Genomic DNA, 438,130 nt, shown 5'->3' with positions numbered 1-438,130 from the left:
CCACGCCCTGTCCGCCATCGCCGCCCTGGCTGCGGCGTTTGCCCTGCCGCTGGCCGCCAACGCGTCCGGCGTCTGGCATCAGACCGATACCGAAATCGGCTACGCCATCGCCCCCGAGCACGCCGCGGGCGACAAGACCCGCGCGCAGGTGCAGAGCGAACTGGCCGCGGCCAAGGCCGACAAGGCGCAGTGGTATCTGGCCAACCTGAACGCCGCCAAGCCGGGCTGGGCCAGGCAAGGCACCTCCCGCACCCGCGAGGACGCATTGGCCGAACTGCGCGCCGTCACGCCGGCCGAGCGCGCGCGCCTGGCCGAGATCTACACCCCCGGCTGATCCCCGGGGACGGGCGGCATGGCCGCCCGCCTTTTTTCCGGCCGCCGCGCCCGATGCGGGCGCGGCGCGCTTTTCAGTGTCGACAGGCCCTAGAATAAGGGCAGAGAATTCGGGGACTTCCACGCACCTTTTTTCCAGCCGATATGAAAGTACTCGTAATCGAAGACGAAAAAAAACTCGCCGAGTACCTGCGGCGCGCGCTGAGCGAACATAACTATGTGGTCGACGTGGCCCAGGACGGGGTCACCGGGCTGCACCTGGTCCGCGAAGGCCAATACGACCTGGTGTTGCTGGACGTGATGCTGCCGGCGATGGACGGCTTCACCGTGCTCGCCGAGATCCGCAAGACCAGCCGCGTGCCGGTCCTGATGCTGACCGCCCGCGACAAGCTCGAAGACCGCGTCAAGGGCCTGCGCGACGGCGCCGACGATTACCTGGCCAAGCCCTTCGCCCTGTCGGAACTGCTGGCGCGCGTGCTGGCCCTGGGCCGGCGCAGCGGCCACGCCCAGGCCGAGACCGTCGGCCAGAACGTGCTGCGCATCGAGGGCCTGGAGCTGGATCTGCTACGCCGGCGCGCCACGCGCGACGGCGTGCGGCTGGACCTGACCGCAAAAGAGTTCACGCTGCTGGCGCTGCTGATGCGCAAGCAGGGCGAAGTCCTGTCGCGCCTGGAACTGGCCGAGCAGGTGTGGGACATCAATTTCAACAGCAACACCAACGTGGTCGAAGTCGCGATCCGGCGGCTGCGCGGCAAGGTCGACGAACCCTTCGACAAGAAGCTGCTCCATACCGTGCGCGGCATGGGGTACGTGCTGGAACCGCGGAGCGATTGATGCCCGGGTGGCGTCCCAAGTCGCTGCGCCGCTGGCTGTCGCGCTGGCTGGCGGTCCAGACCTTCGTCGCGCTCGGGCTGGTATGCGCGGCGGTCTACTACGCGACCAACGTCAATCTGATCAACCGGCAGGACGCGCTGCTCGAGCAGAAGGTGGCGGTCGTGCGCCATCTGGTCGAGGAAAACGCCGCCAGCCAGGACACCACCCGCCTGCGGCACAAGCTGAGCGACTTCTTCTACGGCCGGCCGGACTTTTCCCTGGTGCTGGAGATCGAAGGCGAAAAGGTCTACTACGGCAGTCCGATAGCCGGCAACGGCGACGGCACGCACGAGCGCCGCATCGCGTTCTCGCTGCCCCACCCGGGCGCGCCCGGCGACGCCCTGAACGCGGAGCTGGTGCTGGACATCAGTTCCGACCTGCGCCTGCGCCACGCCCTGGCCTGGACGCTGTTCGCCTGCGCGCTGGCCGGCGCGATCGTGGTGGCGGCGGTGGGCACGCTGCTGGTGCGCAAGGGTCTGGCGCCGCTGGACGAACTGGCGCGGCAGGCCGCGCAACTGTCGCCCGACCGCATCGGCGAGCGCCTGGACGAAAGCGGGCAGCCCCGCGAGATCCAGCCGCTGGTGCGCCAGTTCAATGCCGTGCTGCAGCGCCTGGAGCGCGCCTACGTGCAGATGGAAGGCTTCAACGCGGACGTCGCCCACGAGATGCGCACGCCGCTGGCGACGCTGATCGGTGAGACCGAGCTGGCGCTCAGCACCCGGCCTTCCGTGCAGGCCCTGCGCGAGACGCTGGGGTCCAACCTCGAAGAACTGCAGCGCATCGCCAGCATCGTCAACGACATGCTGTTCCTGTCGCAGGCCGACCGGGGCGCGCAGGCCCGGGGCGCGTGGCAGCGCAGCCTGGCCGAGATCGTGCGGGAAGTGACCCAGTACCACGAAGCCGAGGCGCTGGACGCCGGCGTCGAGCTGTCCGTCACGGGCGACGCCTCGGCCCTGGTCGACCGCAAGCTGTTCCAGCGGGCGGTGTCCAACCTGGTGTCCAACGCGGTGCGCTACGCCGACCGCGGCAGCGTCATCGAAGTCGAGATCTCGCGCGGCGCGCCCGCCGACGGCGCTCCCGGCGAAGTGCTGATCGCCGTGCGCAACACCGGCGAGCCCATCGCGCAGGAACATCTGCCGCGGCTGTTCTACCGCTTCTACCGCAGCGATTCGGCGCGAGAGTTCGACGCCAACCATCATGGCCTGGGCCTGGCCATCGTCGCGGCCATCGCCCGCATGCACGGCGGACGCAGCTACGCCAGCTCGTCGCAGCGGCTCACGACCATAGGCTTCAGCATCGTGATGGCGCCGCCCGCCGGCGCCGCGTAGCCGCCCATGGCAAGATCCGGAGTCCCAGGCGCGCGCGCCGGATCTACACTGGCCGCATGTATCCGACATCCCGCGACAGACCATGACCGGCAGCCTGGAAGCCCTCCACGGCGCGCTTGCGCAACAGGATTGGCAGGCCGCCACCTGCTCGCTCGACCGCCACGGCAACGCGGTGCTGCCGCGGCTGCTGGACCCGGAACAATGCCGGGCGCTGGCGGCGCTGTATCCGCGTGCCGACGGCTACCGGTCGCGCGTCGTCATGGCCCGCCACGGCTTCGGCCGCGGCGAATACAAATACTTTTCCTATCCGCTGCCGCCGCTGGTCGAGGCCTTGCGCCATGCGCTTTATGCGCGGCTGGCGCCCGTCGCCAACCGCTGGAACCGCGAGCTGGGCATCGGCGTGCAGTATCCGCCCACGCTCGATGAATTCCTGGCGCGCTGCCACGACGCCGGCCAGCGCCTGCCCACGCCGCTGATCCTGCAGTACCGCGCCGGCGACTACAACTGCCTGCACCAGGACCTGTATGGCGAACACGTGTTTCCCCTGCAGGCCGCCATCCTGCTGTCCGAGCCGGGCGCAGACTTCAACGGCGGCGAATTCGTGATGACGGAAACCTGCGCCGGCCGCCAGGTGGCGCAGGTGGTGCCGCTGCGCCAGGGCGACGCGCTGGTGTTCACGGTCAACCAGCGGCCCGTGCCCGGCCGGCGCGGCGGCGCCCGCCGCGCCGCCATGCGCCACGGCGTCAGCCAGCTGCTGGACGGACGCCGGCATACGCTGGGAGTGATCTTCCATGACGCGCGCTGACGCCGTGCAGACCGAACTGCCGCTGCATGCGGCGGACGGCCCTGCCCCGCGGATCGAACTGGCCGGCAGCGCGCCGGCCATCGACGCGCTGGACTGGGACGCCATCGCCGCGCAGCTCGACGCGCAAGGCTATGCCCTGCTGCCGGGATGGCTGGCGCCCCCGCAGGCGCGCGCGCTGCGCGCGGCGACGGCCGGCCTGCGGCGCACGGACTTGGCCCGCGAGGACCTGGGCCTGGGCGAACGCTACGTATTCGCGGCGGAGCCGCTGGCGGCGCTGGCGGCGTGGCGCGACGCGCTGTACCGCCACCTGGTCCCCATCGCCAACCGCTGGAACGCGCGCATGGATTGCGCCCAGCGCTACCCGGACGAGCTGGCGCAATTCCTGGATCGCGGGCGGCGGGCGGGGCAGAGCCGCGCGCAGTCCTGCCTGAACCTGCTGCGCACGGACGGCTACATGGCGCTGCAGCGGCACGACGCCGGCGCGCACGTGTTTCCGCTGCAATGCATCGCGCTGCTGTCCGAACCGGACGAGGAATTCACCGGCGGCGAGTTCGTGATGACGGAGCAGCGCCCGCGTATGCAGACGCGGCCCATGGTGCTGCCGCTGCGCCTGGGCGACGCGGCGCTGATCGCCACGGCGCAGCGGCCGGTCAGCGGCGCGCGCGGCGACTACCGGGTCAGCCTCAAGCACGCCATCAGCCGCGTTCGCAGCGGCGAGCGCGCCGGGCTGGAACTGTTGTTCCACGACGCGCCCTGACCCGCCGCCGGCGCGTCAATCCTCTTCGACGAAGGCCTCTTGGCGCTTCTTGCGGATGTTGGGCAGCGCCACCAGCACCACCAGCACCACCGCCGCTCCCAGCAGCGAGGCCGAAAGCGGCCGTTCCACGAAGGTCAGGAAATCCCCGCGCGACAGCAGCAGCGCGCGGCGGAAGTTCTCTTCCATCATGGGCCCCAGCACCAGGCCCAGCAGCAGCGGCGCGCCTTCGCACTTCAGCTTGCTCCAGACATAGCCCACCACGCCGAAGACCGCCGTCATGTAGAGATCGAAGGTGTTGTAGTTCAGCGAATACACGCCGATGGTGCAGAACACCAGGATGGCCGGAAACAGAATGCGGTAAGGCACTTTCAGCAACTTGACCCACAGCCCCACCAGCGGCAGGTTCAGCACCACCAGCATCAGGTTGCCGATCCACATCGAGGCGATCAGCCCCCAGAACAGGTCCGGATGGCTGGTCATGACCTGCGGACCGGGCTGGATGTTATGGATGGTCATGGCCCCGACCATCAGCGCCATGACCGCATTGCCGGGAATGCCCAGCGTCAGCAGCGGAATGAAGGACGTCTGGGCGCCCGCGTTATTGGCCGACTCCGGTCCCGCCAGGCCGGCCGGATGGCCCTTGCCGAAGCGTTCCGGCTCGCGCGAGAGCTTTTTCTCCAGCGTGTAGGACGCGAAGGCCGACAGCACCGAGCCGCCGCCCGGCAGGATGCCCAGCATCGAGCCGACCGCCGTGCCGCGCACGATGGCCGGCGCGGCTTCGCGCATTTCCTGCTTGTTCGGATACAGCGAGCCGACCTTGTCGGTGATCTCGACGCGCTTGTCCTTGAGCTCCAGGTTGTTCATGATTTCGGCGAAACCGAACACCCCCATGGCGACGATGGCGAAGTTGATGCCGTCCTGCAGTTCCGGGATGCCGAAATCGTAGCGGGCGACGCCGGAGTTCACGTCCGTGCCCACCAGGCCCAGCAGCAGGCCCAGCAGGATCATGCAGATCGCCTTGATCAGCGCGCCGGAGGCCAGCACCACGGCGCCGACCAGGCCCAGGCACATCAGCGAGAAGTACTCGGCCGGGCCGAACTTGAACGCGACCTCGGCCAGCGGCGGCGCGAACGCCGCGATCAGCATGGTGGCCACGGTGCCGGCGAAGAAGGAACCGACGGCGGCCAGCGACAGCGCCGCCCCGCCGCGCCCGTTGCGCGCCATCTGGTGGCCGTCCAGCACGGTGACCACGGCCGATGTCTCGCCTGGCAGGTTGACCAGGATGGCGGTGGTGGACCCGCCATACTGCGTGCCGTAGTAGATGCCGGCCAGCATGATCAGGCCGGCGACCGGCGGCAGCACGTAAGTGATCGGCAGCAGCATGGCGATCGTGGGCACCGGCCCCAGCCCGGGCAGCACGCCCACCAGCGTGCCCAGCACGCAGCCCAGCAGCGCATACAGCAGGTTCTCTGGCGTGAACGCCACGGAGAACCCCTGCATGAGGTGTTCTAGCAATTCCATCCCCGCTCCTTCATTCGCTTAAATCAAGCTGAAAAGATCGTAATACGATATAAAAACCAGAGGAATCCGGGTTTTTCCCAGGCGGCGCCCGGCTGCGGGTATGCGAGTTGCTCGCCAGGCGGGCGACGGCAATACGGCCGTCCCTGCACTAAGGAGCGTCACTCATGGTCAGACCATCCCTACTCCAAGGCCTGGGCGCGGCAATGCTGGCCCTGGCGCTGGGCGGCTGCGCGGCCCAGGACGGGCAGCGCAGCACCGGCCAGTACACCGACGACGTCGCCACCACCGCGCGCGTGCGCGAGGCGCTGGTGAAAACGCCCAACCTGAGGTCGAACACCATCCAGGTGGAGACCTACCGCGGCGTGGTCCAGCTCAGCGGCTTCGCCGACGACGAAGACAGCGCGGCCTCCGCCGTGGGCGCGGCGCGCGGCGTGGCGGGCGTGAAGGAGATCCGCAACAACATCCAGATACGCAATCCCCAATAGCGCGGCACGGCGCTTGCTGCTTGCGCGATGGACCCAGCCTATCCGGAGACCCGCCATGCCCCGAACGCCCGCCCCCTCCCTGCCAGACCCCGAGATCGAAGAATCCAGCCGGCCCGACCTGGGGCCCAGCGATTCGTCGGACTCGGCCAGCGACCTGCCGCGCGAGCTGGTCCATACCGACAGCGACGCGCAAGGCACGGGCGATCGCGAAAGCGCCAATCCGCGCGACCGCGGCCATGAAGGCGCGGACATCGAGACCGACCACGTCACCGACGCGGAGCGCGCCGGCGTGTCGCGCCGCCCGCCCGATCCGGTGCGCAACGGCGGCTAGCGCGGCCGCCATGGATACGATCGAACGCGTCGCCGTCTTCATGCGCGAGCACGCGCTGACGCTGGTTACCGCCGAGTCGTGCACCGCCGGGCTGATCGCGGCCACGCTGGCCGACGTGCCCGGGGCCGGCTCGCTGCTCGATTGCGCGTTCGTGGTCTATACGCCCGAGGCCAAGATGCGCTGCCTGGGCGTATCGGCGCGCACGCTGGCGCGGCACAACCTGACCAGCGAGGCGGTGGCCAGGGAAATGGCGCTGGGCGCCGCGCAGCGCAGCCCGGCGCGGGTGGCCATCTCGAACACCGGCGTCACCGACGGCATAGATGGCGAGATCCCCGCCGGCACGCAGTGCTTCGCGTGGGTATTCAAGGCTGGCGCAGCCGACGCGGCGCCGGCCGTGCGCACCGAAACCCGGCGCTTCGACGGCAGCCGCAACGCCATCCGCGAGGCCAGCGCCCGCTACGCCCTGGTCCGGCTGGCCGAGCACTACGCCGAACTGGTTGGAGCCGCCCCGCCGCGCTGAAGCGCAGGTGCCTCCAGGCACAGCGATTGCTGGCCTATCGGCGGCACTCCTGTCCCATCGGCGCACTGCGCCCTCATATGGAGGTTCACATGAAAACCCGCCACCTGACAGCCACCCTTCTCGCCTCGCTGACGCTGGCCGCGGCCCACGCGGCGCAGGCGCAGACCGCGCCCACGGCCCCGCCGACGGCGCCGGAAGCCAGGCTGGACAGCGCCGACCGCGATTTCCTGGAAAACGCGGCCCAGGCCGGCAACCTGGAAATCGCCGGCAGCAAGCTTGCCCTCGAAAAAGCCCAGGACCCGGACGTCAAGGCGTTCGCCCAGAAGATGATCAACGAGCATGGCAAGGCCGGCCAGGAACTGGCCACGCTGGCCAAGAGCAAGGGCTACGACGCGCCGACCGATCCCTCGCTGGTGCAGCAGGCCAAACTCAAGGCGCTGGGCCTGCGCGACGACAGCTTCGACAAGGCTTACGTCGATGAAATCGGCGTCTCCGCGCACCAGGACGCGGTCAAGGAGTTCGAGGAGGCCTCCAACGAGGCGAAGGACCCGGACGTCAAGCAGTTCGCCACGCAGACCCTGCCGGTCCTCCAGCAGCACCTCGAAGCCGCGCAAGCCCTGCAGCAGCGCTTCAACGCTGCCAAGAAGTAAGCGCCGGTCCGGCCGGACCGCTTCCATGGGGAAGCGCCGGCGCGCGGACAGCGGGCGTGAATGACAACGGGCTAGCCGCGGGACACGTATATGGATCGTGAGGAACTACTGGCACAGATGATCGCCACCCCAGCGGCCGATCGGAGCTTTCATGAATGGCCCGAGGTGCTGGCCAATTACGCCCAGTGCCTGGCGCAGCTCGCCCCCAGACTGCGGCCCGAGGAGCTGGACAGCCTGGTGCAGGCCGGCGCGGACTTCTATCGCACGCTGGCCCGCGCCGAACAATACCGGCGCACCTCCGTATGGGATGAACCGCCCGGCTGACCGCGGCCTAGAACCTGCGGCGGTAGGCCTGCTGCACATATTGCCTCAGCTCCGCCTCGGTCGAGGACGCTTCAGCCGCCTGCTCCTCCGGGACCAGCAGGCGGCGGGCGGCTTTGAGCGTGCGCTGCGCCCTGCGTTCGCCCTCGCTCAGGTCGACGGCGTCGGCGGCGGGCGGGGCCGTCGCATTGTGCTCGAGTGGGTTCATGGCCATGCTCCGAACGGCGGGAATGCCGCTTTCGTGCGCAACAGCAAGCCGCATGCCCGCCCGCGCCCCGCCCCGGCGGCACGGCGCTTGCTGCGCCGACGGGCATGTACGCAGACTGGCTTTCCGGCATCCCGGCATTTTCCGATCATCCGCTGTTGCGCTGGGCCTTCGCTCTCACGCTGGGCGCGGCGCTGTTCTTCGCGATCGGCGCGGCGCTGCGCCTGCTGCGCGCCCGCCTGCAGCGGCCCGCCGCCAGGCCGCTGATGCGCGCCGTGGCCCAGGTTCTGCAGCGCACCAGCCATTTCGTGCTGCTGGTGATGGCGATACTGATCAGCGCCGAAATCGCCGCCGCGCCCATGCCCTGGAGCGGCCGCAACGCCCAGCACCTGTGGTTCGTGGTGCTGGCCCTGCAGCTCGCGCTGTGGCTGGACCGGGCGGTGGACGTGGGGCTGGAGCAGGCGCTGGCCTCGCGCGGACAGGTCAATACCGTCACGGCCACGCTGTTCCGCTTTCTGCTGCGCACGCTGGTGTGGATCGTCGCCCTGCTGGCCATGCTGGACAACCTCGGGGTCAACATCACCGCGCTGGTGGCCAGCCTGGGCATAGGCGGCGTGGCGGTCGCGCTGGCCGTGCAGACCATACTGAGCGACCTGTTCGCGTCGATCTCGATCGGGCTGGACAAGCCCTTCGAGGCGGGCGACTTCATCGTGTTCGGCCAGGTCGCCGGCAGCATCGAGCACGTCGGCCTGAAGACCACCCGCATCCGCAGCCTGGGCGGCGAGCAGATCGTCTGCTCCAACACCGAGCTGCTCAAGCAGACGATCCAGAATTACAAACGCATGCAGCAACGGCGCATCGTCTTTACCGTGCGCGTCACCTACCAGACGGACGTGGAGCGCGCGGCCGCGGTGCCCGGCCTGATACGCGCGCAGATCGAGCGCCAGCCGGACACCCGCTTCGACCGCGCGCACCTGGCGCGCTTCGGCGACAACGCGCTGGAGTACGAAGCCGTCTATTACGTGATGACGGCCGACTACAACCGCTACATGGATATCCAGCAGGAGATCAACCTGGGCATCATGCGCGAGCTGGAGGCCGCGGACATCGCGCTGGCGCTGCCCGAGCGCCTGGTACACATAACGAGGCGGGGCGGCCCCGCCGCCCCGCCGCAACCGCCTGCCTACCAATAGGGGTCCTGCTTGTAGTACTGGTGCAGGTCGCGCGCCCAGCTTTCGTCGGCCATCCTGGGCCAGTTGTCCTTGTCGAAACCCGGCGCGTTCTTCAGCACTTCCTTGTCGACATTGAGGATGAAGCACTTGCGGTCCGTATCCAGCGTCAAGGCGGACCATGGAATGGCGTACAGCTTGTCGCCCATGCCCAGCACCCCGCCGCGCGACAGCACCGCGTAGGCGACGCGGCCACGCGGCACGTCGATCATGATGTCCTTGATCGAGCCCAGCTCTTCGCCGGCGGCGTTGTACACGTCATTGCCTTCCAGCGTGTCGGCCGCCATGATTTCGGGACCCGGGCCGGTGGCCGATTGCTTGGGACCGCCGACGATATTGGTTTGTTGCTCCATTGCCTTTCTCCTATGCGGGGCCTATCCCCAGGTTGCACTACGCCATCTTTTCGCAGGCCTGCGCGCACTGGCGGCACGCCTGCTCGCATTCGTCCATGCCGTCCAGGCCGGCGCAGCTTTCGGCGCAGGCCTTGCACAGCTGCGCGCAGGCCGCGCAGACGCGGCCGTGCTGCTCGACGCCGATCAGCATGGTGTGGGCGGCCGCGCGGCAGATTTCCGCGCAGGCCATCATCAGCCGGAAGTGATCCGGCTCGACATGGGCGCCGCCGGCCTCCAGGCAGTGCTGCGAGGCCGTCTGCAGACAACTTCGATAGCACTCCAGGCAGCGGCTGATGCACTGCTCCATGTCTACATCGGTACTGGTCATTACGTCCTCCTTGCGATGCGATCGGGTTGCGGACTGCCCCATCCAGCAAACCGCGTGCCCGCGTGCGCGACCGTCGTCGCGAGGCTGCGCAACGCCGCCTGGACGCTAGCCTCCCAGCCGGGGAAAGGCATGCACCAGCGCCAGGGCCAGCAAACCCTGGGCCACGGAGTACAGCCACATGATGGCCGTGTTGTCCAGGCAGGCGGGCCGTTCGGCGCTCAGCCGGCCGGCCCGCGCGCGCGCCAGCGTAAACGCGCCCATCGCCAGCGAAACGATCGCGAACGCCGCCTGCAGGCCGGCCACCGCGTAGACCGACGCGGCGTAGGCCGAGGCCTGCGGCCGCAGGCCGGCGCCCCAATGCGCGTACAGGTCCAGCCCGGCCGAGGCCGCCAGCAGGAGGCCGGCCAGCGGCAGGCTCCAGCCCAGTTGCGCCAGCCTTCCCTTGCGCAGTCCGCGCCGGGCCAGCGCCACGAATGCGCCGGAGCCCGCCAGCAGTATGGCCGCCAGCCATGCCGAAGCGGCCTCGGGCGGCCTGCCTGCCGGCCCCCACGCTTCGCGGTCGGCCGCCCACAGGAACAGGTAGGCGAAGACCAGTGAAGCGAAGATGCTGGCGCTGACCATGACCAGCATGACCATGGCCCACCAGGAATGCGAGGCGCTGCCGGGGCAGCTCAGCGGCAGCCGCAGGCCGGCGCCCACGTCCACCTCCAGCGGCGCGCCGGTGTCGGCGTCCCACAGCCAGCGCCATAGCGCGGCCACGGCCAGCACGCCGAAGGCCGTGGCCAGCAGCGGCAGCTTGAATGTCAGCAACAGGAAGAAACCGGCCGTGCCCAGCGCGGCCAGCAGCGGCGACCAGGCCGGCCCGGGCAGCGCCAGCACATAGTCGGGCCGCGCGTCCAGCGCGGTGGTCACCAGGGTCGAGCGCAGGCCGGCCGGCGCGTTGGGCAGGAAGTGGTGGCCGGCTTCGACCTCTTCCGCCAGGCCGGGCTGGTCCCACAAGGGTTCGCGGCTGCTGACCAGCGGCACGCTGCGCATGCCGTAGGCCGCGCTGGGCAGCCATTCCAGCGTGCCCGCGCCCCATACGTTGCCGGCGGCCGCCCCCAGCGAGGGCCGGCAGTTGCGCGCCACGTCGACCAGGAACACCAGCACGCCGGCGGCGATCAGGTAGGCGCCCACGGTCGAGGCCAGGTTCAGCAACTCCCATCCCTGACTCTGGGCATAGGTGTAGACGCGCCGCGGCATGCCCGCCAGGCCGGTGAAGTGCATGGGGAAAAACGCCAGGTTGAAGCCGACGAACATGAGCCAGAAGGCCCAGCGCCCCAGGCGTTCCGACAACGGCCGGACGCTGACGAAAGGCATCCAGTAATAGAACGCCGCGAACAGCGGGAACACCATGCCGCCGAACAGCACGTAGTGCAGATGGGCGACGACGAAATAGGTGTCGTGCACTTGCAGGTCGAACGGGATCACGGCCACCATCACTCCGGTCAGCCCGCCCAGCACGAAGGTGAAGAAAAAGCCCAGGATGAACAGCATGGGCGTCCTGAGCGGGCGCAGGCGCACCGCGGCGGCTATGGTGGCGATCCAGGCGAACACCTGTATGGCGGTCGGCACCGACACCGCCATGCTGGCCGCCGACGCGACGTCGAGCAGCAGCTCGGGAATGCCGGTGGCGTACATATGGTGCACCCACAGCCCGAAGCTGAGGAATCCCGTGCCCAGCACGGCCGCCACCACCAGCGGATAGCCCACCAGCCGCGCGCCGGTCATGGCGGGCACGATCATCGACACCATGCCGGAGGCCGGCAGGAAAATGATGTAGACCTCGGGATGGCCGAAGAACCAGAACAGGTGCTGCCACAGCAACGGCTCGCCGCCGCGCTGCGCGATGAAGAACGGCAGGTCGAACGCGCGCTCCAGCTCCAGCAGCGCGGTGGCCACGATCACCGCCGGGAACGCGACGATCACCATGCCGCAGAACACCAGCATCACCCAGGCGTACACCGGCATCTTGTCCAGCGTCATGCCGGGCGCGCGGGTGCGCAGAATGCCCACCGCCAGCTCGATGGCGCCGGCGATCGCCGAGATCTCGATGAAGCCTATGCCCAGCAGCCACAGGTCGGCGTTGAGCGCCGGCGAATACGCCGTGCTGGTCAAGGGCGGATACATGAACCAGCCGCCGTCCGGGGCCAGCCCCACGAATATGCTGCAAAAGAACACCAGGCCGCCGATGGCGTAGGCCCAGTACGCGTAGGCCGACAGGCGCGGGAACGGCAGGTCACGCGCGCCCAGCATGTTGGGCAGCAGCAGCACCGCCACGGCCTCGACCGCCGGCACCGCGAACAGGAACATCATCACGGTGCCGTGCATGGTGAACAGCTGGTTGTAGAGCGCGTGTCCGATCAGCGCGTTGTCCGGCACGGCGAGCTGGGTGCGCATCAGCAAGGCCAGCACGCCGGCCAGCAGGAAGAACAGCAGCGCCGTGGCGATATACAGCAGTCCGATGGAAGTGTTGTTCACCACCGTCAGCGCGCGCCAGCCGGTCGGACGCCGCCAGGCGCGCTCCAGCCCCTGCAGTTCGCCGTCCGGGCGCGGCAGCGGATTGGGCGGCGGCCTCATTTCAGGCCGTCCAGGTAGCCGGCCACGGCGCGCAGTTCCGGCCCGCTCAAATGGTCGAAGGCCGGCATGCGGTTGCCGGGCTTGATGTGCTGGCCGCCGGCGATCCAGCCCGCCAGCGCGCCCACGTTGTTGGACAGCGCGCCGGCCGCCAGCATGGGCCGGCTGCCCACGTGGGTCAGGTCCGGCCCCAGCGTCCCGGCCGCCGCCGTGCCGCGCACCGCGTGGCACTGGGCGCAATCGCGCTGGAACACGCGCTCGCCCAGGCGCAGCGCCGGCGCGGCCGCGGCCGCCGGGCGGCGCTGCGCCTGCATCCATTGCTCGAAACGCGCCGGCTCCAGCGCCTGCACCTCGAACCGCATATTGGCGTGCTGGGCGCCGCAGTACTCCGCGCAGAAACCGCGGAACACGCCGGGCCCGGGCGCCAGCACGCGCAGCCGGTTGACGCGCCCGGGCACCAGATCCAGCTTGCCGGCGAGGCTGGGCGCCCAGAAGCTGTGGATCACGTTGTCGGAACGCAGCAGGAACTCCACCGGCACGCCGGCCGGAATCCGGATCTCGTTGGCGGTTTCGAACAGCAGGCCGCCGCCCGCGTCCCGGTAGCGCACGCGCCACCACCACAGTTCGCCCGCCACTTCGATGCGCAGGGCCGGCTCGGGTCCGCGCGCCATGGCGGCGGCCGCCTGCAAGGCGTAGACCAGCAGGGCCGTCAGCGCCGCCGTCGGAAACGCGACGCCGGCGGCCACGATCAGCGCCGGGCGGCCCAACAGACGGCGCGCCCGCGCCGGACCGTACATCGCCAGCCCCAGCAGCAGCGCCGCCGCCACGAAGATCGCCGCGGCGCCCAGGTACAGCACCCAGCCGATTTCGGCGATGCGGGCCGCGTCCTCGCCCTGCGGCTGCAGCACGGAATGGGTCTGCGCCCGGGACGCGGCCGGCAGCGCGACGGCAAGCAGGAAGGCAATGATGGGCGCCATATGAGAAAGCGGAAGTCCGGCCAAGACGCGAGCAGCCGCAGGCGGACGCCGCGCCGGCCGTGCCCAGCACGCGGCGTGCCCGCCGCACGGGGCATAAGACTTGCTGGACGCGCCAGCCAGGAGGCCCGCCGTGCAAGCTCATGCCCGCCCCATCGCCGCGCTCTTGGGCGCCGCCGCCCTCGCGCTGCTGGCCGGGTGCGAGGACGGACGTCCGCCGCTGGCGCCGGCCGGCCCCGCCGCGGCGCAGGCCGACCCGGCGCGCGGCCGCGGCCTGGTGGCCGCGCGCGGCTGCGTCGCCTGCCACACCGTCCCCGGCGTGCGCGGGCCGCGCTCGAACGTCGGGCCGCCGCTGGAGGACCTGGCGCGGCGCGCCTATCTGGGCGGCGCGCTGCCCAACACGCCGGCCAATCTGGCGCGCTGGCTGCTGGACCCGCCCGCCTTCAACCCGGGCACCGCCATGCCCGACATGGACCTGACGCCGGCCGAGGCCGCGGACATCGCCGCGTTTCTGCTGGCCCCCGCCTCATCCGGGGGACGCGCGCCATGAAAAACTGGAAATTCGCCGCCCTGACCGTGCTGGCCGGCGCCGCCGGCGGGGCCTGCCTGGGCGCCGCCGCCGTCTATTGGGGCTGGTACGACGTCAGCGCCACCGCCTCGCACACCATCGCCGTGCACCGCCTGCTCGACATTACGCAGATGCAGGCGGTGCGACGGCGCGCGGCGGACATCGAAGTCCCCGATCTGGACGATCCGGTCCGCGCGCGCAACGGCCTGGCGCTCTACCAGGCCCATTGCGTGCAGTGCCACGGCGCGCCGGGCGTCGCGCCCGAGCCCTATGCGCTGGGGCTGAACCCGGCTCCCGCCGCGCTGGTCGGCAGCGCGCGCGAGCGCCCGGCCGCCGACATTTACTGGATCGTGCGCGAAGGCATCCGGATGACCGGCATGCCGGCCTGGCGCTACCGCCTGACGGATGCCGAAATCTGGGACGTGGTGGCGTTCATGCGCGTGCTGCCGGCGCTGTCGCCGCGCGACTACCGGGCGCAGGCCGACGCCGCCGGTCCGACGGCGCGCCCGCAAGCGGTCGCACCGCGCGTGGGCGACGCCGCGGCCGGGCGCGACGCATTGCAGCAATACCTATGCGCCACCTGCCACGCCATACCCGGCGTGGCGGGCGCCAACCATCACGTGGGACCGCCGCTGGCCGGCATCGCCGGCCGCCCCTACATCGCCGGGACCCTGCCCAACACGCAGGCCAATATGCAGCGCTGGCTGCTTGCGCCGGACAGCATCAAGCCCGGGTCGGCCATGCCGGACCTGGGCCTGAGCGAGCAGGACGCGCGCGATATCGCGGCGTTTCTCGATACGCTGCGCTAGCTTCTGCTGCGCGCGCCGCCGCCGCGGTTGCGCTGGCTCTGCTGGTCCTGGCCGGTGCCGACCTGGCTGACGTGACCTTCCTTCTTGGTCCGGTTCTGCACGTCGCGGTGGCTGGCCTGGGTTTCGCGCGCGGTGTCGTCGGCCGACGGATTGGGCTTGCTGTCTTTGGGTTTCATGGCGGACTTCCTCGGATATGCCGGATGGTGTCCAGGCAGCAAGCCCCATGCCCGCAAGCCCCTCCCGGCACGGCGCTTGCTTGGGCTGCGCCATGGACAAGTTCATCGAAATCTTCGCGCTGCAGGCCGGCTTCGTCGAAATGCTGATACGCGGCACCACGATGTACTGGGTGCTTTACGCCTTGTTGCGCATTTCCGGCAGGCGCGACCTGGGTTCTCTGGGCATGGCCGATATGCTGGTGCTGGTGCTGGTGGCCGACGCCGCCGGCAACGCCATGTCGGGGGACTCCTACTCGATGGGCGACGGCATCATCGTGGTCGCCACCATCGTGGGCTGGAGCTATCTGCTGGACCGTCTCAGCTATTACATCCCGCCGTTGCGTCGCCTGCTCGAACCGCAGCGGGTCTGCCTGGTGAAATCCGGCCGCGTGCTGGCCAAGGGCCTGAAGCAGGAACACATCACGCGCAGCGAACTGATGGAGCAGTTGCGCCTCAAGGGCGTGGCCAGCCTGTCGGAGGTCCACCGGGCGTATCTGGAGACCACCGGCGAATTCAGCGTGATCCGAGCGTCCGACGCCAACAAGGGAGACGCCTCCACGCTGGAGGAGGACGACTGAGCGGCGCAGATATTCCACCCTGTCGGTACTTTTTTCCGAATGCCGCGGATTTCCGCCGGACCGGACGCTAGCCGCCGGCCAGCTTCCTGGCGCGGACCAGCGCGTCCACGATGGTCCGGTACACGGCCTGGCGGCCCTGCTCGTCCGGATTGCGCAGCGCGTACGAGGGATGGTAGGACGCCAGCACCGGTATGCCGTCGCGCGCCAGCGTGCGGCCCAGCGCCGCCGCCAGGGTCTGGCCGCGGTCGCGCACCACGGCGCCCAGCGCGGTCGCCCCCAGGGCCACGATGACGCGCGGCCGGACGGTTTCGAGTTCCTTGTCCAGCCAGTAGGCGCAGGCCTGGATCTCGGCCTGCGCCGGCGTTTTGTGCATGCGGCGCTTGCCGCGCAGCTGCCATTTGAAATGCTTGACGGCGTTGGTCAGGTAGACCGCTTCGCGCGCCACGCCCGCCTGTTCCAGGGCCCGGTCCAGCAACGCGCCGGCCGGTCCGACGAACGGCAGGCCGGCCAGGTCTTCCTTGTCGCCCGGCTGTTCGCCCACCAGCATGATGGCGGCGCGGCGCGCGCCGGCCCCGGGCACGGGCTGGGTGGCGTTGCGCCACAGCCCGCAGCGCCGGCAGGCCTTCAGCGTTCTGGGGCGCTGCTGCGGGTCGACGTCGTCGGGCCCCGGTTCGGGCGGCGGTCTGGAAGCGGCCATGCGCCTGCCCCTAGCGGCGCGCCAGGGAACCGGGCGCGTACAGCTGCCGCCACGCCGCCGTGTCCGGCGGCCGGCGGCGCGCGCGCGCCGTCAGCTCCCGTTCCGCGCTGAAGTACGCCACCGTGCGCGCGATGCCCTCGGCCGGGTCGACGCGCGGCCACCAGCCCAGGCAGCGCCGCGCCAGCGAAATGTCCGGGCAGCGCTGGGTCGGATCGTCCACCGGCAGGTTGCGGTGCACCAGCGGCACCTGCGCGCCGGTCAGCACGCGCACCATGTCCGCCATCTGCAGCATGGTCAGTTCGGCCGGATTGCCCAGGTTGACCGGCCGCGCCATCTCGGCCGGGCTTTCCATCAGCCGCACCAGGCCGTCGATCAGGTCGTCCACATAGCAGAAGGAGCGCGTCTGCGTGCCGTCGCCATAGATGGTCAGCGGCTGGCCGGCCAGCGCCTGCATGATGAAGTTGGACACCACGCGGCCATCGTCGGGCGCCATGCGCGGACCGTAGGTGTTGAAGATGCGCGCGATCTTCACGACCACGCCTTCGTGGCGCGCGTACTCCATGAAAATGGTCTCGGCGCAGCGCTTGCCCTCGTCGTAGCAGGAACGCGGCCCGATCGGGTTGACGTGGCCCCAGTAGCCCTCGCGCTGCGGATGCTCCAGCGGGTCGCCATAGACCTCGCTGGTCGAGGCCTGCAGCACGCGGGCGCCGCAGCGCCGCGCCAGCTCCAGCAGCTGCATGGAACCCAGCACGCAGGTACGCAGCGTTTTCAGCGGATCGGCCTGGTAGTGGACCGGCGAGGCCGGGCATGCGAGGTTGTAGATCCGGTCGACTTCGATGCCGGCCAGCGGTTCGACCACGTCATGCCGCAGGCACGAAAAGCGCGGCTGGTCGGCGAAGCCGGCCAGGTTGCGCGCCCGCCCCGTCTGGAAATTGTCCACGCACACCACTTCCCAGCCGTCGGCAAGCAGGCGGGCGCAAAGGTTCGAGCCCAGAAAGCCGGCTCCGCCGGCGACCAGCGCGCGGCCGGTCCGTACAGTATCGTCCATCATGCAGCCTCCAGGATCGTATCGAAGACGTCCACCCAGTCGGACACGAATCGTTCCATGCCGAATCGCGCCAGCGCGGTCTCGCGGCCCCGGGCGCCCCACTGCCGCGCCAGCTCGGGCTGCTCCAGCAGCGCGCGCGCCGCCTGCGCCAGCCGCTCGGGACGGGTGTCCACGTAGCCGTTCTCCCCGCTTCTGATGACGGTGGGCAGTTCCGTCGCGGCGAAGCCCACCACCGGCACGCCGCAAAGCATGGCTTCCACCAGCGACAGCCCCAGGCTGGCGTAGCGGATCGGGCTGAAGAAATACCGGTAGCGCGCCATGAAGGCGCCGACTTCCATATTGGGCACCTCGCCCAGGCCGCCCAGTTCCTCCGCCCCCATGCCGATCAGGTCCAGCGGCGTGCGCGCGCGCATGTCCTCGAACAGGTCCAGCCCGATGCGCCTGCCGCGCCGCGCCAGATGGTTGATGGCGACGACGCCGCGCGCCAGCGAACCGTCGTAGTGCGCCGCGGGCGGCGGCACGCCGTGCTCGACCACGCGCACCGGCATGTCGCCGCAGTCCCACATCGCCGCGTTGTACGGGGTGACGTGCACGGTCAGGCCGCGCTCGTGGCGAAACGGATGCACGCTGTCGGTGGGATGCGGGGCCGGCGGATTGTGCTCCAGATACGCGCAGGGCAAGGCGCGCTGCTCGTCGTCCAGCAGCAGCCGGGCGTCGTCCAGGTTCTGGCGCGACTGGTACAGCACGCAGTCGAAGCGCAGCGAGCGCAGGTCCTGCGCGGGCACCTGGACCACGTTGCCGGTCCACGGGATGCGCCGGCCCAGTTCGCCATAGCCCGGCGGGCCGCCGGGCAGCCCCGGCACGATGAAATCGTGCGGCACGTGGCCCAGCGCATACAGGTAATTGCCATGCACGTGCCAGGTCAGGATGCGCAGGCGGCGCGCGGCGCGCGGCGTTGTTGTCGGCATCATGGTTCAACCCTCCCCAGTTGCGCCCGCGCGCAGGCCAGCACCTGCGGCACGCTCACGGCCAGGGCGCAGGGATGGCCGATCGGACAGGTTTCGTAGGCGCACGGCCGGCAAGGCGCGTCGGCCGCCAGCACCGCGTGGCGGCGCCGGTCCAGCGGCGCCCAGCGCGCCGCATCGCTGCCGCAGGCGATCACCACGCTGCGCGCGCCGACCGCGGCGGCCACGTGCGAGATGCCGGTGTCGTTGCACACCAGCAGGCGGCAGCCGGCCACCAGCGCGGCCAGGCCGCCCAGCGCGGTCGCGCCGCAAAGATCGGCCAGCGGCACGCCCGCCCGCCGCCGCAGTTCGGCGGTCATGCCGCGTTCGGCCTCGGTTCCGGTCAGCGCGACCTGCCAGCCCTGCCCGGCCAGCGCCTGCGCGACCTGCGCATAGCGCTCCAGCGGCCAGCGCCGCGACGGCAGGCGCGCGCCCACGTGCATCAGCACCAGCCTAGCCGGGTCCAGCGCGTGCTCGCGCAGCAGGCGCCGCGCCTCGTTCCGGTCGGCTTCGCCGATGGGAAACTCCAGGCCGTCGTCCTCGGCCGCCAGGCCCAGATGGCGCAGCAGCGCCAGATAGCGCCGCGGCTCGGGCAGGCCGTCGGGCCAGGCCAGGCGCTGGCCGGGGATCTCAGCCGCGGCCTCGGCCACGAAGCCGCCCCAGCGGCGCGCGCCCAGGCGTTCGACCAGCGGATTGGAGCGCGCGCCGCTGCCATGCATCTGCAGGGCCACGTCGTAGCCGCTGCGGCTCATGCGGCGAAAGAACGCCGGCAGCGCCTGCGGCCGCGCCGGCTGCTCGGGAAACGCCGGGATGCCGGGGAACTCGATCAGTTCGTCCACATAGGCGTGGAAGCGCGCGCAGAATTCGCGCGCGCCGGGCAGCCCCACCAGCGCGACGTGCGCCTGCGGAAATGCGCGCCGCAGCGCGCGCAGGGCGGGCACCGCGCACAGCATGTCGCCCAGCTGCAGCGCGCGGAACACCGCGATGCTGGCCGGCGGAGAGGCGGGATCGAGCAGCGGCGTCATGCGCGCCTCCCGGCGCTGCGCACGCCCGCGTAGCGGACCCAGCCCACGCAGCGCCACCAGATCGACAAGAGCGGAATGCAGGCTGACGTTACGGCCAGGTCGATCACCTCGCGCACGCCGCGGCGCGTGCCGCGCAGGCGGCGGACAAAGAAATTCACGCTCAGCCCGGCCCACAGCACCGCCGCCGCCAGCGCGGCCTGCACATGGCCCAGCGCGGCCAGCGCCACGGCCGAAACAAAGGCCGCCGCCACCACCAGGTAATAGCGCCAGGCCGTGGAACGGATGCGGCGCCGGTACAGCGACGGATACTTGCGGCGCAGCAGCATGTCGTACATGGCCTTCTTCTGCATGCCCAGCCCGGCCGCGAAACGCTGGCCGCGCAGCGGATGCAGCACCCGCGCGCGCGGCTCGCGCCGCACCTTCAGGCCGTGGTCCAGCAAGGCGAAATGCAGGTCGGAGTCTTCGCGCCAGGCCATGGCGTAGCGCGGATCGAAGCCGCCCACGGCCAGCAGCGCCGAACGCCGCACGAAGCAATTGGCGGTGATGAATTCGGAACGGGTCAGGCCGGCCGCGTCGCGTTCGTAGTCGCTGGGCGGGTCGGGGATGGGCATCTCGGTGGCGCCGGCCACGGCCGCCAGCTGCGGCGCCAGCGCGCGCACGCCGTTGCCCAGCCATTCCGGCTCGGGGATGGTGTCGTCGTCGGTAAACGCGATGATCTCCGCCTTGGCGCTGCGCCAGCCCAGGTTGCGCGCGCCGGCCGGGCCGCGCGTGCCGGTCACGGGCAGGTAGCGCAGCGCCGGCCGGTTGCCCCAGGCCTGGCGCAGTTCGCCGACCTGGCGCTCGGTGGCGCTGCTGGCCGCGTCGTCGCACACCAGCACTTCGTAGTCGTCGAGGGCGTAGCATTGGCGCGCCAGGGCCTCCAGGCAGCGCGCCAGCAGGTCCGGCCGCTTGTACGTGGGCACGACGACCGATACCTGGGGCTGGGCGGGGACGCGGCTCATCGGGGTTTCTCGATCAGGTAGGGGCCGATGACCAGCGCGTCCAGCGGCGAGGTCCAGAAGCATTCGACGGCGTCGCGCGGCGTGCAGACCACAGGCTCGCCGCGGGTGTTGAACGAGGTGTTGACCAGCACCGGCACGCCGGTCAGCCGCTCGAACGCGGCCAGCAGGTCGTAGTAGCGCGGGTTCTGGTCGCGCCGCACCGTCTGCACCCGCGCCGTGCCGTCTATGTGCCGCACCGCCGGAATCTGCTGCGCCCGGTGCGCCAGCACGTCATAGACGAACAGCATGAACGGCGCGCAGATCGAGCCGCCGCGGCCGTCGAACCACTCGGCCGCGCGCTCTTCCATCACCACCGGGGCGACCGGGCGGAAGTCCTCGCGGTCCTTCAGCCCGTTGAGCCGCGCCTGCATGGCGCCGTCCAGCGGCGAGGCCAGGATGGAGCGCGCGCCCAGCGCGCGCGGCCCGAATTCCATGCGCCCCTGGAACCACCCCAGGATCTTCTCCTGCGCGAGCAGGGCCGCGGCCTCGCCGGCCACGTCGTCCAGCCGCCGGAAATCCAGGCGCGACGCATACAGGAAGCGCTCGATCTCCTCGTCCGGATAGGACGGCCCCAGGTACGCGTGCTCCATCGTCCATTCACGCTTGCCGCCGCGCCGGTGGTAGTCCACGTACAGGGCCGCGCCCAGCGCGGTGCCGGCGTCTCCCGCGGCCGGCTGCACCCAGACGCTGTCGAACGGGCCGTCGCGCGCGATGCGCGCGTTCATGACGCAGTTCAGCGCCACCCCGCCCGCCATGCTCAGGTTGGCCGCGCCGGTCTTTTCGTGCAGCCACTGGACCATGTGCAGCGCGGTTTCCTCCAGCACGTACTGCAGCGAACTGGCGATGTTCTTGTGGCGCTCTTCGAAGGGCGCGCCGCGCCGCCGCGGCGGGCCGAAGCGCTCGGCCAGGCGCGCCGGATGCAGCGAGTAGCCGCCCTCTTCCTCCAGCTGCAGGATCTCGCGGAACTCCTTGCGCAGCGTCGGCTTGCCGAAAGAGGCCAGCGCCATCACCTTGTACTCGTCGCTGGAGTGCAGAAAGCCGAGATAGCTGGTGACCTCTTCGTACAGCAGGCCGAGCGAATGCGGCAGGTCGATCTGCTTGAGCCGCGCGTACTCGCCGTTGCTGAAATTGCCGTAGCTGGTGGTCGTGCGCTCGCCGCGGCCATCCATGGTCAGCACCGCGGACTCGGCGCAGGGCGCGGCCAGGAAGGCGCTGGCCTCATGCGACAGGTGATGGTCCAGGTAGACCCAGCGGTCCATGATGTGCTGCAGCGTCAGGCCGTCGAAGCGAGGCGATTTCAGGTGATGGGGCGCGCCGTCGAGCAGCTGGCGCGGCGCGTTCACCAGGTACGACAGGAACAGCGGGTCCCAGGGCGATTTGCCTTCCTCGCCCGCGCCGGCGCGCGACGGCTCCAGCGGCAGGCGGATGTCCGCGCCGGGCGGCCGGCCTTCGGCCAGCAGCGCCGGATCGTAGGAATACACGATGTGATCCACGTCGCGCAGGTTGATGTGGGCCGCCGACAGGCAGTAGTCGATGGCGTAGTACGGCAGCTGCCAGGTGGTGAAGGGAACCGGGCGCTTGCCGTGCTTGACCCGGGTGAAGCGCTCTTCCTCGGCCGCCGCCAGCACGACGCCGTCGGCGACCAGCGCCGCGGCGCAATCGTGGTAGGCCGCGTTGATGCCTAAAGTGAACATGGGAATTCCTCCTGGGCGGCGCGCGCCCTGCCGGTCGCGGCCATCAGTTCGCGCGCCGCCTCGGCGACGCTGGACGGCTCGACGCCCGCCAGGCAGGCCTGGTGGCCTTCGGGGCAGACGCTGCGATAGCAGTACTTGCAAGGCACGTCACGGTTGAGCACCCGGGCGGGGGTCTGCCAGGGCGTGTGCTGCGGATTGGTCAGGGCGTACAGGTCCACAACGGGCACGCCCAGCGCGGCCGCGACGTGCGCCGGACCGCTGTTGTTGCAGATCAGCACGGCGGCCGCCTCCAGCGCCGCGCCCAGTTCGCCCAGCGTGAGGCGGCCGGACAGGTCGATCAGGCCGGGCAGCAGGCGGCGCGCGTGCGCCAGCGCATCCTCCAGCGCCGGGTCCTCGTGCCCGCCCAGCAGCAGCACGCGGCGGCCTTCGGCGCGCAGGCCGACCAGCGCCTGCATCATCTGCTGCGCGGGGTAGCGCCGCGATGCGGCGCTGGCCCCGGCATGCGCGCAGATCCAGCCGCCGGTCTCGGTCACGCCTTCGTGGTCGAGCTTGTGCCGCAGCGATTCGCGATCCTCGGCGCGCACCTGGAACGACATGCGCTGGTCCGCGCAGCGCGCGCCTATGCTGGCGACCAGGTCGAGCTGGCGCCGAACTTCGTGGCGGATGCCGGCCTGCGGCTCGGTCTCGCGCACCCATTCCGTGATCAGGCGGTAGGGATTCTCGCGGCTGTGGGCCAGCACGCGCGGCACGCCGGCCAGATGGCACAGCAGCGCGGCCGGCAGCGCGCTCTGGCTGTAGGCGGTGAAGATCACCGCCGCGTCCGGACGCAGCGCGCGCAGCCGCGCGATCATGCGCTCGTCCTGCTCGCGTCCCTGCGTGTCGTTCTTGATCCAGGCCGCGTCGTAGGCCAGCACGGTGTCCACGTCGGGCAGGTGCGGCTGCAGCCGCGCCCCCGCCGTGGAAGTCAGCAGCGACAGGCGGCGCGCGCCGCTTTGCTTGAGCGCGCGCAGCGCGGGGCTGCACATCAGCACGTCGCCCATATTGTCCAGCCGCACGCACAGCACGTGCGGACATTCGCGCCAGTCCCAGGCCATCTCAGGCCTCCCCGGCCGCGGCGGCCAGCACGATGCGGGCGGCGGCATCCAGGTCGGGCGCGCGGCCGAACGGCACACGCTGCGGGCCGGCGCGCCATTCGGTCTCGTGCCCCACGTCCAGCAGGATGCTGCGGCAGCCGGCCAGATTGCCGGCTTCGACGTCGTCGAGTATGTCGCCGATCAGCCAGGACGCCCGCAGGTCCAGGCCGAGTTCGCGCGCGGCGCGCAACAGCAGCCCGGGCCGCGGCTTGCGGCAATCGCAGGCCCCGGCGTAGCCCTCGACCACGCCGTCGGGATGGTGCGGACACCAATAGAACCCGTCCAGGTGCGCGCCGGCCGCGCGGAACATGGCGGCCAGCCGGGTGTGCACCGGCTCCAGCGCCGAGGCCGGAAACAGGCCCTTGGCCACGCCCGGCTGGTTGCTCACCACGACCAGCACGGCGCCGGCCGCGCCCAGGCGCGCCAGGCCCGCGAACGCCTGCGGCGCGTACGCCATGCGGCCGGGATCGACGTTGTAGGGCTCGTCGGCCAGCACCGTGCCGTCCTTGTCCAGGAATACGGCGGGCCTCAGGGCCATGACGTTTCCTTCATGGGCAGCACCATCACTTCCGGCACCACGGTCTCGCCCGGCTGCGTGAGCACGAAGCGCACGGCGCGCGCCACGTTGGCCGGGTCCTGCAAGGTGCCGGTGTCGATGTCGGGAAAGCGGTCCAGCAGGAACGGCGTGCGCATGCCGCCGGCGATCACCGCGCTGACCTTCAGCCCGGCGCCGCGCAATTCGGCGTGCAACGCATGCGACAGGCCCATCAAGCCCCACTTGCTGGCGTGATAGGCGCTGGCGTTGGGCCAGGCGCGGCGCGCCGCCGTGGACGCGATATTCACGATATGGCCGCCCGGCGTCAGCCGGTCCTTGCCCAGCTTGGCCATCAGGAACGGGCCGGTCAGGTTGGTGCGCAGCACGCGCTCCCAGACGTCCGCGTCGAGCTGATCGATGGGCGCCGTCACGTCCACGCCGGCGCTGTTGACGATGGCGTCGAGCTTGCCGAACTGGCGCACCACGGCGTCCAGGCCGTCGCGCACGTCGGCCACCACGCCCACGTCCATGATGCAGGCCATCGCGTCGGCGCCGTCCTGCTTGAGCCGGGAAGCCAGCGCGTGCGCGCGCTGCTCGTCGATGTCGGCCACCGCCACGCGCGCGCCTTCGCGCGCCAGCATCTCGCACAGGGCCGCGCCCAGTCCGCTGCCGCCGCCGGTCACCAGCACCACGCGTCCGTCCAGGGTTTCGTATTCATGCATGTCGGCCTCCTTCAGGCGGCGATGCGCGCGGCGTGGCGCAGCGCCTGCGTCGCGCCCGGCTCCATCTGCCGGTAGATGGCGAGCAGATCCTCGCCCACGCGCTTCCAGGTGTACAGACGGCGCGCGCGCAGCCTGCCGGCCTCGCCCATGCGCGCCCTCAGCGTCGAATCCACGGCCAGCTCGGCCAGCCGGCGGGCCAGGCTGTCGGGGTCGCGCGGCGGCACCAGAAAGCCGGTCTTTCCATGCACCACCGTGCTGCGGATGCCGCCCGTGTCCGAACCCACCACCGGACGGCCGCAGGCCATCGCCTCGACCGGCGTGATGCCGAAGGGCTCATACCACGGCGTGGTCACGAACACGTCGCTGGCGCTGTAGTAAGTGGCCAGGGCTTCGCGATGGCGGCGGCCGGTGAATTCCACCCACGGCGCCACCTGTTCCTCTTCGGCGATGCGGCGCAACCGGCCGATCTCCGGCGTCGCGGTTTCGTCGGCGTCGTCGGTATTGCCGCCCACCACGCACAGCCGCGCGTCCACGCCGTGGCGACGGCGCAGCCGGCCGAGCGCGCGGATTACGTTGTCCACGCCCTTGCGCGGCACCATGCGGCCCAGCTGCAGCAGCGTAAACGCGCCGTCGTCCCAGCCCAGCGCCGCGCGCGCGCTGGCGCGGGTCTGCGGCATCATCTCGGCGGCGTCGTAGCCGCAGGGCACGATGGCGATGCGCCGCGGGTCGGCGCCATACAGTTCCATCAGGTCGCGGCGGTCCTGCGGGCATTCCGCGATGATGCGGTCGGCGCGGCGGATGATCTCTTCCTCGATGTCGAAGCGGCTGTCGGGAAACAGGTCCGCCTCCTGCTGGTGCTGGCGGCGCACCTTGCCCAGCGCATGAAAGGTCACCGCCAGCGGGATGCCGTAGCGCTGCGAAACCGGCAGCGCGGCCATCGCCGACATGAAGAAATTGGCGTGGATGGCGTCGTAGCTGCGGGCCTGGGCGCCGAAGTAGTGCATCAGATAGTCGGAGAACGCGTCCATGTGCGGCAGCAGTTGCTCCTTGGGCAGATAGGTGTCGGGCCCGGCCGGCACATGGATCACGCGCACATTGCGCAGCCAGGCATGTTCGGGCTCCAGCGCCGGATTGTCCTTGCGGGTGAACACGTCGACCTGCACGCCGGCGCGCGCCAGTTCGCGCGCCACGTGCGCCACATAGACGTTCTGGCCGCCGCTGTCCACGCTGCCGGCGACCGCCAGCGGCGATGCGTGTTCGCTGATGAGGGCGATTTTCTTCATGATGCGGCTCCTGGGCTGGCGATCCGGATGCGGTTGTCGACGTCGCGCACGCCGGGGCAGGCGTCCACGCTGTCTTCGATGCGATGCTTGGTGCGGCGGTCGGGCGCGGTGCCTTCCAGCGTCACGCAGCCTTCGGACACGCTGACCGAAACGTCGCTGACGTCCAGGCCGCTGTGGGCCAGGTACTCGCACACGATTTCGCGCACGCGTTCGTCGGTGCGCACATAGCCCTTGGGGTCGATACGCCGCGAACCGCGGTCGCGCCAGGCCTGCAGGCCGCGGTCATAGCCGCCGCGCTCGGCGGTCTCGAACGACAGATCGGGCTCGTCTTCCCATACGGGACGGTCCCCGTAATAACCGCCTTCCTCGTCGCCGTAGGAAGTCGGCCCGCTATAGGACGGCTCGCGCGAACCGTAGACCTGCTGGCGCTGGAACGAGGGATCTTCGCGGCTGAAGCCGCCGTAGCTGCTCTGCCCCGGATCGGCGCTGCGGCTGCGCAGGCCGCCGCGGGTCATGCGGGCGCCGGGGCTGCGCGTGCCTTCGCCCTGGTAGCCGTAGGACGGCGCCGGATCGCGCCACGGCTCGCGGCGTCCGGCGGGACCGGACCGGTCGCGGTCGCGGTCAGGGTCCGGCTCGCTTGGCCGCCATCCGCGCTGCGAAGCCGGCCGATAGGGGCCGCCGCGGGACGCTTCCCGGCCGGGGTCCCTGTCGTAGTCGTCGGCGTCGTGCCACGGCGCTTGCCTTGGATCTTGCTTCATCGTCTTCTCCCTGTTGCGAAATCGCGAGCCGCCGGGCGGCTGGCAGGCTTACGCATCGGAGAGAAGCAAGTGATGTGCCGAAACGGTTCTGTGCGGGCGCGATGGACGGCCGCGCGATGTACCCGGCACTTCTTACCCGCGCGTGTAAGAAGTGCCCGACCGCCTCGCGGGCAGCAGCGATCCGACCGTTGCCAGCAATTCGTTGGGGTCCACCGGCTTGGACAGATGCACCTGGAATCCCGCCAGCAGGCTGCGCAGCCGCGCTTCCTGGCTGACGTGGCCGGACAGCGCGATGGCCGGCAGCCGGTGGGCCAGCGCCGCGCCGCGCTCGGCCTCCATCGCGCGGATGCGGCCCACGACTTCGTAGCCGTCGATGTCACCCAGCGTCAGGTCGCAGATCAGCACCTGCGGCCACTGCTCCACCGGCAAGGCCTCGAAGGCCGCCAGCGCCTGCTCGCCATCCTTGTGCTCGGCCACCCGCGCGCCGTTGTCGCGCAGTATTTCGGCCAGCATCTCGCGCGCTTCGGGCTGGTCGTCCACCACCATTACGTAGGCGTCCTGCAAGGTCGACAGATGCATGTCGGGACGGATCTCCGCGGGCTCCACGGCGCGCACCGGAAAGTCCACGGAATACGTCAACCCGCCGGTGGCGGCGGACACGCTATGGAAGACCCCGCCCTGGCGCTGCACGCGCGCGGCCAGTTGCGCCGGGTCCAGCGCGGCCGCGGCGCGGATGGAATCGGGAACGTTCAGCGCAACGTCAGCTTCGGCGGGCGGTTCTTCGTCCGCGCGCGCGGTGCGGCCGTCGGTCACGGCCAGCCGCGTCATCGGTCCTTCGCGGTGCAGGCGGATTTCTATCCGTCCGCCTGGCGGCGTGACGGCGATCGCGTGCAGGCACAGGTCCCACACCACTTGCTGCAAGGAGCTGGGATCGCCCGTGATGCGCGCGGCCTCGCTGCCGATCAGCGTGTACAGGTTGACGCCCTTCTGCTGCGCGGCGTCGCGCAGCGCGTCCAGCACCCCGGCCACCACGGCCATCAGGTTGACCGGCTGGCGCGTTTCGCGGTCGCGCGCTTCATCCAGCGCGGACTGCTGGCGCTGCAGCGCCCACATCTGCGCATACATGCCCTGCCGCGCCAGCAGATCGTCGTGGCGGCCCTGCTCGACGATGCGGCCGCGGTCCAGCACCACGATGTTGTGCGCATGCACGATGGTGGACAGACGGTGCGCGATGATGAGCGTGGTGCGCCCCCGCGACAGCCGTTCCAGTTCGGCCTGGATGGCGCGTTCGGTGCGCGTGTCCAGCGCCGACGTGGCCTCGTCGAACACCAGGATGGAAGGGTTCTTCAGGATCGCCCGCGCGATGGCGATGCGCTGGCGCTCGCCGCCCGACAGCTTCACGCCGCGCTCGCCCACCGGCGTCTCGTAGCCGTCGGGTAGGCTTTCGATGAAATCGTGCACCCGCGCCCCGCGCGCGGCCTGCACGATCTGGTCGCGCGTGGCCTCGGGCCGGCTGTAGGCGATGTTGTAGGCGATGGTCTCGTTGAACAGCAGCGTGTCCTGCGGCACGATGCCCAGCGCCCGCCGCAGGCTGCGCACGTTCACGGTGCGCAGGTCCTGGCCGTTGATCAGGATGCGGCCGCTGTCGGCGTCGTAGAAGCGCAGCAGCAGGCGCGCCAGCGTCGACTTGCCCGAACCGCTGCCGCCCACCACCGCCAGCGTGGTGCCCGCCGGCACCGCCAGGTCGATGTCCCACAGGATCTGGCGTCCGGGCTGGTAGCCGAAGCCCACGTTCTCGAAGCGGATCTCGCCCGCACCCGGCTCCAGCGCCGGCAGGCGCGCATCGTCGCCGGTCTCGGGCGGATAGCGCAGCAGGTCGCACACGCGCTCGGCGTTGACGAAGGCCTCCTTGGCCTGGCGGAAAATCAGCCCCAGCGTGTTCAGCGGCAGGCAGATCTGGATGATGTAGGCGTTCACCAGCACCAGGTCGCCCACGCTCATCTGCGTGCTGACGACCTGCTGGCCCGCCAGCAGCATCACCGCCGCCACGCCGCAGGCGATGATCCCGCTCTGGCCGACGTGCAGGCGCGACAGCGAACGCTGGTTGCGGATGCCGACGTCGGTCCATTCGCGCAGCACCTTCGACAGGCGCTCGGACTCCAGGGCTTCGTTGGCGTTGACCTTGACCGCCTCGTAATTGAGCAGGCTGTCCACCATCCTGCCGCTGGCGCGCGAGTCCAGCTCGTTGAGCCGCCGCTGGTAGCCGACGCGCTTGCGCACCAGCACCGTGGTGTAGCTGAAATACGCCACGAACGTGACCGTGACGATGAGCGCGAACCAGACGCTGTATCCCATCACCAGGATCAGCACCACCGACACGATCTCGATCAGCGTGGGCAGCAGCGTGAACAGCCCCGTGCCCAGCAGGAAACCCACGCCCGCGGTGCCGCGCTCCACGTCGCGCGCCAGGCCGCCGGTCTGGCGCGCCCCGTGAAAGCGCGCCCCCAGCCGCTGCAGCTGCTCGAACACGCGCACGGTGAAATCGGCCACGGTGCGCTGCGCCACCCGCACGAAGACCACGTCGCGCAGCTCCGTGAACACGCTGCCGCCGAAGCGGATCAGCGCGTAGCCCAGCAGCAGGAACACGGGCAGCGTCAGCGCGCCGGGCGCGCCGAGCGTATCCACGATCAGCTTGAGCACCACTGGCACCAGCACCATCAGCAGCTTGGCCGCCACCAGCAGCCCCACCGCCGCGGCCGTGCGGCGGCGGTACTTCCACAGCGCGCGCGCAATACTGCGCGTGACCTCTTTGCGGGCGAAGTCTGGGTCGTTGTTCTCGGGTGGGTTCATGGCGCGGCCTCCAGGGCGATCCGCGCCGGGCCAGCAAACGCCATTCCGCGGGCAGGATCAGCCCTGCTCCTGGCGCCCCTGGACCACCGCCTTGAACAAGTGCGCGACCGCCGCCGCGAACGCCTCGTCGAACCACGGATTGGCGCCGCTGACCGCGACCACGATGCCGTCCATCGCCACGCTGCCCCAGACCCGCGTGTCCTTGGCGTGCAGCAGGTGCGGCCGCAGCGCCAGGACCTCATGGCTGGACAGGCCGGTGCGCCAGCTCAGGCGCGCCTTGCCGCGCGCATAGGCGCCGTAGTCGGCGTCCCATTGTTCAGGATCGCCGATGCTTTCCTGGTACAGGATGGCGTCGGCGAAATCGCAGGCGCCGGGGCGCGCCAGCGGATTCATGATCACCACATGGAAAAAACCGCTCTCGCCGACCCGCGGGTCGGCGCGCGCGGCCTCCAGCATGGGCAGCGCCAGGCGCACGGCCTGGGCGGCCGCGTCGCGCTCCCAGTAGGCGGCCAGGGGTATGGGGTTCATGGGCATCCTCCGTTTGGCAGGCGCTAGCGCCGCGTGGCGCGAGCCGCGCGCAAGTCGCGTTCCCGGGGAAACCGTCCCCGCCAGACCTGTTCGAGCCGCTCGCAGACGGCCGCGTCCAGCGGCCGGCGACGGGCGCGGATCAGCCGCCAGCCCGCCAGCGCGTCGCGGCAGGCCCGCGCCCTGGCGGCCCAGCCCGGCAGCGCGCGCAGGGCCGCCACGCTGCGCGCCAGCGCCAGCCTCGCGGGCAGGCGCAGCCATGCCGTCCACAGCGCGTTGCGCGCCAGCATCCGGCGGCGCAATGGCCGGTCCCGCGCCGCCGAAGGCCAATGATGCACGCGCAGCTGCGGCGCGTAGGCGATCCGACCGCCCCGCGCCATGATGTCCATGGCCAGCAGCTCTTCCTCGCCGCCGATGAACAGCGCCTCCCAATAGCCGCCCGCCTGCACAAAGGCGGCGGTCCGCATGACGCAGGCGCCCGCCATGAAGCCCGTCAGCTCCGGCCCGACCCCGGCGATGGCCGGCAGCGGGCTGTCGGCCATCGCCGCGCAGGCCGGGTCGGTTCTTTCTTCCGGCCCCACCGCGATGCCGGCATTGAGCACCGCCACCTCGGGATGCGCGTCCAGCAGGTCCGCGGCCCGTTCCAGCGCGCCGGCGGCCCACCAGGTATCGTCGTCGCAGAACGCCACATAAGGGGTCGCGACCCGCGCCACGCCCAGGTTGCGCCCGGCCGCGCCCAGATTGGCGCCGGCCTGGATCAGCACCGCATGGGGAAACGCCTGCGCCACGCGCGCCGCGGTCCCATCGGTGCTGCCGTTGTCGACCACGAACAGCGGATGATGGCCAGGCAGCCGGCGCAGGCTGCGGCACAGCTCCTCGCAGCGGTTATGGGTCAGCACCACGACGGATACGCGGGGCGATACGGCCGGGTCGCTCACGCCCGCGGCTCCTCGCCGCCGGCTACCCGCCAGTAGCTCTCGGCCTGTGCGCCGGTGTCGGGCAGGCCGCCCAGGCCGCGCAGTTGCGACGCATAGGCCGACACCGCGTCGGCCTTGCCGGCCAGATCGGTCTTCAGCGGCGCGGGTGTCGCCACCACGCCGCGGGCGCGCAGCTGCGCCAGCCGCGCCTGCACCGCGCCCGGCCGCTTACGGTAAGGCACATCCTCGTAAAAAAACCAGGACAGGCCCGGACAGGCCCGCGAGGCGTCCAGCCCCGCGTCGCTGACCCGGACGTGATCGTCATGGAACAGGCCCAGCGGCAGCGCCACCCGATCCGCGCCCAGCCCCGCCAACACGCGCACCAGGCTGTCGGCCAACTGCGCCTGGCCGTCCGGCGGCTGCTCGCCATACTGGGAATCCACGAAACCCAGGCCCAACCCCATGCAGCCGACCTGCGCCAACGCCAAGCGGTCCTCGGCCAGGCGCGCCGCCATCGCATCGGCCGCGGTCGGGAATCCGCAACGGCGGTCCCAGTCGGTGGACATGTGCGCGGCTTGCGGCAAGCCTGTGTAAGCGGTGATCACGACGCTGCCCGGGTGCGCGCGTAGCAGGCCGGCGCAGCTGAAGACCGCATCGTCCAGGTGCGGCGAAACCACGACGAAGGCGCCGGGCAGGCAGCGCGGCTCGACAACGGCGGGATGGACGGCAGGCGTTTCCATGGGATTGCGCGACGGATCGAAGATGGGCAGCGCACCAGCAACCGCCGTGCCGCGCATGGCGCGCATCAAAAAACGCTGCGCCGCTGGCGCGGGTGGGCATGGCGCTTGCGGAACTTCGCCGACCATTCCCACGCAAGGAGCGTACACATGAAGATCCGAGTTCTCACCCATGCACTGGCCCTGGCCGTCGGACTGGCCTCGAGCGTGGCCCTGGCCCAGTCCGCCACGCCCACCTCGCCGTCCAACACGCCGAACGACAGCACCGCCGTGCCGCCCAACCAGCCGGTGCCGCCGGGACAGAAGGCGCCCGCGCCCAACGCAGGCTCGACCACGCCGACCAACCCGCCCAACCTGGACAGGCATGACCAGATGAAGTCCGATAAGCACATGAAAAATGGCAAATCGGAGCGCCGCCGGGAGCCCAACGAGAACGTGCCCGCCACGCCGGGCAGCGGCGCCACGCCGCCTCCGGGCTACCCCAACACCGGCGGCTCGAAGTAAGCCGCCGCGCCCCGGGGCGGCGCCGGACGCCCGCCCCGGCGGCCTATTGCAGCCACTGCACCAGCACGCCGACGAAGAACAGCACCGCCACGGCGGCCAGCCAGAACGCCAGCATGGCCCAGGGGCCGCGCGCCTTGCGGGTGCGGGCGCGCTTGCGGGATTCGCTTGAAGGAACCTGCGGATCGGGGGTAGACATATCGGCCGCTCCTGAAAGGAGATATTGCAGTTTCAGCATGGCCTGTGCCCAAGGCCTAGGCGCCGAGCCAGCGCCACGCGGCCACCGCCAGTCCGATCCACAGCGCCACGACCAGCACCGCGCCGGCCTTGCTGGCCGGCTTGGCGCCGCGGGCCTGCATCCATTCTTCCGCCTGGCGCCGGCAGTCCGCCAGCACCGGCGGCGGCAGCAAGCGGATGGCCAGCCAGATCAGACCGGGCAGCAGCAACACGTCGTCCAGATAGCCCAGCACCGGTATGAAATCCGGGATCAGGTCGATGGGGCTGAGCGCATAGGCCACCACGAAAATCCCCAGCGCCTTCGCATACCAGGGCGTATCCGGATGCCTGCCCGCGAACCACAGCGTCACGCCGTCCCGCTTGATCCGCCTGGCCCAGGCCTTCAGGGTACTGTTGAAACTCATGATTCGGGCGCCGTTTTCCTTCTAGGACCGATAGGCCGCTGAGCCGCCCATTTCTTGATATCGGTCAACTGACAGACGGCGGCAATGCAACTACGCTCGACTCTAACCGATACGCGAGTACGAAGGGAGCAACCCTGCCAAGGGTCTGAGGAAGCGCGAATCGGCCAGAAGCCCCGGTCTGTCCATCTCCGGATCCGGGGCTTCGCTCTGTCTGAAGGACGGAAAAAGGGAAAACCGATCAGCCCGGCTTCCATCCTTCCGGAACGCGCGCCGGGTCGATATGGGCCAACTGGCACAGCGCATCGGCAATACACGAAAAATCCTGCCCGCCGAATTCCGCCGCCCGCGCCAGGCTGAACGACTCGTGCACCGCGGCCGCCACCGGCATGGGAACCCTGGACGCATGCGCGGCGGCCAGCACCAGGGACATATCCTTGTGGGCCAGGTCTATCGTAAAGCCCGGCTCGGTCCGCCCGATCAGCACCTTGTTGGGAAAGTTCATTCGGAGCTGGCCGTTGGTGGCCGACGTCCCGTACAGCACTTGCAGCGTCTTGGTGATGTCCAGCCCGAAACGCTGCGACAGGGCCAGTGCCTCGCCATTGATCTGGCACAGCGAAACGGCCACGAAATTATTGACCAGCTTGGTCCGCCCGCCCGAACCGACCGGGCCGCAGTGATAAATCGTGGTGCCCATCGCTTCCAGCAGCGGCTTGACGCGCTGAAACTGCGCATCGCCGGCCCCCACCATGAACAGGGACTCGCCGCGGTCGGCATGCTCGGCCAGCCGGCCGACCGGCGCATCGACCCAGTGCAGGTCCTGCGCCGTCGCCAGCGCATGCAGCCTGTCGGTCGCCAGCGAATCGATCGTGCTCATGTCCATGATCAGCGCGCCCGCCCTGGCGTGCGCCAGCACGCCGTCCTCGCCCAGCACCACGGCCTCCACTTCCTTGGACGAAGGCAGCATCGTGATGACGATGCCGCACGCGCGCGCCAGCTCCGCCACGTCCCGGGCCTGGACGGCCCCGGCGGCGACCAGTTCCCGCGCGGCCTGGGGGTTGATATCCAGCACGAGCAAGTCGAACCCGGCCTTGCGCAGATTCAACGCCATCGACTTGCCCATGCGGCCCAGGCCGATAAAGCCTATCTTCTCCATTGCCTCTCTCCTCGTTGCGAAATCCGGACAGCGCGCTTTCAGCTCTTGTTCTTGAGGTAGGGACACTCGCTTTCCGAAATCGGCGCGAAGGCGTCCTTGCCCGATATCACCTTGATGACCTTGGCGATATCCCATTCGCTCTTCGACTCAGACGGCCGCTTGACCTGCGCCATGTACATGTCATGCACCAGCAGGCCGTCGTCTCGCAGGGTCGCGTTGCGCGCGAACATATCGTCGACCGGCGTCTCGCGCAGCTTCGCCATCACCTTGTCGCGATCGAAACCGCCCACCGCCTTGGCCGCCTTCAGATAATTCAAGGTCGCCGAATACGTGGCCGCCTGCACCATGCTGGCCTGCGCGTTGTGCTTGGCGAAGAAGCGCTTGGACCATTCACGCGTGCGGTCGTCGAAATCCCAGTAGAAGCCGGTGGTGTACTTCACGCCCTGCACGGCATCCAGCCCCAGGGCCTTGATGTCCGAGTCGAAAATCAGCAGGGGCACCACCTTCTGCCCGGCGTCGATGACGCCGAACTCCTTGGCCTGCCTGAGCGCGTTGGTGGCGTCCCCGCCCGTATTAGCCAGCACGATCACCTTGGCGCCCGAGGCCTGGGCCTGCAGGATGTAGGAAGAAAAATCGCCGCTGTTCAAAGGATGCTTCACCGTGCCCACGACCTTGCCGCCGCCCTTGAGCAGCACCTTCGTGGAATCGGCCTGCAGCATGTGGCCGAACGCATAATCGGCCGTGATGAAATACCAGCTGTCGCCCTGCTCGGCCAGCGTCGCCGTGGCGCTGGACGCGGCGATCGCCTGCGTATCGTACGACCAGTGCGTGCTGTAGGGCGAACAGTTCTTGTTGGTAATGGCAGAGGTCGCCGTGCCCGTGTTCATGATGACGAAGTCCTTCTCCGCCAGCAGATTCTGGACCGCCAGCCCCGTCGCCGAGCCCAGCACATCCGTCATCATGACCACGCCGTCGCGGTCCACCCACTCCCGCGCCCGCGCCGCGGCCACATCGGGCTTGTTCAGGTGGTCCGCCGACAACACCTTGATGGGACGCCCGAATATCTCGCCGCCGAAGTCGTCCACCGCCATCTGCGCCGCCACCACCGACCCGCGCCCTCCGATCTGCGAGTACAGCCCGGACATGTCGGTCATCACGCCTATGTTCACCGGCTTGGGCGACTGCGCCTGCGATACCCCCGCCATCGACAAACCCGCGGCCAGCGCAATCACCTTCACTTTGTTGCTAAAGCCCATCTTCGTCTCCCCGCTTTGTTGGCAGTCATGAGTGCTTTGCTACATCGGCAATCTATTGCGGCCGCCTGACGCATCACTGCGCAATGGCGGCGAGGTAACTCAGCGCGCATTCTGCGAACAACGGGGAGCTTTGTCTAATACAGAAACAACGGGGTGGCGATAGCGGAACGGTATCGTGGAAAAGGGTTTTCAGCTAACCGCGATACGGCCGCTCCCCGATCAAGGCGGAAAATCGCAGCAGATAACCGTCGGGGTCCTGCACCAGAAACTCGCGCACACCCGATTCCGTGCCGCCGCTGCGATACCACCGTTCCGAAACCCCTTCGAACAGCGGCCAGCGCGCCGCCGCCAAGGCCTTGAGCACGGGTTCCACGGCAGGCACCTTGATTTCGAGATTCATGCCGCGCCCGCGCGGCGCCTCCAGCGGCGCGACCACCCAATAGCCGTCGCCGCGCACTTCGACCAGCATGACCTGGGCCCCGCCCAGATCCAGATAGACGAATCCTTCCGCGTCGCGGCTGTAGGCGACGGAAAATCCGCAGAGGTCGATCCAGAATTTCTTGCTCGCTTCCAGGTTGGAGACGAGCAACTCGGGCACGAGCTGCGCGCGGCGCAATTCCATGGTGCTTTCCTTTTTCAGGCTGGCGGCAGCCCTGCTGCCCCCCTGGCGTCCGCGCAGATGATAGCGGCATTTCCTGCCCGGATTCGAATAGAAACCGCAATCCTCCCCCGTCGTACGGTGTGGCGGAACGGCAACAAACCTGCGAATACCCGACTCTTTGCCGGCGCCCGATCGATGAGTCAGATCCTGCTGCGGTAAAAATTGAGATCTCCCATCAAGTGTGCAAGGCCCGTTCGACGAGGACAACTTGAAATCATCGCGTGTGACCTTGCTGGCGCTAATCCTGACCTTGGCGGCCTTGACCAGCGGCGCAACCTTTCTGAATGCGCTGATCGTCGGCCATATGGTGCAGAAAGAGCAATTGACGCACACCGAGTACGAGGCCAACCGTGCCTACGCCGTCAAGCTCGCCGCCTCGATCGATGAATACCTGCTGTCGATCCAGCGCCAGTTGCAGGTGAGCGCGAAGCTGGCGCCCGCGTTGCTCCATTCGCCTGCAGCGCTGGAGAACGAAGTGAAGCGTCTGGTCAGCCAATCGGATGGGATCACCGCCGCCTTGATCGTGGATGCGGATAACGGCTTGATGGCCTTTGCCTCGGCCGCGCCGGAACTCACCGATCGGTTGGACACCCTCAACCGCCTGGACGCCACGAGCACGCGGCAGTCGGGCAATGTACTTGCCTACCGTTTGGCCAACGGGCAGCTGGTGGTCGCGTTCTCGGAGCCGATCGCCCAGGCCGATGGAAAGTTTGCCGGCCTGGTCGGCGCGGTCATACTCCTGCAGCGCAAGAGCGCGTTCGACCGTCTTCTCAGCGACCACTTCCATTCCGACGGCTCTTCCATTTATGTCGTGGACGATACCGGCCTGGTGCTTGCTCATCAGGACACCAGCCGGATCGGCACCCGCAACCTCGCTGGCGAGGCCGTCCAGGCGCTGGCCCGCGGGGAGACCGGCGCCATGGACATCACCAACTATCGGGGCGAGCGCTTCTTCGCCGGCTATGCCCCCATGACCGTGGGGAAATGGGGAGTGGTCGTCCAGACGCCGGTCGAAGTGCTGGAAGCGCCGCAGCGCCTGCTGCTCAAACGCACTTTGCTCTATTCGATTCCCACTGCCCTGCTCGGCCTGGCGCTGGTGGTGGCGTCGGCGATGTGGATTTCCAGGCCCCTGGCCCAATTGGCGGCCCGCATGCGGGGCAACACGACCGACCCCGGCGATCTGGATCGCATCGATTGCCGCTACGCGGAAGCCCAGCTGCTCAAGGAGGCCGTGAAGATTGCGCAGGCGCAGCACGAACAGAAAATCGAGGCACTCAGCACCGAGACCATGACCGATGCGATGACGCAGCTGATGAACCGCCGCGGCCTGGCGCAGGAATTGCAGCGCCTGCCCAAAACGCGGCAGCCGTTCTCGGTGCTGGCCCTGGACCTGGATCATTTCAAGCGGGTCAACGACAAGTTCGGCCACGCCACCGGCGACAAAGTGCTCATCGCCCTGGCCTCGATCATCCGCCAGTCCATCCGGGGAGGAGATCTGCCGTTTCGTGCGGGCGGCGAGGAATTTCTGGTGCTGATGCCGGGCGCCGACCGGGCCATTGCCGCCGTCGTGGCCGAGCGGATACGCGCCACGGTCGAGAGCACCGAAATGCCGGACGGGGTGGGCCACATTACGCTTTCGATCGGCGTCGCCTTCTGGCCGGAGGATGCCGCGGAGGTGGATACGGTGCTGGATTGCGCCGATCAGGCGTTGTACGCGGCCAAGCGCAACGGGCGAAACCGGATCGAGGTGTATGCGGCGGCGGCCCGCCAGTAGGAGAGGTGCGCTGTTGCCCTAGCCAACTGAGCTACCGGAAGAAACCACCCTGATCGCGCTATAGGACTATTCTGGCGCGGCAGGAGGGGCTCGAACCCCCGACCTCAGGCTTAGAAGGCCCGTGCTCTATCCAGCTGAGCTACTGCCGCGCGACCCCGGAAGCGGTCCGGGCGCCGCATTTTACCTTGTTGCGGACGGTTTGGGCGGCGGGCGGCCGGCGGCCGGGTTGGCGTCCACTTCTTCCCCTATGTCCGCGTGCGTGGAGACCCACAGCACGACCGCATCTTTCTTGCTCAGGCTGATCACCCGGTGGCCCATGCGGCTGTCGATGTAGAAGCTCTCGCCGGCCTTCAGGCGGGCCGGCTCGTAGAACTCGGTGTAGAGCTCGACCTCGCCTTCCAGGACATAGACGAATTCCTCGCCCTGGTGGCGGCTCCAGTCGTGGAATTCCTCGAAGGCGCGGGCCTTGACGCGGGTGTGGAACGGCATCATGCGCTTGTGCGACAGCGCCGTGCAGAGCAGGCGGTGGTCGTAGTACGGGGTTTCGTACTGGCGGCCCTCGCCCTGGCGGCTGAGGCTGCGCCGGCCGGTGCCCATGTGGGCGTCGGGCGCGGTGAACAGCTCGGCCACGTCCAGTTCCAGGCCGGCCGCGATCTTGATCAGGTTGTCATAGGTGGGCGATAGCAGGCCGTTCTCGATCTTGGACAGGGTGGAGGCGGACACGCCGGTGGCCGCGGCCGCCTGCTTGAGGGTCCACTCCCGCGCCTGGCGCAGGGCCCGCAGCCGTAGCGCCAGCGCGCTTTGTTTGTTGCCTTCCATCAATACACCCTGTCATGCCCGCGACCGCCGTTCCCGCCACCAGTCGCGCGCCTGGTAAGACCAATAAGTGAGTTGAACCGCCGCCGTGCCGAAGCCGCCGCCGTTCCAGGCCAGGCCGAAGGGTGCGAATAGCTTGTAGCGCTGGGTATCGCCCGCGATCGCCTCGGCCACGACGCGCCCGCCGATCGCGGTGGTGTTCATGCCGTGTCCGCCGAACGCCGTGCAATACCAGACGTCGGGCGCCAGCCGGCCGATCTGCGGCATCAGGTGGCGCGCGTAGGCCATGCGTCCGGACCACGCCGCTTCCACCTTTACCCCCTTCAACTGGGGATAGACGGAGAGCAGTTCGCGGCGCAGCGACTCGGCCAGGTCGGGCGGATCGTCGACACGGGTGGTGATTCTACTGCCCCAGCCGATACGGCCGCCGTCCAGCACGCGATAGTAGTTGCCCGCGCGGCGGTCGTCGCCGATGGCCGCGGTGCTGCGGATGGCCTCCCGGACCCGTTCTCCCAGCGGCTCGGTCAGCATGATGTAGGTGGCGATCGGCAGCATCGCCCGGCGCAGCGCCGGCACCACGCCATCGGTGTAGCCGCCGGTGGCCAGCACCACGCTGCGGGCGTCGACCTGCCCCTGGCCGGTGCGCAGGCGCTTGACCGCGCCGTCGAGCCGGGCCTCGACCACGGCGGAGTCTTCATGGATGCGCACGCCCAGCCGGACGCATTCTCGCGCCAGCGCGCGCGCGTAGTTCAGGGGATGGAAGTGAAACGAGGTGGGGTCCTCGATGCCCTGGAAGTAGACGTCCGACAGCAGCCGCTCGCGGACCTGGGCGCGGGTCAGGAAGCGCACGTCGCGGCCGAACTCGCGCTGCTGCTCGTCGCACCATTGCCGCAGCGCGTCGGTGGCTTCGTAGCGCACCACCCGCAGGCGCCCGTCGACCTTGCGGGCGTCTTCGATGCCCAGTTCGCGGATGTTGGCGCGGATGATCTCCACGCCCTCCATGGACAACCGGTAGAGCTGGCGGTAATGGTCTTCGTCGACGTGGCGGCGGATGGCGTCGGCGCCCGCCGAGAAAGCCGGCGACACCGAACCGCCGTTGCGGCCCGAGGCGCCCCAGGCGATGCGCCGCCCTTCCAGCAGGGTGACGCCGCGCCCGCGCCGCGCCAGTTCCAGCGCCGTCGACAGGCCGGCCAGCCCGCCTCCCACCACGCACACGTCGGCGCTGTCCGCCCCGGCCAGCGGCGGATAGTAGGTGCCGGCGTCGGCCAGCGTGCGCCGATAGTAGGTGTCGATGTACTCGGATGCCATGATGCTCCGTGTCAGTGCAGGCCCGCGCCCTGCAGGCCGCCGGTCAGGCGTTTCTCCAGCCAATTGGCCAGGCGCAGCAGCGGATAGCAGTAGATGAAATAGATCGCCGCGATCATGCCGTAGATGAAAAGCGACTTGGCCGGAAAGGTGATGATGAAGACCTCGCCCTGGCGCGTCAGTTCGGTGATGCCCACCACCGACAGGATGGCGGTGCTCTTGATCAGCATGACGTAGACGCCGCTCATGGGCTGCACGATCAGGCGCATGGCCTGCGGCAGCACCACCAATCTGAGGATCTGGAAGGGCTTGAGGCCCAGCGTCATCGCGCCTTCGGTCTGGCCGCGCGGCACGGCCTGGATCGCGCCCATGACGATTTCCGCGACGTAGCACGAGGTGTAGACCGACAGCGACACGAAGGCGGCGGTGGCCGAATCCCAGTGCAGCAGCGCGATGCCGGAACTGGGCAGCACGAAGTAGAAGATATAGAGCTGCACCAGGAACGGCGTGCCGCGCAGGATGTGGATGTACAGCCCCAGCAGCTGATGCACGCCACGGATGCGGTAGCTGCGGATCACGCCGATGACGAAGCCCAGCAGCGAGCCGGCGATGATGGCCACGAAGGAGATCTTGAGCGTTTCCCAGAACCCCTTGAGCAGGAAGGGCAGCACGACGCCGGCGGTGGAAAGATAGGACTCCAGCATGCTTACCTCGTGTTCCAGGCGGGCCCCGCCAGCCACAGGCTCACGCCGCGCGACAAGAGCAGCATGCAGCCGTAGATCAGCAGGTAGCCGGCCGCGATGGTGAGGAAACTTTCGTTGGGCACGATGCGGTCGCTGTTCATCTGCACGCCGGCGGCGACCAGTTCGAACACCGTGATCAGGGACAGCAGCGAGGTGTCCTTGATCAGCACGGCGGTCTGGCCCAAGAGCGGCGGCAGCGTGTTGGCGAAGGCCTGCGGCAGCACCACGTAGCGCAGCCGCTGCTGGTAGTTCATGCCGCAGGCCTTGGCGCCTTCGATCTGGCCGCGCGGTACGGATTCGATGCCGACGCGGATGATTTCGCTCATGTAGGCGGCGTGGTGCAGGGTCATGGCGATGACGCCCAGCGCCATCTCGCTCCACCCCTTGGCTCCCGGCACCAGCGCGGGCACGGCGTAATAGACCAGGTAGATCTGCACCAGCAGCGGGGTCGAGCGGATGAACTGCACATAAGCCGCCACGGGGCGCCAGACGGCGCCGCGCGGCGACATGTGGGCCAGCGCGATCGGAATGCCGGCCAGCACCGACAGCACCAGGCTGGCGCCCGCGGCGATGAGGGTGTTGGCCAGTCCGGTGGCGAACTGGCCTGCGTACTGGCTGACGATGCGCCAGTTGTAGAAGTCGATCAGCCAGTCCATGGGGCTAGTGGTCTTTCTTCCAGTCGGTGGAGTACCAGTACTTGACCTGTTCCGGCAAGGTGTTGTCGGCCGTCTTCAGGGTCTGCCAGTTGTCCAGCCAGAACTTCAGGCGGAAGGCGTTGGGGCCGACGGCGAAGGCCAGCGGCTCGCGCACCATGATGCCGTCGAGCACCCGCAGGTTGCCGAAGTCCACCAGGAACTGGTTGGCGGTCGACATCGACATGATGCCGGCGTCCAGCCGGCCGCTGGACAGGGCCTGCCCCACCGGCGCGCTGCCGCCGGAGTATTCCTTCATGGTGGCCTTGGGCAGCATCTTCTTGCCCACTTCCGCATAGGTGCTGGCGCCCAGCACGCCCACGGTCACGCCTTCCTTGTCGAGTTCGGCGTACGACTTGTAGGGAGAATCCTTGGGCACCACGGCCACGGTCTCGGCGTAGAACATCGGGGCCGAGAACAGCACCTGGGCCGCGCGCTGCGGCGTGGGCGTCATGTCGGCGGCCACCATGTCGGCCTTGCCCGAGAGCAGCGCCGGAATCAGGCCCTTCCATTCGTAGTCCTGCAGCACCAGCTTCACACCCAGGTCGTCGGCCATGCGCTTGGCCACTTCCACGGCCAGGCCGGTGCGCTTGCCGCTTTTGTCCATGAAGCTCATGAGCGGGCCCGAGGTCTGCACGGCGACGCGCAGCTCGCCGCGCTTGAGGATGTCGGCCAGCTCGTCGGCCTGCGCCGGCGCGGCGGCCGCGGCGGCGGCCAGGGCAAAGCCCGCCACGCCCAGCCATTGTTTGATTTTCAGCATGTCTAACCCCTTGTGGTGAATGGACCTGGTGAATCCGGGCGCGGCGCCCGGCCCTACAGAATCCGCTCCAGGAAGGCGCGGGTGCGCGCCTGCCTGGGACGGCAAAACACCTCTTCGGGCGTGCCCGCCTCGACGATGCGCCCGGCGTCCATGAACAGCGCGCGGTCGGCCACGTCGCGGGCGAAGCCCATTTCGTGGGTCACCACGGCCATGGTCATGCCGTCGCGCGCCAGCGCGCGCATCAGTTCCAGGATGCCGCCCACGGTTTCGGGATCGAGCGCGGACGTGGCTTCGTCGAACAACATCAGTTTGGGGTCCATGGCCAGCGCGCGGGCGATGGCCACGCGCTGCTGCTGGCCGCCGGACAGCTGGCTGGGATAGCGCCCGCCGTAGTCGGCCATGCCGACCCTGCCCAGCAGTTCGCGGGCATAGCTTTCGGCCTGCGCGCGGCCGCGGCCGCGCACCACGCGCTGGGGCAGCGCCACATTGTCCAGCGCGGTGCGGTGCTGGAACAGATTGAAGTGCTGGAACACCATGCCGACCTCGGTGCGCCAGCGGTTGAGGTCGGTGCCCGGGTCCGTGAGCGACACGCCGTCCACGCGGATGGCGCCGCTGTCTATGCTTTCCAGGCCGTTCAGGGTGCGCAGCAGCGTGCTCTTGCCGGAGCCGGAAGGCCCCACCACCACCATGACCTCGCCGCGCCCGAGCTGGCAATCGATGCCGTCGAGCGCGCGATGCGGGGCCTGCCCATCGCGCTGATAGGTCTTGGTGACTGCCTGAACAACCAGCAAGGGTTCTGCCACGGTTTCACCTATGCAAAGTGCGGCCGGCGAGCGCGGCCAAAAAGGTTTCGCATTTCAGGCTGGAGTTTCGTATAGTAAATTTTTTTCCAGCGTCGCCAGCTAGGCATAACCCTTAAGCGAAGGAACCAGCATGGACAATCCCCAAGACATCTTGCGCGCGCTCGGGCTGAAGCCGGAGGCGCTCGCCGGCGGCACGCTGAGCGCGCGCAGTCCGATAGACGGCGCCGAACTGGCGCAGGTCCACGAGCACACGGTGGCGCAGGCGCATTCGGCCATCACGCGCGCGCGCCAGGCCAGCCTGGCGTGGCGCGACATGCCGGGGCCGCGGCGCGGCGAACTGGTGCGCCTGTTCGGCGACATCCTGCGCCAGCACAAGCGCGAACTGGGCCGCCTGGTCAGCCTGGAGGCCGGCAAGATCCTGGCCGAAGGCGAAGGCGAGGTGCAGGAAATGATCGATATCTGCGACTTCGCCGTCGGCCTGTCGCGCCAGCTCTACGGGCTGACCATCGCGTCCGAGCGCCCCGGCCACCGCATGATGGAGACCTGGCATCCGCTGGGCGTGGTGGGCGTGATCAGCGCGTTCAACTTCCCGGTCGCGGTGTGGTCCTGGAACGCCGCGCTGGCGCTGGTCTGCGGCAATGCCGTGGTCTGGAAGCCTTCGGAGAAAACGCCGCTGACCGCGCTGGCCTGCCAGGCGCTTTTCGCCCAGGCCGCGCAGCGCTTCGGCGACGCGCCGGCCGGCCTGTCCGAAGTGCTCATCGGCGGGCGCGACATCGGCGAGGCGCTGGTGGATTCGCACGCGGTGGCGCTGGTGTCGGCCACGGGCTCGACCCGCATGGGCCGCCAGGTCGGCCCGCGCGTGGCGCAGCGTTTCGGCCGCGTGCTGCTGGAGCTGGGCGGCAACAACGCCATCATCGTCGGCCCCACGGCCGACCTGGACATGGCCGCGCGCGGCATCGTGTTCGGCGCCATCGGCACGGCCGGCCAGCGCTGCACCACCACGCGCCGCCTGATCGTGCACGCCAGCGTGGCCGACGAGCTGCTGCGCCGCCTGAAAAAGGCCTACGCCAGCGCGACCATCGGCAGCCCGCTGGAGGCGTCCACGCTGGTGGGGCCGCTGATCGACCGCGCTTCGTTCGACGCCATGCAGGCCGCGCTCAAGGCGGCGCGCGAACAGGGCGGCCAGGTAACCGGCGGCGAACGCGTGCTGGCCGAGCAGTACCCCGACGCCTGGTACGTGCGCCCGGCCATCGCCGAAATGCCCGGCCAGACCGACGTGGTGTGCCACGAAACCTTCGCGCCCATTCTCTACGTCATGCGCTACACCGAGTTCAACGAGGCGCTGGCCCTGCACAACGGCGTGCCGCAGGGGCTGTCCTCGGCCATCTTCACCAACGACCTGCGCGAGGCCGAGACCTTTCTGTCGTCGGCCGGCTCGGACTGCGGCATCGCCAACGTGAACATCGGCACCTCGGGCGCGGAGATCGGCGGCGCGTTCGGCGGCGAGAAAGAAACCGGCGGCGGCCGCGAATCGGGCTCGGACGCGTGGCGCAACTACATGCGCCGGGCCACCAACACCATCAATTATTCGCGCCAGCTGCCGCTGGCCCAGGGCATCAAGTTCGGCGAATAAGCCGCGTTCGCGCCCTGCCCGCCCGCCCCCGCGCGTCGTCCCCGACGCGCGGGGGCTTACGCTTTCTACATACGCTTGGTCAGCCTTACAAACTGTTTCGGGGGTCGGTGCTACATTTCCTCGTCACAAAACCAAGTCATGTCCCTATGCATACAAGCCGTTCCGCACGCCCCGTCCCGTTCCTGCGCGCCCTGACCGCCGCCCTGGCCCTGGGCGTGGCCGGCAGCGCCGCCGCGGGCGTGTCATACCGGCTGGACCGCCCCTCGGCCGCCCCCGGCGAGACCGTCACCATCGAAGCGGTTTACTTCAACGAAGACACGGCCCGCGTCACCTGGGAAGCCCCGCCCGAGCTGGTGCTGCAATGGCGTGGCCAGGACGGCCAGATCGTGCGCAGCCTGGCCAGGCTGCGCGGCGGCCCGGCCAGTTTCAGCGTGCCGGTCAACAGTTTCGCGCGCATCGCCTGGACGGCCGAGGTGCCGTCCAGCGCGCACGGCCTGCAGGCCGTGTCCATCGAGGGCCAGCCCGCCATGATGGCGCTGGACGCCACCGGCCGCGACAGCGGCACGCTGGCCAGCACGCCCGCGCAAGGCCCGGTGGTGGACGCGCGCAGCGGCGAACCGGTGCCGCCGGCGGCGGTGGCCGCGGTCGGCGCGGCGCCCGAAGGCGGCCCCTCGCCCGACGCCAGCGCGGTGCCCACGGTGCAGCAGCAGACCGCGTTCGACCGTTTCCGCAGCTCGGTTTCCGAATACAAGCCGGTGTATTTCGACATCGGCACGCGCGGGCAGACCACCGCACGCTTCCAGATCAGCGCCAAGTACCGCCTCTTCAGCCCCCAGGGCGGAAGGCCGGCGACCTGGGACGAGAATTTCTACCTGGCCTATACCCAGACCTCGCTGTGGGACCTGGAGGGAGACTCCATGCCCTTCATCGACACCACCTTCAACCCCAGCGCGTTCTGGCTGTCCGACAATATCTGGTCCTCCGCCAGCCAGAACTGGCGCTTCGGCATGAACACCGGCGTCGAGCACAGCTCCAACGGCAAGGACGGCGAGGACTCCCGGTCGGTGAACGACGGCTACATCGAACCGCGCCTGCACTACCGCTTCGACGGCGGCAGCACGCTGACCTTCGCGCCGCGGGTCAAGGCCTACTTCGGCGTGGCCGAAGAAAACAGCGATTACTCCGACTACGCCGGCCACGTCGACTGGCAGCTGCGCTGGGCCCAGGACAACGGCGCCGTGGTCTCCGCCCTGTACCGCCAGGGCGATCAGAAGCGCCGCACCACGCAGCTGGACTTCGCCTGGCCGCTGCAGCGCACCTGGCTGAACATGAACGGCTACCTGCACCTGCAGTACTTCAACGGCTACGGCGAAACGCTGCTGGGCTACAACCAGCGCAACGAATCGCAGTTCCGGATCGGGTTGTCGCTGGTGCCGTAGGGGGATGGTGGGTTGAGGTGCCTGATGGGTGTAGCGCGAAAAATCCTTGGCAAGAACACGAATATCGAACGCGCGAAACCCATCAGACGCCGCAACCCACCATATCCCCCCAACAAACACCTATCCCTCCACCGCCAACTCCTCCCACCCCAGTTCACGCGTGCGCTGCAGCGCCGCGGTGACCTGCCCGGCCGCAAGGCGCACGGCCTGCACCAGCTCCGCGCCCTTCAGCAGCCCGGCCGTAACCGCAGCCATGAACACGTCGCCGGTGCCATGCACCGACGGCGGGATGGCGATCTCCGGATGGGTCACGACGCTGACGGCGTCGCGCGTGACCACCGCCAACTGCAGCGTGCCGGGCTCGGCCGCCATCGGCGCGGCGCTGGTCACCACGATCCACTGCGGACCGAGCGCGATGAGTTCGCGCGCCGCGGCCACCACTTCGTCCATGGACGACAGCGTGCGGCCGGCCATCTGCTCCAGCTCGAAATGGTTCGGCGTCATGCCGTCGGCCAGCGGCACCAGCAGGTCGCGGTATTGCGCCACCAGCCCCGCGTCCACGTACAGGCCGTCGTTGCGGTCGCCCATGACCGGGTCGATGTACACGCGGACCCCGGGCCGCGCGGCGCGCAGCGCCGGCAGCCAGGCGGCCAGCAGGCCGGCCTGCCCCGGCTGGCCCAGATAGCCGCAGACCACGGCGCGCGCCACCTTGGTCACGCCGCGCTCGTCCAGCCCCTGCAACAACCCCTGGAACCAGTCCAGCGGCGTGGCCCCGCCATGCAGCGTGGGGTAATGCGGCGTATTGCTGAGAATGACGGTAGGCAGCGCGATCGCGCGCAGGCCCGCCTTGCGGAACACCGGCATGGCGGCGTTGTTGCCGACATATCCGTAGACGACCTGGGACTGGATCGAAACAACGTCCACCTGCACGGTGACGGCGGGCAGCTCGGCCCCCGGTTGCGGGCCAGCGGCGATGGCGGTCATGGGGCTTGCTCTCCTGGCAGGGCGTTACGCCATGCGGGTGACGAAATAGATCTTCTTGACGAACTGGTCCACTTCCCAGCGGCCGGTATAGCCTTCCGGCATCACGAAAGCCTCGCCCACGGTGAGTTCGTGCACCGTGCCGTCCGGATCGACCAGCCGGGCCGAGCCCTCGACGATGTAGCCGAACTCGATATAGCCGGTGGTGTTGGACTGGAACACGCCCGCCGTGCTTTCCCACACGCCGGCCTCGGCCTTGCCGGCGTTGCCTTCGAAGGCCGTCACGGTGCGGAAGGCGGCGTCGCCCGAGATCGGGCGACGCGGCTTGCCGGGCACCGGGTTTCTCATGGGGCCGGCATCGATGCGGACCAGCCGCGATTGATCGTTTTTCATGGCATTTCCTGTGTCTGCTGTATCTGTATCAGCATTATGCGGCAGACCGGAACGCTTCAGTGCGCCGCCACCACCAGCACCTCGGCCATTGCCCGGCTGACGGTGCGCATGCGGTGCGGCAATTCCGAGTCGAAATACACGGAATCGCCGGTTTCCAGGCGGAACTGGCGTTCGCCCACGCGCACTTCGACGGCGCCCTTGAGCACCAGCAGGAATTCCTCGCCGGGATGCGGAAACACCGCGGCGTCGTCCGGGAACTCGCGCGGCGGATGCACCACGAAAGGCTCCATCGCCTTGACCTTGCGGCGCCCGGCCAGCGATTCGTAGTGGTAGGCGCTGCCCAGGCCGCGGCGCTGCAGCGCCTCGCGGTCGGCCACCCGCACCACGCTGACCACCTCGTCCTGCGCGGCCTCCTCCGACCCCACCAGCTGGGACACGCCCACGCCATAGGCCTCGGCCAGCCTCAGCACGGTCGAAATGGACGGCTCGCTCAGGCCCCGCTCCAGCTTCGAGAGGTAGCTCTTGGTCAATCCGGTGCGCTGCGCCAGCTGTTCCAGGGACAGGGACTGCTGGCGCCGCAGGGCGCGCAGGCGATGCGGCAGGTCGATCATGGACAAAAGGGTTGGGAAAATCCAACCGCAAAGAATGCCCTAAACCGGCCCGCCCGTCGAGCCGCCGCGTCGCTTTCAGGCGAGCGCGTCGGGGTGCGCGCGCAGCGCGCGCCGCGCGAAATACGAAAACCCCACCTGCGAACGCTTGGGCGTCAGGATCCAGTCGTGGGCCTCGCGGCCCAGCGCCGGCGGGATCGGCTGGATCTTGCCGGCGGCCATGGCCAGCAGCTGCATGCGCGCCGCGCGCTCGAACTGCAGCGCCAGCACGCAGGCCTCTTCCACCGACCCGGCCGCCACCAGCATGCCGTGGTGCGACAGCAGGATGGCGCGCTTGGCGCCCAGCGCGGCCGAGATGATCTCGCCCTCTTCATTGCCCACCGGCACGCCCGGCCAGTCCTTCAGGAAGGCCACGTCGTCGTACAGCGGGCAATTGTCCATGTGCGAAATCTCCAGCGGCACCTCCAGCATCGACAGCGACGCGGCATGCAGCGGATGCGTATGGATTATGCAGTTCACGTCCGGACGGGCGCGGTAGATCCACGAATGGAAGCGATTGGCCGGATTCGGCATGCCCCCGCCCTCCTGGACGCGCAGGTCCTCATCGACCAGCAGCAGATTGCTGGCGGTGATCTCGTCGAACCCCAGGCCCAGCCGCTGCGTGAAATAGCGGTCCGGCTCCGGCGCGCGCGCGGTGATCTGCCCGGCCAGGCCCGAGTCGTGGCCGCCGTCGAACAGGATGCGGCACGTCAGCGCCAGCTTCTCGCGCAGGCTCCAGTCGGGCGTCTCGAACTGGCGCTGCATCTCGGCTTGCGCGCGCGCGATCAGTTCATCTTTTCCCAAGTGCATCGTATCGGCCATCATTGCTCCATCGGATTGAGTCGTCATGCCGCTTCGATCAACGGCGTAAAGCCCGGCAAGGCGCGCATGCGCGCCAGCCAGGCGTCGATATGGGTGAAGGCGGACAGGTCGTAGCCGCCCTCCGCCGCCATGCTGGTATAGGGAAACAGCGCGATGTCGGCGATCGTGGGCGCGCTCCCGACCAGATAGTCCCGGCCCGCCAGGTGCGCGTCCATCCAGGCCGCCGCCTTCATCCCGATCTCGCGCCACGCCCGCATGGCGGGATCGTCCACCTGCGCCGTGCGGCGCAGATGGATCAGCAGCCGCGGCTGCGCGAAGGCATGCATGTGCTGGGTCTGCTCGAAACTCAGCCAGCTGCTGACCTGCGCCTGCGCCAGCCGCCCGGCCGGCAGCCAGGGCGTGCCCTGCCCCAGATACCAGAGTATGGCCTGCGACTCGGCCAGCCACTGGCCCTCCGGCGTAAGCAGCACCGGCACCTGGCGCCACGGATTGAGCCGCGCGAAGGCCTCGGTCTCCAGGTCTCCCTGCACGATGTCGAACGTGCGCCGCACGATGGGCAGCCCCATGTAGCCACAGGCCAGCCGTACCTTCCAGGCGTTGCCGGAACGCAATGTATCGGCCAGCTCCAGCGGCTTGCCCGCCAGGGGATGAGGAGTCGGGTTCATCGGTCAGTCCATCCTGATGTCGGCGCGCTTGACGATCTCGGCCCACTTGGCCTTCTCCCCGGCGATGAAGCGCCGGTACTCGTCCGGCGTGCCGGTATACAGCTGCGTGCCCTGCGCAGCCAGCCGCTGCCGCAGCTCGGGCGAGGCCAGGGTCTTCTGCAAGGCCGCGTTCAAGGTTTCCAGCACGGCGGGCGGCGTGCCCGCCGGCGCGAAAAACGCGTTCCACGAACTGATCTGCAGCCCCGGATCGCCCACCTCGGCCGCCGTCGGCACGTCGGGCGCGGACGGCAGGCGCTGGTCGGCGGCCACCGCCAGCGCGCGCAGCCTGCCCGAAGCCGCATGCGGCATGATCACCGGGCTGGCGTCCATCACCACGTCCACCTGCCCGCCGATCGCCGCGTTCACCGCCTCGCTGCCGCTCTTGAACGGCACGTGCATCACGTCCACGTTCGCCGTCAGCTTCAGCAGCTCCAGGCCCAGATGGGGCGAACTGGCGTTGCCCGCCGAGCCGAAATTCAGCTTGGCCGGATTGGCCCGCGCGTAGGCCACGAATTCGCCGAACGTCGCCGCCGGCAGCCCGGCCCGCACCGCCAGCAGGTACGGCGAGCCGGACACCATGCCCACGGGTACGAACTTGTCCGCATCGTAGCCGAGCTTGCGGTAGATCAGCGGATTCACCACCTGCGTGCCCACCGTGCCCATGAAGATCGTATAGCCGTCGGCCGGCGCCGTGGCCGCCAATTGCGCCGCGATCACCCCGCCCGCGCCCGGCCGGTTCTCGACCACCACGCCCTGCCCCAGCGCTTCGCCCATCCCCTGGCCGACCTGCCGCGCGACGATGTCCGTGATCCCGCCCGCGCCGAACGGCACCACCAGCCGTATCGGCCGCTCCGGATACGCCGCCGCCTGCGCGCCGCTTCCGCCCGCCACTGCCGCCGCCAGCGCCAGCGCGCTGACCATGCTCTTGAACCCCATGTCGATCCCCTTTATGCCGCAATCATGTTTGCGATGACACAAAGTGTCCTATAGAACATTGATTTTCCGCAAGCGAAACGATGCAGGGGAAATCCCTGAGAGGTGGGTGTTGGCTTTTCGTTGGCGTTCGTTTTTGGCTTTGGCGGGGAAGACGCGCCAATGGGGAGGACGACGATTTGTTCTGTTCTGCGCGGACGGACGAGCCGCGGGCTGAAGGAAGGCGACCTTCTTGGCGAGCGCGATGAACGGGCGTAACGGTCTTGGCCCGCGGAATTGGGGTACGCGGCACGGAGAAGCTTGTGGCCGGTAGCCGTTTCCGGCCCCGGGACGGGGTCCCGCTCCCACATACGCCGATGAGTACCGCTAAAACTTGCCTATGCGACACCCACTACTGAAGCCTGAACTCCACGACAGCGCCCCCGCTCCCATATAGCGGCGCATATTCATGCACGACAGCCTGCCTGAAACCGCCGCCCATCGCGCCCAGCAGCCAGTGAAAGTGCTTCAGGCCCATGTCCGGGCGTGCCTGCTCGGCGTATTCGGGCAGGATGGCGCGTACCGCATCCACATCGCCGCCTTCGATCAGCGCGAGCAGCCGGCGATTCCACGCGTCGTCGTTTTCGGACACGTAGCGGTCTTTCCGGAGATCGATGTTTTCCCGGAACATGCTGTTGGACAAACCGCCGATACCCACGACGGCGACACGCTTGTCGTGCAAGGCGGCGGCGGCGATGGCGCCCAGTTGCTCGGTCTGCTCGCCGCTGTGGTAAAGATTGTTCGCGGCGGCGACCATGGGAAGCGCAGATGTTCCGAAGCCCATCAGCGTGGCGGCGGTTATCGTGCCGGTATCGATCGGAAACTGGTCGTAGTCCACGCCGCGCGTCTTGATTCCCGCACCGTTGCAGGCATCGATACAGCGCTGCGCCAGCGCGGGCTCCGAATGGATGTCGAACGGTTGCTCGCCAAACTCGTGCCAGTTTTCATCGACATGCAGGCCCGTGCTGCGCGGCCGGGTAATCCACAATTGGTCCAGCACCGCGAACCACTGAGTGGAGTAGACCAGCACGCAATCGGGTCTGGATGCGGCAAGCGATTCGCCGGCTGTGGCCAAGGCGTCTCGAAGGCGTCCCCAGGGCGCGATGTCGGGCCGCAGCTGCGGCAGCGGGCTGCCCGGAACCAGGAATGCCGATACGATGGACATGAGATCTCCCCTTTTCTTTGCGTGCCGTCAGGCGGCCTGCCCCGCGGGCTGCAGGCTTGAAAGACCCGCTGCCTGAAGATCCCACTCGATGACCGCATTGCCGGTGCCGATGACGGTTCCGTATCCGTGCAGCCTTCCGGCCAGCTCCGGATACCCCATCGCCGCGTGCATCCACGTGAAGGCGCCCGATTTCACCTCCGCGAAAGCTTCGTCGATGAACTGGGGCAGCAACTGGAAGGTTTCCTTCATGCGGCCCTGGCGCATGAGGTCGATCATGCGCACATCCCATTTGTAGCCGTCGTAGCGCTCCGGATGCTCCTTGGTCATGTCTTCGGGCAGTTCCGGCTCTTCATGAAAATGCCAATGGGACAAGGTGTTGCTGGCCAGGAGGACGGCCCGGCGTCCCGTCTTGCGAATGGCCTCGCGCGTGGCGCGGCCCAGTATGTCCATCTCGCCCAGGCCCTCTTTGGTGTTGAGGTAGTACGGCGTGTTGTTGGCGGAGATTCCCACCACCGGGATGTCCCATTGCGGCCGGATCATGTGCAGCGTGGTGATGGTTCCGTAATCCGGCCGGAACTTCGGGTTGCGCATCATCTTGCTGACCAGGCCGGCCTTGGCGGCCTCGTCGCAGCATGCTTCGGCCAGCTCCACATCGACGTCCATGCCGAAGTCATAGCGGAAGATGTTGGGAAAGATGGGATCGACCGAGCGGCCGGCAAGCCGGGGAACCCCCAGGAAATGATGGCCAACCTGGGTGATCCAGTGCGGCGAATGGACCAGCAGCACATCCGGCTTCAGACGCTCGATGCTCTCGCGTGCCTGCGCATAGGCCCATCGCAACGGTTCCCAGCCGCCCTGCGAACGCGGCTCGTTCTGCGGCGGGTTTTCGCCATACACCAAGTGGGGCGGATGCGGCGCCAGGAAGCCGGCGACAATCACTCCTTCGCTCATGGCGAATCTCCTTGAATTGATGGCTGGAACTCGATGACTTTCTGACGCTACCGCCATTTAAGATGTGTACGTACTATCTTATCGAAAGAGAAATTTCCTCGGAACATGGTAGTTACCCTTTAGTCGATTGCGGCAACAATGCTGGGTCCCAGCGTAATATGGCTCACCACCCTGGAAACAAGCCCAGCACGATGCCTCCAAAACATCCAGTCCGTCCCGCTCGCGCGGGTTCTTCGCGTCCGATGATCACGCCGGAAGTGCAGGTCCTATTGCAGAACTTCCGGCTCGAAAATGTGCCGTCCCATCTGCTGCGGCGCGCGCATTTCAAGGCCGAAGAGATCTTCGCCAACACCTTTTCCCGCGAAAGCGTCACGCCAAGACAGAAAGCGGCCTTAATCCTGCTCCATCAAGATCCCGGACTCAGCCAGAACACATTGGCCGAACGGCTCGCCATGGACCGCAACACCGTCGCCGAGATGATCAAGCGCATGCACCGCGGCGGGCTCATAGAGCGCAGGCCGTCGCCCACGGACGCGCGCGCCTATCAGCTTTACATTGCGCCGGCCGGCGTGGAGCTGCTGTGCCGCGTCATGCCGCGAGACGCCACGGTGGAAGACCAATTACTCGCCCGGCTGCCCGAGGAATACCGGAGTCTCTTCGTGAAATGCCTGCGCCTGATCGCGGACAACGAAGCCCCCGGCAAGAACGACGGCCGCTCGGCCCCCTAGCGCGGCTGGACGTTGCGCGTCGGCGTTATGCGCCAGAACGTGTTCGAGAGATCGTCGGCGACGATCAGCGCGCCTTTCGGATCGACCGTCACGCCTACCGGACGACCGCGGGCCGTCCGCCCTGGTCTGGCCCGGCCGGTAGGCGAACCGCAGAACGGCGTCCTGGTTGGCGACATAGCGCCGCTTTTGGCAGGGCGGCCTTACGGCGCCGCGACGCGCTGACTGATCCTGCCCGAATCGATCAGCAGTTTCAGATAGGCCGTTCCCTCCTGGATGGCGCTAGCCGGCGTATCGCGGGGCGTAAGCGGGCACGGAATGCACCAATCCACGAGAACCAAGGTGGAGTGCGTGACCTGGACGAGCGGCAGAAAGCCCTCGGGAAGCGTGCCGCGCTGTTCCAGGCAGCGTAACGGCACGGCGCGCACGCCCAGGCGGAATCCTTTGTGTTCGGTAAGGACAAGGTCGTTCATGGAGCGGCTCCGGCGCGCCGCGGCGGTGCAGAGCCGCCGCGGCGCGCGCAATGCATCACGCCACCGTCACCGGAATCTGGCGCGGCTGCGCTTCGCGAATGCGCGGCACTCGCAGCGTCAGCACGCCTTGCCGCAGGCTGGCTTGGATCGCCTCCTTGTCAAACTCCGGCCCCAGCCTGAAGGAGCGGCGAAACAGCGGTTCGCGCAGTTCGCCATGGATCAGCCGGACACCGGCGGGAACCGGAACCGCGGCTTCGCCTTCGATGACCAGCACCTCCGATTCCACCTTGACGCTCAACCTGTCCTTCGTGACGCCAGGCAGGTCCGCCAGGACGGTGACGCCCGCAGCGTCTTCAAAGATGTCGACCGCGGGCAGATTGGCGGGACGTTGCTCATTGGAACGGCCGCCCTGTTCAACAAGTTCGTTACGCTCGTTCATGATCGTTCCTCCTGAGTAGGATGAGGGGAAGCTTGCATCACTGGATTGCAACAAGCCGCGGCTTCGACGACTCTTTCTTCTTGATGGATATCAGCAGGCAGCCGTCGATGTACCGCGCCTCGACCTTGTCCGGATCGACGTCGCCGGGCAACTCGATGACGCGCGTGAAATTCCCCTCGGCGCGTTCCCGAGCGTAGTAACGGCCGTTATCCGGCAGGGGCGGCATGCTCCGCGTGCCGCTGATGGTGAGCAGCCCCTTCTCTATGGATACTTTCAAGGCGTCGGGTTCGATGCCGGGGACGAAGCCGACGACCACAGCGGCGTCATCCGAAACCCCGATGTTGACGGGCGGGAAGCGTCCGCGTGGCAACGACCGCAATGTGGCCGGCGAGCCCGCGCTGCGAAAGATCCGGTCCATCTGCTCCTGGACCGCGTCAAAGAGAGAATCGAAACCGCTGTCGCTGAAAGGGTAGTTGGCCATAATTACCTCCCAAGTTCGTCTGGAAGGATCGAGACCGCGCCACGTCGCCGCAAGAGCGACCGGCACTCGATCGCTTCAATGCGGATATAGGATTCAACCGCGCGGATTCAAGAGTCCGGGTCCTTTGATTTAAAAAATGGCGGTCCCGGGCGCTATAGATTTTTTCTGCGGCCCGTTGCAACGACAAAAAAGGGCATCGCGCCGCCGGCGCGATGCCCTCAGAGCAGACTGGATGGCTTGGCCGTTATTCCGCCGTCAGAAGTCCATCGCCTCGGCCGCGGCGGCCTGCGGCTTGGTTTCTTCCGGAACCTGCGCGATGGTGGCGGCGGTGGTCAGGATGAGCCCCGCGATCGAAGCCGCGTTCTGCAATGCGGTGCGCGTGACCTTCGTCGGATCGACGACGCCGATATCGACCAGGTCGCCATAGTCGCCGGTGGCGGCGTTATAGCCATAGTTTCCTTTGGCTTCCATCACCTTCGCCACGACCACCGAAGGCTCTTCGCCTGCGTTGGCCACGATGGCGCGCAGCGGAGCCTCGAGCGCCCGCAGGATGATGCGAATGCCCGCATCCTGATCGGCATTGGCGCCTTTCATATCCTGTATCGCCGCCCGGGCCCGCAGCAGCGCAACGCCGCCGCCGGGCACGATGCCTTCCTCGACCGCCGCGCGGGTCGCATGCAGCGCATCATCGACGCGATCCTTCTTCTCCTTCATTTCGACTTCGGTTGCGGCGCCCACCCGGATGACGGCGACGCCGCCCGCCAGCTTGGCGACACGCTCCTGCAGCTTTTCGCGGTCGTAGTCGCTGGTGGCGTCGTCGATCTGCTTGCGGATCGACTTGACGCGCGCATCGATGGCCTCCTGCTTGCCGCCGCCATCGATGATGATGGTCTCTTCCTTGCGAACTTCGATCCGCTTGGCGCTTCCGAGGTCTTGCAGCGTGGCCTTGTCCAACTGCTTGCCCGTTTCTTCCGAGATCACGGTGGCGCCGGTGAGGATCGCAATGTCCTCCAGCATGGCCTTGCGGCGATCGCCGAAGCCTGGCGCCTTCACCGCGGTGACCTTCAACACCCCGCGCATGGAGTTGACCACCAGGGTGGCAAGCGCCTCGCCTTCCACGTCCTCGGCAACGATAAGCAGCGGCTTGCCCGCCTTGGCGGCGCTTTCCAGCACCGGCAGAAGCTCGCGAACGTTGGAGATCTTCTTGTCGTACAGCAGGATCAACGGATCATCGAGCTGAGCGATCTGCTTTTCCGGGTCCGTGATGAAGTATGGGCTCAGGTAGCCGCGATCGAACTGCATGCCTTCCACGATATCCAGTTCGTTGTCCAGCGACTTGCCATCTTCCACCGTGATCACGCCCTCGCGCCCGACCTTGTCCATCGCGTCGGCAATGATCTTGCCGATCGCCTCGTCGGCGTTGGCCGACAGCGCCGCGACTTGCGCCGTCTCTTTGCTGGTGGAGATGGGCTTGGACATCTTGCGCAGCGCCTCCACCACACCGGAGACGGCCTGGTCGATGCCCCGCTTCAGATCCATGGGGTTCATGCCGGAGGCCACGTACTTCATGCCTTCCTGGACGACCGCCTGCGCCAGCACCGTGGCGGTGGTCGTGCCATCGCCCGCGACGTCGGCCGTCTTCGATGCGACCTGCTTGACGATCTGTGCGCCCATGTTCTCGAACTTGTCCTTCAGTTCGATCTCCTTGGCCACCGAGACGCCGTCCTTGGTAATGACCGGCGCGCCGAAGCTGCGTTCGAGCAGCACATTCCGGCCCTTCGGGCCGAGCGTCACCTTTACGGCATCGGCCAGGATATTGACGCCCTTGACTACGCGGCTGCGGGCGCCGTCGTGGAACTTAACGTCCTTCGCACTCATTTCTAGCTCCTCAATCCATAGGCTGGCGGCGTCAGGCCGCCTTCTTCAGTTGAGCGTCTTGCGACGTGAGCACGGCGAAAACATCCTCTTCGCGCATGACCAGCAGTTCTTCGCCGTCGACCTTGACGGTCTGGCCGGCATACTTGCCAAAGAGAACGTGGTCGCCGACCTTGAGTTCGGGCGCCTGCAGCGAGCCATCTGCGTTGCGCTTGCCCTGGCCGACCGCGAGGACCTCTCCCTGTTCGGACTTTTCCGCCGCCGAGTCGGGGATGACGATGCCGGATGCTGTCTTGCGCTGCTGTTCGATTCGCTTGACGATAATCCGGTCGTAAAGGGGACGGATCTTCATGACTCTATCTCCTGAAGTCTTGATCATCAAAAAGTGAATGCCGGCGCACTGCAGCGACATGGCGGGGCGGCGTGCGCCGTACAGCCCGTGATGGGTGCGGAAAAAAATTATGGGCGCCGCCAAGCCGCTTCAAGAGCGGAAAATGATTCAAAATGAAACTTAACGAATCAAAATGCCCTTTCCCCGTCCCAGGCGGTACACGACCTTTCGACGCAGCTCGCGTCCGTCCGGCAGCAGCGCAACGGGACAAGGCGCGGAGCGTCCGCCATCAGCATCCAGCGTGCGGTCGTCGCCGTCCATTTGACTCCACAGGCCGCCCTTGCGAGGCCGGAACAGCCAGCGGACGTAGCCGCGGTGAGCGGCAAGGTCGAGCAGGGCCTGCTGGTCCGGAGCCTCGACGACGACCGCCCGGTTCGCCTCGCGCGCGTCGGAATAATCCGCGAACGCCCTACGGCAGGCGAGCGCTTCGGACACCGGCGCATTGAGGCGCCACCATCCGGGACTCGCCACACGCTCCACATCCCAGGCGCCGAGTCTCCATGCCGCCTCCAGCATTGCGCGGTCGATGACGGCATAGTCGCGCCAGCGCAGGTTGATCTGCAGCGCAGAACCCGCGACGGAGTGCAAAGCGCCGGCCGCCCTTTCATCACGGTGGAATCCGTGCCAGTGCAGGATCAGGATGATCGGCGTGTCCGATTTCTGTGTAGCGGTCGCGCTGACGGCGTACAGCGGAAGCCTCAGCGCAGCTATGTGCGAAGTGATGGTCTCGAGGATATCCATTCGCTGACTCCAACGACTTGCAGCCCTTTCTCACAGGCCAAAGCGACAATATCGTTTCGCCGAATTTATCGCAGGTGCTTTGCCCGGGCAACGTCAGTTGGGGTACAAGTAGCGCCAACCCCGCGCTTTCGCCCGGGCCACAAGCCATGAAGAACCGCTTTATGACGCAGCCCCGCTCTCTTGCCGGCCAACCGCGGCGTTTCCAGACGCCCGACTTCGAGGCGCTGATCGAAGCCGCAGGCGATCTCATCTACACCCTGGACTTCGAAGGACGCTTCACCTACATGAACCGGGCGTTCGAACAGGTGCTGGGCTATGAGCCCTGCGCCCTGCTGGGCCGTCACTTTACGGAGATCCTGACCGAGGAGTCCGCAAAAGTGGCGACGCGCCATTACCAGCAAGGCCTGCTCGGCCAGGAACGGACGCCCTTCTTCGAAGTGGAGGCGCGCCGGCCCGACGGCGGCGTCGTGCACTTGGAAGTGCGCGCCGGCGCGCTGATCCGCGATGGCGAGATGGTGGGCAGGCAGGGCATCGCCCGGGACATCAATGCGATCAAGGCGCTGCAGACGCTGGTGACGGAGAAGTCGCAGCGCGTGACGCTGCTGGAAGAGCGCACGCGCATCGCGATGGCGATGTACGCGCGCATCGCCGAACTCGTCTACGCCGACCCCGGCGCTGGGTCGGCGGGCGGCGAGATGCTGCAGGAAGTGCAGCATGCGTTCGACCGGCTCGCCGCCCAGAAGCACGGCCTTTCCGTGGCCGACCTGCGCATCCTGGGACTGCTGGCGCAAGGGCATTCGAACGGCGAGATCGCGGACATCATCTGCCGCAGCCCGCATACGGTCAAGGACAGCGTCAAGAAGATCATGCAGCGGCTGAACGCAAGGCGGCGTGCCGAGGCGGTCGCCTGCGCCATCAAGCTCGGCCTGATCGCGCCGCCCTCCTGAACGGCGCGGAACTTGTGATTCCCGCTTTCGGGGGGGCAATACCCCTCCTTGGAGGTCTGCCCCCGACAGCCGGCGGCGGGAATAATCGGCTTGTGCGCCCTCGACGGCGCGCCAGCGAAAACAACACGAGACAACGGAGACACGCATGCTCTACGCACCAGGGCAGCCTTGGCGCCTGCGCCGCGCGGCGGGCGCGGCCTTGTTGATTGCCGGCCTGACGGCCTGCGCCGCACGTCAGGAATCCCGCGCGCCGGCGGGCGCGCTGCCGCCGCAAGCGGCGGTCGAGGTGGACCGGACGCAGTTTTATCCGGAAGCCCGTCTGCGCGCATGGCAGGAAGACCTGGACCGTCGCGGGCTGCGCGACACGGGCTCGCCCGCGCATGAGGCCTACGTCGACGCGCTGTACGAACGCCTGCGCGAGGCCGGCGTGGCGGATCTGTACTTCGAACCGGTGGCCATGACCCGGTGGGCAGCGCGGCGCTGGTCGCTGGAGCTGGCCGACGGCGCCGACCGGATTCCGACGGCTGGCTATATCCCCTACTCCGGCAGCACCGGCGCGCAGGGGCTGGTGGCGCCGATACGCTATCTGCCGGTCGGCCGGCGACCGGACCGCAGCGTGGCGGGCAGCATCGTGGTGGTGGAACTGCCCAGGCCGTCGCTGACCAGCGATTTCTTCCATGCCATGGCGCTGTACAAACACGATCCCGACAACACGCTGCCACCGGGCGCGCCCTATGCGCGTCCTTACCAGATAATCGACGCGCTGGTGCAGACACTGGAAGCGCTGCAGGCCGCGGGCGCCGCCGGCGTGGTCGCGGTCCTGGACGAACCCGCCGATATCGCCGCGGGCCTGTACGCCCCGTACGACCGCCAACTGCGCAAACTGCCAGGCGTTTACGTGGACCGGGCGGCCGGCGCCCGCCTGAAGGCGCTGGCGCGCGCCGGCGCCCGGCTGCGCCTGGTACTGGATGCCGATACCGAGGCTGTCGTCACGCGCAACCTGATCGGCATCATTCCCGGCGCCAGCAGCGAGCTGACCGTCATCAACAGCCATACCGACGGCACCAACGGCATCGAGGACAACGGTCCCAACGCCATCGTCGACATCGCCCAGTACCTGGCGCGCCTGCCACGCGAGGCGCTGCCGCGCAGCATCATGATCATGCTCTCCAGCGGCCATTTCGCCGGCGGCGTGGGCATACAGGACTTTCTGGCGCGGCATCGCCAGGACGGCCTGCGCGGCCGCATCGCCAGCATCGTCACGATAGAACACCTGGGCGCCACGGAATGGCTGCCCGGACCCGACGGCCGCCTGGCGCCGACGGGCCGCGACGAGCCCGCCGCGATCTTCCTGCCGCGCGTCCCGGCATTGGTGCGCGCCGCGTCGGCCATGCTGCGCAATGCACAGGTTGCGCCCGCGTTCGTCATGCCTCCGCTCAATCCGGACGGCGACGGCGGCCCCAACACGGCCACGTGGCCGGGCGAGGGCCAGTATTTCTGGGGTGGCGCCCGCCTGCCCACGCTCAACTACATCACCGGGCCGGACTACCTGCTGAATTACGACGTCACCACTGCCGACAAGGTGGACTACGGCCGCATGCGACGGGAGACGGCCGCGATCACGCAAATGCTGCTGGACCTCTCGCGCGAGCCCTACGAGGCGCTGCGCGCCGAACAGCCGCCCCCTCCCTGAAAGCGCGGCCCCGCCGCGTCCGCCCTCCTTTGCTAAGCCGGCGCCGGCCCGGATGCCGCCGGCCCAGGCGCGCCTGCGCGCCGCCTCACGATATGGAGCTCTAGATGACCCGGAATCCCCCGCCCGCGCTCGCCGGCCTGATGATGCGCCAGCCTCTGCTCGTCTCCCAATTGCTACGCCACGCCGCCCGCCACTTCGGCACGGTCGAAATCGTGTCGCGCCGCGTCGAGGGAGACGTGCACCGCTACACCTACGCCGACTGCCATCGGCGCAGCCAGCGCCTGGCCCGCGCGCTCGCGGCGCTGGAGGTGCGCCCGGGCCAGCGTGTGGCCACCCTGGCCTGGAACGGCTACCGGCATCTGGAGCTCTATTACGCCGTGTCCGGCGCCGGTGCCGTGATCCATACCGTCAACCCCAGGCTGCACGCCGACCAGGTGGCCTACCTGCTCAACCACGCGGACGACCAGTACGTGTTCTTCGACGTGGGCTTTCTGCCGCTCCTAGAATCGGTGGCGGCGCGATGCCCCGGCGTGCGGGGCTATGTCGCCCTTTGCAGCCGGGAATACATGCCTTCGTCCGCCGCCCTGCCGGGGCTGCTGTGCTACGAGGACCTGCTGGCGGCCCAGCCCGAAAGCTACGACTGGCCCGAACTGAACGAGGAATCGGCCTGCGGACTGTGCTACACGTCCGGCACCACGGGCCAGCCCAAGGGCGTGCTGTACTCGCACCGGTCCACGGTACTGCACGCCTATGCGGTCGCGCTGCCCGACGCGCTCAACCTTTCTTCGCGCACGGCGGTGCTGCCTGCAGTGCCCATGTTTCACGTCAATGCCTGGGGCATTCCCTATGCCGCCCCGCTCGCCGGCTGCAAGCTGGTGCTGCCCGGTCCCGCGCTGGACGGCGCCTCGCTGCATGCGGTGATAAAGGACGAAGGCGTAACGTCGGCGGCCGGCGTGCCGACCGTGTGGCTGGGGCTGCTGGGCCATGCGGAACGCAACGGCCTGAGCCTGTCGGGCCTGCGCCACGCGGTCATCGGCGGCGCCGCCTGCCCGCCTGCGCTGTTGCGCAGCCTGCGCGACGGCTACGGCGTCGAAGTGCTGCACGCGTGGGGCATGACGGAACTGTCGCCGCTGGGCACGACCGCCGTGCTGCAGCGCCGGCACCTCGCGCTGTCGGAGGACGAACGGCTGGCCGTTCTGGGCAAGCAGGGGCACACCGTCTTCGGCGTGGACATGAAGATCGTGGACGGCGGCGGCGGCGAACTGCCCTGGGACGGCAAGAGCCGGGGCGAGCTGCTGGTGCGAGGTCCGTGGGTGATGGAGCGCTACTTCGGCGACGACGACAGCGCCGCCGCGACCGGGGCGGACTGGTTCGCCACCGGCGACGTAGCCACGATCGACGCCGACGGCTACATGCAGATCGTCGATCGCAGCAAGGACGTGATCAAGTCCGGAGGGGAGTGGATCAGCTCGGTCGAGATCGAGCACGCCGCCATGGAACACCCTGGCGTGCAGCAGGCCGCATGCATCGCCATCGCGCATCCCAAATGGGACGAACGTCCCCTGCTTCTGGTGGTGCCGCGCGAAGGCGCCGACGTCGGCAAGCAGGAACTGCTGCGCTTCATCGAAGGGCGCATCGCCCAGTGGTGGATGCCCGATGACGTGCTGTTCCTGCCCTCTCTGCCGCTGGGCGCGACAGGCAAGGTGCTCAAGAAGCAGTTGCGCGAACAGTACGGCGGCTACCGGCCCGCGGCGGCCTGATGCCGGCCGCCAGCAAAACGGGCGCCAGGCCATGAAACGGCGCGTCCTGAGAATCGCGGCGCTCGCCTTCGCAGCCGCCGGCGCGGCCAGCCATGCGGAACCCGGGCTGGCCTTGTACGGCGTCGTGGACGCGGGCCTGAACCTGATCGACAACGGATCGGCGAGGTCCGCCTCCATGAAGTCCGGCATCATCAGCGGATCGCAGTTCGGCCTGCGCGGCACGGAACATCTGGGCGGTTCGCTACGCGCGGTGTTCCAGCTCGAGGCCAGCTTCGAATCCAATTCCGGCGCCTACAAGCCCTACTTCGGCGATCCGTCGAGCGCCACTGCGCAAGCGCCCAATGGCGCACCCGGCAAGGGATTCAACCGCCGCGCGTTCGTCGGCCTGGAAGGCCGCTACGGCATGCTGCAACTGGGCCGCGACTACACGCCGCTGTACTGGGCGGTGCTGGATAGCGACCCGCTGAAGCTCGGGTCCTACGGCAACATGCAGCAGATCGTGCTTTTGTCCGGCACGGGCTCGGACCGGTTCGGGCGCGCCAGCAACGCCGTCTTCTACACCTCGCCCCGCGTCGCCGGACTGCGGGGCCGGCTGATGGCGAGCCTGGGCCCCGCTGCCGCGCGCAGCGCGTCGGACGGCCCGCCCCGCAGCGCGAGCCGCATGATCGGCGCATCCGTGGACTACACGCAGGATGGGCTGACGCTCAACGGCGCCTATCAGCTGCTGCGCCTGCCCGAGATCGCGGGCTCGCCGGCCGCCTACACCGGCGCCACGGGACTGCGCCGCGACATGCTGGTCGGGCTCAAGTACGCCAGCGGCGACTACACCGTGGCGGGTGGCTACTTCCGGGTGCGCCATCCGGGGCGCCGCGGCGACGGCAGCGACATCTGGGCAGGCGCGTCCTTGCGGTTGGGAGCGGGCGTGCTGGCGTTCAACGTCCAGCGCATGCGGCAGGACGTGCCAGGAAGAAGCCGGCCTGGCGAGGCCACGGTGTTGGGCCTGAGCTATATCCACGCGCTTTCGCGGCGCTTTTCCCTGTACGCGTCCTACGGCATGGTCAACAACGGCGCAAACGCCGCCTTCTCGCTGCTGTCGAGCGATACCGCGGTCGCGCCGGCGGCGCGCGGCGATGACATCCGGGCGCTCGGGGTTGGCATGCGCTACGTGTTCTGAGCCGGACCGCGGTCTTGCCCGCCATATGCTTCAAGCCTAAAATACCGTCACGTCATCGACGGCAAGGCGCCGCCCGGCAGTTCCACGGCGCGCCGCTCTCCTCCTGCCGCAAGACCGCCAGCCAGAGGGCCGTCCGCACAGGCCGGCCCCATCGTCCCGCCGCGTGGCCGCAAGGCCTGCGCGGGTTTCTGCACGTTCTTGACCACGAGGAAAACCATGGCCTTCGATTCTCGTCCGGCGCCTGCGCGCGCCAATTTTCCCGGCGGCGACGCCTACGCCGCGGAAGTATTCGAGCGCTCCCGCCGCGCCGCCGCGGACCGCGGTCTGCACTACCACCCCGACATCCCCTACGACGACGCCACAGGCTGCCGCCTGGATCTCTACGCGCCGGCGCGCGCGCCGGCAGACCTGCCCTGCCTGATCTTCGTGCACGGCGGCGCGTTTTCGCTGGGCTGCAAGGAATGGATGGGATTCATGGCGCCGGCCGTGACGGCGACGCCGGCCTTGTTCATCTCGGTGTCGTACCGGCTGGCGCCCGGCCATGTCTATCCTGCCGCGGTGCGCGATGTCGCCGCCGCCGTGGACTGGGCCTGGCGCAATGTCGGCGCATACGGCGGCGATCCCGCGCGCCTGTTCCTGGGCGGCCACTCGGCGGGCGGCCACCTGGCCAGCCTGGTGGCGCTGGACCGCCGCTGGCTGGATGAACGCGGCCTGCCCGCGCGCGTCATCAGGGGCGCGCTGCCGATCAGCGGCCTGTACGATCTGGACTACGACGGCGGCGACGCGGTGGGCGCCGCGGCGCTCGCCATACGCCGGCGCTTCATACCGGACGACTCCCACGTGCCGGCGGCCAGTCCGATGCATCATGTCGGACCGCAGGCGCCGCCGTTCTATCTCGGAGCGGGCGAACACGACCTGGGCAGGCTCGCGGCCGAGGCGCTGGCCATGCGGGACCTGCTGAGCCAGGCCGGCGTGCCGGCGGCGGCGGAGATCTACCCGGATCACGATCACTACGCCGCCAGCAGCCGCTGCGTGGACGACAGGCACCCGTGGATCACCCGGGCGCGCGCCTTCCTGCGCAGCGGCAGTCCGATATAACGGCGCGCCCGCTCAGGCCGGCGCCGCGCCCTCCTGGCGACCGATCATCTGCGCGGCCGCCGAACAGAGGACCTGTCGCACCAGGTCGGCCTGCCGACGCGCGCCGGCCTTGCCCAGCACCTGGTTCAACTGGTAGCGCGCGGTGCCCACCGTAATGCCGCGGCCGCGCGCGTATTCCTCGACCGTCCAGCCCGCCACCAACGCGCTCGCGAGCCTCGCCTCGGCCTCGGTGAGGCCGAACAGCGCGCGCAGGGCCGCCACGGGGAAGCGGGCGCCAGCCTGCGACTCTTGCACCAGCGACACCAGCACCAGGGCGCCGCCGTGCGGCTGAGAGGCTTGCAGCCGCTGCAGCGCCAGCTGCGTGCGGCCCTGTCCGTTTTCCAGGGTCAGGAATACCGGCTCGGCCTCCAGCGACGCCTGCGCCAGCGCGTGCGCGAACCGGTACTGACCAGCGGCGTCGGCGCAGATCCGGCCGCTGCGCAATCGCAGGCCCGCGCGGCCGTCCAGCCCTTCCCGGGCGCGGCGGTTCGACCAGACGAGTCCGCCAGACTCGTCGCACAACGCCAGCGCGCAGGGCCAGGCTTCCAGGTAGCGGTCGACCAGCGCGGACACGCTGCGGTCGAGCCCCACGGATTGCGCCAGCGTAGCCGCCTGCAGCAGATGCGGCGTGAGCTTGCGCAGCCGCTCCAGGCGGCGCGGAGAAAAACCGCCGTCATCGCGCGGATCCTGGTGCACCGCGATGGCCACCCAGCGCGTGCCGCCCATGGGCGCCATGGCCCCCATGAAGCGCCCCAGGCCGGCGCGGCGCAACTGCAGATGGAGTCGGTCGCGTAACGGCGCCTCTTCCGGCAGAAAGAGTTCTCCGTCGGTGGCCATGCGGCCCGGCCGTCGCGCGACCCGCTGCAGGCGCCAGGCTTCCAGTCGGGGATTGCGGGCGTCGGACACCTCCGCCCGATAGGCCTCCATGTCGATGCGCGTGTCGTACGCCGCCCAATAGGGAACGGCGCGCGCGCCCTCCAGATCCAGGCACTGCAGCACGGCTGAATGCGCGCCGACATCGCTGCACAGCCGGTCCAGCACGCCGGCCCAGCGGCTCGGGTCCGTGCAACAGGCATACAGGTCCAGCAGGAAAGAATCAGATGCTGCGCCGAGAGCCATGAAGACACCCACACTATCTGAACGAAAAGCGCTCATCGTCCGGCAAGCCCGCCGGCGCGGCAACTGGGGTTTGCCATGAAACGGGTCCGGCATCTCCCATTTGAGAGATGACGGCCGCGCGGGGGAAATCCCATACTGCCTCGCGTGCTCATCCGGCGCACTGCTGCCGCGCCGGATTCCGCGCCGCTCGAGGAGGAGCGGGCGGCGCGGAAAGCACGCCCACTCACCGCCCTTCGCAGGCAGAACAGGAACCGCCATGAAAGACAACACGGACACGCCGATAGTCGCCGCATTCGCGATGACGCACACGCCGGGGCTGGGCAACCAGACCGGACTTGCGCAGCCGGAAACGCTGCGCCGCCTCCTGGACGGCTTCGACGTGGTGCGCCGCCAGATCGAAACCGCCCGGCCCGACGTAATCGTCGCCTTCGTCAACGACCATTTCGACATGTATACGCTGCATGCCATGCCGGGCATGGCCATCGCGCTCGGCGACACGCACTGGGGGCCGACCGAGGCGACGCAGGACTGGATCGGCATGCCGCGCGCGCCCCGCCCCGGCCACGCGGCGCTGGCCGGGGACATCTACCGCAGCGTCATGGAAGACGGCTTCGAGCTGTTCCGCAGCGAGTCGGCCGAACTCGTGCACAACGTGCTGATGCCGGCCAAGTACCTGTGGCCCAGCGCCAGCATTCCAGTCGTGCCGATCTTCCTCAACTGCTTCGCGCCGCCGCTGCCGACGTGGCGCCGCGCGTACGAACTGGGCGTCAGCGTGCGCAAAGTCCTGGACCGGCGGCCCGAGCGCATCGCGCTCATGGCCAGCGGCGGCCTGTCGCACTGGCCGCCCATCACCATCGACGAGGACGCGGCGGACGATCCGCTGATGCAGCGCGTGCAGCGCTGGCAGATCCTCGGCGCGGCCGCGCTGCGCGAGGACCCGGAGCTGCCACTGGCCATCCTGCGGCGCGAAGCCGAAATGGCCGCGTCCGGCCGCGACTTGGTCAATGCCGAATGGGACCACCGCATCCTGCAGAAACTGGCCGCCGGCGACCGCGAGTTCATGTTGTCGCTCACCCACGAGACGGTCAGGGCCCAGGCGGGTCCGGGCGGCGCGGAAATGCTGATGTGGACCGCGCTCATGGGCGCGATGCGCGACGCGCCGGCCGACATCGTCGCCTACGAAGCCGTGCCCGAGTGGATGGGCGGCGTCGGTGTGCTGAGCTACGCGCGCAGCCTGGGCCGCGCCTGAACGCGGCCGCGAGCCATGCGCAAAGAACCAGGGGAGTGGACACCATGAACATGCAAGCCATCATCAGCGGCGGCGGGATCGGCGGACTGGCCGCGGCGGCGGCGCTTGCCCGGCGCGGCTGGGACGTGACCGTCTATGAAAGCAGGCCCGAGCTGCGCGTCTCGGGCTCAGGCATCTATCTGTGGTCGAACGGGCTGGCGGTGCTATCGGAGATAGGCGCCTATGAACGCGCCATGCGCAATGCCTTCCTGCCCGAGGGCATCGAACAGCGCGACCATGCCGGGCAGGTACTGGTTCCCGCGCTGCTGCCCCCGGGATTGCGGGTGGTCGCGATCGCGCGCAGCGAGCTGCACGCAGGCCTGGAGGCGGCCGCGCGCGCCGCCGGCGCTCGCATCGTCACAGGCGCGGAGGTCGTCGACGCCGGCACCGACGGCACCCTGACATTCGCCAACGGCGATCGCGCGAAAGCCGATCTCGCCATCGGCTGCGACGGCGTCTGGTCGCCCGTGCGCCGCGCCCTGGGCCTTGAACAGGTGCACCAGCGGGCCGAGGAAGGCGCGCTGCGGACCATCGTGCAGGCGACCCAGGAGGAACTGCCCGCCGCCGCGCGCGGCAAGTGCATCGAAATCTGGAACGGTACGCGGCGCATGCTGATCACCCCCATCAACGCCCGCGAAATCTACCTGGCGCTGACCTGCCGCGAGGACGACGATTCGGCGCGAGATACGCGCGTGCTGCCATGCTGGCGGGAAGCCTTTCCTGAATGGGCGTTCCTGCTCGACCGGATCGCGCATGGCAGCGTGCTCTGGAACGTCTACACCGTGGTGCGCTGCAAGCGCTGGTCCGCAGGCCATGCCTGCGTGCTCGGCGACGCCGCCCATGCCCAGCCGCCCAACCTGGGCCAGGGCGGCGGCATGGCCATGCAGAACGGCCTGGCGCTGGCCGCCTACATGGAGCGGGTGAGGGACCGGCGGGACATACCCGAGGCGCTGGGCGCATGGGAAGCCGCGACACGTCCGCTGACCGAGGAATGCCAGCGCTGGTCCTGTCTCTGGGGCGAACTCGCCAACATACCCGACGAGGTGCGTCCGCGCATCGTGCGGGGCGTGTTCAGCGAGCCCTGGGTGTTGTCCAAAGTGACGGTCGCGTCCGCGTCCGCTCCCATCCGCGCCACGGACTGGCGACCGGCCGCCGCCCGCTGAAACCCGCTCCCGCGTCGGGCCCTGCCTATTCCAGCCCGGGCGGCGCCATGTACGCCGTCCGGGCACAAGGGGAATTCCATGAACATCCGCAATGCAATGCCGGCTGTCGCGGCGCCGCTGGTCCTGGCTGCCCTCGGTCTGGCCGGAAACGCGGCCGCCACCGAGAACGGCATACCCACCACGGTCAACGGCTTCTATGACTTCGGCGCCGGCATGTCGCCGCCGCCGACGCCGTTCGGGACGATCTCGCTGCGTTCCTCGTACAACCATGCCACCGTTCGGAAGAACCAGTATGGCGAGACGCTGGACGACGACTTTTCTCTCAGCGTCTTCACCGTGAGCGCGGCCTATCTGCGCATGACCCGCGCCACGCTGCTGGGGGCAAGCTACGGCTTCGGCATCGTGCAGCCGTTCTTCAGGATGGACGCGGCCTTCGACGTGCCGACGGCCGCTGGGCCGCTGCGGCTGCGCGGCGAAACGTTCCGGATCGCCGACACCCTGCTGCTGCCTCTGATCCTGCAATGGAACCCGTCGCCCAACCTGCATCTGAATGCGCAGTTCCAGGTGCTGGCTCCCACGGGGGACTATGACAAGCGGCGGCTCGTGAACCCGGGACTGAATCACTGGGCGTTCTCTCCCATCTTCAATTTCACCTACATCACCGACGGCGGCTTCGAGGTGTCCTCGAGCTTTGAGGTCGACATCAGCACGCGCAACCACGCCACCGGCTACCGCAATGGCATCGAATACCGCCACGAGTTCGCGCTGGGCCAGCACGTGGGACCGTGGACCCTGGGAGTGGGCGGCTACTACAGCCGCCAGTTCACCGACGACGACGCGCCCGGCCTGCAAGGCGGCAACCGTTCCCGGGTGATCGCCCTGGGGCCGGCCGTCCATTTCTACAAACCGGGCCTGCCGCCCGTCTGGCTGCACGTCTACAAGGAATTCGGCGCGCGCAACCGCGCCGAAGGCTACACGGCCGCGCTGCGCCTCGCGGCCAGCTTCTGACCAACCAGGCGGCGCGGCCAGAACAGTATTGTCGTCACATCACCCGCACGCCCAGCGATTCGATCAACTGTCCAGCCTGTTCGGCAGAAATCACCGCCCCCTTCAGCGAGCCGGTCAGGTCGTACACCGTGATGCCGCCGAGCTCGGCCGCCCGCAGATCCGCGCCCTGGAACCTCGCCCCTTTCAGGCTGGCGCCGCGCAGGCTGCCGCCGTTGAACACCGCGTCGCGGAAATCGCAGCCGCCCAGGTCGGCGTCAGAGAAATCCAGCTGGTCCAGCACCTGCTTTCTGAACGACATGCCGCGCAGTTGGGCGCCCACCAGGCGGCAGCTGCGCAGGCTCAGGCCCAGGGCGTGGACTTCGGAGAAACCGGCCCCGTTCAGTTTCGAATCGGAAATCGTCGCCGACGATAGCCGGGAACGCGCCCACTTGGTCATGTGGAGATCGCAGGCCGTGAAGCTGGCGTCCGTCAGGTCCGCCAGCTCGAAGTCGCCCAGGCCGATCCTGCACCGCTCCCATATCGTTTCGCTCAAGGTCGCGCGCGCCAGCCGGGCCTCGGCCAGCGAGCAGGCCGTAAAGCGGATGTTCCGGAGATCCAGCGAACCCAGGTCCTGCCCGTCGAAGGAGCAGCGATCGAACCGGGTGACGGGTTGGGGTTGCGCGAGAAGCCGGACCAGATCCGCACGCGTGAGGGTACTGTCGCTGACGATGTTCATTTATCGGTATCCATGCAAAAAACGGGTACGCCCGGATGATATGATAAATCCATATATATGGATTGTTTATGAACATACGACGAGCAAAGCAACCCGCCGCCGTGCGGGTCCAGATTCTCGAAGCCGCAAGACAGGTCCTGGCCGATGAGGGCGCGGGCGCGCTCACCTTCGACAGCGTGCTTGCCAGGACCGACCTGTCCAAAGGCGGCATCCAGTACCACTTCCGCACCAAGCAGGCCTTGATGGACGGCCTGTTCGATCACCTCATGCAGGAGTTTTCCGACAATTTGCATGAGGCGCTGGCGGCCGAGCCGGCCGGCGCGGATCAACGCATCCGCACCTACATCCGGGTCGTGAGCCTGGCCGCCGAATCGGCGCTGGCGGCGCGCGAAGCCATGGCCCTGTTGATGGCCGATCCGAAGTACCAGGCCATACACACCGCATTGGTGGACGACTTCTGCCGCCCCGACGAAGTCGCGGCCGACCTGTCATTGACCTGCCGGTTCGCGGTCGAGGGACTCTGGCAGGCGCAGGTGCTGTTGCGCGCGCCGCAGCCGGAAACGGTCGCCAGCGTGCGGGACTGCCTGCTGGGGCTGCTGGACCGAGCCGCGAAGCCGGCCATCGTCCCGGGCGGCAAGCGCGCCCTGCCCCGTAGAAAGGAGAAGCCCGATGGCCATTGAACTGGAAAAGCAGGTTCGAGCCGCCGCGATCGCGTCGATACAGCGGTACTTCGATGAACACATGGAAGAGCCCATCGGCAATATCGCGGCGGCCGCGCTGCTGGGATTCTTCCTGGAGGAAATCGGGCCGGTCGTATACAACCAGGCCGTCGCCGACGCGCAGGAGCGGCTGCAGCTGCGCGTCTCCGAACTGGACCTGGAGGTCCGCGAGGACGAGTTCGGCTATTGGCGCAAACATGCGGCCGGGCAAAGAAACCGGCGCACGTGACGCGGCTCGGCCCCGGGCCGCCGGCAGGGATCCACGCGTCGGGCACGGCGCTTGCCGAACTGCTCCGGCACCAAGAACCGGGAGCCGTCCATGGACCCTGCCTCTATCCCTGACCCGTCCGGGCGCCGCATGCGCCGCGCCGGCGGCCTGCTGGGTTTTGCGATGGGCGGCTTTTTCGACGGCATCCTGTTGCACCAGATCCTGCAGTGGCACCACCTGCTGTCGGCCATCCAGACCGGCATTTTGGGAGATCTGCGCATGCAGGTGGCGGTGGACGGCCTGTTCCATGCGCTCATGTACATCCTGGCCGCGGCGGGCCTGTGGACGCTGTACCGGGCGCGCGCCGCCGCGCCGGCGGGCTCGACGCGGCCGTTGTGGCCGGCGTTCTGGATGGGGTTCGGCGCCTGGCATATCGTCGACGCGCTGTTCTCGCACTGGATCACCGGCATCCACCGCATCCGCATGGATGCGGACGTGCCGTTGTTCTGGGACCTGGCATGGCTGGCGGTTTTCGGGCTGCTGCCGTTTTTCCTGGGCTGGCGCGGGCGCTCGGCTGGCGGCGGTCCGCCGATGCCGCGGCGCAATATCGCCGCCGGCCTGCTGGTCCTGGCGCTGGGCGGCGCGACGTTGGCCAACCTTTTTCCGCTGCGCGGCGATACCGGCACGACGGTGGTGGCGATGCGTCCCGACGCGCCCGCCGGGGAGCTGCTGCGCGCGCTGGACGGCACCGATGCCCGCATCATCTGGACCGATCGCGCCGGCGGCGTCTGGGTGGTGCAGAATCTGTCATGGCAGGACGGGCTTGCGCTCTACGGATCGGGCGCGCTCTATGTCAGCGGCACGACCTCGCCGGCGGGCTGCGCGGCCTGGATGCAATCGGCGCGATAACCGGGAGAACACGAATGACACCAGCCATGCAGGCGGAAATCGAAGCGCGCCGGGCCGCAATCGCCCGCAGCCTGGGGGTTCGCCCGGACTGCGATATCGACGAAGAGCTGGAACGCAGAATTGTTTTTCTCGCCGACTATCTGCTTGCCGCGCGCATGGACGCCTACGTGATCGGCATCAGCGGAGGCGTGGATTCCCTGGTCGCGGGGCGTATCGCGCAACTTGCGGTATCGCGGCTGCGCTCCTCGGGCCACGTCTGCGCGCTGGTGGCGGCGCGCCTGCCCTACGGGACGCAGAGCGACGAGCAGGACGCGCGGCGCGCGATGGATTTCGTGGCGCCGGACAAGCGCATGACGCTCAATATCCAGCCCGCCGTGGACGCGCAACGCGTTGCGCTGGAGGCGGCCGGCATCGACTATGCGGACGCGCATGCCGAGGACTTCATCGCCGGCAACATCAAGGCGCGCCAGCGCATGATCGCGCTCTACGCGATCGCCGGCGCCCATAAGGGCCTGGTGGTGGGCACCGATAACGCCGCGGAAGCGCTGACGGGCTTTTTCACCAAGCATGGCGACGGCGCGGCCGACGTCATGCCGCTCAGCGGACTGACCAAGCGTTGCGTTCGGGAAATCGGCGCGGCGCTGGGCGCGCCGCCGGACCTCGTCGCCAAGGTTCCGACCGCGGACCTGGAGACGCTGCGTCCGCAGCATCCTGATGAAGCGGCGCTGGGCTTTACTTATCGAGAGATCGACGATTTCCTCGAAGGCCGGCCCGTGCCCCCGGAAGTCGCCCAGCGCCTGGTCTCCCGCTACGACGCCACGGAACACAAGCGCCGTCCGGCCGCGACGCCGCCGTACCTGCGCCATTAGGCCAGGGGACCGCTTATTCCTGCGCCGGCGAGCGGCTTTCGTAGTAGCGGGACAACTGGCCGATTTCCTCGGGGGTCAGGCGCTGCGCGAAGGCGCGCATGGCGCCCACGTCGTCGTTCTGCCGCTGGCCGGAGCGAAACGCATTCATCTGGTCCACGAAGTACGGCGCGGGCTGCCCCGCCAGCCGGGGCAGCAGCGCGCCCTCGCCGCGGCCTTGCAGGCCATGGCAATTGGCGCAGGCCGGCAGCGCGCGCGGACCGTCGCCCACCGTGTCCAGGCGGATGGCGGCCTCGTGCCCGCCCGTGTCCTTGCCGGCCGCCGGGGCGCCGGGCGGCAGGCCGCCGTAATAACGCGCCAGATGCGCGATTTCTTCATCCGACAGCCCCTTGGCGATCCCGCTCATGACCGGATGCTGGCGGCTGCCGTCGCGGAAGTCCCGCAACTGCTTGGCGAGGTAGTCCTGGGTCAGTCCCGCCAGATTGGGAAAGGCCCCGCCCAGCGGCGTGACGCCCGCCTGCCCGTGGCAGGCCACGCAGGCCTGCACTCCCGCCTTGCCCGCCTGCGCCAGTTGCTTGCCGGCGTCGACGTCGGCGCGCTGCAATGCGGCTTCCCAGGCGGGACGATAGGCCGCGAAGTCCACGGCGCTGCGGCCCGGGACCGGCGCGGCCGGGCGGGGTTGCGCCACCTCGGGCAAGGCCGCGCCCGGCGCCGCCGCGGGAGCTGCGGCTGCGCGCGGCGCCGCAGCGGGCGCGGCGGGCTGCGCGACGATGGACGGCGCGATCGGGCCGTCGCCACCCTTGCCATACATCTGATAGAAGGCCGCGGCCAGCGTGATCAGCGGCGCGGCCGCGATCAGGCCCAAGGCCACATAGCTGCGTAAAGGCATGCCCATGATGTCACCCCGGCTGCGTCGCTCACGTCACCAGGGGGCCTGGCGACTTCAGGTAATCGGACTTGATCTTTTCCACGATCCAATAGGCCGTGGCGCCAACCGTGCCCGTGGGGTTGTAGCCGGAGTTCTGCGGAAACAGCGCCGCGCCCGTCACGAACACGTTGGGCACGTCCCATACCTGGCCGTAACGGTTCACCACGCTGGTGCGGGGATCGGCGCCCATGGCCGCCCCGCCGGTGAGATGCGTGGACTGGTACGCCGCGGCCGTGAAGGGCCGCTTGCGCGGTCCCGGCTCGGTGCGCTGCACGCCTTTCATGGCGCGGCCGATTTCGTCGCCCCGTTCGGTCAGGAAGGCCGACATGCGGATATCGTTGTCGGGCAGGTCGTAGGTGATGCGCAGCAGCGGCAGGCCCCAGGCGTCCTTGTAGGTAGGGTCCAGGCTCAGGTAGCCGCCGCGCGTGGGTTGCGCCGCGCCGGTGATGGTGATCGAGGCCGAGTGGTTGTAGTAGCGCCGCAGCGCCTGTTTCCAGGCGCTGCCCCAGGCGGCCGTGCCCTTGGGCACCGGGTGATAGCCTATCGGCGCGCCGCTGACCACCTGGATCTGCAGATAGCCGCCGCCCACGAATCCCAGCGGCCCATGATCGAAATTGTCGGCGCTGAAGTCGTCCATGGTCACCGCCACCGCGCCCGCGCCCATGAAGGGATTGATATTGAAGGATTCGTCGAAGAAGAGATTGACGCCCGATGTGGTCTGGTGCGTGTAATTGCGCCCCACCACGCCGGTGTTGCGTACCGGGTCGTAAGGCTCGCCGATGCCGGAAAGCAGCAGCAGGCGCACGTTGTTGATGCCGAACGCGCACAACACCACCGCCTCGGCCGGCTGGAACACCTCGGCGCCCGCGCCGTCCACGTAGGTCACGCCGCGCGCCCGCTTGCGGTCCGCGGTCAGCTCCACCCGCAGCACGTGGGCGCCGGTGCGCAGCTCGAAGTTCTCCAGCTTCAGCGCCACCGGCAGCACGCAGACCTGCGGCGAGGCCTTGGCGTAGTGCTCGCAGCCGAAGTTGGAACAGAATCCGCAGTACACGCAGGCGCTCATCTGCAGCCCCTCGCTGTTCACGTAGGGCCGCGTACACAGCGCGGACGGCTGCACATAAGGGTGGTAGCCCAGGCCGCGCGCCGCCTCGCCGAACAGGGCCGGCGCGTACGGCACTTTCATGGGGGGATTGGGATAGGGACGCGAGCGCCACGGCTCGAAGGGATTGCCGCCCTCTTGCTTGCGGCCCTTGATGTTGCCCGCCTGGCCCGAGGCGCCTATCAGGTAGTCGAAGCGGTCGAAGTACGGTTCCAGCTCTTCGTAGCTCAGCGGCCAGTCCTGGCAGGTCAGGTCCTCGTCGAAGATGCCGGCGCCGTAGCGCTCGGTGTAGTGGCTGCGCATGTTGAAGTCGGTCGGATCGAAGCGGTAGTACGCCCCCGACCAATGATTGCCCGCGCCGCCCAGGTGCGTTCCGGGATAGGCGAACTGCCAGCGCCGCATGGGCAGGGCGATCTGCCCGCCGTGGTTGCGGAAGGTGAACGTTTCGCTGGCGGTGTTCTGGTGCAGCGCATGCCTGCGCGTGTACTTGAGCTCGTCGTGGACGTTGGGCCCCTGGAAATCCGGCGACGGCCAGCGCGGCTCGCCGCGCTCCAGCACCACCACCCGCTGGCCGGCCGCGGCCAGCTCCTTGCCGATGATGGAGCCAGTCCAGCCGGCCCCGATGATGGCCACGTCCACCGCCGGCATGGTCTTAGCCATGGCCGCCTCCCGGTTTGTGAGGGGTTTCGCCGGCCGGCGCGGCATGGTGCCCGCGGGCCTGCGCAATGGAAACCGGCGTGCCGCGCCAGGCCACGCCATGCCGCTCGATGTCGTTGGAGAAACTTGCGTACGCGCCCGGAAAACCCACCAGCTTCCAGCCGATCATGTTCCTGTTGCCGCCATAAAGCGGGTCGCTGAAGAAGCCCTCCGTCGTGCCTTCCAGCAAAGCCTGGAAGAACACCTGCGCCGGCAGCGGATCGAAATCGAGTTCGCCTTTCTGCATGGCCGCGAGCCAGGCGTCCTGCCGCTCGGCGCCGAGCTCGTCGTAGCCCTTGCCCTCCTTTTTGCGCACCGCGGCGTCGAACGCAGCGAGACCGCGGCGGTACATCTCGGCGGGCGTGAAGGAAAGCTGATAGCCCTGCTCCGGCGTGCCTTCCTGGAACGGCCCCTGCCGGTACAAATGATCGCCCGCGCCCCACGCGCCGGCCAATTGGCCGTCCAGGAATACGGTTACGCCCGCCTCCTTGGCGCCCGGGCCCAGGTCGTCGGCCGGAATCAGGCGGGCGGCGATGGCGTCCATGAGCGCTGCTTCCTGCGCGTTGAAAAACCGCAGGGGCGCCGGCTGCGCGGCATCGGCCGCCTGCTCGGGCTGTCCCGCCTGCGCGACGGTCTGCGCCCCCGACACGGCCAGCGCGCCGGGCACCCCCAGCGCAAGCGCCTTCAGGACGTTGCGGCGTCCCGGCGCGGCGGGATTGTCGTCGGCGGCTACGCCGGCGGAAGGAACGACAGGCTGATCACCGTTCATACCGTGCTCCTGCTTGGACTCGCGACGGCTACAGCAAGCGTCGGGCCCGGCACGGCATTTGCACTGGCAACACGCAATACCCGCGCAGGAGATCCCATGTCAGCCAGATCCGCCACCTTATTCGCGACAGCCATGCTCGTGCTGGGAGGATCGGCCGCGCTGGCCGCCCCCGCGGCCCCCCCGCCGAAGGAACGGCCGCCCTCCTCCGCCGACGGCGATACCGGCAAGCGCCAGCGCGGCGAAGGGAAAACCGAGCAGGAACGGAAAAAATTACCTCCCGCGCAATCCTCCGAGCAATCCACGCGCGGGCGCGACCGCGCCGAGCAAGGCGGCACGGACGCGCGCGGCAGCCAGGGTTCCTCCGGCGCGACCACGGGTTCGACCGGCCAGGGCGGCTCGCCCGGCTCCGGCGCATCCTCGGGCTCGGGCGGCACGGCGGACCAGCGTTGAGCGCCGCCAGCCGCCGGCCGGGTACGTCGATTGCTATCGGCGTGCGCGTCGCCCTCTCAGTCAGGGCAACCAACAAAAAAGGGGCATTGCATGCATCCGATCAGAAAAGCCGTATTCCCTGTTGCGGGGCTGGGCACCCGTTTTCTACCCGCCACCAAAGCCATGCCGAAAGAGATGCTGCCCATCGTGGACCGGCCTCTCATCCAGTACGCGGTCGAAGAAGCGATCGCGTCCGGCATCAATGAACTGATCTTCGTCACCGGCCGCAACAAGCGCGCCATCGAGGACCATTTCGACCGCGTGCCCGAACTGGAACGCGACCTGGAACTGAAAAACAAGAATGCCTTGCTCCAAAGCGTGCGCAACGTCGTCCCCGACAGCGTCAAATGCGTCTATACACGCCAGCCCGCCGCCCTGGGCCTGGGCCACGCCGTGCTCTGCGCGGCGTCGCTGGTGGGCGCGGAGCCGTTCGCGGTGCTGCTGGCCGACGACATGATCGACGCCGACGCCCCCGTCATCGGCGAAATGACGAAGGTGGCGCGGGAATACGGCGGCAGCGTCGTGGCGGTCCAGCAGATCCCCAAGGCCAATTCGGCCCAGTACGGAATCGTGTCCGGCAGCCCGAAAGCGCAGGGCGTGATGCGGCTGAGCGGCATCGTCGAAAAACCCAGGCCCGAAGACGCCCCGACCGACCTGGCGGTGGTCGGGCGCTACATTCTCGAGCCCGAGATCTTCGGCATTCTCGAAGCCACGCAGGCCGGCGTCGGCGGCGAGATCCAGCTCACGGACGCCATCGCCGCGCTGCTACGGTCGCGCAAGGTCTTCGGCTACGAATACGAGGGCACGCGCTACGACTGCGGCAGCAAGGAAGGCTTTTATCGGGCCACCATGGAGATCGGGCGCAAGTACCACGGGCTGGGCTGACGCCGCGGACGGCGGCCGGATGGCGCTCACCCCGGCCCTTCCGCAGAGGCCTGAGCGCCAGCCCCGACCGTATTTTCCGTCCACCCTCCCCCCAGCGCCTTGTACAGGTCGATGAGATTGGTCAGCCGCGTCAGGCGCGTGCGCACCAGGACCTGCTGGGCGCCGTACAGGGTGCGATGGATCTCAAGCAGAGCCAGATAGTCGTCCTGGCCTTCCCTGAAACGTTGCTCGGCCAGTGCGTAGGCGTCGCGGCTGGCGGCCACCGACAGCTGTTCGGAGCGGATCTGCTCGTCCAGCGTGCGCTTGCCCGCAAGCGCGTCGGCTACTTCCCGGAAGGCCGCCTGAATGGCTTTTTCGTAGTTGGCGATCTCGATGCGCTTCTGCACGTGCGCCACGTCGAGGTTGGCCAGCAGCGCGCCGCCGCGGAAGATGGGCAGCGTGATGCGCGGCAGGAAGCTCCAGGCGCGCGTGCCCGAATCGAACAGGCCGTCCAGTGTGGCGCTGGCCGTGCCGGCCGAACCGGTCAGGCTGATGGCCGGCAGGAAGGCGGCGCGCGCCGCGCCGATATTGGCGTTGGCGCCGCGCAGCATCTGCTCGGCGGCGCGGATGTCGGGCCGGCGCGTCAGCAGCGCCGACGGCAGCCCGGCCGGCAGGTCGGTGGGCACGATGCCGTCGGGCAGCGCGGCGGCCTCGTCCAGCTGGCGCGACAGCTCGGGCGTCAGGGGCTGGCCCAGCAGCAGCACCAGGGCGTTGCGGTCGCGGGCGGCCTGGCGGGTATAGGCGGCGTGGTTGGCCTCGGCGTTACGCAGGGCGATCTCGGCCATGCGCAGGTCGAGCCGGGTGGAGTTGCCGGCCTCCACCAGTTGCGCGGTCAGATCGAAGGAGCGCTGCTGCGTGGCCAGGGTGTCGTTGGTCAGGCGCAGCAGTTCCTGGTCGGCGCGCAGCGTGAGGTAGGCGCTGGCGACTTCGGACACCAGGCTCATCTGGGTGGCGATGCGCGTTTCGTCCAGCGCCAGGTAGGTGGCCAGGGCCTGGTCGCTGAGGCTGCGGATACGGCCCCACAGGTCGATTTCCCAGGCGGCCGTGACGCCGGCCACGTCGTAGCGCCGGGACACGTAGGCGGAATCGGTGGCGCTGAGTCCGGCCGGCACGCGCTCCGAAGCGCCGCTGGCGGCGACGTCCAGGCCGGGCAGCATTTCGGCGCGCTGGATGCGGTAGAGCGCCTGCGCCGCCTCGACGTTGAGGGCCGCGCGCCGCAGGTCGCGGTTGTTGTCCAGCGAGATCTCGATCAGCCGGTGCAGCAGCGGGTCGCGGAAGAAATCGCGCCAGCCCATGTCGGCGACGGCCGCATCGAAGGGCTGTCCGGCCTCGGGCGCGGGATGCGCGGGGTCCGACGGATAGGCCGTGCCAATGGGCGCGGCCGGGCGTTCGTAGCGCGGCGCGAGGGTGCAGCCGGCCAGCGCCGCCGCGAGCGTCAGCGAGGCCAGCATGCGGGCCGGGCGCAAAGGGGCGAAAGTCGTGTTCATGGTTCGTATGTCCTGGTGACCGTTATGCATGCTGGCTTGCGGCGGCGGCGCGGCGCGCTTCGCGGCGCAGCGCCAGCTTGCGCACGACGACGTAGAACACCGGCGTGAGCAGCAGGCCGAACAGCGTCACGCCCAGCATGCCGGCGAATACCGCGATGCCCATGGCGTGGCGCATTTCGGCGCCGGCGCCGCTGGCCAGCACCAGCGGCACCACGCCGGCGATGAAGGCCAGCGAGGTCATCAGGATGGGACGCAGGCGCAGCCGCGCGGCTTCCAGCACCGCGGCCAGCGGGTCGGCGCCCGCTTCTTCCTGCGTGCGCGCGAACTCCACGATCAGGATGGCGTTCTTGGCGGCCAGGCCCACCAGCACCACGAAGCCGATCTGGGTGAAGATGTTGTTGTCTGCGCCCGAGATCCACACGCCGCCGATGGCCGACAGCAGCGCCATCGGCGCGATCAGCAGCACGGCGAAAGGCAGCGACCAGCTGTTGTACTGGGCCGCCAGGATCAGGAAGGCCAGCAGCACCGCCAGCGGGAAGATGTACAGCGCCGAATTGCCGGCCTGCTTCTCCTGGTAGACCAGGTCGGTCCACTCGTAGATCATCCCTTCGGGCAGGGTCTCGCGCACGATGCGTTCGATCGCGTCGGTGGCCTGGCCCGAGGAGTAGCCCGGCGCCGGCCCGCCGCTGATGTCGGCCGACGGAAAACCGTTGTAGCGGATGACGCGGTCCGGCCCGGAGCCGCGCGTCAGCGTCACGAAGGCGCTGAGCGGGATCATGTCGCCGGCGGCGTTGCGCACCTTGAGCAGGCCGATGTCGTCGGCCTGCATCCGGAACGGCGCGTCGGCCTGCGCCATGACGCGGTAGGTCCGCCCGAAACGGTTGAAGTCGTTGACGTAGAGCGAACCCAGGTTGATCTGCAGGGTTTCGAACACGTCGGTCAGCGATACGCCCAGGGACTTGGCCTTGACTCGGTCGATGTCCACCTGCAGCTGCGGCGCGTTGGTCTGGAAGCTGGCCAGCATGTTGGCCAGCTCGGGCGTCTGCATGGCCTTGGCCATGATCTCGCCCTGCGCCTTCACCAGCGCCTCGAAGCCCAGGCCGGCGCGGTCCTCGATCTGCAGCTTGAAGCCGCCCATCGCGCCCAGTCCCGGCACCGGCGGCGGCGGGAAGATGCCGACGAAGCCGTCGGGGATCTGGCTGAACTTGCCCATCAGCTTGCCGGCGATGGCATTGGCCGACAGCGACGCGTCCGTGCGCTCGGCGAAGGGCTTGAGCATGGCGAACATCAGCGCCGAGTTGGGCACGTTGACCGGGCCGTTGACCGACAGGCCCGGGAACGCCACCACGCTTTCCACGCCGGGCTCGGCCAGCGCGATCTCCGACATCTGCCTGACCACGGCCTCGGTGCGGTCCAGCGAGGCGCCGCTGGGCAACTGGGCGATGCCGACCAGGAAGTACTTGTCCTGGGCCGGCACGAAGCCGTTGGGCACCTGGTGAAAGCCCAGCCAGGTCAGGCCGACGAAGCCGCCGTACAGCATCAGCACGATGGCGCTGCCGCGCACCGCCCGGCGCACGGCGCCGACGTAGCCGTTGGACGCGCGGTCGAAAAAGCGGTTGAAGCGCCGGAAAAAGCCGCCCAGCAGCCGGTCCATGACGCGCGTGAGCGCGTCGGACCGGGCCGCCTCGTGGTGCGGCTTGAGCAGGATGGCGGCCAGCGCCGGCGACAGCGTCAGCGAATTGATGGCCGACAGGATGGTGGAAATGGCGATGGTCAGCGCGAACTGGCGGTAGAACTCGCCTTGCAGCCCCGACAGGAAGGCCGAGGGAATGAACACCGCCGCCAGCACCGAGGTGATGGCGATGATCGGGCCGGTGACCTCGTCCATGGCCTTGATCGCGGCCTGCCTGGGCGGCTCGCCCAGGGCCATGTGACGCTCCACGTTCTCGACCACCACGATGGCGTCGTCCACCACGATGCCTATGGACAGCACCAGGCCGAACAGCGACAGCGTGTTCAGCGAGAAGCCGAAGAGGTGCATCAGCGCGAAGGTGCCCACCAGCGACACCGGCACCGCCACCAGCGGAATGATGGACGCGCGCCAGGTCTGCAGGAACAGCACCACCACCACCACGACCAGGACGATGGCTTCCAGCAGCGTGATGGCCACCGATTGCAGCGAGGCCCGCACGAACACCGTGGGGTCGTAGGCGATGCGGTATTCCACGTCCTGCGGAAAGCCCTGCTGCAGCTCCTGCATCTTGGCGCGCACCGCGTTGGAGACGTCGATGGCGTTGGCGCCGGGACTCTGGATGATCTGCAAAGCCGGGGCCGATTCGCCGTTGAGCAGGCTGCGCAGCGTATAGGCGTCGGCGCCCAGCGATACGCGGGCCACGTCGCGCAGGCGGGTGACCTGGCCGTCGGCGCCGGTCTTGACCACGATGTCGCCGAACTGTTCGGCGCTGGCCAGCCGGCCCAGCGTGTTGACGGTGACCTGGAAGGCGGACGAGGTGTCGGGCTGCTGCCCCACCGAACCGGCCGCCACCTGCACGTTCTGTTCGCGCAGCGCCGCGACCACGTCGCTGGCGGTCAGCCCGCGCGTGGCGACGCGCGACGGGTCCAGCCAGACGCGCATGGAATATTCCCCGGCGCCCCAGACCAGCACGTCGTTCACGCCGGGCAGGCGCGCCAGTTCGTCGCGCACCTGGCGGATGGCGAAGTTCGACAGGTAGAGCGAGTCGTAGCGCTTTTCCGGCGAGACCAGGTGCACCACCATCAGCACGTCGGGCGAGGTCTTTTGCGTCACCACGCCGATGCGCTGCACTTCCTCCGGCAGGCGCGGCAAGGCGCGCGAGACCCGGTTCTGCACCTGGATCTGCGCCATGTCGGGGTCGGTGCCCTGTTTGAACGCGATGGTCAGCACCATCTGGCCGTCGGTCGCCATCTGCGAGTTCATGTACAGCATGCCCTCGACCCCGTTGATCACCTGCTCCAGCGGGGCGGCGACGGTGTCCGCGATCACCTGCGGATTGGCGCCGGGATAGCTGGCCGTGACCTGCACCGTGGGCGGCGTGACCGCCGGGTATTCGCTCAGCGGCAATTGCCAGAAGGCGATGGCGCCGGCCAGCAGCATGAGCAGCGACAGGACGATGGCGAAGATCGGCCTTGCGATGAAGAAGTGGGGAAACTTCATGGACGCGCCTCCGCGACGGCGACCGTCTGCATCGGCACCAGGCGCGGCGTGACGGTCATGCCGGGACGCACCAGCCCTTTGATGATGATTTTTTCGCCTGCCTGCAGGCCGGTCTCGATGACGCGCAGACCGTCCACCACGCGGCCCAGCTCGACCGCGCGGTACTGCGCCTGGTTGTTCTCGCCCACGACGAGCACGTAGTTCTTGCCCTGGTCGGTGCCCACGGCCAGATCGTCGACCAGGATGGCCGGCCGCTCCTCGCCGGTGGCCAGCCGCGCACGCGCGAACAGGCCCGGCGCCAGCTGACCGTCCGGGTTCGGCACCACGGCGCGCGCGCGTATCGTGCCGGTGCCGCGGTCGACCTGGTTGCCCACGAAGTCGAGCATGCCCTGGTAGGGGAAGCCCTTGTCCGTGGTCAGGCCGACAGCGACGGGCAGCGTAGGCTTGCCGCCGGCGGCGTCGGGCCGGGCCTGCCTGACGGCGGTGAGATAGGTCGCCTCGTCGATGTCGAAATACACGTGCACCGGGTCGATCGACACGATGGTGGTCAACAGCGTGGCGCCGCCGGCCCCGCCGCCGCTGACCAGGTTGCCCGCGGTCACCAGCACCCGATCTATGCGCCCGGAAATCGGCGCGGTGATGTGCGCGTAGGACAGGTCGAGCCGCGCCGCGGCGACGGCGGCCTTGGCCACCTGCACCTGGGCCAGCCGGGCGCTGCGCGCCGAGACGGCGTCGTCATAGGTCTTGCGCGACACCGCGCCGGTGGACACCAGGCGCTGGGCGCGGTCCAGATCGGCCTTGGCCTGCGTGGCCAGCACCTCGGCCTGGCGCAATTGCGCGGTGGCGGTATCCAGCGCGACCTGGAACGGACGCGGGTCGATCTGGAACAGCATCTGGCCCTTGCGCACCATGCTGCCTTCGGGGACGCTCACCGCCTCCACCGTGCCGCCCACGCGCGAACGCAGTTCGACCGTCTCGGGCGCGGCCAGGAATCCGGTGAACTCGGTCGAGGGCGTAATGATGCGCTCGATGACCTCGGCCACCGGCACCTGCGGGCCCGCGGGCGCGGCGGCCGGCGGCGTTTCGCCGGAAACGTCGCGAGCCGCGAACGCGGCGGCCCCGGCCGCGGCGATCACGCCCGCCATCACAGCAATCTTGAATTTTCGACGCATGGAATGCCCCTTCTATGCAGCAGGGCTTCGGCCCTTCCGAAGCAGCTCTGCAAAAAATTTGAGGCAAGGCTAGGCGTTACAACGACGGGAAGGTCAAGCCTGGCCCCTACGAACCGAAGGGGCTTGTTTGACCTTGCGATCGTTGGAAGGAATAGATTGGGCCGCACCATACGACACCAACCCGAAGCACAGGGAGCAGCCCGGGCATGAGCATCAAGACCATAGATATCCGGCAGGCGCGCATCCGCCTGCCGGCCCAGGAAGGACAGACCATACTCGAGGCCGCCTTGCAGCATGGCGTGTGCTATCCGCACGGCTGCCGCTCGGGCCGCTGCGGCAGCTGCAAGACCCGCCTGATCGAAGGCGAGGTCGACATGCTGCAGCACACGCGCTTTGCGCTGACCGACGAGGAACGGGCCGGCGGCTTCATCCTGGCGTGCCGGGCAGTGCCGAGGACCGACGTGGCCGTGGCCTGGCTCGGAGACGATGACGAGGCCGCGGCCGCGCCGGCGCAGGCGTTCGAGGCGACCATCGTCGCGCTCGACGACCTGACGCACGACATCAAGCGCCTGCGCGTGCGGCCCGATGGCGCCGCGCCCGATTTCGCCGCCGGGCAATATGCCGACATCCGGTTCGGGCAACTGCCCGCGCGCAGCTATTCGATGGCCAACCGGCCGGGCGAGCCGGAGCTGGAATTCCACATACGCCGGGTCCCCGGCGGCGTGGTATCGAGCCACCTGCATACCGCCGTCAGGGCCGGCGACCGCGTCTCGCTCCAGGCGCCGCGCGGCGCGTCGCATCTGCGCGCCTGCCATCGCGGCCCGATGCTGTGCATCGCCGGCGGTTCGGGGCTGGCGCCCATCAAGTCCATCGTCGAGACCGCCCTGGCGCACGGCATGCAGCAGGCCATCCACGTCTACTTCGGCGCGCGCGCGCAACAGGACCTTTACCTGCTGGACCACTTCGAGGCGCTGGTTCGCCGGCACCGCAACCTGGTCTTCATCCCCGTGCTGTCCGAGGCGCGCTCGGACACGCACCGCGTCGGTTTCGTGACCCGGGCCGTGGCCGACGACCTGCCGGACCTGCGCGGCTGGAAAGCCTATGTGGCCGGTCCGCCGACGATGGTGGAGGCGGCGATGCAGATGGCCTGCTCGCGCGGGCTGGGCGCGCAGGACATGCACGCCGACGTGTTCTACACGCCCGAAACCTCGGCGGCTTGACCTTCCCACAATGGCAAGCCTTAGGCTGGGTCCACCTTACACAGATCGAGGAAGACAGCCATGAATATCGGCGCAGCGTCCAAGGCATCCAAGGTGTCGGCCAAGATGATCCGCTATTACGAGCAGATCGGCCTAATCCCCGCGGTGGGCCGGACCGACTCCGGCTACCGCGCCTATACCCCGGCCGACGTCGACCGGCTGCACTTCATCCGCCGCGCCCGCGACCTGGGCTTCTCGGTGGCGGAAACCAGCAACCTGCTGGACCTGTGGCACGACCAGTCGCGCCAGAGCGCCGATGTCAAGCGCCTGGCCCAGCAGCACCTGGCCGAACTGGACCGGCGCATCGAGAGCATGCGGCAGATCGCCGAAACGCTGAAGGCGCTGATCCGCTGCTGCGCCGGCGACGAGCGGCCCAACTGCCCCATCCTGCACACGCTCCAGCAACCCGACGACAAAGAGCGCGAGCCCGAGGCGCGCACCGGCGCCGTGCGGCGCCGCGTCGGCGGCAATGCGCCGGCCAGGCGCGCATCCTAGTACCGAGCTTCCCGGAACACGATATGCCCAAGATCACCGTTCTACCCCATGCCGACCTGGCGCCCGAGGGCGCCGTGCTGGAGGCGCCGGCCGGCACTTCGGTCTGCGAGGCCCTGCTGGCGAACGGCATAGAAATAGAACATGCCTGCGACATGAGCTGCGCCTGCACGACTTGCCACTGCATCGTGCGCAAAGGCTACGACACCCTCAACGAGGTCGAGGATTGCGAGGACGACCTGCTCGACCGCGCCTGGGGGCTGGAGGCGCACTCGCGCCTGAGCTGCCAGGCCATCCTGGCCCATGAGGACCTGACCGTGGAAATCCCCAAGTACACGATCAACCACGCCAAGGAGAACCACTGACGCGCGGGCACGGCGCTTGCTGAGCGCGACGGATCGGCCCCGAGCGCCGCCAGCCCCGAGGTGTCATCATGCCCAACGCCGCCCCCCGCCCCCTTCCCCGCTTTGCGCGCGCCAGCGGCCGCGCCCAGGACCATGAGGTGCCGGACGAGGACATCGAACCCGCCGACGCCACCGACGAGGACACGGGCGCGGGGCGCGCATCGCCGCGCCTGCTGCGCCGCCTCAAGGAGATCGACGACGCCCGCCCCGGCCTGCCCGGCGAGCACCTTGCCGTGCTGACCCTGGGCGCATGGCTGATGCTGGCCGGCATGCGCGGGCGCACGCCGCTGCGCCGCGTGCTGTACACGCTGGCCGGCACCGCGCTGGTGGGCCGCGCGGCCAGCGGCACCGGCGGCATCGCGCGCGTGGCGCGCATCCTCAAGCGCCTGGGATAGCGCGGCGCGCCAGACCATGCCGTGCGCCGGCCCCGGCAGCGACATACCCGCGCGGCTCGACCGCCTGCCGTGGTCGCGCTGGCACTGGCGCATGGTCGGCGCGCTCGGCGCGGCCTGGGTGTTCGACGGCCTGGAGGTCACGCTGGCCGGCTCGCTGGGGGCCGTGCTGACGCGACCCGGCACGCTGGGCCTCACCGCCGCGCAGATCGGCGCGGCGGGTTCGCTCTACGTCGCCGGCGCCGTGCTGGGCGCGCTGCTGTTCGGGCGCATGGCGGACCGCCTGGGACGCAAGCGCCTGTTCCTCGCGACGCTGGCCATCTACATGACGGCCACGCTGGCGACGGCCTTCTCGCCCAACTTCATTTACTTCGCGACCTGCCGATGGGCCACCGGCCTGGGCATCGGCGGCGAGTACGCGGCCATCAATTCCGCCATCGACGAACTGGTGCCGGCGCGCGTGCGCGGCCGCGTCAATCTCGCGGTCAACGGCTGCTTCTGGCTGGGCGCCGCGCTGGGCGCGGGGCTGAGCCTGCCGTTACTGGACGAGCGGCTGCTGCCGCCCGACCTGGGCTGGCGGCTGGCGTTCGGGGCCGGCGCCGTCCTGGCCCTGGTGATCCTGCGGGTGCGCCGCGACGTGCCGGAAAGCCCGCGCTGGCTGCTGGCGCGAGGCCGCGCGGCGCAGGCCGAGCGCATCGTGCAGGACATCGAGGCGCAGGTGCGGCGCGAACGCGGCAGCCTGCCGGCCGCCGCCGCCGGGCGCATCGCCTACCGCAGCGCGCGAACGCCGGGCTTGCGCGAGGTGGCCCACGTGCTGGTGCGCACCTACCCGGCGCGCAGCGGCGTCTGCCTGGCGCTGATGCTGGCGCAGGCGTTTTTCTACAACGCCATCTTCTTCACCTACGCCCTGGTGCTGACGCGCTTCTACGGCGTGCCGGACGCACAAGCGGGCTGGTACATCCTGCCCTTCGCGCTCGGCAACGTGCTGGGGCCCTGGCTGCTGGGGCCGCTGTTCGACCTGGTGGGACGGCGCAAGATGATCTGCGCGACCTATCTGTCGGCCGGCATCGGGCTGGCGCTGACGGCCGCGGCGTTCCAGGCCGGCTGGCTGGACGCGCGCACGCAGACCCTGTGCTGGTCCGCCATATTCTTCGTGGCCTCGGCGGCCGCCAGCTCGGCCTATCTGACGGTCAGCGAAGTGTTTCCGATCGAGATGCGCGGGGTGGCCATCGCGCTGTTCTACGCGGCCGGCACCGGCATCGGCGGCTTCGCCGGCCCGGCGCTGTATGGCTGGCTGATAGACACCGGCCAGCGCGACTGGCTGGCGCTGGGCTATGCGCTGGCCGCCGCGCTCATGGCCGGCGCGGGCCTGGTGGCGCTGCGCCTGCCGGTCAACGCCGAGCGGCGCGCCTTGGAAGCGGTGGCGCCGCCGCTCAACGCGGACGGGCGGTAAGGCGCTGGCCGGACGCCGCCGCGCTGCGGCAGGCGCGCGATCCCAGCGCCAGGCCCAGTCCGAACGCCGCATAGACCAGCAGCAGCGCGCCGCGCGAAAGCCGGTGTTCGAAACCGGGCCTGAAGCGCTCGGGCGTGAGCCGATAGTCCGCGAAACAGGCCACGCCGGCGGTGCACAGCCCTTCGGCCAGCGCCCGCCCGATCGGCCGCGGCCCTTGCCCGACGCCGGTCGCACGGGCGTGCAGCGTGGCCCAGAATATCGACGCGGCATGGTGGATCAGATAGCCGTTGGCGGTATGGCGCCATGTCGGGCTGTTCTTGCGCAGGGCCCGCGCTCCCCATATCCAGTGGCTGATGGCGTTGATGGGCGGCGCCGCACGGCCGTGCTCGATCCGGCCCGCCGCCGTCAGTATCGCGACCGAGAACAGGCTGGCCAGCGTGCCGCTGCGCAGTCCCTCGAAAAATGCGTCGCGCCAAACCCGCATGGTGCATGCCTCCTGTGCTGGCGCCTCCGGCGGCATGAGGCTTGCTGCGCTGACGCCGCCCCGCCCGCGGCGGAATGTGGAGAACGAGTCGTGAAAATCCTGCTCACCGGCGCCCACGGTTTCATCGGAAGCCGGCTGCTCGCGGCCCTGCTGGACGCCGGCCACGAATTGGTCTGCCCGGTGCGCGCCGTCACCGCGCGCGACCTGGGCATGCGCGGCGCAAGATTCGTGCCCGCGGACTTCCGCCGCATGGACCGCAGCGCCGACTGGGCGCCGCTGCTCGACGGCATGCAGGCCGCGATCAACACGGTCGGCGTATTCCGTGACAGCGCGGACAACGGCTATGCCGCCGTGCACGGGGCCGCGCCTGTCGCGCTGTTCAATGCGGCTCGCCAGCGCGGCGTGCGCGTCATCCATTTCTCGGCGCTGGGCGCGGACGCCGGCGCCGCCTCGGAATTCCACCGCAGCAAGCGCGCCGCCGACGATGCGCTGCGCGCGCTGGACATGCCCGCTCACATCGTGCAGCCCTCGCTGGTGTACGGCCCCGGTGGCGCAAGCGCCGCGCTGTTCGACCGGCTCGCGCTCTGGCCGCTGCTGCCGCTGCCCGGCGGCGGCCGGCAACAGATCCAGCCGGTCCATGTCCAGGATGTGGTGGCGGGCGTTTCGGCATTACTGGCCTCGCCGCCGGACCGGGTCGTGACGATCGCCTTCTGCGGCCCGCAGGCGCTGAGCCTGCGCGACTATCTGGCCGCGCTGCGGCGCGGTCTGGGCGTGGACGCACGCCAGCGCGTCATTGCGCTGCCCGGCGGCCTGGCGCGCGCGGCCGCGCGCATCGGGCGGCATCTGCCGGGCAGCCTGTTCAACCCGGAAAGCCTGTCCATGCTGGAGCGCGGCAACACCGCGGACCCGTCCGCGTTCAGCGCGGCGCTGGGCCGCGCGCCGCGGCCGCCGCAGGACTTCGTGGACGCCGACCTGCGCCAGGCCTTGTGGAGCCGGGCCGCGCTGGACAATATGCTGCCGCTGCTGCGCCTGAGCCTGGCCGCCGTCTGGCTGTGGACCGCCGCGGTGTCGATATTCGGCTATCCCGTGCGCGACAGCCTGGCCCTGCTGGAACGGGCCGGCGTGCCGGCCGCGCTGGCGCCGGCCGCGCTGTATGGCGCCGCGGCGCTGGACCTGGTCCTCGGCCTTCTCACGCTGGCCTGGCGGCGCGTCGATGCGGTGTTGCTGTGGCGGGCCCAGATCGGCCTGATCCTGGCCTACACGGCCATCATCAGCTGGCGACTGCCCGAGCAATGGCTGCATCCATTCGGCCCGATATCGAAAAATCTTCCCATGCTGGCCGTGCTGGCGCTGCTCGCCCTCGCCGCCCGCAGCAAAGCGAGGCGCTGATGGACTATCTGCTGGTGAAACTGCTGCACATACTGTCGTCGTCCCTGCTGTTCGGGACCGGCATCGGTTCGGCCTTCTATCTGCTGTGCGTGGTGCTGCAGCGCGAACCGCGCACGGTCGCCGCCGTGGCCCGCATCGTGGTCGTCGCCGACTGGCTGTTCACCGCGACCACGGCCGTCGCCCAGCCGCTGACCGGCCTGTATCTGATCCACCTGATGCAACTGCCGCTGACGACGCCGTGGGTGGCGTGGTCACTGGGCCTGTATGCGCTGGCCATCGCATGCTGGCTGCCGGTGGTCTGGCTGCAGATCCGGATGCGCGACAGCGCGTCCCGCTGCGCCGCCGCGGGACAGCCGCTCTCGCCAAGCTTCATGCGCTATTTCCGCGCCTGGTTCATATTGGGATTTCCGGCGCTGGCGGCCTTTCTCGCCATCTTCTGGCTTATGGTGTTCAAGCCCGCCTGAGCGCCGTCCGCGCCTCAACGCCGGCCGCGCGCCAGCCACAGCGCCGCGCCGCCGGCCAGCGCCACCGTCGTCAGCAGCGTGGCGCGCTGGTGCATCGCCACATGGGTATAGACGCTATGCCTGCGCCCGGTCCGCTGCACCGCCGGATGCTCGCCGCCCGCTTCGTAAAGCGAGTCCGTGCCCTGTTGCGTGCGGGCCGGGCCGCGCTGGCGCCGGAACAGCCACCCGGCCATACGGTCGGCCAGCCCCGGCATGTTCTGGCCCAGCGCCCCGATGGCGCGGGAAGCGCTGCCCACGTACAGGTCGCGCACCGGATGGCAAGCCGCGTGCAGGATGGCTTCGGCGACCATCTCCGGCGCGTATACGGGCGGCGGAAGGTCGGGCTGCGCGTCCATATAGTTGCGGGCATGGACGGTAAAACCGGTCGAGATCGAAGCCGGCTTGATCAGGGTGACCGAAATCGGCGCGCCCTGCTGCCTCAGTTCCATCCGCAGCGCGTCGGTATATCCCTTGACCGCGTGCTTGGCCGCCGAATAGGCGCCTTGCAGGGGCACGGCGCGATCGGACACTTCGCTGCCCACGTTGATGATCGCGCCGCCGGACGATTTCATGTGCCGCACCGCCGTCAAGGAGCCGTACACCACGCCCCAGTAGTCGGTCTCGAACAGCTTGCGCTGGTCCTCGATGGGCACTTCCTCCAGGGTTCCGTAGATCGACACCCCGGCATTGTTCACCCAGGTATCGACACAGCCGAAGCGTTCCACGGCCTGGGCCAGAATACGCTCGTGATCGTCCTGCACGCCCACGTCCGCGGCCACGCATATGGCGGTTCCGCCATCCTGCCCGATTTCTTGGGCCACCTGCTGCAGCGCCTCTTCCTGGCGTCCGGCCAGCACCACTCTGGCGCCCCGGCTCGCTGCCATGCGCGCGGTAGCGGCGCCGATGCCGCTGCCGGCGCCCGTGATGACGATGACCTGGTCGCGCAACGGTTTCAGATTCGGTTTCATTGAAGCCTCCTGGTTCCAACGCTCGATTGCGTAAGATCCGGAGGCCAGCAAGCCACATTCCCGCGCGGCTCAGGCCCGGTCGCGGCGGCCGATGCGCCGCGCCGCCGCGCCCAGCACCACGACCGCAAGCGCCAGCGGCGCGAACGACACCCACAGCACCGTGTCCCAGTCGTACGCGGCCAGCAGCCCGCCCGAGGCGAACGAGCCCAGCGCCATGGTGCCGAACACCACGAAATCGTTGAGCGACTGCACCCGCGTCTTTTCTTCCGGGCGATGGCATTCCAGCACCAGCGCGGACGCGCCCACGAAGCCGAAGTTCCAGCCCACCCCCAGCAGGATCAGCGTGAGCCAGAAGTGGGCCACGTCGATGCCGTTCAGGCCGGCGGCCGCGGCCAGCCCGGTCAGCAGCAGGCCCGCCGCCACCACGCGCCCGGCGCCGAAGCGCACGATCAGCCGGCCGGTGAAGAAGCTGGGCGCGTACATCGCGATGACGTGCCATTGCAGGCCGAGGTTGGCGTTCTCCTGGCTGTGGCCGCACAGGTGCATGGCCAGCGGGGCAGCCGTCATGAGGAAGTTCATCAGCATGTAGGACACCGCGCCGCAGATCACGGCCGTGATGAAGAGCGGCTGGCGGGCGATGACCGACAGCGGCCGTCCCTGCGCCACTTCCGCCGCGCTCGGCGTCGGCAGCCGCACGCCCAGCAGCACCAGCGCCGACAGCGCCGCGACCGCGGCCTGCACCAGGAAGGTGGCGGCGAACATATGCGGCTGCCACAGGTACATGGTGTGGGTGACCAGCTGCGGCCCCACCACGCCCGCCACCACGCCGCCGCCCATCACGAAGGACAGCGCGCGCGGCCGCAGCGCGGGCGAGACGCCGTCGGCCGCCGCGAAGCGGAACGACAGCACCACGGCGGCGTACGCGCCGCCGAAGAAAGTCGCCAGGCAGAACAGCCAGAACGAACTCAGCACGATGGCCGCGGCCGCCAGCAGGCCCACCAGCATCCCGCAGCCGGTGCCGGCCAGGAACGCGGCCCGCCGGCCGTGACGCCGCGCGATGGCGCCGGCGGGCATGATGCAGGCCGCCATGCCCACCACGAAAACGGAAATCGGCAAGGTGGCCAGCGACTTGTCCGGCGCCAGCATGTCGCCGACGATGGCCCCGGTGGCGTAGACCACGACGGAGTTCGCGCCGGCCAGCGCCTGGGCGACGGTCAGTCTTGCGATGTTGCCGCGCTGCTCGCGCGGCGAGAGTTCATAGGAGGTGCTGCTGGGAGCGACGGCTGCGGCGGCGGACAAAATCTTCCTCGGTTATATGCAAATAATCGTACGTTATAACGCCATACGATAACCGCTGCCTCGCGCCCCTCAGTTTCCGGGGATGCCGAACGCCTCCAGTTCTTCGGCATCCAGCCAGTCCTTCAAGGCCGCCGGGTCCGGGGGCTGCGGCGCGGTGGGCCGGGCGCTGGGCGTCCTGCTGAAGCGCGGCGCCGGCGCCGGCTGCGTGATGCCGTCGATCTCCACCAGCGTGCCGCGCGCCCGCACCTGCGGGTGCTGCGCCGCGTCGCGCAGCGTCTGCACCGGCGCCACGCAGACATCCAGCAGCGCCAGCCGGGCGCACCAGTCGTCGCGGTCGCGTTGGGCGAACGCCTCGCGCAGCACCGCGCGCAGGCGCGGCCAGGTGTCCCGGTCCTGGTGGTCGCCAAGTTCGCGGATCGCCTCGTCGTCCAGGCCCAGCTCGCGCAGCAGCAGTTCGTGAAAGCGCTTTTCTATCGGGCCGACCGACAGCCACAGGCCGTCGGCGCACTGGTAGACGTCGTAGAACGGCGCGCCGGAATCCAGGATGTTGGCGCCGCGCTCGGGCCGCCACGCGCCGGACGCGGCCAGGCCGAAGAACGCGGTGGCCATCGAGGCCGCGCCGTCCATCACGGCGGCGTCCACCACCTGCCCCTGCCCGGACTGGCGCGCCTCGATGATGGCGGCCAGGACGCCCAGCGCCAGGTACGGGCCGCCGCCGCCGAAATCGCCCACCAGCGCCAGCGGCGGCGTGGGCGGCTGGCCGGCGCGGCCGATGGCGTCGAGCACGCCGGTGACGGCGATGTAGTTGATGTCGTGCCCGGCCACCTGCGCCAGCGGCCCGTCCTGGCCCCAGCCGGTGATGCGGCCATAGACCAGCCGGGGATTCTCGGCCAGGCAGGCCTGCGGCCCCAGGCCCAGGCGTTCGGTCACGCCGGGCCGGAATCCCTCGATCAGCGCGTCGGCCTTGCGCAGCAGCCGCAGCACCAGCGCGACGGCGCGCGGGTCTTTCAGGTCCAGCGCGATGGCGCGCCGGTTGCGCAACAGCAGGTTGTACTTGAGCTCGCGCTTCACGCCCAGGTCGGCCGGCTCCTTGCGCTCGATCCGCAGCACGGTGGCGCCCATGTCGGCCAGCAGCATGGCCGCCATGGGCCCGGGGCCGATCCCGGCCAGTTCGATGATGCGGATTCCAGCCAGAGGTCCCATGTGTGCGTCTCCGTTGCGATGGCGGCGCGCCGCCGGATCAAAGCGTTTCGATGGCGATGGCCGTGGCCTCGCCGCCGCCCAGGCACAGGCAGGCCACACCGCGGCGCAGTCCGCGCCGCTGCAGCGAATGCAGCAGCGTGACGATGATGCGCGCGCCGGTCGCGCCCACCGGATGGCCCAGCGCGCAGGCGCCGCCTTCGACGTTGACGCGTTCGGCCGCCAGGCCCAGTTCGCGCAGCGCGATCAGCGTGACCACGGCGAAGGCCTCGTTGATTTCGTACAGGTCGACCGAGTCGCGGCTCCAGCCGACGCGGTCGAGCAGGCGCGAGATCGCGTGCACCGGCGCCGCCGGAAACTGCCCCGGCGGCAAGGCCGCCGCCGCATGGCCGACGATGCGCGCGCGCGGCGTCAGGCCCAGCGTCTGCGCGTGGCTCTGGCGGGTCAGCACCAGCGCGGCCGCGCCGTCCGATATGGACGAAGCGTTGCCGGCCGTGACCGTGCCGTCGGCGGTGAACACGGGCTTGAGGCTGCCCAGCCGCGACACGTCGCACTGGCCCGGGGTTTCGTCCTCGGCCACCGGTTCGCCCTGCGGCGCCCCGCGGCGCGGGCGCGCCGCCATCGGCGCGATCTCGGCGGCGAACGCGCCATGCGCGACGCTGTGCTGGGCGCGCAGCACGCTGCGCTCGGCATAGGCGTCCTGCTCGGCGCGGGTGAAGCCGTGCTCGCGCGCGGCCAGGTCGGCGTAATAGCCCATCAAGTGGCCTTCGTAGGCGTCCTGCAGGCCGTCGCGGTACATGTGGTCCAGCAGTTGCCCGTCGCCCAGGCGGTATCCCTGGCGCGCGCGCGGTATCAGGTGCGGCGCGTTGCTCATCGATTCCATGCCGCCGGCCAGCACCAGCTCGGCCGAACCGGCGCAAAGCATGTCATGGGCCAGCGTCACGGCCTTCATGCCCGAGCCGCACATCTTGCTGAGCGTGGTGGCCTGCACGGTGGTCGGCAGCCCCGCGCCCAGCACGGCCTGGCGCGCCGGCGCCTGGCCCAGGCCGGCGAACAGGCAGCAGCCCATCAGCGCCTCCTGGGCCGCATCCGCGGCCAGCCCGGCCTGGCGCATCGCGGCGGCCAGCGCATGGGCGCCGAGCTGGGGCGCGGTGTAGTGCGACAGCGCGCCCTGGAATGCGCCGATGGGAGTGCGCTGCGCGGCGACGATGACGACGGGATCGGGATGGGACATGGATGGGAACCTCGGTGTTGAAAGAATCAGGCGGCGATCGCGGCCATCATGCCGCGCACGAATTCCAGCAGGGTCCGGCTGTCGCTGGCCATCAGCCGGCGGCCGACCAGCTCGGCGCAATCGTCTTCGCTCATGCCGGCGGCGCGCCATTCGTGCAAGCGGGTGGTGTAGAGCCCCAGCGCGAGCTCTTCGGTGATGCCGATGGCGCCATGTACGGCGTGGGCGATGGCGCAGGCGACGGGAATCGCTTCGCATGCCCGCAGCCGGGCGCTGGCCGCGAGCGCGGCGTCAGGCAGCATGGCGCCGCTGGCGCAGGCCATGCGCGCCGCCATGGCGGCCGCGGCCGCCTGTTCGGCCAGCACGCTGATTTCCTGCTGGATGGCCTGGAAGCGTCCCAAAGGCCGGCCGAACTGCTGGCGCTCGCCCACGAAGGCGACGCAGCGGTCCAGCACCGCCTGCAGCGCGCCGGCGATGCCGGCCGCGTCGGCGGCGTTGCGCCAGGCCTGCACCGCCTCGTCCGGCAAGGCCACGCGGCCCAGGACGGCCGGCGACTCGCTCCAGGCGGGCGCGGCGCTGGCGCGCGGACGAAACAGTCCGGGCGCGGACACCGCCGGCGCGGCCACCAGCAGCAGTCCGCCGTCGCGCTGCACCAGCACGCTGCGCGCCAGCCCGGCGCCCGGCGTCTGGGCGCAGCGCAGGCCGCTGGGACCGGACAGCGCCCGGGCCAGCGCGATCGGCCCTTCGGGCACGCGCTGGCCGGCGCTGCGCAACAGGGCGCGCGCGAGCATGGTGTCGGACAGCGGATACGGCAGCGCCGCCGCGCCCGCCGCCCGCCACAGGCCCTCGGCGTCGGCCAGCGACAGTCCCGCCCCGCCGAGGTCGGCCGGCGTCAGCGCGTCCACGTAGCCGAGCGCGTCGATCTCGCGCCAGGTGCGCGCGGCCACGCCTTGCGGGTCTGCCGCGTCGGCTGCGGCCTCGATCTCGCGCACGCGCTCCAGCGGGCACAGCCCGGCCAGTGCGCGAGAGAATTCGTCATACAGGTCTTGCTGGAGGGATTGCGGCATGCCATGTCCTCAGGGTCCGGGGCGGCGCGCTAGCGCAGGCCGAGTTCGCGCGCGATGATGCCGCGCAGGATGTGGCGGGTGCCGCCGCGCAGCGAAAACGTCGGGTTGATGAGCGTCAGGTAGGCCAGCGTGCGCGCCAGCACCTCGTCCGGCGCCGGACCGGCGCGCAGGGCCTGCCCTATCCATTCGGGCACGGCCTGCTCGAAGCCGGTGCCCAGGTCCTTAACCAGCACCGCCGCCAGGCCGGCGTCGGCGCCTTCGTTCAGGCGCCGCGTCACGGCCAGCGACATGGCGCGCAGCACCGCCAGGTTGGCGGCCAGGCGGCCCGCCAGGCGCACCTGCGCGGGCTCGGGCGCGCCGTTCGCGCGCAGGTGGGCGAGCCAGCCGTCTATCAGCACCATGCTGGAATAAATGCGTTCGGGGCCGCTGCGCTCCAGCGCCAGTTCCGCCGTGACCTGCGCCCAGCCGCTGCCTTCCTCGCCCACCAGCGCATCGGCCGGCAGGCGCACGTTGTCGAACAGGACTTCGCAGAAATGCGTGTCGCCGGTGATGTCGCGGATCGGGCGGATCTCGATGCCGGGCAGCGTCAGGTCGAAGATCATCTGCGACAGCCCGCGATGGCGGTCTTCGGGCGCGCCCGAGGTGCGCACCAGCGCGCACATGTAGTGCGAGCGATGGGCGTTGGTGGTCCAGATCTTGCGCCCGTTCAGCAGCCAGCCGCCGCCCTGCGGCGTGGCGCGGGTGCGCACGCTGGCCAGGTCCGAGCCGGTGTCGGGTTCGCTCATGCCGATGGCGAAAAAGGCTTCGCCCCGGATGATGCGCGGCAGATAGAAATCGCGCTGCGCCTGCGAACCGTAGCGCAGGATCAGCGGCGCCGTCTGGCGGTCGGCGATCCAGTGCGCCGATACCGGCGCGCCGGCCGCCAGCAGTTCCTCGCTCAGCACGAAGCGCGCGTAGTTGCTGCGTTCGCCGCCGCCGTATGCGGCCGGCAGCGTCAGGCCCAGCCAGCCCTGGCGCGCCAGCGCGCGGCTGAACTCGGCGTCGTAGCCCATCCACGAGCGCGCGCGGCGGTCGGCCGGCATATCGTGCAGCGCCTCGCGCAGGAAGGCGCGCACGCTGGCGCGCAGAGCCTCGTCCTGCGCGGGTATCGCGGCCAGTTGCAGTGCTTCGTCGATAGCGCCCAATGTGGTCCCCGCAGCGCGCTCCGCACGGCGCCGGCGCGCGCATTACCGTGATCGTAAAGTGCCGTGCAAGCCCGCTGCGCGCGGGCTTCATGGCAATCTACACGGGGCCTGCATCCCGGTCTAATATTAGATGTGGACCGGGCAATACATCATAAATATCGCGAGCCCGGCGCATCAGGAGACGCCCGTGGAGCTACGCCAGCTCAAGCAGTTGCTGGTCCTGTCCGAGACCCTCAATTTCCATCGCGCCGCCGAGCGCCTGCACATGGCGCAGCCGCCGCTGTCGACCGCCATCAAGAAGCTGGAGCAGGAACTCGGCGTGCAATTGTTCGAAAGGCTGCCGGCCGGCCTGCGGCCCACGCCGGCCGCCGAGGTCGTGCTGCGCTACGCGCGCACCACGCTCTACTACGCCGAGGAGATCCGGCGCGCGGCCAAGGAAGGCGCGAGCGGCGAACAGGGCGTGCTCAAGGTGGGCTTCGTCGGCTCGTCCACCTATTCGCTGATGCCGCAGCTGCTGTCGGCGTTCCGCAAGGAATTCCCGCGCGTGGACCTGATCATCGAGGAGTCCACCACCATCGATCTGCTGCGCCGGCTGGACGCGCACACGCTGGACGTGGCGCTGGTGCGCTTTCCGGTGCTCGAACCCACCGCGGCCCGCATCACGCTCTTGCAGCCGGACCATCTGATGCTGGCCGTGCCGGCCGACAGCCGCCATGCCGCCAGCGAGGACGTGGCGCTGCGCGACCTGGCCGACGAGCCCTTCATCGGCTATTCGCGCACGCACGTGCCCGGCATGCACGCGCTGGTCATGTATGCGTTCCAGCAGGCCGGCGTGGTGCCGCGCATCGCCCAGGAGGCGATCCAGGTGCAGACCATACTGAGCCTGGTGGAAAGCGGGCTGGGCGTGGCCATCGTGCCGGCGGTGGCCCGCCGCCAGGCCGGCAGCAAGGTGCGGCTGGTGCCGGTTTCGCAACTGGCCGACACCATCAAGGTGGGCATCGCGCTGGCCGTGCACCCGGACAACGCCACCGCGACCAGCGCCAATTTCGTGGACATGGCCTGCCGGCTGATGCGTGCCGGGCCGCCCGCCGCGGCGGCGGCCTGAGCCGGTCCGGCTATTCCTGCTGGATGTTGGCCAGCTTGGCGATGCGCCGCATGGATTCGAGTTCTTCCTTCTGGAAGCTCGCCAGCGTCTCGGGGCCGCCGACGAACGACTCGCCGCCCAGGCCGGCCATGAAGGCCCGGCCCGCGTCGCTGCGCACCAGCGCCTGGACCGCCTCGGACATGCGCGCGACGATGGCGGGATCGACCTTGGCGGGAAAGAAAACGGCCGTCCAGGCGTAGGCTTCGTAGCCCTTGGTGCCGGCCTCCTGCATGGTGGGCACGTCGGGCAGGTCCTTGATGCGCTGCGCGCTGGTCACGGCCAACGGCCTGAGCTTGCCGCCGCGGATCAGCGGCAGGGCCGCGCTGACGTCGGCAAGGCTGTACTGCACCACGCCGCCGGCCAGGTCGGCCAGCGCGGCGGAGGTGCCCTTGTACGGCACGTGCGTGGCCTTGATGCCGTTCTGCTCGTGGAAAAGTTCCAGCACCACCTGGTAGGTGGCGGTGCCGCTGGCGAAGTTGAGCTGCCCCGGCGCCTTCCTGGCGGCGGCCACCAGTTCGGCCACGCTGCGGTACGGCGAATTGGCCGGCACCACCAGCACCATCGGAAAGCGCGCGATCGGCGCCACCGGCGAGAAGTCCTTGATCGCGTCGTACGGCAGGCTCTTGAATACGGCCGCGTTGGTGGTCATGGGCGAGTTGCTGGCCACGAACATGGTGTAGCCGTCGGGAGCCGCGCCCGCCACCGCCTGGGCGGCGATGAAACTGTTGGCGCCCGGCCGGTTCTCGACGATGAAGGGCTGGCCGAACTTGTCGGCCAGATGCTTGGACAGGAAGCGCGCGGTGGTGTCGGCGCCGCTGCCCGGCGGCAGCGAGACGACGATCTTCACCGGATGCGAGGGGTAATCGGCTGCGGCGCGGGCGTTGCCGCCCAGCGCCAGCGCGGCGCCGAGCAATCCCGCAATGACCAGGGTCCTGATGTTCATGCTTGTCTCCGCAAGGCTGTTCTATTGGCGAACCCGGCGCGCGCCGGGCCGACATATTCATTCGGGCTGTATGCCCGCCATCCTGACCGCGTCGCCCCAGCGCCGCACCTCCTGCCCCAGATACGCCTGGAACTCGGCCGGCGAGGAACTGCGCAGGTCCACGCCCTGGGCCGTGAACGGGCCGGCGATGGCGGGGTCGCGCACGGCCTCGGCCAGCGCCTGGTTCAGGCGCAGGATCGCGGGCTGCGGCGTGGCGGCCGGCGCCAGCACGCCCTGCCAGGTGTTCATGGTCAGGTCCTTCAGGCCCGCTTCCCGCAGCGTCGGCACTTGCGGCAGCGCCGCCGAGCGCTGCGCGCCGGTCACGGCCAGCGCCTTGACGCGGCCGTCGCGGATATAGGGCAGCGCCGAGCTTATCGCGTCCACCATGAACTGCACCTGCCCGCCCAGCATCGCCACCATGGCCGGATTGGTGCCCTTGAACGGAATCCCGACGGCGCGCGTGCCGGTGGCGTGCAGGAACAGCGCCACGCTCAGATGGGTGATGTTGCCGACCCCGCCCGTGCCATAGCTGAGCGCATCCGGCCTGGCCTTGAGGTAGGCGATGAACTCGGCCGTATTCGCCGCAGGCAGATCCCGCGTCGTCATCAGCACCAGGGGGATCGAGGCCGTCAGCCCTACGGGCGCGAAATCGCGCAGCGGATCGTAGGGCAGCTGGCGGTACAGCGCCGGGCTGATCGCCAGGCCGGACGAGTGGTACAGCAAGGTGTAGCCGTCGGGCCTGGCGCGCGCCACGCTTTCGCCGGCGATATTGCCGCTGGCCCCGGTCTTGTTCTCCACGATCACGGGCTGGCCGAGCTGGCGCGCCACGTGCTGCGCGACCGCCCGGGCCAGCACGTCGGTCGGTCCGCCCGCGGCGTAAGGCAGGATCAGGCGCAGCGGCTGCGCCGGCCAGGACGAATCGGCGGCGCGGACGGCGCGCGCCAGCGGCAGGCCGGCCAGCGCGCCCATGGCCGCCAGCAGTCTTCTTCTCCTCGTGTGCATCGGTTTTCTCCTTGTCTCCTGGTTGTCGTCATCGGCTTCAGGCGCGCGCGTTGTCCAGGTATCCGTCCAACGCGCGCGCATGCTCCTGCGTATGGTGGGCCAGCGCCTGGAAGCCGGCCGACAATTCCAGCAACGTATCCAGCCGCGTGTGCTGCCCCTCGCGCAACAGGCGCTTGGTCAGCCGCAGCGCGTGGCCCGAGTGCTGCGCGATTTCCTGCGCCAGCGCCATCGCGGCCGGCAGCAGCGCTTCCCCGGCCAGCACTTGCGACACCAGCCCCATCTGCAAAGCCTGCGCGGCGTCGACGCTGCGGCCGGTGAAGGCCATTTCGCAGGCGCGCGACATGCCGACGGCGCGCGGCAGCAGCCACGCCCCGCCGTCGCCCGGCGTCAGGCCGAGCTTGACGAAGCTCTCGGCGAAGCGCGCCTGCTCCGCGGCCAGGCGGATATCGCACATGCAGGCCAGGTCGCAGCCGGCGCCGATGGCCGGCCCGTTGACCGCCGCGATGGTCGGCACTTCCAGGTTGCACAGCGCCAGCGGCACGCGCTGTATGCCGTCGCGGTAGGCCTGGCGGCTGCGCACCGGCTCGCCCAGGCCGGCGCCGACCGTGGCGTCCAGGGTCTTGAGATTGCCGCCCGAGGAAAACACGCCGTGCGATCCGGTAAGCACCACGGCGCGCACCGACATGTCGGCGTTGACCTCGGCGCACACGTCCACCAGCGCGTCCACCGCGTCGGCGTCGGACAGCGCGTTGCGCGTGGCCTGCCGGTCCATGGTCAGCAGCAGCACCGCGCCGTGCCGTTCGCGTTTCAGGAAATCACTCATGTTCCGCTCCCGCCTCCACGGTCACGCCGTCGCGCAGCAGCGCGTCTATGTCTTCGTCCCGGTAGCCCGCCTCCTTCAGCACTTCCACGCTGTGCTCGCCCAGCCGCGGCGCCGGCCGCGACGGATCGGGCGGCGTGCCGGACCAGCGCGAGGGCACCGCCATCATGCGCAGCTTGCCCTCGCTGGGATGGTCGACCGTGTTGAAGAAGCCGATCGCCTCCAGCTGCGGATCGCGCAGCAGCGACTCCACGCTGTGCATGGGCATGGCCGGAATGTCCGCGGCCTCGAACGCCGCCAGCCAGTCCGCGGTGCTGCGGGTGGCGATCGCGTCCGCCACCAGCCGGTAGAGTTCGTGGATGTGCTGGGTGCGAGCGCCGATGTCGCGCAGCCGCGGATCGGTCTCCATGCGGCCCGGCTGGCCGATCAGCTCGAAGAAGGCCGCCCACTGCTTGTCGGCGTACAGCAGCACGCAGATGTGGCCGTCCAGCGTGGCGTAGGGCCGGCGTTCGGCGTTCAGTATCCGCGGATAGCCTGGCGGCCCCAGCGGCGGCTCGAAGGAATGGCCCGCCATGTGGTCGCCCAGGATCAGCTGCGCCATGGTTTCGAACATGGGCACGTCGATGGCCTGGCCGCGCCCGGTGCGCGCGCGATGGTAGAGCCCGGCGCTTACCGCGTTGGCCGCGCTGATGCCGACGATGCGGTCGGCGATGGCGCTGGGCGCGTAGCGCGGCGTTTCGCTGCCGGCCTGCACCGACAGCGCGGGTATGCCCACCGCGCCCTGGATCAAATCGTCGTAGGCGCCGCGCGCCGCGTACGGGCCGCGCTGGTCGTAGCCGTAGACGCCCACGTACAGGATGGCGGGATTGGCGCGCGCCACCGCTTCGTACGACAGCCCGAGGCGCGCCATGGCCTGCGGCCGCACGTTGTAGATCAGCACGTCGCAGGTCGCCGCCAGCCTGAGCAGCGCCTCGCGGCCGGCCGGGCGCTTGAGGTCCAGCACGATGCTGCGCTTGCTGCGGTTGGCGTGCAGGAAAATCCCGCCCATGCCGCGGTGGCGCGCCGGGCCGATGCCGCGCACGCTGTCGCCGCCCGGCGCCTCGACCTTGATCACGTCCGCGCCCAGGTCCCCCAGTATCTGCGTGGCGTAAGGCCCCATCAGCACCGCGGTGACGTCGAGGATGCGGACTCCTTGCAGCGGCCCGTTCATGCGCCGCTCCCGCGGCGCCCTGGCGCCCGGCCCATCCCTGCTACCCACATGGCCCCTCCCTTTTCAGAATGCCTTGCCGGACATCCTAGGGAAGAACCACACACGCCGGAAATACTATATTTGGGTCGGCCGATACATCGAAGATATTGGCTGCGCACTCAGCGCGGCACGGCGCCGATCTGGCGCGCCAGATCGGCGTAGCGCACGCCCTCGGCGCGGATCAGTTCGGCGAAGTCCTTGCTGCCCGTGCCCACCACCTCGCCGCCGCTTTGCTGCGCCAGCTGCGCGCGCAGCGCCGGGTCGTCCATCACCCGCAGCATCATGTCCTCCAGCTTGCTGGCCACGGGCGCCGGCGTGCCGGCGCGGATCGCGAAACCGATGAACACATAGAGCGAATAGCCCGGATAGCCGGCTTCCTGCACGGTGGCCACGTCCGGCAGCAATGGATGGCGCCGGTCGCCGGCCACCGCCAGCGCCCGTATCTTGCCCGAGGCCACCAGCGGCGCGGCCCCGGCGATGTCTATCAGCGCCAGGTCCACCGAACCGCCCACCACGTCGGCCACCGCCTGCGCCGCGCCCTTGTACGGCACCTGGTTGAAGTCCACCCCGGCCCGCCTGGCGAGGTCCAGCGCGCCCAGGCGATAGGTGTTGCCGTAGGTGCCCAGGCTGACGCCGCCCTTGTCGCGTCTGGCCGCCTCGACCACGTCGCCCAGCGTCTTGTACGGCGAAGCCGCCGACGCCACCAGCACGGCGACGTGGCGGGTCACGTTGAGCACGGGATACAGGTCCTGCGGACGATACGGCAGGTCTTTCACGAACAGCGGATTGATCACCGTGGCGCTCGGGCTGATCAGCACCACGGTATAGCCGTCGGCGGGCTCGTTGAGCGCCACCTGGGTTCCCAGCGACAGTTCCGCGCCGGGCCGGTTCTCGACCAGGATGGCCTGGCCCGCGGTCTTGCGCAGGTATTCGGCGAAGGTGCGCGTCATGGTGTCGCCGCTGCTGCCGGGACCGATCGGCACGATGAAGCGGACCGGACGCGATGGATAGGCGTCCGCTTCGGCCGCGGCGGCGGGCGTCGAAGCAAACAGCGCGAGGCAGGCGAGCACGGCGGCGCGCCACGCGGTTCTGGCAACGGACATGGTTGGGTCTCCTCGGGTTCTTGGAGCCTGTCACGATAGCCACAAGCATCCCGCCGTGCCATGCCGGAACCGGGGATCAGCTATGCATGGTCTGAACAGCCGTCTGCCAGGCCGCGGCCCAGCGCGCCTCGCGCCGCTGCGCGGCCTGCTGCAGCCGCACGAAGTGTTCTTCCAGCACCGTCACCAGGCAGCGCTCGACCGCCAGGCTGGCGCGGTTGATGCGGTGCTTGGCGCCGGTGGCGCAGAAGGTGTGCAGCGTCAGCGCCGGCTCGACGATGCGCGAGATGGCGAGGTCGCCCTCGTCCAGATAGTCCTCGATGCGATGCACCTGCGTGATGGCGTAACGGTGGCAGCGGCGCACCACCTCGCGGATCATGGCGCCCGAGTTGATCTCCAGTTCGGCGCTGAGATCCAGCTGCATGTCGCGGGTGCGTTCGCGCACCACCGCCTCGACGGGGTTGGGCGAAGGCGGCATCACGATGGACAGCCCGTTCAGCGCGGCCAGCGGCACGGTGGGCGCGCGCAGCAGCGGAGAATCGCGCCGGCCCAGCAGCACCAGGTCGGACGAGAACAGGCGCCGCGCCTGTCCGGGCGGCTCGGCGTGGGCGCTGTTGAAGACGCCGATGTCCAGCTTGCCGGCGGCCAGCCGGTCCATCACGTCGCGGCTGTAGCTTTCGTGTATGACCAGATGGATGCGCGGGTACTGCGTGGATATCCGGTTGACCAGCATCGACACCGGGCCTTCGGCGGCCCAGCGCGGCAGCGCGATCTCGACGGTGCCGGAGGGCTGCTCGTTGGTGGAGGCCGCCAGTTCCAGGAAACCGGTGGCGCCGTCCAGCAGTTCCTGCGCCACCGGCAGCAGGGCCACGCCCAGTTCGGTCAGCAGCACGCCGCGGCCGGTGCGGTTGAACAGGCGCGCGCCCAGTTGCTCCTCCAGCTCCAGCACCCGGCGGCTGAGCATGGACTGCGAGCAGCCCCGCAACACCGCCGCCTGCGAAAAGCTGCCCGACTCCGCGGTGGCCACGAAAGCGGACACGTTCTCGATCTTCAGCTCATCGGCTGCACGGACTACCAGCTTCACTTTCTGTCTCCTGTACGGACGGAAAAGCCTGCGTCGTGATTTTTTTTCCGATCATATCAGGGCGTATCCGGCGCGCCGCGCCTGCTGCGTTGCGGCATGCGCGCGGCCACGGCGGCGCGCGGCTATGGCGGATCGGGGTCAACCCGCAGGGCTGCGCAATCCCCGCTTGCTGCCGCGCAGCACGGCCGCGCGGGCCGAGCATTGCCGATCCTGCATACCTGCCATCCGCTGCGCGTGGTTACCCGGCCGCCACGCCGTGCCTACAGTTCTCGCATCCCGTTTCTGCTTGAACGGTTCAACCTGCCGAGGAGACAAAATGGCTGGAGTACTTGAAGGAAAAGTCGTGCTGGTGACCGGCGCCGGTCGCGGCGTGGGCCGGGAGATCGCCTTGCTGGCGGCGCGCCAGGGCGCCGCGGTGGTGGTCAACGATCTGGGCGGCAGCCCCAATGGCGACGGCGAGGGCACGCTCGACCCGGCCGCCGAAGTGGTGGCGGCGATCCGCGAGCAGGGCGGACGCGCCGTGGCCAACGGCGAAAGCGTGTCCGATCCGGACGCCGCGCAGCGCATGGTGCAGGCGGCCATCGACAACTTCGGCAGGCTCGACGGCGTGGTCAACAACGCCGGCATCCTGCGCGACCGCATGTTCCACAAGATGAGCCACGTCGACTGGCAGCAGGTGCTGGACGTGCACCTGCAGGGCACCTACAACGTCAGCCGCGCGGCGGCCGCGATGTTCCGCGAACAGCAGTCCGGCGCCTATGTGCACATGACCTCGGCCGCCGGCCTGGTGGGCAATATCGGCCAGGCCAATTACTCGGCGGCCAAGCTGGGCATCGTCGGCATCTCGCGCTCGATCGCGCTGGAGATGGCGCGCTGCAACGTGCGCTCGAACTGCGTGTCGCCGTGGGCCTGGAGCCGGCTGATCGGCACCCTGCCCGACGAGACCGAAGAACAGAAGCGGCGGCTGGAGCGCTTCAAGCAGATGACCGCCGACAAGATCGCGCCCATGGTCGTCTACCTGCTGTCGGACCTTGCCAAGGACGTGAGCGGCCAGATCTTCGGCGTGCGCAAGAACGAAATCATGCTGTTCAGCCAGCCGCGTCCGCTGCGCAGCGTGCATCGCTCCGAAGGCTGGACGGTGGAGGCCATCGCCGAGCATGCGATTCCCGCCATGCAGACCAGCCTGGTGCCGCTGGAAAGCGCGCGCGAGGCGTTCGCCTGGACTCCGGTATGAGGCCCGCCATGACATTCGATCCCGACAAGCTGCTGCATCGCCATTTCGAACCGGTGCGGCAGACCTATACCTCCAAGGACTCGATCCTGTACGCGCTGGGCCTGGGCCTGGGGCGCGACCCGCTGGACGCGCGCGAACTGCCTTTCGTCTATGAAGAGCGGCAGCTCGCCGTGCCGACGCAGGCCGCGGTGCTGGGCTATCCCGGCTTCTGGATGAAGGAGCCCGACACCGGCATCGACTGGCGCAAGGTGCTGCACGCCAGCCAGTCGGTGCAGCTGCACCGCCCGCTGGCGCCGGCCGGCACCGTCATCGGCCGCACCCGGGTCCGGAACATTCTGGACAAGGGGCCGGACGTGGGCGCGCTGTTCTTCGTCGAGCGCACCCTGGAGACGCCGGACGGCGAGCTGCTGGCCACCGTGGAACAGGCGGTGATGGCGCGCGGCAACGGCGGCTTCGGCGGCCAGAGCGGGCCCTCGCCGGCCGCGGTCCGGCTGCCCGACGGCGCGCCCGACCATGTCTGCGAGCTGCCCACGCTGGCCGGGCAGGCCTTGCTGTACCGCCTGTCGGGCGACCTGAATCCGCTGCATGCGGACCCCGAGGTGGCGCGCAGCGGCGGCTTCGACCGTCCCATCCTGCACGGCCTGTGCACCTACGGCATCGCCTGCCATGCGCTGTTGCGCATGCTGTGCGGCTACGACCCGGCGCGGCTCAAGCGCATCGACGTGCGCTTCAGCGCGCCGGTCTATCCCGGCGAGACCATCCGCGTCGAGGCCTGGGGAAGCAGCGGCGAGGTGCGCTTCCGGGCCATCGCGCTGGAGCGCGAAAAAGTGGTGCTCAACAACGGACTGGCCGTGATCGACGCGGCCGGGGGGGCCGGCGCATGAGAGGCATACTTTCCTTCGGCGCCTATGTCCCGCGGCTGCGCCTGCAGCGCGCGGCCATCGTGCGCAGCCACGCCTGGTACGACGCCTCGCTGGCGGCGCATCGCGACGGCGCCCGGGCCATGTGCAATTTCGACGAGGACGCCGTCACCATGGCGGTGGAAGCCGCGCGCGACTGCCTGGCGGGACTGGACGCGCGCTCGGTGGACGACCTGATGCTGGCCTCGACCTCGCTGCCCTACGCCAGCCGGCTGAACGCCAGCATCGTCGCGCAGGCCTTGAACCTGGACGAGGACATCGGCGCCGTCGACATCGCCGCTTCGCAGCGCGGCGCCACCTCGGCCCTGATGCAGGCGCTGCGCGGCGGCGCCGGACGGCGCACGCTGGTGACGGCGAGCGACCGCCGCAAGTCCAAGGCGGCCAGCGCGCAGGAGCTGCTGTACGGCGACGCCGCGGGCGCGGTGCTGGTGGGCGAAGGCGAGGTCGTCGCCGAACCGCTGGCGCTGGTGAGCCGCACCGTTGACATGGCCGACCACTACCGCGGCGCCGGCTCGGCCACCGACACCTATTGGGAAGAACGCTGGATACGCGAGCAGGGCCACGCCGCGCAGATTCCGCAGGCGATCTCCGCGGCGCTGCGCCAGGCCGGGCTCGAACCCGGCCAGGTCGACAAGCTGTGCGTGGCCCTGCCGCAGAAAGGCGCGGCCCAGCGCATCGCCAAACAGACGGGCATCGCCGCCGAGCGCGTGCACGACACGCTGGGCGCGACCGTCGGCAACGCCGGCTGCGCCCACCCGCTGCTGATGCTGGCGCATGCGCTGGGCGCGGCCGAGCCCGGACAGGTGCTGGTGCTGGCGGCGTTCGGACAGGGGGTGGACGTGCTGGTGCTGCGCACCACCGCCGCGCTCGCGGCCCTGCCCCCGCGCCTGGGCGCGCAGGGCTGGCTGGCGCGCGGCAAGGCCGAGGACAACTACATGAAGTTCCTGGTCTTCAACGACCTGCTGACGCTGGAGCGCGGCATGCGCGCCGAGCAGGACAAGCTGACGCCGCTGTCCGTGGAATACCGCAACCGCAAGGCCGTGCACGGCTTTCTGGGCGGGCGCTGCGCAGCCTGCGGCACGGCGCAGTGGCCGCGTTCGGAAGTCTGCGTCAACCCTGCCTGCGGCGCGACCGGCGCGCAGCAGGAACTGCCGTTCGCCGACACCCCGGCCCGCATCATGAGCTATACCGCGGACCGCCTGGCCTACACGCCCAATCCCCCGGCCTGCTACGGCATGGTGCAGTTCGAAGGCGGCGGCCGCCTGATGATGGACTTCACCGACGTGGACGAAGACGAACTGGCCGTCGGCCTGCCGATGCGCATGAGCTTTCGCATCAAGGCCTGCGACGCCGCGCGCGGCTACACCCGCTATTTCTGGAAGGCGACGCTCGCCGCTCCGATGGAGAACATGCATGGCAACGGGAATTCGTGACAAGGTGGTGATCCTGGGCATGGGCTGCTCGCGCTTCGGCGAGCGCTGGGACTGCGGCGCCGAGGACCTGGCGGTGGAGGCCTTCGGCGAATGCCTGCGGGACGCCGGCATCGACAAGTCGCAGATCCAGGCCGCATGGCTGGGAACCGGCATAGAGACCCAGCATCTGGGCAACGGCGGCGTGCCGCTGGGCGTGGCGCTGCGCCTGCCCAACATACCGGTGTCGCGGGTGGAGAATTTCTGCGCCTCGGGCTCGGAAGCGCTGCGCGGCGCCGCCTACGCGGTGGCCTCGGGCGCCTGCGATTTTGCTTTGGCCTTCGGCGTGGAGAAACTGAAGGACACCGGCTACGGCGGCCTGCCGCAGCGTCCGCGCGGCCCGCTCAACGACATCGTCTGGCCCAACATCAGCGCGCCCGGTTCCTTCGCTCAACTGGCCAGCGCCTACCGCGCCAAGCACGGCATCGACGCGCGCGACCTCAAGCGCGCCATCGCCCACGTGTCGGTCAAGAGCCATGCCAACGCCGGCCGAAATCCCAAGGCGCACCTGCGCAATCCGATCAGCATGGACGACGTGATCAACGCGCCGATGATCGCCGAGCCGCTGGGCCTGTACGACTGCTGCGGCGTCTCCGACGGCGCCGCCTGCGCCATCCTGACCACGCCCGACATCGCGCGCGGCCTGGGCAAGCGCGACCTGGTCGCCATCAAGGCCCTGCAGCTGGCGGTGTCCAGCGGCAGCGAGGCCGGCCACGACAGTTGGGACGGCAGTTACTTCCAGACCACGCGGGTGGCCTCGGCGCGCGCCTATGAAGAGGCCGGCATCGCGCGGCCGCGCGAGCAGATCGACCTGCTGGAGGTGCACGACTGCTTTTCCATCACCGAGCTGGTGACGATGGAGGACATGCACATCTCGCCCGAGGGCCGCGGTCCGCACGACGTGCTCGACGGCTTCTACGACGCCGACGGCGTCATTCCCTGCCAGATAGACGGCGGCCTGAAGTGCTTCGGCCACCCCATCGGCGCGACCGGGCTGCGCATGGCCTACGAGATGTACCTGCAGATGCAGGGACGCGCCGGCGAGCGCCAGCGCGCCGACGACCCCGCCATCGGCGTGATCCACAACCTGGGCGGCTTTCCGTGGCAGAACGTGTGCAGCGTTTCCGTGCTGGGCAGGTACGGCGCCTGAACCGCGCCCCCAAACGAGTCGGAGAGGAGAAAACAACGTGTTGATGGATGAATACCAATCGCCGTGGCGCACGCACGAGGTCGCGCAGTTCCAGGAGACCGCGCGCCGCTACTGGAACGCCGAACTGCTGCCGCGCGTGCCGGCCTGGGAAGCGCAGGGCCATGTCGACCGCGAGGTCTGGAACCGCCTGGGAGGGATGGGATTCCTGCTGGCCGACCTGCCGTCGGAATACGGCGGCGGCGACGGCGATTACGCGCACCTGGCGGCGCTGGTGGAGGTCAGCGCCGAATGCGGTTTCGGCCCCGGCTTCGGGCCGCACTACATCGTCGGCCACTATCTGCATCATTACGGCAGCGAAGAGCAGAAGCGCCGCTGGCTGCCGGGCATGGCCAGCGGCGAGATCGTCGCCTCCATCGGCATGACCGAACCCGGCGCCGGCTCCGACCTGCAGGGCATCAAGACGCGCGCGCGGCGCGACGGCGACAGCTACGTGGTCAATGGTTCCAAGACCTTCAACACCAACGGCCATCATGCCGACCTGGTGATGCTGGCGGCCAAGACCGACGCCAGCCTGGGCGCCAAGGGGGTGTCGCTGCTGATGGTGGAGACGCGCGGCCTGGCGGGCTTTCGCCGCGGCGAACCGCTGGACAAGGTCGGGCTCAAGGCGCAGGACACGGTGGAACTGTTCTTCGACGAGGTCCGGGTGCCCGCGGCCAACCTGCTGGGCGCCGGCGAGGGCCAGGGCTTCGCGCAGATGATGGCGCAGCTGCCTTACGAGCGCCTGCTCATCGGCATACGCGCGGTCGGCAGCATCGAACGCGCGCTGCGCCTGACGCTGGAGCACGTGCAGCAGCGCCAGGCCTTCGGCCAGCCGCTGTTCAAGCTGCAGAACACCCGCTTCGAGCTGGCGGAGATGAAGACCGAGGCGGCGCTGGCGCGCGTGTTCATCGACCAGTGCATCGCCTGGCAGCAGGAGGGACGGCTGGACGCCGCCACCGCCGCCATGGCGAAATGGTGGGGCACGCAGAAGGAATGCGAGACGGTCGACCGCTGCCTGCAGCTTTTCGGCGGCTACGGCTTCATGCGCGAATACCCGATCGCGCGCATGTACATGGATTCGCGCGGCCAGAAGATCTACGGCGGCGCCAACGAGGTGATGAAGGAAATCATCGCCCGCCAGCTGGCCCCGCGATGAGGGAGGACACCGCCATGACAGGTCCCCTGGCCGGGCTCAAGGTGCTGGACATCGCCACCGTCCTCGCCGGCCCTTTCGCCGCCACGCTGCTGGCCGACTACGGCGCCGACGTGCTCAAGCTGGAACTGCCGCGCAAGGGCGACGGCATGCGCGCGTTTCCGCCGTTCAAGGACGGCAGGAGCATCTGGTGGAAAACCGCCCAGCGCGGCAAGCGCTTCGGCACGCTGGACTTGCGCGTGCCCGACGGCGTGGCGCTGTTCAAGCAGCTGCTGCCGCAGTTCGACGTGCTGATCGAGAATTTCCGCCCCGGCACGCTGGACCGCTGGGGCCTGACCAAGGAAGTGCTGTGGTCGCTCAGGCCCAACCTGGTCATCCTGCGCGTGACCGGCTTCGGCCAGTCCGGCCCTTACTCGGAGCGCCCCGGCTTCGCCCGGATCTTCGAGGCCATGGGCGGCCTGACCACCGTGACCGGGCATCCCGAGGACGAGCCCATGCACGCGGGCGTGCCGCTGGGCGACTCCATCGGCGGGCTGTTCGGCGCCATCGGCATACTGACCGCGCTGTGGCCGCGCGCGCGCGATCCCGGCCGCCCGGGCGAGGAGATCGACCTCTCGCTCACCGAGTGCATCACGCGGCTGCTGGACTTCATGCCCGGCGTGTACCAGCAGCTGGGCACGGTGCCGACCCGCAACGGCAACCGCAGCCCCTACTCCGCGCCTTCGGCCGTCTACCGCACGCGCGACGGCCACTGGGTGTCGATGGCGGGTTCCATCGACTCCATGTTCGCCAACAACTGCCGCGCCATCGGCCGTCCCGAACTGGCGCTGGACCCGCGCTTCGCCGACAACGCCAGCCGGGTGGTGCACGAACAGGAACTCAACCGCGTCTTCATCGAATGGTGCGCGGCCCACGACCTGCAGGACGTGCTGGCCGCCTTCGACCGGGCCAACGGCACGCTGGCGCCGATCTACACCATAGACCAGGTCGTCAAGGACCCCCACGTGGTGGCGCGCCGCTCCATCGTGGAAGTGCCGGACCGCGACTTCGGCATGCTGCAGATGCCCAGCGTGGTGCCGCGCTTCACACGCGATCCGACCGAGCCCACGCACGCCGGCGCGGGGCTGGGGCAGGACAACGACGCCATCTACGGCGAGCTGCTGGGCCTGGCGCCGGACCGCATCGCGCAGCTGCGCACCGACGGCGTGATCTGAACGCGCGCCGCGCACAAGGAGACATGACATGCATCATGCAATCCGCCACACCGCGTTGGCGATGGCCGCCGCGGCGGCGCTGGGCCTTGCCGGCGCCGCCGCGGCCGGCGCCTATCCCGAACAGCCGGTGCGGCTGATCGTGGCCTACCCCGCGGGCGGCGCGGTGGACGGCGCCGCCCGCATCCTGGCCGAACGGCTGGGCGCCGTGTGGGACCAGCCCGTCATCGTGGAGAACCGGCCCGGCGCGTCCGGGCGCATCGGCGTGGCGCTGGCCGCCAAAAGCCCGCCCAGCTACACGCTGGTGGCCGTCACCAACTCCACCATCAACGAACAGCTGGGCCGCGAGACGGCCGGCGCGCCGTCGTCGGCGGCCGGCCTGCTGCCGGTCTCCACGCTATTCACCACGCCGGTGGCGCTGCTGGTCAACCGCCAGGCGGTCCCGGCCGACACGCTGGCGCAGTACGTCGCGATGGCGCGCGACAAGCCGGGCGCGATCAGTTTCGGCTCCAGCGGGGAAGGCACCACCACGCATTTCTTCGGCGAACTGCTCAAGCGCGACAAGCAGATCGACATCACCCACGTGCCCTTCGCCGGCGAAGGCCCGAACCTCACCGGGCTGCTGGGCGGCCACGTGGGCAGCGCCTTTCTCAGCGCCTCGGGCGCCACCAAGGCAGCCCAGACCGGCAAGACGCAGGTGCTGGCCGTGACCACGCCGGGCGGCTCGCCGCTGCTGCCCGGCGTGCCCAGTTTCGCGCAGCTGGGCGTCGCCGGGCTGGACCGCGACACCTGGGTCGGCCTGTATGCGCCCGCGGGCACGCCGCAGCCGGTGCTGGACCGCGTCGCCCGGGCGGTATCGGAGGCGCTGTCCTCGCCGGCGGTGCGCGAGCGCTATGCGCAGCTGGGCCTGATCGCGGAAGGCGGCAGTCCGCAGGACCTCGCGCGGCGCATGGAAGACGACCGCCAGTACTGGACGCAGGCGGTGCAGCGCACGGGGATCTCCTTGCGCTAGTCTCTGAATCGCGTAGTGGAAGTGGTACTCTGGACACAGCCGGCCGGGCGCCGCGCCGCCCGCCCCTCGGAGCAACCAGGAGGAATCCGCCATGGCCTCCCCGATCCAGAGCCTGATCTGCGCAACACGCAGGCTGTGCGGCCTCGCCGCGCTGCTGGCGGCGGCCGTGCTCGGCGCCACGGCCGCGATCGCCGCGCCCCCCGCCGACTCGCGCAGCGCCGTGGTGCTGACCCTGGACGGCATCGTCGGCCCCGCCACGGCGGACTACCTGGTCCGCGGACTGGCCGCCGCGCGCGAACAGAACGCGGCCGCGGTAGTGCTGCGCATCGACACCCCCGGCGGGCTGGACGCCTCGATGCGCGACATCATCCGCGCGATCCTGGCCTCGCCGGTTCCCGTGATCGCCTACGTGGCGCCCAACGGCGCGCGCGCCGCCAGCGCCGGCACCTACATTCTTTACGCCAGCCATCTGGCGGCGATGGCGCCGGCCACCAACCTGGGCGCGGCCACGCCGATCTCGCTGGGCGGCAGCCCGCCGCGTCCGGCCGAGCCGCCCGCCGGCAAGCCTGAGGCGGGCGCCGACAAGGCCCCGCCCCAGCCCGCCCGTGACGCCAGCGAATCCAAGGCCATCAATGACGCCGTGGCCTACATACGCGCGCTGGCCGCGCTGCGAGGACGCAATGCCGACTGGGCCGAGCAGGCGGTGCGTTCGGCCGCCAGCCTGTCGGCCGGCGAGGCCCGCGCGCAGAACGTGGTGGACCTGATCGCCGACGACCTGCCCGACCTGCTGGACAAGGCCGACGGGCGCAGCGTGCGGGTCGGCAACAACGAAGTCACGCTGCACACCCGCGGGCTGGCGCTGCAGGAGCGCGAACCCGACTGGCGCACCCGGATACTGAGCGCGATCACCAATCCCAACCTGGCGCTGATGCTGTTGATGGTGGGCGTCTACGGGCTGATCTTCGAATTCATGAGCCCGGGCGCGCTCTACCCCGGCGTGGTCGGCGCGATCTGCCTGCTGGTGGGCCTGTACGCGCTGTCGGCGCTGCCGCTGAGCTACGCCGGCGCGGCCCTGGCGCTGCTGGGCATCGTGCTGATGGTGGCCGAGATCTTCACGCCCTCGCTGGGCGCGCTCGGCATCGGCGGCGCGGTCTCGTTCGTGCTGGGCGCGCTGCTGCTGGTCGACACCGATACGCCGGCCTACGAGGTCTCGCTGCCGCTGGTGGCCGGCGTGGCCGTCGCCAGCCTGGGCATGACCTTTCTGATCGGCCGGCTGGCGCTGCGCTCGCGCCGCGCGCCGGTGGTCAGCGGCGTGGACGCGCTGATCGGCCGGCGCGTGCAGGTCCTGAGCTGGAACGGCGCGCAGGGCTATGTCATGGCCGAGGGCGAACGCTGGCGCGCGCAGGGACCCGCCGGCCTGGCCGCCGGCGATCCGGTGGTGATCGAATCCGCGCAGGGGCTGACCCTGCGCGTGCGGGCCGATGCCGGCGCGCCGCATTGACGACAGGAGTCTGCCATGTTGATGAACCTTGCTTTCTACGGTCCCATTCTGGTGCTGGCGCTGGCGCTGTTCGCTGCGTCCGTGCGCATCCTGCGCGAGTACGAGCGCGGCGTGATCTTCACGCTGGGCCGCTTCACCGGCGTCAAAGGGCCCGGGCTGATCCTGATGATCCCCGTGGTCCAGCAGATGGTGCGGGTGGACCAGCGCGTGGCGGTGTTCGACGTGCCCACCCAGGACGTGATCTCGCGCGACAACGTCTCGGTCAAGGTCAACGCCGTCATCTACTTCCGCGTCATCGATCCGGAGCGCTCCGTGATCCAGGTGGAGAACTTCCGCCAGGCCACCAGCGAACTGGCGCAGACCACGCTGCGCTCGGTGCTGGGCAAGCACGACCTGGACGAAATGCTGTCCGAGCGCGACAAGCTCAACAACGACGTACAGGAAATCCTGGATTCGCAGACCGACGCCTGGGGCATCAAGGTAGCCAACGTGGAGATCAAGCACATCGACCTGAACGAAGGCATGGTGCGGGTCATCGCGCGCCAGGCCGAAGCCGAGCGCGAGCGGCGCGCCAAGGTCATCCACGCCGAGGGCGAGGAGCAGGCCGCGCAGATGCTGCTCAACGCCGCGCGCACGCTGGCGCAGCAGCCGGAGGCCATGCAGCTGCGCTACCTGAGCACGCTGGCCATGATAGGCGCGCAGAACAATTCGACCATCGTGTTTCCCTTCCCCACCGAGCTGGGGCAGGCGCTCAAGGGCCTGGTCCAACAGGCGCAGGATCGGCAGCCGCCCGCCTGAATCGGCTAGCATCGGGGCGGCCGGCCGCCCGCGCCGGCCAACTTCCACCCAACCAGGAGACCTTCGATGACACGCCGCGCATTTTCCAGTGACCGCACACCGCCGCCGGCCGGCACCTACAGCGTCGCCGTCCAGGCCCAGGGCCTGGTCTTTCTTTCGGGCCAGACCCCGCGCGACGTCCACAACGTGCGCCACGGCGACAAGCCCTTCGCCGAGCAGGCGCGCATGGCGCTGGACAATCTCCAGGCGGCGGCCGAGGCGGCCGGCCTGTCGCTGCACGACGCGGTCAAGGTCAACGTGTTCCTGAAGAACCCGGCCGACGCCAAGGAATTCGACGCGATCTACGCCGGCTACGTCGGCGATCCTGCGCCGGCCCGCACGCTGACCCAGTCCAACTTCGCCGGCTTCGACATCGAGGTCGACGCCATCTTGGCGGCCCGCCAGGGCTGACCCGCGCCCGCCGCCTCAGGCGGCGAGCGCCAGCATGCTGTCGCGTAGCCGCAGCACGGCGGCGCACGAGGTGTCTCGGTGCGTCACCAGCGACAGCGACAGCGCGCCGCGCGCATCGGCATCGGCCAGCGGCACGAAGGCCACGTGCGGCGTGGAATACGCCCGCGTCACCCCGGGCACCAGCGCCAGGCCCAGGCCGCTGGCCACCAGGCTGACCAGCGTCTGCACCTGGATCGCCACCTGGCTGACGCGCGGCGAAAAGCCGGCCTTGCGGCACAGCGCCAGCGCCACGCCGTGCAGGCCAGGCACCTTGAGCGGCGAATACAGCACGAAGTTTTCGGCGCGCGCCCGCTCCAGGCGCACCGGCCCGCCGGCGGCCAGCGGATGCCCGACGGGCACCGCCAGGATCAGGTCGTCGCGCTCCACCACCCACGAGTCCAGCGACTCGTCCTCCTCCAGCGGCCCGCGCACCAGGCCGGCGTCGATGTCGTTGGCGCGCAGCATGCCCACCAGCCCGATAGTGCTGTCCTCGCGCAGGTCCAGTTGCAGGTCCGGATACTGGGCGCGGAACTGCGGCAGGCAGCGCGGCAGCAGCATGTAGGTGGCCGATCCCACGAAACCCAGCCGCAGCAGGCCCCATTCGCCCAGCGCCACGCGGCGCGCAGCCTGGCGCGCCTGTTCGGAGTGGAACAGCGCCCGGCGCGCGTCGGCCATCAGGGCCTGGCCGGCCGGCGTCGGGGTCACGCCCTTGGCGCCGCGCACCAGCAGCGGCACGCCCACCGCGTGTTCCAGCTTCTGGATCGAGACCGACAGCGCCGGCTGCGCGATGTGCAGCACGTCGGCGGCGCGCCGGTAGCTGCCCAGCTCCGCGATGGTCACGAACTGCCGCAGCTGGCGTAGATCGATAGCCATAACAAATTCCATATCACCCAATACCTAAGCCATATTAGACGCGTATGCGCGGGGCCGATAGCATTTCCCCCATGACTGCTACCCCTCTCTCCCAAACCCGCGCGCTGGGCGGCGTGCGCGTCCTGGACCTCAGCTCCGTGGTGTTCGGCCCCTATGCCTCGCAGATACTGGCCGACTACGGCGCCGACGTGGTCAAGGTCGAGGCCCCGGCCGGCGACTCCACGCGCCGCACCGGCCCGGCGCAGGAGCCGGGACTGGCCGCCATCTTCCTGGGCCTGAACCGCAACAAGCGCAGCATCGTGCTGGACCTGAAGCAGCCGTCGGCGCGCGAGGCGCTGCTGGCGCTGGCGGACCAGGCCGACGTGCTGATGCACAGCATGCGTCCCGCCAAGATGGAGGCGCTGGGGCTGGGCCCCGAAACCTTGTGCGCGCGCAACCCGCGGCTGGTGTATGCGGGGCTGTACGGCTTCGGCGCGGGCGGCGCCTACGACGGGCGCCCGGCGTATGACGACATCATCCAGGGGCTGTCGGGCCTGGCCGACCTGGTCGACCGCCAGACCGGCACGCCGCGCTACCTGCCCACGGTGGCGGCCGACAAGACCTGCGGCCTGGTCGCCGCGCACGCCATCCTGGCCGCCCTTTTCCAACGCGAGCGCACCGGCCGGGGCCAGCAGCTGGAAGTGCCCATGTTCGAAAGCATGGCCTCGTTCGCGCTGGTCGAGCACTACTACGGCAGGCATCTGCGCGACGAGCCCGGCGAGGCCGGCTATCCGCGCGCGCTGACGCCCAACCGCCGGCCCTGCCGCACGGCCGACGGCCATATCTGCCTGATGCCCTACACCGACGCGCACTGGCGCGGCTTCTTCATCGCCGCCGGCCGCCCGGACCTGGCCGAAGACCCGCGCTTCGCCGACATCTCGGCCCGCACCCGGAACATCGAGGCGCTGTACGAGCTGCAGGCCGGGATCGTGGCCGCGCACGACACGGCCTACTGGCTGGCGCTGTGCGAGCGCCTGGAGATCCCGGCCGCGCGCATCAACCGGCTGCAGGACCTGGAGAACGATCCGCACCTGCAAAGCGTGGATTTCTTCGTGCCGCTGGAAAGCGCCTGCGGCAGCCGCTACCGCTTTGTGCGCAATCCCGTGCGCATGCAGCATTCCCAGGTGCCGCCGGCGATGCCGCCGCGCCTGGGCGAACACACGCGCGAGGTGCTGCGCCAGGCCGGCCTGGACGACGCCCGCATCGACGCGCTCCTGGAAACCGGCGCCGCCCGCGACGCGCTTTCCGCAACCCTCGACGACAGCAAGGAACCCGCATGACCGCTGACCAAAACCGCGCCGCCCCCGCGCAGCTCGGACTGGGCTATTACTGGCAGGACCTGGCCGTGGGCCAGCGCTTCCATACCTTCCGCCGCACGGTGACCGAAACCGACATCGTGAACTTCATCAGCGCGACCGGCATGCTGGAAACCATCTTCATCGACGCGACCTACGCGCAGGGCGCCATCCAGGGCCGCCCCGCCCCCGGCGCGCTGACCTACGCCCTGATCGAAGGGCTGATCCTGCAGGGCATGGTGCAGGGCACCGGGCTGGCGCTGCTGGAAGTGCACAAGAAAATGCTGGCCCCCGTGGTGGCGGGCGACACCATCTGGGCGGAGGTCGAAGTGACCGAGGTGCGGCCCACGTCCAAGCACAACCGCGCCATCGTCACGTCCGCCATCGAGGTCCGCAACCAGCACGGCAAGCCGGTCATGAGCTACACCGCCACCCGCATGCTGGCGGGCCGGCCGGCCGCCTGATCCCCCGTAATCCACAGCGCCCCGCAGAGGGCGCGGCCCGGCGCCATTCTCATAAGCACAAGGAGACAAGACATGAAAAAAGCATTGCTGGCGGGCGGCCTCGCCCTGTTGGCGCTGACCGGCGCGGGCAGCGCCCAGGCCGCCTGGCCCGAACGCCCCGTCACCATGGTGGTGCCCTTCCCGCCCGGCGGCCCCACCGACCTGGTCGCGCGCGTGCTGGCCAAGCAGCTCACCGACCAGCTGGGCCAGACCGTCGTGGTCGAGAACAAGGGCGGCGCCAACGGCAATATCGGCATGCAGTACGCGGCCGCCGCCAAGCCCGACGGCTATACGGTGCTGTACAACACCTCGTCCATCGCGCTCAGCCCCAACCTCTACCGCTCGCTGGCCTTCGACCCGGTCAAGGACTTCACGCCGGTCTCGTCCACCGCGGTCATCCCGCTGGTGCTGCTGGTGCATCCCTCGGTGCCGGTGAAGAACACGCAGGACTTCGTGCAATACGCGCGCCAGCATCCGGGCAAGCTGTCTTACGGCTCGGCGGGCGCGGGCAACGTGACCCACCTGGGCGCGCTGTTGCTGCTGCGTTCGCTGGACATCGACGCGGTGCACGTGCCCTACCGCGGCAGCGCGCCGGCCATGACGGACCTGGTCGGCGGGCAGGTGCAGTTGATGACGAATACGCTGAACGATTCGCTGGGCTTCGTCCGCGAGGGCAAGCTGCGCGCCCTGGCCGTGACCAGCAGCGCGCGCAGCGACCAGCTGCCGGACGTGCCCACCGTGGCGGAGACGGTGGCGCCGGGATTCTCGATGGGCGCCTGGCAGGGCGTGGTGGTGCCGGCCGGCACGCCGGCGCCGGTGGTGGAAAAGCTGAACGCCGAAATCCGCCGCGCGCTGCAATCGCCCGAAATGCAGAAGCAGCTCAAGGCGCAGGGCGCGCAGACGCTGGGCTCCACGCCCGAGGAATATGCCGCTTACATCAAAAGCGAGATCGCGCGGTGGGGCGAGGTGGTCAAGGCGGCCAACGTGAAGCTGGATTGACGGGGATCAGAAAGTACGCCCCGCCGCCGGGCCGCCCCAAGGCGGGGCAGCCCCCCCTTACCGGCCTGCAGCTTTGGCGCTGATGCCGTTGGCGACGCCCATGTCGACCTTCGGCACATCGCGGATCACCACGCGCACCTCGTCGCCCGACATGTCCACGGTCGAGCAGACTGCCTGGTTCAGCGCGGCCATCAGAGCGGCCTTCTTGGCCTCGTCGCGGCCCTCGATCATGTCCACGTCCACGCGCGCCATGCGCTTGCCGATCTCGCCGGCCACGATCACGTGTTCCGCGGGCACTTCCTGCAGCACGATGCGCACGCTGGTCTCGGGCGCGGCCAGGCTTTCGGCGACGGCGCGCGACGCGGCCTTCAGCAGCGCGGTTTTCTGGGAGGCCGAATGGCCTTGCATGATCTGGACATTCAAAAAGGGCATGATGGTTTCCGAAGTTCCGAATGAGGACGGGCCGGAAAGTCCGGCCCGTCGCTCATGATATCCGGACTTTGCCCGCGCCGCGGCCGCGATCCGGATACGGATCTACCCTGATTCAGGCGGCCTGGTCGCGGCGCTCCGGCTCGGGTTCGGCCTGCGGTGCCGCCTCGGCGTCGGCCGGCGCCGGCGTATCGGCCAGGGCCGGCGTGACCAGTTCCACGACCTTCTTGCGCGACAGCATGCCGATGAACTCGTCGTCCTCGCCGGTCACGGCCACGGGCTGGTCGCTGTGGACCAGCTGGGCCAGCACTTCGCCCAGGCCCGCGGTGGCTGGCACGGAGGCCAGGTCCTCGACGTAGCGCGAGACGTCGCGCACGCCGTCGGCGATGGCGCGCTCGGCGGCCTCGGCCGTCAGCACGCCCGCCAGGCGCTTGCCGTCCAGCACCGGCGCGTACTCGTAGTCCAGCGCGCGCATGCGGTCCATGGCGTGCGCGGGGCGCGAACGCATGGTCAGGGTCAGGCGCGCCGGGTTCACGGCGTGCGTGGCGTTCAGCACCTTGGTGCGGTTCACGTCCTGCAGGAACGACTGCACGTAATCGTTGGCCGGGTTCAGCAGAATGTCCTCGGGCGTGCCTTCCTGCACCAGCTCGCCGTCCTTGAGGATGGCGATGCGGTTGCCCAGGCGCAGGGCCTCGTCCAGGTCGTGCGTGATGAACACGATGGTCTTGTTGAGCTTGGCCTGCAACTGCAAGAGCTGGTCCTGCATCTCGCGGCGGATCAGCGGGTCCAGCGCCGAGAAGGCTTCGTCCATCAGTAGGATTTCGGCGTCGGTGGCCAGCGCCCGGGCCAGGCCCACGCGCTGCTGCATGCCGCCTGACAGCTGGTGCGGATACTGGTTCTCGAAGCCCGACAGGCCCACCTGGTCCAGCCATTCGCGGGCGCGCTGCTCGCGCTCGGCGCGGCCCACGCCCTGCACGGTCAGGCCGTAGGCGGCGTTGTCCAGCACGGTGCGGTGCGGGAACAGGCCGAAGCGCTGGAACACCATGCTCATCTTCTTCTGGCGGAAGACTTCAAGGTCGCGCTTGTTCAGGCTCACCACGTCCACGCCGTCGACCAGGATGTGGCCGGCGCTGGGCTCGATCAGGCGGTTGAAGTGGCGGATCAGCGTGGACTTGCCGGAACCCGACAGGCCCATGATGACGTAGATGCTGCCTTCTTCGATGGACAGGCTGATGTCGCGCAGGCCCAGCGTATGGCCGCTTTCGGCCAGCAGCTGTTCCTTGCTCATGCCGTTCTGGGCGGCCTGCAGCCATTTCTTCGGGTGCGGCCCGAAAATCTTGTAGATGTTCTTGACCTCGATCTTGCTCATCGCTGGCCTCCCTTGCGCATGCGCTGTCCATACGATTGCGTGATCCGGTCGAACAGCACGGCCAGCACCACGATGCCCAGGCCCGCGAGCAGGCCGCGGCCCACTTCCAGGCGGTTGATCCCGAGCAGCACTTCATAACCCAGGCCGCGCGCGCCGATCATCGAGGCGATCACCACCATGGACAGCGCCATCATCGTCGTCTGGTTGATGCCCGCCATGATGTTGGGCAGCGCCAGCGGCAATTGCACGCCGAACAGTTGCTGGCGCGGATTGGCGCCGAAGGCGCGCGAGGCCTCCAGCACTTCGCGGTCGACCAGGCGGATGCCCAGGTCGGTCAGGCGGATCAGCGGCGGCACGGCGTAGATGACGGTGGCGATGATGGCGGGGATCTTGCCCAGGCCGAACAGCATCACCACGGGAATAAGGTACACGAAGCTGGGCATGGTCTGCATCACGTCCAGCACCGGCAGCATGCCGGAACGCAGCCAGTTGACGCGCGCCATCAGCACGCCCAGCGGGATGCCGATAAGCACGGACAGGCCGGCGGCCATGATCATCAGCGCCAGCGTCTGCATGCCGGCGTCCCACAGGCCCAGCACGCCGATCACGCACAGCAGCAGGCCCATCGCCAGGCTCAGGCCGATGCGGCGGCTCACGCCCCAGGAGATGGCCACGGTGACCAAGACCACGGCCCACCACGGCGAGCTGCGCAGCAGCTGCTCCAGCCACACCAGCGCGTGCAGGACGGGCTGGGACATTTTTTCCAGCGTATCCGCGTAGTTGGTGACCAAATGATCGACGAAACCGTCGATCGCCCCCCGGACCTGCCGGGCGGGAATAATTTCAGGAAACATTCGTTCTACTCCATTCTGGCGCGCTCGCCGCCCGCATCGAAGCCGCGCATGGCGGCGGCAGACGGGGCGAAGACACCAAGAGGCCCGCGGGGCGGGAGCCGTCCGCCAGGCCAGCGGCACGGCAGACCGGCCCGGGAGTGGGCCGGTGCGCGCCTCGGCGGCGCGCAGCCAGGGTGTTTACAGCGCGCTTTGGACGCGCCCGGCAACGTCGGCAGGCACCCATTTGGTCCAGACGTCGGGCTTGTTCTTCAGGAACCACTTGGCCACGGCGCCGGACTCGTCGCCGGACTCTTCCATGTGGGCCAGGGTCTCGTTGATCACGGGCAGCGGCACCGACACCTTGGACAGGAATTCGGTGAGCTTGGGGGCCTCCTCCGAGAACTTGGTGTTTACGGCCGTGAAAACGGGATTGTCGGGATAGGCGCTGGGCTGGGGATTGGCGCACTTGGGCGCGGTCAGGCACTTGTGCTTTTCCGCGTCATAAGGCGGCAGCTCCAGTTTGACCAGGTCCATGGAGCCGACCAGCGGCGTGGGCGACCAGTAGTAGAAAACGACGTTCTGCTTGCGCTTGTAGGCCGACATCAGGGCCGCCTTCTGCGCCGCGCCCGTGCCGGGCGAATACAGGGTGTAGGTGTCGTCCAGCTTGAGCGCATGGAACAGGTTGGTGCTGGTCACTTCGCAGCCCCAGCCCGCCGGGCAGCCGTAGAAGCGACCCTTGCCGGGCTCTTCCGGGTCCTTGAACTCGTCCTTGAACTTCGGCAGGTCGGCCGCGGACTTCAGTTCCGGCAGGCGCTCGGCCGTGTAGCGCGGGATGTACCAGCCTTCGGCGCCCATGTAGAGCTCGCCGACGCGCTTGACCTTGCCGGTCTTCTCGGCGCGCTCCCAGGGAGCGGCCACGCTGTTCAGCCAGATTTCGGTGTTGATGTCCAGGTCGCCGCGCTCGAGCGCGGCCAGGGCGGGCAGGGTCTCGGTGGGCAGGGTTTCGGTCTTGCAACCGTAGCCCTTTTCCATGATGAATCGTTCGACGTCGACCAGGACCAGGTTGGATTCCCAGTTCATGGCGCCGAAGTTGACGGGGCGCTTGAGTTCGCACTGAGGCGCGTCGGCGGCCTGGGCCGAACCGGCGAATGCAAAGAACACGGCCGCGGCGACCAGAGTCTTGACAGGGGTGAAACGCATTGGCTTTTGCCTCCATAGGTTCAGGGACACACGCCGGGCCAGGCCCGTGGGTGCCATGGAGCTAAGGGGGTTGTGCGGAAGACGGGCAGAACCGCCAATACAAACCGACACTAGCAACAAGACCGTCCGCGAGGGTGCGGGATCTTGCAAGACAGGAGCTTCAAAAACGCGGTTTTTGAAAACCCACAGAAAGTGAACAAACTGAACGAAGAAGCGAGCATCTTAAACGAAATTGCCGCTCAACCCAAGCCCCGCCCGAACAAAACAGATACATTTCAGGAAAAACGCCCCCGGGATAACCCGGAGTCCGCAGGGGTAAGCCGCCGATTTTCCCTGGGAAATTCTGTCCGAAGCGTAAGGTTTCATTTAGTAAAGAATATATTCCTATTAATACATTCATACCCTTTTCCGGAGCGGCCAAAACGCCGTTTGCGCGCCGCTCAACGTTCCTGGTACATGTAATCGCGGCGCCACGGATAGGCCAAGTCGGCCGGATCGTCGAGTTCGTCGGCGCGTCCGCCGGCCGGCGGCTGGGCCAGCACCTGGTGCAGCGCGATCCAGCCGTGCTCGAAGCCCATGGCGCAGCCCGCCAGGTAGAGCCGGTAGGCCCGCAGCGAGCGTTCGCCCTGCGGCCCCGACAGTATCTGCGCGGCTTCGGGCAGGCGCGCCTCCAGTGCGTCGCTCCAGGCCCACAGGGTACGCGCGTAGTGCGGGCGCAGGTTTTCGACGTCCACCTCTTCCAGCCCGCCGTTGGTCAGGGTTTCCAGCACCACGCTGATGTGGGTCAGCTCGCCGCCGGGGAAGATGTACTTCTCGATGAATTCGCCCATGCCGTTGCCGAGTTCGGCGTTGTAGACCCCGGCCGCGGTGATGCCGTGGTTCATGATCAGCCCGCCGGGCTTGAGCAGGCGGCGCAGCTTGGCGAAATAGGACTCCAGTTGCGCCCGGCCGACGTGCTCGAACATGCCGACCGACGCGATCTTGTCGTAGGGGACGGATTCGTCCAGCTTGCGGTAGTCGAGCAGTTCCATGCGCACCCGCCCGCCCAGGCCTTTTTCCTCGATCAGGCGGCTGACATAGGCGTGCTGGTTGCGCGACAGCGTGATGCCGGTGGCGTCCACGCCATAGTTTTCGGCGGCCCACAACAGCAGGCCGCCCCAGCCCGCGCCCACGTCCAGGAAACGCTCGCCCGGCCGCAGGCGCAGCTTGCGGCAGATATGGTCGAGCTTGGCTTCCTGGGCCTGGGCCAGCGTCATGTCGGGACGGCGGTAATAGGCGCAGGAATACACCCGGCGCGGGTCCAGCCACAGCGCGTAGAACTCGTCGGACAGGTCGTAGTGGAATTCGATCTGCTTGGCGTCGCGCTCCACCGAGTGGCGCCACACCGACATGACCTTGCGCACTAGCTCGGTCAGCCAGCCGCCGCGGGCCGCGTCCACCGGCGAACCCGGCAGCAGCGCCGCGGCCGCGGCCATGACGTCGCGCATATTGCCTTCGATGTCGATGCGGCCTTCGACGTAGTCCTGTCCAAGAATGCCGACGGCGCCTTCGGCCAGGTGGGCCAGCGCCGCCTTGTCGTGGGCCACGAAACGGACCCGCGGCTCGGGGGCCCCCAGCACGGCGCCGTCGGGCAACACCAGCTGGACGGTCACGGGCAAGGCCTGCAGCTTGCGTTCCACTACAGACAACAAAGGATTCACGGCTACTCCCCTGGATGCGTACGGACCTCGACGACTTTATCGGAAAAAAGCTGACACTTGAGTGTAAGGTGGCCCGTGATACAGTCTGTGATTTGGTCCAAAACGCGCAACAAACCGCATCGGTGCCCTCTCCCGCGCGTAGAAGTGATCCCCCATGCCCCCATCTGATTCTTTCCGCAGCGGCCTGCCCGGCTGGCTAATCCTCATGGGCGCGCTGACGGCCATCGGCCCGTTCGCCATCGACATGTACCTGCCCGCGTTCCCCACGATCGCGGCCAACCTGGGCGTGCCCCGCGGCGACGTCGAGCGCACGCTGGCAGCCTATCTGATCGGACTGGCGATGGCCCAGGTCTTCTACGGCCCGATGGCCGACCGCTACGGCCGCAAGCCGCCGCTGCTGGTGGGCCTGGCGCTGTTCATGGTGGCCTCGCTGGGCTGCGCGCTGTCCGGGTCGGTCGAGGCGCTGACCGGCTGGCGCGTGGTGCAGGCCATGGGCGGCGCCGCCGGCATCGTGATCCCGCGCGCGGTCATCCGCGACCACTACGACACCCATGAGGCCGCCCGCGCGCTGTCGCTGCTGATGCTCATCATGGGCCTGGCCCCCATACTGGCGCCGCTGGTCGGCGGCCAGCTGCTGGCCATCGCCAGCTGGCGCAGCCTGTTCTGGGTGATGCTGGCCGGCGGGGCCATGCTGATGTTCGCGGTCCTCAAGATCATGAAGGAATCGCTGGCGCCCGAACGCGCCGTGCCGCTGCGCTGGAGCACCATCCTGCGCAATTACCGCGACCTGTTCGCGCATCGCGGCTTCATGGCCCACAGCCTGGCCGGCGGCTTCGGCCAGGCCGGCATGTTCGCCTACATCATCGGCTCGCCGCGCGTGTTCATCGAACTCTACGGCGTGCCGCCCCAGTACTACGGCCTGCTGTTCGGCACCAACGCGCTCTCGCTCATCGTCTGCTCGCAGATCAGCGCCCGCCTGCTGCGCAGCTACACGCCGCGGCAGCTGCAGCGCCGCGCCCTGACCTCGCTGGCCTGCGCCAGCCTGGCGGCGGTGGCGCTGACGCTGGCCGGCTGGATGACGCTGCCGCTGCTGATGCTGTGCCTGATCACCTATATGGGCAGCCAGGGCTTCGTCAATCCCAATTCGGCCGCGCTGGCGCTGGCCGACCAGGGCAAGCGCCTGGGCGCCGCCTCGGCGATGCTGGGCACGCTGCAATTGTCCTGTGGCGCGCTGGCCGGCTTCGCTGTCAGCGCCTGGCAGGCCGACAGCGCCCTGCCCCTGACCGCCACGCTGGCGGCCTGCGCCTGCCTGTCCTGGTTTTCCGGCCGCGTGGCGCAAATGCACACCCGCTAAGCTGGCTGCTTGATTTATTTGGGTTTTTCGTATTAGAATCTTTGTCTTCATACGAAGTTTCCCGTGCAGGACTACTATGCTTTGTAGTTCAGCACTCTGACCCCAACCGCGTAGCGCCAGACTGGAATTTGGAAAACCCCGAAATCCAGTCCCCGCGGGTGGCAGGCAGCGGGTATAAGCACAGGGCCAGGCCGCAAGGCTGGCTCTCATCCACTAAGACTGGGTGGCCGGCAATTCAGCCCGGCGGCGAAACCCACGTCAGCCTCCCTCGAGCGATACGCGCCAAGAACGACACTAAGAGGTGCATCCATGGCACGCGTATGCCAAGTGACCGGCAAAGGCCCGATGGTGGGCAACAATGTTTCGCACGCGAACAACAAGACCAAGCGTCGCTTCCTGCCCAACCTGCAATCGCGCCGGTTCTGGGTTGAAAGCGAAAACCGCTGGGTCCGCCTGCGTGTTTCGGCCAAGGCCATCCGCACGATCGACAAGAACGGCATCGACGCCGTCCTGGCCGAAATGCGTGCCCGCGGCGAAATCGCCTAATCGGCCCTCCCGCCAATCTACATACTAGGAGCACGACATGGCCAAAGGTATCCGCGAAAAGATCAAGCTCGAGTCGACCGCCGGCACGGGTCATTTCTACACGACCACCAAGAACAAGCGCAACATGCCCGAGAAGATGCTGATCAAGAAGTTCGATCCCGTCGCTCGCAAGCACGTCGACTACAAGGAAACCAAGCTGAAGTAATTCAGCCGGTATCCCGGAAGACCCCGAAAGGCCCTGCAATGCAGGGCCTTTTTTTCCATCCGGCGACCGCGTTGTTGCGGCACGGCGAAAACACATGCTTCAATTGGGCCGCCGCCCCCGCCCGCGGGGCCCGATCCCTCGAACGCGATATCTGCCATGCTCCGTCCCTGCCTTACCCTGTTGCGCCGCGCGCTGGCGCCGGCCCTGCTGGCCCTGGCGCTGACCCCGATCGCCAGCGCCAAAGACAAGGAGCCCCCGATCCGCATCGGCGAGATCAACAGCTACAAGGCGATCCCGGCTTTCCTCGGCCCCTACAAGAAAGGCTGGCAGCTGGCGCTGGAGCAGGTCAATGCCGGCGGCGGCGTGCTGGGCCGCAAGCTGGAAGTCATCTCGCGCGACGACAACGGCAATCCCGGCGATTCGGTGCGCGCCGCGCAGGAACTGCTGGCGCGAGAGAAGGTGGAGCTGCTGTTCGGCGGCTTCCTGTCCAACACCGGCCTGGCGCTGACCGACTTCGCCAAGCAGCGCCAGGTGTTCTTCCTGGCGGCCGAGCCGCTCACCGACAAGATCACCTGGCAGGACGGCAACCGCTACACCTACCGGCTGCGCCCCTCCACGTGGATGCACGTGGCGGCGCTGGCCCCCAAGGCGCTGGCGCTGCGCAAGAAGCGCTGGGCCATCGTCTATCCCAACTATGAATACGGGCAGTCGGCCGTGGCCACGTTCAAGGCCATGATGAAGGCCTTCCAGTCCGACGTGGAATTCGTGGCCGAGCAGGCCGTGCCGCTGGGCAAGGTCGACGCCGGCGCCGTGGTGCAGGCGCTGGCCGACGCCAAGCCGGACGCGATCTTCAACGTGCTGTTCGCGGCCGACCTCACCCGCTTCGTGCGCGAAGGCAATACGCGCGGCCTGTTCGAGAACCGCGCCGTGGTGTCGGTGCTGTCGGGCGAGCCCGAGTACCTGGAGCCGCTGGGCGCCGACGCCCCGACCGGCTGGATCGTCACCGGCTATCCCTGGTATGCCATCGACACCCCGGCCAACACGGCCTTCGTCGAGGCCTACAAGAAGCGCTACAACGAAACGCCCAAGGTGGGCTCGGTCGTGGGCTACGCCTCGCTGATGTCCATCGCCGAAGGCCTGAAGGCCGCCGGCAGCGTGGACACCGAAAAGCTCGTGGACGCGTTCGCCGGCCTCAAGGTCGACACGCCCTACGGCCAGATCCACTACCGCAAGATCGACCATCAATCGACCATGGGCGTCTACGTGGGCACGACCGCGGTGGAGGACGGCAAGGGCGTCATGAAGGACTTCGCCTACATCGACGGCGCCCGCCTGCAGCCGCCCGACGAGCAGGTCCGCAAGATGCGCCCGGCGCCCTGATGAGCCTTTCCGGACTGCTGCTGCAGCTGCTCAACGGCCTGGCCGACGCCAGCGCGCTGTTCCTGGTGGCGGCCGGGCTGTCGCTGATCTTCGGCGTGACCCGGGTGGTGAATTTCGCCCACGGCTCGTTCTACATGCTGGGCATCTACCTGGCCTGGACCTTCACCGGCTATTTCGGCGACGGCGCCGGCTACTGGGCCGGCCTGCTGCTGGCCGCGCTGGCCACGGGCCTGATCGGCGCGGCCGCCGAATGGCTGGTGCTCAAGCGCCTGTACCAGGCCCCCGAACTGTTCCAGCTGCTGGCCACCTTCGCGCTGGTGCTCATCATCGGCGACGCCGCGCTGGCGATCTGGGGCCCGGAGGATCTGTTCTCGGCCCGCGCGCCGGGCCTGTCCGGCGCGGTGCAGATCCTGGGGCGCCGCTATCCCGAATACGACCTGCTGCTGATCGCCGCCGGCCCGGTGGTGCTGGGCCTGCTGTGGCTGCTGCTGATGCGCACGCGCTGGGGCCGGCTGCTGCGCGCGGCGGCGGAAAACCGCCGCATGCTGGCCGCGCTGGGGGTGAACCAGGCGTGGCTGTTCACCTCGGCCTTCACGCTGGGCGCCTTCCTGGCCGGCCTGGGCGGCGCGCTGGCCGCGCCGCGCGTGCCCGCCACGCTGGGGCTGGACCTGGAGATCATCGCCAGCGCCTTCGTGGTCGTGGTGGTGGGCGGCCTGGGTTCGATACCCGGCGCCTTCCTGGCGGCGCTGCTGATCTGTTCGGTCAAGGCCGTGTTCGTGTTCCTGGGCCAGGTGCAGATCGGCCCGTGGGTCTTCAATCTGTCCAAGCTCACGCTGCTGGCCGAGTTCGCCGTGATGGCGGTGGTGCTGGTGGCGCGGCCCTGGGGCCTGCTGGGCCAGCCGCCCGCGCCCTCGTCGCAGGCCGCCGCCCCCGAGCGCCCGATCGCGCCGGCCGGCCGCCGGCTGCGGCGGGCCTACGGCCTGCTGCTGGTCCTGCTGGCGCTGGCGCCGGTGGCCGCCCTGCAATGGCCGTACTTCGGCATCCTGCTGACCGAGATCCTGATCGCCGCGCTATTCGCCGCCAGCCTGCATTTCCTGACGGGGCTGGCCGGCATGACGTCCTTCGGCCACGCGGCCTGGTTCGGCCTGGGCGCCTACGGCGCGGCGCTGCTGCTGAAGCTGGCGGCCGTGCCGATGGAGGCGGCGCTGCTGCTCGGCCCCTTCGCCGCGGCCTTCGGCGCGCTGCTGTTCGGCTGGTTCTGCGTGCGCCTGTCGGGCGTGTACCTGGCGATGCTGACGCTGGCGGTGGCGCAGATCCTGTGGGCGCTGGCCTATCAATGGGACGACGTGACCGGCGGCAGCAACGGGCTGATCGGCCTGTGGCCGTCGGCCTGGCTGTCGCAGGGCCCGTGGTTCTATTACCTGACGCTGGCGCTGTGCGCCGGTGGCATCTGGTGGCTGCGCCGGCTGGCGTTCTCGCCGCTGGGCTATGCGCTGCGCGGCGTGCGTGATTCGTCGCTGCGCGCCGAGGCGCTCGGCATGGACGCGCGGCGCCTGCAATGGGCGGGCTTCGTGGCGGCCTCGCTCGCCGCCGGCATGGCCGGCTCGCTCTATGCGTTTTCCAAGGGCAGCATCGCCCCCGACGTGCTGGCCGTGAGCCGTTCGGTGGACGGCCTGGTGATGGTGCTGCTGGGCGGTCTGCACACGCTGGCCGGCCCGCTGGTGGGCGCGGCGTCCTACACCTGGCTGCAGGACGCCGCCGCGCGCAGCACCGAGTACTGGCACGCGGTGCTGGGCCTGGCCATCCTGGTGCTGGTGCTGGCCTTCCCCGAAGGCCTGGCGGGCGCGGCGACGCGCCTGCGCGGGAGGCGCGCATGAGTTCGGCTCCGCTGCTCCAGGTGCGCGGGCTGCGCAAATCGTTCGGCGGCATCGAGGCGCTGGCGGACGTGTCCTTCACGCTGGAAGCCGGCCGTATGCTGGCCCTGATCGGCCCCAACGGCGCCGGCAAGTCCACCTGCTTCAACGTGCTGGGCGGCCAGTTGCGGCCGGACGCCGGCTCGGTCCTGCTCGACGGCCGCGAGCTGGTGGGCCTGTCGGCCCGCCGGATCTGCCGGCTGGGCGTGGGCCGCAGCTTCCAGACGGCCGAGACCTTCCGCTCCATGACCGTGCTGGAAAACGTGCAGACGGCGCTGCTGTCGCGCGACCGGCTGCTCTTCAACCCCTGGCGCCGCGCCGGCCTCCACGCGGTCGACGAAGCCCTGACGCTGCTGTCGCAGGTGCAGATGGCCGACAAGGCGGCCGCGCCCTGCGGCACGCTGGCCTATGGCGAGATCAAGCGGGTCGAGCTGGCGATGGCGCTGGCGCACCGGCCGCGCCTGCTGCTGATGGACGAGCCCACCGCCGGCATGGCGGCCAACGAGCGCCACGCGCTGATGCGCCTGACCCGCCAGCTGGCCGACACCCGGCGCATCGCGGTGCTGTTCACCGAGCACAGCCTGGACGTGGTGTTCAAGCATGCCGACCGCATCGCCGTGCTGGTGCGCGGCGGCCTGCTGGCCGAAGGCGCGCCGGCCGACATCGCGGCCGACGAACGGGTCAAGGCCGCGTATCTTGGGACGGAGGCGCCCCAGCCGGGCTAGCGTCGGGCTGCTGGCATTCCCAGAAGATCCGGGCCTTGCAGCCGGCGCAGATGGAACGGTCGAGCCTGGCGTAGATGCTGCTCAGCGCCGTGGCCTTGTCGGGAAACACGTGGTCCTCGCCCAGACGCTCCAGAAAGCCGGTGCGCCGCCACATGGCCAGCACCTCGGGACGCGGCCGGTGGAAATACAGGTCGCCCCCCATCGCCCGGCGCGCGGCCAGCTCGTCTTCCCAGACCTGGGCGCCGGCCATGTCGATGAAGTTCATGCTCTTGGCCATCACCAGCAGGTGGCGCGGCGCGTCGGGCGCGGCGCGCAGCTCGTGCAGGCGCTGCGCCACGTGCGTGGCCGCGCCGAAGTACACCGAGCCCTCCATGCGCAGCAGCTTGAGCTGCGGGCATTCGGGCAGCGCGTCCTCGGCATGTTCCAGCACCACGAAGCGGCGCTGCGGCCCGCGCGAGTCGAAGCCCATGGAACGCATCGCCGGGCGCGAGGTGCGGTGCAGGTAGACCATCAGCGACAGCACCGTGCCCAGCAGGATCGCCACTTCCATGCGAATGGTGATGGTGGCCGCCAGGGTCGCGGCGGCGATGATGCATTCATTGCGCTGCGTGCGGATCAGCAGGCGCCAGCGCGGGATGTCCAGCAGGGTCCAGGCCACCAGCAGCAGCAGCCCCGAAATGGCCGCATGGGGGATGCGGGCCAGCAGCGGCGCCGACACGGCCACCAGCGCCATCAGCAGCAGCGCCGAGAACACCGAGGCCAGCGGCGTCTTGGCGCCGGCCTCGTAGTTGGGCACCGAACGGTTCAGGGAACCGCAGGACAAATAGCAGGAAAAGAATCCGCCGGCGATATTGGAAAGCCCCTGCCCCACGAATTCGCGGTTCGCGTCGATGCGCTGGCCCGAGCGCGTGGCCACGGCCTTGGCGATGGAGATCGATTGCGCCAGGGCCACGATGGTCAGCGCGAAGGCCAGGCTCAGCAGGTCGGGCAGCACGCGCCAGTCCACGCTGGGCACGTGAAACGGCGGCCAGGGCTGGGCGATGGCGCCCAGCACGGATACCGGCTGGCCTTCGGTCAGCGCATTGAACGCCGCGGCCGCCAGCGTGCCCGCCGCCAGGCCGGCCAGCATAAAGGGCTTGCGCTTATCCAGCTTGCGCACCAGCATGGCCACCGCCAGCGTCACCAGCGTCACCAGCACCGCGCCCACATGCGCCTGTCCGATATTGGCGCCCAGGCTGGCCAGCAGCGCGCCGGTGCCGTGCGAATCGGGCGCGGGCAGCCCCAGCGCGTCTTTCAGCGCGTGCACCGCGATCAGCAAGGCCGCGCCGCTGGTGAAGCCGAACAGCGCCGACGGCGAAATGAAGTGCGCCAGCGACCCCAGCCTTAGCGTGCCCACCAGCCACTGCATCACGCCGACCAGCACCGTCACGGCCAGCGCCAGCTCGATGTAGCCCGGACTGCCGGCCGCGGCCAGCGGCGTCAGCACCGCGAACAGCGCCAGCGAATTGGCGTTGGTGGGACCGGACATGACGTGGCGGCTGGAACCGAAGAGCGCGGCCACGATACAGGGCACGATGGCCGAATACAGGCCGTATTCGGGAGGCAGGCCGGCCAGCATGGCGAACGCCACGCCCTGCGGCAGCACCAGCAGCGCGCCCAGCAGGCCCGCCGCCGCATCCGCGCGCAAGGTTTGCGCGTCCACCTCATCCACCCACGAACCGAACAACCGGCGCGCGGCTTGCTTGCCCCCCTGCATCATTCTTTGTCTACCCTCGGACATCGTTCTTTGCCCCGGCCGATCATGCGTCTCCCCCCGAGGCAGGGGCGTCTAGCGTAAACCCTCGCGCCGGCTTGCGCAACGCAACATCGGAGGCAGCGCGACCGGCGCCTATTTCAGGTAGCGGCGTTCCAGCTCGCGCATGGCGGCGTCGCCCTGCAGGGCGATGATTTCCTTGACCGACGGCAGGCCGGCGTCGACCTCGTGGATGCCGCCGTCGCGCCGGATGCGGGCGAAAACCTCGCGCATCGCGCCCACAGCGGCGCGGATGGCATGGTTGCCGTAGATCACCAGCCCCACCTTGCCCAGCGCCTGGATGTCGGATTCGCGCAATTGCGGATAGGAGGTGGGCACCAGCACCAGCGGCGCGCGCCCCTGCCACGCGGCCACGAAAGACAGGATTTCGTCGGGCGCGCTTTGCTTGGAATGGATCAGGATGGCGTCGGCGCCGGCGGCCTCGTAGGCCGCGGCCCGGGCCAGCGCCTCGCGCTCGCCCGCCCCCGCGATCAGGGCCTCGGTGCGGGCGATCACGCAGAAATCCGCGTCGCGGCGCGCCGCGCAGGCGGCTTCGACCTTGCCCTGGAATTCCTCGATGCGCACCAGTTCCTGGCGGCCGCCGGCGCGCAGGCTGGTGTCCTTGGGAAAGGTCTTGTCTTCCATCACCACGGCCGAACAGCCGGCCGCCTCGTACTGCGGCACGATGTAGGACACGTTGATGGCGTTGCCGAAGCCGGTGTCGATGTCGGCGATGACCGGCACGTCCACCGCGGCGGCGATCGCGCGCATCATGTCCAGGTGCTGCGACGGCGAAAGAATGTTGGCGTCCGGCACGGCGTGGCTGGCCGAGAGCTCGAAGCCGCTGCCCCATATGGCGTCGAATCCGGCCTGCTCGGCGAGCCGGGCCGACAGCGGGTTGTGCGCCGACATGGCGTGCGCCAGGGCCGGGGCCTGCAGTTTCTGGCGGAAACAGGCGTTGCGCTTCATGGTTCAGCCCGCCTCGCCGCCGCGCCGCGATTTCATGGCCTGGCCGATCGCGGCCAGCGCGTCGTCGGCGATCAGCCGCGCGGCCATGGGCAGCAGTTCTTCTTCCTCACGGCGGATGTGCGCGGCGTAGGCCTCGGTGAACGCCTGGACCTCGCCGGCCGGGAGCTCGGCGCGCCGGCCCTGGGAAATGTCGGCCAGCGCCTGGCGCAGCGGCTCCCAGCGCCGGGCCAGCTGCCGGTGTTCGGCGACCAGGCCGTCGACCAGCTCATGCAGGCACACCGCGTCGGAGCCGGCCATGGAATCGATCAGGGCGGGGAACAGGTCTTCTTCCTCGTCCTCGTGGTGATGGACGGCCGCGGTCTCGAAGTAGCGCAGCACGCTGGCCGCGGCGGTCTGGGCCGCCGCGTCGCTGCCATGCGCCGGCAGGTGCGCGGCCAGCCGTCCCAGCGTGGCGCACTGGCGGGCGATGCGCCCGTGGCAGGCCGACAGCAGGGCCAGCGGATCGTCCGCCGTCGGCGCGGGCGCCGGACCTCCAGGAAAACTCACCGCCATTTCACACCTCCGTTTATCCCGCCTGGCCGCGCCACCACAAGCGGATGGAATCCCATGCCCTGCCCGCGAAACCCGCCTCGGCCACCGGCTCCAGCGCCACCACGGGGAACTGCAGGGCGGGCTTGCCGTCGACCAGCACGCGCATCTCGCCCACCGTGGCCTGCGACGCGATCGGCGCGATCAGGGGCTCCTGCGGCGTCCAGACCCGCTCCACCTTGGCGCCGGCCGGCACGGTGACGTAGGCGTCGCGCGCGAATCCAGCCTTCAGGCTGTCGCTCGCGCCCTTCCAGACCTCGGGCGTGGCCACCGACTCGCCGCGCGCGTAAAGCTTGATGGTATTGAACCCCCGAAAGCCCCACTCCAGCAACTCGCGGCTTTCCTGCGTGCGCAGCTTATCGGACGCGGTCCCCACGACCACCGTGATCAGCCGCCGCTCGTCGGCGCCGTTGGGCCGCTTGGCGCTGGCCACGATGCAGTAGCCGGCCGACTCCGTATGCCCGGTTTTCAGGCCGTCGACGCTGGGGTCCAGCCACAGCAGCCGGTTGCGGTTGGGCTGCGTGATCTTGTTGTAGGTGAACTGCTTGGCCGAATCGTAGGTCCGGTAAAGCGCGGGATAGTCGCGGATGAAGCGCGTAGCCAGCACCGACAGGTCGCTCGCGGTCGAGTAGGTGCCCGGGTCCGGCAGGCCGTGCGGGCTGGCGAAATGCGTGGCGTGCAGGCCCATTTTCACGGCGGTGTCGTTCATCCGCGCCACGAAGGCCTCGACGCTGCCCGAGACCGCCTCGGCCAGCGCGATGGCCGCGTCGTTGCCGGACTGGATCATCAGGCCGCGCAGCAGGTCGTCCACCGAGACCTTGGAGCCCGGCTCCAGGAACATCTTGGAGCTGCCCGCCGGCACTTTCCACGCGCGCGTGGACACGGTGACCATCTGGCCGGCCGACAATTCCTTCTTGCTCAGGGCCTCGAACACGACATAGGCCGTCATGATCTTGGTCAGCGACGCGGGCTCGATCCGCTCGCTCGCGGCATGCGAGGCGATCACCTGGCCGCTGGTCTCATCCAGCAAAAGCCAGGCCTTGGCCGTCAGGGCCGGCGCGGCCATGGACTGCGCCGCTGCGCCCGAAACGCACGCGGCCGCGACGATCAGGCTCGCCGCCAACTTCTTCATCAACATATCGCTGCTTCACTTCCATGCATGGTTTTTCTTGCGCGGCGAAACCGCGCGCCCGCCATTGGAACATGCGCAGCGCCATTGGTTCATCGGCCGCGGCATCGCGCCGGAGCCCTTGTAGAAGGCACTTTCTGCGCCGAAAACAACAAACAGCGGCAGAAAACCCGCTGGAAAACCGCATCAACCGGCGCTCTTCCGCTATCATCGGGCGCGTGGCGTCTATTGCCGATACCCGGCACGCGCTGCTCCATGTCCTCAACAAACGGATTTTGACCATGGCCACGAAAGCAAAAGCTCCTGCCAAGAAAGTCACCAAACCCGCCGCCAAGGCGCCCGCCAAAAAGGCTACGGCCGCCAAGACCGCTGTGAAACCCGCAGCCAAGAAGGCCGCTCCCGCCAAGAAGGTCGTCGCCGCCAAGAAGGTCGCCGCCGCCCCCAAGGCCATCAAGGCTGCCCTGAACAAGACCCAGCTCATCGCCTACATCGTTGAGCAATCCGGCGTCGAAGCCAAGTCCGTCAAGGCCGTGCTGGCCAGCCTGGAAACCTCGGTGCTGGGCTCCGTGGACAAGAAGGGCGCCGGCGAATTCACGCTGCCGGGCCTGTTCAAGGTCTCCGTGCAGAAGGTTCCGGCCAAGGCCAAGCGCTTCGGCAAGGACCCGTTCACCGGCGAAGAGCGCTGGTTCCCCGCCAAGCCGGCTTCGGTCAAGGTGAAGGTTCGCCCGCTCAAGAAGCTGAAGGACGCCGCGCAGTAATTCCGCGCTAATCCGGTCAAGCCGGAAGGGCCCGCCTCGCAAGAGGCGGGCCCTTCTTTTTTGCCGCCGCGATTGCGCGCCGCGCGGCCGGCCTGCTAGAATTTATCTTCACGTAAAGATACTTTACTTCAAAACAAATGCAAGCCACGACCGATTTCGTCGACCGGATCATCGCGCAATGGAGCCGGGAATGCCCGGGCCAGGACTTCGCGCCCATGGCCGTGATCACCCGGCTGTTCCGCCTCAACGCGCTGGCCACGCGCAACGTCAACCACGGCTTTCGCCGCCATACCCTGCACCAGGGCGAGTTCGACGTGCTGGCCACGCTGTACCGCAGCGGCGCGCCCTACGCGCTCAATCCGCAGAAGCTGGTCGAGGCCCTGCTGCTGACCTCCGGCGCGATGACCAACCGCCTCGACCGCCTTGAAGAGGCCGGGCTGCTGGCGCGCAGCCCGAATCCCGAGGACCGCCGCGGCGTGATCGTCTCGCTCACTTCGGAAGGCCTGCGCCTGATCAAGGCGGTGTTGAAGGACTACCTGAAAGACATGAACGAACTGCTGGAGCCGCTGTCGGCCGCGGAACGCAAGCAGCTGGCCGGCCTGCTCAGGAAAATGCTGATCCGGCTCGACCAGGAAACCCCCGGCGGCATAGACGCCTGAGCGCCAGACCCATGAATTCCGCATCACGCTCCCCCCAGACCCCGGCGCTGACCGCGCCCATCATCCTGCTGATGTCCGTGGCCACCGGCCTGGCGGTCGCCAGCAACTATTACGCGCAGCCGCTGCTGCACACCATCGGCGAGCAGTTCTCGCTGTCGACCGCCGCGGCCGGCGCCATCGTCACCACGGCGCAGCTGAGCTACGCGGTGGGCCTGATGCTGCTGGTGCCGCTGGGCGACATGTTCGAGCGCCGCAGCCTGATCGTGCTGATGAGCCTGCTGTCCTCGGCCACCCTGCTGATCTCGGCCTTCGCCCCCAGCATCACGGTGCTGATCGTCGGCACGGCGCTGACCGGCATGCTGTCGGTGGTGGCGCAGATCCTGGTGCCGTTCGCCGCCACGCTGGCCGCGCCCCATGAACGCGGCAAGGCCGTGGGCACGGTCATGAGCGGCCTGCTGCTGGGCATCCTGCTGGCCCGCACGGTCGCCGGCGCCCTGGCCGACCTGGGCAGCTGGCGCACGGTGTACTGGGTGGCCGCCATCCTGATGCTGGCCATGTCGGCCGCGCTGTGGCGCCTGCTGCCCCGCTACCAGAGCCCGGCCGGCCTGAGCTACCCGCGTCTGCTGGCCTCCATCCTGAAGATGTTCGCCGAAGAGCCGCTGTTTCGCGCCCGCTCGCTGCTGGGCGGGCTGCTGTTCGCCTCGTTCAGCATGCTCTGGACGCCCCTGACCTTTCTGCTGGCCAGCCCGCCCTATGAATACAACAACACCACGATCGGCCTGTTCGGGCTGGCCGGCGCGGCCGGCGCCTACGCCGCCAACCGCTTCGGCCGCCTGGCCGACCGCGGCCTGGGCAACCTGGCCACCCGGGCCGGCCTGCTGCTGCTGCTCGGTTCGTGGGGACTGATCGCATTCGGGCAGGCGTCCGTGATCGCCCTGCTGGTCGGGATTCTGATCCAGGACCTGGCGATACAGGGCGTACATGTCACCAATAGCAGCGCCCTCTACCGGCTGCGCCCCGAGGCCCGCAGCCGCCTGACCGCCGGCTACATGACCAGCTACTTCATCGGCGGAGCCAGCGGTTCGCTGGTATCGTCCTGGCTGTACGCCCATTTTGGCTGGCCCGGCGTGGTCACGGCGGGCGCCGTTCTCGGGGGGATTACGCTGCTGTACGGCGCCCTGTCGCCCAGCGCGCGCATCCCGGAAACGGCCTCGCGCCCAGCCCGCGCCTAGCACCTCCTATAATCAGGGGTTTTGGCCGCCTCCGCGCTCCGCGCGGCCGGGCGGCTCACCCTTTTTTGCCATCGTGCACGAGCCCATGCAGGAACGTTACCTCCCCAATACCGTCGAAGCAGCCGCCCACCAAGACTGGCAGGCCCGCGACGCTTACCTGGTCCACGAACACGCGACGAACGCGGACGGCTCCGAAAAGCCGAAGTTCTACGCCTGCTCGATGCTGCCCTACCCCAGCGGCAAGCTGCACATGGGCCACGTGCGCAACTACACCATCAACGACATGATGGCGCGCCAGCTGCGCATGCGCGGCTATAACGTCCTGATGCCCATGGGCTGGGACGCCTTCGGCATGCCGGCCGAGAACGCCGCCATCAAGTCCAAGGTGCCGCCGGCCAAGTGGACCTACGACAACATCGCCTACATGAAGAAGCAGATGAAGGCGATGGGCCTGGCGATCGACTGGTCGCGCGAGATGTGCGCCTGCGATCCGCAGTATTACAAGTGGAACCAGTGGCTGTTCCTCAAGATGCTGGAAAAGGGCGTGGCCTACCGCAAGACCCAGGTGGTCAACTGGGACCCGGTGGACCAGACCGTGCTGGCCAACGAGCAGGTCATCGACGGACGCGGCTGGCGTTCGGGCGCGCTGGTCGAAAAGCGCGAGATCCCGGGCTACTACCTGCGCATCACCGATTACGCCGACGAGCTGCTGGGCGCCGTCCAGAACGACCTGCCCGGCTGGCCCGAGCGCGTGCGCCTGATGCAGGAAAACTGGATCGGCAAGTCCGAGGGCCTGCGCTTCGCCTTCCCCCACAAGATCGCCGGCCCGGACGGCCAGCTGATCCAGGACGGCAAGCTGTACGTCTTCACCACCCGCGCCGACACCATCATGGGCGTGACCTTCTGCGCCGTGGCGCCGGAGCACCCCCTGGCCACGCAGGCCGCGCTGTCCAACCCGCAGCTGGCGGCGTTCGTCGAGCAATGCAAGCTGGGCGGCACGACCGAGGCCGAAATGGCCACGCGCGAAAAGGAAGGCATGCCCACGGGCCTGTACGTCACGCACCCGATCACCGGCGCCGACGTCGAAGTCTGGGTCGGCAACTACGTGCTCATGAGCTACGGCGACGGCGCCGTCATGGGCGTGCCGGCGCACGACGAGCGCGACTTCGCCTTCGCCCGGAAATACGGGCTGCCGATCAAGCAGGTCGTGGACGTGGCCGGCAAGCAGTACTCCGCCGACGCCTGGCAGGAATGGTACGGCGACAAGCAGGCCGGCCGCACCATCAACTCCGGCAAGTACGACGGCCTCTCGCACAAGGAAGCGGTCGACGCCATCGCCGCCGACCTGGGCGCCCAGGGCCTGGGCGAAAAGCAGACCACCTGGCGCCTGCGCGACTGGGGCATTTCGCGCCAGCGCTACTGGGGCACCCCGATCCCCATCATCCATTGCGCCGATTGCGGCCCGGTCCCGGTTCCCGAAAAAGACCTGCCGGTGGTGCTGCCCGACGACCTCATCCCCGACGGCAGCGGCAACCCGCTGGCCAAGAACGAGGCCTTCCTGTCCTGCGCCTGCCCCAAGTGCGGCAAGCCGGCGCGCCGCGAAACCGACACCATGGACACCTTCGTGGACTCGTCCTGGTACTTCATGCGCTATACCTCGCCGGGCAACGACAACGCCATGGTCGACGCGCGCAACGATTACTGGATGCCGATGGACCAGTACATCGGCGGCATCGAGCACGCGGTGCTGCACCTGCTGTACGCGCGCTTCTGGACCAAGGTCATGCGCGACATGGGCCTGCTCAATTTCGACGAGCCCTTCACCAAGCTGCTGTGCCAGGGCATGGTGCTCAACCATATCTATTCGCGCAAGACGCCCCAGGGCGGCATCGAATACTTCTGGCCGGAAGACGTCGAGAACGTCTATGACGCGCGCGGCGCGATCGTGGGCGCCAAGCTCAAGGCCGACGGCTCCGAGATCAGCTACGGCGGCGTGGGCACGATGTCCAAGTCCAAGAACAACGGCGTCGATCCGCAATCCCTGATCGACACCATGGGCGCCGACACGGCCCGCCTGTTCGTCATGTTCGCCAGCCCGCCCGAGCAGACCCTCGAATGGTCCGACTCCGGCGTCGAAGGCTCCAACCGCTTCCTGCGCCGCCTCTGGTCGATCAGCTACGCCAGGCGCGAGGCCGTGGCCCGCGGCCTGGCCCACGGCGCCGACTGGGCCCAGGCGCCGGCCCCCGTGAAGGACCTGCGCCGCGAAGTCTATGCGCTGCTCAAGCAGGCCGACTACGATTACCAGCGCATCCAGTACAACACCGTCGTGTCGGCCTGCATGAAGATGCTGAACGCCATCGACGACGCCAAGCTGCCCGAGGGCGCCCACGCGGACGCCGCCTACGCCGAAACGCTGGGCGTGCTGCTGCGCGTGCTGTACCCGGTGGTGCCGCACATCACCTGGCACCTGTGGCGCGACCTGGGCTACGCGCAAGAGCTGGGCGACCTGCTCGACGCGCCGTGGCCGCACGTCGACGAGGCGGCGCTGGTGGCCGACGAGATCGAACTGATGCTCCAGGTCAACGGCAAGCTGCGCGGCTCGATCCGCGTGGCCGCCAAGGCGCCCAAGGAAGACATCGAGAAGCTCGCGGCCGCCCAGGAAGAGGTCGCCCGCTTCCTGGAAGGCCGCCCGCCCAAGCGCGTCATCGTGGTTCCGGGCAAACTGGTCAACGTCGTAGGCTGATGAGGTCAAGCATGCACTTCGCCGGGCAACAAACGCACTTCCCCCGCCTACCCTGGCTGCTGCGCGGCGCCTGCCTGGCGCTGTTCATGCTGCTCTCCGCCTGCGGTTTCGCGTTGCGGGGAGTCACCCCCATGCCGTTCGAGACGCTGTACGTCGGCATCCCCGACAACACGCAGTTCGGCGCCGACGTGCGCCGCTCGCTGCGCGCGGCCTCGCCCGACACCAAGCTGGTCGCCACGCCCAAGGAGGCCCAGGCCATCCTGCAGCAGGTCTCGGATTCGCGCACGCTGCGCGAGGTGTCGCTCAACGCGCAGGGCCGCGTCGAGGAATACGAACTCGGCATCAACTACACGTTCCGCCTGATCGACGCCAAGGGCCGCGCGCTGATTCCCGACACCACGCTGTCGATCTACCGCGAAATGCCCTACGACGACCAGGTCGTGCAGGCCAAGCAGGGCCAGATCGAAACGCTGTACAAGTCCATGCAGCGCGATCTCGTTTCGCGGCTGCTGCGCCGCATGACGGCCCCGGACGTGCGCGAGGCCTTCGAGAACGCCGAGCGGCGCGGCGAGAGCGGCGAAACCCCGCTGTACGACCCGACCGCGCCGCAGCCGCAGCGTACGCCCACGCCCTGGCAGACGCCGTCCACCACCGATCCGGCCAACGTGCGCTGATGGCACAGCCCCTGGACGCGGACCGCCTGGCCGAACAGCTGCAACGGCCGGGCAACCGGCTGGCGCCGCTGTACACGGTGTCGGGCGACGAGCCGCTGCTGGTGACCGAGGCGGTGGACGCGCTGCGCGCCGCGGCGCGCGGCGCCGGCTATACCGAGCGGCTGTCCATGGTGATGGACGCGCGCAGCGACTGGAGCGCGGTCATCGCCGCCACGCAAAGCGTGTCGCTGTTCGGCGACCGCCGCATCCTCGAACTCAAGATCCCCACGGGCAAGCCCGGCAAGCCCGGCGCCGACACGCTGGCGCGGCTAGCCGAGCAGGCCGAGAAACAGCCCGACGCCGACACGCTGGTCCTGATCTCCCTGCCGCGCCTGGACAAGGCCACCCGCGAAAGCCGCTGGATGCAGGCGCTGGCCCGCGGCGGCGCGATGGTCGATATCGCCAGCATCGAGCGCGGCCGCCTGCCGGCCTGGATCGGCCAGCGCCTGGCGCGCCAGAACCAGCGCGCCGACAACGCCACGCTGCAGTGGATGGCCGACAAGGTGGAAGGCAACCTGCTGGCCGCCCACCAGGAAATCCAGAAGCTGGGCCTGCTCTACCCCGAAGGCCAGCTGGCCGCCGAGGACGTCGAACGCGCGGTGCTGAACGTGGCGCGCTACGACGTTTTCGGGCTGCGCGACGCCATGCTGGCCGGCGACACCGCCCGCACCATCCGCATGCTCGACGGCCTGCGCGCCGAAGGCGAGGCGCTGCCCCTGGTGCTGTGGGCCGTGGGCGAGGAAATCCGCCTGCTGGCCCGCGTGGCCCAGGCCCGCGCCCTGGGGCAGGACGTCAACGGCCTGATGCGCCGCCTGCGCATTTTCGGCGCGCACGAACGCCTGGCGCTGCAGGCCCTGAGCCGGGTGCAGCCCGGCGTCTGGCCGGCCGCCGTGCAGCACGCGCACGAGGTCGACCGCCTGATCAAGGGCCTGTCCGTGCCGGGCCGCCTGTCCGACCCCTGGGAAGAAATGACCCGTCTCGCGCTGCGCGTGGCCGCCGCCGGCGCGCGACCGTGAAGGCGGCATCGCCGCCACGCCCGCCCGGCCCGACGGCCGGATATACACTGATTCTTCGAGCGGTTTCCATGCCGCCCCATACTTCATGATCGACGCCGCCATGTCCTCGTCCTCCATCGAACAAGCCATGCTCACCCTGGGCGAAAACGCCCGCCGCGCCTCGCGCGCCATGATGCGCGCCAGCGGCGCCGCCAAGAACCAGGCGCTCCTGGCCATGGCCGACGCGCTCGCCGCCAGCCACGAAGAACTCAAGGCCGCCAACGAGAAAGACCTGGCCGCCGCGCGCGCCAACGGGCTGGAGCCGGCGCTGCTGGACCGCCTGAGCCTGTCGGACAAGACGCTGGCGCACATGGCCGAAGGCCTGCGCCAGATCGCCGCCCTGCCCGACCCGATCGGCAGCATCACCGCCACCACCGTGCGCCCCAACGGCATGCGCGTGGCCCAGATGCGCGTGCCGCTGGGCGTGATCGGCATCATTTACGAATCCCGGCCCAACGTGACGATCGACGCCGCGGCGCTGTGCCTGAAGTCGGGCAACGCCGCCATCCTGCGCGGCGGCAGCGAAGCGCTGCATTCCAACATCGCGCTCGGCCGCATCGTGCAGAAGGGCCTGGCCGCCGCCGGCCTGCCGCAGGACGCGGTGCAGGTGGTGGCCACCGCCGACCGCGCCGCGGTGGGCAAGCTCATCACCATGACCGAGCACATCGACGTCATCGTGCCGCGCGGCGGCAAGGGCCTGATCGCGCGCCTGTCGCAAGAGGCTCGCGTGCCGCTGATCAAGCACCTGGACGGCAACTGCCACGTCTATATCGACGCGGCCGCCGACCCGGACAAGGCGCACGCCATCGCGGTCAACGCCAAGACCTACCGCTACGGCATCTGCGGCGCCATGGAGACGCTGCTGATCGACGCGGTGGCCGCCGTCTCCATCCTGCCCAGCCTGGCCGCCGACCTCGGCGAACGCGGCGTCGAACTGCGCGGCTGCCCGCGCACGCTGGCCCTGCTGCCGCACGCCAAGCCCGCCACCGACGAGGACTGGGCCACCGAATACCTGGGCCCGATCCTGGCGGTGCGCATCGTCGACTCGCTGGACGACGCGATCGAGCACATCGCGCGCTGGGGTTCCGGCCACACCGACGCCATCGTCACCGAAGACCTGTCGGCCGCGCAGCGTTTCCAGCGCGAAGTCGATTCCAGCTCGGTCTACGTCAACCTGCCCACCTGCTTCGCCGATGGGTTCGAGTACGGCCTGGGCGCCGAGATCGGCATCTCGACCAACCGCCTGCACGCGCGCGGCCCGGTCGGCCTGGAAGGCCTGACCACGCTGAAGTGGGTGCTCAACGGCGAAGGCCAGGTGCGCGGCTGACCCGCGCGCCACGGCTGACGCGGCCCTGAACACGGGGCCGCGCCAGGGCTTCTACAATACGGCTCCAGGCAATCCACCCGCTTTTCATCATCCAGACGCGGCCTACCGCGCAACGCAGAGACTCCCCATGCATTCAGCCGCCATCTCCATGGCCTTCAGCCTCTTCGTGCTGTGTTTCATCACCTGCTCCATCAGCGGAATCGTCCTGTTCTTCGTCAAGAGCAAACAGATCAACGCCGCGCTCAAGCACCCCTACCTGCAGCACCGCACGTTCGCCCAGTATCCGCTGGCGGTGCGGGCGGCGATCACGCTCGATTATTTCTTCCGCCTGATGTTCCCCGGCACGCGGTTCTGGCTGGTCGGCAACGCCAACGATCTGCTCGGCCACGTCGAGCCCAAGAAGATTCCGCTTTCGCTGAAATGGCCGATCGTCGGCTTCTGGGGCTCGTGCTGGCTGGGCCTGATCGCCATGGTCGCGCTGTGGATCATGATTTACCTGGGAGTCTGACCATGCAAATCGGCATCGAAGACTATCCCGGCTGCCTGAAGGCGGCGCGCCTGCTCATCGCCGCGCGCGAATCCGGCGTCGCCGGCCCGCGCCTGCCCGCCGGCTGCCGCCCGCAATCGCTGGACCAGGCCTTCGCCGTGCAGCAGCGCACCGCGCAATTGCTGCGCGAGGAGCGCCACGACGACATCGCCGCCTGGAAGAGCGCGCTGCCCTCGCCCGAAAAAGCCGTGGTCGCGCCCATCTACGCGTCCACCGTGGCCCATGCCGAGGCCGGCCCGATCCCCGCGCGCACCGACGTGCTGCGCATCGAACCGGAAATCGCCTTCGAGCTCGCGCAGGACCTGCCGGCCCGCGCCGAGCCCTATACCGAAGCCGAGATCGACGCCGCCATCGGCGGCGCGCGCCTGGCCCTGGAAATCCTGGGCTGCCGCTACGCCAGTCCCGAGCACGCCAGCGTGCCGGAGCTGCTGGCCGACCATATGTTCAACCTGGGGCTGGTGCTGGGTCCGCGCATCGCCTCGCCGCACACCGTGCCCGCCAGCATGGCCATCACGCTGTCCATGGATGGCCTGCAGGCCGAGCAGCACGCGGGCGTGCATCCGAACGACCGCCCCAAGGCCGGGCTGTACTGGCTGGCCAATTTCCTGCGCGGCCAGGGCCTGGGCCTGCGTGCCGGCCAGCACGTGATCACCGGCTCGTACGCCGGTTTCCTGGACGTGCCCGCCGGCCGCGAGCTGGAACTGGCCTACGGCGATCTCGGCGTGCTGCGGCTGCGTTTCGCCGGGCCGGCGACGCAACCGTCCGCCTAGGCGCGGACCGCGGGTTCGGCGATGCCCACGGCCTCGCCGCCCGCCTCGATGATTTCACCGACCGCCAGGCACAGGTCTTCGCGGTAGCGGCCCGCCACCACCTGCACCCCGACCGGACTCGGGCCGGCCTCGCTCATGGCGCTGCCCATGGCGACCGACAGGCCCGGCAGGCCCATGAACGGCACCCCGATCTGCGTCATCTGGGCGCGCCACACGCGGGCGTAGGCCGCGTCGCCCTGCAGGTCGAGCCTATCCGGAAACGGCAGCTCGGCCGACACCGGCAGCAGCAGCGCCGAATACTCGGCGAAAAACAGCGCCCACAGCCGCGTCAGCGTGGCGCGGCGCGTCAGCAGCGCGGAAAACCCCGCCAGGTCGATGCCGGCCGCTTTCTCGCGCTGGCCCGCCAGCGCCGCCAGCGCGCCCGGATCGCCTTCTTTCTCGGCCGCCGCCACCATGGCGTCGTAGCCGTCGGCCAGCCACATGCGGATCTGCAGGTCGGCCGCCTCCTGCATGGGCGGCAGGCTGTCCAGCGTGTCCACCGTCCAGCCCGCCTCGCTCAGGCGGTGCGCCGCCTCCTGCAGCGCCTTGACCACCGCCGGCGCGGTGTCCATGCCGTCGGGGTTCAGGCATAGCGCCGCCCTGCGCGGCGCCTCGGGGCCCTGCAAGGGCGCCGGCACCCACCACGGATCGCGCGGGTCCGGCGCGGCCAGCGCCGCCAGCCCCAGCCGCAGGTCCGCGATGCTGCGCCCCAGCGGCCCCGACACCGCCGTCAGCTGCCCGCCGATGGAGCGTTCCGGCAGCGCCGCGTTGTACGCCGCCACGCGCCCCAGCGTCGGCCGCAGGCCGTGCACGCCGCAGGCATAGGCCGGATAGCGGATCGAACCGGCGATGTCGGTGCCGTGCGCCAGCTGGCCGATGCCGGCCGCCACCGCCGAGGCCGCGCCGCCCGAAGAGCCTCCCGGCGTCAGCGCCGGATTGCGCGGGTTCAGCGTATCGCCGTGCAGCCGGTTGCCGGTGAACCAGCGCAGCGAGAACGCCGGCGTGTTGGTGCGGCCCAGGATGACCGCGCCCGCGCGCCGCAGATTGTCCACCACCGGGCTGTTCTCGGCGGCGATCAGGTCCTTCTGCAGGCCCACCCCGTTGGTGGTGGCGAAGCCCGCCTGGTCCACGTTGATCTTGACCGTGACGGGCACACCCGCCAGCGGGCCCGGCGCCTCGCCGCGCGCCAGCGCCGCGTCGACCTCGGCCGCCTGTTCCAGCACCGACTCGGGACGATGGTCGACCACGGCATTGATGGCGGGATTGACGGCTTCCAGCCGCCCCAGCGCGCTCAGCGCGGCTTCGCGGGCGGACACCTCACGCTTGCGGATGCGGGCGGCAAGCTCAACTGCGGACAAACGCCAAAGATCGGACACGCGCGACTCCTGATAGGTGGTTGTGCAAGGCCCGTCCACCTTAGCGCCTGGCGCCGGCTCCCACAAGCCGCGCGGGCGGCGCGGCGCCGCTACCCGTCCTGTTCGAAAACCTCGACGATGGCGTCGGCCACCGCGCGCACGCGGGCGGTGCGGTTCAGGTCGCCATGCATCACCAGCCACAGATCGTAGGACTCGCTGCGGTGCGGCCAGATCCGGACCAGGTCCGGATAGTCCGGCGCCATGTGCGTGGGCAGCTCGCCTATGCCCAGGCCGGCCGCCACGGCCTCGATGATCATCAGCCCCGAATTCAGCTCCAGGCCGATGCGGCCGTTGCCCGTGGGTTCGCCGCAGAACGTGTCGGACCAGCCCGGCAGCACCGACTGCTGGTAGGTCACCAGCGTGTGCCCGGCGAACGCCGTGCCCGGGCGCGGCTCGCCATGCGCGGCCAGGTACGAGCGCGACGCGTACAGCCCGACCTCCTTGCGCGCCAGGTGGCGGTGGATCAGGTCGGGGTTGTCCGGCCTGAGATTGCGTATCGCCAGGTCCGCCTCGCGGCGCGTCAGGTTGCTCAGCTGGATCGCCGTGGACAGCGTCACCCGGATGTCGGGATGCTGGGCGTGCACGCGCCGCACGGCCTCCATGACGAAGTACCGGGCCACGGTTTCCGAGGTCGCCACGCGCACCACGCCGGACAGCCTGTGGTCCATGCCCTGCATCTGGCGCTGCAGCTGGTCGGCGGCCTGCTCCATGCGCTCGGCCGCGGCGAACGCCAGCTCGCCGGCGGCCGTCGGCACATAGCCGCTCGGCGTGCGCAGGAACAGCCGCGCGTCCAGCGACGATTCCAGCGCAGCCAGCCGCCGCCCGGCCGTGGCCTGGTCGATCTGCAGCAGCGCGGCGGCCCCGCGCAGCGTGCCTATGCGGTAGATGGCCAGGAAAATCCTGGCGTTGTCCCAATCCATGCTTCACCTGACAGATGCATTTCTGCATCACTATAAAGCAGTTATACGGCTTTTTTGCATCAATGAAAGCGCCTACGCTTCTCTCCTCCAAAGCCGTCGAACCTCGCACCATCATGAATTCCGCCTGCCCCCACGCCAGCGCCCTGGACGCCAAACCCGCCGCCGCCGGACTGCTGCCGCTCGTCACGCTGGCGATCGGCTTCGTCATGGCCATGCTCGACGTCACCGTCGTCAACGTCGCCCTGCCCAGCATCGCGCTGCAATTCACCGTGCCGCTGACCGACCTGGTCTGGATCGTCGACGGCTACACGCTCACCTTCGCGGCCCTGCTGCTGGTGGCCGGCGCGCTGGCCGACCGCTACGGGGCCAAGACCATCTATCTGGCCGGGCTGGGCGTCTTCACCCTGGCCTCGCTGCTGTGCGGGCTGGCCTCCGGCGCCGATATGCTGATCCTGGCGCGCATGCTGCAAGGCCTGGGCGCGGCCCTGTTCATGCCCAGCTCGCTCAGCCTGCTGACCCACGCCTACGACGACGAGCAGACGCGCAACCGCATGCTGGCCGCCTGGTCGGCGATCGTGGCGGTCGCCGGCGCCGCCGGCCCCTTGATGGGCGGCGTGCTGATCCACCAGTTCGGCTGGCGCGGAATCTTCCTCATCAACATCCCGCTGGGACTCGCGGGCCTGTGGCTGGCGCGCCGGCGCATCCAGCCCGCGCCGCGCCGGCCGCGCGCGCTCAATCCGCTCAGCCACCTGCTCGGCGTGACCGCGCTGTCCTCGCTGTGCTTCGCGCTGATCCAGGGCAACGCCTATGGCTGGACGTCCGCGCGCATCGCGCTGGCCGCCGCCCTGTTCCTGGGCAGCGCGGCGCTGCTGCTGCGGCGCGAACGCCGCCACGCCGAGCCCATCGTCCCGCGCGCGCTGTTCGCCACGCCGCAGTTCGCGGCGGCCAACGGCATCGGCTTCCTGATCAACCTCGCGTCCTACGGACAGCTCTTTCTGCTCAGCCTGTTCCTGCAGCAGGCGCGCGGCGCCGACGCCTTGCAGACCGGCATCGAGCTGGTGCCGATGCTGGCGGTGTTCTCCATCGGCAACCTGATCTCGGCGCGGATCTCGGCGCGCTGGAACGTATCGGCCTCGCTGCTGGGCGGCATGGCGCTGGCCGCGGCGCTGAGCAGCGTCGCGATCTACGCCGTCACGCCCGGCCTCGCCTACTGGCCGTTCGCCGCCATCGTCGCGCTGGCCAACCTGGGCGTGGGCATCGCCGTGCCCGCGATGACCAGCGTGGTCATGCAGGTATCCGGCAAAAGCCATGCGAACAGCGCGGCCGCGGCGTTGAACGCCAACCGGCAATCGGGCGCGCTGGTCGGCGTCGCCCTGATGGGCACCATCCTGCATCTGCTGCCGCAATGGCGCGACGCGCTGCCCGTGGCCTACGGCGTGATCGCCGCGAGCTACCTGCTGGCCGTGGCGCTCGGCTGGCGTTATCTGCGCCGCGCCCGCAACGCCTGACCGCGTGGCAAGGGTCCGGCGTTTGCTTCACAATGCTCCTATCCGTCCCAACAGGAGCCTTGCATGCCGGAAGCCCTTACGCCCCGTTCGTCCACGCCTCTTCCCGCCATCCGCAGAGTCGCCATCGTGGGCGCCGGCACCATCGGCGCCAGCTGGGCCGCGCTGTTCCTGGCCCGCGGCCTGGAGGTCGTGGTCAGCGATCCAGCCCCCGACGCCGAAGCGCAGACGCGCGCCCGCGTGCAGGCCGCCTGGCCGGTGCTGACCGAACTGGGCCGCGTGGTCCCGGGCGCCACGGCCGAAGCGCTCAGCTTCGAGCCGGACCTGGAGCGCGCCCTGGCCGGCGTGGACTTCGTCCAGGAAAACGGCCCCGAACGCGAAGACTTCAAGACCGAACTCTTCGCGCGCATGGACGCGCTGCTGCCGCCCCACGTCATCGTCGCCTCCAGTTCCTCCGGCCTCATCATGAGCCGGCTGCAATCGCGCTGCCGCCATGCCTCGCGCTTCGTGATCGGCCACCCCTTCAATCCGCCGCATCTGATCCCGCTGGTCGAGGTGGTGGGCGGCGAGCAGACCTCGGCCGACACCATGGACCGCAGCATCGCGTTCTACCGCAGCATGGGCAAGTACCCGATCCGGCTGAACAAGGAAGTGCCCGGCCACATCGCCAACCGCCTGCAGGCCGCGCTCTGGCGCGAGGCCATCCACCTGGCGGCGGAGAACGTCGCCAGCGTCGCCGACATCGACGCCGCCGTGTCCCAGGGTCCCGGCCTGCGCTGGGCGCTGTTCGGCCCGCACATGACCTTCAATCTCGGCGGCGGCCCGGGCGGCCTGGCGAATTTCATGCACCATCTGCTCGGCCCGGTGCAGACCTGGTGGGACGATCTCGGCACGCCCGAGATGACGCCCGAGCTGCAGCAGCGCCTGATCGAAGGCGTCCAGGCCGAGGCCGGCGCGCGCAGCATGGCGGATCTGGTGCAGGCCCGCGACGCCGATCTCACCGCGCTGCTCAAGGCCCTGCAGCGCTGAACCGCTCACCCGAACCCAGGAACCATACGCATGATTTCCGTGACGCAAGACACCGAACGCTCCCGCTACACCGCCACCGTCGACGGCGTGCTGTGCGTGCTCGACTACCACCTGCAAGACCACGTCATGACCATCACCCACACCGGCGTGCCCAGCCAGGTCGGCGGACGCGGCATCGCCGCCGAACTGACCCGCCACGCGCTGGAGGCGGCGCGCGCCCAAGGCTGGAAAGTGCGGCCTTCGTGTTCGTACGCGGACGCCTATATGCGCCGCCATCCCGAATACGCGGACCTGCGGGCCTGAGCGCGGCGCAAGCATCGTGGCGAAACCCTCGCGCAACACGGCCGCGGCCTGCCCCTGCGGCAGTTCCCAGGCCTATCCCGAATGCTGCGGCCGCTGGCACGACGGCCCGCTCGCCCTGCAGGCGCCCAGCGCCGAAGCGCTGATGCGCTCGCGCTACAGCGCCTTCGTGCTCGACAAGCTGCCGTACCTGCTGGCCACCTGGCATCCCAGCACCCGACCCGCCGCGCTGGAACCGAATCCGCCGGATCTCAAATGGCTGGGCCTGACGGTCAAGCAGGCGCGCGATCAGGACGCCGACCACGCCACCGTGGAGTTCGTCGCGCGCAGCCGCCAGGCCGGCCGCGCCCATCGCCTGCACGAGCTGAGCCGCTTCGTGCGCGAAGACGGCAAGTGGTATTACGTGGACGGCGACCTGAGCTGATCGTGACGGACACGCACCCTCAACCTCCCCCGAAAAGGCAGCCATGAACCACGAACCCCGCTACGCCGATACGCTCTTTCACGCCGAACCCGTCGCCGCGCTGCGCGCCGACCTGGCGCTCGCGCTGCGGGCGGCCGCCTTCCACGGGCTGGGCGAAGGTGTGTGCAACCATTTCAGCGTCGCGCTGCCCGGCGATCCCGACCATTTCCTGCTCAACCCGCGCGGCCTGATGTGGAACGAGGTCCAGGCCGAGGACATCGTCCTGGTCGACGCCCACGGCAACAAGCTGGCCGGCCGCCATGAGGTCGAGCCGACCGCCATGTTCATCCATGCCGCCATCCACCGCATCGCCGGCAAGGCCTGCGTCCTGCATACGCACATGCCCTACGCCACCGCGCTGACGCTCACCGCCGATCGCGCGCTCGACACCACGCTGTCGCAGAACGCCATGCGCTTCCACGGGCGCCTGGCCATCGACGCGGACTACAACGGCCTGGCGCTGGACGTCGGCGAAGGCGAGCGCATCGCCCGCGCCATGCAGGGCGCGGACGTGGTCTTCCTGGGCAACCACGGCGTGGTCGTCTGCGGCGAACGCATCGACTACGCCTACGACGATCTTTTCTTCCTTGAGCGCGCCTGTACGGCCCAGGTGCTGGCGCAATCCACCGGGCGGGCGCTGATGCCGGTCGATCCCGGACTCTCCGCCAAGGTGGCCGCCCAGATGCAGGGCGAACGCCTGCAATCCGAACTGTTCTTCGAGGCGCTGCGCCGCCAGTTGCCCTAGCCCGTCGGCAAAAAACGTTGCCCCAAAAAACAAAACCCCACAGGATTTACCTGTGGGGTTTTGAGGAATAAAAGCCTGACGATGACCTACTTTCACAGACGTCCGTCCACTATCATCGGCGCAAAGTCGTTTCACTGTCCTGTTCGGGATGGGAAGGAGTGGGACCAACTCGCTATGGTCGTCAGGCGTAACTGGTTGAGCGGCTGCGGCTAGGCGCAACAGCTCCAATCTGGGAAGAAACACAACGCGTGGCGATCAGAGTCGAACTCGATGATCGCGCACGATGGGATGCGATGTTGGCTGGCTGCCGACGGTGCAGCCAGATTTTGTCTTGAACGACACTTGGAACGCTATAACCAGGTCAATAACCATCAGTGTTATAGGATCAAGCCTCACGGGCAATTAGTATCGGTTAGCTTAACGCATTACTGCGCTTCCACACCCGACCTATCAACGTCCTGGTCTCGAACGACCCTTCAGGGGGATCAAGTCCCCGGGATACCTAATCTTCAGACGAGTTTCCCGCTTAGATGCCTTCAGCGGTTATCTCTTCCGTACTTAGCTACCCGGCAATGCCATTGGCATGACAACCGGTACACCAGAGGTACGTCCACTCCGGTCCTCTCGTACTAGGAGCAGGCTCCGTCAAGTATCCAACGCCCACGGCAGATAGGGACCAAACTGTCTCACGACGTTTTAAACCCAGCTCACGTACCTCTTTAAATGGCGAACAGCCATACCCTTGGGACCGGCTACAGCCCCAGGATGAGATGAGCCGACATCGAGGTGCCAAACACCGCCGTCGATATGAACTCTTGGGCGGTATCAGCCTGTTATCCCCAGAGTACCTTTTATCCGTTGAGCGATGGCCCTTCCATTCAGAACCACCGGATCACTATGTCCTGCTTTCGCACCTGTTCGACTTGTCAGTCTCACAGTCAAGCACGCTTATGCCATTGCACTATCAGCACGATTTCCGACCGTACCTAGCGTACCTTCGAACTCCTCCGTTACACTTTGGGAGGAGACCGCCCCAGTCAAACTGCCCACCATGCACTGTCCCCGATCCGGATAACGGACCAAGGTTAGAACCGCAAACAAACCAGGGTGGTATTTCAAGGATGGCTCCACGTAATCTGGCGACTACGCTTCAAAGCCTCCCACCTATCCTACACAGGCCGGTTCACAGATCAATGCAAAGCTACAGTAAAGGTTCATGGGGTCTTTCCGTCTAGCCGCGGGTAGATTGCATCATCACAAACACTTCAACTTCGCTGAGTCTCAGGAGGAGACAGTGTGGCCATCGTTACGCCATTCGTGCAGGTCGGAACTTACCCGACAAGGAATTTCGCTACCTTAGGACCGTTATAGTTACGGCCGCCGTTTACCGGGGCTTCGATCAAGAGCTTGCACCCCATCACTTAACCTTCCGGCACCGGGCAGGCGTCACACCCTATACGTCGACTTTCGTCTTTGCAGAGTGCTGTGTTTTTAATAAACAGTCGCAGCCACCGATTCTCTGCGACCCCATCATGCTAAGCGCGCAGGCGCTTCACACTACCGGGGTATACCTTCTCCCGAAGTTACGGTATCAATTTGCCGAGTTCCTTCTCCTGAGTTCTCTCAAGCGCCTTGGAATATTCATCCCGTCCACCTGTGTCGGTTTGCGGTACGGTCTCGTACAGCTGAAGCTTAGAGGCTTTTCTTGGAACCACTTCCAATCACTTCGCAAGCAATGCTCGCTCGTGCCGTACCCTTGATTTACGCGCCCGGATTTGCCTAAGCGCCATCTTCGATACGTCAACAGGGACATCCAACACCCTGATGATCTTCCGCAATCCGTCCCCCCATCGCACTGTACGACGGTGCTGGAATATTAACCAGCTTCCCATCAGCTACGCATCTCTGCCTCGCCTTAGGGGCCGACTCACCCTGCGCCGATGAACGTTGCGCAGGAAACCTTGGACTTACGGCGAGAGGGCTTTTCACCCTCTTTATCGCTACTCATGTCAGCATTCGCACTTCTGATACCTCCAGCAGCCTTTACAAGCCACCTTCGCAGGCTTACAGAACGCTCTCCTACCGCGTGCACAAAGTGCACACCCGCAGCTTCGGTTTATCGCTTAGCCCCGTTACATCTTCCGCGCAGGACGACTCGATCAGTGAGCTATTACGCTTTCTTTAAAGGATGGCTGCTTCTAAGCCAACCTCCTGACTGTCTATGCCTTCCCACTTCGTTTCCCACTTAGCGATAATTTGGGACCTTAGCTGGCGGTCTGGGTTGTTTCCCTCTTGAGTCCGGACGTTAGCACCCGGTGCTCTGTCTCCCAAGCTGTACTTGCGGGTATTCGGAGTTTGCCATAGTTTGGTAAGTCGCCATGACCCCCTAGCTATAACAGTGCTCTACCCCCCGCAGTAATACTTGAGGCACTACCTAAATAGTTTTCGGAGAGAACCAGCTATTTCCAGATTTGTTTAGCCTTTCACCCCTATCCACAGCTCATCCCCTAATTTTTCAACATTAGTGGGTTCGGTCCTCCAGCACGTGTTACCGTGCCTTCAACCTGGCCATGGATAGATCATCTGGTTTCGGGTCTACACCCAGCGACTGAATCGCCCTGTTCGGACTCGCTTTCGCTACGGCTTCCCTATTCGGTTAACCTCGCCACTGAATGTAAGTCGCTGACCCATTATACAAAAGGTACGCAGTCACCCCACAAGGAGGCTCCTACTGTTTGTATGCATACGGTTTCAGGATCTATTTCACTCCCCTTCCGGGGTTCTTTTCGCCTTTCCCTCACGGTACTGGTTCACTATCGGTCGATCACGAGTATTTAGCCTTGGAGGATGGTCCCCCCATCTTCAAACAGGATTTCACGTGTCCCGCCCTACTTTTCTTACGCTTAGTTCCACACTCAGAATTTCGTCTACAGGGCTATCACCTGCTACGGCCGGGCTTTCCATCCCGTTCGACTATCCTGAATGCTAAAACGTAAAGGCTTTTCCGATTTCGCTCGCCACTACTTTCGGAATCTCGGTTGATTTCTTTTCCTCGAGCTACTGAGATGTTTCAGTTCACCCGGTTCGCCTCCACTGGCCTATGTATTCAGCCAGGGATACTGCTTGCGCAGTGGGTTTCCCCATTCGGACATCTGCGGATCAAAGCTTGTTTGCCAGCTCCCCGCAGCTTTTCGCAGGCTACTACGTCCTTCATCGCCTGTGATCGCCAAGGCATCCACCATATGCACTTAGTCGCTTGATCCTATAACGCTGTAGGCTATAGGACCTGAGTATTCGCGTTTGTGCCGTTCATAAGTTTCAAAGCAGTCTGAGGTTTGCACCCCAGTCTTGAGAACTTGGAACAAAATTAATGCAATCACAACCCGTACCCATCTTCATCAGCAAACGCCGATTACTTGATGAGCACATTTCGTTGTGCTTCTTCCAGATTGTTAAAGAACAAAATATAGCTGTTGGGTAAAACCCAACTGATAAGGCTGCAAGCAGCGCTATCAGTTAGCTTCTACGCTGGACCGGATAAACCCGATCCCAGCTACATCAAACAACCGATAAGAGTGGACGCTTAACACGAGCACTAAGCTCTGAAAGGAGGTGATCCAGCCGCACCTTCCGATACGGCTACCTTGTTACGACTTCACCCCAGTCATGAATCCTACCGTGGTAATCGCCCTCCTTACGGTTAGGCTAACTACTTCTGGTAAAACCCACTCCCATGGTGTGACGGGCGGTGTGTACAAGACCCGGGAACGTATTCACCGCGACATGCTGATCCGCGATTACTAGCGATTCCGACTTCACGCAGTCGAGTTGCAGACTGCGATCCGGACTACGATCGGGTTTCTGGGATTAGCTCCCCCTCGCGGGTTGGCGACCCTCTGTCCCGACCATTGTATGACGTGTGAAGCCCTACCCATAAGGGCCATGAGGACTTGACGTCATCCCCACCTTCCTCCGGTTTGTCACCGGCAGTCTCATTAGAGTGCCCTTTCGTAGCAACTAATGACAAGGGTTGCGCTCGTTGCGGGACTTAACCCAACATCTCACGACACGAGCTGACGACAGCCATGCAGCACCTGTGTTCCGGTTCTCTTGCGAGCACTGCCAAATCTCTTCGGCATTCCAGACATGTCAAGGGTAGGTAAGGTTTTTCGCGTTGCATCGAATTAATCCACATCATCCACCGCTTGTGCGGGTCCCCGTCAATTCCTTTGAGTTTTAATCTTGCGACCGTACTCCCCAGGCGGTCAACTTCACGCGTTAGCTGCGCTACCAAGGCCCGAAGGCCCCAACAGCTAGTTGACATCGTTTAGGGCGTGGACTACCAGGGTATCTAATCCTGTTTGCTCCCCACGCTTTCGTGCATGAGCGTCAGTGTTATCCCAGGAGGCTGCCTTCGCCATCGGTGTTCCTCCGCATATCTACGCATTTCACTGCTACACGCGGAATTCCACCTCCCTCTGACACACTCTAGCCCGGTAGTTAAAAATGCAGTTCCAAAGTTAAGCTCTGGGATTTCACATCTTTCTTTCCGAACCGCCTGCGCACGCTTTACGCCCAGTAATTCCGATTAACGCTTGCACCCTACGTATTACCGCGGCTGCTGGCACGTAGTTAGCCGGTGCTTATTCTGCAGGTACCGTCAGTTTCGCGGGGTATTAGCCCGCGACGTTTCTTTCCTGCCAAAAGTGCTTTACAACCCGAAGGCCTTCATCGCACACGCGGGATGGCTGGATCAGGGTTTCCCCCATTGTCCAAAATTCCCCACTGCTGCCTCCCGTAGGAGTCTGGGCCGTGTCTCAGTCCCAGTGTGGCTGGTCGTCCTCTCAAACCAGCTACGGATCGTCGCCTTGGTAGGCCGTTACCCCACCAACTAGCTAATCCGATATCGGCCGCTCCAATAGTGCAAGGTCCGAAGATCCCCTGCTTTCCCCCGTAGGGCGTATGCGGTATTAGCTACGCTTTCGCGTAGTTATCCCCCGCTACTGGGCACGTTCCGATACATTACTCACCCGTTCGCCACTCGCCACCAGACCGAAGTCCGTGCTGCCGTTCGACTTGCATGTGTAAGGCATCCCGCTAGCGTTCAATCTGAGCCAGGATCAAACTCTTCAGTTCAATCTCTGTGTTTTGTTTCGTATTTCCTTGGTTCCAAAGAACCGAGTCATACGTCGCTGCTCAAAGGAAGTGAGGTATGTGCTTAGACTTGACATCTAAGGTACTTCACTTCTAGTGAGCACTTGATTTCTTGTGCTTGTAGCCAGGCCTAAACCCAACCACTGCACTCGCATCAAGCGCCCACACTTATCGGTTGTTCAATTGTTAAAGAGCGGTACTGCTAAATTCTTTACTGCCTGCCTCGCAGCAACTTCGCTTTCGCGCCGGTCGCCGTGTCAGCAGAGAAACGAGATTATGAAGAAGTTTTTATCGCTTGTCAAGTCAGCGTCGCTTATCGCTTTGCTTTCCTGCCGCGGCCTCTTCAGCCCCTTTCCTCTTTGGCAGCTATCGAAATATCAGGTAAACCCTAGCGTTTCGGTAACTGCCAAGCCCAAGACTATAGCACATTATTTTCGAATTGCGCAACTGACTTCTGCCTGATTTGCGCGATCCATGCAATGATGCTTGCCTGGCCCCGCCGTTCGAAAAACTGTCCGAACTGCGAAGGAGGAACTGCGAAGGAGCGAGACTATAGCACAAGTTTTCGGCAAAGGTGGCGGCCGCGCGCCATTCTCTTCGTTCTCTATATATAGAGAGCGGAAGCGGCGGCACGGCCGGCCTGCTTACCAGCGCAGATAGTTCGCATCGCGCAGGCGGGCCAGCTGCCGGTTGACCGTGGCTTCGCTGACCAGCCAGTCGGGCGCTCCCACGTCCTGCAGCATGTGTTCGTCCAGATCCGCGGCCAGCCGGCGCAGGCGATTCCTGGCGCGGTACCCGAGATAGCAGGACCACAGCCAACCGGCGAGGTTGCCGGATGCATGGGTCGCCGTGGCGCGGGAAACCGCGACGGGAGAGGTAGAGCAGGTATGCGCAGACATGGCTGGCTCCATAGGGGCTAGGTGTTTGGTAAGCGTAATAGCCCAGCGAGCCGCAGAAAATCGAATTGTTTGCCGGTTATCGGTAAGCTATGATGACCAATCAATATCCCGCCCCCGGTGCGCCATGCGTCTGCCCCTGAACACCCTGCCCGCCTTCCGTGCGGTCGCCGAATTGCAGAATCTGCGCGCGGCCGCCGAGCGCCTGCACCTGACCCACAGCGCCGTCAGCCAACAGATCAAGGGCCTGGAAGAACAACTGGGCTTCCCGCTGTTCGAGCGCAGCGGGCGCGGCATCGTGCTCAATAGCGCGGGCGCCGCCTTGCTGTGCGCCGTGCAGGGCGCGCTGACGCAGCTGGACGAAGGCGTGCTGGCGGCGTCGGCCGCCGCCACCGGCGACGAGCAACGCTTGCGGGTGTCGGTATTGCCGTCCTTCGCGCAGCGCTGGCTGCTGCCGCGCATGGCGCGCTGGCGCAGCCGCCATCCGGGGCTGGCGCTGGAGATCGATTCTTCCCAGCAGGTCGCCGACCTGCTGCGCGACGGTTTTCATGCCGCGCTGCGCTATGGGCGCGGCCCCTGGCCGGGCGTGGAATCGGAACCGCTGTTCGATGTGCCCCTGCCGCTGATCGTGCTGGCCTCGCCGGAGACGGCGGCGGCGCTACCGGATTGCAGCCCGCAGACCCTGGCGCGCCAGCCCCTGCTGGGCGAACGCGAGATGTGGCAGCACTGGTTCAATGCGGCCGGTCTGCGCACGCCGGTGACGCCGGTGGCTTCGTTCAATGATGCCGGCATGATGCTGCAGGCGGCCGAGCAGGGCTTGGGCGTCACGCTGGGGCGCGAGCTGCTCGCGGCCGACGCGCTATGCGCCGGACGGCTGGTGCAGGTTTCGCCCGTCAGCGTCCATTACGAGCAGGAGCAGACCTATCACCTGGTCTATCGCCCCAGCCTGCGCGACTGGGGGCCGCTGGTGGCGCTGAAGCAGTGGCTGCGCGACGAGCTGGAGATGTCGCGCCGCAGCCTGGCCGGCCCCGCGGCGAAATAACGCCGCCCCGCCTCAGGCGACCTTGCGCGCCGTGGGCGCAGCGGGCTGCATCGAGTCCGTTTCATTGAAGCGCTGATGCCAGGAGAACGCTTCCTCGAGCAGGTGCGGGGTCTGGCCGCCGCGTTCGCAGGCGCGGTCGAAGTAGTCCTGCAGGGCGTCGCGGTACGAAGGATGCACGCAGTTGCCGATGATGGCGCGGGCGCGTTCGCGCGGGGCCAGGCCGCGCAGGTCGGCCAGTCCGCATTCGGTGACCAGCACGTCCACGTCATGTTCGGTGTGGTCGACGTGGGACACCATGGGCACGACGCTGGAGATGTCGCCGTTCTTGGCCATGGACTTGGACACGAAGATGGCCAGGTGCGCGTTGCGCGCGAAGTCGCCCGAACCGCCGATGCCGTTCATCATGTGCGTGCCGCCCACGTGGGTCGAATTCACGTTGCCGTAGATGTCGAACTCCAGCGCGGTGTTGATCGCGATGATGCCCAGGCGGCGCACGATTTCCGGCGCGTTGCTGATTTCCTGCGGCCGCAGCACGATGCGTTCGCGGTAATGCTCGATGTTGGCCAGGATTTTTTCGTACACGGGCTTGGACACCGTGATCGACGAAGCCGAGGCGAAGGCCAGCTTGCCCTGGTCCAGCAGTTCGATGGCGCTGTCCTGCAGCACCTCCGAATACATGGTCAGCCGTTCGAAGCCGGACGATTCGAATCCGTGCAGCACGGCGTTGGCGATGGTGCCGATGCCGGCCTGCAGCGGCAGGAGCGAATTGTCCAGGCGGCCGGCCTCGACTTCGCCGCGCAGGAAGGCGTTGATGTGGCCGGCGATGGCGTTGGTCTCGGCATCGGGCGGCAAGGCGTTCGAGGGACTGTCCGGCTCGCTCGTGATGACGATGGCGGCGATCTTGTCCGGGTCGACCTCGATACAGGTCTGGCCGATGCGCTGGTCCGGCGACACCAGGCCGATGGGCTGGCGCTGCGGCCTGTCGGCGGGCACGTAGATGTCGTGCAGCCCTTCGATGGCGGCGGGCACGCTCAGGTTCAGTTCGATGATGATGCGGTCGGCCTGCTGCGCGAACGAGGCGGAGTTGCCCACCGACATCGTCGGCACGATGGCGCCGCTCTCGGTAATGGCGGCGGCCTCGATGATGGCCACGTTGATGGGGCCGATATGGCCGGCGCGCAGCTGTTCGACGGTTTCGGACAGGTGCTGGTCGATGAAGGCGATCTCGCCCTGGTTGATCTTGCGGCGCAGCGTGGTGTCGACCTGGAACGGCATGCGGCGCGCCAGGACGTTGGCCTGCGCCAGCAGCTTGTCCGTATCGTGGCCGAGCGAGGCGCCGGTGATCAGGGTGATGGACAGCGGCTCGCGCTCGGCGCGGGCCGCCAGCGCCGCCGGCACAGACTTGCAGTCGCCGGCGCGGGTGAAGCCGCTCATTCCGACGGTCATGCCGTCCTGAACCAGCAAAGCCGCCTGTTCGGCGGACGTGATCTTGGCGCGCAGCCCAGGGTGGCGGATACGGTCGAGATGCATGGTGTCTCCAGATTCAAGGGCCAACGGCTGGCGGCGGGGCGCGGCGAAGCCTGGCGCCCAGGCGCCGTCTGACGCGGCGTTTCCCGAGATCCCACGGCCGGATCGTGGCGGCCCAGGGACGATTTTCCGGCAGTATAGGAAGGCCGGCCCAAATCTCGTAATGACTTAAAATCATCCAATCCAGTCGTTTTCTTCATCGTTTGCTCATAGCCGCGCATGGCGCGCAAGGGAGGGCCGCGGACCATGGACGTGCGCGCATTGCGGTATTTCGTCGAAACCGTCAGGCATGCCAGCTTCACGCAGGCCGCGAAGGCGCTGTTCGTAACGCAATCGACGGTCAGCAAGATGATTCGCCAGCTGGAGGACGAGGCCGGCACGCCGCTGCTGATCCGCGACGGCCACACCGCGCGCCCCACCGATACCGGCCGGGTCATGTACCAGCGCGGGCTGCAGGTGCTGGAGACCATGCGCCAGCTCGCCGACGAGCTGCGCCAGACCACGGACCTGCGCCGCGGCGCGCTGGAGGTCGGCATTCCGCCCATGATCAATCTGCTGTTCACGCCGGTGGTCAAGCGCTTTCGCGAGCGCCATCCCGGCATCCACCTCACCCTGCGCGAAGGCACCGGGCAGGCGGTCGAGGGCCTGGTCGCAAGCGGCGAACTTGAAGTGGGCGCCACCATCCTGCCGATCGCGCCCGACGGCGGGCTGGCCGCCCAGCCCTTCGGCCGCTATCCCATCTGGGCGATCGGGCCGCCGGACGCGCCGTGGGCGGGCAAGACTTCGCTGCCGCTGGGCGCGCTGCGCGAGGCGCGGCTCTTGATACCCACGGACGATTTCGCCATCACGCGGCGCCTGCGCCAGGCCTGCGCCGAGGCCGGCTTCCAGCCAGGCATCGCGGCGCAGAGCGCACATTGGGATTTCCTGGTGGCCATGGCTTCCGCGGGCCTGGGCGTGGCGCTCCTGCCTGAGCCGCTGATGCAGCGGATCAAGACGCGCGGCCTGAGCACGGCCAAACTGGCCAAGTCCGGCATCCAGTGGGAAGTCGGCCATATCTGGCAGCAATCGGTTTACCTGTCGCACGCGGCGCGCGCCTGGCTGGAGGTGTGCGACGAAGTGCTGGGCAAGCCGAAAAACGCGCCGGCGCGCCGGGCGAGTTGAATCCAAACGTTGGCCACGTAAACTTGGATTGCGGGCGCCGGCGCCGGCCGCCGCTCCCGTCAATCTGCCCCTTTTTTCAATAGCCGCGCAGCCGGCCCGCTGGCGACGATCGCGGCCGGGTTAAAAATGGGGCCATAGCACCAGTTTTTGTTGCAATGGGCAGGACTGCGGCTTGTTATGCTGCCGCCTCGATGCGAGCCACTCGCCCTGAAACATGATTCCTATTCCCTCTACCCTGCCCCTGCGGACCGGCCGCGCCCGGCCGTCCTCGCTCATGGCGCTGGTCGCGGCCCTGCTGCTGGCGCTGTTCCTGTTTCCCGCCGTCGCGGCCTCGCCGCCCACCCCGGCCGATACCGAAGCCATGCTGGGCTCGGCGCGCAAGCAGATCGACGAGATCCGCAAGCGCGTGGCCGACGAAACCGACGACGCCAGCCTGGTGAAGCAGCGCGGCGAAGCGCTGGACATTCAGTCCAAGGCGGACGCCGCGGCCGAGGCGCTGGCGCCGCAACTGGCCAGCGTGGCGGCCAAGCTGAGCGAACTGGGCACGCCGCCCGAAGGCGCCAAGGAAGCGCCGGACGTGGCCGCGCAGCGCGCGCAGCTGGAAAAGAGCAATCGCGCGCTGGACGCGCAGATCAAGCTGGCGCGGCTGCTGTCGGTGGACGCCGGGCAGACCGCGGAACAGATCTCGGCGCAGCGCCGCACCCAGTTCCAGGCGCGCCTGGGAGAGCGGCGCGACTCTTTTCTCTCCGACCCGTTCTGGACCGAGTTCCGCGCGGAATTCCCGCGCGACCTGGAACGCCTGGAGGACCTGGGCGATAACCTGTCGACCGCGGTCGGGCAGACCCCGAAAAGAGGCTGGCTGCTGCTGGCCGCCGCGGCCGCGCTGACGATCGCCCTGCGCATCTGGATCGGCCGCCTGCTGCTGCGCCTGACCGCCACCCGCGTCCCGCCGGGCCGGCTGCGGCGCTCGTTCCTGGCGCTGACCCACGTGGCCATGGCGGTGGCCACGCCGGGCATCATCGCGCTGCTGATCCACGTCGGCCTGGACTGGAATTCGCAGTTGAGCGACAACACGTCGTCGCTGCTGGCCAACCTGGTGGCGACGGTCTGTTTCGGCGGCTACGTGTCCGGCCTGGGCTATGCGCTGCTGTCCTCGAACCGGCCCTCGTGGCGCCTGCCGCCGATCAGCGACCTCGTGGCGACGCGGCTGCGCTGGGTGCCCGGCGTGGTGGGCGTGCTGGTGGTGATGATCTGGCTGGCCGAGCGCCTGCCCGTGCTGCTCAACGCCAGCCTGACGACGACGATCACGCTGACCGGCATCGTCGCCGTCATGACCATGGCCCTGATCGGCGCGGTGCTGGCCATCGGCCGCCGGCTGCGCCGCCGCGCGATGCAGGAAAGCGATGCGCCCATTCCTTTCTGGGTGTCGCTGCTGCTGAGCGCCATCTGGACCGTGCTGATACTGAGCCTGGCCAGCCTGCTGGCCGGCTATGTGGCGTTCGGCAGCTTCCTGGTCAAGCAGACGCTGTGGACGCTCATCGTGCTGGCCTCGGCCTATCTGGCCTCGACCCTGATCGAAGACGGTTTCGGCACGCTGCTGGGCACTTCGCACCGCGACAGCGAGCGCGAAGCCCCCAGCATCCGCGACCAGGCCGCGGTGCTGCTGTCCGGCGTCGGCCGGGTGGCTGTCGGGCTGCTCGCCATCACGCTGCTGCTGGCGCCGTTCGGCGAAGCGCCCACCGACCTGCTGCAGCGCTTCGACCAGTTGCGCAAGGGCCTGGCCATCGGCGAGGCGCAGATCCGCCCGGGCGCGGTGCTGCAGGCGCTGCTGGTGCTGGGGCTGTCGCTGCTGGGCGTGAAGATGCTCAAGCGCTGGCTGTCCAACCGCTATCTGCCCACCACCGAGCTGGACCCCGGCATGCAGTTGTCGGCCGCCACGCTGTTCGGCTATGCCGGCGTGGTGACCGCCGTGGCGCTGGCGCTGTCGGCCGCCGGCATCGGCCTGGAACGGGTGGCGTGGATCGCCAGCGCGCTGTCGGTGGGTATCGGTTTCGGCCTGCAGGCGGTGGTCCAGAACTTCGTGTCGGGCCTGATCCTGCTGGCCGAACGTCCGGTCAAGGTGGGCGACTGGGTCTCGCTGGGCGGCGTGGAGGGCGACATCCTGCGCATCAACGTGCGCGCCACCGAGATCCAGATGGGCGACCGCTCGACGGTGATCGTGCCGAACTCGGAGTTCGTCACCAAGACCGTGCGCAACGTGACCCGCTCCAACCCGCTGGGCCTGGTCCAGATCAAGCTGCCGCTGCCCCTGTCCACCGACGCCGAACAGGTGCACGACCTGATCCTGCAGGCCTTCGCCGACCACGAGGACGTGCTGGAGACGCCGGCGCCGAACGTGTTTCTGGACGGCATCGAAGGCGGTCACCTGATCTTCAACGCCAAGGGCTACGTGTCCTCGCCGCGGGCCGCGTACGGGGTGCGCAGCGCCCTGCTGTTCACCGTGCTCAAGCGGCTGCACGATGCAGGGCTGGAGGTCTCTTCGCCGCCCACCATGCTGCTGGCCTCGGCCCCGGAACTGCCGCCCATGCAGGCGGCCGCGCCGGCGCCGGGCGCGCATCCCGCGCCCTGAGCGGCCGGCGGGCTCAGCCCGGCGTGTAGAGGTCCGCGAAGGCCTGCTGGTCCAGCCTGGGATTGCGCAGCGGCGGCGAGGCCAGCGCGGCGCTGCGCACCGAGCGCACGGGATAGGCCTGGGCCGCCGGCGGCAGCGGCTGGCCCAGGGGCGGGCGTTCGGCCAGCACCGGCGCCGACGGCGCGACCTGCGCCACGGCGGCGCCGTCGAATCGGTGATCCGCCGTGGTCAGCGCGGGATTGGTGCACAGCCCCTGCGCCACCAGCGCGGCCTTGGTGCGGTCATCGGTCTGGCACAGGATGTCGATGGCGGCCGTCTCCAGGCGCCGCGCCCGGTCGGCGTCCTTGGTGGACGCGGCCGCCTGCATGGTGCGTTCGAAGTTGCGCCGCAGGCTGCACTTCTGGTCCTCGATCGGGATCGCCACGTTCATGCCGAAGCCGACCACGGAACCGCCTCCTCCGGCGGAAACCATGCAGCTGTCCGACGAAAACGAGCCGTAGAAACTCTGGCCGCCCACCGGCGGCGCGCTGCGCAGCGTGCTGGAGCCGCCGTTGCTGGAATTGAAGGTGATGCCCTGGTTGTTGCCGGCATTGGTCGAGCCCGAGGTCGCCGACGTCGTGGCACTGGAACTGCTGGTCTGGGCCGCGGCGGAGAACGCGGCCAGCGACAGCGTCATGGCAAGCGCTATGGTCTTCATGATGTCTCCTCTACCGGACGGCCGCAGCCGTCCGGTCAGGGGTCAGTGATTGAACCCTGCGACATGGCCTACCGCGCCGATGCCGTGTATTGCCCCGAACGCCCCCACGTTCGCCGCGTGGAACGTCCCGGCGGCCGAGGCGCTGGTCTCGGTCTGCCCGAACGAGGCCCCGCCGTTGGCGATGCTGTCGCCCACCATGATGGGCGCGTTGCCCGACACGCTGCCGTACGACTCGCTGGTGGCGTATTGGCGCGTGCTGGTGACGACTTGCGTTCCGTCCGGACCGAAGCTGCCTCCTGCCTGGGCCACGCCGCCGGTTTCACCGAACGAGGTCTGGCTGGACGAACCGTAGCCGTTGATCTGGGTGGCCACCACGGAACTGCCGGTGGAGATGGATGACACGGTGCCGTTGATGGCGCCGGAATGGACCGTCACCGAGCCGCCGGGGCCGGTGGCGTAGGCGGTGGCGGCGAACAGGGACAACGCGGCGACTGCTGCGAGCTTTTTCATTTGAGCTCCTCCCGATCCGTGCTTGCACGGATGCATGGCTGCCGGCGACCGACCGGCGCGGACCGTTACCCTCCCAGCCCTCCGGACAATGACGAAAGGCCTGGGACTTTCGTATTGGTACGGAATGATTGCGCCGTCCTAGATCCGTCGATATCGGCTGAACGGGCGACCGACTCCCGCCGGACGATCCGGGCCGGTAACACATCCGGCCAAATGTGCGAACACGCCGCGCGCGGACCATGCGTATGGACGAAACGCAAAGGGCTGCGACGGCCGCGCCGCGCGCCGCACTCGGCCCGATGGATGGGAAGGCCGGCGCGCGCCTGCGGCAACTGCACTAGGACGCGCGGGCGACGGGGCCACCCTGCATTTCCCGCAAGCGCCGTCAAGCTGTCGTACGGCTGAATACCGCCTTTTTCGGCCATACTATCTGCGCCGCCGGCCGCTGCCGGCTTCATCCATCACAGGGAGACAAGACCATGATCCAGGAGATTGCCAGCATCCACGTGCGCGAGGGGCAGGAAGCGCTGTTCGAGGCCGGCGTGGCGCAGGCCAAGCCGCTGTTCCTGCGGGCCCGCGGCTGCCACGGCATGGAGCTGTACCGCAGCATCGAACTGCCGCAGCGCTACACGCTGGTGGTGGAGTGGGAGACCGTTGAAAACCACATGGTCGATTTCCGCGAATCCAGCGATTTCCAGGAATGGCGCAAGCTGGTGGCGGGCTTTTTCGTCGAGCCGCCGCAGGTGCATCACGAGCAGAAGGTGATCTGAGGGGGGTGGAGCGATGGGTTACGCGCGTTCCGCAGCGGTTTTTTATATCGAATGTCTCGCGCTGCACCCATCCTACGGCCTCACGATCGTAGGATGGGTCCAGCGCGAGAGTCTTTAGGCCGGAACGCGACCATCGAACGCGCGAAACCCATCAGCCGGCGCCAACCCCCAACAACGACCCGGCCGCCAGCGCCACCGCCACGGTGGTGCGCACGTCGGCCAGCGCCCGGTGCGTGGGGTTGGACGCGCCGACGTGGCGGGCCAGGATCTCCAGCTTGTGCGAAGGCAGTTCGGGCCAGGCGCGGCGGGCCAGCGCCAGCGTGCAGTGGGTGGGGTTGGAAAACGGCATGCCGGTCTGGTCCGCTGCCGCGCCCAGGAAGCGCCGGTCGAAGGACGCGTTGTGGAAGAACACCGGCAGGTCTTCGACGAAGTCCAGGAACGACGAGAACGCCTGCGTCACCGGCACGCCGTGGCGGTCCACCTCGGCCTGCGTGATGCCGGTCAGGCGGGTGATGAACGACGGCACCGGGCCGCGCGTGCGCACCACCTGCGTGTACTCGCGCTCCAGCGCGCCGGCCGCGCCCACGCGCACGGCGGCGAATTCCAGGATCTCGCAGGTGGCGGTGGACAGGCCGGTGGTTTCCAGGTCGGCCACGATGAAGGGGCCGCGCAATGCCTGCAGCGCGTCGCTCAGGGCCTCGGCCTTGCGGCCCGCCGCCGCGCCGGCCGCGCGCGGCCGTCGGTAGAAATAGCTCATGGCTTCACTGCGCCGAAGCCAGCGGCGCGAAACGCGGCCTGCCGTCGTCCAGCTTCCCGAAGAACATCTCCGCCGGACGCACCCACAGCCCGCGTTCGTGCGGCCACAGGTGTTCGTACACGACCAGGGATTCTTCGGTTTCGGAATGGCGGGCGGTGCCCACGTAGCGGTACAGGCCGCCCTTGTAGTGGCGGTGCGAGGCGAGAGCCAGGGCTTCGGATTCGGTCATGGAGGACTGCGGCAGCAATATGGCCCGGGCATGGCGGTGCATGACCGGGCCTGAAGGTTCGGACGATACCGAGTTTATAGCGCACCGGCGCGGATCAGGCCGCGTCCAGCTCGCGGTAGCGGCGGAAAATGCCGTCGCCGTAGGGCAGGCGCCTGCCGCTCTGGAAATACGGCTGCAGCTCGGGCAGCGCCGCCACGCGCGCATGCAGCGCCATGACCTTGGGATAGGACGCGGCCAGCGTCGCCATGCGCTTCGGGAAGGCATAGAGCAGGCCGTCGACCAGCTGGAACAAGGACAGGTCCGCATAGGTCCAGCGCTCGCCGCCGGCCAGCCAGGCCTGCTGCCCTTCCAGCACCCGCTCGAAATACCCCAGGAACTTGGGCATGCGTTCCTCGCGGAAGCTGCGCGCGCGCCGCGCCGCCTCGGCCTTCTGGTCTTCGTAGTAGTCGCTCGACGAGATGGGATGGTGGGTGTCGTGGGCTTCGGCCACCATGTCGGCGATGGTCAGCTGCAACTGGTTGACCCACAGCCGCCCTTCCACGGACTTGGGCGCCAGCCCGTGCTTTTCTCCCAGGAACAGCAGGATGTTGGCGGTCTGCGCCAGCGTCATTTTCCCGGCCACCAGATACGGCGGCGCGAAGGGCGGATATTCGCGCCGCGCGGCCATGTCGGCGGCCAGCGTGGCGCCGTCGGCGCCGGGTTCGCGCGCGCGCTCGCGGTAGGCGATGCCGCCCGCCTCCAGGGCCAGGCGCACGAACTCCCCGCGTCCGGGGATGCCGTCCCAATACCAAAGGTCGTATGTCATGCCAGCTCCTTTTCCGGTTATTGCGCGTCCTCCAGGATCATCTCCGCGCCCCGCTCGGCCACCATCATGACGGCCGCCTGGGTATTGCCGGACACCATCCTGGGCATCACCGAGGCGTCCACCACCCGCAGGCCCGACACGCCGTTGACCCGCAGGCGCGCGTCGGTGACGGCGCCGTCATCCGAGCCCATGCGGCAGGTGCCGATGGGATGGTAGATGGTCTGGCCGTTGCGGCGCGCGAAGTCCAGCCATTCATCGTAGCGCTGCACGTCCGCGCCCGGGCTCATTTCCGCGGCCACATAGGGACGCAGGGCCGGCTGGCCGACGATGCGCCGCGCCGCCATCATGCCGCCCACCAGGCTGTCGCGGTCCACCTGGGCCGACAGGAAGTTGGGGCGGATGGCCGGCCCGGCCAGCGGGTCCGCGGACTTGATGTGGATGGAACCCGTCGATTCGGGGCGCAGCTGGGCCACGCCTATCGTCATGCCGGGTTCGCGGTCCAGGATGCGTTCGGCCGCGTTGGCGTAGCTGGCGTGCACGAAGAAATACTGCACGTCGGGCGCCGGCAGGTCCGGCGCGCTTTTGACGAAGCCGTGCACCAGCCCCGTGCCCAGCGTCAGAATGCCCTTGCGGCTGGCGTAGTAGCGCGCCACCTGCCGCGCCAGCCGCCAGCCGCGCGACATTTCGTTCAGCGTCACCGTGCCCTTGACGCGCCAGTTCATGCGCGTGGCGTAGTGGTCGATATAGTTTTCGCCCACCTGCGGCAGCGCATGCACCAGCGGGATTCCCAGCGATTGCAGCAGCGCCGGGCTGCCCACGCCGGACAGTTCCAGCAGTTGCGGCGACTGCACCGCCCCCAGGCACAGCAGCGTCTCGCGCGCGGCCCGCACGGTGTGCTCGCGCCCGTCCTGCCGATAGACCACGCCCGTGCAGCGCCTGCCCTCGAACAGCAGCCGCGTCACGTGCGCCCCGCATTCGACGGTCAGGTTCCTGCGGCCGGCCGCGGGCCGCAGATAGCCGTCCACCACGCTCCAGCGGCGGCCCCGGTGCTGCAGCACCTGGTAGTAGCCCACGCCCTCCTGGTCGCCGCTGTTGTAGTCCGGGTTCAGGCGCTGGCCGTCTTCCTGCGCGGCGCGCAGAAACGCGTCGGACACCGGATAGCGTTCAGCGACCTCTTCCAGGCGCATGGGGCCGTCCGTGCCGCGGCCCTCGCCTCCCCGCTCGTAGCGCTCGATCTTGCGGAACAGGCGCGCGGCCTGCGTCCAGTTCCAGCCGGCGGCGCCGGCGGCTTCCCAGCCGTCGTAATCGCCGGGCTGGCCGCGCACGTAGATCATGCCGTTGATCAGCGTCGAGCCGCCCACGCCCTTGCCCCGGGGCACGGCGATGGTCCGCCCGTATACGTTGTCTTCCGGCTCGGTGGCGAAGCGCCAGTTGTAATCCGGATCGACCAGCAGACGCGAAAAGCCCGCGGGTATCGAGATCCACATGCTGCGCGGCTGCTGCCCGGCCTCCAGCATCAGCACGCGGTGCCTGCCGTCGGCGCTCAGGCGGTTGGCCAGGATGCAGCCGGCGGTGCCGCCGCCGGCGATGATGAAATCGTATTCGCCCATGGTCGTTGCGGGTCGGGCCTCAGGCGGCGTCCGGCACGCCCAGCATCTGCGCCATCAGTTCGATCTGGCAGGCCAGCATGGGCGCGCCGTAGTGCACCTTGCAGCCGCGGGCCTGAGCGGCCAGCAGCAGCGCGGTATCGCGCGGCTGCATGATGACTTCGCAGACCAGCTGGTCCGGCGTCAGCCGCTGCGTGTCCAGCGGCAGCGCATCGTCGGGCTTCATGCCCAGCGAAGTGCCGTTGACGACCAGGTCATGCCCCGAGGGATCGGGCGTGCCGATGGCGATGTCGGCGCCGGGATGCAGCGACAGGATGCGCTGCTTCAGGTCTTCGGCCTTGGCCACGGTGCGGTTGGCGATGGTCAGCCTGGATACGCCGGCCTGCACCAGCGCGAAACCGATGGCGTTCGCGGCCCCGCCGGCGCCCGCCAGGTAGGCGCTTTTTCCTTGCGGGGCGACGCCGGCCTCGATCAGGCCGCGGACGAAGCCCTCGCCGTCCAGCATGTGCGCGACCAGCCGGCCGTCGGGGTCGCGGCGCACCACGTTGGCCGCGCCTATCGCGCGCGCCACGGGGCTGGCCTCGTCGACCAGCTCCAGGATGGCGGTCTTGTGCGGCATGGTGACGATGACGCCGCCCAGGTTGTTCAAGCGCCGCAGCGCCGCCACCGCGTCGGCCAGGCCGTCGGGCCGCACGTGGAAAGGCACGCACACGCCGTCGAAGCCGATGCGGGCGAAATGCTCGTTCATGCGCTGCGGCGTCTTCACATGGTGGATGGGATCGGCCAGGATGCCGAACAGGCGGGTGTTGCCGCTGATTTCCTTCATTGGGTTCTCCGTGGTTCAAGCTTTGAGCAGTTCGCGCGCGACCTCGCCGATGCCGGCGGCGTCGAGCCTGTAGTGCGCGTACAGGGTCGCGGGCGGCGCGATCAGGCTGTATTGGTCGTAAATGCCGTGGCGGCGCAGGCGGACGCCGCAGCCGGCGTCGGCCAGCACTTCGGCCACGGCCGAGCCCAGCCCGCCCAGCACGTTGTGTTCTTCCACCGTCATCAGCGCGGAGGAGCGGCCGGCTGCGGCCAGCACGGCCTCGCGATCCAGCGGCTTGATGGTGGCCATGTCGATCACGCCCACGGACCAGCCCTCGGCGCCCAGCTGCGCGGCGGCGGCCAGCGCGGCGTGCACGGTGATGCCGCAGGCGATGATGTTGAGGTCGCTGCCGTGGGAATGAACGATGGCGCGGCCGAATTCGAACGGCGCGCCGTCTTCGTAGACCTGCGGATCGCGGCCGCGCCCGATGCGGAAATAGATGGGCTGCGGCCAGTCCACCGAGGCCTTGATGGCGCTGGCCAGCTGCGGCCCGTCGGCCGGCGACACCACGGTCAGGCCGGCCAGGGCGCGCATCGTGGAAATGTCTTCCGTGGCGTGGTGCGAAGTGCCGTAGAACCCCAGGCTGATGCCGGTGTGATGGCCGATGAGGCGCACGGGCAGCCCGGTATAGGCCACGTCCATGCGGATCTGTTCGCAGCACAGCAGGCCCAGGAACGAGGCGAAGGTCGCGACGAAGGGCATCATCCCGGTGGTGGCCAGGCCGGCCGCCGCCGACACCATGTTCTGCTCGGATATGCCGAACTGTACGTAGCGGTCCGGATAGGCCTGCGCGAAACGATGCAGGCCGTTGGAATATTGCAGGTCGGCCGACCCGGCCACCACGGGGTGGCCTTGCGCGGCCAGCGCGATCAGGGCGTCGGCAAGATAGGAAAGCCCGGGGTTCACCGCGTTCAGCGCGCGGTACTGCCAGGAGTCGGGGGAGAGCGGGTTTGCTTGTGCCATTCAGATCTCGCGGGACATGATTTCGTCGATAGCGGCCTGCGCGTCCTGCGGCGCCAGATAGCCCAGGTGCCAGCCGGGCTCGGTCTCCATGAAAGAGACGCCCTTGCCCTTGACGGTCCGGGCGATCACGCAGGCCGGCCGGTCGCGCGCCTCGTCGGCGCGCAGGCGGCGCAGCAGCGCGGTCAGGGCCGCCGGATCGTGGCCGTCGACCTCGTGCACCTCCCAGCCGAACGCCTGCCATTTCTCGCGCAGCGATTCCACGCCCATCACGTCGTCGACCTTGCCGTCGAGCTGGTAACCGTTGCGGTCGACGATGGCGATCAGCCGAGACAGGCGGTGGTGCGCGGCGAACAGGGCCGCTTCCCAGACCTGCCCTTCCTGCATCTCGCCGTCGCCCAGCATCACGAACACGCTGAAGTCGCGTCGGTTCATCCGGCCGCCCAGCGCCATGCCCACGCCGTTGGACAAGGCATGGCCGATGGAGCCGGAACTGAAATCGACGCCCGGCACCTTGCTCATGTCGGGGTGGTCGCCCAGCGGGCTGCCCAGCCGGGTGTAGCCGTCCAGCAACGCCGGATCGAAAAAGCCCTGATCGGCCAGCACCGGAAAGAGGCCCACCGCCGCATGCCCCTTGCCCATCAGGAAACGGTCGCGGTCCGGCCAGCGCGGGTCGCCGCGGCGCAGGCGCATGACGCCGTAGTACAGCGCGGCAAAAATCTCGGCGCACGAGAACACCGAGCTGTAGTGGCCGACCTTGGCGATTTCGATCAGCCGGATGGTCTCCAGCCGGATGTGGCGGGCCTTTTCCCGCAGCAGCCGGACCTCCGCCTCCGAGGGGATTGCGCAGCGCTGTTCCATGCCGTCTCCCGCTTTCAACAGAATATATGATATATAATATACTAGCTTAGCGCGTATTGGTCATTGCGGGATAGAATGCATCCCGCGCCCCGCCGCTCCATCGATACAGCCGATCCGCAACCGTTATGTCGAGCCTCAAACCCGTAAAAAAAGAGAACCTCTCCGTCAAGGTCTACAACGAGATCCGCAACGCCTTGATCAACGGGCAGTACGAACCGGGAGAGCGCCTCATCATTGGCGAACTGGCCCAGGAAATGGGGGTTTCCATCACGCCCGTGCGCGAGGCCATCTTCCGGCTCATCAGCGAACAGGGGCTGGAAATGCAGGCGGCCACCGCGGTCTACGTGCCGTACGTCAATTCCGAAAAGCTGCGCGAGATCCAGCAGATCCGTTTTCACCTGGAAGGCATGGGCGCGGCCGAGGCCGCGCAGAACATCACGCGCAAGCAGCTGGACAACCTGGTCGCGCTGCAGCGCGAATTCATTTCCCACACCGCCACCGATCCCAAGCGCGCCAGCTACCTGAACCGCAAGTTCCACTTCGCCATCCTGGAAGCCAGCGGCAAGCCGATACTGCGCAACACGGTGGAGTCGTTCTGGGTGATCACCGGCCCCATCCTCAAGGTCTTCCACGTCAAGACCTCGGGGCTGGACTATTCGCAGAACGAGCACCGCCACGAAGCGGTGCTGCAGGCCCTGGCCGCGCGCGACTCCGAAGCCGCCCGCAAAGCCATCCAGGCCGACCTGGTCTGGGGCGGCAAGATCATGATCGATTGGCTGGTGGAACGTGAAAAGGAGCTCGACTACCGTGGCCCTCCTCCCCGCAAATAGGCGCATGCCATGCTGAAGATTTTCGGCGCCCCGAGCCGCTACATCCAGGGAGCCGGCGCGCTGGACGCGCTGGGCCGCTACGCCGCGCTGTTCGGCAGCCGCGCGGCGCTGGTCATCGACAGCCACGTGCGCGCCCTGCTGGGGCCCCGGATCGAGGCGCTGTGCGCCGCCCATCAGGTCGAACTGGCCGCGCTCACGGTCGACGGCGACCTGACGCCCGACGCCGTCGCCGGCCTGCGCGCGCAGGCGGCGGCCAGCGGCGCCGGCATGGTGATCGCGGTGGGCGGCGGCAAGGCGCTGGACGCCGGCAAGGCGGTGGCCCGATCGCTGCACTGCCATCTCATCACCGTGCCCACGGTGGCCTCCAACGACGCGCCCACCAGCAAGAACTACGTGCTGTACGACAGCCATCACCAGCTCCTGGCGGTGGAGCACATGCTGTTCAACCCCACCATCGTGCTGGTCGACACCGCCGTGATCGCCTCCGCGCCCGCGCACTTCTTCCGCGCGGGCCTGGGAGACGCGGTCTCGAAGAAGTTCGAAGCCGAACAATGCCGGCGCAACGGCGGCATGAACATGTACGACGGCGCGCCGCCGCTGGCGGCGCAATTCCTGGCCGACGGCTGCCTGCGCACGCTGCTGGCCGACGGCGCCGACGCCATGGCCGCGGCCGGCAGCGGCCAGCCCACGCCCGCGTTCGAGCGCGTGGTGGAAGCGATGATCCTCATGAGCGGTCTCGGTTTCGAAAGCGGCGGCCTGTCCATCGCCCATGCGCTCACGCGCGGGCTGCCCCGCATCGGCGGGCTGGCCGGCGCGCCGCACGGCCTGCAGGTGGCGCTGGGCCTGCTGGTGCAGCTGGACCTGGAACAGCGCGCCGACGGCATGCTGGCCGATCTGCGGCAGTGGTACGCCCAGGTGGGCCTGCCCGCCACGCTGCGCGAACTGGGCGCGGCCGACCCCAGCGACGCGGAACTGGCGCTGGCCGCCGAGCTGACCCTGAAGGCCCGCCACGCCGCCAACTTCGACCGCGCGCTGGACGCCGGCGCGCTGGCCGCGGCCCTGCGCCGCCACGCCTGAGCCGGCGGCGGCGGCCGCGGCCTCAGAACGCGACCTGGTCCTTGCCCTTGAGGCCCAGCTTGGCACGGGCTTCTTCCGGCGTGGCGATCTCCAGGTTCAGCGCTTCCAGTATGGTGCGGATGCGCTCGACCTGCTCGCGGTTGGACTGGGCCATGCGGCCCGGCCCGATCCACAGGGAATCCTCCAGCCCCACGCGCACATTGGACCCCATGGCCGCGCCTATGGTGGCCAGCTGCATCTGCGCGCGGCCGGCGCCGAGAATGGACCACTCGTACTCGTCGCCGAACAGGCGATCGGCGGTGCGCTTCATGTGCATCAGGTCTTCGGGATGCGGCCCGATGCCGCCCAGGATGCCGAACACCGACTGGATGAAGGGCGGCGACTTCACCAGGCCGCGGTCGACGAAATGCGCCAGGTTGTACAGGTGGCTGATGTCGTAGCACTCGAACTCGAAGCGCGTGCCGTTGGCGTCGCCCAGCCTCAGGATGGTTTCGATGTCCTGGTAGGTATTGCGAAACACCAGCGAGCGGCTGTTCTCCAGATGCTCGCGTTCCCAGTCGTGCCTGAATTCAGTGAAGCGGCCCAGCATGGGAAAGAGGCCGAAGTTCATCGACCCCATGTTCAGCGAGCACAGCTCCGGCTTGAAGGCCACGGCCGGCTTCATGCGTTCTTCCACCGTCATATGCGGGCTGCCGCCGGTGGTGATGTTGACGATGGCGTCGGTCGCGCCCTTGATCCGTTCGAGGAACGGCTTGAACAGCGCCGGGTCCTGCGAGGGCTTGCCGGTCTGCGGATCGCGCGCGTGCAGGTGCAGCACCGCCGCGCCCGCCTCGGCCGCGCCGATGGCCGCCTGCGCGATCTCGTCGGCCGTCACCGGCAAGTGCGGCGACATGCTGGGCGTGTGGATGGCGCCGGTCACGGCGCAGGTGATGATGACTTTCTGTCTGGGCTTGGCCATGCTGTTCTCCGTTGGATTCCTGGCGTTTCGGTTCAATAGAGCTTCTGCGTGAAGCCGTCGACCACGATGGCCTGCCCCGTCACGCTGCCGGCGGCCTCGCTGGCGTTGAACAGCACCATGTTGGCAATGTCGCGCGCCGTGACCATGCGGCCCAGCGCGGCCTGGCTTTCGTACTGCGCGGCGATTTCCTCGACCGGACGGCCCAGCGTCTGCGCCTTGGCCGCGATCACGGCGCGTATGCGCGGCCCTTCGACGGCGCCCGGCAGGATCGCGTTGACGCGGATGCCGTAGCCGCCCAGCTCGATGGCGAGCGACTTGGTAAAGCCGATCACCGCCCACTTCGACGCCGAATACACCGAACGGCCGGCAAAGCCCAGATGGCCCGCGGCCGATGACATATTGATCATCACGCCCGCGGGCGACTCCTTGAGCAGGCCGATGGCCTGCCGCGCGCACAGGAACTGCCCGGTGATGTTGACGGCCAGCGTGCGGTCCCAGTCGGCCTTCGACAGGGTTTCCACATAGCCGGTGGGGCCGGCCACGCCGGCGTTGTTGACCAGGATGTCGAGCCCGCCGAGCTGCCGGCGGACCGCGGCGAACAAGGCCGCCACGCTGGCTTCGTCGGCGACGTCAGCCAGGGCGGTGTGCACGCCGGGAAGTTCGGCCGGCAGCGCCGCCAGGCGGGCTTCGTTCACGTCGCACACGAATACCTCGGCGCCCGCGCCGCGGAACACCCGCGCCATCTCCAGCCCCAGTCCTTCGGCGCCGGCGGTGATCAGCACCCGTTTGCCGGCGAAAGTCACTTCATCAAACATATCCCTGTCTCCCTGGCCCGGTATGCGGGCTTTTTTAGGATATACGATATATGGGCAAATTAAGATCCATCTGATTTTTCAGCCATCTGAAACGGCGTGTGTCCATTCCGTTGCCCAGGCCAAAAATACGGCATATAGCCGCATTAATCGTCAACTAAGCGTGTATTTACAATGCTTTAGGGAATTCCCCGATTCGTCGGGTTCAGGCCCCCACTAGAATCCAAAGCGGGAAACGTCACCCCGACGACGGATATATCATATATTCAAAAAAAGACGGGAACAGAAAAATCCCGCATCCCATACCGACAAAGGAGCGTAGCGTGATCAAGTTCAAGAAGACTGTTTTGGCGCTGGGGGTATGCGGCGCATTGGCGACGGGAACCGCGATGGCGGACATGAAGGTGGGGGCCTTGTTTCCGTTCAGCGGCGCGCTCGCCCTGCTCGGCCAGGAAAGCTATCGCGGCCTGGAACTGGCGGTCGCGGAAATCAATGCGGCCGGCGGCGTCAACGGCGAGAAGATCGAAATCATCAAGGCCGACGCGGTCGATCCGACCCAGGCGGTGTCGGAAACCAAGCGCCTGATCTCTTCCAATGTCGTCGGGGTGTTCGGCAGCTATGCCTCCGGCATCTCGTACGCGGCCTCGCCGGTCGCGGAACTGGCCGGCGTGCCGTATTTCGAACTGGGCGCCACCGCCCACAAAATCACCACGCGCAACTACCAATACCTGTTCCGCAGCAACCCCAACACGGCGCTGTACGGCGTTGCGGTGATCAACGCGCTGCACGAGATCGTCGCGCCCGGCATGGGCCTCGATCCCAAGCAGGTCAAGATCGGCATCATCCACGAAGACGGCCCCTACGGCACCGACGTGGCGGCGACCGAGAAAAAGCGCGCGCAGGAACTGGGCTACACGGTGGCCGAGGTTCTGCCCTACTCCGCCAAGACCGTCGACCTGTCGTCGCTGATCCTGCGCCTGAAGGGCGCCAAGGTCGACGTGGTGCTGCACACGGCCTACCAGAACGACGCCATCCTGTTCTTCAGCCAGGCGCGGGCGGCCGGGTTCAAGCCCAAGGTCGTGATCGGCGCGGGCGGCGGCTATTCCCTGACCGACACGGCCAAGGCCGTGGGCGCCGACATGAACGGCGTGTTCGACCTGGACTTCCCGCAGGCGTCCATCGATCCGGCCGGCGCGCCGGGGCTGGACAAGTTCCTGCAGGCCTACCGCAGCGCCTACAAGAGCGATCCGCAATCGGGCCACAGCCTGACCAACTACGTCGGCGCCAAAGCCTTCTTCGAAGCCATCGGCAACGCCAAGTCCACCGACAAGGACAAGATCCGGGCCGCGGTCCTGGCCTACAAGAAGCCGGCCGGCCAGACGGCCAACGGCTGGGCCTTCGATTTCGGCGAAGACGGCCAGAACAACGCATCCACGTTCTACGTGATGCAGTGGCAGGACGGCAAGCTCGTCACCATCGCGCCCGACAGCCTCGCGCTCGGCAAGCCGATCTTCAAGAAGTAAGCCCGGGCGCCCCGCGCACCTGACGTATCCCCCGGGGCCCGCGCGCCCCGGCCCGGACCGCTCCCCGGCCGGGCCGGGTCCGCTGCCCGCTCTCTGAGGTTGTCATATGGATCTTTTCGTTCAACTGGTCATCAACGGCCTGTTGCTGGGCGGCGCCTACACCATCATCAGCCTGGGGCTGACGCTGATCTTCGGCGTGGTGCGCGTCATCAACTTCGCGCACGGCGAGTTCCTGATGGTGGGCATGTACATGGTCTACCTGATCGCCGCGCAACTCGGCGTGCATCCCTACGCCGGCCTGGTGCCGGTCGCCATCGTCCTGTTCGCGCTGGGCGCGCTGACGCAGAAGGCCATCATCCAGCCGCTGCTCAACGCCGACCAGCACATCCAGATCTTCGCCATGGTGGGCGTGTCCACCATCCTGCTGAATCTCGCGCTGGTGATATTCGGCGCCAACGTCTACCGCGCGCCGGTCGAACTGGGCACCGACGCCATCGGCGTGGGCGCGTATTCCATGGTGACCGGGCAGCTCGTCACCTTCGTGATCGGGCTGGGCCTGGCCGTGCTGCTGCATGTCTTCATGCACCGCACCTACCTGGGCCGCGCGCTGCGGGCCGTGGCGCAGCACCGCTACGCCGCCACGCTGATGGGCGTGAACGTCAACACCGTCTACGCCATCGCCTTCGGCCTGGGCACGGCCTTCGTCGGCATCGCCGCGGGCCTGCTGGCGCCGCAGTATCCGGTCTTCCCCACCGTGGGCACGTATTTCGTGCTGACGGCGTTCGTGATCGTCGTGCTGGGCGGACTGGGCAGCCTGTACGGCGCAGTGGCGGGGTCCATGATCATCGGCATCGTGGACACGCTGGCCGGCTTCTATATCGCCCCCGACCTGAAAGAGGTCGTGTACTTCGGGATCTTCCTCTTGATCCTGGTCCTGCGCCCGAACGGACTGTTCGGCGTCGGTACCGAGTGACCCGCAAAACCAGGAGCGAAAAACGTGTTTCCCGATATCCGGCATCCCAAAGCCTACGTCAGCCTCATCCTGCTGGCCGCGATGTTCATTGCGCCCGTCGTCCTGGCCACGCCGCTGTGGACCAATCTTTTCGTGCTGCTGTTCGTGTTCTCGGCGCTGTCGGTGGCCTGGAACATCGTCGGCGGCTACGCCGGCCAGCTCTCGCTGGGCCACGCGGTGTTCTACGGCATCGGCGGCTACACCGCCACGCTGCTGACGCAGAACTGGGGCATTTCGCCCTGGATCGGCATGCTGGCCGGCGCCCTCATCTCGGCGGGCGTCGCCGTGCTGATCAGCTACCCCACCCTGCGGCTGCGCGGCCCGTTCTTCGCGCTCGCCACCATCGCCATCCTCGAAGTGGTTCGCCTGCTGGTGATCCACGAAGAAAGCTGGACCGGCGGCTCCAGCGGCATCAGCCTGCCGCTGAACATAGGCTGGAAGTGGATCGTGTTCCGCGAGAAGATCAACTACGTGATCATCGCGTTCGGCCTGTTCCTGCTGGTGCTGTGGGTGTCCTGGTACGTCCGCAAATCGCGCGTCGGCCACTACCTGATCGCCATCCGCGAACGCGAGGACGCGGCGCTGGCCGTCGGCATCCACGCGGTGCGCATGAAGATCCTGGCGGCCGTGATCTCGGCCATGCTGACCAGCATCATCGGCACCTTCCACATCACCTACCTGACCTTCGTCGATCCCAGTTCGGCGTTCTCGCTGGAGCTGTCCATCCAGATCGCCATGTTCGCCCTGATCGGCGGGCTGGGCACGGTGATCGGACCGATCGCCGGCACCTTCCTGGTGCTGCCCATCGCCGAACTGGCGCGCGGCTGGCTCAGCAGCGTGGGCAACGGCATGCACGGGCTGATCTACGGCCTGATCCTGGTGGCCGTGGTGCTGACCATCCCGCACGGCCTGGCCGGCGCCTTCGGCCCCACCGTCGAGCGCTGGCTGTCGCGCCTGCCCTACCTGGGCACGCCGCGGGCCGGGCGCAAGCTGGCCGACGAACTGCGCCTGCACGACGCCGTGCGCACCGAGCAGCCGGTGCTCAAGGCCGAGAATCTGTTCAAGAGCTTCGGCGGCCTGCGCGCCACCAACGACGTGTCGCTGACGCTGAACCGGAACGAGATCCTGGGCATGATCGGACCCAACGGCGCGGGCAAGACCACGGTGTTCAACCTGCTGTCGGGCTTTCTGGCGCCGGACAAGGGCAGCGTCTCGATGCTGGACGCCCACGGCAACTGGGTCTCCTGCAAGACGCCCGACGAGTTCGCGCACCAGGGCCTGGGCCGCACCTTCCAGATCGCCAAGCCGTTCACCGGCCTGACCGTGCTGGAGAACATCATGCTGGGCGCCTTCATCCGCACCGCCGACCGCGACGAGGCCGAGCAGATCGCGCTGAAAATCGCCGAGCAGACCGACCTGGTCAAGTACCTGGGCGCCGAGGCCCGCAGCCTGACCGTGGGCGGCATGAAGCGCCTGGAGATCGCCCGCGCGCTGGCGATCAACCCGCGCATCCTGCTGCTGGACGAAGTGATGGCGGGCCTGAACCCCACCGATATCGAGAAGTCGATCCGGATGATCCGGCGCATCCGCGATTCGGGCGTGTCGGTGCTGCTGATCGAACACATGATGCAGGCCACCATGGCGCTGTCCGACCGCATCGTGGTGCTCAACGAAGGCGCGGTGCTGGTCAGCGGCGCGCCGCAGGACGTGGTCGAGAATCCCGCAGTCATCGAAGCCTATCTGGGCAAGGAGTATCAGGATGCTTAAGGTCTCGAACCTGTCCGCCGGCTACGGCAAGAGCCAGGTGCTCAACGGCCTGAATTTCGAAGTCCGCGCCGGCGAGATCGTGACTCTGATCGGCGCCAACGGCGCCGGCAAGACCACCACGCTCAAGACCCTGTGCGGCGTGATCGCGGCCCAGGAAGGCCGGGTCGAATTCGAGGGCCGCGACCTCACCAACCACAAGCCCTACGACATCGTCGACGCCGGCATCACCATGGTGCCCGAGGGCCGCCAGCTGTTTCCGCACTTCACCGTGCGCGATAACCTGCTGATGGGCTCGTACAAGCGTGCAGCCCGCCCCATCGTGCAGCGCAAGCTGGACGAAGTGCTGGCCATCTTCCCGCGCGTCAAGGAACGCCTGGGCCAGTACGCCGGCTCCCTGTCCGGCGGCGAGCAGCAGATGGTGGCGATCGCGCGCGGCATGATGGCCGATCCCAAGCTGCTGGTGTTCGACGAGCCTTCGCTGGGCCTGTCGCCGCTGCTGGTGCAGCAGATGTTCGACATCATCCGCGACGTGACCGCGCACGGCATGACCGTGCTGCTGGTGGAACAGAACGTGTTCCGCACGCTGCGGCTGGCCGACCGCGGCTACGTGCTGGAAAACGGCGTCATCGTGCGCTCGGGCACCGGCGCCGAACTGCTCGGCGACCCGCACGTGAAAAAAGCCTATCTCGGCCACTGACTCCAGGAAACACCATGCCTTATGGAAAGCCGCAAGCAAGCCGGCCGCGCCGCGATCCCGGCGCGCGCTTCAGCAACCAGACCGCCATCGTGACCGGCGCCGTGGGCGGCATCGGCTCGGCCATCGTCGAAGGCTTCCTGGCCGAAGGCGCGCGCGTGGGCCTGATCGACTTCAATTCGCAGGCCGGCCAGGCCTACGAAAAAGCGCTGCGCCAGCGCGGCCACGAAGTCTGTTTCGTGCATGCGGACGTGGCGCGCTACGAAGACTGCCAGGCCGCCTACGACCGTCTCGCGCGCGAGCTGGGCGCGGCGGACATCCTGGTCAACAACGTCGGGATCTCGCCCAAGACCGACGGGCGCGCGCTCAAGGTCTGGGAAATGCCGCCGCAGGAATGGGAAGCGGTGGTGTCGGTGAACCTGAACAGCGTGTTCTACATGACCCGGCTGGCCGCGCCGCACATGGTCGGGCAGCGGCGCGGGCGCGTCATCAACATGTCGTCGGTGGCCGGCAAGGCGTACTGCGACATCGTGGCCGCCCACTATGCGGCGACCAAGGCCGCGCTGATCGGACTGACCCGGCATTGGGCCGCCGAACTGGGCGAGCACCAGGTCACGGTCAACGCCCTGGCGCCCGGCCGCATCGACACCCCCTTGCTGCGCACCGTGCCCAGGGAAATCAACGACGCCGTGGCGCAGGCCACGGCGCTGCGCCGCCTGGGCACGCCGCAGGAAGTGGCCGACGCCTGTCTGTTCTTCGCCTCGGACCAGGCGCGCTTCGTCACCGGCCAGGTGCTGGACGTGGCCGGCGGATGGCTGATGACCTGAGGCCGCTCAGCCCTGCGCGCCCAGGTGGTACACCACCGTGTCGAGCCGGCTCACGCCCGCCGCCTGGAACTTGGGGTCCTTATCCAGGATGTCGCGGCGGTCGATGATCCGGGCCGGCGACACGGCCTCGAACAGCGCCTGCACCTCGCTGTCGACCACCGAGAACGGCGGCCCGGCCATCTCGTCCTGCGGATAGTCCAGCGTGATGAGCAGGCCCTGGTAGGCGGGCGACAGCTGGCCGTACACGTGGCGCACGTAATCGGCCCGCATGGTCTCGGGCAGCGCCACCAGCGCCGCGCGGTCGTAGGCGCCGACGCAATGCGACAGGATCTGCGCGTCCAGCTTGAAGATGTCGCCGCAGATGATTTCGATGTTGCCGGCGACGTAATGCTTGCCGTAGATGGACTGGTGCGTGAGCGGCTTGAGTTCGTTCTCATCGAAGAACTGCTCGACCGCCAGTTGCGACAGCTCCACGCCCAGCACCGGGTTGCCCTGCGCCGCCAGCCAGATCATGTCCAGCGACTTGCCGCAAAGCGGCACCAGCACCCGGCCCTGTTTGGGCACGCCCAGGGCCGGCCAGTATTTCTGCAAAAGCGGCGTGACCCGCGATTGATGAAAGTGCGTGCGCCCTTCGCGCCACCGCTGCAGCCAGAATTCTGCTTCCATACCGAGTCTGCTCCTCCTGTGAGTCGGCGCGGACCCGGCCGGGACCGGCGCACCAGGCGCCTGCGTCCCGCGCCTGCGGCCCGCGCTTATGGGTGTGGAGCATTGTAGTTCGGCGCGGCCGAATCGATGAGCTGCTGGCGCCGGTACTCGCCCTGGCGCACGTGCATCCAGCCGGGATACTCGGACGGCAGCGCGCTGACCTGGTCCAGCGCGGCCAGTTCTTCCTCGTCGAGCCGGATGCCGCAGGCGGCGAGGTTGTCGTCGAGCTGGTCCAGGCGCTTGGCGCCGATGATGACGCTGGTGACCACGCGCTGGTGCAGCAGCCAGGCCAGGGCCACCTGCGCCACAGACACGCCGCGCGCCTCGGCGATGCGCCGCAGCGCGTCGATGCAGTCGTAGGCCCGCTCGCGGTCCACCGGCGGGAAATCGAACACGGCGCGGCGGCTGCCGGCCTCGGCCTGGCCGTCGCGGCCGACCTTGCCGCTGAGCAGGCCGCCGGCCAGCGGGCTCCACACCATCAGCCCCACGCCCTCGCTTTGCAGCATGGGCGCGATCTCGCGCTCCAGGTCGCGGCCCGCGATCGTGTAGTACGCCTGCAGCGACTCGAAGCGCGCCAGCCCCAGGCGCTCGGCGATGCCCAGCGCCTTCATGATCTGCCAGGCCGCCCAGTTGGATACGCCCACGTAGCGGACGTGGCCCTGCTGCACCAGATTGTCCAGCGCCCTGACGGTTTCCTCCACCGGCGTGGCCGGATCGAAGCCGTGGATCTGGTAGAGGTCGATGTGGTCGAGCTGCAGGCGCGCCAGGCTTTTCTTGACGCCGTCCATGATGTGCGCGCGCGAATTGCCGCGGGCGTTGACCCCGGCCCCGGTCTGGCCGAAGACCTTGGTGGCGATGACCACGTCGTCGCGCGCCACCTTCAGGTCGCGCAGCGCCTGGCCGGTGATGATTTCGGAGCGGCCCTCGGAATAGACGTCGGCCGTGTCGATGAAATTGACGCCGGCCTCCAGGGCCCGGCCGACCAGCCGGTTGGCGTCTTCCTGCTGCAGGCGGCCGATCTTGCTCCACAGTTCGCCCTCGCCGCCGAAGGTCATGGTTCCCAGGCACAGCTCCGAGACGAACAGGCCGGTGCTGCCGAATTTCTTGTACCGCATGGTGCGCTCCTTTCAGGACAGGGCGGACGGCTTGCCCGCCGCGACCCGGACAGTATGCGTCCGACGGCGCGCGCCGGCGCTGCTCGATACTGTCCGCTTTTTGCCTGATTCTCCGGCATGGGTCCGCGGGCCGGGCCGGCGTATCCATTCCTCCGGTTTTTTTGCCCATTTCTCCATCGCGCGCGGCAGCCATTACCGCAACGGCCAGCTTGGGCCTACACTGGCATAACCCGATTCTCTGCCTCCGCCGCCGCCCGGCGCGCTTCCGGAGCCTCCCCCATGCCGCTGACCACCGCCCTGGCCGCCGATCGCGCCGGCCTCCCGCCCGCCGTCGAATACGAGCCCGCCCGCCGCGAGCTGCTCTGCACGCTGGACCGCATGACCGGCGACCTGGAAGGCTCGCTGGACACGCCCATCGAGGGCCTGTACCTGCACCGCCTGTCGCAGCCCACCGGCGCCAAGCCCGGCTTGCAGCGCGCCGCGCTGGCCGTGATCGCGCAGGGCTCCAAGCGGCTGCTGATCGGTGACGAGAGCTACGAGTACGACCCCTTCCATTACCTGATTTCCTCGGTCGACCTGCCGGTGGTGGCCAAGGTGTCGGTGGCCAGCCCGGCCCTGCCCTACCTGGGGCTGCGCCTGGACCTGAACCCCGAGGAAATCACCGAGCTGATCAGCGACGAGAACCTGCCCGCGCTGGCGCCGGCCGAGGCGGCGCGCGCGCTCAGCGTGAACCCGCTGGGCGGTTCGCTGCTCGACGCGGTGCTGCGGCTGCTGCGCCTCCTGGACACGCCGCGCGACATTCCCATCCTGGCGCCCATGGTCAAGCGCGAGCTGCTGTACCGCCTGCTGATGAACGGCCAGGGCGTGGTGCTGCGCCAGTCGGTGCTGCAGGACAGCCAGCTCAACCGCGTGGCCAAGGCCATCCGCATCCTGCGCGACAACTTCGCGCAGCCGCTGCGAGTGGAAGAAATCGCGCGCGACGTGCACATGAGCGTGTCTTCGCTGCACCATCATTTCAAGCAGGCCACCGCCATGAGCCCGCTGCAATACCAGAAGCAGCTGCGCCTGCAGGAGGCGCGCCGGCTCATGCTGACCGACGACGCCGGGGTGGCGCTGGCGGCGCACGCCGTGGGCTACGAGAGTTCGTCCCAATTCAGCCGGGAATACAGCCGCCTGTTCGGCACGCCGCCCCTGCGCGACAAGCAGCGCTGGAAGGACGAAGCCGCTTCCGCCGGCGCCTGAGCGCGCCGCACCGGGCTAGGGATAGCCCTAATTCTTGATTTGACAACGTTACCATTAGACTGCCGCCTGGCGAATGACAACGTTGTCATTCATCCTCTTTTTTCTTTGTTTTCCGACACTCGGCGGCCGCATGAATCCCTTCCTGGACACCCTGCTCGACACCCCACTGGACGACACCTACCGCGGCGTACCGCCCGGCGAGCCGGCCGTCGCGCTGCGCGCCGTGGCCTCGCGCGGCTGGCAGCCCAGGACCGGCAACATGGCCCTGCCGGTCCTGACCATGGACGAGGCCGCCTTCGACCACAACGTCGAACGGATTTTCGGCTACGCCCGCAGCCACGGCGCGGCGCTGGCGCCGCACGCCAAGACGCCGATGTCGCCGCAGATCGTGCAGCGCCTGCTGGACGCCGGCGCCTGGGGCGCCACCGTCGCCAACCTGCAGCAGGCCGCCGTGCTGCTGCGCGCCGGCGTGCGCCGCCTGATGCTGGGCAACGAGATCGGCGGCGCCGCCAGCGGCGCCCGCCTGGGCAAGCTGCTGGCGGCCTATCCGGATGCGCGCATGCTGATGTTCGCGGACTCGGCCGCCACGGTCTCGGCGCTGGCCGCCGCCGCCGCACAGGCCGGGCGCGCGGTGGAGGTGCTGGTGGAGATCGGCGGCGGGCGCGCCGGCGCGCGCGACGATGCGGCCGTCGCCGCCATCCTCGACGCCGTCGCGGCCCACGGCGGCAAGCTCGCCCTGGCCGGCGTGGCCACCTATGAAGGCGCCGTCGCCACCTCGGACCCGGCCGCCACGGCGCAGAACATCGCCGCGCTGATGCAGCGCGCCGCGCGCGCCTTCGGCCAGGTGCGCGCGCTGGCGCCGCAGGCGCCGCTGGTGCTCACCGCCGGCGGCTCCGCCTTCTTCGACCACGTCGTGCAGGCCGCCGCCCCGCTGCTGGCGCAGGACGGCAACGCCCAGCTGGTGCTGCGCAGCGGCGCCATTTTCTTCCACGACCACGGCGCCTACGAGCGCGCGCTCAAGGCCATGGACGCGCGCGCCGGCTTCCAGGTCGACGGCCAGGCCCGCCAGGCCGCCGCCGACTTCCGGCCGGCCCTGCGCCTGTGGGGCGAGGTCCTGTCGCGTCCCGAACCGGGGCTGGCGATCTGCGGCTTCGGCATGCGCGACGTGTCCTACGACCAGGACCTGCCCGTGCCGCTGGCGGCCTACCGCGATGGCGCGCCCCTGGCCGGCTGGGACCCCGCCGGTCGCGTCACCCGGCTCAACGACCAGCACGCCTTCCTGGCCGTCGCGCCCGACAGCGCGCTGGCGCCGGGCGACGTGATCGAGTTCGGCATCTCGCACCCCTGCACCTGTCTGGACCGCTGGCGCGTCTTCTTCGGCCTGGACGCCGACGGCCGGGTGCAATCCGCCTACCGCACGTTCTTCGGGTAAGCCATGCAGCAACTGAATTTCCAACAGATCTGGCGCTACCGCGAACAGCTCTGGCAAGGCATGCAGGTCACGCTGGAGCTGACGGCCATCGCCGTCGTCGCCGGACTGGCGATCGGCCTGGCCGGCGCCCTGCTCACGCGCCACGGCCCCCGGCCCGTCAAGCTGTTCCTGCGGGCCTATGTCGAGGTGTTCCGCAACACGCCCTCGCTGATCCAGCTTTTCGTGGTGTTCTTCGTGCTGCCCGGCCTGGGCCTGCGCATGCCGCCCTTCGTGGCCGCGGCGGTGGCGCTGAGCCTGTATTTCGGCGCCTACGCCATCGAGATCCTGCGCGCCGGGCTGGACTCGATTCCGCGCAGCCAGGTCGAGGCCGGCCACTGCCTGGGCCTGACGAGCTGGCAGGTCTACCGCCACATCGTGCTGGCGCCGGCGCTGCGCAACGTCTATCCGGCGCTGGGCACGCAACTGGTCATCCTGCTGCTGGGCACCTCGCTGGCCTCGCAGGTTTCCGCCGAAGACCTGTTCCACGCCGGCAGCTTCATCGAAAGCCGCACCTATCGCAGCTTCGAGGTCTATGCGGTGATCTGCGGCATTTACTTCACGCTGGTGCTGATCACCAAGGCCGTGCTGGCCCTGGCCGGCAGCCTGGCCTTCACCTGGCCCGTGCGCCGCTAGGAGCCTTGAGCATGCGTACGTTTTCCTGGAGCGATTTCGCCTCCCTGCTGAGCGCCCTGCAATGGACGGTGGCGCTGGTGCTGATCGCGCTGGCCATCGGCGCGCCGCTGGGCCTGGGGCTGGCGCTGCTGCGCAGCCATCGCGCCGCGCCGCTGCGCTGGCTGGCCGCCGTCCTGCAGCAACTGGTGCAGGGCGTGCCGCTGCTGGGCCTGCTGATGTTCTTCTACTTCGGCATGCCGGTATTCCTGGGCGTCGAGGTGCCGGCGCTGACCGCCGTCAGCGTGGCCTTCATCATCTACACGGCCGCCTTCCTGGGCCAGATCTGGTATGGCGGCATCCAGGCGGTCAAGCACGAACAATGGGAAGCCGCCGCCTGCCTGGGCCTGTCCAAATGGCATCAGTTCCGCCACGTGATCGCGCCGCAGGCGCTGCGCCTGTCGCTGCCGCCCACCGTGGGCTTTCTGGTGCAGCTCATCAAGGGCACCTCGCTGGCCTCGGTGGTGGGCTTCGTGGAACTGGCCCGCGCCGGGCAGATCGCCAGCGCCGCCACCTTCCAGCCCCTGCTGGTGTATTCCTGCGTCGCGTTGCTGTACTTCGCGGCGTGCCTGCCCCTGACGATGTGGGCGCGTAACCTGGAGGGCCGCATCCATGGCGCTCGTTGAAGTCTCCAATGTCCACAAACGTTTCGGCGCCAACGCGGTGCTCAACGGCGTCTCGCTAGAAGTCGACGAAGGCGAGATCGTCACCATCATCGGCCGCTCCGGCTCGGGCAAGTCCACCCTGCTGCGCTGCCTGAACGCGCTCGAGACCGTCGACGACGGCGACATCCGCATCGGCGGCGAACGCGTGCACGCCGCCATGCCCGGCCTGCGCCAGTTCCGCCAGCGCGTGGGCATCGTGTTCCAGCAGTTCAACCTGTTTCCCCACCTGAACGTGGAGCGCAACATCACGCTGGCGCCCACGCTCAACGGCAAGATCGCCAAGTCCGAGGGCCGCGCGCTGGCGCTGGACGTGCTGCGCCGCGTCGGCCTGGCCGAAAAGATCGACGCCTATCCCGCCCTGCTGTCGGGCGGCCAGCAGCAGCGCGTGGCGATCGCCCGCTGCCTGGCGATGGCGCCGCAGCTGATGCTGTTCGACGAGGTCACCTCGGCGCTCGATCCCGAACTCGTGGGCGAGGTGCTGAAGGTCATGGAAGACATGGCGCGCCAGGGCATGACCATGGTGCTGGTGACCCACGAAATGGCCTTCGCCCGCAACGTCGCGTCCAAGGTCGTGTTCATGCACCAGGGCCGCGTGTGGGAACAGGGCCCGCCCGCCCGGCTCTTCGCCGATCCCCAGACCCCCGAGCTGCGCCAGTTCATCGGCACGGCCGCGCCGACCGCCCATTAAGGCATACACCACCGGAGCCATCCCATGAAACTCTTCGCCAAGCTGGCCGCCGCCGCGGCCGTCTGCCTCTCCCTGGCCGCGCCCGCGGCGGCCGCCGACAAACTGCAGGACGTGCTGGACGCGGGCAAGCTGCGCGTCGGCGTCCTGATGGACGCCGCCCCCTGGGGCTTCAAGAACGCCAAGGGCGAGGCCGACGGCCTGGACATCGACATGGCCAAGCTCATGGCCGCCGACCTGGGCGTCAAGCTCGAACTGGTGCAGCTCACCGGCGCCAGCCGCATCCCCAGCCTGCTCGCCGGCAAGGTCGACGTGCTCATCGCCGCGGCGGGCGCCACGCCCGAACGCGCCCAGCAGGTGATGTTCTCGCAGCCCTACGCGGCCGTGAACCTGGGCGTCTACGGCGGCGAAGGCCTGCCGCAGGCCAAGACGGCGGCCGACCTCAAGGGCCGCAGCATCGCCGTCGCCAAGGGCTCCACGCTGGACATCTGGCTGACCGACAACGCCCCCGAGGCCAGGCTGGTGCGCTTCGAGGACACGCCTTCGGCGGTGGCCGCCTACCTGGCCGGCCAGGCCGAGTCGTTCGCCGAGAACAGCGCCATCGCGCTCAAGGTGGCCGAGGACAATCCGGCCAAGGCGCCCCAGCTCAAGTTCCTGATCCGCCAGTCGCCGGCGCATGCCGCGGTCCAGCAGGGGCAGCAGAACCTGCTGAACTGGATCAACACCTTTCTCTTCTCCAACCGCATGAACGGCAAGCTCGCGACGCTGCAGGAAAAGTGGTTCAAGGAAGCCCAGACCCTGCCGCAGATGTAATCCGGGCGCGCCCGACTACCGAGGATACGCATGATCAAACGCTACAAATCCGGCTCGCGCATGAGCCAGGCCGTGTCGTACAACGGCTTCGTGTTCATCGCCGGCCAGGTGGCCGACAACCGCCAGGGCTCGCTGGAATCCCAGACCCGCGAAGTGCTGGCCAAGATCGAGGCGCTGCTGGCCGAGGCCGGCAGCGACAAATCGCGCCTGCTGGCGGTGGACGTGTTCCTGCCGGCCATCGGCGACTTCGACGCCATGAACCGCGTCTACGACGCCTGGATCGATCCGGCCAATCCGCCCGCCCGCGCCTGCGTCGAAGCGCGGCTGGCAGATCCCGACCTGCGGGTCGAAATGACGGCCGTCGCCGCGCTGCGCTGACACGCCGCGCCCCCACTCGACACTCCACTCCACTTCGCGCCGCCGCTGGCGGCGCCGCAGCTCCCTCCATGCATACCGGCCTGTTTCACGAGATCGATTTCGACGCCGACGGCAAGGCGCTCAGCTTCCTGGGCACCCCCTATTCGGTGGACCGCTCGCCCTACTACCAGATCAAGACGCCCGTCTGCCGCATCCGCAACGGCAGCGGTCCGCGGGTGCTGCTCATGGCTGGCAACCATGGCGACGAATACGAGGGCGAAGTCGCGCTCGGCCGGCTGATACGCCGCCTGTCGCCGCAGCAGATCCGCGGCGAGGTCACCATCCTGCCGCTGGCCAACCTGCCCGCGGTGATGGCTGCGCGCAGACGCTCGCCGCTGGACGACGGCAACCTCAACCGCGCCTTTCCCGGCGCGCCGGGCGGCACGCCAACTGAAAGGCTGGCGCACTTCCTGGAGCACGAACTCTTTCCGCGCCATGACGTGGTGTTCGACATCCATTCCGGCGGCACCTCGATGGCCCACCTGCCCACCGCCCTGATCGAACGCCAGGACGACCCCGGGCGCATGGCCCGGGCGCTGGACCTGATGGGTTCGCTGGGCATGGCCCATGCCTTCGTGGCGGCCAACGGCCGCGAGGCCCCGACCTCGATGGCCGCGGCGGCGCGCGCCGGGGCCATCGGCATCAGCGGCGAATTCGGCGGCGGCGGCACGCTGACGCCGGCCAGCCTGGCCGCCACCCAGCGCGCCATCGACAACCTGCTGCAGAAGCTGGGCGTGACCGACGCGCCGGTGCTCGGCCCCCACGCGCCCGCCGCCCCCGGCATGCAGCTGCTGGAGCTCGACAGCCACGAGCAGAATATTTTCGCCACCCGCCGGGGCTGGTTCGAACCGGCCGTGGACATCGGCGCCCACGTGCGCGCCGGCGACGTCGCCGGCTACTACCACGACTTCAACCGGCTCGACGCCGACGAGCAGGTGCTGCGCTTCCGGGCCTCGGGCATCGTCATCTCCAGGCGGCTGCATACCGATTGCGAATCCGGCGACAGCCTGATCCAGGTCGCGCGTCCGATCGCCCGGGCTGATATCCTGACGGATGCCGCCTGATTCAGGAACCCGCCATAGACACCGCATGACCCAACGGCCCGCGTCCCTCTCCGCTCCCACCTACGACGACGTGCTGCGCGTGCAGCCCCACGGGCGCGCCGCGCCGGCGCGCCCGGCCCTGCCCGCCAGACCGCCGCGGATCGAAGAGGTGGCCAGGCTGGCCGGCGTCTCGCCCATCACCGTATCGCGCGCGCTGCGCCAGCCGGACAAGGTCGCCAAGGAAAAGCGCGAGCGCATCCTGGAAGTCGTGGCGCAGACCGGCTATGCGTCCAACCCGCACGCCCGCGCCCTGCGCTCCGGCCAGTCCAGCGTGGTGGCCGCCTTCGTCTCCAACATCCTGAGCCAGCAGTTCGCGCTGGCGGTGCAGGGCTGCGCCGAAGTGCTCGAACCCCAGGGCTACCAGCTCATGGTGGGGCAGACCTCGTACTCCTACGCCAAGGAAACCAGCATGATCGCGTCGCTGCGCGCCCTGCGCCCGGCCGCGGTGCTGTTCACCGGCGTGATCGAACTGGAAGAAAACCGCCAGTCGCTGCACGAGCTGGGCATTCCCATCATGGAAACCTGGGCCTATCCGCGCGATCCCATAGACATGCTGGTGGGCTTCTCCAACTACGACGGCGGCGTAATGGCGGCGCGCCACCTGGCCGAACGCGGCCACCGCCGGGTCGCCTTCGTGGCGCGCCAGGGCGGTCGCGGCGAACTGCGCCGCCAGGGCTTTCGCGCCGCGGCCGCCGAGTACGGCCTGGAAGTCGTGGCCGAGCTGGCCGTGGACCATGCCCAGACCATCGCCGACGGACGGGCCGCGTTCGCGCGCCTGGCCGCGCTGGGCCGGCCGTTCGACGCCGTGTTCTGCGCCAACGACCTGCTGGCGGTGGGCGCGCTGTTCGAAGCGCGCGACCGCGGCCTCGCCATTCCGGGCGAGATCGCCATTCTCGGCTTCGGCGACACCGACATCGCCGGCGAGATCGAGCCCGGCCTCACCACCATCGGCGTGGACAGCCGCCGGCTCGGCGTGCGCGCCGGCGAATTGCTGCTGCAGCGCCTGAACGGCCAGATGCCGGCCTCGCGCCAGGAAGTCTTTCCGCTGACGCTCAACCTGCGCGCCAGCACCTAGTGTGCTGGCGCATCCCGCATCGCGGAATCGGCGCGGCTATACGCCGCGCCCGCCGCCGTTATATGCTCGACCCGACGTCCTATTCTCAGAACGATCGGGAGCCTGCATGCATGATCTGAATGACCTTTTCTATTTCGTGCAGGTCGTCAAGAACGGCGGGTTCGCCCCGGCCGGCCGCGCGCTCAACATCCCCAAGTCCCGCCTCAGCCGCCGCATCGCGCTGCTGGAAGAGCGGCTGGGCGTGCGCCTCATACAGCGTTCCACGCGCAGCTTCGCCGTCACGGACCTGGGCCAGGAATACTTCGAGCAATGCCTGTCCATGCTGGCGGGCGCCGAGGCCGCCCAGGAGGTCATCGACCGCACCCGCGCCGAACCGCAGGGCACCATCCGCATGGCGGCGCCGCCCGCGCTGATCTACTACTTCCTGGGCGATCTGGTCGCCCGCTTCATGGTCCAGTGCCCCAAGGTCCATGTGTACCTGAAGAGCTTCAGCCGTCCCGTGGACGTGCTGCGCGAAGGCTTCGACATCGCCGTGCGGGTGCGCTTCGGCCCCATCGAAAGCAGCGACCTGGTCATGAAGCCGCTGGGCATGAGCTGCCAGAGCCTGGTGGCCAGCCCCGAGCTGGCCCGCCGCATCAATCTGCCGGCCGACCCTCATAGCCTGAACCAATACCCCACGCTGGCGCTGGGCACCGAGCAGCGCGAATCGCACTGGCATCTGGACGGCCCCGACGGCGCGCGCCTGGTCGTGCCGTTCAGCCCGCGCCTGGTGACCGACGACATGCTGGCCCTGAAGCGGGCGGCGCTGCGTGGCGTGGGCATCGTGTCCCTGCCGCTATTGATGATCTGCGAAGAGATCGAAGCCGGCACGCTGGTGGACGTGGGCGCGCCCTGGCAACCGGAACCGGGCAGCGTCCACGCCATCTTCCCATCGCGCCGCGGCCTGCTGCCCGGCGTGCGGGACCTGCTGGATTTCATGAGCGCCGAATACCAGGAAGTGGTCAGGCGGGAACACAGCGCGAGGCAACTGCGCGACGGGCCCATCGCCAAGTGATCCGGACGCATATCGTCCGATGAGTGAAACGCAGAAACTCAAATTCACGCCTTCCGGACAGCCCGCGTTGCCCCTAGGATAGTTAACTCCGCCTTCCACTTCCCCTAGGAGCATGCCATGACCAAACCCTATGTGAAACTCGACAAGTCCCAGGCCGCCGTGCTGCTGGTGGACCACCAGGTGGGCCTGCTGTCGCTGGTCCGGGACTTCCAGCCCGACCAGTTCAAGAACAACGTCCTGGCGCTGGCCGACCTGGCCGAATACTTCAAGCTGCCCACCATCCTGACCACCAGTTTCGAAGACGGCCCCAACGGCCCGCTGGTGCAGGAATTGAAGGACCAGTTCCCGAAGGCCCCCTACATCGCCCGTCCGGGCAACATCAACGCCTGGGACAACGAAGACTTCGTCAAGGCCGTCAAGGACACCGGCAGGAAGCAACTGATCATCGCCGGCGTGGTCACCGAGGTCTGCGTCGCCTTCCCCGCGCTGTCGGCGCTGGAAGAAGGCTTCGACGTGTTCGTGGTGACCGACGCCTCGGGCACCTTCAACGAGGTGACGCGCGACGCGGCATGGCGCCGCATGGAAGCGGCCGGCGCGCAGATGATGAGCTGGTTCGGCGTCGCCTGCGAACTGCACCGTGACTGGCGCAACGACATCGAGGGGCTGGGCCGCCTGTTCTCGAACCACATCCCCGACTACCGCAACCTGATGGCGGCCTATTCCACCGTCAAGGGCAGCAAATAAGGCGGCGCTACGGCGTATATAGGGCAGCGGCGCGCCGCTGCCCTATTTTTTACGCGCGAACGGATAGGCCTGCTGCGCCAGGAAGGTGCCCGGCATGTCGTTGTCCAGGATGCCGTAGTTCTCGGGCAGGCGATGGCGCACGCCGCGCACCGCGGTGCCGAACAGGTAGTCGATGAACGACAGGTGGGCGGCGTAGTTGCGGTCGATCGCCTCGGTGTCCGACGAATGGTGCCAATGGTGGAAGTCCGGCGTCACAATCACGTAACGCAGCCAGCCCCAGGGCAGCTTCACGTTGGAGTGGATCAGCACCGCCTGGAAGCCCACGATGATGATGTAGGCGTCCAGCACCGATTTGGAAAAGCCCAGCGCGAACAGCACGCCCAGCACCGCGACGCGGGTGATCAGCAGCTCGACCACGTGCAGCCTGGAACCGGCCAGCCAGTCCAGCGTGCGGGTGCTGTGGTGCACGGCATGGATACGCCATAGGAACGGCACCTCGTGATAGGCGCGGTGCGCGGCGTATTGCACCAGGTCCGCCACCAGCACCGCCAGGAACAGCTCGACTGCATAGGGCAGCGCGACGATCGCCTGCTGCAGCGGCTCGTAGGCGGCCCACGAAAACAGCCGGTGCACGAAGAAATTGATGCACAGCAGCACCGCCCCCACCGACAGGTGGTTGAACAGGAAGTGCTTCATGTCCACCTGCCATTCCCCGCGGAACACCGGCTGGCCGGGATACAGCGGAAACAGCTTCTCGAAAATAATGAACACGGTGCTGGACGCCAGCAGATCCAGGATGAACCAGTCCAGGCCCAGATAAGGGTGGTTGCCGGTATTGGAGCTGGTCACCACCACATTGCTGCCGCCCGCCGCAACGGCGACGCACACCAGCACGAAGGCGGAGATATTGAGCCAGCGCTGGCGCCCCAGCACGGTATTGGCCAGCGCGATCGAGCCCGCCACCAGCAGCGCGCCGAACAGCAAGGCGCGCATCGCGTCCACCGAATAAAAACTGCGCAGCTCCGGCGTGGTCAGATAGGCCGGAAAATGAAACGCCAGCACGCCCAGCACGGCAAGAATCGCCAGAAACAGCGCGATGACTCCGCTCATCATTCCCGTGCCCGGGTGGATCCGGCCGTCCCGCTTGAATAACTCGTAGACCTGCCGATAAATGGGCGCGCTCTGTTTCATTTCATTTTTATGATGACCACGGGGAGGCGAGTGTATCCCCGAGCCGCCGGCATCATGTAATCACACGTGACCAAATCGCACAGATTTCCCCCGCCTCCCCTTACGGCGGCGCCAGGCGGTTGCGGCCGATCAAGCGGCGCTTCCCGGACGGTTGACAAGCGCCTGGCGTTGGCGTGTCATGGGACCCACAACACAAGGCTCATCAGGCTCCCCAGCTCTACGCTGTACCCCTCGAACCGGTTCTTCCATGAGGCCCTTATGTTTCCTGAATACCGCCAACTCATTACCCAGTTGAAATCCGAGAACGCGCATTTCTCCGCGCTGTTCCAGCGCCACAACGATCTGGACCAGGAAATCCAGAATATAGAGGCCGGCATCAAGCCGGCCTCGGGCAATCAGGTCGAAGTGCTCAAGAAAGAGAAGCTGCAGCTCAAGGACAAGCTATACGGCATTCTGCGCGCGGCCGACCAGGGCGGTAGCTGACCGCCGCGCAATTTCGCTGCCACCAGGCATGGCCGTCGCGTATTGCCGGTTTTTCGCGCAATACGCCGCGGCCTTTGTTTTTTATTTCCGGCCGCCCTTGCCGCCGGACTCCGGCACCGAGGCGTTCACGTAGTCCCGCACCGTGCGGTCCTTGTTGAAAACCACCGTCAGTTTCTGCTGGTCGTCCATGGCGCCGTAGTCGCCATCGTAAAAATAGAACCAGGTCGCGGTCAGCAGCCCTTCGCGGTCGAAATGCTGCGAGCTCGGCGGACCATAATCGCGGACCATCTCGTCGTAGGTCGTGACGTTCAGCTGGATCGACCGCAGCCTGGCTTCGGTGATCAGATTGCTGGAACCCGTGGCGCAGCCCGCCGCCAGGGCGGCCACGCAAAGCAACGACATTCTCATTCGATTCCCTCGATATTGTTATAGCCGCGCTGCGCGGTCGGCGCGGATGCGCAAATTCTCTACTTGCCGAGGGGAAAGCTCAAGCGATATCCGTGCCCGGACCGAACGACGCTACGGTTCCACGGCCACGAAGGCCTCGCTGCCCGCCAGCCGCGACATGGCGTCGACGATGCGGCGCGACAGTTCCAGCACCAGCGGATGGCGCGGCTGGCTGGCAAGCGTGATCACGTCCAGGCTGCAGCCGATCCGCGGGACAAACGGCCTGCACGCGATTTCGGGCCCGTGGCACAGGCGGGCGTACAGGCCGTTGACGATGGACACGCCGACGCCGCAGGCGACCAGCCGGCACGCCAGCTCCATCGTGTGCGCCTCCGCCCGTATTCTCGGCACCGTGCGCCCCTGGCGCAGAACCTGGTCGACCTGCTGGCGCAGCGCGCGCTGGCGCCCCAGCAGCACCATATCGACGCCGATCAGATCGCCCGGCTCCACCTGCTGCAAAGCCTCCAGCGCGTGGCCGGCCGGCATGATGCACACGGCGTCGGTGTCCAGCCGCAATATCGTCTGCAGGCCGGCATGCTGCGTCGGCGAACGGACCAGCGCCAGATCGGCTTCGCGCCCCAGCACTGCGGCCTCGCCCGCCTCGCTGTTGCCCACTTGCATTTCCAGCGCCACGCCGCCGTGGTCGTTCAGGAAAGGCTCCACCACCGATGGCATCACGCATTGGGCCACCGAGCCGGGCAACAGCACGCGCAGCAGGCTGCGCCGCACGCCGCCCCGGCGCAATTGCCCGACGTGACGCTGCAGCGATTCCGCGTCGAGCAGCATGTTGCGCACGTCCGGCAGCAAGGCCGCGGCCTCGTTGCTCGGCAGCAGGCGTCCCTTGCGCCGCACGAACAGCGGCAGCCCCAGATCGGATTCGAACTGGCTCAACAGGCGGCTGACGGCGGGTTGCGACGCGCCCAGCCGCTGCGCCGCCGCGATGGTCGATCCGGTGGCCATGAAGGCCAGAAACGCCTCCAGCTGCTTGAAGTTCATGTCTTTCCCGGCGCGCTGGCTGAGTGCGCGCGTCCTCTTCGGATGAGCACCGGATTCTGCGGGATGTGCATAGGCTCATGCCAGACGTACATACCGTTGCCAAGCATCTGGCTTGGCTTGAACATGCCGGCACACCTAAGCGCTGTACCCCCCGCAAACCAACATTCAATGCATGAGCGCCGAGACCAAGGAACCCAAATGCCCGCTGCTTTCCCGTCGATAGTGTTGGCCGGATTTCCTGTCCTCGGCGACGCGATAGAGATGCTAGTTCCTGCGCCCGCGTGCAAGGCTGCGGCCCTGCAAGCCAGTAAGTCACCGGGCCGTCCGCAAGCGCAATATCAGCTGCGTCCTAGGCAGCACGCCCACGCAGCGCGCGCATCGCCCGTCACTCGCAGCGTGACGCAAGGCATCGCCGCAGCGATGCCCCCGCCGACCCGCTAACCCGTCCTCCGTTTCCTTTCCTCTCTCCTCCCGCGCAACACGCGGGCGGCAGGGAGACCTTTTGTCCATTGCAGCACCACACCCAAGGGGAATTCATCGTGAGAAGCAAGCAGACGCAACGCCGGTTCCTGGGCGCCGCCCTGGTCCTTTCCTCCCTTTCCTGCGTCGGCCCGCTCCAGGCCGCGGCAGCCAGCTCGGTCACGCTTTTCGGCGTCGTCGACCAGGGCCTCGTCTACGAACACAAGAACGGCCAATCCAGCCTGAAACAGAAAAGCTCGAACCAGGCCGGCTCGCGCTGGGGCCTGCGCGGCAGCGAAGACCTGGGCGACGGCTACAAGGCCACCTTTCTCCTCGAAAGCGGCTTCAATCTCACTGACGGCACCCAGGGACAAGGCCGGCTGTTCGGCCGCGGCACCCATGTCGGCCTGTCCGGCGACTTCGGCGAAATCAAGATGGGCCGCATGTCCGTTTTCGGCTCGGACTGGGGCGGTGTGGGTTCGCCCTTCGGCGGCGGCTGGGGCCAAAGCGGCAACGGCACCGTGCTGGGCAATGGCAAGGGCGACTTCGGCGAGGGCGGCCGCGTGAACAACGCCTTCTTCTATACCTCGCCCCGCATGGACGGCTGGCAGGGCGGCGTGGGCTACAGCCTCGAGGCCACGAACGGCGACGCATTCGCCACCTCCGCCCATGATCGCGTGCTGACCACCGGCCTGCGCTACGACAACGGCCCGGTCGCCCTCGCGCTGACCTATGATCGCTCCATTCCCAATCTGCAAGAGCCGAAAGAAAAGAAAGAGCAGAAGGAAGAAGAGAAGAAAAAGTTCATCAGAAAGAAGGCCTCGTCCAATATCCAGATCGCCGCGGCCTACGACTTCGAAATGTTCAAGGTTCACGCCAGCTATGGCAACCTGCGCAGGTCCAACAGCGATGAATACGGCAAGTACAAGAGCGTCCATGCCGTCATCGCCGGCGTAACGGTGCCCACCGGCAGGACCGGAAAGCTCATGGCCGTCTACCAGCATTCATCCGCGAAAATCGAGGGCTGGGCGCTGGGCTACCAGTACGATCTGTCCAAGCGCACCAACCTCTACGCTTTCCTCAACCGCGTGGACACGGCCGGGTCCCACAAGCTGCAAAGCGCGCTGGGCGTTCGCCACACCTTCTGATGCAGTCACCGCGCGTCCGGGGTATTCCCCGGGCGCGCCCGAGCCCGGCCAGGGCTTGAAACCGGGCCTTCCGATACGGCCCCCACACCAGGACACGGTATGATGGCGCCCCTCGATGATCTCCGGGCCCCCTATCGTGACGAAGTCCGCAGTGCTGCTTGCTCTGGCCGTTCTCCTGACCGGCTGCTCCCAGGAAGAACAGACGCCCTGGATGCGTCTGCAGGCCGCCGTGCCGCAATTGAAAGTCACCGCCGACACCCCCGAGGCGGCGGTGAAATCCTGGTGGCTGGTCCGCGACCAGCAGGAGCAGTACTCGTCCACGGTCTGCAAGGAACTCGGCGGGCTGTACGGTCCCATCCGCTCCGCCCGTGACGGCCTGGCCGCCGGCGAACTGCTGGCCATGCAGGCCGGCCGCGACGCCTGCGATCCGCCCAGCTATGCGCGCGACATCGTGAACGTGGAAGTCGAGTCCGCCACACGCGCGCACGTCATCGCCCAGATCCGCAATACCGAACCGCCCACCCCCGGCTATGTGCTGGACAACGACGAGCGCGGCAAGAAAGAGCGCGGCGTCCGCATGCAATACCTGCTGGAACGCGCCGACCAGGGCCAGCCCTGGAAAATCGCGCAGATCTACAGTTCGGACCGCTACTGCACCGTGGCCCCGGTGGACGGCTGGTGCCCGCTGTACGACAGCAAGAAAGGCTCGGGCAACAGCTACGTCTTCGAACTCGCTCAATAGACGGCGCCGCGCGCCGGTCAATTCACGCTGACGCCGGCCTCGCGCACCACCTTGCGCCAGATCGAGATTTCATTGACGATCTGCTCGCGAAATGCCGCCGGCGTACCGGGCGCCGCTTCTTCTCCCGTGGTCTGGAGCCGCTCGACCATGTCGACTCGCACCACCGCCGCGTTGACTGCGGCGTTGAGCCTGGCCTGGATGGCCGGCGCCACGCCCTTGGGCGCGATCAGCCCGTACCACACCGTCACGTCGTACGGCACGCCCGCTTCCCGCACCGTAGGCAGGTCCGGCGCTGACGATACGCGTTCGGGCAGTGTCACCGCCAACACCTTCAGGCGCTGGTCCTTGCGATAAGGCAGCGTGGACCCCGCGGTCGTCAGCATCGCATCGACCTGCCCCGAAACCGTATCGGTCAATGCCGGCGCCGAGCCCTTGTACGGGACGTGGGTCATGGAAATGCCCGCGGCCTTCAGAAAGGCCTCCATCGCCAGATGCGAAATCCCGCCCGTGCCGGACGAGGCGTAAGTCAGCTCGCCGGGCTTGCTCCTGGCCAGCTCGACCAGCTCGGACAGCGTGTTCGCCGGCACGCCCGGATGCACGGACACGAAGAACGGCGCGCGCGCAATCATGCCTATCGGCGTCATGTCCGCCACCGGGTCGAACGGCAACTGGTACAGGCTGGGATTGACCGAATAACTGTTGGAGATCAGCGTCAGCGTGTAGCCGTCCGGCTCCGCGCGCAGCCCCTGCTCCACCCCCAGCTTGCCGCCGGCGCCGGGGCGGTTCTCGACCACGACCGGCTGCTTCAGGTCATCGGAAAGCAACTGGCCCAGCAAACGCGCGATCCCGTCGTTGCCCCCGCCGGCCGCGAACGGCACGATCAGCTTGATCGGCTTGCTGGGGAAATCCTCGGCCTGCGCGGCCTGCAATGGGCCTGCCATCGCGGCCACCGCCAATGCGGCGCACAGCAGTTTCCTGCGCGATAAGCCGTGCCGGGCACGGATCGTGGATTGCTGGGTCATGCCTGTCTCTTCCTTGTATATGCCGCGCCTTGGAACGGGTGCCGGTCGGCGCATGAAGTATGCCCCAACCGCGTAAACCCCTATAGGCTTCTGGTGCACAACAGCACTACATTGAATACCTGAACTGATATTTGTATACAAAACGATGACTGGCATACAAAAAAAGGCAGGCTCGCAGTCCGTGTACGAGGACGTCAGCGCCCTGCTGCGGGACATGATGAAAGACATCACCGAGCCGGTGCGGGTGCGCGAGGAAGACCTGGCGAACCAGCTGGGGGTCAGCCGCACGCCCGTGCGCGAGGCGCTGATCCGCCTGGAAAGCACCGGCATGGTCCATCTGCGCCCCGGCCGCGGCGCCCTGCTGACGCCGGTGACGGACGAGGAATACATCGAGTGGCTGCAGCTGCGCGAGCAGCTGGAAGGCTTCGCCACGCGCGAGGCCGCGCTCAACGCTTCGCAGCGCGACGTGCAGCGGCTGCGCGCCCTGTTCGCGCCCTTCATCGGGCTGGAGGAAGACACGTTCGCGCCGGTGCCCTATGGCCAGGCCAATGTCGCGTTCCACAAGGAAATCATCGCGCTTGCCAACAACCGCCTGCTCGAGCGCGTCTGGGCCGCGTTCGGCCACAGGCAGACCACGTACCGGCGCCAGACCATCAAGCGCCTGCACCGCTTCAGCACTTCGCTGCGCGAGCACCTGGCCATCATCGACGCGATCGAGCGCCGCGACGCCGAGCTGGCGGAAAAGCTGGCCCGCCAGCACGTGCGCACGCTCTATGACGACTTCGTCAAGGCCTTGCAGGCCGGCGCCTAGCCCCCGCGCGCATCCAACCTTGCCTACAACCCGACCCGATTCCGAGATGAAATTTCTGACTTACGCCGTACAAGACCAACCCTGTCTGGGCATGCTGCTGGACGACGACCGCGTGCTGGACCTGACCGCGCTGCTGGCCTCGCGTCCTGACTTGGGGCTGCCCGGACCGGTGCGCAACGTCAACGACTTGATCGCCCTGGGCGACGACACCGTGGCGCGCGTGTGCGGCGCCGGCCTGCTCGACGGCGTGGACACCGCCGCGCTGCCGAGGCTGGCCGACGTGCGCGTGCTGCCGCCGCTGGCGATGGCCCGCAACGTGTTCTGCGTGGGCCGCAATTACCGCGAGCACATCATCGAGGGCAACCTGGCGCGCGGCCGCCCGGCCGACGCCTTTCCCGAAGCCATCGAGTTCTTTACCAAGGCGCCCACCGCCGTGGTCGGCCACGGCGCGGACGTCAAACGCCACGCCGGCCTGACCGACAGCCTGGACTATGAAGTCGAGCTGGCCATCGTGATCGGCCGCGCCGGCGCCGACATCCCGCGCGAGCGGGCCCTGGAGCACGTGTTCGGATACACCATCGTCAACGACGTCACCGCGCGCGACCTGCAGGCGCGCCACGGCCAGTGGTTCAAGGGCAAGAGCCTGGACACCAGCTGTCCCATGGGGCCGGTCGTGGTGCATCGCTCGGCGATTCCCGACGCCAACAATCTGACGGTGTCGCTGTCGGTCAATGGCGAAGTCCGCCAGCACGACAACACCTCGGACATGATCTTCGACGTGGCGGCCATCATCGAACAGCTGTCGGCCGGCATGACGCTGCTGCCGGGCGACGTGATCGCCACGGGCACGCCCAAGGGCGTGGGATTCGCGCTGAACCCGCCGCGCTGCCTGCAAGCCGGCGACGTGGTGTCGGCCAGCGTCGAACGCATCGGCACCTTGACCAACCGCATCGCCGCTTGATTGCCGGGCGCCCGAGCGTCCGTTTGGAGGAGAGACCCATGAACATCCCTGACACCCTGAAGCCCTATGCCACGGGCGACCTGGCCTCGCGCTACGTCAACGTCGACGAGCTGCCCTGGAAGCCCACGCCGACGCCGGGCATCGACATGAAAGTGCTGCTCGACGTGCCGGAAACCGGCTTGCTGACCGCGCTCTTTCGCTGGGCGCCGGGCACTTCCCTGCCGCTGCACGAACACGTCGAAATCGAACAGACCTATGTGCTCAGCGGCAGCATCGTCGACGACGAGGGCGAAGTGCGCGAAGGCAATTACGTCTGGCGCCCCAAAGGCAACCGCCATATCGCGCGCTCGCCGAACGGCGCGCTGGTGCTGTCGTTCTTCCTGAAACCGAACAAGTTCCTGGAAGGCGACCTGGCGGGCAAAGAACTCAAGTAATCAGACAAGACAGCCGTCCAAGGACGGGACAGGAGACACAATGAAGTTCCACTACAAGCACATTGCGGCGGGCCTGACCGCCGCCGTCATGGCCGGCCTGTCGGTGCAGGCCGCCGCCGCCGACATCCAGGAGCGCCGCGTCAAGTTCAGCTACCCGGTCAGCCGGACCAACCCGGTCGGCATGGCCACCGAGAAATTCATCGAACTGGTCGGCCAGAAGACCAATGGCAAGATCAAGGTCACCGGCTATGCCGACGCCCAGCTCGGCAACGAGATCCAGGCCATGTCCTCGGCGCAGGGCGGCATCATCGAAATGACCGTGGTCTCGACCGCGGGCGCGGCCAACAACGTGAAGGAACTGGGCATCTTCGACCTGCCCTTCCTGTTCCAGTCCGTGGAAGAGGCCGATGCCGTCATCGACGGTCCGGTCGGCAAGGAACTGCTGAACAAGTTCGCCGCCAAGAACCTCGTCGGCCTGTGCTACTGGGACTACGGTTTCCGCCAGGTGTCCAACAGCAAGCATCCCATCAACAAGGTCGAGGACTTCCAGGGCCTGAAGCTGCGCGTGCTGCAGAACCGCATCTACATCGACACCTTCAAGGCGCTGGGCGCCAATCCCCTGCCGCTGCCCTATCCTGAAACGTATACGGCGCTGGAGACCAAGGCCATCGACGGCCAGGAAAGCGCGTACCTGGTGACCAAGAGCAGCGGTTACCAGGAGATTCAGAAGTACATGACGGAAACCAACCACGTGTTCCTGCCCGCGGTGGTCATGGCCAGCAAGCGCTTCTGGGACCGCCTGAGCAAGGATGAGCGGGCCGTCATCCAGCAGTCCTGCGACGAGTCCGTCACTTACTTCCGCCAGGTCAGCCGCGACCAGGAAAAGAAAGTCGTGGGCGAACTGTCGGCGGCGGGCATGTCGATGAACAAGATCGACCCCGCCGAGAAGCAGCGCATGGTGCAGGCCACCGCCGCGGTCACCGAAAAGTACAAGACGGAGCTGGGCGCCGAACTGGTCGATCGCACCGTCGCCACGATCAACCAGACCCGCAAATAAAAACAGCGCTTGCCCGTGCAAGGAGGCGGCCGCAACGGCCGCCCTATCTCTTCAAGGACGTCGACGATGTCAAGAATCGTGCACGCCTATTTCACCCTGCTCAAAGCCGTCATCGTCATCTGCCTGGTGGCCATGGTGGTGATGGTGTTCAGCAATGTGGTGATGCGGTTTATTTTCAACTCCGGCATTCCGGTCTCCGAGGAACTGTCGCGCTGGTGTTTCGTGTGGCTGACCTTCCTGGGCGCCATCCTGGTGCTGCATGACCGTTCCCACCTGGGCGTGGACGTGGTGCTGCAGGCGCTTCCGTCCGCCGCGCGCCGGGCTTGCCTGATCGTGGCCAACCTGCTGATGCTGTACGCGACCTGGCTGATCCTGGTGGGCAGCATCGAACAGACTTCGCTGAACATGGGCGCCAGCGCGCCGGCCAGCGGCCTATCCCAGGCCTGGTTCTTCGGCGTGGGCGTGGTGTTCGCCGCCTCGACCGGGCTGATCCTGGTGTATCAGCTCTATCAAGTCTGCACGGCGCCCGCCGCCGAGTTGGGCAAGTTCATTTCCCCCCACGAGTCGGGAGCCGAATAATGACATTGGCAATTTTCGTCGCCGTGCTGCTCGTGGGCCTGGCCATCGGCCTGCCGGTGGCCTACGCGCTGATCCTCACCGGCGTGGCGCTGATGTACCAGCTGGACTTCTACGATGCGCAGATCGTGGCCCAGAACCTGCTCAACGGCGCGGACAGCTTCCCGCTGATGGCGGTGCCGTTCTTCATGCTGGCCGGCGCCGTGATGAACGCGGGCGGCCTGTCGGCCCGGATCGTGGACCTGGCGCTGGCGCTGGTGGGCCACATCAAGGGCGGCCTGGGCTACGTCACGATCCTGGCCGCCTCCATCCTGGCCAGTCTGTCGGGCTCGGCCGCGGCCGACGCCGCCGCCCTGTCGGCCCTGCTGGTGCCCATGATGATGAAAGCCGGCCACAGCCGCGCGCGCTCCAGCGGCCTGGTGGCCTCGTCCGGCATCATCGCCCTGGTCATCCCGCCTTCCATCGGCCTGGTGCTGATCGGCGTCACCGGCAACATCAGCATCACCGGCCTGTTCATGGCCGGCATCGTGCCCGGCATCATGATGGGGCTGTCGCTGTGCGTGGCCTGGTGGCTGCTGTCGCGCAAGGAACAGATCCAGCCCCTGCCGCGGGTCGACCGCAAGGTGGTCGGCAAGACCCTGGTCGAGAGCTTCTGGGCGCTGCTGCTTCCGGTCATCATCATCGTCGGCCTGCGCTTCGGCATCTTCACCCCGACCGAAGCCGGCGTGGTCGCCGCCGTCTACGCCATCTTCGTGGCCGCCTGCATCTACCGCGAACTGAGCATGCGCCAGCTGTACGAAGTGTTCCTGACTTCGGCCAAGATGACCGCCATGGTGATGTTCCTGGTGGCCGGCGCGCTGGTGTCGGGCTGGATGATCACCATCGCCGGCCTGCCCGCGCAGGTCTCCGAGATCATCAGCCCGTTCAGCGGCAGCCCCACGCTGCTGATGCTGGTCATCATCGGCCTGGTGATCGTGATCGGCATGGCGATGGACATGATCCCCATCGTGCTGATCCTGATCCCCGTGCTGCTGCCCTCGGTCACGGCCGCCGGCATCGACCCCGTCTACTTCGGCGTCGTGTTCATGCTGGCCTGCGCCATCGGCCTGATCACGCCGCCGGTCGGCGCCGTGCTCAACGTCGTGGCCGGCGTGACGGGCGTGCGCATGGTCGAACTCATCAAGGGCGTCTGGCCTTTCCTGCTGGCGCAATGCGCGACCCTGCTGCTGCTGATCCTGTTCCCGCAGCTGGTGCTGGTCCCGTATCGCTGGATCATGCACTGACACACCGAGGAGCGACGACATGGAACACCTGGACGACTTCAACGGCTGCCGCGTCATGGTGTCGGCCGGCGCCTCGGGCATCGGGCTGGCCATCGCCCGGGCCTTCCACGAGCGCGGCGCGCGCGTACACGTCTGCGACGTCTCGGAGCAGGCGCTCGCGGCGGCCGGCGCCGAACTGCCGGGCCTGGGCGTGTTTCGCGCCGACGTGGCCGCGGAAGCCGATGTCGACGCCTGGTTCGCGCACGCCCTGGCCGACCTGGGCGGACTGGACGTGCTGGTCAACAACGCCGGCATCGCCGGGCCGACCTCGGCGGTGGGCGAACTGAGCGTCGAAGACTGGGACCGCACCATGGCGGTCAACGTACGCGGCCAGTTCCTGTGCGTGCGGCGCGCCCTCGCGCCGCTGCGGCAATCCGACAGGGCCGCCATCATCAACCTCAGCTCGGTGGCGGGACGCCTGGGATATCCCATGCGCGCGCCCTACGCCGCGTCCAAGTGGGCCGTGGTCGGGCTGACCCAAAGCCTGGCCATCGAGCTGGGCGACGACGACATCACCGCCAACGCCATCCTGCCCGGCATCGTCGAAAGCGAACGCGTCAACCAGGTGGTGGCGGCGAAAGCCGGGCTGCGCGGCATCCCGGAAGCCGACATGCGCGCCGAAATCCTGCAGCACGTGTCGCTGCACCGCACCGTGCCCATGGACGACATCGCCCGCACCGCCCTGTTCCTGGCCGGCGCCGCCGGCCGCAGCATCACCGGGCAATGCATGAACATCTGCGCCGGCGTGCAGACGCTGCGCTGAACTTCGGCCCGCATGGGCCTGGGAGAACCGAGTGGACCAACAATTCCTGACCTCGACGTTCGGCCTGCAAGGCCGGACCATGCTGATCACCGGCGGCGCCTCCGGCCTGGGCCTGAACATGGCCGAAACCGCCGGCAAGGCGGGCGCGCGCATCGTCGTCAACGACGTGCGCGAGGAGGCCTGCGACCAGGCCGTGGCCGGCTTGCGCGCACTGGGCATAGACGCCCGCGGCGCGGTATTCGACGTATCCCGCGCCGCCGCGGTCGCCGACGCCGTGGCCGCGCTGGCCGCCGACGGCTGGTCGCCCGACGTGCTGGTCAGCAACGCCGGCAACCAGAACCGCGCCCCCGTGATCGAACAGGACCCCGAAGTCTGGCAATCCATCCTCAACGTCCACGTCAACGGCGCCTTCAACTGCGCACGCGCCGTGCTGCCCGCCATGATCGCCCAGGGCGGCGGACGCATCATCATCACCTCCTCGGTAGCGGCGCTGGCATGCATGCCCGGCATCGCCGCCTACTCGGCGGCCAAGGGCGCGCTGGCGGCGTTCACCCGCGCCCTGGCCGTCGAATACGGCGGCCAGGGCGTCACCTGCAACGCGCTGGCCCCCGGCTTCGTGCGCACCGGCTTCACCACCGCCCTGCAGGAACGCGAGCAGTTCAACGACTTCCTGAAAAGCCAGGTCCCGCTGGGCCGCTGGGCCGACCCCGAAGACATCTCCCCGGCCGTCATCTACCTGGCTTCGCAGGCCGGCCGCTTCGTCAACGGCCACGTGCTCGCCATCGACGGCGGGCTGCTGGCGCACCTGTGATCCCCGGCAGCAAGGAGTCGCCGCAATGTTTCTGCATATCGTGATGATGGAATTCGACGACCGCGTCGACGCCGAATTCTTCCGCACCGTCGATGAATACGTGGCCCGCATGAAGCGGGAATGCGAGGGCCTGCTGCTCTACCACTTCGGCGCCAACGTCGCGGCCCGCTCCCAGGGCTACACCCACGCCACCAGCTCGGCCTTCGTCGACGCGGCCGCCCACGACGCCTACCAGACCTGCCCGGCGCACGTGGCCATGAAGGAATACATGGGGCCACATATCAAGCGGGTGGTGGTGTATGACGGGGAGATGGGGGGTATCGGCTGAGCTTGGATGGAAGCAAAGCCAGGGTTAGGCTGCTGTGTATTCAGCGAGTAAAAGCTTACCAAGCCACGGACTTGTGGATCGCCGCCCGTATGTGGTGGCAAGGCCCTGCTTGAATTCCTGTGCGGATATTGATTCTGCCCCGCTGCGGGAGCCGCCAGTCGCGCCATAACGCAAAGGCCCCATTGCGGGGGCCTTGCACCCTAGCGTCGAAATACTAGGGAAATCAGAGTGCAGGGAGTCTTTCGGCTCCCGCACCAGCAGCCGAAGCCGTTGAGGAGATATTCTTGAGTTTTACGGTAGGTGTTCGGTCGCATCCACCATGCATACCAATATGGAGCAGCAAACGGCCGGATTTCGGACCCATTCCAATGGACGTCCCCCGTATCACGTCTTGGGTGCTACGTGAATGCTACGGCGTCTATGTCCCTATTCACGCAAAGGAGACTGAGATGCGAAATCTCGAAAAGCGGCAGATCGAAAACATCGTGCTTGATTGGGCCCGGGCCGTCAGCGCCGGCGACCGCGATGGCATTCTTGCCCGCCATGCGGATGATCTCTTGATGTTCGACTTCCCGAACACCGTGCGAGGAATAGCGGCGTACGACAAGACCTGGGACTTCTTTTACGCGAATCCCAGGGGAACGATCACCTACGCCCCGAGAGACCTGGCTATTACCGCCGGGCAGGACGTCGCCTTCGCCTGCTGTGAAGTCCATTGCGACGGAACCTCGGCCGGCCCTCTGGATTTCCGCTTGACCGTTGGACTCGAGCGGCGCAACGGCGAATGGATCATCACGCACGAACATCATTCGATGGTGACGACCGAGGAACGGTTTATTGAGCAATGAGGCGACGGCCTGGCGTCAAATGCCATCGCAGCCGTCTTGCAAAAAGGCAAAGGGTTAGCTCGCCGATGCTGAGCTAACCCTTTGATTTTATTGGTCGGGGCGGCGGGATTCGAACTCGCGACCCTCTGCTCCCAAATTAGAAACGCGCGAACGTCGGCGAACGTCAGCGAACGAATAACCAACTGATTCATAAGGCTTTATACAAATTTCCTTGTTCATCGACGTTCGCTAATGTACGCTGACAGCCGCGAAAATGTTGTCCCATATGTTGTCCCATATGGCGCATGAGGCAGAAGAATGGAGAGATTCGAGGAAATATGACGAGATACCCAAAACGCGGAAAAGGTGCGCGGTGGACCGTCAAAGAACTGGAAGCGGTACCGGCGGAATGGGTCGGTGATCACCTGGCCGATGGGGACGGCCTGACTGGGGAAATCCGCATTCAGCGCGGCACGATGGCCGTGGTGTGGCGATACGCCTATCGCATGGGCGACAAGGTAAAGAGATTCTACTGCGGCTCATGGCCGGAGCGCACACTCGACGAGATCCGCTCCGCCAGGAACAAAGCGCGGGCGGACATTAAGGCGGGCCGCAATCCGTCAGCCGTCCGCGACTTGGAAAAAGCCCAAATGCGGGAAGCTATGGCAGCTGAATCTGCCGCTGTAACCGCCGCTGAAGAAGAGGCCACGACCGACGCCCTGTCGTTCCAAGAGATGTATAAAAGCTGGCTAGAATCGGGAGTGAAGCGAGCAGATGGCAACACCGAGGTGAAGCGCATCGTTGAAAAGGACGTGCTTCCCTTGATCGGTGATACTCCCGTGCGATCAATTCGCGAGAAGGACATTGAGCGAGTGATCCGCTCGATTGTCGGCCGCGGTTGCAATCGGCTTGCCGAGGTGACCTACCAAATACTGGGCCAGATGTTCCATTGGGCAGAAAAGCGCCAACCATGGCGAAAGCTGCTTTCGGAAGGAAATCCGGTTGAGCTGGTTGAGCTCGGGGTGCTCCTGGCGGACGATTACGACCCGGATAACGCGCGCGAACGCGTTCTCCCGCCTATTGAGATTGTCGAGCTCCAGACTCGATACCGCGAGTTGGAGGAGCAGTATCTCGCTTCGGATGACAAGCGAAAGAGGAAGCCTCCATCCAAGGCGTTGCAGGCAGTTTCCTGGATCTGTTTGAGCACGCTATGCCGGATAGGGGAACTGCACCTAACCGAAATTACGCATCTCGATCTCCGAGAAGGTACGTGGTTCATTCCCAAGGCGAACGTCAAGGGCAGAAAATCACAGAAGCGGGACCACCTGGTCTTTCTGTCACCCTTCGCAGTCAAGCATTTCGAGACCCTTGTCAGCCTGGCAGGATCATCCCGCTGGCTCCTACCTTCGCGCGACAATGATGACGCGGGGGTAGACCAACCGATGTACAAGCAGGCCTTTACTAAGCAAATCAAAGATCGGCAAGCCATGTTCAACGGACAGCCCAAAGCACGCCGCGCTTCGGACAACTCCCTGGTGCTCGGCAAAGGCCATAACGGCAATTGGACGCCTCATGATTTACGGCGAACGGGGTCGACCATCATGGAATCACTGGGCATCGATCCAAACATCATCGACCGCTGCCAAAATCACGTCATTCACACGGGCAAGAACCGTGTCAGGCGGCACTACCAGCTCTACGACTACGCCGACGAGAAGCAAGCAGCATGGGCGAAGCTCGGCGACTATTTGGGAAGACTGCTGTCGGGAGCCGTGGCGCCAGCCGAGCTTCAAAAGCGGCTGACCGCCAAGCAACTACTCGCGGCGTAAAAAAAGCCGAAGACCGTTCGGTCTTCGGCTGTTGGACGCAGGCGGGCAAGCCTAGATCAAGCCCATCTTGGCCATAGAATGGCCGCTACCTGCCGCCACGATCACGTGGTCGACCAATGTCACATTGACCAGAGCCACGGCGTCCTTCAAGCGCCGCGTAACCTCAACGTCCGCCCTGCTTGGCTGCGACGAACCCGAGGGATGGTTGTGGGCAATCAAGATGGAATGCGCGTTGTGCCGAATAGCCGCCTTGACGACCTCGCGTGGATACACGCTCGTCTCAGACAGCGTGCCTCTGAACATTTCCTCGAAAGCGATCATTCTCAATTGCGCATCAAGGAACATTACGCCGAACACCTCCACGTCCGACAGCGCCAGGCGCGTCACGATATAGTCGATGGCGGCGGACGGCTTGTCCACTGGCAAGCGACTACCCAGCGCCCCCTCCAATTGCTGTGCAGCCGCACGTAGCAGCTCTTCCGGGGTTGCGGCTCGATAGAGGCCGCCCGCCTCGCATACAACCGGGGCGCCCTGGACATCCTGCGGCACCTGCCTTTCTCCTGCCCAGGCGCGACTGAAACTTAGTTGCATTGCTCTCTCCAATAGCAAGGGTTGCCTACCAACCCATTAATGATCGGTCTGAATCACACCGGGTTTTGAGGAGGCTTCATTTCTTGAGAGAATGGAGCCATGAGCAAGAACAACAAGTTTTCCCCTGAGGTACGTGAACGCGCGGTGCGCCTGGTCCAGGAGCATCGTGATGAGTACCGGTCGCTGTGGGCGGCTGTCGAGTCTATTGCACCGAAGATCGGCTGCACACCGACGACCCTACTGGATTGGATTAAGCGATCGGAAGTCAACAACGGGACCCGCCCCGGCGTAACGACAGAAGAGCGCGAACGTCTCAAGGCGTTAGAGAAGGAGAACCGCGAATTGCGCCGAGCCAACGAGATTCTGAAGTCGGCGAGCGCTTTTTTCGCCCAGGCGGCGCTCGACCGCGAACTGAAGAAGTAAACGCCTATCTCGATCAACACCGGGATCGATACGGGGTCGAGCCGATCTGCAAGGTGTTGCAGGTCGCCCCGTCAGCCTACAGGCGCTACGCCGCCCGGTGTCGGCAGCCGCAGCTGCGTAGTCAGCGCGCCCAGAAGGACGAACAACTGCGCCCTCAGATCTATAGGGTCTGGGAGCAGAACTTTCGCGTCTACGGTGCTCGGAAGGTCTGGAAGCAGATGAATCGCGAGAGCATTCGCGTGGCACGATGTACGGTCGAACGCCTGATGGGCGACCTGGGCATTGAAGGGGTGCGTCGTGGCAAGCGGGTTCGCACGACGGTGCCCGATAGCGCAGCGGCTTGCCCGCAAGATCTGGTCCGACGCCAATTCGAGGCGGACCGTCCGAACCGGCTCTGGGTAGCGGATTTCACCTACGTTTCCACTTGGCAAGGATGGCTGTATGTGGCCTTTATTATCGACGCTTATGCCAAACGGATTGTCGGCTGGCGCGCCTCCAGCAGCATGACGACGGACTTCGTTTTGGATGCGCTTGAGCAAGCTGTGTACGACCGTCGCCCCAGTCAGGCAGACGGCCTTATTCATCATTCGGATCGCGGGTCGCAATACGTGTCCATTCGCTATTCCGAGCGCCTGGGTGAAGCCGGCATCAATCCGTCTGTCGGCAACACTGGAAGTGCATACGACAACGCGCTGGCCGAGACGATCAATGGTCTCTACAAAACGGAAGTGATTCACCGCAGGACACCCTGGAAAACCAAGGCCGCTGTGGAGCTCGCCACGTTGGAATGGGTGTCTTGGTTCAACCACCAACGCTTGCTAGGATCGATCGGCGACATCCCGCCGGCCGAGGCCGAAGCGCGTTACTATCGACAACTTGCAGCACCGGCTGCGGAACCTGTTTTACTTTAATCAAACAGCCTCCGCGATTCCCGGTGTGATTCACAACAGCGTCTGCGCCGCTGTCTGACCTGATAAGCCACAATAGGCCGGACCAATTCCAGATGGGGCGCCCTCGTAGATGCAGTGATGGCCCTTAGACGCGTCCACAGCCCGCATGAGCGATCGAAACACCTCGGGTGAGGGGGGTAGCAGCCACTTTAGAGTCATTGCAGCCCAGAGCGCGTTCTGCGCGGTCTCGTGCTCTGTTTCTGAAACGCGAGTCGAATCTCCGAGTTTTTGCCTTGCAGGGTCTAGAAGAAGGTTGGCGCCGTGCAAAAGAAAGTGGGCAAGTCGGAAGGTGTGGCCAGAGTCCTGTATTGCACAATCCAACGACTTCACTCGCTAGAACGTGAGACCGCCGAGCCAGCCTTCCCTTCTGTTCATGGCAAGAATCAATGCCCACCGGGGCGCCAAGCTTCCCCGCACATTCGGAATATTTGATAGGGGATTTTTATAGGGTGTTTGAAACGGGCTTTGACTGATGGCGTCAACACTTGATCTCTACGCCAGCCAAGCACTCCGGATCTGTTCGATGGTCCACAACTGGACAGCCGCCCCGCCCCTCGCCCACTGTCAGTGAAGCTGGAACGATCAACGGTTGATGATGTTCCAGACGTACGTGACTAGGATGGCAACTGTCCGGCGCCGGCGTCTCAAGGTGGGAGTTATTTTTGCAACGCCACGAGCCGGACTCTTTTGACTGGGAACTGTTTGCCAGGCCGAGATACTCAAATACCCTGTCGGCAATTCAAGCCACTAACTTCTCCGCGACATGAACCGCGCTTGGTCCAGCCATTGCCGACCTTTTTGCTGCGACCCACGTTCCGTGTTTCTGAGCATTAATCGCGCCCCACGCTCCTTCGGTGCAGCAGGATCCACCAAGGCCGCCCCCCCCCCACGATTCACAAGTGCGGACGGTTGCGGCGGGGTGAAATCTACGGACCTGCGGACAAGTTTCAGCGCCTCATGCGCGGGATCGCGGCCAGCCCGGGGTCGACTCAGCGAAATAATCTGTTAGCCGCCTGAAAGACTCCGTGTCCCTGTCGCAGCCATTCAGACATTGCGCTGGCAACGCCTACTTCCATTGTCGAAAGGGCACCCCTCGTATCAGTACTAGGTTAAAGGATGCCCTATCCCCTCATTCCCGTACTAGGCCAAGTCTCCGCAGTTCGGGTCGGATAGACCGTCGACTTTGATTTCTCTCAGCGCAGCTCAGAGCGCATTTGACACTGAGGTGTGCAGTATGGTCTCAGTGCAATGCACACAGCACATGCAGAGTACAGGCCGCGACGCTTTAAAAGTCCAACCGCGGAAGACCGGTCCACAGCACCGCTCGGCATTTGGTCCGCTAACGAATAACGCCGCGAGGATGGAAGGGCCGAGGGGTCGTAACGATTCAACTGTCGCGTGGTGCCGCCGATGCTCTGCGACCTGGGCTCGGAACTCTCGCTTTGCTGCCCCAGCAACACAGCCTCAGATGAAGGGGTTTGGCCTGCCCCAAGCGCAACAGTCCCCAGAGCCCACCCAATTGGCCTGATGAGCCCAAAGTGCAGCGAGCTGCCGGCCCCCCCAATCAAGCAGAGACCCGGCAAGTCCCGAGAAGGGTTATTGCTACCGAGTGCACATCCTTGCCTTGATGCCGTCTGAACTTGCTCACCGCCAACTGCAAGTTCGTTGTCCCATATGTTGTCCCATAAGCCAAGCAAAGAAAAAGGGTTAGCTCAACGACATTGAGCTAACCCTTTGATTTTACTGGTCGGGGCGGCGGGATTCGAACTCGCGACCCTCTGCTCCCAAAGCAGATGCGCTACCAGGCTGCGCTACGCCCCGAAGGGTGGCAACTATACCAGATACTGAGGGGCCGGCCCATGACGGCGGCCGGTCCGTGATCCTCCATTTCCTGATTGACACCTATATATTTGAAGCCTAAATTAAATACGGCTTCCGACGCCGTGGGACGACCGCGTGCGCCGCTGGCGCGATTCTATAAACACGCATCGGGAAACACATGGCAAACGCCTCCGCTCCATCCGCCTGGGCCACGCCCGCGCGGACCACTCATACCGTTCTCTTCGTCTGCTGGCTGGCCATTCTGTTCGAAGGCTATGACGTGGGCGTGATGGGGGCCGTGCTGCCGGCCTTGGCCGAGGACAAGAACTGGGCGCTCAGCCCGATGCAGTTGGGGGTGCTGGGCAGCTACGCGCTGGCCGGGATGTTCGTGGGGTCGTTCGCGGTGGGCACGCTGAGCGATCTGCTGGGCCGCCGGCGCATGCTGCTGGCCTGCGTGACGCTGTTTTCGCTGACGATGATAGGCGCGGCATGGGCGCCCACGCCGGGCTGGTTCGGGCTGTTCCGTTTCATCGGCGGGCTGGGGCTGGGCGGGGTGATTCCCGCCGCGGCGGCGCTGACCATCGAGTATTCGCCGCCGGCCAAACGCGGCTTCAATTACGGCGTGATGTATTCGGGCTATTCGCTGGGCATTCTGTGTTCGGCGGCGGTGGCGATGGCGCTGCTCAGCCACTGGGGCTGGCGCGCGGTGATCGCGGTGGGCGCCCTGCCCCTGCTGCTGGTGCCGCTGCTGGCGCGGCTGTTGCCGGAGTCGCTGGAGTACCTGCTGGCCAAGGGCGACGAGGCCGGCGCGCGGGCGCAGGCGCAGCGCCTGGGCATCGCATCGCTGGACGCGTTCCGTCCGCAGGCGGCCGGTTCGAAGGCCACGTGGCGCGACGTGATGACGGCGGTGTTCGCGCCGCGCCAGCTGCGCGCCACGCTGTGCTTCTGGGTGGCGCTGTTCCTGGGCATGATGCTGGTGTATGGCTTGAACACGTGGCTGCCGCAGATCATGCGCAAGAACGGGTATGACCTGGGGTCCAGCATTTCCTTCCTGCTGGTGTTCAGCCTGGCCTCGGCCATCGGCGGCCTGGTGCTCGGGCAGTTCGCCGACAAGACCGAGCCGCGCCGGATCGTGGCGCTGTTCTATCTGGCCGGCGCCGCCGGCATTTATTGCCTGACCTACAACAATCCGCTGGCGGTGAATTATCTGTGGGTGGCGCTGGCCGGCGTGGGCAGCATTTCCTCGTCGCTGATCCTGACCGGTTATCTGGCGGGTTACTACCCCGCCCATGCGCGCGGCGCCGCCACCGGCTGGGCGCTGTCGTTCGCCCGCATCGGCGCCATGAGCGGCCCCATCGTGGGCGGCTATCTGGCCGCGCTGCAGCTGCCGCTGGCCTGGAATTTCATCGCGTTCTCCAGCGCGGCCGTGCTGGCGGCGGTGTGCGTGATCCTGATCCCGCGCCGCCATGCCGAAGCGCCCCGGGAACAGGCCGCGGGCGCCGCCGCGCGGGCGCTGCAGCGGCAGTAGGACGCGAAAAGCAAAACGGCGCGCCAGCGGCGCGCCGTATGCGGACTGCTGCGCCGCTCAGCCGAAACGGCCGGTGATGTAGTCTTCGGTTTCCTTGCGCGCGGGCTTGACGAAGATCTGGTCGGTCTGGCCGAATTCCATCAGCTCGCCCAGATACATGTAGGCGGTGAAGTCCGAGCAGCGGGCCGCCTGCTGCATGTTGTGGGTGACGATGACGACGGTGTAGTCGTTCTTGAGTTCGGCGATCAGCTCTTCGATCTTGGCGGTGGAAATCGGGTCCAGCGCCGAGCACGGCTCGTCGAGCAGCAGCACTTCGGGCTTGATGGCCACGCCGCGCGCGATACACAGGCGCTGCTGCTGGCCGCCCGACAGGCTGTTGCCGTTCTGGTGCAGCTTGTCCTTGACTTCGTTCCACAGCGCGGCCTTGCTCAGGGCCCATTCCACGCGCTCGTCCATCTCGCCCTTGGACAGGCGCTCGAACAGGCGCACGCCGAAAGCGATGTTGTCGTAGATGCTCATGGGGAACGGCGTGGGCTTCTGGAACACCATGCCGACCTTGGCGCGGATCAGCGAGATGTCGGTCTTGGCGGTCAGCAGGTTCTCGCCGTCGAGGATGATCTCGCCCTCGGCGCGCTGGCCGGGGTAGAGCTCGAACATGCGGTTGAAGGTGCGCAGCAGCGTGGACTTGCCGCAGCCCGAGGGACCGATGAAGGCGGTGACCTTCTTCTCCTGGATCGACATGTTCACATTGCGGATCGCATGGAACTTGCCGTAGTAGAAGTTCAGGTTCTTGACCTCGATCTTGTTCTTGACGGCGGTAGCGGTGTTTTCCATTTGGTTTCCCTTGCCGCCGGCGCGCGCCGCGCGCCGGCATGGCGATCTTTACTTGCGGAACATGTTGCGGGCAATGATGTTGATGCCCAGCACCAGCAGCGTGATCAGCGTGGCCCCGGCCCAGGCCAGGTCGTTCCAGTCCTTGAAGGGGCTGGCGGCGTATTGGTAGATGACGACCGGCAGGTTGGCCATCGGCCCGTTCATGTTGAAGGACATGAACTGGTTGGACAGCGCGGTGAACAGCAGCGGCGCGGTCTCGCCCGAGATGCGGGCGATGGCCAGCAGCACGCCGGTGATGATGCCGGTCTTGGCGGCGCGATAGCACACCAGGGTGATCATGCGCCACTTGGGACAGCCAAGCGCGGCCGCGGCCTCGCGCAGGCTGTTGGGCACCAGCAGCAGCATGTTGTCGGTGGTGCGCACCACCACCGGAATCACCAGGATGGACAGCGCCAGCGAGCCGGCCCAGCCGGAGTAATGGCCCACCTGCGCCACGTACACGGCGTAGATGAAGAGACCGATGATGATGGACGGGGCCGACAGCAGCACGTCGTTCAGGAAGCGCGTGGCCGGCGCCAGCCAGCCGCGCTGGCCGTATTCGGCCAGGTAGGTGCCGGCCAGGATGCCGACGGGCGTGCCGATCAGCGTGCCCACGCCGGCCATGGCGATGCTGCCGAAGATGGCGTTGACCAGGCCGCCGGCCTGTCCGGGCGGCGGCGTGATTTCGGTGAAGAGCGCCAGCGACAGCGCCGGCGCGCCCTTGGTCAGCAGGGTCAGAATGATCCAGAACAGCCAGAACAGCCCGAAGGTCAGCGTGCCCAGCGAGATGGTGAGCATCACGCGATTGACCACGCGGCGCCGGCGATAGATGCCGTTCTGCATGTTGAGTACGGATACAGCCATGATGTTTTCCTTGTGCTCGCGGCGCGTCAGGTTTTCTTGCCTTCGTTGGCCGACAGGCGCACCAGCAGCATCTTGGCCAGGGCCAGCACGATCGTCGTGATCAGGAACAGGATCAGGCCCAGTTCCAGCAGCGCGGACTTCTGGATGCCGCCGGCTTCGTTGAATTCATTGGCCAGGGCCGAGGCGATGGAGTTACCGGGGGAGAACAGCGAGCCGGACCACTTGAATGCGTTGCCGATGACGAAGGTCACGGCCATGGTCTCGCCCAGCGCGCGTCCCAGGCCCAGCATGATGCCGCCGATGACGCCGGATTTGGTGAAAGGCAGCACGACGCGCCACATGACTTCCCAGGTGGTGCTGCCCAGGCCGTAGGCCGATTCCTTGAGCATGGTGGGCACCAGTTCGAACACGTCGCGCATGACCGCGGCGATGAACGGGATAATCATGATCGAGAGGATCAGGCCCGCCGTGAAGATGCCGATGCCGAACGGCGGGCCGGCGAAGATGCCGCCGATCACGGGCAGTTCGCCCAGGGTGGCGATAAGAAACGGCTGCACGTACTGCTGAAAAACAGGGACAAATACGAACAGGCCCCACATGCCATAGATGATGGAGGGGATGGCCGCCAGCATTTCGACCGCGGTGCCCAGCGGGCGGCGCAGCCAGGTCGGCGACAGTTCGGTCAGGAAGATGGCGATGCCGAACGACACGGGCACGGCGATGATGAGCGCGATGGCCGAGGTCAGCAGCGTGCCGATGATGGGCACCACGGCGCCGTAGTTCTGGTTGACGGGGTCCCAGTCGTTGAGCCACAGGAACGACAGGCCGTACTTGGCCAGCGACTCGCGGCTGCCGTAGATCAGGGAGACCATGATCGCCGCCAGCAGGATGAACACCAGAAAGGCGAACAGGCGCGTCAGGTTCTTGAATAGCGCATCCATCAGCGCGTTGTTGTTTTGCTTCATAGGCGAAGGCGTGCCGGTAGTCACGGAGTCCGCCACGCTGGGCGGAAGCGGCACACTATTATCCATTACCGCGCTCATGGATGGACTTTCCTTGGAAAGCTGAGGGAGAAACTAGGGGTTTACGGCGGACCGCCCCGGGATTCCTGTTGGGGAATTTCGGGGCGGTCCTGATGGCTTACGCGCGGCGGGGAGCGGAGTTCCTGATTATGGGATCTCGCGCTACACCCATCCTGCGGTCGCCCGTTTACTTCCAGACGGGCTTGCCGTCGGCGGTCTTGACTTCGCCCCAGGCGGCGCGGATTTCCTTGGTGACGGCTTCCGGCAGCGGCACGTAGTCCATCGCTTCGGCCGACTTGGCGCCGTTCTTGAAGGCCCAGTCGAAGAAGTCCAGCACGGCCTTGCCCTGCACCGGCTTGTCCTGGGTCTTGTGGACCAGGATGAAGGTGGCGGCGGTGACGGGCCACGATTCGGCGCCCGGCTCGTCGGTCAGCACCACGCCCATGCCCGGCGCGCTCTTCCAGTCGGCGTTGGCGGCCGCGGCGGCGAAGGCTTTTTGCTCGGGCTGGACGAACTTGCCGTCCTTGTTCTGCAGCTGGGTCCAGGCCAGCTTGTTCTGCTTGGCGTAGGCGTATTCGACGTAGCCGATCGAGTTCTTCAGCTGGCCGACGTAGGCGGCCACGCCTTCGTTGCCCTTGCCGCCCTGGCCCACCGGCCACTTGACGGCCTTGCCCTCGCCGACCTGCGACTTCCAGTCAGGCGACACCTTGGACAGGTAGTTGGTCCAGCCGAAGGTGGTGCCCGAGCCGTCCGAACGGTGCACGACGATGATGTCGGCCGACGGCAGCTTGAGGTCGGGGTTCAGCGCCTTGATGGCGGCGTCGTCCCACTTCTTGACCTTGCCCAGGAAGATGTCGGCCAGGACCTTGCCCGACAGCTTCAGTTCGCCCGGCTTCACGCCGTCGATGTTGACCACGGCCACGGTGCCGCCGATGACGGCCGGGAACTGCAGCAGGCCGTTCTTTTCCAGGTCGGCCGCCTTCATGGGGTCGTCCGAGGCGCCGAAGTCCACGGTCTTGGCGATGATCTGCTGCTGGCCGCCGCCGGAACCGATGGACTGGTAGTTGACCGCGTTATTGGTGGCGGCCTTGTAGTCGGACGCCCACTTGGCGTAGATCGGGTACGGGAACGATGCGCCGGCGCCGGTCACGTCGGCGGCCTGGACGGCGAAGACGGCGGCGCTCAGCGCGACGCCCAGGGAAACTTGCTTGAAGACACGTTTGAACATCTGGGTTCCTTCTGTGCTCGTTGGAGGAGTCTGGCAGGCTTGTTACTGCCCGTCTTTCAGCGACCCCCGCATCTTAGAAGCCCAACATGACAGGATAGTGACAGTCATGATCCCCCCCCCGAGGCGCTGCGCGCCTCCCCCCCAGGGGGGCGCCGGAGCGGACCGGCGGAGCCGGATCCGCCCGGCCTGGATGGGCGTTGACGAGGGTGCCTCGAGATCGAGCCGTGCGCGGGGGCGGTCTTGGGGACGGCCCGGGTTTGGGGCGCCGGCGCGCTTCGGGGCGGCGCGCTGGGGGTTACACGCCCAGTTTCTGCATCAGGTACTGATGCAGATTGAAGGGCTCGCGGCGGCTTTTGACTCGGGCGTAGTCGCCGTCGGCTTGCTGCTGCCAGGCCAGCTGGTTGTCGCGCAGGGCGTAGGTGAAGGCCTCGTCGATGACGCGCTTTTTCAGGGCCTTGTCGTAGATCGGGAACGCGATTTCCACGCGGCGGAAGAAATTGCGGTCCATCCAGTCGGCCGAGGACAGGTAGACCGTTTCCTGGCCTTCGGCGAAGAAATAGAAAACCCGCGAGTGTTCGAGGAATCGGCCAACGATGGAGCGCACCCGGATGTTCTCGGACAGGCCGGGCACACCGGCGCGCAGCGCGCATACGCCGCGCACGATGAGGTCGATCTTCACGCCGGCCTGGCCCGCCTTGTAGAGTTCCTCGATGATCTGCTCTTCCAGCAGCGAGTTCATCTTGGCCATGATGCGGGCGCGCTTGCCGGCCTTGGCGGCGCGCGCCTCGGCGCGGATCAGGGCGACCATGCCGTCGTGCATGGTGAAGGGCGACTGCATCAGCGCCTTGAGCGCGCGCCGCGCGCCCAGGCCGGTCAGCTGCGCGAAGACCTTGTCCATGTCCTCGCACAGGCGCGGATCGGCGGTCAGCAGGCCGAAATCGGTGTACAGGCGGGCGGTGCGCGGATGGTAGTTGCCGGTGCCCAGGTGGGCGTAGCGGCGCAGCCGCCCTTTCTCGCGGCGCAGGACCACGGCCATCTTGGCGTGGGTCTTGTGCGCCACCACGCCGTAGACCACGTGGGCGCCCACCTCTTCGAGCTTGGAGGCCCAGTTGATGTTGGTCTGCTCGTCGAAGCGCGCCATCAGCTCCACCACCACCGTCACTTCCTTGCCGGCGCGGGCCGCGGCCAGCAGGATCTTCATCAGCTCGGAGTCCTCGCCGGTGCGGTAGATGGTCTGCTTGATGGCCATCACGTCGGGGTCGAGCGCGGCGGCGGTGAGGAAGTCGATGACCGGCTGGAACGACTGGTAGGGATGGTGCAGGAGCCGGTCCTGCTGGGCGACGGCCTCGAACAGTTCGGAGGGCTTGTCGCCGACCCGGTCGAACGGCGCCGGCACGGGCGCGCGGTATTCCGGAAACAGCAGGTCGGGCCGCGAGTCGGAGTTGCACAGCTGCATCAGGCGCGACAGGTTGACCGGGCCGGGCACGCGGTAGGTGTCCTCGGGCTTGAGCGAGAACTCGCGCTGCAGAAAGGTTTCGAGCTCGACCGGGGTGAGCTTGTCGATCTCCAGGCGCACGGCGGCGCCGAAATTGCGCTGCGACAGTTCGCCCTGCAGGGCATGGCGCAGGTTGGTGACTTCTTCCTCGTCGACGAACAGGTCGCTGTTGCGCGTGACCCGCCACTGATAGCAGCCCAGCATCTCCAGGCCCGGAAACAGCTCGCCGACGAAGGCCCGCAGCAACGAGGTCAGCAGGATGTAGCCTTCCGGATAGCCGGACAGCTCCTGCGGCATCTTGATCAGGCGCGGCAGCGCCCGCGGGGCCTGCACCACGGCGATGGAGGCCTGGCGCCCGAAGGCGTCCGCGCCCGAGAGCGAGACGATGAAGTTCAGGCTTTTGTTGTAGACGCGCGGAAACGGGTGCGCCGGGTCCAGCCCGATGGGGGTCAGAAGCGGCATCACGTCGCGGTTGAACACTTCGCGCGCCCACTCCTGCTGCTGCGCGTTCCATTCGGAGGCATGGTGCAGCGTGATCCCCTCGGCGTGCATGGCCGGCAGGATCTGGTCATTGAGCAGGTTGTACTGGCGGCCGACCAGCTCGTGGACGGCCTGCTGCACGTGCTCGAAGGCCTCGTCCGGCGTCATGCCGTCCGGCCCCACCAGGTTCGGCGACTGGCGCTGCTGCTCTTTGAGGCTGGAAATCCGGATTTCGAAGAACTCGTCCAGGTTGGAACTGACGATGCAGACGTAGCGCAACCGTTCCAGCAGGGGCGTCTTGGGGTCCTCCGCCATCGCCAGCACGCGTTCGTTGAACTTCAGCAGCGACAGCTCGCGGTTCATGAGCAGGGGCTCGGCGGGAGGGCGTGAGGGCATACCGGATTCCATACGTAGGGGGGACGTGGAGTTTTACTGCAAAAAAGTGACGGTTCCATGACACCACGCTAAAAGCGTAGCGTACGCCAAAACCGGGACACATAGATAAGCCGCCGACACGTCCAAGCCCCTGTTCCGTAAGAAAAAATCCGCGCCGCGGGGCGCTGTCATATGGGGTCTCTATAATCGGACCACCTCACAGCCTATATTTCACGAGCCGCATGGATCAACTTCTGGCCGCGGTGGACCTCGGGTCCAACAGTTTCCGCCTCTCAATCGGGCGCATCGTTCAGCAGGACGGTACGCTCCAGATCTATCAGATCGATCGCCTCAAGGAAACCGTCCGGCTCGCGGCCGGCCTGGACGCCGAAAAGCGGCTCGGCGACGACGCCATCGACCGGGCCATCGCCGTGCTGGAGCGCTTCGGCGACCGCCTGCGCAGCTTCCACCCCAACCGCGTGCGCGCCGTCGCCACCAACACCTTCCGCGTGGCGCGCAATACCCGCGACTTCCTGCCCCGGGCCGAGGCCGCGCTGGGCTTTCCCATCGAAGTCATCGCCGGGCGCGAAGAGGCCCGCCTGATCTTCTCCGGGGTGGTCCACACCCTGCCCCCCTCGCCCAACAAGCGCCTGGTCATCGACATCGGCGGCGGCTCCACCGAGGTCATCATCGGCAAGGGGCACGAACCCTCGCTGATGTCCTCGCTCTATATGGGCTGCGTCAGCTACAGCCGGCAGTTCTTTTCGGACGGCGTGGTCGACGCGCACCAGATGAAGCAGGCCGAGCTGGCCGCGCGGCGCGAGATCGAGGTCATCGCCAAGCAGTACCGCAAGATGGGCTGGAAGGAGGCCTACGGGTCCTCGGGCACGGCCAAAGCGCTGTTCGCCATCCTGACCGAAAGCCGTTTTTCCGACCGCGGCATCACGCGCGCGGGGCTGACCAAGCTGAAAGACCGCATCGTGCGCTCGGGTCGGGTGATTCCGTCCGAGTTGCCGGGCATCAAGATCGAGCGCGCCGACGTGCTGCCGGGCGGCCTGGCCATCATGAGCGCGCTGTTCGACGAACTGGGCATCGAAGTCATGCACACCGGCGACGGCGCGCTGCGCCTGGGCGTGCTGTACGACCTGCTGGGCCGCGACGACGAGCACGACAAGCGCGACGAGTCGGTGCGCCAGTTCATGAAGCGCTACCACGTGGACCTGAACCAGGCCCGCCGGGTGCGCCAGGCGGCGCTGACCCTGTTCGACGCGCTGTTCCCGGACGGCCAGGAGCGCGCCGAATTGCGCCCGGCGCTGGGCTGGGCGGCCGACCTGCACGAAGTGGGCCTGTCGATCGCCCACAACGCGTATCACAAGCACACCGCCTACGTGCTGGAAAACGCCGACATGCCGGGCTTTTCGCGCGCCGACCAACAGTTGCTGGCGCTGTTGGCGCTGGGCCACCAGGGCAAGCTGACCAAGCTGGAGCCGCTTGTGCGCTCGCGGCCGCAATGGAAGGCCATCCTGAGCCTGCGCCTGGCGGTGCTGCTGTTCCGCCGCCGCAACGAGATCGAGCCGCTGCCGCTGACGGCGTCGGTGCGCGACAACTCCATCGTGGTGCGGGTCAACCGCGAATGGCTGGCCCAGCACCCCTTGAGCGACTTCACGCTGCGCGCCGAAGAGGCCGAATGGAACAAGGTGGGGTTTTCGTTCGAGCTGCTGGAATTCTAGGCAGCCCGTGTCCTGCCCGCGGTTGGGCAGAACACTAGAACGGGGACAGGTTGGTTTCGCGCTCCAGCCGCTTCAATTCCATGCGCAGGGGCCGCGTCACCCGCCTCACCAGCCTGATCGTCATTCGGCGGAAAAGGCGGCGGACGCGGTGCATGGCGATCAGCGCTCGGTGGCGAGGGCCGGCTGGTCCAGGCCGAAATGGCGGCGGTAGCGCTCGTCCATGCGGCCCATCTTGAGCAGGACCGGGAAGTCGGCCGCGTTGAAATCCGGGTCCCAGGCGGGTTCGCCGCAGACCTTGGCGCCCAGCTTCAGGTAGCCCTTGATCAGCGGCGGCACGCGCGCCGGCAAGGTGCTGTTGAGCTTTTCGACGGGATAGCGGTGCAGCGGCTTGACGCGCGGCTCGCCGTCTTGCGGCAGGTGCTTGGCGATGGTGCGCCAGACCTCGGCGGCGGTGACGCCGTCATCGCGCAGGCTGACGCTGGCGCAGCCCAGCACGTATTCGTAACCGCCGCGGCGCAGGTATTCCGCCAGGCCGGACCACAGCAGCATGATGACGCCGCCGCCGCGGTAGTCGGCATGGGTGCAAGAGCGGCCGACTTCGACCAGTTCATCGCGGATCGGGCCCAGGCCGGAGAGGTCGAACTCGGACTCCGAGTAGTAACCGCCCGCCTCGCGCGCCTTTTCGGGCGTCATGATGCGGTAGGTGCCCACCACCCGGCCCGTATCCAGCTCGCGGACCATGAGGTGTTCGCAATAGGGGTCGAAACGGTCGTGCTCGACGCCGTCCTGGGCGTCGGGGAACACCGCGCCCATGTCCTCGGTGAAGACGTCGTAGCGCAGGCGTTGAATCTGCTCGATTTCTTCAGCGGTGCGCGCCAAGCCCACCACCAGCACCTTGGCGGCGGCACCGGTCCAAGGCTCTGCAGCATTACGGGTCGGGTTGATGCGTGCTAATTCCAGCATTGCGGGAAGCTCCTAGAGAGTCCAGCCAGTGTGGACGCCCTGTATGTCAAAGACTTGACCAATATGTTACGTGACTATGAAGTTTAGTTCGCTGCAGATCCATACACTTTAGGCAGATCTCGACAATTCTTTACAAATATATGCCGTTTGAGTATGGCAAAGGCCACCCGCCATATGCCGGGTGGCCTTGGTTTTCGTCTGAATTGATCCGGATCAGGAAAGCGCTTATCCCAGACTGGCGGCAAGTTTCTCGGCGCAGGAGACGGCCAGCGCCTCGTCCTCGGCCTCGACCATCAGGCGCAGCTTGGGCTCGGTGCCCGAGGCGCGGATGAGGATGCGGCCGCGGCCGTTCAGTTCCGCCTCGACCGCCTTGCGCGCCGCGCTCAGGCCGGCGTGGGTTTTCCAGTCCAGGCCGGGCGCCAGCGGCACGTTGATCATTTTCTGGGGATACATGCGCAGGTCACTGACCCACTGCGCCAGCCCGACCGAGTTGCGGCGCAGCGCGGTCAGGACCTGGAGCGCGGCGACGATGCCGTCGCCGGTGGAATGGCAGTCCAGGCACAGCAGGTGGCCGGAGCTTTCGCCGCCGTAGAGCCAGCCGCGCGCCTGCATCTGCTCCAGCACGTAGCGGTCGCCCACGTTGGCGCGCTCGAAACCCACGCCCAGGCGCTGCATTTCGCGCTCGAAGCCGAAGTTGGTCATCAGCGTGCCGACCACGCCGTCGACCTTGCCGCGCTGCATGCGCTCGCGGACGATGGCGTACATGAGCTCGTCGCCGTTATAGATGCGGCCGTCGCCGTCGACCATCTGCAGGCGGTCGGCGTCGCCGTCGAGCGCGATGCCCAGGTGGGCGCCGCGCGCCTTGACTTCCTTGGCCAGCAGTTCGGGATGCAGCGCGCCCACGCCCTTGTTGATGTTGAAGCCGTCGGGGTGCACGCCGATGGCGTGGACCTCGGCGCCCAGCTCGCGGAACACGTGGGGAGCGATGTTGTAGGCGGCGCCGTGGGCGGCGTCGACCACGATGGTCATCCCGTTGAGATCCAGGTCGTTGGGGAAGGTGCTCTTGCAGAATTCGATGTAGCGGCCCTGCGCGTCGCCCATGCGGCGCGCGCGTCCCAGCGCTTCGGAGGCCACACAGCCCAGCGGCTCGTCGAGCGCGGCCTCGATGTCGGCCTCGATGTCGTCGGGCAGCTTCATGCCCTGGGCCGAGAAGAACTTGATGCCGTTGTCGTGGTAGGGGTTGTGCGAGGCGCTGATGACGATGCCGGCCACCAGGCGCAGGGCGCGGGTCAGGTACGCCACGGCCGGCGTCGGCACCGGGCCGGCCAGCAGCACGTCGATGCCCGCGGCCGACAGGCCGGCTTCGAGCGCGGATTCCAGCATGTAGCCGGAGATCCGGGTGTCCTTGCCGATCACGACCTGCGGGCGGCTGCCGCCGCGCACGGCGTGCTCGCGCGCCAGCACCCGGCCTGCCGCGTAGCCCAGGCGCAGCGCGAATTCCGCGTTGACCACCGGGCCGCCTACCTCGCCGCGCACGCCGTCGGTGCCGAAATATTTGCGTCGAATCATGAAGTGAGTGCTCCTTGTTCTGCCGCGTGCCATACCTTGAGCGCGTCCACGGTGGCGGCCACATCGTGCACCCGCACGATGGAAGCGCCCCGCGCCACGCAGGCCAGCGCCGCGGCGATGCTGCCGGGCAACCTGTCGTCCACCGGCCGGCCAGTGGCCTGGCCGATCATGGATTTGCGCGACAGGCCGATCAGCAATGGATAGCCGATGCTGCGCAGACCGGAGAGCCGGCGCAGCAGTTGAAAGTTCTGGTCGCCGGTCTTGCCGAAGCCGAAGCCGGGATCGAGCACGATGCGGCGGGGGTCGACCCAGGCCGCGCGCAGCTTGTGCGCGCGCGCCCCCAGAAAAATCCCGATTTCGCCGATCAGGTCGGAGTATTCGGGCGGGCTTGCCTGCATGGTGCGGGGTTCGCCCTTCATGTGCATCACGCACAGCCCGCAGCGCGATTGCGCCACCGCCTCGACGGCGCCGGGCTGGCGAAAGCCATAGATGTCGTTGATCATGTCCGCGCCCGCGTCCAGCACCGCGCGCATGACTTCGGGCTTGAACGTGTCGATCGACAGCGGCACGCCGCAGTCGCGCAGCGCCTCGATCACCGGCAGCAGCCGGGCCAGTTCGTCGTCGGCCGAGACCGGATCGGCCCCGGGGCGCGTGGATTCGCCGCCCAGGTCCAGGATCTGGGCGCCTTCTGCGATCAGCTGGCGCGCGTGCGCCACCGCGGAATCGGTATCGTCGTGCTGGCCGCCGTCGGAAAAGGAGTCCGGCGTGACGTTGACGATACCCATGACAAGCGGGCGCTCGAGATCGAACTCGAAGCGCCCGCAAAGGAAGTTATTTGCCATAACTCAGGACGAAAGCCCTCAGACGGCAGCTGCCGTGTTGCCGCCGGCGGCCAGGCCGGTGGGGGGCGTGTCGGAGGTGTCCGACGGCCCCGAGGGGGTCTTCGGGGGACGCGGAGGACGGCCCTCGATGATGTCGTCGATCTGGTCGGCGTCGATGGTTTCCCATTCGAGCAGCGCGGCGGTCATGGCCTCGACCTTGTCACGGTTGTCTTCCAGGATCTTGCGCGCGACGCCGTACTGCTCGTCGATGATGCGGCGGATCTCGGTGTCCACCTTCTGCATGGTGGCTTCGGACATGTGGGTGGTCTTGGTGACGCTGCGGCCCAGGAAGACCTCGCCTTCGTTCTCGGCATAGACCATGGGACCCAGCTCGTCGGTCATGCCGTAGCGCGTGACGATGTCGCGGGCGATGGCGGTGGCGCGTTCGAAGTCGTTCGAGGCGCCCGTCGTCATCTGGTCCATGAAGAGTTCTTCGGCGATGCGGCCGCCGAACAGCACGGCGATGGTCGAGAGCAGGCGGCCCTTGTCCATGCTGTAGCGGTCGGTCTCGGGCAGCTGCATGGTCACGCCCAGCGCGCGGCCGCGCGGGATGATGGTGACCTTGTGGACCGGGTCGGTCTTGGGCAGCATGCGCGCGACGATGGCGTGGCCGGACTCGTGGTACGCGGTGTTCTTGCGCTCCTCTTCGGGCATGACGATGGAGCGGCGCTCGGCGCCCATGATGATCTTGTCCTTGGCCTTTTCGAAGTCGGACATGTCCACCGTGCGGCCATTGCGGCGAGCGGCGAACAGCGCGGCCTCGTTGACCAGGTTGGCCAGGTCGGCGCCCGAGAAGCCCGGCGTGCCGCGCGCCAGGACGGTGGCGTCGACGTTGGGCGACAGCGGGACCTTGCGCATGTGGACCTTGAGGATCTGCTCGCGACCGCGGATGTCGGGCAGCGGCACCACGACCTGGCGGTCGAAGCGGCCCGGACGCAGCAGCGCCGGGTCGAGCACGTCCGGACGGTTGGTGGCGGCGATCACGATGACGCCCTGGCCGGATTCGAAGCCGTCCATTTCCACCAGCATCTGGTTCAGGGTCTGTTCGCGTTCGTCGTTGCCGCCGCCCAGGCCGGCGCCGCGCTGGCGGCCCACCGCATCGATTTCGTCGATGAAGATGATGCAGGGCGCGTGCTTCTTGGCGTTCTCGAACATGTCGCGCACGCGGGCCGCGCCCACGCCGACGAACATTTCAACGAAGTCCGAACCCGAGATGCTGAAGAACGGCACCTTGGCTTCGCCGGCGATGGCCTTGGCCAGCAGCGTCTTGCCGGTGCCGGGCGAGCCGACCATCAGCACGCCGCGCGGGATGCGTCCGCCCAGCTTCTGGAACTTGCTGGGGTCGCGCAGGAAGTCGACCAGTTCCTGGACGTCTTCCTTGGCCTCGTCGCAGCCGGCGACGTCCGCGAAGGTGATCTGGTTGGTGTTTTCGTCGAGCATGCGGGCGCGCGATTTGCCGAAGCTGAATGCCCCGCCCCGGCCGCCACCCTGCATCTGCCGCATGAAGAACACCCATACGCCGATCAGCAGCAGCATGGGGAACCACGAGACGAAGATGCTCATCAGCAGCGATTGCTCTTCGCGCGGCTTGCCGGAGACCTGCACGCCGTACTTCAGCAGATCGGAGACCATCCAGAGGTCGCCGGGCGAAGTCAGGGTGTAGGCGCGGCCCGCGTCGGGCGTGACGTACAGCACGTCGCCCTGGACGTCGACCTTGCGGATGCGTCCCGCCTTGGCGTCGTCCATGAACTGCGTGTAGGTCACGCCATCCTGTGTCTGTGTGCGTCCGTCGAACTGTTTGAAGACGGTGAACAGCACCAGGGCTATCACCATCCAGACAGCGACTTTCGAAAATGAATTATTCAAGGTCGATCTCCTGCATTCGATTCCGACCGGCGACCGCGCACCCGCATATGGCACAGTCACAAGTATGTCAATGGCCCATTCTAACCTGTCAGGCATTTTGCGTCCTGACGTGGCGCGGGACTCTGTTGGTTTCGTCTGATTAGTGGATTTTCTCGGTCGTAGTCTCGGCGGGCGATGGGTTTTCCGGGGTCCGGCCAGGCCGGGTTATTTCAGATCGCGCGCAACCAGAAAGGTTTCAGAGGACTTGTCCCGGGACGCCTTCGGCTTGCGTTCGACCACCCGCTTGAAGCGCTGCTTGTAGGACTGCACGATCTGCGAAAAGCCGCTGCCGTGGAAGGCCTTGACGATCAGCGCCCCGTTGGGCTTGAGATGGGAGCAGGCGAATTCCATCGCCAGTTCGCACACGTGCTGGATACGCGCCGAATCGGCGCTCCCCACGCCTGACAAGTTGGGGGCCATGTCGGAAATAACAAGGTCCACCGCGTGCGGTCCGACCAGGTCTTCCAATTGTTTCAAAACGTCATCCTCGCGGAAGTCGCCCTGGATGAATTCGACCCCCGCCACCGGCTCCATCGGCAGCAGGTCCAGCGCGATGATGCGCCCGTCGACCACGCCGCCCGGCCCCGCCAGGCGCTCGCGCGCCACCTGCGACCAGCTGCCCGGGGCCGAACCCAGGTCCACGACCAGGTCGCCGCGGCGCATCAGTTTTTCGGTTTCCAGGATCTCGATCAATTTGAAGGCGGCGCGGGCCCGGTAGCCCTTCTGTTGCGCCAGCTTCACATAGGGATCGTTGATGTGCTGGTGAATCCAGTCTTTGGAGAATTTATTCTTGGCCATTACCGTACAATTCCACGCATGCCTATATTAGAACTTACCTCTCGTGAGCGCAGCGACCTTCGGTCCGCCGCTCACCCTCTGCGCCCCGTCGTCCTGATCGGCGACAATGGCCTGACCGAAGCCGTGCTCAAGGAAATCGACCTCGCGCTGACTTCGCACGGCCTCATCAAGGTGCGCGCCGGCGGCGAGGACCGCGAGGCCCGCGACGCCATGCTGTCGACCATCTGCGACACGCTGTCGTGCGCCCCGGTCCACCACCTCGGCAAGACCCTGATCCTGTTCCGCCCGCTGGCCGGCAATATCAAGCCCGCCGCCCTGGCCGCCCAGGAACCCGAACGTCCCGCCAAGCGCCGCGCCTCCGAGCCGCATACGCCCAAGAAGCTGGCCGCCGAAGGCAAGACCCTGGCCAAGCGCCCGCGCCGCAGCGAATCCGAGGAACCCAAGCCCAAGACGCGCTTCGTTCCGGCCGATCAGCTCAACAAGAACGGCAAACCCATGCGTCCCAGCACCAAGAAGGCCTCGGCCAGCGGCCACGGCATTCCGCGCCGCGCCGGCAGCGCGCTCAGCCTGCGGGCCGGAGCCCGTAGCGGCACCAGCCGCCGTACGGCGAAACGCTGAACGCAGGCACAAAAACGGGCGCTTTACGCGCCCGGCCCACCATAGCTGCCCGCATCGAACCGCGGAATCCATGCGTACAGCACGGCGCTGACTATGGTGTTTTGATGGTTTCCTGCTAACTACTGCGGCGTCAGATGTAACGCACGCCCAACACTTCATACTCGCGAACGCCAGCCGGGGCCTTGACCTCGACCACGTCGCCTTCGCTCTTGCCGATCAGCGCGCGGGCCACCGGGCTCGACACGGAGATCAGGTTCGCCTTGATGTCGGCTTCGACGTCGCCGACGATCTGGTACGTCACGCGATCGCCCGAATCCAGGTCCTCGATCTCGACGGTTGCGCCGAATACGGCGCGACCTTCGGCCTCGAGGGCGGTGGGGTCGATCAGATGGGCATTGGAAAGCGTGCCTTCAAGCTCAGCAATCCGGCCCTCGATAAAGCCTTGGCGCTCGCGAGCTGCGTCGTACTCGGCGTTTTCCGACAGATCGCCCTGGGCACGCGCCTCGGCGATAGCGTTAATCACGGCGGGACGTTCCACGGTTTTCAGCCGCTGGAGCTCTTCTTGCAAGCGCTCGGCCCCGCGCACGGTCAAAGGAATGGCAGACATGTCGTTTCCCAAACAAAAGAAGAAAACGCCCCGAAGGAGCGTTCTCGGTGAAGGCCGCAAAACGCGCGCCCGTGCCGTCGGGACTTCTTGACGGCGGCGCGGCAAACGACCAAAACAAAACCCCGGCTCGGGTCGGAACCGGGGCAATCAAGGTCATATTGTGGGCAAAGTCCACCGGAATTGCAAGCCGGCGGAGAAACCGTCGTTTTCGGCGGATTTCGATGCCGTAACCGTCCGAAAACGTGATTTTTTTCCAATGTCCTTGCGCAAACGCAAACCGGCCGCGCATGCCGGCCCAAAACATGGCGGATGCGGCGGCCGACGGGAAAAACGACTGGAAAAAGACAGCTGAATCGGTTTAAAAATACAAATTGTCGAATTATTAACAAATTCATACATATGGGTCCGGATCGGTTCTTTTTCTGTGCGCCCGCCTCGGCCGGCCGCAGCCATCCCTGTCACTTCCGATGTAGGTAGCGGCGGGCGCCATGCGCGGCCCGCCCGCCCCGCCGTCGCGGACGGCCCGGCCCGCCGCCGGGCGCCGCGCAATGCACTGAGGAAGGAGAAACACCCATGCTTGAAAATTTGACGGTCCGCACCGGAATGCTGCTGGTGCTGGGCAGCTTCGTGATCGTCCTGACCCTGGCCAACGGCCTGGGCTGGACCAACGCCCAGCGCAGCGTCGCCGAGATCCGGGACTTGAACCACGTCGCGGTCGACCAGGTCGACCCGTTGTATCAGGCCGAGGCCGCCCTGCTGCGCACGCGGCTGGCGCTGAGCAGCGCCATGACAGCCCAACGGGTGGGCGCCGAGGACCAGGCCGGGCAGGCCGAGCAGCAGGCCATGGAGCACCTGGCGCTGGCGCGCGAGCGCTTCGCCCGCTATATCGACGTGCCCAGGAGCGGGCGCGACCAGGCCCTGGCGCAGGCGGTGCAGGGCCGCTTCTCGGAGTACGGCGCGGCGCTCGACGCGCTGAGGGCGGACGTGCGCGAACGCCTGCCCGCCAAGTACCAGGAAGACAAGGCATGGGCGCAGCGGGCCGACACCGGCTTCACCCAGGACATGCAGGCGTTCCTGGCATGGACCGCCGAACGCAGCGGCGGCGTGCTGGCCAGTTCCCAGCGCACCTACTCCACCGCGCAGATATCGGCCACCGCGCTGGTCGCCATCGGGGTGCTGCTGACGGTGCTGTGCTGGCTCTTCATCCGCTTTTCGGTGCTGCGGCCGCTGCGGCAGGCCGGCGGCTATTTCGACCGCATCGCGGCCGGCGACCTGACGACGCGCGTGCACAGCCGTTCCGACAACGAGATCGGCTGCCTCTACGCCGCGCTCAGGCGCATGCAGGAAGGCCTGACCCGCACGGTGACCGCGGTGCGCAAGGGGGTCGAGGAAATCAACGCGCGCGCCGCCGAGATCGCGGCCGGCAATGCCCACCTGTCGGTGCGCACCGAGCAGCAGGCGTCGGCGCTGCAGGAAACCGCCACCACCATGGAAGAGCTGGCGGCGACCGTCAAGCAGAACGCGCAGAGCGCCGCCCAGGCCAACCAGCTGGTGATGGACAGCATGGACGTGGCCGAACGCGGCGGCCAGAGCGTGGGCCGGGTGGTATCCACCATGCAGGACATCTCGGCCAGCTCGCGCAAGATCTCCGACATCGTCTCGGTGATAGACGGCATCGCGTTCCAGACCAACATCCTGGCGCTGAACGCGGCGGTGGAGGCGGCCCGCGCCGGCGAGCAGGGTAAGGGTTTCGCGGTGGTCGCCGGCGAGGTCCGCACGCTGGCCCAGCGCGCCGCGCTGGCGGCCAAGGAGATCAAGGCCCTGATCGAGGCCTCGGTGGCCACGGTGAGCGCCGGCTCGGCCCAGGTCGAGGCCGCCGGACGGACCATGCAGGAAATCGTGGGTTCGGTGCAGCGGGTGGCCTGCCTCATGGGCGAGATCTCCGCCGCCTCGGCCCAGCAGGCCAGCGGCATCGACCAGGTCGGCCTGGCGATCGCGCAGATGGACGAGGTCACCCACCAGAACGCGGCGCTGGTGCAGGAAGCCTCCGCCGCCGCCGCAGCGATGGAGGACCAGACGCGGCGCCTGGCCGAGGCCACCGCGGTGTTCAAGACATTGTCGGGCCAGGCGATCGACGTGACGCCGACCGCCCGGCTGGTGCCCGTCTAGGTCTTCCGGCGGCGCAGCAGCGCGTACAGGATGATGGCGCCGAAGGTGGCGGTGCCGATGCCGCCGAGGGTGAAGGTGCCCAGCTTGACGGTGAAGTCGCCCGCCCCCAGCACCAGCGTGACCGCGGCCACGATGAGGTTGCGGTTGTCGCTGAAGTCCACCTGGTTGACCACCCAGATGCGGGCGCCGGCGATGGCGATCAGGCCGAACACCACCACCGACATGCCGCCCAGCACCGGCGCGGGGATGGTCTGGATCAGCGCGCCGAACTTGGGCGAGAAGCCCAGCACGATGGCGATCAGGGCGGCCACCACGAAGACCAGGGTGGAATAGATGCGGGTCACGGCCATGACGCCGATGTTCTCGGCGTAGGTGGTGACGCCGGTGCCGCCCACCGCGCCCGACACCATGGTGGCGACCCCGTCGCCCACGAAGGCGCGGCCCAGGTAGCGGTCCAGGTCCTGCCCGGTCATGGCGCTGACCGCCTTCACGTGGCCGAGGTTTTCCGCCACCAGGATGATGGCGACCGGCACGATCAGGCCCATGGCCTCGGCCTTGAACACGGGCGCGGCGAACTGCGGCAGGCCGAACCAGGCGGCCGCGGACACCGCCGAAAAGTCTATCGGCTTGCCCAGGCCCAGGCCGTTGGCGAAGACGCCGTACACCACGCAGGCCAGGATCATGCCCACCAGGATGAGCAGGCGCTGCACCATGCCCTTGGTATAGACCGCGATGCCGCCGACGCAGAGGACGGTGACCAGCGCCATCGCGGTGTCGAAGCCCGAGGCCCCCATCGCGCCCTTGGCGGCGATGGGCGCCAGGTTCAGGCCGATCACGGCGACCACCGCGCCCGTGACCACCGGCGGCATCAGCGTGTCGATCCAGTTCGCGCCCGCGCCCGCGCGCGAGTTGGCGATCCAGACCAGCAGGCCGATCAGCGTATAGGCCAGGCCGCAGGCGATGATGGCGCCCAGCGCCACGCCGATATTGGCGTTGGGGCCGGCCCCGGCGTAGCCGGTGACCGCGATCACGCCGCCGATGAAGGCGAAGCTGGAACCCAGGTAGCTCGGCACCCGGCCGCCGACGAACAGGAAGAAGATCAGCGTTCCGATGCCCGACATCAGGATGGCGACGTTGGGATCGAAGCCCATCAGCAGCGGCGCCAGCACGGTGGACCCGAACATGGCGACGACGTGCTGGGCGCCCATGGCCACGTTCTTGGGCCAGGACAGCCTTTCGTCGGGCGCGATGATGACGCCGGGCTCGGCGTCGTCGGCCAGGCGCCAGCGCGGAAAGTAGGAATTGGACATGGATGCCCCGGGAAAGTGGTTCGAAGGGAGGATGGAGACTGCGAGCGGGCGCCAGTGTAAATGGGGCCGCGAACCACCCGCAACGTTTAAGTTCCGCGCGGCGATGCCGTATTGGTGGAAACCCCCAAATCCCGACTGGCGACAGGAGCAATCATGGCGATCGATTCCATCCAAGGCACCTCCCGGCTCAAGAGCCTGACCGACCTGTGGGCCGAGCGCATCCAGGCCAGCCGGGCCCGCCAGGACGCGCCGGCCGCGGTGTCGGCGCAGGACGGCAAGATCCGCGTCAGCCAGCCGGGCGCGATGGCGGTGGGCGGCGCGCAGGCCTCCGAGGAAACCGACAACGAGGACGAATACACCCGCCAGATCAAGGAATTGCAGAAACAGCTGCAGCGCGTCATGGAGCAGATCGCCCGGGTCAAGGCCAGCGCCATGTCGGCCGAAATGAAGGCAAGCCAGGTGCAGGCGCTCAACGCGCAGGCGCTGCAGATCCAGGCGCAGATCTCGCAGGTGATGACGCAGCAGGCCCGCGCGATGCAGGGCGGCGTGTCGGCCACCGCGTAATCCGCAAGCGGGCGCGGCCGCCCGCGCTGATGGGCCGCATCAAAATTTCTGATTGGACTCGCCGCAGGGCTGACATTACTGTCTCCGGACAAATCTAAAACCACGGAGACAAACCATGCACGCAATGCGCACAGCCCTCGCAGGGGCGCTGCTGGCCGCCTGTGCCGCGCCGGCCCTGGCCGGCACGGTGACGGTGATCACTTCGTTCCCCAAGGACCTGACCCAGGCCTACAAGGCGGCGTTCGAGAAGGCCAACCCCGGCATCACGCTGGAAATCCTGAACAAGAACACGGTATCGGGCATCGCCTACGTGCGCGAAACGCCCGCGGGCCAGCGCCCCGAAGTGTTCTGGGCCAGCGCGCCCGACGCGTTCGAAGTGCTGGGGCGCGACAAGCTGCTGGCCAAGTCGTCCGATGTGGCGAACAAGGATGTGCCGGACAAGATCGGCAGCTACCCCATCAACGATCCCGCCGGCATGTACCTGGGCCAGGCGCTGGCCGGCTACGGCATCATCTACAACACGCGCTACATCGCCGCGCACAAGCTGCCCGCGCCGGTCGAATGGAAGGACCTGCTCGCGCCGCAGTGGTTCGGCCACGTCGGCATCACCTCGCCGTCGCGCTCGGGCACCATGCACCTGACGGTCGAGACCATTCTGCAGGGCGAAGGCTGGGACGAAGGCTGGCGCACGCTGCTGCGCATGTCGGGCAACAGCAGCGCCATTACCGAGCGCTCGTTCGGCGTGCCCGACGGCGTGAACAACGGGCAGTTCGGCGCCGGCCCGGTGATCGACTTCTTCGGACTGTCCAGCAAGTACTCCAAGTTCCCGGTCGACTTCGTCTACCCGTCGGAGACCGCCATCGTGCCGGCCAACATCGCCTTGATCGAGGGCGCCAAGAACACCGAGGAAGGCAAGAAGTTCATCGCCTTCACGCTCAGCCAGGCGGGCCAGGAGCTGCTGCTGCAGCCCAAGATCTCGCGCCTGCCGGTGCTGCCCTACTCCGCGCTGGCCGGCAAGATCCCGCCCGGCTATCCCGATCCGGCCGAAATCGCCAAGCGCAGCAAGGTGCAGTTCAACGCCGACCTGTCGCAGACGCGCTACTACGTGGTGCAGTCGCTGTACGACCAGACCGTCACGTTCCGCCTGAAGGAACTGCAGGCGGCCACCAAGGCCATTTACGACGCGGAGGCCAAGCTGGGCGACAAGGCCAGGAGCGGCAAGGCCGCCGAGCTGCTGGAGCAGGCCCGCAAGCTGACCTGGGCGCCGCTGGTCGACGGCAAAAAGGCATCGGACCCGGCCTTCCTGGCCATCTTCGCCGGCAACAAGAAAGACGCCGCCGTCAACCAGCAGATCACGCAGCTCGAAGGCGAGTGGAACGGGCAGGCCCGCGCCAACTACGAAGAAGCCGTGAAGCTGGCCCGGCAGGCCGCCGCGCTGTAGCGGCGTAGCGGTATCCGCGGCCGGCGGCGGGCGGCAGCGCCCGGCCCGCCGGCCGATTTCCGGCGCCCCGTCCGCGCGGACGGGGCATTAGCAACGATTGCGGGATTCTCGATGGATTATTCGGGCCATTCGCGCCTGCACGCCGGCCCTGTGCTGACGGCGCTCCTGGTGTTCGGCTTTTTGCTGCTGTTTTTGGCCATTCCGGTCGGCACGGTGTTCTACAGCGCCTTCGTGAACGCCGACGGCAGCTTCACGATGGGCCATTTCGGCGCCTTCTTCAATCAGCCCCTGATGCAGGAGGCGTTCTTCAACAGCCTGTACGTGGCGGGCTGGTCGGCCCTGCTGGCCTCGCTCATCGCGGTGCCGCTGGCCTACCTGACGGTGCGCTTCGAATTCCGCGGCGCGCTGCTGATCCAGACGCTGGGCGTGCTGCCGCTGATCATGCCCCCCTTCGTCGGCGCGGTCGCCATGCAGCTGATCTTCGGCCGCTCGGGCAGCGTCAACCTGCTGCTGCAGGACTGGTTCGGCTTCACGCTGCCCTTCATGGAAGGGCTGAACGGCGTGATCTTCGTGGAGGCGCTGCACTACTTCCCGTTCATCCTGATGAACCTGGTGGTGGCGCTGCGCAACATCGACGGCGCGATGGAAGAAGCCGCGCTCAACCTGGGATCGCGCGGCTTCCGGCTGTTCCGGCGCGTGATCTTCCCGCTGGCGCTGCCCGGCTACGTGGCCGGCGCCTCGCTGGTGTTCGTGAAAGTCTTCGACGACCTGGGCACGCCGCTGGTGCTGGGCACCACCAACATGCTGGCGCCGCAGGCCTATCTGCGCATCACCCAGGTGGGCCTGGAAGATCCGCTGGGCTACGTCATCAGCGTCATCATGGTCGGCTTCTCGATCCTGGCGCTGTGGCTGTCGGCGCGGGTGCTCAAGGGCAAGGACTACTCCACTCTGCAAAAGGGCGGCAACTCGCTGCACAAGCGCAAGCTGCGCCCCGCGGAAAGCGTGCTGGCCTATGGCTGGATACTGCTGGTGCTGCTGCTGGTGCTGTCGCCGCACATGGGCGTGCTGCTGCTGTCGCTGGCCAGCGTCTGGAGCTTCGCGCCGCTGCCCGACGGATATACGCTGGCGCACTATTCGGCGGTGTTCTCCGAATCCCAGGGCATGATCGCCAACACCCTGCTCTATTGCGGCCTGGCCGCCGGCGTGGACGTGATCCTGGGCACCGCCATCGCCTACCTGATGCTGCGCACCCGGCTGCCGGCGCGCCAGTGGCTGGACTTCCTGGCCTCGGCGGCGCTGGCGATTCCCGGCATCGTGCTGGCCATCGGCTTTCTGCGCACCTTCCGCGGCATCGAGCTGCCGGGCACCGGCACCTTGCTGACCTCGTCGTGGATCATCATCATGATCGCGTACTCGGTGCGCCGGCTGCCCTACGCGCTGCGTTCCTGCGTGGCCTCGCTGCAGCAGATCAACATCTCGCTGGAAGAAGCCGCGCAGTCGCTGGGCGCCACGCGCATGAGCACGATACGCCGCGTAGTGGTGCCGCTGATGGCCGGCGGCATGCTGGCGGGCTTCGTCACCAGCTTCGTGACGGCGGCCGTCGAACTGTCGGCCACCATCATGCTGGTGACCAAAGACAGCCAGGCGCCCATGAGCTACGGTATCTATCTTTACATGCAGAGCGCCGCGGGCCGCGGCCCGGGCGCCGCGCTCGGCGTCCTGGCCGTCGCCGCGGTCGCCATCGGCACCTATATCTCGCACCTGCTGGTCGAGCGCGCGCAGACGCGCCAGCGGCCGGCGCGCCACGAAGGGGAAACGGAATGAAGAAGGTCAGCGTCGAATGCCGCAATATCCGGCTGTCCTATGGCAAGACCGAAGTGCTCAAGGACGTCAACATCAGCATCGAGCCGGGCGAGTTCTTCGCCCTGCTGGGCCCGTCGGGCTCGGGCAAGTCCACGCTGCTGCGCCTGATCGCCGGCTTCAACCGCCATAACGCGGGGCAGCTGCTGGTCGACGGCAAGGACATCAGCGCCACGCCGCCGTGGAACCGCAACATCGGCATGGTGTTCCAGAACTACGCGCTGTGGCCGCACATGACGGTGTGGGACAACGTGGCCTTCGGCCTGGTCGAGCGCAAGCTGCCGCGCGCCGAGATCCAGGCCAAGGTGGAGGCGGCCCTGGACCTGGTGGGCCTGTCGCAGTACGCCAAGCGCCGCCCCAACCAGCTCTCCGGCGGGCAGCAGCAGCGCGTGGCGCTGGCCCGCACCATTGTCATCGAACCGCAGGTGCTGCTGCTGGACGAGCCGCTGTCCAACCTGGACAAGAAGCTGCGGGTGCAGATGCGCCAGGACCTGCTCAGCCTGCAGCGGCGGCTGGGCATCACCACCATCTTCGTCACCCACGACCAGGAAGAGGCCATGACCACCGCCGACCGCATGGCGGTGCTGGACCACGGCGTGGTGCAGCAGATCGGCGCGCCCAGCACGCTGTTCGACTATCCGGTGAACCGCTTCGTGGCCAACTTCGTCGGCACCATGAACGTGCTCGAAGGCCAGGTGCGCGAGCGCACCAGCGCCAGCGTGGTGCTGGCCGTCGAAGGCGTGGGCGACCTGCACCTGCCGCTGTCCGGCGAAGCGCCGGCGGCCTCGCGGCTGGCGGCCAGCTTCCGGCCGCACACGGTGCAGATCGAAATGGCCGACGGCCTGGGCGACGCGCGCTACGTGTGGCTGCCCGGCATCGTGGAAAGCAGCGAATTCCTGGGCGAATTCACCCGCTACCAGGTGCAGATCGGCGAGCAGCGCCTGACCGCCGACCAGTCCCACCTGGCCGGACTGTCGCCCTTCCCGGTCGGCGCGCCCGTATCGATAGGGCTGGAACCCACCCAGGTACGCTTGCTGGCGGCGTGAGTCCGCCGCCATGGAAATCTATCAGATACGCGCTTTCGTCACGGTCGCGCGGCTGGGCAACCTGACCAAGGCGGCCGAGGCGCTGTCGCTGACCCAGCCCGCCGTCACCGCCCAGATCAAGGCGCTGGAACAAAGCCTGGGCGTGGCGCTGTTCGACCGCAGCGGCGGCCGGCTGGCGCTGGCCAAGGCCGGCGAAGTGCTGCTGCCCACGGCGGAATCGCTGCTGGTGCTGGGCGCCCAGTTCAAGTCCGAGGCCCAGCAGCTGCAAGGCAGCCTGCACGGCGCGATCGAACTGGGCGTGCCCAGCGAGCGGCCCGACTTCCTGCGCCTGGGCGAACTGGCCTCGGCGGTCACCCAGCGCCTGCCGCTGGTCGAGCTCAAGACCCAGACCCTGCCCGCCGCCGCCCTGGCCGAGCAGGTCAGCACCGGCCGCCTGCCGGCCGCGCTGACCATCGCCGCCAACCCGCCGCGCGGCGTGCTGTGGCAGCCGCTGCGCAGCGTGCGCTACCGCATCGCCCTGCCCCAGGAACACGCCGCCGCCCTCAAGCGCGGCGGCTGGAAGGAAGTGGCGCAGCTGCCCTGGCTGGACGGCCCGGCCGGCAGCCACACCCACCTGCTGCTGCGTGACATGTTCGAACGCCACGGCCTGTCGCCGCGCGTCGTGATGCAGCACGACGACCAGGCCAACCTCGACACCCTGGTGCGCGCCGGCGCCGGCTGCGCGCTGCTGCGCGAGGAGAACGCCCTGGCCGGCGCGGCCTCCAGCGACTTCATCGTCTGGGGCCAGGCGCGGGTCGACGCGGTCCTGGCTTTCATCCTGCCGCACGAGCGCGCTAGCGAGCCCGCGCTGGTCGCGTTAAGCTCGATTATTCAAACCATCTGGAAACCGCGCACGCAGATCGCGCCGCCCCAGGTCCAGGCCTCATCCCCCGATCAATACCGTAATGACTGAAATCTGGTTCATCCGCCACGGCGAAACCGACTGGAACCGCCAGCGCCGCCTGCAAGGCTGGCAAGACATCCCCCTCAACGAATTCGGCCGCAACCAGGCCAGCCTGCTCGCCGCCCGCATGCGCGAGGAGGCCCGCCGCACCCCGATCCACGCCATCTACAGCAGCGACCTGCAGCGCGCCCACGCCACGGCGGTGCCCGTATCCGAACAGCTGGGCCTGCGCGTGCGCATCGAGCCCGGCATCCGCGAACGCGGCTTCGGCGTGCTCGAAGGCCTGGACCACGACCGCATCGACGTGCAGGCCCCCGAAGCGGCCGCCGCCTGGAAAAGCCGCGACCCGCTACGCCCGCTGGATGGCGGCGAAACCCTGGGCCAGTTCCAGTCCCGCGTCATCTTCACCGTCGACGACATCGCCAGCCGCCACGACGACGAACGCATCCTCATGTTCACCCACGGCGGCGTGCTCGACATCATCTGGCGCCACGCCAGCGGCGTGCCCCTGAACGCCCCGCGCGACGCCGCGCTGCTGAACGTCAGCATCAACCGCGTCGGCGTCGCCGGCCGCAAATGGCAGGTCCTGGACTGGGGCGACGTCGGTCACGTGACCGACGAGGTGGGCGACGACGTAGTGCCCTGAGGCGCCGTCAACGTGGCTGACGCGGCTTGCGCGGCGCATTGCGCGCCAGCCGGTCATATAGCGCATTGGGCAGCAGCCGCATCAGCTTGGCCACCACCCCCATCTGCCACGGAATCACGGTATAGGACGTGCCCCGGTCGATCGCCGCCCGCGCCCGCCGCGCAAACGCATCGGCCTCCATCAGAAACGGCATGGAATAGGGATTGTGGGCGGTCATGGCCGTCTTGATATAGCCGGGCGCGATCGTCACCACCCGGATGCCGTCGCCGGCCAGTTCCAGCCGCAGGCTCTCGCAGTAGGTCACCACCGCCGACTTCGACGCGCTATAGGCGCCGGCGCCCGGCAGTCCGCGCACGCCCGCCACGCTGGCGATACCCACCAGCCGGCCCGATCCGGCCTGGCGCATCGGCCCGATGAAGGGCTCGAAAGTCGCCACCGTGGCCAGCAGATTGGTGTCCACGATGGCCTTGAACACGTCGTAATCCTCGCCGTGCTCGGTCAGCGTGCCCGCGCTGATGCCCGCGCTGGCGATCACCACGTCCACCCGCCCCCGGCAGAACGCGATGAAATCCTGCGCCGCCGCGTGCAGCGCCTGGCGGTCGCGCACGTCCACCGCGTAACAGCGATGCGCGCCCGGCAGGCTGGCGGCCAGCTCCTGCAGCGCCGCTTCGCGCCGCCCGAGCAGCCCGAGCGTGGCGCCCGAGGCGGCATACTGTTGCGCCAGGGCGCGGCCCAGGCCGCTGCTTGCGCCCGTAATGAATACTGTGGTCATGGATAGGTTCGCCGCAGGATGGAAAAGCGGGGGCTGCCCGCCCCCGCATCCTACAGGAAGATCAGCGCCAGAATCGCCGCCACCAGCGCCCACTTGGACAGGTAGTACAGCGGCTTGCTGCGCTTTTTCAGCGCCTTGCCGAAGCGGCGCACCGCGTACACCGCGCCGAAGATCCGGTTGATCCCGCCGGTGGCGTCGCCCGCCTGGTTCGGCGCCGCGGCCGCGCGCAGCAGAAAGCCGCCCACCTTGCGGTTGATCGCCTGCGCCCAGCGGTAGCGCATCGGGCGCTCCACGTCGGCGAACAGGATGATGCGGTTCTGCTGGGTCTTGTTCTCGGCGTAGTGGATGAACGTCTCGTCGAACACCACGGCTTCGCCGTCGCGCCAGTAATACGGCTGGCCGTCGACGTTGATGTAGCAGTCGGGATCGTTCGGCGTGATCAGGCCCATGTGAAAGCGCAGCGAACCCGCGTAGGGATCGCGGTGGCGCGGCAACCGGCTGCCCGGCGGCAGCGACGCGAACATGGCGGCCTTGATGGAGGGGATGCCGGCCAGCAGTTGCGTGGTGACCGGGCACAGGGCCGAAGCCGAGGGATGGTCGGCGTCATACCACTTCAGGTAGAAACGCTTCCAGCCGCTTTTGAAGAAGGAATTGAAGCCGGCGTCGTTGTACTTGTCCGAGGCCTTGATATGGCCTTCGCCGAACAGTTCCAGCGCTTCGGCCCGGATGTCGTCGCAACGGTCCAGCAGGACCTTGAGTTCCGGAAACCGGTCCAGATCGATGTAGGGCTGGTTAGGTACGCTGGAGAACGCGTACATGAAACAGTTCAGCGGCGCGGTGAAGGTGGAGTGATCCAGCGCCTGCCGCGAGAACCTGTGTCTGACTCGGCCACGGTAATGCACTACCGTAGCGCAAACGATGAACACCGCCAGAATGAACCACTTCATCCTTCCTCCTACCGCTTCCGGACGCGGTTGCACGCGTCCGGAAGATCTTGCGTACTCGCTTACTTACCCGACAACGATGCGTGCAGCTCCTGCAACGGATAGACCTGCAGGCCCAGGCCCTGGCGCAGGTACTGCATGCCCTCGACCGCGGCGCGGGCGCCGGCGATCGTCGTGAAGAACGTAACACGCGCGGCCAGCGCCTGGGTACGGATGGTACGCGAGTCGGCGATGGCGTTGCGGCGCTCTTCGACAGTGTTGATGACCAGCGAGATCTCGCCGTTCTTCACCATGTCGACGATGTGCGGACGGCCCTCGGTGACCTTGTTGACCACCTGCACCGGAATGCCGGCGGCCTCGATCTCGGTGGCGGTGCCGCGCGTGGCGACCAGCTTGAAGCCCAGCACGTGCAGGCCGCGCGCCACTTCCACGGCGGCCGGCTTGTCCTGGTTCTTCACGCTGATGAACACCGTGCCGGATTCCGGCAGGCGCACGCCCGCGGCCAGCTGCGACTTCACGAAGGCTTCGCCGAAGCTCGTGCCCACGCCCATCACTTCGCCGGTCGACTTCATTTCCGGGCCCAGGATGGTGTCCACGCCCGGGAACTTCACGAACGGGAACACGGCTTCCTTGACCGAGAAGTAAGGCGGCACGACTTCACGGGTGATGCCTTGCGCGGCCAGGGTCTGGCCGGCCATGGCGCGCGCGGCGATCTTGGCCAGCTGCAGGCCGGTGGCCTTGGACACGTAGGGCACCGTGCGCGAGGCGCGCGGGTTCACTTCCAGCACGTAGACGTCGCCGCCCTGGATCGCGAACTGCACGTTCATCAGGCCGCTGACGTTCAGCGCCTTGGCCATCATGCTGGTCTGGCGCTTGATCTCGGCGATCACGTCGGCCGACAGCGAGTACGGCGGCAGGCTGCAGGCGGAGTCGCCCGAGTGCACGCCGGCCTGTTCGATGTGCTCCATGACGCCGCCGATGAAGACGGTTTCGCCGTCGGCCAGGCAGTCCACGTCCACTTCGGTGGCGTTGTTCAGGAAGCGGTCCAGCAGCACCGGCGAGTCATTGCTGACCTTCACGGCCTCGCGCATGTAGCGTTCGAGGTCCTGCTGCTCGTGCACGATTTCCATGGCGCGCCCGCCCAGCACGTAGCTGGGACGCACGACCAGCGGATAGCCGATGTCGGCGGCGTGCGCCAGGGCCTCGGCTTCGGTGCGCGCGGTGCGGTTGGGCGGCTGGCGCAGGCCGAGCTTGTTCAGCAGCTTCTGGAAGCGCTCGCGGTCCTCGGCGATGTCGATGGATTCCGGGCTGGTGCCGATGATGGGCACGCCGTTGGCTTCCAGCGCGCGCGCCAGCTTCAGCGGGGTCTGGCCGCCGTACTGCACGATCATGCCGACCGGGTTTTCCTTGTGGACGATCTCCAGCACATCCTCGAGCGTCAGCGGCTCGAAGTACAGGCGGTCGGAGGTGTCGTAGTCGGTGGACACGGTTTCCGGGTTGCAGTTGACCATGATGGTCTCGTACCCGTCGTCGCGCAGCGCCAGCGCGGCGTGCACGCAGCAGTAGTCGAACTCGATGCCCTGGCCGATGCGGTTCGGACCGCCGCCCAGCACCACGATCTTCTTGCGGTCGGTGGGCGCGGCTTCGCACTCTTCCTCGTACGTGGAGTACATGTAGGCGGTGCGGGTGGCGAACTCGGCGGCGCAGGTGTCGACGCGCTTGTAGACCGGGCGCACGTTCAGCTGGTGGCGCAGCTTGCGCACTTCGGATTCCACCGTGTCGAGCAGGAAGGCCAGGCGGCGGTCGGAGAAGCCGCGGCGCTTCAGTTCCCACAGCGTGGCGTAGTCCAGGTCGGACAGCGTCTTCTGTTCGAGCGCCAGCTCGATGTCGACGATTTCCTTGATCTGCGACAGGAACCACGGGTCGATGTGCGTGATGTTGTGCACTTCGTCCAGCGTGAAGCCCTGCGCGAAGGCGTCGCCCACGTACCAGATGCGTTCCGGACCGGGTTCGCCCAGCTCGACCTGCAGCTTTTCGCGGTCGGTGGTCTTCTGGTTCAGGCCGTCGACGCCCACTTCCAGGCCGCGCAGCGCCTTCTGGAACGATTCCTGGAAGGTGCGGCCGATGGCCATGACTTCGCCCACGGACTTCATCTGGGTGGTCAGGCGCGCGTCGGCGGTGGGGAATTTCTCGAACGCGAAACGCGGCACCTTGGTGACGACGTAGTCGATCGAGGGTTCGAACGAGGCCGGGGTGGCGCCGCCGGTGATTTCGTTCTTGAGCTCGTCCAGCGTGTAGCCCACGGCCAGGCGCGCGGCGACCTTGGCGATGGGGAAGCCCGTGGCCTTGGAGGCCAGCGCCGACGAACGCGACACGCGCGGGTTCATCTCGATGACGATCATGCGGCCGTTCTTGGGATTGACGGCGAACTGCACGTTCGAGCCGCCCGTATCCACGCCGATCTCGCGCAACACCGCGATCGATGCGTTACGCATGATCTGGTATTCCTTGTCGGTCAGCGTCTGGGCCGGGGCCACCGTGATCGAGTCGCCGGTGTGCACGCCCATGGGGTCCAGGTTCTCGATGGAGCAGACGATGATGCAGTTGTCCGCCTTGTCGCGGACCACTTCCATCTCGAATTCCTTCCAGCCCAGCAGCGACTCTTCGATCAGCAGCTCGCTGGTGGGCGAGGCTTCCAGGCCGCGGCGGCAGATGGTTTCGAATTCTTCGGCGTTGTAGGCGATGCCGCCGCCCGAGCCGCCCATCGTGAAGCTGGGGCGGATCACGGCCGGGAAGCCCGAGGTGCCGACTTCGGCCGCGATGCGGCGCTGCACTTCCCAGGCTTCTTCCATGCTGTGGGCCACGCCCGACTTGGCCGATTCCAGGCCGATGTCGGTCATGGCCTGCTTGAACTTCTGGCGGTCCTCGGCCTTCTCGATGGCGTGCTCGTTGGCGCCGATGAGTTCCACGTTGTGCTTGGCCAGCACGCCGTGGTGGGCCAGGTCCAGCGCGCAGTTCAGCGCGGTCTGGCCGCCCATGGTGGGCAGGAGCGCATCGGGCTTTTCACGCTCGATGATCTTCTCGACGGCCTGCCAGGTGATGGGCTCGATGTAGGTGACGTCGGCCGTTTCCGGGTCCGTCATGATCGTGGCCGGATTGCTGTTGACCAGGATGGTGCGGTAGCCCTCGGCCTTGAGCGCCTTGCACGCCTGTGCGCCGGAATAGTCGAATTCGCAGGCCTGCCCGATGATGATGGGGCCGGCGCCGATGATGAGTATGCTTTTTAGGTCTGTACGCTTGGGCATGATGCAATCTTTACTTTTGGCCGGACATCAGGCTGATGAACTTGTCGAACAGTTCGATGATGTCGTGCGGGCCGGGGCTGGCTTCGGGGTGGCCCTGGAAGCAGAAGGCCGGACGGTCGGTGAGCTCGAAGCCCTGCAGCGTGCCGTCGAACAGCGAGACGTGCGTGGCTCGCGCGTTGGCCGGCAGGCTGGCGGCGTCGACCGCGAAGCCGTGGTTCTGGCTGGTGATGAACACGCGCTTGGAGGCCAGGTCCTGCACCGGATGGTTGGCGCCGTGGTGGCCGGTCTTCATCTTGAGCGTCTTGCCGCCCAGCGCCAGGCCCATGATCTGGTGGCCCAGGCAGATGCCGAACACCGGCAGCTTCTTGTCCAGGAAGGCGCGGGTGGCTTCGATGGCGTAGTCGCAGGGCTCGGGGTCGCCGGGGCCGTTGGACAGGAACACGCCGTCCGGATCGAGCTTGAAGACTTCCTCGGCGCTGGTCTGGGCCGGCACCAGCGTGATGCGGCAGCCGCGGTCGGCCAGCAGGCGCAGGATGTTGCTCTTGATGCCGAAGTCGTAGGCCACGACGTGGAACCTGGACTGGTCGGGCTTGGAGAAGCCCGCGCCCAGGCGCCAGGTGCCTTCGGTCCAGTCGGTGCTGTTCTTGATGGAGACGACGCGGGCCAGGTCCTGGCCGGTCATGCCGGCGAAGCCGCGGGCCAGTTCGACGGCGCGCTCGGCGTCGGTGCCGACGAAGATGCAGGCGCCCTGGGCGCCCTTGTCGCGCAGGATGCGGGTGAGCTTGCGGGTATCCACGCCGGAAATGGCGACGATGCCCTGCTCGGAGAGGTACTCAGGCAACGATTGCGTGGAACGGAAGTTCGACACGCGGGCGGGACAGTCGCGGACCACCAGGCCGGCGGCATAGACGCGGTTCGCTTCCACGTCCTCGGCGTTGACGCCGGTATTGCCGATGTGCGGATAGGTCAGCGTGACGATCTGGCCGCTGTAGCTGGGATCGGTGAGAATTTCCTGGTACCCGGTCATCGCGGTGTTGAACACCACTTCGGCAACGGTATGCCCAGGCGCACCGATCGACACGCCTCGAAAAATGGTACCGTCCGCCAGAGCCAGAATTGCAGGAGGGAAGCGGTTGATCCCCTCGGGAAAAAGTTGCGGCAGCACAGTAAACCCCGGTTTTAGAATCGATAATCAAACCTTCGAATTATACCTTGCGCGGCCGTTTTTCCTGGAGAACCGCGCCAAATAAGGCCGGGATAGGGATTTTGGGCCAGGCCATGGGACATACGGCCGGTTTTGCCCGCCCCGGCTCGGTGATACGCTTAGGACACCTTCAACCCTACCCAGCTGCGAGCCGTACCGCCCATGTCCAGTCAACTTGACGCCTTGCGCAACCACACCACCGTCGTCGCCGACACGGGGGACTTCGAAGCCATGAAGGCGCTGCGTCCCACCGACGCGACCACTAATCCGTCCCTTATTCTGAAGGCCGTCCAGCAGGACGCCTACCGCCCCCTGCTGGAGAAAACCGCGCGCGACCACCGCGGCGCCTCCACGGCCGAGCTCATGGACCGCCTGCTGGTGGCCTTCGGCCGCGCCATCCTGGACATCGTGCCGGGCCGCGTCTCGACCGAGGTCGACGCCCGCCTGTCCTTCGACACCCGCGCCACCATCGAACGCGCCCGCAGCCTGATCGCCCTGTACGAGGCCGCCGGCGTGCCGCGCGAGCGCGTGCTGATCAAGATCGCCTCGACCTGGGAAGGCATCCAGGCCGCCCGCGCGCTGCAATCCGAAGGGGTGCGCTGCAACCTGACGCTGCTGTTCTCGCTGCCCCAGGCCGTGGCCTGCGCCGACGCGCACGTGCAGCTCATTTCGCCCTTCGTCGGCCGCATCTACGACTGGCACAAGAAAGCCGCCGGCGCGGCCTGGGTGGAGGCGGACCATGCGGGCGGCAACGATCCCGGCGTGCAGTCGGTGACGCGCATCTACCACTACTACAAGCATTTCGGCATCGCCACCGAGATCATGGGCGCGAGCTTTCGCAACGTGGGCCAGATCCTGGCCCTGTCGGGCTGCGACCTGCTGACGATCAGCCCCGACCTGCTGACCAAGCTGGCCTCCACCGAGGGCGACGCCCCGCCCCAGCTGCGCGCCAGCGACGCCGCCGCCGGCATCGCCCGCATCGGCGCCGACGAGGTCACGTTCCGCACCCTGCTCAACGAGGACGCGATGGCCAGCGAAAAACTGTCCGAAGGCATCCGTTCGTTCGTGGCCGACGCGGTCAAGCTGGATGCGCTGATCGAGGGACAGCGGGGGTGATTGGCGGGTGATGGGTTTCGCGCGTTCGGCCGTCGTTTTCCTGGGACGATGGCGGCGCGCTACACCCATCCTACGGGTCGAGAGATCGCCGAACGCGCGCGCCCCATCGGACCGCCCCTACCGATGATCGTGCGAATGCACCTGCAGCGCTTCCAGGAAGCGCGACACCATGTTGTAGGCCGCCACCGTCGCGGTCAGTTCGACCATAAGCTTGTCGGTTCCCATCGCGGCGCGGGCGGCCTGGAATACCGGCTCGGGCACTTGCACGTTGCGCGTCATGGCGTCGGTATAGGCCAGCACCGCGCGTTCGCGCTCGCTGAACAGATCCGAGCCTTCCCAGGCGGGCAGCGCGTCCAGCTGGGCCTGCGACACGCCCTCTTTCAGGGCGATCGGGGCGTGCTGGTCGGCTTCGTAGGGCGCGCCGTTGATCGCCGCCACGCGCATGATCACCAGTTCGCGCAGATCGCCCGGCAAGGTGCTGAGCTGGCGGATGGAGGTCAGGTAATTGAGCCAGCCGCCGGCCACGGCGGGGCTGTGCAGCAGCATCTGGTACAGGTGCAGCACGCTGCCCCGTTCGGCGACGATGCGGTCGACCAGCGGCCGGGCTTCGGGATGGGTCAGGTCGGCATAAGGCAGGCGGGCCATGGCAACTCCGTATGGATGGGGACGGCGGATCAGATCTTCTCGGTTTCGCCGGAACGGGGCTGCCATTTCATCAGGCGCTTTTCGCCCGCGCCGACGATGCCGTCCAGGATCAGCGCGAAGGCCGTCAGCACGATGATGCCGGCGAACACGGTGTTCACGTCGAACGTGCCTTCGGCCTGCAGGATCAGGTAGCCCACGCCGCTGGCCGAGCCCAGGTATTCGCCCACCACGGCGCCCACGAAGGCCAGGCCCACGGAGGTGTGCAGGCTGGAGAACACCCAGCTGGTGGCCGAGGGCAGGTACACGTGGCGCAGCAGCTGGCGCTTGCGCGCGCCCAGCATGCGCGCGTTGTCCAGCAGCGTCGGGCTGACTTCGCGCACGCCCTGGTAGACGTTGAAGAAGACGATGAAGAACACCAGCGTCACCGCCAGCGCCACCTTGGACCAGATGCCCAGGCCGAACCACATGCCGAAGATGGGCGCCAGGATCACGCGCGGCATCGAGTTGGCGGCCGTGATGTACGGGTCCAGGATCGCGCTGGCCTGCGGCGACAGGCCCAGCCACAGGCCGAAGCCCAGGCCGGCGACCGTGCCGATGAAAAACGCCAGCACGGTTTCGGTGAGCGTCACGCCCAGGTGCGCGTAGATGTCCGCGTTGGTGACGAACCAGGCCCAGATGCGGCCCCACACCTTCAGCGGCTCGCCGAAGAAGAACGCCACCTTGGGATCGCGCGAGGCGAAATGCCACACCAGCAGGATCGCCACCAACAGCAGCAGCTGCCAGAAGCGCAGGCTGGCCGAACCGGGTTTGATCAGAGACTTCGACATGGCTCAGGCTCGCTTTTGTTGGGCATAGCCCTTGAGTACCTCTTCGCGCAGCACGCCCCAGATCGCGGCGTGCAGTTCCACGAAACGCGGATGGGTGCGCACTTCGGCCACGTCGCGCGGACGCGGCAGGTCGATGGCGAATTCGCCGATGGGATGGGTGCCCGGCCCGGCCGACAGCACCACCACGCGGTCGCTCATGGCGATGGCCTCGTCCAGGTCGTGCGTGATGAACAGCACGGCCTTGCGCTTGGCCATCCACAGGTCCAGCACCTCGTTTTCCATGAGCTGGCGGGTCTGGATGTCGAGCGCCGAGAACGGCTCGTCCATCAGGATGATGTCGGGGTCGCGGATCAGGGTCTGCGCCAGCATGGCGCGCTTGCGCATGCCGCCCGACATCTGGTGCGGATAGCGGCCCTCGAAGCCGCCCAGGCCGACCCGGCGCATCCATACGCGGCCCTGCTCCAGCGCCTCCTGGCGCGGCACGCCGGCGAATTCCAGCCCGGCCACCACGTTGTCCAGCGCGCTGCGCCAGGGCAGCAGCGCCTCGCCCTGGAACATGTAGCCGGCGCGTTCGTTGATGCCCTGCAGGGGCTGCCCGAACACCTTCACCTGCCCGGCCGACGGCGCCAGCAGGCCGGCGCCGACGTTGAGCAGGGTGGACTTGCCGCAGCCCGTGGGCCCCACCACCGATACGAACTCCCCGGGCGCGATCGCCAGGGAAGTGTCGGCCACGGCGGTGTAGCGCTGGCTGCGGTCGTCACGCGAGACAAAGGTGCAACTGATGTTGTCCAGCGACAGCGCGGCTTCAGCCATTGGGATACTTCTCGTTGGCGCGGCGCGCGAAATCGTTGGTCCAGACCTTGGAGGCGTCGATCTTCGAGCCGTCGAAGTCCGGCTGGTAGGCGGCCAGCGCCTTGAGCGCGGTGGCCGCGCCGTCCTCGGGGATCATGCCGTCGGGCGACAGGCCTTCCATGCTCTTGCCGATGGCGGCCTTGTACACCGCCGGATCGCCCAGCAGATAGGTTTCGGGCACGACCTTGGCGATTTCTTCCGGGCCGGCCTTCTGGATCCACTTGTCGGCGCGCACCAGCGCGTTGGCCAGCGCCTGCGCGGTGTTGGGATTGGCGTCGAGGAAGGCCTGGGGCGCGTACAGGCAGCCCGCCGGCATGTTGCCGCCGAAGATGTCGCGCGTGTCCTTGAGGGTGCGCGTATCGACGATGACCTGGATGTCGCCGGGCATCTCCAGCATGGACACCACGGGGTCGGTGTTGGAGATGGCGTCGATCTGGCCGCTGCGCAGCGCGGTCACCGCGCCGGCGCCGGCGCCCACGCCGATGAAGGACACGTCGGAGGCCTTCAGGCCGTGCTTGGCCAGGAAGAAGCTGACCACCATGTTGGTCGAGGAGCCCGGCGCGGTCACGCCGATCTTCTTGCCCTTCAGGTCGGCCGCGCTCTTGTAGCCGGGCAGGTTCTTCTTGGACACGCCCACGCCTATCATCGGCGCGCGCCCTTGCAGCACGAAGGCGCGGTAGGCCTGGCCCTTGGACTGCATGGACAGCGTGTGCTCGAACGCGCCCGAGACGATGTCGGCGCTGCCGCCCACCACGGCCTGCAGGGCCTTGGAACCGCCCGCGAAGTCGGCGATGCTGACGTCCAGGCCTTCGTCCTTGAAATAGCCGCGGGCTTCCGCGATGGACAGCGGGAGGTAGTAGATCAGCGGTTTGCCGCCGACTGCGATCTGGACCTTGGTCTTTTCGAGCTTCTGCGCGCGCACGATGGCGGGCGCCATGCCCATGACGCCGGCGGCGCCGGCCATCTTGAGCAGATCACGGCGAGTGACTGACATTGCTTGTCTCCTGGTTGTCGGGTGTACCGATAGCGCCGGTCTGCGCCAGCTCGTCGATAGCCGCTGAATCATACCCCAGCGATTTCAGGACTTCCTCGGTATGTTCCCCTAATCTCGGCCCCACCCAGCGCGTGCCGCCCGGCGTTTCCGACAGCTTGGGCACCACCGCCGGCAGCTTGACCGGCGTGCCGTCGGCGAAGCGGTGCTGCTCTATCATGCCGCGCGCCAGGAACTGCGGATCGCCGAACATGTCGGCCACGCTGTAGATCTTGCCCACCGGCACGTCGGCGGCCTTCAGCACGCCCAGCGCCTCTTCGATGCCGCGGCCGTCGCACCATTGCTGGATAGCGCCGTCGATCTCCTCGACGCGCCTGGCGCGGCCGTCGTTGCGCACCAGGTCGGGGTCCGTGGCCAGGTCGTCGCGGCCGATGGCGCGCATCAGCCGATGGAAGATCGCGTCGCCGTTGCCGGCGATGACGATGTTCTGGCCGTCGCGCGTGGTGTAGGTGTTGGAGGGCACGATGCCGGGCAGCGCGCCGCCGGTGCGCTCGCGCACCACGCCGGCCACGTCGTACTCGGGCACCAAGCTCTCCATCATGTTGAACACGGCCTCGTACAGCGCCACGTCCACCATCTGCCCCTGCCCGGCCCGGCACTCGGCGCCCGTCTTGCCGTTCCAGCGCCCGCCGGTGGCGTCGCGGTGGCGCAGCGCCATCATCGCGCCGATCACGCCGTGCAGCGCGGCGATCGAATCGCCGATGGAAATGCCCACCCGCAGCGGCGGGCGGTCCGGGTGGCCCGACACGTAGCGCAGGCCGCCCATGGATTCGCCGATCGCGCCGAAGCCGGGCTGGTCCTTCATGGGACCGGTCTGCCCGTAGCCGGACAGGCGCACCATGATGAGCGCCGGATTGGCCGCGCGCAGCTGTTCGTAGCCCAGCCCCCACTTCTCCAGCACGCCGGGCCGGTAGTTCTCGACCACCACGTCGGCCTCCAGCGCCAGGCGGCGGGCGATTTCCTGCGCGCGCGGGTCTTTCAGGTTGAGCGCGATCGAGCGCTTGTTGCGGGCCTGCACCGTCCACCACAGGGAATTGCCTTCGTGCAGGTGGCGCCAGCTGCGGATGGGATCGCCGCCGCCGCTTCCGTCGGGCCCGTGCGGCGTCTCGACCTTGATGACGTCGGCGCCGAATTCGCCGAAGATGCGCGCGGCGAACGGGCCGGCAATGAGCGTGCCGAGTTCCAGGACTTTCAGTCCGGTCAGCGCTGACATTGTTTGTCTCCTCGCGGAATTTTCCAGGCGGCCTTCGATGCGTTGCCGAAGGCTCGTGATTTGATGTTTGGTACGGCACCTTACCGCCCGCGATAGCGGGTAGGGAGTGGGTCCCACTCAGGTGGTCTTGCGTTCCATCAGGGCCCAGGCGATGGTGCCTGCGTCCACGTATTCCAGCTCGCTGCCCGCCGGCACGCCGCGCGCCAGCCTGGTCACGCGCAGGCCGCGTTCGCTCAGGGCCTCGCCCAGGAAGTGCGCGGTGGTCTCGCCCTCGGCGGTGAAGTTGGTGGCCAGGATGACCTCCTGCACCTCGCCGTCGGTGGCGCGCTGGATCACGCGGTCGAAATCCAGCTCGCGCGGGCCTATGCCTTCCAGCGGCGCCACCCGGCCCATCAGCACGTAGTACAGGCCGCGGTAGCCGTGGCTGGACTCGATCATGTTCTGGTCGGCCGGGGTTTCGACGATGCACAGCAGGCTGCGGTCGCGCTTGGGATTGCTGCAGGTGCCGCAGACCTCTTCTTCCGAAAAGCTGTTGCAGCGGGCGCAGTGCTTCAGGTCCCGCACCGCGCTGGCCAGCGCCCGGCCCAGCATGTCCGCGCCTTGCGGATCATGCTGCAGCAGGTGATAGGCCATGCGCCTGGCGGAGCGCACGCCCACGCCGGGCAGGCGCCGCAGCGCCTCGATCAGCGACACCAGCGGTTCGGGTTCGGGCAGTAAAGGGTCCATCGGGGTCCATCGTGGTCCGTCGCGGCCGGGGCCGGAATCAGAACGGCAGCTTCATGCCCGGGGGCAGCGGCATGCCGGCGGTGACCGACGCCATTTTTTCCTGGGAAGTGGCCTCGGCCTTGCGCAGCGCGTCGTTGAACGCGGCGGCGACCAGGTCTTCCAGCATGTCCTTGTCGTCGCCCAGCAGCGACGGGTCGATGGCGACGCGCTTGACGTCGTGGCGGCAGGTCATGGTGACCTTGACCAGGCCGCCGCCGGAGGCGCCTTCGACCAGGATCTCGGCCAGCGCGTCCTGCGCCTTCTTCATGTTTTCCTGCATCTGCTGCGCCTGGCGCATCAGGCCGGCGAGTTGTCCTTTCATCATGATCGGTGCTTCCTTGAACTAGGGGAATGGGAGATTGCCGCCGCCTCAGGCGGCGGCCGGGGAATCGACGTGGCGGATGGAGCCGGCGACGACCTGTCCGCCGAAATCGGCCACCAGCGCCTGCACGAAGGGATCTGCCGCGACCGCGTCCTCGGCGGCCTGCTGGCGGGCGGCGCGTTCGGCCTGGGCCACGGCGTGCGCCGTGGCGTCGCCGGTCACGCCGACTTCCACGTCCAATCGTATGCCCTGGCCGAAATGCTCGCACAGCACCGTCTGCAGGCGGATGCGGCTTTCGCTTTCGGCCAGCGTCTTGACGGCCACGCGCAGGACGATGGCGTCGCCCTGCACGCCGGCCCATTCGCTCTGGCGCGCCAGTTCGGCGGCCAGGCCGGTGACCGGCAGGCGCGCGGCCAGCTCGGGCCAGCCCGCCGCGGTCATGTCGGCGATGCGCGCGCGAGAGCCGCGCTTGCGGGCAGGCGCCGGGCCTTCGCGCCGCACGGGCGCGGCCGCGGCCGGCGCCGCGCCCGGCGGAGCCAGGGTTTCGAATTCGTCATCGTCCGGGTCCGCCGTGAAACCGTTGTCCGGGGCGAAACCGGCTTCGGCGTCGTACGGGATTTCCTCGTCGACCCAGGACGGCGGGCCGTCGCCGGCCTCGGGCGCGGCCGGCGCGGCGGCGACCGCTGCGGCCGGCGTGACCGCCAGGGCGGCGGACGCGGGCGCGCGGTCGGACGCGTCGGGAGAGGCTGCTGCCGGCTCGGCCGGCAGCTCTTCCCAGGGCGGCACGCTCTGCGCTTCGGCGGCGGGCGCCGGGCTTGCCGGTTCGGGTGCGGCGGCAGCGGCGGGTGCGGGCGTAGGCGCGGGAGCCGGCGCCGGTGCGGGCGCCGGCTGCGGCTGCGCTGCAGGCGCGGGCTGCGGCGCGGCGACGGGCGCGGGCGCGGGCGCGGCGACCGGGTCTGCCGTCTGGCGGGCCGGGACGGCGGGCGCCTCCACCGCGGTCTGCGGGCCGGCATCGCCGTTGAGCGCCAGCATGCGCAGGCAGGCCATGATGAAGCCCGCGTATTCGTCGGGCGCCAGGGTCAGCTCGCCGCGGCTGTGCACGGCGACGGAATAGAACAGCTGCACCGCGTCGGGATGCAGCGACTGCGCCAGGCGCGCGATGTCCGCCGCCAGCGGGTCCTCGGCCGGCGTCACGCCGCTGACGCGCTGCTCGATGGCCACGCGCGACAGCAGCACGGCCAGATCGGCCAGCGCGCCGGTATAGGACAGGCCGCGCACCGCCAGTTCGTCGGCCACCGCCAGCACGCCCTTGGCGTCGCCGGTGGACAGCGCGTCCAGCAGGCGCACCAGGTGGCGCTGGTCGATGGTGCCGAGCATGCCGCGCACGGCTTCTTCGGTGAGGTTGCCGGCGCTATAGGCGATGGCCTGGTCGGTCAGCGACAGCGCGTCGCGCATGGAGCCCGCGGCCGCCTGCCCGATCAGCCGCAGCGCCGGCACTTCGAAGCCCACCTCTTCCTGGCCGAGCACGGCCTGCAGGTGGCCGACGATGGAGTCGGCCGGCATCTGCTTGAGGTTGAACTGCAGGCAGCGCGACAGCACCGTCACCGGAATCTTCTGCGGGTCGGTGGTGGCCAGGATGAACTTGACGTGCGGCGGCGGCTCTTCGAGCGTCTTGAGCATGGCGTTGAACGCATGCCCGGTCAGCATGTGGACTTCGTCGATCATGTAGACCTTGAAGCGTCCCGCGCCGGGCGCGTACACGGCCTGCTCCAGCAGCTGCGTCATTTCCTCGACGCCACGGTTCGAGGCCGCGTCCAGTTCGAGGTAGTCGACGAAGCGCCCTGCGTCGATTTCCGTGCAGGCCTGGCACACGCCGCAAGGCTTGGACGTGATGCCGGTCACGCAGTTGAGCGATTTGGCCAGGATGCGCGAAAGCGTGGTCTTGCCCACCCCGCGGGTCCCGGTGAACAGCCATGCGTGGTGCAGGCGTTGCGTGTCGAGCGCATGCGTCAATGCGCGCACCACGTGATCCTGTCCCACGAGGGTATCGAACGATCGCGGCCGCCACTTGCGGGCCAGTACCAGATAAGTCATGGGTGGATTGTAGAGCCTGTTTCGCGAGCTGGCTCGAAAAGGCGGGACCGGTTCCTGGAGCTCGGCCTGCAAGCCCCTGCGCCCCCGCCCTGCGCGGCCTGGAATGCAAAGGGGACGGGCTTATTCTCGTGGAGCGCGTCCATGGAAAATAATCCCGTCCCCCGAAGAAAACAAAGGGTCATGCGGTGATCATGACCCTCTTGCCTTGAAGAATCCGGATGGCGAGCCTTACTCCGGCACTGACCCTAAACGACTATGGCTGCTTCGTTCCCGACCTGACCAGGTTCACCGTCGAACCATGCGAAGGGGCCCGCCACTTGGAATTCTAGCAGAGCTGCGCTTCGCTTGCTCGCTCGAATTCCAAGTGGCGGGCCCCTGGGGGCAATATGTGGGCTCCCTCCCCGGCCCTCCCTCCAGGAGGGAGGGGGTGGGGACTTCGCTTCGCTTGTCCCTTTGGCTCGCTTCGCTTTGCCTTTCTGGCGCAAGGACTCTACCTTCGAGCGCGCGGAACCCATCGGGCGGCGATAGCCGCCGGGATGGTCGCGGGATCACACCGCCCGCGGGTTCAATGCTGCAAATCTATCCACGCCTTTGCTCTTGGAAAATAGAGGGCGGCTCTGGCTTTGCGGCCGTCCAGGGCGGTTACCTGGGTGCAGTAGCGTTGCAGTTGTTCGCCGTGGCGTTGGCGCATGCGTTGGGCGAAGGCGGTGGCGGATTCGCCGGGATGGGGGCGGCCGGTTTTGTAGTCGACGATGAGCCAGCCGTCTTCGGTGCTCAGGGCCAGGTCGATGACCGAGACCTTGCCGGCGGCGTCGATGAGGGGCCATTCCCGGCGGGCGCCGGATTGCGAGAGCAGCCACAGGCCGCGTTCGTCGGCCAGGGTGGCTTGCAGGGTGTCCAGCACGGCTTCGGCGGCGGCGTCGGCCTGGCTGGCGGGGATGCCGGCGCGGGTGAGTTGGCGGCGCATGGCGGGCAGGCGGTCGGCCAGGGCCTGGGCGGGCCAGGCTTGGGCGCCGTCCTGGCCGATGCGGGCCAGCCAGGCGTGGGCCAGGGTGCCGATGGCGGCGTCGTAGCCGGCTTCGAGCTGCCAGGCGGGATGTTCGGCGCCCTCGCCCCAGACGCCGCGCGCGGGAGCGGCGAAGCCGGGGCTGGCGACTTCGTCGGCCAGGCGCGCCAGTTGCGCCAGGCCCGCGCTGTCCACGCGCCGCAGCGGTTCGCCCTGCAGTTCGGGGCCGTCCTCGGCCTGCCGCGCGGTCTCGCCGTCCAGCGAGGGCGGCGTCGGCGCGGCCAGGCAGGGCCACAGGCGGCCCAGCAGGCTGGCCGGCGGCGGCGGCTTGACCTGGCCGCTTGCCTCGTCCACCGACAGGTGGCCCACCAGATGCAGGCGCTTGCGCGCACGCGTGGCGGCCACGTACAGCAGGCGGTCGACCTCATACGACGCACGGCGCGCTTCGCGCGCGCCGAGGTAGCGCGACACCGGGTCGGCTTCGGTTTCGGCGCGCGGCTTGACCGGGCCGAACAGCACGCGGCCGCCGCTGTGTTCGAAACGCACCAGCGGCGCCTGGTCGCCGCGCGGGGCGCGGTGCAGGCCGTACAGGATGACCGTCTCGAATTGCAGGCCCTTGGACTTGTGCATGGTCATGATCTCGACCGCGCCCGCGTCCTCGTCGGCCGCGTCCGGCGCGGCGAACAGGCGCGCGATGCCCGCGTCCAGCGCCGCGGCGTCGATGGCGCCGTGCGGCGCCAGCCGCTCGACCAGCTGGAACAGGCTTTCCGCGTCGTTGGCCACCGACACGCCGGCGTACAAGGACGGGCCGCCCAGGCGGCGCCACAGCGATTCGACCCAGGCGGCGAACGGCATCGCGCCCGAGGCGTTGCGCGTGTCCAGCAGGATGCCCGCCACCTGCCGCAGGCGCGCGAACTCGTCGGCGCCGAGCACGGCTTGCGCGGACGGCGTTTCCGGCGCGACGGGCGCCGCGTCGAACAACGAACCTTGCGGCCCGGCGCTGGCGGCCGCGGGCGAAGTCTGCGGCGTGATGCGCAGCGCGCGCTCCAGCAGCACCGGCACCGGCGTGATGTGGTCGTCGCCGAACAGCCGCTGCAGCGAAGCCAGCGTCAGGCCGCAGTACGGCGCGCGCAGCACCGACAGCCAGGCCAGGCGGTCGCCGGGATGCGACAAGGCGCGCACCAGCTGCACCAGGTCGGCCACCACCGGCCGCAGCGCCAGCGGCACCAGGTCCACCGCGCGGCAGCGTATGCCTTCCTGCGCCAGCCTGCGGGTCAGGTTGCCCAGGTGGCTGCGCGCGCGCACCAGCACCGCGACGGGATGCCTGGCGCCCTTGTGCTCGATCAGCGCCTGGCGCACCAGGTCCACCGCGATGTCCTCGGCCTGTTCCTCGGCGGCGGCCATTCCCTCGCGCGACCACGCGGGATGGAAGCGCACCGCCGGCTCCGGCAATGCCTCGTGAAACGCGGTCGACGGGCTGTAAGCGATGGCGCCGGCGGCCGCGTCGCTGCGCCGCGGCAGCAGTTGCGCGAACGACTGGTTCACCCATTCGACGATGCCGGCCTGCGAGCGGAAGTTGTCGGTGAGGTTGAGGAAGTCGGGCTTCAGCTCGCCCACGCCGATGTCCGCCACTTCCAGGAACAGGCCCACTTCGGCCTTGCGGAAGCGGTAGATCGATTGCATCGGATCGCCCACCAGGAACAGGCTGCGGCCGTCGCCGGCCTGCCAGCCCGAGGTCAGCGTGCGCAGCAGGTCCAGCTGCGTCTGGCTGGTGTCCTGGAATTCGTCGATGAGCAGATGGCGGATCGAGGCGTCGAGCTTCAGCAGCAGTTCGCCGGGATCGTCGGCGCTGCCCAGCGCGGCGGCGGCGCGCTGCGCGATCTCGATGAAATCCACTTCGCCCGTGTCGGCAAAGCGCAGCCGCAGCTGCGCCACCGCCAGCGCCAGCGTCATCAGCTGCGCGCCCAGCACTTCCCATTGCTCGTCGCTGAAATGCGGCGCGGGCACGTCGCGGATCGCGTGCAGGCGGCGCACCCATGGCGCGTCCGGGTCGGCGGCGTCCAGCCAGGCCACGAACGGTTCCTTGTGCGCGCATTTGGGCGGAAAGCCCAGGGTCTTGGTGACGGTCTTGCGCAAGGTGCCGGTGCCCGTCAGCAGCAGATGCGCCACGGCCTGCCATTGGTCCAGCATGTCGGCGTCGGGCAGCAGTTCTTCGGTCCAGTCCAGAAGCGCCTGCAGCTTGTTCTCGGCTTCGCCGTCCTGCAGGCAGGCAGCGGCCAGCCGCGCCGGGCTGCAAAGCGCCTCGGCCCAGCCATAAGGCATGGCCGCGCAAAGCGAGTCCAGGTCCTCGCCGATGGCCTCGGCCAGCATGGTTTCCAGCGCCTCGCGGTCGGAGCCGTGGCGCAGCAGCGGCAGCCATTGGTCGCGCTGGCCCAGCATGTCGGCGATGGCTTCCTTGGCCGCCTGCACGTCCACGTCCAGGTGCTTGAGCAGGATGCGCACGGCCTCGTAGTCGTCGGCCAGTTCCAGCGTGGCGCGGGCCGCGGCCTCGTAATGCGCGCGCGCGTCGTCGGTGATCTCGGGCATGCCGCCCAGCTCCGACAGCCACGGCATGCTGCGCACCAGGCCGGCGCAGAACGAGTCGATGGTGCGGATGGCCAGCCGCGCCGGATGCTCCAGCAGGTGCCAGCCCAGCTCGTCGTTGCGCGCCAGGGCGGCGCGCGCGAGCTCCCAGCTGCGGCGTTCGTGCATGGCCTCGGGCGGGCCGTCCAGCCCGCGGCGCAATTTGCTGAGCACGCGCGCGTGCATCTCGGAGGCGGCCTTGCGCGTGAAGGTGATGGCGACGATTTCTTCCGGACGGTTGACCGTGGCCAGCAGCGCCAGGATGCGGTCGGTCAGCAACTCGGTCTTGCCCGAGCCGGCGGGCGCCTGCACCAGGAAGGATCGCGTCGGGTCCAGCGCGGCGGCGCGCGCGGCGTGGTCGTGCGGCAGTCGTTCTTGTTCAGCCATGGCTCATGCGTCCTCGTCGTCCAGATGCAAACGCAGGAACGGCAATGCATCGCAGTATTTCAAGTCGTCGCGGCGGTAGGCCACGTTGGCCGCATGGCCCGCGACGTATTCATCGGCCAGCGCTTCGATGGCGGCGCGCCAGCGCTCGCGTATCTGCGGCCACGACAGGCCTTCGAAGAATTTGCTGTCGCTGGCCAGGGTCACGCCCTCCATGCCCAGGTCCTCGTCGGCCAGGCCGGCCACGGCGACCTGGCGCGCGTGGATCTGCGCCAGCACCAGGCCGGCCACGTCGCCGCCGGCGGCCTCGGCCAGCACCGAAGCGTAGAACGGCAGCTGCAGGTTCACGGGGCGGCTGCGCGACCAGTCCGGCTCGGGCCGGGCCGGGGCCGCGCCGGTCTTGTAGTCCACGATGACGTTGCGGCCGTCCTGCAGGCTGTCGATGCGGTCCAGCCGCAGCTTCAGCACCAGCGCGCCGCGCTGCCACTGATGGTTTTTTTCAACCTGGGCCACGGCGAATGGCAGGCGCTGCGCTTCCTTGTCGAGCCAGGCCGCCAGCACGGTCTGCGCGCGCTGGCACTCCAGCGTGCGCAAGGCCGGCGCGTAGTCTTTCAGTTCCTCGTCGGCGGCCTGCGCCACGGCCTGCGCCACCAGGTCCGGCAGGCGGCGTTCGGCCATCAGCTCGTGCAGTTTTTCCTGGTCGGGCATCATGCCCCACAGCAGTTCCAGGGCCTTGTGCAGGAACTGGCCGCGCACGTTCACCCCGGCCGCATCGGCGTAGGAGGCCAGTTCGCGCCCGCCCAGGCGGTGGCGCACGAAGGCCCACAGCGGGTTGCGCGCCTGCGTGTCCAGCACGTCCAGGCCGCCGCCGCCGCGATTGCCCGCCGCCAGCGGCGGGCCTTGCGTGTCGTCCAGCGATTCCTGCGGCAAGGCCGCCAGCGCCGGTTGCGCCGCGGGCGTCCAGTCGGTCAGGGGCGCGGCGGCGATCAGCGGCGACGGACGCAATTCGCGCTCGCCGTCCATGTGCGCGTGGCTGACGATGATCTCCGGCGCGCAGCGGCACAGCGCGGCGTACATGCCTTCGGCCCATTCGCGCTCGCGCTCCGGCGTGGCGCGCGGCGCCTTGGCCTGGCGCAGCACCGCCAGCGGCAGCAGCGGATTGGGCTTGGGCGAAGCGGGCAGCACGTCGTCGGTCAGGCCCAGTATCCAGACGCCGTCCCAGTAGCCGCCCTCGGCTTCCAGCAGGCCCAGCACGTCCAGGCGCGCCAGCGGATCGCGCTGCGGCTGGAACGAGGCGGACCGCGCCACACTCTCCAGCAGGTTGACGGCGGCCAGCCCGCCCAGGCGGCCCGCCGCCGGCGCCAGCGCGGAAAAACTGCCCAGCGCATCGCCCAGCGCGCCCATCACCTGGTAGCCCACGCTGTCGAGCACGGCTTCGCCCGGAAAGCCCAGCGCCGTCAGCGCGGCCTTCATGCGCAGCATCCAGACGTCGCAGGTGGCCTGCTTGCCGCCGCGCGTCCAGACTTCCATGGCCTGGTCCCAGGCCTGCGCCAGCGACGGCAGATCGGCCAGCAGCTTGCGCCAGTCCTGCGGGCTGACGCGCAGCTGCGCCTGGCGCCGCCAGCGCGCGTCGATCGAGGCCAGCCGCGCGCGGTCGCGCACGTCGCCGGCGCAATGCCCGCCCAGCAGCGCCGCGCCCAGCACTTCGACGCCGCAGCCCTTGCCCGGCGCGCATTCGGCCAGGGCGCGCAGCCAGGCGAGCGCGGCGCGCGCCATCGGCCATTCGTTCAGCGGCCGGCCCACCGCCACGTTGAAGGCATATGCGGCCTGGCCGCCGCGTCCGGCCAGGGCCTGGCTCAATACCCGCCGCGCGAAAGGCGATTCCGCCTCGAGCTGCGGCGACACGATGGCGTAGCGGCCATGCGGATTCTGCTTCAGGCGTTCGGCCGCCCAGGCCGCGGCGGCGCGCCATTGCGCCCCCTGGTCCGCGGCCTCGTAGCGGCGCGCCGCGGTTTCCACGCGCTGCGCATCGCGCCACTGCGCGACGGCCGCGCCCTGCGCTTCGAAGGCGCGCAGCAGGCGCCGGAACCGCGGCGACAGGTCGGTGAAACCGGCCAGCACAAGCTGCCGAGGGATGGGCAGCCGTCCATCCTCCAGCGCGCGCAACACGCGCGCATAACCCTGGTTCGCGTCCTCGGCGTCGATGCCGGCCAGCACCTGGCGATAACGCTCGCGCCATCTGGCGAAGCCGCGGTATTCGTCGGTGTCCGCGCCCGAGGGCACATGGAGGTCCCACTCATCCATGAGCAGGTCCGCGTCCATGGCCAGGCGCGCGGCCTGGCTGGCGTCGAGCAGTACGCGCTCGGCTTCTTCCGCCCGGATCGCCTCGGTCCACACCAACTGCGTGGCGAAGCTGTCCAGCCGGTAGGCCGGCACGCCCTCATCGGCCTCGAATGCGAGCTCGTTGGCGGACTCGGCCAGCCAGGCCGACAGCGGCAGGATGCGCGGCAGTTCGCTGACCTGGCGCTCCTGGCGCAGCAGGCCGGCCAGCTCCAGCGTCAGGCGGCGCGACAGGCGGTTGTTGACGGTCAGCACCAAGGTGCCGGCGGCCGGCATGGCGCCGATTTCCGGCAGAGACAGATCGGGATGGATAGGCGAGGAGTCCTGCATGGGCACCCGGGACGCGCGCCCGCGGCGCGCGCCGATGAAGGAGAAAAATATCGCCGTAGGATACCGCGAGCCGGCGGCGCGGAACGCGCCGCCCGGGCACTGGAAACTAGAAGCCGCAAAGCGCGGCCAGGTTTTCCCAGTGGATCTGCATCTCGGGCGTGCTGTAGCCCCAGAAGGCCAGGCCGAGCAAGGCCGCCAGCGCCAGCCCGCCGGCCACGCGCCAGCCGCGGCGGCGGGACGAGGACGGCTGGACGGGTCTGGACGTCATGGCGGCTCCGGGTCAGGCGGGAACGGGCTGGGCCACCGGCTGCTCGCGCACCGGCAGGCACAGCAGCGCGGCGATGATGGCCAGCGCCACGCCCAGCCACCACACCAGGTCGTAGCTGCCGGTCCTGGCGTAGGCGTATCCGCCCAGCCAGACGCCGATGAAGCTGCCGATCTGGTGGCCCAGGAACACGATGCCCGACAGCGTGGCCGCATAGCGCAGGCCGTAGATCTGCCCGATCAGGCCCTGCGTGAGCGGCACCGTTCCCAGCCAGAACAGGCCCATCCAGGCGGCGAAGGCATACAGCACCCAGGGCGACAGCGGCAGCCACAGCAACAGCAGGATGCCGAAGGCGCGCATGCCGTACACCGCGGCCAGCAGGCGCTTCTTGCTGTACTTGCCGCCCAGCTTGCCGGCATAGAACGAACCCAGCACGTTGAACAGCCCGATCAGCGCGATGGCGGTGGCGCCGTGCCCCGCCGTCAGGCCGCCATCGGTAACGTAGGCCGGCAGGTGCAGCGTGATGAACGCCGTGTGGAAGCCGCAGACGAAGTAGCTCCAGAACAGGAAATGGAACGACGGATGGCGCACGGCCTGCTTGACCGCGGCGGCCAGCGACTGCTGCGGACCCGAATGGGCCTGCGGCCGGCCGCGCAGGAAATAGGCCAGCGGCGCGCCGCAGGCGACGAACAGCGACAGCACCCACAGCGCGCCCGGCCAGTCCAGCCCGCTGATCAGCAGCTGGCCGGTGGGCACCACGGCGAACTGCCCCATCGAGCCGCCCGCGCTGGCGATGCCCATGGCGGTGCTGCGATAGGCCGGCGGCACCGAACGGGCCACCACCGGCAGGATCACCGGAAACGTCGTGCCCGCCTGCCCCAGCCCGACCAGCACGCCGGCGGTGAGGTACAGCGTGGTCTCGTCGGTGGCGAAGCGCATGCCGATCATGCCCAGCATGTACAGCAGCGCCCCCAGGGCGATGGTGCGGCCCGAACCGTATCGGTCGGCCAGGATGCCCATGAAAATACAGGCCACGCCCCACACCAGGTTCTGCAGCGCGAACGCCATGGAAAACACTTCGCGGCTCCAACCGTGGGCCAGCCCCATCGGTTGCATGAACAGGCCGAAGGTGGCGCGCACGCCCATGGCAAGCAGCACGACCAGCGTGCCCAGCGCAATGGTGCGCATGGAAATCGTATCGGATGGGTTGGACATGAAATCCGTGTCTCGTTGTTTTTGGTTTTCCGCCCCCTCCTCGGAGCGGTCCGGCGCAGCGGGCCGGATCAAACATCATATACAACTTCCGGCGCCGGCTTCGCGGCGCCGCGGCGGTTCGGATCGGGGATGGGGAAGAAGGCGGGGCTGAAGCGCCCGGGCAATGATGGGAGGTGGCGTCTCCGACAGGAATCGAACCTGTATCTAGGACTTAGGAGGTCCTTGTTCTATCCATTGAACTACGGAGACACACCAAGCGCGGCATTGTATCGCTTTTATCGCGCGGCAATGGAAAAGCCCTGCGGACGCTACGGCCTGAGGGCGCGGACGGGCCGGCGCGCAAGCCTGGTCTTGAAATCCTGCCGCGTATCGCAGATCAGATGGATGTAGACGGTATCGCCCAGCACTGCATAGATCACGCGGTTCCTGGCGACGATGATTTCCAGGAAATGCATGGCCGGCAGTTCGGCCGGGGCATGGCTGGCGTGGGGAAACCGCTCAAGATTCAAAATGGCTTTTTTGATCCTGGCGTACGCATCCAGCCATACGGCCTGGGAGAAGTGCTTTCTGATGTAGCGGCGGATTTCATGGAGATCATCGACGGCGGACTGGAGAAAGACCACCTTGCCACTCATTGCTCGTCGTCCTGATCCATGGCCTCGATTCGGGCGAAGACGTCCTCCGCGGCAACGATCTTTCCTTCCTCGATCTGCGCGCGGCCCTGGGCCAGGAGCTGCAGCAGCGCCATGGCCTGCTCCTGCTCTTCGTAGCTCTGGACGTCCATGACGACCAGCTTGGCTTCGCCATTTTGCGTGATGAGCATCGGCTCGCGGCTCTCGGAGATGTCCTTCACGATCTGGGCGGTATGGCTTTTCAGGTAACTGATTGGCTTGACCTGGGTGGAGTACTTCATGGGCTGCTCCGGCGGATTCGGCAAGACCAATCATAGTCTTAATTCAGTCTTTCCCGGCTGACGCGGCCCGCGTTCAGCCAAATGAGGGTTAATCCGGGCTACGCTCACGCGCCGTACGCCATTAGCGTCTCGTGACGCGTCTTGTGACGATTCCGGGCATGCGTCAATACGTCACTATTATTTTTTTCATCGATGATAGCGAATCGTCTTGCGCATCACTTGAAATTGCTGTTTAAATTCGACGCGTAAGCCACTAATTCATTTCGACTTTTCCTGAACCGACGGAACGCCGGCTTAAGAAATATTTGTTCACACACTGACAAGCCTGCTCAGACCATGGCATTTTCCTGGAAACGTGCGATTGCGAACGCGATAGCGCCGATGGCGCTGGCGATGTGCGCGCTCCTGCCCTCCGCGGCGCTGGCCGCCAAGAACACCGATCCCTGCAAGACCAACGCGAAGTCGTCGGCCTGCAAGGCGCAGCAGGCCAAGAAGGCGCCTGCCGCCAAGAAAACCCCTCCCAAGACCTCCTCGGCCAAGGCCGCGCCCAAGAGCTCGTCGGCCAAGAAGGCCGCCGCGTCCAAGAGCGGCAAGCAGGTCGCCTCCAAGAGTCCGCCCAAAAAACGCGGCGCGGCCAGCAAGGGCGGCAAGTCCAACAAGCCGTCGCGGGCGCAACGCGCGGCGGTGGCGGCCAGCTCGGCCGCCATGCCGCCGCCGGCCGCCTCCACGCGCGCCGAAGTGGCCGCCCTGCGTTCCAGCACCGCCTATGTGCAGGACCTGGAGACGTCCACGGTCATCTTCGCCAAGAACGAAAACGTGGTGCGTCCCATCGCTTCCATCTCCAAGCTGATGACCGCCGTGGTGGTGGTCGACGCCAACCTGCCGATGGACGAGATGCTGGAGATCACCGACGAAGACATCGACGGCCTCAAGCACACCACCTCGCGGCTGCGCGTGGGCACCAAGCTGTCGCGCGGCGACATGCTGCACCTGGCGCTGATGTCCTCGGAAAACCGCGCCGCCAACGCGCTGGGCCGCAACTACCCGGGCGGCCTGCCGGCCTTCGTGGCCGCCATGAACGCCAAGGCGCAGGCGCTGGGCATGACCAGCACGCGCTTCATCGAACCCACCGGCCTGTCCAGCGACAACGTGTCCTCGCCGCACGATCTGGCCCGGCTGCTGCGCGCCGCCGCCCAGCGGCCGCTGATCCACCGCTACTCCACCGACACCGAGTACGAGGTCGAGGTCAACAACCGCACGCAGACGTTCCGCAACACCAATCTGCTGGTGCGCAAGCCCGACTGGGACATCAAGGTGTCCAAGACCGGCTACATCAACGAAGCCGGCGAATGCCTGGTGATGCTGGCCCGCATCAACGGCCGCGATCTGGCCATCGTGCTGCTGGATTCGCAGGGCAAGCTCTCGCGCATCGGCGACGCCGTGCGCATCCGCCGCATCGTGCAGAACGAAGTGGCGCTGGCTTCGATACAGTCGGGCGGTTGAAGCCGGCCGATGGGTGGCGCGCGTTGAGCGCCTGAGTTCTTGTTCGGGCCATCGGGCGCGACACCCATCACACCGCCAGCCCCTCCAGCACCGCGCGGGCGTCGAGCGAGCCGATCGGCACCGCCCGGTCGCGCGGAATCCTGCCTTCGGCCTGCAAGAGCTGGTAGCGCAGGCAGCACACCCTCAGAAACGAAGTGAAGTTGGCGGCCTCGCCCCGGTAGGCGATGAGCTCGTCGTACAGGCGTTCGATCAGCTGCGTCACGCGCATGCCGTCGCGACTCGCGATTTCTTCCAGCACGTCCCAGAACAGCTGTTCGAGCCGCAGGCTGGTGGCCACGCCGTGCAGGCGCAGCGAGCGGGACGCGGGAGTGTAGGACTGCTCGCTGGCGCGGATGAAGATTTCACACATGGGAGATCCTTGGCTCGGGGCGAGTCGTACGCCCGGGGCCACTGTAAGCGGTTTGCCGGCAGGCCGGCAAGACGCGGCCAAAGCTGATATAAATCATTGCAGGCAAAACGCACGCGTTCGAGGATAACGATACTGATCGGACTTCGGAGGTAGTGATGGACAAGACCATGAAAGCGGCGGTGGCCCGGGCGTTCGGCCAGCCCCTGGCGATCGAGGAAGTCGCGGTGCCGCGCCCCGGCCCGGGCGAGCTGCTGGTGAAGATCGAGGCCTGCGGCGTCTGCCACACCGACCTGCACGCCGTCGAGGGCGACTGGCCCGTCAAACCCAATCCCCCCTTCATTCCCGGCCACGAAGGCGTGGGCCACGTGGTGGCGGTGGGCGCCGGCGTCACCCACGTGAAGGAAGGCGACCGCGTCGGCATCCCCTGGCTGTATTCCGCCTGCGGGCATTGCGAACATTGCCTGGGCGGCTGGGAAACCCTGTGCGAACAACAGCAGAACACGGGCTATTCGGTCAACGGCGGTTTCGCCGAATACGCGCTGGCGGCCGCCGACTACGTCGGGCTGCTGCCCGGCAACGTGGGCTTCGTCGAGATCGCGCCGGTGCTGTGCGCCGGCGTCACGGTGTACAAGGGACTGAAGATGACGGACACGCGGCCGGGCAACTGGGTCGTGATCTCCGGCATCGGCGGGCTGGGCCACATGGCGGTGCAATACGCCAAGGCCATGGGGCTGAACGTCGCGGCGGTGGACATCGACGACGCCAAGCTGGACTTCGCGCGCCGCCTGGGCGCCGAAGTCGCGGTCAACGCCAGCACCACCGATCCGGCCGCCTATCTCAAGCGCGAAATCGGCGGCGCGCACGGCGCGCTCATCACGGCGGTCTCGCCCAAGGCGTTCGAGCAGGCGCTGGGCATGGTGCGCCGCGGCGGAACCGTGTCGCTCAACGGGCTGCCCCCGGGCGACTTCCCGCTGTCGATCTTCGACATGGTGCTCAACGGCGTGACGGTGCGCGGCTCCATCGTCGGATCGCGCCTGGACCTGCAGGAATCGCTGCAGTTCGCCGCCGAAGGCAAGGTGCACGCCACGGTCGCCACCGAGCGGCTGGAGAACGTCAATGAAGTGTTCGACCGCATGCGCCGCGGCCAGATCGAAGGCCGCATCGTGCTCGACTTCGCCTGAAGCCGTCCGCACCGCGGCCAAGGCGCCCCGAAGCGGGCGCCTTTTTCATGCGCGTCAGGGAACGATCTTGGTGCCCAGCAGCGCCAGAAACTGGGACAGCCAGGCCGGATGCGCGGGCCAGGCGGGCGCGGTCACCAGGTTGCCGTCGGTATAGGCCTGGTCGATCCCGATTTCGGCATAGGTGCCCCCGGCCAGGCGCACTTCCGGCGCGCAGGCCGGGTAGGCCGAGCAGGTGCGTCCCTTCAGGATGCCGGCGGCGGCCAGCAGCTGCGCGCCGTGGCACACGGCGGCGATGGGCTTGCCGGCCTGGTCGAAGACGCGCACGATCTCCAGCACTTTTTCGTTCAGCCGCAGGTATTCCGGCGCGCGCCCGCCCGGGATGACCAGGCCGTCGTACGACGCGGCCTCGACCCGGTCGAAATCGAAATTGAGCGTGAAATTGTGACCGCGCTTTTCGCTATAGGTCTGGTCGCCCTCGAAATCGTGGATGGCCGTGGCGACGGTGTCGCCGGCCTTCTTGTCCGGGCATACCGCGTGCACCGTGTGCCCCACCGCCAGCAGGGTCTGGAACGGCACCATGGTTTCGTAGTCCTCGGCGTAGTCGCCGACCAGCATCAACAGTCGCTTGCTCATGAGGGTCTCCTGGGTTTGGGGCGCCCGGTGGTCCGGGTTCCGGTTTGAAGCCCTATTGTGGCCCCGCGGCAGGCCCAGCTGGTGGTAAAGGAATACCACGGGCTGCCGCGCGCGGCCCGCCCTACTGCTCCAGCGCGACCGACACCGCGCGGGCGCCCAGCAGGCTGACCAGCACCTTGGGATCGATGCCTATCAGGTAGCCGCGCCGTCCGCCGTTGATGTAGACCACCGGATACTCCAGCACCTGCGCCTCGACCCAGACCGGCATCTTCTTGCGCGTGCCGAACGGCGAGGTGCCGCCGACCTGGTAGCCGGAATGGCGCTGCGCGACCTCGGGCTTGCAGGGCTCGACTTTCTTCAGGCCCGCCTGCCGCGCCAGGTTCTTGGTGGAGACTTCGCGGTCGCCGTGCATGACGATGACCAGCGGCCTGGCGGACTCGTCTTCCATGATCAGGGTCTTGACCACCGCATGCGGGTCCAGGCCCAGCTGGCGCGCGGCCTCGCCGGCGCCGCCGTGATCCACGTAATCGTAGGTGTGCTCGGTGTAGGCCACTTTGTGTTGCTTGAGGAGCTGAGTGGCGGGGGTTTCGGAAACGTGGCGGGCTTTGCTCATGGAGGGGCGCAACAGCGGTATCGGAAGGCGCGGACTAGCCGCGGGGATGGTGGGCCGCGTGCAGCGCCTTCAGGCGCTCGCGGGCGACGTGGGTATAGATCTGCGTGGTGGAGATGTCGGCATGGCCCAGCAGCATCTGCACCACGCGCAGGTCCGCGCCGTGGTTCAGCAGGTGCGTGGCGAAGGCGTGCCGCAGCACGTGCGGCGACAGCGGCGCGCGGATGTCGGCCAGCAGAGCGTACTTCTTGACCAGCTGCCAGAACGCCTGGCGCGACATCGGCTCGGCGCGGCCGGTGATGAAAAGCGCATCGTTCACGCGGCCGGCCGCCAGTTCCGGCCGCCCGCTCTTGAGGTAGCGGTCGATCCAGTGCGCGGCTTCGGCGCCCAGCGGCACCAGGCGGTCCTTGCCGCCCTTGCCCAGCACCACGCGCACCACGCCCTCGTTGAGGCTCACGTCCAGGGTGCGCACGCCCACCAGTTCGGACACGCGCAGGCCGGTGGCGTACAGGGTTTCCAGCATGGCGCGGTCGCGCAGGCCGCGGGCCTGTTGCAGGTCGGGCGCGCGCAGCAAGGCGTCCACCTGCTGCTCGGACAGCGTCTTGGGCATGCGCGGGGGCTGCTTGGCCGCGACCAGGGTCAGGCAGGGATCGCGCTGGCAGCGGTGTTCGCGCAGCGCCCAGGCATAGAAGCGGCGCAGCGCCGCCAGCCTGCGGTTGGCGGTGGTGGCCCGGGTTTCCTCGTGGCGGAAGGCGAACCAGGCCTCGATGTCGGCCTTGTCCGCGTCGCGCAGCGGCTTGGCCGGCCCCGCCGGCGGCGCCTGGATCTGCTCGGCCTGGCCGTGGCGGTCGGCCATTTCGCGGGCATAGGCCTCGGGGTCTTCGAGCCAGCGGGCGAAGCCCGTCAGGTCGCGCCGGTAGGCGGCCAGGGTGTTGGCCGACAGGCCGTCCTCGAGCCAGACGGCGTCGATGAAAGCGTCGATGTCGGCCTGCGAGGCCAGCGGCGGTCGGGTGTCGGGCATGATGGGAGGATTCTACGGCTCAGCGCTGGTCGGCGGCGGCGGACTTCAGCCAGTTTTCGAAGAGCCTGAGCGCCTCGGACCGCTCGCTGCGCTGCGGATAGCCGAAGTAATAGCCCTGGCTGACCGCCAGCGCCTGCGCCACCGGCATCGCCAGCGCGCCCCGGTCCAGCGCCGGCTGGGCCAGGAAGCGCGGCATCAGGCCCACGCCCAGGCCGGCCTGCACCGCCGCCATCACCATGGTGAACAGTTCGTAGCGGGGGCCGCCGGCGGCCTGCGGGCCATAGAGATAACCATTGGCGCCATACCACTGGCGCCACGCCTCCGGACGCGACGCCAGGTGCAGGTGGGTCATGCCGGCCAGCGCGCTGGCCCCGGCTTCGGCCGCGCGCGCGGCCAGTTCGGGCGCGCATACCGGAATCAGCTCGCGCTCGGGAAACAGCAGCACGCCCTGGGTGCCCGGCCACAGGCCGTCGCCGTGATAGAGCGCGCCGTCGAAGGGTTGGTCCTTGAACTGGAAAGGCAGCGTGCGCACCGACAGGCTGACGGTGATGTCGCCATGCGCGCGCTGGAAATCGGCCAGCCGCGGAATCAGCCAGGTGGTCGCCAGGGTGGGCACCACGGCGATGTGGATGCTGCGGCCCATGCCGGTGCGGCTGACCAGGCCGAAGGTGTCTTTTTCGATCTGGTCCAGGTGGTGGCGGATGCGGCCCGCGTATTCCGCGCCGTGGTCGGTCAGCACGATGCGCCGGCGCACCCGGGTAAAGAGCTGCACCCCCAGGCGCGCCTCCAGGCTGGCCACCTGCCGGTAGACGGCGCTGTGCGTCAGGGACAGTTCCTCGGCCGCGCGCGAAAAGCTGCCCAGGCGGGCCGAGGCTTCGAACGCCTGCAGGGCGCTCAGGTTGGGAATGCCGTTTCTCATGGGACCGGAAGCATGCCGCGGCGCAACATCGGGATGTCGTGCCCGTGGGTCAATAGATTGTGCAATTTTATCAATTGCATTGTGCGATCAAGGAACATTATGCTCGGATGTCCCAACCTAGGCTTTTCATGACCCCCACCCCTATGTCCCAGCAAAAATCCCGCCTCGGCGGACACATCCTGGTCGACCAGCTGGTTGCACAGGGCGTCAAGCACGTTTTCTGCGTCCCTGGCGAAAGCTATCTTGCGGTGCTCGATGGCCTGCACGACGCGGACATCTCGGTCACCGTGTGCCGCCAGGAAGGCGGCGCGGCCATGATGGCCGACGCGCACGGCAAGCTGACCGGCGAGCCCGGCATCTGCATGGTGACGCGCGGCCCCGGCGCCTCCAACGCGCTGGCCGGCGTGCACATCGCCAAGCAGGATTCCACGCCGCTGATCCTCTTCGTGGGCCAGATCGAGCGCGGCATGCGCGAGCGCGAAGCCTTCCAGGAAATGGACTACCGCGCCGTGTTCGGCACGCAGGCCAAGTGGGTCACCGAGATCGACCAGGTCGAACGCATCCCCGAGCTGGTTTCCCGCGCCTTCCACGTGGCGACCTCGGGCCGTCCGGGCCCGGTGGTGATCGCCCTGCCCGAAGACATGCTGGTCGAAGCCGCCACGGTCGCCGACGCGCCGCGCTACGAGATCATCGATTCCGCGCCCACCGCCGGCCAGCTGGCCGACCTGGAAAAGCTGCTGGCCGAGGCCAGGAACCCGGTCGCCATCCTGGGCGGCACGCGCTGGGACGCGCGCGCGGTGCAGCAGTTCGCCGATTTCGCGCAGCGCCACGCGCTGCCCACGGCCGTGTCGTTCCGCCGCCAGATGCTGTTCCCGGCCGACCACCCCTGCTTCATCGGCGACGTGGGCCTGGGCATCAACCCGGCGCTGCTCAAGCGCGTGGCCGACGCCGACCTGGTGCTGCTGGTGGGCGGGCGCATGTCGGAAAACCCCAGCCAGGCCTATACGCTGCTGGACATCCCGGTGCCCCGCCAGAAGCTGGTGCACGTGCATCCCGATTCCGCCGAGCTGGCTCGCGTCTACCGCCCCACGCTGGCCATCAATACCTCGCCGGCCGCTTTCGCGCAGGCGCTGGCCGGCCTGAAGGCGCCCGCCGCGCCGGCCTGGGCCGAAGGCACGCAGGCCATGCGCGAGTCGTACCTGAAATGGAGCGACCCGTCGGCCATCGCCACGCCCGGCGCGCTGCAGATGGGCCAGGTCATGGCCTACCTGGAAAAGACCCTGCCGGCCGACGCCATCATGACCAACGGCGCCGGCAACTACGCCACCTGGCTGCACCGCTTCCACCGCTTTACGCGCTACGGCACGCAGCTGGCGCCGACCTCGGGCTCGATGGGCTACGGCCTGCCGGCGGCCGTGGGCGCCAAGCGCATCTGGCCCGACAAGACGGTGGTGTGCTTCGCCGGCGACGGCTGCTTCCTGATGCACGGCCAGGAATTCGCCACCGCCGTGCAGTACGACCTGCCCATCGTGGTGGTGCTGGTGGACAACGGCATGTACGGCACCATCCGCATGCACCAGGAAAAACACTACCCCGGCCGCATCTCGGCCACCGCGCTCAAGAACCCGGACTTCGCCGAATACGCGCGCGCCTTCGGCGGCCACGGCGAACGGGTCGAGACCACGGAGCAGTTCGGGCCCGCCTTCGAGCGCGCCCTGGCCAGCGGCAAGCCGGCCATCCTGCACTGCTTCATCGATCCGGAAACCATCACGCCGGGCACCACGCTGGAGAAGATCCGCGAGGCGGCCCTCAAGGCCCGGCACTGACACGGCGGCAAGGCCCGACTGGCGCCGGCGGCGCGCGTAAAGCGCGCCGCGCCACCGGCGGCTTGCCGTCCCAATTATTTTAGGTTTAAACTTTTTAGCATTCCGAACACGGAAATCCATAGCGGAGACCCAGCATGTCCTCGAATCCCTCGTTTCACTGGCAAGACCCCCTGTTGCTGGACCAGCAACTGACCGAAGAAGAACGCATGGTGCGCGACGCCGCCCAGGCCTATGCGCAGGACAAGCTCGCTCCGCGCGTGCTCAACGCATTCCGCAACGAACAGACCGACCCGGCCATCTTCTCCGAAATGGGCGAACTGGGCCTGCTGGGCGCCACCATCCCCACCGAATACGGCGGCGCCGGCCTGAACTACGTCAGCTACGGCCTGATCGCCCGCGAAGTCGAGCGCATCGACTCCGGCTACCGCTCCATGATGAGCGTGCAGTCGTCGCTGGTGATGGTGCCGATCAATGAATTCGGCAGCGAAGCGCAAAAGCAGAAGTACCTGCCCAAGCTGGCCCGCGGCGAATGGATCGGCTGCTTCGGCCTGACCGAGCCCAACCACGGCTCCGACCCCGGCGGCATGGAAACCCGCGCCGTCAAGACGGCCGACGGCTACAAGCTCACCGGCAACAAGATGTGGATCACCAACTCGCCCATCGCCGACGTCTTCGTGGTGTGGGCCAAGTGCGTGGGCGGCGACTTCGACGGCAAGATCCGCGGCTTCATCCTGGAAAAGGGCATGAAGGGCCTGTCGGCCCCGGCCATCCACGGCAAGGTCGGCCTGCGCGCCTCGATCACCGGCGAAATCGTCATGGACGAAGTGGAAGTTTCCGCCGACCAGATGATGCCCGGCGTGTCCGGTCTGAAGGGCCCGTTCACCTGCCTGAACTCGGCCCGCTACGGCATCGCCTGGGGCGCCGTGGGCGCCGCCGAAGCCTGCTGGCACACCGCCCGCCAGTACACCCTGGACCGCAAGCAGTTCGGCCGCCCGCTGGCCGCCAACCAGCTGATCCAGAAGAAGCTGGCCGACATGCAGACCGAAATCACGCTGGCGCTGCAAGGCTGCCTGCGCCTGGGCCGCATGAAGGACGAAGGCACCGCCGCGGTGGAAATCACCTCGATCATGAAGCGCAATTCCTGCGGCAAGGCCCTGGACATCGCCCGCCTGGCGCGCGACATGCTTGGCGGCAACGGCATCTCCGATGAATTCGGCGTGGCCCGCCACCTGGTGAACCTCGAAGTGGTCAACACCTACGAAGGCACCCACGACGTGCACGCCCTGATCCTGGGCCGCGCGCAGACCGGCATCCAGGCGTTCTATTGATCGCCGGCCGCGTCGCGCGGCGAGCAGAGGCCGTCCTTCGGGACGGCCTTTTCCTTTTTTTGGAGGAGAGGAAAGCCCGGATAGCCGCGCCCTTGCGCAAGCCTTACGCTTTGTGGGATCGGCCAGATCCCAACCGGCCAGGAGTCGTGCATGCAAGGCTATTCCTTTCTCCGCCTGACGGCGGGCTTCGCCATGGCTTTCATGGCCCACGGCGCCTACGCCGTCACCACCTTGACGATGACCACCGAATATCCGGCCACGTCCATGCCCGGCCAGGGCCTGGCGACCTTCGCCGACCTGGTGCGCGCCAAGAGCGCCGGCAAGGTGCTCATAGACGTCAGCTACGACGCGGCCAGGGAGATCAAGTCGGCCGAAATGATCGAGGCGGTGCAGGCCCGCAGAGTCGACGCCGGCGATGCGTTCGCCGGCGCCCTGGCCACCAAATATCCCTTGTTCGGGGTCTCGTCCCTGCCCTTCCTGGCGGATTCGCTGTCCAAGGCCCGCAACCTGAACAAGGCGGCCCGTCCGGCCTATGAAAAGCTGCTGGCCGCGCATGGCCAGAAGCTGCTCTACACCACGCCGTGGCCAGCCTCGGGCATCTGGTCCAAGCAGAAGATAGACAGCGTCGCGACGCTGAAGAAGCTGAGCATCCGCACCTACGACGCGACGTCGCAGAACGTGATGCAGAAGGCCGGCGCCCAGGCGCAGAACATCTCGTTTTCCGACGCCATGCCGCGGATCGCCTCGGGCGAGATCAACGCGGTGCTGTCGTCCGGCGACGGCGGCGCGGGCCGCAAGCTGTGGCAATACCTGCCGCATTTCGCCGAGATCAACTACGCCATGCCGATCTCCATCGCGACGATGAACCTGCGGGCCTATCAGGAGCTGGACGCGCGCGGACGCCGCGCCATCGACCAGGCGGCGGCGCAGACCGAGACCGAGCAATGGAAGCGGATCGAAGGCCGCCTGCAGCAGAACTACGCCAACATGCGCAAGAACGGCGTGGCCATCAATACCGCGGTGCCGCTGCCGGTGCGCAAGGCCTTGAAGGACGCGGCGGCGGATTCGGTGAAGACGTGGCAGGCCGAGGCCGGGCCGGAGGGCGCGGCGATTTTGAAGCAGGGCGGGAAGAAGCGGTAGATGTGTGGCGGGAGATTGGCGGGTGGGGGCGCCTGATGGGTGTAGCGCGAGATTCCTAGGACAAGAAAACGAATGCCGAACGCGCGAAACCCATCAGACACCCCTAATCCTCACCCGACAGGTCGAACAGGCTGGTCGCATCCAGCTCCAGCACGGCTTCGTCGTGCTGGTTGTAGACCGTCCAGGCCCAGGTGATGATGCCCAGGTCGGGGCGCGACGAGGAGGTGCGCGCGCCCTGCACCCGCGCTTCCAGGCGCAGCGTGTCGCCGGGGCGCACGGGGGTGCGCCAGCGCACTTCGCCCAGGCCCGGCGAACCGAACGATTCGGAGTCGTGCAGCGCCGCGTCCACGGCCATGCGCATGGTCAGCGCGCAGGTGTGCCAGCCGCTCGCGATCAGGCCGCCCCAGCGCCCGGCCGAGGCGCGCTGGGGATCGGTGTGGAACCATTGCGGATCGTATTTGCGCGCGAACTCCAGGATCTCCGCTTCCGTCACGGTGACCGGACCGGCCTTGATGAGCATGCCGTCTTTGAAATCGGCGAATTTCATGTTCTGTTTATCCCCCGAAAAAGCCAACGGCGCGCCAGCGCGCGCCGTTGCCTGTTTGCATGTCGACCCGCGGGCGGCCATGCACAGGGCCGCGGCCGTTCAATAGGTCTCGAAATGCAGCCGCCCCTCGCGGCGCAACGCATCATGCAGGATAGACCAATCCTGGCCCGCTTGCACTGTCACGTCGCGCAATGCGTCCAGCACGCCGACTTCCATGCCTTTCAGGCCGCAGACGTAGATGCAGGTGTTGCGGTCGGCCAGCAGCTCCAGCACCTTGTCGGCGCGCTCGCGGATCAGGTCCTGCACGTAGCGCTTGGGCTGGCCGGCCTCGCGCGACAGCGCCAGGTTGATGTCGATGAAGTCGGAGGGCAGTTTCATCAAGGGGCCGAAGTACGGCAGTTCGCGCTCGGTGCGCGCGCCGAAGAACAGCATGAGCCTGCCGTTCTCGCCGGAGTCGATGCGCCGGCGGCAGCGTTCGGTCATGGCGCGCATGGGGGCCGAACCGGTGCCGGTGCAGATCATGATGAGATTGGCGCGCGGGTGGTTGGGCATCAGGAAGGTGTTGCCGAACGGCCCTATCACCTGCACCTTGTCGTTCTTGACCAGGTCGCACAGGTAGTTGGAGCAGACGCCGTGGGCGGGCGCGCCGGCATGGTCCTCGGTGACGCGCTTGACCGTCAGCGAGAGGTTGTTGTAGCCGGCCCGCTCGCCGTCGCGCGGGCTGGCCAGCGAGTATTGGCGCGCGTGGTGCGGCCGGCCCTGGGCGTCCAGGCCCGGCGGCAGGATGCCGATGGACTGCCCTTCCAGCACGGGAAACGGCAGCTCGCCAAAATCCAGCACGATATGGTGGATGTCGCTGTCGGTATCGGCGCCGGTGACCCGGTAATTGCCGACCACGGTGGCCGTCATCGGGGTCTTGTGCGTGTACAGGTTGACGTACGGATGGGCCGCGGACCACGGCGGCACCGCCGCGCCCGGCGTGACATAGGCCGGCTGCGGCGCGTCCGCGGCGGGTTCGGCCGCACCCGCGTCGGCCTGGCCGGCGGCCGCCCCGGCCGCCTCCAGCGCCTGCTGCTGGGGCAGCTCTTCCCAGCCCAGCTGGTCGCGCACGGAATAGGCCTCGGCCCGCAGCACCAGGTGCCAGTTGTCGATGGCGCCGGTGGGGCACGGCGGCACGCAGGCCATGCAGCCGTTGCAGATGTCCGGGTCCACCACGTAGTTGTTGGCGTCGTGCGTGATCGCGTCGATCGGACAGGTTTCCTCGCAGGTATTGCAGCGGATGCAGATCTCGGGATCGATGAGATGCTGCTTCAGGACTTCTGCAGGTAAGGGCGCGTTCATCGTGGTCTTCCCCATGCTCCGGCAGGCGGCCGCCGGCGCGGCCGCCGCCCCGTCTTAGTTGAAACGGACGTACTCGAAATTCACCGGCTGGCGGTTGATGCCCATGACCGGCGGCGCGATCCAGTTGGCGAACTTGCCCGGCTCGGTGACGCGCCCCATCAGCGAGGCGACGAAGGCGCGGTCCTCGGCGCTGGGCAGCCACTTGTGGCTGTGGGCCTGCCACTGGGCCTCGGACAGCAGTTCGCCTTCGGGCGACATGCGGATGCCGGCCAGCGTGCCGATCTGGCGGTTGAAGGCCTTGTGCGGCACCTGCAGACGGAACGGGATCCCGCTTTTCTCGATGACCTTGTTCCAGCGTCCGATGCCGGCCACGGAATCGCGGATGAAGTCGTCGCGCAGCACTTCGTTCAGCGCGTTGAGCATGGGCACTTCGACTTCCTGCAGTTTGCCGTTGTCCACGGTCAGCACGCGGTAGGTGTCGTTCTTGAGCTGGTGGTCGTCGGTGCGCTTGCTTTCTTCGTAGCGGCCCTTCAGGCCCGAGCTGTAGAAGATGGCGGCGTTGGAGGACTGGTCCGCGCCGAACAGGTCGATGGTGACGCTGTAGTGGAAGTTCAGGTAGCGCTGGATGGTGGGCAGGTCGATCACGCCGGCCGCGCGCACGCTGGCGGGGTCGTCGGTCTTCAACTGGTTCATCACTTCGCAGGTGCGCTGGATGACGCGCGAGATGCCCGATTCGCCCACGAACATGTGGTGGGCCTCTTCGGTCAGCATGAACTTGGTGGTGCGCGCCAGCGGGTCGAAGCCGGATTCGGCCAGCGCGCACAGCTGGAACTTGCCGTCGCGGTCGGTGAAGTAGGTGAACATGTAGAACGCCAGCCAGTCCGGCGTTTTTTCGTTGAACGCGCCCAGGATGCGCGGATTGTCGGCGTCGCCCGAGCTGCGCTGCAGCAGCGCGTCGGCCTCTTCGCGGCCGTCGCGGCCGAAGTAGCGGTGCAGCAGGTAGACCATGGCCCACAGGTGGCGGCCTTCCTCGACGTTGATCTGGAACAGGTTGCGCAGGTCATACTGCGACGGAGCGGTCAGCCCCAGGTGGCGCTGCTGCTCGATCGAGGCCGGTTCGGTGTCGCCCTGCGTGACGATGATGCGGCGCAGGTTGGCGCGGTGTTCGCCGGGCACGTCCTGCCAGGCGTCGCGCCCCATGTTCTCGCCGAAATGGATCTTGCGCTGGCCGTCCTGCGGCGTCAGGAAGATGCCCCAGCGGTAGTCCGGCATGCGCACGTGGTCGAAATGGGCCCAGCCGTCGGGCTGCACGCTGACCGCCGTGCGCAGGTAGACGTCGAAACCGTGCGAGCCGTCCGGGCCCATGTCCTGCCACCATTGCAGGTAATTGGGCTGCCAGTGTTCCAGCGCGCGCTGCAGCGTGCGGTCGCCGGACAGATTGACGTTGTTGGGGATCTTATCGGTGTAATTGATGCCGGACATGTCTCGCTCCTGTTCTTGAAGTGGGGGCCGCGCGGCGCGGCGTCGCCGGGCCGTTCAGACCCGGTTCCAGTCGAAGGCGGCCTGCTCGCCCTTGCCGTACAGCTTGAGCGCGCCTTTCTCGCCGGCTGCATTCGGACGGTTGAAGATCCAGTTCTGCCACGCCGTCAGGCGGCCGAAGATCCGGGTCTCCATGGTTTCCTTGGCGCCGAAGCGCAGGTTGGCTTCCAGGCCGGTCAGCGCGTCGGGCGACAGGGCGCGGCGCTCTTCCAGCATCATCCGCACTTCGTCGTCCCAGTCGATGCTGTCGGGCGCGTAGGTCACCAGGCCCAGTTCCAGCGCGTCGGCGGCCGCCAGCGGCTGGCCCGCGCGCTCGCGCACCGCCTCCAGCGGGGCGGCTTCCTCGTGGAAGCGCCGCTGCAGGCGGCTTTGCCCGCTGACCATGGGATAGGCGCCGAAATTGCCGGCGCCCACCACGATGCGCGCCGGCGCGGCCGCATCCTCGTCGTCCAGCATGTAGCTGCGGTCCGCGGCCAGCGCCAGCTCCAGCAGCGTGCCGGCAAAGCACGAGCCGGGCTCGATCAGCGCGAACAGGCTGCGCGAGGTCACGTCCAGGCGCGCCAGCGTGCGGCGCAGCATGCCGGCGGTTTCGCGCACGAACCAGTGGTCCGCATGGCGTTCGAGCGCGGCGTCGGCGGCCAGGACGCGGTCAGCGTCGCCCTCGGTCTTGAAGACCCAGGTGCCGATGTCCAGTTCGTTGGTGCGCATGGACAGGATGGCGTCGTCCAGTTCGCGCGCCATCTGCAGCGGCCACCAGGCCGCGCCGGCCGCCAGGATATCGGCGATTTCCACGGGTGCGTCGCCCTCGGGCGCGCGCACGGTCCAGACGGCCAGGCGCTTGTCGCGGTCGATGCGCACGTCGACGTAGCGGTAGGACAGGCCATCGGCGCTTTCCTCGCGGTGCAGCGGCGTCAGCGCGACGCCCTGCGCATCGGCCGGGCGGTCGCTGCCCTGCGCCAGGGCTTGCGCGCGTTCGCGCACGGCCTGCTCGAAACGGGCGGGCTTGACCACCTCGTCCACCAGCCGCCAGTCCTTGGCGCGCTGGCCGCGCACGCCTTCGACCAGGGTGCAGAAAATGTCGGCATGGTCGTGGCGCACCTTGCGCTTGTCGGTCACGCGGGTCAGTCCGCCGGTGCCGGGCAGCACGCCCAGCAGCGGCACTTCGGGCAGCGCCACGGAAGAGGAGCGGTCGTCGACCAGCATGATTTCGTCGCAGGCCAGCGCCAGCTCGTAGCCCCCGCCGGCGCAGGCGCCGTTGAGCGCGGCGATGAACTTCAGGCCGCTGTGGCGGCTGGAGTCCTCGATGCCGTTGCGGGTTTCGTTGGTGAACTTGCAGAAGTTCACCTTCCAGGCATGCGAGGACAGGCCCAACATGAAGATGTTGGCGCCCGAACAGAAGATGCGTTCCTTCATGCTGGTGACCACCACGCTGCGCACTTCGGGGTGCTCGAAGCGGATGCGCTGCAGCGCATCGTGCAGTTCGATGTCGACGCCCAGGTCGTAGGAATTCAGCTTGAGCTTGTAGCCGGGGCGCAGGCCGCCGTCTTCGGCCACGTCCATGGCCAGCGTGGCAACCGGGCCGTCGTAGCTCAGGCGCCAATGACGGTACTGGCCGGGATCGGTCCGGAAATCTACCCAGTTGAGAGTGCTGCTCATCGTGTGTCTCCTTGCACGCCTAGACAGGAAAAATACTGCACAACATGAATTATTATGCAGATTAAGGGCAAAAAAAATCCCCGTCAAGCGGGGACATGCAAAAAAATTCCGGTTCCAGGCGCGTCCACCCGCCCCCGGGCCTACAACGGCAGACCGCAGGCCTTGCGCACCTGCGTGCGCAGCCCCGCGAAGCTCTCCTTCACGTCCAGGTTGCTGGTGACCCAGGTGAGATCGGCCTTGGCGTAGAAGGCCTCGCGTCCGGCCAGGATGCGCTTGAGGTCGGCCATGGCCTCGTTGTTGCCGGACATGGGCCGGAAGTCGCCCTGCGCCATGACGCGGCCCATGTGTTCCTCGGGCGTGGCGCGCAGCCACACCGTATAACAGTGCGCCAGCAGCAGGTTCAGGGTGGCAGGCTCCGAGACCAGCCCGCCCGGCGTGGCCAGCACCATTTCGGGGTAGATCTGCACCGCCTCTTCCAGCGCGCGCCGTTCGTAGCGGCGGTAGGCGTTGGGGCCGTACAGGTTGTGGATCTCCAGGATGCTGCAGCCGGCCACGCGCTCGATCTCGCGGTTCAGCTCGACGAAGGGATAGCCCAGGTCGTCGGCCAGCATCTGGCCCAGCGTGGACTTGCCCGCGCCGCGCAGCCCGATCAGCGCCACGCGCTGGGTGCGGTTGGGGCGCTGCGCGCCGGCGCCCACGCCGAACAGCTGCGTCAGCGCCTCGCGCGCGCGCTGCAGGTCGGATTCGGTGCGGCCGCTGAGCAGCTCCCGGATCAGCAGCCAGTCCGGCGATTCCGTGGTCACGTCGCCGACCAGCTCGGCCAGCGCGCAGTTGAAGGCCCGCGCGATCTGCAGCAGCACCAGGATGGAGGCGTTGCCCACCCCGTGCTCCAGATTGGCCAGGTGGCGCTCGGACACGCCCGTGACCTGCGACAGGCTCTTGCGGGTCATCCCGCGTATGGCCCGCAGTCGGCGCACCCGCTCTCCCAGCGCCACGAGAAAAGCCTCGCGCCGGGGTTCGGATGGCGCCGCGTCTAGCGCTTGATTCATGTTCTGGCTGGCTCCGCAAAAACCCTGATAGTCATTGTTTTGTGCACTATAGTGCTTGACCATTATCAATGGAAGCACTATTTTTCACTCAAGTGAATTCAACTGCCGGTCAGAGGCAAAAAAACAGCAGTGGAATTCATCCGCTTCGAAAAGCGCCGATAAGTGTAAAGGAGGAGCCCCGGTGACCACGCCAGATCGATTCCATGCCCTGATGCGCGACGTCGCGCGCCTGGCCGCCGGCCAGCAACTGGACGCCGGGCTGCAGGCCCGGCTGAACCGCGAGGCCGGCCCCCACAGCGCGCTGTACCAGGACATCTTCGCGGCCTGCCGGCAAGGCGTGGCCGACGGCTGGATGTGCTCGCGCGAGGGCGGCGGCATCCGCTACGGCCGCGTGATCAAGCCCGCCCCCGACCTGGCCGACTGCTCGGTCGACGTGGTGGACATGGACGACCTGGCCGGTCCCCACCATGCGCATCCCAACGGCGAGATCGACATGATCATGCCGCTGACCGAAGGCGCCCGCTTCGACGGCCACGGCGCCGGCTGGCTGGTCTACGGCCCCGGCAGCGCGCACAGCCCTACCGTGACGGGCGGGCGCGCCCTGGTGCTGTACCTGCTGCCGGGCGGCGCCATCGAGTTCTCGCGCGGCTAGCGCCGCCCTTCCCGACCAATAAACAGACAAGAGCGCGGCATCCGCCCACCAGGACACCAGGAGACAACCGTGAACACCTGTCCCGCCGAACTGAATTTCGCCAGCCACCTGGCGGCATTGAACGCTGCGCGCGCCGCCAAGCCCGCCTATATCGACGACCACCGCCAGCTCAGCTACGGCGAGCTGGCCGAGCGCGTGGCGCGCCTGGGCGGCGCCCTGCGCGGCCTGGGCCTGCGCCGCGAGGAACGCGTCCTGCTGCTGATGCAGGACACGGCGGACTGGCCCGTGGTGTTCCTGGGCGCGCTGCACGCCGGCGTGGTGCCGGTGGCGGTCAACACCCTGCTGACCGCGGACGACTACGCCTACATCATCGGCCACAGCCGGGTGCGCGCGGTGTTCGTCTCCGGCGCGCTGCTGCCCACCGTGCAGGCCGCGATCAAGCAGGCCGGCGCCGACGTGGAGCACGTGGTGGTGTCGCAGCCGGCCGGCCCCTTGCCCGCCGGCGCGCATGAATTCGAGGCGCTGCTGGCGGCCGCGCCGCTGGCGCCGGCCGTGCGCACGCTGTCCGACGAGATCGCGTTCTGGCTGTATTCGTCCGGCTCCACCGGCAAGCCCAAGGGCGTGGTCCACACCCACGGCAACCTGTGGCATACGGCCGAGCTCTACGCCAAGCCGGTGCTCGGCATCCGCGAAGACGACGTGGTGTTCTCGGCGGCCAAGCTGTTCTTCGCCTACGGCCTGGGCAATGGCCTGACCTTCCCGCTGTCGGTGGGCGCAACCGTCATCCTGATGAGCGAACGCCCCACGCCGCAGGCGGTGTTCCAGCGCCTGACGCGCCACCGCCCTACCGTGTTCTACGGCGTGCCCACGCTCTACGCCAGCATGCTGGCCGCGCCGGACCTGCCGGCGCGCGAACAGCTCGCGCTGCGCATCTGTACCTCGGCGGGCGAAGCGCTGCCGCGCGACATCGGCGAACGCTTCACGCGCCATTTCGGCTGCGACATCCTGGACGGCATCGGCTCGACGGAAATGCTGCACATCTTCATTTCCAACCAGGCCGGGCAGCTGCGCTACGGCACCACCGGCAAGCCGGTGCCCGGCTATGAAGTACAACTGCGCGACGACAGCGGCGCGCCGGTGCCTGCCGGCGCCATCGGCGACCTGTACATCAAGGGCCCCAGCGCGGCCCTGATGTACTGGAACAACCGCGACAAGACGCGCCAGTGCTTCCTGGGCGACTGGCTCAAGAGCGGCGACAAATACACCTGCGACGCCGACGGCTACTACACCTATGCCGGGCGCAGCGACGACATGATCAAGGTCAGCGGCCAGTACGTCTCGCCGGTGGAGGTGGAGAACATCCTGGTGCAGCACGAGGCCGTGCTGGAGGCCGCGGTGATCGGCGTGCCGGACCACGACGGGCTGGTCAAGACGCGCGCCTACGTGGTGCTGCGCCCCGGCTTTCAGCCCGACGCCAGCACCGGCGCCGCGCTGCAGACCTACGTCAAGCAGCACCTGGCGCCCTTCAAGTACCCGCGCCGCATCGACTTCACCGACGAGCTGCCCAAGACCGCCACCGGCAAGATCCAGCGCTTCCGCCTGCGGCAGCTGGCCGAGGCGTCGCTATGAATCCCGACGCAATCGCCTGCGCCGACATCCACGCGCTGGGCCGCGACCTGCGCCTGGAATACCAGTGGATCGCCGCCGCCCGCCCGGACGCGCCGCTGCTGGTCTTCCTGCACGAAGGCCTGGGGTCGGTCTCCATGTGGAAGGACTGGCCGCGCCAGCTGTGCGAAGCCTGCGGCTACCGCGGGCTGGTGTATTCGCGTCCCGGCTATGGGCGCTCCACGCCGCGGCCCGCGCAGGAAAAATGGCCGGTGGAATTCATGCACGACCAGGCGCGCGAGGTGCTGCCCGCCCTGCTCCGCGCGCTGGACGTGGACGCGCGGCGCGACCGGCCGGTGCTTTACGGCCATAGCGACGGCGGCTCGATCGCGCTGCTGTACGCGGCCATGCACCCGGACGCCGTGGCCGGCGTGGTGGCGGCCGCCCCGCACATCTTCGTCGAGGACGTCTCGGTGGCCAGCATCGCGCAGGCGCGCCGCGCCTATCTGGAGACGGACCTGCCGGCCCGGCTGGGCCGCCATCACGCGCACGCCGATTCGGCGTTCTGGGGCTGGAACGACATCTGGCTCGATCCCGCCTTCCGCGCCTGGAACCTGGAACCCTACCTGTCGCGCATCGCCTGTCCGGTGCTGGCCATCCAGGGCCTGGACGACGAGTACGGCACGCTCGCGCAGATCCGCGGCATCCGCCGCCTCGCGCCCCAGACCGAACTGCTGGAGATACCGGACTGCGGCCACTCGCCGCACAAGGACCAGCCCGCCCGCGTCACCCAGGCCGTCGCCGGTTTCGTCGGCGGACTGGAACAACCCCGCTGACCCCGCGTCGGCCCATAACAAAGCACGGAGACTCACCATGAACCACGCCCTGACCCGGACCGCGCTCGCCGCGGCCCTGATGCTCGCAGCCGGCGGCGCCCAGGCGGCCGACAAGATCAAGGTCGGCTTCATGCTGCCCTACAGCGGCACCTACGCCGCGCTTGGCAACGCCATCGAGAACGGCTTCAGGCTGTACGTCGGCGAACAAGGGGGCAAGCTGGGCGGACGCGAGATCGAGTATTTCAAGGTGGACGACGAGTCCAATCCGGCCAAGGCCGCCGAGAACGCCAACCGCCTGATCAAGCGCGACAAGGTCGACGTGCTGATCGGCACCGTGCACTCGGGCGTGGCGATGGCGCTGGCCAAGGCCGCCAAGGACAGCGACACCACGCTGATCGTCACCAACGCTGGGGCCAACGCCATCACCGGCCCGCTGTGCAGTCCGGGCATTTTCCGCACCTCGTTCACCAACTGGCAGCCGGCCTACGCCATGGGTCCCGTGGCCTACGCCAAGGGCCACAAGACCGCCGTCACCATCACCTGGAAATACGCGGCCGGCGACGAGGCCATCGGCGGCTTCAAGGAAGGCTTCGAGAAGGCCGGCGGCAAGGTGGTCAAGGAACTGAGCCTGCCGTTTCCCAACGTCGAGTTCCAGCCGCTCCTGACCGAGATCGCGGCGCTCAAGCCCGACATGGTGTTCACCTTCTTCGCCGGCGGCGGCGCGGTGAAGTTCGTGCAGGACTACCATGCCGCGGGCCTGGGCAAGACCATCCCGCTGTACGGTTCGGGTTTTCTCACCGACGGCACGCTGCAGGCCCAGGGCGAGTCGGCCCAGGGCCTGCTCACCACGCTGCACTATGCCGACGGCCTGAACACGCCGCGCGACAACGCCTTCCGCGCCGACTACGCCAAGGCCTACAAGATGCAGCCCGACGTCTATGCCGTACAGGGCTACGACGCGGCCCAGCTGATGCAGTCGGGCCTGGCCGCGGTGAACGGCGATTTCGGCAAGAAAGAAGCCTTCCGCAAGGCCATGCGCGGGGCCACCGTGGACAGCCCGCGCGGCGCCTTCACGCTGTCGGCGGCCGGCAACCCGGTGCAGGACATCTACCTGCGCCGCGTCGACGGGATGGAGAACAAGGTCGTGGAGGTCGCCGTGCCCAAGCTGGCCGACCCGGCCCGCGGCTGCAAGCTCTGATCCCGCAACGCGCACCGGCCACAGGGAGGCCCCATGGACATCGGCATCCTGCTCATCCAGAGCCTGAACGCGTTCCAGTACGGCTTGCTGCTGTTCCTGGTGGCCAGCGGCCTGACGCTGATCTTCGGCATCATGGGCATCATCAATCTGGCCCACGGCAGCTTCTACATGATCGGCGCCTACATGGCGTTCGCGCTCGGGCCGGCTGTCGACCGCTGGCTGGGCGGCGGCTTCCTGGCCACGCTGGCGGTCTGCGTCGTGGCCGCCGCCGTGCTGGGCTATCTGCTGGAAGCCGCCTTCTTCAGCTATCTGTACCGGCGCAACCACCTGCAGCAGGTGCTGATGACCTACGGCCTGATCCTGGTCTTCGAGGAGCTGCGCAGCATCCTGGTGGGCAACGACGTGCACGGCGTGCCGCTGCCCGCGTGGCTGCAGGGCAGCATCCCGCTGGGCGGCGTCATGACGTATCCGGTGTACCGGCTGTTCATCTCGGCGGTCGGCATCGCGGTGGCGCTGCTGCTGTACTGGGTGATCGCGCGCACCCGGCTGGGCATGATGCTGCGCGCCGGCTCCAGCAACCGCGAAATGACCGCCTCGCTGGGCATCGACGTCAACCGCCTGTACCGGCTGGTGTTCGCGGCCGGCGTGGCGCTGGCGGCGCTGGCCGGCAGCATCGCCGCGCCGGTCTCTTCCGTCTATCCCGGCATGGGCAACGGCGTGCTGATCGTGTGCTTCGTGGTCGTGGTGATCGGCGGCATCGGCTCGGTGCGCGGCGCCTTCCTGGCCGCGATGCTGGTCGGGGTGGTCGAGACCTTCGGGCAGGTGCTGTTCCCGTCCGCGGCCGGCGTGCTGGTGTACCTGCTGATGGCGTTCATTCTTCTATGCAAGCCCGAAGGGCTGTTCAAGCAGGGCTGAATATGTTGAACCGATTCCTACCCGCCCTGACCCTGCTGGCGCTGGCGGCCTTCGCCTGGAGCGGCAGCGACTACTACACCGGCCTGGCGGTCAAGCTCATGATCTACGCCATCTTCGCGCTCAGCTTGCAGCTGCTGGTGGGCGGCGCGGGACTGGTCAGCCTGGGGCATGCCGCCTTCTTCGGCATCGGCGCGTACACCGCGGCGCTGCTGTCGCCCGAGTCGGAGGCGGCCAGCCTGTGGTGGCTGCTGCCGGCCGCGGTGCTGGCGGCCGCAAGCTATGCCGCGGTCACCGGCGCGCTGGCGCTGCGCACGCGCGGCGTGTACTTCATCATGGTCACGCTGGCGTTCTCGCAGATGGCCTACTACGTGTTCCACGATACCGACGTGGGCGGCGGCAGCGACGGCATCTATCTGTACTTCCGGCCCGAACTGTCGGTGGCCGGCTGGATGCCCTTGGACCTGGGCGAGGCCCGCACGTTCTACTTCTTCGTGCTGGCCTGCCTGGCGCTGGTCTGGGGCTTTCTGGCCCTGCTGCGGCGCTCGGCCTTCGGCGCCGCGCTGGCCGGCATCCGCATCAACGAGCAACGCATGCGCGCGGCCGGCTATTCGACCTATCCGTACAAACTCACCGCCTATGTGGTGGGCGCGGCGCTGGCCAGCCTGGCCGGCTTTCTGTTCGCGCTCAAGGACGGCTTCGTCACGCCCGAGCTGCTGGCCTGGGAGCAGTCCGGGCTGGTGCTGCTGATGGTGATCCTGGGCGGCATGGCCAGCCTGGGCGGCGCGGTGCTGGGCACCGTGGCGCTGGTGCTGCTGCAGGAACTGTTCCAGTCCCAGGCGATCTTCGGCGACTACGCCAGCCACTGGCACCTGCCGCTGGGCCTGGCCATCATCGCGCTGGTGGCGCTGCTGCCCGACGGGCTGGCCGGCCTGCCGGCGCAATTGCGCCGACGCCGCCAGGCGCGCGCCGCCGGCGCCGTTCCCAGACCGGAAGCCGCCACGCCCGGCCGTCCGGCGCCGCCGGCGCGCCTGCCCATACAGGGAGAGCCCCATGTCTGAAGTCCTGCTCGCCGCCAGCGCCGTCACGCGCCGCTTCGGCGGCCTCACCGCGGTCAACGGCGTCTCGCTGGGCCTGCGGCGCGGCCAGGTCCATGCCGTCATCGGCACCAACGGCGCCGGCAAGTCCACGCTGATCAACATCCTGTCGGGCGAACTGGCGCCCAGCAGCGGCCAGGTCATGCTGGACGGGCGCGACGTCACCGCCTGGCGCCAGCCCGAGCGGGCGCGCGCCGGCCTGGGCCGCAGCTACCAGCGCTCGACCATCTTCCCGGAGCTGAGCGTGCTGGAGAACTGCCGGCTCGCGGCGCAGGCGCGCCGGCAGCGGTTCTGGCGCTGGTGGCGGCCGGCCTCCGACTGCCGCCGCAGCGCCGAACTGGCGCGCCACGCGCTCGATTGCACCGGGCTGGCCGACGACGCGCCGCGCGCGGCCGGGCTGCTGCCGCACGGCCGCAAGCGCCAGCTCGAAATCGCCATGTGCCTGGCGGGCGAGCCCCAGGTGCTGCTGCTGGACGAGCCGCTGGCCGGCATGGGGCCGGAGGAAACCGACCGCATCCTGGCGCTGTTGCAGACGCTCAAGTCCGGCCACGCCATCCTGCTGGTCGAGCACGACATGGACGCGGTCTTCCGCGTGGCCGAGACCATTACCGTGATGGTCAACGGCAGCGCCATCGCCAGCGGCACGCCGCAGGAGATCCGCGCCAACCCCGAAGTGCGCACCGCCTACCTGGGCGAGGACGCCGACGCCGGAGCCGGACGATGAACACGCTGATCGAAGCCGGCGGCCTGCACGTCTACTACGGCGCCAGCCACGTGCTGCGCGGGGTCGACATGCATATCGCGCCCGGCGAGTCCGTCGGGCTGGTGGGCCGCAACGGCATGGGCAAGACCACTCTGATACGCAGCCTGGTCGGGCAGGTCAGATGCGCGCAGGGCAGCGTGCGCGTCGACGGCCGCGACTGCACCCGCGCCCAGCCGCACGCCATCGCCCGGCTGGGCGTGGCCTACGTGCCGGAAGGACGCGGCATCTTCCCCAACCTCAACGTGCGCGAAAACCTGCAGGTCGCGGCGCGCCCCGGCAGGCGCGGCCGCCAGGACTGGAACTACGCGCGCGTGCTGGACACTTTTCCGCGGCTGCAGGAGCGCCTCGGACACGGCGGGCAGCAGTTGTCGGGCGGCGAGCAGCAGATGCTGGCCATCGGCCGCGCGCTGATGACCAATCCCGAACTGCTGATCCTGGACGAAGCCACCGAGGGCCTGGCGCCGCTGATCGTGGCCGAGATCTGGAAGATCATCCGCCAGATCCGCGCCAGCGGCATGTCCACGCTGATCGTGGACCGCAACTACCGCGCGGTGCTGGCGCACACCGACCGCTGCCTGGTCATGGAAAAAGGCCTGATCGTGCGCGACGGCGACAGCGCCGCGCTGGCGCGCGAACCGGAGCAGCTCACCCGCCACCTGGGCGTCTAGATCACCGCTTCGATCAGGAACGGGCCGCGGCGCTTCAGGCCTTCCTGCAGCGCGCGCGCGAAGCCTTCCACGGTGTCCACGCTCACCGCCTCCACGCCCATGCCGCGCGCCAGGTGCGTCCAGTCCAGGTGGGGCTCCTGCAGGTCCAGCATGCGGCGGGCGTTGCGGCCGGGCTCCTCCACGCCGACCTTCTTCATTTCGCCATGCAGCGTGGCGTAGGAGCGGTTGGCCAGGATCACCGTCAGGCAATCGAGGTTCTCGCGCGCCTGGGTCCACAGGGCCTGCAGCGTGTACATGCCGCTGCCGTCGGCCTGCAGCGTGACGACCTTGCGGTCCGGGCAGGCCACGGCCGCGCCGGTCGCCAGGGGCAGCCCGATGCCGATGGCCCCGCCGGTCAGCACGAGCCAGTCGTGCGGCGCGCTGCTGGCGCTGTAGATCGGGAATTCGCGGCCCTGCGTGATGGACTCGTCGCAGACGATGGCCTGTTCCGGCAAGGTATGCGCGATGAGGATGTTCACCGCCGCCCCGGTCAGGCGGCCGGACTGCGGCACCTCGTAGGCCGCGGCCGGCGGCGCCAGGCGCGGCGCGTCGGCGGCGATGCCGAGTTCGTCGGCCAGCCATTCCAGCGCGTGCGCCAGGTCCTGTTCGGCCGAAGCCAGCACCACCTGGTTGCAGTCGGCCGGCGCCAGCAGGCTGGGCTTGCCCGGATAGGCGAAAAAGCCCACCGGCGCCCGCGCGCCGACCAGCACCAGATGCCGCACGTCCTTGAGCTTGGACACCGCCAGGTCGATCACATAGGGCAGGCGCTCGACCGGCGTGCGCGAACCGCCGCGCTCGACGCGGCGGTTCGAGGTTTCCGACATCAGGCGCACGCCGGTGGCGCGCGCGATACGGCCGGCGGCGTTCAACGCGCGTTCGCGCAGCGCGGCCCCGCCCAGCATCAGCGTCACGTTTTCGCCCGAGCGGATCGCGGCGGCGGCCGCGCGCACCGCCTGCGCCGACGTCTGCGCCGGCGCCGTGCGCGGCGCCAGCACCGGCGGCGTGTTTTCCGGCAGCTCGGTCCAGGCCGTATCGGCCGGCAGGATCAGCGTGGCCACGTTGCCCGGCGCCTGGCGCGCCACGCCCACGGCCTCGGCCGCGTCGGCCGACAGCGCGCCGGCCGTCAGCGTGCGCTTGACCCAGTGCGACATCGGCCGCGCCACGCCCTCGACGTCGCTGGTCAGCGGCGCGTCGTACTGGACGTGATAGGTGGCGTGGTCGCCCACGATGTTCACCATCGGCGTGCGCGCGCGCTTGGCGTTGTGCAGGTTGGCCAGGCCGTTGCCCAGCCCCGGTCCCAGGTGCAGCAGGGTCGCGGCCGGCTTGTCGGCCATGCGCGCGTAGCCGTCGGCCGCGCCGGTCACCACGCCCTCGAACAGGCCCAGTACGCAGCGCATCCGGGGCTTGCGGTCCAGCGCCGCCACGAAGTGCATCTCCGAGGTGCCCGGGTTGGCGAAGCAAACGTCCACGTCGTTCGCAAGCAAGGTGTCGCAAAGGCTGTCAGCGCCGTTCATCGTGTCTCCTGATAATTTCTGGGCGGTGCGGGCGCGGCGGCGCGCCCGGATAGTTGGCATGATAGGAAGCCTGGCCCGAACGCGATAGGGCCATCTCGGCGCGAACGGATGGAACCATTCCCGGTTCGGCGGTCAATTTCCGCTGTCCGAAATCACGTGCCGGCCGGCGGCCTGGCCAGCAGGCCGTTGAGCACGACTTCGTAGAACTCGGCGAAGGCCGCGCCGATCGTCAGGCCGGTTTCCTCCAGAAACCGCTGGTTCCTCAGGCGGTGCGCCGCGCCCAGGATGGCTTCCGACAGCACGCGCGGATTGTGCGGCGCCAGCAGTCCCTGGCGCACGCCCTCTTCGATCATGGACTCCAGCCCGCGCACCCGCGCCAATTGATAGGCGTCGAACACCGCGCGGCCGCTCTCGGTCGCGTCCAGGTCGGTCAGGGCCGCCTTGCTCAGGCCGGATGCGTTCAGCGTCGCGTGCAGATAGGCCGCGATCGCCCTGGCGCCGTCGGCCTGCTCGCGCGCGGCGGCAAACCCTTTCTCCAGGTTGCCCTGCAGTACCTGCCGGCAAATATTGACGAACAGCTCTTCCTTGGTGGGCGCGATTTCGTAGAGACGCCGGCGCGAGCACTGCATGCGCTGCGCAATGTCGGCAATGGTCAGCGCGGACACGCCCTCGACGATCAGCAACGCGGTCAGTTCCTTGATGAAAACCTCGTCGGTACGTCGTTTCGCCATGTATCGCCGCTTGCCTGTGGATGAGAGGGGGCATTCTACGACGCCTAGGTAAAACACCTAGTCCGGGAGTCCCCTGTTTTGGTACCAACAATATTGACACAGTACCGTTTGTCATTTCAAATCGGTACTGAAACATAGATTTCAGTACCAAAAGAACAACGGAGACCCGATGCGCCTTCCCCACGATTCCCTGCATGAAGGCGCCACGGTCGCCGCCCTGTACCGTACGTCGTTCAGGGCGTTTCCCGATGCCCCGGCCATCGTCTCCGACGAGGCCGCGCTTTCCTACGCCGAGCTGGAGGCGATGTGCCATCGCTACGCGCGGCTGCTGCGCGCCAAAGGCCTGCAACGGCAGGACGCCATTGCCTTTCTCGTCGGCAACCGCGCCGAGGCCATCGCCGCCATCATCGCGGCGCAGTTCATCGGCCTGAAGTCGGTCGCCCTGCACCCGATGGCCTCCGAGGAGGACCACGTCTTCGTGCTGCAGGACGCGCAGGTGCGGGCCCTGGTGGTCGACGACAGCAAGTACGCGCAACGCGCCCAGGCCATCGAGGCGCGCGGCGCGGTGCCCATGGTGCTGCCGCTGGACGGCGGCATGGTCCGGGAAGCGGCGGCGATGGACGGCGGCGAGCTGCCGCTGGACGCCCGGCCCGGAGACATCACCAAGCTGTCCTACACCGGCGGCACCACCGGCCGTTCCAAGGGCATTCTGCAGACTCATCGCACCGCCGTCACCATGACGCTGCAAATGCTGGGCGCGTACGAGTGGCCGCGGCATGTGCGGTATCTGGTGACCACGCCGATCTCGCACGCAGCGGGCGGCCTGATCCTGCCGACCTTTCTGCGCGGCGGCGCCGTCTACCTGAGCGACAAGTACACGCCAGCCGGCTTTCTGGAGCGCGTGCAGCGCCACCGCATCAATTTCACCTTCCTGGTTCCGACGCAGATCTACGGCCTGCTGGACCATCCGGCGCTGGCCGCCAGCGACTGCTCCAGCCTCGAACTGGTTCTTTATGGCGCGGCCCCCATGGCGCCGTCCAGGCTACTGGACGCGCTGCGCAGGATCGGCCCGGTATTCGGCCAGGTGTACGGCCAGGCCGAAGCGCCCATGACCATCTGCTACCTGCGCCGCCAGGACCACGACCCCGGGCGTCCCGAACTGCTGCGCTCCTGCGGCCAGGCCATCGCCGGCAACCAGGTGAAGCTGCTGGACGCGAACCTGCAGGAAGTGCCCACGGGCGAGATAGGCGAACTCTGCGTGCGCAGCCCGCTGGTGATGGAGGGCTATCTGAACCGGCCGGAAGAAAACGACAAGGTCTTCGCGGGCGACTGGCTGCACACCGGCGACATGGCGCGCATGGACGCCGCGGGCTATCTGTACATCGTCGACCGGGTGAAGGACATGATCATCTCCGGCGGCTTCAACGTCTATCCCAGCGAAGTCGAGAACTGCCTGGCGCAGCATCCCGACGTCGCGCTGTCCGCCGTCATCGGCGTGCCCGACGAGAAGTGGGGCGAGGCCGTCACGGCGATCGTGGTGCTCAAGGACGGCGCGCGCGCCGACGCCGCCGCGATCATCGAATACGTGACCCGGCACAAAGGCGTGGTGAATGCGCCGAAGACCGTGGTGTTCGAAGACCGGCTGCCGCTCACGGCGCTGGGCAAGATCGACCGCAAGACCATCAGAAGCCGGTACTGGACCGGCCGCGACCGCCAGGTCGGCTGAGCGAAACCACCCTGAATAAACAAGCCGGCCTACGGGCAACCAAGGAGACAACGATGCGCATCAGACACCGCATTTTCAAAGCATGCCTTTTGGCTCTGGGCATGGCGGGCGCCCCGCTTCACGCGCAGGAGCCCTACCCGGCCCGGCCCATCAAGCTGATCGTCCCCTTCGCGCCGGGCGGCGTCACCGACCTGACCGGCAGAACCTTCGCGAAATACATGTCGGATGCGCTCAAGCAGCCGATCGTCACCGAGAACAAGCCGGGCGCGGGCGCGCTCATCGGCGCGAACTACGTGGCGCGCTCCGCCTCCGACGGCTACACGCTGCTGCTGGGCACCAACGTCACCCACGCCATCAATCCGCAGTTGATGACGTCTACGCCCTATGACCCGCTCAAGGACTTCCGGCCGGTGGCGATGTTCGGCCTGAACGGAAACGTGCTGGTGGTCAACGCCTCATTTCCGGCGAACACCTTCGACGAATTCATCAAGTACATCAAGGCCAAGCCCGGCGACATCAATTACGCCTCGGGCAGCATCGGCAGCTCCGCCCACCTCGCCGCCGAATTGCTGAAGCAGGAGGTCAAGGGCCTGGAATACATGCACGTGCCCTACAGCGGCCCGTCCGAAGCCATGTCGGCGCTGATCGGCGGCCACGTGGACTTCATGTTCGCCAACATCGGCGCGGCCATCAGCCAGATCAAGTCCGGCAAGATCAAGGCGATTGCCGTCACCACGGCCAAGCGCGAAGCGCAATTGCCGGACGTGCCCACCATCGCCGAATCGGGCGTGCCGGGTTTCGAGGTGGTCGGCTGGATGGCGGCGTTCCTGCCCAAGGGCGCACCGGACGACGTGACCGCCCGTCTGAATCAGGCGGTCAACGACGCGCAGTCCGATCCCGACCTGCGCAAGACCCTGGATGCCGCAGCGCTGATTCCCGTGGTGGCGACGCCGGACCAGACCGCGAAATTCGTGCAGGACGAGTACGCGAAGTGGGGCCGCGTCATCCGCGACGGCAACATTCCAAAACAATGACCGGTGGAAAGCTCATGACACTCAAAGGCAAGGCCTACATCGCGGGCGCATACGAGCATCCCACGCGCTACGCGCCCGATAAATCGGTCACGCAGCTCCACGCCGAATGCGCGCTCGGCGCGCTGCGCGACGCCGGGCTGGACATCAAGGACGTGGACGGCTATTTCTGCGCCGGCGACGCGCCGGGCGGCAGCCCCCTGTCCATGGCGGAATACCTGAACCTGGACCTGAAGTGGGTGGACGGCACCGAGCTGGGCGGCTGTTCCTACATGGTGCACGTGCGCCATGCCGCGCTCGCCATCGCGCAAGGCAAATGCTCGGTGGCCCTGATCACCCTGGCCGGCAAGCCCAAGAGCAGCGGCATGGCCACGGGCACGGCGCCGCGCGAGCTGGGTCCGGAGCGCCCCGAAACGCCCTGGGACCGCCCGTACCGGTCCACCATCACGGGCATATACGGCATGCTGACGCAGCGCCACATGCACGAGTACGGCACCACCTCGGCGCAGCTGGCCGCCGTCAAGGTCGCGGCCGCGCACCATGCGCAATACAACGAGCACGCGGCGCTGCGCACGCCGGTGAGCGTCGAGGACGTGCTGGCCTCGCCCATCATCGCCAGCCCGCTGCATCGCATGGATTGCTGCGTCATCACGGACGGCGGCGGGGCGCTGGTGCTGACCAGCCCGGAAATCGCCAGGCGTCTCGCGCGTCCGCTCGTCAAGATCATCGGCGCGGGCGAAAGCATCAAGACTGCGCGTGGCGGCTACATCGACCCGGTCACTTCCGGCGCCGTCGCCAGCGGCAAACTGGCTTTCGCCGAGGCGGGCATCGCGGTCGACGACGTGAAATACGCGTCGATCTACGACAACTTCACCATCATGGTGCTGATGCAGCTCGAAGACCTGGGGTTCTGCAAGAAGGGGCAGGCCGGCGCCTATGCGGCCGAAGGCAATCTCATCTCCGGACGCGGCAAGCTGCCTTTCAACACCGACGGCGGCGGGCTGTGCAATAACCACCCGTCGAACCGCGGCGGCATGACGAAAGTGATCGAAGCGGTGCGCCAGCTGCGCGGCGAAGCGCATCCGGCCGTGCAGGTGCCCGGCTGCAACCTGGCGCTGGCATCGGGTCCGGGCCTGGTCATGGGCGTGGCCCATGCGCATTCCACCTTGATCTTCGAACGGGAGTAAGGCGTGAACCAGCCTATCGACGCAACCGCCCATCAGAACGACCCTTACGCCCAGGCGTATCCCGAGACCGCTCCATTCTGGGCCGCCGCGCAGCAGGGGCAATTGCTGCTGAAGACCTGCAACCGATGCCGGCGCGCCCACTGGTATCCGCGCGTCGTGTGCCCGCTGTGCGGCGGCGACAACACCGGCTGGGAACCGGCGAGCGGCCAAGGCAGCCTGTACGCGTTCAGCATCATCGAGCGCGCCGATCCGCCCTATGCCCTGGCCTACGTCGAACTCGACGAAGGCCCGATCCTGCTGAGCAATATGGTCGATTGCGACCTGCGCGCGCTGCGGATCGGGCAGCGCGTATCCGCCGTGTTCCGACAGACGCCGGACGGGCGCTACGCGCCTTACTTCACCCTCGCACCGTAGGACGGCCGCGCGGGGCGGCCGTCCATGCACATTCCGGTCAGCGGATCGGCCAGGGATACATGGCGCCGCCCTTGCTCCACAGGGCGTTGGTGCCGCGCTCCAGGCCGAGCTTGCTGCCCTTGCCTACGTTGCGTTCGAAGATCTCGCCGTAGTTGCCCACCGCCTTGATGGCGTTGTAGGCCCATTTTTCATCCAGGCCCATGTTCTTGCCGGCGCCCGGCGTCACGCCCAGGATGCGCGAAACGTTGGGGTTCTTGCTCTTGAGCATTTCGTCCACGTTCTTCTGCGTGATGCCGTATTCCTCGGCTTCCATCAGGGCGAACAGGGTCCAGCGCACGATGCCGAGCCAGTTCTCGTCGCCCTGGCGCACCATCGGGCCCAGCGGCTCCTTGGAGAAGCGCTCCGGCAGGATTTCATAGTCGTCGGGGTTGGCGACCTGGGTGGCGCGCACGGCGGCCAGCTGCGAGGAGTCGTCGGTGAAGGCGTCGCAACGTCCCGATTCGAATGCCCGCACGACTTCGGTGACCTTGTCGATCACGACCGGCTTGAATTCGATGTTGTTGGCGCGGAACCAGTCGGCCAGGTTGAGTTCGGTGGTGGTGCCGGGCTGCACGCAGACCGTGGCGCCGTTGAGTTCCTTGGCGCTCTTGACCCCGAGTTTCTTGTTCACCAGGATGCCCTGGCCGTCGTAGAAGCTGGCGGCCACGGCCGACAGGCCCAGCGAGGTATCGCGGGTCTGGGTCAGCGTGACGGTGCGCAGCAGCACGTCGACCTCGCCCGATTGCAGCGCGGTGAAGCGCTGCTGGGTCGACAGCGCCGTGCCCTTGAATTTGGTCGAATCACCGAACACGGCCGCGGCCACCGCGCGGCAGATGTCCACGTCCAGGCCTTCCCATTCGCCCTTGCTGTTGGTCGCCGAAAAGCCCGACACGCCGTCGGTCAGGCCGCACTGCACGAATCCTTTTTTCTTCACCGCATCCAGCGTGGGACCCGCCACCGCCGCCTGGGATGCGCAAGCCAGGGCGAGCGCGCCGGCAGCAAACAAGATGGACCGCTTCATTTTGCCTCTCCTGAGATGGACGCCGTGCCTGCCTGCGGGCGCGGCCGCGGCGCAAACCGAGCCAGATTAAGCGATGTCCACGGTGCGAACAACGGAACGCATCCTAGTGGAAACCCGGGGTCCGCGCCCCACGGGCCCGGCGTTTACAGGCTGTCCGGTGATCGAACTTTATCGGCCCGCGCGGCGTCTCGGCGGCCCGCGCTTGCATGCAATACTTTTTTCGCGCCGCGGCCGATCGCCGCGGCGCGCCACAAGAAAAGGCGCGCCACATGCGCCCCCCAGTCCGCCGATTCATGGAGGAGACAAAGTTCCATGGCCCTTGCAAGCAACGCGCGGCTACGCCGCCATACCCTCAAGACCCTGATGTGCGCCGCCCTGGCCGCCGCCGGCCTGGCGGCCGGCCCGGCGCAGGCGGCCGACGACTGGCCCAGCAAGCCCATCAAGATCATCGTGCCCTACACGCCGGGCGGCTCGACCGACATCGTGACCCGCATCGTGATGGAAAAGCTGGGCCCGCGCCTGAACCAGACCATCGTGGTCGAGAACCGGCCCGGGGCCAACAGCAGCCTGGGCTCGGCCATCGCCGCCAAGGCCGAGCCGGACGGCTATACCTTCCTGTCCATGCTGCCGGCCTACATCATCAATTTCCACCTGTACAAGCTGAACTACGGCCCGGCCGACCTGACGCCCGTGGTGCAGATGGCGGACCTGCCGCTGTTCCTGTTCGTGGCCCAGGACGTGCCGGCCAAGAGCGTGGCGGAGCTGGTGGAGTACGCCCGCAAGAATCCGGACAAGCTCACCTACGCCTCCAGCGGCAATGGCTCCAGCGCGCACCTGACCGGCGCCGATTTCGCGTTGCAGAGCAAGATCACCATGACCCACGTGGCCTACAAGGGCAGCGCCCCCATCCTGGCCGACCTGCTGGCCGGACGCGTGTCCATGGTGTTCGACCCCATTCTGGTGCCGATGCAGTACGTCAAGCAGAACCGCCTGAAGGCGCTGGCCTTCACGGGCAAGGAGCGCTGGCCGACCGAGCCCGGCGTCCCCACCATGGAAGAAGCCGGCCTGCCCGGTTTCGTGACCGGCTCCTGGGCCGGGCTGATGGCGCCCGCCAACACGCCCAAGCCCATCATCGAGCGCATGGCGCGCGAGATCAGCGAGATCGTCAAGGAGCCCGACGTCAGGCAGAAATTCCTGGACGCGGGCTTCCTGCCCGTGGGCGGCACCACCGAGCAGTTCGCGGCCCTGATGAAGAAGGACTCGGAACGCTACGCCGAGATCATCAAGCAGGCGCACATCACCGTGAACTAAAGGCGGCGGGCGCGCCCGCCGCGCCCTGCCCCGACGGGAGTTCTCCATGATCGACAAGTTCTACGACAGCCCCGAGGCGGCGGTCTCGGACATCCATGACGGCGCCACGGTGCTGATCGGCGGCTTCGGCGGAGCCGGCATGCCGACCGAACTGATCCATGCGCTGATCGCGCAGGGCGCGCGCGAGCTGACCGTGGTCAGCAACAACGCCGGCAACCACGAAACCGGCCTGGCCGCGCTGATCAAGGCCGGCCGCGTGCGCAAGGTGATCTGTTCGTTTCCCAAGGCCTCGCATTCCTGGGTCTTCGACGATCTGTACCGCCAGGGCCGCATCGAACTGGAATGCGTGCCGCAGGGCACCATCGCCGAACGCCTGCGCGCGGCCGGCGCCGGCCTGGGCGGCTTCTACACGCCCACGGCCTACGGCACCGAACTGGCGCGCGGCAAGGAGACGCGCATCATCAACGGCCGCGGCCACGTGTTCGAGGAACCGCTGCACGGCGACTTCGCCCTGGTCAAGGCCGACCGCGCCGACCGCTGGGGCAACCTGACCTACAACAAGAGCGCGCGCAACTTCGGTCCGGTGATGTGCATGGCGGCGCGCACCGCCATCGTGCAGGTGCGCGCCAAGGCGGCGCTGGGCGAGCTGCCGCCGGAAGCCGTGGTCACGCCCGGCATCTTCGTCAAGCGCGTGACGCAGGTGGCCGACGCCGCCTTCTCGAGCTGAAGGAGTCCGCATGTTCCAACCCCTGAGCCGCGAGGCCATGGCGCGCCGCCTGGCCCGCGACATTCCCGAAGGCAGCTATGTGAACCTGGGTATCGGCATGCCGGTGCTGGTGGCCGCGCACCTGCCGCCCGGCCGCGAAATCGTGCTGCACAGCGAGAACGGCATCCTGGGCATGGGCCCGCCGCCGGCCGAGGGCGAGGCCGACCTGGACCTGATCAACGCCGGCAAGCAGCCGGTGACGCTGCTGGCCGGCGGCTCGTACTTCCATCACGCGGATTCGTTCGCGATGATGCGCGGCGGCCATCTGGACATCTGCGTCATGGGCGGCATGCAGGTGGCGGCCAACGGCGACCTGGCCAACTGGTCGCTCGGCCGCCCGGGCGAGCCGCCCGCGGTGGGCGGCGCGATGGACCTGGCGGTGGGCGCGCGCAGCGTCTACATCATGATGGAGCACACCACCAAGAGCGGCGAGCCCAAGATCGTCGAACGCTGCACCTATCCGCTGACCGGCGCGGGCGTGGTGGACCGCATCTACACCGACCTCGCGGTCATCGACGTCACGCCCGAGGGGCTGCGGGTCCGGGATATGATCGACGGCATGACCCTGAAAACGCTGCAGGAACGCACCGGCGCGCCGCTGCGCGCAGACTGATGCCGCCCAACCTGCCCCCTCCCGGTTACGCCGCGCCGCTGGCGGCGGAGGATCACCCCGACCTGCTGCGTGGCGATCCGGACTACATGCTGACGCTGGCGCGCGGCCTGCACGTGATCCGCGCCTTCGGCACGCGCCGCCAGCCGCAGACCGCGGCCGAACTGAGCCGCCGCGCCGGCCTGCCCCGCGCCGTGGTGCAGCGCTGCCTGCATACGCTGACCCTGCTGGGCATGGCCGAGCAGCACGGCCGGCTCTATGTGCTTACGCCGCGCATCCTCGGGTTGGGCTATGCCTATTTCTCATCCACGCCCTTCGTCTCGCTGGCCCAGCCGGTGCTGGAGGAACTGAGCGCCACGGTCAACGAAACCTGCGCGCTGGCCATCATGGAAGGCCACGAGATGCTGTACCTCGCGCGCTCCGAGGTCCATCGCCTGCTGGCCACGTCGATGGGGCTGGGCAGCCGGCTGCCGGCCTATTGCACCTCCATCGGCCGCGTGCTGCTGGCGCAATTGCCGCCGCCCGCGCTGGCCCGCTACTTCGCGGCGACCGAACTGCAGCCCTATACCGAATTCACCGTGGTGTCGGAGGACCGGCTGCGCGCCGAACTCGCGCGCATCCGCGAACAGGACTATGCCGTCGTCGACCAGGAACTGGAACTGAACGTGCGCGCCATCTCGGTGCCCGTGCGCTCGGCCAGCGGCAAGGCCTGCGGCGCGGTCAACGTCAGCGTCAAGGCCGCCAGGGTGCCGCTGCAACGGCTGACCGAGGAGTTCCTGCCGCCGCTGCGCCAGGCGGTGGAGCGGATCGGGGAGTTTCTGGCGGCGTGATGGGTTTCGCGCGTTCGATGTCCGGTTTTTCTTCAGGTTTTCTCGCGCTGCACCCATCCTACGTTCGACCGATTGCATCGAACCGTCGAACGTAGGATGGGTGCAGCGCGAGAGTCCTTGAGCAAGAACTCATATCTCCAACGCGCGAAACCCATCAGACGACGCCAGCCGCCCCTGAACCATCACAAATCCGTCGTATCCAGCGTGAACGCCGCGGCCGCGCGCCCGATGCGGTCGTTGACGGCGTGCCAGGCTTCGGTGGCGGGCGGGGCCTGCACGATGATGCGGGCATAGCCCTGTTGGTCCAGGTCGCGCAGCAGGCCGTAGAGGGCCTGGGCATAGCGCGCCGGGTCGGCGGGCACGGACTGCCATTGCACCCGGGGGTCCAGCGCGGCGGGCGGTTCGCCATAGGCGACGGCGACCACGCGCCCGGCCGGCAGGTCGCGGCCCTGGATCACGTCGCGCAGACGGGCGTCGGACGCCAGTTCCAGCGCCGTGCGCGGCGCGTAGTGGGCCTTGAGCGTGCCCGAGGCGCGCGGCGCGGCCGCGTCCGGGGCGGACACCTGCACGCCCAGCACCGCTTCGATCTGGGCGGCGCTGATGTGGCCCGGGCGCAGCAGCACGGGGCCGGCGCCGCGGTCCAGGCGCGACAGGTCGAGTATGGTGGATTCGATGCCGACGTCCGAGGCGCCGCCTTCGAGCACCGGCATGCCGGCGGCCACTTCCTCGGGGAATTCGCTGCGCACGTGCTCGGCGCGCGTGGGCGAGACCTGGCCGAACTTGTTGGCCGAGGGCGCGGCCACGCCGCCCTGCCCGTTCGGCTTGCCGGCCGCGAAGGCCGCCAGCAGCGCCTGCGCCACCGGATGCGAGGGGCAGCGGATGCCGATGCTGTCCTGGCCGCCGCTGACGGTGTCGGCGATGTGCGCGGCGCGCTTGAGGATCAGGGTCAGGGGACCGGGCCAGAACGCGTCGATCAGCAGGCGCGCTTCCGGCGGCACTTCGGCCGCCCAATAAGACACGTCGCCTTGCGGCGCGATGTGCACGATGACCGGATGGTTGGACGGGCGGCCCTTGGCCGCGTAGATCCGCGCCACCGCCTGCGCGTTCTCGGCGTCCGCTCCCAGGCCGTAGACGGTCTCGGTGGGAAAGGCGACCAGGCCGCCTTCGAGCAGGCGGCGGGCGGCCAGGGCGATCTCCGCGTCGCCGGCGCAGGCAGTGGGCAAGGCGTTCATGGCGTCGCTTATTCCGGAGCCTGCATGCCCAGCGCCGCCGCCACGCGGGCGGCGTCGTCGCGGGCCTGCTGCAAGGTGGGCGCCACGATGTTGATGTGGCCCATCTTGCGGCCGCGGCGCGCTTCGCGCTTGCCGTACAGGTGCAGCTTGGCGGTGGGCACGGCCAGCGCGGCGGCCCAGTCGGGCTCGCGCTGCGTGGTGGCGGTGGCCGACGGATACCAGATGTCGCCCAGGATGTTCAGCATGACCGCGGGCGCCAGCAGGTCGGTGCCGCCCAGCGGCAGGCCGGCCATGGCGCGCGCCTGCTGCTCGAACTGGCTGGTGAGGCAGGCGTCCATGGTGTAGTGGCCGCTGTTGTGCGGGCGCGGCGCGATTTCGTTGACGATCAGGCTGCCGTCCTGGAGCACGAAGAATTCCACACACAGCACGCCGTGGTAGCCCAGGCCCTGCGCGATGGCCTGCGCCGCCTCGGTGGCGCGGGCCTGGCGTTCGGCATGGGCCGCGTCCTGCTGGACCGGTGCGGCGGTGGAGACCGCCAGGATGCCGTCGCGGTGCACGTTGCGCGCCACCGGAAACACCATGCTGGCGCCGTCGAAGCCGCGCGCCAGGACCACCGAGATCTCGTAGTCCAGCGGCATCAGCGCTTCCAGCACGCAGGCCACGCCGCCGAATTCGGCGAAGGCGGCCAGCGCCTCGTCGCGCGTGGCGATGCGGGCCTGGCCCTTGCCGTCATAGCCCAGCCGGGCCACCTTGAGGATGCCCGGGAACAGGCTGTCCGGCGCGGCGCGCAGATCGGCTTCGCTGCGGATGGCGGCGTGCGGCGCCACGGCGATGCCCTGGGCGGCGATGAAGGTTTTTTCGGCAATGCGGTCCTGCACGATGGCCACGGCGTCGCCGGCCGGGCTGACGCGGCAGCGGGTGGCCAGCGTGCGCAGGCTGTCGGCCGGCACGTTCTCGAATTCGGTGGTCACGGCCTGACAGGTGGCGGCCAGGCGGGCCAGGCCGTCCTCGTCGTCGTAGGCGGCCTGGATGTGCAGGTCGGCCACCATGCCGGCCGGGCACTCGGCGGCGGGGTCCAGCACCGCGACCTTGTAGCCCAGGCTTTGCGCCGCGTGGCAGAACATGCGGCCCAGCTGGCCGCCTCCCAGCAGACCCAGCCAGCCGCCGGGGGCAATCGTGTAAGCAGTGGATAGCGTCATTCTGATCAGGCCTCGGGCGGAACCTTCATGGCGCGCGCGGCCTCGGTCTGGCGGGCGCGGAACGCCACCAGCTTCTGGTGCAGGCCGGCGTCGGTAGCGGCCAGGGTGGCGATGACGTGCAGCGCCGCGTTGGCGGCGCCGGCTTCGCCGATGGCGAAGGTGGCCACCGGCACGCCCTTGGGCATCTGCACGATGGACAGCAGCGAGTCTTCGCCGCGCAGGTACTTGGACGGCACCGGCACGCCGAACACCGGCACTTCGGTCAGCGCCGCCATCATGCCCGGCAGGTGCGCCGCGCCGCCGGCGCCGGCGATGATGCCGCGCAGCCCGCGGCCGTGGGCGGCGGCGCCGTACTCGGCCATGTCCTGGGGCATGCGGTGCGCGGAAATCACGCGCGCCTCGCAGGGCACGCCGAAGTCCTCCAGCATGGCGACCGCGTGTTTCATGACCTCCCAATCGCTGGAAGAACCCATAATCACGCCCACCACGGGGGTGGCCTCTGCGGAAGTCTTGGCTGTCATATCCGGTGTCTGAAAGTTGAGACCGCGGCGCCAGGGCCGCGAAACCGGCTATTTTACCCGGCCGCGACCAGACGCTAGCGGGGCGAGCCGGAATCCAGCAACAGATAGGTGGTGGGGTCGTCCGGGCAGGGTCCGAAGCCGCATTCCAGCGTGGTGGCCCCGACGTTGGCCAGCACCGCGATGAAGAACAGGGCCATGACCACGATGCCGATGGCCGGCAGCGGCTTTTTCAGCATGCTGTCGCCCCACTTGCGGTCCACCGACAGCATCACCGCGCAGAACACGATGATGGCCACGAAGGCGATGAAGGCCCAGGTGTAGAAATGCAGGCCCATGAAGGGCTCGCCGTAGCCCGGGTCGCCCGGCATGATGTGCAGCAGCACCTGGCGGCCCGAGGCCAGCATGCCGCCCAGCGCGCCGGCGATGCTCATCGCGTAGTGCATCGGCGACGGGCCCAGGCGCAGGTTCAGCAGAAAACCCACGCCAGCCATGACCAGGGCCACGCGCTGCAACAGGCACAGCGGACACGGCAGCTCGCCATAGGCGAACTGCCAGAAAAAGGCCACGCCCAGCACGCCGGTGACGCCCAGCAGGGCCAGGCCGTTCAGGATGCGCGAGCCGCGCGCGGGATTGAGGGAGAAGATCATGCGCCCGCCCTCAGAACGACAGCGCCAGCGGGCTGGTCATGTGGTACTGGCACCAGGCGGCGTAGATCGCGAGGGTGAGCAGCCAGAAGGTCACGCAGGGGCGGCGCTTTCCTAGCATCCCGAACCACACTGCGACCAGGCCGGTCAGGAAAGGCAGCATCATTACCATACGTAGCGCTCCTGTCTGGGTCGCGGTGAAGTATAGCGTAACAATGCGCAATAAATGTTATCGGAATTCAGACCGAATCCGGTCCGTCACTCGGCACGCCCAGGCGGCCCACCACGCGCTCCAGCACCTGGTACAGCAGCTCCACGTCTTCGGCGCCCACCAGGTTCTCGATTTCCGCGTAGGTGGATTCCGAATGCGGCGCGATCTCGGCCACGATCATGCAGCCCGCCTCCGTCAGGCCGAACTCCGCGCCGCGCAGGTCGTCGTTCAGGCGGCTCCTGTGTATCAGTTCCTTGGCCTCCAGCGTCTTCAACAGGCGCGACAGGCTGGGCATGCTGATGAAGGTCATCTGCGCCATTTCCATGGGCCGCAGGCTGCGTCCGGCCGCCGACATGGCGCGCAGCACCCGCCACTGCTGCTCCGTCAGTCCGTGCTCGCGCAGCATGGGGCGAAAGCGCACCATGACCGACTCGCGGGCCTGGAGCAAGGCCATCGGCAGGGAGCGGGAAAACGAGCGCAGGGGTCGGGATGCGGCGGGGGTCTGGGGTTCTGTCATGGCAATGGCGCAAGGGAGCGCCAAATTGTATACAAGCGGACCATGACATGGGTCCGGGCGGCCGGGCGGCGCGATTCCGGTCAATACGCGCCCCCCTGCGGCGCCGGCTGCGCGCGCTTGTAGCGGCCGGCCAGGGCGCTGGTGGCCTGCACCAGCAGGCGGGTATCCAGGCCCACGGCCACGAAGCTGCAGCCCAGATCCAGGTAATGGCGGGCCTGCGCTTCGTCGGCGGTCAGGATGCCGGCGGCCTTGCCGGCCCGCTGGATGCGCGCGATCGCGTCGCCGATCGCGGCCTGCACCTCGGCATGGCCGGGATCGCCCACGTGGCCCATGGCCGCGGACAGGTCGGCCGGGCCGATGAACACGCCGTCCACGCCATCGGTCGCGGCAATGGCGTCCAGGTTCCGCAAGCCTTCGAGCGTCTCCACCTGCACCAGCACGCAGACCTGGGCGTTGGCTTCGTGGTAGTAGGCCGCGCGGCGCCCCCAGGCCGACGCGCGCGCGCCGCCCATGCCGCGTATGCCGCCCTGGCCGTCGTTCTGCGGGTAGCGCGCCGCGCGCACGATGCGCGCGGCCTGCTGCGCCGTGTCGACCATGGGCACCAGCAGCGTCTGCGCGCCCACGTCCAGGTACTGCTTGATCAGCATTTCGCCGACCTCGCCGTGCCCCATGGGCACGCGGGCGATGGGATGGACGCCGGGATAGGCGGCGATGGCCTGCAGCTGCGACAGCAGGGTCAGCGTGTCGTTAGGGCCGTGCTCGCCGTCGATCAGCAGCCAGTCGAAACCGGCGCCGGCGCAGATCTCCGCCGAGTACGGGCTGCCCAGGCCCAGCCACAGCCCGATCTGGGCCTGTTTCTGCGCGATGGCCGCCTTGAAGCGGTTGACGGGGGTTTGGGTTGGCGTGGTCATCGTCATGCTTTCATCCTGAAGCGCAGCGCGCCCAGCGGGCCGTAGTCGGCTTCGAACAGGTCGCCGGGCCGGGCGGCCACCGGCCGCGTGAACGATCCCGCCAGCACGAGCTGGCCGGGCTGCAGCGATTCGCCCCAGGGCGCCAGCTTGTTGGCCAGCCAGGCCACGCCGATCGCCGGATGGCCCTGCACGCCGGCGGCCAGGCCGGTTTCCTCCACCGCGCCGTTCTGGCGCAGCACGGCGCCGCACCAGGGCAGGTCCAGCGAGGCCGGCGCGGCGCGGCGCGCGCCGACCACGATACCGGCATTGGCCGCGTTATCGCTGATGGTGTCGTACACCTTGCGCATCGCCTTGGTGTGGCGGTCGAACTGCTCGATGCGCGCATCGATGATCTCGATGGCCGGCGTCACATATTCGGTGGCGGCCAGCACGTCGTCCAGCGTCACTTCCTTGCCGCCGGGCAGGCCGGGGCCGGCCAGCGGCGCCTTGAGCACGAAGGCCAGCTCCACTTCCACGCGCGGGGCGATGAAGTTGCCGAACGGAATGTCCAGCACCTGCCCTTCGGTGCAGGTGTAGAGCATGGAGTCCAGCAGCGTGCCGTAATCGGGCTCGTCGATCTGGCTGGCGATCTGCATGGCGCGCGAGGTCAGGCCGATCTTGTGGCCGATGACCTTGCGGCCTGCGGCGGTCTGCATGCGCACCCATTCGCGCGACACGCGGTAGCCGTCCTCGACCGTCATGTCGGGAAAGCGCTTGGAGAAATGTTCGATCTGCTGGCGCGATTTCTGGCTCTGGTCGAGTTCCTGCGCGAGCCGGGTCAGGAGTTCTGCGGAAAACATGGATTATTTCTTCGTAAACAAGGGATGCAGGGTGCTGTGCTTGGCGTCGTAGACCTGGCCCGGCGCTTCGTCGACCTGCACCGTCAGGCCCAGGTGCTTGCGCGGATCGGAGAACAGCGGCGCCAGGTGCTTTCGGGCGCTGCCCGCGATCGCGTCGCCGGCGGCCTGCCTGACGGCGTCGGAGCGGCCCGCGCCCATGCGCAGGTTGACGTAGACGAAACCGTAGTCGCCGTCGCCGCCGGCGGCCCGGCCCGCGGCGCCGCCGTCGGCCACGGCGTAATGCGGCGCCGGATAGGCGTAGACGCGCGTGCCGCCGGTGGGAAAGACCTGGCTGCCGTCTTCGGCGCGCACGGTGAGCATGGCGTCGGCGACGGCCCGGCACAGGCCGCCCATGTCGGCCTGCGCTTCGAGGTTGCCGGTATAGAGGATGACGACGTGAGGCATGGCGTCAGAGCCTCCCCGCCGGCGCGGCGCCGGCCGTGGCCTGCGCCGCGGGAATGGCGGCGCCGTCCTGCGGCGTCACCGGAAAGACCGCGTTGACCTGCCCCGTGCCCGAGGCTGCGAAGTACGGCGTGACGAGGTCGGCCCGGCCGTCGTAGTCCGACCAGCCCAGCGCGCCCAGCAGCATGGCCGTGTCGTGCATGAAGCCTTCGCCGTGGCCCTTGGCCGCGTACTCGGGCAGCATGCCGCAGAAGGCCTTCCATTCGCCGGCCTGCCACATGCGCAGCACTTCGCGGTCCAGCTGTTCCAGGAACGGACTCCAGATCCTGAACGCGAAATCGGGCGCCTGCCCGTTCTGCGCGAAGCGGTGCGAAAGCGAGCCGCTGGCCAGGACGGCCACCGTGCCGTCGTACTTGTCCTCGATGGCGCGCCGGATCGCCCAGCCCAGGCGGGCGCTGTCGTTCAGGTAATGGACCGTGCACATGGCGGAGACCGAGACCACCTTGAACTGCCGGTCCGCGTTCATGTAGCGCATGGGCACCAGCGTTCCGTACTCGGGATCGAGCGTGGTGGCGTCGTGCGCCAGCGTCTCCACGCCGAACGCGTTGGCCGTCTCGGCCAGCAGCTTGCCCAGCGCCGGGTTGCCGGGAAACTCGAAGCCCATGTTGCTGATGAAGTGCGGCAGCTCGTTGCTGGTGTACAGGCCCTTGAAATTCGGCGCGCAGTTGATGTGGTAGCCGGCGTTGACCAGCCAGTGCGTGTCGAACACCACGATGGTGTCGACGCCGGCCTCGCGGCAGCGCCGGCCGATCTCCGTCAGGCCGTCGATGGCGTCCTGGCGCGTGCCCTTGCGCGGGCCGTCCTGTTCGCTCAGATAGATGGATGGAACATGCGTGACCTTGGCTGCGAGTGCTAGCTTACCCATGATGGTTCCCTTGAAAACGATGGCGCGTCAGCCCGTGGTGATGTTGGCGCGCCGTATGATCTCACCGTATTTGCCGATCTCGCTGTGGACGAACTGCTCGAACTGCGCCACCGAGCCGGCCCGCGAGACCACGCCGCTCTTGGCGAAAACCTCCACCACGCCGGGCGCGGCCAGCGCCTTGTTGACTTCGGCGTTGACGCGCTGGACCACGGCGTCGGGCGTGCCCGCCGGCGCCAGCAGCCCCTGCCAGGAGTTGGACTCCAGGTCCACGCCCTGCTCGGCCAGCGTCGGCACGTCGGGCGCGAAGCGCGAACGCTGGCGCGTGGCCATGCCCAGGGCGACCAGCTTGCCGCTTTCGACGTGGCTGCGGAATTCCGACCAGTTGCCGAACATCACGCTGACCTGCCCGCCCAGCAGGTCGGTAAGCGCCGGGCCCTGGCCCTTGTAGGGCACGTGCACCATGTCCACGCCCATCATCTGGCACAGCAGCGCGCCGGCCAGGTGCGCCGAGGTGCCGTTGCCGAACGAGGCGTAGGTCAGCGTGTCGGGCTTGGCCAGCGCCGCCTGCTTGAGGTCGGCCAGAGTCTTCAGGCCGCTGGACGGATGGGTGGCCAGCACGTGCTCGGACAGGCCCATCAGCGCCACGGGCTGCAGATCCTTGTCGGTGTCGTAGGGCAGTTTCTTGACCAGCGTCTTGTTGGCCGTGAAGCTGTTGGCCACGCAGACGAAGGTGTAGCCGTCGGCCGGCTGCTTGGCCACGTAGTCCACGCCGATCACCGTGCCCGCGCCGGGCTTGTTTTCCACGACGACGCTCTGGCCCAGCTGCTTGCCCAGCTCGGCGCCGATCAGGCGCGCCACCATGTCGGTGGTGCCGCCCGGCGGAAACGGCACGACGACGCGCAGGGGCCTGGCCGGCCAGTCGCCGGACTGGGCGCGGCCCGGCCCGGCGGTAGCGGCCAGCGCGGCGGCGGAACAAAGCTGCAGAAAGTGGCGGCGTTGCATGGTTGTCTCCTTTATCGTGCTATCGGGATTTCAGACGCTCACGCGCCCCAGTGCGGAATAGGGTGCGAGCCGGTGGCGACGGCCACGTTCTTCGGTTCACAGAACACTTCGTAGCTCCAGGTGCCGCCTTCGCGGCCGGTGCCCGAGGCCTTGGTGCCGCCGAAAGGCTGGCGCAGGTCGCGCACGTTCTGGCTGTTGACGAAGCACATGCCGGCCTCGATGGCCGCGGCCACGCGGTGCGCACGGCCGACGTTCTCGGTCCAGACATAGCTGGACAGGCCATAGGCGGTGTCGTTGGCGATGCGGATGGCGTCGGCCTCGTCCTTGAACGGAATCACGCAGGCGACCGGCCCGAAGATCTCGTCCTGGGCGATTTTCATGCGGTTGTCCACGTCGGCGAAGACGGTGGGCGCGACGAAGTTGCCGTGCCTGACGCGGTCGGGCACCGCCGGGGCGTCCAGGCCGCCGCACAGCATGGAGGCGCCCTCTTTCTGCCCGAGTTCGATATAGCTGCGCACCTTGGCCAGGTGGCCGCGGGAAATCATGGGGCCGATGATGGTCTGCTCGTCCAGCGGATCGCCCACGCTCACGCGCCGGGCGCGGGCCACGAACTTCTCGACGAAGCCGGCGTAGACGCCCTGCTGCACCAGGATGCGGCTGCCGGCGGTGCAGCGCTCGCCGTTGTTGGAGAAGATCATGAACACGGCGGCGTCCAGCGCGCGGTCCAGGTCGGCGTCGTCGAAGATCACGAAGGGGCTCTTGCCGCCCAGCTCCATGCTGTATTTCTTCAGGCCGGCGGCCTGCACGATGCGATTGCCCGTGGCGGTCGAGCCGGTGAACGAAATGGCGCGCACGCCCGGATGCACGCACAGCGGCTCGCCCGCTTCCTTGCCGTAGCCGTGCACCACGTTGAGCACGCCGGCCGGGATGCCGGCTTCCAGCGCCAGCTCGCCCAGGCGCGCCGCGGTCAGCGGCGAAAGCTCGCTCATCTTGAGCACCGCGGTATTGCCGAAAGCCAGGCAGGGCGCGACCTTCCAGGTGGACGTCATGAACGGCACGTTCCACGGCGAGATCAGCGCGCACACGCCCACCGGATGGAACAGCGTGTAGTTCAGGTGCGTGGACGTGGGATAGGTGTGGCCGTCCACCCGCGTGCACATCTCGGCGAAGTAATGGAAGTTGTCGGCCGCGCGCGGCACCAGCTGCTTGCCGGTCTGGCTGATCGTCTGGCCGGTGTCGTTGGTCTCGGTCTGCGAGATCTCCGGCACGTGCCGGGTGATCAGCTCGCCCAGCTTGTGCATGAGCCTGGCGCGCTCGGCCGCGGGCCTGGCCGCCCAGGCGGGAAAGGCTTCCTGCGCGGCCCGCACGGCGGCGTCGACTTCGGCCTCGCCGCCGGCGGCGACTTCCGCCAGCACGTCCTGGGTGGCGGGATTGACGGTTTCGAAATAATTCTTGCCGGCAACGATCTTGCCGTTGATCAGGTGATCGATTTTCATGGCTTCTCTTGCGTGATACGGGCGATATTCAATCCAGACTGATATTGCGGCTCTTGATGAGCGCGCGCCATTTCTGCCTTTCGTCCGCGACGTAGGCGTTCATGTCCGCGGCGTTGGTGGGACGCGCTTCCCAGCCGGCGTCGTAGAGTTTCTGGCGCACGTCGGCATCGCCCATGGCCTTCTGCAATTCGGCGCTCAGGCGTTCCTGCACGTCGCGCGGCGTGGCCGCGGGCACGGCCAGGCCCTGCCAGGTATAGGCTTCGACGCCGGCAAAGCCCAGCTCTTTCGCCGTGGGCACGTCGGGAAGCTGCGGGATGCGCTCGGCCGACATGGCCAGCAGCGGCACGACCTTGCCGGATTTCACCGCGCTGACGCCGCTGGGCAGGTCCAGCATCATCAGCGGCACCTGCCCGCCCATCAGGTCGCGCAGCGCCTGGGCGCCGCCCTTGTAGGGCACGTGCAGCACCGATACCTGGGCCTCGCGCTGGAACAGTTCCAGCGCCAGGTGGTGCGGACTGCCGACGCCGGCGGTGGCGATGCCGTACTTGCCCGGCGCGCCCTTGAGCGCGGCCAGCAGGCTCTTGGCGTCGGTAAAGCCGGAATTGGGCGCCGCGGTGATGACCAGCGGCGAGCGGCCCATCATGCCCAGCAGCGCGAAATCCCTTTGCGGCTCGTAGTTGAGCTGCTTGTAGAGCGCGCTGTTGTAGATCAGCACGCCGTTGTCGGCCGACAGCACGGTGTAGCCGTCGCCGGGCGCGCGCGCCACGAATTCCGAGGCGATGATGGCGCCCGCGCCGGGGCGGTTTTCCACCACCACGGGCTGGCCCAGCTGCCGCGACAGCTGCGCGCCGGTGGTGCGCGCCAGGAAGTCGGTGCCGCCGCCCGCGGGGTAGCCCACTACCCAGCGCAGGGGCTGATTGGGATAGTTCTGGGCTGACGCGCCGAAACCGGTCAGCGAGGTGGCCGCGGCCAGCATGGCGGCGGCAAGACGGATATTGCAGCGCATGGCGCTTTCTCCTGGATGTCGTTGCGCAACAAGAAACGATGGAATCAGGCCTCGGCCAAGGTGTTGGTCAGCGTGCCGATGCCGTCGATTTCGGTATCGACCACGTCGCCGGCCTGCACATTGACCACGCCGTCGGGCGTGCCGGTGAGGATCACGTCGCCGGGCATGAGCGTCATGAACCCGCTCAGGTACTCGATCAGTTCGGGAATGCGGTGGATCATGTCGCCGGTGTTGCCGCTTTGCGTGACCTGGCCGTTGACGCGGGTGCGCAGGCCCAGCGCGTGCGGGTCCGGCACGTCGGCCGCGTCGACCAGCCAGGGACCGATCGCGGTCGAGGCGTCGCGGTTCTTGACCCGCAGATTGGGGCGGTAGTAGTTCTCCAGGTAGTCGCGCACGGCATAGTCGTTGCTCACCGTGTAGCCGGCCACGCAGGCCATCGCGTCGGCGGCGCGCACGCGTTTGGCCTGGCGGCCGATCACCACGGCCAGCTCGCATTCGTAATGCATGAAGGCGGCGTCGCGCGGACGCGGCGTGCGGCCGCGATGGCCGACCAGCGAGTTCGGCCCCTTCAGGAATACCAGCGGCGCGTCCTTGGCCGTGACCGTGAGTTCGCGCGACAGTTCCTTGACGTGGTCGGCGTAGTTCAGGCCCAGCGCGATGATGGTGCCGAATTCGATCGGGGGCAGCCATTGCACGTCGGCCTGGGCCAGCAGGCGGCCGTCGGGCAGCCTGACCGCCCCGCCCTCGCCTTCGGTGACGTCCCAGGTCCGGTTCTCGTAAACAATGCGTCCGCGCTTCATGCCTGCTTCTCCTCTGCCAGGCTGTGGCTCAATTCGCCCAGACGGGGCACGGTGATCGTGACGCGGTCGCCGGCGCGCCCCACGGGCGAGCCTTCGCCGGGGCCGAGCAGCAGCACGTCGCCCTCGGCCAGGGTCATGAATTCGGTCACGTCGGCGATCAGCTGCGCCGCGGGACGCAGCAGCGTGGCGAAGCTGCGCTCGTAGGCCTGCTGGCCGTTGACGCGCACGCCCAGCGCGGCCTGGTCGAGATCGAAGCCGGGCTGGCCCTGGAGCACTTCGCTCATGGGGCAGAAGCCGTCGCGGTTGCGCTGCACGACGGCGGGACGGTAGTAGTTCTCGTGCGGCAGGGTCAGGTCGCTGACGATCACCAGGCCGGCCAAGTGGCTCATGGCCTGGGCCGCCGGTACCTGCCTGGCGGGCCGCCCGATCACCAGGCCGATGGTCGCGTCGATGCGCACCACGCCCGGATCGGCGGGGATCTCCACCACGGCGCCGTCGGCGGCGTAAGTGTTGCGCGACTTGATGTAGAGCACCGGCGCCTTGGGCGCGGCCTTGTAGGGCGCGCCGTCGAACTGGGGCGCCAGGCGTTCGAGGGTGGCGCGGTCGTTGAGCAATGCCCCGTAGACGGTGCCGTCGCGCCGGATGGAGTGCGGAGTCTGCATGATCGGGATCTAATTAACGAGGTAACAATTACCATGTTAACTAAAATCCCGATAACGCAAACTCAGGATTACCCCTAGGCGAAAAAAAAGCCGCTCGTGGCGAGCGGCTTTTCGTGCGCCTGTGACCGGTCAGGCGATCAGGCGGTCCAGGGCCTCGCGGTACTTGGCGGCGGTCTTTTCCAGCACGTCCTGCGGCAGGCGCGGCGCCGGCGGCGTCTTGTCCCAGGTCTGGGTTTCCAGCCAGTCGCGCACGAACTGCTTGTCGAAGGAAGGCGGGCTGATGCCGACGCGGTAGCCGTCGGCCGGCCAGAAGCGCGAGGAATCGGGCGTCAGCACTTCGTCCATCAGGTAGAGCGTGCCGTCGTCGTCCAGGCCGAATTCGAACTTGGTGTCGGCGATGATGATGCCCTTGGTGGCGGCGTAGCGCGCGGCCTCGGCGTACAGCTTGAGGGTCACGTCGCGGATGCGCTCGGCCATTTCCTGGCCGACTTCCTTGACCACGTGGGCGAAGTCGACGTTTTCGTCGTGCATGCCGAATTCGGCCTTGGCCGCCGGCGTGAAGATGGGTTCGGGCAGCTGGCTGGCCTGCTGCAGGCCGGCCGGCAGCGCGATGCCGCACACCGAGCCGGTGGCCTGGTAGTCCTTCCAGCCCGAGCCGATCAGGTAGCCGCGGGCGACGGCCTCGACCAGGATGGGCTTCAAGCGCTTGACCACCACGGCGCGTCCGCGCACCTGGTCCACCTCGTCCGGCGCGACCACGTCCTCGGGCTTGATGCCGGTGGAGTGGTTGGGCAGGATATGGGCCAGCTTCTGCAGCCAGAATTCGGTCAGCTCGGTCAGCACCTGCCCCTTGCCGGGGATGGGGTCGTCGAGGATCACGTCGAACGCGGAGATGCGATCCGACGCGACGATCAGCAACTTGTCGTCGCCTACCGCGTACATATCGCGCACCTTACCGCGGCCCAGCAGCGGCAAGGACTTGATGCTGGATTGATGCAAAGCAGAAGTCACGGGAAATGGCCTATGGCAATAATGAAGATTCCCGCCTCGGGCAGCGCCAGGGCGGGAAAGTCGAACCTGCAAGGCGCATAGGTTACTGCAAAACGGCCCGGCGCTGCCGACGGCGCCCGGCCGCCCTCCCCTCGACGCCGCCCGGCGCAGGCGTTAGGCTGTGGTCTCTTACCATGCGCGCCGACCGCCGCAGGCGTCACGGCGCACCCCTTCCACCCGGAGACCAAGCCGTATGCAGGATGCTTCCCTCAAACGCAGGCCCGCCGCCGACGCGCAAGTGCACCTGACCGGCGGCTGCCAGTGCGGCGCGGTCCGCTACGCCGTCACCGACGAGCCCCTGACCGCCGCCACCTGTCATTGCCGGGACTGCCAGTATTCCAGCGGCGGCGCCCCGGCCCACGCGCTGATCTTTCCGGCCGGCTCGGTCACGCTGCTGCGCGGCCAGGCCAAGGAGCACCGCTACAAGGGCGACTCCGGCCACACCGTCATGCGCAGCTTCTGCGCGGCCTGCGGCACGCCGCTGTTCGGCGGCTCCGAAGGCATGGACTACGAAATCGTGCGGGCCGGCTCGCTGGACGATCCCGAGGCCTTCCACGCCCGCGCCAGCCTGTGGACCGGTTCCGCGCCGTCCTGGCACCACGTGGACCGCAGCATCCCGCACTACGCCGGCAACGGGCCCGCCGCCTAGACCATAAAAAAAACGGGCCCGCATGAACACGGGCCCGTTCTTCCGCACTGCCGAGCGTGCTTACTGCACCACTTGCGCCAGCTTGCCCGAGGCGTACTGGGCGGCGATTTCGGTCAGCGGCAGGGCCTTGATCTTGCTGGCGTTGCCGGCGGTGCCGAACTGGGTGTAGCGGGCCACACAGATGGCCTTGGCGGCGGCGCGGGCCGGCTTCAGGTATTCGCGCGGGTCGAACTTCTCGGGGTTCTCGGCGAAGAAGCGGCGGATCGCGCCGGTCATGGCCAGACGGATATCGGTGTCGATATTGATCTTGCGCACGCCGTACTTGATGGCTTCCTGGATTTCCTCGACGGGCACGCCGTAGGTTTCCTTCATGTTGCCGCCGAATTCGCGGATCTCGGCCAGCAGTTCCTGCGGCACGCTGGAGCTGCCGTGCATCACCAGGTGGGTGTTGGGCAGGCGGGCGTGGATTTCCTTGATGCGGGAGATCGACAGGATGTCGCCGGTGGGCTTGCGCGTGAACTTGTAGGCGCCGTGGCTGGTGCCGATAGCGATGGCCAGGGCGTCGAGCTGGGTCTTGCGCACGAAGTCGGCGGCCTGTTCCGGGTCGGTCAGCAGCTGGTCCATGGTGAGCTTGCCGTCGGCGCCGTGGCCGTCTTCCTTGTCGCCCTGCATGGTTTCCAGCGAGCCCAGGCAGCCGAGTTCGCCTTCGACCGTCACGCCCAGCTTGTGGGCCACGTCGACGACCTTCTTGGTCACTTCGACGTTGTAGTCGTAATCGGCGATGGTCTTGCCGTCTTCCTTCAGCGAGCCGTCCATCATGACGCTGGAGAAGCCGAGGTCGATGGCGCCCTGGCAGACCTTGGGCGACTGGCCGTGGTCCTGGTGCATGACCACGGGAATGTGCGGATAGGATTCCACGGCGGCCTGGATCAGGTGCTTCAGGAAGCCTTCGCCCGCGTATTTGCGCGCGCCGGCCGAGGCCTGCATGATCACGGGGCTGTCGGTCTCCGCAGCGGCTTCCATGATGGCCTGGACCTGCTCCAGGTTGTTGACGTTGAAAGCGGGAATGCCGTAGCCGTGCTCGGCGGCGTGGTCGAGCAACTGGCGCATGGAGACTAGGGCCATGAGTGGTCCTCCTTAGGTACTGTCTATTGAAAGATGGTTGAAGTCTTGCTGAATGGGGTGATTTTACGGGGGATTCGCCGAAAGGTCTTGCAACCGGCGGTATCCAGGCCATTCGGGCTGCGCCGAACGGCGTAAGCCGTCCCGGCGCCCCCGCCGCAAGCACGAGGGCGCCGGTGCGGGGGCCCTACGGCCGGCCCGCGTGCGGCACGTCGACCCGCGTCACCAGGATGCGCCCCTCGGGCCTGGCGCGGCGGTTGGCCTCGATGAAATCGGGCGCCGCGGCCATGAACAGGCTGCGGCCGTCCGGCCCGCCCAGCGCGGCGGCGAAGATGCCGAACTCGCCGGTGTCGATCTGCTCCAGTATCCGGCCGCCGCGCGCCAGGCGGACGATGCGCTTGCCGATGGCGTCGGCCACCCACAGCGCCCCCTCGGCGTCCAGCGCGCCGCCGTCCGGCCCGATGGCCGAGGCGGCGATCAGCACGCCCAGGTCGTCGCTGGCGGGCAGCGGGCCGAAATCGGCCCAGTCGCGGCGCGGTCCCAGGCCGCCGTCGGGCAGGATGTCGAATTCGGAAATACGGTTGCCGAAGGTCTCGTTGACGATCATGACGGCGCCGTCCGGGGTGATGAAGGAGCCGTTGGGAAAGCACAGCCCGTCGGCCACCACCCGGCAGGAGCCGTCGGGGTCCGCGCGCACGATGGTGGTGTTGCGCACCGGCGCGCCGTTCATCAGGTCGAAGCCGAAATTGCCCACGTAGGCCCTGCCCTGCGCGTCGACCACCATGTCGTTGATGTGCCCGCCGGTCAGCGCCGACAGGTCGGCATGCTCGACCAGGCTGCCATCGGCCTCGCGGCGCAGCAGCTTGCGGTCTTTCATGGAGGCGATGAGCAGCCGGCCGTCCGGCAGCCAGCCCAGGCCGGACGGCTGCTGCGGCACCTCGCAGATGCGCTCGACCCGGCCGTCCAGGTCCACCGCGATGACCTGGCCGGTGTAGAAGTCCGACGCCCACAGGCGGCCCTCGTGCCAGCGCAGGCCCTCCAGGTAGGTGTATCCGGACGCCAGCACCGACAGTTCTCGTTTCTGCATTTTCCAGTCTCCTTTTTTGTCGCGGGACGCCGCCTTGGCGGCCGGCCAGGCATTCTGGCATGGCGGCGCGGGGCGGTGGCGCTGTTCCAATTTGATACAAATCCGCTCCACTGGAGGCGACAACTGGCTGTCAGCTTGGCGGCGTTAACATCGCGGCCCAAGGGTAAACCCGCAAGCCTCGGGATCGCCCTGGAATGTCTGTCATCCGACCGCTCGCCCGCCCCATGCCGGCGGACCCGGCCCCCGCGGGGCCTGGCGCACGGTCGCCGTTTTTCCGTTTTGATCATGAACACTAAGAAGCTGACGCGTTACATCGGCATCGCCATGGTGCTGGGCATCGTGGTGGGCTACTTCTGCCACCGATACGCGCAAACTCCCGAGGAGGCCGCCCGCATCGCCGCCTACTTCAGCCTGGTCACCGACATCTTCCTGCGCATGATCAAGATGATCATCGCCCCGCTGGTATTCGCCACGCTGGTGACGGGGCTGGCCAGCATGAGCGACGCCAGCGCCGTGGGCCGCATCGGCATGCGCGCGATGATCTGGTTCGTCGCCGCCTCGCTGGTTTCGCTGCTGCTGGGCCTGGCGCTGGTCAATCTGTTCGAACCGGGCGCGCACATGAACATGACGCTGCCCGACGCCGGCGCCAGCTCCGGCCTGAAGACGGGCGATTTCACGCTCAAGGCCTTCATCGCGCACGTCTTCCCCAGCAGCATCGCGCAGGCCATGTCCAACAACGAGATCCTGCAGATCCTGGTGTTCTCGCTGTTCTTCGGCACGGCGCTGTCCTTCGTGCGCAGCAAGGGCCACCACACCCTCTACAACATGATCGACGAGCTGGCCAAGATCATGTTCCGGGTGACCGACTACGTCATGCGCTTCGCGCCCCTGGGCGTGTTCGCCGCGATGGCCGCCGCCATCACCACCGAAGGCCTGGGCGTGCTGGTCAGCTACGGCAAGCTGATAGGCGAGTTCTACCTGGGCCTGGCGCTGCTGTGGGGCGTGCTGTTTTTGATCGGCTACCTGTTCCTGGGCAAGTCCGTGCGCCGGCTGGGCGGGCTGATCAAGGAACCCACGCTGCTGGCGTTCTCCACGGCCAGCAGCGAATCGGCCTACCCCAAGACGATCGAGGCGCTCTCGCGCTTCGGGGTGCCCAAGCGCATCTCGGGCTTCGTGCTGCCGCTGGGCTATTCCTTCAATCTGGACGGCTCGATGATGTACCAGTCCTTCGCGGTGCTGTTCATCGCGCAGGCCTACCGCATCCCGATGAGCTTCACCCAGCAGCTGACGCTGCTGCTGGTGCTGATGGTGACCAGCAAGGGCATGGCCGGCGTGGCGCGCGCCTCGCTGGTGGTGGTGGCCGCCACGCTGCCGATGTTCAACCTGCCCGAGGCCGGCCTGCTGCTGATCATGGGCATCGACCAGTTCTTCGACATGGGCCGCACCGCCACCAACGTGGTCGGCAACAGCCTGGCCACCGCCGTCATCGCCAAGCTGGAAGGCCGCCAGCCCGCCGATGAGGAAGCGCCGGCCAAAGAGGCCGCGGGCGGGGTCGCGGCGTCTTGACCGTCGCAATCGCCGGGAGCAACATATAAGCCCCCGGCAAGCCCTGCCCGATCCAGCCATGATTTCCCTACGCCTGCGCTGCACCGTGGCGGCCGTCGCCCTGATGGCCGCAGCCCCCGCCTCGCACGCCTGGACGCGCATATCCTGCAACCTGGGCGGCACCGCCGCCAGCCCACCCATGCAGATGCGCCAGTTCCGCATCGACGGCACCGAAATCAGCCAATTGATGTTCAGGCTCAGGGTCCGCAGCGCCGAGATCCCCGAAGGCGCGCGCGCCGACACCGACTGCACCGAATTCATGGGCCGGGAAATCGACGTGGTGCTCGACGGCGCCGGCGCCACGGCGGTGCGCAAGGGGCAATCTGTAAAGCTGCGCTACCGCTATGACGATTCGCTGGGCGAGGCGCGGGCCAGCCGGTTCGAGCTGGTCCGTTAGGTTTCGGTCATTCAGTCATTGACCGAGCAAGACACCGGCGCCCCGTCCTCGAATTCCACGTCGTAGGTGTGCACCGGGTCCCAGGGCAGCGTGAACCACAGTTCATAGCCGTCGCCGTCCTCGTCGAACAGCCACAGCGCGCGCAGCACGGCCTTCTCGGCCATGGCCTCGGCGGTTTCCTCGGGCAGCAGCTGGGCGTCTTCGATGCCCAGTTTTTTGTAGTGTTCGTAGGAATAGTTGTCGAGCAGAAAATCGGCGGCGGCCAGGATCTGCTCGTCGAGGGTGTCCAGGATGTTCTTGACCGCCTTGGACGCGCCGCTGCCGGGTTCCTCGCCGTCGGTCTGGATCATGACGTGGATCGGCGGGCGATCCGCGCCCACGGCGACGTTTTCGGCCGCCCACAGATCGGGTTCTTCGGGATCCTGGGTGAAATTGAATCGTGCCATCGCGCGCTCCGGAAAAAAGGCGCGCCGCCGGCGGAAAATGCGGCAGCGCTCCAGTTCCCATTTAACCAGATGCGCGGGCCCGCGTCCGGGGCCGCGCAGGATATTTCAAACACGTTCCAGCGCCAGGTGCGGCAAGGCCGGCAGCGTCACGCGAATAGCATCGCCGGCCCGGACCTCGCCGCCTTCGAGCACGATGCCCATGACCCCGGCCCGGCGCATCAGGCTGCCGTCCGGATGGCGGCCCAGCACCGCGGCGGTCAGGCCCTGCTGGTAGTGGTCCAGCTGCGCACAGGGATTGCGCAGGCCGGTGATCTCCACCACCGCGCCGGCGCCCAGGTGTAGCCAGGCGCCGCGCGGCAGCGCCAGCAGGTCGATGCCGCGGGTGGTGATGTTCTCGCCCATCGTGCCTTCGGCCACGTTGAAGCCGGCCAGCTGCAATTCGTCGTGCAATTCGGCGTGGATCAGGTGCACCTGGCGCAGATTGGGCTGGCTGGGGTCGGCCTTGACGCGCGAGCGGTGCCTGACGGTGACGCCGAGGTGGGCGTCGCCCTCCACGCCCAGCCCTTTGAGCAACATGATTTCAGGCACCACGGGCTTGCTGAACGTGTGCGCGGCGCTGCGCGCCACGGCGGTCACGATGGGGTCCATCGGCTTGCTCCTGCTGTCTCAGGCCGCCAGGCCCTGGGCCTCGGGTTCGAGCGCCGCGCCGGCGCGCAAGGGCGGGTAGTGGGTGGAGAATACCAGCCGGCCCGCCGACCAGGTGTGGCTGATCAACGGCTGGCCGCCCACCTGCGCCACCGCCACCAGGTCGGCGCGCATGCCGGGCGCGATGCGGCCGCGGTCCGACAGGCCGCAGGCCTGCGCGGGATTCAGCGTGACCAGCGCGGCCGCCTGCGCCAGCGTCAGCTCGGCCTGCGCCGCCACCGCGAAGACGGCGGCGATCAGCGTGGAAGGCTGGTAGTCCGAGCACAGGCAGCTCGCCACGCCGGCCCGCACCGCGTCGATGGCCCGCATCGAGCCGCTCTGGCTCTGGCCGCGCAGCACGTTGGGCGCGCCCAGGATGGTGGGCAGGCCGCAAGACACCGCGGCGCGCGCGGTATCCAGGTTGATGGGGAACTCGCTCATGGCCACGCCCAGGTTGCGCATGGTGGCGATGCGGTGGATGGAGTCGTCGTCGTGGCTGGCCGTGGGGATGCCCAGGCCCTGCGCATGCGCCAGCAAGGTCTCGACCCGCGCCACCGCGCCGTCGCGCGCGCGGCTCTTGGCCTGCGCCGCTTCCTCGGCCTGCTCGCGGCTCATGGCGTGGTTGCCCATCATGTATTGCAGATAGGACTCCAGCGTCTTGAACTGCCCCTGCCCCGGCGAATGGTCCATGACCGACAGCAGGTCCACCGCGCCCTCGTCCATCAGCGCGCGCAGCACGTCCACCGAGGTGGCGTCGGTGACCTCGTAGCGGCAGTGGATGCGGTTGTCGACCAGGCTGTGGCCGCGGAACGCGCGCACCGTGCGCACCACTTCGGCGGCCGTCTGGTTGTTGCGCACGCCCCATTCGCTGTTGGCGAAGGACAGCGCGTGATAAGGCGTGGTGATGCCCGCCGCGGCGTTGCGGCGGTCCACCTGCGCCACCGCGAAGTCCAGCGGGAACAGCACGCGCGAGCGCGGCTCGGCCTCTTTTTCGATGGCGTCGCAATGCAGGTCGATCAGGCCCGGCAGCAGGACCTGGCCCTGCAGGTCGACTTCGCGGCCGGCGCGCGCGCCGGCCGGCTCGACGGCCACGATGCGGCCGTCATCGATCAGCACCGCGCTGTCTTCCAGCACGCGGTCGGCCAGCACGACGCGGGCATGGGTGAGATAAGTGCTGTGCATGGTCAGGCCTCCATCGCGGCGGCGGTCACGGCCGGGCGCAGTTCCAGCGTCTGGGTGGCGACGGCGTCGCGCACCTCGGCGTCGTGGAATATGCCCAGCAGGCAGCGGCCCTGGGCGCGGGCTTCGAGGATCAGGTCGATCACCACCTGGCGGTTGTCGGCGTCCAGCGAGGCGGTGGGCTCGTCCAGCAGCAGGATCGGATGGCGGGCGATGAAACCGCGCGCGATGTTCACGCGCTGCTGCTCGCCGCCGGAGAAAGTGGCCGGGGCCAGGCCCCACAGCCGTTCGGGCACGTTCAGGCGCCGCAGCAGCGCGGCGGCGCGGGCGCGCGCCTCGTCGGCCGGCACGCCGGCCGCGCGCAGCGGCTCGGCCACCACGTCCAGCGCGGCCACGCGCGGAATCACCCGCAGGAACTGGCTGACGTAGCCGATCACGTCGCGCCGCAGCGCCAGGATGCGCTGCTCCGGCGCGCCCACCAGCTCGACCCAGCCGTCTTCGGCGCGCACGCGGATGCTGCCCTCGGTGGCCAGATAATTGCCGTAGAGGCAGCGCAGCAGCGTGCTCTTGCCGGTGCCGGACGGCCCGGCCAGCACCAGGCAGTCGCCGGCCGCGGCGTCGAAGTCGACCGCCTCCAGCACCGGCAGCCGCATGCCGCCCTGGTTGTGCAGGGTAAACATTTTTCCGAGGCCCCGCACCTCGATCATCGGAGTGGTTGCGCGCATGCTCAGCTCTGCAAAATGGAGGACACCAGCAATTGGGTATAGGGGTGCTGCGGATCGTCGAGGATCTGGTCGGTGAGCCCGCTTTCGACCACCTCGCCGCCGCGCATGACCAGGGTCCGGTGCGCCAGCAGGCGCGCCACGGCCAGGTCGTGCGTGACCACGATGGCCGCCAGGCCCAGGTCGGTCACCAGCTGGCGCAGCAGGTCCAGCAGGCGCGCCTGCACCGACACGTCGAGCGAGGCCGTGGGTTCGTCCATGAACACCAGGCGCGGATGGGTCACCAGGTTGCGGGCGATCTGCAGGCGCTGCTGCATGCCGCCCGAAAACGATACCGGCGCGTCGTCCAGGCGGCCGACGTCGATCTCCATCTTGTGCAGCCAGTTGCCGGCCACGCGGCGCAGCTCGCCGTAATGGCGCTCGCCCACGGCCATCAGGCGTTCGGCGATGTTGGCGCCGGCGCTGACCTGCATGCGCAGGCCGTCGCGCGCGTTCTGGCGCACGAAGCCCCAGTCGGTGCGCGCCAGCAGGCGCAGGCGCGCGGCAGGCAGCGCGGCCAGGTCGGTGAAGCCCTGGTCGCGGGTGTCGTACCAGACGCTGCCGGCCTGCGGCCGGGTCTGGTGGGACACCGCCGACAGCAGCGTGCTCTTGCCCGAGCCGGATTCGCCGACCACGCACAGCACCTCGCCGGGGTAAAGATCGAAGCTGACGTCGCGGCAGCCGTGCACGCCGTCCCAGGTGCGCGTCATGCCGCGCACGGACAGCAGGGGATTCGCTTGGGGATTCATGCCGCGGCCTCGTCCGGGTTGGCGTCCGGGCGCTGGCGCGCCTGGCGATCGTTGCAGTATTCGGTGTCCGAGCAGACGTAGCGGCGCGTGCCGGCGTCGTCCAGGATGATTTCGTCCAGGAAGCTCTCGCGCGAGCCGCACAGGTCGCAGTGCTCGCTCCAGCTTTGCACTTCGAAGGGGTGGTCCTCGAAGTCCAGGCTCTTGACCCGGGTGTATGGCGGCACGGCGTAGACGCGCTTTTCGCGGCCCGCGCCGAACAGCATCAGCGCCGGGCTGCCGTCCAGCTTGGGATTGTCGAACTTGGGGATGGGCGACGGCCGCATCATGTAGCGGTCGTTGACGATCACGGGGTAGTCGTAGGTGGTGGCGATGCGGCCGTGCTGCGCGATGTCCTCGTACAGCTTGACGTGCATGCCGCCGTATTCGGCCAGCGCGTGCATGGTGCGGGTCTCGGTTTCGCTGGGTTCGAGCCAGCGCAGCGGCTCGGGAATGGGCACCTGGAACACCATGATCTGGCCGGCGGCCAGCGGCGTCTCGGGAATGCGATGGCGCGTCTGCACGATGGTGGCCGCCGGCGTGGACTGCGTGGTGGCCACGCCCGTGACGCGGCCGAAGAAGCGCCGGATGTTGATCGCGTTGGTGGTGTCGTCCGAGCCCTGGTCTATCACCTTGAGCACGTCGCCGCGCCCGATGATGGCGGCCGTGACCTGAATGCCGCCCGTGCCCCAGCCGTAGGGCAGCGGCATCTCGCGGCTGCCGAACGGCACCTGGTAGCCGGGAATCGCCACCGCCTTGAGCAGCGCGCGGCGCAGCATGCGCTTGGTGGATTCGTCCAGGTAGCCGAAGTTGTAGTGGTCGTCGCGCGCGACCGCGGCCTGTTGTTGCGTCGTCATGGGGAAACCGCCTCGTCCATCAGTTGTTTGTCCGCGGCCTGCGGCGCGTCGCGCTCGGCGCGCATGCGGCGCAGCAGCTCCAGGTTGGCCTGGAAGTCCACGTAGTGCGGCAGCTTCAGGTGCTGCACGAAGCCCGAGGCCTCGACGTTGTCGCTGTGGTAGAGCACGAACTCGTGGTCGTTGGCCGGAGAATCGGCCAGCTCGCCCAGCTCGGCGGCCTTGAGCGCGCGATCCACCAGCGCCATCGACATGGACTTGCGTTCGCCGTAACCGAACGTCAGCCCGTAGCCGCGCGTGAACTTCGGCCCTTCCTCGGCGTTGCCCGCGAACTGGCTGACCATCTGGCATTCGGTCACTTCGATCTCGCCCACGGTGACGGCGTAGCCGAGTTCCTCGATGTGCATTTCCACTTCCAGCGCACCGTAGCGGATCTCGGCCGCGAAGGGATGGGTGTTGCCGTAGCCGCGCTGCGTGGAATAGCCCATCGACAGCAGAAAGCCTTCGTCGGCGCGCGCCAGGTTCTGCAGCCGCGCGGCGCGCGAGGCCGGGAAGTCCAGCGGCTGGCGGGTCAGGTCGAAGGGTTCGGGATCGCCGGGCGGAACCGGCTCGGCGTCGATCAAGTCGTCCTGCGCCAGCAGGTCGGTGACGCGCGGCATGGCGCTGTCCAGGGCTTCGTCGCCGGCGGGCAGCGAGTCGGCCTCGCGTCCGGCCAGCAGCGAGAAGTCCAGCAGCCGCTGGGTGTAGTCATAGGTGGGGCCCAGGATCTGGCCGCCGGGCAGGTCCTTGAAGGTGGACGAGATGCGGCGCCGCAGGCGCATGCGGCCGGTGTCTATCGGCTGCGTGTAGCCGTAGCGCGACAGCGTCGTGCGATAGGCGCGCAGCAGGAACACGGCCTCGATCACGTCGCCGGCGGCCTGCTTGAGCGCCAGCGCGGCCAGCTGCGGATCGTAGAGCGAGCCTTCGGCCATCACGCGCGACACGGCCAGCGGCATCTGTTCGCGGATCTGCGCCAGGCTCAGTTCGGGCACCTCGCGGTCGCCGCGACGGTAGTCGTCCAGCATGCGGTAGGAATTGAGGATGGCGCGCTCGCCCCCTTTCACGGCTACGTACATGTCAGTTCTCCAGGCGCGTGCTGCGCGGCAGGCCGCAGATCCGCCGGCCCTGCGTCAGCAGCACGTCGACGCCCAGCGGAAAGCGTTGGTGATTGAGGCGCCATTCGCGCCAGAAGCCTTCCGGCAGCCCGGCCGCGGCCAGGGCCTGGCGGCTCTGGATGCCCGGGCCGCTCAGCATGGCCTGCGGTCCGGCATCCAGCGACGCGACTTCGATCAGCAGCGTGGTGGACTGATCGGGATAGGCCGGGTCGCCCGGATGGCAGGCCGACAGCGCCGGGGCCTCGAAGCCGGCCGGCGCCGCGGCGAAGCGCGCCAGCGCGGGCGAGGGCACGATGGGGCAGCCGCAATGAAAGCGCAGGAAGGCCAGCGTATCGGCGCTCGCGCCTTGCGGCAGCCACAGCGGCGTGTCGACGTCGACCAGCGTCAGCAGCAGGGCCGTCATGGCGGGCGACAGGCCCGCCGGCACGCCGCTTTCGGCCGTGATTTCGTGGATGCGCCCGGGATGGGCCAGCGCGTCCAGCGCGGCGCGGAAGGTGGCCTGCGCGTCGTCCACCGGATCGGCGAAACCGGGCAACAGCGTGCGGCCCGGGGCCGCGGCGGCGGCCAGTATCGGTTGTTGCATGTCAGTCCTCGCCTCGCACCATCGTGAAGAATTCCACCCTGGTCTGCGCCGCCACGCGGGCCTGGCGCTCGACCTTTTCGGCATGCTGGCGCGCCAGCGGCGCGATGAGCTGCGCCTGCACGGTTTCATGCCATTCGGGCAGCTGAAGCAGGGCGTCGGCCACGGCGGCCTGTTCCGCATGGCGCAGCGAGCGGCCCTGCACGTAGGCCACGCCGACCACGCCCTCGCCCATCGTCACCGCGCAGCGTGTCACGGTCATTTCGCCCAGGTTGAAGCGGGCGCCGGTGCCGCCGCTGCGGGCGCGCACCATGGCCATGCCGGTCTGGGCCGGGCGCAGCGTGCGATGCTCGGGCAGCCGGCCCAGCGCGCTGAACGCGCCGTCCAGCGCGCCGGCGTCGGCCAGCGCCAGCACGCGCATCCAGGCCGCGCGCCGGGCGTCGGATGCCGGTTGTCCTGTCTGTGGGTGTTCCAAGATTCCTCCATACGTCTAGACGACTGGATGAAGTATGATCGGTTCGAAATCCAAGTTCAACAGCCGGGCGTGAATTTTTGATGACAGTTGCTGCGCCTTTGCGGCGGCCGCGGCATCGGGCACAATCGTGGCCATTCTTGAAGAGCGGATATGACAGTACGAGCGCACTCCATGGTTGAAAGAGGTTCCGGCATCGCCGTCTGGCGGCAAATCGGCGAATCGCTTGCGGACGACATCCGCAACAAGCTCTATGCGGCGGGCGAACAGCTGCCCTCCGAACCCGAGCTGGCCGCCAAGTTCTCGGTCAACCGCCACACGATACGGCGCGCCATGGGCGAGCTGGAGCAAAGCGGCCTGGTCCGGATCGAACAGGGCCGCGGCACCTTCGTGCAGGAACACGCCATCGATTACGCCATCGGCAAGCGCACGCGCTTTTCCGAGAACCTGCGCAGCCAGGGCATGCTGGGCCACCAGGAGGTGCTGGGCAGCCAGTCGCTGCGCGCCGCCGAGATCGCCAGGCACCTGGGGCTGGCCCGCAGCGCGGCGCTGCTGCGCGTGCAGATCGTGGGCAAGGCGGAAAACCGCCCCATCAGCGTCTCGGAACACTACTTCGACGAAAAGCGCTTCCCCGATTTCGCGCAGCGCCTCGCGTCCCAGCGTTCGATCTCCAAGGTCTATGCGCACTACGGCATCGGCGACTACACCCGCAAGTGGTCGCGCATCACCGCGGCGCTGCCCTCGCCCGAAATCGCCCGCCTGCTGGGCCAGCCCAAGACCCGCCCCATCCTCCAGGTCGAGGCGCTGAACGTGGACCAGCAGGGCGCGCCGCTGCAGTACAGCGTGGCCCGCTTCGTCGGCGACCTGGTGCAGCTGATGGTCACGGACGAAGGCTGAACCGGCACCGCGGCGCCCCCTGAATCCGGCGGGCCGGCCTCACTCATCTAGACATCTGGTTGTAATGCAAGCCCGCTAACTTGGCGCCATGAACTCACGCACCCCTGCCCCCTCGCCCCTGGCCGGCATCACCGGACAGCGCATCCTGACGCCGCGCGGCGTCCAACAGGCCAGCCTGCGTTTCCACGGCGGGCTGATCGACGATTCGGCGGCTCCCGCCGCGCGCGGCGCCGCCTGGTTCGACGCCGGCGACCTGCTGGTGCTGCCCGGCATCGTGGACCTGCACGGCGACGCCTTCGAGCGCGCCATCATGCCGCGCCCCAGCGTGACCTTCCCCTATCAGGGCGCGCTGTTCGACGTGGACCGCCAGCTGCTGGCCAATGGCATCACCACCGAATTCCACGGCGTCACGCTGTCCTGGGAAGGCGGCCTGCGCGGCGAGAGCTACGCCGAGCGCATGTTCGACGCGCTCGAAGGCATGCGGGCCCTGATGGGCGCGCGGCACTACGTGCACCTGCGCTTCGAGACCCATCACGTGGGCGGGCTGGACATCGCCCAGCAATGGATACGCGACGGCCGCGTGCGCTTCCTGGCGCTCAACGACCACCTGCCCAGTATGGCGCGGCGGCTGGGCGACGAGCGCAAGCTGCTGCAGTACGCGCACCGCGCGGAATGCGACCTCGACGTGTTCCAGGACCGCATCCGCGCCGCGATGGCCGCCGCCGATTCCGTGGCCGACGCCATGCGCGAACTGACCGCCTGCGCACGCGAGGCCGGCCTGAAGGTGGCCTCGCACGACGATCCCGACGCCGCCACGCGCCGCTACTACCACCAGTTGGGCTGCAGCGTGGCGGAATTCCCATTGACCCGCGAGGCTGCCGGCGTGGCGCGCGACCTGGGCAACGCCGTGGTGTTCGGCGCGCCCAACGTGGTGCGCGGCGGCAGCCACACCGGCGCGCCCAGCGCCACGGAGATGGTGCGCGCCGGCCTGTGCGACGTGCTGACCTCCGACTACTACTATCCCGCGCCGCTGGCGGCCGCGCTGCGCCTGGCCGGCGACGGCGTGCTGCCGCTGGCCCAGGCCTGGAACCTGGTGTCGCTGAATCCCGCTCGCGCCGCCGGCCTGAAAGACCGCGGCGCGCTGGCGCCGGGCCTGATCGCCGACGCCATCGTGGTCGACGACCGCATGCCGGGCCTGCCGCGCGTGTGCGCCGCCATCGTCGGCGGCGAACTGCGCTACGCCAGCCGCGCCTTCGGCGACGGCCAGCCCCAGCGCATGGCGGCCTGACCATGCCGCTGGCCCACCGCTACGCCCTGTACCTGGCTCCCACCGGCCCCTGGCGCGAATACGGCAGCCGCTGGCTGGGCCGCTGCGCCGACACCGGCCAGGCGCTGGCCGCGCAGCCCGGGCAGGCCGATTTTCCGCGCGCATGGACCGAGGCCCCGCGCCACTACGGCCTGCACGCCACGCTGAAGCCGCCCTTCCGCCTGCGCTCCGGCGCCAGCCCTCACGAGGTCGACGCCGCCGCCCGCCGGCTGGCCGACGGCCGCAGCCCGTTCTCGCTGCAGCTGGACTGCGAACCGCTGCGCGGTTTCCTGGCCTGGCGCATCGCCGACGCCGATGCGCCGGGCCGGGCCCGCATCCAGGAACTGGCCGACGCGGCCGTGCGCGACCTGGACCCGCTGCGCGCCCCGCCCACGCCCGAGGAGACCGCCAGGCGCCAGCCGCAATCGCTCACGCCCGCGCAGCAGGCCATGCTGGCGCGCTGGGGCTACCCCTATGTGTTCGATACCTATACCTTCCACATCACGCTGACCGGCAAGCTCGACGGCGACGCGCTGGCGCGGGCGCGGGCCGGCATCGCGGCCTTCGCCGATCCGCTGCGCGGCCAGGCCATGCCGGTGCCGGGCGTCAGCGTCTATGTGCAGCCCGAGCCCGGCGCCGACTTCGTCGCGGCCAGGCACTACGGTTTCGACGGCAGCTGCGCCGACGCCGCCGGCGCGGCGTATCTGCAAGGCCCGGCCGCGCAATGAACGTCTCCTACGCCCCGGCCGACGGCACGCGCCTGATCTACCTGATGGGCGCCTCGGGCAGCGGCAAGGACACGCTGCTGCGCCTGCTGCGCACGCACCTGCGCGGCGACGAACCGGTGCTGGTGGCGCACCGCTACATCACCCGCGAAAGCGGCGACAGCGAAGACTCGCTCAGCCTCACCGAAGACGAATTCGGCCGCCGCGCGGCGCTGGGCTGCTTCGCGCTGCGCTGGAGCAGCCACGGCCTGCATTACGGCATCGGCGTGGAGATCGACGCCTGGCTGGCCTGCGGCGCGGCCGTCATCATCAACGGCTCGCGCGCGCACCTGCCGCAGGCCCATGCGCGCTATCCGGCGCTGACCGCGGTGGAGGTCACGGTGGACCCGGCGCTCCTGGCCCGCAGGCTGGCCGGCCGCGGCCGCGAGAACGCCCAGCAGATCGCGCAGCGGCTGGCGCGCGCCACCCAGGCATACACGGTGCCGCCGCGCTGCCGGCTGCTGCGGGTCAACAACGACGCCGCGCCCGAATCGGCGGCCGCTGAATTGCTGGATATTGCGCGCGGCAAACTGGCTGCGTAGGGATGGCGGCGGTTGCCGCCCGATGGGTTTCGCGCGCTTGATGTATGGATTCTTGCATAAGGAATCTCGCGCTGCACCCATCCTACGATTCCCTATCGCCGTGTGATTCCCAACCACCGTACGATTCCTGACCGCCGTACGATGCCCGACCGTCGTACGATGCGCGACCGTCGTACGATGCCCGACCGTCGTACGATGCCCGACCGTCGCACGATGCCCGACCGCCGTACGATGCGCGACCGTCGCACGATGCGCGACCGTCGTACGATGCGCGACCGTCGTACGATGCCCGACCGCCGTACGATGCCTGACCGCCGTACGATGCCCGACCGTCGTACGATGCCCGACCGTCGTACGATGCCCGACCGCCGTACGATGCCCGACCGTCGCACGATGCCCGACCGCCGCACGATGCGCGACCGCCGTAGGATGGGTGCAGCGCGAGACATCCGACACAAGGAATCAACGGCCAAACGCGCGGAACCCATCGCCCCCCCGGTTCAGCCCGCCATCTCGCCACAAAGATCCAGCAAGATATCGGAAAAATATGTTTCGGCCGCCAGCGGCTGCTGGCGCTTGCGCCGGATCAGGTTGATCGGCGGCAGCTCCCAGCCGAAGTCCCAGGGCACCATTCCCAGCTTGCCGCGCTGGCACAGCTCGCGCGCGATGTCCTCGGGCACGACCGAGACGAAGGTTTCGTTCATGGCCAGCAGGCCTTCGATCACGTCGGTCGAATAGGCTTCCAGCACCGGGCTGGGCGGGCTCAGCTCCGCGCGGATGAAGTGCTCCACGATGAGTTGCCGCGTCGGCGTATTGGCCGCCGGCAGCACCCAGTCCAGCGCCGCCACCGCCGCCCAGTCCGGCCGGCGCCGCGCCAGCCGCTGGGCCAGCCGGCCGTGCGCGATCAGGCGCGGACGCTGGCGGTAGAGCGCGCGGTGTATCAGGTCGTCCTGCGCCACCGACGAGGTGGCGCGGCCGATGATGCAGTCGAGTTCGTGCTGGCGCAGCATCGGGACCAGATGATCGGTGGTCGCGCGGTGCAGGCTGAGCGTCACGCCGTGGCGCTGGTGCAGCAGGCCGATGGCCTGGGTCAGCAGCGCGCTCGATACGTAAGGCACGACGCCGACCTGCAGATGCGCCGAGCGGCCCGCGTGCAGGGCTTCCACTTCGCGCGCCCACAGGTCCAGGTCGCTGAGCATGTGGCGCGCGCGCACCAGGGCCAGGCTGCCCAGCGCGGTGGGCTGCAGGCCCCGCCCGGTGCGCATGAACAGCCGCGCGCCGAAGATGTCTTCGAGTTCGGCCAGCGCCTTGGTGACCGCCGGCTGGCTGACGCCCGCCGCCGCCGCGACCCGCGTCAGCGAGCCGTGCCTGGCGATGTCGAGCAGCAGCACCAGATGGCGGTGCTTGAGGCGGTTGGCCAGACGGGCCGCGTCCCAGTTCACGATTTTTCCTATAACCAGTTGGTTATTCAATTATGCCAACAAAGGTAAATCCAGTTATTTCATGATCCTATACTGCGGACATCTTCCCGCCAGGAACCGCCCATGAACGCCTCCTTCACGACCCGCCCCGAAATCCGCGGCACGTTCGGCGTGGTCTCGTCCACCCACTGGCTCGCCACGCAAGTCGCGATGGGCGTGCTGGAGCGCGGCGGCAACGCCTATGACGCGGCGGCGGCCGGCGGCTTCACCTTGCAGATCGTCGAACCGCACCTGAACGGGCCGGGCGGCGAGGTGCCCATCCTGCTCTGGAGCGAACGCGAGCGGCGCATGCGCGCGCTGTGCGGCCAGGGACCGGCGCCGGCCCTGGCCACGCCCGCCCATTTCCGCGGATTGGGCCTGGACCTGGTGCCCGGCATCGGGCTGCTGCCGGCCACGGTGCCCGGCGCGTTCGGCGCGTGGCTGACGCTGCTGCGCGACTACGGCACCTGGGAGCTGGCCGAGGTGCTGCGCCCGGCCATCGACTACGCGCGCAACGGCTTTCCGCTGGTGCCGCGCATCTCCCAGGCCATCCTGGCGGTGCAGGCGCTGTTTCGCGACGAATGGACCAGCTCGCGCGAGGTCTGGCTGCCCGACGGCCGGGTGCCCGCGCCCGACACCCTGTTCCGCACGCCCGCGATCGCGGCCACCTATACCCGCATCCTGGACCATGCGCATGCCGCCGGCGCCGACCGGCGCGGGCGCATCGACGCGGCGCTGGACGCCTGGTATCGCGGCTTCGTCGCCGACGCGATCGACGCCTTCTACAGCGGCGAACCGGTGCGCGACACGACCGGCCAGCGCAATCGCGGCCTGCTGCGCAAGTCCGACCTGGCCGACTGGCGCGCCACTTACGACGAGCCGCTGACCGTGGACTACGGCCGCTACACCGTGGCCAAATGCGGCGTCTGGTCGCAAGGCCCCGTGCATCTGCAACAGCTGGCCATGCTGCGCCACCTGGGCATGGAAGGCCTGGACCCGCAGTCGCCGGAATTCGTGCATCGCGTGGCCGAGGCGGCCAAGCTGGCCTTCGCCGACCGCTGCGCCTGGTACGGCGATCCCGATTTCGCGCAGGTGCCGCTGGCCGATCTGCTGAGCGACGACTACGCGCGGACCCGCGCCGCCGGCATCGGCGCGCAGGCCTCGCGCGCATTCCAGCCGGGCAGCCCCGGTGCACGCGCGCCGCGCCTGCCGGATCTGGAGGCGGCCGCGCGCACGCTGGCGGCCTCCGACACCCGCTTCGGCGTGGGCGAACCGACCTTCGCGGCGCTGCCGCCCGTGTCCGAGTGGGCCGCGCGCGAACTGTTCGTGGGCGACACCTGCCAGATCGACGTCATCGACCGCGACGGCAATATGGTGGCCGCCACGCCGTCGGGCGGCTGGCTGTCGTCCAGCCCGGTCGTGCCGGGCCTGGGCTTTCCGCTGACCACGCGCCTGCAAATGACCTGGCTGGACGAGGGCGTGCCCGGCCAGCTGCAGCCCGGCAAGCGCCCCTGCACCACGCTGTCGCCGGGCCTGGCGCTGCGCGACGGCCAGCCCTATATGGCCTTCGGCACGCCCGGCGGCGACCAGCAGGACCAATGGACGGTGGCCTTCTTCCTGCGCCATGCCATGGGCATGAATCTGCAGGAGGCCATCGACGCGCCGTCCTGGCACATCGACCATTTTCCCGGCTCTTTCTGGCCGCGCACGCTGACGCTCAATCGGCTGACGGTGGAGTCGCGCATGCCCGCGGCCACGCTGGACGCGCTGCGCGCCGCCGGCCACGAGGTCAAGGTCGGCCCGGACTGGTCGGAAGGACGCATCAGCGCCTGCACCCGCGAACCCGCCCCCGGCGGCGGACTGCTGCTGCGCGCCGGCGCCAATCCGCGCGGCATGCAGGGCTACGCCGCCGGACGCTGAACCTGTTTCTTTCCAGCCGGCGCACAGACCGGCCTTTGCACAAGGGGTATTAACCATGACACTGCGATTCAAGAAACTGTTGCGCGCCTGCGCGCTGGGCCTGGCGCTGGCCGCGCCGGCCGCCGCCCACGCCGCCTGGCCGGAAAAGCCCATCACGCTGATCGTGCCGTGGGCCGCCGGCGGCTCCACCGACATCCTGGCGCGCATGCTGTCCGAAGGGCTGACGCAATCGCTCGGCCAGTCCGTCATCGTCGAGAACCGCTCGGGCGCCTCGGGCAACATCGGCACCGCCTTCGTGGCCCGCGCCAAGCCCGACGGCTACACGCTGCTGGTGGGCTCCATGAGCACGCACACGATGAACCAGGCGCTCTACGCCAACATGCCGTTCGACGGCGTCAAGGACTTCACGCCCATCGCCGAACTCGCGCTGGTCACCAACACCATGGTGGTGAATCCGTCGGTGCCGGCGACGAACGTGAAGGAATTCATCGCCTACCTGAAGGCGCATCCGGACACCGTGACCTACGCCTCGGCGGGCCAGGGCTCCACCAACCACCTGAGCGCGGTGCTGTTCGAGAAGGCCGCCGGCGTGAAGATGACCCACATCCCCTATCGCGGCGGCGCGCCCGCGGTGCTGGACACCGTGGCTGGACGCACCCAGGTGCTGTTCAGCGCCGGCACGCAGACCCTGCCGCACGTGCAGAACGGCAAGCTCAAGCTGCTGGCGGTGACCGAGGAAACGCGCTCGCCGCTGCTGCCCGACGTGCCCACGGTGGCCGAAACGCTGCCCGGCTATGAACTGGCGGTCTGGTACGGGGCCTTCGGCCCGGCCGGCATGCCGCCGGAACTCACGGCCCGGCTCAACCGCGAGATCAACCTGATCCTCAAGCGCCCGGAAGTGGTCAAGAAGATGGCCGACATGGGCGTGCTGCTGACCGAGACCACGCCCGAGCAGTTCGGCCAGATCCTGGCGCGCGACGCCGACAAGTACGGCAAGCTGATCAAAGAGCTGGGAATCACCGCAGAATGAACGCCGCCCCGACCCTGGCCGCGGTGCAGGCCATCGAACTGGCCTATGCCGCCGCCGACGCCACGGCCGCCCTGCGCGCCATCGACGCCTATGCGCACGCCACGCTGGCGCACACCTTGTGCACGGTGAACCGATACGACGCCGACGCGATCCGCGTGGTGCGCCTGTACAGCTCGAATCCGCAGGCCTATCCGCCCGGCGGCAGCAAGGACAAGGCCGGCACCGCATGGGGCCGGCACGTGCTGCACGAGCGCCGCGTCTTCGTCGGCGAAGGCGAGGACGCCATCCGCGAGTTCTTCGACGACCACGGCGCCATCCGCGAACTGGGCCTGCAATCGGTCATCAACGTGCCGGTGGTGTATGGGCAGGCCTGCCTGGGCACGGTGAATTTCCTGATGCCGCGTCCGCGCGTGTCGGACGCCGACGTCCACGCCGCGCGGCTGGCCGGCCTGCTGGCCTTGCCGGCCCTGCAGGCGCCCGGCCGGCACTGATGGTCGGCGCCGGCGCGCGCCGCGCTCAGATCAGCGCGGCGCGGATGCGCGCGGACACCATATCGATCACCACCACGAAGCCGACGATGATGATCATGACCGCGCAGGTTTCCGCGTAGCGGAAGCTGCGGATGATTTCCCACAGCACGGTGCCGATGCCGCCGGCGCCCACGATGCCCACGACGGACGCCGAGCGCACGTTGGACTCGAAGCGGTACAGCGAATACGAGATCCACAGCGGCAGCACCTGCGGGATCACGCCGTAGACGACCTCCTCCAGCGCGTTGGCGCCGGTGGCGCGCACCCCTTCGACCGGGCGCGGATCGATCGCCTCGACGGCTTCGGAGAACAGCTTGGCCAGCACGCCCGTGGTGTGCATCCACAGCGCCAGCACGCCGGCGAACGGCCCCAGGCCCACGGCCACGATGAACAGCATGGCGAACACCATTTCGTTGATGGCGCGGCAGGCGTCCATCAGGCGGCGCATCGGCTGGTAGACCCAGGCCGGCACCATGTTCGACGAGCACAGCAGGCCCAGCGGCACCGCCACCACGATGGCGAGGAACGTGCCCCATACCGCGATCTGCACCGTCACGATCATCTCGTCGAGGTACATGCGCCAGTCGCGGAAATTGGGCGGGAAGAAGTCGGCCGCGAACTGGGCCATGTTGCCCGAATCGCGCAGCAGGTCCAGGGGCCGCATGTCCGCGCCCCGCCACGACATGACGAGCAGCGCCAGCACGATGGCCCAGACGAGAAGAACCGGCAGCGACGAGCGCGGCGCGGCGGGAAGGCGGGAGGTATGCGTGGCGAGATTCATGGGGATGAGCGGCTGGCAAAAGAAATGTTCGGCTGCGCGTACGCCGGCCGCGTCGGATGACGGGCCGGCGGCCGGCGGTTGCGCTTACTGCTGTGCGGCGGGCTGGCCCAGGCTGGCCAGCTTCTTGTCGAGCTCGGCCAGCTGCTTCTGCTTTTCGGCCTGGCCCAGCGTGGTGTCGCCTTCGACCCGGGCCTTCTGGCGCGCCAGTTCGATCTGGCGGATGGGCACCAGCTGCTGGTTGTCGGAGGCGCGGAAGCCCTTGTAGGTCAGCGCCTTCAGGTTGGCCATTTCGCGCTCGGCGTCCTTGCCCTTGCCGTAGTTGACGAAGAAGTCGCGGATCTTGGTCTTCATGTCGGCCGGCAGGTCGCTGCGCATGACCAGCGGGTCGGCCGGGATCAGCGGCGACTTCCACAGCACGCGCACGCTTTCGCTGGCGTCCTTGCCGGTGTTCAGGCGGTAGCGCTCCAGCGCCTCGGTGTTGTTGACGGCCACGTCGACCTGCTTGTTGATGACCGACAGCAGATTGGTTTCGTGGTTGCTGGCGCGCACCGACTTGAAGAAGGTCTTGGGCTCGATCTTGTTGGCGGCCCACAGGTAGTAGCCCGGCACGGCGGTGCCCGAGGTGGAGTTGGGGTCGCCCGCGCCGTAGCTGAGCTTGGCGCCGCGCTTGAGCACGTCGTCCAGCGTCTTCAGGTCGCTGTCCTTGTTGACGATCAGCACCGACCAGTAGCCGGGGTTGCCGTCCTTGTCGATGACCGAGGCGAATACCTCGCCCTGGGCGCGGTCCACGGCCTCGATCGCGGACTTGTTGCCGTACCAGGCGATCTGCACCTTGTTGAAGCGCATGCCTTCGATGATGCCGGCGTAGTCGGAGGCGAAGAAAGGCTTGACCGGCACGCCGATGGCGCGGCTCAGGTCGTCGATGACGGGCTGCCACACGGACTTCAGGTTGGTCGACGACTCCGTCGAGATGATGCCGAAGTTCAGCGGCTTGGCCTCTTCGGCATGGACTTGGGTGGACAGTGCCGCGGCGGCGATCAGGGTGACGAAGGTTCTGCGTAGCATGGGGGGCTCCGGGGTCGAAAGGGGGAGTGGAAATCCGGGAATCGGGGTGGGAATCAGGCGGCGTGCGCCAGTTGCGTCAGGGCCGCGGGCGCGGGCGTCGCGCTTTCGGGCAGCAGTTCGCCCAGCTCGGCGCCGTAGAGTTCGCGCAGCATGGCGGGCGTGAGCGCCGCCGACGGGCCGTCGTACACCACCTTGCCGTGGCGCAGCGCGACCACGCGCGGGCAGTAGCGCAGCGCCACGTCGACCTGGTGCAGCGACACCACCACCGCCACCTTTCGGCTGCGGTTGATCTGCGCCAGCGTGTCCATCACGCGGCGCGACGATTCCGGGTCGAGCGAGGCGATGGGCTCGTCGGCCAGAATGACGCGGGCGTTCTGCACCAGCGTGCGGGCGATGGCCGCACGCTGCTGCTGGCCGCCGGACAGCGTGGAGGCGCGCTGAAATGCGTAGTCGTCTATACCAACTTGGGCAAGCGCATCGAGGCCCTGGCGCACTTCGGCGCGCAGGAAGCAGCGCGTCAGGCTGCGCCACAGCGGCACGCGCGGCAGCAGGCCGGTCAGGACGTTGGTGATGACGGGCAGGCGGCCCACCAGGTTGAACTGCTGGAACACGAAGCCGATGCCGGCGCGCGCGCCGCGCACGTTGCGGCTGAGGCGGCCGTCCTGCTGGATCGGCTGGCCGTTGACGGCCACGCTGCCCGCGTCACCGGCGACGAAGCCGGCCAGATGGCGCAGCAGCGTGGACTTGCCCGAGCCGGAGGCGCCCAGCAAGGCGACCATTTCTCCGTCGGCCACTTGCAGGTCCACGCCGTCGAGCGCCTTGGCGCCCGCGTGGAAGCTCTTGCTCAGCCCTTGCACTTCGATGGCGTAAGTCATGGTCGAATTCCCCTTGATTGGTTCATGGGCGCATTCTGTTTTCGCGGCATGACAGCACGATGACCTGGGAATCGAATGATTTGGCGGAATTTAGGGACACCGCAATGGCCTGAAAGATCTCCGTCATAAACGCAGGCGCGCCAGCGCCGCGCGCCGCGGGTATATTCAAAACATCCCCACCACCTGCCGGGCGTTCATCATGATCAAGGGTTCCTGCCTGTGCGGCCGCATTGCGTACGAGATCACCGGCCCGCTCACCGACGTCCTCAACTGCCACTGCACGATGTGCCGCAAGTCGCACGGCGCGGCCTTCCGCAGCCGCGCCACGGTGCGGGTCACGGACTTCGCCTGGACGCGCGGCGAAAACCACGTCACCTGGTACTGCTCATCGCCGGGCAGCTACCGCGGCTTCTGCGAAGCCTGCGGCACGCCGCTGCTCAGCCGCTTCGACCAGCGGCCCGATTTCTACGGACTGCCGCTGGGTGCGCTGGACGACGACCCGGGCGTCAAGCCCGCCGCGCACTGCCACGTCTCCAGCAAGGCGCCGTGGTTCGACATCACCGACAACCTGCCCCAGTACCCCGAGGGCTGCGGCTCGTTCGAAGAAGCCGATCCGCAGGCGGTTACATAAAAGCTCAACCAAACAGTTGAATCTCCGGCCTGGGCGGCGTTATATTCAACCGCATGGTTGAATCAACTTCCTCTCCCGCCCTGGATGCCGTGTTCCGCGCGCTGGCCGACCCCACGCGCCGCGACATGCTGCGCAGCCTGGCGCAAGGCGATCTGACCATCGGCGAACTGGCCGCCCCCTTGAGCATGAGTTTTGCGGGCGCCTCCAAACACGTGCAGGCCCTGGAGCGCGCCGGCCTGGTCCGGCGCTCCATCCGCGGCCGCACGCACGTATGCAGCCTCGATCCCGGACCCATGGCCGAGGCCATGCAGTGGCTGCGCTTTTATGAACGATTCTGGTCGGGCAGGCTGGGCGCGCTGGAAGCCGCGATCGCCGCCAGCCGCGCCCCGGCCGAGCCTTCTGGAGATCAGCATGAGTGATTACGGCGTCGTCCTTGACCCCACCTCCATCCGCTTCATCCGCATCCTGCCGGCCAGCGTCGAAGAGGTCTGGGCATTCCTGACCGAATCGGAGAAACGCGGCCGCTGGCTGGCCAGCGGCGACATGGAACTGCGCGAAGGCGGCGGCGTGACGCTGCGTTTCGTGCACGCGGACCTGTCCTCGGTGGCCGAGCCCGTGCCCGAGGCCTACAAACCCTATGCCGACGGCGTCACCACGCAGGGCGTCATCACCCGCTGCGAGCCGCCGCGGCTGCTGGCCTTCACCTGGGGCGGTTCGCCCGGCCATCCGTCCGAGGTCACGTTCGAGCTGTCGCCGCAGGACCAGGGCACCCGCCTGGTCCTGACGCACCGCAAGCTGGGCTCGCGCGGCGACATGGTGGACGTGGCCGGCGGCTGGCACGTGCACCTGGGCGTGCTGTCGGCCCGGATCGCCGGGCGCGAACCCGGACCTTTCTGGTCCGTGCTCGGGCGGGTCGAGGCGGAATACCGGCAGCGCATCCCGGGGGCCTGAAGTCGTTCAGCCGCAACTATCACAGGTCTGCAACAGATAAAAACTGGCTAATCATTGCGCTTTGCAGTAACATAAGTCCGTGATTTTTCCGCGAAAACCGGGCTTCGGTCATTCTGCGTCGCGAACCTGTAACGCCTCAGGGCAGTATTGCGAGGCCCCTTCTGGACGCGCCCGGCACTTCAGGATCAAGCCCGTCGCCGCCAGAGGCGCCACCGCACCGGGTGCAGTGCCTGCCGGCGCTGCACCAAACGTTCCAACCCGCTTCTTCCGGCAACGCGCGCATGGCGCGGCGCCGCGACCAAGCCGCGCATCGCGCGCACCTCGCCTGACCAGGCGCGAGTATCCGTCATTTCAGACATCCGCCAGGATGCCGTGGCCCCTACCGCGCCTGCCCGGACGTTTTACGTTCAAACCGCTGGACCTGCTAATTTGAGTCCAACGCGCTTGCCGCCCCGCGGCGAGCCATGCCGCCGGCATGGCTGCGCGTATTGATAGGAGTAGAAAATGGCTAAAGAAGAACTCATCGAACTGGATGGCATCGTTGACGAAGTGCTGCCCGATAGCCGCTATCGCGTCACGCTGGACAACGGCATCGAAGTCGGCGCCTACGCCTCCGGCCGCATCCGCAAGCACCGCATCCGCATCCTGGCCGGCGACCGCGTCACCCTGGAAATGTCGCCGTACGACCTGACCAAGGGCCGCATCAACTTCCGCCACAAGGACGAGCGCGCCCCCGCCACGGCCCAGCGCCGCCCGCAGCAGTTTCGCCGCTGAGCCGGATGCCAGGGCCGGCGGCTTCCAGCCGCCCCCGGCCTTTCCGGCGCCAGCCTTAAGCCGGCCCGCCGGCATGCCGTAATGCGGGCAGCGCCGCACCCTGAAAGAATGGCGATCCCGCCAGGCGCCACCTGGGGCGGGACGCGCACGACGCAAGATGGATCTGAAAGAACAGTTGCAGGCAGCCGCTGACGAGCTTGCCCTGGCGCGCCGGCGATACGCCAAGGGCGAGGAAGGCCTGCGCCTGCTGAACCAGTCGCGCGAGGCGTTCATCAACAGCCTGCGCAACACCGGCCTGACCTACGCCGAGGCCAAGACCAAATTCGACAACTGCCTGGACGAGCAACAGGCCCAGCAGCTGCACGTGCGCCAGCAGATGGAGTATGCCGAACGCATGCATCAGCACGTGCTCGGCCAGATCGCGCTGCAGGCCGCGCCCGCCTGAGGCGCGCGCCCGCTCAGGGCTTGAACGCCCCGATGAAGATGGCGGGGTCCACGCGGGCGTCGTTCAGGCTGACGTTCCAGTGCAGATGCGGGCCGGTCGCCCGCCCCGTCGATCCCACCTTGCCCACCAGCCCGCCGCGCGGCAGCTCGTCGCCGACCTTCACGTCGATGGCCGACATGTGGCAGAACATGCTGACGAAACCCTGGCCGTGGTCCAGGAACACCGTCTTGCCATTGAAGAAGTAATCCCCCACCAGCACGACCACGCCGGCCGCCGGCGCCTTGATGGGCGTGCCCGCCGGTACGGCGAAATCCAGGCCCGAGTGCGGATTGCGCTCCTGGCCGTTGAAGAAGCGCCGCAGGCCGAAGGGGCTGGACAGGCGGCCGCCGTCGACCGGGCGGTCCAGCAGCAGGTTGCTGGGCGTGACCCCGGCGCGGTAGCCGCGATTGGCCGCGCTCTGCTCGGCCAGTTCGCGTTCGATGCGCTTGAGGTCGTCCGGGTTGGGTTCGACCTGGCGCTGGTTCTTCAGCGTGATGCGCTGGGCCGCGTATTCCTTGGCGCGGACCTTGAAGGACAGCGTGCGCTGGCCCTGCGCGTCGGACACGGAAACCTGGTGCTCGCCCGGCTTGACGCTGAGCGCGATGCCGACCACGGCGATCCAGCGCCGGCCCTCCTCGCGCACGACCAGCACGCGCCGCCCCTGGAACGTGACTTCGGGGGCCTGATCGGCGTCGCCCAGGCCCAGCACGGCGACGCCGCCGGGCACCGGGAAGTCTAGCTTGCGGGTGAGATAGCCGGCCGGCACGGCGTGCGCGGGCCAGCCCAGGCCGGCGGCGGCCGCGGCCAGCCCCAGCTTCAGAAGGTCGCGGCGTCGGAACATGGCGCTTACAGGCACAGGTTCGCCGGCTCGATGATGCTCTGGTCGCGCCGCGCGATGCGCGTGGACAGGCGGGCCTCGGTCTTGCCGCGCCAGTGGGTGGTGGTCAGCACCGCCTCGACGCCGAAGCTGTCCTGCTGGACCAGCTCGAAGCCGTTACGCACGGCCTTGCGCTCGAATTCGATGCCCAGGTTCTTCCAGGCCTCGGCCACGCAGTTCGTGTAGTCCTCCGCCGTGCGCTGGGTCGAACCGTAGAACACGGGGTCGCGCTCGCGCACGTCTTTGACGTTGGCGCAGGCGGTCAGGGCGGCCAGGGCGGTAAGGGACAGGACGGTACGGACCTTCATGGCAATGGAACTCTCGTGCGGATGAAAATGGGATCGGGCGCGGCCAACTATAGCGCAGCGCCGGCGCGGTATCAGCGGCGGGCCGATTTGGGGCGGAAGGCCGCGACGACCTCGGGGCGGGTCTCGGCATACGGGCCGCCGATCAGGTCGATGCAATACGGAATGGCCGCGAAGATGCCCGGCACCAGCGCGGCGCCGTCCTCGCCCTTCAGGCCTTCCAGCGTTTCTCGGATGGATTTGGGCTGGCCGGGCAGGTTCACGATGAGGGCGGCGTGGTCGGCGGTTTCCCGGATCACGGCCACCTGCCGCGACAGGATCGCCGTCGGCACGAAGCGCAGGCTGATCTGGCGCATCTGTTCGCCGAAGCCCGGCATTTCCTTGGTGGCCACGGCCAGCGTCGCCTCCGGCGTGACGTCGCGGCGCGCCGGGCCGGTGCCGCCGGTGGTCAGCACCAGGTCGCAGCCGCAGCCGTCCACCAGTTCGATCAGCGTCTCGGAAATGCGGGCCGGCTCGTCGGGGATCAGGCGGTCGACCGCCTGCCACGGCGAGGCCAGCGCGCCGCCCAGCCACTCGCGCAGCGCGGGCAATCCCTGGTCCTGATAGGCGCCGCTGGAGGCGCGATCGGAAACGGATACCAGGCCGATGATCAGTTCATCGGGATGGCTGCGGGCGATACGGGTAGCGGTCATGGCGAAATCGTCGTATGGGCAGAATGGGCGCCGCGGATGCGGCTCGTGGCGCGGTCAATCATGGAAATCCACGAGCACCGCGCAGCAACGATGCTATCGCATTCTTTCACGGGGCTGGCTAACATCCGCCTACCCTCCGATCGGCGATCTTCCATGACTAAATGCACCTTGCGGCAGCACGCGCTGGCGGCGGCGCTGGCACTGGCCGCCGCCGCGGCCGCCGGATGGATCGCGCTGCACGCGCTGGCGCTGCGCACCGAGGCCGTGCCGCCCGCCGCCCCCGGCATCCACATCCCCAACCTGGGCAACACGCTGGAGGAACAGACCCGCAACCTGTCGCGCCTGAGCCAGGCCCTGCGCACGGGGGACCGCCTGGTCATCCTGGGTTCGTCGGAGCTGACCAGCAACGACCTGCGCTTCGTGCCCTACCGCTATCTGCCAGACGAGCTGCAGATGCCGGTGCTGGCCTACGGCCATTCGGGCTTCCAGTCCCTGGGCATGCAGCTGGTGCTGGCGGCGCTGGCCGACGATCTCTCGCCCGCGTCGCGCGTGGTGGTGATGCTGTCGCCCGGCTGGTTCGACGGCGACGGCGGACTGGGCCCCGACGAATTCAAGGAACACGTCAATCCGCTGCTGCCGCGCCTGCTGCGCCAGCCCGAGGGCCGGGCCGAGCTGCTGCGCTGGCTGCGGGCCAAGGGCGACGCGGGCGTGGCCTGGTCGATGGCGGCCGAACAGGCCTACGTGCTGCGCCAGCGCCTGGCCGGGCTGTGGACGCCGGCCCATGCCGCGCCCGCGCCGCAGCCGGAAATCGCGGGGCCGGCCGCCGCCGCCCGGGTGGTGGACTGGGACGCCCTGGCCAGCCAGGCGCAGGACGCCGAACAGGCCCGGATGGCGGGCAATCCCTATGCGGTGCGCGACGAGTTCTTCGGCAAGTACCTGCGGACGGTGCCGGCCGGCGGCAAGACGGCCTGGCTGCCCCAGCCGCTGACCGGCCGCGACGAGCTGCGCGAGCTGGACGCGCTGATGGCGCTGCTGCGCGGGCGCGGCGTGGACGCGCTGTTCGTGATGCAGCCGCTGCATCCGCTGGTGTTCAAGGACCTGGACCGCTTCGAGCCGGTGCGGCGCGAGGTCGCGGCGCTTTGCGGCCGCTACGCCATGCGCTGCATGGACATGTACGGCGCGCCCTTCGAAGTGGGCACGCTGCGCGACGTGCAGCACCTGGGCGAGCTGGGCTGGCTGCGCGTGAACCAGAAAATCGCCGAAACCTTTCGCCCCTGAAGACGGAGTCGCCCATGAAAAGAACCTTGTGGCTGTGCCTGCTGTACCTGGGGCTGCTGGCGGTCATGCTGATCCAGGCCGATACCTCGGCCAATCTGGGCAAGCCGATAGAAATCGAATTCCAATATTCAAAGTTCTGAGCCAGCGGGACGGTGCGTCCCGAATTTTCGGACGGGAATGTGACAAGAAACAGGTCACAAATCTGCAATAATCAGCGTCTCGCCGGAACCTCTCCCCTCCTCCATGTTCGACCTCTTCCACGGCCTAGACTTCTGGGTTGGCCTCAGTCTCGTGCTGGCCCTGACATTCGTCCTGGCCTTCGAATTCATCAACGGATTTCATGACACGGCCAATGCCGTGGCCACCGTCATCTACACCAAGGCCATGCCGCCGCACCTGGCGGTCGTGCTTTCCGGCATTTTCAATTTCTTCGGCGTGCTGCTGGGCGGCGTGGGCGTGGCCTACGCCATCGTGCACCTGCTGCCGGTGGAGCTGCTGATCAACGTGGACACCGGCCGCGGGCTGGCCATGGTGTTCGCCATGCTGGCCGCGGCCATCGCCTGGAACCTGGGCACCTGGTACTTCGGCATCCCCGCCTCCAGCTCGCACACGCTGATCGGCTCGATCCTGGGCGTGGGCTTGGCCAATGCGCTGATCACCGACCTGCCGCTGGCCGAGGGCGTGAACTGGGGCAAGGCCATCGACATCGGCCTGTCGCTGGTGGTGTCGCCGGTGGCCGGCTTCCTGGTGGCCGGCGGCCTGTTGCTCGCGCTCAAGCGCTGGCTGCCGCTGTCGAAAATGCACAAGACGCCGGAACAGCGCCGCGCCATCGACAACAAAAAGCACCCGCCGTTCTGGAACCGCCTGGTGCTGGTGCTGTCGGCGATGGGCGTGAGCTTCGTGCACGGCTCCAACGACGGGCAGAAAGGCATCGGCCTGATCATGCTGGTGCTGATCGGCATCGTGCCGGCCAATTTCGTGCTGGACACCAACAGCACCACCTACCAGATCGAGCGCACCCGCGACGCGGCCAATCACCTGCAGATGTTCTACCAGCGCAACGAGGCGATGCTGGGCGATTACCTGGCGCTCAAGCGCCACGACGCCACCACCGAGCTGCCGCCGAACTTCCGCTGCGATCCCGAACTGACCCTGCCGACCATCGCCGCCCTGCAGACCGATCTGCACGGCGTGGCCAACTACGTCGACCTGCCGGCCGACAAGCGCATCTCCGTGCGCCGCTACCTGCTGTGCCTGGACGACACGGCCAAGAAGGTGGCGCGCATCGAAGGCCTGCCGGCGCGCGAACGCTCCGACCTGCAGCGCCTGCGCGCCGACCTCACGGCCACCACCGAATACGCCCCGTTCTGGGTCATCGTGGCGGTGGCCCTGGCCCTGGGCGCGGGCACCATGGTCGGCTGGCGCCGCGTGGTGCTGACGGTGGGCGAGAAGATCGGCAAGCAGGGCATGACGTATGCGCAAGGCATGTCCGCGCAACTGACCGCGATGGGCGCCATCGGCCTGGCCAACGTGTTCAGCCTGCCGGTGTCGACCACCCACGTCCTGTCCTCGGGCGTGGCCGGCACCATGGTCGCCAACCGCACCGGCCTGCACGGCAGCACGGTGCGCAACATCCTGATGGCCTGGGTGCTGACCCTGCCGGCCTCGATGCTGCTGGCCGCCGGCCTGTTCTGGGTCGGCGTGCAGATCGCGGGCTGACTGCGCGTTCGCAATTCGCGTTCTCGCGCCAGGACTCTCGCGCTTTACCCATCCTACGGATTCGACACCGCAGGATGGGTAAAGCGCGAGATCACCCCGCCAAGAACCCCACCACCCAACGCGCGGCGCCCATCAGCCAGCCAACGCCAGCAAAACCCCATACCCCGCCATGCCCAGCAGCACGGCCGCGCCCGTGTTGCTGACCAGCCGCGCCGCCACGGCCGTGACGACCAGCCCGCCGGCATAAGGCCCGATGGTCGCGGCCTGCTCGCCGGCCGCCAGGAGGTCGGGCACGATCACCGCGGCGGCGATGCCCGCCAGCAGCGACGGTCCCAGCGCGGCCAGCGCCGAGCCTTCGCGCGACAGGTGGCGCAGCAGCCGGCTGCGCTCCGACAGCATGAAGGGCAGCGCCCGGGTCAGATAAGTGATCACGGCCATGGCGGCCACCGCCGCCCAGAAACCCAGTCCGTCGGCGTTCATGCCGTTCTCCTCAGGCGGTATGCGATGCAGCCCACGACGGCGCCGACCAGAATGGCCGTGCTGGTGTATCCCAGCGCGGCGACCGCGCCGGCGGCGGCCACCGCGGCCATCACCGGCAGGCCCATGCCGCGCCGGGCGCTCTGGCACACCAGGGCCATGAACAGCGCCGGCAGCGCGAATCGCATCACCTGCGACAGCATCGGGTAATGGCGTTCCAGCCCGTCGCCGGCATAGACGCCGACGGCGGTGCCGGCGATCCAGGTCAGCCAGGCCCCCAGCCCCAGGGCCGTCATCCAAGCCTGGCGGCTTGCCGGGCTGACGCCCTGCAGGCGGTTGAAGGCGGTGGCGAAGACCTCGTCGGTCAGCAGAAAGGCGATTTTCAGGCGGTCGCGCAGCGCCGCCGGCAGAAAGCGCGACAGCAGCGGGCCGTACAGCAGGTGGCGGGCGTTGAGCAGCGAGCACAGCGCCACCACCCACAGCCAGGGCGTGCCGGCCTTGATGGACGCGAGCAGCAGGAACTGGCTGGCGCCGGCATACACCAGCACCGAAATCAGCACGACCTGCAGCGGCGCCAGGCCGGCCGCCATGCCGGCGATGCCGAAGGTCACGGCCACCGGAAAGTAGCCGATCATGACCGGCAGGCAGGATTTCAGGCCATCGAGGCGCGCGCCCGCGGGAGCGGGCGCCGGGGCGGATGAAGTCTCCAAGTTTTTTCGCTTTTATGGGTTGCGGCAGGCGCGTAGTTTACCGAGCCTCGTTACCCGGCCCCGCTAGACGTCGTCGGCCCCCAGCACCCGCAACTGGGCTTTCAGGCGCCGCACCTCCTGGCTCAGGTCCAGGATCAGCGCCGCGGCGTCCAGGCTGGCGCCGAAATCGCGCTCCAGCCGCCGCGCGTCCAGCGCGCGCTGCAGGTCCACGCTGTAGAAACGCCATTCCGCGGGCCGGCGTCCGCTGGCGTTGACGATGCCGACCTCGACCAGCCGGGCTATCCATTCCACTTCCTGGCCACAGGCGCGAGCGAGGTCGTCGGCGCTCAGCGGCTGCGACTTGCCCACGACGGTGGCGCTGGTGATGACGAGCTTCTTCATGATCAGACCCCCATGTGGCGCCGCGGGTTGAAAGGCAGCTCCTGTTCCAGCCTGCGGTAGGCCGCCTTGGCCGCCTCGCTGTCGGCCGGCGGCAGCACCAGGTCCAGCACCAGGTACAGGTCTCCCGGCGGATCGCCCGGAATGCCGCGTCCGCGCAGGCGCAGCTTGCGGCCGTTGCCGGAACCCGGCGGAATCGTGACCTCGACCGCGCCGCCCGGCGTGGGCGCCGTGACGGCGGCGCCCAGCGCGGCCTCCCAGGGCGCCACCGGCAGCGTCATGTAGAGATCGCGGCCGTCGGCGCGGTAGCGCGGGTGCGGCTTGAAGCGGATCTCCAGGTACAGGTCGCCGTTTTCGCCCCCGCCATAGCCGGGCATGCCCTGGCCGGCCAGCCGGATGTACTGGCCTTCGCGCACGCCCGCGGGAATCCGCACGCTCAGCGTGCGGGTCTGCATCTGCGGATGGCCTTCGTCGTCGATCTTCATGGAACGCAGGCTGATGTCGCGCGTGGCGCCCTTGATCGCATCCTCCAGGTCCACCTCGATGGCGGCGTGATGGTCTTCGCCGCGCGCGCGGAATTCCTGCTGCTGCGGGCCGCCGCGGCGGGCGCGGCCGCCGAACAGCGACGAGAAGAATTCGCTGAACTGGGCTTCCTCGCCGGGCGCCGCGCCGCGGTGGAATTCGAAGCCCTCGTCCCAGCCGGGCGGCGGCTGGAAGCCGCCTCCGGGCGACACGCCCGCGGCCAGATTGTCGTAGGCCAGCCGTTTTTCCTGGTCGCGCAGCACGTCGTAGGCCTCGTTGACGTCGCGCATCTTGGTCTCGGCGTCTTTTTCCTTGCTGACGTCGGGATGGTACTTGCGGGCGAGCTTGCGGTAGGCGCGCCGGATCTCGTCCTCGGACGCGCCGCGCTCCACTCCTAAAATGCCGTAGTAATCCTTGAACTCCATGGTCCGCCCTTTGCGAGGGTTGCGGCCGCCTTCGGATCGCGCCGGAATCCGGCCTTGAATATCAAGAAGATAGGGGCTGCGTACCGATTTTTCAATGCGTCCGGTCAGCCATCGTGCGCGGCGGCCGGGACGGCGATTAGCGTAGTATTTATGTTTTACCGGGTGAAACCGTCCTATCGCAACGCAGGATCGACCATGAAAATGAGCAATATCCCCTTCGGCACCACAGACTGGTCCGAGGTGGAACGCACCGAACACGCCGGCGAGACCGGCATGGCCTACTGGCGCACGCGGCACTTCGGCGACCTGCGCGTGCGCATGGTCGAATACACGCCCGGCTACCTGGCCGACCACTGGTGCAGCAAGGGCCACATCCTGTTCTGCCTGGAAGGCGAACTGCACACCGAACTCGAGGACGGCCGGCAATTCGTGCTGACGCCCGGCATGAGCTACCAGGTCGCGGACCAGGCCGAGCCGCACCGTTCCTCGACCGCCACCGGGGCCCGGCTCTTCATCGTGGACTGAGCCGGCCCGCATCAGTTTGGATATCACCGGAGACCGCACTTGGGCGCCCCGCTTACGCTATTCGTCGATTCCCTGTTCCTCAGCCCCTACGCCATGTCGGCCTATGTGGCGCTGACCGAGAAACGGCTGCCGTTCGAAATCCGCCCCATCGACCTGGAGGCGGGCGAGCAGCGCATGCAGCCCTACCAGGCGCGCGCCCTGACTTCGCGGGTGCCCGCCCTGACCCACGAGGGCTTTCACCTGACCGAATCGAGCGCCATCGCCGAATACCTGGACGAAGCCTTCCCGGCGCCGGCGCATGCCGCGCTCTATCCGAAGGAGCTGCGGGCGCGCGCCCGCGCCCGCCAGCTGCAGGCCTGGCTGCGCAGCGACCTGGCCGCGCTGCGCCAGGAGCGCCCCACCGAAACCGTGTTCTACGGCGCCGCCGGCCAGCCGCTGTCCGACGCCGCCCATGCCGCGGCCGCCAAGCTCATCCAGGTGGCGAGCTGTCTGCTGGAAGGCGGCCGGTCCTGTCTGTTCGATGAATGGTGCATCGCGGACACCGACCTGGCGGTGACGCTCAAGCGCCTGTCCCAGGACGACCTGCCCGACGCGCTGCGCGCCTACGCCGACGGGCAATGGCAGCGGCCCTCGGTGCAGACCTGGCTGGAGCACAACGCCGCGGCGCGGGCCTGATCGGGCGCGCCGGCCGCGGCGCGAGATATAAAGGGACGGGTAATTCCGGCCTGTTTGACGCCGATCAGCCTTGCTCATGTTGCGATGCAACATCCGTTGCGGTGTAATGGGGGAGTCAATCTGGCCGGTTCCACTCGGAACCGGCCTGGCGGCGACCGTCGCCGCCGATATCAAAGGAGATCGCCCATGGCCGGTTCCGACACCAATCGCTCCCCCGCCCCGCTCTTGAATCCCTGGGCCGCGGCCTACGAATACGCCGTGGACGCCTGGCAGCGCGGCGTGCTCTACGCCGACGTGATGCGCCAGCGCGGCAACCAGTATCACGAACACATGGCCAAGCGCGCCCCCAACGTGCTGAGCATGGAATCCGAGCTGGTGCTGGACGGCCGCTGCCTGCCGCGTCCCGTCAATTACGGCCTGCTGCGCATCAAGCCGCCGGCCGGCGTCGAAACCGACCCCATCAAGCGCCCCTTCCTGGTGGTGGACCCGCGCGCCGGGCATGGCCCGGGCATCGGCGGCTTCAAGCCCCAGAGCGAAATCGGCGTGGCGGTGCGCGCCGGGCATCCCTGCTATTTCGCCACCTTCCTGCCGCAGCCCATGCCCAGCCAGACCGTCGAAGACGTGATGATGGCCGAGGCCCGCTTCCTGGAAGAAATCATCGCGCTGCACCCCGACGCCGAGGGCAAGCCGGTGGTGGTCGCCAATTGCCAGGCGGGCTGGCAGATCATGATGACCGCGGCGGTGCGTCCCGAGCTGTTCGGCCCCATCATCGTGGCCGGCGCGCCGCTGTCGTACTGGGCCGGCTGGCGCGGCATGAATCCCATGCGCTACGCCGGCGGCCTGCTGGGCGGCAGCTGGCTCACCGCGCTGACCAGCGACCTGGGCAACGGCATGTTCGACGGCGCCTGGCTGGTGCAGAACTTCGAGAACCTGAATCCGGCCAACACGCTGTGGTCCAAGCAGTACAACCTGTATTCCAAGGTGGACACCGAGTCCCCGCGCTACCTCAGCTTCGAGAAATGGTGGGGCGGCCACGTCTTCCTGAACGGCCCCGAGATCCAGTACATCGTCGACAACCTGTTCGTCGGCAACCGGCTGGCCACCGCCGGCCTGGTGACTTCCGACGGCATCCGCATCGACCTGCGCAACATCCGTTCGCCCATCGTGGTGTTCTGCTCCAAGGGCGACAACATCACGCCCCCGCCGCAGGCGCTGGGCTGGATTCCCGACCTGTACCAGAACGAGGCCGAGGTGCTGGCCCACGGCCAGACCATCGTCTACGCCGTGCATGAAAGCATCGGCCACCTGGGCATCTTCGTGTCCGGCAGCGTGGCCTGCAAGGAGCACCTGGAGTTCACCTCCAACATCGACATGATCGACGTGCTGCCGCCGGGCATCTACCAGGCCGAAATCGCCGACAAGACGCCCGACACGCCCAACGCCGACCTGGCCTATGGCAACTACGTGCTGTCGTTCGAGCAGCGCACGCTGGACGACGTGCGCGCCATCGTCGACCGCAAGGAAGAAGACGACCGCCGCTTCGCCGCCGTCGCCCGCATCTCCGACATCAACCTGGGCATGTACCGCAGCTTCGTGCAGCCCTGGGTGCGCGCCATGGTCACGCCGCAATCGGCCGAATGGGCGCAGCGCCTGCATCCGCTGCGCCTGCCCTACGAACTGATCTCCGACCGCAACCCGCTGGTCGCGCCGGTCGCCCAGGTGGCCGAGCAGGTGCGCGAACACCGCCAGCAGGTCTCGCCCAACAACCCCTTCCTGCAGGCCCAGGAAATGTTCTCGAAACTGATCGAGACCAGCCTGAACATCTGGCAGGAGCTGCGCGACTCGGCCGACGAGCGCACCTTCATGAGCGTGTACGGCTCGCCCCTGGTGCAGGACCTGGCGGGGCTGGGCGCGCGCTCCGGCCCGCCGCGCAAGCACCCCGGCGTTTCGCCCGAACACCTGCAGTTCATGGAGCAGCGCGCCGCCGAGCTTTGCTCGCTGCTGCAGGAAGGCGGCCTGCGCGTGGCCGCCATCCGCATGCTGCTGTACGTCTCGGGCGCCGAGGGCGGCCTGGACGAGCGCAGCTTCGCACTCATTCGCAAGATGCGCGCCGAGTCCGACACCGCGCTGACCCTGCAGGAATTCAAGGACATCACCCGCGACCAGGCCCTGATGATGACGCTGGATTCGGCCGCCGCGGTCCAGGCCATGCCGCGTCTGCTCGACGGCGCGCCGGCCGCCGCGATCCGCGAAACGCTGGACACCATGAAGCACGTGCTGGAGGCGGCCGAGCCCCTCAGCGAGGCCGCGCGCGCCAGCCTGGGCGAGATGGAACGCATCTTCGAGGCCGCCGAAGAACGCGCCAGGAAGCGCGAACAGGCCCTGCTCGAAGCCTCGCCCACGGTCAAGTCCGCGGCGCGCGTGGCCTCGGCCCGCAGCGCCGCGCCGGCCGCCGCGGTCAAGCCCGCCAAGGCGGTGAAGGCCGTGAAAGCCGTGAAGACCGCCGCCAAGGCCGCCCCGCCGGCCAAGCGCGCCGCCAAGACCCCCGCACGCAAATCCGCCAAGGCCAACACACGATGACCCTGCCCGCCGCCACCCACTACGACAAGCTCATCGCCCGCGCGCAGACGCTGGCGCCGGCCCCGTGCGCCATCGCCCATCCCTGCGACGAACCGTCGCTGTCGGCCGCGCTGATGGCGCGCGACCTGGGCCTGCTGCAGCCCATCCTGGTGGGGCCGGAACTGAAGATCCGCTCCACCGCCGCCGAGCACGGGCTGGACCTGGGCAACGCCCGCATCGTCGACGCGCCGCACAGCCACGCGGCCGCCGAAACGGCGGTCGCGCTGGTGCGCAGCGCCGAGGCCACGCTGCTGATGAAGGGCAGCCTGCACACCGACGAGCTCATGCACGAGGTCGTGGCCCGCAACACCGGGCTGCGCAGCGGCCGGCGCATCAGCCATGCGTTCATCATGGAGGTGCCCACCTACGCCGAGCCGCTGTTCATCACCGACGCGGCCATCAACATCTTCCCCGACCTCGAAACCAAGGCCGACATCATCCGCAACGTGATCGACCTGCACCACGGCCTGGGCCTGGGCGAGCCGCGCGTGGCCATCCTGTCGGCGGTCGAGCAGGTCACGCCCAGCATCCCCGGCACCATCGACGCGGCGGCGCTGTGCAAGATGGCCGACCGCGGCCAGATCACCGGCGGCCTGCTCGACGGCCCGCTGGCGCTGGACAACGCCATCAATCCCGAGGCGGCCCGCATCAAGGGCATCCGCTCCCCCGTCGCCGGCATCGCGCAGGTGCTGGTGGTGCCGGACCTGGAAGCCGGCAACATGCTGGCCAAGAACCTGACCTTCCTGGCCAACGCCGAGGCGGCCGGCATCGTGCTGGGCGCGCGCGTGCCCATCATCCTGACCAGCCGCGCCGACAGCCCGCGCTCGCGGCTGGCCTCCTGTGCGGTGGCGGCCATCTACGCGCACCACCTGAGCCAGCAGCAGGCCCGCCCGCTGGCGTAAAGGTAAAACCCGGCAAAGAACCCGCCGCCCCTACTCTCCCGGAGTCACAGCGCCATGAGCGACACGCCCCGCGACACCATTCTCGTCATCAACGCCGGCAGTTCCAGCATCAAGTTCTACCTGTACGACATCGGCGGCGAGCAGGACCTGACCCCGCGGCTGGGCGGCCAGATCGAGGGCATCGGCACGCTGCGCCCCAGGCTGCGCGTGCGCGACGCGGCCGGCCAGCCGCTGATCGAGCGCGACATCGCGCCGGGCCACGCGTCCGACGTGCCCAATGCGCAGGAAGTGGTGGGCACCTGGCTGAGCGGCCATCTGGGCGGCGCGCCGCTGGCGGTGGGCCATCGGGTGGTGCATGGCGGCCCCGACCTCTCCGAGCCCGTGCTGGTCGACGACGAGATCCTGGCGCAGCTGGAGGCCTATGCGCCGCTGGCGCCGCTGCACCAGCCGAACAACCTGGCCCCGATCCGCGTGATCCGCGAGCGCCGCCCGGCGATCGCGCAGGTGGCCTGCTTCGACACGGCCTTCCACCGCAGCCATTCCGACGTGGCCGACCGCTATGCGGTGCCGGAAAAGCTGTACCGCGAAGGCGTGCGCCGCTACGGCTTTCATGGCCTGTCCTACGAATACATCGCGCAGCGCCTGCGCCAGGTCCTGCCCGACATCGCCACGGGCAGGATCATCGCCGCGCACCTGGGCTCGGGCGTGTCGGCCTGCGCCATGCACCACGGCAAAAGCGTGGACAGCACCATGGGCTTCACCGCGCTCGAAGGGCTGCCCATGGGCACGCGTCCGGGCCGGCTGGACGCCGGCGTGGTGCTGTGGATGATGGAACAAGGCATGAGCCACGACGAGATCGAGCACATGCTGTACTACGACTGCGGCATGAAGGGGCTGTCCGGCATCAGCAACGACATGCGCGAACTGCTGGCCAGCGAAGCGCCGTCGGCCAGGATGGCGCTGCAATATTTCGCATGGCGCGTGGCCGAAGGCATGATCGGCCTGGCCTGCGCCATGAACGGCGTGGACGCCATCGTCTTCACCGCCGGCGTGGGCGAGAACTCCGCCGAGATCCGCCAGGCGATCAGCGCGCACTGGGGCTGGCTGGGCATCAGGCTGGACCCCGAACGCAACGCCCGCCACGGCCCGCGCATCTCCAGCGACGACAGCCCCATCGGCGTCTACGTCGTGCGCACCAACGAAGAACTGATCATTGCCCAGCACACGCTGGCGCTGCTGCGCCAGCGTTAGGCGCCGGCCGGCGCCAGCGCTCGATCGCGTCGACCGCCTGCTCGGGGCTGCCGAAGATCTTGTCGCGGCCGATCTTCCTGACCAGGCCGGAACGCTCCAGCGCCGTGCGGAACTGGCCGTGTCCGCCGGCGATCAGCAGCGTCATGCCGCGCGCGTCCAGCTCGCGCTTGAGTTCGTACAGCGCCTCGACCGCGTCGGCGTCGGCCTGGGTCATCGCCTCGGCGTCCAGCACGAACCACTGCGCGCCGGCGGCCTGGTCCATCACTTCGCGGGCGCGCCGGCGGAACGCGTCGGCGTTGAAGAACCACACGGACGATTCGAACAGCCACACCACCGTGCCCGGCACCGGCTGGGCGTCGGGGTTCAGGTGCAGCTTGCCCAGCACCGATTCGCCGGGCAGCCGCCCCAGCAGCGCGTCGCGGGGATTGCCCGACACGTACATGGCGTACAGCAGCGTGGCGCCCACCGAGACCGCCACGCCCTGCAGCACGCCGAAGCCGATCACGCCCACGGCCGCCAGGATGCCGAAGGCCAGCTCGATGCGCGAAATGCGCGCCAGGCGCATGAAGGCCTGGCCGTCGAACAGGCTGACCGCGGCCAGCAGCAGGATGGCCGACAGCACCGCCTGCGGCAGCCAGTACAGCGGCGCGCTCAACAGCCCCACCACCACCGCCAGCGCCGCCGCGGCGCTGATGCTGACCAGCGGCGACGAGCCGCCGGCCACCAGCCCGACCGCGGTGCGCGAGTCGGCGCCGGTCACCACGAAGCCCTGGAATAAGCCGGCGGCCACGTTGGCCGCGCCAAAGCCCACCAGCTCGCGGTTGGGGTCGATGTGTTCGCCGGTGCGCGCGGCGAAGCTGCGGGCCGTGACGATGCCGCTGGAAAAGCTCACCACCAGCACCCCGGCCGCGCCCATCAGGATGCCGTCCACGCCCTCCAGCCGCAGCGGCAGGCTGAGCGCCGGCAGACCGGCGGGCACGTCGCCGACCACGGCGATGCCCAGCGAGGGAAAGTCGAACAGCCAGGACAGCAGGCAGGAGCCCGCCACCAGCATGATGGGGCCGGGCCAGCCCGGCCGCCAGCGCTTGAGCGCCACCAGCAGCACGCATGAAAGCACGCCCAGGATGAGCGTGGGAATCCGGACCTCCGGCAGGCGCCGCGACAGCTCCAGGAAAGGATGCACCAGGCCGCTGTTGCGCAGGCCCACGCCCGTCAGGCCGCTGAGCTGCGAAAGGGCCAGCGTGACCGCCACGCCCGCCATATAGCCGATCAGCACCGGCCGCGACAGCAGGTTGGCCAGCACGCCCAGGCGCAGCACGCGCGCGATCAGGCAGCCCACGCCCACCGTCAGCGCGATGCCGGTGGCGGCCACCAGGCGATCTTCGGGGGTGCTGAGCGCCATGCCGGTAAGCGTGGCGGCGATCAGCGTGCAGGTGGCGGTGTCGGGCCCGACGATGAGCGTGCGCGACGATCCGAAGACCGCGTAGCCCAGCATGCCCGCGATGGCGGCCCACAGGCCGGCCACGGGCGGCACGCCCATCATGGCCGCGTAGGCCAGCCCCACCGGCAGCGCCACCGCCGCCACGCTCAGGCCGGCCATGGCGTCGCGCCGCGCCGATTCCCGGGTGAGGCCGCGGAGGTTGTTCAGGCCGGGAAACAGGCGGAGGATCATGGCGGCGCAATGACGGGAATGGCGGCAGCGGGGCCGGGGAAAACCGGCGGCTCGCGCCGCCGGATGGGTTACGCGCCGGCGTCCGTCGAGGCGCGGGCTTCCAGCACCGCGACGGCGGGCAGGGTCTTGCCTTCCAGGAACTCCAGGAACGCACCGCCGCCGGTCGAGATGTAGCCGACCTGCTCGCCGATGCCGTACTTGGCGATGGCGGCCAGCGTGTCGCCGCCGCCGGCGATGGAAAAGCCGGCCGAGTCGGCGATGGCGCGGGCCACCACTTCGGTGCCGTGGGCGAACTGGTCGAACTCGAACACGCCCACCGGGCCGTTCCAGACGATGGTGCCGGCCTGCTTCAGGATGCCGGCCAGCTGCGCCGCGGTCTGCGGGCCGATGTCCAGGATCATGTCGTCCTCGGCCACGTCGGCCGCGGCCTTGACCGTGGCTTCGGCGTCGGCGCCGAAGGACTTGGCGCAGACCACGTCCACCGGGATCGGCACGGCCGCGCCGCGCTGTTTCATCATGTCGATGACGGCGCGGGCCTGCTCGACCTGGTCGGGCTCGGCCAGCGATTTGCCGATGGGCAGGCCGGCGGCCAGCATGAAGGTGTTGGCGATGCCGCCGCCCACCACCAGCTGGTCGACCTTGTCGGCCAGCGATTGCAGGATGGACAGCTTGGTCGAGACCTTGGAGCCGCCGACGATGGCGACCAGCGGACGCTTGGGCTCGTGCAGCGCGCGGCCCAGGGCTTCGAGTTCGGCGGCCAGCAGCGGGCCGGCGCAGGCCACGGGCGCGAAGCGCGCGATGCCGTGGGTGGTGGCCTCGGCGCGGTGCGCGGTGCCGAAGGCGTCGTTGACGTAGACGTCGCAAAGCGCGGCCATCTTGCGCGCCAGGGTTTCGTCGTCTTTCTTCTCGCCGACGTTGACGCGGCAGTTCTCCAGCAGCACGACCTGGCCGTGGTCGACCTTGACGCCGTCGACCCAGTCGCGCACCAGCTGCACGGGCATGCCCAGCAGCTCGGACAGGCGCTGGCCGACCTTGGCCAGCGAATCGGCCTCGGTCAGCACGCCTTCCTTGGGGCGGCCCAGGTGGGACGTGACCATCACGGCGGCGCCGGCGTCCAGCGCCATGCGGATGCCGGGCACCGAGGCGCGGATGCGGGTGTCTTCGCTGATGCGGCCGGCGTCGTCGAACGGCACGTTCAGATCGGCGCGGATGAACACGCGCTTGCCGGACAGGGCGCCGGACTTGGCCAGCGCGGACAGGGTATTGACCTTGGGCATGAGTATGGATTCCTACGATTGGCGTACAAAGGGGACGAACCCATTTTCCGCGCCGGCGGAAAACAAATCCGTCCCCTGTGGACTGACTGCGTGGCTTACTTGGCCGTCATCAGCGCGACGGTGGTGTCGAGCATGCGGTTCGAGAAGCCCCACTCGTTGTCGTACCAGGAAGAGACCTTGACCAGGCGGCCCGAGACCTTGGTCAGCGACGCGTCGACGGTGCTGGAGGCCGGGTTGTGGTTGTAGTCCACCGAGACCAGGGGTTCGGTGTTGTAGTCCAGGATGCCCTTGAGCTCGCCTTCCGAGGCGGCCTTCAGGATGCCGTTGACTTCTTCGACGGTGGTGTCGCGCTTGGCCACGAAGGACAGGTCGACGATGGACACGTTGATGGTCGGGACGCGGATGGCGTAGCCGTCCAGCTTGCCGTTCAGTTCAGGCAGCACCAGGCCCACGGCGGCGGCGGCGCCGGTCTTGGTGGGGATCATGCTCATGGTGGCCGAACGGGCGCGGCGCAGGTCTTCGTGGTAGACGTCGGTCAGGACCTGGTCGTTGGTGTAGGCGTGGACCGTGGTCATCAGGCCGTTTTCCAGGCCCAGCTTGTCGTTCAGCGGCTTGACCAGCGGGGCCAGGCAGTTGGTGGTGCACGACGCGTTGGAGATGACGGTGTCCGAGGCCTTCAGCACGCCGTGGTTCACGCCGTACACGACGGTGGCGTCGACGTCCTTGCCGCCGGGAGCCGAGATGATGACCTTCTTGGCGCCGCCCTTGATGTGCGCGCCGGCCTTTTCTTTGGTGGTGAAAAAGCCCGTGCATTCCAACACCACGTCGACCTTCAGCTCGCCCCAGGGCAGCTCGGCCGGGTTGCGGTTGGCCAGCACGCGGATCTTGTCGCCGTTGACGACCATGTATTCGCCGTCGACCTCGACCGTGCCCGGGAACTTGCCGTGGGCGGTGTCGTAGCGCGTCAGGTGCGCGTTGGTCTTGGGATCGCCCAGGTCGTTGATGGCGACGATTTCGATGTCGTGCTTCTTGCCACCTTCGTAGTGGGCACGCAGGATGTTGCGGCCGATGCGGCCGTAACCGTTGATGGCGACGCGAATGGTCATGACTAAGCTCCTTTTTACAAAACTTGGCGGACGGTCTCGGCCACCTTGTCGGCGGTCAGCCCGAAGAACTTGAACAGCGCGCCGGCCGGCGCGGATTCGCCGTAGCGGTCGATGCCGACGACGGCGCCTTCCAGGCCCACGTACTTGTGCCAGAAGGCGGTGATGCCGGCCTCGACGGCCACGCGCGGCAGGCCCTTGGGCAGCACCGACTGCTTCCAGGCGGCGTCCTGGCGGTCGAACACATCGGTGCTGGGCATGGAGACCACGCGCACCGCAATGCCTTCCTTGGCCAGCTGGGCCTGCGCGTCCAGCGCGATGGCGACTTCCGAGCCGGTGGCGATGATGACGGCGCGGGCGCCCTCGGCGTCGCGCAGCACGTAGCCGCCGCGGGCGATGGCGTCCACGGTGGCGGCGTCACGCTGCACGAACGGCAGGTTCTGGCGCGACAGCAGCAGCGCCGTGGGGCCGCCGTCGTGCACGTCCATGCCGATGCTGGCCGGGCGCGTCACGGCCGCGTTCCAGGCCACGGCGGTTTCCGTGGTATCGCAGGGGCGCCACAGCGACAGGTTGGGGATCAGGCGCAGGCTGGAGGCGTGTTCGATGGACTGGTGGGTCGGGCCGTCTTCGCCCAGGCCGATCGAGTCGTGGGTGAACACGTGCACCACGCGCTGCTTCATCAGCGCCGCCATGCGGATGGCGTTGCGCGAGTAGTCGGAGAAGGTCAGGAAGGTGCCGCCGAACGGCAGGTAGCCGCCGTGCAGGGCCACGCCGTTCATGATGGCGGCCATGCCGAATTCGCGCACGCCGTAGTTGATATGGCGGCCGAACTGGATGCCCTGCTCGCCGGCGCGCACCGGCGCGACGCCCTTCCAGTCGGTGAAGTTGGAGCCGGTCAGGTCGGCCGAGCCGCCCAGCATTTCCGGCAGCGCGGCGGCCAGCGCCGCGATCGCGAACTGCGACGCCTTGCGGGTGGCCACGGTCTCGGCCTTTTCCAGCGTGGCGTTCAGGAAGGCCTGGAACTGCTCGGCGTAGCCGGCGGGCAGCTCGCCCTTCATGCGGCGGGTGAATTCGGCGGCTTCGGCCGGGAATTCGGCGGCGTAGGCGTCGAAGGCGGACTGCCATTCGGCCTGGGCCGCGGCGCCGCGCTTGCGGCCGTCCCAGCCGTCGTAGATTTCCTGCGGGATCTGGAACGGCTCCGACGACCAGCCCAGCGCGGCGCGGGTGGCGGCGATCTCGTCCTTGCCCAGCGGCGCGCCGTGCACGTTGTGGGTGCCGGCCATGTTGGGCGAACCCTTGCCGATGACGGTGCGGCAGACGATCAGGGTGGGCTTTTCCGATTGCGCGCGCGCGGCCTTGATGGCGGCGTCCACAGCGGCGACGTCGTGGCCGTCCACGCCGCGGATCACGTTCCAGCCGTAGCCTTCGAAGCGCTTGGCGGTGTCGTCGGCGAACCAGTGCTCGACGTGGCCGTCGATGGAAATGCCGTTGTCGTCATACAGCACCACCAGCTTGCCCAGCTTGAGCGTGCCGGCCAGCGAGCAGACTTCGTGCGAGATGCCTTCCATCAGGCAGCCGTCGCCGGTGAAGGCGTAGGTGTGGTGGTCGACGATGGTGTGGCCGGGCTTGTTGAATTCGGCGGCCAGCAGGGCTTCGGCGAGCGCCATGCCCACGGCGTTGCCCAGGCCCTGGCCCAGCGGGCCGGTGGTCGTTTCCACGCCCGGGGTGATGCCCACTTCGGGGTGGCCCGGGGTCTTGGAATGCAGCTGGCGGAAGTTCTTGAGTTCTTCGATCGGCAGATCGTAGCCGGTCAGGTGCAGCAGGGCGTAGATCAGCATGGAGCCGTGGCCGTTGGACAGCACGAAGCGGTCGCGGTTGGCCCAGGCGGGATCTTTGGGGTTGTGACGCAGGTTGCCGGCCCACAAGGCTTGGGCGATTTCCGCCATGCCCATGGGAGCACCCGGGTGCCCGGAGTTCGCTTGTTGCACGGCGTCCATCGCGAGGGCGCGGATGGCATCCGCCAAGGCAAGTTTAGGGGCGGTCGGATTGCTCATTCGGAAGGCTCTTTGAAGCTGGTCACCTGGAACACGGCAGGGCCAGTTAAGTAGGTTGCGAAGCAGGGGATTTTAGCACCCGGGGGTTTCCCTCAGGCCATCGGCCATAAGCCGTCCCCCATGCTAGGCTACGCGGCTGACGCAAATGCCCCGCGCCGGCTCCGCCGCCGGGGCCGGCCGCCCCCCGGAGGGGCTGTTTTTTCCCCGATCCGCCACGTTTCGTTTCATGTCCGCCCCCCGCTTCTTCTGCGACCTCCCTCTGACCGCCGGCGCCCGAGTCGCCCTGCCGGACGCCCTGGCCCACCACGCGCTGCGGGTGCTGCGGCTGCGCCACGGCGAGGCCATCGTCCTGTTCAACGGCCAGGGCGGCGAATTCCCCGCCGTACTGGAGGCCGAGGGCAAGGCCGGGTTCGCCCGGCTGGGGCCGTTTTCGCCGCGCGAGGCCGAGCTGGCCGGGCGCATCACCCTGGTCCAGGGCCTGCCTTCCGGCGACAAGATGGACTGGGTGGTGGAAAAAGCGGTGGAACTGGGGGTGGCCCGGGTCTGTCCAGTGGCGGCGCAGCGCAGCGTGCTGCAATTGTCGGGGCCGCGGCTGGACAAGCGCGTGGCGCACTGGCGGCGCATCGCCCAAGCCGCCAGCGAGCAATGCGGACGCAACCGGCTGATGGCGGTGGACGCGCCCCTGGCGCTGGCCGAATGGCTGGCGCAGCCCGCCGACGGCCTGCGCCTGATGTGCCATCCGGAAGCGGCCGACGATCTGGCCGCCCGGCTGCGCGCAGATCCCGGCCTGCAGGCGCTGACGCTGCTGGTCGGCCCCGAGGGCGGATGGTCGGACAAGGAACTGGAACAGGCGCGGCAGGCGGGGGTCCAGGCGGTGCGCTTCGGCCCGCGGGTGCTGCGCACCGAGACGGCGGGCCTGGCGCTGGCCTCGGCCGCCGGGGCGCTGCTGGGCTGGTAGCCCGGCCAGGGCTTCAGTGGTTTTCGCCGTAGGGCGCGGCCGCCACGCCCGGCTCGGGATCGGGGTGCCTGCCGGCGTGTTCGATCACGTACGAAAACACGCGCCCGTTTTCGCGGGCGAAATCGGACGCATCGGAACATACGGTTTCGATCAGGCCGGCGTCTTCCTCTAGCGCCGGATCGCCCGAGTGCAGCCGGTACAGCCACAGCACCACGCCGGTCTTGTGGTCCAGCACGGTGTCGCACAGACAGTCGTAGAGCGCGTCGAGATTGCCGCCGAAGTACTCGGGGAAGTCGACCGCCTTGACGATGGCGCGCAGCACCGCCGAACGGCTGCGGGCGGGATCGCAATTGGCGACGAACAAGGCCAGGCCGAGCTCATGGGCGGCGTCTACCACGGCCTTCTTGTCCAGCCCCTCGTGGGCCAGCGCACCGCCGCGCAGCAGCTGCCGCTGCAAAGTAGATTGGCCATTGCGCGTCATGCCCGAGCCTCCTTGAAAAAGGCGATCACTTCATCGCTACGCTGCATCGTATCGGCATAACCCAGTTCAATCAATCGCTTGGTGTAGCTGGATTCAAACAGGAGGTAGGACATCAGCGACCCGCCTCCCGGACGGCCTGGATCGGACGATACACCGAGCACGCGGAAAAGGGCACGGGCCTGGGTCGGCATGTCCTTCAAATGCTCCAGCGCCATCAGGTCCAGCGACTGGCTGGGCGTGATGGTCAGCACCTCCACGCGGCGCACGCCGCCGCGGACGCCCTCCTCGCCGGCCAGCTCCGTCAGGAAGTTCATGCGCTGCAGGCGCTCGACGTCGGCCGACAGCCCGTCCAGGAAGATGCTGGCCAGCGCATGGCCGCCCACCTGCGCCAGGGACGGGTACGGCGGCGAGTCTTCGCGGTTCTCGGGGTGGGTGTCGTCGCGGAATCCGGTGCCGATCACCAGCACGCGGCTGGCGCCCAGGTGGATGGCCGGGCTGATCGGCGCCAGCTGGCGCATCGAGCCGTCGCCGCACCATTCGCCCTTGCCGTGCACCTGCACCTGGCGGGCCGGGAAGACGAAGGGAATGGCCGACGAGGCCATCAGGTGGTCGATGCCGATCGGGGTCGGGATGGCCAGGCGCAGATAGCGGTGCCAGGGCTCGATCGGCGTATGCGCCTGGTAGAAGGTCAGGTGCTCGCCGCTGGTGTAGCCCGAGGCCGTGATGGCCAGCGCCGACAGGGCGCCGCTTTCGAGGTTGGCGCGCAGGTGCTGGAAGTCCAGCACCCGGCCCAGCAAGGCCTCCATGGGGCTGTTGTCCAGCAGCGAGGTGGGCCGCTTGCGCGCCAGGCCCGAGAACATCCAGCCCAGCGACAGCAGGCCCAGCCAGCGGCCGCCCGTGCGGATGATGCCGGGCGTGTCGGCCCGGTAGATCATGTCGGTGTTGAGCGAAGACCACAGGCGCCGGATGCGGCGCACGCCCAGGTGCGGACGGTCGGCGCGGCAGGCCAGCGCGGCGGCGTTGATGGCGCCGGCGGACGTGCCGCAGATGATGTGAAACGGGTTCTGGAAGCGCGAATGCCAGTCCGGGTCCAGCAGCTCCATGATGGCGCTGAGCACGCCGACCTGGTAGGCGGCGCGGGCGCCGCCTCCGGTCAGGACCAGGCCGGTCTGCGTGCGCGGGCACGCAGGGCCGGCCGGGCGGACTTCAACGCGGGGTGTTGGCATCGACGACCGTCATGGCGGTCATGTTGACGATGCGGCGCACGGTCGAGCTGGAAGTCAGGATGTGCACCGGCGCGTTCGCGCCCAGCAGGAACGGACCCACCGCCACGTTGCTGCCCGCGGTGGTCTTGAGCAGGTTGTAGGCGATGTTGCCGGCGTCCACGTTCGGGCACACCAGCAGGTTGGCCTCGCCCTTGAGCGAGGACGAAGGCAGGATGCGCATGCGCAGCGCCTCGTCCAGCGCGCAGTCGCCGTGCATCTCGCCGTCGATCTCCAGCTCCGGGTCGATCTCGCGCACCAGCTCCAGCGCGCGGCGCATCTTCGCGCCCGAGGCCGAGCTGCCCGAGCCGAAGTTGGAACGCGACAGCAGCGCCGCCTTGGGCGCCAGGAACATGCGGCGCATCTCGTGGGCGGCCGCGACGGTGAACTCGGCGATCTGCTCGGCCGTGGGCTCGTCGTTGACGTGGGTGTCGACCAGCACCACCGTGCGCTCGTTGAGCAGCAGGATGTTCATGGCCGCGTACACGTTGTGGCCGGGGCGGCGGCCGATCACCTCGTCCACGAAACGCAGGTGGTCGTGGTAGGCGCCGACCGAGCCGCAGACCATGCCGTCGGCGTCGCCCAGGCGCACCATCATCGCGCCGATCAGCGTCATGCGGCGGCGCATCTCCACCCGCGCCATTTCCTTGGTGATGCCGCGGCGGCACATCAGCTCCCAGTACGTGGTCCAGTACTGGTGGAAGCGCTCGTCGTATTCCGGGTTGGTGACTTCAACGTCCTGGCCCAGGCGCAGGCGCAGGCCCAGTTTTTCGATGCGGGCCAGCAGCACCGACGGGCGGCCCACCAGAATGGGACGGGCCAGGCCTTCGTCGACCACCACCTGCACCGCGCGCAGCACGCGCTCGTCCTCGCCTTCGGCGAACACGATGCGAGCCTTGCCACCCTCGCGCACGATGCGCTTGGACGCCGCGAACAGCGGCTTCATGAACGCGCCTGAGTGGTACACGAACTGCTGCAGCTGCGCCTCGTAGGCCTCCAGGTCGGCCAGCGGGCGCGTGGCCACGCCGTCTTCCATCGCCGCCTTGGCCACCGCCGGCGCAATGCGCACGATCAGGCGCGGATCGAACGGCTTGGGAATCAGGTAGTCCGGGCCGAACGAAATGTCATAGGTGCCGTAGGCGGCCGCCACCACTTCGTTCTGCTCTTCCTCGGCCAGCTCGGCGATGGCGTACACCGCCGCCTTTTCCATCTCGCGCGTGATGGTCGTGGCGCCCACGTCCAGCGCGCCGCGGAAAATGTACGGAAAGCACAGCACGTTGTTGACCTGGTTCGGGTAGTCCGAACGGCCCGTGGCCATCACCACGTCGTCGCGCACGCCGTGCGCCACTTCCGGCAGGATCTCCGGCGTCGGGTTGGCCAGCGCCAGGATCAGCGGACGCGGACCCATCGCCGCCACCATCTCCGGCTTGAGCACGCCGCCGGCCGACAGGCCCAGGAACACGTCGGCGCCCTGGATCACCTCGGCCAGCTTGCGCGCGTCGGTCTTTTGCGCGAAGCGCGCCTTGTCCGGGTCCATCAGCGCCGTGCGGCCTTCGTAGACCACGCCTTCGATGTCGGTGACCCACACATTCTCCAGCGGCAGGCCCAGGTCCACCATCAGGTCCAGGCAGGCCAGCGCGGCCGCGCCGGCGCCCGAGGTCACCACCTTGACCTGCTTGATGTCCTTGCCCACCACTTTCAGGCCGTTGATGAAGGCCGCCGACACACAGATCGCGGTGCCGTGCTGGTCGTCATGGAAAACCGGGATCTTCATGCGGTCGCGCAGCTTGCGCTCGACGACGAAGCATTCGGGGGCCTTGATGTCTTCGAGGTTGATGCCGCCGAAGGTGGCTTCCAGGCCGGCGATGATCTCGACCAGCTTGTCGGGGTCGGTCTCGTTGATCTCGATGTCGAACACGTCCAGGCCGGCGAACTTCTTGAACAGCACCGCCTTGCCTTCCATCACCGGCTTGGACGCCAGCGCACCGATATTGCCCAGCCCCAGCACCGCGGTGCCGTTGGTGATCACGCCCACCAGGTTGCCGCGCGCCGTGTAGCGGAACACGTTGGCCGGGTCGGCCACGATTTCCTCGCAGGCCGCCGCCACGCCGGGCGAATAGGCCAGCGCCAGGTCGCGCTGGTTGGTGAGCTGCTTGGTCGGCATGACCGCGACTTTGCCGGGGCGTCCGTGCTCGTGGTATTCAAGGGCGGCTTTGCGGAGATTGGCATCCATAGGGGCGGGCTACTTGCTAGAGTGTGAGACACGGAAAGGGGGGAATTCTATTCCGATGGCGCCGGCCGCGATACCTCCGCGCCCCTTGCCAGGCTTGCGTTTCCATCTTAACGCGAGCTTACAAATTGTCGCTATTGCGGCGCCGACAACAAGGGGAAACGGCCGTCCGGATCGAACAGCGCCTTCACCCGCGAATCCAGCCGGGTCGTGGCCAGCCCCGGCGGCTCGGCCGGCGGCGGCAGTTGCGGCGCCGGCGGCGCGTCGGCCAGCGTGACGCCGGACACCCACGCCAGCGTGCCGCCGTGGCCCAGCAGCAGCTGCCCCAGGTTGACGGTGGCCGGCGCCTCGGGCTTGAGCGCGTCCAGGCGGTAGCGTCCCAGCCAGCGTTCGCCGTCGCGCGTGGCGAAGGCGTCCCCGCCCGAGGCCAGCTGGAACAGCGACGGCACCAGGCGCTGCACGGTGGCGGAACGCAGCGGCTGCACGTCGGCCTCGCCGAAGGCCCCCAGCGTTTCCTCCACCCCATCGGCCAGCATCACGTCCACCGCCAGCACGCCCGAACCGGCGCAGCGCCCGGCCTCCCAGCGCGCCGGCGCGGCCAGCCAGGCGGCCAGCGTCAGATCGCCCGGCAGCCCGGCGAACTGGCGCAGCCCGGCGCGCGCCAGCGCGGCCAGCGGCACCCCGGGCCGGGCATGCCAGCGCGCGGGCTCGCCGGGCAGGCGCAGCAATTCCGTCAGGGCCGACGGGTCCACCCGCAACAACGGCCCGTAATGGGTTTCGAACGGGCCTTCGGCCCCTTCCAGCGCCAGCGTGACGCGGTACTCGGCGCACAGGGCGCGGGCGTGCGCCACGTCGGCCTCGCGCGCCGGGATCAAAACGGCCCGCGGGCCGGCCTCGCCGCTCTCGCCCAGGTCGCGCACGGCGCCCTGGCACAGCAGCCCCAGGCGCTGCAGGAATGCCGCCCAGGGGCTCTGGGCCGGACGTCGGCCCAGGAGGAAAGCGCGGCGCGATGGCTGCATGACTACAATTCCTTTTTTGCTACGAAACGCCTTCGAGAATCCCATGCCCCGCCTTGCCGCCCGCACCCACGATTTCCTGACCTTCCAGGTAATGGAGCTGTTCAAGCAGGCGCAAGCGCTGCAGGCGGCCGGCAAGGACATTATCAGCCTGGGCATCGGCGAACCGGACTTTACCGCGCCGCCCCAGGTCGTGGAAGCGCTGGAACGCGCGGCCCGCACCGGGCTCAGCGGCTACAGTCCCTCGGCCGGCCTGACCCCGCTGCGCGAAGCCATCGCCCGGTTCTACCACGAACAGTTCGGCGCCAGCATCGATCCGTCGCGCGTCATCGTCACCGCGGGCGCCTCGGGCGCGCTGACGCTGGCCTGCGCGGCCCTGGTCAACGGCGGCGGCGAAGTGCTGATGCCCGACCCCTCCTACCCCGCCAACAGCAACTTCGTGCTGGCCGCCGGCGGCGTGCCGCGGCTGATTCCCAGCACGGCGCAGAAGCGTTTCCAGCTGTCGGCCCAGGACGTGGCCGACAACTGGACGCCGGCCACCCAGGGCGTGCTGATCGCTTCGCCCAGCAACCCCACCGGCACCTCCATCGCCCACGGCGAACTGGCCGAGCTGCTGGCGCAGGTCCGCGCGCGCGACGGCTTCGCCATCGTCGACGAGATCTACCTTGGCCTGTCCTACGAGGGCCAGCCGCGTTCAGCGCTGACGCTGGACGACGACGTCATCGTCATCAACAGCTTCTCGAAGTATTTCCACATGACCGGCTGGCGCCTGGGCTGGATGATCGTGCCGCAGGACATGGTGGCGCCGGTGGAGAAGATCGCCGCCAGCCTGGCGATCTGCGCGCCCACGCTGGCCCAGCATGCCGCGCTGGCCTGCTTCACGCCGGGCGCGATGAAAACCTTCGAGCACCGCCGCGAGGCGTTCAGGCAGCGCCGCGACTACCTGCTGCCGGAATTCGAGCGCCTGGGCATCCAGGTGCCGGTCAAGCCGGACGGCGCCTTCTATATTTATGCCGACATCTCCAACCTGGGCATGGACAGCGCCGCGTTCTCGCAGCGCCTGCTGCTGGAGGCCGGCGTGGCCGCCGTGCCCGGGCTGGACTTCGGGCCGGCCCACGGCGGGCACACCATGCGCTTTTCCTATGCCACGGGACTGGACCGCCTGGAAGAGGCGGTGGCCCGGATGGGGCGGTTGCTGCAGGGGTGAGGGGCGGTTGCGGCTGGGGTCGGTCGAATGCCTCGCGCCGCGCCCGTCACCGTAGGATGGGTGCAGCGCGTCGCCATCATCACAAGAACGCGACTGTCGAGCGCGCGTAACCCATCGGGCGGCGCCAGCCGCCGTTTTAAGGCGTTCAGTCGCGCGCCAGCGCGATGCCCGAGGCCAGCGCCAGGCGGCGCCGTTCGGCCTGCACCTTGGCGCCGTAGCCGTTGTCGTCGGGCCCCGTGGCGCCCACGTAACAGGCCAGGCCGCCGTCCACCGATCCGCGGCGGTTGATGCAATCGCGCAGAATCGTGGTGCCCACGCCGATGTTGGCGGCCGGGTCCAGCGGGTTCTTGCCGACGGCGTCGAACTTGTCCTGGTGCACGCTGGTCATCACCTGCATCAGGCCCTGGGCGCCCACGTGGCTTTCGGCCAGCGGGTTGTAGCGGGACTCGATGGCGATCACGGCCAGCACCAGCAGCGGATCCAGCTTCTTTTCGCGGCTGACCTTGTATACCGTGTTCAGCAGCGGGCCGGTCGCGTCATACGCGACCTTGTACTTGCGCGAGATATAGTTGCGCAAGGCTTCGGCCTGCGGGCCGCTCGCGATGCTGGCGACCGGCTTCACCGGCGGCGGAGCGACGCGCGCCGGCCCCAGCATGCCGGTGGCGTTGCTGGCGGGCGCGTCGGGGATGGCCATGGCGATGGCCGACGACATGTCCGTGCCGAGTTCGGAACCCGTGTCGAGATCGGTGCCGGCTTGCATGGACGTGGGCGCTAGGGCGGTCAACAAGGCTTTGTGCACCTGCAATGCCTGGTCGCGCAATCCAGGCAGGGCGAATCCCATGCTTACCGTCACGATCACCGCGATGCCCAGGTAGACGGAGCAGATGCGCAGCGATTCGGCAAGATATTGGTGCACTCCTTGGGCCATGCTCCTGAAGAGCGAGGCCACTGACGCATCGGGCATATAACCTCCTGCGTAAAAAAGAGGGAGTCAATGTTAACCTCTCTTTCTCTCCAAAATGTAACCAAATCGCCGGGATCTGTAGTGAAATACCGCGACCTTAGAGACTTCCTCGCTCAACTCGAACGCATGGGCGAGCTCAAACGCATCGCCCCGCCGGTGTCCACCCGGCTGGAAATGACCGAGATTTCCGACCGCGTGCTGCGGGCCGAAGGCCCCGCCCTGCTGTTCGAAAACGCCATGCACGACGGCCGTCCGGCGCAGATGCCGGTGCTGACCAACCTGTTCGGCACGCCGGCCCGCGTGGCCCGCGGCATGGGCGCCGACGACGTCAGCGCGCTGCGCGACATCGGCGAGCTGCTGGCATCGCTGCGCGAGCCCGAAGCGCCCCGCGGCCTGCGCGACGCGCTGGCCAAGGTGTCGATGCTGAAATCGGCGCTATGGGACATGAGCCCCAAGAACGTCAAGAGCCCCGCCTGCCAGGAGATCGTCTGGGAAGGCAAGGACGTGGACCTGACCCGCCTGCCGATCCAGACCTGCTGGCCGGGCGACGTGGCGCCGCTGCTGACCTGGGGCCTGGTGATCACGCGCGGCCCGAACGCGCGCCGCCAGAACCTGGGCATCTACCGCCAGCAGCTGCTCGGCCCCAACAAGCTGATCATGCGCTGGCTGTCGCATCGCGGCGGCGCGCTGGATTTCCGCGACCACGCCCTGGCCCATCCCGGCACGCCCTTCCCGGTCGCCGTCGCCCTGGGCGCGGACCCCGCCACCACGCTGGGCGCGGTCACGCCGGTGCCGGACAGCCTGTCCGAATACCAGTTCGCCGGCCTGCTGCGCGGCTCGCGCACCGAAACGGCGCAGGCGCTGGGCAGCAACCTGTCGGTGCCGGCCTGGGCCGAGATCGTGCTGGAAGGCCACCTGCTGCCCTCGTCGGACCCGCGCGCCGTCGCGCCCCGGGTGCCCGAGGGCGTCAATCCGCCGGCCAACACCGACTACGAGATGGCGCTGGAAGGCCCCTACGGCGACCACACCGGCTACTACAACGAGCAGGACTGGTTCCCCGTCTTCACGGTGGAGCGGATCACGATGCGGCGCAATCCCATCTACCACTCCACTTATACCGGCAAGCCGCCGGACGAGCCGGCCGTGCTGGGCGTGGCGCTCAACGAGGTGTTCGTGCCGCTGCTGCGCCGCCAGCTGCCGGAGATCGTGGACTTCTACCTGCCGCCCGAGGGCTGCAGCTACCGCCTGGCGGTGGTGTCCATCCGCAAGCAGTATGCCGGCCACGCCAAGCGCGTGATGTTCGGCCTGTGGAGCATTCTGCGGCAGTTCATGTACACCAAGTTCATCGTCGTGGTGGACGAGGACATCAACCCGCGCGACTGGAAGGAAGTGGTGTGGGCGATGACCACGCGCATGGACCCGGTGCGCGACACCCTGCTGGTGGAGAACACGCCCATCGACTATCTGGATTTCGCCTCGCCGGTGTCCGGCCTGGGCGGCAAGATGGGCATGGACGCCACCAATAAATGGCCGGGCGAAACCCAGCGCGAATGGGGCACGCCCATCACGATGGACGCCGACGTCAAGCAGCGCGTGGATGCGCTGTGGGGCCAGCTCGGCCTGTAGGCCGGGCCGCCCGGCTCAGCGCGGTTCGCCGTCGCGCCCGCCGTTCTGGCGGGCGCCGCGCCAGGCCTTGAACAGCTGCCAGCCGACGAACGCGCCGCCGGCGATCTTCAAGAGCTTGGATCGCTTGCCCCCGCGCATGACCATGGCCGAGAGCGAGGAACTGACGAGAGGATAGCGGCGCGCCAGGCTGATCGCCTGCAGCGCCCAGCGCGATGCGCTGCTGGAGGCCAGGCTGGGCAGCAGGCCGCGCAGAAGCGCGGACGGCTCCAGCCTGCGGCCCGCGGACGCGATGCTTTGCGCCAGCGATTCGCGCTCGATCGCGGCGCGGGCGCGCAGCAGTTCGATGCGCACGGCGCGGTCGACGGAAGGAGATCTTTTCGCCATCGCTCAGGCCTCCTCGCGGCGGGGCGCCTGCGGCGCTTCGTCTTCGTCCTGCGCGTCGCGGATGCGGTCGAGCAGCTCCGCGTCGCGCCCCAGCTCTTCGAGCGTGGCGGAGAACGGCGGCGCGCCGTAGACCAGCCCGTGCCGGACCATCAGCAGCAGCACCACGCCGACGATGCCGTACAAGGCCGCCAGCAGGCCCAGGGCCAGATAACGGTCTTCGGTGGGCCAGAAGGCCACCGCCACCGTGACGGTAAAGACCAGCACCGCCAGCGTCAGGAAGAGCAAGGCAGCAAACGCCATGCCCAGCAGCTTGAGCAAGCGCGCCTTTTCGTCCGAGGCCTCCAGGGCCAGGAGTTCCAGGCGCGTGCGCAGCAGCCCGACCAGGCTGGACGCGACGCCAAATACAGATTTACGCAGACCCATGGCGTGATGGACGCCGGGCGGCAGACGGCTGGCGTCGCCCGCCCGGATGCCCGGCCCCGTCAGCGGCGGCTGATCAGCAAGCCGAGCAGCAGGCCGGTCACGCCTGCGATGCCGATGGCTTGCCAGGGATTGTCATGCACGTAGTCGTCGGTCGCGCGGGCAGCCTTGCGGCCCCGTTCGAGCACGGCGTCCTGGGCCTCGTACAGGGCCTCGCGCGTGCGCTTGAGCGAAGTCAGCGCGCGGTCGCGCAGTTCGTTGGCCTTGTCGCCCGTGCTGCTGGCGGCTTCGCGCAGCAGGCTTTCGGCGTCGTTGAGGCTGGACTTGACACTGTCGATGAGTTTTTCTTTTGCGACGTCTTCGGATTTTCTCGTGGCCATTTTCTTGAGCTCCTGTTGTGTGTCCATGACGCAAACATAATACCAGCCGCCATCGCCGCGGCGCGGCGCGCTTGCTACGGTGTGCTACTTGATCTGCGTAATCTCAACGGCCGACTTCACGCCGCCCTGGTCGATGTCCTGTTTCATTACCAGATTGACGGCCGGGCAGTACCAGTCCGTCACGGTGGTGTTCATGCCGGGAATGGGCAGGGTGAGGCCCTGGAAGGTGGCCATGGTGGGGGTGGTGTCGCGGCTGTAGGTGATCGGATGGCAGGACTGCTTGCCCAGGGCGGTGTCCAGGGACATCTTTTTGCCCACTGTTTTTTCGCCGATGCGCACCGTGGTGGTGGGCTGGCCGCCCACCGGCGCCTCCTTGCCGATCTTCAGGCGAAACGAGGAGCCGGGCAGCTTCTGGCCCTGGCTGAGCTGGCCGTCGTAGGCGAACAGGCCCAGCATGCGCAGGTCGAACTGGCCCTCGGACGGCCGCGGCGCTTCGCCGGCGGTGGCGTAGCGCACGAAGGTGGCCTGCCCGCTCTTGACGGTCATCAGGTAATCGAGCCTGGACTTGCCCGGCGGCAGGCCGGCGTAGCTGAACGTGGCCACGCCGCGCACCCGCGCGCGGCAGTTGTCGCCGTTGGTCTTGGAGACTTCGGCGAAATTGAGGTCGGCGCCCAGCGCCAGGTTGCCCGTGCCGGTCAGCTGCACCGCGCCGCCGTCGTGCATGAACTGCGCGTCGCACACGCCGGCCTGCGTCGCCTGCGCCGCCGCCAGCGCGCCCGCCGCGAAAACAAAGGATGCCATTTTCCGCATCGTCACAAGCCACTCCATGAATCCGTAAAAAACCGTCCGCCGGACCTGCGGCGTAGGGGTGGCTCGATACTACACCGGGTTCGTCCCGGGGCGTATGTCGGAACGTGTCGGCGGCGGCGCGGCGCGGGCCATCATGGCCAGGATCTCGGGCACGCACGAACCGCAGCCCGTGCCGCAGCCCAGTCCGGATTTCAGCGCGGCCAGGTCGCAGCCCTGCCCGATGCCGGCCTGGATGGCCGCTACGCTTACGCCATTGCACACGCACACGGTGCGCGAGCGCGCCGCGCCGGCGATGCGGCCGGTCAGCAGCGCCGCCACGCCGCGCGGCGCCTCGCCACCGGCGGCCCATGACAGCAGCGCTTCCTGGGCCCGCAGATCGCCGGTCAGCAGAAAGCCGCGCAGGGCGCCCTGCTCCACCCTGACCCGCCGCATCAGGCCGCGCGCCGGATCGTCGAAGGCCACGTCGGGCCGGCGCAGATCCAGCGCGTCCGCCAGGGCGTCCAGCATGGCGGACGGCGGCGCGGCGGGCGCGGCCAGCCGCAGGCGCACGCCGCCCGCGCCCGCCGGCAGCGCCACGGCGTAGTCGAATCGGCGCAGCCACGGCGCCAGGCGCAGCCGCAGCGCGGCGGCGTCGCCCTGCAGCCACGCCGCCGCCTGCCATGGCAGGCCGGCGGGTTCGGCCGACACGGCGCAGTGCTTGAGTTCGGGCTGGCGCGACAGCGGATCGGCCGCCGGATTGGTCAGCGCGTTCACGCCCAGGCCCGCCATGAACGCGCTGCCCCAGTGCATCGGCAGGAACGCGCAGCCCGGCCTCAAGCCCTCGTCCGGCTGCGCCGGCGCGACCACGCTGCCCCGGCGCGACGTCAGCCTGGCCAGCGCGCCGGGCTCCAGGCCCAGGCGCCGCATGTCCTCGGGATGCAGCGACACCCAGGGTTCCTCGACGTGCCGCGTCAGCGCGCGCGCCAGCGAGGTGCGCGCCATCGTGTGCCAGTGGTCGCGCAGCCGCCCGGTGGTCAGCTGCAGCGGAAACGCCGGGCTGGCGGCTTCGGCCGTGGGCCGATACGCCAGGTCGATGAAGCGGGCCCGCCCGCCGGGCGTGGCGTACACGCCGTCGCCATACAGGCGCGCCGCGCCCCGCCCCTGCCGGTACGGCCATTGCTGCGGCCCGCCGGCTTCCAGCGCGGCGTAGTCCAGCGCGCTGTAGTCCAGGTCTCGGCCGGCCGTCATGCGGGCGTGCTCGGCGAAGACCTCGGCCTCGTCGCGGTAGCCGAACAGCGCCGCCTTGCCCGGCGCCAGCCTGGCGGCCAGGCGCTGCGCGACGGCCTGCGCCAGCCGCCAGTCGGGCCGGGCGTCTCCGGGCGGCGGGACGGCCGCGCGCACCCGGCTGATACGCCGCTCCGAATTGGTCACCGTGCCGGACTTCTCCGGCCAGGTGGCCGCCGGCAGCACCAGGTCGGCATAAGCCAGGGTCTCGGTGCCCGCGTACGCTTCCTGCACGATCACGAATTCCGCGCGCTCCAGCGCCGCGCGCACGCGGGCCTGGTCCGGCAGCGACTGCGCGGGATTGGTGGCCGCGATCCACAGCAGCTTGATGCGCCCGTCCAGCGCGGCGTCGAACATCTCCAGCGCGGTTGCGCCCGGCGCCTGCGGCAAGGCGTCCACGCCCCACAGCGCGGCCGTCTCGCGGCGGTCCCCGGGCGAGGCCGGATCGCGGTGCCCCGGCAGCAGCGTCGCCATGCCGCCGGCCTCGCGCCCGCCCATGGCGTTGGGCTGGCCGGTCAGCGAAAACGGTCCGGCTCCCGGCCTGCCGATCTGGCCGGTGGCCAGGTGCAGATGGATCAGCGCGGCATTCTTGTCGGTGCCGCTGGTCGACTGGTTCAGGCCCATGGTGTAGAGCGACAGCGCCGCCCCGGCCTGGCCGAACCAGCGCGCCGCCTGCGCGATGTCGGCCGCCGGCACGCCGCAAATCTCCTGCGCGGCCGCCGGCGTGCAGGATCGCACCCGCTCCCGCAGCGCCTCGAAGCCCTCGGTGTGGCGGCGGATGTAGCCGCGGTCGATCAGGTCCTCGTTCACCATGACGTGCAGCATGGCGTGGAACAGCGCCACGTCGGTGCCGGGCGCCAGCTGCAGGTGCAGGTCGGCGCAGGCCGCGGTATCGGTGCGCCGCGGATCGGCCACGACCAGCTTCATGCCGGGACGGCGCGCGCGCGCCGCCTCCAGCCGCCGGAACAGCACCGGGTGGGCGTAGGCCATGTTGGAGCCGGCGATCAGCACCGTGTCCGCCAGCTCCAGGTCTTCATAGCAGGCCGGCGGCGCGTCGGCGCCCAGGGTGCGCTTGTAGCCCGACACCGCGCTCGACATGCACAGGCGCGAATTGGTGTCGATATTGTTGGTGCCGACCAGCGCCCGCGCCAGCTTGTTGAAGACCGCATAGTCCTCGGTCAGCAGCTGGCCCGACAGATAAAAGCCCACCGAGTCGGGACCGTGCCGCCCAACGCAGTCGGCCAGCCGCCCGGCCGCGATGTCCAGGGCCTGGTCCAATGCGATGTCGGCCAACGGCTGGCCGCGCGCCGCGCGCCATTGCGCCGACAGCACGCGCGCGCCGTCGCGCCGCACCGTGTCGGCCAGCGCCAGTCCCTTGCTGCACAGCCTGCCGCGGTTGGCGGGATGCGCGTCGTCGCCCCGCACGCCCACCACGGCGCCGTCCCGCACCTGCACGCGCACGCCGCAGCCGGTGCCGCAATAGCAGCACACCGACGGCACTTCGGCGACGCCATCGGCCGCGGCGGGCCGGATCATGATCGTGTCCATGCGCTACCCGCCCGCCGCGCTTTCGCCGCCCATGAGCCGGTCGCGCAGCGCGCCTATGCCCCGCCCTTCCCGGATCAGCCGCAAGTACCAGGCGCCGTCGGCGGTGTCGCCGTACAGGCAGACGCCCACCAGCCTGTCGCCGCGGATGACCAGCTTCTTGTAGACGCCGTCCAGCGAGTCGGCCAGCGTGATGGCTTCGGTCTGCCCGCCGCCGGCGAATTCGCCGGCGGAGAACAGCTCGATGCCGCTGACCTTGAGTTTGGCCGACGTGACGCTGCCCTGGTAGCGGCCGATGCCGTGCAGCGCCAGATGATTGGCCGCCACCCGGGCCTGCTCGAACAGCGGCGCCACCAGCCCGTAGGCCGTGCCCCGATGGTTGGCGCATTCGCCCACCGCGTAGACGCGCGGATCGTAGGTCTGCAAGGTGTCGCTGACCACCACGCCGCGGTTCACGTACAGGCCGCAGCGCTCGGCCAGCTCGGTGTTCGGCCTGACGCCGGCCGCCATCACGACCAGATCCGCCGGGATCTCCTCGCCGTCGGCGAAACGCAGCGCGCGCACGCGCCCGTCCGCCCCGCCCAGGATGGCCTGGGTCTGGCGCCGCAGCAGGAATTTCAGCCCGCGCGCCTCCAGGCTGGCGCGCAGCAGCGCCGCGGCCGCGCCGTCCAGCTGCCGGTCCAGCAGCGACGCGCCCAGGTGCACCACCGACACATCCATGCCGCGCGCGGCCAGGCCGTTCGCGGCCTCCAGGCCCAGCAGCCCGCCGCCGACCACGACCGCGTGCCGGTAGCGCGCGGAAGCGTCGATCATCTCGTTCACGTCGCCGATCCCGCGAAAGGCGACCACGCCCCGGAGATCCTTGCCCGGCACCGGCGGCATGTAAGGCGTCGAGCCGGTGGCCAGCAGCAGCCGGTCGTAGGGCGCGCAGCCGCCCTCGTCGTCCAGCACCCGGCGGCGCGCGCGGTCCACCTCCACCACCTTGCGCCCCATCAGCAGGCGGATGCCGTGGCGCGCGTACCAGTCCTCGTCGTTCAGCACGATGTCCCGCAGGCTTTGTTCGCCGGCCAGCACGGGCGAGAGCAGGATGCGGTTGTAGTTGGTGTAGGGCTCGGCGCCGTACACCGTGATGTCGTACAGGTCGGGCGCCAGCTTCAGCAGTTCTTCCAGCGTGCGTATGCCCGCCATGCCGTTGCCCACCACCACCAGTTTCTGTTTCGCTCCCATGATGCCGCTAGGCCGCGGCGCGCGCGGCGCCGGCCTCCTCCAGCGCGACCGGGGCAGCGGCCGCGTCCGCCTGCGCGGCGGCCGGCGCGCGCTCCGGATTGCCGTAGCGCCGGTGCAGGAAGTCCACCACGGCGGCGCGGCATTGCAGATAGACGGCGTCGTTGGCCAGCCCGACCCGGTCGCGCGGCCGCGCCAGGGGTACGGGCAGGATGTCGCCGATGGTCGCGGCGGGGCCGTTGGTCAGCATCACGATGCGGTCCGACAGCAGCACCGCCTCGTCCACGTCGTGCGTGACCATGATGGTGGTGGTGCGCGTCTGGGCCACGATCTTCAGCAGCTCGTCCTGCAGGTGCGCGCGGGTCAGCGCATCCAGCGCGCCGAAGGGTTCGTCCATCAGCAGCACGCGCGGCTCGATCGCCAGCGCCCGCGCGATGCCCACGCGCTGCTTCATGCCGCCGGAGATTTCGCGCGGCAGCTTGTTCTGCGCGGGCAGCAGCCCCACCAGGTCCAGCGCGGCCCGCGTGCGCTGCGCCAGTTGCGGGCGTTTCTCGGCGCCGCCGTACACCCGCTCCACCGCCAGATACACGTTCTGGAAGCAGTTCAGCCAAGGCAGCAGCGAATGGTTCTGGAACACCACGGCGCGGTCCGGCCCGGGACCGGCGATCTCGCGTTCCGCACACAGCAGCACGCCGCGGGTCGGGCGCGTCAGTCCCGCGATCAGGTTCAGCAGGGTCGACTTGCCGCAGCCGGAATGGCCGATCAGGGTGATGAATTCGCCCTGCGCCACGGTAAGGTCGATGTCGCGCAGCGCCACGAACGGGCCGCGGCCGGTGTTGAACGTCTGCCCGACGCCTTCGATGCGTACGAATTTCTTCATGGCCTCATTCCTCGGTGTAGGTGTAGCGGCGCGCCAGCGCGATCAGCATGGTCTCCAGCAGCAGCCCGACGATGCCGATCACGAAGATCGCGATGACGATGTGGTCGACCTTCAGGTTGTTCCATTCGTCCCACAGCCAGAAGCCGATGCCGGTGCCGCCGGTCAGCATTTCGGCGGCCACGATCACCAGCCAGGCGGTGCCGATGGACAGCCGCACGCCGGTCAGCACGTGCGGCAGCACGGCCGGCAGCAGCACCTTGGTGATGACCTTCCATTCGGACAGGTTCAGGACCCGCGCCACGTTCAGGTAGTCCTGCGGCACCCGCGCCACGCCGGCCGCGGTGTTGACGATCATGGGCCAGATCGAACAGATGAAGATCGCCCAGATGGCGGCCGGGTCGGCCGCCTTGAAGAGCAGCAGCCCCAGCGGCAGCCAGGCCAGCGGCGAGACCGGGCGCAGCAGGCTGACGATGGGCGAGAACATCGCGCGCACCGCCGCGTAGCGGCCGATGACGAAGCCGGCGGGTATGCCGACCAGCGCGGCCAGCCCGAAGCCGATGGCCACGCGCTGCAGCGAGGCCAGCACGTTCCAGCCGATGCCGCGGTCATTGGGCCCGTTGTCGTAGAACGGATCGGCGAACAGCTGCACGGCCGCATGCCAGGTGGCGCCCGGCGTGGGGATTTCCGGTATGCGCATCGCCACCGCCTGCCACAGCAGCACGAACAGCGCGAAGCCGGCCGCCGGCCCCACGATGGCGCGCAGCGCGGACTCCAGGCGCACGCGCCACAGGATGGCGGCTTCGCCGCCGCCGGACACATTCGTCAAGGTGGACATAGCCACTCCTTTTTTTGTATCAGCGCTCAGGCGCGGACCTTGAACCCGTCGGCGTAGGCCGCGGGGTTGCTGCCGTCCCAGGCCACGCCGTCGATGAGCCTGGAGCTGCGCATCTCGCCGGCCGGCAGCGCCGCGCCGGCCGCCTGCGCGGCCTGCTTGTAGATATCGATGCGGTTGACCTGGCGGGCCACCGCCAGGTAATCGGGATGTTCCTTCAGCAGCCCCCAGCGCTTGTGTTGGGTCAGGAACCACATGCCGTCGCTCAGGTAGGGGAAATTGGCCGAACCGTCGGCGTAGAAGCGCATGGCGTGATCGTCGGTCCAGCGCTTGCCCGCGCCGTCGTCGTAACGGCCCTGCATGCGGTCCACGATGGTCGCGGCGTCGGTGTTGACGTAGGACTTGGCGGCGATGGTCTCGGCGGTCTTCTGGCGGTTGGCGGGCGAGGCGTCTATCCATTTGCCGGCTTCGAGTATGGCGGCGGTGACCGCGCGCGCCGTATTCGGATGGCGCGCGACGAAGTCCGCGCTGGCGCCCAGCACCTTCTCGGGGTGCTCGGGCCAGATGGCCTGCGAGGTGACCGCGGTGAAGCCGATGCGGTCCTGGATGGCGCGCGCGCCCCAGGGTTCGCCCACGCAGTAGCCGTCCATATTGCCCACGCGCATGTTCGCGACCATCTGCGGCGGCGGCACCGTGATGACCCTGGCGTCCTTCATCGGATCGACGCCGTAGGCCGCCAGCCAGTAGTACAGCCACATGGCGTGCGTGCCGGTGGGAAAGGTGTGCGCGTAGGAGTAGGTGCGCTTCTCGGAAGCCATCAGCCGGGCCAGCGATTCGCCGTCGCGCGCGCCGGCCTCCAGCAGCTTGTTCGACAGCGTGATCGCCTGGCCGTTCTGGCTCAGGCCCATCAGCACCGCCATGTCCTTGCGCGGCCCGCCTATGCCCACGTGCACGCCGTAGACCAGGCCGTAGAGCACGTGCGCCATGTCCAGCTCGCCGTTCATGAGCTTGTCGCGCACCGCCGCCCAGGAGGCTTCCTTCGACGGCTGGATGGTGACGCCGTATTTCTTGTCTATGCCCAGCACCGAGGCCATCACCACCGACGCGCAGTCGGTCAGCGGGATGAAGCCGATCTTCACCTCGGTTTTCTCGGGCGCGTCGGTGCCGGCGGCCCAGGCGCCGGCGCGCACCAGCGGATCGACCAGCGACAGCAGGCCGGCGCCGGCGACCGCGCGCGCCGTGCCGCCCAGCCACTTGCGGCGCCCCAGGTCGGCGCCGGCTTCTGCGCGGGCCGCGGTGTCGGTGGAATGGCTGGCGATGGTTGGCTTCATGCGTGGCTCCTGGCGAAAAAAAAACGTCCCGCGCGCCACGGCGACCAGGCCGGTGGCGATGCGGAACGTCGTTGTCCCTTGCCGCGGATCGCGGCGCTTTGCGTGGGCAGCCGCCGTTGGCCGCCCGTTTTCACTCAAGCAAAGACCGTGCCAATCGCGAAAAGACCCTGCCGCGCAGGGAGCGCGCCGCCGGACGCCGCAGCGCGAACCGACTTGGTGCGCAGTCCGATGCGGCGCCGCACCATTCCTGTGCGGACGCCGCCCCCCTCGCCGGGCGCGCCCAGGGTGGGACGCGATGGCATGGAACTTGCATGACCGTCTCCATCAGGAGGAAGCGTCATGCTCAAGGTCATGCTGCTCAACGATGGCGAAGGACGCGCGGCGTCGCTGCGGCAGGTGCTGGCCGCGGCGGGCGTGCGCGTGGTGGCGGAAGCGGCGACCGGCATGGATCTCGCCGCCCGCATCGCCCGCGCGGCGCCGGACGTGGTGCTGATCGACAGCGATGCGCCCGGCCGCGACACGCTGGAGGACGTCTGCGTGGCCAGCGAGCACAGCGACCGCCCGGTGGTGATGTTCACCGGCGACGGCGACCGCGCAACCATACGCGCGGCCCTGCGCGCCGGCGTCGCGGCCTATGTGGTGGGCGAGGTGCCGGCGGCGCGCATCGAGCCCTTGCTGACGGTGGCCATCGAACGCTTCGCCATGGAAAAGTCGCGCCGCGACGAGCTGCGCGAGACGCGCGAGCGCCTGGCCGAGCGCCAGGTGGTGGAAAAGGCCAAGGGCATTCTGATGAAGGCCCGCGCGGTCCCGGAAGACCAGGCCCACCGCCTGCTGCGCGAGTACGCCATGCAGAACCAGAAACGGCTGGGCGAGGCCGCCCGCGAAATCGTGGAGATGAGCCAGTGGCTCAATCGCGCCTAGGCGCGGCGAGCTAATAAGTTATGGCTATATGGAATGAAGAAATCAAAAGTTGTGGGGATGAAACCCCGTCCCTATGATCGAAAGACATTTACCCGGGTTCGCCCGAGGCGGGCATTCATGAAGCTTTTCCCGATTTTTGCCGATCTGAAAGACAGGCGGGTCGTCGTGGTGGGCGGCGGCGCGGTGGCCGAGCGCAAGACGCTGGCGCTGCTGGAGGCCTCGGCCGACGTGGTCGTGGGCGCGCCGGAACTGACGCCGGCCCTGGCGGCCCTGGCGGCCGAAGGCCGCATCCGCCATCTCGCCGGCCGCTTCGACCCGGCCTGGCTGGACGACGCCTGGCTGACGGTCGCCGCCACCGACGACCGCGAGGCCAACGCCGCGGTGTCGCAGGCCGCCGGCGAGCGGCGCCTGTTCTGCAACGTGGTGGACGACCCGGAACTGTCGTCGTTCCAGGTGCCGTCCATCGTCGACCGTTCGCCGCTGATCGTGGCGATTTCGTCCTCGGGCGTGGCGCCGGTGCTGGCCCGGCGGCTGCGCGAACGCATCGAATCCCTGTTCGACCATACGCTGGGCCAGCTGGCCGCGCTGGCGGCCCGCTACCGCAAGCCCATCCGCGCCAGCCATCCGGACCTGGGCGCGCGCCGCCGCTTCTATGACTGGCTGCTGGACGGCCCGGTGGCTGGCCTGCTGCGCCAGCAACAGCCGGTGCAGGCCGAGGCGGCGCTGACCGCGGCGCTGGCGGCCCCGATCGCGCCGGCCGCCGGCAGCGTGGCGCTGGTCGGCGCCGGCCCCGGCGACCCCGGGCTGCTGACGCTGAAGGCCTTGCGCGCGCTGAACGAGGCCGACGTCATCCTGTACGACCGCCTGGTCAGCGACGAGGTCATGTCGCTGGCGCGGCGCGACGCCGAACGCGTGGCGGTCGGCAAGCAGCCGGGCGAAGACCACCACGCCACGCAGGCGCGCATCCACGCGCTGCTGGTCGAGCACGCGCGCGCCGGGCGGCGCGTGGTGCGGCTCAAGGGCGGCGACGCCTTCATCTTCGGCCGCGGCGGCGAGGAACTGGAATACCTGCGCGCGCACGGCGTGCGCTACGAGGTGGTGCCGGGCATTACCGCCGCGCTGGCCTGTGCGGCCTACGCCGGCATCCCGCTGACGCACCGCGACCATGCCCAGTCGGTGCGCCTGGTCACCGCGCACTGCCGCGAGGACGAGGACAACCTGGACTGGGCCGCGCTGGCGCAGGAAAGGCAGACCGTGGCGTTCTATATGGGCGTGGGCCAGCTGGACCTGCTGACGCAGCGCCTGCTGCGCCACGGCCGCGCGCCGGACACGCCGTTCGCGCTGATCGAAAACGGCAGCCGGCCCGGGCAGCGGGTGCTGTCGGGCACGCTGCAACGGCTGCCGGCCCTGGCCGCCGAACACGCGATACGTTCGCCTGCCCTGCTGCTGGTGGGCGAGGTCGCGGGGCTGGCGCCGCGGCTGCGGTGGTTCGGGGAGTATGTCGAGGGGAATCTGGAGAGGATGGCGGCGTGAAGGGGGGATTGGCGGCTGGCGCCGCCTGATGGGTGTCGCGCGTTCGACGGTTGATTGCTTGCGCGAACCGTCTCGCGCTTTACCCATCCTACCCGATGCGTGATCGCGCGCATTGGGTCATCCCGCGCGTTGCGGCCATCCCGGGCATCCCGGGCATCCCGGCATTCCGCAACCATCGTAGGATGGGTAAAGCGCGAGACGGTTCGCGCAAAAACCCGGCCGTCCAACGCGCGGCACCCATCACCCCGCCCGCCTATTCCGTCTTCTGCGTGGTGCCGAAGATCCGGTCGCCGGCGTCGCCCAGGCCCGGCATGATGTAGCCGTTTTCGTTCAGGCCGTCGTCGATGGACGCGGTGTAGATGTGCACGTCGGGGTGCTTGGCCAGCACGGTGTCGATGCCGACCGGGGCGGCCACCAGCACCAGGGCGCGGATTTCCTTACAGCCGGCGCGCTTGAGGAGGTCGATCGCGGCCACCATCGAGCCGCCGGTGGCCAGCATCGGGTCGACGATCAGCGCCAGGCGCTGGTCCAGTTCGCCGACCAGGCGCTCCAGATAGGTGTGGGCCTCCAGCGTCTCTTCGTTGCGGGCCACGCCCACCACGCTGACCTTGGCGCCCGGAATCAGGCTGAGCACGCCGTCCAGCATGCCGATGCCCGCGCGCAGGATCGGCACCACGGTCACTTTCTTGCCGGCGATCTTCTCCACCTCGACCGGGCCGCACCAGCCCTCGACGGTGGCCGGGGCCAGCGGCAGGTCCTTGGACGCCTCATAGGTCAGCAGCGCGCCGACTTCCTGGGACAACTCGCGGAAGCTCTTGGTGCTGAGGTCGGCGCGGCGCATGATCCCGAGCTTGTGGCGGATCAGCGGATGGCGGATTTCGTGCACGGGCATGTGCGTAACACTCCAGAATATTGATCAAGGGGTTGGTCGCCCCGGACGCAACCGCGGCAGCACGGCGCTGCGCGCCGCCCGCGTCGAGCCGCTTCCGGGGATCGTAATCGGGTTTGGGGCCGGTGCGAAGTTCCTTTTTCTCTGTACAGGCCCCGGGGCGCCGTTCGCTATTGTTCGGCGAGCCAGGCGATCAGCGCGTCGTCGAAGGCACGCACGGCGCCGGCCTGCTCGTGGTTGACGATGCTGACCACCACGTAGCGCTTGCCGCTGGCGCCCAGCACGTAGCCGGCGATCGCGCGCACGTCGCGCAGCGACCCGGTCTTGAGGTGGGCCATGCCCTGGGCGCCGTTGCCCTTGAGGCGGCGGCGCACGGTGCCGTCCACCCCGGCGATCGCGAAAGACGAAATGTACTCCGGCATCAGGGGAGAACTCCAGGCCAGGGTCAGCATCGAGGCCAGGCTGTCGGCCGAGACCCGGGCCTCGCGCGACAGGCCGGCGCCGTTGTCGATAACGAGTTCCGGCATGTCCAGGCCCTGCCTGGCCAGCAGGTCCTTGGCCACGGCCTCGCTGCTGGGCACGGTGGCCGGCCGCCGGCCACGCTCGGCGCCCAGCGTCAGCAGCAGGGTGCGGGCCATGACGTTATTGCTGCGCTTGTTGATCTGGCGGATCGCCTCGGACAGCGTGGGCGAATCGTGCGAGGCCAGCACCACCGCGTCGGGCGGCACCACACCGGCGCGCACCTGGCCCTTGAACGTGCCGCCCAGCTCCTTCCACAGCATGCGGAACACTTCGGTGGCGTAGTCCGGCTGCGACAGCGCCAGCCGGTACAGGCTGAATTCGCCGCAGGAGCCGGCCACCTTGCCGTTGACGCGGATGGTCACGCCCTGCTGGGTGATCACCGGATCGGTGGTCACCACCGGCGGGCCGGGGCAGCGCACGTCGCTCCATTCGACGCGGCCCTCGATCTTCAGCCCCGGCAGCGGCGGATCGATCAGCGGCACCCACTTGTTGGCCACCGGATCAGGCGTGAACAGCAGGCGCAGCGCGCCGAAGCCCACCATCAGGGCGTCCGGGCTGGCGTTGTAGGCGCGGTCCGGAGCGCCGTCGAAAGCGCCGGGGTCGGTCGCGACCTGGCCGAAGATGCTGCGGTCTATGACCAGGTCGTTGATCTGCTTGACGCCCTTCAGGCGCAGCTCGCGCAGCAGCACCCACAGGTCCTGCAGCAGGAACTGCGGATCGCCGCCGGCCTTCAGGTACAGGGGGCCGGCCAGCGCGCCCTTGGCGTCGGGCCGCGCGCCGGGCGCCGTCATGAATTCGGTGCGCCAGACGTAGTTCGGCCCCAGCTCGGACAGCGCGGCCCAGGTCGTCACCAGCTTCATGACCGAGGCCGGATTGCGCGCTTCCTTGGCGTTCAGGGCCGCCAGGCGCGGACCGTTCACTTCCTGGACCACCAGCGACAGGGAACTGTCGGGCAGCTTGGTGGCTTTCCAGGCCCGGACCACGTCGGCCGGCAGGCCGGGAACCTGGGCGCAGGCGGCGCCCGCGGCCAGGGCCAGCAGCCCTCCCGCCAGCCACCGCTTCAGCCCGCCCCTACGCTTGTACCCTAGTCCCGTCATGCCACGCCCGTCCGGTTGCTCATCCAGCAAAAACGAGAGCATACAAAATCGGCAGGGCTTGCGGGCGCGGCGCGACGGCCGCTACTTCTTTTCAAGCTTCCATTTGCCGGCGGCGATGGTCGCCATCACCAGCGCGCGTTCGTCCAGGCCGTTATGGTCGGTCGGGCTCATCGTGACCACGCCGGTCGCGGTGGGCAGGTTCCTGACGTTTTCCAGCGCGTCGCGCAGCGCCGCCCGGAATTCGGCCGTGCCGGGCTTGGCCTGCTTCAGCGCCACCGGAATCGCCTGCTGCAACAGCAGGCCGACGTCCCAGGCATAGGCGGCGAACAGCGAGACGCTGCCCGCGCCGTTGGCGGCCTCGTATTTCCGGGCGAAGGCGCTGGCCGTGGCCTTGACCGGGTTGTCGTCGGGCAGCAGGTCCGCCACCATCACCGGGCCGACCGGCACCCAGGCGCCGTCGCAGGCCGCGCCGCAGACGCGCAGGAAATCGTTGTTGGCCACGCCGTGGTTGAAGTAGATCCTGCCCTGGTAGCCGCGCTCGCGCAGCGCCCGGGCCGGCATGGCGGCGGGCGTGCCCGAGGCCCCCACCACCACCGCGTCCGGCGCCGCGCCGACCAGCTTGAGCGTCTGGGCCACGGCCGAGGTGTCGGTGGGCGCGAAGCTCTCCTTGCCCACCACTTCGATGCCATGCTTCTTGGCCGCCTTCTCGACCTCCACCCAGAAGGTCTCGCCCAGCGCATTGTTGAAGCCGATGAAGGCCAGCTTCTTCACGCCGTTGGCGGCCGCGTGGCGCGCGATGCCCTCGGCCATCAGCGAATCGGAGTGCGGGGTCTTGAACACCCAGCGCCGCTTGTCGTCGACCGGCTCGATCAGGCGCGCCGACGAGGCCAGCGTGATCACCGGCGTGGCGCCGCTGGCCACCGTGTCCAGCATGGCCATGGTGTTGGGCGTGGTGCTGGACCCGACGATCAGGTCCACCTTGTTCTCCGAGATCAGCTTGTGCGAATTGCTGACCGCGCGGGTGGTGTCGGAGGCGTCGTCCAGCACCACGTACTCGACCTTGACGCCGCCGATCTCGGCGGGCAGCAGGCTGATGGTGTTGCGTTCGGGAATGCCCAGCGAAGCCTGCGGGCCGGTGGTCGACAGGGTGGCGCCTATCTTCACCTGGGCCAGCGCGGGCGACGCGCCTAGGGACAGCAGGGCCGCCAGCGCGGCGGCGGTCAGGGTATGGCGGGGAATCATGCGCGGTCTCCAGTGGTGGACGTACGTCGGTGGGCGGATGTCTGGTTATGCATGGCGCCGATCCGCTACGGCGTGAAACGGCGGTCAGGCGCGCACGCCCGCAAGCGGCATGGCCTGCTCCATCAGGCGCTGCATGGAGTCCAGCACCAGGTCCTGCGGCATCAGCCCGAAGTTGTGCAGGCCGAGCACGTGGTCCAGGCCCATGTCGGCCAGCCGCGCCAGCTTGGCGGCCACGGTGGCCGGGGAGCCGAACAGCGACAGGCCGCTGGCGATGATGTCGTCGTAGACCTGCTTGCGCGCGTACAGCCGGGTATCCACGTACAGGTCGAAGGCGCGCGCGGCGCGCCGGCGCGCCTCCTCGTCGGTGGCGGCCACGTGCGTATGCAGCGCGACCGCCGCCATGCCGGCGGCGTCCTCGATGCCGGCCTCGGCCAGCCCGCGGCGGTAGTCCTGCATCATCTGGCCGATTTCCTCGAAATCGTCCACCGCCGCGTAGGGCACGAACAGCATGCGCCGGCCCTGGCGGCCCACGTGGTAGGCGGCCTCGCGCCGCAGGATGGCCACGTACAGCGGCACCGGGTCCTGCACCGGCTGCACGTTCAGGCGCACCTCGCGGACGGTGTTGAACCTGCCCTCGTGGGTCACGCGTTCGCCCTGCAGCAGCCGCTCGACCAGCATCAGGTTCTCGTCGAAGCGCTCGCGCTTGGTCGCGGGGTCGATGCCGTAGCCGTCGAACTCATGCTTCAGGTAGCCCGAGCCCACGCCCAGCGCCAGCCGCCCTTGCGACAGCTGGTCCACCAGGGCATAGTTTTCCGCCACCGTCAGCGGGTTGTGGAAGGTCAGGATGGAGATGGCGGTGCCCAGCCGCAGCCGGCTGGTCTGCTGCGACAGCGCCGCCAGGAACACGGCGGGGTTGGGCACCGCGCCGTATTCGTGGAAATGGTGCTCGGCCACCCAGAAGGTGTCGTAGCCCAGCTGTTCGGCGCGCCGCGCCTGCTCCAGCACCTGGCTGTAGAGCTGGCCCAGCGTGCGCGGCTGGGACGGATAGTGGTCCTGGACCGAGAAGATGGACATCTTCATGGCTGGCTTGTCTCCGCGATTGTCCGCCGCTTGCGGCTGATGTATTTTTTAGTGATACACGTATTCTAATAAGCGACGATCCCATGTCAACAAACAGCAGTACCGGCATCCAGTCCGCCGAAATCGCGCTGGACGTGCTGACCCGGCTGGCCGAGCTGGGCGGCGCGCTGTCGGTGTCGGAGCTGGGCCGCAGCCTGGACATGCCGCGCGCCAAGGTGCACCGCTATCTGGTCTCGCTGGAGCGGCGCGGCTACGTCGAGCAGGACCCCGCCAGCGCCCGCTACCGGCTGGGCCCGCAGGCGCTGCATACGGGCCTGGCGGCGCTGGCCGAAGTGGATTTCGTGAAGCTGGCGGCCGGCTGCCTGGATGGCCTGAGCGCGGCCATCGGCCAGACGGTGTTCATTTCGGTGTGGGGCCAGCACGGCCCGACCATCGTGCAGTGGCGCGACGCGCGGCTGCCGGTGACCGTCAACGTGCGGGTGGGTTCGGTGCTGCCGCTGCTCAACAGCGCCACGGGCCGCGTCTACGCCGCCTGGCTGCCTGAAACCCTGGTCCTGCCGCGCGCGCTGTCCGAATGGGACGCGCTGCTGGCCCAGCACGCCGACGCCGCCCGCGCCCTGGACGCGCCCGAACCGCCGGCCGACCCCGCCGCCCTGCTGCGCCGGCAATGGCAGGCCACGCGCGAGCGCGGCTACGCCAGCGTCAGCGGCAACCTGCTGCATGGCATCGATTCGGCCGCCGTGCCGGTCATGGACGCCCAGGGCCGGCTGGCGGGCGCCATCACCGGCCTGGGGCTGCACGGCGGCTTCGACCTGGCGCCGCAGGGCCTGCCGGTGCGGGCCCTGGTCGCGGCGGCGGCCGACTGCTCGCGCCGTCTGGGCTGGAATCCGTCCCCCTGAACAAAACCCACGCGCGGCGGCCGCTTTACAATACCGGGTTGCGCCGGGCTTGCCCGGCCCGTCCGTGCCATCAACGGCCGCCCTTTTCTGCCGTCCTGTCCGGGCGGATACCCGCGTGACCCAGTCCCTTACCGTTTCCGATTTCGATTACGACCTGCCGCCTGAGCTCATCGCCCAGACGCCCGCCGCCGAGCGCACCGGCAGCCGCCTGCTGCACCTGGATCGCGCCGGCCAGCTGCACGACCGGCAGTTCGCCGACCTGGCCGCGCTGCTGCGCCCCGGCGACCTGCTGGTCTTCAACGACACCCGCGTCATCAAGGCGCGCCTGACCGGCCACAAGATCACCGGCGGCAAGGTCGAGGTGCTGGTCGAGCGCATCACCGAGCCCGACCGCGTGCTGGCCCATGTGCGCGCCAGCAAGTCGCCCGGCGCCGGCATGGTGCTGCGCCTGGCCGAGGCCTTCGACGCCACCGTGCTGGGCCGGGACGGCGAACTGTTCGACATCCGCTTCCCCAGCCCGGTGCTGGAACTGCTGGACGCCCACGGCGCGACGCCGCTGCCGCCCTACATCACGCACCAGGCCGACGCCGGCGACGACGAACGCTACCAGACGGTCTATGCGCGCGAACCGGGCGCGGTGGCCGCGCCCACCGCCGGCCTGCATTTCGACCAGCCCACCCTGGACCGCCTGCAGGCGCTGGGCGTGGCGCGCGCCTTCGTCACGCTGCACGTGGGCGCGGGCACCTTCCAGCCCGTGCGGGTCGACAACCTGGCCGACCACGTCATGCATGCCGAGTGGTACACCGTGCCGCAGGCCACAGTCGACGCCATCGCCGCGGCCCGCGGCCGCGGCGGCCGCGTCATCGCCGTGGGCACCACCAGCGTGCGCGCGCTGGAATCGGCCGCCGCCCAGACCGAGGGCCGCGCCGCCCCCGGCCTGCCGCTGGCGCCCGCCCAGGGCGACACCCGCCTGTTCATCACGCCCGGATACCAGTACCGTGTCATCGACGCGCTGGTCACCAACTTCCACCTGCCCCAGTCGACCCTGCTGATGCTGGTGTCGGCGCTGGCCGGCGTCGAACCGATACGCCGCGCCTACGCCCACGCCGTCGCCGAGCGCTACCGCTTCTTCAGCTACGGCGACGCCATGTTCATCGAATCCCCTGCCCCATGACCGGACTGAACTTCGAACTGCTCGCCACCGACGGCGGCGCCCGCCGCGGCCGCATCACGCTGAACCACGGCGTGGTCGAGACGCCCATCTTCATGCCCGTGGGCACCTATGGCAGCGTCAAGGCCATGCTGCCGCACGAACTGAAAGAGATCGGCTCCCAGATCGTGCTGGGCAACACCTTCCACCTGTGGCTGCGTCCCGGCACGCAGATCATGGAAAAGCACGGCGGCCTGCACGGCTTCATGCAATGGGACAAGCCCATCCTGACCGACTCGGGCGGCTTCCAGGTGTTCAGCCTGCAGGGCATGCGCAAGATCACCGAGGAAGGCGTCAAGTTCGCCTCCCCCATCGACGGCGCGCGCCTGTTCCTGACGCCCGAAGAGTCCATGCGCATCCAGCGTTCGCTGAACTCGGACATCGTGATGGTGTTCGACGAATGCACGCCCTATGAAATCGACGGCCGCCCCGCCACCGTCGAGGAAGCCGCCCGCTCGATGCGCATGTCGCTGCGCTGGGCGCGCCGCTCGCGCGACGAATTCGACCGCCTGGGCAACCCCAACGCCCTGTTCGGCATCGTCCAGGGCGGCATGTACGAGTCGCTGCGCGACGAATCGCTGGCCGGGCTGCAGGACATCGGCTTTCACGGCTACGCCATCGGCGGCCTGTCGGTGGGCGAGCCCAAGGAAGACATGATGCGCATCCTGGCGCACGTCACGCCCCGGCTGCCGCAGCACGCGCCGCGCTACCTGATGGGCGTGGGCACGCCGGAAGACCTGGTCGAGGGCGTGGCCCGCGGCGTGGACATGTTCGACTGCGTCATGCCCACCCGCAACGCCCGCAACGGCTGGCTGTTCACCCGCTACGGCGACGTCAAGATCCGCAACGCCAAGTACCGCGACGACACCCGCCCGCTGGACCCGAGCTGCGGCTGCCACACCTGCGCGAATTTCTCGCGCGCCTATCTGCACCACCTGCAGCGCGCCAACGAAATCACCGGCGCGCGCCTGAACACCCTGCACAACCTGCATTTCTACCTGACCATCATGCAGGAGATGCGCGAGGCCATCGCCGAGGGCCGCTTCGAGGCCTGGCGCGCCCGCTTCGCCGCCGACCGCGCGCGAGGGGTGGATTAGAATTTGAACAGGCCGCCGGCCCCTATATACAATAGTCGGCTTGCCCTATCCATGGCTCGCGCGGGGATGGGTGCAGAAAAATACAAACATGACCCTCCAAACATACTAAACGCAGGAGAATTCAATGTCCGTTATCGATACCGCCAGCCTCGTCGTGGCCCAGGCCGCCGCTCCCGAAGGCAATGCGCTGATGGGCATGCTGCCCATCATCCTGATGTTCGTGATCCTCTACTTCCTGATGATCCGTCCCCAGATGAAGCGCCAAAAGGAACACCGCAACCTGCTCGCCGCCCTGGCCAAGGGCGACGAAGTCGTCACCGCCGGCGGCCTGCTCGGCAAGGTCACCAAGGTCAACGACAGCTACGTCACCGTGGAAGTCTCGGAACTGGCCGACAAGCCGGTCGAAGTCATCATGCAGAAGTCCTCGGTCTCGACCGTGCTGCCCAAGGGAACCATCAAGGCCCTGTAAGCGTCCCACAGGGGCCCGCCGGGCTCCTGCGCCCGATGGTCCCCGCCGCCCGCCGCGCCCGCCGCCCGGGCGGCCCTTCTATCACTCTCTCATGAAGTAGCCGGCAATGAACCGCTATCCTCTCTGGAAGTACATTACGGTCCTGATCGCGGTCCTCATCGGCCTGCTGTACACGCTTCCCAATTTCTACGGCGAGTCGCCCGCCGTCCAGGTCTCCAGCGCCAAGGCCACCGTCAAGGTGGACAACGCCATGCTGAGCCGGGTCGAACAGGTGCTGACCGACGCCAAGATCCCCAACGAAGGGGTCTACTACGAACAGAACGGCACGCTGGGCACCGTACGCGCCCGCTTCGCGTCCACCGACCTGCAGCTGCAGGCCCGCGACCTGCTCGACCGTTCCCTCAACACCGTCGCCGACGATCCCCACTACACGGTCGCGCTGAACCTGCTGCCGGCCTCGCCGGCCTGGATGCGCTCGCTGGGCTGGTTCGCGCCCAAGCCCATGTACCTGGGCCTGGACCTGCGCGGCGGCGTGCACTTCCTGCTGCAGGTCGACATGCAGGGCGCGCTGACCGCCCGCTACGACTCGCTGGCCGCCGACGTGCGCTCGGTGCTGCGCGACCAGAAGGTCAACGTGGCCGGCGTCGAACGCTCCGGCCTGGGCATCGCCGCCACCTTCGCCAACAACGATGACCGCGACCGCGCCGTCTCCACGCTGCGCAGCCGCCTGCCCGACCTGGAATTCACCGAGCGCGAGGAAAACGGCAAGCCCCTGCTGATGGGCGCCCTGAATCCGGCCGCCGTCACCCGCGTGCAGGACTCCGCGCTCAAGCAGAACATCAACACCCTGCACAACCGCATCAACGAACTGGGCGTGGCCGAGCCGGTCATCCAGCAGCAAGGCGGCGACCGCATCGTGGTCCAGCTGCCCGGCGTGCAGGACGTGGCCAAGGCCAAGGAACTGCTGGGCCGCACCGCCACGCTGGAAATCCGCATGGTCGACGACACCCCGGCCGCGCAGGCTGCCCTGCTGGGCGGCACCGTGCCCTTCGGCCTGGAACGCTACAACGACCGCGACGGCCGTCCCATCCTGGTGCGCCGCCAGGTCATCCTGACCGGCGAAAACCTGCAGGACGCCCAGCCCGGCCGCGATTCGCAGACCCAGCAGGCCGCCGTGCACCTGACGCTGGACTCCAAGGGCGCGCGCATCTTCCGCGACGTGACCCGCGACAACGTCGGCAAGCGCATGGCCATCCTGCTGTTCGAAAACGGCAAGGGCGAAGTGGTCACGGCCCCGGTCATCCGCAGCGAAATCGCCGGCGGCCAGGTCCAGATCTCCGGCAGCATGACCTCCGAAGAGGCCGCCGACACCGCGCTGCTGCTGCGCGCCGGCGCGCTGGCCGCGCCCATGTCCATCATCGAGGAACGCACCATCGGCCCGAGCCTGGGCGCCGACAACATCGCCAAGGGTTTCCACTCGACGCTGTACGGCTTCCTGGCCATCGCCGTGTTCATCATCCTGTACTACCACCTGTTCGGGGTGTTCTCGACCATCGGCCTGACGCTGAACGTGCTGCTGCTGCTGGCGTTGCTGTCCATGCTGCAGGCCACCCTGACCCTGCCGGGCATCGCGGCCATCGCGCTGACGCTGGGCATGGCCATCGACTCGAACGTGCTCATCAACGAGCGCATCCGGGAAGAACTGCGCGGCGGCGCCTCGCCGCAGCAGGCCATCCACCACGGATTCGAGCGCGCATGGGGCACCATTCTCGACTCCAACCTGACCACGCTGATCGTCGGCCTGGCGCTGTTGGCGTTCGGTTCCGGCCCGATCCGCGGTTTCGCGGTGGTCCATTGCCTGGGCATCCTGACCTCGATGTTCTCGTCGGTCGTGGGCGTGCGCGCGCTGGCCAACCTCTGGTACGGCCGCAAGAAGAAGCTCGCGTCCATCTCCATCGGCGAAGTCTGGAAGCCGAAGACCAACTGAACATGCTTGCGGGCGGCCATGCCGCCCGCCATCGAATAGCCAGGGCTAAAAATGGAATTTTTCCGGATTCACCGCACCATCCCGTTCATGCGCCACGCGCTGGTGCTGAACATCATCAGCCTCGTCACCTTCGTGGCGGCGGTCTTCTTCATCGCCACCCGCGGCTTCCACCTGTCGATCGAATTCACCGGCGGCACGGTCATGGAAGTCAGCTACGCCCAGACCGCGCAGCTGGAGAACGTGCGCGGCGTGGTCTCCAAGCTGGGCTACACCGACTTCCAGGTGCAGAACTTCGGCACCTCGCGCGACGTCATGATCCGCCTGCCCCTGCAGGAAGGCCAGACCTCGGCGACCCAGAGCGAAACCGTCATGGCCGCGCTCAAGGCCGCCGATTCCGGCGTCGAACTGCGGCGGGTGGAATTCGTCGGCCCGCAGGTCGGCCAGGAGCTGCTGCACAACGGCCTGATGGCGCTGCTGGTCGTGGTCATCGGCATCATGGTGTACCTGGGCTTTCGCTTCGAATGGAAGTTCGCCGTCGCCGGCGTGATCGCCAACCTGCACGACGTGGTCATCATCCTGGGCTTCTTCGCCTTCTTCCAGTGGGAATTCTCGCTGTCGGTGCTGGCGGGCGTGCTGGCGGTGCTGGGCTACTCCGTGAACGAATCCGTGGTCATCATGGACCGTATCCGCGAGAACTTCCGCAAGTACCGCAAGGCCGACGTGCACGAGGTCATCAACAGCGCCATCACGCAGACCATCTCGCGCACCATCATCACCCACGGCTCGACCCAGATGATGGTGCTGGCCATGCTGTTCTTCGGCGGCCCCAGCCTGCACTACTTCGCCATGGCCCTGACCATCGGCATCTGGTTCGGCATCTACTCGTCGGTGTTCGTCGCCGCCGCGCTGGCCATGTGGATGGGCGTCAAGCGCGAAGACCTGGTCAAGCCGGTCAAGAAGGAAGGCGAGGAAGCCGCCTGAGCGCGCCGCGTTCCTTCCCCAACCGACCCGCCCGCGTGGCGGGTTTTTTATTTCACGATGACTCCAACCCGACATTTCGCTGGACTGCGCTGTAGCCCGATACAGCAGGTTTATCAATAACTTACGCGCGTCCATCATATGCCGGTGCTTTCTGAAACCTGACCCGGCTTCCCCCCGCGCCGCTCCTATGTGGCTCTTGGAATCGGGTCGTTCCAAGGAGTCATCATGGCAAAGATCAAGCTCACCAAGACCGCCGTAGAGGCGGCACAACCCCAGGCCACGGCTATCGAACTGCGGGATACCGTGGTGCCCGGCTTCCTCTGTAAGATCACCCCGGCGGGCCGTCGGGTGTTCATGCTTCAGTACCGCACAAACGCTGGGGAACGCCGCAAGCCCGCCTTGGGCTTGTTCGGGGAACTGACGGTTGAACAGGCCCGCGTCATGGCGCAGGACTGGCTGGCCGAGGTTCGCCGGGGCGGCGACCCCGGCGGCGCCAAGGCCGAGGCGCGCAAAGCGCCCACGATGGCTGAGTTGTGCACGAAGTTCATGGAGGACTATTCCAAGAAGCGCAACAAGCCCAGCACGCAGGAAGGCTATCAGGGCGTCATCGACCGCTGCATCATCCCGCTGCTAGGCCGCAAGAAGGTACAGGACGTGAAGCGCCCCGACATTGCCGGGTTGATGGAAAAGCTCTCGTACAAGCCCACTGAGGCAAACAAGGCATTCGGCGTGCTGCGCAAGATGTTCAATCTGGCCGAAGTGTGGGGCTACCGCCCGGACGGCACCAACCCGTGCCGCCATGTCCCGATGTTTCCGCCGGGCAAGGAAACCCGGCTCATTGTGGACGGCGAACTGACGCTGATCTACCGCCATCTGGACAAGCTGGAGGCCGAAGGGCTGGAGAACTACGTCATCCCGCTGGCGATCCGGCTGCAATTCGAGTTTGCCGCCCGGCGCTCCGAAATCTGCCCACTCGAATGGGCTTGGCTGGACTTCGAGAACCGCCGTGTGGTCTGGCCCGACAGCAAGACCGGCGGCATGTCCAAACCCATGAGCGCGGAAGCCTATCGGCTGCTTTCGACGGCGCCGCGCCGGGAAGGCTGCCCGTATGTCCTGCCGTCGCCCAACGACCCGGACAAGCACCTGACCTTTGGCGAGCACTACGGCGGCTGGTGCCGGGCGCTCAAGGCCGCCGGCGTGCCGCACGTCGGCACGCATGGCATTCGCCACCGCTCGACCACCGACATTGCCAATTCGGGCGTGCCGACCAAGGTAGGCATGAAGCTGACGGGCCACAAGACCGTGGCGATGTTCATGCACTACGTCCACACCGAGGACAAGCCGGTGCGCGACGCGGCCGAGTTGGTGGCCAGCCGCCGCCAGGCCATTACCGGTGCGCGGCAACAGCAGCCCCAGGAGGCCACGGCATGAGCGCCCGGACACCCAAGGAAAAAGGCGCGGCCCTGCCTGCCGGCTACGCCGGCATCCACAGCGGCATTGTGGAGCTGCTTGGCGCTGCGCGCCAGGCGGCGGCACGCAGCGTCAATGCGCTGATGACGGCAAGCTATTGGGAGATTGGCCGCCGCATCGTGGAGGCCGAGCAACAGGGCAAGCGGCGCGCAGGGTACGGCGAACAGTTGATTGCCCGACTGTCCGCCGACCTCACCGCGCGCTTCGGGCGCGGGTTCAGCCCGGACAACCTGGAGAACATGCGGCGGTTCTTCGCCGCCTATCCCCGGCCGGTGATTTCCGAGGCATTGTCTCGGAAATCGGGGGACGGGCTGCCCGCCGAGAAATCCGAGACAGCGTCTCGGAAATTGGCCTTGGGCGAGCTGGCGCAGGTGTTCACGCTGCCGTGGTCGGCCTACGTGCGGCTGCTGTCGGTGAAGGATGAACACGCCCGCCGCTTCTACGAGGCCGAGGCGCTGCGCGGCGGCTGGAGCGTGCGCCAGCTTGACCGGCAGATTGGCAGCCAGTTCTACGAGCGCACGGCGCTGTCGAAGAACAAGGCGGCGATGCTGGTCAAGGGCGCGGTGCCCATGCCCGAGGATGTCGTCACCCCCAACGACACCATCAAAGACCCGTATGTGCTGGAGTTCCTCGACCTCAAGGACGAGTATTCGGAATCCGATCTTGAAACCGCCCTGATCCGGCGGCTGGAGGACTTCCTGCTGGAGCTGGGTGAAGGCTTCACCTTCATCGGTCGGCAGCGCCGGTTGCGCATCAACCAGACCTGGTATCGGGTCGATTTGCTGCTGTTCCATCGGCGCTTACGCTGCCTGGTCATCATCGACTTGAAACTGGGCAGCCTGACCCATGCGGACGTAGGCCAGATGCACATGTATTGCAACTATGCCAAGGAGCATTGGGCCTATCCCGATGAGAACCCGCCCGTGGGCCTGATCCTGTGCGCCGACAAGGGCCATGCACTGGCGCGGTATGCCTTGGAAGGTTTGGGCGTTGTTGCATAAATCCAGTTTGAGGCGAGTTACCCCCAACCCCAGCCGTGGCTATGCCACGGCTGCCGTCTGAGGACGGCCCAGCTCAGTGAATCGGTTCAGTATGGCTGCTCGAATATGCAGCTCGTTCACTTGTCGCTCAAAGGTTCGAGACATCACACGCTCGCCCAGTCGCTTGATGCAGTGCATCTTGGTTTCCACCAAACTTCGCCGGTGATAGCCAATCCAGCGCTTCCAGATACTACGCCCTAGCCGCCTGCATGCAGTAATGGCTGCATTGCGGTACTCAAAGACACTTCCCCTACGAATTCGAGCATTCTTGCGTGGAGGAATGATTGGGATAGCACCACGCCTGATGACAGCTTCGTAGGCTGGCTGTGTGTCGTATGCACCATCCCCCGTCAGACTCTCTAGCGTTTCATCCGCAGGCAACTGCTGTAGCAAATCAGGAATCACTGCAGCGTCACTGACGTTGTTCGAGGTCACACAGATGGCTCGAATCTGCAGTGTCTTGGCGTCAATGCCGATGTGCAGCTTGCGCCACTGACGGCGGCGCTCAGGGCCATGCTTTTTGCATTTCCATTCGCCTTCACCCAGGAATTTGATTCCTGTTGAATCGACTAGTAGGTGTAAGCCAACTTTACTGCGGGTATACGGAATCTGGACATTCAAATCGAGTTGCCGCCTGCACAGCGTACTGAAGTCCGGTACTGGCCAAGCAAGCCCATACAAGTGCAGTACCGACTCGACTAGCCCGGTGGTTTGCCTGAGTGCCAGGCAAAACAAGTTCTTGAGCGTTAAACAAAATTGAATAGCGGCATCAGAGAACTTCGGACTGCGTCCGCGTTTGCCGCTTGCAGCGGCAAACCAGCACATGCGCTTGTCCAGCCACACCGTCAAAGAGCCCCGAGCTTTAAGGGTTGCGCTGTACTGTTTCCAGTTGGTGGTTCGGTAGCGGGGCTTACGGGGCTGGCTCATGCAGCAAGCCTACAGCTTGCTGAGCAACGATTTGTGCAACAACGCCCCGGCAAAGCCGGGCCGCGCTGCTCCAGGTTCGCTGCCCGCTCATCCCTGCGGGACTGTCTATCGCCAGCCTTCCAAATCGCTGACGCCTCCGGCCCTTCTGGGCCTGCGCGCTGCGCTTGCCAGCATCGAATGTGTGCATTGGACGGGCCTGGCTGTTCCCTTCACCGTATCACGACGTTCTCGCCGTCAAGGGCGGCGCGCGCGGGTGCGCGCTTGCGTCCTGGTGGCCGTCTGCGACCCCTGACTGCTTGCGCTGCGCCGTGCTGGCGACGGTTCCGGGCAATTCCGCCCGAGCAACCGGAGCACGATCATGTCGCAACTGACCTTTTCCTCGTTCGACGCCTCGTTGATGGTGCGCGACGCGCAGGGCCACTACCTCTTGGCGACGGCCGAGCAGGTGCTGGAGGCCGCGCGCCAGGTCATCGAGCACAAGATGCAGCGCGGTGCCTCGTTCACTTCACCGGCGGCCGTCAAGGAGTACCTGTGTGCCAAGTTGGCGGGCTACGAGCACGAAGTCTTCGCGGTGCTGTTTCTGGATACGAAGCATCGCCTGATCGAATACGTCGAGATGTTCCACGGCACCATCGACAGTGCATCGGTGCATCCGCGCGAGGTGGTCAAGGAGGCGCTGCGGCTCAATGCGGCGGCGGTCATTGTTTCGCACAATCACCCGAGCGGAAATCCCGAACCGAGCGGCGCCGACAGGTCACTGACTCAGCGGCTCAAGGAGGCGCTGGCGCTGGTGGATGTTGTCACGCTGGATCATGTCGTCGCGGGCAACAGCGCCGCGTCATTTGCCGAACGTGGCCTGATTTGACCGAGGGGGCTTCGGCCCCCTTTTTGCTGCGTCTGGTGGCGCAACTCCGGCCCATGCGGGCCTGCGCGCTTCGCTTGCGGAAAACCGAGGAGCATGGAGGTGTGAGGGAGGCGGTCTTGCTGTTCCCTTCATCGTGCCACGGCGTGCTCGCCGTCAATGACTGCGCGCCGGAGGCGCTTGCGGCCTGGCGGCCGTCTTCGATCTTTGACTGCTTGCGCTGCGCCGTGCCCTGGAAGGGCTGGGCAATTCCGCCCGGCAACCTTTCAGGAGTTCACCATGAACAACGCACTCATCACTGACGAGCAGCGCATTGTGCTGCTGGCCAACGGCCGCGAATCCTTGGAGAACCCGGACTTCGATCCGGCACCCGTGGTCAAGCTGTTCACGCCGGACGCCGGCGCGACCTGGCTGCTGACCGAGATTGATCCTGATGACCACGACCACGCCTTCGGTCTTTGCGACCTGGGGCTGGGTGAGCCGGAAATCGGCTGGGTCAGCCTGGGTGAGCTGGCGACGGTGCGCGGCGGGTTGGGCCTGCCGATTGAGCGCGACCTGTCGTTTCGGGCCGAGAAGCGGTTGAGCGCCTATGCGCGCGATGCGCGGATGGCTGGGCGGATCGTTGTCTGATCCGGGCCTGGGGCGTCGAGGGACGCCCTTCGCATCGCGCCCATGCGGCGCGATGCCTGCGCACCTTCGGCTTGCCCTCCAGGGGAAAGCCCTGCGGGCTATCCCCGCCGCGCAGGCGTGGCGCCCCTGAACACCGCCGACCCGGCTGCGCCGGATCGGCCAGACCGCATTCGCAGCAGATTCACGATGCCTTGCGTGGACTCGTCCTGATCTTGCGTTGAAGGCTGGGCGTCCCCGGCCACCTGGGGGATGGCCGGTCGCGCTGTCGTGCTGCGCATCGAACCCCCTGCGGGGTTTCGCCCCTGTCGGGCTTCCATCGTTCCCTCGCTCCGCTCGGCTGACGCCTCGGCCCGGCTTCCAGCTTCGGGCCTGCGCGCTTCGCTTGCGTGCGGTTCAGCACACAGGGATGGCCGTTGCCTTGTCCAGCCGTCTCCCCTGACTTCATCACCTTGTCCGCGACTGTAGCCCGCGCCCGTGCGCCGTCAAGGCGCGCAGGGCCGTGTCCTCGGCTACGCCTGCGGGCCGCACCAACCCTGCGCTTGTTTCCTTGACGGCGCCCGTTCGCGCGCTCCTGACCGTCGCGGGCGATGAACTCAGGAAAGACGGTGGCAACAGGGCCAACCGGGTTCCTCGTGCCGACCGCACCGAACAGCCGAAAGGCTGGGCTCCGAATCTAGGAATCCGGTTTGCGGTGTGAACAGCAAACCTCTTTTTGTCAGGAGAAAGACCATGCAACTCGCATCCCGTTTCGCTTCCCGTTCCCCTTCGCTGCGCAGCGACTACCCGCTGTCCGATGACCAGATTCGCAGCGTGGCCCCGTCCATCTTCGCGGACGCCCCGCATGAGAGCCGTTCCGAACGGTACAGCTACATCCCGACCGCTGCCGTCCTGACCGAGCTTCGCAAAGAAGGCTTCCAGCCTTTCATGGTGACGCAAACCCGCGTGCGCGATGAAGGCAAGCGCGAGCACACCAAACACATGCTGCGCCTGCGCCATGCCAACCAGATCAACGGCGCGGAGGCTAACGAAATCGTGCTGCTGAACTCGCATGACGGCACGAGCAGCTATCAAATGTTGGCGGGGATGTTCCGCTTCGTTTGCAGCAATGGCCTTGTCTGCGGCGACACCGTGGCGGACGTGCGCGTACCCCACAAAGGCGACGTGGCCGGTTCCGTCATCGAAGGCGCTTTCGAGGTATTGAGCGGCTTCGAGCGGGTGAAGGAATCCCGCGATGCCATGCGCGCGATCAAGCTGGACGAAGGCGAAGCCGAAGTGTTCGCCCGTTCCGCGCTGGCCCTCAAGTACGACCCCACCGACAACAAGCCCGCGCCCATCACCGAATCGCAAATCCTGATGCCGCGCCGGTTCGATGACCGCCGCCCCGACCTGTGGAGCGTGTTCAACCGCACGCAGGAGAACTTGACCAAGGGCGGATTGCATGGCCGCAGCGCCAACGGACGCCGCCAGCAGACCCGCCCGGTGCAGGGCATTGATTCCGATGTGCGCCTCAATCGCGCCCTCTGGATGCTGGCCGATGGCCTGCGCCAGTTGAAAGCCTGAACCGTCCCCCCGTCGGAGGGGCGGTTTCCCCTCCATTCCCTTGTTTCACTCGATTGGAGATACACCATGAACGCCGTTACCCAAACCGAAGCCCGCGCCGTCAATACCGCCGCAGCTATCCCGCTGGAAGCTGCCGACCCGACCAAGAACCTGATTTTGGTTCCACTGTCGCGGCTGGTGCTGCGCCCCACGGGCCGCAACGTGCGCAAGACCCCGCGCATGTCCATCCCTGAACTGGCCGCAAGCATCCAGCGCGTGGGCCTGCTGCAAAACCTCATCGTGATTGCATCTGCCGATGGCGAGCATTACGAAGTCGTGGCCGGTGGCCGTCGCCTCGCCGCGTTGAAGCTGCTGGCGAAGAAACACCGCATCGCCAAGGATTGGGAGGTGCCTTGCTTGCAGGTGGCCGATGGCACGGCCCGCACCGCCAGTCTGACCGAGAACGTGCAGCGCGAAGCCATGCACCCGGCAGACCAGTTCGAGGCTTTCGCCGCGCTGGTGGCCGAAGGCCGTCCCATCGAGGACATTGCAGCGGATTTCAGCGTCACGCCGCTGGTGGTGCAGCGCCGTTTGAAGCTCGCCAACGTGTCGCCGCGCTTGATGGCCGACTACCGAGCCGATGCCGTGAGCCTTGACCAGTTGATGGCACTTGCCATCACCGACGACCACGCCGCGCAGGAAAGCGCGTTCTACGATGCGCCGCAGTGGCAGCGCCATCCCTCGCACTTGCGCGAACGCCTCACCGAAAGGGAAATCGACGCCTACCGGCATCCGCTGGTGCGCTTCGTCGGACTGGACAGCTACGAAGCCGCAGGCGGCGGCATCCGCCGTGACCTGTTCGCGGAAGGCGATGCGGGCGTGTACCTCAACGACGCCGCGCTGCTGGAACGGCTGGCGCAAGACAAGCTGGCAGGCATTGCCGCCACTGTCCGCGCCGAGGGTTGGGCGTGGGTGGACGCCACGCCGGGCGTAACTTATGCCGACCTGCACGCCTTCCAGCGTGCGCCGAGGGAACGGCGCGAGCCAAACAAGCGCGAAGCGCAACGCATCGAAAAGCTGCAAGAGAAAATGCGGGCCATCGGTGAAGCCGTGGACGCCGCGATGGATGCCGACGACGAGGAAAAGGCCGACGCCTTGCAGGAGGAAGGTGAAGCCGTGGGCGAGCAGTTGCAGGCGCTGGAAGATGGCTTGCAGGACTACGGCGCGAATGTGAAGGCCGCAGCCGGTGCCATCGTCACCATCGACCGCAACGGCGAGGCCGTCATTCATCGCGGCCTGATGCGTGAGGCCGAGGCCAAGGCGCTGCGCACGCTTGAAAAGCTGCGCCAAGGTTTCAGCGACCCGGACGCCGAGAACGACGACGAAGGCGAGGACGACGAGCAACCCAAGAGCGTCGCCATGTCCGACCGGCTGGCGCAACGCTTGAGCGCTCACCGCACCGCCGCGCTGCAAATCGAAGTCGCACGTCATCCGCAAGCTGCGCTGGCTGCCGTGGTGCATGGCATGGTGCAGACCGTCTTGCAGGAAAGGCGCTACGGCCTCAACCGTGATTCTCTGCCGCTGGGCGTGGGCCTCAAACTGCAAGACCGGCTGGAAGGCATGGCCCCGGATTGGCCGGAATCGCCTGCCGCCGTGGCGCTGCGCAAACTGCAACAGGTGGCCGGGGAAGCCTTGCCGGAAGACAGCGCCGAACTGTTCGCCGTGCTGCTGACGAAGCCGCAAGACGAACTGGTGCGGTTGCTGGCCGTGTGCGTGGCTTCCACGGTGGACGTGGTGATGCCCCGCGCCACGGCGCAGCAACCCGGCGAGGAACTGGCGCAGGCCGTGGGCCTCGACATGGCCGCATGGTGGCAGCCGACCGCCGAGGGGTATTTCAAGCACGTTCCGAAAGCGGCAGTTCTGCAAGCCGTGGGCGAATACGCGCCCAATCAGGTTTCCCGGCTGGCGAAGTTGAAGAAGGCCGACATTGCCAGCGAGGCCGAGCGGCTGGCCGATGGCACGGGCTGGATGCCTGCCATCTTCAAGGCCGAAGGCCCGGAGCAGGACGCCCCGGAAGATGCCGAAGCAATGGCGGATGAAACCGCCGAGGCGCTGGCCGCTTGACCCGCGCCGAAGGCAAGCGCCCCGGCCTCGACCGGGGCGCTTCGCCGGAAGGAGAAGCCCCCATGACCCGCATCACCAGCAGCCGCCCGCGCATGGCGGCAAGCTACGCCCCCGGCACGGTGCGCGCTCGCCGCTGGCACGGCGATGGCGACGTGCGCGGCCACCTCCCGCCCTCGGGCTGGTCGGCCCGCGCCGACCTCACCGACATTCATCCCATCACGGGCCGCGCCTTGGCGCGCGCCGTGTGGTGGATCATCGAGACGAAGGAATAACCGTCGTCAGCACCGCGCCCAGGCCGTTCCGTCCTGGGCGCGGTGAACTTCAAAAATCCGGGCGCGGCGGTGGCCGCGCCCGGTGTTCAAGGCCAACAGCCCATCAGAACGTCGCCGCCTTCGCGCTGGCTCAGGCGGCGGCGTTGAAGGCATCGCTGTATTGCGCGACGCCTTCGGGCACTGGCCCGTGGAAGGCCAGTGCCACGAAATAGCCGGGCGGCCCGGCAGTTGCAGGCCCGGATGCGCTTGGAAGCCAAAGCGCGCGTAGTACGCGGGTTCGGCCAGCGCCTGTTGCATCAGACGCGAGCCGATGCCTTGTCCTTGCCTTGCAGGTATGACGGAGATCAGCCCCAGACCGTACCAATCTTTGACCTTGTGGCAGTGACTGTCGGTGATGATGACGGAGGATCCCTACTGTCTATCGCGGATCTGGTGGCCTATTGCAGAGGGCAGCAGGCTTAGACCATACGTCTTTGCGGACCACACAGATAGCCGGCCAGCATTTCGACGATGGCCTGCTCGACTTGCTGGGCGGGGCAAGGGGCGCCAGGCGGAATGACCGCCGCATGGATCAGTGATTCCATGGTTCGCAGTACAACCCATGTCGCCAGTTCCAGGTCCTGCAGCACGACCTCGCTTTGGTGGTCTTCCAGCAACTGGCGAATGCGGTGCTGAATGCTTTGGTCAGCCGTGCTTTGCTCCGGCGGAGCATCGAAGAAAGGAAATTCCTTTTCCAGTACGCGATGCAACTCAGGGGCGACCTGGTGTGCCGCCAGCCACGCACGCACGATGGCCGCCAGTTTCCCTCTCAGGTCCAGTGGATGCGCGCTTGCCAGCACGGTCTCCATGGCTGCGTGCATTTCCACCGCATGCCGCTCATGGAGCGCCGTGATGAGCGAATCCTTGTTCGGGAAATACTGATAGACCGAACCCACGCTCACGCCAGCGCGCTCGGCCACCAGATTGGTGTTGGCTCCGGCATAGCCGCGCTCGGTCAAAACGCGAGCCGTTGCTTCAAGTATGGCGTCCACCAAGGCCCGAGAACGGCTCTGGCGGGGGACGCGGCGTGGCTGAGGCAAGGGTGGCATGGGGATCATCCGAACGCGAGTTTTCAACGTGAGCAATGACTCATATTATTCCATATGTCGAGCAAATGCTCATGTTTGGAGTTGTTGATGTCTTCTCGTTCTCACACGGGGGCGACCAAGGTGGCAAATCCGCCACCTGTCGCCAACGTCTTTCTCAAGTTGCTGCCGATCACACTGGCGGTGTTCGTCAGCTTTCTCACCATCGGCTTGCCGCTGCCGGTGCTTCCCCTGCATGTGTCCAGCACATTGGGCATGAGCACGCTGGTGGTGGGTGTGGTCATTGGCGCGCAGTTCGCCGCGGCCCTGCTCTCTCGCGCCTGGGCAGGCAACCTCTCCGACACGCGTGGGGCCAAACGGTCCGTGGTCACGGGCTTTCTGGTGGCGTCGGCGTCAGGTGTGGCCTACCTTGCGTCGCTGGCCTTCGTCTCGTCACCTGCCGCCTCGGTTGGGGTTCTGCTGTTGGGGCGGGTGCTGCTCGGCTGCGGCGAAAGCCTGATCGTCACCGGCTCCTTGAGTTGGGGGATCGGACTCGTGGGCCCGCAAAACGCAGGCAAGGTCATGGCATGGAATGGCATGGCGATGTACGGCGCCTACGCGGTGGGTGCGCCCATGGGTATCGCCATTCAAGGTGGATATGGCTTCGCCGGCATTTCAGTGGCTGCCGTCGTTCTTCCCCTGTTGGCATTGGCACTGATTGCCAACGTTCGGGCGACTGCCCCGACGGCTGTCCGCCGCACGCCTTTCTACAAGGTGCTGGGGATGGTGTGGCACCCGGGCTTGGGGCTGGCCTTGTGCAGCGTGGGCTTTGGGGTCATCACGGCGTTCATTGCCCTGTTGTTCGCTTCCCGAGACTGGGGCAACGCCTCACTGGCATTCACCGCCTTCGGCCTGGCGTTCATTGCCGCGCGCATCTTTTTCGGCCACTTGTCCGACAAGCTCGGCGGCGCCAGCGTGGCGCTGGTTTGTGTGCTGATCGAAGCCGTTGGGCAGTTGCTGATCTGGGGCGCCCAGAGCCCTACCGTTGCCTACGCCGGCGCTGCGCTGACGGGATTCGGTTACTCGCTGGCCTTTCCGGGATTTGGCGTGGAAGCCGTGCGCCGGGCGCCTCCACAAAGTCGGGGCTTGGCCATGGGGGCTTATGTGGCGTTTCTCGACATTGCCCTGGGCATCACCGGCCCGGTGCTGGGGGCCGTGGCAGGCGCATGGCACATTGAGGCCGTCTACCTTGCGGGCGCCGTTGCGGTCGCCCTGTCGGCTCTCGTTGCTTTGCAACTGCTGATTTCCGCACCCAAGGGAGGCCACCATGCCTGAAGTCATGCCAAGGCCTCGTACCGAAAGAGCAGTCGGAACCGTGCAGGCGGTTCGTTCGGTGACGCCCCATATGCAACGGATCACACTTGGAGGCTCTGAGGTTGCCGAATTTCTCAAAGTCGCGGGAGCCAACGAACCGGCAGCGTGGGTGAAAGTTTTTCTTCCCTCGGGTGACGGCCGGGCCTACACCATACAAAACATTGATTTCAATGCAGGAACACTGGATCTGGATTTCGTCCTGCACGGTGCAGGCGGCGACTCTGGCCCCGCAGTGGCGGCTTTCTGCTTCCCAGTGATGCGCGCTGGGTCATGTTCGCGGGGGATGCCACGGCGTTGCCTGGCATCCAGAGCATTGCACGCCGTTTGCCTTCTGGTATCAACGCCAAGGCGTATGTCGAGGTGCCGTCAGGGGATGACCGGCAGCCGATCGACAGCCCTGCCCGATTGCGGGTTCAGTGGATGAACGCCCAATCGGAACCCGGACTGACGCTATGTCAGTCGCTGTTGCACCGTCCTTTACCGACCGGTCCAGGCTACATCTGGATGGCAGGTGAATCCGCAGCCATAAAAAAGCTGAAACTTCACTACCTTCAAGACAGGGAGCTCCCGAGACACAGTGTTAGCGCCAAGGGATATTGGAAGGCTGGAGAGTCCGATCATCGTGATTCGTGAAGAATAAGGTGATACCGATAAAATTTCGCCACTTTCCCTGTTTCCCTGTCGTCGCAGAAGAGTTGTACTTCGCCCGTGCGACCGAAAGGTTGCACATCCAGCTTCAATCCCTCACGCCTGCGCGCCAGCGGCGCTGCGCTTACCTCTAGGGGATCGGCACAAGGCCCATCCCTGCCGCGCGAGCTTGGCACCCCTCGATACCGCCGGATCGGCCAGGCCAGCGCTCCGCTGCAATGGACAGGGCTGGCAAACACGCTGGTGCTTGCTGCGGCAGGTTGTGCGAATGCGTGCCGTCCTCAACGCTGGCGGTTCTCGCCCATCACGTCACGAAGGACGGTTCACGGACATCCCGCCCGGCATCGCTATGGAGCTTCCACGCCACGCCTCAAGACCGGCGCCGCAAGGTGCGGCCGGGGCGTTCTCGCTTGTCGTCGGATGGTTGACCTGGCCCGCGTCAGTGGGCGAGCCGGTGCAGCCTTCGTGCGGGGATGCCGAGCCAGCCCTGTCTCCTTTCGGAGCGGTTCGGCCCAATGCGTCCTTGTCTCGTTGTGAATCCTGGCGGGGGCGCGGCTGCGCCTCGGGCTTCATTGCTGCAACCGTCCAGCGAAAACAATTTCCCCTGCGCTGCGCGCATTCCTCGCGGGACAAATTCTTTTCGCCTCCCGGCTCTCCACTGCGTTGCGACCGCAAGCGGTGCAGCCAGCCCGTCCCCCGCCGGCCGGATCACAACAAGGACGCGATGGGCGCGAACCTTGTTCAACCGAACGGAGAAAACATCATGGCCAACATCGGCACCTTCACCGCAGACAAAGACGGCTTCGCCGGCACGCTTCGCACCCTGACGCTCAACGTCAAGGTCAAGTTGGTTCCCAACGACAAGGGGGACAACGAGAAGGCCCCGGACTTCCGCCTGCAGGCCGCCAGTCACGACATCGGCGCGGCGTGGAAGAAGACCAGCGAGGCCGGGCGGGAGTACATCTCCGTGACCCTCGACGATCCTTCGTTCCCGGCCACGGTCTACGCCCGCCTGATCGAAGGCGAGAACGGCACGCACGACCTGATCTGGTCGCGCAGCAAGCCCTAGGCGGCGTGACCGCCGCAGCGCCCCGCCCACGTGGCGGGGCGCAGTGCTGCTTGGATCGGCATACAGGAAGGCTTGGCTTTCCCAGCTTCGTGATGGTGGTGGCCGGGCAGCATCACAATGACCTCGGGTTGCCAAGGCGGATATAGGGCGATTCGGCGCACTGCGCCGACCGGGCTTTGCGGGCTGCGCCCCATGCCGACTTCGCCGTCATGGCCATTCGGCTTCAATCCCTATCGCAGCTTCGCGCCGGTGGCGCTGCGCGCTGCGCTTGCCTCCAGGGGAAAGCCCTGCGGCCTATCCCCGCCGCGCGATGCTCGGCGCCCCTGAAGTCCCCGAACCGGCTGCGCCGGATCGGTGGCCCAGCGCCTACGGCTGGGCCGCTGCTGCGAGCTGGCTCTCAGCCTCGCTCATCAGCACTGCCGTGCTGCATTCGAGCGCACTGGCGATCTTGAAGATGATCGCCAGCGTGGGCATGTGTTCGCCGCGCTCAACCTTACCCATGTGCGAACGCTCAATGCCGGCGAGGTTCGCCAGCGATTCCTGCGCGATGCCACGCTCCGTCCGCAGCGCACGCACCGCCGCGCCGAAGGCTTGCGCCAACTCGGCATCGTAGGTGGTGGTGCCGGCCGGTCGGCCGCGCTGGATGGATCGCTTCTGCATAGACAGAAGCGTCAATTCGCAGCACAATTAAAACCACGTTATCTTTAACTCATTCATGCTTTTGGCCCTTTTTCGTGCTTTTACGGAAATCCGCTTCTGCGGATTCCGGTGGAACCGGAAAACCGCCAACGTGCCTTTGCAGATTTCTACAATTGAGCTTTTGCGCTTTCGTGTTTCCACGGCTTTCGTGGAAACGCAAAACCGACATGCCATGTTGGAACAGGAGCACCCCGATGAAGGCTCCCCTCGTAACCGAGGAGCAGCGCGCCACGCTGCTGGAGAACGGGCAGCGGGTCGCCGCCGGTGAACCTCACGACCCGTTGCCGGTCGTGCGGCTATTCACTCCCGACGCCCACGCGATCTGGCTGCTGGCATCGCTCGATCCTGCCGACGGCGATACAGCTTGGGGCGTCATGGACGTGGGCATCGGTATGCCCGAGCTGGGTCACATCAAGCTGTCCGACCTGGCCTCCATCGTCGGCCCGAGCAAGCAGCCCGTAGCGCGGGATTTGTACTTCCAGGCGGCGCGCCCGCTGTCGGAATACCTGCGGCTGGCGCAGGAAAACGGCTCTATCGTCGATTGAGCTATTCGCGCTCAAGCCGGGCGCATTAAGGCTATTTCGGTCTTGCTCCAGACCCGCAAAGTCTGAATCCGCACTCTTGCACCGAAATAGTGCCCTCATGCGAAAAATAGCCACGATCCTTCGCGGGAGTTGCGGCACGGTATTCCGTGCCGCATGACATTTCTAAGTCGGGCGGCCGTCGCATTCGGACGGATTTCGCAACACGCCGGAGCCAATTAGCCTTGACACCAACAGATACAGCTTAACCGGATTTCTACCTTGATTTAAGGCTCCTGCATGTCTGACGCCGTGGCGACGTTCCTGCTATTCGACGGGAGCTTCGGTCATGGTCAATCCTCATCATGTCGCGCACTGGTATCCCACTGCGGCCTACCTCTACATCCTGTGGTTGGACGTGCTGGCACTGGCTTGGGAGTACCTGCGCCGCCATCCTGACTACCGGCTTGACTGGATGCGCCGTGCGCGCCGCCCCAATGCTGCGCATCGCTGGGGATTGCGCCTGCTGGAAGACCCAGCCTTGGATGCGCGTGATGCGCATGCGGCCTGGCTCCCCGGCCATGCTGCCGTGGTGCAGCTCCACCCTGATACCGATCCGCCACCTGACGCTGTGGCCTTCGACTTCTGGAACATCCCCGGCCACAAGCACCTGCTCCACGATGGCCAGCGACTGGCGCTGATCGCGCGCAGTGCCGGCCATTGCCAGCGCTATGCGCTGGCGCCCGGACTGGAAGACGGCATGGCTGTCGCCTACGCCCATCGCGGTGGCGCCGCCGCGCCTGCGCTCGGTCACGCGCCCAGCACCGCGCGAACCAGGCCCAGGCCGACGCCTGCTGCGCTGCTGGAACTGCACACCCTGCAGGCGCTCGACGCGACCCTGGCGGGCGCGTCCTTGCGCGACGTGGCCGAAGGCTTGTTCGGAGTGGACGCCGCGGCCGGTTGGTACAGCGACGGCGGCCTGCGCTCCAAGGTGCGCCGCCTGGTACGGCGCGGCGATGCGTTGATGCGCGGCGGCTATCGCCGCCTAGCACAACTACCGCTGCTTGAGAAGGGTCGTTTTGAAGAGAGCGCAAAACGACCCTGAGCAAGAGGGCTTCGTTTTCTGAGACTGCCTCCATCCGGTTGCGCTGTGCGGCCGGAGCTTTGAAAGCTATGGAGGCTCTCATCATGCGTCCCGCTCCCTTGCGGCCTGCCGCCGCTCCTGCCACTACCGCTGCGCAGCCGCAGCGTTACCTCACCAACGACGAAGCCGCCGACTACCTGCGTCTGTCGCCGCGCACGCTGGAGAAGCAGCGCGTGCTGGGTGGCGGCCCCAAGTTCCGCAAGTTCGGCCGACGCGTCATGTACGCCGTGGCCGACCTCGATGCCTGGGCTGCGGATCGCAGCTTCGAGAGCACGTCCGATCCCGAGTATGCCGAGCAGCACTCGGCGGACAGCCGTGCGCGCTGATCGCTTGCGCGCGGGTGGCCTTCGCCATGTCCAGCCCTGCGCTGCCGTCCCGGCAGCGGCTCGTGCCAGAGCGCGAACAGCTCGACCTGTTCCGCGCCCTGCCGGGCGACATGGCGCCGCGCGACAGTCAGGACTTGATGGCCTTTCCGTTCTTCTCGCTGGCGAAGTCGCGGCGCGTCGCGCCGATCGACTTCCGGGCCAGCGGCATCACGATCCGCGTGGAGGGCACGCAGGAGCACGGCATCGCCACGATTTGGGATGCGGACATCCTGATCTGGGCGGCCAGTCAGATCGTGGAAGCGCGCGATGCGGGCTTGCGCCCGTCGCGGCTGATGCAGGCCACGCCTTACGAGATCCTGCGCTTCATCGGGCGCGGTACGTCGCTGCGCGACTACCAGCGCCTCAAAGCGGCCTTGGATCGCCTGCAATCCACCACGGTGGCCACGTCCATCCGGGAAACCACGGGAAGACGGCTGCACCGCTTCTCGTGGATCAACGAATGGAAGGAACTGGCCGATGCCAAGGGCACGCCCTTGGGGCTGGAGCTGATCCTGCCGGACTGGTTTTACGCGGGCGTCATGGATGCCGCCCTGGTACTGACCATCGACCCGGCGTATTTCCGGCTCACGGGCGGGATCGAGCGATGGCTGTACCGGCTGGTGCGCAAGCACGGCGGGCGCCAACCGGGCGGCTGGCAATTCGATTTCCGGCACCTGTATCGGAAATCGGGCAGCGCCACGCGCTTCTCGGACTTCGCCTACGACCTGCGCACGCTGGTCGCGCGGCAGTCGATGCCCGGCTACGTCCTGGGCATCGAGCGAATGCCGGACAACGGCGCCGAGCTGCTGACCTTTCGGCCCGTGCCGTTCACGGCACGGGGATAAACGGTGCGCAGCTTGTGGACGGGCTCGTGCTATCAGGAGTACGGAGTATCGTGCTATCGGGAGTACGGCTATCGTGCTATCAGGAGTACGAATCGCCAGAAAACCCAATAACGGCGCGGGTCTACGGCCCCTCTAACTTCCCTAACTTAAATCATCTAACTGATAGTAGAAGCGCCGCACGCCGGTGGAAAACCGCCGAGCGGCACCACGCACAGCAGCAACAGCCGGGCTTTCCAACGTGGAGGGCCAGGCCATGATCGTCGCGCTGCTCAACCAGAAAGGCGGCGTGGGCAAGACCACGCTCGCCACCCACATCGCCGGTGAGCTGGCGATGCGCGGCCAGCACGTCGTGCTGCTGGACGCCGACCCGCAGGGTTCATCGCTGGACTGGACACAGCGCAGAAGCCAGCAAGGCTTGCCACGACTGTTCAGCGCCGTGGGCCTTGCACGCGAAACGCTGCACCAAGAAGCGCCAGAACTCGCCAGGCGGGCCGATCACGTTGTCATCGACGGCCCGCCGCGCATCGCCGCCTTGGCACGCTCCGCGCTGCTGGCGGCCGAGCGCGTGCTGATCCCCGTGCAACCCAGCCCCTATGACCTGTGGGCCAGCGCCGAGATGGTGGCACTGATCCGCGAGGCGCAGGTATTCCGGCCTGCGCTGCGCGCGGCCTTCGTCATCAACCGGCGCGTGAGCACCACTGTGATCGGACGCGAAGCGCGCCAGGCGCTCGCCGACCAGCCGCTTCCTGCGCTGCGCTCGGAAGTGCATCAACGCATCGTGTTCGCCGACAGCGTGGCCGCTGGCCGGCTCGCCCGCGAGACGGCGCCCGATAGCGCCGCCGCGCGCGAAATCACTGCGCTGGTGGATGAACTGCTGCGGTGGACGCCATGACCGCGAAGCCGCCACCGAACAGCAAGCGCACGGCAAAGCGCGTCGGCATCGGCGCGCGTCCGCCGGCGAATCCGCACGCCGAGGCGTGGATTCGCCAGGGCGATGCCGATGCGCTGGGTAAGGGCGACCTCTACACGGCCCGCCTGACCCTCGACATCACGCCCGCAATGCGGGCGCGCATCAAGGTGTCGGCCTTCACGCAGGGCGTGACCGTGGCCGAGCTGTTGCGCGGTCTGCTGGAGCGGGAATTTCCCGAGCACCGCAGGGAGAACGCACCATGACTGCATTTGCTTCGCCTGCCTCCGCGCCTGCCGCCATCGCGGCTACGGCTGCGCTCGCAGCGCCTTCCAGCCAGTCCGCCAGCACGCCGCTGACGCGCGTGGCGCTGGCCTACATCGAATCGCGCTTCAAGCTCTACCTGCGCTTCGGCGAACCCGCGCGCACACTCCAACTCGACCGCTGGCGGCGTAGCGCCGTGTTCCTACCGGGCACGATGTTCTGCCGCATCCGCTGGCACGCCAATGACTACGGCACCGTGCGCTGGCAGCTCATGGTGATGCAGGCCGCCACGCCGCTGGACGACGTGCAGCGCATCCCCGGCGTGCGGCCCGGCGCACGCCTGCTGCTGCACGCCGAAGGTGAGAACGCGGTGCGTGCCGTGCTGGAACGCATCGACAGCATCGACGCGCTGGGTATCGCGCCCGCTGCCGCTTCGCCCGCGTACTGGCGCACGCTTGCCAACCGGCTCGCTGCGCGCCTGCCGCTGCCCGAATACAGCGCCGAGCGGCACGCCGCCTGGCTGGCCGGGAGGGCGCTGCCATGACCGCCGTTTTCACTTCCGGCACCGGGCCGCGTCCTCGCTCGCCCCGCGCACATTTGCGCGCTCGCCTCGTACTGGCGGGCCTTTCCGCCTGCGGCCTCGCTGCGCTGGCCTGGGCGTCCTTCGTGCATCCGCTGCCGCGCCTGACCTACAACCCGTCCGATAGCGTGGCTGTCGGCTGGTATCGCGTCGATCCGCTCGACCATCGCGCCAGCTCACCGCCACGTCCGCTGTCCGTGGGCAGCATCGTGCTGGTGCCGCTGCCCGCCGAGGCTGCCGCCCTCGCTGCGCAGCGCGGCTACCTGCCGACGCGCATCCCGCTGCTCAAGCGCGTGGGCGCGGTCGCACCGCAGGAGGTTTGCATCATTGGGGGCAGCGTCCGCATCGACGGCGTGCCTTCGGCCGCCGTGCTATCTGCCGACCGCTGGGGCCGGCCGCTGCCATCCTGGCAGCAGTGCCGCCGCCTTCGGCCCGGCGAGCTGTTTCTGCTCAGTGTCACCAATCCGGCGTCGTTCGACAGCCGCTACTTCGGACCGGTCAGTGCAGCGGCCGTGATCGGCGTTGCGCATCCGGTCTGGCTGGAGTCGCGCCCATGATGGCCGCCGACTCGCTGCACGTTGCCTTGCATCTCGTCGTGCCATCGAGCATGTCGTGCTGCTGTCCGTCGCCGTGTCGTCGCGCGTGCAGTGCGAGCGCATCCGCGCCGCACTTCGCGCTGCCTTCGGCGCAGCAATCCAACGTGCAGGCGTCTTGCCTCGAACGCGCCCGGCCTGTGGCCGTGTTCGCGTTCGCCGGCGCGCTGGCTGCTCGTGCAGCAGCGCCACCGGGCCGCCGCTGCCCGGAGCGCCAGCGAGGGGCAAAGGCGGAAGGCAAGATTGAAGGGCGCGGCACCACGGCGCGCGCAAAGCCAGTCTGCACGTGGGTTGGGGGCGGCACTCGCCACAAGGTGGCTTCGTGCCGCCAGCAGCCCCAAGGCCTTGCGGGCATTGGGAATACCGTGTGCCGCATGCGCTCGGGCGCGATGGGCTTGGTGGGGACTGCATCATGAGCCAGCGCGGAAATCCCGGTGACGATGACCGTTTTCGCGTGCGGCCCAGCAAGCCCAGGCAGCGCGGCGACACCTTCATTGCCCAGGTGCTGCGCCAGACGAGCAAGGCCGCTGGCGTCTCTGGCCGGGGGCGCAAGACCACCGGCAAGCCCCCCGGTTCGCGCCTGGGGCGCGGTCATGTCGCAGCCCGCTTCACGGGCCAGTCGTTGACGGCGCTTTCTCGCCGGGCCACGGTCAAGGTGCGGCTGGTGTATTTGCAGCAGGCCAGCGGCCGCTCCACCGTGCAGCACCTGCGCTACATCGAGCGCGAAGGCGTGGACCGCCAGGGTGGACAGGGCCGTGCCTATGGCGCCATCACCGACGAGGCGGACACGGCCGCCTTCGAGGAGCGTGGCAAGGGCGACCGCCACCAGTTCCGCTTCATCGTCTCGCCCGAGGATGCGGAGCAGCTCGAAGACCTGCGCACCTACACCCGGCACCTGATGCAGCGCATGGAGGCCGACCTGGGCACCCGCCTGGATTGGGTGGCGGTCGATCACTGGAATACCGACAACCCGCACACCCATGTCGTGCTGTGCGGCAAGGACGACACTGGCAAGGATCTCATCATTTCGCAGGAGTACATCACCCGCGGCATGCGCGAGCGGGCGATGGAACTGGCCACCGAATGGCTGGGGCCGCGCACCGAGCTGGAGATCCAGCGCACCCTAGCCCGCGAAGTGGAACAGGAGCGGTGGACGAGCCTGGATCGCACCCTCCAGCGCGAGGCGGTGGACGGCCTGGTGAAGGTCGAGCGCTTCAACGAACCCAAACTGCAACGCCAGCGTCTGCTGCTGGTCGGGCGCTTGCAGCGGCTTCAACGCATGGGGCTTGCCACGCAGACCCAGCCCGGCACTTGGGCCGTGCATGCCGATGCCGAGAAAACCTTGCGGGCCATGGGAGAACGTGGCGACATCATCCGCACCATGCAGCGCGCGATGGGCGGCAAGCAGCGTGACCTGGCCGTGTTCCAACCGGGCGAGGATGGACACTCCATCATCGGCCGCGTGGCGGGCAAAGGACTGGCCGACGAACTGTACGACCGGGGCTATCTGGTGGTCGATGGCATCGACGGCAAGGCCCACTATGTGGCGCTGCCGCCCAGGACGGAACTGGAGCAGTACCCCATGAGCGCAGTGGTCGAGGTGAAAGGCTCCGCCGAGGTGCGCGCAGCGGACAAGACCATCACCGCGCTGGCGACCAATGGGCTGTACCGCACCGACCATCACTTGGCCATTGCACAAGGCCAGGCCAAGGATGGCCGCGACCCGCATGAAGTGGTTGCGGCCCATGTCCGCCGCCTTGAAGCCCTGCGCCGAGCGGGCATCGTGGAGCGCGTCGCTGAGGGACTATGGAAGGTGCCCGGTGACTTGCCTGAGCGTGGCCGCCAGTACGACGCGCAGCGCCTGGGCGGCGTGGCCGTGGAGCTGAAATCGCACCTGCCCATCGAGCGGCAGGCCCGCGTGATCGGTGCCACCTGGCTGGATCAGCAGTTGATCGGCGGCGGCTCCGGTCTGGGTGACCTGGGCTTTGGCGGCGAGGCCAAGCAGGCGCTACAGCAGCGCGCCGATTTCCTGGCCGAACAGGGACTGGCCGAGCGGCGCGGCCAGCGCGTGATCCTGGCGCGCAATCTGCTGGGCGCGTTGCGCAATCGGGAAGTGGCGCAGGCCGCGAAGGACATTGCCGCTGATACGGGCTTGGAGCATCGTCCGGTAGCTGAGGGGCAGCGCGTGGCGGGTATCTACCGCCGCAGCCTCATGCTGGCCAGCGGGCGCTACGCGATGCTGGATGACGGTATGGGGTTCAGCCTGGTGCCGTGGAAGCCGGTCATCGAACAACGACTCGGCATGCTGATTTCTGCACAGATACATGGTGGCACTGTATCCTGGCAAATCCGACGCCAGTTGGGTTTATCCATTACCTGACGCCAACGGCAATTGAACTCCACCAACTGGATGCGTCTACAACCGATCAGCGTCCGGTAAACTGAGGCACTCGCTTTGCGACGAACGCGTGGACCGCTTCCAGCGAATCCGTGGTTTTCGAGGCCCGATTCATTTCGGCCGCCTCTAACCTCAATGAGGTCACCAGACCGCTCTCGAAGGCAGCAAGTTGCAGGCGCTTGGCGCCCGCATAACCATGCGTAGGACCGGTCGAGAATTGCACCGTCATGCGCTGCGCTTCGTCCAGCAGGCTCTCGCCCGGAACTACTTTCTCGACCAATCCCCAGGCCAAGGCTTCATCCGAACCGACCACGCGGTTGGTCAGGATCATGTCGCGTGCGCGTCGTCCGCCCACTGCGCGCGGCAGGAGCCAGCTGATGCCGAAATCCCCCGCGTATCCAAGGCCGGTGTGGGCCGCCACGAATTTCGTCCCACTTGCGGCAATCAGGTAGTCAGAGGCCAATGCTAGTCCGAGGCCGCCTCCAGCGACCGCGCCTTGTACGGCGCAGACCACCGGGAATGGCAGGCTGGCGAATTGAGGAATCATGCGTTCGACCACCCTCAATTCGTCATCGACCAAGGTAGACAACGCTTCGCCTGCTGCCGCCATTTCGTCGATGTCGCCGCCGCAACTGAACATCCGGCCCTCGCCGCGCAGCAGCAAAGCGCGAATCGAGCCGTCACGTTCGACGTCTGCAATGACGCCAGCTAGCACGTTGACGACAGACGTGCTCAGCGCATTCTTTTTCTGAGGCGCATTGAGTGTGATGGTCGCAACAGCACCATGCTTTTCGAGAATGACAGAATTTTCGGACATGACGCTTCCTGATGGGCCAAGATTTCAGGCGTCAGCGCGGCGCCATGCGAATAGCGCCATCCACCCGAATGGACTCGGCGTTCATGTAGCCGCAGGTGACGAGAAACTCGACGGCCTGCGCGAATTCATCGGGATCGCCCAAACGCTTGGGAAAGGGCACGCTGGCCGCCAGCGCCTGCTTGACGTTGTCCGGCAGGCCCAGCAGCAATGGTGTTCCGAAGATCCCCGGCATGATGGTGTTGACCCGGATCCCTTCGTCCATCATGTCGCGCGCAATCGGCAAGGCCATGCCCACGATGGCAGCCTTACTGGCAGCATAGCTGGCCTGGCCAACCTGGCCATCCTGTGCGGCGGCCGACGCAGTGTTGACGATGGCGCCGCGGTCGCCATCGGCCAGCGGCGCGAGCGTCAACATGCCCGCGGCTGACTTGGCGATGCAGCGGAAGGTGCCCACTAGGTTGATCTGAATGATGCGATTGAAACGATCTGTTGGGCATGGGCGGATTTCGCCGGTTTTCTTGTCGCGGCTGACCGTCTTGACGGCATCGGCAGTACCGGCGCAGTTGACCAGAATGCGTTCCTGTCCAATGGCCGCGCGGGCCTTGGCGAAGGCGGCGTCCACTTGCTCCTCGGACGTCACGTCCACGTTGCAGTAAACACCGTCAAGTTCGCTGGCCAACGCCTGGCCGATGGCTTCGTTCATGTCAAAGATGGCGACTTTGACACCATGGCTGGCCAAGCGCCTGGCCGTGGCAGCTCCTAGGCCGGAAGCGCCCCCGGTGATGACGGCGGAGATGTCGGAATTGAGTTGCATGATTTTTGCTCGATGGATGAGAGACAGGCGCTATTGGCCCGTGAAGTGGGGGAGGCGCTTGCCGAGGAATGCGGCTTGCCCCTCCAGGTTGTCGGCCGAATGCAAAGCGACGAGGAAATTACGCTTCTCATGCTCCAGGCCTTGCGCGAGCGGAGTTTCAAAGCTGGCCAGTGCCGCATCTTTCGCCAGTGCCACGGCCAGCGGCGAATTGGATGCAATCCGGTTGGCCATCGCCAACGCCGTCGGCAGGGCCTGGCCGTCAGCCGTCACCTCGGCGACCATGCCCGCATCGCAGGCTTTGCGGGCGTCGATGAAATCGCCGGTCAGCAGCAGGGCCATAGCCTTGGACTTGCCGATGGCATGGATCAGACGCTGGGTGCCCCCGGCCCCGGGAATGGCGCCCAGCTTGACTTCAGGCACGCCGAACTTGGTGGACTCGCCAGCGATAGCAATGTCACAGGCCAACGCCAGTTCCGTGCCGCCGCCCAGCGCGAGCTTTTCCACGGCTGCGATGACGGGCTTAGGGAAGCGCTCCAGTTCCGCCCAGAAGTGGCCACCTGCCGCCGCACGGTCGCCCAGCAGCGGTTCGGCGCGCAGAGAGTCGAAGGCCGTGATGTCGGCCCCTGCACAAAACACGCCCTCGGCGCCGGTGATGATGACCGCGCGTACGGCATCGTCGTCGCGCAGTTGCACGAGCTGTGCACGCAGGCCATCGAATACTGCGCGGTTCAAGCTGTTCTTCGCGCGCGGGCGGTTGATGATCAAGGTGACGATGGCGCCTTCGCGGCTGACGAGCACTTCGCTGGCTTCGCTCATGGTGGCCTCGTTCATGCCAGGCGCTCGATGATGGTGGTGTTGGCCGTGCCCGAAGCCTCGCAGATGGTCTGCAAGCCATAGCGGCCGCCTCGGCGCTCCAGCTCGCACAGCAGGTCGGTGAGCATGCGCGCGCCAGTGGAGCCCAGCGGATGGCCGATGGCCACCGAGCCGCCATTGACGTTGAGGCGGTCGTCCGGAATGCCGAATTCCTGCTGGAACATCAGCGGCACGCCGCCGAATGCCTCATTGACTTCAAACAGGTCGATGTCGGCCGGGGTCAGCCCCGATTCCTTCAACGCCTTGCGGGTGGCATCGAGCACAGCAGTGAACTGGATGACAGGGTCGGCTGCCGCCACTGCGGTGCTGACGAAGCGCGCACGCGGCTTCAGGCCGTGCTGCTGGGCGTAGGCGCGGCTGGCGATCAGCAGCGCGGCGGCGCCGTCGCTGATCTGCGAGGAGTTAGCAGCCGTTGTAGCGCCGTCTGCGGCAAACACGGGCTTAAGCGTAGCCATCTTCTCGGGGTTGGGGTCGGCGCGCATGCCCTCGTCGGCGGTGACGAGCGGGCTGTCTGGGTCGGTCGGATCCTCATGCAGCCGCACGAGTTGGTCTTGGACACGACCAGCCCGCGAAGCCTCAATGGCGCGCCGATGGCTGCGCACGGCGAAGGCGTCCAGCGCCTCGCGCGTGAGGCCGAAGCGCTTGTTCATCAACTCCGACGAAGCGCCTTGCGGTATCAGCGGGTTGCCCTGGTAGCGCGCCAGCTCACGCGGGCTGTATTGCGCGCCGAGCGGCGCGCCGGGCTTGAATGACGGCGGCATGGGCGCCTGCGACATCGACTCTACCCCGGCGCCGATGGCCAGTTGGTAGGCGCCCGCTTGAATACCGTGCACGACAAAGCTCACCGCCTGCTGGCCGGAGCCGCATTGCCGGTCGACCGTCACCGCCGGGACGGATTCTGGCAGCCCCGCCGCCAGCACGGCATGCCGGCCCAGATTGCCGTGCTGCTGGTCCCACTGCAGCACGCAACCGACGATCACATCGTCCAGATCGGCGGGGTTGATGCCGGAGCGCTCGACCAGCTGACGCAGCGTCTCACCCAGCAGATCAACGGGGTGCCATTTCTGCAAGCGCCCGCCGCGCTTGCCCACGGGGGTGCGCAGCGCACCGACGATGACGGGTTCATGGTCATTCATGTTGTTTTCCTGTAGCAAAAGGTTGGCTCACTCGGCGTAGCGGTCCGCATGCTCAACGCGTATGCGCTTCTTGTCGAGCTTGCCGACGCTGGTCTTGGGGATGGCTTCGACGAACAGAACCTGGTCCGGCAACTGCCACTTGGCGAACGCGCTGCTCAGGTGTTCCTGCAGTTGTTCCTGGGTCGCCTGCTGACCGGGCTTCAGCACCACCAGGGCCAGCGGCCGTTCCTGCCACTTAGCATGCGGAATGCCGACCACTGCGGCGTCACGCACAGCCGGATGGCCCATGAGCAGGTTCTCCATGTCAATGGATGAGATCCATTCACCGCCGCTCTTGATCACGTCCTTGATGCGGTCGGTAACCTTGAGGTAGCCGTTCTCGTCCACCGTGCCGACATCGCCCGAGCGCCACCAGCCGCCCTCCAGGAAGCGGTCGCCTGAATCCGGCATGTCGTGATAGCTGGTCGTGATCCAGGGGCCGCGCAGGCAGATCTCGCCAGCCGACTGTCCGTCGTGCGGGAGGTCCTGGTCGTCTGCATCGAGAATGCGGATGTCCACCCCGGTAAGGATCAGGCCCTGCTTGCGCTTGAGGTTCCACTGCTCGTCCTGGGTCAGGCGCTTCTTGAGCGTGGACTTGAGGCGGTTGACCGCCACCAGCGTCGTGGCTTCGGTGGCGCCGTAGCCGTGCACCACCTCGGCACCCGTCAGTTCGTAAAAGCCGATCATCATCGACAGAGGTGGCTCGGTGGCGCCGGACAGCATGCGCATGCGGCTGAAGTCCGGCTTGACCGGCAACGTCTCGATGTACTGCAGCATAGGCTGGAAGATGGCCGGTGCGCCGTTGGTGATGGTCACGCCCTCGGCGATCATGGTGTCGACCAATGGCTTGGTGTCCTCGGCGGCGTAGCGGCCCGGCAGCACGATCTTGTCGCCCAGCAGCGTGGCCGCCTGCGGCAGGCCCCAGCACTGCCCGTGGAACATGGGCGTGATGAGCATGACGCAGTCGTCCAGCGTCATGCCCATGTTGGTGGCCATGCCCGTGGAATGCAGGTAGATGCCGCGGTGCGAGTAGTACACGCCCTTGGGCTTGCCCGTGGTGCCGGTGGTGTAGCAGGCGCTGTAAGCCGAGGTTTCGTCGATCTCGGGCCAGTCGATCTTGGCGTCGGCGGCGGCCAGCAGGTCTTCGTAGTGCAGCAGCGGCGCCAGCGTGGTCTTGACCTGGTCCAGCGGCTTTTCGGTCATAACGATCCAGCCCTTGATCTGGGGCGAGTTCGCTGCGACGGATTCGGCAATAGGCAGCAATGATTCGTCCACGCAAACGTAGGACACGTCGCTATGGCCGACAACGTAGCCCAGGTCCTCGGGGCCCAGGCGCAGGTTCATCTGCAGCATGACCGCGCCCAGGCCGGGGATGGACCAGTACAGCTCGAAGTGGCGCCGGCTGTTCCAGTCCAGGACGCCGACCCGGTCGCCCGGCTCGACGCCGAGCGCGCGCAGCGCATTGGCGCTGCGGCAGACGCGTGCGTAGCAGTCGGCATAGGTGTAGCGGTCCCAGCCGCCGCCGGGTGTGCGATACACGATCTCCTGATCCCCATGGGTGCGTGCAGCGTGGCGGATCAGCGTCGTGGTGTTCAGTTGGCGCTCGTTGCCCGTGGTGGACGGGCAGCCGCGGACAGGCTTGGTGGGCTGGACGGTTTCGGTCATGTGCTTGTCTCCTAGGTAGTTGTGTCGAGTGCCTGGAACCGTGGGGCCGGGGCCGCTTCGATGGCGCCGGAGGGGGTGATCTGGTAGATGCCCCGTGCCGCGTTATGCGGATGCTGCACCGACTCGGCGAGGCTGAGCACGGGTGCAAAGCAAGCGTCGCTGCCTTCGAGCAGCGCGCACCAGTGCGCTCGGGGCTGGCTGCGGATGAGGGCTGCGATGCGCTCTTTCAGCGCCGGCCACGTTGCCGTGTCGTACTGGTCGGCAGGCTCCACGTCCGCCAGGCCCAGCTTCGACAGCAGCAAGGCGTAGAAAGGCGGCTCGATCGCGCCGAGGCTGATGAAGCCGCCGTCGGCGCAGGCGTACACGTCATAAAACGGCGAATCGTGAAACGGACTCGGCTGCGCGCCATCGATCTGCCCATTGGCGCGAATCCAGTGCACCAGGGTGCCCAGCATTGCCACGATGTCAACGATGGCGGCGTCCACGACCCGGCCGCGGCCGGTGGCGCGCGCATCGACCAGCGCGCAGGCGACGCCGAAAGCCATGCCCAGCGCCCCGGCCGCGTCCCCGAGTACCGTGGGCGGAACGATGGGCGCTTGCCCTTTGTGTGCCGACAGCGACAGCAGGCCGGTCAGCGCGACGTAGTTCATGTCGTGTCCGGCGGCCTGGGCGAGCGGGCCGTCCTGGCCCCAGCCCGTCATGCGGCCGTAGACCAGCCTGGGGTTGCGCGCCGCACACTCGGCGGGGCCGAAGCCCAACCGTTCCATCACACCGGGGCGAAAGCCTTCGATCAAGGCGTCTGCCTGAGCGATCAGGTCCAGGGCACGCGCCTTGCCTTCGGGCGACTTCAGGTCGATGACCTCGACCGTCTTGCCGCGGCGCAGCGGGTTCTCCACCGCCCCGCCCAGCCGCCGCGCCGCAGCGGCCTGCTCGGCGCGTGTCAGCGTAATCACCTCGGCGCCCATGTCAGCTAGCATCCTGGCGGCCAGCGGGCCTGGCCCTATGCCCTCGAACTCCACCACGCGGACGCCGTGCAGCGGCATCTGCAGCGTATGCAACGTGTGCGACATGTTCACAGCTTCCTCGAAACCAGGTCTTTCAGGACCTCGTTGGCGCCGCCATAGATCTTCTGCACTCGCGAAGCGGCATACATCCGCGCGATCGGGTACTCGGCCATGTAGCCGTAGCCGCCGAACAATTGGAGGCATTCGTCCACCACGCGGCACTGCTGCTCGGTGCACCACCACTTGGCCATATAGGCGGCCTCGTTATCCAGCGTGCCGTCCAACAGGCGCTGGGTGCAGTCGTTGACGAAGCTGCGCACCACATGCGCGGTAGTGGCCACCTCAGCCAGTTTCTGGCGCGTGAGCTGCATATCGAAGAGGGGCGCACCGAAGGCCTTGCGCTGCTTCGTGTACTCCACCGTGACGGCCAGTGCCTGCTCGATAGTGGCGGCCGCCGGCACGGCAATGAGCATGCGCTCGTAGGGCAACGCGCCCATCAACTGCCCGAAGCCCTTGCCTTCGACCTCGCCCAGCAGTTGGTCGGCTGGCACGCGCACGCCGTCGAAGAACAACTCCGCCGTGTCCGATGCCTGCATGCCGATCTTCTCCAGTAGTCGGCCAACGCGAAAGCCGGGCAGATTCTCGGTTTCCAGCACAAACAGCGACACCCCCTTGCTGCCCGCGCCGCTGGTGCGCGCCGCGACGATCAGCAGGTTGCCAGTGAAGCCGTTGGTGATGAAGGTTTTGGCGCCGTCGATCACGTAGTGGTCTCCGTCACGGCGGGCCCGGGTGGAAATGGCCTTTAGATCCGAGCCGCAACCCGGCTCGGTCATCGCGATGGCGGCCAGCATCTCGCCGTTCGTCACCTTGGGCAGCCAGCGCTGCTTTTGCGCTTCCGTGCCGAAGTCCAGGATGTAGTGCGAAGCGATGGTGTGCACCGCGATATTGACTGGCATCTCGGCCTTGGCTAGCTCGTCCTGCACCACCAACTGGTAGGCAAGGCTGGCGCCGGCGCCTCCATAGGTCTCGGGCATCTCGGGCAGCAGAAAGCTCATCTCGCCGAATGGACGCCAGACCTCGCGCGGGATGTAGCCCTGACGGCGCCATTCATCGAGCCGGGGCGTGAATTCGGCGGCAACGTAGCGGCGCACCTGCTCGCGAAATGCGTCGATCTCGCCGTCCATCCAGGCGTGGCGATAAAGCTGTGGCAACATGAGAGCGTCTCCTTATATGTTGGCTTCTGTCCCCGCATCGGACGTTCCGCGCAGTGCCACTGCCGAAATGTTTTGGGGATGACACAATCGTAGTAATTGGCCCCTGCAAGGGCGATGGCGGATTACCTCAATCAACTGACAATTAACTTCTTTCGGCCTATGCGACCGGCGTTGGCCCCTTAGAATCACACGCCATGCTGGAACCCGTCTTAACCGCTCCCATCTTTGCCGTGCATGGCCTGCTGGACGGTGCGCGCGGCAAGGGGCTGGCCACGCCAGAATGGCTGGTAGGTGTGCTGGGGCGCGCGGGCATCAGTGAATCGCTGCTGGAGTTGGAGGAGTCGCGCGTGACCGTGGAGCAGTTCAACGCGCTGTTCATCGCCGTCAAGGACAGCCTGAACGACGAGTGCCTGGGCTACCTGCATGGGCGGCCGATGCGCCCGGGCAGCTTCGCACTGATGGTGCGCAGTGCGTTCACTGCCCACTCATTGTCGTTCGCCCTGCGCCGCCTGGGTGAATCCTTTGCTTTGCTGCAGGACGATGTGGCGCTAGTCCCCGTGACTGAGGGCAGGCTGACGGGTGTCGCGCTCGATATGCGTGGCGGCCCGGGCGCGCATGCCGACTTCCTGCACGCACATCTGCTGCGCGTGTTCTGGCGACTGCTGGTATGGCTGCACGGCGGCCGACTGGTGCCGCAGCGCTTCGACTTCAACTTTGCGCCGCCACCTCACGCGCAGAACTACCAACGCATCTTTTCCGGCACGTTGTGCTTTGGGCAGCCGCGCACGGCCGCCTGGTTCGACGCCGATGCCTTCAAACAGCCGGTGCGGCGCGATCGGGACGCGCTGCAGTCCTTCCTGCGCGCCACGCCAGGCAACGTGGTGGGGCCGTACCTGAACGAGCGCAGCGCCAGCGCGCGGGTCCGCATGGTGCTGCAGCGGGCCAGTCCCGAATGGCCTGATCTGGCCATCACTGCGCAGCGCCTGCACATGTCGGTGAGTGCGTTGCAGAGGCACTTGGCCTCCGAGGGCACTTCTTTCCAGGCGCTAAAGGACCAACTGCGGCGCGACATGGCGATCGTACGCCTGACCAGCAGCGAAGCCTCGCTCGCCGCCATCGCCGCTGACCTGGGCTTCACCGACAGCACCGCCTTCCAACGCGCCTTCAAGGTCTGGACCGGCAGCGCGCCGGGAGCCTACCGTGCCCGCTCGCGCACCAAGCAGTACCTTACATAGAGGTATCCGACCAATTTCAGCTTGGCCGCCGAGGAGATCGGCGCCTTCATGGCTACCGGGGCCGTGGCCTGCTTCGGGCGAGGCTCTTGTGCGCTCAAGAGACTGTTGACCGCCGTTGGGGGTTGCACCGACGGCAGCGCAGTGACTGGCTGCGCCAGGACGCAGACGTTTTCCGTCAGCCTATCGAGGTCATTCGTCATTGTCACTTGTCAGTGCTGACCTTAAGCTAAAAATGAACTCGCACAGCATAAGAGTGATGGCTGTGCACCATTGAAGCGGCATTGCCAGAATGTAAACCAAGCATCATGACCGACGCAGCCCCGGCACTCTCGTATCCGTTCTCTCATCTCCCGCTGCCTGGTCAAGCCATTGAAATCAAGCCAGGTGTGCTGTGGCTACGCATGCCGCTGCCGTTTTCCCTGGATCACATCAACCTCTGGGTATTGAGCGATGGTTCTGGTTGGGCGGTCGTGGACACCGGAATTCGTAGCGTGGACGTAATGAACGCATGGTTCGCCTTGTTCGCTCCTCAGGGGCCGCTAGCAGGCCGTCCTGTCTCCCGTGTAATGGCGACGCACATGCACCCGGATCACGTGGGCATGGCGGGATGGTTGACACGTCGCTTCGAATGCGCGCTGTGGATGACACGAGACGAGTATTTAAGCTGTCGGGTGATGCTTGCCGATTCAGGGCGGGAAGCGCCAGTCGATGGTGTTCGCTTCTACCGGAGAGCCGGATGGAGCGACACCGAGGTCGATGAGTATCGCACTCGGTTTGGTGACTTCGGCAAAATGATTCATCCTTTGCCTGACAGCTTTGTACGGCTCACGGATGGTCAGATGTTGCGGATCGGGAATCAGGAATGGGAGGTCATTGTTGGCACAGGACATTCTCCCGAGCACGCGTGCTTTTACTCGCGCGAACTGGATTTGCTGATATCGGGAGATCAGGTTCTTCCCAGGATCAGTTCCAATACCTCCGTGTACGCCACCGAGCCGCATGCTAATCCTTTGCAGGGCTGGCTCGACTCCATCGACCGATTGCTGCAACGCGTACCTGGGAGCGTCTTGGTTCTGCCTGCCCACAACGAACCTTTCTATGGCCTGCACCTACGGTTGGAGCAACTACGTGCGAGCGCCGTGAAAGGCACAGACCGTGTCAGGCAACAACTTGCGCAGCCTTTAAGGGTCATCGACCTAGTTCGCGTCTTGTACCGTTCGTCCACTGTTGCGGAGCAAATGCACCTCAACCTCGCGACCGGAGAGACACTCGCCCACCTGAACTATCTCGACCAGCGTGGGGAAATCGTGTCTGCAGAGGATGAAGACGGCGCCATGCGCTATCGGCTCGCCTGATGCGCTAATTTGCCCTCAAGGATGTAGAAGCAACCCAATCAAGCCCAGTCATTGACTGGGTTCTTTGTGGGGGGGTGTTTCGAGAGCAATGGGTATTTGCACCAGCGCGCCGTGTATGGCCTTCGGTCCTTTGAACACCTTGTTTGCGAACTGAATCGCACCGGGTTTGGTGGAGGCTAGTTTGTTGAAGTGCAGGCGTTAGCCTGCACGGTATTGGCAACTTGCCTCCAGTAGTTTGCCTCAGCTTCCGCTGGCGGTATATGTCCTATAGATTCCAGCAGCCTGTCATGGTTGAACCAGTGCACCCATTGCAGCGTTGCCAGCTCCAGTGATTCCTTTGTTTTCCACGGCCCTCGTTTGTAGATAACTTCCGTTTTGTACAAACCGTTGATGGTTTCGGCCAAGGCGTTGTCGTAGGAGTCGCCAGTGCTGCCCACTGAAGGCATCAGTCCAGCTTCTTCCAAGCGTTCGGTGTAGCGAATGGACACATACTGACTCCCCCTGTCGGAGTGGTGAATCAGTTTGGTGTCGCTGGACGGCTGCCGTGCATACAGAGCCTGCTCCAAAGCATCCACCACAAAGTCCGTACGCATATGGCTGCTGACCCGCCAGCCCACTATGCGGCGTGCATACACATCAATCACAAAGGCCACAAACATCTGCCCTTGCCATGTAGATACATAGGTGAAGTCTGCAACCCAAAGCTGGTCAGGGCGCTGAGCTGTGAACTGGCGGTTGACCAGGTCTAGCGGGCTTGGCCGTGCCACATCTGGGCGTGTCGTACGCACCTTCTTGCCTCGTCTAGCGCCTTCAAGGCCCAGCTTGCGCATCAGGCGTTGCACTGTGCAGCGGGCAATGGTCAAGCCCTCTCGGTGCATCTGCTTCCAAACTTTGACGGCACCATACACCTGCCAATTGGCGTGCCACACCCGTTGAATATGACTGCAACGTTCTTCATCTGATTGGCTGCGCTTGCAGCGCAGCCAATAGCAGTTTCTTTGTTGAACTCTGCGCCTGTAGCCCGATGGGGCAATTTGCAGCAACCTGCAAATTGGCTCGACCCCATAGGCATCACGATACTGGTCTACAAAGTCAATTAACTCTTGATGCGACGGTCCAGCTCCGCCTGCGCAAAAAAAGCGCTCGCAGCCTTGAGGATGTCATTGGCTCGGCGCAGTTCCTTGTTCTCTCGCTCCAGTTGCTTGAGCCGCTCACGTTCATCCGTGGTCAATCCTGGGCGTTGGCCTGCATCTATTTCTTTGCGCTGCACCCATCCATGCAAGGTGCTGACAGAGCAGCCAATCTTGGGGGCTATCGATTCACATGCGCCCCACAGCGATGCGTAATCCGCTTGGCATTCCTGCACCAAACGTACGGCACGTTCACGTACCTCAGGGCTAAAACGAGCAGCTTTAGTGTTCATGACTCAATCCTCTCAGGAGTTGAGCCTCCACGGAAGCCGGTGTGATTCAAACTGGTCTTGAAGTGGCACCTTTCACAGATGCTCGACAGGGTTCATCTCAATTTTGCTTGACGCTTGACCTCTTGGCGCACTTGACGGGGCCCTCAGAAAGGGGCCGTTTGTCATTCGATCGGGGCGCTTCGTCATCGCGGATTGCTGCACCGGCACCTACGATTCCTTGCGTGCGCTGGACGATATGTAGCGGTGCGGCGATGACCGCCGTCCCCACGATCCGGAGCCAAGTTCAAAGGAGACAAACACGTGTGCCAAATCGACATGCAGAAGCTCGCCGACGACGCTCGCTTCAACCGCTTTCATGCCAAGGTGCTTCTATGGTGCCTGTTGATTCTCATCATTGACGGCTATGACATCGCCGTGGTGGGCATCGCCCTGCCGTCCATCATGCAGCAGATGGGCGTGAACGCATCGACTGCCGGTTTCATGGCCAGTTCGGCGCTGTTTGGCATGATGTTCGGTGCTATGGTTCTGGGCACGCTGTCCGACCGGATTGGTCGTCGCTGGGCCCTCTCCATTGGTGTCATGCTGTTCAGTGTGTTCACTGCGGCCGCCGGATTCACCAAGGACCCCATCAGCTTCAGCGTGGTGCGCTTCATTGCTGGCTTGGGGATTGGTGGCGTGCTCCCGGTCATCGTGGCACAGATGGTCGAGTATTCGCCCAAGAAGATCCGCAGCCTGATGACGGCACTGATGACTTCGGGCTACGCACTGGGCGGCATCCTGGCTGCGGTGCTGGGCAAGCAACTGATCGGCGAGTATGGCTGGCAGGCCGTGTTCATCGCGGCGGGGGTGCCCGTGCTGCTAGTTCCGTTCATCCTGAAGTTGGTGCCGGAGTCCATGACCTACCTGATCGCTCAGCGTCGCAATGGTGAGCTAGCCGAAGTGGCACGCCATCTCCAGCCGGGCGGCAAGCACCCGGCGGACGCCCAGTTCTTCGTGCCGGCAGCTGACCGCATGGCAGGTGCACCGGTTACCCGCCTTTTCCAGGACGGGCGGGGCCTGAGCACGGCGCTGTTCTGGGTCGCCTTCTTCTCGGGTCTGTTCATGGTCTATGCGCTCAGTAGCTGGCTGACCAAGCTGATGGCGATGGCTGGCTACAGCCTGGGGTCTGCCCTCAGCTTCGTGATCGCGCTGAATGTTGGCGCGATCATCGGTGCCGTGTGCGGCGGGTGGCTCGCCGACAAGTTCAACATCAAGTGGGTGCTGGTGGCGATGTATGCGCTGGGCGGCGTGCTGCTGTACCTGATGACGTTCCAGACCTTGACCGAGGTGCGCTATCTGATCATTGGCGCGGTCGGCGCCTGCACCACTGGTGCGCAACTGGTGGCCTATGCCTTCTGCGGGCAGTTCTACCCGATGTCCATCCGCTCGACCGGTATCGGCATGGCCTCCGGCGTAGGGCGCCTGGGTGCTATTGCGGCGCCTCTGCTGATCGGCCAGATCGTCGCACTGGAACTACCGCTGGAACAGAACTTCCTGGTGATCGGCGGTTTCGGAGTCCTCGGCGCAATCGCCCTGGCGTTTATCAAGTACGGCGGCCCGACGTCGGCGACTCCGCAAGAGGCCGTGCCAGAACTGCGCCCGTTGCAGCCGACACCGCAAAACGCTTGATCGCTACCATCAAAGGAGTCCGCCATGTCTGTCTATACCGCGCCCTTGCGCGACATGCTGTTCACGATGAAGGAAGTCGGAGGCCTGGAAGCGATCTGCGCCCAGCCCGGCCATGAAGAGACCACACCCGACCTGGTCGAGGCCATCCTGCAGGAGGCAGCCCACTATGCCGCCGGCGTGCTGGATTCACTCAACCGTACGGGCGATGTGCAGGGCGCGCGCTGGCACGATGGCGAGGTCACGCCCGCCGATGGCTTTCGCGAGGCCTGGTCCAGCTTCTGCGAGAACGGCTGGATTGGAATGCCGGCCTCCACAGAGTGGGGCGGTCAAGGACTGCCCACGCTGGTGTCCACCGCCGTGCTGGAGATGTGGAAATCGTCCAACCTGGCCTTCAGCCTGTGCCAGATGCTCACGCTCGGTGCCGTGGAGGCGATTGCCCACCACGGCAGCGAGGCGCTCAAGCAGCGCTTTCTGGAGCCCATGGTCGCCGGCCGCTGGACCGGCACCATGAATCTCACCGAGCCGCAGGCCGGATCCGATCTGGCCGCGCTGCGCAGCCGCGCCGTGCCCGAGGGGGATCACTACCGCATCAGCGGCAACAAGATCTTCATCACCTGGGGCGAGCACGACATGACCGAGAACATCGTGCACTTGGTGCTTGCCCGGCTGCCCGATGCGCCGCCGGGCGTGAAAGGCATCTCGCTGTTTCTGTGCCCGAAGTTCCTGGTCAATGACGACGGCTCCCTGGGCGAACGCAACGACCTGGCCTGCACCTCGATCGAGCACAAGCTGGGCATCCACGGCAGCCCCACGGCCTCTATGACTTTCGGCGACAACGGGGGCGCGATCGGTTATCTCGTCGGCGAGCCGCACCAGGGGCTGGCGTGCATGTTCACCATGATGAACCACGCACGGCTGAACGTCGGGCTGGAGGGCGTGGGCGTTTCCGAGCGTGCCTACCAGCATGCCCGGGCCTATGCGCTCGAGCGCGTGCAGGGCAAGCCGGCGCTGGCCGGCAGCAGCACCATCGCTGGCCACCCCGACGTGCGGCGCATGCTGATGGACATGAAGGCGCGCACCGAGGCCATGCGCGCGCTGGCCTATTTCTGTGCCGGCCAGATGGACCGCGTCGCCGGACACCCCGATGCGCAGGAGCGCGCGCAGGCACAGGCCCTGGTTGGCCTGCTGACGCCTGTGGTCAAAGGCTGGTGCACCGACAGCGCACAGGGCATCACCTCCGATGGCCTGCAGATTCATGGCGGCATGGGCTATATCGAGGAAACCGGGGCCGCGCAGTACTTCCGCGATGCCCGCATCACGACGATCTATGAAGGTACCACCGGCATCCAGGCCAACGACCTGATCGGCCGCAAGCTGGCACGCGAGGGGGGACGCACGCTGAAGGGCTTGTTGACACGTATCGACAGCGATGCGCGCCAGTTGATGGATGCGCGCGACCCGGAGCTCTCGTCCATCGGCGACGCGTTGATGAGAGCAGTTCGGGCTCTGGAGGACGGGGCTGACTGGCAGCTGGCCCACAGTGACGCGCAGCCGCAGGACTGCGCCGCGGGGGCGGTGCCTTTCCTGCGATTGGCGGGCACCGTGATCGGTGGCTGGCTGTCGGCGCGCATGGCCGAAGCCGCCACGGCGCAGTTGGCGGCGGATTCCAGCGATGCGGGCTTTCTGCGGGCCAAGCGCATCACGGCCAGCCACTATGCGACGCACATCCTGGTGGAGGCCTCCGCGCTGCGCGACATCGTGGTCCATGGCGCGGCCAGCACGTTGGCATTGTCGGACGACCAGCTCTGAGAGATATAGACGATGAACGACCTGAATGGCTACGACGTCGAGGATCTGCAGCCGGGCATGAACGCCTGCTTCTCGAAGACCATTACCGAAGCGGACATCGTGATGTTTGCTGGCGTCTCCGGCGATACCAATGCGGTACATCTCAACGAAGAGTTCGCGGCCACGACGCGATTTGGCGCACGCATCGCGCACGGCTTTCTGACGGCCAGCGTGATTTCTGCAGCGGTCGCAAACCGGCTGCCGGGGCCAGGTACGGTCTATCTGGGGCAGCAATTGCGCTTCAAGGTGCCTGTCAAACCGGGCGACACCGTTCATGCCGCGGTCACCGTACTGTCGGTGGAGGTGGCCAAGGCACGGGCAGTGCTGTCCACGGTCTGCCGAGTCAAGGACACCGTAGTCATCGAGGGCGAGGCAACGGTGATGATCACTTCGCGTGCGCAGCGCGCAGCAAGCGAGCTCCAGGCCATGCCCTCGGTGGCCTGAACCTCAATAGGAAATCCTCTCATGAAAATTCTCGTATCCGTAAAACGCGTGGTGGACTACAACGTCAAGGTGCGTGTGAAGTCCGACGGCAGCGGCGTGGACATCGCCAACGTCAAGATGAGCATGAACCCCTTCGACGAGATTGCTGTTGAGGAAGCCGTGCGCCTGAAAGAAAAAGGCGTGGTCACCGAAGTGATCGCCGTCTCCTGCGGCGTGGCCCAGTGCCAGGAAACGCTGCGCACTGCCATGGCCATCGGCGCCGACCGCGGCATCCTGGTCGAGACCAATGAAGAACTGCAGCCGCTGGCCGTGGCCAAGCTGCTCAAGGCTCTGATCGAAAAGGAACAGCCCGGCCTCGTGATCCTGGGCAAGCAGGCCATCGACGACGACTGCAACCAGACGGGTCAGATGCTGGCGGCGCTGGCCGACCTGCCGCAAGCCACCTTCGCCTCCAAGGTCGAGATCGCTGGCGACAAGGTGAACGTGACCCGCGAAGTGGACGGCGGCCTCGAAACCCTGGCGCTGAACATACCTGCGGTCATCACCACCGACCTGCGCCTGAACGAGCCGCGCTACGTCACGCTGCCCAACATCATGAAGGCCAAGAAGAAACAGCTGGACACCTTCAAGCCCGAGGAACTGGGCGTGGACGTGGCACCCCGCATCAAGACGCTGAAGGTCAGCGAGCCGCCCAAGCGCGGCGCCGGAGTCAAGGTGCCCGACGCGGCCACCCTCATTGACAAGCTCAAGAACGAAGCCAAGGTCATCTAAGGCTCATCACAACAACATCGAAAGGACACCAGCCATGACCGCACTCGTTATTGCAGATCACGACAACGCAAGCATCAAGAGCGCCACCCTCAACACCGTCACGGCCGCCAAGGCCTGCGTCGGTGACGTGCACGTGCTCGTCGCCGGCGAGAACGCCGCCGCCGCCGCTGCCGCCGCCGCCCAGATCGCTGGCGTCGCCAAGGTCATCCACGCCGACGGCGCGAGCCTGAAGCACGGCCTGGCCGAGAACATCGCCGCCCAGGTGCTGGCCATCGCGGGCAACTACAGCCACATCCTGTTCCCAGCCACCGCCGGCGGCAAGAACGTGGCCCCCCGCGTGGCCGCCAAGCTCGACGTGGCGCAGATCAGCGACATCACCAAGGTCGACGGCCCCGACACCTTCGAGCGCCCCATCTACGCCGGCAACGCCATCGCCACCGTGCAATCGGGCGACGCCACCAAGGTCATCACCGTGCGCGGCACTGGCTTCGACGCCGCGTCCGCCACCGGTGGCGCAGCAGCGGTCGAGACCGTCGCCGCCGTCGCCGACTCCGGCAAGAGCAGTTTCGTGGGTTCCGAGATCGTCAAGAGCGACCGTCCCGAGCTGACGGCCGCCAAGATCATCGTCTCGGGTGGCCGGGCGCTGGGCAGCGAAGAGAAGTTCAAGGAAGTCATCACCCCGCTGGCCGACAAGCTGGGCGCCGCCATCGGTGCCAGCCGCGCCGCGGTGGACGCGGGCTACGCCCCCAACGACCTGCAGGTCGGCCAGACCGGCAAGATCGTGGCGCCGCAGCTGTACATCGCCTGCGGCATCTCGGGCGCCATCCAGCACCTGGCGGGCATGAAGGACTCCAAGGTGATCGTGGCGATCAACAAGGACCCGGAGGCACCGATCTTCTCGGTGGCCGACTACGGGCTGGAGGCGGACCTGTTTGCCGCCGTGCCGGAGATGACAGCAATTATCTAAATAGGAGCATGACTATGGCCTTGCTGCGCCAGTATTTGTTCGAACTGCGAGCGGCCCTTGAGGCAGGCGCGGCAAGTTGCGATAGCCAAGAAGTGCCGAGTATATTGAATCCCTGTTTTACCGAAATTGCTGCTATCGATCCATCAACCATGGCGGAATCAAATGTGCTATTCAGACCATCTTCGATTGTCAACAAGGTACCACTAGTTCAATGAAGCGGGTCTTGTAGTAATCGCACTCAGTCGCTAACTCGCCGACAACGACTTACAGGCTCGATATATTGGTACATCGGCATTACGACCGGTATTCTCCGCCTTCAAAGTCCCAAGAATCCGGGGGGGGCTTGCGTGTCGCAGGAATGGAAAATTTTCCAATGGAGCTTAGACATTTACGCTACTTTCTCACGGTCGCCGAGGAGCTTCACTTTGCTCGGGCTGCAGAAAAACTGCATATGGATCAGTCACCTCTATCCCGTGCCATCAAAGATCTGGAAGACGAACTAGGAGCAAAGCTATTCACCCGTACCACACGCAACATTCGACTGACTCATGCCGGCAAAGTATTTCTGGAGCGGGTTCCACGTATCTTTGAGGCACTGGAACAAGCGCGCGATGGTGCGAAATCGGCCGCCAGTGGGTTTCATGGCCAGTTGCGCATTGCCCTGTCCGACGGTATCACGCCATCGCGGCTGCCTGCCTTGCTGGCCCGTAGCCGCGAGGAAGAGCCCGAAGTAGAAATCCGCCTGTTCGAGGTACCACTGGATCAGCAGATCAGAGGCTTGCAAGAAGACCTGTACGACGCGGGCTTGTCTATGGCGGACGAGGTAGGCGACGGCATCGTGACGACTCCCGCGTGGGATGACGAATTGATGGTGGCGCTGTCTTTGCGCCACCCCTTGCTGGAGCACCGGCGCATTCCGCTGGAGATGGTGTTGCAGCAACGGTTGGTGCTCGGCGACCCGGCCGCATGCCAGGGGCATACTCGCCAGATAGACCGCATCCTGCAGAAGCGGGACGAGGAGTTGCAGATCCTCCAGCGCGTTGCCACCTTCGACGTGATGATGGCCCTGGTATCCGCAGGACTGGCGGTTGGTCTGGCAGGTGCAGCGCATATCGCATCCAGTAAAGAGCCTGGAGTCAAGGCCCGTCAGTTGGCGGGAACGCCACCCATGCTGACAACTTATCTGCTGCGTCGAGATACTGAACCGTCACCGATGCTGACCCGGTTCATTCAACGTGTCGTCACCATGGATTCGGCTGGTGCCGATAACGTGACCGATTCGTGAATCCGAAATCCAAAGGACGCTCGCCATGAACAAAATCGTGATGTCCGTGATTGCCGTTGTGATGACGGCCTGTGGTCCTGCCAATCCTACAGAGACAGTGGATGAGCTGGTGGCGAACCCCGCACGCATCAAGGAAATCCAGCGCCAATGCAAGGAAGATCGCGCGAAGATCGGCGATGAACTTTGCATGCGCGCAGCCGCAGCCGCCGAACGGCGCTTCTTCGGCGACAGGCCGGAGCAGAAGAAAGCCCCGTAGCCCACGCAAGGCGCACCGGCGTCGCGCTTCTGCGACAGCTTGCGCACTGTTACCTCGATACGCCGCAGCGCCTTTGTGCCTGCGGCATTTTTATTGTCTTCGCCACAGCAAGAACTATGGCTTTTTAAGCCTTAATCCCGGCGATTTCAGTCTTTGACCGGTACTCCCTATGGCATTGATCCTGATAGGGGCGGCACGTTGTTGTGCCGTTCTCGGAGGCAGGATCATGCAAGGGACGAACGTGCTGTTCGGTCAGATTGCCGTCGTATTCGGCATCGTGATCGCCGGAGTGTGGAGCGCCACGCAATGGACGGCAGCGGCTCTGGGGTACCAGCTACGCCTGGGATCGCCGTGGTTCGATTTCCTCGGCACGCCGGTCTATCACCCGTGGCGCCTGTTCGAGTGGTGGTTCTTCTTCGATGCCTACGCGCCGCATGTCTTCGACGTGGGCGGGGTCATTGCAGCGGGCAGTGGCCTGTTCGCGGTGCTGGTCGCCATCGGCATGTCGATCTGGCGCTCGCGCCAGTCCAAGCTGGTCACGACCTATGGCTCTGCGCGCTGGGCCAACGCGGAGGACATTCACAAAGCGGGCCTTGACCAGTCCGCGGGCGTGTTCCTCGGCCTGCATCGCCAGCAGTACCTGCGCCATGAAGGCCCGGAACACGTCCTGACCTTCGCGCCCACCCGCTCGGGCAAGGGTGTGGGCCTAGTGGTGCCGACCCTGCTGTCGTGGCCCGCATCCGCCGTCATCCACGACATCAAGGGCGAGAACTGGAGCATTACCGCAGGTTGGCGTTCGCGCTTCTCGCACTGCCTGCTGTTCAACCCGACGGATAGCCAGTCGGCGGCCTACAACCCGCTGCTCGAAGTGCGGCGCGGCGGGCATGAGGTGCGCGACGTGCAGAACATCGCGGACATCCTGGTCGATCCAGAAGGCGCACTGGAGCGGCGCAACCACTGGGAGAAGACTTCGCATGCGCTGCTGGTTGGAGCCATCCTGCATGTGCTCTACGCGGGCGAAGACAAGACGCTGCGCGGCGTGGCGAACTTCCTTTCCGATCCTGCCTGCCCATTCGATCTGACCTTGCACCGCATGATGACCACGCCCCACCTCGTGAATGAGGAGGGTGGTGGCCCGCATCCGGTGGTGGCTTCAGCGGCGCGCGAAGTGCTCAACAAGAGCGACAACGAGCGCTCGGGCGTGCTGTCCACGGCCATGTCGTTCTTGGGCCTCTACCGCGACCCTACGGTGGCCGAAGTCACGTCGCGCTGCGACTGGCGCATCGCTGACCTGATCGCGGCCGAGCATCCGGTGTCGCTGTACTTGGTGGTGCCGCCTTCGGACATTTCGCGGACGAAGCCGCTGATCCGCCTGATCCTCAACCAGATCGGGCGACGCCTCACCGAATCGCTTGACGGCTCCGATGGCATCGAGCGCCGCCACAAGCTGCTGCTGATGCTCGATGAATTCCCCGCGCTCGGGCGGCTGGATTTCTTCGAGACGGCGCTGGCCTTCATGGCGGGCTACGGCATCCGCAGCTTCCTGATCGCGCAGAGCCTGAACCAGATCGATAAGGCCTACGGCCAGAACCATTCGATCCTGGACAACTGCCATGTGCGCGTGACCTTCGCCACCAACGATGAGCGCACCGCCAAGCGGATATCCGAGACACTGGGAACCGCCACCGAACTGCGCGCGCAGCGCAACTATGCCGGCCATCGGCTCGCGCCCTGGCTGGGGCACCTCATGGTGTCACGGCAGGAGACAGCCCGCCCGCTGCTGACGGCCGGCGAAGTCATGCAGCTACCGCCCGACGAGGCGGTGGTGATGGTCTCCAGCGTGGCGCCGATCAAGGCCAGGAAGCTGCGCTACTACGCGGACGCCAACTTCAAGCGACGGGTGCTGCCGCCGCCGGTGCTCGCCGCGGGGCGCTATGCCGACGTGCCGCCGGCCCGTGCGGATGACTGGAGTGGGCTGGCGATTCCCGCCGTGCCCGTCGCACCGGCCGCGGCATCGGCCGATGGCCTGGAGCACCTGGGTTCGACCGATGACGGCGGCCCGCGCCGTCAGCCCGAACTCTCCGAGACCGTCGCCTACGACCCCGACCTGGTTGCGCCCGCAGCCGACCTCGGGCTGCTCGATGACGACGACATGCCTTTGCCTCTTTCGGTCTCCCTCCCGCGCCAGCTCGACCCGGCCCTGCAGCGCACGGCCCGGCTGGCATCCCTCGACCCTGACGACGGAATCGCGCTATGAGTCAGCACCGCTTGAATCTCTTCATCCAGCCCGAGCACGCCAGGCGGCTCGACGAACGTAAGCGGTCTTTTGAGGGCGTCCCTTGCGGCCGCCGGCGGTATCCGCTAGGCGTCTGAGGACTTGAGCGTCCAGGGCAGCAGAGCCTCGTAGTCGTCGGCGGTCTGTGCGTGTGGCAACGCCTTGAACAAGGCAACGAGATACTGATACGGATCGACGTCGTTGGCCTTGCAGGTTTCCACCAGTGAGTAAAGACTTGCGCTGGCGTTGGCACCGGCCACGGTGTCGCAGAAGAGGAAGTTTCTCCGTCCGATCACGAATGGCCTAATCGCGTTCTCGCAGGGATTGTTCGAGATCGGCCAAGTTCCGTTCTCGATGTAGCGCACGAGCTTTGGCCACTGCCCATGCAGGTAGTGCAGCGCCTTGCCGAACAGGCTTTGCGGCAGTACGGTATGCAGGTGTTGCAGCAGCATCGTTTCGATCTCGGCCAGCAGCGGCTGGCTTTGTTCGGCGCGAACTTGCTGCCGTTGTTCCGGCCTCATCTCGAGCGTGTGGCGTTCGATGGCAAACAGCTTGCCGATGCGCTGCAGGAATCCGGTGACCGTGTGGTCGGCGCGCTTGTCCTTGGGCAAGGCTTGCTCCGCCTCGACCAGGTAGCGCCGCGCGTGCGCCCAGCATCCGAGGTGCACCAACTGATAGGTGTTTGCGACGTCGTCGTATGGTGCATAGCCGTCGGTCATCAACACCGACCCAGGCTTGATGCCGGCATAGAGAGCCGTAGCCTGCTTTGTCTCGCGTGTGGGGCTATAGGCAAACAACCGTACCGGCGGGCCCGTGCCATTCATCTGCGCCCATAGGAAGCTCTTTCTCTGGGCAGGCCTGCCGGACTCCTTGAGCACCTGTACCGTTGTCTCATCACCGTACACGACGTCTGCTTCCAGCAGATGGTCACGCAGCAGGTTGATGATTGGCTGCACCGCTTGGCCTACTCGCACTATGCTTGCGGCCAGGGTGCCGCGAGAGAGGTCCCCGCCGAAGCGATGCAGCAGCGCTGCCTGGCGGTACAGCGGCAGGCCATCCTGATACTTCGAGGTGATGCACCAGGCCAGCGCCGATTCGGTAAGGAGTCCCTTGGGAATAATGCGTGCCGGTGCCGGCGTCGTCTTGATGCCGCCGTCGCAGCATGGGCAGGCGTACTTGACCCGCTGGTGCTGGATCACGCGGACCTGTTGCGGCACGATGTCGAGCTGTTCGCTGACCTCAACGGCAATCTCGACCAGAGTCTGGCCATCGAGGGGGCAGACGCGTTCCGATTCGGGTAGTTCGTGACGAACCTCGACACGGGGCAGCGCCGGGTCGAGCGGCTTACGGCCACGCTTCTTGCGTGTGTGCCCGGCCACTTCGGTCTCGGGCGTACCTTCTTCTTCCTGCGCCGGCTGCGCGGCCGCTGCCGCCATGGCTTCGGCCTCATTGAGGAACAAGTCCTTCTGCTCCGAGCCTCGCGCCTCGCTCTTGGCGGCGAACAGCTTACGCTGGAACGCCTTGAGCTGTTCCAAGAGCAGGTCTCGCTGGACCGTCATCACACGCAGCTCGCCCTTGATTGCCTCGCGTTCCGCGAGTATTGCCTTGAGCTCGCGCTCGGCGTCTCGCAACAGTTGCAGCTCGGCGGCGGTAACGGTGACGGGCGTGGATGGCATGGCGGGTTAGACCGCTGCCGCCAAGCAGCGTTCACGCAGCGCGATGGTATTCTCGGTGCGGGTGCCGGCGCATCGCCTCGATGTCGATTCCCTCGAGCAGCCAGTGCAACTGTTCGACCGTCAGCGTGGCCACCGACGCCTCGCGTGGCCAAGCAAACCGGTCCGCCTCCAATCGCTTCAACAGTAGCCAGAAGCCGTTGCGATCCCAGCCGAGAATCTTGATGCGATCGGCCCGCTGGTTGCGGAACACAAATACAGCAGATGCAAACGGATCCAGCCCGAGCGCCTGCTCGACCAGCAGTGCCAGGCCGTTGATGTTCTTACGGAAGTCCACAGCGTCGCGATGCAGGTACACCCGCAGCCCAGCGTCGAGGCGGAACATCAATGGCCTCCATTCAGGGCTTCGATCATTGCCCTTACGAGCGCCACGTGTCGCTCGTCGCATTCGAGCTCGAGTGATACCCCGTTGGGTAGCTTCGCGCTCAAGAGTGCCAGCGGTAGCGCTCGCTGCGGTGGCGAATCGGCAGTCGCTGAGGCCGCTTCGCGGCGAGGCACCACGACCTTTGCAGGTGTCTCGATCGGCCGCGAATCCAGAACCTCCTGGACAACCGGCACGAATGCCGGCAATGCACCTCGCGCCTGCGCTGAATCTCGGTACTCCCGAATCCATTTGCGCAACTGATTAGCGTTGATGCCAGCCTTGAGAGCCGTGCCCGAAACCGATGCTCCCGATTGAAGGCAGAACTCAATCAGACGCCGCTTGGCCGCTGGCTCGTAGTCGCGCTTCCCATTGGAGCGGACTCGCACCGCCTGCAGCGGAAATAGGTCAATCTCGTCTTGGATCATGTTTGCGTCCGCAAAGTCTTTGCGGACGCAAGCCTGCCAACGTTCAGCCTTCAATACCAGACGTCGTCAATTGAGCGCTTACCGACGAACTGGCCGCCGCCAAGGGCGTGTCCAAGTCCAGCATCGTCGCGGCAGCGCTTGCATCGTGGCTGTCGCCCGACGCTGGCGACCAGCGCGAAGCCGCCATCGCCAAGCGACTGGATCGCCTGTCGCGCCACGCCGAGCGCCTGGAGCGCGACCAGAACATTGCCATCGAAACGCTGGCGCTGTTCATCCGCTACTTCCTGACCGTCAGCACACCTGTTCCCGAGGCCCATCAGGACGCCGCCCGCGCCCAGGGTAAGGCCCGCTTCGAGCAGTTTGTCGAACAGCTTGGCCGCCACCTGCTGCGTGGGCGCAGTCTGGTGCGCGACGTGGTGGACGAACTGAATCCCGATCCGATGCGGATGGCGGACACGGCCGAAGCACAGGAGCGAGCCTCATGAGCGCCGTTCCTTCCTCCTTCACGGCCACATCGCTGGATCGCCGCATCCAGATGCTGCGCACGGCAATGGGGCCGCTGATCGCTGCCGCGCTCGAAGACCCGGACGTGGTGGAAATCATGCTCAATCCCGACCGGACGCTCTGGGTGGATCGCCTGTCCACGGGCCGCGCGCCGATGGGCGTGGAGCTGTCCGAGGCCGATGGCGAACGCATCATCCGCCTCGTGGCTGCCCACGTCGGCGCCGAAGTGCATCGGGGTCAGCCACTGCTGACAGCCGAGCTGCCGGAAACCGGCGAACGCTTCGAGGGCATCCTGCCGCCCGCTGCACCGGGGCCAGCCTTCGCGCTGCGCAAGCGCGCCTTCGGCGTGATCCCGTTGTCGCGCTACATCGAGGACGGGATGATGACCGCCGCACAGGCGGGCCTGCTGGTGCGCGCTGTGCGCGAGCGCCAGAACATCCTGATCGCCGGTGGGACGAGTACCGGCAAGACCACCCTGGCCAATGCGTTGCTGGCCGAGATCGCCGCCACCGGCGACCGCGTGCTGGTGCTCGAAGACACGGTGGAGCTGCAATGCGCAGCCCGCGACCACGTACCGCTGCGCACACGCCAGGGCGTGGTGTCCATGACCGAGCTGGTGCGGTCTTCGATGCGCCTGCGCCCGGATCGTGTCGTCGTCGGCGAGGTGCGCGGCGCCGAGGCGCTGGATCTCATCAAGGTCTGGGGCACCGGCCATCCAGGCGGCGTCGCCACCATCCACGCCGGCTCCGCGCTGGGCGCATTGCTGCGCCTGGAGCAACTGATTCTCGAAGTGGCGGTGAACCCGCCCCGTGCGCTGATCGCGGAAGCGGTCAATGTGGTCATCCACATCGCCGGGCGCGGGCGCAAGCGCCGCATCGAGAGCATCGCCCGCGTCGTCGGCTTCGATGGCGTGGGCTACCAACTGGCGGATGCACTGGAGGCTCCATTCCCGGAGCTGCTGCCGCAGTCCGACCTTTCCTCCCCGTCCCCTGACCACTCTGGAGAACTGCCATGACGCAGATGATCGTTCCTGCTTTCCGTACTTCCGCAAATCCTCTTCGCCGGCCCGCGCGGCTGGATAACCTGGCTCGCCCGGCCATGCAAGGCTTGATGCTCGCGGCGCTGATGCTGCTGCTTGCGGGCACCGCCCAGGCCGCGGGTTCCTCGATGCCCTGGGAAGGGCCGCTGCAATCCATCCTCGAATCCATCCAGGGGCCGGTGGCCCGGATCATCGCGGTCATCATCATCATCGCCACGGGCCTGGCGCTGGCCTTCGGCGATACCTCGGGCGGGTTCCGCAAGCTGATCCAGATCGTCTTCGGTCTGTCGATCGCGTTTGCCGCGTCCTCGTTCTTCCTGTCGTTCTTCAGCTTCTCGGGCGGGGCCGTCGTATGAACGCGGCCCACGATGGCGTGCAGGGCTTCGCTCCCGGCTTTGAGGTGCCGCTGCATCGCTCGCTGACCGAGCCGATTTTGATGGGCGGCGCTCCGCGCACCGTGGCCATCACCAACGGCACCTTGGCCGCTGCCGTGGGCCTGGGCTTGCAGATGTGGATTCCCGGCGTGGTGCTCTGGATCGTCGGTCATGCGCTGGCGGTTTGGGGCGCGCGCGTCGATCCGCAGTTCATGCAGGTCTTCGCCCGCCACATCAAGCACCGGCCGCTGCTGGACGTGTGAGGGGAATGCCATGCTGAACCTTGCCGAATACCGCCAGCGGCCCGCATTGCTGGCCGACTGGCTGCCCTGGGCCGGGCTGGTTGCGCCGGGCGTCGTGCTGAACAAGGATGGCTCGTTCCAGCGCACGGCGCGCTTTCGTGG

The 438,130-nt window shown here is 67.8% G+C and carries 431 protein-coding genes, 3 tRNA genes, 3 rRNA genes, 1 other RNA gene, 1 pseudogene and 2 other annotated features (2 of these 441 running past the window's edge); of the genes and pseudogenes, 214 read left to right on the top strand and 225 right to left on the bottom strand.

Annotation, left to right across the window (positions count from 1 at the left end; translation table 11 throughout):
- The 5 genes from AC1IQ6_RS08460 to AC1IQ6_RS08440 all read left to right on the top strand — a co-directional run.
- On the top strand, nucleotides 1–334 hold the 3' portion of the coding sequence (locus AC1IQ6_RS08460; RefSeq protein WP_485866143.1) for a DUF4148 domain-containing protein. It extends 8 nt beyond the left edge of the window; 334 of the gene's 342 nt are visible here — the last part of the coding sequence; its start codon lies beyond the left edge, outside the window; its stop codon occupies nucleotides 332–334.
- Between the two features lie 143 nt (nucleotides 335–477).
- Entirely contained in the window at nucleotides 478–1,167 is a 690-nt protein-coding gene (locus tag AC1IQ6_RS08455; RefSeq protein ID WP_111827196.1) for a heavy metal response regulator transcription factor, read from the top strand.
- On the top strand, nucleotides 1,167–2,534 hold the full coding sequence (locus AC1IQ6_RS08450; protein ID WP_479731341.1) for a heavy metal sensor histidine kinase: 1,368 nt from the start codon (nucleotides 1,167–1,169) through the stop codon (nucleotides 2,532–2,534). Before AC1IQ6_RS08455 ends, AC1IQ6_RS08450 begins: the two co-directional genes overlap by 1 nt.
- Before the next feature lie 82 nt (nucleotides 2,535–2,616).
- Nucleotides 2,617–3,339 (top strand): 2OG-Fe(II) oxygenase, encoded by a 723-nt coding sequence (locus tag AC1IQ6_RS08445; protein WP_102772650.1) that lies wholly within the window; start codon nucleotides 2,617–2,619, stop codon nucleotides 3,337–3,339.
- A complete protein-coding gene (locus AC1IQ6_RS08440; protein ID WP_485866142.1) occupies nucleotides 3,326–4,096 on the top strand; it encodes a 2OG-Fe(II) oxygenase in 771 nt (256 codons plus the stop codon). Before AC1IQ6_RS08445 ends, AC1IQ6_RS08440 begins: the two co-directional genes overlap by 14 nt.
- A gap of 15 nt (nucleotides 4,097–4,111) precedes the next feature.
- On the opposite strand, the gene AC1IQ6_RS08435 is transcribed toward AC1IQ6_RS08440, so the two are convergent.
- On the bottom strand, nucleotides 4,112–5,617 hold the full coding sequence (locus tag AC1IQ6_RS08435) for a tripartite tricarboxylate transporter permease (RefSeq protein WP_102772652.1): 1,506 nt from the start codon (nucleotides 5,615–5,617) through the stop codon (nucleotides 4,112–4,114).
- A gap of 164 nt (nucleotides 5,618–5,781) precedes the next feature.
- On the opposite strand from AC1IQ6_RS08435, the gene AC1IQ6_RS08430 reads away from it, so the two are divergent.
- The 5 genes from AC1IQ6_RS08430 to AC1IQ6_RS08410 all read left to right on the top strand — a co-directional run bounded on the left by AC1IQ6_RS08430 (nucleotide 5,782) and on the right by AC1IQ6_RS08410 (nucleotide 7,927).
- A complete protein-coding gene (locus AC1IQ6_RS08430) occupies nucleotides 5,782–6,102 on the top strand; it encodes a BON domain-containing protein (RefSeq protein WP_485866141.1) in 321 nt (106 codons plus the stop codon).
- Nucleotides 6,103–6,157: 55 nt separating this feature from the next.
- On the top strand, nucleotides 6,158–6,433 hold the full coding sequence (locus AC1IQ6_RS08425) for a hypothetical protein (protein ID WP_485866140.1): 276 nt from the start codon (nucleotides 6,158–6,160) through the stop codon (nucleotides 6,431–6,433).
- Between the two features lie 10 nt (nucleotides 6,434–6,443).
- On the top strand, nucleotides 6,444–6,953 hold the full coding sequence (locus AC1IQ6_RS08420; RefSeq protein ID WP_485866139.1) for a CinA family protein: 510 nt from the start codon (nucleotides 6,444–6,446) through the stop codon (nucleotides 6,951–6,953).
- An 89-nt stretch (nucleotides 6,954–7,042) separates the two neighbouring features.
- Nucleotides 7,043–7,603 carry a DUF4142 domain-containing protein gene (locus AC1IQ6_RS08415; protein WP_485866138.1) on the top strand — a complete coding sequence of 187 codons (561 nt, stop codon included), beginning with the start codon at nucleotides 7,043–7,045 and terminating at the stop codon, nucleotides 7,601–7,603.
- 117 nt (nucleotides 7,604–7,720) lie between these two features.
- Nucleotides 7,721–7,927, top strand: coding sequence for a DNA-3-methyladenine glycosylase (locus AC1IQ6_RS08410; protein ID WP_308810270.1), 207 nt, complete (start codon nucleotides 7,721–7,723; stop codon nucleotides 7,925–7,927).
- Nucleotides 7,928–7,934: 7 nt separating this feature from the next.
- Here AC1IQ6_RS08410 and AC1IQ6_RS08405 read toward each other — a convergent pair whose 3' ends face one another.
- A complete protein-coding gene (locus tag AC1IQ6_RS08405; RefSeq protein ID WP_102772658.1) occupies nucleotides 7,935–8,132 on the bottom strand; it encodes a hypothetical protein in 198 nt (65 codons plus the stop codon).
- Nucleotides 8,133–8,236: 104 nt separating this feature from the next.
- Here AC1IQ6_RS08405 and AC1IQ6_RS08400 point away from each other — a divergent pair, with 104 nt between their 5' ends.
- Nucleotides 8,237–9,322, top strand: coding sequence for a mechanosensitive ion channel family protein (locus AC1IQ6_RS08400; RefSeq protein WP_111827187.1), 1,086 nt, complete (start codon nucleotides 8,237–8,239; stop codon nucleotides 9,320–9,322).
- Here AC1IQ6_RS08400 and AC1IQ6_RS08395 read toward each other — a convergent pair.
- The 4 genes from AC1IQ6_RS08395 to AC1IQ6_RS08380 form a co-directional block, all read right to left on the bottom strand.
- Nucleotides 9,313–9,711 carry a PRC-barrel domain-containing protein gene (locus tag AC1IQ6_RS08395; RefSeq protein ID WP_102772660.1) on the bottom strand — a complete coding sequence of 133 codons (399 nt, stop codon included), beginning with the start codon at nucleotides 9,709–9,711 and terminating at the stop codon, nucleotides 9,313–9,315. The genes AC1IQ6_RS08400 and AC1IQ6_RS08395 overlap by 10 nt on opposite strands.
- Before the next feature lie 37 nt (nucleotides 9,712–9,748).
- A complete protein-coding gene (locus tag AC1IQ6_RS08390) occupies nucleotides 9,749–10,078 on the bottom strand; it encodes a four-helix bundle copper-binding protein (RefSeq protein ID WP_209166056.1) in 330 nt (109 codons plus the stop codon).
- A 105-nt stretch (nucleotides 10,079–10,183) separates the two neighbouring features.
- A complete protein-coding gene (locus AC1IQ6_RS08385) occupies nucleotides 10,184–12,697 on the bottom strand; it encodes a cbb3-type cytochrome c oxidase subunit I (RefSeq protein ID WP_485866137.1) in 2,514 nt (837 codons plus the stop codon).
- On the bottom strand, nucleotides 12,694–13,671 hold the full coding sequence (locus tag AC1IQ6_RS08380) for a cytochrome c oxidase subunit II (protein ID WP_485866136.1): 978 nt from the start codon (nucleotides 13,669–13,671) through the stop codon (nucleotides 12,694–12,696). The genes AC1IQ6_RS08385 and AC1IQ6_RS08380 overlap by 4 nt, the downstream gene beginning before the upstream one ends.
- 130 nt (nucleotides 13,672–13,801) lie before the next feature.
- Here AC1IQ6_RS08380 and AC1IQ6_RS08375 point away from each other — a divergent pair, with 130 nt between their 5' ends.
- The gene (locus AC1IQ6_RS08375; RefSeq protein ID WP_102772664.1) at nucleotides 13,802–14,218 is read left to right on the top strand and encodes a c-type cytochrome; all 417 of its coding nucleotides are present in this window, start codon (nucleotides 13,802–13,804) and stop codon (nucleotides 14,216–14,218) included.
- Complete coding sequence (locus AC1IQ6_RS08370; RefSeq protein ID WP_485866135.1) at nucleotides 14,215–15,045, top strand: c-type cytochrome; 831 nt, start codon at nucleotides 14,215–14,217, stop codon at nucleotides 15,043–15,045. Before AC1IQ6_RS08375 ends, AC1IQ6_RS08370 begins: the two co-directional genes overlap by 4 nt.
- Here the strand turns inward: AC1IQ6_RS08370 and AC1IQ6_RS08365 are convergent.
- Nucleotides 15,042–15,221, bottom strand: a complete 180-nt coding sequence (locus AC1IQ6_RS08365) for a hypothetical protein (RefSeq protein ID WP_102772667.1) — start codon at nucleotides 15,219–15,221, stop codon at nucleotides 15,042–15,044. The genes AC1IQ6_RS08370 and AC1IQ6_RS08365 overlap by 4 nt on opposite strands.
- 92 nt (nucleotides 15,222–15,313) lie before the next feature.
- On the opposite strand from AC1IQ6_RS08365, the gene AC1IQ6_RS08360 reads away from it, so the two are divergent.
- Nucleotides 15,314–15,838: a DUF421 domain-containing protein gene (locus tag AC1IQ6_RS08360; protein WP_485866134.1), complete on the top strand. Its 525-nt coding sequence runs from the start codon at nucleotides 15,314–15,316 to the stop codon at nucleotides 15,836–15,838.
- 67 nt (nucleotides 15,839–15,905) lie between these two features.
- Here AC1IQ6_RS08360 and AC1IQ6_RS08355 read toward each other — a convergent pair whose 3' ends face one another.
- The 15 genes from AC1IQ6_RS08355 to AC1IQ6_RS08285 all read right to left on the bottom strand — a co-directional run bounded on the left by AC1IQ6_RS08355 (nucleotide 15,906) and on the right by AC1IQ6_RS08285 (nucleotide 31,875).
- A complete protein-coding gene (locus tag AC1IQ6_RS08355) occupies nucleotides 15,906–16,535 on the bottom strand; it encodes a UdgX family uracil-DNA binding protein (RefSeq protein ID WP_111827181.1) in 630 nt (209 codons plus the stop codon).
- 10 nt (nucleotides 16,536–16,545) lie between these two features.
- Entirely contained in the window at nucleotides 16,546–17,583 is a 1,038-nt protein-coding gene (locus AC1IQ6_RS08350) for a UDP-glucuronic acid decarboxylase family protein (protein ID WP_102772871.1), read from the bottom strand.
- The gene (locus AC1IQ6_RS08345) at nucleotides 17,583–18,554 is read right to left on the bottom strand and encodes a glycosyltransferase (RefSeq protein ID WP_258231382.1); all 972 of its coding nucleotides are present in this window, start codon (nucleotides 18,552–18,554) and stop codon (nucleotides 17,583–17,585) included. The genes AC1IQ6_RS08350 and AC1IQ6_RS08345 overlap by 1 nt, the downstream gene beginning before the upstream one ends.
- On the bottom strand, nucleotides 18,551–19,612 hold the full coding sequence (locus AC1IQ6_RS08340) for a glycosyltransferase family 9 protein (RefSeq protein ID WP_485866133.1): 1,062 nt from the start codon (nucleotides 19,610–19,612) through the stop codon (nucleotides 18,551–18,553). The genes AC1IQ6_RS08345 and AC1IQ6_RS08340 overlap by 4 nt, the downstream gene beginning before the upstream one ends.
- The gene (locus tag AC1IQ6_RS08335) at nucleotides 19,609–20,613 is read right to left on the bottom strand and encodes a glycosyltransferase family 2 protein (RefSeq protein WP_485866132.1); all 1,005 of its coding nucleotides are present in this window, start codon (nucleotides 20,611–20,613) and stop codon (nucleotides 19,609–19,611) included. Before AC1IQ6_RS08335 ends, AC1IQ6_RS08340 begins: the two co-directional genes overlap by 4 nt.
- Entirely contained in the window at nucleotides 20,610–22,346 is a 1,737-nt protein-coding gene (locus AC1IQ6_RS08330; protein ID WP_485866131.1) for a carbamoyltransferase family protein, read from the bottom strand. Before AC1IQ6_RS08330 ends, AC1IQ6_RS08335 begins: the two co-directional genes overlap by 4 nt.
- The gene (locus AC1IQ6_RS08325) at nucleotides 22,334–23,440 is read right to left on the bottom strand and encodes a glycosyltransferase family 9 protein (RefSeq protein WP_102772674.1); all 1,107 of its coding nucleotides are present in this window, start codon (nucleotides 23,438–23,440) and stop codon (nucleotides 22,334–22,336) included. The genes AC1IQ6_RS08330 and AC1IQ6_RS08325 overlap by 13 nt, the downstream gene beginning before the upstream one ends.
- A 1-nt stretch (nucleotide 23,441) precedes the next feature.
- On the bottom strand, nucleotides 23,442–24,017 hold the full coding sequence (locus AC1IQ6_RS08320) for a D-glycero-alpha-D-manno-heptose-1,7-bisphosphate 7-phosphatase (protein WP_102772675.1): 576 nt from the start codon (nucleotides 24,015–24,017) through the stop codon (nucleotides 23,442–23,444).
- A complete protein-coding gene (locus AC1IQ6_RS08315; protein ID WP_479731327.1) occupies nucleotides 24,008–24,736 on the bottom strand; it encodes an SDR family oxidoreductase in 729 nt (242 codons plus the stop codon). Before AC1IQ6_RS08315 ends, AC1IQ6_RS08320 begins: the two co-directional genes overlap by 10 nt.
- Nucleotides 24,737–24,747: 11 nt before the next feature.
- Entirely contained in the window at nucleotides 24,748–26,019 is a 1,272-nt protein-coding gene (locus AC1IQ6_RS08310) for a glycosyltransferase family 4 protein (RefSeq protein ID WP_111827175.1), read from the bottom strand.
- On the bottom strand, nucleotides 26,016–26,777 hold the full coding sequence (locus tag AC1IQ6_RS08305) for a BON domain-containing protein (protein ID WP_102772678.1): 762 nt from the start codon (nucleotides 26,775–26,777) through the stop codon (nucleotides 26,016–26,018). Before AC1IQ6_RS08305 ends, AC1IQ6_RS08310 begins: the two co-directional genes overlap by 4 nt.
- A 132-nt stretch (nucleotides 26,778–26,909) precedes the next feature.
- Nucleotides 26,910–29,627, bottom strand: coding sequence for an ATP-binding cassette domain-containing protein (locus AC1IQ6_RS08300; protein WP_485866130.1), 2,718 nt, complete (start codon nucleotides 29,625–29,627; stop codon nucleotides 26,910–26,912).
- 57 nt (nucleotides 29,628–29,684) lie between these two features.
- Nucleotides 29,685–30,161: a hypothetical protein gene (locus AC1IQ6_RS08295; RefSeq protein ID WP_102772680.1), complete on the bottom strand. Its 477-nt coding sequence runs from the start codon at nucleotides 30,159–30,161 to the stop codon at nucleotides 29,685–29,687.
- Nucleotides 30,162–30,178: 17 nt separating this feature from the next.
- Nucleotides 30,179–31,090, bottom strand: coding sequence for a glycosyltransferase family 2 protein (locus AC1IQ6_RS08290; RefSeq protein WP_485866129.1), 912 nt, complete (start codon nucleotides 31,088–31,090; stop codon nucleotides 30,179–30,181).
- Nucleotides 31,087–31,875 (bottom strand): PIG-L family deacetylase, encoded by a 789-nt coding sequence (locus AC1IQ6_RS08285; RefSeq protein WP_485866128.1) that lies wholly within the window; start codon nucleotides 31,873–31,875, stop codon nucleotides 31,087–31,089. Before AC1IQ6_RS08285 ends, AC1IQ6_RS08290 begins: the two co-directional genes overlap by 4 nt.
- Nucleotides 31,876–31,956: 81 nt before the next feature.
- On the opposite strand from AC1IQ6_RS08285, the gene AC1IQ6_RS08280 reads away from it, so the two are divergent.
- Nucleotides 31,957–32,310: a hypothetical protein gene (locus tag AC1IQ6_RS08280; RefSeq protein WP_102772683.1), complete on the top strand. Its 354-nt coding sequence runs from the start codon at nucleotides 31,957–31,959 to the stop codon at nucleotides 32,308–32,310.
- Between the two features lie 43 nt (nucleotides 32,311–32,353).
- Here AC1IQ6_RS08280 and AC1IQ6_RS08275 read toward each other — a convergent pair whose 3' ends face one another.
- The 5 genes from AC1IQ6_RS08275 to AC1IQ6_RS08255 form a co-directional block, all read right to left on the bottom strand.
- Nucleotides 32,354–32,506: a hypothetical protein gene (locus AC1IQ6_RS08275; RefSeq protein WP_168202325.1), complete on the bottom strand. Its 153-nt coding sequence runs from the start codon at nucleotides 32,504–32,506 to the stop codon at nucleotides 32,354–32,356.
- A 55-nt stretch (nucleotides 32,507–32,561) separates the two neighbouring features.
- The gene (locus AC1IQ6_RS08270) at nucleotides 32,562–32,948 is read right to left on the bottom strand and encodes a YkvA family protein (RefSeq protein WP_485866127.1); all 387 of its coding nucleotides are present in this window, start codon (nucleotides 32,946–32,948) and stop codon (nucleotides 32,562–32,564) included.
- Nucleotides 32,949–33,186: 238 nt separating this feature from the next.
- A complete protein-coding gene (locus tag AC1IQ6_RS08265) occupies nucleotides 33,187–34,101 on the bottom strand; it encodes an NAD(P)-dependent oxidoreductase (protein ID WP_485866126.1) in 915 nt (304 codons plus the stop codon).
- Nucleotides 34,102–34,139: 38 nt separating this feature from the next.
- Nucleotides 34,140–35,357: an ABC transporter substrate-binding protein gene (locus AC1IQ6_RS08260; protein ID WP_479731320.1), complete on the bottom strand. Its 1,218-nt coding sequence runs from the start codon at nucleotides 35,355–35,357 to the stop codon at nucleotides 34,140–34,142.
- 193 nt (nucleotides 35,358–35,550) lie between these two features.
- Complete coding sequence (locus AC1IQ6_RS08255; protein WP_209166072.1) at nucleotides 35,551–35,979, bottom strand: bleomycin resistance protein; 429 nt, start codon at nucleotides 35,977–35,979, stop codon at nucleotides 35,551–35,553.
- A 262-nt stretch (nucleotides 35,980–36,241) separates the two neighbouring features.
- Between AC1IQ6_RS08255 and AC1IQ6_RS08250 the strand changes: the two genes are divergently transcribed.
- Nucleotides 36,242–37,792: a GGDEF domain-containing protein gene (locus AC1IQ6_RS08250; protein ID WP_485866125.1), complete on the top strand. Its 1,551-nt coding sequence runs from the start codon at nucleotides 36,242–36,244 to the stop codon at nucleotides 37,790–37,792.
- Nucleotides 37,793–37,864: 72 nt separating this feature from the next.
- Here the strand turns inward: AC1IQ6_RS08250 and AC1IQ6_RS08245 are convergent.
- From AC1IQ6_RS08245 to AC1IQ6_RS08215, 7 genes are all read right to left on the bottom strand, one after another.
- A tRNA-Arg gene (locus tag AC1IQ6_RS08245) sits at nucleotides 37,865–37,941 on the bottom strand.
- Between the two features lie 31 nt (nucleotides 37,942–37,972).
- Entirely contained in the window at nucleotides 37,973–38,611 is a 639-nt protein-coding gene (locus tag AC1IQ6_RS08240; protein ID WP_102772690.1) for a helix-turn-helix domain-containing protein, read from the bottom strand.
- A 12-nt stretch (nucleotides 38,612–38,623) separates the two neighbouring features.
- Nucleotides 38,624–39,916 carry an NAD(P)/FAD-dependent oxidoreductase gene (locus AC1IQ6_RS08235; RefSeq protein WP_485866124.1) on the bottom strand — a complete coding sequence of 431 codons (1,293 nt, stop codon included), beginning with the start codon at nucleotides 39,914–39,916 and terminating at the stop codon, nucleotides 38,624–38,626.
- An 11-nt stretch (nucleotides 39,917–39,927) separates the two neighbouring features.
- Complete coding sequence (locus AC1IQ6_RS08230; protein WP_102772692.1) at nucleotides 39,928–40,617, bottom strand: amino acid ABC transporter permease; 690 nt, start codon at nucleotides 40,615–40,617, stop codon at nucleotides 39,928–39,930.
- Nucleotides 40,618–40,619: 2 nt separating this feature from the next.
- Nucleotides 40,620–41,312, bottom strand: a complete 693-nt coding sequence (locus tag AC1IQ6_RS08225; RefSeq protein WP_485866123.1) for an amino acid ABC transporter permease — start codon at nucleotides 41,310–41,312, stop codon at nucleotides 40,620–40,622.
- A gap of 4 nt (nucleotides 41,313–41,316) precedes the next feature.
- Nucleotides 41,317–42,108: an ABC transporter substrate-binding protein gene (locus AC1IQ6_RS08220; RefSeq protein WP_102772694.1), complete on the bottom strand. Its 792-nt coding sequence runs from the start codon at nucleotides 42,106–42,108 to the stop codon at nucleotides 41,317–41,319.
- Nucleotides 42,109–42,161: 53 nt separating this feature from the next.
- On the bottom strand, nucleotides 42,162–42,911 hold the full coding sequence (locus tag AC1IQ6_RS08215; protein ID WP_111827156.1) for an amino acid ABC transporter ATP-binding protein: 750 nt from the start codon (nucleotides 42,909–42,911) through the stop codon (nucleotides 42,162–42,164).
- A 130-nt stretch (nucleotides 42,912–43,041) separates the two neighbouring features.
- On the opposite strand from AC1IQ6_RS08215, the gene amaB reads away from it, so the two are divergent.
- Together amaB and AC1IQ6_RS08205 are read left to right on the top strand one after the other, a co-directional pair.
- Entirely contained in the window at nucleotides 43,042–44,544 is a 1,503-nt protein-coding gene (gene amaB, locus AC1IQ6_RS08210; RefSeq protein WP_111827155.1) for an L-piperidine-6-carboxylate dehydrogenase, read from the top strand.
- A gap of 146 nt (nucleotides 44,545–44,690) precedes the next feature.
- On the top strand, nucleotides 44,691–45,983 hold the full coding sequence (locus AC1IQ6_RS08205) for a phospholipase A (protein ID WP_111827154.1): 1,293 nt from the start codon (nucleotides 44,691–44,693) through the stop codon (nucleotides 45,981–45,983).
- A 120-nt stretch (nucleotides 45,984–46,103) separates the two neighbouring features.
- Here the strand turns inward: AC1IQ6_RS08205 and pdxK are convergent, their stop codons facing one another.
- The 8 genes from pdxK to cnbCb all read right to left on the bottom strand — a co-directional run bounded on the left by pdxK (nucleotide 46,104) and on the right by cnbCb (nucleotide 52,618).
- Nucleotides 46,104–46,967, bottom strand: a complete 864-nt coding sequence (gene pdxK, locus AC1IQ6_RS08200) for a pyridoxine/pyridoxal/pyridoxamine kinase (protein WP_111827153.1) — start codon at nucleotides 46,965–46,967, stop codon at nucleotides 46,104–46,106.
- Between the two features lie 24 nt (nucleotides 46,968–46,991).
- Entirely contained in the window at nucleotides 46,992–47,357 is a 366-nt protein-coding gene (locus AC1IQ6_RS08195) for a cupin domain-containing protein (protein WP_102772699.1), read from the bottom strand.
- Nucleotides 47,358–47,413: 56 nt separating this feature from the next.
- Nucleotides 47,414–47,968, bottom strand: coding sequence for a helix-turn-helix domain-containing protein (locus AC1IQ6_RS08190; RefSeq protein ID WP_111827152.1), 555 nt, complete (start codon nucleotides 47,966–47,968; stop codon nucleotides 47,414–47,416).
- Nucleotides 47,969–48,043: 75 nt separating this feature from the next.
- Nucleotides 48,044–48,826: an aldolase gene (locus tag AC1IQ6_RS08185; protein WP_102772701.1), complete on the bottom strand. Its 783-nt coding sequence runs from the start codon at nucleotides 48,824–48,826 to the stop codon at nucleotides 48,044–48,046.
- A gap of 23 nt (nucleotides 48,827–48,849) precedes the next feature.
- On the bottom strand, nucleotides 48,850–49,491 hold the full coding sequence (locus AC1IQ6_RS08180; RefSeq protein ID WP_209166080.1) for a glutathione S-transferase family protein: 642 nt from the start codon (nucleotides 49,489–49,491) through the stop codon (nucleotides 48,850–48,852).
- A gap of 3 nt (nucleotides 49,492–49,494) precedes the next feature.
- Nucleotides 49,495–50,466 (bottom strand): Bug family tripartite tricarboxylate transporter substrate binding protein, encoded by a 972-nt coding sequence (locus AC1IQ6_RS08175; RefSeq protein WP_485866122.1) that lies wholly within the window; start codon nucleotides 50,464–50,466, stop codon nucleotides 49,495–49,497.
- A gap of 388 nt (nucleotides 50,467–50,854) precedes the next feature.
- Nucleotides 50,855–51,667 carry a DODA-type extradiol aromatic ring-opening family dioxygenase gene (locus AC1IQ6_RS08170; protein ID WP_485866121.1) on the bottom strand — a complete coding sequence of 271 codons (813 nt, stop codon included), beginning with the start codon at nucleotides 51,665–51,667 and terminating at the stop codon, nucleotides 50,855–50,857.
- 27 nt (nucleotides 51,668–51,694) lie between these two features.
- Nucleotides 51,695–52,618, bottom strand: coding sequence for a 2-aminophenol 1,6-dioxygenase subunit beta (cnbCb, locus tag AC1IQ6_RS08165; RefSeq protein WP_485866120.1), 924 nt, complete (start codon nucleotides 52,616–52,618; stop codon nucleotides 51,695–51,697).
- A gap of 242 nt (nucleotides 52,619–52,860) precedes the next feature.
- Here cnbCb and AC1IQ6_RS08160 point away from each other — a divergent pair, with 242 nt between their 5' ends.
- Entirely contained in the window at nucleotides 52,861–53,346 is a 486-nt protein-coding gene (locus tag AC1IQ6_RS08160; protein WP_485866119.1) for a MarR family winged helix-turn-helix transcriptional regulator, read from the top strand.
- A 200-nt stretch (nucleotides 53,347–53,546) separates the two neighbouring features.
- On the opposite strand, the gene AC1IQ6_RS08155 is transcribed toward AC1IQ6_RS08160, so the two are convergent.
- The 6 genes from AC1IQ6_RS08155 to AC1IQ6_RS08130 form a co-directional block, all read right to left on the bottom strand.
- Nucleotides 53,547–53,816, bottom strand: coding sequence for a hypothetical protein (locus tag AC1IQ6_RS08155; protein WP_479731313.1), 270 nt, complete (start codon nucleotides 53,814–53,816; stop codon nucleotides 53,547–53,549).
- A gap of 55 nt (nucleotides 53,817–53,871) precedes the next feature.
- Nucleotides 53,872–54,255: an Hsp20/alpha crystallin family protein gene (locus tag AC1IQ6_RS08150; RefSeq protein WP_485866118.1), complete on the bottom strand. Its 384-nt coding sequence runs from the start codon at nucleotides 54,253–54,255 to the stop codon at nucleotides 53,872–53,874.
- A 37-nt stretch (nucleotides 54,256–54,292) separates the two neighbouring features.
- Nucleotides 54,293–54,736 carry an Hsp20/alpha crystallin family protein gene (locus AC1IQ6_RS08145; protein WP_485866117.1) on the bottom strand — a complete coding sequence of 148 codons (444 nt, stop codon included), beginning with the start codon at nucleotides 54,734–54,736 and terminating at the stop codon, nucleotides 54,293–54,295.
- Nucleotides 54,737–54,991: 255 nt separating this feature from the next.
- Complete coding sequence (gene groL, locus AC1IQ6_RS08140; protein WP_111827146.1) at nucleotides 54,992–56,614, bottom strand: chaperonin GroEL; 1,623 nt, start codon at nucleotides 56,612–56,614, stop codon at nucleotides 54,992–54,994.
- Nucleotides 56,615–56,645: 31 nt separating this feature from the next.
- Nucleotides 56,646–56,963 carry a co-chaperone GroES gene (locus AC1IQ6_RS08135; protein WP_102772711.1) on the bottom strand — a complete coding sequence of 106 codons (318 nt, stop codon included), beginning with the start codon at nucleotides 56,961–56,963 and terminating at the stop codon, nucleotides 56,646–56,648.
- Nucleotides 56,964–57,122: 159 nt separating this feature from the next.
- A complete protein-coding gene (locus AC1IQ6_RS08130) occupies nucleotides 57,123–57,743 on the bottom strand; it encodes a diguanylate cyclase (RefSeq protein ID WP_485866116.1) in 621 nt (206 codons plus the stop codon).
- A gap of 161 nt (nucleotides 57,744–57,904) precedes the next feature.
- Between AC1IQ6_RS08130 and AC1IQ6_RS08125 the strand changes: the two genes are divergently transcribed.
- The 4 genes from AC1IQ6_RS08125 (at nucleotide 57,905) to AC1IQ6_RS08110 (ending at nucleotide 63,317) form a co-directional block, all read left to right on the top strand.
- Nucleotides 57,905–58,690: a helix-turn-helix transcriptional regulator gene (locus AC1IQ6_RS08125; RefSeq protein ID WP_168202324.1), complete on the top strand. Its 786-nt coding sequence runs from the start codon at nucleotides 57,905–57,907 to the stop codon at nucleotides 58,688–58,690.
- A 145-nt stretch (nucleotides 58,691–58,835) separates the two neighbouring features.
- On the top strand, nucleotides 58,836–60,383 hold the full coding sequence (locus AC1IQ6_RS08120) for a PA domain protein (protein WP_485866115.1): 1,548 nt from the start codon (nucleotides 58,836–58,838) through the stop codon (nucleotides 60,381–60,383).
- 104 nt (nucleotides 60,384–60,487) lie between these two features.
- Entirely contained in the window at nucleotides 60,488–62,143 is a 1,656-nt protein-coding gene (locus AC1IQ6_RS08115) for a 3-(methylthio)propionyl-CoA ligase (RefSeq protein WP_485866114.1), read from the top strand.
- Nucleotides 62,144–62,174: 31 nt separating this feature from the next.
- The gene (locus AC1IQ6_RS08110; RefSeq protein WP_168202323.1) at nucleotides 62,175–63,317 is read left to right on the top strand and encodes a porin; all 1,143 of its coding nucleotides are present in this window, start codon (nucleotides 62,175–62,177) and stop codon (nucleotides 63,315–63,317) included.
- 47 nt (nucleotides 63,318–63,364) lie between these two features.
- Here AC1IQ6_RS08110 and AC1IQ6_RS08105 read toward each other — a convergent pair whose 3' ends face one another.
- Complete coding sequence (locus tag AC1IQ6_RS08105) at nucleotides 63,365–63,535, bottom strand: hypothetical protein (RefSeq protein WP_181390923.1); 171 nt, start codon at nucleotides 63,533–63,535, stop codon at nucleotides 63,365–63,367.
- Between AC1IQ6_RS08105 and AC1IQ6_RS08100 the strand changes: the two genes are divergently transcribed.
- Nucleotides 63,534–64,415 carry an alpha/beta hydrolase gene (locus AC1IQ6_RS08100; protein WP_479731311.1) on the top strand — a complete coding sequence of 294 codons (882 nt, stop codon included), beginning with the start codon at nucleotides 63,534–63,536 and terminating at the stop codon, nucleotides 64,413–64,415. The two genes, AC1IQ6_RS08105 and AC1IQ6_RS08100, sit on opposite strands and share 2 nt — an antisense overlap.
- Before the next feature lie 12 nt (nucleotides 64,416–64,427).
- On the opposite strand, the gene AC1IQ6_RS08095 is transcribed toward AC1IQ6_RS08100, so the two are convergent.
- The gene (locus AC1IQ6_RS08095) at nucleotides 64,428–65,573 is read right to left on the bottom strand and encodes a helix-turn-helix transcriptional regulator (RefSeq protein WP_485866113.1); all 1,146 of its coding nucleotides are present in this window, start codon (nucleotides 65,571–65,573) and stop codon (nucleotides 64,428–64,430) included.
- Nucleotides 65,574–65,829: 256 nt separating this feature from the next.
- Between AC1IQ6_RS08095 and AC1IQ6_RS08090 the strand changes: the two genes are divergently transcribed.
- The 3 genes from AC1IQ6_RS08090 (at nucleotide 65,830) to AC1IQ6_RS08080 (ending at nucleotide 69,032) form a co-directional block, all read left to right on the top strand.
- Nucleotides 65,830–66,822 carry a DODA-type extradiol aromatic ring-opening family dioxygenase gene (locus AC1IQ6_RS08090; protein ID WP_479731309.1) on the top strand — a complete coding sequence of 331 codons (993 nt, stop codon included), beginning with the start codon at nucleotides 65,830–65,832 and terminating at the stop codon, nucleotides 66,820–66,822.
- A gap of 44 nt (nucleotides 66,823–66,866) precedes the next feature.
- On the top strand, nucleotides 66,867–68,024 hold the full coding sequence (locus tag AC1IQ6_RS08085; protein ID WP_258231385.1) for an FAD-dependent oxidoreductase: 1,158 nt from the start codon (nucleotides 66,867–66,869) through the stop codon (nucleotides 68,022–68,024).
- 78 nt (nucleotides 68,025–68,102) lie between these two features.
- Nucleotides 68,103–69,032, top strand: a complete 930-nt coding sequence (locus AC1IQ6_RS08080; protein WP_168202321.1) for a SphA family protein — start codon at nucleotides 68,103–68,105, stop codon at nucleotides 69,030–69,032.
- Between the two features lie 34 nt (nucleotides 69,033–69,066).
- Here AC1IQ6_RS08080 and AC1IQ6_RS08075 read toward each other — a convergent pair whose 3' ends face one another.
- Nucleotides 69,067–69,747, bottom strand: a complete 681-nt coding sequence (locus AC1IQ6_RS08075; protein ID WP_111827140.1) for a pentapeptide repeat-containing protein — start codon at nucleotides 69,745–69,747, stop codon at nucleotides 69,067–69,069.
- A 68-nt stretch (nucleotides 69,748–69,815) separates the two neighbouring features.
- On the opposite strand from AC1IQ6_RS08075, the gene AC1IQ6_RS08070 reads away from it, so the two are divergent.
- The 4 genes from AC1IQ6_RS08070 (at nucleotide 69,816) to nadE (ending at nucleotide 72,452) form a co-directional block, all read left to right on the top strand.
- On the top strand, nucleotides 69,816–70,427 hold the full coding sequence (locus tag AC1IQ6_RS08070; protein WP_485866112.1) for a TetR/AcrR family transcriptional regulator: 612 nt from the start codon (nucleotides 69,816–69,818) through the stop codon (nucleotides 70,425–70,427).
- Entirely contained in the window at nucleotides 70,417–70,695 is a 279-nt protein-coding gene (locus AC1IQ6_RS08065; protein WP_102772723.1) for a DUF2164 domain-containing protein, read from the top strand. The genes AC1IQ6_RS08070 and AC1IQ6_RS08065 overlap by 11 nt, the downstream gene beginning before the upstream one ends.
- A 90-nt stretch (nucleotides 70,696–70,785) precedes the next feature.
- Nucleotides 70,786–71,583: a DUF2243 domain-containing protein gene (locus AC1IQ6_RS08060; protein ID WP_485866111.1), complete on the top strand. Its 798-nt coding sequence runs from the start codon at nucleotides 70,786–70,788 to the stop codon at nucleotides 71,581–71,583.
- Between the two features lie 14 nt (nucleotides 71,584–71,597).
- On the top strand, nucleotides 71,598–72,452 hold the full coding sequence (gene nadE, locus AC1IQ6_RS08055; RefSeq protein ID WP_479731305.1) for an NAD(+) synthase: 855 nt from the start codon (nucleotides 71,598–71,600) through the stop codon (nucleotides 72,450–72,452).
- A gap of 13 nt (nucleotides 72,453–72,465) precedes the next feature.
- On the opposite strand, the gene AC1IQ6_RS08050 is transcribed toward nadE, so the two are convergent.
- From AC1IQ6_RS08050 to AC1IQ6_RS08040, 3 genes are read right to left on the bottom strand one after another with little or no spacing between them, the layout of a single operon-like run.
- On the bottom strand, nucleotides 72,466–73,344 hold the full coding sequence (locus AC1IQ6_RS08050; protein ID WP_485866110.1) for a c-type cytochrome: 879 nt from the start codon (nucleotides 73,342–73,344) through the stop codon (nucleotides 72,466–72,468).
- 22 nt (nucleotides 73,345–73,366) lie between these two features.
- On the bottom strand, nucleotides 73,367–75,136 hold the full coding sequence (locus AC1IQ6_RS08045) for a GMC family oxidoreductase (protein WP_102772727.1): 1,770 nt from the start codon (nucleotides 75,134–75,136) through the stop codon (nucleotides 73,367–73,369).
- Complete coding sequence (locus AC1IQ6_RS08040; RefSeq protein WP_485866109.1) at nucleotides 75,129–75,941, bottom strand: gluconate 2-dehydrogenase subunit 3 family protein; 813 nt, start codon at nucleotides 75,939–75,941, stop codon at nucleotides 75,129–75,131. The genes AC1IQ6_RS08045 and AC1IQ6_RS08040 overlap by 8 nt, the downstream gene beginning before the upstream one ends.
- Nucleotides 75,942–76,037: 96 nt before the next feature.
- On the opposite strand from AC1IQ6_RS08040, the gene AC1IQ6_RS08035 reads away from it, so the two are divergent.
- Nucleotides 76,038–76,391, top strand: coding sequence for a hypothetical protein (locus AC1IQ6_RS08035; RefSeq protein WP_485866108.1), 354 nt, complete (start codon nucleotides 76,038–76,040; stop codon nucleotides 76,389–76,391).
- 90 nt (nucleotides 76,392–76,481) lie between these two features.
- Complete coding sequence (gene galU / locus AC1IQ6_RS08030) at nucleotides 76,482–77,315, top strand: UTP--glucose-1-phosphate uridylyltransferase GalU (RefSeq protein ID WP_485866107.1); 834 nt, start codon at nucleotides 76,482–76,484, stop codon at nucleotides 77,313–77,315.
- 26 nt (nucleotides 77,316–77,341) lie between these two features.
- Here the strand turns inward: galU and AC1IQ6_RS08025 are convergent, their stop codons facing one another.
- The 3 genes from AC1IQ6_RS08025 to AC1IQ6_RS08015 are packed head-to-tail and all read right to left on the bottom strand — an operon-like array spanning nucleotide 77,342 to nucleotide 83,206.
- A complete protein-coding gene (locus tag AC1IQ6_RS08025) occupies nucleotides 77,342–78,841 on the bottom strand; it encodes an efflux transporter outer membrane subunit (RefSeq protein ID WP_485866106.1) in 1,500 nt (499 codons plus the stop codon).
- Nucleotides 78,842–78,863: 22 nt separating this feature from the next.
- Nucleotides 78,864–82,034, bottom strand: a complete 3,171-nt coding sequence (locus tag AC1IQ6_RS08020; RefSeq protein ID WP_485866105.1) for an efflux RND transporter permease subunit — start codon at nucleotides 82,032–82,034, stop codon at nucleotides 78,864–78,866.
- Nucleotides 82,031–83,206, bottom strand: a complete 1,176-nt coding sequence (locus AC1IQ6_RS08015; RefSeq protein ID WP_102772749.1) for an efflux RND transporter periplasmic adaptor subunit — start codon at nucleotides 83,204–83,206, stop codon at nucleotides 82,031–82,033. Before AC1IQ6_RS08015 ends, AC1IQ6_RS08020 begins: the two co-directional genes overlap by 4 nt.
- 206 nt (nucleotides 83,207–83,412) lie before the next feature.
- On the opposite strand from AC1IQ6_RS08015, the gene AC1IQ6_RS08010 reads away from it, so the two are divergent.
- From AC1IQ6_RS08010 to AC1IQ6_RS07990, 5 genes are all read left to right on the top strand, one after another.
- Nucleotides 83,413–84,426, top strand: a complete 1,014-nt coding sequence (locus tag AC1IQ6_RS08010; RefSeq protein WP_485866104.1) for a 2Fe-2S iron-sulfur cluster-binding protein — start codon at nucleotides 83,413–83,415, stop codon at nucleotides 84,424–84,426.
- Between the two features lie 60 nt (nucleotides 84,427–84,486).
- A complete protein-coding gene (gene cueR, locus AC1IQ6_RS08005; RefSeq protein ID WP_102772751.1) occupies nucleotides 84,487–84,960 on the top strand; it encodes a Cu(I)-responsive transcriptional regulator in 474 nt (157 codons plus the stop codon).
- A 23-nt stretch (nucleotides 84,961–84,983) separates the two neighbouring features.
- Nucleotides 84,984–85,322: an ISC system 2Fe-2S type ferredoxin gene (fdx, locus tag AC1IQ6_RS08000; protein WP_102772752.1), complete on the top strand. Its 339-nt coding sequence runs from the start codon at nucleotides 84,984–84,986 to the stop codon at nucleotides 85,320–85,322.
- A 68-nt stretch (nucleotides 85,323–85,390) separates the two neighbouring features.
- Nucleotides 85,391–85,756 carry a hypothetical protein gene (locus AC1IQ6_RS07995; RefSeq protein ID WP_485866103.1) on the top strand — a complete coding sequence of 122 codons (366 nt, stop codon included), beginning with the start codon at nucleotides 85,391–85,393 and terminating at the stop codon, nucleotides 85,754–85,756.
- Between the two features lie 16 nt (nucleotides 85,757–85,772).
- Nucleotides 85,773–87,206: an MFS transporter gene (locus AC1IQ6_RS07990; RefSeq protein WP_485866102.1), complete on the top strand. Its 1,434-nt coding sequence runs from the start codon at nucleotides 85,773–85,775 to the stop codon at nucleotides 87,204–87,206.
- Here AC1IQ6_RS07990 and AC1IQ6_RS07985 read toward each other — a convergent pair.
- Entirely contained in the window at nucleotides 87,187–87,690 is a 504-nt protein-coding gene (locus AC1IQ6_RS07985; protein ID WP_485866101.1) for a hypothetical protein, read from the bottom strand. The two genes, AC1IQ6_RS07990 and AC1IQ6_RS07985, sit on opposite strands and share 20 nt — an antisense overlap.
- 90 nt (nucleotides 87,691–87,780) lie before the next feature.
- Between AC1IQ6_RS07985 and AC1IQ6_RS07980 the strand changes: the two genes are divergently transcribed.
- Together AC1IQ6_RS07980 and AC1IQ6_RS07975 are read left to right on the top strand one after the other, a co-directional pair.
- Nucleotides 87,781–89,079, top strand: coding sequence for an SDR family oxidoreductase (locus AC1IQ6_RS07980; protein WP_485866100.1), 1,299 nt, complete (start codon nucleotides 87,781–87,783; stop codon nucleotides 89,077–89,079).
- Entirely contained in the window at nucleotides 89,079–89,543 is a 465-nt protein-coding gene (locus AC1IQ6_RS07975) for a DUF2269 family protein (protein ID WP_102772756.1), read from the top strand. Before AC1IQ6_RS07980 ends, AC1IQ6_RS07975 begins: the two co-directional genes overlap by 1 nt.
- Nucleotides 89,544–89,557: 14 nt before the next feature.
- Here AC1IQ6_RS07975 and AC1IQ6_RS07970 read toward each other — a convergent pair whose 3' ends face one another.
- From AC1IQ6_RS07970 to AC1IQ6_RS07945, 6 genes are all read right to left on the bottom strand, one after another.
- Nucleotides 89,558–90,550: an SDR family oxidoreductase gene (locus AC1IQ6_RS07970; RefSeq protein WP_485866099.1), complete on the bottom strand. Its 993-nt coding sequence runs from the start codon at nucleotides 90,548–90,550 to the stop codon at nucleotides 89,558–89,560.
- A 69-nt stretch (nucleotides 90,551–90,619) separates the two neighbouring features.
- Nucleotides 90,620–91,849, bottom strand: coding sequence for an MFS transporter (locus AC1IQ6_RS07965; RefSeq protein WP_479731289.1), 1,230 nt, complete (start codon nucleotides 91,847–91,849; stop codon nucleotides 90,620–90,622).
- Nucleotides 91,850–91,918: 69 nt separating this feature from the next.
- On the bottom strand, nucleotides 91,919–93,052 hold the full coding sequence (locus AC1IQ6_RS07960) for a CaiB/BaiF CoA transferase family protein (protein ID WP_102772759.1): 1,134 nt from the start codon (nucleotides 93,050–93,052) through the stop codon (nucleotides 91,919–91,921).
- A 37-nt stretch (nucleotides 93,053–93,089) separates the two neighbouring features.
- Nucleotides 93,090–94,283, bottom strand: a complete 1,194-nt coding sequence (locus tag AC1IQ6_RS07955) for a thiolase family protein (RefSeq protein WP_209166108.1) — start codon at nucleotides 94,281–94,283, stop codon at nucleotides 93,090–93,092.
- 26 nt (nucleotides 94,284–94,309) lie between these two features.
- Nucleotides 94,310–95,347: an acyl-CoA dehydrogenase family protein gene (locus AC1IQ6_RS07950; protein ID WP_485866098.1), complete on the bottom strand. Its 1,038-nt coding sequence runs from the start codon at nucleotides 95,345–95,347 to the stop codon at nucleotides 94,310–94,312.
- A gap of 29 nt (nucleotides 95,348–95,376) precedes the next feature.
- Complete coding sequence (locus AC1IQ6_RS07945) at nucleotides 95,377–96,531, bottom strand: acyl-CoA dehydrogenase family protein (RefSeq protein ID WP_209166110.1); 1,155 nt, start codon at nucleotides 96,529–96,531, stop codon at nucleotides 95,377–95,379.
- A 187-nt stretch (nucleotides 96,532–96,718) separates the two neighbouring features.
- Here AC1IQ6_RS07945 and AC1IQ6_RS07940 point away from each other — a divergent pair, with 187 nt between their 5' ends.
- Nucleotides 96,719–97,636, top strand: a complete 918-nt coding sequence (locus tag AC1IQ6_RS07940) for a LysR family transcriptional regulator (RefSeq protein ID WP_348639093.1) — start codon at nucleotides 96,719–96,721, stop codon at nucleotides 97,634–97,636.
- A 10-nt stretch (nucleotides 97,637–97,646) separates the two neighbouring features.
- On the opposite strand, the gene AC1IQ6_RS07935 is transcribed toward AC1IQ6_RS07940, so the two are convergent.
- The 6 genes from AC1IQ6_RS07935 to AC1IQ6_RS07910 form a co-directional block, all read right to left on the bottom strand.
- Nucleotides 97,647–98,618 carry a Bug family tripartite tricarboxylate transporter substrate binding protein gene (locus AC1IQ6_RS07935; protein ID WP_485866097.1) on the bottom strand — a complete coding sequence of 324 codons (972 nt, stop codon included), beginning with the start codon at nucleotides 98,616–98,618 and terminating at the stop codon, nucleotides 97,647–97,649.
- Between the two features lie 57 nt (nucleotides 98,619–98,675).
- Nucleotides 98,676–99,659: a Bug family tripartite tricarboxylate transporter substrate binding protein gene (locus tag AC1IQ6_RS07930; protein WP_111827111.1), complete on the bottom strand. Its 984-nt coding sequence runs from the start codon at nucleotides 99,657–99,659 to the stop codon at nucleotides 98,676–98,678.
- A gap of 37 nt (nucleotides 99,660–99,696) precedes the next feature.
- Nucleotides 99,697–100,482, bottom strand: a complete 786-nt coding sequence (locus AC1IQ6_RS07925; RefSeq protein WP_485866096.1) for a crotonase/enoyl-CoA hydratase family protein — start codon at nucleotides 100,480–100,482, stop codon at nucleotides 99,697–99,699.
- Entirely contained in the window at nucleotides 100,475–101,689 is a 1,215-nt protein-coding gene (locus tag AC1IQ6_RS07920; protein ID WP_102772767.1) for a CaiB/BaiF CoA transferase family protein, read from the bottom strand. Before AC1IQ6_RS07920 ends, AC1IQ6_RS07925 begins: the two co-directional genes overlap by 8 nt.
- A gap of 158 nt (nucleotides 101,690–101,847) precedes the next feature.
- Entirely contained in the window at nucleotides 101,848–102,831 is a 984-nt protein-coding gene (locus tag AC1IQ6_RS07915; RefSeq protein WP_485866095.1) for a tripartite tricarboxylate transporter substrate binding protein, read from the bottom strand.
- Between the two features lie 76 nt (nucleotides 102,832–102,907).
- Complete coding sequence (locus tag AC1IQ6_RS07910) at nucleotides 102,908–103,912, bottom strand: LysR family transcriptional regulator (RefSeq protein WP_111827109.1); 1,005 nt, start codon at nucleotides 103,910–103,912, stop codon at nucleotides 102,908–102,910.
- Nucleotides 103,913–104,228: 316 nt separating this feature from the next.
- On the opposite strand from AC1IQ6_RS07910, the gene AC1IQ6_RS07905 reads away from it, so the two are divergent.
- From AC1IQ6_RS07905 to AC1IQ6_RS07860, 10 genes are all read left to right on the top strand, one after another.
- Complete coding sequence (locus tag AC1IQ6_RS07905; RefSeq protein ID WP_102772770.1) at nucleotides 104,229–105,146, top strand: SDR family NAD(P)-dependent oxidoreductase; 918 nt, start codon at nucleotides 104,229–104,231, stop codon at nucleotides 105,144–105,146.
- Nucleotides 105,147–105,154: 8 nt separating this feature from the next.
- A complete protein-coding gene (locus AC1IQ6_RS07900; RefSeq protein ID WP_102772875.1) occupies nucleotides 105,155–106,030 on the top strand; it encodes a MaoC family dehydratase in 876 nt (291 codons plus the stop codon).
- Complete coding sequence (locus tag AC1IQ6_RS07895; protein ID WP_485866094.1) at nucleotides 106,027–107,499, top strand: 3-oxoacyl-[acyl-carrier-protein] synthase III C-terminal domain-containing protein; 1,473 nt, start codon at nucleotides 106,027–106,029, stop codon at nucleotides 107,497–107,499. The genes AC1IQ6_RS07900 and AC1IQ6_RS07895 overlap by 4 nt, the downstream gene beginning before the upstream one ends.
- Nucleotides 107,480–108,685 (top strand): acetyl-CoA acetyltransferase, encoded by a 1,206-nt coding sequence (locus tag AC1IQ6_RS07890; protein WP_102772772.1) that lies wholly within the window; start codon nucleotides 107,480–107,482, stop codon nucleotides 108,683–108,685. The genes AC1IQ6_RS07895 and AC1IQ6_RS07890 overlap by 20 nt, the downstream gene beginning before the upstream one ends.
- Before the next feature lie 43 nt (nucleotides 108,686–108,728).
- Nucleotides 108,729–109,880 carry an acyl-CoA dehydrogenase family protein gene (locus AC1IQ6_RS07885; RefSeq protein WP_485866093.1) on the top strand — a complete coding sequence of 384 codons (1,152 nt, stop codon included), beginning with the start codon at nucleotides 108,729–108,731 and terminating at the stop codon, nucleotides 109,878–109,880.
- Between the two features lie 14 nt (nucleotides 109,881–109,894).
- Nucleotides 109,895–111,091, top strand: coding sequence for a CaiB/BaiF CoA transferase family protein (locus AC1IQ6_RS07880; RefSeq protein WP_479731281.1), 1,197 nt, complete (start codon nucleotides 109,895–109,897; stop codon nucleotides 111,089–111,091).
- A gap of 28 nt (nucleotides 111,092–111,119) precedes the next feature.
- On the top strand, nucleotides 111,120–112,100 hold the full coding sequence (locus tag AC1IQ6_RS07875) for a Bug family tripartite tricarboxylate transporter substrate binding protein (protein WP_485866092.1): 981 nt from the start codon (nucleotides 111,120–111,122) through the stop codon (nucleotides 112,098–112,100).
- 91 nt (nucleotides 112,101–112,191) lie between these two features.
- A complete protein-coding gene (locus AC1IQ6_RS07870) occupies nucleotides 112,192–113,601 on the top strand; it encodes an NfeD family protein (protein ID WP_111827104.1) in 1,410 nt (469 codons plus the stop codon).
- A 15-nt stretch (nucleotides 113,602–113,616) separates the two neighbouring features.
- Nucleotides 113,617–114,399: a slipin family protein gene (locus tag AC1IQ6_RS07865; protein WP_111827103.1), complete on the top strand. Its 783-nt coding sequence runs from the start codon at nucleotides 113,617–113,619 to the stop codon at nucleotides 114,397–114,399.
- Between the two features lie 66 nt (nucleotides 114,400–114,465).
- A complete protein-coding gene (locus tag AC1IQ6_RS07860; RefSeq protein WP_102772777.1) occupies nucleotides 114,466–114,849 on the top strand; it encodes a RidA family protein in 384 nt (127 codons plus the stop codon).
- A 15-nt stretch (nucleotides 114,850–114,864) separates the two neighbouring features.
- Here the strand turns inward: AC1IQ6_RS07860 and AC1IQ6_RS07855 are convergent, their stop codons facing one another.
- Nucleotides 114,865–115,761: a LysR family transcriptional regulator gene (locus AC1IQ6_RS07855; RefSeq protein ID WP_485866091.1), complete on the bottom strand. Its 897-nt coding sequence runs from the start codon at nucleotides 115,759–115,761 to the stop codon at nucleotides 114,865–114,867.
- A 71-nt stretch (nucleotides 115,762–115,832) separates the two neighbouring features.
- On the opposite strand from AC1IQ6_RS07855, the gene AC1IQ6_RS07850 reads away from it, so the two are divergent.
- From AC1IQ6_RS07850 to AC1IQ6_RS07840, 3 genes are all read left to right on the top strand, one after another.
- Nucleotides 115,833–117,080, top strand: coding sequence for a CaiB/BaiF CoA transferase family protein (locus AC1IQ6_RS07850; RefSeq protein WP_111827102.1), 1,248 nt, complete (start codon nucleotides 115,833–115,835; stop codon nucleotides 117,078–117,080).
- Nucleotides 117,077–117,559, top strand: a complete 483-nt coding sequence (locus AC1IQ6_RS07845) for a MaoC family dehydratase (protein WP_102772780.1) — start codon at nucleotides 117,077–117,079, stop codon at nucleotides 117,557–117,559. The genes AC1IQ6_RS07850 and AC1IQ6_RS07845 overlap by 4 nt, the downstream gene beginning before the upstream one ends.
- Nucleotides 117,560–117,631: 72 nt before the next feature.
- On the top strand, nucleotides 117,632–118,597 hold the full coding sequence (locus AC1IQ6_RS07840) for a Bug family tripartite tricarboxylate transporter substrate binding protein (protein WP_209166117.1): 966 nt from the start codon (nucleotides 117,632–117,634) through the stop codon (nucleotides 118,595–118,597).
- A 57-nt stretch (nucleotides 118,598–118,654) separates the two neighbouring features.
- Here the strand turns inward: AC1IQ6_RS07840 and AC1IQ6_RS07835 are convergent, their stop codons facing one another.
- From AC1IQ6_RS07835 to AC1IQ6_RS07815, 5 genes are all read right to left on the bottom strand, one after another.
- On the bottom strand, nucleotides 118,655–119,029 hold the full coding sequence (locus tag AC1IQ6_RS07835) for a tautomerase family protein (RefSeq protein ID WP_102772781.1): 375 nt from the start codon (nucleotides 119,027–119,029) through the stop codon (nucleotides 118,655–118,657).
- Between the two features lie 112 nt (nucleotides 119,030–119,141).
- The gene (locus tag AC1IQ6_RS07830) at nucleotides 119,142–120,395 is read right to left on the bottom strand and encodes a quaternary amine ABC transporter ATP-binding protein (protein WP_111827100.1); all 1,254 of its coding nucleotides are present in this window, start codon (nucleotides 120,393–120,395) and stop codon (nucleotides 119,142–119,144) included.
- Nucleotides 120,392–121,249, bottom strand: coding sequence for an ABC transporter permease (locus tag AC1IQ6_RS07825; RefSeq protein WP_485866090.1), 858 nt, complete (start codon nucleotides 121,247–121,249; stop codon nucleotides 120,392–120,394). The genes AC1IQ6_RS07830 and AC1IQ6_RS07825 overlap by 4 nt, the downstream gene beginning before the upstream one ends.
- 177 nt (nucleotides 121,250–121,426) lie before the next feature.
- On the bottom strand, nucleotides 121,427–122,428 hold the full coding sequence (locus AC1IQ6_RS07820; protein WP_102772784.1) for an ABC transporter substrate-binding protein: 1,002 nt from the start codon (nucleotides 122,426–122,428) through the stop codon (nucleotides 121,427–121,429).
- Nucleotides 122,429–122,868: 440 nt separating this feature from the next.
- Nucleotides 122,869–124,128: a class I SAM-dependent methyltransferase gene (locus AC1IQ6_RS07815; RefSeq protein ID WP_485866089.1), complete on the bottom strand. Its 1,260-nt coding sequence runs from the start codon at nucleotides 124,126–124,128 to the stop codon at nucleotides 122,869–122,871.
- Nucleotides 124,129–124,333: 205 nt separating this feature from the next.
- Between AC1IQ6_RS07815 and AC1IQ6_RS07810 the strand changes: the two genes are divergently transcribed.
- The 6 genes from AC1IQ6_RS07810 to AC1IQ6_RS07785 all read left to right on the top strand — a co-directional run bounded on the left by AC1IQ6_RS07810 (nucleotide 124,334) and on the right by AC1IQ6_RS07785 (nucleotide 130,251).
- Entirely contained in the window at nucleotides 124,334–125,482 is a 1,149-nt protein-coding gene (locus tag AC1IQ6_RS07810) for a Bcr/CflA family multidrug efflux MFS transporter (protein WP_102772786.1), read from the top strand.
- Between the two features lie 309 nt (nucleotides 125,483–125,791).
- Entirely contained in the window at nucleotides 125,792–126,028 is a 237-nt protein-coding gene (gene rpmB / locus AC1IQ6_RS07805) for a 50S ribosomal protein L28 (protein WP_043541771.1), read from the top strand.
- A gap of 37 nt (nucleotides 126,029–126,065) precedes the next feature.
- Nucleotides 126,066–126,233, top strand: coding sequence for a 50S ribosomal protein L33 (rpmG, locus tag AC1IQ6_RS07800; protein ID WP_003810296.1), 168 nt, complete (start codon nucleotides 126,066–126,068; stop codon nucleotides 126,231–126,233).
- 156 nt (nucleotides 126,234–126,389) lie between these two features.
- Nucleotides 126,390–127,613 carry an ABC transporter substrate-binding protein gene (locus tag AC1IQ6_RS07795; RefSeq protein ID WP_181390924.1) on the top strand — a complete coding sequence of 408 codons (1,224 nt, stop codon included), beginning with the start codon at nucleotides 126,390–126,392 and terminating at the stop codon, nucleotides 127,611–127,613.
- Nucleotides 127,613–129,490: an ABC transporter permease gene (locus AC1IQ6_RS07790; protein ID WP_485866088.1), complete on the top strand. Its 1,878-nt coding sequence runs from the start codon at nucleotides 127,613–127,615 to the stop codon at nucleotides 129,488–129,490. The genes AC1IQ6_RS07795 and AC1IQ6_RS07790 overlap by 1 nt, the downstream gene beginning before the upstream one ends.
- Entirely contained in the window at nucleotides 129,487–130,251 is a 765-nt protein-coding gene (locus AC1IQ6_RS07785) for an ABC transporter ATP-binding protein (RefSeq protein ID WP_102772788.1), read from the top strand. The genes AC1IQ6_RS07790 and AC1IQ6_RS07785 overlap by 4 nt, the downstream gene beginning before the upstream one ends.
- Here AC1IQ6_RS07785 and AC1IQ6_RS07780 read toward each other — a convergent pair.
- The 4 genes from AC1IQ6_RS07780 to AC1IQ6_RS07765 all read right to left on the bottom strand — a co-directional run bounded on the left by AC1IQ6_RS07780 (nucleotide 130,208) and on the right by AC1IQ6_RS07765 (nucleotide 134,738).
- Complete coding sequence (locus AC1IQ6_RS07780) at nucleotides 130,208–132,010, bottom strand: SulP family inorganic anion transporter (protein WP_247747819.1); 1,803 nt, start codon at nucleotides 132,008–132,010, stop codon at nucleotides 130,208–130,210. The genes AC1IQ6_RS07785 and AC1IQ6_RS07780 overlap by 44 nt on opposite strands.
- A 129-nt stretch (nucleotides 132,011–132,139) precedes the next feature.
- A complete protein-coding gene (locus AC1IQ6_RS07775; protein ID WP_102772790.1) occupies nucleotides 132,140–133,012 on the bottom strand; it encodes a phosphonopyruvate hydrolase in 873 nt (290 codons plus the stop codon).
- Between the two features lie 3 nt (nucleotides 133,013–133,015).
- Nucleotides 133,016–133,564 (bottom strand): hemerythrin domain-containing protein, encoded by a 549-nt coding sequence (locus AC1IQ6_RS07770; protein ID WP_102772791.1) that lies wholly within the window; start codon nucleotides 133,562–133,564, stop codon nucleotides 133,016–133,018.
- A 13-nt stretch (nucleotides 133,565–133,577) separates the two neighbouring features.
- Nucleotides 133,578–134,738, bottom strand: a complete 1,161-nt coding sequence (locus tag AC1IQ6_RS07765; RefSeq protein ID WP_102772792.1) for a D-alanyl-D-alanine carboxypeptidase family protein — start codon at nucleotides 134,736–134,738, stop codon at nucleotides 133,578–133,580.
- On the opposite strand from AC1IQ6_RS07765, the gene AC1IQ6_RS07760 reads away from it, so the two are divergent.
- The 10 genes from AC1IQ6_RS07760 to AC1IQ6_RS07715 all read left to right on the top strand — a co-directional run bounded on the left by AC1IQ6_RS07760 (nucleotide 134,665) and on the right by AC1IQ6_RS07715 (nucleotide 144,533).
- On the top strand, nucleotides 134,665–134,856 hold the full coding sequence (locus AC1IQ6_RS07760) for a hypothetical protein (protein WP_168202315.1): 192 nt from the start codon (nucleotides 134,665–134,667) through the stop codon (nucleotides 134,854–134,856). The two genes, AC1IQ6_RS07765 and AC1IQ6_RS07760, sit on opposite strands and share 74 nt — an antisense overlap.
- Nucleotides 134,857–135,010: 154 nt before the next feature.
- Nucleotides 135,011–135,487 (top strand): HU family DNA-binding protein, encoded by a 477-nt coding sequence (locus AC1IQ6_RS07755; protein ID WP_102772793.1) that lies wholly within the window; start codon nucleotides 135,011–135,013, stop codon nucleotides 135,485–135,487.
- Between the two features lie 137 nt (nucleotides 135,488–135,624).
- The gene (locus tag AC1IQ6_RS07750) at nucleotides 135,625–136,146 is read left to right on the top strand and encodes a MarR family winged helix-turn-helix transcriptional regulator (RefSeq protein ID WP_102772794.1); all 522 of its coding nucleotides are present in this window, start codon (nucleotides 135,625–135,627) and stop codon (nucleotides 136,144–136,146) included.
- A gap of 11 nt (nucleotides 136,147–136,157) precedes the next feature.
- Entirely contained in the window at nucleotides 136,158–137,378 is a 1,221-nt protein-coding gene (locus tag AC1IQ6_RS07745) for an MFS transporter (RefSeq protein WP_209166121.1), read from the top strand.
- An 85-nt stretch (nucleotides 137,379–137,463) separates the two neighbouring features.
- On the top strand, nucleotides 137,464–140,121 hold the full coding sequence (gene leuS / locus AC1IQ6_RS07740; protein WP_209166122.1) for a leucine--tRNA ligase: 2,658 nt from the start codon (nucleotides 137,464–137,466) through the stop codon (nucleotides 140,119–140,121).
- 11 nt (nucleotides 140,122–140,132) lie between these two features.
- Nucleotides 140,133–140,795 carry an LPS-assembly lipoprotein LptE gene (locus AC1IQ6_RS07735; RefSeq protein WP_485866087.1) on the top strand — a complete coding sequence of 221 codons (663 nt, stop codon included), beginning with the start codon at nucleotides 140,133–140,135 and terminating at the stop codon, nucleotides 140,793–140,795.
- Nucleotides 140,795–141,850 (top strand): DNA polymerase III subunit delta, encoded by a 1,056-nt coding sequence (gene holA / locus AC1IQ6_RS07730; protein WP_102772798.1) that lies wholly within the window; start codon nucleotides 140,795–140,797, stop codon nucleotides 141,848–141,850. The genes AC1IQ6_RS07735 and holA overlap by 1 nt, the downstream gene beginning before the upstream one ends.
- An 85-nt stretch (nucleotides 141,851–141,935) precedes the next feature.
- Nucleotides 141,936–143,216 carry a glutamate-5-semialdehyde dehydrogenase gene (locus AC1IQ6_RS07725; RefSeq protein WP_485866086.1) on the top strand — a complete coding sequence of 427 codons (1,281 nt, stop codon included), beginning with the start codon at nucleotides 141,936–141,938 and terminating at the stop codon, nucleotides 143,214–143,216.
- Nucleotides 143,217–143,343: 127 nt separating this feature from the next.
- On the top strand, nucleotides 143,344–143,724 hold the full coding sequence (locus AC1IQ6_RS07720) for a hypothetical protein (RefSeq protein ID WP_168202316.1): 381 nt from the start codon (nucleotides 143,344–143,346) through the stop codon (nucleotides 143,722–143,724).
- Between the two features lie 2 nt (nucleotides 143,725–143,726).
- Nucleotides 143,727–144,533: a 2-keto-4-pentenoate hydratase gene (locus tag AC1IQ6_RS07715; protein ID WP_485866085.1), complete on the top strand. Its 807-nt coding sequence runs from the start codon at nucleotides 143,727–143,729 to the stop codon at nucleotides 144,531–144,533.
- Here the strand turns inward: AC1IQ6_RS07715 and AC1IQ6_RS07710 are convergent.
- A complete protein-coding gene (locus AC1IQ6_RS07710; RefSeq protein ID WP_485866084.1) occupies nucleotides 144,530–145,948 on the bottom strand; it encodes an amidase family protein in 1,419 nt (472 codons plus the stop codon). The two genes, AC1IQ6_RS07715 and AC1IQ6_RS07710, sit on opposite strands and share 4 nt — an antisense overlap.
- Before the next feature lie 89 nt (nucleotides 145,949–146,037).
- Nucleotides 146,038–146,907, bottom strand: a complete 870-nt coding sequence (locus AC1IQ6_RS07705) for a LysR family transcriptional regulator (protein WP_102772802.1) — start codon at nucleotides 146,905–146,907, stop codon at nucleotides 146,038–146,040.
- A 113-nt stretch (nucleotides 146,908–147,020) separates the two neighbouring features.
- Between AC1IQ6_RS07705 and AC1IQ6_RS07700 the strand changes: the two genes are divergently transcribed.
- From AC1IQ6_RS07700 to AC1IQ6_RS07680, 5 genes are all read left to right on the top strand, one after another.
- Nucleotides 147,021–148,415, top strand: a complete 1,395-nt coding sequence (locus AC1IQ6_RS07700) for an MFS transporter (RefSeq protein ID WP_111827088.1) — start codon at nucleotides 147,021–147,023, stop codon at nucleotides 148,413–148,415.
- A 63-nt stretch (nucleotides 148,416–148,478) separates the two neighbouring features.
- Complete coding sequence (locus tag AC1IQ6_RS07695; RefSeq protein ID WP_102772804.1) at nucleotides 148,479–149,441, top strand: 3-hydroxyacyl-CoA dehydrogenase NAD-binding domain-containing protein; 963 nt, start codon at nucleotides 148,479–148,481, stop codon at nucleotides 149,439–149,441.
- A gap of 30 nt (nucleotides 149,442–149,471) precedes the next feature.
- A complete protein-coding gene (locus tag AC1IQ6_RS07690; protein WP_102772805.1) occupies nucleotides 149,472–149,744 on the top strand; it encodes a GNAT family N-acetyltransferase in 273 nt (90 codons plus the stop codon).
- Between the two features lie 16 nt (nucleotides 149,745–149,760).
- Nucleotides 149,761–150,165 (top strand): YchJ family protein, encoded by a 405-nt coding sequence (locus AC1IQ6_RS07685; protein WP_209166127.1) that lies wholly within the window; start codon nucleotides 149,761–149,763, stop codon nucleotides 150,163–150,165.
- Nucleotides 150,166–150,208: 43 nt separating this feature from the next.
- On the top strand, nucleotides 150,209–150,949 hold the full coding sequence (locus AC1IQ6_RS07680; protein ID WP_485866083.1) for an aldolase: 741 nt from the start codon (nucleotides 150,209–150,211) through the stop codon (nucleotides 150,947–150,949).
- Nucleotides 150,950–151,022: 73 nt separating this feature from the next.
- Here the strand turns inward: AC1IQ6_RS07680 and rrf are convergent.
- The 4 genes from rrf to AC1IQ6_RS07660 all read right to left on the bottom strand — a co-directional run bounded on the left by rrf (nucleotide 151,023) and on the right by AC1IQ6_RS07660 (nucleotide 157,002).
- A 5S ribosomal RNA gene (gene rrf / locus AC1IQ6_RS07675) occupies nucleotides 151,023–151,135 on the bottom strand.
- 195 nt (nucleotides 151,136–151,330) lie between these two features.
- Nucleotides 151,331–154,211: ribosomal RNA gene (locus AC1IQ6_RS07670) — 23S ribosomal RNA — on the bottom strand.
- A 343-nt stretch (nucleotides 154,212–154,554) separates the two neighbouring features.
- Nucleotides 154,555–156,085 (bottom strand): 16S ribosomal RNA (locus AC1IQ6_RS07665).
- The 16S, 23S and 5S rRNA genes sit together here, the layout of an rRNA operon.
- Nucleotides 156,086–156,747: 662 nt before the next feature.
- Nucleotides 156,748–157,002 (bottom strand): isoleucyl-tRNA synthetase, encoded by a 255-nt coding sequence (locus AC1IQ6_RS07660; protein ID WP_247747959.1) that lies wholly within the window; start codon nucleotides 157,000–157,002, stop codon nucleotides 156,748–156,750.
- A 124-nt stretch (nucleotides 157,003–157,126) separates the two neighbouring features.
- Between AC1IQ6_RS07660 and AC1IQ6_RS07655 the strand changes: the two genes are divergently transcribed.
- Entirely contained in the window at nucleotides 157,127–158,041 is a 915-nt protein-coding gene (locus AC1IQ6_RS07655) for a LysR substrate-binding domain-containing protein (RefSeq protein WP_102776228.1), read from the top strand.
- A 12-nt stretch (nucleotides 158,042–158,053) separates the two neighbouring features.
- Here AC1IQ6_RS07655 and scpC read toward each other — a convergent pair whose 3' ends face one another.
- Entirely contained in the window at nucleotides 158,054–159,571 is a 1,518-nt protein-coding gene (gene scpC / locus AC1IQ6_RS07650) for a succinyl-CoA:acetate CoA-transferase ScpC (RefSeq protein ID WP_485866082.1), read from the bottom strand.
- A gap of 243 nt (nucleotides 159,572–159,814) precedes the next feature.
- Between scpC and AC1IQ6_RS07645 the strand changes: the two genes are divergently transcribed.
- Nucleotides 159,815–160,729, top strand: coding sequence for a LysR family transcriptional regulator (locus AC1IQ6_RS07645; protein ID WP_111825583.1), 915 nt, complete (start codon nucleotides 159,815–159,817; stop codon nucleotides 160,727–160,729).
- Nucleotides 160,730–160,943: 214 nt separating this feature from the next.
- The gene (locus AC1IQ6_RS07640) at nucleotides 160,944–163,358 is read left to right on the top strand and encodes a DUF3772 domain-containing protein (RefSeq protein WP_102776230.1); all 2,415 of its coding nucleotides are present in this window, start codon (nucleotides 160,944–160,946) and stop codon (nucleotides 163,356–163,358) included.
- 13 nt (nucleotides 163,359–163,371) lie between these two features.
- Here AC1IQ6_RS07640 and AC1IQ6_RS07635 read toward each other — a convergent pair whose 3' ends face one another.
- Complete coding sequence (locus AC1IQ6_RS07635; protein WP_102776231.1) at nucleotides 163,372–164,055, bottom strand: hypothetical protein; 684 nt, start codon at nucleotides 164,053–164,055, stop codon at nucleotides 163,372–163,374.
- A gap of 42 nt (nucleotides 164,056–164,097) precedes the next feature.
- Nucleotides 164,098–164,565: a hypothetical protein gene (locus AC1IQ6_RS07630; RefSeq protein ID WP_485866081.1), complete on the bottom strand. Its 468-nt coding sequence runs from the start codon at nucleotides 164,563–164,565 to the stop codon at nucleotides 164,098–164,100.
- 479 nt (nucleotides 164,566–165,044) lie between these two features.
- Here AC1IQ6_RS07630 and AC1IQ6_RS07625 point away from each other — a divergent pair, with 479 nt between their 5' ends.
- Nucleotides 165,045–165,335: an antibiotic biosynthesis monooxygenase family protein gene (locus AC1IQ6_RS07625; RefSeq protein ID WP_102776233.1), complete on the top strand. Its 291-nt coding sequence runs from the start codon at nucleotides 165,045–165,047 to the stop codon at nucleotides 165,333–165,335.
- Nucleotides 165,336–165,486: 151 nt separating this feature from the next.
- On the opposite strand, the gene AC1IQ6_RS07620 is transcribed toward AC1IQ6_RS07625, so the two are convergent.
- From AC1IQ6_RS07620 to AC1IQ6_RS07590, 7 genes are all read right to left on the bottom strand, one after another.
- Entirely contained in the window at nucleotides 165,487–166,092 is a 606-nt protein-coding gene (locus AC1IQ6_RS07620; RefSeq protein WP_111825584.1) for a 3'-5' exonuclease, read from the bottom strand.
- 4 nt (nucleotides 166,093–166,096) lie between these two features.
- Complete coding sequence (locus tag AC1IQ6_RS07615) at nucleotides 166,097–166,321, bottom strand: DUF1653 domain-containing protein (RefSeq protein ID WP_102776280.1); 225 nt, start codon at nucleotides 166,319–166,321, stop codon at nucleotides 166,097–166,099.
- A gap of 94 nt (nucleotides 166,322–166,415) precedes the next feature.
- On the bottom strand, nucleotides 166,416–167,126 hold the full coding sequence (locus AC1IQ6_RS07610; protein ID WP_102776235.1) for a glutathione S-transferase: 711 nt from the start codon (nucleotides 167,124–167,126) through the stop codon (nucleotides 166,416–166,418).
- A 17-nt stretch (nucleotides 167,127–167,143) separates the two neighbouring features.
- Nucleotides 167,144–168,736, bottom strand: a complete 1,593-nt coding sequence (locus AC1IQ6_RS07605; protein WP_485866080.1) for a GMC family oxidoreductase — start codon at nucleotides 168,734–168,736, stop codon at nucleotides 167,144–167,146.
- A 19-nt stretch (nucleotides 168,737–168,755) separates the two neighbouring features.
- Entirely contained in the window at nucleotides 168,756–169,559 is an 804-nt protein-coding gene (locus AC1IQ6_RS07600) for a shikimate dehydrogenase family protein (RefSeq protein ID WP_102776237.1), read from the bottom strand.
- 15 nt (nucleotides 169,560–169,574) lie between these two features.
- Complete coding sequence (locus tag AC1IQ6_RS07595; protein WP_479731259.1) at nucleotides 169,575–170,561, bottom strand: transketolase family protein; 987 nt, start codon at nucleotides 170,559–170,561, stop codon at nucleotides 169,575–169,577.
- Complete coding sequence (locus AC1IQ6_RS07590) at nucleotides 170,562–171,419, bottom strand: transketolase (RefSeq protein WP_209167062.1); 858 nt, start codon at nucleotides 171,417–171,419, stop codon at nucleotides 170,562–170,564.
- Nucleotides 171,420–171,544: 125 nt separating this feature from the next.
- On the opposite strand from AC1IQ6_RS07590, the gene AC1IQ6_RS07585 reads away from it, so the two are divergent.
- Together AC1IQ6_RS07585 and AC1IQ6_RS07580 are read left to right on the top strand one after the other, a co-directional pair.
- The gene (locus tag AC1IQ6_RS07585; protein WP_102776239.1) at nucleotides 171,545–172,249 is read left to right on the top strand and encodes a GntR family transcriptional regulator; all 705 of its coding nucleotides are present in this window, start codon (nucleotides 171,545–171,547) and stop codon (nucleotides 172,247–172,249) included.
- A gap of 9 nt (nucleotides 172,250–172,258) precedes the next feature.
- Entirely contained in the window at nucleotides 172,259–173,326 is a 1,068-nt protein-coding gene (locus tag AC1IQ6_RS07580; RefSeq protein WP_485866079.1) for a glycerol dehydrogenase, read from the top strand.
- A gap of 22 nt (nucleotides 173,327–173,348) precedes the next feature.
- Here AC1IQ6_RS07580 and kce read toward each other — a convergent pair whose 3' ends face one another.
- Both kce and AC1IQ6_RS07570 read right to left on the bottom strand, forming a co-directional pair.
- On the bottom strand, nucleotides 173,349–174,284 hold the full coding sequence (kce, locus tag AC1IQ6_RS07575) for a 3,5-dioxohexanoate:acetyl-CoA acetone transferase (RefSeq protein ID WP_209165766.1): 936 nt from the start codon (nucleotides 174,282–174,284) through the stop codon (nucleotides 173,349–173,351).
- Between the two features lie 32 nt (nucleotides 174,285–174,316).
- Nucleotides 174,317–175,099, bottom strand: a complete 783-nt coding sequence (locus AC1IQ6_RS07570) for an SDR family oxidoreductase (RefSeq protein ID WP_485866078.1) — start codon at nucleotides 175,097–175,099, stop codon at nucleotides 174,317–174,319.
- Nucleotides 175,100–175,419: 320 nt separating this feature from the next.
- Between AC1IQ6_RS07570 and AC1IQ6_RS07565 the strand changes: the two genes are divergently transcribed.
- The 5 genes from AC1IQ6_RS07565 (at nucleotide 175,420) to AC1IQ6_RS07545 (ending at nucleotide 180,919) form a co-directional block, all read left to right on the top strand.
- Nucleotides 175,420–176,619 carry an ABC transporter substrate-binding protein gene (locus tag AC1IQ6_RS07565; protein WP_102776243.1) on the top strand — a complete coding sequence of 400 codons (1,200 nt, stop codon included), beginning with the start codon at nucleotides 175,420–175,422 and terminating at the stop codon, nucleotides 176,617–176,619.
- 106 nt (nucleotides 176,620–176,725) lie between these two features.
- Nucleotides 176,726–177,592 (top strand): branched-chain amino acid ABC transporter permease, encoded by an 867-nt coding sequence (locus AC1IQ6_RS07560; protein WP_102776244.1) that lies wholly within the window; start codon nucleotides 176,726–176,728, stop codon nucleotides 177,590–177,592.
- Between the two features lie 24 nt (nucleotides 177,593–177,616).
- Nucleotides 177,617–179,398, top strand: a complete 1,782-nt coding sequence (locus AC1IQ6_RS07555) for a branched-chain amino acid ABC transporter ATP-binding protein/permease (RefSeq protein ID WP_102776245.1) — start codon at nucleotides 177,617–177,619, stop codon at nucleotides 179,396–179,398.
- Complete coding sequence (locus tag AC1IQ6_RS07550; protein WP_102776246.1) at nucleotides 179,391–180,095, top strand: ABC transporter ATP-binding protein; 705 nt, start codon at nucleotides 179,391–179,393, stop codon at nucleotides 180,093–180,095. The genes AC1IQ6_RS07555 and AC1IQ6_RS07550 overlap by 8 nt, the downstream gene beginning before the upstream one ends.
- 14 nt (nucleotides 180,096–180,109) lie before the next feature.
- Nucleotides 180,110–180,919 carry an SDR family oxidoreductase gene (locus AC1IQ6_RS07545; RefSeq protein WP_485866077.1) on the top strand — a complete coding sequence of 270 codons (810 nt, stop codon included), beginning with the start codon at nucleotides 180,110–180,112 and terminating at the stop codon, nucleotides 180,917–180,919.
- Nucleotides 180,920–180,925: 6 nt separating this feature from the next.
- Here the strand turns inward: AC1IQ6_RS07545 and AC1IQ6_RS07540 are convergent, their stop codons facing one another.
- Nucleotides 180,926–181,585: a thiopurine S-methyltransferase gene (locus AC1IQ6_RS07540; protein ID WP_102776248.1), complete on the bottom strand. Its 660-nt coding sequence runs from the start codon at nucleotides 181,583–181,585 to the stop codon at nucleotides 180,926–180,928.
- Nucleotides 181,586–181,671: 86 nt separating this feature from the next.
- Nucleotides 181,672–182,739 (bottom strand): aldo/keto reductase, encoded by a 1,068-nt coding sequence (locus AC1IQ6_RS07535; protein ID WP_485866076.1) that lies wholly within the window; start codon nucleotides 182,737–182,739, stop codon nucleotides 181,672–181,674.
- A 279-nt stretch (nucleotides 182,740–183,018) separates the two neighbouring features.
- Here AC1IQ6_RS07535 and AC1IQ6_RS07530 point away from each other — a divergent pair, with 279 nt between their 5' ends.
- From AC1IQ6_RS07530 to ycaC, 11 genes are all read left to right on the top strand, one after another.
- Nucleotides 183,019–183,981, top strand: a complete 963-nt coding sequence (locus tag AC1IQ6_RS07530; RefSeq protein ID WP_209165770.1) for an AraC family transcriptional regulator — start codon at nucleotides 183,019–183,021, stop codon at nucleotides 183,979–183,981.
- A gap of 130 nt (nucleotides 183,982–184,111) precedes the next feature.
- Entirely contained in the window at nucleotides 184,112–185,413 is a 1,302-nt protein-coding gene (locus AC1IQ6_RS07525; protein WP_485866075.1) for an alanine racemase, read from the top strand.
- Nucleotides 185,414–185,416: 3 nt separating this feature from the next.
- Nucleotides 185,417–186,085, top strand: coding sequence for an amino acid ABC transporter permease (locus AC1IQ6_RS07520; protein ID WP_102776252.1), 669 nt, complete (start codon nucleotides 185,417–185,419; stop codon nucleotides 186,083–186,085).
- An 11-nt stretch (nucleotides 186,086–186,096) separates the two neighbouring features.
- Nucleotides 186,097–186,747: an amino acid ABC transporter permease gene (locus tag AC1IQ6_RS07515; protein WP_102776253.1), complete on the top strand. Its 651-nt coding sequence runs from the start codon at nucleotides 186,097–186,099 to the stop codon at nucleotides 186,745–186,747.
- Nucleotides 186,734–187,474, top strand: a complete 741-nt coding sequence (locus tag AC1IQ6_RS07510; RefSeq protein WP_102776254.1) for an amino acid ABC transporter ATP-binding protein — start codon at nucleotides 186,734–186,736, stop codon at nucleotides 187,472–187,474. The genes AC1IQ6_RS07515 and AC1IQ6_RS07510 overlap by 14 nt, the downstream gene beginning before the upstream one ends.
- Nucleotides 187,475–187,498: 24 nt before the next feature.
- The gene (locus AC1IQ6_RS07505; protein WP_102776255.1) at nucleotides 187,499–188,284 is read left to right on the top strand and encodes a transporter substrate-binding domain-containing protein; all 786 of its coding nucleotides are present in this window, start codon (nucleotides 187,499–187,501) and stop codon (nucleotides 188,282–188,284) included.
- A gap of 30 nt (nucleotides 188,285–188,314) precedes the next feature.
- Nucleotides 188,315–188,662 (top strand): RidA family protein, encoded by a 348-nt coding sequence (locus AC1IQ6_RS07500; RefSeq protein ID WP_013395491.1) that lies wholly within the window; start codon nucleotides 188,315–188,317, stop codon nucleotides 188,660–188,662.
- A gap of 68 nt (nucleotides 188,663–188,730) precedes the next feature.
- Nucleotides 188,731–189,765 (top strand): M14 family metallopeptidase, encoded by a 1,035-nt coding sequence (locus AC1IQ6_RS07495; protein WP_102776257.1) that lies wholly within the window; start codon nucleotides 188,731–188,733, stop codon nucleotides 189,763–189,765.
- A gap of 25 nt (nucleotides 189,766–189,790) precedes the next feature.
- A complete protein-coding gene (locus tag AC1IQ6_RS07490; RefSeq protein ID WP_102776258.1) occupies nucleotides 189,791–190,879 on the top strand; it encodes a LacI family DNA-binding transcriptional regulator in 1,089 nt (362 codons plus the stop codon).
- A 106-nt stretch (nucleotides 190,880–190,985) separates the two neighbouring features.
- Entirely contained in the window at nucleotides 190,986–191,933 is a 948-nt protein-coding gene (locus AC1IQ6_RS07485) for a LysR substrate-binding domain-containing protein (RefSeq protein WP_102776259.1), read from the top strand.
- 117 nt (nucleotides 191,934–192,050) lie between these two features.
- Nucleotides 192,051–192,677, top strand: coding sequence for an isochorismate family cysteine hydrolase YcaC (gene ycaC / locus AC1IQ6_RS07480; protein ID WP_102776260.1), 627 nt, complete (start codon nucleotides 192,051–192,053; stop codon nucleotides 192,675–192,677).
- Between the two features lie 42 nt (nucleotides 192,678–192,719).
- Here the strand turns inward: ycaC and AC1IQ6_RS07475 are convergent, their stop codons facing one another.
- On the bottom strand, nucleotides 192,720–193,868 hold the full coding sequence (locus tag AC1IQ6_RS07475) for a sterol desaturase family protein (RefSeq protein ID WP_102776261.1): 1,149 nt from the start codon (nucleotides 193,866–193,868) through the stop codon (nucleotides 192,720–192,722).
- 258 nt (nucleotides 193,869–194,126) lie between these two features.
- Here AC1IQ6_RS07475 and AC1IQ6_RS07470 point away from each other — a divergent pair, with 258 nt between their 5' ends.
- Nucleotides 194,127–194,351 (top strand): HP1242/YdcH family protein, encoded by a 225-nt coding sequence (locus tag AC1IQ6_RS07470; RefSeq protein ID WP_102776262.1) that lies wholly within the window; start codon nucleotides 194,127–194,129, stop codon nucleotides 194,349–194,351.
- Between the two features lie 81 nt (nucleotides 194,352–194,432).
- Here AC1IQ6_RS07470 and AC1IQ6_RS07465 read toward each other — a convergent pair whose 3' ends face one another.
- Together AC1IQ6_RS07465 and AC1IQ6_RS07460 are read right to left on the bottom strand one after the other, a co-directional pair.
- On the bottom strand, nucleotides 194,433–194,753 hold the full coding sequence (locus tag AC1IQ6_RS07465) for a hypothetical protein (protein WP_485866074.1): 321 nt from the start codon (nucleotides 194,751–194,753) through the stop codon (nucleotides 194,433–194,435).
- A gap of 117 nt (nucleotides 194,754–194,870) precedes the next feature.
- Nucleotides 194,871–195,794 (bottom strand): LysR family transcriptional regulator, encoded by a 924-nt coding sequence (locus AC1IQ6_RS07460; protein WP_102776264.1) that lies wholly within the window; start codon nucleotides 195,792–195,794, stop codon nucleotides 194,871–194,873.
- Between the two features lie 539 nt (nucleotides 195,795–196,333).
- On the opposite strand from AC1IQ6_RS07460, the gene AC1IQ6_RS07455 reads away from it, so the two are divergent.
- Both AC1IQ6_RS07455 and AC1IQ6_RS07450 read left to right on the top strand, forming a co-directional pair.
- On the top strand, nucleotides 196,334–197,401 hold the full coding sequence (locus AC1IQ6_RS07455; protein ID WP_485866073.1) for a porin: 1,068 nt from the start codon (nucleotides 196,334–196,336) through the stop codon (nucleotides 197,399–197,401).
- Nucleotides 197,402–197,537: 136 nt separating this feature from the next.
- Nucleotides 197,538–198,143: a hypothetical protein gene (locus AC1IQ6_RS07450; RefSeq protein ID WP_246842440.1), complete on the top strand. Its 606-nt coding sequence runs from the start codon at nucleotides 197,538–197,540 to the stop codon at nucleotides 198,141–198,143.
- A 17-nt stretch (nucleotides 198,144–198,160) separates the two neighbouring features.
- Here AC1IQ6_RS07450 and AC1IQ6_RS07445 read toward each other — a convergent pair whose 3' ends face one another.
- Nucleotides 198,161–199,165 carry a tripartite tricarboxylate transporter substrate binding protein gene (locus AC1IQ6_RS07445; protein WP_485866072.1) on the bottom strand — a complete coding sequence of 335 codons (1,005 nt, stop codon included), beginning with the start codon at nucleotides 199,163–199,165 and terminating at the stop codon, nucleotides 198,161–198,163.
- A gap of 145 nt (nucleotides 199,166–199,310) precedes the next feature.
- Here AC1IQ6_RS07445 and AC1IQ6_RS07440 point away from each other — a divergent pair, with 145 nt between their 5' ends.
- From AC1IQ6_RS07440 to AC1IQ6_RS07390, 11 genes are all read left to right on the top strand, one after another.
- Nucleotides 199,311–199,976: a GntR family transcriptional regulator gene (locus AC1IQ6_RS07440; protein ID WP_209165779.1), complete on the top strand. Its 666-nt coding sequence runs from the start codon at nucleotides 199,311–199,313 to the stop codon at nucleotides 199,974–199,976.
- Nucleotides 199,977–200,022: 46 nt separating this feature from the next.
- Complete coding sequence (locus AC1IQ6_RS07435) at nucleotides 200,023–200,937, top strand: fumarylacetoacetate hydrolase family protein (protein WP_485866071.1); 915 nt, start codon at nucleotides 200,023–200,025, stop codon at nucleotides 200,935–200,937.
- 38 nt (nucleotides 200,938–200,975) lie between these two features.
- Nucleotides 200,976–201,371: a cupin domain-containing protein gene (locus AC1IQ6_RS07430; protein ID WP_102776269.1), complete on the top strand. Its 396-nt coding sequence runs from the start codon at nucleotides 200,976–200,978 to the stop codon at nucleotides 201,369–201,371.
- A gap of 40 nt (nucleotides 201,372–201,411) precedes the next feature.
- Nucleotides 201,412–202,428 carry a TRAP transporter substrate-binding protein gene (locus tag AC1IQ6_RS07425; protein ID WP_111825598.1) on the top strand — a complete coding sequence of 339 codons (1,017 nt, stop codon included), beginning with the start codon at nucleotides 201,412–201,414 and terminating at the stop codon, nucleotides 202,426–202,428.
- Between the two features lie 66 nt (nucleotides 202,429–202,494).
- A complete protein-coding gene (locus AC1IQ6_RS07420; RefSeq protein ID WP_479731246.1) occupies nucleotides 202,495–203,007 on the top strand; it encodes a TRAP transporter small permease in 513 nt (170 codons plus the stop codon).
- Complete coding sequence (locus AC1IQ6_RS07415) at nucleotides 203,007–204,287, top strand: TRAP transporter large permease (protein WP_102776272.1); 1,281 nt, start codon at nucleotides 203,007–203,009, stop codon at nucleotides 204,285–204,287. The genes AC1IQ6_RS07420 and AC1IQ6_RS07415 overlap by 1 nt, the downstream gene beginning before the upstream one ends.
- A 19-nt stretch (nucleotides 204,288–204,306) precedes the next feature.
- Nucleotides 204,307–205,089, top strand: coding sequence for an SDR family oxidoreductase (locus AC1IQ6_RS07410; RefSeq protein WP_485866070.1), 783 nt, complete (start codon nucleotides 204,307–204,309; stop codon nucleotides 205,087–205,089).
- 31 nt (nucleotides 205,090–205,120) lie between these two features.
- Nucleotides 205,121–205,900 carry an SDR family oxidoreductase gene (locus AC1IQ6_RS07405; RefSeq protein WP_209165780.1) on the top strand — a complete coding sequence of 260 codons (780 nt, stop codon included), beginning with the start codon at nucleotides 205,121–205,123 and terminating at the stop codon, nucleotides 205,898–205,900.
- 25 nt (nucleotides 205,901–205,925) lie between these two features.
- The gene (locus tag AC1IQ6_RS07400; protein WP_485866069.1) at nucleotides 205,926–206,228 is read left to right on the top strand and encodes a Dabb family protein; all 303 of its coding nucleotides are present in this window, start codon (nucleotides 205,926–205,928) and stop codon (nucleotides 206,226–206,228) included.
- A gap of 449 nt (nucleotides 206,229–206,677) precedes the next feature.
- On the top strand, nucleotides 206,678–207,076 hold the full coding sequence (locus tag AC1IQ6_RS07395) for a YybH family protein (RefSeq protein WP_168202159.1): 399 nt from the start codon (nucleotides 206,678–206,680) through the stop codon (nucleotides 207,074–207,076).
- Nucleotides 207,077–207,360: 284 nt separating this feature from the next.
- On the top strand, nucleotides 207,361–208,884 hold the full coding sequence (locus tag AC1IQ6_RS07390; RefSeq protein ID WP_081398509.1) for a tyrosine-type recombinase/integrase: 1,524 nt from the start codon (nucleotides 207,361–207,363) through the stop codon (nucleotides 208,882–208,884).
- Nucleotides 208,885–208,935: 51 nt separating this feature from the next.
- Here AC1IQ6_RS07390 and AC1IQ6_RS07385 read toward each other — a convergent pair whose 3' ends face one another.
- Nucleotides 208,936–209,475 (bottom strand): JAB domain-containing protein, encoded by a 540-nt coding sequence (locus AC1IQ6_RS07385; RefSeq protein ID WP_054505142.1) that lies wholly within the window; start codon nucleotides 209,473–209,475, stop codon nucleotides 208,936–208,938.
- 99 nt (nucleotides 209,476–209,574) lie between these two features.
- Between AC1IQ6_RS07385 and AC1IQ6_RS07380 the strand changes: the two genes are divergently transcribed.
- A protein-coding gene (locus AC1IQ6_RS07380) for an IS3 family transposase (protein WP_485864893.1) occupies nucleotides 209,575–210,809 on the top strand; the annotation gives its coding sequence in 2 pieces (ribosomal slippage) (nucleotides 209,575–209,854 and nucleotides 209,854–210,809; 1,236 coding nt in all).
- Nucleotides 209,853–209,969, top strand: a sequence feature (AL1L pseudoknot). Its footprint overlaps the gene before it by 117 nt.
- Nucleotides 210,810–212,592: 1,783 nt before the next feature.
- On the opposite strand, the gene AC1IQ6_RS07375 is transcribed toward AC1IQ6_RS07380, so the two are convergent.
- A tRNA-Pro gene (locus AC1IQ6_RS07375) sits at nucleotides 212,593–212,669 on the bottom strand.
- A gap of 178 nt (nucleotides 212,670–212,847) precedes the next feature.
- On the opposite strand from AC1IQ6_RS07375, the gene AC1IQ6_RS07370 reads away from it, so the two are divergent.
- A complete protein-coding gene (locus tag AC1IQ6_RS07370; RefSeq protein WP_209165782.1) occupies nucleotides 212,848–214,197 on the top strand; it encodes an MFS transporter in 1,350 nt (449 codons plus the stop codon).
- Nucleotides 214,198–214,254: 57 nt separating this feature from the next.
- On the opposite strand, the gene pstB is transcribed toward AC1IQ6_RS07370, so the two are convergent.
- The 5 genes from pstB to ppk1 form a co-directional block, all read right to left on the bottom strand.
- A complete protein-coding gene (pstB, locus tag AC1IQ6_RS07365) occupies nucleotides 214,255–215,031 on the bottom strand; it encodes a phosphate ABC transporter ATP-binding protein PstB (RefSeq protein WP_102773556.1) in 777 nt (258 codons plus the stop codon).
- A gap of 48 nt (nucleotides 215,032–215,079) precedes the next feature.
- On the bottom strand, nucleotides 215,080–215,934 hold the full coding sequence (pstA, locus tag AC1IQ6_RS07360) for a phosphate ABC transporter permease PstA (RefSeq protein WP_102773557.1): 855 nt from the start codon (nucleotides 215,932–215,934) through the stop codon (nucleotides 215,080–215,082).
- A 26-nt stretch (nucleotides 215,935–215,960) separates the two neighbouring features.
- Nucleotides 215,961–216,977, bottom strand: a complete 1,017-nt coding sequence (pstC, locus tag AC1IQ6_RS07355; RefSeq protein WP_102773558.1) for a phosphate ABC transporter permease subunit PstC — start codon at nucleotides 216,975–216,977, stop codon at nucleotides 215,961–215,963.
- Between the two features lie 166 nt (nucleotides 216,978–217,143).
- Entirely contained in the window at nucleotides 217,144–218,184 is a 1,041-nt protein-coding gene (pstS, locus tag AC1IQ6_RS07350) for a phosphate ABC transporter substrate-binding protein PstS (protein ID WP_102773559.1), read from the bottom strand.
- Between the two features lie 295 nt (nucleotides 218,185–218,479).
- Complete coding sequence (ppk1, locus tag AC1IQ6_RS07345) at nucleotides 218,480–220,555, bottom strand: polyphosphate kinase 1 (protein ID WP_485866068.1); 2,076 nt, start codon at nucleotides 220,553–220,555, stop codon at nucleotides 218,480–218,482.
- A 221-nt stretch (nucleotides 220,556–220,776) separates the two neighbouring features.
- On the opposite strand from ppk1, the gene ppx reads away from it, so the two are divergent.
- Nucleotides 220,777–222,264, top strand: coding sequence for an exopolyphosphatase (gene ppx, locus AC1IQ6_RS07340; protein WP_102773561.1), 1,488 nt, complete (start codon nucleotides 220,777–220,779; stop codon nucleotides 222,262–222,264).
- A gap of 159 nt (nucleotides 222,265–222,423) precedes the next feature.
- On the opposite strand, the gene AC1IQ6_RS07335 is transcribed toward ppx, so the two are convergent.
- The 5 genes from AC1IQ6_RS07335 to AC1IQ6_RS07315 all read right to left on the bottom strand — a co-directional run bounded on the left by AC1IQ6_RS07335 (nucleotide 222,424) and on the right by AC1IQ6_RS07315 (nucleotide 228,380).
- Nucleotides 222,424–223,227 carry a GNAT family N-acetyltransferase gene (locus AC1IQ6_RS07335; protein WP_102773562.1) on the bottom strand — a complete coding sequence of 268 codons (804 nt, stop codon included), beginning with the start codon at nucleotides 223,225–223,227 and terminating at the stop codon, nucleotides 222,424–222,426.
- 225 nt (nucleotides 223,228–223,452) lie between these two features.
- Complete coding sequence (gene glmM, locus AC1IQ6_RS07330) at nucleotides 223,453–224,796, bottom strand: phosphoglucosamine mutase (RefSeq protein WP_102773563.1); 1,344 nt, start codon at nucleotides 224,794–224,796, stop codon at nucleotides 223,453–223,455.
- Entirely contained in the window at nucleotides 224,793–225,638 is an 846-nt protein-coding gene (gene folP, locus AC1IQ6_RS07325) for a dihydropteroate synthase (RefSeq protein WP_102773564.1), read from the bottom strand. The genes glmM and folP overlap by 4 nt, the downstream gene beginning before the upstream one ends.
- 18 nt (nucleotides 225,639–225,656) lie before the next feature.
- Nucleotides 225,657–227,543, bottom strand: a complete 1,887-nt coding sequence (gene ftsH, locus AC1IQ6_RS07320) for an ATP-dependent zinc metalloprotease FtsH (RefSeq protein WP_102773565.1) — start codon at nucleotides 227,541–227,543, stop codon at nucleotides 225,657–225,659.
- A gap of 204 nt (nucleotides 227,544–227,747) precedes the next feature.
- Nucleotides 227,748–228,380 carry an RlmE family RNA methyltransferase gene (locus tag AC1IQ6_RS07315; RefSeq protein ID WP_485866067.1) on the bottom strand — a complete coding sequence of 211 codons (633 nt, stop codon included), beginning with the start codon at nucleotides 228,378–228,380 and terminating at the stop codon, nucleotides 227,748–227,750.
- An 18-nt stretch (nucleotides 228,381–228,398) separates the two neighbouring features.
- Between AC1IQ6_RS07315 and AC1IQ6_RS07310 the strand changes: the two genes are divergently transcribed.
- A complete protein-coding gene (locus AC1IQ6_RS07310; RefSeq protein WP_102773567.1) occupies nucleotides 228,399–228,998 on the top strand; it encodes a YhbY family RNA-binding protein in 600 nt (199 codons plus the stop codon).
- Nucleotides 228,999–229,128: 130 nt separating this feature from the next.
- On the opposite strand, the gene greA is transcribed toward AC1IQ6_RS07310, so the two are convergent.
- Complete coding sequence (greA, locus tag AC1IQ6_RS07305) at nucleotides 229,129–229,605, bottom strand: transcription elongation factor GreA (RefSeq protein WP_102773568.1); 477 nt, start codon at nucleotides 229,603–229,605, stop codon at nucleotides 229,129–229,131.
- 573 nt (nucleotides 229,606–230,178) lie between these two features.
- Between greA and AC1IQ6_RS07300 the strand changes: the two genes are divergently transcribed.
- The gene (locus tag AC1IQ6_RS07300; RefSeq protein WP_485866066.1) at nucleotides 230,179–231,774 is read left to right on the top strand and encodes a methyl-accepting chemotaxis protein; all 1,596 of its coding nucleotides are present in this window, start codon (nucleotides 230,179–230,181) and stop codon (nucleotides 231,772–231,774) included.
- On the opposite strand, the gene AC1IQ6_RS07295 is transcribed toward AC1IQ6_RS07300, so the two are convergent.
- On the bottom strand, nucleotides 231,771–233,084 hold the full coding sequence (locus AC1IQ6_RS07295) for a solute carrier family 23 protein (protein WP_111825602.1): 1,314 nt from the start codon (nucleotides 233,082–233,084) through the stop codon (nucleotides 231,771–231,773). The two genes, AC1IQ6_RS07300 and AC1IQ6_RS07295, sit on opposite strands and share 4 nt — an antisense overlap.
- Nucleotides 233,085–233,237: 153 nt before the next feature.
- On the opposite strand from AC1IQ6_RS07295, the gene AC1IQ6_RS07290 reads away from it, so the two are divergent.
- The 6 genes from AC1IQ6_RS07290 to AC1IQ6_RS07265 all read left to right on the top strand — a co-directional run bounded on the left by AC1IQ6_RS07290 (nucleotide 233,238) and on the right by AC1IQ6_RS07265 (nucleotide 239,584).
- Complete coding sequence (locus AC1IQ6_RS07290) at nucleotides 233,238–233,648, top strand: FlxA-like family protein (protein ID WP_102773571.1); 411 nt, start codon at nucleotides 233,238–233,240, stop codon at nucleotides 233,646–233,648.
- 115 nt (nucleotides 233,649–233,763) lie between these two features.
- The gene (locus AC1IQ6_RS07285) at nucleotides 233,764–235,089 is read left to right on the top strand and encodes an ABC transporter substrate-binding protein (protein ID WP_102773572.1); all 1,326 of its coding nucleotides are present in this window, start codon (nucleotides 233,764–233,766) and stop codon (nucleotides 235,087–235,089) included.
- A 111-nt stretch (nucleotides 235,090–235,200) separates the two neighbouring features.
- Nucleotides 235,201–236,913 carry an ABC transporter permease gene (locus AC1IQ6_RS07280; protein ID WP_111825603.1) on the top strand — a complete coding sequence of 571 codons (1,713 nt, stop codon included), beginning with the start codon at nucleotides 235,201–235,203 and terminating at the stop codon, nucleotides 236,911–236,913.
- A complete protein-coding gene (locus AC1IQ6_RS07275) occupies nucleotides 236,910–237,995 on the top strand; it encodes an ABC transporter ATP-binding protein (RefSeq protein ID WP_102773574.1) in 1,086 nt (361 codons plus the stop codon). Before AC1IQ6_RS07280 ends, AC1IQ6_RS07275 begins: the two co-directional genes overlap by 4 nt.
- A gap of 10 nt (nucleotides 237,996–238,005) precedes the next feature.
- The gene (locus AC1IQ6_RS07270) at nucleotides 238,006–238,947 is read left to right on the top strand and encodes a LysR family transcriptional regulator (RefSeq protein WP_102773575.1); all 942 of its coding nucleotides are present in this window, start codon (nucleotides 238,006–238,008) and stop codon (nucleotides 238,945–238,947) included.
- Nucleotides 238,940–239,584 (top strand): histidine phosphatase family protein, encoded by a 645-nt coding sequence (locus AC1IQ6_RS07265; protein ID WP_485866065.1) that lies wholly within the window; start codon nucleotides 238,940–238,942, stop codon nucleotides 239,582–239,584. The genes AC1IQ6_RS07270 and AC1IQ6_RS07265 overlap by 8 nt, the downstream gene beginning before the upstream one ends.
- Before the next feature lie 7 nt (nucleotides 239,585–239,591).
- Here the strand turns inward: AC1IQ6_RS07265 and AC1IQ6_RS07260 are convergent, their stop codons facing one another.
- From AC1IQ6_RS07260 to carA, 4 genes are read right to left on the bottom strand one after another with little or no spacing between them, the layout of a single operon-like run.
- Nucleotides 239,592–240,356 (bottom strand): SDR family oxidoreductase, encoded by a 765-nt coding sequence (locus AC1IQ6_RS07260; RefSeq protein WP_485866064.1) that lies wholly within the window; start codon nucleotides 240,354–240,356, stop codon nucleotides 239,592–239,594.
- Between the two features lie 50 nt (nucleotides 240,357–240,406).
- Nucleotides 240,407–241,303: a lipid A hydroxylase LpxO gene (gene lpxO, locus AC1IQ6_RS07255; RefSeq protein ID WP_102773578.1), complete on the bottom strand. Its 897-nt coding sequence runs from the start codon at nucleotides 241,301–241,303 to the stop codon at nucleotides 240,407–240,409.
- 59 nt (nucleotides 241,304–241,362) lie between these two features.
- The gene (carB, locus tag AC1IQ6_RS07250) at nucleotides 241,363–244,605 is read right to left on the bottom strand and encodes a carbamoyl-phosphate synthase large subunit (RefSeq protein WP_102773579.1); all 3,243 of its coding nucleotides are present in this window, start codon (nucleotides 244,603–244,605) and stop codon (nucleotides 241,363–241,365) included.
- A gap of 10 nt (nucleotides 244,606–244,615) precedes the next feature.
- Nucleotides 244,616–245,770 (bottom strand): glutamine-hydrolyzing carbamoyl-phosphate synthase small subunit, encoded by a 1,155-nt coding sequence (gene carA, locus AC1IQ6_RS07245; RefSeq protein ID WP_168202160.1) that lies wholly within the window; start codon nucleotides 245,768–245,770, stop codon nucleotides 244,616–244,618.
- A 201-nt stretch (nucleotides 245,771–245,971) separates the two neighbouring features.
- On the opposite strand from carA, the gene tal reads away from it, so the two are divergent.
- Complete coding sequence (gene tal / locus AC1IQ6_RS07240) at nucleotides 245,972–246,925, top strand: transaldolase (protein ID WP_102773580.1); 954 nt, start codon at nucleotides 245,972–245,974, stop codon at nucleotides 246,923–246,925.
- Between the two features lie 117 nt (nucleotides 246,926–247,042).
- On the opposite strand, the gene AC1IQ6_RS07235 is transcribed toward tal, so the two are convergent.
- The 16 genes from AC1IQ6_RS07235 to AC1IQ6_RS07160 form a co-directional block, all read right to left on the bottom strand.
- Nucleotides 247,043–247,570, bottom strand: coding sequence for a carboxymuconolactone decarboxylase family protein (locus tag AC1IQ6_RS07235; protein ID WP_102773581.1), 528 nt, complete (start codon nucleotides 247,568–247,570; stop codon nucleotides 247,043–247,045).
- Nucleotides 247,571–247,599: 29 nt separating this feature from the next.
- The gene (locus tag AC1IQ6_RS07230; RefSeq protein WP_102773582.1) at nucleotides 247,600–248,397 is read right to left on the bottom strand and encodes an ABC transporter permease; all 798 of its coding nucleotides are present in this window, start codon (nucleotides 248,395–248,397) and stop codon (nucleotides 247,600–247,602) included.
- 3 nt (nucleotides 248,398–248,400) lie between these two features.
- Nucleotides 248,401–249,210 (bottom strand): ABC transporter ATP-binding protein, encoded by an 810-nt coding sequence (locus AC1IQ6_RS07225; RefSeq protein ID WP_102773583.1) that lies wholly within the window; start codon nucleotides 249,208–249,210, stop codon nucleotides 248,401–248,403.
- On the bottom strand, nucleotides 249,203–250,243 hold the full coding sequence (locus tag AC1IQ6_RS07220; RefSeq protein WP_485866063.1) for an ABC transporter substrate-binding protein: 1,041 nt from the start codon (nucleotides 250,241–250,243) through the stop codon (nucleotides 249,203–249,205). The genes AC1IQ6_RS07225 and AC1IQ6_RS07220 overlap by 8 nt, the downstream gene beginning before the upstream one ends.
- Entirely contained in the window at nucleotides 250,224–251,513 is a 1,290-nt protein-coding gene (locus AC1IQ6_RS07215) for a CaiB/BaiF CoA transferase family protein (RefSeq protein WP_102773585.1), read from the bottom strand. The genes AC1IQ6_RS07220 and AC1IQ6_RS07215 overlap by 20 nt, the downstream gene beginning before the upstream one ends.
- Before the next feature lie 117 nt (nucleotides 251,514–251,630).
- On the bottom strand, nucleotides 251,631–252,239 hold the full coding sequence (recR, locus tag AC1IQ6_RS07210; RefSeq protein ID WP_102773586.1) for a recombination mediator RecR: 609 nt from the start codon (nucleotides 252,237–252,239) through the stop codon (nucleotides 251,631–251,633).
- Nucleotides 252,240–252,276: 37 nt separating this feature from the next.
- The gene (locus AC1IQ6_RS07205) at nucleotides 252,277–252,603 is read right to left on the bottom strand and encodes a YbaB/EbfC family nucleoid-associated protein (RefSeq protein ID WP_102773587.1); all 327 of its coding nucleotides are present in this window, start codon (nucleotides 252,601–252,603) and stop codon (nucleotides 252,277–252,279) included.
- A gap of 45 nt (nucleotides 252,604–252,648) precedes the next feature.
- The gene (gene dnaX / locus AC1IQ6_RS07200) at nucleotides 252,649–254,694 is read right to left on the bottom strand and encodes a DNA polymerase III subunit gamma/tau (protein ID WP_485866062.1); all 2,046 of its coding nucleotides are present in this window, start codon (nucleotides 254,692–254,694) and stop codon (nucleotides 252,649–252,651) included.
- Between the two features lie 217 nt (nucleotides 254,695–254,911).
- Nucleotides 254,912–255,009, bottom strand: an RNA gene (ffs, locus tag AC1IQ6_RS07195) — signal recognition particle sRNA small type.
- Between the two features lie 250 nt (nucleotides 255,010–255,259).
- Nucleotides 255,260–258,709, bottom strand: a complete 3,450-nt coding sequence (locus tag AC1IQ6_RS07190) for a UvrD-helicase domain-containing protein (protein WP_485866061.1) — start codon at nucleotides 258,707–258,709, stop codon at nucleotides 255,260–255,262.
- Between the two features lie 3 nt (nucleotides 258,710–258,712).
- Nucleotides 258,713–261,376, bottom strand: coding sequence for a PD-(D/E)XK nuclease family protein (locus AC1IQ6_RS07185; RefSeq protein WP_485866060.1), 2,664 nt, complete (start codon nucleotides 261,374–261,376; stop codon nucleotides 258,713–258,715).
- Between the two features lie 106 nt (nucleotides 261,377–261,482).
- Nucleotides 261,483–261,644, bottom strand: a complete 162-nt coding sequence (locus AC1IQ6_RS07180; protein ID WP_168202161.1) for a hypothetical protein — start codon at nucleotides 261,642–261,644, stop codon at nucleotides 261,483–261,485.
- A gap of 12 nt (nucleotides 261,645–261,656) precedes the next feature.
- Nucleotides 261,657–262,856, bottom strand: coding sequence for an MFS transporter (locus AC1IQ6_RS07175; RefSeq protein WP_485866059.1), 1,200 nt, complete (start codon nucleotides 262,854–262,856; stop codon nucleotides 261,657–261,659).
- Between the two features lie 174 nt (nucleotides 262,857–263,030).
- Nucleotides 263,031–263,105 (bottom strand) — tRNA-Arg (locus tag AC1IQ6_RS07170).
- Nucleotides 263,106–263,164: 59 nt separating this feature from the next.
- Complete coding sequence (locus AC1IQ6_RS07165; RefSeq protein WP_485866058.1) at nucleotides 263,165–263,491, bottom strand: type II toxin-antitoxin system RelE/ParE family toxin; 327 nt, start codon at nucleotides 263,489–263,491, stop codon at nucleotides 263,165–263,167.
- Nucleotides 263,488–263,769: a type II toxin-antitoxin system Phd/YefM family antitoxin gene (locus tag AC1IQ6_RS07160; protein ID WP_102773593.1), complete on the bottom strand. Its 282-nt coding sequence runs from the start codon at nucleotides 263,767–263,769 to the stop codon at nucleotides 263,488–263,490. Before AC1IQ6_RS07160 ends, AC1IQ6_RS07165 begins: the two co-directional genes overlap by 4 nt.
- 336 nt (nucleotides 263,770–264,105) lie before the next feature.
- Between AC1IQ6_RS07160 and pbpG the strand changes: the two genes are divergently transcribed.
- Nucleotides 264,106–265,272, top strand: coding sequence for a D-alanyl-D-alanine endopeptidase (gene pbpG / locus AC1IQ6_RS07155; protein WP_168202162.1), 1,167 nt, complete (start codon nucleotides 264,106–264,108; stop codon nucleotides 265,270–265,272).
- A gap of 67 nt (nucleotides 265,273–265,339) precedes the next feature.
- On the opposite strand, the gene AC1IQ6_RS07150 is transcribed toward pbpG, so the two are convergent.
- The gene (locus AC1IQ6_RS07150) at nucleotides 265,340–265,681 is read right to left on the bottom strand and encodes a ribbon-helix-helix domain-containing protein (RefSeq protein WP_102773594.1); all 342 of its coding nucleotides are present in this window, start codon (nucleotides 265,679–265,681) and stop codon (nucleotides 265,340–265,342) included.
- Nucleotides 265,682–265,836: 155 nt separating this feature from the next.
- Between AC1IQ6_RS07150 and adhP the strand changes: the two genes are divergently transcribed.
- Nucleotides 265,837–266,862, top strand: coding sequence for an alcohol dehydrogenase AdhP (gene adhP / locus AC1IQ6_RS07145; protein ID WP_102773595.1), 1,026 nt, complete (start codon nucleotides 265,837–265,839; stop codon nucleotides 266,860–266,862).
- A 54-nt stretch (nucleotides 266,863–266,916) separates the two neighbouring features.
- On the opposite strand, the gene AC1IQ6_RS07140 is transcribed toward adhP, so the two are convergent.
- From AC1IQ6_RS07140 to AC1IQ6_RS07125, 4 genes are all read right to left on the bottom strand, one after another.
- Nucleotides 266,917–267,495, bottom strand: a complete 579-nt coding sequence (locus AC1IQ6_RS07140; RefSeq protein ID WP_102773596.1) for a DJ-1/PfpI family protein — start codon at nucleotides 267,493–267,495, stop codon at nucleotides 266,917–266,919.
- A 121-nt stretch (nucleotides 267,496–267,616) separates the two neighbouring features.
- Nucleotides 267,617–268,108, bottom strand: coding sequence for a Cys-tRNA(Pro) deacylase (gene ybaK, locus AC1IQ6_RS07135; protein WP_102773597.1), 492 nt, complete (start codon nucleotides 268,106–268,108; stop codon nucleotides 267,617–267,619).
- 34 nt (nucleotides 268,109–268,142) lie between these two features.
- Nucleotides 268,143–269,126, bottom strand: coding sequence for a site-specific tyrosine recombinase XerD (xerD, locus tag AC1IQ6_RS07130; protein WP_102773598.1), 984 nt, complete (start codon nucleotides 269,124–269,126; stop codon nucleotides 268,143–268,145).
- A 19-nt stretch (nucleotides 269,127–269,145) separates the two neighbouring features.
- Complete coding sequence (locus tag AC1IQ6_RS07125) at nucleotides 269,146–270,045, bottom strand: LysR substrate-binding domain-containing protein (RefSeq protein WP_102773599.1); 900 nt, start codon at nucleotides 270,043–270,045, stop codon at nucleotides 269,146–269,148.
- 143 nt (nucleotides 270,046–270,188) lie between these two features.
- Here AC1IQ6_RS07125 and AC1IQ6_RS07120 point away from each other — a divergent pair, with 143 nt between their 5' ends.
- The 3 genes from AC1IQ6_RS07120 to AC1IQ6_RS07110 all read left to right on the top strand — a co-directional run bounded on the left by AC1IQ6_RS07120 (nucleotide 270,189) and on the right by AC1IQ6_RS07110 (nucleotide 274,339).
- Entirely contained in the window at nucleotides 270,189–271,871 is a 1,683-nt protein-coding gene (locus tag AC1IQ6_RS07120) for a thiamine pyrophosphate-binding protein (protein ID WP_111825613.1), read from the top strand.
- A 134-nt stretch (nucleotides 271,872–272,005) separates the two neighbouring features.
- Nucleotides 272,006–273,199: an acyl-CoA dehydrogenase gene (locus AC1IQ6_RS07115; protein ID WP_102773601.1), complete on the top strand. Its 1,194-nt coding sequence runs from the start codon at nucleotides 272,006–272,008 to the stop codon at nucleotides 273,197–273,199.
- Between the two features lie 150 nt (nucleotides 273,200–273,349).
- Nucleotides 273,350–274,339 carry a TRAP transporter substrate-binding protein gene (locus tag AC1IQ6_RS07110; protein ID WP_485866057.1) on the top strand — a complete coding sequence of 330 codons (990 nt, stop codon included), beginning with the start codon at nucleotides 273,350–273,352 and terminating at the stop codon, nucleotides 274,337–274,339.
- 103 nt (nucleotides 274,340–274,442) lie between these two features.
- Here AC1IQ6_RS07110 and AC1IQ6_RS07105 read toward each other — a convergent pair whose 3' ends face one another.
- From AC1IQ6_RS07105 to AC1IQ6_RS07085, 5 genes are all read right to left on the bottom strand, one after another.
- Complete coding sequence (locus AC1IQ6_RS07105; protein ID WP_102773603.1) at nucleotides 274,443–274,886, bottom strand: MaoC family dehydratase; 444 nt, start codon at nucleotides 274,884–274,886, stop codon at nucleotides 274,443–274,445.
- 99 nt (nucleotides 274,887–274,985) lie between these two features.
- Entirely contained in the window at nucleotides 274,986–276,227 is a 1,242-nt protein-coding gene (boxA, locus tag AC1IQ6_RS07100) for a benzoyl-CoA 2,3-epoxidase subunit BoxA (protein ID WP_209165793.1), read from the bottom strand.
- Between the two features lie 54 nt (nucleotides 276,228–276,281).
- Nucleotides 276,282–277,709, bottom strand: coding sequence for a benzoyl-CoA 2,3-epoxidase subunit BoxB (gene boxB / locus AC1IQ6_RS07095; RefSeq protein ID WP_111825616.1), 1,428 nt, complete (start codon nucleotides 277,707–277,709; stop codon nucleotides 276,282–276,284).
- 54 nt (nucleotides 277,710–277,763) lie between these two features.
- A complete protein-coding gene (gene boxC, locus AC1IQ6_RS07090) occupies nucleotides 277,764–279,422 on the bottom strand; it encodes a 2,3-epoxybenzoyl-CoA dihydrolase (RefSeq protein ID WP_102773606.1) in 1,659 nt (552 codons plus the stop codon).
- A 140-nt stretch (nucleotides 279,423–279,562) separates the two neighbouring features.
- Nucleotides 279,563–280,471 (bottom strand): helix-turn-helix transcriptional regulator, encoded by a 909-nt coding sequence (locus tag AC1IQ6_RS07085; protein WP_102773607.1) that lies wholly within the window; start codon nucleotides 280,469–280,471, stop codon nucleotides 279,563–279,565.
- Nucleotides 280,472–280,652: 181 nt separating this feature from the next.
- Here AC1IQ6_RS07085 and AC1IQ6_RS07080 point away from each other — a divergent pair, with 181 nt between their 5' ends.
- The 8 genes from AC1IQ6_RS07080 to AC1IQ6_RS07045 all read left to right on the top strand — a co-directional run bounded on the left by AC1IQ6_RS07080 (nucleotide 280,653) and on the right by AC1IQ6_RS07045 (nucleotide 288,202).
- Entirely contained in the window at nucleotides 280,653–281,123 is a 471-nt protein-coding gene (locus tag AC1IQ6_RS07080) for a 4-hydroxylaminobenzoate lyase (protein WP_102773608.1), read from the top strand.
- A 69-nt stretch (nucleotides 281,124–281,192) separates the two neighbouring features.
- The gene (locus tag AC1IQ6_RS07075; protein WP_485866056.1) at nucleotides 281,193–282,752 is read left to right on the top strand and encodes a benzoate-CoA ligase family protein; all 1,560 of its coding nucleotides are present in this window, start codon (nucleotides 281,193–281,195) and stop codon (nucleotides 282,750–282,752) included.
- Nucleotides 282,749–283,564 carry an alpha/beta fold hydrolase gene (locus tag AC1IQ6_RS07070; protein WP_485866055.1) on the top strand — a complete coding sequence of 272 codons (816 nt, stop codon included), beginning with the start codon at nucleotides 282,749–282,751 and terminating at the stop codon, nucleotides 283,562–283,564. Before AC1IQ6_RS07075 ends, AC1IQ6_RS07070 begins: the two co-directional genes overlap by 4 nt.
- Before the next feature lie 37 nt (nucleotides 283,565–283,601).
- Nucleotides 283,602–284,762 (top strand): ABC transporter substrate-binding protein, encoded by a 1,161-nt coding sequence (locus AC1IQ6_RS07065; RefSeq protein WP_102773611.1) that lies wholly within the window; start codon nucleotides 283,602–283,604, stop codon nucleotides 284,760–284,762.
- Between the two features lie 33 nt (nucleotides 284,763–284,795).
- Complete coding sequence (locus AC1IQ6_RS07060; RefSeq protein WP_102773612.1) at nucleotides 284,796–285,677, top strand: branched-chain amino acid ABC transporter permease; 882 nt, start codon at nucleotides 284,796–284,798, stop codon at nucleotides 285,675–285,677.
- Nucleotides 285,678–285,679: 2 nt separating this feature from the next.
- Entirely contained in the window at nucleotides 285,680–286,735 is a 1,056-nt protein-coding gene (locus AC1IQ6_RS07055) for a branched-chain amino acid ABC transporter permease (RefSeq protein ID WP_485866054.1), read from the top strand.
- Nucleotides 286,728–287,495, top strand: coding sequence for an ABC transporter ATP-binding protein (locus AC1IQ6_RS07050; protein WP_102773614.1), 768 nt, complete (start codon nucleotides 286,728–286,730; stop codon nucleotides 287,493–287,495). The genes AC1IQ6_RS07055 and AC1IQ6_RS07050 overlap by 8 nt, the downstream gene beginning before the upstream one ends.
- Nucleotides 287,492–288,202 (top strand): ABC transporter ATP-binding protein, encoded by a 711-nt coding sequence (locus tag AC1IQ6_RS07045; RefSeq protein ID WP_102773615.1) that lies wholly within the window; start codon nucleotides 287,492–287,494, stop codon nucleotides 288,200–288,202. The genes AC1IQ6_RS07050 and AC1IQ6_RS07045 overlap by 4 nt, the downstream gene beginning before the upstream one ends.
- On the opposite strand, the gene AC1IQ6_RS07040 is transcribed toward AC1IQ6_RS07045, so the two are convergent.
- Together AC1IQ6_RS07040 and AC1IQ6_RS07035 are read right to left on the bottom strand one after the other, a co-directional pair.
- Nucleotides 288,199–289,755 carry an acetolactate synthase large subunit gene (locus AC1IQ6_RS07040; protein ID WP_102773616.1) on the bottom strand — a complete coding sequence of 519 codons (1,557 nt, stop codon included), beginning with the start codon at nucleotides 289,753–289,755 and terminating at the stop codon, nucleotides 288,199–288,201. The two genes, AC1IQ6_RS07045 and AC1IQ6_RS07040, sit on opposite strands and share 4 nt — an antisense overlap.
- Before the next feature lie 152 nt (nucleotides 289,756–289,907).
- Nucleotides 289,908–290,486 (bottom strand): TetR/AcrR family transcriptional regulator, encoded by a 579-nt coding sequence (locus AC1IQ6_RS07035; protein ID WP_102773617.1) that lies wholly within the window; start codon nucleotides 290,484–290,486, stop codon nucleotides 289,908–289,910.
- 169 nt (nucleotides 290,487–290,655) lie between these two features.
- Between AC1IQ6_RS07035 and AC1IQ6_RS07030 the strand changes: the two genes are divergently transcribed.
- Genes AC1IQ6_RS07030 through AC1IQ6_RS07015 form a run of 4 tightly spaced genes read left to right on the top strand, consistent with a single transcriptional unit; the run spans nucleotide 290,656 to nucleotide 294,844 of the window.
- Entirely contained in the window at nucleotides 290,656–292,212 is a 1,557-nt protein-coding gene (locus AC1IQ6_RS07030; protein WP_485866053.1) for an AMP-binding protein, read from the top strand.
- A gap of 53 nt (nucleotides 292,213–292,265) precedes the next feature.
- A complete protein-coding gene (locus AC1IQ6_RS07025) occupies nucleotides 292,266–293,246 on the top strand; it encodes a Bug family tripartite tricarboxylate transporter substrate binding protein (protein WP_485866052.1) in 981 nt (326 codons plus the stop codon).
- 14 nt (nucleotides 293,247–293,260) lie between these two features.
- Complete coding sequence (locus AC1IQ6_RS07020; RefSeq protein ID WP_102773620.1) at nucleotides 293,261–294,430, top strand: thiolase domain-containing protein; 1,170 nt, start codon at nucleotides 293,261–293,263, stop codon at nucleotides 294,428–294,430.
- A gap of 3 nt (nucleotides 294,431–294,433) precedes the next feature.
- A complete protein-coding gene (locus tag AC1IQ6_RS07015) occupies nucleotides 294,434–294,844 on the top strand; it encodes a Zn-ribbon domain-containing OB-fold protein (RefSeq protein ID WP_485866051.1) in 411 nt (136 codons plus the stop codon).
- A 37-nt stretch (nucleotides 294,845–294,881) separates the two neighbouring features.
- Here AC1IQ6_RS07015 and AC1IQ6_RS07010 read toward each other — a convergent pair whose 3' ends face one another.
- A complete protein-coding gene (locus AC1IQ6_RS07010) occupies nucleotides 294,882–295,904 on the bottom strand; it encodes an amino acid ABC transporter substrate-binding protein (RefSeq protein ID WP_102773622.1) in 1,023 nt (340 codons plus the stop codon).
- Between the two features lie 312 nt (nucleotides 295,905–296,216).
- On the opposite strand from AC1IQ6_RS07010, the gene AC1IQ6_RS07005 reads away from it, so the two are divergent.
- From AC1IQ6_RS07005 to AC1IQ6_RS06990, 4 genes are read left to right on the top strand one after another with little or no spacing between them, the layout of a single operon-like run.
- Entirely contained in the window at nucleotides 296,217–297,215 is a 999-nt protein-coding gene (locus AC1IQ6_RS07005) for a Bug family tripartite tricarboxylate transporter substrate binding protein (protein WP_209165799.1), read from the top strand.
- Nucleotides 297,216–297,261: 46 nt separating this feature from the next.
- Entirely contained in the window at nucleotides 297,262–297,942 is a 681-nt protein-coding gene (locus AC1IQ6_RS07000; protein ID WP_102773624.1) for a 3-oxoacid CoA-transferase subunit A, read from the top strand.
- A 10-nt stretch (nucleotides 297,943–297,952) separates the two neighbouring features.
- Complete coding sequence (locus tag AC1IQ6_RS06995; RefSeq protein WP_102773625.1) at nucleotides 297,953–298,594, top strand: 3-oxoacid CoA-transferase subunit B; 642 nt, start codon at nucleotides 297,953–297,955, stop codon at nucleotides 298,592–298,594.
- Nucleotides 298,594–299,421, top strand: coding sequence for an IclR family transcriptional regulator domain-containing protein (locus tag AC1IQ6_RS06990; protein WP_102773626.1), 828 nt, complete (start codon nucleotides 298,594–298,596; stop codon nucleotides 299,419–299,421). Before AC1IQ6_RS06995 ends, AC1IQ6_RS06990 begins: the two co-directional genes overlap by 1 nt.
- Before the next feature lie 182 nt (nucleotides 299,422–299,603).
- On the opposite strand, the gene AC1IQ6_RS06985 is transcribed toward AC1IQ6_RS06990, so the two are convergent.
- The 16 genes from AC1IQ6_RS06985 to AC1IQ6_RS06910 all read right to left on the bottom strand — a co-directional run bounded on the left by AC1IQ6_RS06985 (nucleotide 299,604) and on the right by AC1IQ6_RS06910 (nucleotide 312,838).
- Complete coding sequence (locus tag AC1IQ6_RS06985; RefSeq protein WP_485866050.1) at nucleotides 299,604–300,653, bottom strand: L-threonylcarbamoyladenylate synthase; 1,050 nt, start codon at nucleotides 300,651–300,653, stop codon at nucleotides 299,604–299,606.
- An 8-nt stretch (nucleotides 300,654–300,661) separates the two neighbouring features.
- Nucleotides 300,662–301,852: a 5-(carboxyamino)imidazole ribonucleotide synthase gene (locus tag AC1IQ6_RS06980; protein ID WP_111825626.1), complete on the bottom strand. Its 1,191-nt coding sequence runs from the start codon at nucleotides 301,850–301,852 to the stop codon at nucleotides 300,662–300,664.
- Between the two features lie 5 nt (nucleotides 301,853–301,857).
- Complete coding sequence (gene purE, locus AC1IQ6_RS06975) at nucleotides 301,858–302,373, bottom strand: 5-(carboxyamino)imidazole ribonucleotide mutase (RefSeq protein WP_485866049.1); 516 nt, start codon at nucleotides 302,371–302,373, stop codon at nucleotides 301,858–301,860.
- A gap of 74 nt (nucleotides 302,374–302,447) precedes the next feature.
- Nucleotides 302,448–303,020: a disulfide bond formation protein B gene (locus AC1IQ6_RS06970; RefSeq protein WP_485866048.1), complete on the bottom strand. Its 573-nt coding sequence runs from the start codon at nucleotides 303,018–303,020 to the stop codon at nucleotides 302,448–302,450.
- A 10-nt stretch (nucleotides 303,021–303,030) separates the two neighbouring features.
- Complete coding sequence (locus AC1IQ6_RS06965; protein WP_219929589.1) at nucleotides 303,031–303,189, bottom strand: DUF5993 family protein; 159 nt, start codon at nucleotides 303,187–303,189, stop codon at nucleotides 303,031–303,033.
- Nucleotides 303,190–303,256: 67 nt separating this feature from the next.
- On the bottom strand, nucleotides 303,257–303,745 hold the full coding sequence (hpaR, locus tag AC1IQ6_RS06960) for a homoprotocatechuate degradation operon regulator HpaR (protein WP_111825628.1): 489 nt from the start codon (nucleotides 303,743–303,745) through the stop codon (nucleotides 303,257–303,259).
- Between the two features lie 80 nt (nucleotides 303,746–303,825).
- Nucleotides 303,826–304,656, bottom strand: a complete 831-nt coding sequence (locus AC1IQ6_RS06955; protein ID WP_209165844.1) for an aldolase/citrate lyase family protein — start codon at nucleotides 304,654–304,656, stop codon at nucleotides 303,826–303,828.
- A gap of 2 nt (nucleotides 304,657–304,658) precedes the next feature.
- Nucleotides 304,659–305,495: a 2-oxo-hept-4-ene-1,7-dioate hydratase gene (gene hpaH, locus AC1IQ6_RS06950; RefSeq protein WP_102773632.1), complete on the bottom strand. Its 837-nt coding sequence runs from the start codon at nucleotides 305,493–305,495 to the stop codon at nucleotides 304,659–304,661.
- A gap of 3 nt (nucleotides 305,496–305,498) precedes the next feature.
- A complete protein-coding gene (locus tag AC1IQ6_RS06945) occupies nucleotides 305,499–305,939 on the bottom strand; it encodes a 5-carboxymethyl-2-hydroxymuconate Delta-isomerase (protein ID WP_111825631.1) in 441 nt (146 codons plus the stop codon).
- A 4-nt stretch (nucleotides 305,940–305,943) separates the two neighbouring features.
- Nucleotides 305,944–306,861, bottom strand: a complete 918-nt coding sequence (gene hpaD / locus AC1IQ6_RS06940) for a 3,4-dihydroxyphenylacetate 2,3-dioxygenase (protein WP_102773634.1) — start codon at nucleotides 306,859–306,861, stop codon at nucleotides 305,944–305,946.
- Nucleotides 306,862–306,888: 27 nt separating this feature from the next.
- Complete coding sequence (locus tag AC1IQ6_RS06935) at nucleotides 306,889–307,863, bottom strand: tripartite tricarboxylate transporter substrate binding protein (protein WP_102773635.1); 975 nt, start codon at nucleotides 307,861–307,863, stop codon at nucleotides 306,889–306,891.
- A gap of 38 nt (nucleotides 307,864–307,901) precedes the next feature.
- Nucleotides 307,902–309,359 (bottom strand): 5-carboxymethyl-2-hydroxymuconate semialdehyde dehydrogenase, encoded by a 1,458-nt coding sequence (gene hpaE, locus AC1IQ6_RS06930; protein WP_485866047.1) that lies wholly within the window; start codon nucleotides 309,357–309,359, stop codon nucleotides 307,902–307,904.
- Nucleotides 309,360–309,387: 28 nt separating this feature from the next.
- Complete coding sequence (locus AC1IQ6_RS06925; RefSeq protein ID WP_485866046.1) at nucleotides 309,388–310,365, bottom strand: Bug family tripartite tricarboxylate transporter substrate binding protein; 978 nt, start codon at nucleotides 310,363–310,365, stop codon at nucleotides 309,388–309,390.
- Nucleotides 310,366–310,409: 44 nt separating this feature from the next.
- Nucleotides 310,410–311,165 (bottom strand): fumarylacetoacetate hydrolase family protein, encoded by a 756-nt coding sequence (locus AC1IQ6_RS06920; protein ID WP_102773638.1) that lies wholly within the window; start codon nucleotides 311,163–311,165, stop codon nucleotides 310,410–310,412.
- Nucleotides 311,162–311,827, bottom strand: coding sequence for a fumarylacetoacetate hydrolase family protein (locus tag AC1IQ6_RS06915; RefSeq protein ID WP_485866045.1), 666 nt, complete (start codon nucleotides 311,825–311,827; stop codon nucleotides 311,162–311,164). Before AC1IQ6_RS06915 ends, AC1IQ6_RS06920 begins: the two co-directional genes overlap by 4 nt.
- Nucleotides 311,828–311,956: 129 nt before the next feature.
- Nucleotides 311,957–312,838: a phosphoribosylaminoimidazolesuccinocarboxamide synthase gene (locus AC1IQ6_RS06910; RefSeq protein ID WP_102773640.1), complete on the bottom strand. Its 882-nt coding sequence runs from the start codon at nucleotides 312,836–312,838 to the stop codon at nucleotides 311,957–311,959.
- Between the two features lie 232 nt (nucleotides 312,839–313,070).
- Between AC1IQ6_RS06910 and AC1IQ6_RS06905 the strand changes: the two genes are divergently transcribed.
- Nucleotides 313,071–313,526 carry a GFA family protein gene (locus AC1IQ6_RS06905; protein ID WP_102773641.1) on the top strand — a complete coding sequence of 152 codons (456 nt, stop codon included), beginning with the start codon at nucleotides 313,071–313,073 and terminating at the stop codon, nucleotides 313,524–313,526.
- 60 nt (nucleotides 313,527–313,586) lie between these two features.
- Here the strand turns inward: AC1IQ6_RS06905 and fba are convergent, their stop codons facing one another.
- Both fba and AC1IQ6_RS06895 read right to left on the bottom strand, forming a co-directional pair.
- Nucleotides 313,587–314,651 carry a class II fructose-bisphosphate aldolase gene (gene fba / locus AC1IQ6_RS06900; RefSeq protein ID WP_102773642.1) on the bottom strand — a complete coding sequence of 355 codons (1,065 nt, stop codon included), beginning with the start codon at nucleotides 314,649–314,651 and terminating at the stop codon, nucleotides 313,587–313,589.
- A 184-nt stretch (nucleotides 314,652–314,835) separates the two neighbouring features.
- Nucleotides 314,836–315,735: an SMP-30/gluconolactonase/LRE family protein gene (locus tag AC1IQ6_RS06895; RefSeq protein ID WP_102773643.1), complete on the bottom strand. Its 900-nt coding sequence runs from the start codon at nucleotides 315,733–315,735 to the stop codon at nucleotides 314,836–314,838.
- A gap of 285 nt (nucleotides 315,736–316,020) precedes the next feature.
- Between AC1IQ6_RS06895 and AC1IQ6_RS06890 the strand changes: the two genes are divergently transcribed.
- Nucleotides 316,021–317,301 (top strand): dicarboxylate/amino acid:cation symporter, encoded by a 1,281-nt coding sequence (locus tag AC1IQ6_RS06890; RefSeq protein ID WP_111826303.1) that lies wholly within the window; start codon nucleotides 316,021–316,023, stop codon nucleotides 317,299–317,301.
- A gap of 58 nt (nucleotides 317,302–317,359) precedes the next feature.
- Nucleotides 317,360–317,737, top strand: coding sequence for a hypothetical protein (locus tag AC1IQ6_RS06885; protein WP_102773644.1), 378 nt, complete (start codon nucleotides 317,360–317,362; stop codon nucleotides 317,735–317,737).
- An 11-nt stretch (nucleotides 317,738–317,748) separates the two neighbouring features.
- On the opposite strand, the gene AC1IQ6_RS06880 is transcribed toward AC1IQ6_RS06885, so the two are convergent.
- The 9 genes from AC1IQ6_RS06880 to phnG all read right to left on the bottom strand — a co-directional run bounded on the left by AC1IQ6_RS06880 (nucleotide 317,749) and on the right by phnG (nucleotide 324,655).
- Nucleotides 317,749–318,183 (bottom strand): hypothetical protein, encoded by a 435-nt coding sequence (locus AC1IQ6_RS06880; protein ID WP_111825635.1) that lies wholly within the window; start codon nucleotides 318,181–318,183, stop codon nucleotides 317,749–317,751.
- 105 nt (nucleotides 318,184–318,288) lie between these two features.
- Nucleotides 318,289–318,831: an MOSC domain-containing protein gene (locus AC1IQ6_RS06875; RefSeq protein WP_102773646.1), complete on the bottom strand. Its 543-nt coding sequence runs from the start codon at nucleotides 318,829–318,831 to the stop codon at nucleotides 318,289–318,291.
- A gap of 18 nt (nucleotides 318,832–318,849) precedes the next feature.
- Nucleotides 318,850–320,049: an alpha-D-ribose 1-methylphosphonate 5-triphosphate diphosphatase gene (locus AC1IQ6_RS06870; RefSeq protein ID WP_485866044.1), complete on the bottom strand. Its 1,200-nt coding sequence runs from the start codon at nucleotides 320,047–320,049 to the stop codon at nucleotides 318,850–318,852.
- 2 nt (nucleotides 320,050–320,051) lie between these two features.
- On the bottom strand, nucleotides 320,052–320,771 hold the full coding sequence (gene phnL, locus AC1IQ6_RS06865; RefSeq protein ID WP_485866043.1) for a phosphonate C-P lyase system protein PhnL: 720 nt from the start codon (nucleotides 320,769–320,771) through the stop codon (nucleotides 320,052–320,054).
- Between the two features lie 2 nt (nucleotides 320,772–320,773).
- Complete coding sequence (gene phnK, locus AC1IQ6_RS06860; RefSeq protein ID WP_102773649.1) at nucleotides 320,774–321,556, bottom strand: phosphonate C-P lyase system protein PhnK; 783 nt, start codon at nucleotides 321,554–321,556, stop codon at nucleotides 320,774–320,776.
- Entirely contained in the window at nucleotides 321,553–322,449 is an 897-nt protein-coding gene (locus AC1IQ6_RS06855; RefSeq protein ID WP_102773650.1) for an alpha-D-ribose 1-methylphosphonate 5-phosphate C-P-lyase PhnJ, read from the bottom strand. Before AC1IQ6_RS06855 ends, phnK begins: the two co-directional genes overlap by 4 nt.
- On the bottom strand, nucleotides 322,446–323,561 hold the full coding sequence (locus AC1IQ6_RS06850; RefSeq protein ID WP_485866042.1) for a carbon-phosphorus lyase complex subunit: 1,116 nt from the start codon (nucleotides 323,559–323,561) through the stop codon (nucleotides 322,446–322,448). The genes AC1IQ6_RS06855 and AC1IQ6_RS06850 overlap by 4 nt, the downstream gene beginning before the upstream one ends.
- 1 nt (nucleotide 323,562) lies before the next feature.
- Nucleotides 323,563–324,183: a phosphonate C-P lyase system protein PhnH gene (phnH, locus tag AC1IQ6_RS06845; protein WP_209165812.1), complete on the bottom strand. Its 621-nt coding sequence runs from the start codon at nucleotides 324,181–324,183 to the stop codon at nucleotides 323,563–323,565.
- A 1-nt stretch (nucleotide 324,184) separates the two neighbouring features.
- Nucleotides 324,185–324,655 (bottom strand): phosphonate C-P lyase system protein PhnG, encoded by a 471-nt coding sequence (gene phnG, locus AC1IQ6_RS06840; protein WP_485866041.1) that lies wholly within the window; start codon nucleotides 324,653–324,655, stop codon nucleotides 324,185–324,187.
- 171 nt (nucleotides 324,656–324,826) lie between these two features.
- Here phnG and phnF point away from each other — a divergent pair, with 171 nt between their 5' ends.
- The 4 genes from phnF (at nucleotide 324,827) to phnN (ending at nucleotide 328,161) form a co-directional block, all read left to right on the top strand.
- Nucleotides 324,827–325,549 carry a phosphonate metabolism transcriptional regulator PhnF gene (gene phnF, locus AC1IQ6_RS06835; RefSeq protein ID WP_111825641.1) on the top strand — a complete coding sequence of 241 codons (723 nt, stop codon included), beginning with the start codon at nucleotides 324,827–324,829 and terminating at the stop codon, nucleotides 325,547–325,549.
- A gap of 88 nt (nucleotides 325,550–325,637) precedes the next feature.
- Nucleotides 325,638–326,837 carry an alpha-D-ribose 1-methylphosphonate 5-triphosphate diphosphatase gene (locus tag AC1IQ6_RS06830; protein WP_111825642.1) on the top strand — a complete coding sequence of 400 codons (1,200 nt, stop codon included), beginning with the start codon at nucleotides 325,638–325,640 and terminating at the stop codon, nucleotides 326,835–326,837.
- A gap of 2 nt (nucleotides 326,838–326,839) precedes the next feature.
- On the top strand, nucleotides 326,840–327,583 hold the full coding sequence (locus tag AC1IQ6_RS06825) for a DUF1045 domain-containing protein (protein ID WP_485866040.1): 744 nt from the start codon (nucleotides 326,840–326,842) through the stop codon (nucleotides 327,581–327,583).
- On the top strand, nucleotides 327,580–328,161 hold the full coding sequence (gene phnN / locus AC1IQ6_RS06820; RefSeq protein ID WP_209165814.1) for a phosphonate metabolism protein/1,5-bisphosphokinase (PRPP-forming) PhnN: 582 nt from the start codon (nucleotides 327,580–327,582) through the stop codon (nucleotides 328,159–328,161). The genes AC1IQ6_RS06825 and phnN overlap by 4 nt, the downstream gene beginning before the upstream one ends.
- A gap of 500 nt (nucleotides 328,162–328,661) precedes the next feature.
- On the opposite strand, the gene AC1IQ6_RS06815 is transcribed toward phnN, so the two are convergent.
- Nucleotides 328,662–329,603 carry a LysR family transcriptional regulator gene (locus tag AC1IQ6_RS06815; protein ID WP_111825645.1) on the bottom strand — a complete coding sequence of 314 codons (942 nt, stop codon included), beginning with the start codon at nucleotides 329,601–329,603 and terminating at the stop codon, nucleotides 328,662–328,664.
- 102 nt (nucleotides 329,604–329,705) lie between these two features.
- On the opposite strand from AC1IQ6_RS06815, the gene AC1IQ6_RS06810 reads away from it, so the two are divergent.
- Genes AC1IQ6_RS06810 through AC1IQ6_RS06800 form a run of 3 tightly spaced genes read left to right on the top strand, consistent with a single transcriptional unit; the run spans nucleotide 329,706 to nucleotide 333,062 of the window.
- Complete coding sequence (locus tag AC1IQ6_RS06810; RefSeq protein WP_485866039.1) at nucleotides 329,706–331,541, top strand: gamma-glutamyltransferase family protein; 1,836 nt, start codon at nucleotides 329,706–329,708, stop codon at nucleotides 331,539–331,541.
- Between the two features lie 55 nt (nucleotides 331,542–331,596).
- Nucleotides 331,597–332,571 (top strand): Bug family tripartite tricarboxylate transporter substrate binding protein, encoded by a 975-nt coding sequence (locus AC1IQ6_RS06805; RefSeq protein ID WP_209165817.1) that lies wholly within the window; start codon nucleotides 331,597–331,599, stop codon nucleotides 332,569–332,571.
- Nucleotides 332,568–333,062 (top strand): GAF domain-containing protein, encoded by a 495-nt coding sequence (locus AC1IQ6_RS06800; RefSeq protein WP_485866038.1) that lies wholly within the window; start codon nucleotides 332,568–332,570, stop codon nucleotides 333,060–333,062. The genes AC1IQ6_RS06805 and AC1IQ6_RS06800 overlap by 4 nt, the downstream gene beginning before the upstream one ends.
- 25 nt (nucleotides 333,063–333,087) lie before the next feature.
- Here AC1IQ6_RS06800 and phnE read toward each other — a convergent pair whose 3' ends face one another.
- The 3 genes from phnE to phnC form a co-directional block, all read right to left on the bottom strand.
- Nucleotides 333,088–333,882, bottom strand: a complete 795-nt coding sequence (gene phnE / locus AC1IQ6_RS06795; RefSeq protein ID WP_485866037.1) for a phosphonate ABC transporter, permease protein PhnE — start codon at nucleotides 333,880–333,882, stop codon at nucleotides 333,088–333,090.
- 84 nt (nucleotides 333,883–333,966) lie between these two features.
- Nucleotides 333,967–334,947 carry a phosphonate ABC transporter substrate-binding protein gene (gene phnD, locus AC1IQ6_RS06790; protein WP_111825648.1) on the bottom strand — a complete coding sequence of 327 codons (981 nt, stop codon included), beginning with the start codon at nucleotides 334,945–334,947 and terminating at the stop codon, nucleotides 333,967–333,969.
- A 53-nt stretch (nucleotides 334,948–335,000) separates the two neighbouring features.
- Nucleotides 335,001–335,822, bottom strand: a complete 822-nt coding sequence (phnC, locus tag AC1IQ6_RS06785; RefSeq protein WP_102773661.1) for a phosphonate ABC transporter ATP-binding protein — start codon at nucleotides 335,820–335,822, stop codon at nucleotides 335,001–335,003.
- 199 nt (nucleotides 335,823–336,021) lie between these two features.
- Here phnC and AC1IQ6_RS06780 point away from each other — a divergent pair, with 199 nt between their 5' ends.
- The 5 genes from AC1IQ6_RS06780 to AC1IQ6_RS06760 all read left to right on the top strand — a co-directional run bounded on the left by AC1IQ6_RS06780 (nucleotide 336,022) and on the right by AC1IQ6_RS06760 (nucleotide 338,623).
- The gene (locus AC1IQ6_RS06780; protein WP_102773662.1) at nucleotides 336,022–336,453 is read left to right on the top strand and encodes a GFA family protein; all 432 of its coding nucleotides are present in this window, start codon (nucleotides 336,022–336,024) and stop codon (nucleotides 336,451–336,453) included.
- A 53-nt stretch (nucleotides 336,454–336,506) separates the two neighbouring features.
- On the top strand, nucleotides 336,507–336,872 hold the full coding sequence (locus tag AC1IQ6_RS06775; protein WP_111825649.1) for an ArsR/SmtB family transcription factor: 366 nt from the start codon (nucleotides 336,507–336,509) through the stop codon (nucleotides 336,870–336,872).
- Nucleotides 336,865–337,404, top strand: coding sequence for an SRPBCC family protein (locus tag AC1IQ6_RS06770; protein ID WP_485866036.1), 540 nt, complete (start codon nucleotides 336,865–336,867; stop codon nucleotides 337,402–337,404). The genes AC1IQ6_RS06775 and AC1IQ6_RS06770 overlap by 8 nt, the downstream gene beginning before the upstream one ends.
- A gap of 504 nt (nucleotides 337,405–337,908) precedes the next feature.
- Entirely contained in the window at nucleotides 337,909–338,178 is a 270-nt protein-coding gene (gene infA, locus AC1IQ6_RS06765) for a translation initiation factor IF-1 (protein WP_102773665.1), read from the top strand.
- Nucleotides 338,179–338,335: 157 nt separating this feature from the next.
- Nucleotides 338,336–338,623 carry a hypothetical protein gene (locus tag AC1IQ6_RS06760; protein ID WP_102773666.1) on the top strand — a complete coding sequence of 96 codons (288 nt, stop codon included), beginning with the start codon at nucleotides 338,336–338,338 and terminating at the stop codon, nucleotides 338,621–338,623.
- 13 nt (nucleotides 338,624–338,636) lie between these two features.
- Here the strand turns inward: AC1IQ6_RS06760 and AC1IQ6_RS06755 are convergent, their stop codons facing one another.
- From AC1IQ6_RS06755 to mog, 3 genes are all read right to left on the bottom strand, one after another.
- Nucleotides 338,637–339,503: a peptidoglycan DD-metalloendopeptidase family protein gene (locus AC1IQ6_RS06755; RefSeq protein WP_102773667.1), complete on the bottom strand. Its 867-nt coding sequence runs from the start codon at nucleotides 339,501–339,503 to the stop codon at nucleotides 338,637–338,639.
- Nucleotides 339,504–339,508: 5 nt separating this feature from the next.
- A complete protein-coding gene (locus AC1IQ6_RS06750; RefSeq protein ID WP_102773668.1) occupies nucleotides 339,509–339,847 on the bottom strand; it encodes a hypothetical protein in 339 nt (112 codons plus the stop codon).
- Between the two features lie 71 nt (nucleotides 339,848–339,918).
- Nucleotides 339,919–340,536: a molybdopterin adenylyltransferase gene (gene mog / locus AC1IQ6_RS06745; protein WP_102773669.1), complete on the bottom strand. Its 618-nt coding sequence runs from the start codon at nucleotides 340,534–340,536 to the stop codon at nucleotides 339,919–339,921.
- A 153-nt stretch (nucleotides 340,537–340,689) separates the two neighbouring features.
- On the opposite strand from mog, the gene AC1IQ6_RS06740 reads away from it, so the two are divergent.
- The 3 genes from AC1IQ6_RS06740 to AC1IQ6_RS06730 all read left to right on the top strand — a co-directional run bounded on the left by AC1IQ6_RS06740 (nucleotide 340,690) and on the right by AC1IQ6_RS06730 (nucleotide 343,533).
- Nucleotides 340,690–341,814 carry a D-alanyl-lipoteichoic acid biosynthesis protein DltD gene (locus AC1IQ6_RS06740; RefSeq protein WP_485866035.1) on the top strand — a complete coding sequence of 375 codons (1,125 nt, stop codon included), beginning with the start codon at nucleotides 340,690–340,692 and terminating at the stop codon, nucleotides 341,812–341,814.
- Between the two features lie 14 nt (nucleotides 341,815–341,828).
- On the top strand, nucleotides 341,829–341,954 hold the full coding sequence (locus AC1IQ6_RS06735) for a hypothetical protein (protein WP_281492758.1): 126 nt from the start codon (nucleotides 341,829–341,831) through the stop codon (nucleotides 341,952–341,954).
- 103 nt (nucleotides 341,955–342,057) lie between these two features.
- Nucleotides 342,058–343,533, top strand: a complete 1,476-nt coding sequence (locus AC1IQ6_RS06730; protein WP_102773671.1) for an inorganic phosphate transporter — start codon at nucleotides 342,058–342,060, stop codon at nucleotides 343,531–343,533.
- A gap of 132 nt (nucleotides 343,534–343,665) precedes the next feature.
- Here AC1IQ6_RS06730 and AC1IQ6_RS06725 read toward each other — a convergent pair whose 3' ends face one another.
- From AC1IQ6_RS06725 to AC1IQ6_RS06710, 4 genes are all read right to left on the bottom strand, one after another.
- Nucleotides 343,666–344,013 carry an AzlD domain-containing protein gene (locus AC1IQ6_RS06725; protein ID WP_209165822.1) on the bottom strand — a complete coding sequence of 116 codons (348 nt, stop codon included), beginning with the start codon at nucleotides 344,011–344,013 and terminating at the stop codon, nucleotides 343,666–343,668.
- The gene (locus AC1IQ6_RS06720) at nucleotides 344,010–344,720 is read right to left on the bottom strand and encodes an AzlC family ABC transporter permease (RefSeq protein WP_209165823.1); all 711 of its coding nucleotides are present in this window, start codon (nucleotides 344,718–344,720) and stop codon (nucleotides 344,010–344,012) included. The genes AC1IQ6_RS06725 and AC1IQ6_RS06720 overlap by 4 nt, the downstream gene beginning before the upstream one ends.
- Nucleotides 344,721–344,783: 63 nt before the next feature.
- A complete protein-coding gene (locus tag AC1IQ6_RS06715) occupies nucleotides 344,784–345,101 on the bottom strand; it encodes a chaperone modulator CbpM (protein WP_102773674.1) in 318 nt (105 codons plus the stop codon).
- A gap of 2 nt (nucleotides 345,102–345,103) precedes the next feature.
- Nucleotides 345,104–346,045, bottom strand: coding sequence for a DnaJ C-terminal domain-containing protein (locus AC1IQ6_RS06710; protein WP_102773675.1), 942 nt, complete (start codon nucleotides 346,043–346,045; stop codon nucleotides 345,104–345,106).
- 195 nt (nucleotides 346,046–346,240) lie between these two features.
- On the opposite strand from AC1IQ6_RS06710, the gene AC1IQ6_RS06705 reads away from it, so the two are divergent.
- The 5 genes from AC1IQ6_RS06705 to AC1IQ6_RS06685 all read left to right on the top strand — a co-directional run bounded on the left by AC1IQ6_RS06705 (nucleotide 346,241) and on the right by AC1IQ6_RS06685 (nucleotide 352,017).
- Nucleotides 346,241–346,570, top strand: a complete 330-nt coding sequence (locus AC1IQ6_RS06705; protein WP_102773676.1) for a DHCW motif cupin fold protein — start codon at nucleotides 346,241–346,243, stop codon at nucleotides 346,568–346,570.
- A 39-nt stretch (nucleotides 346,571–346,609) separates the two neighbouring features.
- Entirely contained in the window at nucleotides 346,610–347,245 is a 636-nt protein-coding gene (yfcF, locus tag AC1IQ6_RS06700; protein ID WP_102773677.1) for a glutathione transferase, read from the top strand.
- A gap of 186 nt (nucleotides 347,246–347,431) precedes the next feature.
- Nucleotides 347,432–349,825 carry a DUF3141 domain-containing protein gene (locus tag AC1IQ6_RS06695; protein ID WP_485866034.1) on the top strand — a complete coding sequence of 798 codons (2,394 nt, stop codon included), beginning with the start codon at nucleotides 347,432–347,434 and terminating at the stop codon, nucleotides 349,823–349,825.
- Nucleotides 349,822–350,766 carry a phosphate acetyltransferase gene (locus AC1IQ6_RS06690; RefSeq protein WP_181390970.1) on the top strand — a complete coding sequence of 315 codons (945 nt, stop codon included), beginning with the start codon at nucleotides 349,822–349,824 and terminating at the stop codon, nucleotides 350,764–350,766. Before AC1IQ6_RS06695 ends, AC1IQ6_RS06690 begins: the two co-directional genes overlap by 4 nt.
- A 54-nt stretch (nucleotides 350,767–350,820) precedes the next feature.
- A complete protein-coding gene (locus AC1IQ6_RS06685) occupies nucleotides 350,821–352,017 on the top strand; it encodes an acetate/propionate family kinase (RefSeq protein WP_485866033.1) in 1,197 nt (398 codons plus the stop codon).
- Here AC1IQ6_RS06685 and AC1IQ6_RS06680 read toward each other — a convergent pair.
- The 4 genes from AC1IQ6_RS06680 to tkt form a co-directional block, all read right to left on the bottom strand.
- Nucleotides 351,977–353,689, bottom strand: coding sequence for a SulP family inorganic anion transporter (locus AC1IQ6_RS06680; protein WP_181390971.1), 1,713 nt, complete (start codon nucleotides 353,687–353,689; stop codon nucleotides 351,977–351,979). The two genes, AC1IQ6_RS06685 and AC1IQ6_RS06680, sit on opposite strands and share 41 nt — an antisense overlap.
- 68 nt (nucleotides 353,690–353,757) lie before the next feature.
- Entirely contained in the window at nucleotides 353,758–354,966 is a 1,209-nt protein-coding gene (locus tag AC1IQ6_RS06675; RefSeq protein ID WP_111825657.1) for a phosphoglycerate kinase, read from the bottom strand.
- A gap of 95 nt (nucleotides 354,967–355,061) precedes the next feature.
- Entirely contained in the window at nucleotides 355,062–356,072 is a 1,011-nt protein-coding gene (gene gap, locus AC1IQ6_RS06670) for a type I glyceraldehyde-3-phosphate dehydrogenase (protein ID WP_102773681.1), read from the bottom strand.
- A gap of 14 nt (nucleotides 356,073–356,086) precedes the next feature.
- Nucleotides 356,087–358,123, bottom strand: coding sequence for a transketolase (tkt, locus tag AC1IQ6_RS06665; protein ID WP_102773682.1), 2,037 nt, complete (start codon nucleotides 358,121–358,123; stop codon nucleotides 356,087–356,089).
- 226 nt (nucleotides 358,124–358,349) lie between these two features.
- On the opposite strand from tkt, the gene AC1IQ6_RS06660 reads away from it, so the two are divergent.
- A complete protein-coding gene (locus AC1IQ6_RS06660) occupies nucleotides 358,350–359,081 on the top strand; it encodes a 16S rRNA (uracil(1498)-N(3))-methyltransferase (RefSeq protein ID WP_102774141.1) in 732 nt (243 codons plus the stop codon).
- Between the two features lie 13 nt (nucleotides 359,082–359,094).
- Here AC1IQ6_RS06660 and AC1IQ6_RS06655 read toward each other — a convergent pair whose 3' ends face one another.
- The 4 genes from AC1IQ6_RS06655 to AC1IQ6_RS06640 all read right to left on the bottom strand — a co-directional run bounded on the left by AC1IQ6_RS06655 (nucleotide 359,095) and on the right by AC1IQ6_RS06640 (nucleotide 364,073).
- Nucleotides 359,095–359,562, bottom strand: coding sequence for a barstar family protein (locus tag AC1IQ6_RS06655; protein WP_102773683.1), 468 nt, complete (start codon nucleotides 359,560–359,562; stop codon nucleotides 359,095–359,097).
- Nucleotides 359,559–360,788 (bottom strand): patatin-like phospholipase family protein, encoded by a 1,230-nt coding sequence (locus AC1IQ6_RS06650; protein WP_168202165.1) that lies wholly within the window; start codon nucleotides 360,786–360,788, stop codon nucleotides 359,559–359,561. Before AC1IQ6_RS06650 ends, AC1IQ6_RS06655 begins: the two co-directional genes overlap by 4 nt.
- Nucleotides 360,769–363,057 carry an NADP-dependent malic enzyme gene (locus AC1IQ6_RS06645; RefSeq protein WP_485866032.1) on the bottom strand — a complete coding sequence of 763 codons (2,289 nt, stop codon included), beginning with the start codon at nucleotides 363,055–363,057 and terminating at the stop codon, nucleotides 360,769–360,771. Before AC1IQ6_RS06645 ends, AC1IQ6_RS06650 begins: the two co-directional genes overlap by 20 nt.
- A gap of 131 nt (nucleotides 363,058–363,188) precedes the next feature.
- A complete protein-coding gene (locus AC1IQ6_RS06640; RefSeq protein WP_485866031.1) occupies nucleotides 363,189–364,073 on the bottom strand; it encodes an FAD-binding protein in 885 nt (294 codons plus the stop codon).
- A gap of 43 nt (nucleotides 364,074–364,116) precedes the next feature.
- Here AC1IQ6_RS06640 and AC1IQ6_RS06635 point away from each other — a divergent pair, with 43 nt between their 5' ends.
- On the top strand, nucleotides 364,117–365,277 hold the full coding sequence (locus tag AC1IQ6_RS06635) for a pyridoxal phosphate-dependent aminotransferase (protein WP_485866030.1): 1,161 nt from the start codon (nucleotides 364,117–364,119) through the stop codon (nucleotides 365,275–365,277).
- A gap of 145 nt (nucleotides 365,278–365,422) precedes the next feature.
- On the opposite strand, the gene AC1IQ6_RS06630 is transcribed toward AC1IQ6_RS06635, so the two are convergent.
- On the bottom strand, nucleotides 365,423–366,241 hold the full coding sequence (locus AC1IQ6_RS06630) for a lytic transglycosylase domain-containing protein (protein ID WP_102773686.1): 819 nt from the start codon (nucleotides 366,239–366,241) through the stop codon (nucleotides 365,423–365,425).
- Between the two features lie 81 nt (nucleotides 366,242–366,322).
- Here AC1IQ6_RS06630 and ubiD point away from each other — a divergent pair, with 81 nt between their 5' ends.
- On the top strand, nucleotides 366,323–367,867 hold the full coding sequence (gene ubiD / locus AC1IQ6_RS06625) for a 4-hydroxy-3-polyprenylbenzoate decarboxylase (RefSeq protein ID WP_102773687.1): 1,545 nt from the start codon (nucleotides 366,323–366,325) through the stop codon (nucleotides 367,865–367,867).
- A 15-nt stretch (nucleotides 367,868–367,882) separates the two neighbouring features.
- Here the strand turns inward: ubiD and AC1IQ6_RS06620 are convergent, their stop codons facing one another.
- From AC1IQ6_RS06620 to AC1IQ6_RS06580, 9 genes and pseudogenes are all read right to left on the bottom strand, one after another.
- Nucleotides 367,883–368,251 (bottom strand): hypothetical protein, encoded by a 369-nt coding sequence (locus AC1IQ6_RS06620; protein ID WP_485866029.1) that lies wholly within the window; start codon nucleotides 368,249–368,251, stop codon nucleotides 367,883–367,885.
- A gap of 3 nt (nucleotides 368,252–368,254) precedes the next feature.
- On the bottom strand, nucleotides 368,255–368,674 hold the full coding sequence (locus AC1IQ6_RS06615; protein ID WP_485866028.1) for a phage holin family protein: 420 nt from the start codon (nucleotides 368,672–368,674) through the stop codon (nucleotides 368,255–368,257).
- A 59-nt stretch (nucleotides 368,675–368,733) separates the two neighbouring features.
- Nucleotides 368,734–369,051 carry an ElaB/YgaM/YqjD family protein gene (locus AC1IQ6_RS06610; protein WP_043544379.1) on the bottom strand — a complete coding sequence of 106 codons (318 nt, stop codon included), beginning with the start codon at nucleotides 369,049–369,051 and terminating at the stop codon, nucleotides 368,734–368,736.
- An 84-nt stretch (nucleotides 369,052–369,135) separates the two neighbouring features.
- On the bottom strand, nucleotides 369,136–369,861 hold the full coding sequence (locus AC1IQ6_RS06605) for a hypothetical protein (RefSeq protein ID WP_111825662.1): 726 nt from the start codon (nucleotides 369,859–369,861) through the stop codon (nucleotides 369,136–369,138).
- A gap of 69 nt (nucleotides 369,862–369,930) precedes the next feature.
- Nucleotides 369,931–372,672 carry a nitrate reductase gene (locus tag AC1IQ6_RS06600; RefSeq protein ID WP_485866027.1) on the bottom strand — a complete coding sequence of 914 codons (2,742 nt, stop codon included), beginning with the start codon at nucleotides 372,670–372,672 and terminating at the stop codon, nucleotides 369,931–369,933.
- Nucleotides 372,673–372,681: 9 nt separating this feature from the next.
- Nucleotides 372,682–373,896: pseudogene (locus tag AC1IQ6_RS06595) on the bottom strand (NAD(P)/FAD-dependent oxidoreductase); the annotation flags it as partial.
- A 7-nt stretch (nucleotides 373,897–373,903) separates the two neighbouring features.
- Nucleotides 373,904–374,773 carry an ABC transporter ATP-binding protein gene (locus tag AC1IQ6_RS06590; protein WP_102773692.1) on the bottom strand — a complete coding sequence of 290 codons (870 nt, stop codon included), beginning with the start codon at nucleotides 374,771–374,773 and terminating at the stop codon, nucleotides 373,904–373,906.
- A 4-nt stretch (nucleotides 374,774–374,777) separates the two neighbouring features.
- Nucleotides 374,778–375,608, bottom strand: a complete 831-nt coding sequence (gene ntrB / locus AC1IQ6_RS06585; protein ID WP_111825664.1) for a nitrate ABC transporter permease — start codon at nucleotides 375,606–375,608, stop codon at nucleotides 374,778–374,780.
- A gap of 26 nt (nucleotides 375,609–375,634) precedes the next feature.
- Entirely contained in the window at nucleotides 375,635–376,936 is a 1,302-nt protein-coding gene (locus tag AC1IQ6_RS06580; RefSeq protein WP_485866026.1) for a CmpA/NrtA family ABC transporter substrate-binding protein, read from the bottom strand.
- A gap of 339 nt (nucleotides 376,937–377,275) precedes the next feature.
- Here AC1IQ6_RS06580 and AC1IQ6_RS06575 point away from each other — a divergent pair, with 339 nt between their 5' ends.
- Complete coding sequence (locus tag AC1IQ6_RS06575) at nucleotides 377,276–377,857, top strand: ANTAR domain-containing response regulator (protein ID WP_102773694.1); 582 nt, start codon at nucleotides 377,276–377,278, stop codon at nucleotides 377,855–377,857.
- A gap of 117 nt (nucleotides 377,858–377,974) precedes the next feature.
- Entirely contained in the window at nucleotides 377,975–379,390 is a 1,416-nt protein-coding gene (cysG, locus tag AC1IQ6_RS06570; RefSeq protein ID WP_102773695.1) for a siroheme synthase CysG, read from the top strand.
- A 253-nt stretch (nucleotides 379,391–379,643) separates the two neighbouring features.
- Here cysG and upp read toward each other — a convergent pair whose 3' ends face one another.
- The 4 genes from upp to AC1IQ6_RS06550 form a co-directional block, all read right to left on the bottom strand.
- The gene (gene upp, locus AC1IQ6_RS06565; RefSeq protein WP_102773696.1) at nucleotides 379,644–380,282 is read right to left on the bottom strand and encodes a uracil phosphoribosyltransferase; all 639 of its coding nucleotides are present in this window, start codon (nucleotides 380,280–380,282) and stop codon (nucleotides 379,644–379,646) included.
- Nucleotides 380,283–380,449: 167 nt separating this feature from the next.
- On the bottom strand, nucleotides 380,450–381,898 hold the full coding sequence (gene dacB / locus AC1IQ6_RS06560) for a D-alanyl-D-alanine carboxypeptidase/D-alanyl-D-alanine endopeptidase (protein WP_102773697.1): 1,449 nt from the start codon (nucleotides 381,896–381,898) through the stop codon (nucleotides 380,450–380,452).
- An 81-nt stretch (nucleotides 381,899–381,979) separates the two neighbouring features.
- Nucleotides 381,980–383,140: an ABC transporter substrate-binding protein gene (locus AC1IQ6_RS06555; protein ID WP_209165838.1), complete on the bottom strand. Its 1,161-nt coding sequence runs from the start codon at nucleotides 383,138–383,140 to the stop codon at nucleotides 381,980–381,982.
- 84 nt (nucleotides 383,141–383,224) lie between these two features.
- Nucleotides 383,225–384,220: an LLM class flavin-dependent oxidoreductase gene (locus AC1IQ6_RS06550; protein ID WP_485866025.1), complete on the bottom strand. Its 996-nt coding sequence runs from the start codon at nucleotides 384,218–384,220 to the stop codon at nucleotides 383,225–383,227.
- An 83-nt stretch (nucleotides 384,221–384,303) separates the two neighbouring features.
- On the opposite strand from AC1IQ6_RS06550, the gene AC1IQ6_RS06545 reads away from it, so the two are divergent.
- From AC1IQ6_RS06545 to AC1IQ6_RS06510, 8 genes are all read left to right on the top strand, one after another.
- Complete coding sequence (locus AC1IQ6_RS06545; RefSeq protein WP_102773700.1) at nucleotides 384,304–385,119, top strand: IclR family transcriptional regulator; 816 nt, start codon at nucleotides 384,304–384,306, stop codon at nucleotides 385,117–385,119.
- A 115-nt stretch (nucleotides 385,120–385,234) separates the two neighbouring features.
- Nucleotides 385,235–386,293 (top strand): tRNA preQ1(34) S-adenosylmethionine ribosyltransferase-isomerase QueA, encoded by a 1,059-nt coding sequence (gene queA / locus AC1IQ6_RS06540; RefSeq protein WP_485866024.1) that lies wholly within the window; start codon nucleotides 385,235–385,237, stop codon nucleotides 386,291–386,293.
- Nucleotides 386,290–387,426, top strand: coding sequence for a tRNA guanosine(34) transglycosylase Tgt (gene tgt, locus AC1IQ6_RS06535; RefSeq protein WP_102773702.1), 1,137 nt, complete (start codon nucleotides 386,290–386,292; stop codon nucleotides 387,424–387,426). Before queA ends, tgt begins: the two co-directional genes overlap by 4 nt.
- Before the next feature lie 124 nt (nucleotides 387,427–387,550).
- Nucleotides 387,551–387,895 carry a preprotein translocase subunit YajC gene (yajC, locus tag AC1IQ6_RS06530; protein ID WP_102773703.1) on the top strand — a complete coding sequence of 115 codons (345 nt, stop codon included), beginning with the start codon at nucleotides 387,551–387,553 and terminating at the stop codon, nucleotides 387,893–387,895.
- 106 nt (nucleotides 387,896–388,001) lie between these two features.
- A complete protein-coding gene (gene secD / locus AC1IQ6_RS06525) occupies nucleotides 388,002–389,882 on the top strand; it encodes a protein translocase subunit SecD (RefSeq protein WP_485866023.1) in 1,881 nt (626 codons plus the stop codon).
- A 51-nt stretch (nucleotides 389,883–389,933) separates the two neighbouring features.
- Complete coding sequence (secF, locus tag AC1IQ6_RS06520) at nucleotides 389,934–390,863, top strand: protein translocase subunit SecF (RefSeq protein ID WP_102773705.1); 930 nt, start codon at nucleotides 389,934–389,936, stop codon at nucleotides 390,861–390,863.
- Between the two features lie 225 nt (nucleotides 390,864–391,088).
- Nucleotides 391,089–392,294, top strand: coding sequence for a tyrosine-type recombinase/integrase (locus AC1IQ6_RS06515; RefSeq protein ID WP_034201287.1), 1,206 nt, complete (start codon nucleotides 391,089–391,091; stop codon nucleotides 392,292–392,294).
- Entirely contained in the window at nucleotides 392,291–393,334 is a 1,044-nt protein-coding gene (locus AC1IQ6_RS06510) for a PDDEXK nuclease domain-containing protein (protein ID WP_046196821.1), read from the top strand. Before AC1IQ6_RS06515 ends, AC1IQ6_RS06510 begins: the two co-directional genes overlap by 4 nt.
- A 39-nt stretch (nucleotides 393,335–393,373) precedes the next feature.
- Here AC1IQ6_RS06510 and AC1IQ6_RS06505 read toward each other — a convergent pair whose 3' ends face one another.
- Nucleotides 393,374–394,300 (bottom strand): IS5 family transposase, encoded by a 927-nt coding sequence (locus tag AC1IQ6_RS06505; RefSeq protein ID WP_080747387.1) that lies wholly within the window; start codon nucleotides 394,298–394,300, stop codon nucleotides 393,374–393,376.
- 358 nt (nucleotides 394,301–394,658) lie between these two features.
- Here AC1IQ6_RS06505 and radC point away from each other — a divergent pair, with 358 nt between their 5' ends.
- The 5 genes from radC to AC1IQ6_RS06480 all read left to right on the top strand — a co-directional run bounded on the left by radC (nucleotide 394,659) and on the right by AC1IQ6_RS06480 (nucleotide 399,727).
- Nucleotides 394,659–395,165, top strand: a complete 507-nt coding sequence (radC, locus tag AC1IQ6_RS06500) for a RadC family protein (protein ID WP_034201286.1) — start codon at nucleotides 394,659–394,661, stop codon at nucleotides 395,163–395,165.
- Nucleotides 395,166–395,441: 276 nt separating this feature from the next.
- Entirely contained in the window at nucleotides 395,442–395,792 is a 351-nt protein-coding gene (locus tag AC1IQ6_RS06495; protein WP_034201285.1) for a DUF2958 domain-containing protein, read from the top strand.
- Between the two features lie 729 nt (nucleotides 395,793–396,521).
- Nucleotides 396,522–397,352, top strand: a complete 831-nt coding sequence (locus AC1IQ6_RS06490) for a DUF932 domain-containing protein (RefSeq protein WP_034201284.1) — start codon at nucleotides 396,522–396,524, stop codon at nucleotides 397,350–397,352.
- 66 nt (nucleotides 397,353–397,418) lie between these two features.
- Nucleotides 397,419–399,455 carry a ParB/RepB/Spo0J family partition protein gene (locus tag AC1IQ6_RS06485; RefSeq protein WP_034201283.1) on the top strand — a complete coding sequence of 679 codons (2,037 nt, stop codon included), beginning with the start codon at nucleotides 397,419–397,421 and terminating at the stop codon, nucleotides 399,453–399,455.
- 62 nt (nucleotides 399,456–399,517) lie between these two features.
- Nucleotides 399,518–399,727 (top strand): hypothetical protein, encoded by a 210-nt coding sequence (locus tag AC1IQ6_RS06480; protein WP_034201282.1) that lies wholly within the window; start codon nucleotides 399,518–399,520, stop codon nucleotides 399,725–399,727.
- A 458-nt stretch (nucleotides 399,728–400,185) separates the two neighbouring features.
- Here the strand turns inward: AC1IQ6_RS06480 and AC1IQ6_RS06475 are convergent, their stop codons facing one another.
- Entirely contained in the window at nucleotides 400,186–400,725 is a 540-nt protein-coding gene (locus tag AC1IQ6_RS06475) for a TetR/AcrR family transcriptional regulator (protein WP_233474124.1), read from the bottom strand.
- A 177-nt stretch (nucleotides 400,726–400,902) separates the two neighbouring features.
- Here AC1IQ6_RS06475 and AC1IQ6_RS06470 point away from each other — a divergent pair, with 177 nt between their 5' ends.
- The 4 genes from AC1IQ6_RS06470 (at nucleotide 400,903) to AC1IQ6_RS06455 (ending at nucleotide 403,882) form a co-directional block, all read left to right on the top strand.
- Nucleotides 400,903–402,126: an arabinose transporter gene (locus AC1IQ6_RS06470; protein WP_034201897.1), complete on the top strand. Its 1,224-nt coding sequence runs from the start codon at nucleotides 400,903–400,905 to the stop codon at nucleotides 402,124–402,126.
- Nucleotides 402,119–402,589, top strand: coding sequence for a siderophore-interacting protein (locus tag AC1IQ6_RS06465; protein WP_319001737.1), 471 nt, complete (start codon nucleotides 402,119–402,121; stop codon nucleotides 402,587–402,589). Before AC1IQ6_RS06470 ends, AC1IQ6_RS06465 begins: the two co-directional genes overlap by 8 nt.
- Complete coding sequence (locus tag AC1IQ6_RS06460) at nucleotides 402,478–402,798, top strand: siderophore-interacting protein (protein ID WP_226145693.1); 321 nt, start codon at nucleotides 402,478–402,480, stop codon at nucleotides 402,796–402,798. The genes AC1IQ6_RS06465 and AC1IQ6_RS06460 overlap by 112 nt, the downstream gene beginning before the upstream one ends.
- 778 nt (nucleotides 402,799–403,576) lie before the next feature.
- A complete protein-coding gene (locus AC1IQ6_RS06455) occupies nucleotides 403,577–403,882 on the top strand; it encodes a DUF736 domain-containing protein (protein WP_034201280.1) in 306 nt (101 codons plus the stop codon).
- A 366-nt stretch (nucleotides 403,883–404,248) separates the two neighbouring features.
- Here AC1IQ6_RS06455 and AC1IQ6_RS06450 read toward each other — a convergent pair whose 3' ends face one another.
- Complete coding sequence (locus tag AC1IQ6_RS06450; RefSeq protein WP_034201896.1) at nucleotides 404,249–404,542, bottom strand: helix-turn-helix domain-containing protein; 294 nt, start codon at nucleotides 404,540–404,542, stop codon at nucleotides 404,249–404,251.
- Between the two features lie 233 nt (nucleotides 404,543–404,775).
- On the opposite strand from AC1IQ6_RS06450, the gene AC1IQ6_RS06445 reads away from it, so the two are divergent.
- The 9 genes from AC1IQ6_RS06445 (at nucleotide 404,776) to AC1IQ6_RS06405 (ending at nucleotide 412,180) form a co-directional block, all read left to right on the top strand.
- Nucleotides 404,776–405,126 (top strand): DUF2958 domain-containing protein, encoded by a 351-nt coding sequence (locus tag AC1IQ6_RS06445; RefSeq protein ID WP_034201279.1) that lies wholly within the window; start codon nucleotides 404,776–404,778, stop codon nucleotides 405,124–405,126.
- A 325-nt stretch (nucleotides 405,127–405,451) separates the two neighbouring features.
- Nucleotides 405,452–406,207 (top strand): DUF2285 domain-containing protein, encoded by a 756-nt coding sequence (locus AC1IQ6_RS06440; protein WP_034201278.1) that lies wholly within the window; start codon nucleotides 405,452–405,454, stop codon nucleotides 406,205–406,207.
- An 83-nt stretch (nucleotides 406,208–406,290) separates the two neighbouring features.
- Nucleotides 406,291–406,572: a helix-turn-helix transcriptional regulator gene (locus tag AC1IQ6_RS06435; protein ID WP_034201895.1), complete on the top strand. Its 282-nt coding sequence runs from the start codon at nucleotides 406,291–406,293 to the stop codon at nucleotides 406,570–406,572.
- Nucleotides 406,573–406,598: 26 nt separating this feature from the next.
- Nucleotides 406,599–407,456 (top strand): replication initiator protein A, encoded by an 858-nt coding sequence (locus AC1IQ6_RS06430; RefSeq protein ID WP_034201277.1) that lies wholly within the window; start codon nucleotides 406,599–406,601, stop codon nucleotides 407,454–407,456.
- A gap of 253 nt (nucleotides 407,457–407,709) precedes the next feature.
- Nucleotides 407,710–408,348 (top strand): ParA family partition ATPase, encoded by a 639-nt coding sequence (parA, locus tag AC1IQ6_RS06425; protein ID WP_034201276.1) that lies wholly within the window; start codon nucleotides 407,710–407,712, stop codon nucleotides 408,346–408,348.
- Entirely contained in the window at nucleotides 408,345–408,629 is a 285-nt protein-coding gene (locus AC1IQ6_RS06420; protein WP_034201275.1) for a hypothetical protein, read from the top strand. Before parA ends, AC1IQ6_RS06420 begins: the two co-directional genes overlap by 4 nt.
- A complete protein-coding gene (locus AC1IQ6_RS06415; protein WP_034201274.1) occupies nucleotides 408,626–409,171 on the top strand; it encodes a DUF2840 domain-containing protein in 546 nt (181 codons plus the stop codon). The genes AC1IQ6_RS06420 and AC1IQ6_RS06415 overlap by 4 nt, the downstream gene beginning before the upstream one ends.
- Entirely contained in the window at nucleotides 409,168–409,764 is a 597-nt protein-coding gene (locus AC1IQ6_RS06410; RefSeq protein ID WP_034201273.1) for a S26 family signal peptidase, read from the top strand. Before AC1IQ6_RS06415 ends, AC1IQ6_RS06410 begins: the two co-directional genes overlap by 4 nt.
- A gap of 448 nt (nucleotides 409,765–410,212) precedes the next feature.
- Nucleotides 410,213–412,180: a relaxase/mobilization nuclease domain-containing protein gene (locus AC1IQ6_RS06405; RefSeq protein WP_008642578.1), complete on the top strand. Its 1,968-nt coding sequence runs from the start codon at nucleotides 410,213–410,215 to the stop codon at nucleotides 412,178–412,180.
- A gap of 46 nt (nucleotides 412,181–412,226) precedes the next feature.
- Here AC1IQ6_RS06405 and AC1IQ6_RS06400 read toward each other — a convergent pair whose 3' ends face one another.
- Genes AC1IQ6_RS06400 through AC1IQ6_RS06370 form a run of 7 tightly spaced genes read right to left on the bottom strand, consistent with a single transcriptional unit; the run spans nucleotide 412,227 to nucleotide 419,760 of the window.
- A complete protein-coding gene (locus tag AC1IQ6_RS06400; RefSeq protein WP_008642579.1) occupies nucleotides 412,227–413,015 on the bottom strand; it encodes an enoyl-CoA hydratase/isomerase family protein in 789 nt (262 codons plus the stop codon).
- Between the two features lie 31 nt (nucleotides 413,016–413,046).
- Nucleotides 413,047–413,829 (bottom strand): SDR family oxidoreductase, encoded by a 783-nt coding sequence (locus tag AC1IQ6_RS06395; protein ID WP_008642580.1) that lies wholly within the window; start codon nucleotides 413,827–413,829, stop codon nucleotides 413,047–413,049.
- Between the two features lie 30 nt (nucleotides 413,830–413,859).
- Complete coding sequence (locus AC1IQ6_RS06390; RefSeq protein WP_008642581.1) at nucleotides 413,860–414,660, bottom strand: enoyl-CoA hydratase/isomerase family protein; 801 nt, start codon at nucleotides 414,658–414,660, stop codon at nucleotides 413,860–413,862.
- Nucleotides 414,657–415,838, bottom strand: a complete 1,182-nt coding sequence (locus AC1IQ6_RS06385; RefSeq protein ID WP_008642583.1) for a thiolase family protein — start codon at nucleotides 415,836–415,838, stop codon at nucleotides 414,657–414,659. Before AC1IQ6_RS06385 ends, AC1IQ6_RS06390 begins: the two co-directional genes overlap by 4 nt.
- A 27-nt stretch (nucleotides 415,839–415,865) precedes the next feature.
- A complete protein-coding gene (locus AC1IQ6_RS06380) occupies nucleotides 415,866–417,542 on the bottom strand; it encodes a long-chain-fatty-acid--CoA ligase (RefSeq protein ID WP_008642585.1) in 1,677 nt (558 codons plus the stop codon).
- Between the two features lie 11 nt (nucleotides 417,543–417,553).
- On the bottom strand, nucleotides 417,554–418,612 hold the full coding sequence (locus AC1IQ6_RS06375) for a CaiB/BaiF CoA transferase family protein (protein ID WP_008642587.1): 1,059 nt from the start codon (nucleotides 418,610–418,612) through the stop codon (nucleotides 417,554–417,556).
- Between the two features lie 2 nt (nucleotides 418,613–418,614).
- Nucleotides 418,615–419,760, bottom strand: coding sequence for an acyl-CoA dehydrogenase family protein (locus AC1IQ6_RS06370; RefSeq protein ID WP_008642589.1), 1,146 nt, complete (start codon nucleotides 419,758–419,760; stop codon nucleotides 418,615–418,617).
- Nucleotides 419,761–419,954: 194 nt separating this feature from the next.
- Here AC1IQ6_RS06370 and AC1IQ6_RS06365 point away from each other — a divergent pair, with 194 nt between their 5' ends.
- A complete protein-coding gene (locus AC1IQ6_RS06365; protein ID WP_034201272.1) occupies nucleotides 419,955–420,995 on the top strand; it encodes an AraC family transcriptional regulator in 1,041 nt (346 codons plus the stop codon).
- A 305-nt stretch (nucleotides 420,996–421,300) separates the two neighbouring features.
- Nucleotides 421,301–422,350, top strand: coding sequence for an MBL fold metallo-hydrolase (locus AC1IQ6_RS06360; protein WP_021025934.1), 1,050 nt, complete (start codon nucleotides 421,301–421,303; stop codon nucleotides 422,348–422,350).
- A gap of 176 nt (nucleotides 422,351–422,526) precedes the next feature.
- Here the strand turns inward: AC1IQ6_RS06360 and AC1IQ6_RS06355 are convergent.
- Nucleotides 422,527–423,773 (bottom strand): IS3 family transposase gene (locus AC1IQ6_RS06355; RefSeq protein WP_226145690.1). Its coding sequence is split into 2 segments (ribosomal slippage): nucleotides 422,527–423,482 and nucleotides 423,482–423,773, totalling 1,248 coding nucleotides; the frame shifts between segments, so codons are not numbered across the junction.
- Nucleotides 423,376–423,492 (bottom strand) — a sequence feature (AL1L pseudoknot). (Overlaps the previous gene by 117 nt.)
- A gap of 300 nt (nucleotides 423,774–424,073) precedes the next feature.
- On the opposite strand from AC1IQ6_RS06355, the gene AC1IQ6_RS06350 reads away from it, so the two are divergent.
- From AC1IQ6_RS06350 to AC1IQ6_RS06310, 9 genes are all read left to right on the top strand, one after another.
- Nucleotides 424,074–425,441, top strand: coding sequence for an MFS transporter (locus AC1IQ6_RS06350; RefSeq protein ID WP_017234568.1), 1,368 nt, complete (start codon nucleotides 424,074–424,076; stop codon nucleotides 425,439–425,441).
- A gap of 24 nt (nucleotides 425,442–425,465) precedes the next feature.
- On the top strand, nucleotides 425,466–427,250 hold the full coding sequence (locus tag AC1IQ6_RS06345; protein WP_034201270.1) for an acyl-CoA dehydrogenase: 1,785 nt from the start codon (nucleotides 425,466–425,468) through the stop codon (nucleotides 427,248–427,250).
- 12 nt (nucleotides 427,251–427,262) lie between these two features.
- Nucleotides 427,263–427,733 (top strand): MaoC family dehydratase, encoded by a 471-nt coding sequence (locus tag AC1IQ6_RS06340; RefSeq protein ID WP_008642609.1) that lies wholly within the window; start codon nucleotides 427,263–427,265, stop codon nucleotides 427,731–427,733.
- A 21-nt stretch (nucleotides 427,734–427,754) separates the two neighbouring features.
- Complete coding sequence (locus AC1IQ6_RS06335; protein WP_008642611.1) at nucleotides 427,755–428,504, top strand: electron transfer flavoprotein subunit beta/FixA family protein; 750 nt, start codon at nucleotides 427,755–427,757, stop codon at nucleotides 428,502–428,504.
- A 34-nt stretch (nucleotides 428,505–428,538) separates the two neighbouring features.
- Nucleotides 428,539–429,471, top strand: a complete 933-nt coding sequence (locus tag AC1IQ6_RS06330) for an electron transfer flavoprotein subunit alpha/FixB family protein (RefSeq protein ID WP_008642612.1) — start codon at nucleotides 428,539–428,541, stop codon at nucleotides 429,469–429,471.
- 14 nt (nucleotides 429,472–429,485) lie between these two features.
- Nucleotides 429,486–429,686, top strand: a complete 201-nt coding sequence (locus tag AC1IQ6_RS06325; RefSeq protein WP_124988613.1) for a hypothetical protein — start codon at nucleotides 429,486–429,488, stop codon at nucleotides 429,684–429,686.
- A 158-nt stretch (nucleotides 429,687–429,844) separates the two neighbouring features.
- Nucleotides 429,845–430,756 (top strand): LysR family transcriptional regulator, encoded by a 912-nt coding sequence (locus AC1IQ6_RS06320; protein ID WP_008642614.1) that lies wholly within the window; start codon nucleotides 429,845–429,847, stop codon nucleotides 430,754–430,756.
- A 25-nt stretch (nucleotides 430,757–430,781) separates the two neighbouring features.
- The gene (locus tag AC1IQ6_RS06315) at nucleotides 430,782–431,012 is read left to right on the top strand and encodes an EexN family lipoprotein (RefSeq protein ID WP_008642615.1); all 231 of its coding nucleotides are present in this window, start codon (nucleotides 430,782–430,784) and stop codon (nucleotides 431,010–431,012) included.
- A 226-nt stretch (nucleotides 431,013–431,238) separates the two neighbouring features.
- Nucleotides 431,239–433,269 (top strand): conjugal transfer protein TraG, encoded by a 2,031-nt coding sequence (locus AC1IQ6_RS06310; RefSeq protein ID WP_008642616.1) that lies wholly within the window; start codon nucleotides 431,239–431,241, stop codon nucleotides 433,267–433,269.
- Nucleotides 433,270–433,373: 104 nt separating this feature from the next.
- On the opposite strand, the gene tnpC is transcribed toward AC1IQ6_RS06310, so the two are convergent.
- Genes tnpC through tnpA form a run of 3 tightly spaced genes read right to left on the bottom strand, consistent with a single transcriptional unit; the run spans nucleotide 433,374 to nucleotide 435,809 of the window.
- Nucleotides 433,374–434,963, bottom strand: coding sequence for an IS66 family transposase (tnpC, locus tag AC1IQ6_RS06305; protein ID WP_034021473.1), 1,590 nt, complete (start codon nucleotides 434,961–434,963; stop codon nucleotides 433,374–433,376).
- Nucleotides 434,964–434,994: 31 nt separating this feature from the next.
- Nucleotides 434,995–435,345, bottom strand: coding sequence for an IS66 family insertion sequence element accessory protein TnpB (gene tnpB, locus AC1IQ6_RS06300; RefSeq protein ID WP_017514072.1), 351 nt, complete (start codon nucleotides 435,343–435,345; stop codon nucleotides 434,995–434,997).
- A complete protein-coding gene (gene tnpA / locus AC1IQ6_RS06295; RefSeq protein ID WP_017514071.1) occupies nucleotides 435,345–435,809 on the bottom strand; it encodes an IS66-like element accessory protein TnpA in 465 nt (154 codons plus the stop codon). Before tnpA ends, tnpB begins: the two co-directional genes overlap by 1 nt.
- A gap of 89 nt (nucleotides 435,810–435,898) precedes the next feature.
- Here tnpA and AC1IQ6_RS06290 point away from each other — a divergent pair, with 89 nt between their 5' ends.
- The 5 genes in view from AC1IQ6_RS06290 to trbE are tightly spaced (at most 10 nt apart) and all read left to right on the top strand, a layout consistent with a single transcriptional unit that may run on beyond the window.
- Nucleotides 435,899–436,294, top strand: a complete 396-nt coding sequence (locus AC1IQ6_RS06290; protein WP_052106087.1) for a hypothetical protein — start codon at nucleotides 435,899–435,901, stop codon at nucleotides 436,292–436,294.
- Nucleotides 436,291–437,328 (top strand): P-type conjugative transfer ATPase TrbB, encoded by a 1,038-nt coding sequence (gene trbB / locus AC1IQ6_RS06285; RefSeq protein ID WP_008642618.1) that lies wholly within the window; start codon nucleotides 436,291–436,293, stop codon nucleotides 437,326–437,328. Before AC1IQ6_RS06290 ends, trbB begins: the two co-directional genes overlap by 4 nt.
- Nucleotides 437,325–437,708: a TrbC/VirB2 family type IV secretion system protein gene (locus AC1IQ6_RS06280; protein ID WP_008642619.1), complete on the top strand. Its 384-nt coding sequence runs from the start codon at nucleotides 437,325–437,327 to the stop codon at nucleotides 437,706–437,708. Before trbB ends, AC1IQ6_RS06280 begins: the two co-directional genes overlap by 4 nt.
- Entirely contained in the window at nucleotides 437,705–437,989 is a 285-nt protein-coding gene (locus AC1IQ6_RS06275) for a VirB3 family type IV secretion system protein (RefSeq protein WP_008642620.1), read from the top strand. Before AC1IQ6_RS06280 ends, AC1IQ6_RS06275 begins: the two co-directional genes overlap by 4 nt.
- Before the next feature lie 10 nt (nucleotides 437,990–437,999).
- Nucleotides 438,000–438,130, top strand: the start of a protein-coding gene (gene trbE / locus AC1IQ6_RS06270; RefSeq protein WP_008642621.1) for a conjugal transfer protein TrbE. 2,317 nt of this gene lie beyond the right edge of the window; 131 of the gene's 2,448 nt are visible here — the first part of the coding sequence; the start codon lies at nucleotides 438,000–438,002; its stop codon lies beyond the right edge, outside the window.

This window comes from Achromobacter sp. MUI-25009338 (assembly GCF_057359325.1).
The sequence above is the reverse complement of the archived record's forward strand: the minus strand, read 5'-3'. Positions and strand labels throughout refer to the sequence as shown.

Excerpts from the sequence above, each read along its gene's own strand:
- AC1IQ6_RS06750 (WP_102773668.1), bottom strand. The coding sequence starts at position 339,847 with ATGAAGGTCCGTACCGTCCTGTCCCTTACCGCCCTGGCCGCCCTGACC.
- AC1IQ6_RS06450 (WP_034201896.1), bottom strand. The coding sequence starts at position 404,542 with ATGCAGAAGCGATCCATCCAGCGCGGCCGACCGGCCGGCACCACCACC.
- ybaK (WP_102773597.1), bottom strand. The coding sequence starts at position 268,108 with ATGAGCAAAGCCCGCCACGTTTCCGAAACCCCCGCCACTCAGCTCCTC.
- AC1IQ6_RS07930 (WP_111827111.1), bottom strand. The coding sequence starts at position 99,659 with ATGCACACGAGGAGAAGAAGACTGCTGGCGGCCATGGGCGCGCTGGCC.
- AC1IQ6_RS07850 (WP_111827102.1), top strand. The coding sequence starts at position 115,833 with ATGACTGCTACCCCTCTCTCCCAAACCCGCGCGCTGGGCGGCGTGCGC.
- AC1IQ6_RS07165 (WP_485866058.1), bottom strand. The coding sequence starts at position 263,491 with ATGAGTGGCAAGGTGGTCTTTCTCCAGTCCGCCGTCGATGATCTCCAT.
- AC1IQ6_RS07275 (WP_102773574.1), top strand. The coding sequence starts at position 236,910 with ATGAAGAAGGTCAGCGTCGAATGCCGCAATATCCGGCTGTCCTATGGC.
- AC1IQ6_RS06455 (WP_034201280.1), top strand. The coding sequence starts at position 403,577 with ATGGCCAACATCGGCACCTTCACCGCAGACAAAGACGGCTTCGCCGGC.
- AC1IQ6_RS08090 (WP_479731309.1), top strand. The coding sequence starts at position 65,830 with ATGAAAGACAACACGGACACGCCGATAGTCGCCGCATTCGCGATGACG.
- AC1IQ6_RS08220 (WP_102772694.1), bottom strand. The coding sequence starts at position 42,108 with ATGCTGAAAATCAAACAATGGCTGGGCGTGGCGGGCTTTGCCCTGGCC.
- AC1IQ6_RS06310 (WP_008642616.1), top strand. The coding sequence starts at position 431,239 with ATGCAAGGGACGAACGTGCTGTTCGGTCAGATTGCCGTCGTATTCGGC.
- AC1IQ6_RS08115 (WP_485866114.1), top strand. The coding sequence starts at position 60,488 with ATGACCCGGAATCCCCCGCCCGCGCTCGCCGGCCTGATGATGCGCCAG.
- AC1IQ6_RS07610 (WP_102776235.1), bottom strand. The coding sequence starts at position 167,126 with ATGACATACGACCTTTGGTATTGGGACGGCATCCCCGGACGCGGGGAG.
- AC1IQ6_RS08050 (WP_485866110.1), bottom strand. The coding sequence starts at position 73,344 with ATGGGCATGCCTTTACGCAGCTATGTGGCCTTGGGCCTGATCGCGGCC.
- phnC (WP_102773661.1), bottom strand. The coding sequence starts at position 335,822 with ATGACTTACGCCATCGAAGTGCAAGGGCTGAGCAAGAGCTTCCACGCG.
- AC1IQ6_RS06445 (WP_034201279.1), top strand. The coding sequence starts at position 404,776 with ATGAAGGCTCCCCTCGTAACCGAGGAGCAGCGCGCCACGCTGCTGGAG.
- groL (WP_111827146.1), bottom strand. The coding sequence starts at position 56,614 with ATGAGTGCGAAGGACGTTAAGTTCCACGACGGCGCCCGCAGCCGCGTA.
- pbpG (WP_168202162.1), top strand. The coding sequence starts at position 264,106 with ATGGCATTTTCCTGGAAACGTGCGATTGCGAACGCGATAGCGCCGATG.
- AC1IQ6_RS06435 (WP_034201895.1), top strand. The coding sequence starts at position 406,291 with ATGCGTCCCGCTCCCTTGCGGCCTGCCGCCGCTCCTGCCACTACCGCT.
- AC1IQ6_RS07530 (WP_209165770.1), top strand. The coding sequence starts at position 183,019 with ATGCCGCTGACCACCGCCCTGGCCGCCGATCGCGCCGGCCTCCCGCCC.
- AC1IQ6_RS07225 (WP_102773583.1), bottom strand. The coding sequence starts at position 249,210 with ATGGCTGAAGCCGCGCTGTCGCTGGACAACATCAGTTGCACCTTTGTC.
- boxC (WP_102773606.1), bottom strand. The coding sequence starts at position 279,422 with ATGAGCAGCACTCTCAACTGGGTAGATTTCCGGACCGATCCCGGCCAG.
- ycaC (WP_102776260.1), top strand. The coding sequence starts at position 192,051 with ATGACCAAACCCTATGTGAAACTCGACAAGTCCCAGGCCGCCGTGCTG.
- AC1IQ6_RS08145 (WP_485866117.1), bottom strand. The coding sequence starts at position 54,736 with ATGGCCAACTACCCTTTCAGCGACAGCGGTTTCGATTCTCTCTTTGAC.
- AC1IQ6_RS07315 (WP_485866067.1), bottom strand. The coding sequence starts at position 228,380 with ATGGCCAAGAATAAATTCTCCAAAGACTGGATTCACCAGCACATCAAC.
- phnF (WP_111825641.1), top strand. The coding sequence starts at position 324,827 with ATGGTTGAAAGAGGTTCCGGCATCGCCGTCTGGCGGCAAATCGGCGAA.
- kce (WP_209165766.1), bottom strand. The coding sequence starts at position 174,284 with ATGGCCAAGCCCAGACAGAAAGTCATCATCACCTGCGCCGTGACCGGC.
- AC1IQ6_RS06805 (WP_209165817.1), top strand. The coding sequence starts at position 331,597 with ATGACACTGCGATTCAAGAAACTGTTGCGCGCCTGCGCGCTGGGCCTG.
- AC1IQ6_RS06405 (WP_008642578.1), top strand. The coding sequence starts at position 410,213 with ATGAGCCAGCGCGGAAATCCCGGTGACGATGACCGTTTTCGCGTGCGG.
- AC1IQ6_RS06600 (WP_485866027.1), bottom strand. The coding sequence starts at position 372,672 with ATGGACACGATCATGATCCGGCCCGCCGCGGCCGATGGCGTCGCCGAA.
- AC1IQ6_RS07715 (WP_485866085.1), top strand. The coding sequence starts at position 143,727 with ATGCAAATCGGCATCGAAGACTATCCCGGCTGCCTGAAGGCGGCGCGC.
- AC1IQ6_RS06985 (WP_485866050.1), bottom strand. The coding sequence starts at position 300,653 with ATGAACGCCTTGCCCACTGCCTGCGCCGGCGACGCGGAGATCGCCCTG.
- glmM (WP_102773563.1), bottom strand. The coding sequence starts at position 224,796 with ATGATTCGACGCAAATATTTCGGCACCGACGGCGTGCGCGGCGAGGTA.
- phnE (WP_485866037.1), bottom strand. The coding sequence starts at position 333,882 with ATGAATCTCGCCACGCATACCTCCCGCCTTCCCGCCGCGCCGCGCTCG.
- AC1IQ6_RS08395 (WP_102772660.1), bottom strand. The coding sequence starts at position 9,711 with ATGGAGCAACAAACCAATATCGTCGGCGGTCCCAAGCAATCGGCCACC.
- AC1IQ6_RS07175 (WP_485866059.1), bottom strand. The coding sequence starts at position 262,856 with ATGTCCAACCCATCCGATACGATTTCCATGCGCACCATTGCGCTGGGC.
- AC1IQ6_RS07065 (WP_102773611.1), top strand. The coding sequence starts at position 283,602 with ATGAACCACGCCCTGACCCGGACCGCGCTCGCCGCGGCCCTGATGCTC.
- AC1IQ6_RS08440 (WP_485866142.1), top strand. The coding sequence starts at position 3,326 with ATGACGCGCGCTGACGCCGTGCAGACCGAACTGCCGCTGCATGCGGCG.
- AC1IQ6_RS06965 (WP_219929589.1), bottom strand. The coding sequence starts at position 303,189 with ATGGTAATGATGCTGCCTTTCCTGACCGGCCTGGTCGCAGTGTGGTTC.
- AC1IQ6_RS07290 (WP_102773571.1), top strand. The coding sequence starts at position 233,238 with ATGGCGATCGATTCCATCCAAGGCACCTCCCGGCTCAAGAGCCTGACC.
- AC1IQ6_RS07590 (WP_209167062.1), bottom strand. The coding sequence starts at position 171,419 with ATGGAACAGCGCTGCGCAATCCCCTCGGAGGCGGAGGTCCGGCTGCTG.
- AC1IQ6_RS06825 (WP_485866040.1), top strand. The coding sequence starts at position 326,840 with ATGCCGCTGGCCCACCGCTACGCCCTGTACCTGGCTCCCACCGGCCCC.
- AC1IQ6_RS07560 (WP_102776244.1), top strand. The coding sequence starts at position 176,726 with ATGGATCTTTTCGTTCAACTGGTCATCAACGGCCTGTTGCTGGGCGGC.
- AC1IQ6_RS06880 (WP_111825635.1), bottom strand. The coding sequence starts at position 318,183 with ATGGCACGATTCAATTTCACCCAGGATCCCGAAGAACCCGATCTGTGG.
- AC1IQ6_RS07505 (WP_102776255.1), top strand. The coding sequence starts at position 187,499 with ATGAAACTCTTCGCCAAGCTGGCCGCCGCCGCGGCCGTCTGCCTCTCC.
- AC1IQ6_RS08225 (WP_485866123.1), bottom strand. The coding sequence starts at position 41,312 with ATGGACTGGCTGATCGACTTCTACAACTGGCGCATCGTCAGCCAGTAC.
- AC1IQ6_RS06995 (WP_102773625.1), top strand. The coding sequence starts at position 297,953 with ATGTTCCAACCCCTGAGCCGCGAGGCCATGGCGCGCCGCCTGGCCCGC.
- AC1IQ6_RS06915 (WP_485866045.1), bottom strand. The coding sequence starts at position 311,827 with ATGCAGACTCCGCACTCCATCCGGCGCGACGGCACCGTCTACGGGGCA.
- cnbCb (WP_485866120.1), bottom strand. The coding sequence starts at position 52,618 with ATGAGCGAAGGAGTGATTGTCGCCGGCTTCCTGGCGCCGCATCCGCCC.
- AC1IQ6_RS08365 (WP_102772667.1), bottom strand. The coding sequence starts at position 15,221 with ATGAAACCCAAAGACAGCAAGCCCAATCCGTCGGCCGACGACACCGCG.
- AC1IQ6_RS08315 (WP_479731327.1), bottom strand. The coding sequence starts at position 24,736 with ATGCATGAATACGAAACCCTGGACGGACGCGTGGTGCTGGTGACCGGC.
- AC1IQ6_RS07775 (WP_102772790.1), bottom strand. The coding sequence starts at position 133,012 with ATGAAGCGCAACGCCTGTTTCCGCCAGAAACTGCAGGCCCCGGCCCTG.
- AC1IQ6_RS06855 (WP_102773650.1), bottom strand. The coding sequence starts at position 322,449 with ATGACGACGCAACAACAGGCCGCGGTCGCGCGCGACGACCACTACAAC.
- AC1IQ6_RS07285 (WP_102773572.1), top strand. The coding sequence starts at position 233,764 with ATGCACGCAATGCGCACAGCCCTCGCAGGGGCGCTGCTGGCCGCCTGT.
- AC1IQ6_RS07510 (WP_102776254.1), top strand. The coding sequence starts at position 186,734 with ATGGCGCTCGTTGAAGTCTCCAATGTCCACAAACGTTTCGGCGCCAAC.
- AC1IQ6_RS06980 (WP_111825626.1), bottom strand. The coding sequence starts at position 301,852 with ATGACGCTATCCACTGCTTACACGATTGCCCCCGGCGGCTGGCTGGGT.
- AC1IQ6_RS08455 (WP_111827196.1), top strand. The coding sequence starts at position 478 with ATGAAAGTACTCGTAATCGAAGACGAAAAAAAACTCGCCGAGTACCTG.
- AC1IQ6_RS07755 (WP_102772793.1), top strand. The coding sequence starts at position 135,011 with ATGGCCACGAAAGCAAAAGCTCCTGCCAAGAAAGTCACCAAACCCGCC.
- AC1IQ6_RS07845 (WP_102772780.1), top strand. The coding sequence starts at position 117,077 with ATGACCGCTGACCAAAACCGCGCCGCCCCCGCGCAGCTCGGACTGGGC.
- AC1IQ6_RS07390 (WP_081398509.1), top strand. The coding sequence starts at position 207,361 with ATGAGGCAGAAGAATGGAGAGATTCGAGGAAATATGACGAGATACCCA.
- AC1IQ6_RS06380 (WP_008642585.1), bottom strand. The coding sequence starts at position 417,542 with ATGACCGAAACCGTCCAGCCCACCAAGCCTGTCCGCGGCTGCCCGTCC.
- AC1IQ6_RS07180 (WP_168202161.1), bottom strand. The coding sequence starts at position 261,644 with ATGACGTCCAGACCCGTCCAGCCGTCCTCGTCCCGCCGCCGCGGCTGG.
- tnpA (WP_017514071.1), bottom strand. The coding sequence starts at position 435,809 with ATGATCCAAGACGAGATTGACCTATTTCCGCTGCAGGCGGTGCGAGTC.
- trbB (WP_008642618.1), top strand. The coding sequence starts at position 436,291 with ATGAGCGCCGTTCCTTCCTCCTTCACGGCCACATCGCTGGATCGCCGC.
- AC1IQ6_RS06660 (WP_102774141.1), top strand. The coding sequence starts at position 358,350 with ATGTCCGCCCCCCGCTTCTTCTGCGACCTCCCTCTGACCGCCGGCGCC.
- AC1IQ6_RS08170 (WP_485866121.1), bottom strand. The coding sequence starts at position 51,667 with ATGTCCATCGTATCGGCATTCCTGGTTCCGGGCAGCCCGCTGCCGCAG.
- AC1IQ6_RS07045 (WP_102773615.1), top strand. The coding sequence starts at position 287,492 with ATGAACACGCTGATCGAAGCCGGCGGCCTGCACGTCTACTACGGCGCC.
- AC1IQ6_RS06400 (WP_008642579.1), bottom strand. The coding sequence starts at position 413,015 with ATGTCCGAAAATTCTGTCATTCTCGAAAAGCATGGTGCTGTTGCGACC.
- AC1IQ6_RS07140 (WP_102773596.1), bottom strand. The coding sequence starts at position 267,495 with ATGAGCAAGCGACTGTTGATGCTGGTCGGCGACTACGCCGAGGACTAC.
- AC1IQ6_RS07865 (WP_111827103.1), top strand. The coding sequence starts at position 113,617 with ATGTTGATGAACCTTGCTTTCTACGGTCCCATTCTGGTGCTGGCGCTG.
- AC1IQ6_RS06885 (WP_102773644.1), top strand. The coding sequence starts at position 317,360 with ATGATTTCCCTACGCCTGCGCTGCACCGTGGCGGCCGTCGCCCTGATG.
- pstS (WP_102773559.1), bottom strand. The coding sequence starts at position 218,184 with ATGTTCAAACGTGTCTTCAAGCAAGTTTCCCTGGGCGTCGCGCTGAGC.
- AC1IQ6_RS06705 (WP_102773676.1), top strand. The coding sequence starts at position 346,241 with ATGAAAATGAGCAATATCCCCTTCGGCACCACAGACTGGTCCGAGGTG.
- AC1IQ6_RS07660 (WP_247747959.1), bottom strand. The coding sequence starts at position 157,002 with ATGTCTGCGCATACCTGCTCTACCTCTCCCGTCGCGGTTTCCCGCGCC.
- AC1IQ6_RS07400 (WP_485866069.1), top strand. The coding sequence starts at position 205,926 with ATGTTTCTGCATATCGTGATGATGGAATTCGACGACCGCGTCGACGCC.
- AC1IQ6_RS08160 (WP_485866119.1), top strand. The coding sequence starts at position 52,861 with ATGATCACGCCGGAAGTGCAGGTCCTATTGCAGAACTTCCGGCTCGAA.
- AC1IQ6_RS08445 (WP_102772650.1), top strand. The coding sequence starts at position 2,617 with ATGACCGGCAGCCTGGAAGCCCTCCACGGCGCGCTTGCGCAACAGGAT.
- AC1IQ6_RS07125 (WP_102773599.1), bottom strand. The coding sequence starts at position 270,045 with ATGAGAAACGGCATTCCCAACCTGAGCGCCCTGCAGGCGTTCGAAGCC.
- AC1IQ6_RS08100 (WP_479731311.1), top strand. The coding sequence starts at position 63,534 with ATGGCCTTCGATTCTCGTCCGGCGCCTGCGCGCGCCAATTTTCCCGGC.
- AC1IQ6_RS08430 (WP_485866141.1), top strand. The coding sequence starts at position 5,782 with ATGGTCAGACCATCCCTACTCCAAGGCCTGGGCGCGGCAATGCTGGCC.
- phnN (WP_209165814.1), top strand. The coding sequence starts at position 327,580 with ATGAACGTCTCCTACGCCCCGGCCGACGGCACGCGCCTGATCTACCTG.
- AC1IQ6_RS08110 (WP_168202323.1), top strand. The coding sequence starts at position 62,175 with ATGAAACGGCGCGTCCTGAGAATCGCGGCGCTCGCCTTCGCAGCCGCC.
- AC1IQ6_RS07420 (WP_479731246.1), top strand. The coding sequence starts at position 202,495 with ATGTCAAGAATCGTGCACGCCTATTTCACCCTGCTCAAAGCCGTCATC.
- AC1IQ6_RS07235 (WP_102773581.1), bottom strand. The coding sequence starts at position 247,570 with ATGGCCCGCCTGCCTTATGCCGACCTGACCCATCCCGAAGCCCGGCCG.
- AC1IQ6_RS07880 (WP_479731281.1), top strand. The coding sequence starts at position 109,895 with ATGACAGGTCCCCTGGCCGGGCTCAAGGTGCTGGACATCGCCACCGTC.
- ppk1 (WP_485866068.1), bottom strand. The coding sequence starts at position 220,555 with ATGCCCTCACGCCCTCCCGCCGAGCCCCTGCTCATGAACCGCGAGCTG.
- secD (WP_485866023.1), top strand. The coding sequence starts at position 388,002 with ATGAACCGCTATCCTCTCTGGAAGTACATTACGGTCCTGATCGCGGTC.
- radC (WP_034201286.1), top strand. The coding sequence starts at position 394,659 with ATGTCGCAACTGACCTTTTCCTCGTTCGACGCCTCGTTGATGGTGCGC.
- AC1IQ6_RS07760 (WP_168202315.1), top strand. The coding sequence starts at position 134,665 with ATGGACTGCGCCGCTGCGCCCGAAACGCACGCGGCCGCGACGATCAGG.
- AC1IQ6_RS07020 (WP_102773620.1), top strand. The coding sequence starts at position 293,261 with ATGACACTCAAAGGCAAGGCCTACATCGCGGGCGCATACGAGCATCCC.
- AC1IQ6_RS07915 (WP_485866095.1), bottom strand. The coding sequence starts at position 102,831 with ATGTCCGTTGCCAGAACCGCGTGGCGCGCCGCCGTGCTCGCCTGCCTC.
- AC1IQ6_RS06725 (WP_209165822.1), bottom strand. The coding sequence starts at position 344,013 with ATGAACGCCGACGGACTGGGTTTCTGGGCGGCGGTGGCCGCCATGGCC.
- AC1IQ6_RS06810 (WP_485866039.1), top strand. The coding sequence starts at position 329,706 with ATGAACGCCTCCTTCACGACCCGCCCCGAAATCCGCGGCACGTTCGGC.
- AC1IQ6_RS08285 (WP_485866128.1), bottom strand. The coding sequence starts at position 31,875 with ATGCGCGCCATGCGCGGCACGGCGGTTGCTGGTGCGCTGCCCATCTTC.
- AC1IQ6_RS07615 (WP_102776280.1), bottom strand. The coding sequence starts at position 166,321 with ATGACCGAATCCGAAGCCCTGGCTCTCGCCTCGCACCGCCACTACAAG.
- AC1IQ6_RS08385 (WP_485866137.1), bottom strand. The coding sequence starts at position 12,697 with ATGAGGCCGCCGCCCAATCCGCTGCCGCGCCCGGACGGCGAACTGCAG.
- AC1IQ6_RS06575 (WP_102773694.1), top strand. The coding sequence starts at position 377,276 with ATGCTCAAGGTCATGCTGCTCAACGATGGCGAAGGACGCGCGGCGTCG.
- AC1IQ6_RS07485 (WP_102776259.1), top strand. The coding sequence starts at position 190,986 with ATGCATGATCTGAATGACCTTTTCTATTTCGTGCAGGTCGTCAAGAAC.
- AC1IQ6_RS06370 (WP_008642589.1), bottom strand. The coding sequence starts at position 419,760 with ATGTTGCCACAGCTTTATCGCCACGCCTGGATGGACGGCGAGATCGAC.
- tkt (WP_102773682.1), bottom strand. The coding sequence starts at position 358,123 with ATGAGCAATCCGACCGCCCCTAAACTTGCCTTGGCGGATGCCATCCGC.
- AC1IQ6_RS07990 (WP_485866102.1), top strand. The coding sequence starts at position 85,773 with ATGCCGTGCGCCGGCCCCGGCAGCGACATACCCGCGCGGCTCGACCGC.
- AC1IQ6_RS08450 (WP_479731341.1), top strand. The coding sequence starts at position 1,167 with ATGCCCGGGTGGCGTCCCAAGTCGCTGCGCCGCTGGCTGTCGCGCTGG.
- hpaR (WP_111825628.1), bottom strand. The coding sequence starts at position 303,745 with ATGACAGAACCCCAGACCCCCGCCGCATCCCGACCCCTGCGCTCGTTT.
- dnaX (WP_485866062.1), bottom strand. The coding sequence starts at position 254,694 with ATGACTTATCTGGTACTGGCCCGCAAGTGGCGGCCGCGATCGTTCGAT.
- AC1IQ6_RS06800 (WP_485866038.1), top strand. The coding sequence starts at position 332,568 with ATGAACGCCGCCCCGACCCTGGCCGCGGTGCAGGCCATCGAACTGGCC.
- AC1IQ6_RS06690 (WP_181390970.1), top strand. The coding sequence starts at position 349,822 with ATGACCCTGCCCGCCGCCACCCACTACGACAAGCTCATCGCCCGCGCG.
- AC1IQ6_RS08340 (WP_485866133.1), bottom strand. The coding sequence starts at position 19,612 with ATGACGCCGCTGCTCGATCCCGCCTCTCCGCCGGCCAGCATCGCGGTG.
- holA (WP_102772798.1), top strand. The coding sequence starts at position 140,795 with ATGGCACAGCCCCTGGACGCGGACCGCCTGGCCGAACAGCTGCAACGG.
- AC1IQ6_RS07445 (WP_485866072.1), bottom strand. The coding sequence starts at position 199,165 with ATGACCCAGCAATCCACGATCCGTGCCCGGCACGGCTTATCGCGCAGG.
- AC1IQ6_RS08230 (WP_102772692.1), bottom strand. The coding sequence starts at position 40,617 with ATGCTGGAGTCCTATCTTTCCACCGCCGGCGTCGTGCTGCCCTTCCTG.
- AC1IQ6_RS07215 (WP_102773585.1), bottom strand. The coding sequence starts at position 251,513 with ATGTCAGCGCTGACCGGACTGAAAGTCCTGGAACTCGGCACGCTCATT.
- AC1IQ6_RS08270 (WP_485866127.1), bottom strand. The coding sequence starts at position 32,948 with ATGAGTTTCAACAGTACCCTGAAGGCCTGGGCCAGGCGGATCAAGCGG.
- AC1IQ6_RS07370 (WP_209165782.1), top strand. The coding sequence starts at position 212,848 with ATGGCAAACGCCTCCGCTCCATCCGCCTGGGCCACGCCCGCGCGGACC.
- AC1IQ6_RS07630 (WP_485866081.1), bottom strand. The coding sequence starts at position 164,565 with ATGAAAAAGCTCGCAGCAGTCGCCGCGTTGTCCCTGTTCGCCGCCACC.
- nadE (WP_479731305.1), top strand. The coding sequence starts at position 71,598 with ATGACACCAGCCATGCAGGCGGAAATCGAAGCGCGCCGGGCCGCAATC.
- ppx (WP_102773561.1), top strand. The coding sequence starts at position 220,777 with ATGGATCAACTTCTGGCCGCGGTGGACCTCGGGTCCAACAGTTTCCGC.
- AC1IQ6_RS07820 (WP_102772784.1), bottom strand. The coding sequence starts at position 122,428 with ATGCGTTTCACCCCTGTCAAGACTCTGGTCGCCGCGGCCGTGTTCTTT.
- AC1IQ6_RS08410 (WP_308810270.1), top strand. The coding sequence starts at position 7,721 with ATGATCGCCACCCCAGCGGCCGATCGGAGCTTTCATGAATGGCCCGAG.
- AC1IQ6_RS07025 (WP_485866052.1), top strand. The coding sequence starts at position 292,266 with ATGCGCATCAGACACCGCATTTTCAAAGCATGCCTTTTGGCTCTGGGC.
- secF (WP_102773705.1), top strand. The coding sequence starts at position 389,934 with ATGGAATTTTTCCGGATTCACCGCACCATCCCGTTCATGCGCCACGCG.
- AC1IQ6_RS07860 (WP_102772777.1), top strand. The coding sequence starts at position 114,466 with ATGACACGCCGCGCATTTTCCAGTGACCGCACACCGCCGCCGGCCGGC.
- gap (WP_102773681.1), bottom strand. The coding sequence starts at position 356,072 with ATGACCATTCGCGTCGCCATCAACGGTTACGGCCGCATCGGCCGCAAC.
- ntrB (WP_111825664.1), bottom strand. The coding sequence starts at position 375,608 with ATGTCCACCTTGACGAATGTGTCCGGCGGCGGCGAAGCCGCCATCCTG.
- AC1IQ6_RS06470 (WP_034201897.1), top strand. The coding sequence starts at position 400,903 with ATGTCTTCTCGTTCTCACACGGGGGCGACCAAGGTGGCAAATCCGCCA.
- AC1IQ6_RS06630 (WP_102773686.1), bottom strand. The coding sequence starts at position 366,241 with ATGCCCGATGCGTCAGTGGCCTCGCTCTTCAGGAGCATGGCCCAAGGA.
- AC1IQ6_RS08150 (WP_485866118.1), bottom strand. The coding sequence starts at position 54,255 with ATGAACGAGCGTAACGAACTTGTTGAACAGGGCGGCCGTTCCAATGAG.
- AC1IQ6_RS07435 (WP_485866071.1), top strand. The coding sequence starts at position 200,023 with ATGAAATTTCTGACTTACGCCGTACAAGACCAACCCTGTCTGGGCATG.
- AC1IQ6_RS08305 (WP_102772678.1), bottom strand. The coding sequence starts at position 26,777 with ATGAAGCAAGATCCAAGGCAAGCGCCGTGGCACGACGCCGACGACTAC.
- hpaH (WP_102773632.1), bottom strand. The coding sequence starts at position 305,495 with ATGTTTTCCGCAGAACTCCTGACCCGGCTCGCGCAGGAACTCGACCAG.
- AC1IQ6_RS07425 (WP_111825598.1), top strand. The coding sequence starts at position 201,412 with ATGAAGTTCCACTACAAGCACATTGCGGCGGGCCTGACCGCCGCCGTC.
- AC1IQ6_RS07490 (WP_102776258.1), top strand. The coding sequence starts at position 189,791 with ATGACCCAACGGCCCGCGTCCCTCTCCGCTCCCACCTACGACGACGTG.
- AC1IQ6_RS08295 (WP_102772680.1), bottom strand. The coding sequence starts at position 30,161 with ATGCCCATGAACCCCATACCCCTGGCCGCCTACTGGGAGCGCGACGCG.
- boxB (WP_111825616.1), bottom strand. The coding sequence starts at position 277,709 with ATGTCCGGCATCAATTACACCGATAAGATCCCCAACAACGTCAATCTG.
- AC1IQ6_RS07540 (WP_102776248.1), bottom strand. The coding sequence starts at position 181,585 with ATGGAAGCAGAATTCTGGCTGCAGCGGTGGCGCGAAGGGCGCACGCAC.
- AC1IQ6_RS08135 (WP_102772711.1), bottom strand. The coding sequence starts at position 56,963 with ATGAAGATCCGTCCCCTTTACGACCGGATTATCGTCAAGCGAATCGAA.
- AC1IQ6_RS06315 (WP_008642615.1), top strand. The coding sequence starts at position 430,782 with ATGAACAAAATCGTGATGTCCGTGATTGCCGTTGTGATGACGGCCTGT.
- AC1IQ6_RS06395 (WP_008642580.1), bottom strand. The coding sequence starts at position 413,829 with ATGCAACTCAATTCCGACATCTCCGCCGTCATCACCGGGGGCGCTTCC.
- AC1IQ6_RS06550 (WP_485866025.1), bottom strand. The coding sequence starts at position 384,220 with ATGAAGATGTCCATCTTCTCGGTCCAGGACCACTATCCGTCCCAGCCG.
- AC1IQ6_RS06890 (WP_111826303.1), top strand. The coding sequence starts at position 316,021 with ATGAACACTAAGAAGCTGACGCGTTACATCGGCATCGCCATGGTGCTG.
- AC1IQ6_RS07260 (WP_485866064.1), bottom strand. The coding sequence starts at position 240,356 with ATGACCACAGTATTCATTACGGGCGCAAGCAGCGGCCTGGGCCGCGCC.
- AC1IQ6_RS06870 (WP_485866044.1), bottom strand. The coding sequence starts at position 320,049 with ATGCACAGCACTTATCTCACCCATGCCCGCGTCGTGCTGGCCGACCGC.
- AC1IQ6_RS07040 (WP_102773616.1), bottom strand. The coding sequence starts at position 289,755 with ATGAACGGCGCTGACAGCCTTTGCGACACCTTGCTTGCGAACGACGTG.
- tnpC (WP_034021473.1), bottom strand. The coding sequence starts at position 434,963 with ATGCCATCCACGCCCGTCACCGTTACCGCCGCCGAGCTGCAACTGTTG.
- AC1IQ6_RS06280 (WP_008642619.1), top strand. The coding sequence starts at position 437,325 with ATGACGCAGATGATCGTTCCTGCTTTCCGTACTTCCGCAAATCCTCTT.
- AC1IQ6_RS08345 (WP_258231382.1), bottom strand. The coding sequence starts at position 18,554 with ATGATGCCGACAACAACGCCGCGCGCCGCGCGCCGCCTGCGCATCCTG.
- AC1IQ6_RS08040 (WP_485866109.1), bottom strand. The coding sequence starts at position 75,941 with ATGAACGGTGATCAGCCTGTCGTTCCTTCCGCCGGCGTAGCCGCCGAC.
- AC1IQ6_RS07825 (WP_485866090.1), bottom strand. The coding sequence starts at position 121,249 with ATGTTTCCTGAAATTATTCCCGCCCGGCAGGTCCGGGGGGCGATCGAC.
- AC1IQ6_RS08020 (WP_485866105.1), bottom strand. The coding sequence starts at position 82,034 with ATGAAGTTTCCCCACTTCTTCATCGCAAGGCCGATCTTCGCCATCGTC.
- AC1IQ6_RS07595 (WP_479731259.1), bottom strand. The coding sequence starts at position 170,561 with ATGGCACAAGCAAACCCGCTCTCCCCCGACTCCTGGCAGTACCGCGCG.
- AC1IQ6_RS07635 (WP_102776231.1), bottom strand. The coding sequence starts at position 164,055 with ATGAAGACCATAGCGCTTGCCATGACGCTGTCGCTGGCCGCGTTCTCC.
- xerD (WP_102773598.1), bottom strand. The coding sequence starts at position 269,126 with ATGCCCGACACCCGACCGCCGCTGGCCTCGCAGGCCGACATCGACGCT.
- AC1IQ6_RS06320 (WP_008642614.1), top strand. The coding sequence starts at position 429,845 with ATGGAGCTTAGACATTTACGCTACTTTCTCACGGTCGCCGAGGAGCTT.
- AC1IQ6_RS08350 (WP_102772871.1), bottom strand. The coding sequence starts at position 17,583 with ATGGACGATACTGTACGGACCGGCCGCGCGCTGGTCGCCGGCGGAGCC.
- AC1IQ6_RS06375 (WP_008642587.1), bottom strand. The coding sequence starts at position 418,612 with ATGTCGCACACGTTGCATACGCTGCAGATGCCGCTGCACGGCGTCCGC.
- AC1IQ6_RS08420 (WP_485866139.1), top strand. The coding sequence starts at position 6,444 with ATGGATACGATCGAACGCGTCGCCGTCTTCATGCGCGAGCACGCGCTG.
- AC1IQ6_RS06555 (WP_209165838.1), bottom strand. The coding sequence starts at position 383,140 with ATGATTCCCCGCCATACCCTGACCGCCGCCGCGCTGGCGGCCCTGCTG.
- AC1IQ6_RS08175 (WP_485866122.1), bottom strand. The coding sequence starts at position 50,466 with ATGGGGTTCAAGAGCATGGTCAGCGCGCTGGCGCTGGCGGCGGCAGTG.
- AC1IQ6_RS07975 (WP_102772756.1), top strand. The coding sequence starts at position 89,079 with ATGGACTATCTGCTGGTGAAACTGCTGCACATACTGTCGTCGTCCCTG.
- phnK (WP_102773649.1), bottom strand. The coding sequence starts at position 321,556 with ATGAATCCCCAAGCGAATCCCCTGCTGTCCGTGCGCGGCATGACGCGC.
- AC1IQ6_RS08240 (WP_102772690.1), bottom strand. The coding sequence starts at position 38,611 with ATGGAAGGCAACAAACAAAGCGCGCTGGCGCTACGGCTGCGGGCCCTG.
- AC1IQ6_RS07780 (WP_247747819.1), bottom strand. The coding sequence starts at position 132,010 with ATGATGCAGGGGGGCAAGCAAGCCGCGCGCCGGTTGTTCGGTTCGTGG.
- mog (WP_102773669.1), bottom strand. The coding sequence starts at position 340,536 with ATGACCGCTACCCGTATCGCCCGCAGCCATCCCGATGAACTGATCATC.
- AC1IQ6_RS06830 (WP_111825642.1), top strand. The coding sequence starts at position 325,638 with ATGAACTCACGCACCCCTGCCCCCTCGCCCCTGGCCGGCATCACCGGA.
- AC1IQ6_RS07440 (WP_209165779.1), top strand. The coding sequence starts at position 199,311 with ATGACTGGCATACAAAAAAAGGCAGGCTCGCAGTCCGTGTACGAGGAC.
- AC1IQ6_RS07695 (WP_102772804.1), top strand. The coding sequence starts at position 148,479 with ATGCCGGAAGCCCTTACGCCCCGTTCGTCCACGCCTCTTCCCGCCATC.
- AC1IQ6_RS08280 (WP_102772683.1), top strand. The coding sequence starts at position 31,957 with ATGAAGATCCGAGTTCTCACCCATGCACTGGCCCTGGCCGTCGGACTG.
- AC1IQ6_RS07030 (WP_485866053.1), top strand. The coding sequence starts at position 290,656 with ATGCGCCTTCCCCACGATTCCCTGCATGAAGGCGCCACGGTCGCCGCC.
- AC1IQ6_RS06675 (WP_111825657.1), bottom strand. The coding sequence starts at position 354,966 with ATGCCCAAGGTCAATACCCTGTCCGCGCTGGCCAAGTCCGGCGCCCTG.
- AC1IQ6_RS07120 (WP_111825613.1), top strand. The coding sequence starts at position 270,189 with ATGTCCCAGCAAAAATCCCGCCTCGGCGGACACATCCTGGTCGACCAG.
- dacB (WP_102773697.1), bottom strand. The coding sequence starts at position 381,898 with ATGACGGGACTAGGGTACAAGCGTAGGGGCGGGCTGAAGCGGTGGCTG.
- AC1IQ6_RS07060 (WP_102773612.1), top strand. The coding sequence starts at position 284,796 with ATGGACATCGGCATCCTGCTCATCCAGAGCCTGAACGCGTTCCAGTAC.
- AC1IQ6_RS06615 (WP_485866028.1), bottom strand. The coding sequence starts at position 368,674 with ATGGGTCTGCGTAAATCTGTATTTGGCGTCGCGTCCAGCCTGGTCGGG.
- phnL (WP_485866043.1), bottom strand. The coding sequence starts at position 320,771 with ATGCGCGCAACCACTCCGATGATCGAGGTGCGGGGCCTCGGAAAAATG.
- AC1IQ6_RS07230 (WP_102773582.1), bottom strand. The coding sequence starts at position 248,397 with ATGTCGAAGTCTCTGATCAAACCCGGTTCGGCCAGCCTGCGCTTCTGG.
- AC1IQ6_RS06850 (WP_485866042.1), bottom strand. The coding sequence starts at position 323,561 with ATGTACGTAGCCGTGAAAGGGGGCGAGCGCGCCATCCTCAATTCCTAC.
- AC1IQ6_RS07535 (WP_485866076.1), bottom strand. The coding sequence starts at position 182,739 with ATGCGGTACAAGAAATTCGGCAGCACCGGCCTGTTCGTCTCGGAGCTG.
- AC1IQ6_RS07585 (WP_102776239.1), top strand. The coding sequence starts at position 171,545 with ATGTCGAGCCTCAAACCCGTAAAAAAAGAGAACCTCTCCGTCAAGGTC.
- AC1IQ6_RS07795 (WP_181390924.1), top strand. The coding sequence starts at position 126,390 with ATGCTCCGTCCCTGCCTTACCCTGTTGCGCCGCGCGCTGGCGCCGGCC.
- AC1IQ6_RS07035 (WP_102773617.1), bottom strand. The coding sequence starts at position 290,486 with ATGGCGAAACGACGTACCGACGAGGTTTTCATCAAGGAACTGACCGCG.
- AC1IQ6_RS07465 (WP_485866074.1), bottom strand. The coding sequence starts at position 194,753 with ATGTCGTTGCTTTGCGTGGCCGCCCTGGCGGCGGGCTGCGCCACGGGT.
- AC1IQ6_RS07700 (WP_111827088.1), top strand. The coding sequence starts at position 147,021 with ATGAATTCCGCCTGCCCCCACGCCAGCGCCCTGGACGCCAAACCCGCC.
- pstA (WP_102773557.1), bottom strand. The coding sequence starts at position 215,934 with ATGGCTGTATCCGTACTCAACATGCAGAACGGCATCTATCGCCGGCGC.
- pstB (WP_102773556.1), bottom strand. The coding sequence starts at position 215,031 with ATGGAAAACACCGCTACCGCCGTCAAGAACAAGATCGAGGTCAAGAAC.
- purE (WP_485866049.1), bottom strand. The coding sequence starts at position 302,373 with ATGACAGCCAAGACTTCCGCAGAGGCCACCCCCGTGGTGGGCGTGATT.
- AC1IQ6_RS07935 (WP_485866097.1), bottom strand. The coding sequence starts at position 98,618 with ATGAACATCAGGACCCTGGTCATTGCGGGATTGCTCGGCGCCGCGCTG.
- lpxO (WP_102773578.1), bottom strand. The coding sequence starts at position 241,303 with ATGAAGTGGTTCATTCTGGCGGTGTTCATCGTTTGCGCTACGGTAGTG.
- AC1IQ6_RS06775 (WP_111825649.1), top strand. The coding sequence starts at position 336,507 with ATGGTTGAATCAACTTCCTCTCCCGCCCTGGATGCCGTGTTCCGCGCG.
- AC1IQ6_RS07720 (WP_168202316.1), top strand. The coding sequence starts at position 143,344 with ATGCATTCAGCCGCCATCTCCATGGCCTTCAGCCTCTTCGTGCTGTGT.
- AC1IQ6_RS06925 (WP_485866046.1), bottom strand. The coding sequence starts at position 310,365 with ATGCGCTGCAATATCCGTCTTGCCGCCGCCATGCTGGCCGCGGCCACC.
- AC1IQ6_RS07680 (WP_485866083.1), top strand. The coding sequence starts at position 150,209 with ATGAACCACGAACCCCGCTACGCCGATACGCTCTTTCACGCCGAACCC.
- AC1IQ6_RS07085 (WP_102773607.1), bottom strand. The coding sequence starts at position 280,471 with ATGAATCAAGCGCTAGACGCGGCGCCATCCGAACCCCGGCGCGAGGCT.
- AC1IQ6_RS07655 (WP_102776228.1), top strand. The coding sequence starts at position 157,127 with ATGCGTCTGCCCCTGAACACCCTGCCCGCCTTCCGTGCGGTCGCCGAA.
- AC1IQ6_RS08330 (WP_485866131.1), bottom strand. The coding sequence starts at position 22,346 with ATGTTCACTTTAGGCATCAACGCGGCCTACCACGATTGCGCCGCGGCG.
- AC1IQ6_RS06415 (WP_034201274.1), top strand. The coding sequence starts at position 408,626 with ATGACTGCATTTGCTTCGCCTGCCTCCGCGCCTGCCGCCATCGCGGCT.
- AC1IQ6_RS07185 (WP_485866060.1), bottom strand. The coding sequence starts at position 261,376 with ATGCAGGACTCCTCGCCTATCCATCCCGATCTGTCTCTGCCGGAAATC.
- AC1IQ6_RS08415 (WP_485866138.1), top strand. The coding sequence starts at position 7,043 with ATGAAAACCCGCCACCTGACAGCCACCCTTCTCGCCTCGCTGACGCTG.
- AC1IQ6_RS06495 (WP_034201285.1), top strand. The coding sequence starts at position 395,442 with ATGAACAACGCACTCATCACTGACGAGCAGCGCATTGTGCTGCTGGCC.
- AC1IQ6_RS06905 (WP_102773641.1), top strand. The coding sequence starts at position 313,071 with ATGCAGGATGCTTCCCTCAAACGCAGGCCCGCCGCCGACGCGCAAGTG.
- AC1IQ6_RS07115 (WP_102773601.1), top strand. The coding sequence starts at position 272,006 with ATGTCCTCGAATCCCTCGTTTCACTGGCAAGACCCCCTGTTGCTGGAC.
- AC1IQ6_RS07005 (WP_209165799.1), top strand. The coding sequence starts at position 296,217 with ATGGCCCTTGCAAGCAACGCGCGGCTACGCCGCCATACCCTCAAGACC.
- upp (WP_102773696.1), bottom strand. The coding sequence starts at position 380,282 with ATGCCCGTGCACGAAATCCGCCATCCGCTGATCCGCCACAAGCTCGGG.
- cueR (WP_102772751.1), top strand. The coding sequence starts at position 84,487 with ATGAATATCGGCGCAGCGTCCAAGGCATCCAAGGTGTCGGCCAAGATG.
- AC1IQ6_RS06330 (WP_008642612.1), top strand. The coding sequence starts at position 428,539 with ATGACCGCACTCGTTATTGCAGATCACGACAACGCAAGCATCAAGAGC.
- AC1IQ6_RS06360 (WP_021025934.1), top strand. The coding sequence starts at position 421,301 with ATGACCGACGCAGCCCCGGCACTCTCGTATCCGTTCTCTCATCTCCCG.
- AC1IQ6_RS08010 (WP_485866104.1), top strand. The coding sequence starts at position 83,413 with ATGAGCATCAAGACCATAGATATCCGGCAGGCGCGCATCCGCCTGCCG.
- pdxK (WP_111827153.1), bottom strand. The coding sequence starts at position 46,967 with ATGACCGCCATCGCCGCTGGCCCGCAACCGGGGGCCGAGCTGCCCGCC.
- AC1IQ6_RS06695 (WP_485866034.1), top strand. The coding sequence starts at position 347,432 with ATGGCCGGTTCCGACACCAATCGCTCCCCCGCCCCGCTCTTGAATCCC.
- AC1IQ6_RS06620 (WP_485866029.1), bottom strand. The coding sequence starts at position 368,251 with ATGGCGAAAAGATCTCCTTCCGTCGACCGCGCCGTGCGCATCGAACTG.
- AC1IQ6_RS08095 (WP_485866113.1), bottom strand. The coding sequence starts at position 65,573 with ATGGCTCTCGGCGCAGCATCTGATTCTTTCCTGCTGGACCTGTATGCC.
- AC1IQ6_RS06480 (WP_034201282.1), top strand. The coding sequence starts at position 399,518 with ATGACCCGCATCACCAGCAGCCGCCCGCGCATGGCGGCAAGCTACGCC.
- AC1IQ6_RS07265 (WP_485866065.1), top strand. The coding sequence starts at position 238,940 with ATGACTGAAATCTGGTTCATCCGCCACGGCGAAACCGACTGGAACCGC.
- AC1IQ6_RS08335 (WP_485866132.1), bottom strand. The coding sequence starts at position 20,613 with ATGAGCCGCGTCCCCGCCCAGCCCCAGGTATCGGTCGTCGTGCCCACG.
- AC1IQ6_RS07765 (WP_102772792.1), bottom strand. The coding sequence starts at position 134,738 with ATGTTGATGAAGAAGTTGGCGGCGAGCCTGATCGTCGCGGCCGCGTGC.
- cysG (WP_102773695.1), top strand. The coding sequence starts at position 377,975 with ATGAAGCTTTTCCCGATTTTTGCCGATCTGAAAGACAGGCGGGTCGTC.
- AC1IQ6_RS08435 (WP_102772652.1), bottom strand. The coding sequence starts at position 5,617 with ATGGAATTGCTAGAACACCTCATGCAGGGGTTCTCCGTGGCGTTCACG.
- AC1IQ6_RS07840 (WP_209166117.1), top strand. The coding sequence starts at position 117,632 with ATGAAAAAAGCATTGCTGGCGGGCGGCCTCGCCCTGTTGGCGCTGACC.
- AC1IQ6_RS07625 (WP_102776233.1), top strand. The coding sequence starts at position 165,045 with ATGATCCAGGAGATTGCCAGCATCCACGTGCGCGAGGGGCAGGAAGCG.
- AC1IQ6_RS06580 (WP_485866026.1), bottom strand. The coding sequence starts at position 376,936 with ATGAAGCCAACCATCGCCAGCCATTCCACCGACACCGCGGCCCGCGCA.
- AC1IQ6_RS06510 (WP_046196821.1), top strand. The coding sequence starts at position 392,291 with ATGAGCGCCCGGACACCCAAGGAAAAAGGCGCGGCCCTGCCTGCCGGC.
- AC1IQ6_RS07810 (WP_102772786.1), top strand. The coding sequence starts at position 124,334 with ATGGGCGCGCTGACGGCCATCGGCCCGTTCGCCATCGACATGTACCTG.
- AC1IQ6_RS07970 (WP_485866099.1), bottom strand. The coding sequence starts at position 90,550 with ATGAAACCGAATCTGAAACCGTTGCGCGACCAGGTCATCGTCATCACG.
- AC1IQ6_RS08070 (WP_485866112.1), top strand. The coding sequence starts at position 69,816 with ATGAACATACGACGAGCAAAGCAACCCGCCGCCGTGCGGGTCCAGATT.
- AC1IQ6_RS08185 (WP_102772701.1), bottom strand. The coding sequence starts at position 48,826 with ATGGCCGATACGATGCACTTGGGAAAAGATGAACTGATCGCGCGCGCG.
- AC1IQ6_RS08260 (WP_479731320.1), bottom strand. The coding sequence starts at position 35,357 with ATGGGCTTTAGCAACAAAGTGAAGGTGATTGCGCTGGCCGCGGGTTTG.
- AC1IQ6_RS08190 (WP_111827152.1), bottom strand. The coding sequence starts at position 47,968 with ATGATCGACCTGCCGCATCGCCTGCGCGCCCTGCGGCGCCAGCAGTCC.
- AC1IQ6_RS07270 (WP_102773575.1), top strand. The coding sequence starts at position 238,006 with ATGGAAATCTATCAGATACGCGCTTTCGTCACGGTCGCGCGGCTGGGC.
- AC1IQ6_RS07790 (WP_485866088.1), top strand. The coding sequence starts at position 127,613 with ATGAGCCTTTCCGGACTGCTGCTGCAGCTGCTCAACGGCCTGGCCGAC.
- AC1IQ6_RS06545 (WP_102773700.1), top strand. The coding sequence starts at position 384,304 with ATGTCAACAAACAGCAGTACCGGCATCCAGTCCGCCGAAATCGCGCTG.
- AC1IQ6_RS07475 (WP_102776261.1), bottom strand. The coding sequence starts at position 193,868 with ATGAAACAGAGCGCGCCCATTTATCGGCAGGTCTACGAGTTATTCAAG.
- fdx (WP_102772752.1), top strand. The coding sequence starts at position 84,984 with ATGCCCAAGATCACCGTTCTACCCCATGCCGACCTGGCGCCCGAGGGC.
- AC1IQ6_RS07830 (WP_111827100.1), bottom strand. The coding sequence starts at position 120,395 with ATGAGCAAGATCGAGGTCAAGAACATCTACAAGATTTTCGGGCCGCAC.
- AC1IQ6_RS06345 (WP_034201270.1), top strand. The coding sequence starts at position 425,466 with ATGTCTGTCTATACCGCGCCCTTGCGCGACATGCTGTTCACGATGAAG.
- AC1IQ6_RS07310 (WP_102773567.1), top strand. The coding sequence starts at position 228,399 with ATGCCTATATTAGAACTTACCTCTCGTGAGCGCAGCGACCTTCGGTCC.
- AC1IQ6_RS07895 (WP_485866094.1), top strand. The coding sequence starts at position 106,027 with ATGAGAGGCATACTTTCCTTCGGCGCCTATGTCCCGCGGCTGCGCCTG.
- AC1IQ6_RS07745 (WP_209166121.1), top strand. The coding sequence starts at position 136,158 with ATGAATTCCGCATCACGCTCCCCCCAGACCCCGGCGCTGACCGCGCCC.
- AC1IQ6_RS07495 (WP_102776257.1), top strand. The coding sequence starts at position 188,731 with ATGCATACCGGCCTGTTTCACGAGATCGATTTCGACGCCGACGGCAAG.
- AC1IQ6_RS06710 (WP_102773675.1), bottom strand. The coding sequence starts at position 346,045 with ATGGAGTTCAAGGATTACTACGGCATTTTAGGAGTGGAGCGCGGCGCG.
- AC1IQ6_RS08025 (WP_485866106.1), bottom strand. The coding sequence starts at position 78,841 with ATGAACACGACTTTCGCCCCTTTGCGCCCGGCCCGCATGCTGGCCTCG.
- AC1IQ6_RS07620 (WP_111825584.1), bottom strand. The coding sequence starts at position 166,092 with ATGAGCTATTTCTACCGACGGCCGCGCGCGGCCGGCGCGGCGGCGGGC.
- AC1IQ6_RS06715 (WP_102773674.1), bottom strand. The coding sequence starts at position 345,101 with ATGAAGAAGCTCGTCATCACCAGCGCCACCGTCGTGGGCAAGTCGCAG.
- AC1IQ6_RS06650 (WP_168202165.1), bottom strand. The coding sequence starts at position 360,788 with ATGCCAACACCCCGCGTTGAAGTCCGCCCGGCCGGCCCTGCGTGCCCG.
- scpC (WP_485866082.1), bottom strand. The coding sequence starts at position 159,571 with ATGCATCTCGACCGTATCCGCCACCCTGGGCTGCGCGCCAAGATCACG.
- AC1IQ6_RS07835 (WP_102772781.1), bottom strand. The coding sequence starts at position 119,029 with ATGCCCTTTTTGAATGTCCAGATCATGCAAGGCCATTCGGCCTCCCAG.
- AC1IQ6_RS08105 (WP_181390923.1), bottom strand. The coding sequence starts at position 63,535 with ATGGTTTTCCTCGTGGTCAAGAACGTGCAGAAACCCGCGCAGGCCTTG.
- AC1IQ6_RS06920 (WP_102773638.1), bottom strand. The coding sequence starts at position 311,165 with ATGAAGCGCGGACGCATTGTTTACGAGAACCGGACCTGGGACGTCACC.
- AC1IQ6_RS08085 (WP_258231385.1), top strand. The coding sequence starts at position 66,867 with ATGAACATGCAAGCCATCATCAGCGGCGGCGGGATCGGCGGACTGGCC.
- hpaD (WP_102773634.1), bottom strand. The coding sequence starts at position 306,861 with ATGGGTAAGCTAGCACTCGCAGCCAAGGTCACGCATGTTCCATCCATC.
- AC1IQ6_RS06610 (WP_043544379.1), bottom strand. The coding sequence starts at position 369,051 with ATGGCCACGAGAAAATCCGAAGACGTCGCAAAAGAAAAACTCATCGAC.
- AC1IQ6_RS06875 (WP_102773646.1), bottom strand. The coding sequence starts at position 318,831 with ATGGACCCCATCGTGACCGCCGTGGCGCGCAGCGCCGCGCACACGTTC.
- AC1IQ6_RS07055 (WP_485866054.1), top strand. The coding sequence starts at position 285,680 with ATGTTGAACCGATTCCTACCCGCCCTGACCCTGCTGGCGCTGGCGGCC.
- rpmB (WP_043541771.1), top strand. The coding sequence starts at position 125,792 with ATGGCACGCGTATGCCAAGTGACCGGCAAAGGCCCGATGGTGGGCAAC.
- AC1IQ6_RS06490 (WP_034201284.1), top strand. The coding sequence starts at position 396,522 with ATGCAACTCGCATCCCGTTTCGCTTCCCGTTCCCCTTCGCTGCGCAGC.
- boxA (WP_209165793.1), bottom strand. The coding sequence starts at position 276,227 with ATGAACGCGCCCTTACCTGCAGAAGTCCTGAAGCAGCATCTCATCGAT.
- AC1IQ6_RS07705 (WP_102772802.1), bottom strand. The coding sequence starts at position 146,907 with ATGGATTGGGACAACGCCAGGATTTTCCTGGCCATCTACCGCATAGGC.
- AC1IQ6_RS07520 (WP_102776252.1), top strand. The coding sequence starts at position 185,417 with ATGCAGCAACTGAATTTCCAACAGATCTGGCGCTACCGCGAACAGCTC.
- AC1IQ6_RS06895 (WP_102773643.1), bottom strand. The coding sequence starts at position 315,735 with ATGCAGAAACGAGAACTGTCGGTGCTGGCGTCCGGATACACCTACCTG.
- AC1IQ6_RS06945 (WP_111825631.1), bottom strand. The coding sequence starts at position 305,939 with ATGCCTCACGTCGTCATCCTCTATACCGGCAACCTCGAAGCGCAGGCC.
- AC1IQ6_RS08370 (WP_485866135.1), top strand. The coding sequence starts at position 14,215 with ATGAAAAACTGGAAATTCGCCGCCCTGACCGTGCTGGCCGGCGCCGCC.
- AC1IQ6_RS07460 (WP_102776264.1), bottom strand. The coding sequence starts at position 195,794 with ATGAACTTCAAGCAGCTGGAGGCGTTTCTGGCCTTCATGGCCACCGGA.
- AC1IQ6_RS08035 (WP_485866108.1), top strand. The coding sequence starts at position 76,038 with ATGTCAGCCAGATCCGCCACCTTATTCGCGACAGCCATGCTCGTGCTG.
- AC1IQ6_RS06755 (WP_102773667.1), bottom strand. The coding sequence starts at position 339,503 with ATGTTCCGACGCCGCGACCTTCTGAAGCTGGGGCTGGCCGCGGCCGCC.
- AC1IQ6_RS06735 (WP_281492758.1), top strand. The coding sequence starts at position 341,829 with ATGAAAAGAACCTTGTGGCTGTGCCTGCTGTACCTGGGGCTGCTGGCG.
- AC1IQ6_RS06780 (WP_102773662.1), top strand. The coding sequence starts at position 336,022 with ATGATCAAGGGTTCCTGCCTGTGCGGCCGCATTGCGTACGAGATCACC.
- tal (WP_102773580.1), top strand. The coding sequence starts at position 245,972 with ATGTCCAGTCAACTTGACGCCTTGCGCAACCACACCACCGTCGTCGCC.
- AC1IQ6_RS06410 (WP_034201273.1), top strand. The coding sequence starts at position 409,168 with ATGACCGCCGTTTTCACTTCCGGCACCGGGCCGCGTCCTCGCTCGCCC.
- AC1IQ6_RS08060 (WP_485866111.1), top strand. The coding sequence starts at position 70,786 with ATGGACCCTGCCTCTATCCCTGACCCGTCCGGGCGCCGCATGCGCCGC.
- AC1IQ6_RS06970 (WP_485866048.1), bottom strand. The coding sequence starts at position 303,020 with ATGATCTTCTCCCTCAATCCCGCGCGCGGCTCGCGCATCCTGAACGGC.
- AC1IQ6_RS08400 (WP_111827187.1), top strand. The coding sequence starts at position 8,237 with ATGTACGCAGACTGGCTTTCCGGCATCCCGGCATTTTCCGATCATCCG.
- AC1IQ6_RS08360 (WP_485866134.1), top strand. The coding sequence starts at position 15,314 with ATGGACAAGTTCATCGAAATCTTCGCGCTGCAGGCCGGCTTCGTCGAA.
- AC1IQ6_RS07410 (WP_485866070.1), top strand. The coding sequence starts at position 204,307 with ATGGAACACCTGGACGACTTCAACGGCTGCCGCGTCATGGTGTCGGCC.
- AC1IQ6_RS07580 (WP_485866079.1), top strand. The coding sequence starts at position 172,259 with ATGCTGAAGATTTTCGGCGCCCCGAGCCGCTACATCCAGGGAGCCGGC.
- AC1IQ6_RS07010 (WP_102773622.1), bottom strand. The coding sequence starts at position 295,904 with ATGAAGCGGTCCATCTTGTTTGCTGCCGGCGCGCTCGCCCTGGCTTGC.
- AC1IQ6_RS06680 (WP_181390971.1), bottom strand. The coding sequence starts at position 353,689 with ATGATCCTCCGCCTGTTTCCCGGCCTGAACAACCTCCGCGGCCTCACC.
- parA (WP_034201276.1), top strand. The coding sequence starts at position 407,710 with ATGATCGTCGCGCTGCTCAACCAGAAAGGCGGCGTGGGCAAGACCACG.
- galU (WP_485866107.1), top strand. The coding sequence starts at position 76,482 with ATGCATCCGATCAGAAAAGCCGTATTCCCTGTTGCGGGGCTGGGCACC.
- AC1IQ6_RS08125 (WP_168202324.1), top strand. The coding sequence starts at position 57,905 with ATGACGCAGCCCCGCTCTCTTGCCGGCCAACCGCGGCGTTTCCAGACG.
- AC1IQ6_RS07960 (WP_102772759.1), bottom strand. The coding sequence starts at position 93,052 with ATGGGACCTCTGGCTGGAATCCGCATCATCGAACTGGCCGGGATCGGC.
- tgt (WP_102773702.1), top strand. The coding sequence starts at position 386,290 with ATGACCGGACTGAACTTCGAACTGCTCGCCACCGACGGCGGCGCCCGC.
- AC1IQ6_RS08255 (WP_209166072.1), bottom strand. The coding sequence starts at position 35,979 with ATGGAATTGCGCCGCGCGCAGCTCGTGCCCGAGTTGCTCGTCTCCAAC.
- AC1IQ6_RS06390 (WP_008642581.1), bottom strand. The coding sequence starts at position 414,660 with ATGAACGAGGCCACCATGAGCGAAGCCAGCGAAGTGCTCGTCAGCCGC.
- AC1IQ6_RS06955 (WP_209165844.1), bottom strand. The coding sequence starts at position 304,656 with ATGACCACGCCAACCCAAACCCCCGTCAACCGCTTCAAGGCGGCCATC.
- AC1IQ6_RS06685 (WP_485866033.1), top strand. The coding sequence starts at position 350,821 with ATGAGCGACACGCCCCGCGACACCATTCTCGTCATCAACGCCGGCAGT.
- AC1IQ6_RS07470 (WP_102776262.1), top strand. The coding sequence starts at position 194,127 with ATGTTTCCTGAATACCGCCAACTCATTACCCAGTTGAAATCCGAGAAC.
- AC1IQ6_RS08310 (WP_111827175.1), bottom strand. The coding sequence starts at position 26,019 with ATGAAGAAAATCGCCCTCATCAGCGAACACGCATCGCCGCTGGCGGTC.
- AC1IQ6_RS06385 (WP_008642583.1), bottom strand. The coding sequence starts at position 415,838 with ATGAATGACCATGAACCCGTCATCGTCGGTGCGCTGCGCACCCCCGTG.
- AC1IQ6_RS06635 (WP_485866030.1), top strand. The coding sequence starts at position 364,117 with ATGCCCCGCCTTGCCGCCCGCACCCACGATTTCCTGACCTTCCAGGTA.
- AC1IQ6_RS07885 (WP_485866093.1), top strand. The coding sequence starts at position 108,729 with ATGGATGAATACCAATCGCCGTGGCGCACGCACGAGGTCGCGCAGTTC.
- AC1IQ6_RS06935 (WP_102773635.1), bottom strand. The coding sequence starts at position 307,863 with ATGCAACGCCGCCACTTTCTGCAGCTTTGTTCCGCCGCCGCGCTGGCC.
- AC1IQ6_RS07500 (WP_013395491.1), top strand. The coding sequence starts at position 188,315 with ATGATCAAACGCTACAAATCCGGCTCGCGCATGAGCCAGGCCGTGTCG.
- AC1IQ6_RS07110 (WP_485866057.1), top strand. The coding sequence starts at position 273,350 with ATGCAAGGCTATTCCTTTCTCCGCCTGACGGCGGGCTTCGCCATGGCT.
- phnD (WP_111825648.1), bottom strand. The coding sequence starts at position 334,947 with ATGCTACGCAGAACCTTCGTCACCCTGATCGCCGCCGCGGCACTGTCC.
- AC1IQ6_RS07550 (WP_102776246.1), top strand. The coding sequence starts at position 179,391 with ATGCTTAAGGTCTCGAACCTGTCCGCCGGCTACGGCAAGAGCCAGGTG.
- AC1IQ6_RS07150 (WP_102773594.1), bottom strand. The coding sequence starts at position 265,681 with ATGTGTGAAATCTTCATCCGCGCCAGCGAGCAGTCCTACACTCCCGCG.
- AC1IQ6_RS07735 (WP_485866087.1), top strand. The coding sequence starts at position 140,133 with ATGCACTTCGCCGGGCAACAAACGCACTTCCCCCGCCTACCCTGGCTG.
- adhP (WP_102773595.1), top strand. The coding sequence starts at position 265,837 with ATGGACAAGACCATGAAAGCGGCGGTGGCCCGGGCGTTCGGCCAGCCC.
- AC1IQ6_RS07770 (WP_102772791.1), bottom strand. The coding sequence starts at position 133,564 with ATGGCGGTGAGTTTTCCTGGAGGTCCGGCGCCCGCGCCGACGGCGGAC.
- AC1IQ6_RS06485 (WP_034201283.1), top strand. The coding sequence starts at position 397,419 with ATGAACGCCGTTACCCAAACCGAAGCCCGCGCCGTCAATACCGCCGCA.
- AC1IQ6_RS07890 (WP_102772772.1), top strand. The coding sequence starts at position 107,480 with ATGGCAACGGGAATTCGTGACAAGGTGGTGATCCTGGGCATGGGCTGC.
- AC1IQ6_RS08235 (WP_485866124.1), bottom strand. The coding sequence starts at position 39,916 with ATGGCATCCGAGTACATCGACACCTACTATCGGCGCACGCTGGCCGAC.
- AC1IQ6_RS08155 (WP_479731313.1), bottom strand. The coding sequence starts at position 53,816 with ATGAACGACCTTGTCCTTACCGAACACAAAGGATTCCGCCTGGGCGTG.
- infA (WP_102773665.1), top strand. The coding sequence starts at position 337,909 with ATGGCTAAAGAAGAACTCATCGAACTGGATGGCATCGTTGACGAAGTG.
- AC1IQ6_RS07950 (WP_485866098.1), bottom strand. The coding sequence starts at position 95,347 with ATGCCGCAATCCCTCCAGCAAGACCTGTATGACGAATTCTCTCGCGCA.
- AC1IQ6_RS07725 (WP_485866086.1), top strand. The coding sequence starts at position 141,936 with ATGATCGACGCCGCCATGTCCTCGTCCTCCATCGAACAAGCCATGCTC.
- leuS (WP_209166122.1), top strand. The coding sequence starts at position 137,464 with ATGCAGGAACGTTACCTCCCCAATACCGTCGAAGCAGCCGCCCACCAA.
- AC1IQ6_RS08180 (WP_209166080.1), bottom strand. The coding sequence starts at position 49,491 with ATGAACCCGACTCCTCATCCCCTGGCGGGCAAGCCGCTGGAGCTGGCC.
- AC1IQ6_RS08355 (WP_111827181.1), bottom strand. The coding sequence starts at position 16,535 with ATGGCCGCTTCCAGACCGCCGCCCGAACCGGGGCCCGACGACGTCGAC.
- AC1IQ6_RS07525 (WP_485866075.1), top strand. The coding sequence starts at position 184,112 with ATGAATCCCTTCCTGGACACCCTGCTCGACACCCCACTGGACGACACC.
- AC1IQ6_RS07900 (WP_102772875.1), top strand. The coding sequence starts at position 105,155 with ATGACATTCGATCCCGACAAGCTGCTGCATCGCCATTTCGAACCGGTG.
- AC1IQ6_RS07220 (WP_485866063.1), bottom strand. The coding sequence starts at position 250,243 with ATGTCAGTCACTCGCCGTGATCTGCTCAAGATGGCCGGCGCCGCCGGC.
- rpmG (WP_003810296.1), top strand. The coding sequence starts at position 126,066 with ATGGCCAAAGGTATCCGCGAAAAGATCAAGCTCGAGTCGACCGCCGGC.
- AC1IQ6_RS07905 (WP_102772770.1), top strand. The coding sequence starts at position 104,229 with ATGGCTGGAGTACTTGAAGGAAAAGTCGTGCTGGTGACCGGCGCCGGT.
- greA (WP_102773568.1), bottom strand. The coding sequence starts at position 229,605 with ATGTCTGCCATTCCTTTGACCGTGCGCGGGGCCGAGCGCTTGCAAGAA.
- AC1IQ6_RS06740 (WP_485866035.1), top strand. The coding sequence starts at position 340,690 with ATGACTAAATGCACCTTGCGGCAGCACGCGCTGGCGGCGGCGCTGGCA.
- amaB (WP_111827155.1), top strand. The coding sequence starts at position 43,042 with ATGGACAATCCCCAAGACATCTTGCGCGCGCTCGGGCTGAAGCCGGAG.
- AC1IQ6_RS08320 (WP_102772675.1), bottom strand. The coding sequence starts at position 24,017 with ATGGCCCTGAGGCCCGCCGTATTCCTGGACAAGGACGGCACGGTGCTG.
- AC1IQ6_RS07205 (WP_102773587.1), bottom strand. The coding sequence starts at position 252,603 with ATGATGAAAGGACAACTCGCCGGCCTGATGCGCCAGGCGCAGCAGATG.
- AC1IQ6_RS07955 (WP_209166108.1), bottom strand. The coding sequence starts at position 94,283 with ATGTCCCATCCCGATCCCGTCGTCATCGTCGCCGCGCAGCGCACTCCC.
- AC1IQ6_RS08015 (WP_102772749.1), bottom strand. The coding sequence starts at position 83,206 with ATGCGTCGAAAATTCAAGATTGCTGTGATGGCGGGCGTGATCGCCGCG.
- AC1IQ6_RS07570 (WP_485866078.1), bottom strand. The coding sequence starts at position 175,099 with ATGTTTGATGAAGTGACTTTCGCCGGCAAACGGGTGCTGATCACCGCC.
- AC1IQ6_RS07105 (WP_102773603.1), bottom strand. The coding sequence starts at position 274,886 with ATGAAATTCGCCGATTTCAAAGACGGCATGCTCATCAAGGCCGGTCCG.
- AC1IQ6_RS08425 (WP_485866140.1), top strand. The coding sequence starts at position 6,158 with ATGCCCCGAACGCCCGCCCCCTCCCTGCCAGACCCCGAGATCGAAGAA.
- AC1IQ6_RS08380 (WP_485866136.1), bottom strand. The coding sequence starts at position 13,671 with ATGGCGCCCATCATTGCCTTCCTGCTTGCCGTCGCGCTGCCGGCCGCG.
- AC1IQ6_RS06730 (WP_102773671.1), top strand. The coding sequence starts at position 342,058 with ATGTTCGACCTCTTCCACGGCCTAGACTTCTGGGTTGGCCTCAGTCTC.
- AC1IQ6_RS07190 (WP_485866061.1), bottom strand. The coding sequence starts at position 258,709 with ATGGCTGAACAAGAACGACTGCCGCACGACCACGCCGCGCGCGCCGCC.
- AC1IQ6_RS06465 (WP_319001737.1), top strand. The coding sequence starts at position 402,119 with ATGCCTGAAGTCATGCCAAGGCCTCGTACCGAAAGAGCAGTCGGAACC.
- AC1IQ6_RS08390 (WP_209166056.1), bottom strand. The coding sequence starts at position 10,078 with ATGACCAGTACCGATGTAGACATGGAGCAGTGCATCAGCCGCTGCCTG.
- AC1IQ6_RS07280 (WP_111825603.1), top strand. The coding sequence starts at position 235,201 with ATGGATTATTCGGGCCATTCGCGCCTGCACGCCGGCCCTGTGCTGACG.
- AC1IQ6_RS06340 (WP_008642609.1), top strand. The coding sequence starts at position 427,263 with ATGAACGACCTGAATGGCTACGACGTCGAGGATCTGCAGCCGGGCATG.
- AC1IQ6_RS08045 (WP_102772727.1), bottom strand. The coding sequence starts at position 75,136 with ATGGCTAAGACCATGCCGGCGGTGGACGTGGCCATCATCGGGGCCGGC.
- AC1IQ6_RS07690 (WP_102772805.1), top strand. The coding sequence starts at position 149,472 with ATGATTTCCGTGACGCAAGACACCGAACGCTCCCGCTACACCGCCACC.
- AC1IQ6_RS07300 (WP_485866066.1), top strand. The coding sequence starts at position 230,179 with ATGCTTGAAAATTTGACGGTCCGCACCGGAATGCTGCTGGTGCTGGGC.
- AC1IQ6_RS07750 (WP_102772794.1), top strand. The coding sequence starts at position 135,625 with ATGCAAGCCACGACCGATTTCGTCGACCGGATCATCGCGCAATGGAGC.
- AC1IQ6_RS07995 (WP_485866103.1), top strand. The coding sequence starts at position 85,391 with ATGCCCAACGCCGCCCCCCGCCCCCTTCCCCGCTTTGCGCGCGCCAGC.
- AC1IQ6_RS06990 (WP_102773626.1), top strand. The coding sequence starts at position 298,594 with ATGCCGCCCAACCTGCCCCCTCCCGGTTACGCCGCGCCGCTGGCGGCG.
- AC1IQ6_RS07160 (WP_102773593.1), bottom strand. The coding sequence starts at position 263,769 with ATGAAGTACTCCACCCAGGTCAAGCCAATCAGTTACCTGAAAAGCCAT.
- recR (WP_102773586.1), bottom strand. The coding sequence starts at position 252,239 with ATGGACCCTTTACTGCCCGAACCCGAACCGCTGGTGTCGCTGATCGAG.
- AC1IQ6_RS07395 (WP_168202159.1), top strand. The coding sequence starts at position 206,678 with ATGCGAAATCTCGAAAAGCGGCAGATCGAAAACATCGTGCTTGATTGG.
- AC1IQ6_RS06505 (WP_080747387.1), bottom strand. The coding sequence starts at position 394,300 with ATGAGCCAGCCCCGTAAGCCCCGCTACCGAACCACCAACTGGAAACAG.
- AC1IQ6_RS06275 (WP_008642620.1), top strand. The coding sequence starts at position 437,705 with ATGAACGCGGCCCACGATGGCGTGCAGGGCTTCGCTCCCGGCTTTGAG.
- pstC (WP_102773558.1), bottom strand. The coding sequence starts at position 216,977 with ATGAGCGCGGTAATGGATAATAGTGTGCCGCTTCCGCCCAGCGTGGCG.
- AC1IQ6_RS08405 (WP_102772658.1), bottom strand. The coding sequence starts at position 8,132 with ATGAACCCACTCGAGCACAATGCGACGGCCCCGCCCGCCGCCGACGCC.
- phnH (WP_209165812.1), bottom strand. The coding sequence starts at position 324,183 with ATGCAACAACCGATACTGGCCGCCGCCGCGGCCCCGGGCCGCACGCTG.
- folP (WP_102773564.1), bottom strand. The coding sequence starts at position 225,638 with ATGGCAAATAACTTCCTTTGCGGGCGCTTCGAGTTCGATCTCGAGCGC.
- AC1IQ6_RS07985 (WP_485866101.1), bottom strand. The coding sequence starts at position 87,690 with ATGCGGGTTTGGCGCGACGCATTTTTCGAGGGACTGCGCAGCGGCACG.
- AC1IQ6_RS07000 (WP_102773624.1), top strand. The coding sequence starts at position 297,262 with ATGATCGACAAGTTCTACGACAGCCCCGAGGCGGCGGTCTCGGACATC.
- AC1IQ6_RS07605 (WP_485866080.1), bottom strand. The coding sequence starts at position 168,736 with ATGGGCGAATACGATTTCATCATCGCCGGCGGCGGCACCGCCGGCTGC.
- AC1IQ6_RS06335 (WP_008642611.1), top strand. The coding sequence starts at position 427,755 with ATGAAAATTCTCGTATCCGTAAAACGCGTGGTGGACTACAACGTCAAG.
- AC1IQ6_RS07295 (WP_111825602.1), bottom strand. The coding sequence starts at position 233,084 with ATGTCCAATTCCTACTTTCCGCGCTGGCGCCTGGCCGACGACGCCGAG.
- hpaE (WP_485866047.1), bottom strand. The coding sequence starts at position 309,359 with ATGAAAATCGATCACCTGATCAACGGCAAGATCGTTGCCGGCAAGAAT.
- AC1IQ6_RS07645 (WP_111825583.1), top strand. The coding sequence starts at position 159,815 with ATGGACGTGCGCGCATTGCGGTATTTCGTCGAAACCGTCAGGCATGCC.
- AC1IQ6_RS06515 (WP_034201287.1), top strand. The coding sequence starts at position 391,089 with ATGGCAAAGATCAAGCTCACCAAGACCGCCGTAGAGGCGGCACAACCC.
- yajC (WP_102773703.1), top strand. The coding sequence starts at position 387,551 with ATGTCCGTTATCGATACCGCCAGCCTCGTCGTGGCCCAGGCCGCCGCT.
- AC1IQ6_RS06760 (WP_102773666.1), top strand. The coding sequence starts at position 338,336 with ATGGATCTGAAAGAACAGTTGCAGGCAGCCGCTGACGAGCTTGCCCTG.
- AC1IQ6_RS07515 (WP_102776253.1), top strand. The coding sequence starts at position 186,097 with ATGCGTACGTTTTCCTGGAGCGATTTCGCCTCCCTGCTGAGCGCCCTG.
- AC1IQ6_RS08130 (WP_485866116.1), bottom strand. The coding sequence starts at position 57,743 with ATGGATATCCTCGAGACCATCACTTCGCACATAGCTGCGCTGAGGCTT.
- AC1IQ6_RS08065 (WP_102772723.1), top strand. The coding sequence starts at position 70,417 with ATGGCCATTGAACTGGAAAAGCAGGTTCGAGCCGCCGCGATCGCGTCG.
- fba (WP_102773642.1), bottom strand. The coding sequence starts at position 314,651 with ATGGCCCTAGTCTCCATGCGCCAGTTGCTCGACCACGCCGCCGAGCAC.
- AC1IQ6_RS08075 (WP_111827140.1), bottom strand. The coding sequence starts at position 69,747 with ATGAACATCGTCAGCGACAGTACCCTCACGCGTGCGGATCTGGTCCGG.
- AC1IQ6_RS07545 (WP_485866077.1), top strand. The coding sequence starts at position 180,110 with ATGCCTTATGGAAAGCCGCAAGCAAGCCGGCCGCGCCGCGATCCCGGC.
- AC1IQ6_RS06430 (WP_034201277.1), top strand. The coding sequence starts at position 406,599 with ATGTCCAGCCCTGCGCTGCCGTCCCGGCAGCGGCTCGTGCCAGAGCGC.
- carB (WP_102773579.1), bottom strand. The coding sequence starts at position 244,605 with ATGCCCAAGCGTACAGACCTAAAAAGCATACTCATCATCGGCGCCGGC.
- AC1IQ6_RS08205 (WP_111827154.1), top strand. The coding sequence starts at position 44,691 with ATGCATACAAGCCGTTCCGCACGCCCCGTCCCGTTCCTGCGCGCCCTG.
- AC1IQ6_RS06440 (WP_034201278.1), top strand. The coding sequence starts at position 405,452 with ATGGTCAATCCTCATCATGTCGCGCACTGGTATCCCACTGCGGCCTAC.
- AC1IQ6_RS08120 (WP_485866115.1), top strand. The coding sequence starts at position 58,836 with ATGCTCTACGCACCAGGGCAGCCTTGGCGCCTGCGCCGCGCGGCGGGC.
- AC1IQ6_RS06655 (WP_102773683.1), bottom strand. The coding sequence starts at position 359,562 with ATGACGCGCAATGGCCAATCTACTTTGCAGCGGCAGCTGCTGCGCGGC.
- AC1IQ6_RS07415 (WP_102776272.1), top strand. The coding sequence starts at position 203,007 with ATGACATTGGCAATTTTCGTCGCCGTGCTGCTCGTGGGCCTGGCCATC.
- AC1IQ6_RS07855 (WP_485866091.1), bottom strand. The coding sequence starts at position 115,761 with ATGGCTATCGATCTACGCCAGCTGCGGCAGTTCGTGACCATCGCGGAG.
- AC1IQ6_RS07785 (WP_102772788.1), top strand. The coding sequence starts at position 129,487 with ATGAGTTCGGCTCCGCTGCTCCAGGTGCGCGGGCTGCGCAAATCGTTC.
- AC1IQ6_RS07335 (WP_102773562.1), bottom strand. The coding sequence starts at position 223,227 with ATGCTGGAATTAGCACGCATCAACCCGACCCGTAATGCTGCAGAGCCT.
- AC1IQ6_RS06365 (WP_034201272.1), top strand. The coding sequence starts at position 419,955 with ATGCTGGAACCCGTCTTAACCGCTCCCATCTTTGCCGTGCATGGCCTG.
- AC1IQ6_RS07875 (WP_485866092.1), top strand. The coding sequence starts at position 111,120 with ATGCATCATGCAATCCGCCACACCGCGTTGGCGATGGCCGCCGCGGCG.
- AC1IQ6_RS07925 (WP_485866096.1), bottom strand. The coding sequence starts at position 100,482 with ATGAGTGATTTCCTGAAACGCGAACGGCACGGCGCGGTGCTGCTGCTG.
- AC1IQ6_RS06645 (WP_485866032.1), bottom strand. The coding sequence starts at position 363,057 with ATGGATGCCAATCTCCGCAAAGCCGCCCTTGAATACCACGAGCACGGA.
- AC1IQ6_RS06640 (WP_485866031.1), bottom strand. The coding sequence starts at position 364,073 with ATGCAGCCATCGCGCCGCGCTTTCCTCCTGGGCCGACGTCCGGCCCAG.
- AC1IQ6_RS08300 (WP_485866130.1), bottom strand. The coding sequence starts at position 29,627 with ATGAACCCACCCGAGAACAACGACCCAGACTTCGCCCGCAAAGAGGTC.
- AC1IQ6_RS06605 (WP_111825662.1), bottom strand. The coding sequence starts at position 369,861 with ATGCGGAAAATGGCATCCTTTGTTTTCGCGGCGGGCGCGCTGGCGGCG.
- AC1IQ6_RS07050 (WP_102773614.1), top strand. The coding sequence starts at position 286,728 with ATGTCTGAAGTCCTGCTCGCCGCCAGCGCCGTCACGCGCCGCTTCGGC.
- AC1IQ6_RS08265 (WP_485866126.1), bottom strand. The coding sequence starts at position 34,101 with ATGGAGAAGATAGGCTTTATCGGCCTGGGCCGCATGGGCAAGTCGATG.
- AC1IQ6_RS06325 (WP_124988613.1), top strand. The coding sequence starts at position 429,486 with ATGGCCTTGCTGCGCCAGTATTTGTTCGAACTGCGAGCGGCCCTTGAG.
- AC1IQ6_RS08195 (WP_102772699.1), bottom strand. The coding sequence starts at position 47,357 with ATGAAAAACGATCAATCGCGGCTGGTCCGCATCGATGCCGGCCCCATG.
- AC1IQ6_RS06590 (WP_102773692.1), bottom strand. The coding sequence starts at position 374,773 with ATGAAGAAATTCGTACGCATCGAAGGCGTCGGGCAGACGTTCAACACC.
- AC1IQ6_RS07600 (WP_102776237.1), bottom strand. The coding sequence starts at position 169,559 with ATGAAGGAAATCAGCGGCAACACCCGCCTGTTCGGCATCCTGGCCGAT.
- AC1IQ6_RS07430 (WP_102776269.1), top strand. The coding sequence starts at position 200,976 with ATGAACATCCCTGACACCCTGAAGCCCTATGCCACGGGCGACCTGGCC.
- tnpB (WP_017514072.1), bottom strand. The coding sequence starts at position 435,345 with ATGTTCCGCCTCGACGCTGGGCTGCGGGTGTACCTGCATCGCGACGCT.
- AC1IQ6_RS07640 (WP_102776230.1), top strand. The coding sequence starts at position 160,944 with ATGATTCCTATTCCCTCTACCCTGCCCCTGCGGACCGGCCGCGCCCGG.
- AC1IQ6_RS08325 (WP_102772674.1), bottom strand. The coding sequence starts at position 23,440 with ATGGCCTGGGACTGGCGCGAATGTCCGCACGTGCTGTGCGTGCGGCTG.
- AC1IQ6_RS06770 (WP_485866036.1), top strand. The coding sequence starts at position 336,865 with ATGAGTGATTACGGCGTCGTCCTTGACCCCACCTCCATCCGCTTCATC.
- AC1IQ6_RS08275 (WP_168202325.1), bottom strand. The coding sequence starts at position 32,506 with ATGTCTACCCCCGATCCGCAGGTTCCTTCAAGCGAATCCCGCAAGCGC.
- AC1IQ6_RS07070 (WP_485866055.1), top strand. The coding sequence starts at position 282,749 with ATGAATCCCGACGCAATCGCCTGCGCCGACATCCACGCGCTGGGCCGC.
- AC1IQ6_RS07920 (WP_102772767.1), bottom strand. The coding sequence starts at position 101,689 with ATGAACGGGCCGCTGCAAGGAGTCCGCATCCTCGACGTCACCGCGGTG.
- AC1IQ6_RS08080 (WP_168202321.1), top strand. The coding sequence starts at position 68,103 with ATGAACATCCGCAATGCAATGCCGGCTGTCGCGGCGCCGCTGGTCCTG.
- AC1IQ6_RS07385 (WP_054505142.1), bottom strand. The coding sequence starts at position 209,475 with ATGCAACTAAGTTTCAGTCGCGCCTGGGCAGGAGAAAGGCAGGTGCCG.
- AC1IQ6_RS07870 (WP_111827104.1), top strand. The coding sequence starts at position 112,192 with ATGGCCTCCCCGATCCAGAGCCTGATCTGCGCAACACGCAGGCTGTGC.
- AC1IQ6_RS06420 (WP_034201275.1), top strand. The coding sequence starts at position 408,345 with ATGACCGCGAAGCCGCCACCGAACAGCAAGCGCACGGCAAAGCGCGTC.